The organism is Alteribacter populi (genome assembly GCF_002352765.1).
GTDB lineage: Bacteria > Bacillota > Bacilli > Bacillales > Salisediminibacteriaceae > Alteribacter > Alteribacter populi.
On the sequence record NZ_KZ293963.1, the window covers coordinates 270,368 to 731,740 of the forward strand.

A 461,373-nucleotide genomic window follows, 5' to 3' on the forward strand; every position below is an offset into this window, starting at 1 on the left:
GTTCATCCAGTAGTGGCCGGTTGCTTCAAAACCGATGAGCACATTTGATTTGTTGTGTGTCTCCATCAGTTGTCTAACAGCCTGCTCAAAATGGATGAAACCATCTTTTGACTGGTGGATGCGCCATACTTTCGTTAATTCGCGTCCGCGCAAATCGACGGCACAGGCATAGTGATTCTTTTTTGCAATATCGATTCCAATAACTAGAGTGTTTTCGTTGACTTGATTAATTCGTTCATTTCTACTACGATTCATGAAGGGTTCCTCCTTTGTGATTGCTGGTTTGTTTTTGCACCTTGCATCATATCGGAGGATCCTTTTTTTATCAATAGGGGTAAAACCTATCCGACAGGAATGCTCCTGCAGGAAAAGCAACGATGGTCTTCTTGCGACGAGGAACCGCAGGAGCAGCTGAAGAACCCGCAGGGTGGTTTCCCCGAAGGAGGCTGAAGTGTTGCCCGCGGCAAAGAAGACACCGTGAATCCGAACGAGGTGAAGGAAGAGCGGATGTCGGACTTGTGCCCTGGGGTGAAAGCGTCCGCCTGTAGCAGAATTCGAGTGAAGATCTTATCTTATTAAAAAGCAATAACCTTTTAGGAAACTGCTTTAACAAAAGACCGCTATGCGGTTTTTCTTATACTGTAAAAAAGTTATTCAATAGCCGTTTTCTTAGGAAGGTCTCTTTAAAAGATACGACTATATGCCGATATAGAAGGTGAATTGAGTAAAAGGGGAGTAGCAATATGAACATTCAAGGACAATCGGTCAGCAGTCAACAGCAGAGTGGAGGAGATCGTCCCCTCTCCTTACAGCGTGGTGAAGTTTATCAAGCAAAAGTCGTAGAAAGGACGTCAAATTCGGAAGCTGTATTGTCAATTCGTGGTCAAATAGTACACGCTTCTTTTGAAGGAAAGGTACCAAAGGAAAATCAAGCGACAGTTGAAGTAACTGGGCGTCAAGACGATCGTATTCAAGTAAAAACGGTAACAGAAAATAAGATTTCTGCCAGATCGGCCCAGGAAAGCGGGTCAGGGTCTGTTGATCGAGTACTTGGGAAATTAGGTGTTAAAGATCCTAGCAATGAACTACGTACAGCAGCACAGCGCTTTTTAGATCAAGGTGCTCCTTTGACTAGAGCGAATGTCCAGGATTTAAAACATTATATCGAGCGGGGGCCAGGTCAGCTAAATGATCGACTGGAAACCGCTAATTTTCTTGCTCAAAAACAACTCCCACCTTCTCAGCAACATCTGAATTCAGCTCATGAAGCGCTTCACAGCCGTGGACTGTATCAGCAAATTCAACAACTGGCAAATCATAGTTCAGAAATCGCCGTGTCCCGACATGCTCGCAACTTTAATGAAGTAAGTCAAGCTCTTCGTTCGGAAATTGCAGCAGGCCGTTTACAGCCGGAAACAATTCAAGCATTCAAAAGAGTTTTGCTAAATGAGTCGAATACATCCGAGCAAATGCGCGAGATCAATCGAATGTTACAAACAATTCAACAGCAAATGGGTGAGGGGCGTACGCAACAAGCCATGGAAACGTTAAGTCAATTGCTTACAAAGGTAACGCCAAAAGCTGAGCAAACGCTCATACATAATAATCCGCCTGTTTCTGTTGCCGAACAATGGCAAAACATACTTGCGAACCAACCTCATTTACCAGAAGCACTTAACCTAATTCGTGAACAGATGCTAAACGCCAGTTTGACTGAAGAGCAAAGGACAAATTTAGACATTCGCTTAACGGAGGCATCTTCAAGACAAGGAGAAGGAAGAGAGCTGAAGGCGAGACAAATCGTGGTATCTGTACTTGAAGATCTCAGTCGGCAAATGAATGTATCCAGAGAGAGTGCGCCATTAACCCAGACGGGGAATGTGGAAGTAGCCAGATATATTGATAACGAACAGTTTCAACGATTACCTGTTAGATCAAAGGATTTTCTGATGACGGCGGTGTCGGAAAAAGTCGCTAACTCAACAGCAGAATTTAACACGATGCAACGAAATGTATCCCAGCAGCTTGACCGCATTCAGCAGGTGATGCAGCATTTTCGCATGCAAGCAACAAGCCAGGCAAGGCCGATGCTCGATACGGTTATTCGCCAGCTAGATCAAGCGCTATTAAAAAACGATTGGATGCTTTTTACAGATATGAAAACAGAGCGGCGGATGCTTGAAGCGAGCAGCCAACTAGCAGAAGCAAAAAAACTGTTAGGAAATGGACAGCATCAAGAAGCGAGACAATTAGTTCGCAGCGTACAGCAAACAATAGATCAGCTTCAGTTTAAACCTTCTGAAAAAAAAATACAGCACTTTGTATCGAGGGAGGGGCAATGGCAGGAAACCCGCACGGTAAACCAGCGATTATCCCATCATCTGCAAGAGACGGCAAGAAGCTTTATACAAAACGAAGGTTCCCCACGACAGATCTTTGAGGGGGTTCGTTCAATAGGCATCACCAGGGAAGCAGACCTCGCGCAAATACTTGCCGGGAATAAAGGTAATGTAAATGAAGCAAACCAGCGAAATATGAAAGGCCTACTAATACAATTAATGAGAGGCGAAGAGGATGGCGCCCGTCAGCAACAAGCTCAGCAAGCGCTTATGAATGTGACTGGTCAGCAGCTGTTAAGTAAAAACGATCATCATCAGCCAAACCTGCAAACACTGCTTTTTCAGTTGCCAATCTTGTTAAAAGATCAAACGGTAAACTTACAAGTATTTGTAAACTCTAGAAATAAAGGAGAACAACTGGATTGGGAGAATTGCAGTTTATATTTTTTACTGGAAACAAAGAAGTTAGGAGAAGTTGGTATTGCTCTTCAAGTGACCGACCGAAATTTAACGATAACGTTAAAAAATGATAAACCAGACTTTCAAAGAAATATCGAGCCATTTGCTAAGGCGTGTATACATCGGTTAAAAGATGTTGGATACAACGTTAGAGGTCTTCATTTCAAAGCGATGAATGAAGGAAATGAAAGAGTTAATCATCGCAGAGGAGAAAAGGCTACAACTTCTACGATGACGGAGAAAGGATTTGATTTCAAAGTATGATTGTGACGAAGCATTTTAATCAAGTAAAACGAAAGCAAGTAAATGGTCCATCTGCTGCTGTCATTCAATATGATGATGTGGGGGGAGAGGCTCCAAAACTTGTCGCGCACGGAAGAGGGGAAGTTGCAAATCAGATTATCGGACTAGCCAAGGATCATGGCATTCCAATGGAAGAAGACTCTATGCTTTTGGAGAACTTACTCGATATGGATCTCGGTGATAATATCCCTCCTCAACTTTATGCTGTTATGGCCGAAATTTTACTGCTTATCGAAGAAATGGACCGAAACTAATAATGAATGGCGCGTAGTTACCGATAAGAGAAATAGAATATTTATAAATTAGTTGTCCATAGGTTCATGGAGGGTACAAATGATGATTACAAAAGAAGCTCTACATAAAAAATCACCGCAAGAAGTTACAGCACTGTTGTATGAAGCGTGTATGGACCGTCTTGAAGAAGCGAAAGCACGCATTGAAGCGAATGACCTTGTGGGGGCGAATCACCGCCTTCAAAAAAGCAGCGATATTTTCGAGCGGCTCGGGGCAGGCCTTAATTACGAAGCTGGGATTATCTCCGATCAACTAGAGGTTTTGTATATGTATATGGCAGATCTCGTTGTTCAAGCCAATTATCAAAAGAATACAGCACTCATCGACGAAGTGTTAAACCTGTTGGCAACACTATCACAAGCTTGGCATCAAGCGATGAATGAGAATCGGGATCTTCAGCCAAAAGCTGCGAAACAAAAAGTAAACGCTTATGAAAGAAGTGTCATGTACGACCACTAAGGAGGAACGAAAATTGAAAATCAATAATAATATCCAAGCGTTAAACGCCTATCGAAATTTGCACCAAAACCAAGCACAAACGTCAAAAAATTTGGAAAAGCTTTCTTCAGGATTACGTATAAACCGTGCTGCTGATGATGCAGCAGGTCTTGCTATTTCCGAAAAAATGCGTTCTCAGATCCGCGGTTTAAAACAAGCAGAGCGCAACGCTATGGACGGGATCTCACTAATGCAAACAGCAGAAGGGGCTTTAACTGAAGTTCATTCGATGCTGCAGCGTATGAGAGAACTTGCAACACAAGGTGCTAATGATACAAACACACCAGAAGACCGGGAGCAAATCCAAAAAGAAATGGATCAACTAAAAAAAGAAATTGATAGCATTTCAGAGAAAACAGAGTTTAACACCCGCCAGCTGCTGAACGGGTCTAGTGCGGTGTTGAGTAACTTTGTGGACGGCAATAATGCTGCAAATATGACAGATGTCCCTAAGGTTTTAAATGCTGATATTACAAATGGTGAATATCGTTTAGAATTGGATGGAGATCTTGAGGTACATCCAGAAATCACTCAAGAAGGAGCCAATTTGACGAAAGAAAGCATCGAATTTGCCGATGACGATGAGTTACCTCTTGGTGAATATACGATTAATGTAAGAAAAGTAACAGACGACAGTGCTGAAATTGAAGTGTTTGGCCCAGATGGTATATCTCGTGAAGTAAAAAATGTTGATGTTGATCGTGAAGCGGATGAAGAGGAGCAAGTGAATGTCGGCGGTTTAAATATCAACGTCAATGACATCCGAAATGCCGGAACCGTTAAAGTGAAGATGGAGATGACAGCTGAAGTGGCTGTCCATAAGAAAATGGAAGATGGATCGTTTGAGAGAATTACAAGTAACAAGGAAATCACTACTCAAAACGGTCGCATCCGTCATGAAGGGTTTGAATTCCACTTTAATAACGATTTTGAAGCAAGCGGAGTTGATGATGACCTTACTGAATTTGTCATTACAAATAACGCGCTCGCTTTCCAAATAGGGCCGAACACCGATCAAAATGTGATGATAGACATTCCACAAATGGACACAGTGGAGTTAGGTGTAGAGGAAATTGATGTGACAACCCAATCGGGAGCGAATCAAGCGATTTTTGATTTGGATAAGGCGATCAACTACGTTTCAGATGCCCGTTCCAAAATGGGAGCCGTTCAAAATCGCATGGAGCATACGATAAACAACTTACAAGTAACTCATGAAAATTTGACTTCCTCAGAGTCGCGGATTCGTGATGCTGATATGGCCAAGGAAATGACCGAATTCACTCGTAATAATATTTTAAATCAGTCAGCAACTGCAATGCTAGCACAAGCAAATCAACTGCCGCAGGGCGTTTTGCAACTGCTTCAATAAAAGCATCGGAAAGGGAGGTCATCTTTGGCCTTCCTTTTATATGGTTGCAAGTACGCCCCTAAAAATTTGTTATAATGAAGTCAGGAGCTACATAGAAAGCGGGGAATCGTTGTGGATGTTCAAAAGGTCGGTCGAACAGGCCTGTCAAGCAAAACGGAAATGAAAAAAAAAGGACCAGAAGCGAAAGTAACGTTTCAGGAAATGATGCAAAAAGGAAGAGACAACCAAGCTTATGAAAAGCTACATCAACTGTTATCTAAAATTGACGATCAAGGCAAAGCACTAGCTGACTCTCGGACCGTAGAGGAGCTTAGAAAGTATAAACAACTCGTAAAAGAATTTATAGACGAGGCGGTAAAATTGGGACTAAGTCTCGAAGAAAGAAAAGGCTTTAACCGTAGAGGAAGGACAAAGGTATATAAAATTGTCCGTGAAGTAGACAGCAAGCTTCTTGATTTAACAGACGCAGTAATAAAAGAGCAAAGAAGCGGGATTGATATTTTAAATAAAGTGGGAGAAATAAAAGGGTTGTTAGTGAACATTTACGCGTAAGTGTTTGGTGAGAACTTAAGGGGGAGGTGCTGCCACAGCAGCACCTCCTTAAATAACAAACATCGTTACCCGCCTGTTTCATCAAGATCGTAAGGAGTAATTTCTTTAAAAATATACGTTTTCGTAGCTTTCATCCGGGGTGAAAAATGATCAAAAGAAGCAATCGGGTCAAGTCTGTCAAAATTTAACTCATAAAAGCGTGACCGCTCAATCTGCAGACTATAAATATAGATGTCATCTGTATGGCCAGTTGAAGGGTTTAATGCTTGGTTGTACCCTGACAAAATAACATGGGTAACATTCGGAAGATGGGCAAAAATGAATGAAGCCAAATAGAGGGCGGTTCCTGAAACAATGTGTGCGTAGTGTTCCCGGCGCTCGCGCTGACTTTTTTCCTCAACTTTAATTTTTCCACTCTTTAACAGACGAGCTTTATTAAGTGGCACTTCTTCAATGTTTGGCAGATCAATGTCTGCGTAAACGGTATGTTCGTCCGGAATTGTAAAATCGACATCAGTTTCAAGAGGGAAATCAAGTTCCTCAAGAAATAATGCTAGCCATTCCTCCATTGCTTGATGCTCGCTTTCTAAGACATGCTTAACTAGCGAAGAACGTAAAGCTCTCTCTTTCTTTGACTCCGAAACAGCTTGATCATAAGTAGCCATTTCAGATTGGAATTGAGACTCGGTTTCTTCGTCTACTCGCCTTTGAAATTGTTTTCGGTAATGAGGAATCCACTTCTTGATCGTCTCAAACAAATTCATTTTATTTTTGAACTCGTTGATGACATTGTTTTTAATTTCTATTTTCTCTGGTTTAGGGTCGCTCACTTTTACTGCTTGAAGCGCGTAGAGTTCTAGTTGAGAAGCGGACATTGGTTGAAAGACCCGTAGATGAAGACCGAGTAAGCGTTCTGTTTTATCGTTTATTTCATCAGCCTTTTCTTGATAGATGGACCGGAGTGATGATTTATATGCTTTTCTTACTTGTTTTTCTTCTTCAGTGTTTAGGAAACGCCCTTCCTTCGTCCGAAATTGAAAATCGAGTTTCTTATCGCTCCATTCTACTTGAATGTTTTCATCGTTTTTTTGAGGTGAAGGAGTCTTTCGCGTCTGGTTCTTTCGTCCTTTAGAATTGAGTTTTTTCCTGTAAGAAAGACCAGTACCTGGGAGTCCTACATTCCCGTGAAGCCCCCGTTTACCTACCGTCATGGATGCACCTCTTGGGCCGACGGATGTACTAAGGCCCCGTTTACTAACATTCAGTCGAACCCCTGGTGCAACCCGTACTCGTTTTTGAAATCGAAAACTCACAATATCCCTCCGTCAATGATTCAAAATTGGTATTTGCTCTCATTCCTTTTTAAAATAAGGCTCTTTTCTAAAAGGACTGTTGCTATTTGTTTTTGAGCTTTAGGCAAGCGTTACGCTTGGCCTGTCACGCATAGCGTAACATCATTTGACTTGAAAAAACGCTCAAAAAGCAACAAAACTTTACGAAAACAGTCTAAAATAAACAAGACAAGATAGAAATGGGAGGAGGGTCGAATTAAAATGTTTAAAAGTACATTTCGGTACGAAACAACGATTGACCAACCTTTAGATGAAGTTTGGGGCTTTTTTCAATGCAATAAAAACCTTGCCAAGTTAACCGGCTTTCCAAAAGTCGATGTGTCAGGACCTCCCATCGTAAAAGAAGGTGCGGTAATCCATCTTCGTCTACATTTCAGAGTACTAGCACTTCGGTGGCGTGCGCGAATTATTCGTGTTGAAGATAAACATCTTTTTCAGGATGTTGGCGAAAAAGTGCCGTTTCCTTTCAGATTGTGGACTCATACACACCGTTTTGAAGCTGTATCAGATAAGAAAACAAAAATGATCGATGAAGTGGTGTTTAGTTCGTGGATTCCAACTCCTTTCGTCTATATTATCCTTTTCGGGATGTTCTGTGACCGCAAACGACAAATTAGAAAGCACGGCTCTCTTAAGTGAAGAAGAGTCGTGCTTTTTTATGCCTTACGTAAGTTTAATTAAGAATACCGTAGAAGTTCCTACCTACGGTCGGTTACCAGGCTCGCTTATACTGGCGAGGAGGCTCGACTTCTTCTCTTAATTCGTTAGCGGCTTCACGAGGCCAGTACGGATTACGCAAAAGGGCACGTCCGACGAAAACGAGGTCTGCTCGTTCGTTTTTCAAAATTTCTTCTGCTTGCAAGCCTGTTGTAATGAGCCCGACAGCTCCTGTAGCAACTCCAGATTCTCTTCGGATCGTTTCCGCATGACGCAACTGATATCCAGGGTAGACGTTCACAGGAGTGCGGACAATGCCGCCAGTACTACAGTCAATTAAATCGATGCCAAGCTCTTTCATCCATTGACCATAAGCGATGATATCTTGCATTTGATTACCTTCTTTGTGATATTCATCAGCAGAAATTCGAACGAAAATCGGTCCATCCCAAACTGTTTGTACCTCTTGGATAACTTCTTTTAAAAAGCGGAAACGGTTTTCTCTTGGACCACCGTAGTTATCCGTTCGTTTATTGGCGAGAGGGGAAAGAAACTGACTAATCAAGTAACCGTGTGCTCCGTGAATTTCGATAATATCAAAGCCGGCTTCTTTTGCTCGTCTCGCAGCATCTTTGAATGCTTGAATCGTATTGTTGATATCTTGTTGGTCCATCTCTTTTGGAACTTTTGCATTTTCATCAAAGCCGATCGCGGAAGGAGCAATTGTTTCACCTTCATAGACTGCTTTTCTACCTGCGTGTCCGAGCTGCATTGCTGTTTTTGCTCCGTTATTTTTAATTGAATCCGTTAATGTTTTTAATCCTGATACATGATCATCACTCCAAATTCCCAGATCTTGAGGAGAGATTTGACCTTGCTGAGTAACGGTTGTCGCCTCTGTCATGACGAGCCCAACCTGTCCGACAGCACGGCTTGTGTAATGTACAATGTGCCAATCCGTTACTTTGCCGTCTTCATTTTCACATGAATACATACACATAGGCGACATGACAATTCTATTTTTCAGTGTAACGTCTTTAATCATATAAGAAGAAAATAATTGAGAACTACTCAACAGAAAAACCTCCTGATCTTATTTCGTTTAGCTAAATACTCTTTTTTAAGATTATCATAAGCGGTTTCATTTGTCAGAAGATAAGATTATGCAGGTCAAAAAAGATAGCCGCTATCCTACTTGCGCGCTTTTTCTAAAAGAACGATCCAACAAATAAGATCCAAAAAGAAAAGTGCTGTCTCTTCTTAGCGAGCAGCACTTCCATGATTTATTTCTGGTGTTTTTTTTGTTCATGTAGATAGCCGTTTAAATAAGCGAGAAGTTTACTGCGGGTAATAATGCCTAAAAACGAACCTTGGTGGTTTTCAACACAGATAAATGGGTTATTGATTGAATAGGACAAAACTTTTTCAAAGGGTGCGTCTTCGCTGACACATTGAAATGATATGCTCATGACATCTCCGACGGAAGTTTTGTGTAATCGTTCAGGCTCCAATTTTTCAATGCCAATCATAGAATCGAGAATCTGAGCTTTGCTGATCAGTCCTCTTAGTTTAAATGATGTGTCAAGAACAGGTATAGCGGTATAACCGGATTTTACAAGGACTAACAGCGCATGTTCTAGTGAGTTGTCTGGTTGAACGTGAGCCACTTCTTCTGCCGAAATAATAAACGATTCGATCGGTTGTTGAAGAACATGACATTCTTGCAAATTTTGCATTTTGCAGCACACTTTCTGTTTTATATTTCTACCACATATGATTTACCACATTGAAGGGTGGGTGAAACACTTTTTAATTTCCCTACTCCTATGTTAGAGGGAGGACAAGAAAATGTCAATCAAAGATGAAAACGCTTACATTTTAGCTTATGATAAAACCTCGGTACTGTGCTTGTCTTGGTGTTTAACCGCTTCTAGAACGTTCCATACTAGAAGTGAGGTGAATAGAATGCATACAAAGCAAACAGTGCGATATCTGTGTCATAAATATCCATCTGGAAATTGTTACTACTTTAAAGAAGAAGTTATAACATACGATTCGTGGGATAACCTTGATTCATTAGCTTGGGGAAGAAGGCGTCCAATTACGAAACGTACTTTTGATAAACGGAAGAAAGAGGGTTACCGATCCCTAACTACCTATGTCGATAAGCCAAAGGGAGAGCTGCTTTATTTCCCGCTAACGAAACCTGAAAAAAAAGAGGAGTTGTTTTAATTAAAGACGAAGAGTTACAAGTATTGATAAGGAGAAACCGGAGGGAAGCGTCATGGGGAGATGGCGAACGAAAGAACAGCTGCGAGAATTGACAATTTCGTTATGTGAATACGCAAGCGTGACTGGCTCTCAAGAAGAGATTGGGATCATGGAGTTTGTGGATTATCAATTAAAAAGCTTGCCTTACTTCGGGAAATATAGCGACCATTTACAGACCCACTATACAAATGATGGACGGAAATATATTTCCGCTCTTGTAAAAAGTAAGCGAAAAACGAAGCGCACATTGATCATTTTAGGACATTTAGATGTTGTTGATGTTGAAGATTTTGGAGAATGGAAACATCTCGCATTTCGCCCGCGGGAACTTACGGAACAAATGCTCGAGCAAAAACACCAGCTGCCAGCAGATGTACAACATGATTTAAAAGACGGAGAGTGGCTCTTCGGCAGAGGTGTGATGGACATGAAAGCGGGAGTCGCGCTCTGTATGAGTATGATTGAACGAGCAGCTGACGGCGTGTTTGACGGGAATTTGCTTATGCTCGCCGTCCCTGATGAAGAGGCGAATTCTACAGGGATGAGAGCGGCAGCTCAAACTCTTTTAGACTTGGCGGGGGAGCATGACTTGACGTATCGTTTAGCTTGGAATACAGAGCCTGTTTTTTCAGGTTTTCCCGGAGATCAGAACTTGTATGTATACAAAGGCTCTCTTGGTAAACTTCTTCCCGGCTTTTATTGCTACGGAGAAGAAGCTCATGTAGCTGAACCGTTTTCGGGGATTAACGGGAACTTTATGACATCGTATCTTAATGATGCGATTGAACTTAATCCAGACCTTACTGAACGGACGGGAAGTCAAAAAACACCACCACCAACAAGTTTACTCCAAAAAGACTTAAAGGGAGGTTATTCAGTCCAAATTCCCCATACTGCGGTGACGTTATTTAACTTAATGACGATGAAAAAACCGATGCAGGAAGTGACAGTGCAGCTTTTTAAACTGGCGGAAAGGGCAGCCGACCGGTTAGTTAAAGCTTACGTGGAGAGGGAACGGACTTTTGCTCAAATTCATGATTACGAACCCCAAAAAAAACAAATTCGTGTACTTACTTATGAAGACCTTTGGGCTCACGCAGTCAGCCAAGTGGGAGAAGAGGAAGTAAAGCGGCATGTATCTTTTACTCAAGCAAATGAAAGCCGGCTCGATGACCGTGAAATGACGATTCAAATGGTTCATCACATTGCCACGCTTTGTAAAGACTTAGCTCCTATGATTGTCCTTTTTTATGCCCCTCCTTTTTATCCAGCCGTTGCTTCTGGACAGGATCCTCTGGTAGAGCGGGTCGCCCAAATAGTGAAACGAGAGGCGGCCAAAGTTCAGCAGGTGGATGTTCTTGATGTTCCATATTTCCCAGGGCTTTCTGATCTAAGCTACACCCAGCTTCCTGAGCGAAAAGAGTCATTACAAAGCTTAATAAAAAATATGCCACTGTGGAATATCACGTATCATTTACCTTTGGAAGCAATGGAGAAACTGGATCTCCCGGTGATAAACTTTGGTCCTTTAGGTAGGGATGCCCATAGCTGGACGGAGCGCTTACAAGTTTCGTATTCATTTGAACATTTACCAGCGGTTATGGAAAAAGGTATACACGAGGTATTTAAATGAGGGGGAAGATAGCAGAGAGAGGAGTCCTGTTTAATTAGGGTTCTCCTCTTTTAGAAAACGGCATTTCCTTATGAACGTATCGGAAAATCTACTGCTGGTTTTCTTCAATAAAATAAGCCATAAAAACTTCATCATCGTATTCACCGTCAACATACACTTGCTCTTTCTGAATGCCTTCGGTAACAAAGCCGTACTTTTCATAAAGCTGCTTTGCTACAGTGTTTTGAGAAAAGACGGTCAGGCAGATTTTATATAACCCATTATGTCTGGCCCACTCGAGTGTATACTCCATTAGTTTTTTTCCTAACCCTTTCCCTTGAGCATCATCAGTTAGCCAAGTCCGAAATAAAGCAGTGTGCCGCTTCATTTTTAAGTCGCCGCGTATTAACCGGGCAATGCCAAAAACACGACCGTCAATATCGACGACAGTATACATATTGTTTTTATCGATCATTTCTTGAATGAATGTCTGTTCTTCATCAATTGTCCGGACCCGTTCTTTTTGTATGTAACGGCCTTTTTGAATGATCTTTTCTACGTTTGTTATGATATCGAACGCATCATCCTTTTGAGCAGGGCGAAGAGTCACTTCGGTGCCGTCTTTTGCCGTGAATGTCATTTCAATTGGTTTATTTTCTACTGTCATTGTATCCCTCCTCAATTTTGCCAAAATTCTTCAGGTTCTTGCTCAATTTCTGTTGGGAGCAATTCAGATACAGGAACAATTTTTATTTGATGATCTTCCAAATAAGGAAGGGCATCAATAATCCCATTAAAAGTGTTTGTTCCTTTAATACCGACATGCCCGATCCCGATAGCCTCTCCATGGTTTTGAGCTCGGTTGCATAGCTGGACCATTTGTTTGAACACGTGCCCCCTCGATGAGTGGGTGTCATCTAAAAAGGTGTCACGGGTGCCAAAACGTAAGTTTAATTCCTCTGCGACTTCTGGAATAACCGAATCTCCGCTTGTCCCACTGTCGATAATATACAGGCCATGCTCCTTTGCGACTTCAAGAATCGCGGTGACAATTCGCTCGTTGCCGACAATGTTAGAACCCATGTGGTTATTTAACCCTTTTGCATATGGCACATCTTTAATCGCTTGTCGTACACGTTTTTTTACTTCTTCTGTGGAAAGGTCAGATGTGATTGGCAGAGGCCCCAACCAGGAAGCCTTTCCTCGTTTCGGTTCTAAAGGGAGATGGAGAATCACTTCAAATCCAAGGTCATGTGCTTTTTCTGCTTGCTCGGTAGACTCGTCTAGAAAGGGCATCACAGCTACGGTAACAGGGATGTCTGCATTTAAAAATTTGTATACACCACCCGTGTTTCCGCCAAAATCATCAATGATAATCGCAATTTTTGTATCTTCATCATTGGTATCCTTTTGATTTTCAGCGAAGGCGGTCGTACCGATTGTATATCCGTTTGTCATCAGAAAAAATGTGAGCGAAAGAATCATAACAAGAACGAGATCTATTTGTAAAGATTTTTTTCGGTGCTTTTTCATCTTTTATTCTCCTCGTTTCGGCTAGTTGTAACAGTGTCTCAGTCGTTGCTTCTCTTCATAGTATAGCCGACTTGCTTGGATATACTATGGTTTCTCATCAACAAAAAAAACGCCAAATTGGCGTTTATCTCTGGTTTGGAAAGGCTGTATTTAACTGACCGCGAAGCATTTTCTTTTTAATATCTTCTTTTGCAAGCCGTTGCTTCGCTTGTTTACGGATCTCAAAGGTTTGCATCCCATCTTCCATCTTGTTTGCAATATCGACAAGCCCCTCAACATCCAGGAAAGAGTATTTTCTCGTACCGCCTTTAGAGCGCTCAGGTTGAATAAGCTTACGTTGTTCATAATATCGGATTTGACGCTCAGAAAGACCTGTGAGTTCACTTACCACGCCGATACTAATCACTTTTTTCTCTTTATAAGACTTCATCGTATCCCTTCTCCCGAGCTAGCTTTTTTGAAGTAAGTTGTAGTTATTATATCAAGTTTACTGGAAAGTGTGCTTTATTTGTAAGGTTATCTGACATAAATTAAAAACCAGGCGAAAAGTGCCCGGTTTTTAATTAAGAGTTGTTTCAATGTCGAGCTCCAGCGACAAGCGTTACTTCTGTTACATTTGTTTATTTTTAGAACGGTCGAGGTGTTCTTTTAACAGTCCTTTTAATTCATGAACTTCTTTTCTGAGTTCCTTGACTTCTTCCTTCGTTTCATCAATCTCTTCTTCTCCGTTTTCAGCCTTTTCGACGTTGTTTACGATAACGCCTATGAAGAGGTTAAATACGACGAACGTTCCGACAAGAACAAAGGAAACAAAATAGACCCATGACCATGGCAACTGTTCAAAAATCGGCCGCATCACCTGACTGGCCCAAGACTCGAGGGTGACGACCTGGAAGAGTGTTAATAAGGATAGTTGTAAAGAACCGAAGTATTCCGGAGCTACTTCCTGGAATAACATCGTTCCCGTCACGGCAAAAATGTAAAAAATGATACTCATTAATAAAAGAATGTTTCCAAGTGCTGGTATGGTTAACAATAAGGCGTCAACGAGTCTCCTGAGGGATGGGATGACAGAAATAGCCCGGAAAACCCTTAAGACACGGAGAATACGCAGGACAGTGACAAAATGGGCACCAGCAAGTAAGTGACCACTTAAAACAATGACAAAATCAAACCAATTCCAGCTATTTTTAAAGAAACTTCCCAACGTTCGAGCTGCGAACAACCGAAAGACAATTTCTACAGTAAATATCCATAAAAGAATCCGATCAATCGCAAAAAAAGTCGACTTATACTCGGAGTACAGGTGAGGGTAAGTTTCTAAACCAACAACAACGGCGTTTATAAGAATAAGAATAATGACAGCGGTGGTGAAGTAACGATGCTCTACTAACGTATCAAGTTGCTTTTTCCACCCAGGCATTGGTGAATCTGATGATTTTGACATAGTTTTCGCTCCTCTAATCTACTAAACAATAGATAATCCTCTATCATTCTACTAAAATAATATAAAAGATGAAACCGTTGTTCTTCAGAGTGGTTATTTATTTTATACTGTGTAGGGGTGAAGAGGCTTTAGACGGCAGAGCATCAAAAAGCTATAATGTGTGGGGTAAGGTTTTTTGAGAAGTTAAGAAATAATAAAAATCTACGGGATGATGTCTAGCTCCAGGCACCATCGTCTCGTGTCAAATAACCTGTTAGATTATAAGTAAAAAGCACTTTTATCGGACAGAACATTTGCATGTCGTCGGTTACCTGGGCGCTTGCGCTTTTTTATAGAAAGTGAGGAAAAAATATGAAACCGTGGAATGAACGAGTGGTAGTCATAACCGGAGCATCTGGAGGGGTCGGGCTGGAGATGGTCAAAGAAGTGGCGAAAATGGGAGGGACTCCTGTTATGGTGGCCCGGTCTTATGGCAAGTTGCTTCGGTTGGCTTCTGAAATAAAAGAAGAATCAGGCATTGCTCCATATGTATATGAGCTAGATGTGGGTGATACAAGTGCAGTAAAACAGGTGTTTCGAAGCATTTTAGCCTCAATTGGTCACGTGGACGTGCTCATTAACAACGCGGGGTTTGGTGTGTTTGATGAGTTTGAAGAAGCCGATATGAGTGAACTTAAAGAAATGTTTGATGTAAACGTCTTTGGCTTGGTGGCTTGCACACAGGCTGTTTTACCTGCAATGCGGCGTGAGGGTGAAGGGCACATTATCCATGTAGCATCTCAAGCAGGAAAGCTGGCGACACCGAAATCAAGTGGTTATTCAGCGACAAAGCATGCTGTCCTTGCTTTTGCTAACAGCTTGCGTATGGAACTTGCTGAAACAAACATTCGTGTGAGTACAGTTAACCCGGGCCCGATTAAAACTAACTTTTTTGAGCGTGCAGATCAAACGGGAGAATATCAAAAAAACGTGAACAAGTATATGATGGATGCAAGTATCGTAGCAAGAAAAACGATCAATCTCATCGATCGGCCTAAACGAGAGCTGAATCTTCCTGGCTGGATGAACTTAGGAACGACTATATATCAACTCTTCCCTGGAATAATAGAAAAAATTGCAGGAAATCAATTTCGAAAAAAATAGTATCTAAAAGGATGGTATTGAACCCGGGAATAATTTACAGTTGAAAACAGAACGTATATTCCCCTATAATAAACATAAAATGTAACGAATGAATGTTCTTATGGGGTGTGGGAAATGAACGTAGACTATGGTTCTTATCCGAAACGGACGATTTTTTGTATTGATATGAAAAGCTTTTATGCCAGCTGTGCAGCGGTGGCTCTCGGTCTTGATCCGCTTGCGGCCCACTTGGCTGTTGTAGGAGACACAACAAGAAGTGGAAGTGTTGTATTAGCTGCTACCCCCCCTCTAAAAAGAGACTTTGGTATTAAAACGGGGAATCGTTTATTTGAAATTCCAGAAGACTCCCGGATTCGAGTCGTTAACGCGTCGATGGCTACATATTTGCATATCTCTGTTCAAGTGACCGATTTATTCCACCAATATGTTCCATTGGAGGCAATTCATACTTATAGTGTCGACGAAAGCTTTCTAGATATCGGAGGCACAAGGAAGCTGTGGGGAACGGAGTGGGAGCTGGCCGAGCGTATTCGCAATGATCTGTACTGTCGTTTTGGCTTGACGTGTGCCATTGGTATTGGAGATAACATGTTGCTTTCTAAGCTTTGTTTAGATTTGGAAGCGAAAAAAAGAGGAGTAGCGAAGTGGACATATGATGATGTAACAAAGAAGCTGTGGCCTGTTACCCCTTTGCAAAAAATGTGGGGAATCGGGGGGCAACTGGAAAAAAGACTTCATCGTATGGGGATCTTTACTATAGGACAGCTGGCCAATTATTCTCTCGATAAACTGGAGAAAACGTTCGGTGTCATGGGGAACCAGCTTTATTATCACGCAAACGGTATCGATATCTCAGAACTGGGTGCTCCGATTTTGAGCGGACAAATAAGCTATGCAAAAGGACAGGTCTTGCTTCGCGATTACAATGATCCTGTAGAAATCAAACGAGTGCTTCTGGAGATGTGTGAAGAAGTAGCGGCCAGGGCAAGACGGGAGCAGCGCGTTGGTCAGACGATTACTCTTGGCGTGGGCTATAGTAAAAATGAGGCAGGCGGAGGTTTTCACCGGCAGCTCACGGTTCCTGAGCCGACGAACATTACGATGGAAGTGTACGGGGCATGTTTGAAGCTGTTGAGTAAATTTTATGACGGTAGTACTGTTCGTAAGTTATCCGTCTCGATTTCAAACGTATACCCAGACGATTCGATTCAACTTAATTTATTTGAAAACGACCGGCCAAGAAAACGAGCTCTCGGTTACGCGATGGATGAAATTCGTCACAAGTACGGAGCTAATGCTGTTCTCCGAGCGGTTTCTTATACAGAGGGTGGGACGGCGAAACACCGGAATACCCTCGTCGGTGGTCATAAAGCATAAGTAAAATCTCTTACAATAAAGCTCAAACTGTCACGCACAGCGTGACAGGGCAAGCAGTAAAGTTTACGATAACAGCTAACAATAAGGTCCCCTACCAAAAGAAGGTAAGGAACCTTATAGATGCCTGCGGCTCTTATTCGGGTGTGAGATCGGTAATTGTGTCAAACGAAAGGTGAATTCTCTCTCCTGAATCGGTTCGAAGCGTGATTAGGTGTTCTAAAGAGTCAAAGCGAACAAAAAAACCAGTCGCCGATTGAATCACACCTTCTTCAATAAAAGATACGGATACAGGAGTTTGTTTATAAGCAGATTCTTTTAGTATCCTCCCCCATTCTTCGATCATTTGAGGATCGAACTCCGGCTTTTTCATTTTTGCATAACCTTGTTTTAGCTGCTTTAGCTCTCTTACGTGTTCTGGAAGCATCATTGATGTCCATTTTATTACACCGCGATCGCGCAACACTTCAACCCCTCCTTATTATAACAGGAACATTTGTTCTTATTATAGGCAGTTGTGGCAAAGAAAACAAGTGGTTATTTTTGGAGTGAGAAATGGTTCCGCTTACAAAGAATTTTCCTTTAAAAAAAGGGAGGTAAATCAGTTGGAAAGGTGTATAGTAGGGAATCTGTGTGGAGTTTTTCTATCCCGCCGGAACGTTAAATTGTAAGTAGAAAGAAGAGACCGTCACGATGATTGTACGTGATTTAGTAGAATCAACGGAATGGATGAAAGAGGAAACGAAAGAAGGCATCTATGTCATTTACGAACATTTGATAATAGTAAGTGCGTGGGTACAGGTTATTTCATTAAACAAAAAGAGTGTGAACCTGAAGAGCGTATTAAAATCTTATTGGAGGTAAATGGAGGATCTCTTTGTAACATTGGTACGTATGGGATTAATGATGACAATGGAGGTTATCCAACTATAGAAGCAGTGCTCAAAACGATTCGCCACAAGCACACTCACCTCCTTGAACATACAGATGTTAGCTAATTGATAGAACGAACAGTCTCCAGCTATTGATGCTGGAGACTGTTTTTAATAAAGGCTCTTTTCTAAAAGATTGTTGCTATTTGTTTTTGAGCTTTTTCAAGTCAAATGATAGTGGAGGACAAATTTATTTGTCCGTAACAAGCAACAAACTATACGAAAACAGCTTTAATAAAAGACCGTATGCGGTTTTTCTTAAGAATTAAGAAGGTATAAAAAATCTATGTTTTTGTGACTAGCTTCAGGCGCCACCAGGAGCTCAAAAGAAAAACAAACAGATATTTTAATTTTGAAGTCACCTTAGCTATAATGAAAGGAACATATAGAGAATGTTCAAAAAGTCTGGGGAAAATAGCTGTTAAATCTCTGCATAATACCCTACTTTTTGAGCATGTACTTTAAAAATAAGGGAGCGAGTACAAGTGATCAACGTTTTATTTGTTTGTCTCGGAAATATTTGCCGGTCACCGATGGCTGAAGCCATTTTTAAAGAAAAAGTGAAAGGAGCTAGTTTAGAAAATACCATTGCCGTTGATTCTGCAGGTACAGGTGATTGGCATATAGGGAATTCACCTCATGAAGGCACGTTAGCTATATTAAAAAAGCATCGAATCGATCATGAAGGAATCACCGCACGTCAAGTACAGAAGCAAGACATGGAAGAGTATCACTACATTATTGGTATGGATGCTGAAAACATAGGGAACTTGAGCCGGATGAAAGGACTAAGACCTTCAGGAGAAATTGCCAGGCTGTTAGATTTTATAGAGGATGGAAAAGAGGACGATGTTCCCGATCCATATTTTACCGGGAATTTTGATTACGTCTACGAGCTAGTAAATGAAGGATGTGAACACCTCCTCATGCACATTCGAGAAAAGGAAGGATTATAAGGGAGCTCGGTGAATGGATAGAAAGGAATAAGCTGAACATATTTCTTGGTTGCAGTTATGGTAAATATCTTAGGAAAATATGTGATGTGAACGAAGAAATAAAACTCGCGGGAGTAGAAAAGTAAGTAAGCTGCGGCGGAGGACAATCATAAATAATTTTCGTTCTCTATCTAATGTATCCTTTGCATTCTTGGCAAGGGATATTTTTATGCTTAAAGGCGCACGAGAGATTGGGCACCCTCTTTCCTTTACGTGAATACGATGTGTTAGACGACTTTAAATTTGAGAAAGAGAGGGATACAGGATGTGTGGAATTACAGGATGGGTGGATTTTAGTCGTCCACTTAATAAGGAAACAGCGACCTTAAAATCGATGGCTCGAACGCTTTCCAAACGTGGTCCAGATGCTTCTGAAGTATGGGTGGATGGGAACATGGGCTTCGGGCACACCAGACTGACTGTTGTCGATCCGGCAGGCGGTTTACAGCCGATGAGTCGAACAACAACTAGAGGAAACACCTATACCATTTGCTACAATGGAGAACTTTATAATACAGAAGACATACGTAGAGAATTACATGCACTTGGATACACATTTAAATCCTATTCTGATACAGAAGTCGTTCTTACTTCGTATATTGAGTGGGGAGCAGGGTGTGTTGAAAAATTTAACGGCATTTTTGCGTTTGCGATATGGGATGAAAAGCAAGAAAAGCTGTTTTTAGCAAGAGATCGATTAGGTGTTAAACCATTATTTTATCAAGAGCATGGAAAGGGGCTGCTGTTTGCTTCAGAACCAAAGGCGATCAACACTCACCCAGAAATTGAACCGCAACTTGATGAAGACGGCCTTCAGGAGTTGTTAGCTTTATGCCCTTCCCGTACGCCTGGGCATGGCGTATATAGCGGAATGAAAGAGCTTCGTCCCGGACATTTTTTAATTCTTACAAGCCAAGGAAGAAAGGTCGATAGGTATTGGCAAGTGAAGAGTGAACACCATAATGAAAATGCTGAGGAAACGGCTGATCACATTCGTTGGCTGTTAAAAGATACCGTTGAACGTCAGCTTGTGGCTGATGTGCCAGTTTGTACATTTTTATCTGGAGGAGTCGATTCCAGTGCCCTTACTGCTTTAGCTGCCAATTACTTTAAGGAACAGGGGCGTGGCATGTTAAATACGTATTCGATTGACTATGAAGAAAACGATAAATATTTTAAAGCGAGCAAATTCCAGCCAAATCCCGATGCACCCTGGGTTAAGAAGATGTCTGAATACGTTGGTTCCAGCCATAGGGGGTGCGTCATAGATAATCAAATGTTGTTTGACTATCTAGAAGCTGCTACGGCTGCACGGGACTTTCCTGGAATGGCCGATATCGATTCGTCACTTCTTTGGTTTAGTGAAAAGGTTAAGGAAAACGTGACCGTTGGGCTTTCTGGAGAGTGCGCCGATGAAATTTTTGGGGGATACCCGTGGTTTCATGATGAGGATGCCATTCAGGGAGATATTTTTCCGTGGATGAGAGCTGTGGATGAAAGACAATCGTTATTACGACCAGAATTGCAAAAAAAGCTCGCTCTTAAAGAGTATGTGAAAGAACGGTATCAGTCAACGGTTCAGGAAACGCCCCTTCTTGATGGCGAATCGGAACTTGAAGCTAAACGTCGGGCCCTGTTCTATGTGAATATAACATGGTTTATGACAACGCTCTTAGACAGGAAAGACCGGATGAGTATGGCTGCTAGTCTTGAAGTTCGGGTTCCCTTCGCGGATCATCGATTAGTGGAATATGTTTGGAATGTTCCTTGGGAGATGAAGATGTACGGTGGAAGAGAGAAAGGGATATTGCGTAAAGCGCTAGAAGGGATTCTCCCTCATGAAGTGTTATACCGGAAAAAAAGCCCTTATCCGAAAACTCACCACCCTGTTTACACCCAAAAAGTAATTGAGGCATTACACGAAGTCGTTCATAAAGGAGATTCTCCGCTCTTCGATTTGTTTGATCGAGTAAAAATCCGTGAGCTTGTCAATACGGAAGGGTCTTCTTTTAAAACGCCGTACTTTGGTCAATTGATGACAGGTCCTCAACTCCTCGCTCACCTTTGGCAGTTTCATATTTGGCTCACTGGATCCTCGGTAAAACTTACTTAACGCTTGCATTGTGCAGGCGTTTTTCTTTATTTATAATGGTGTTATCGAACGCTCAAAAAACATATAGCCTTTATAAAGTAAGCTCCGGTAATTAATAATCATACATTTGCTCATTCTAACTAGGAAAGCAAAAGCTGAATCTTACTTAAAAACTTATGGTAAATTAGACGCGAGATCTCTTGATGTATAGGCAGGATTTCGATACGATCAATGAGTAAGAAAACGAACATGAAGGAGAAAACAATGACGAACATTCGACTCATCGCCACAGACATGGATGGAACATTATTAAACAGTGAACGAAAAATATCAAAAGCTAATGCTGAAGCGATACGGTACGCCGAATCGAAAGGAATAACTGTAGCTGTAGCGACAGGAAGAGATTATACTGAAGCGATCGCTCCTTTGAAAGAAGCGGGTCTCAGGCTCCCACTTATTTGTGTAAATGGAGCTGAAATGCGAAGTCGCGACGGACAAATTTTATCACAAGCTCCACTAGATAAAACATTGTACAATCAAATGTCAGCTATTCTAAGAGAAGAAAATGTCTATTACGAAATGTATACAACAAAGGGTTCTTTTACTGAAAATCAGCAAAAAGGGATTGATATTGTCGTCAACATTATGATGAGTACAGGAGAGTTTGCTACATATGATGAAGTCATGAAAGTAGCTGAAGCACGTTTTAAGGAGGGCGCGGTTAGCGTAACCGACGATTATCAGTCTGTCTTAACAAACGATGTGAAGATTTATAAACTCTTGGCTTTCTCAGAAGATGATGGTAGTCGGGAACGGGCGAAACAGCGATTACTAGACCTCTCAGAAGTATCAGTTAGTGCTTCAGCATCTGAAAACCTGGAGATTACTCACCTGCAAGCAACAAAAGGGAAGGCATTAGAGAAGCTAGCGAAAGATTTGGACGTTTCCATTCGCGAAACAATGGCATTGGGTGATAATTTAAATGATGTATCGATGCTTTCCATTGCGGGGGTCAGTGTAGCGATGAAAAACGGAGAAGACGAAGTGAAAAAAATCAGTGATCGTGTAACCGCTTCGAACGTGGAAGATGGTGTCGCAAAAGCTATCTATGACTTGATTGATCAATAAAATTAAGAAAACCCAGCTGGTTCGGTTATTTAAGCTAGGTTTTCTTAAAAGTATAAGAAGACAGTTGCCTTCTCGCCGCTCGTCTCAAGGGAAAAGCTCCTTGAGACTTTAATAATACATGCGGCGGAAGCTGAAGCGTTGCCCGCGGAAAGCGGGCGCCTTGCGTTTTTGTTCTTAAGCCGCTTCTATTTTAGAGGCGGCTCTTTGTTTTTGAGACACACGAACGTCTTTTAAATAATAGACACCTATAAATGCTCCAACAAGGAAGTAACCTATAGCAAAGTCTGGAGCTTGTGCAATACCAATGGAAGGTGCGTGCATGAGCCCCAAAAAGCTAAACAAAGAAGCGACGAAGGAGAACATTGCTGCTTTTTTAAAATTATGATCAATGATAAAAACGGTTATTGCACCGAGTAGGATGCCGGTAAACATTGCCCCTTCACCTAAAGGAACAATGCCTGTAGAAAGTTCTTGTAAGACTGACCCAGCTTCATCATTGTTGAAGTTTGTCATCAAATAATTTGCAAAGTAAGGAAGCATGGCGATCGCAACAGCAGGGTAGTATTTTTGTTCATTTGAGCCAAAAGCAGAAGACACCATGGAAATACCAACAAAGACAAGGATTGGTGCTACTACAGCTATCGGAATAATTGCTGACAGTGCGGCAATTATTCCAAAAGAGGCTGCAATAAGAAAAACAGCAGCATTGAGGATGCTGTATCCACGACCGGCGCCCATCCATTTTGAACCGACAGTGGCAATGTAAACAGTGGTAGGGAACATGCCGCCAAATAAGGAGCCGAGCATCGTTCCAACGCCATCTACCGCTTGACATTCACGAACGTCATATGAATCCCCTTCAGCCGCCATCGCTTCAACGTTGTTCATCGTTTCAATCGCATTATAAATCGTAATTGGTAATAAGACCGCTAATAAGGCAATCATGCTCCCGAACAAAAATCCGAACCCTTCAAATACAGCGAGAGAAGGAAGGATCGGGTAAAAGCCCAAGTTCGCCAAACCGTCATGAACTGTTCCCCATTCAGCATAACCAAGAGTAAATGCCAAGCCTGTCCCGATGATGATTGCAAATAAAGAGGCAGGGATCTTGAAGGGAAGACTTACTTTGCCGACAATACCTAAAAGAATAACGGCTAAAACAAATAAACCAACAACAGGCATTTCTAATGTCTTAAACAACATTTCGCCGGCGATGAAGGTAAGAGCGACACCAGCTAGTGCACCGAGCATGGCAGCTCGGGGAAGGTTACGTTGAATCCATTTGCCAGTAAAGCTTGCTAAAATCTCGACCAAACCACTAATAAAACAAGCGGCCAGCGCGATTTTCCAAGCGAGCTCCGGGTCTCCTGTTAAGGTATTAGCCGGTAAAAGGACACCAAATAAGAATACAAACATTACAGGTGTACTAATCCCGTAGGAAAGGGCAGTTACATTTGTACGCTGTTCTTTTTGCGCTAGGCGATTGGCCATATATGCATAGTAGAGATTACCGAAAATGACTGCCACAGCAGCTCCGGGGATGACTTTGCCAAAAACGATACTGCTTGGAAAACCCATTCCGAGCAAGGTTACGGCAATGATGACGAAATTGGCAAGGTTATTTTGAAAAAGAGCAAAGAAAGCATCAGTATCTTCCTTCTTAAACCAAGGATAACGAACGGTCGTCTGACTCATGGTGTGCATCCCCCTTATGAATGGACTTTTAGTGGTTTTGTTTCTTCGATGAATTCAATGCCTTCTTTTTTTAAAGAAGCAATTCGAGCTAATGAGTCGACACGGTAACCCGCATCCGTTAGTAATGAACGACCAGGTTGAAACGATTTTTCAATAACGATTCCGATACCGGCTACGTGAGCACCTGCTTGTTCTACAATGGAAGCTAAGCCTAAGGCAGCTTGCCCGTTTGCTAGAAAGTCATCGATAATAAGAACCCGATCATATGGACTTAGTCGCTCTTTGGACACAGAAATCTGTTGATGTTTTTGTTTCGTAAATGAATAAATGTCAGTAGTGTAGAGCTGATCAAGCATAGTAAGTGACTTTTTTTTACGTGCGAAAACAAGTTCACAGTCTAAGGCAAGAGCGGTAGTTAATGAAGGTGCGATGCCAGAAGACTCGATTGTTAAAATTTTTGTAATACCTTCATTTTGAAAGCGGGCTTTAAAATCCTCTCCAATGGCTACCATCAATGATGGGTCAATCCCGTGATTCAGAAAAGCATCGACTTTTAGTACGCCGTCAGATAAGACAACTCCTCTTTTAGTAATCATATCTTGTAATTCTCTCATGTTGTGTTCCCTCCTGTAATGGTTACTTGCGTGACAGCTTTCAACTCAAACTTTACGGAAAGCAAACGAAAAAGCCTCGATGCGGCTGTTACTTGCTGACTGCAAGTGAAGGCGCACCGAGGCTTAAATCACCGGTTAATGAATACAAAAATTAGACACATACCCCCCGTGAAAAAAGGGTATAGTAAGGTAGTCTAATCAGTATAGAAGGCCGTCACTCGTAGTCAAACAATTTACGGTCGTTCGGTAGAAACTTGTGAGCCATATTCTCACGATTATACGAGTTATTTATTTTTTGAAAGAATGTCCTGATTATATCACAGATTTTTGAAGAAACAAACCTTTTTTCCGAACTAGACATTGAATATATGTATTATTGTTCGGGATTTAGCTCACTATTGGTGGAACGAACAAAGCAAAAAAATTTACAATGCGGGAGGATTCGGTTAAACTATATCATTGCAGTGGAGCATGTACATACAAATGCTAAAAGTAGAGAAAGGTGATTGAAAATGTTAAAGAAATTATTTGGATTAGATAAGAAGGAACAAAAGCAAGAAAAGCCAGAGGTACAAATGCCAGAAGCAGACGGGAAGGACGTATTGGTTTCACCTATTACTGGTAAAGCTGTTCCTTTGTCAGAAGTACCTGATCCGACATTTGCTGAAAAAATGATGGGGGATGGCTTAGCGATTCAACCAGATGAAGGAACGGTCGTCGCTCCTGTTCACGGTGAAGTTGTTCAATTGTTCCCTACAAAACATGCTGTTGGACTGAAAACAGTTAACGGAGTAGAAATATTAATTCATATCGGGATAGAAACGGTTAATATGCAAGGGGAAGGCTTCGAAGCGTTTGTAAAAGAAGGTGACAAAGTTGCGGCTGGAGACAAGTTGATTACTTTTGACATGGATTTAATCAATGAAAAAGCAGAAAGCACGATCACACCGGTTATTATTACAAACGGTGATGTAGTCAATGAGCTGCAAAAAGAAGAGAACAAAGATGTCACAAAAGGTGATACGACCATTATAACGATTACGACAAAGTAGCAAAAAAGCACCCTGATGCTGGGTGCTTTTTTTATTACTTGGCTCTTTGAAAACTCTGCTATTAGAAGCTAGGGTATACGTAAGGTGAATCAGGTTCCTCTACTTCTGTAAGTTCGGCATTATGTATCACAGGGAGACGCTGGCCGTTATATTTATCAGCATCAATCGTTCCGTATGCGTGAAACCAACTATCATCTTCAATTTGCGCTGCCTCATTAGAATCGATTAACGTGCCATATACGCCAGCGTCTGCTGCACAGCAAGTCATTGAAAAACGTGCAGCCACAAGCTGATGGTCATCGAAATCCGGTTCCCGGTAAGCAAATCCGATGATTTCAATTTCTTTACCAACAAATGTATCTAAATGAATATCCATAACCGTCATAATGTCGAGATAATTTTCCTCAGTAACTGTAATGACATCCTCGTGTTCTAATTTTTTCGCTAGTTCAACAAAATATTGATCAAAAGCATCTTGATCGTAAATGTCTTCAACGGTGTAATGTTCATCTACATCTTCTGGTTCACCTTTTTGCTGCCCAGAAATTTCTTTTTCTAAATTTTCCATATAACCTTCGGGGTCTTCGAGATAAGCATCAGCCAAGGATCCTTCATTTTCATTAATTTCAGCTGAATCATCAACCTCATCTGCAGTCTCAGAGTTTTCTGGAGTAGATACGGCCTGAGCCTGACCTCCGCCGTACATGATTCCCCGGTTAGCTGCCATCTCCCCGTCTAAGGCGCGATCGGGTAAAATGAAACCAAGTAAAATGGGAAGGGAAAACACGCTATAAATAGCTAGTTTTACCAATGGTGGTCCTGGTATTTTATGATCATGTCCGCAGCCACATGCTTCTCCATGTTCATGATCGTCATTTTTCGTACTTCTAAAAATTTGCACAATACCTAGAATAAAAAAAGTAGCCAGAGCAAAGTAAACAAACGGCATCATCTTTGGTGCGATGTAATAAATGATGTTCCCGCTTAATATAAGCCATAAAATGAGTAAAGCAAAACCTATTAAAATAATACTTTGTATATATGCATGAAATGATGAATCATACTGCCTCAATATGAACCCCTCCTGTTTTATATCCTAAAACCATTGATACCAATTTGGCAGTACCCATTGATTGAGTGTGACAATAGCAATAAAGACAACAATGGTGACAATAACCATAAAAGCAATGACAAACTTTGACCGGAAGTAAGCAAAAAGCATGAATGTATTTTTAAGATCCAACATAGGTCCGTAAACGAGAAAGGCAATTAATGAACCGATGGTAAAGTCCCGACCAAAGGAAGCGGCTACAAATGCATCTGCTTCAGAACATAGCGATAAAAGGTAAGCAAATCCCATCATTACGAGGGAAGAAGAATAATCATTTTGGCCGATCGTTTGGAGAACATTCCTGTCTAGAAATGTTTGGAATAACGCAGCAACGAAGGCACCGAGTATTAAATATTTCCCCATAAGAAAAAACTCATCTACAGCATGATAAATAGTTTCTTTTATTCTTCCACCAATGGTTGGTTTCCCAGAATGAACACCATGTATGTGAACGTGAGCATCCGGAGTTTTTTTCGATCGTAACTGATAGCTGTTTTTAAACATAAAGTATAATACAGCGCCTATGACGATTGAAAGGATAAAAGCAAGGGACATTCTTGATACAAGGACGGGATGTGTCCAATCAGAACCAAAGGCAAAGAATGTTGATGCAAAAACAATAGGGTTTAAAATTGGGGCAGCAACTAAAAAGACGACGCCTACATGAAGCGGCATGCCTTTTTTTACAAGTCTTGCTACGACGGGAACAATGGCACATTCACAAAGAGGAAATATCGCCCCAAGAATAGCTGCCGGAAATAAAGCTCCTAGGGCATTTTTAGGCAAGTAACGTTGAATCGTTTCTTCTGTAATATAAATCTGAATAAGAGCGGATACAAAGACCCCGAGCAGAATAAAGGGAATAGCTTCAATCACAATACTTAAAAAGATGGTATTTACATTCACCCATGCACCGGGTAAATCTTGAATGTACTGGGCGTCGCTTAGACGGTCACTAAATAAGAAGAGGAAAAGAAATAAAAATAGTAGTCCAATTCCAATTAAATCTTTTCCCCAGGATCGAACTTGTTGTGGTTTCATATAGGTGATCTCCCGTTATCTAGAGCTGACTCTAGTAATGATAGTGAAAAAAAGTTTGTTAACTGAAAATATTCTATCAAAGCTAATAAGAGAGATAAATGCGTCCTTTTGTATTTTAACAGAAATGAAATATTACTAATGATAGCTTAAGAAAAAAAGAAATGCTCTTTTATAAGAGGTTGTTACTATTTGTTTTTTGAGAGTTGATCGTGGAGGACAAAATCATTTGTCCGTAATATCATTTGAATTAAAAAAAAAGAGTCAAAAAGCAACGAACGTTACAAAACAGCAAAAAGAAAAGCCTCAATACACTCGAGGCTTTTCAAACGTTTTGTTTTTTATTATTCTAGATGCTGCTGAATAAGTAGCATACGCCTACATGGCAAGAGGATATGCTCTTGCTCATGGAAAGGATCTGCAAGGAAATAACTCTTCTTTTGCTAAAAGCCTTGCACTTGATTTTGAGAGAGCCAAGGGTGCTGCTGCAATGGCGGAGACTCCCTCAGGAAAAGCAACAATGGTCTTTTTGCGACGAGGAACCGCAGGAGCAGCAGAAGAAGCCTCCGCAGTGAGCACGCCTTTCGCGAATGAGGAGGCTGAAGCGTGCCTGCGGAAAGCGAAGCCATGGAAGCGGCACCCTTTGTATTTGAGTTCTAGAGTTATTCAGCAATCCCTATTCTAAGTCCATTACTGTTGTTGGGTCTAAGAAAGCAAATACGAGAATCGCCACAACGAAACAATAAATTGCAAAGTAAATGAGCTTACTACGTTTAATAAATTCTATAAGCCAAACGATCCCAATCCATGAGAAGAAGAACGTGACAATAAAGGAAAGAATAAGCGGGAGCGCTCCGATTTGACTTACTAAATCACCTGACAGCTCATCAAGAGCTAAAACACTAGAGCCGAGGATAACGGGTATTGCTAACAAAAAGGAATAACGGACTGCGGTATCTCGGTTAAGTCCTAATAATAGAGAGACGACAAGAGTTGAGCCCGAGCGTGAAATTCCAGGGATGACAGCTAATGTTTGCCCGAGTCCAACGACAATTGAATCTAAAAACGTCATGTCTTTTTCCGTACGATTTCCATATTTGTGAAAACGTTCAATGAAAATCAAAGCAAGACCGGTAACCGTTAATGCAGCGGCAATGAATGGGGGAGTTTTTATTGAATCGGCAATAAAGTCAGATAACAACATGCCAAGAACCCCGGTTATGACCGTGGCAACGATTAAAAAAATGCCAAAATAAAATGAAACGCGATTTTCTGATGTTCGGTTCGTAATAAAACCAAAAAAACCTTTAATGATGTGCCATAGATCTTTCCAAAAATAAAGGATGACAGCGAGAACGGATGCGATATGTAAATAAATTTCAAATGCTAGACCCGGAAACGCATACCCAAAAGCAAGTTGTGTAATGACAATATGAGCGGTACTTGATACGGGTAGAAATTCTGTAAGCCCTTGAATAATCCCGAAAACAATTGCTTCGATTATGGACATTTTCTTCTTCCTTTCAATCTCAATTTACAAATACTGTTCACTATTCTATCAAATTAAACGTTGTGAAGAAATCTTTTTCTAGGAAGGGATCAATAGTTTAAGATTTAAGATTTGTATAACAGGATCGGAAGCGCAAACCCTACCTTGTAGAGGATCACTTGAAGAGCAAGAAATAATGAATTTTTTGTGAAAGACACCGTTCAGATTTTGTTTTTCCGGAAAAATCTTTATACTAATAGTAGTAAGTAAAGGAGGATCAAAAAATGAAAGGCAAGCATCTTTCCAGTGTATTGATTTTAATTGCAGCCTTGGGTGTAGCAGTATTCGTCGTGCAAGACCATCGTTCGGATAGCTCTGCTAATGACCCTTTAGATACGTATTTAGAAAAAGAAGGTATTGAACGAGTGAATGAGGGCGAGGAACCTAACCTAGATGCCATTCATCAATATGAAGAAACGGATGAAGTAGGAGTTCGCCCTGGAACGATGCTCAAGGATCTCGTACTTCCTGTTTGGAAAGATGAAAGTGAAATGAGCATATCCGATTTCCAAGGTGACTTTCTCATTCTTAATATGTGGGCAACTTGGTGCCCGCCATGCCGAGATGAAATGCCGGACCTTGTTCAATTCCATGAAGATTATCAAGAAGAGGGAGTGCAAGTGGCAGGGATTAATATGACCACACAAGAGCGGAGTGAGGAAGAAATCGGCCGATTTATTGAGGAATTTGATATTCCATTCCCTACGATGATGGACCCTGATGGCGAAGTCGCAGTAAATTACCAAGTGATTGCGATGCCAACTACATTTATTCTCGATCCAGATGGCAGAGTTGTAGTGAGGCGGCAAGGTTACATTAATTATGAAATGCTAGAAGAATACGTGGAAGAAGCAAAAAAACGGTACGAAGAAGCCGGAGAATAGAAAGGATAGAAAGGATACAAAACCTAGCTTGGGAAAATCACCAAGCTAGGTTTTTCTTAACGATGCTTTTTATATTGGGTTGTTTTTGTGATTGTTTGCAGTTGCTCGATGTCTTCTGCTGTAAGAGGTGGTTGTAAAATTGCTTTTATGTTTTGTTCGAGTTGTTCTATGCTGCTTGCACCAGGCACAGTACAAGCAACAGCGGGTTGAGTTAAGACATACCTCAGTGCTACTTCGTTTAATGCCATTTCCTTTTCGGTTGCTACAGTGTGAATGTCCTCGATCGTTTTAGTAAGTTCTTTTTTGTTGTAATTTAAATACCCTTTTTCATTCACTTTTCGTGTATAGCCTTCTGCTAGCAAGCCTTTGGCAACAGGTCCTCTTGCAATAACGGAAATTCGGTTTCGTTCAAGAAGGGGAAGGTACTCTTCGGGACGTCTGTCTAGTAGACTGTACTGCATCATTACGCTAACAATGTTTGAGCGTTCGACATACTCTTGAATAACGTTGGGGCGAATGGATGATATCCCATAATAGCGGATGAGCCCCTCTTTAACCAGTTCTTCAAAAGCTTCAATTGTTTCATCGATCGGGTCGTCAATTGTTCCTCCGTGAAGCTGGTATAAATCGAGATAATCCGTACCAAGTCGTTGCAAACTTTTTTTGACTGCTTCTTTCATATGAGCCTTACTCGGGTTCCATTGCCAGCCGTCAATTCCTTCGCCCCATTCATTCCCGCCTTTCGATGCAATAATAACGTCTTGGCGTTTTCGTTTGAGCGCTTTTCCGACTGATACTTCGTTCATACCAAAATTATAAAGGTCGGCGGTATCGAAATAGTTGATACCCTTATCAATCGCTTCGTGCAATATGTATTCATTTTCGTCCTGACGTTCCGATAATGACATACAACCGTATCCTATTTCACTTACATATAGATCAGAAGAACCAAGCTGGTTTTTTTTCACGTATCATCACTCCTTATACTTCATCGTACAAGAAGGCTTTCCAAGATTCAAATATGTGGGTATGAAGGTCGGGCGATGAGAATAAGTTGGAAAAGAAGGAGGGATGAGAGTGATTTTACTAAAGACAGTCTGTGTGGAGGAGATCGTCGAAGAAACCGAAGATATCCAAATATTAAAAACAGATGGAACGAAGGAAGTGATTCTGTTTTTAGCCTTTTTCCCACCTGTTAAAAGAGGGGACTTGGTCAAAATTAATTGTACGGCTACTCAGCTAAAGCTAGGTACGGGAGGGTATGATTTTGTTGTGAATGTAGAATCCTCTCATCAGTCATGCTCTGGTAATAAACAGGGGCACATTATAAAAGGACGTTATTTGCCGATACAACACAGCATGCTTACAATTGAATCTCCAGAACAAAACCGAAGAGACTTCCTACAAAAGAGACTCGATTTACGAGAAAAATCCGTACTTCTTTGTGAACTCCATAGTATGCTCCCTGCCCTTTGGGAGTTGTATAAAAGCCGGCGCAGAAATGGAAAGCTAGTAGCCATTATTGATGATTCGGCGGCTTTGGCTTTACCTGTGAGTCGGCATCTTCAAAGGTTACATCAATTCGATGATTTTATCTCGATTTCAATCGGTCAAGCATTTGGCGGAAAGGTAGAAGCAATCAATCTCATCACGGCCTTGCAATATGCAAAGGAAAAATATCCAGAAGCATTATTTGTTGTTACAGTAGGTCCCGGCGTTGTTGGCTCAGGTACTCGTTACGGGTTTAGCGGAGTTAGCCAAGCCGAATGGGCTAATATTATCGGTAAGTTTAATGGTGTGCCGGTATGGGTTCCGCGCTTGTCGGGAGGGGATACACGCCAACGTCACTTCGGGTTGTCCCATCATACGAAAACAGCGCTTACCGAATTAACGTACGCATATAGTATTCTTCCTATGCCGCAAGGACCGCTGTCCGACTCTTCTATTAAAAATGTCACAGAAGACTTTTCGTGTTACGAGCACATTCATTTGACATTAGTTTCAGAGGATGAAATCCTACCTTGGCTTCAAGAAGTCTTTTCCGACAGCCCAGCAATTCGTTCAATGGGCAGAGGTTTTGATGAGGATCGATTGTTTTTTATCGGTGTGGGAACGGCACTACATTGGATGATGAACGTGATTTAGTCGGAGGCATCAATTCAGAATTATTTCCGACCCATTGCTGAACTGTTTGATTTTGTGAAGATAATCGCTTTAAATAAGCTTGCACTTGCCAAACCTTTCCTGCAACAACAAACCCGTTTTCTTTTAAATAAACATGCATGCTAGCCCTCTCCTTTTATTTTATAGGTAAGTGAAATAAACGATAGAGTCTGATATGCTTTAGATTATGAATCCCCCTTGAAAAACAGAACAGAAAAGAAGGAGTGATTTCAATGGGTTACCAGTTAGTTGAAAAAACATTATCAAAAGAAAATATTTTTAAAGGTCGAATTATCGATGTGAACCTTCATGACGTAGTATTGCCAAATGGTAAAAAAAGCAAACGGGAAGTCGTCAATCACCCAGGTGCTGTTGCTGTACTGGCAGTAACAGATGACGAGAAACTTGTGCTTGTGAAACAGTTCCGAAAGCCACTTGATAAGGTTATTGCTGAAATCCCAGCAGGAAAGCTTGAAAAAGGGGAAGAGCCAAAGGCTTGTGCACTGAGAGAATTGGAAGAAGAAACAGGTTATTGTGCGGATCATATAGAAGAGATTATGTCATTTTACACTTCACCGGGGTTTGCAGATGAAATCATTTATCTTTATTTAGCGAAAGGATTAAAAGATGGAAAGAAGCAAACGGATGAAGATGAATTCGTGGAATTAATGGAAGTTTCATTTTCTGAGGCTATGAATTTAATCAAAGCGAATATCATTCATGATGCAAAAACAATTTGTGCTATCCAGCACTGGTTATTGAACAATAAATAATCTATTTACATATATGAACAAACCAATGCCCCTCCCTAATTCTATGTTTTTGTCATAGAGCTACTCGTAGTTTCATAGAGTGAGATTAAAGAGTCTTTAAAGAAGTTTATCAACTATTTTATCTCCTGTATGAAAGACGCAATAAAAGGGCGAGACATCAATTAAAGGGGCGAACTGTGGATGAGACGAATGAGCGGCGGATTAAAAAGAATGATCGTAATGCATTTTGAAGAAAACCGATCCATCTACGTTTTTTCAATTGTGCTACTCATGATGGGGGTCATTTTCGGTGCCATCATTGTGAACAGTTTAAATATATCGCAGAAAAACGATCTCTATACGTACTTAATGCAATTTTTTGGACAGGTGGAAAAGGGAGAAGTAGCGTCTTCTACCGCCATGTTTACACAAAGCTTTGCTCATCACGGGAAGTATTTAGGTCTTATGTGGCTTTTAGGTTTGTCTATTGTCGGGCTCCCAATTATACTCATTCTTCTATTTTTAAAAGGTTTAGTAGTCGGCTTTACAGTTGGGTTTTTAGTAAGTCAAATGGGGCTGGATGGCTTCTTGCTTGCTTTTGCTGCAATCTTTCCACAAAACTTAGTTCTCGTGCCTGTCTTTATCGTTGTAGCCACCGTTTCAATTTCGTTTTCCTTAAAGATTTGTAAACAGATTGTTAGAAAGGGCTATGAACCGATTTTTCAGCATTTTACAGCCTATTCATTGTTCTTGTTATTTACAGGGGCATTTATAACCTTGGTTTCCGTTTATGAGGCCTACGCTTCTCCTATTTTATTAAGGTCACTCGTGCAATGGTTAGCATAGGTTAATTAAAATTGTTATTAAATGATAATAGATATTCTCTTGTCTTTGGAACAATTCTTATTTGACACCCTTTTTTGCCCGGGAGTATAATAGAAAAAGGAAACGGCAATTTGGAGGGGTGTTAAATATGGAGCAACGTATTGAACGAATAAAAAAACAATTGCACTCCCAAAGTTATAAATTAACACCACAACGAGAAGCGACGGTAAGAGTTCTATTAGAGCACGAAGAGGACCATTTGAGTGCTGAAGATGTCTATATGCTCGTCAAAGAAAAGTCCCCTGAAATTGGTCTTGCTACAGTTTACCGTACACTGGAGCTCCTTACTGAATTAAAAGTTGTCGACAAAATTAACTTTGGTGACGGTGTTTCCCGCTATGATCTTCGGAAAGAGGGTGCTACTCACTTTCACCATCATTTAGTCTGTATTGAATGCGGAGCTGTTGATGAAATTCAAGAGGACCTTTTAGGAGAAGTGGAAAAGATCGTGGAACGTCGTTGGAATTTTATGATTAAAGACCATCGATTAACGTTTCACGGAATATGTCACCGCTGCAATGATAAAGAAAAAAGTGAAGACTAGAAGAGGTCGAATTAATAGGACAATATTTATAATAATTAATGAGCTCGAGGGTACCTCGAAAGGTCAACAATCCGGCCTTTTGAGGTACCCTTATTAATTAGAGGACGGCTGTTTAGGGTTTTTACGGTTTTCTAGTATAAAATTAGGTTTCTCCGGCATATTCTTTAATAAGATGTTCAAAAATTCCGTGATTATTCTCCTTTTTGTACAAGCACTAATAGGATGTTTATCAATACTCCTTTTCTAGTAAATTTACAAAAAGATAATGTATTAAGGGTGTGATCCAATTGAAATATGTCCGGTCATTATGTGAGACAGTTTGTGTTTTTGTCTTATTTATGGGGTGCACGCTTCTTTTCTATTATGGTATTCTATGGGTGAGTGATGAGTACGAGCGCTATCACCGCTATGATGAACCACAGGGAAAAGCAGTCAAAGTCATTCAACCGATTCATGAGGAAAGGGCTGTTACTACAATAGTAGAGAGATTGCGGCATTTTTATTTGCATGGTGAGTAAAGAGGGGGGATTTGGGTGGACAAAGCACTAGAAGATTACCTTCATTATTTAGTTGTGGAAAAAGGGCTTTCTTCAAACACGACACAAGCCTATCGGCGAGATTTATCGCAGTATCTACACTATATGAAGCAGGTTGAACAAATTGATTCGTTAAATGATGTTCACCGCTCCAATATCGTCTCATTTTTATTTCATTTAAAAGAAAGCGACAGAGCGGCCACTACAATATCAAGAAATATCTCTTCTATTAGGTCTTTTCATCAGTTCTTGATAAGAGAAGGGCGGTCAACGCAAGATCCTAGCGTACATATCGATATACCTAAAGCGGAGAAGCGTTTACCGAAAGTGTTATCACCAGCTGAAGTGGAGGCACTGCTAGAAGCTCCGGATCGATCAAACCTGTTAGGAATTCGGAATAAGGCCATGCTTGAAATGCTCTATGCAACGGGATTGCGAGTAACCGAATTATGTACGATGAACCTTGCAGACCTTCATTTGCAAATGGGGTTTGTTAACTGTGTAGGAAAAGGTAATAAAGAACGGATTATACCTCTAGGCAGGGAAGCTACATCAGCTTTAAAAGCTTATTTGCGATATAGCAGACCACAGCTTTTAAAAAAACAGCGACATGATGTGCTCTTCGTTAATCATCATGGTAGACAAATGTCAAGACAAGGCTTTTGGAAAGTGCTCAAACAAATGACAAAAGACGCAAGGATTGAAAAGGAACTTACTCCTCATACACTCAGGCATTCATTTGCTACACATTTGTTAGAGAATGGTGCTGATTTACGAGCGGTTCAAGAGATGCTCGGTCACGCCGATATTTCTACAACACAAATTTACACTCAGGTATCAAAAACGAGACTAAAGGATGTTTACGCGAACTTCCATCCACGGGCGTAGTGTACTGTGGTATGGAAGGGACAATGGAGATGTCTGACTTCTGACGACGTAAGTTACCGCGATATATTCGTTTTTTCTAGGGTATAGTAAGTTGAGACAACATTGGACGGTACTAAGGAGGACTTTTTATGCAAGGAAAGCGCTTTAATCGTATTTTTTTAATTGTAATGGACTCAGTAGGGATTGGTGAAGCTCCTGATGCTGCTGCATTTAATGATGAAGGGGCTGATACAATAGGACACATTGCTGAAAAAATGAACGGGCTGAAAATGCCGAATATGGCGGCGTTAGGGCTAGCGAATATTCGCGAAATTGAAGGAGTTGACAAAGCAGACAAACCCTCAGCGCACTACGGAAGGATGGCTGAGGCGTCTAATGGAAAAGACACGATGACAGGTCATTGGGAGATTATGGGCTTACATATAGAACAGCCGTTTCGAACGTTTCCTGATGGGTTCCCAAACGAGCTTGTTAATGAGCTTGAGAAAAAGACAGGTCGGAAAGTTGTCGGCAATAAACCAGCATCAGGAACGGGGATTCTAGATGAACTTGGCGAACATCACGTCAATACAGGTGATTTAATTGTCTATACGTCTGCTGATTCTGTGTTGCAGATTGCAGCTCACGAAGAGGTTGTACCAGTAGAAGAGCTTTATTGGATTTGTAAAATTGCACGCGAACTAACCCTTGATGAAAAATACATGGTGGGACGCATTATTGCGCGACCATTTATCGGATCTCCAGGGCAATGGGAACGCACGTCAAATCGCCATGACTACGCATTAAAGCCTTTCGGAAGAACGGTGATGAACGAATTAAAAGATAGTGGCTATGATTCCATCGCGATTGGAAAAATCTCCGACATTTACGATGGAGAAGGGATAACAAAGAGCTTGCGAACGACTTCCAATATGGATGGGATGGATAAGCTTGTTCAGACATTAGAGAAAGAATTTACTGGAATCAGTTTTTTAAACCTAGTGGATTTTGACGCTAAATTTGGTCATAGAAGAGATCCGATTGGATATGGAAAAGCATTAGAAGAATATGATTCCCGTTTACCAGAAGTACTCAATTTGCTTAAGGGTGACGACCTTCTTATTATTACAGCCGATCATGGAAACGATCCTATTCATCATGGAACAGACCATACGCGTGAGTATGTACCTCTTATTGCTTATAACAAGAAATTTGCTAGCGGTAACCAATTAACCGAAAAATCAACCTTTGCTGATATTGGTGCCACAATTGCAGATAACTTTGGTGTAAAAATGCCTGCACATGGAAACAGCTTTTTAAGCGAACTGAAATAAAAACCTTGTAAGTGTGGCGTGTTCAATAAATAGAGTAGAGAAGGTTGAAGTGGCGCAGCTTAGAGTAAAGAGCTGATCGCTTCGGAAATAAAATACCGCAAGGTCGAAGTGTCAGGCGATAATATTTCCGGACATTTTAAAAAATCATCTAAACAACTTCTAGAAAGGATTGTTAAATACTATGTCAAACATGATTAACGAAGCTAAAACGTATATTGAATCGAAGTTATCAACTCAGCCCGCAATTGGTCTTATTTTAGGTTCTGGTCTCGGTATACTAGCCGATGAAATTGATGAAGCTACCGTCATTCCTTACGGGGAGATTCCCGGTTTCCCAACATCAACCGTCGCAGGTCACAAAGGGCAGTTAGTAATTGGGATGCTAGAGGGAAAGCAAGTCGTAGCAATGCAAGGTCGTTTTCATTTTTATGAAGGTTATGATATGGAACTCGTGACACTCCCTGTTCGTGTGATGAAAGCCATTGGAGTTCAAGAGCTTATTGTTACTAATGCTGCTGGTGGAGTAAACGATACCTTTTCAGCAGGAGACTTGATGCTCATTAAGGATCATATTAATAATTTTGGGACAAACCCGTTAATTGGTCCTAATTTAGAAGAGATGGGAACGCGGTTTCCGGATATGAGTGAAGCGTATAGCAAAAAACATCAAACCTTGGCTCAGAGCATTGCAGATAAACTCGGTATTTCATTGCAAACAGGGGTTTATGTTGGAAACACAGGACCTTCCTATGAAACCCCAGCCGAAGTTAGAATGCTTCGAATTCTCGGTGGAGATGCAGTAGGGATGTCCACAGTGCCAGAGGTGATTGTTGCCAAACATTGTGAAATGAACGTCTTAGGCCTTTCGTGTATATCAAATATGGCTGCAGGTATCTTGGATCAGCCTCTACATCATGATGAAGTCATTGAAACGACGGAAAAAGTGAAGGCTGACTTCTTGGAGCTAGTAAAAGGTATCGTCAAAGAAATGTAATATAGAGTAAAGGAGGTTGCCACGAATGAGAATGGTTGATTTGATTGAAAAAAAACGAAATGGTACAGCATTAAATAAAGAAGAAATGCGCTTTATTATCGAAGGGTATACAAATAATGAGATTCCTGATTATCAAATGAGTGCATGGGCGATGGCTGTTTACTTCCAAGGTATGAAAGATGAAGAAAGTGCGGCGCTGACGAATGCCATCGTGCATTCTGGAGAGACGATTGACCTTGCTGACATCCAAGGAACAAAGGTGGATAAACATAGTACAGGTGGAGTAGGGGACACAACAACGCTCGTTTTAGCTCCTCTCGTAGCAAGTGTTGGTGTTCCGGTTGCTAAAATGAGCGGTCGCGGGTTAGGTCATACAGGGGGAACGATCGATAAACTTGAGTCCATTCCCGGGTTTAGTGTCGAGATTACCAATGATACGTTTATCGAGCTAGTAAACCGGAATAAACTCGCGGTTATCGGACAAACGGCTAACTTAACACCTGCTGACAAAAAACTGTACTCTCTCCGTGATGTAACGGCTACGGTCAACTCTATTCCTCTTATTGCTAGCTCGATCATGAGTAAAAAACTTGCTTCTGGAGCAGACGCGATAGTTTTAGATGTGAAAACAGGATCTGGTGCATTTATGAAAGAATTATCAGAAGCAAAGCAATTGGCTGAAGTGATGGTGAAAATCGGAAATGACTTAGGGAGAAAAACTTCTGCGGTTATTTCCGATATGAGTCAGCCTTTAGGATATGCAATCGGCAATGCTTTGGAAGTAAAAGAAGCTATAGATACTTTAAAAGGAAAAGGACCAAGTGACTTAACAGAACTATGCTTGACTCTGGGCAGCCATATGGTCGTATTAGCTGGCAAAGCGAAAGATCATGATGAAGCAAAAGTGTTATTAACCCGCGCTATTGAAGATGGGAGTGCGCTTGAGAAATTAAGAGTGTTTGCAGAATCTCAAAACGGTGATGCTTCTGTCATTGAAGACCCTGACAAGCTGCCAAAAGCGGCTTACACCTATGAAGTGCAAGCTGATACCGATGGCTTTGTATCAGGTATTGTAGCGGACAAAATCGGAACGGCTGCAATGATTCTAGGAGCTGGAAGAGCGACAAAGTCCTCGGAAATTGATCTTGCAGTTGGTCTTGTCCTTCATAAAAAAATGGGTGATCGTGTTAGAAAAGGTGACACGCTAGTTACGGTTCACAGTAATCAAAAAGAAGTAGATGACTGCAAAGCAAGAATTCTCGAATCATATAAAATAGCAGAAGAGGAAGTGAGCGCCCCGCCGCTCATTTATGATGTAGTTGAAAAATAATCAGCGACCCTATTGCGCGAATAAGCGTAATAGGGTTTTTTGTGTGCGCCAGGCATATTCTCTAGGGTTCGAGTCCCGAATCGTGAAGGCAGTAGTAGCGGTTAGCTTAAGACAAGGGTGAGAGGTCGGGGGTTAGTCACCCCCTCCTACTCGATTTTATATTTGCTTAGGTTGTGGATACCTTTTTAGTAATTGGAGTAACATCTTGCTCTAGCGACAAGCATTACTTTCGTGGAAAAGCTAAGAGGTCAATTTAGCCCATCAGAAGAAGCCAGAAATCAGCTTCAATCTGCGGTCGAAAATGCTTGCATTTTCTGTATAAAACCATTTTTTGATGAAGTACAAGGTCAAGCATTCGCTCACCAACGATCAAAAACCTATTAGCAAAAACCTAATTGACCGGTGTTACTTTTTGAGTAAGAATCATAATTTTTCTGTTGTCGAAACTATCAAACGTATAAACCATTTTTACTAGGGCAGAATGGTAAAGAAAAAGACCTAGGAGGGTTCTGTGTAATGAAGTTGTTATCTCGCTTTTCAATTATTCTGATTGTTGCCGTCATGTTTAGTGGGGTTGTACCTACAAAGACGTTTGGGGAGGAAGGTGGCGTTAAACTTGCGGATGATTCTAGTTCGGCGATCTTAATCGAGAGAGATACCGGTGAAATCCTATTTGAAAAGAACAGCAATGAACAATTACCGCCAGCAAGTATGACGAAGATTATGACGATGCTATTAATAATGGAATCGCTTGAAAATGGGAAAATTTCATTGGATGAACAAGTGCGTACAAGTGAGCGTGCAGCTTCGATGGGCGGCTCACAAATTTTCCTTGAGCCTGGAGAAGAGATGAGCGTTGAGGAAATGCTCAAAGGTATTGCTATTGCCTCAGGGAACGATGCTTCTGTAGCTATGGCTGAACATTTAGCGGGGTCTGAAGAAGAGTTTGTCAATATGATGAACGATAAAGCAAAAGAGCTAGGGTTGCAAGATACAAACTTTGTAAATTCAAACGGATTACCTGCGGAGAATCATTATACAACGGCAAACGACTTAGCGATGATGTCTAAAGAGTTGTTAAAATATGAATCGATTACAGATTTTACGAGCATGTATGAAGATTATTTACGAGCGGACTCAGATAACAAATTTTGGCTGGTGAATACAAATAAGCTAGTAAAGTTTTATCCAGGTGTGGATGGGTTGAAAACAGGTTATACTCGTGAAGCAAAATATTGTTTAACGGCAACTGCAAATAAAAAAGATATGCGTGTAATCGCAGTTGTCATGGGGGCATCCACTCCGAAAGATCGAAACCGACAAATTACTGAAATGCTTGACTATGCCTACAGTCAGTATCAACTTCACAAACAACATGATCGAGGCACTGTCATCGGTCAGGTGAAAGTAAGTAAAGGAGCAAAAAATAAAGTCGATGCTGTTACAGCAGAAAATGTTTCCATGCTTACAAAAAAAGGTGAATCACTTGATGAACTGACTGAGGAAATCAACTGGAAAAAAGACATTAAAGCTCCGTTAAACCAAGGTGATGCAGTAGGGACCTTAACGGTTAAGGTGGATCAAAAGATTTTATCTGAAATTCCTTTAGTTGTTTCAGAAGATGTGGACGAAGCCTCCTTATGGCAACTATTTAAGAGAACGGCGTCCGTTCTCGTCGGAAAAGAAGCGTCATGATTCGTCGTTCGAGCAAACAATTTGGCGAAGATCCACTAGTTTTGTTTTGAAGAAGGAGATTAAACCTTTATAGGCGAAACTCCCTTTACGGAATTCCGAAAAGCGACGATTCAATCTGGATCGGATTCCATAAACCTACATGCAAGGAGTGAAGGGGATCGTGAGTTTACTAATCGACTTGGAAAAAAAGGAAAATGTATTGTGCGTTCGGTTAGAGGGTGAACTCGACCACCACACGGCGATGAAGCTTCGCGAAAGAGTCGATCAAGCGATGAAAGAGCATCATTTAACACATATGCTTTTGAATTTAGAGAATTTAACATTTATGGACAGTTCGGGCTTAGGGGTTATTTTAGGCAGGTATAAATATATCCAGACTTTAGGAGGGGAAATGGTCGTTTGTTCTATTTCTCCTCAAATTAAACGACTGTTTGACATGTCAGGGTTATTTAAAATTATTCGACTGGAAACAGATGAGGGAAGCGCATTATCGATGTTGGGGGTGGCATCATGACAAAAAATATAATGAAGTTGTCATTTACTGCAGTTAGTGACAATGAATCATTTGCCAGAGTTACCGTAGGGGCGTTTGTAGCGAAACTTGATCCAACGATGGATGAACTAACAGAGATTAAGACAGTTGTCAGCGAAGCAGTTACGAATGCAATTATTCACGGATATCCAAATGATGAAAACGGAATGGTACGTATTGAGGCGGAATTAGACGATGATACGATACGCATTATGATTCAAGACGAAGGGATAGGTATGAATAATATAGAACAGGCAAGACAACCTTTGTTTACATCGAAACCGGAACTGGAACGAAGCGGTATGGGCTTTACTATTATGGAAAATTTCATGGATGACGTAGCCATTCACTCAGAGCCAATGGTTGGGACGACGATACGTTTATCTAAGCGCCTTTCTAAACAAAAGGCCATGTGTAATTAGGGGTATGCCTATGGAAGTGAATGTAAAACAAAAGAAAGAGGTGTTTTTGAAGGACGGGGAGCTGAAGCGATTAATTGCAGAAGCGCAAGACGGGAGTCAACAAGCTAGAGATCGAATTGTCAATCATAATACCCGCCTCGTCTGGTCGGTCGTGCAGCGTTTTTTAAACCGCGGATATGAACCAGATGACTTGTTTCAAATCGGTTGTATCGGGCTGATTAAATCAGTGGATAAGTTTGATTTAAATTACGATGTGAAATTTTCTACCTATGCGGTTCCGATGATTATCGGAGAGATCCAGCGGTTTTTACGTGATGATGGAACGGTAAAGGTGAGTCGTTCCATTAAAGAAAGTGCTAACAGAATTCGTAAAATGAAAGAAGAGCTTACAAAAACATTAGGACGAGTCCCTACTGTAAACGAAATAGCCAAGAGTCTGGACATGACTCCGGAAGATGTCGTATTTGCCCAAGAAGCGAGCCGTAATCTCTCGTCGATTCATGAAACGGTATATGAAAATGATGGAGATCCTATTACTCTGCTTGATCAAATCTCTGACCAAAATGAAGGCAAATGGTTTGATAAGATTGCTCTGAAGGACGTGATTCAAAAGCTAGAGGAAAGAGAAAGATTGATTGTTTACTTGAGGTATTACAAAGATCAGACGCAGTCAGAAGTAGCAGAACGGCTCGGGATTTCACAAGTGCAAGTCTCTCGGCTAGAAAAGAAAATCTTAAAGCAATTAAAAGACCAACTGGGGGAGTAACCTCAGTTGGTTTTTTTTGGCGTTGGCTTTATCGTAACCCTTCTTATTTAGGGGGGTGCTGAATAAATCAAGAACCCAAATACAAAGGGTGCCGCTTCCATGGTTTCGCTTTCCGCAGGCAACGCTTCAGCCTCCTCATTCGCGAAAGGCATGCTCATTGCGGGGTCTTCTACTGCTCCTGCGGTTCCTCGTCGCAAGAAGACCATTGTTGCTTTTCCTGAGGGAGTCTCCGCCATTGCAGCAGCACTCCTTAGCAATTCCCATGTGTACCTCAAAATCAGGTGCAAGGTTTTTGGTAAAGGCTGTATTCGTAAAGTTTGTTGCTTTTTGATCGTTTTTTCCAAGTGTCACGCTATGCGTGACAGGGCAAGCGTGCGCTTGCCTAACGCTCAAAAATCAAATAGCAAAAAGAGAGGTATTTCCTTGCAGATTCTCTTACATGAGAAAGAGTATACTCTCTTGCCACACAAGCGTAGGTTATTTATTCAGTAGCCTCTATTTAACTTACTTACGTGCCACCCCCTCGGCTTTATCATCAATTATTCACTGAATCAGGAATGATCATTGTCTTTTCGTCTCATACTAAGGGGAGAAAAATAGGTAAGTCTTAGCAGGGAGGCGACTTTATGGAAGAACGGATGTATCTTCGATTAAAAGCACGGGTGAAAGTTCGTCATCCTCAAACGCTTGTCCTTAAAGATGTCGCACAAATTATTGCCCCGGAAGAGTGGATAAACGACCTGAACCAGCTCCCTGTTGTTGGAAAAAAGCATGCAAATAGCCCGATCGTTCTTGAAGCCATGAGTATTGTATCATTAATTGCTAAAAAGTACCCAGATGCAGATGTTCAAGTTGTGGGTCCGGTTCAGACAGTCGTATGGCATGATATCAAAAAACAACCAATGAAACCTCTTTTGTTTTCACTCGTTTGGTTTTTATTATTTATAGGATCAGCTCTGGCGATCATGAACTTCCATGAGGACGTCAGTATGCTAGGCGTTCATCAAAAACTTTACAAAGTCATTACCGGTGTGACCGTTGAACATCCACTATGGTTACAAATTCCCTATTCTTTCGGATTGGGGATGGGGATGATTCTGTTTTTTAATCATCTATTTCAAAAACGAATAAATAATGAGCCGAGCCCATTAGAAATGGAGATGTTTAATTACCAAGATAATATTGACCGGTATGTGGCGTTAAATCATCGATCAGAAAAAGGAAATGACGAGGAACATGATTGATTTTGCAATGACGGTGATGATTGGGTTCGCGGGTGGGATTGCGGTTGGAAGTGGTTTTGTTGCTTTTTTAACTGTCCTTGGGATAATTCCCCGACTTGCCCAATTAAGTAGTACCAGTCGACTAATAACAAAATATGAAAGTGCTGTCATTTTAGGTGCTCTTGCGGGTGCTTGGATGAGCTTAGGGAGTCCAATGTTTACGATTACGAAGTTGGTCGCTATCCCAGTAGGACTAGCAGCGGGCATTTTTGTTGGACTCTTGGCAGCTGCATTAACAGAAGTGCTTAATGTATTTCCGATACTCGCGAAAAGAGTTGGAGTAGATGAAAGAATCACCTGGCTCTTGTTTGCGATCGTACTAGGTAAAATAACCGGGTCGTTGTTCCACTGGTTGTATTTTTCTCCATTGAGGTGAATCAAATGAAATCCGTTGAACAAAGCAGAAAGGATCGATTTGCAGAAAGAAGCAAACAAATTGTAGCTAAACCGAAATGGATAAAAAACGCTCTCATTGCTTTCGTTACAGGGGGACTTATCGCGATCTTGGGACAACTGCTTTTTAATCGTTATATTGATTGGTTTGATCTGACTGAAAAAGAAGCGGTAAATCCTGTATTAGCTACGTTTATTTTCGTCGCTTGTTTATTAACCGGGTTAGGTGTATACGATCGTTTGTCTGAAAAAGGAGGAGCTGGACTTATTGTGCCGATTACAGGATTTGCGAACTCGGTTACAAGTAGTGCAATGGAATCTCGTGCTGAAGGGATTGTGTATGGGGTCTCAGGAAATATGTTTCGAGTAGCGGGGGCTGTTCTTATATTTGGAGTTGTTTCAGCTTATCTCGTCTCCTTCATTCGACTATTGGTAGAAACGCTCATTAATTGATGGGGGAATTATCGTGAAAAATCTTCGACAAACATGGGTCCTTAATCATCCGGTATACGTGGAAGGGACGGCCTGTGTATCAGGACCAAAAGAGAAAGAAGGACCAGTTGGCCATTACCTAGATAAATCATTTGATAACCTGTACTGCGGTGAAAGCACGTGGGAAAAAGCAGAAAGGGCACTGATGAAAGAAGCTGTTGATCTTTGTCTAAAGAAAAAAGGGTGTCCTGAAGAGGAAGTTGACTTTTTTATTGCTGGTGATCTGCTTAATCAAAATGTTACTAGTAACTACACAGCAAGAAATTACGCTTGGCCTTATCTCGGGGTATTTAGTGCATGCGCTACCTCCATGGAAGGTGTAGCACTGATCGCATTGTTTGTAAGTTTCGGGATGATAAAACGCGGACTAACTGCTGTAAGCAGTCATTACGGAGCCGTTGAAAGGCAATTCAGATTGCCGCTAGAGCATGTAAAACAAAAGCCTACGACAGCGATGAGGACAGTTACGGGAGCAGGTGCTATGCTCATTTCCACTAAAGAAAGCCCAATTTCTATACGTTCCTTAACGATTGGGAAGGTGATTGACTGGGAGATGAAAAATCCTTTGGACATGGGACAAGCGATGGCTCCAGCCGCTTTTGATACCTTTAAAAAACATTTAAAAGAAACGGGCAAAACAGAAAAAGATTATGATTTGATCATCACCGGGGACTTAAGTATGTATGGTTCTCGCCAATTTCTTGCCATGTGTGAAGAAGAAGGTCTTTTTATCACAGATAAATATTTAGATGGGGGGAATACGATTTATGGCTATCATCCATTAGGAATTGCGGGTGGAAGCGGAGCAGGCTGTAGCGCATTAGTGCTCTATGGATATGTGTTTCACAAAATGAAAAGTGAACATTGGAAAAAAGTGCTGTGTATTGCGACAGGTGCTCTGTTTAATCCTTTAACAGTGCGACAAAAAGATACTATCCCATGTATAGCTCACGCGGTGGAGTTTGAACTCGACCCGAGTGTGGAGGCGTAATAATGGAATATTTACAAGCTTTTGTGGTGGGTGGATTATTTTGTCTAATTGGTCAATTGTTTATGGATTTTGGGAAGTGGTCACCTGCTCATATAATGGGGGGATTCGTTGTAGCTGGAGCTCTGTTAGATGGGTTTCATCTTTATGATCGGTTAATTGACTTTGCAGGAATGGGTGCCCTTATTCCCATCTCTAGCTTCGGTCATTTTCTTGTTCATGGTGCTATGACAGAAGCTCATCGATATGGTTTCCTAGGGATCGGTATGGGGATATTTGAAGTAACTTCTGCCGGTGTATCTACAGCGATTCTATTTGGGTTTTTATTTGCACTCATCTTTAAGCCAAAGGGGTGAAAGCATGATTTCAAAAAAACGGGTTATATTAATTACCGATGGAGATGCTTCCGCACGGGAGGCAGTGATAACAGCCGCTCAGCAATTAGGGTGTTTTTGTATATCCAAATCAGGTGGGAACCCAAGCCCTTTAAGTGGGGAATCCCTCATCCAACTCATCTTAGAAAGCCCTTATGACCCTGTTCTTGTTCTTTTTGATGACTGTGGATATCCCGAAGAGGGTCCGGGTGAGAAGGCGTTGATGACTGTATGTAAGCATCCTGAAATAGAATTGTTAGGTGCTCTAGCTGTAGCATCGCAATCATTTTCCCATGAGTGGACAAAAGTTCATTTTTCTATTGATCGTAACGGAGAATTAACGGAGTTTGGGGTTGATAAAGACGGAATTATCGATTCGGAAGTGGGACGGATTCGAGGGGATACGGTTTATGTATTGGACCAACTCCCGATTCCAATCGTGATGGGTATAGGGGACTTAGGAAAAATGGGAGGACGTGATGAAGCGAAGAAGGGAGCGCCCATAACGACACAGGCGATCCGGATGATACTAGAAAGGAGCGGACATTATGACGGAACGGCATCACGATGAGACGAAAGAAGACCATCCATTTTCTTTTGATATAAAAGAAAATGAAAGAAGAATCAAAGAGCGTGTAGGAATTGGTGAGAGCTTTGATGTAGGTGTTCGTAAACTACATATTTTAGATAAAGAAGTACAATTTTATTTTGTGAACGGTTTATGTGACATACAATATATTATTGAATTACTAAAAGAATTAATGTTTATTGACGTGACTGAGCGAAAAAAAAGAAACGCACGAGAACAAATTGAAAATCATCTCACACACGTGCAGGTTGAATATGTCGATAATCTAGATGACGCTATTAGCGAAATGCTTTCCGGACTTATTTTTATTCTTATTGAGGGAGAAAAAGAAGCTATTGTAATAGATGTCCGGCAATATCCAGGAAGAGGACCTGAGGAACCGGACACTGAACGTGTAGTGCGGGGGAGCCGGGATGGATATACAGAGAATATTATTGAAAACACGGCGCTAACAAGACGCAGAATCCGTGATGAGCGATTGCGAAATGAGATATTGCGAGTCGGGCGTCGCTCGAAAACAGACATTAGTCTCACCTACATTGAAGGTGTAGTAGATAAGAATCTCGTCTCTGTTATTCGCAAAGAGCTCGAAAATATTGATATTGATAGTTTGACAATGGCAGATAAAGTGGTAGAAGAGTTTATCGTTAAACAAGGGAATAACCCTTTTCCTCTTGTACGATACACAGAAAGGCCTGACGTAGCTGCGACCCATATATTAGAAGGTCATGTGGCCGTTATTGTAGATGCTTCTCCGAGCGTGATGATATTTCCGACGACATTCTTTCATCATGTCCAGCACGCGGAAGAATACCGGCAAGCTCCAGCAATCGGGACGTTCTTAAGGTGGGTAAGGTTTGCGGGAATCTTATTTTCCCTGTTTATTTTACCCCTTTGGCTTCTGTTAGTTATTGAGCCTACTTTACTGCCCGAACATTTGGATTTTATCGGACCTGAAGACACTACGAATGTTCCCGTCTTCCTGCAAATCGTATTAGCAGAACTCGGGATCGAACTGCTGAGGATGGCTGCTATTCATACTCCTTCTCCATTAGCGACGGCACTTGGTTTAGTAGCCGCCTTACTTATTGGAGAAATCGCAATAGAAGTTGGATTGTTTGTTCCAGAGGTCATTCTTTACGTCGCAGTTGGTGCGATTGGCATGTTTGCGACGCCGAGCTATGAAATGAGTATAGCTCTACGAATATTGCGGCTGGCTCTGATTGTCTCAGTCGTTCTACTTAAAGTTCAAGGGTTTATGTTGGCAACAACTGTGTTTATTCTGATGTTAGCTTCGATAAAATCATTAAATGTTCCGTATCTATGGCCGTTTATCCCGTTCTATCCAAAAGCGATGTATGACGTTCTTATTCGTCAAGCTATTCCAGTTAAGCGAAGACGACCAAGCGTGGTTCATCCGCAAAATGTATTCAAACAGTCTAAGTAAACCGAGAAAAGGCTTGAAGCCTTTTCTTTTTTATGTTATATTTTTTTCTAACTGAATAGCTCTCATGAAAGTCATGAGATAGAGGAGCAAAGAGAATCAGTAGCCTGTCTGAGTGTTGGAGCACGGGGAAGCTAGGTGAAAGGTCAATTTGCCGAAGGAAGTACACTAGCTCCAAGTGGGTCTTTCTGGGGTATTGCTTAATAAGTAATACACTGTCACTACGTATGTAGTGGAGCACTATCCGATTGATGAAGGGTTGATTATAACCGTTCTAGGGTAATTGGTGCTGCTTGTATCGATTACCTTTTTTGTTTAGGCTCTTTACTATTGGGTTTTTTGATCGTTAGGCAAGCGAATGCTTGCCTTCAAAAAGTAACAAACTAAAAACGCCTTTGTTTAAATCGAAGGAGCGAAAGGCGGCGACTCCAGCGGGAAAAGCAACAATGTTCTTCTTGCGACGAGGAACCGCAGGAGCAGCTGAAGACCCCGCAGTGAGCGTGGGTTTGCGAACGAGGAGGCTGAAGCGTTGCCCGCGGAAAGCGTCCGCCTGTAGCGGATTTGAGCGATAATTTGATCAAAAAGCAACAATCTTTTAGAAAAGAGCTAAAAGTTAAAATCAACGCTTCATCTTTCGAGACCTAATGGTTGAGGAGAGAAAAATATGAATACAAAAAATCATCGGATTAATAGTGAAGGTCACCTGGAAATTGCAGGGGTGAATACGACCCTTTTAGCAGAAAAATACGGTACACCTTTGTTTGTCTATGACGTTCAAGACATTTGTGAACGAGCTAAAGCTTTTCAACAGGCCTTTGAAGAAGAACAAGTGAGATACCAGGTTGCCTACGCAAGTAAAGCTTTTAGTTGTATTGCCATTGTCCAGCTTATGGATGAACTTGGGTTAAGTTTAGATGTCGTTTCAGGCGGGGAGCTTTATACAGCTTTGCAAGCAGGTTTCCCTGTTGAACGAATTCATTTTCACGGCAATAATAAATCTCCTGACGAAATTGAAATGGCAGTAAAAGCAGGGGTTGGTTGTTTTGTCGTCGATAATTTCCACGAACTCACATGGCTTATGGCGATTACGCAAAGTCTTGAGACAAAAATGAATGTATTATTGCGGATCACACCAGGTGTAGAAGCTCATACTCATGAATACATTAGTACCGGACAGGAAGATTCCAAATTTGGATTTGACATATCAAGTGGACAGGCTGAAAAAGCAATCCAACAAGTAGTCAGTGATGAACGGTTACATCTTCTAGGCTTTCATTGTCACATCGGTTCACAAATTTTTGAAACGGACGGCTTCGTTTCTGCAGTAGATGAAATTTTTCAACATCTTGTTGAGTGGCGGGACACTACTGGATATTGCCCAGAGGTTTTAAATTTAGGTGGGGGTTTTGGGATCCGATACAGTAAAGGTGATGAACCATTGCCGTTAGGTGATTACGTCAAGGCAATGATTGAAGCTGTAAAAAATCATACCGAACGTCATAGCTTTTCAATTCCGGAGATTTGGATTGAGCCAGGGAGGGCGTTAGTCGGTGAAGCAGGAACGACCCTTTATACTGTTGGAGCAAGAAAGTCGATCCCCGGTGTCCGGGATTATGTTTCGGTTGACGGAGGGATGACTGATAATATAAGACCTGCTCTTTACCAGGCGAAGTACGAAGCTGTTGTTGCCAATAAAGGAGATGCCCCGACCACGGATACGGTGTCTATCGCTGGAAAATGTTGTGAGTCTGGGGATATGCTTATTTGGGACTTGAAGGTTCCTTTCATTGAGCAGGGGGACTTGCTCGCAGTTAAGTCAACAGGTGCTTACGGCTATTCAATGGCTAATAACTACAATCGAATACAACGTCCAGCTGTTGTCTTTCTACAAGATAATCAAGATTATTGTGTTATTGAAAGAGAAACCTATCAGCAAATGACACAATTAGACCGACCATGGAATCGAAACGGGAAAAAGACAGAGGTACTAGTGAAATCTAGCTAATTATTCTCTTTAATGAGTGGTTTTTTCTTTGGACACCATGCATCTTCGTTTTTGTTTCCAGTGTTTTTGTAGTAAACTAATAAAGTAAGCTACATATAGAGCACATATAGGTTACGCATTTTTAGAGTAGAGAGGAAGATGACAATGAAAAAAGGAACGATTGTGTTAGACAGCGGAAACAAATTAGAACTCGAATTTTATCCAGAAGCAGCACCGGGTACGGTTGAAAACTTTGAAAAGCTTGCTAACGACGGTTTCTATGACGGCCTTACATTTCACCGTGTGATTCCAGGCTTTGTAGCTCAAGGTGGTTGTCCGGTTGGAAATGGAACTGGTGGCAGTGATCAAACAATCAAGTGTGAAACAGAAGGAAACCCTCACAAACATGTACGAGGTACTCTATCTATGGCTCATGCTGGTAAAGATACAGGAAGCAGCCAATTTTTTATTGTTCATGAACCGCAGCCTCATCTAGATGGTGTCCATACCGTGTTCGGACAAGTAACAGAAGGTGTGGATGCTGTACTAAATATTAAGCAAGGCGATGTAATGCAACAAGTCCGTGTTTTTGATGAAGAATAAAGGTTATGGAGGACGATCTCTTTTTGAGGTCGTCTTTTTTCAAACGATAAGCCAAGGGAAAAAACAATTTAACTTCAAAAGTAAGTCAAATTTAGACCATATCAGAAAGTTTTGTGATATACTATACGAAACTGAACAAACACAATTTTCCTTCGGGGTAGGGTGAAATTCCCAACCGGCGGTGATGCAGCGACATATTCGCTCTAAGCCCGTGACCCGGTTCTTGAGAGTTGAGAAAGAAAATAACTCTTCGTTTCAAAAATGAAACAACGAGAAACGGTGGATTCGGTGAAAAACCGGAGCCGACAGTATAGTCTGGATGGGAGAAGGAACAGTGGCCAAAAAAACCGGCAAATGCTCAACGGGACCAGTGTGTCCATTTTTAAGGCAAAAACTGAACTTTCGGTTCGTCTTGTCTTTTTGAGCGAAAGATGCTCGGTCTATTCTCCATTGTTTTTTATCTGTAATTAAAGCCTGAAGGACCTTCCTTCAGGCTTTTTTATACGTTCAGAAAGGTTAACTTCTCTAAAGGAATAAAGTATAAGCGTAATTTTATGTTTATAAATAAGGACTATGGCTTTTTGGAGGAGAGGATGTCATGACAGATGAACAATATATGAAGCTTGCAATTGAAATGGCGAAGACAACCGAAGGACAAACATCACCAAACCCAGTCGTAGGTGCAGTTCTTGTTCATAATAATCAAGTTGTCGGTATGGGGGCTCATTTAAAAGCAGGAGAGCTCCATGCAGAACGACATGCCCTGCAAATGGCAGGAGACAAGGCAGAGGGGGCAACAATGTATGTGACGCTTGAGCCTTGTTCTCACCATGGCAGAACTCCTCCTTGTGCAGATGCTTTAATTGAAGCAAAGGTGAGTAAGGTGGTCGTGGCTACGAAAGACCCTAATCCACAAGTTGCCGGAAAAGGTATTAAAAAACTAACGAGTGCGGGGATTACGGTCGTGGAAGGGGTATTAAAACATGAAGCAGATCAATTGAATCGCACTTTCTTTCATGCTATTCAAACGAAAAAACCGTTTGTCACCTTAAAGTCAGCGACAAGTCTTGATGGAAAAATTGCTACATCAAAAGGGGAAAGTAAATGGATCACAGGAGATGAAGCGCGTGCGGACGTCCACTATCTACGTCATATTCATGATGGAATTTTAGTTGGAGTGAACACAGTTCTAAAAGATGATCCAAGTTTAACGACTCGAATGTCTGGTGGAGGGTCACATCCGGTTCGGATTGTACTCGATCATCATTTAAAAACCCCATTAAATGCAAAATTAGTAACAGATGGTATAGCGCCAACATGGATTATTGCCAGTGAAGCAAGCGATAGTAATAAACGTGACGCTCTTGAGAAATTAGGGGTCAAGGTTTTTACAGTAGGAAAAGAACATATTGAGATTATTGAGCTACTTTATTTCCTTGGCGAAAAGAAATTAAACTCCCTTCTTGTAGAAGGAGGGGGCGTGATCAATGACAGCTTTTTAAGATCGGGAGAATTTGATCAGGTTATTGTCTACCTTGCTCCAATTCTAATAGGGGGTAAAGAAGCTTACTCTTCTTTTTCAGGATTAGGCATTGAAAATTTGTCAAATGCTGTGAAGCTTCGCATTGTTGAAGTGACTCAGACCGGCTCTGATATAAAAATTACTGCGGAAAAGGAGAGTGTTTGATGTTTACGGGGATAATTGAAGAAAAAGGAACAATCCAGCAAATTCGTCAATCTGGTGAAGCGATCGTTATGAACATTCAAGCTTCTGAAATTTTATCTGATGTCAAACTTGGCGATAGTATAGCTGTTAATGGTGTTTGCTTAACGGTAACCGAATTTGACAGTAAATCGTTCTCTGTAGATTTGATGCCTGAAACAGTTCGAAATACAAGTCTTAGGATGTTAACAAAAGGTTCTGAAGTTAATTTAGAACGAGCGATGGCAGCAAATGGCCGTTTTGGAGGTCATTTTGTATCAGGACACGTTGATGGCTTAGGAAGAATTATTTCAAAAAAGAAAGACGCCAATGCTGTCTATTATGAAATTGAAGTGGACGACGTGCTCATCAAATATATGATGTTAAAAGGGTCTGTATCTGTTGATGGCACGAGCTTAACTGTTTTTGGCGTTCACGATCATAGCTTTATCATCTCAATCATTCCACATACGATCGAAGAAACAATTATCGGTCAAAGAAAGCCTGGAGATGTTGTGAATATTGAAGCGGATATGCTTGCGAAGTACATGGAACAATTTTTATTAAAAAGGTTCAGAGCTGATGAACAATCTTCTGAGAAGTTAACCGAGGCATTTTTAAAAGAACATGGATTTTAAAAGTTGAAGAAAGGTCGTGAATGTCAAATGATCCAATTCGATCCAATTGAAGAAGCGATATATGAACTAATACAAGGTAAAATGGTCATTGTCTGCGATGATGAAGACCGCGAAAATGAGGGTGACTTTGTCGCACTTGCCGATAAAACGACTCCAGAAGTCATTAATTTTATGATCACTCATGGCAGAGGACTTGTTTGTACACCAATTACCCAAAAAAGAGCAGAAGAGCTCGAGCTCATGCCGATGGTTGATCATAATACAGATCCCCACGGAACTGCTTTTACAGTTAGTGTGGACCATCAGTCTACTACCACTGGTATTTCCGCCCATGAACGCGCAAACACGGTAAGAGCGTTGATCGATCCGGAAACAAAAGGCATAGATTTTAAAAGGCCAGGACACATTTTCCCTCTTATTGCTAAAGACGGGGGCGTATTGAGAAGAGCGGGGCATACAGAAGCTGCTGTAGATTTGGCCAGACTCTGCGGGTCTGCACCTGCAGGAGTTATTTGTGAAATTATTAAAGAGGATGGAAGTATGGCGAGGGTCCCTGATCTTCGTAAAATTGCGGATGAGCATGAAATTAAAATGATTACGATTAAAGACTTGATCCAATACCGTAATCGGAAAGATCAACTTGTTAAAAAGGAAGTAGAAATCTCCCTTCCAACACAGTTTGGTGAATTTAAAGCGGTTGGTTATTCTAATGTTGTTGATGGAAAAGAACATGTCGCTTTAATTAAAGGAGAAATAACTCCTGAAAAGCCTACACTTGTACGCGTTCATTCGGAATGTTTAACTGGAGATGTGTTTGCTTCCGAACGCTGTGATTGCGGACCGCAGCTTCACGCTGCATTAGAGCAAATTGAGGAAGCGGGTGAAGGAGTCCTTCTTTATATGAGGCAAGAAGGCCGGGGTATCGGTTTATTAAACAAAATGAAAGCTTATAAACTTCAAGAAGAAGGGTTTGACACGGTAGAAGCAAATGCACAGCTTGGCTTTGCTCCTGATCTCCGTGATTATGGAATTGGTGCTCAAATATTAAGGGATATTGGCGTAAGTAAAATGAAACTTCTCACAAACAATCCGCGAAAGATTACCGGTTTAAAAGGATATGACCTTGAAGTCGTGGACCGGGTTCCTTTACAATTACCGCATACGAGAGCAAATGAACGTTATTTAAAAGTAAAGAAAGAAAAATTAGGACATATGCTGCACTTTTAGAGCTTTGTTAAGCAATTCTAAATTAATATTGATAAGATCGAGAATCCAAGGAGGAAAAAAGTTATGGGAAACGTGTATGAAGGCCAATTAGTAGGTACAGGATTAAAAATAGGGATTGTTGCAGGTCGCTTTAATGAGTTTATTACCGGTAAGCTCGTAGCTGGGGCACAAGATGCTTTAAGACGACATGGTGTTGGTGAAGAAGATGTCGATCTTGCGTGGGTGCCAGGTGCATTTGAAATTCCGCTTATTGCAAAAAAAATGGCTGACTCTAATAAATATGATGCAGTCATTACGCTAGGAACCGTCATCCGAGGATCTACACCACATTTTGACTATGTTTGTTCAGAGGCTGCAAAAGGTGTATCCAATGTTGCTTTATCCAGTGGCATTCCAGTTATCTTTGGTGTACTTACAACAGAAACAATCGAGCAAGCGATCGAACGGGCTGGAACCAAAGCTGGTAATAAAGGTTCGGAAGTGGCTGTTGGTGCCATTGAAATGGCCAACCTAACGAAAACATTAGAAGGATAAAAAGAAGGGAACCGTATGCTCATTCCTTATCAGCGAGATTATGAAAAAATTGCAATGGGGTTACTTTCCTATATGCCGAATGAAAAAAAGGTTAAGAAGCTTCAACATACCATTGCGCAATATGCGAGTGACTCAAACTGGCAGCTTTATTTATGGAAAGAAGATGCTTTTATTGGCGTCATCGGGATCGAAGAAGCGGAAGATACAACTTATTTGCAACATCTTTGTGTCAACCCATCATACCGTGATGAAGGGGTTGCCAAGCGTATGGTTCAGGCAGTAGAAAAACAAAATGGAATAATATTGTGCGCGACAAAGTCTACAGGCGATTTTCTGGAATCGTGCAACAAAGAAAGCTCTTAGTTCAAGTGATAAAAGAGCCAAACGAAAAGAAAGGAAGGCTCAATCAGCCTCCCTTTCTTTTCGTTTATTCAGCAAACTTTCTTGACGGGCAAGAACGACTTCGCTGCGGTCTCTTTTTCGGTGCTTATAAATCAAGTACTCATCTCGATTATGGGCATTTTCCATTGCACACCAAGAGAGACCTTGCTCCATACATCGTTTTTTACATTCCTCTTCAAGTGTGGCGTCTGCAAGTGGGATGTTAAATGATGTATAGGGGTGAAGATTATTGATCGCTTTTTGTCGATCGTACAATTGCTTCACAAAGGGAGCAACACGAATACCAAGTTTCTCATAACGCTTACGGTCATTTTCTACCATATCAATAACTTTTTCAAGGAGACGAGAGGCGCCTCGGAAATTTTCTTGTCTGTGATGATAAAGAGAGACAGAGAGCTGAATGAGCGCGAGCCATTGGGGATCTTTTTCCTGTTTCCAATATTCTTCCATGACTTCATGGCATTCAAAAAGGTCTCTTTCACCTTGGAAATACACTAAATATTCGAGATATGCTTTCGGGTATGAAAAAGGCATTTTTGTCCTCCTAACTTCTATGTTAAGGTTTATCGAAATAAGCTATTCATTAAAACCTACTTTAACATAAACCAAAGGAGCCATTCATTAATAATGTCTAACACTAGCCGCTCTAGTTAGTAAAGGCGGCGACTCCAGCGGGAAAAGCAACAATGGTCTTCTTGCGACGAAGAACGCAGGAGCAGCTGAAGACCATTTGAGCGAAGGTCTTAGCGTATCAAAAAGCGACAATCTTTTAGAAAAAAGCCTAAATAAAAGACCGCTCTATGCGCTTTTCATATGATATAATGCTTGAAGAATGATAGGAAATGGTGAAGAATAAATGCAGTATAATGTGAAATTGCAATCTTTTGAAGGTCCATTGGATCTTCTTTTACACTTAATTCAAAAAAATGATCTTGATTTACATGACATTCCGGTTGCTCAGATCACAGATCAGTATATGTCTTACATCCATGCGATGCAAGTGCTTCAACTAGACGTTGCAAGTGAGTACTTGGTTATGGCGGCCTCTTTATTAGAAATGAAAAGTAAACTTCTCCTTCCCGCTCAGGATGATATTATAGATGAAGAGGAATACTTCCTGGAAGAAGATGTTGAAGACCCGCGAGATGATTTAATGAAACGTCTCATTGAATACAAACGATATAAAGAAGCAGCTGGCGAATTAAAAGAAAAAGAGGTAGCTAGAAGTCAGCTTTTCTCTAAACCTATGACCGACCTAACCCCTTTATTAGAGGAAGAGCCTCAGGAAGTATCGAAAGTTGACGTCACACTTTATGATATGCTCGATGCCTTTCAAAAAATGATGAAAAGAAAAACAGAAAAAAAACCGGTGTATTCAACAGTTCATCGAGAAGAAGTTCCTATTGAGAGAAGGATGACACAAATTATTGATCGTTTAATGCAAGGAAACGGTAAAACGAGATTTTCCGAGCTGTTTGAAGAAAATTCTCGAACACAAAAAGTCGTAACCTTTTTAGCCATACTGGAGTTGATGAAATCAAACATGATTGGCTGTGAACAGGTCGGGAACTTTGATGATATTTTTGTCTTTCAACAAGAGGTGTTTGCAGGTGAGTAATAAAGAAATGAAAGCAATAATTGAAGGACTTTTGTTTGTGTCTGGTGAAGAAGGTATAGACATAGGACAGCTAATGGATGTTCTTCAAGTCGACAAGATCACAATTCAGTCCTGGATGGAAGAATTGATGGAAAGTTATCAATCTGAAGAGAGGGGTTTACAAATTGTGGAATACGGTGGAAGCTATCAGCTGACCACAAAAGCAGCGCATGCCCCATACTTTAAAAAGCTTGTTCAATCCCCAAGTACTGCAACTCTCTCTCAGGCTGCATTAGAAGCACTGGCGATTATTGCCTATAAGCAGCCGATTTCGCGAGTGGAAATTGAAGATATCAGAGGAGTAAAATCGGAAAGGCCAATTCGTACACTCCAAGGGAAATCTTTGATTAAGGAAGTAGGACGTGCAGAGGGGACAGGAAGAGCGATATTATACGGAACAACCAATGAGTTTTTAGAACAATTCGGTCTCCGCTCAACAGACGAGCTTCCACCATTACCAACGGATGTTGAAAGTGATGGTATAGAAGGAGAAGTGGATCTATTCTTTGAAAAATTCCAAGAACAACTTGATCAAAATCTTTCATCTTAAAAAGCTATGATTAGTACTATTAATCTAAGTTGCATAGTATGAAGTACCTACCAAAATTGGAGGAGAACATTATGGGAAATAATTTAGTTAAGCATCAACTTTCCTTTACGGAAGAGAGTCTTTCAAGAGCGGCAAATGAAATACGGGTTTTCTTAAACGGAGTCACACTGGACTCCCTTGCTTATGATCGTGACCAATCGTTAAACGTGGAGCATATCGAACCACTTTTAGATGAATTAAGAAGGCTATTAGTCTATTGCGATGAAGGTGGAGAATCTTGTAAAATTATTCTCTCAGGGGAAACATTCCGTAAAGCAGCTGCTGAAAAAACGTTGTATTGGATTTTTCACCAATGTATAGAGGAGTTTTTTCAGCCTCGTCTAGATGCATGGTATGAAGACAGTCGTGCCGCATATACGGGTAAAAACGCGATCAAATTTCGTAATCGTGTACCAAAAGCCATTGAGACGTTAATGGCAAATCTGGAAGGCCCAATGCAACAGATGAGAGAAGAGCTGGAATATTATGAAACAGATTATCATACAAAAGTTATTCACTCCGAACGAAAATAAATTCATCAACTAAAAAGGATGGACTCAAAAGTTAAGTTCATGACAGGCGCGCTCATTACTCGAGGATATCTCAAAAGATCGGTTACCGAATTTTTGAGATATCCTCGTTTTATATTTGAAGGGTTTTTATATAAGGGTAATGAGTGATTTGTAAATAAAGTGGCTCATCTTGCGTCCACTCAGCATATAGGATGTCTTTTATCCTTATGCCCTCTTTTGTAAATCTCTCCACTAATGCATCTTTTTTATAAGGTGTTTGCTGTACATTCTCTTCAACCCATTCTCCATCACTTATAAAAGAAATCGAAATGCTAGCTTTTTGAGGTGGAAGTTGAAAATCTTGTTTGTTGACCGTTTGGAACGGTACTTTCTTCAGTACATTCACAGTTCCATTAGCTTCCAAAATGGCGTATTCTACCTGTTTTAGTGAAAAGACATCTTTATCTCTAAGTAAATGCTGAAGCTGATCGAGATCAAGTTTGGATTTTTTTAACTGTTCCCGATCGATGATCCCATCGCGGATAACAATTGAAGGCTTCCCTTCTAATAATCCTCTGCTTTTTTTCCATTTTTGTGTAATGTATTCAATGAAATATATGAATGTTCCCCATAATCCAACAGCATATAATACATAATTTAATCCAATATCCTTGTCATAAATCGCGTTACCTACAAGCTCTCCTAAAACGAGAGCAGAGATGAAATCAAAGGGAGTAAGCTGGGTTATTTGTGTTTTCCCTAAAATTTTTGTCAAAATGAGCAAAGCGAAAAACCCGAAAAGTAACTCAATGGTTAATGAAGGGAATGTCGTATTCATCAAAAGACCTCATTTATTTACTGTTTCTTTTATATATACTACCCCAACTCCCTTTGAATTTATTTGCCTTCCGCTTTAAGTGAATACGAAAGAAATTTCCATTTATGTTTTGTGAGTTCTTGAGAACAATACTAACTGTAATTAAAGAAAACGAATCTTTGGAAAGGAAAGTGACATGATGACAGTAGTAACACAAGTAAAGCAAACGTTGGCAGGGTTAAAAAGTGCGCAAGCCAGCTTGGAAGGTTTTGCATTGCAAACTGATAACCAACAAGCAAAACAAATGTTTCAGCAGGCAGCACAAGACACACAAATGATTGTGGATAGTCTGAACCCTCGACTTCAGCAAATAGAACAAGAAGAACCGCAATATCGTCAATAACACATGACTGAGATTTCATCTATTAGTATCTACAACTGTATAACCTTTTACGAGCCTCGCTTAGCGAGGCTTTTTATTCAAGAGTTAAAAAAGCATAAAAATCCATGCTTCGATGTCTAGCTCCAAGCGCCATCGGATCGTATCAAATAACCTGGACGATTAAAAGTAAAAAGCACTTTTTATCGTCCAGAACATTTGCATGTTGTCGGGTACACGGGCGCCTTGCGCTTTTCTTAATAAAATTAGAATTTATAACAGGACAGCTACCTTCACGCCGCTCGTCTCAAGGGAAAAGCATCCTTGAGACTTTAAAACATGCGGCGGAAGCTGACGCTGTTTTTCTTATAAGGTTGGGCTAATGTTCCAATGCGGATTATTTCAAGACCAACCTTATACATATTATTTTCGTGACTTTTCATACTAAAAGTAGCGAAGGAGGTCGAGGGTTTGAAGCGAAATAAAATCGTTCTTTGTTTTCTTGTGATCATGGTTGTTTCTATGAACCTCTGGGGATGCCAAACAAATGATCAAGCAAAAGGGCAAAGGAAAGAGAATGCTGAAGTGACGTATATTCAGAAAAAGAGTGACGTTGATCAAGGAAAGGCAGATACCGCTAAACGAGAAGTGAGTAATATGAAGGAAGTAGAAAAAGTAACGGCTGCCTCGGTGGATAACGATATCTACGTCGCTTTAACAGTAGAGGGGTTTGACCGTTTTTTCCTTGAACGAATACGTAAAGATGCTCAGGACGCAATTAAGAAAAAGTATAAGCAAGATCATATTCATGTCTCGACAGATCGGAAAATTTCTTCTGAATTAGAAGCTATAGAAAAAAGGTTATTGAAAAATGGTGTTAAGAAGGAACAATTGAAAACGGAGCTAAAAAAAATTGAAGATGATATGAAAGGGTAGAAAAGAGGGACTGACGTGGGAAAAAAACAACAACGTGAAAAGCTTACACCTGAACAAAAAAAGTACCAACAAACTGCTCAGAAGCATGAAATTCAAAGGCCTGTTTTTAAAAATTGTATAAAGGCATTTTTAATTGGTGGCTTTATATGCATAATCGGACAAGCTATACAGCTCTTTTATATGTACCAGTTTGATTTCACTGAAAAAACAGCGGGAAACCCTACTGTTGCCACGTTAATATTTGTTGCTGTATTGTTAACAGGCTTTGGCGTTTATGATCGTTTTGCTCAATTTTCGGGAGCAGGAACGGCGGTTCCAGTAACAGGCTTTGCAAACAGTGTTGCATCTGCTGCAATTGAACATAGAACAGAAGGATACGTTTTAGGTGTCGGTGGGAATATGTTTAAACTTGCTGGATCAGTAATCGTTTTCGGAACGTTTGCAGCTTTTGTTATTGCTCTTATTACAACGCTTTTAAGTATGGGAGGATAAATCATGCTATCAGGCCATCGAACTTGGGTTTTTGAAAATAGGCCTGTCATCACATCAACAGGGGTTGTCGTAGGACCTTTTGAAGGGAATGGTCGGTTATCAGACGACTTTGATACGATTCATGAAGACCTTTGGTGTGGCCAGGATTCTTATGAAAAAGCCCAAAAAAAACTATTTGAAGATGCTACTCTAAAAGCTCTCGATAAAGCCGGGAAAAAACCTGATGACGTTCAGTTTGTTTTTGCGGGAGACTTATCCAACCAAATCACATCGACCTCTTTTGCTTGCAGAACATTGGCGATCCCTTATTTTGGCTTGTTCGGTGCTTGTTCGACCTCAATGGAAGGGCTGGCAATGGCTGCATTTGTCATGAATTATCAAGGGGCTGAATATATCCTGACTGGATCGGTGAGTCATAATGCTGTTGTGGAAAAGACATTTCGTTATCCAACAGAGTACGGATCGCAAAAACCGCCAACGTCCCAATGGACGGTGACAGGATCTGGTATGGCACTATTGTCGCAAGGAGGAGCAGGTCCGGTAGTGACTTCTGCTACGATCGGAAAAGTGATTGATTTAGGAATGTCCGATCCCTTTAATATGGGTGGGGCAATGGCGCCAGCAGCTGTGGATACGATTACGGCTCATTTAAAAGAACGTAACATTACAGCTGATTATTATGACCTGATTATTACAGGTGATTTGGGTAAAATTGGCAGGTCAATTGCACTTGATTTATTTAAGCAGCAAGGGACAGAAATTGATGTTGATCGCTTTCAAGATTGCGGCCTCCTAATTTACCGTGATGACCAGCCTGTTTTTGCGGGAGCGAGCGGTTCAGGCTGTTCAGCTGCAGTTACGTATGGCCATTTTTTAAATCGTATGAAGCGAGGCGAGCTTACGCGTATTCTCGTAGTCGCAACTGGAGCCTTATTATCTCCATTGACATTCCAACAGAATGAATCGATTCCTTGTATTGCACATGCAGTATCGATTGAGGCAGGAGGGAACAACAGCCAATGATGACTTTTGTCTGGGCGTTTATAGTAGGGGGATTGATTTGTGTAATCGGCCAAATAATGATGGATGTAGGTAAATTAACACCTGCTCATACAATGAGTGCGCTCGTTGTTAGTGGTGCTGTTTTAGACGGAGTCGGACTTTATGAACCGTTGATTGATTTTGCTGGAGCAGGTGCAACAGTGCCGATCACAAGTTTTGGGAACTCCCTCGTTCACGGAGCGATAGCGGAGGCAGAACAGAACGGGTTGATTGGAATTGTAACAGGGATCTTTGAGGTGACCAGTGCGGGGATATCTTCAGCGATTATTTTTGGATTCATTGCAGCTCTAATTTTCAAACCAAAAGGGTAGTAAGCATCCGCTTGCCTAACGCTCAAAAAACAAATAGCAACAATCTTTTTTAAAAGAGAAAATGTCTAATAAAGTGAAGGAGGAAGACCCATGACAGTTGCGTCACAAGTCAAACAATGTTTAGCATCCTTACAATCACTGGAAGCTGGATTTAATCAATTGCAAACAGAAACCAAGGATGAGGAAGCTCATGATGTTTTTCGAAAAGCGGCCTTAAAAATAAGAACAGTTGCACAAGACGTAGAAAAAAGAGTATATCAACTGGAAATTGAAGAACCTCAATATAAAAATTAACAGAAAGAAGGGTAAAACATGCCAGGGTGGTTAGAAGTAACGATACGTACCGTAAGTGCTCTAGTATTAATTCTTGCTTCAGCTAGACTGCTGGTTCGAAAAAACTTGCAGCACATGACTCAGACTGAATTTATCGTGATGGCATTTTTTGGAGCGATGTTAGGTATTGGCGCTGTTAATCTGGCCATTCCAATTGTCTTTCCTTTACTTGGTTTTTTTATTGCCACGCTTATCTTGTACTCCTTACAATTAGTAAAGCTAAAAAGCCGAACGGTACGCTTTTGGCTTCAAGCACAGCCTGTTCCAGTTATTAAAAACGGAAAGGTACTTGAAGAAGAATTAAAAAAACAACGCCTTTCAAGTGATGATTTGGAAACTGAATTACGTAGAAAAGGAATTTTTCAAGTTCAAGATGTAGAGTTTGCCATGCTGGAGGAGACGGGAGAGATTGATGCGCTTTTGAAAAAGGATAAGCAGCCAATCACTCCTAAAGATATGAGCATTCAAGTAGGAAACGTCAAAGAAACAGAAACCGTTATACGAGATGGAAAAATTCAAGATGAACCATTAAACCGATTAGGTTTTTCACGGCGCTGGTTAGAGGAGAAAATTACCCAAAAGGATTATACGATTGATAATGTCTTTTTAGCGCAAGTTGATAGGGATGGACAATTATATACAGATGTGTATGATGATCAGCTTAAACAATCTCCACCTACTGAAAAACAGGCACTTTATACGACGCTAAAAAAAGTACAAGCTGATATGCAATCATTTTCGTTGCAAACAGAAAATACCCAAGCGAAGCAGATGTATGCCGTGCATGCACAAGAGCTGGCAGAACTTGAACAGAATGTTAAACCGTATTTACTTGACTAATGATAAAAGAGAGGACCTTCAGCTGAATAAGATCGTTCAGAAATATAAAGCTCTTTTTTATCATTTACACTTGCGAAAAAAACATTGTTCACGTTTTGGATACCTTGCTTTTGAAGTTCACCATGTAACCATTTGAGGTCAAGCCCCAAATTGTTTAAAACTGAAGAGTAGATTGTACCTTCCAGAATCACTGGGTATGCAATACCTGGTGATTTTTTTGTTAGTTGCAAATCCTCTATTGTTACGTTTGCTTTTTCATGCTTTAGATGCAATGAGAGCGTACCGTTTCCTTCAACAATTGCTACCTCAACATCTGCTACATCAAATACATCTTTTTCTCGAAGCATTTGCAAAAGGTTGTCTACAGAATAGCGAATCTTTTTCAAATTACGAGAGAGAATTTTTCCATTATGAACAACAATCGTTGGTTCAAACGTCATGATTTTACCGATCTTCCTATTTTTGATCATGAGGTAAGCTGAACATCGTTGCAATAACGTGATCGCTAATATTGCCACTACAGTATGAATGTGATGGACTTTAGGGTCAGCAATATCGGCTCCAGTGACAGAAGCGAGTGTCATAATGATTAAAAAATCAAAAACTGGAAGATTACCTATTGCTCTTTTTCCCATAAAAAGCGTAATCGTTAACAATAAAGGTAAAATGGTACCTACCCGAAAAAGTATTATTAACAATTCCTGAGGAAGGGTCATAAAGAAAGCAGCCTCCAATACTAAATCAATACGTCTATTTTCTTCCATTTCCATGTGATTATACTTTTTATATTCTCTAAAGCATATCGTTTTTGTTTGAGCATAGACTTGTACAAATGCGCTGATAAGGGACGGGGGTACCATGAAAAAGCAAGCAGTGATTTCACTTATAATTATTTTCCTATTACTAACTTTACAAGGTGAAGGATATAGAGTTAAAGCGGTCGACTTCACACAGGGCACCTCTGCAAAAGGCGCCGTATTAATCGAGCAGGAAAGTGGTCGGGTTTTATACGAAAAGGAAGCTCATACACCGATGCGTATTGCGAGCATTACAAAAATCATGACAGCGATATTAGCAATTGAAGCGGGAAGTCTCGAAGAAAAAGTTACGGTGTCTTCACGAGCAGAGGGAACAGAGGGGTCCTCTCTTTACTTAAAGGCAGGAGAAAAGTTACCGTTAAAGGATTTAGTTTATGGTCTCATGCTCCGTTCTGGAAATGACGCAGCCGTGGCCATTGCTGAACAAGTAGGTGGAAGTTTGGAAGGGTTTATTTATTTAATGAATGAAAAAGCCCGGGAAATTGGAATGAACAATACAATTTTTAATAATCCTCATGGGTTGGATGACCACGAAGATCATTATTCCTCGGCGTATGATATGGCTTTGCTTATGCGCTATGCAATGGAAAATGAGACGTTCAGAGAAATATCCTCCACGAAAACATATCGTGCGAGCGAGAGGGAGAATGGGTACCGTGTGTTCAATAATAAGAACCGCCTTCTTACCCAGCTATATAAATATTCTACTGGTGGGAAAACCGGTTATACAAAAAGGGCAAAACGAACGCTTGTATCTACTGCTGCCAAAGATGACGTTGAATTAATTGCTGTTACGCTAAATGCGGGGAGTGATTGGCACGATCATATGAATTTATTCAACTGGGCTTTTGCCCACTTTAATAAAGTTCAACTGGTGACTGAAGGGAAAATACAAGAGGTAAATGATCCCTATTATGAAGACAAACTTTATGCATCTCATAACTTTGTGTACCCGTTAAGTGAGGAAGAAGTAGGACAAGTCGAGCAAAAACTTCTTTTATTAACTCCCCCTGGAGATGATCGATGGTTAGAAAAAGGCCACCCTGATTCTGTTGGAGCGATTCACTTACATTTAAACGATGAGAAAATCGGTGTCGTACCGTTAACCTTTGAAACAGAAGTAGAACAAAAACGTTCGTTTTTACAAAAGGTATGGGACATTTTTTTCATAATTCATGGAGTGAAAACCAGTGGTTAACCTCATTTGGGTAATATTATTTGTCATTGGAATCGCGTTCGCCGCTGTAAATGGAACGATGGAAGAAGTGAATAAAGCGATATTTGATGGAGCAAAAGAGGCTGTCACGATCTGTATTGGCTTAATCAGTGTGCTAACGTTTTGGTTAGGGTTAATGAAGGTGGCTGAAAGAGGAGGGATTTTACGTGGGCTGAGCAGGCTTATGGGTCCTTTTGTTAAACGGCTCTTTCCCGATGTGCCGAAAGATCATCCTGCTATGGGGTATATACTCTCTAATATGAGTGCTAATATGTTTGGATTAGGAAATGCAGCTACGCCAATGGGAATTAAGGCAATGGAACAGTTAAAACAACTTAACGGTGGTAAAGATGAAGCGAGTCGTTCAATGATTACACTGTTGGCAATTAATACTGCCAGCATTACGTTGATTCCGACGACTGTTATTTCTATAAGGCTGAATTACGGATCAGGTTCACCAACAGAAATTGTCGGGACAACGATCCTTGCTACAGCTTTTTCAACTACAGGAGCCATTTTGATTGACCGATTCTTTTATTATCGGCGGATGAGAAGGAAAAGGGTGTGACATCCGATGAATTGGATAACGTATTTATCTTTATGGCTGATTCCGTGTTTAATCGGCTTTATTTTAATCGTTGCTACGATAAAAAAAGTACCAACCTATGAAACGTTTGTTGATGGAGCGAAAGAAGGGGTGAACATGGCCTTTTCGATAATTCCCTATTTGGTTGGTATGCTCGTTGCCATTAGTGTATTTAGGGAGTCCGGTGCGATGGAGTTTTTTATTGACATGATGAAGCCGTTGTTACATGCTATAGGTATACCAGCTGATATTGTACCATTAGCAATGATCCGCCCTTTGTCAGGTACAGGAGCTCTGGGGATGACCTCGGACTTAATAGCAACTCATGGTCCTGATTCATTTATCGGAAGACTAGCATCGACTATGCAAGGAAGTACGGACACAACGTTTTATGTCTTGACTGTATACTTTGGGGCCGTGGGAATTCGAAAAATGGGAGATGCATTAAAAGTAGGGCTTGCTGCAGACATGATTGGAGTCATAGCATCTATTGTGATTGTCACAATGGTTTTTGGATCACTCTAATTTTTTACATTTACCAATTCGGTGATACGAGTTGGTTTTTTTACTGTTAGGAAATTATATTTTGTGTAAGGTTGTGGGTAACTATTTAAGGTTGTAGCGACATCTAGCTCCTTGCACCTTTCTTTATTTGGCTATTTTTGTGGCTTTATAATAAAAGTCCGTTAAAATAGTATTTTAACGTTGAGACATTTGATAAAAAAAGCTAAAATTAAGGTTTGAAATAGAAAGGGTTACGTCGAGACTAATAATAGAAAAGTGTGCGAAAAGTATGTTATAGAAGAGGTGGAAGTCGTGGAAAGACTACAAAAGGTAATAGCGCAGGCAGGAATTACTTCAAGAAGGAAAGCGGAAACGCTAATCGAAGAAGGTCGTGTGCGTGTTAATGGAAAAACGGTGACTGAATTAGGTACAAAAGTAGATGTACATACAGATGATGTTGAAGTGGATGGCGTCCCGATCAGCAAAGAAGAGCCTGTTTATTACCTTCTTTATAAACCACAAGGTATTATTTCAAGTGTAGAAGATCACCTTGGTCGAAAAGTAGTAACAGATTTAATTGAGACAGAGAGTCGAATTTTTCCGATCGGAAGGCTCGATTCAGATACATCCGGGTTACTTTTGCTAACAAATGATGGTGAGTTTGCTAACCTGTTAATGCACCCAAAATATCGTATTCATAAAACGTATATTGCAAAAGTTCAAGGCATACCTTCTCGTCAGAAATTGAAACAGCTTGAAAAAGGTATTCATTTAGAAGACGGAAAAACTGCACCAGCACGAACGAAATTTATTAAAGGTAATAACCAAAAAGGCACAGCGATCGTGGAATTGACGATTCACGAAGGAAAAAATCGTCAAGTACGAAGAATGCTTGAAGCAATCGGGCACCCTGTAGACAAGTTGAAGCGCGAGCAATATGGTTTTTTAACGTTAAAAGGATTAAACGCAGGCGAGTATCGGGAACTAAAGCCTCATGAAGTGAAAAAACTTCGTGAACTCGCCGTCACATAATGTTCATTCTTTTCGACGGGGATTCACTGTAAACAATCTAGTTGTAATGCTAATATGTCAGTAGGCGTTGTTTTTCCAACGACATTCTGTCTTAGCTATAATTATCCATTCGATAAATGGGGGAAAAAAATGAAGAAAAGAAGATTGCTCATACGATCGGCAATTTTAATTGTAATGACGGTAGCAATAGGGTATACGTTCATTACACATTTTTCTGAAGAAAGAGGTCTCGTAGATGCAGGGGATCATGCTCCTGACTTTGCATTAGAGGATATGAATGGAGATCTTGTGCATTTAGAAGAGCTTAAAGGACAAGGCGTTTACTTAACATTTTGGGCTACCTATTGCACGTATTGCCGGCAAAAAATGGAGTACTTAAAAGATCACTATGATGAATACAAGGATAAAGGCGTTGAAATTATTGCGGTAAACGTGGACGAGTCTTCGCTTCAAGTTGAGCGTTATATTGACCGTCATGATGTACCTTACCCGAATGTGATTGACCGAGGAATGCTTGTGAGTAATGCTTACGGGATCAGTAACTTGCCCGCTGTCCTTATAATTGATGAAAACGGTTCGGTTTTAGAAAGACAAATAGGCGGTAAAACCGAAGAACAAGTCCTCACAGCACTGGATAAACTTGTACCTGATAGTGAGTAGGGGGTCACCATGAAAAAAATCACGTGTGATTGTGGTCACTTAAACAATTATGGCACCTATTTATGCGAATCCTGCGGTAAACCGCTAAAGGATGAGGCCAAAGGGCTTGCCGATATGCGTTATGAAGGTGTAGCACGACGTTCACAAACCTATAAAAAATCAATAGTAGATAAAATTTGGAACTTTTTTTCATCTGTGAAAGTTGGCGTTTGGATTATTGTTCTGACGCTTATCGCTTCTTCTGTCGGGACCATTTTCCCTCAAGAAATGTTTATTCCGCCCGGTGAAGTAGCATCTAATTATTATTTTCAAGAATATGGCACTCTTGGCCAGCTTTATTACCAGCTAGGCTTTCATAACCTATATAGCTCCTGGTGGTACATGCTGCTAGTTGCAAGTTTAGGTGTGTCGCTTATCATTGCCAGTATTGATCGGTTTTTTCCACTTTACCGGTCTCTCAAAACCCAAAGAGTAACAAAGCATCCTGGATTTTTAAAAAAGCAGCGGTTATATAAAGCCACTGAGCAAGTTGAGAATCCAGAAGATGAAATCAAAAAAGCTTTTGAGGCCTTGAAAAAGAAAAAATATAACATTCGTGAAGAAAACGGAAATTTGTTAGCGGAAAAAGGGCGTTTTTCAAGATGGGGACCTTATGTAAATCATATTGGATTAATTATCTTCCTAATCGGCGCAATGTTACGTCTGTTTCCCGAGATGTACTTAGACGACCATATTTGGGTTCGAGAAGGTCAAGAAGTAGAAGTAAAAGGGACGAATGGCGAGTACGCACTCCGGAACGAAGGGTTTCTCGTTGAATTTTATGACGAAGAAGACGAACGCTTCCGTGAAGGATTGGAACAAACTGGTGATCCTGTTGTTAAAACGTACCAAACAACGGCGACTCTTTTGAAACAGTCATCTGAAACAATTGGTGCGGGAACTACGCGTGAAGAAGTTAAGAGCCACCAGATTCGTGTTAATGATCCGATGTCATTCGAAGGCTATTCCCTTTATCAAGTCGATTATAAGTTGGATGAACTGTCGGGATTCACTTTCGCTCTTGAGCATGATGGAGAACGTGTAGACGATATTCAATTTGAGGTCGATTTATATGATCCAGAACCTGTCTATGAATTTGAAAATGGATACAAAGTAGAAATTTATGAATATTTTCCTAACTTTATATTCAATGAGCAAGACGAACCGGCTTCTTTAAACAAAGTACCTGATAATCCACGCTTCATCTTTGAGGTATTTCCTCCTGACAGTGATGATAGTGAATTAAGCTTTGTTGGTATTCAATTAAATGAAGCGTTAGAGGAAGACAATGAATACCGTTTGCGAATGGTTGATTTTGACTCTAATCACGTCAGTGCGTTAGCTGTGCGAAGAGACCGGACGATTCCAATTTTAATAGTAGGCGGTGTGATTTTCATGATTGGTCTAATTCAAGGATCCTACTGGCACCACCGACGAATGTGGATACAACAGCGTGAGGGTGACATTTTGATAGCTGGTCATGCGAATAAAAATTGGAATGCTCTTAAAAAAGACTTCGAGTTTTTGTCGGAGCATACTAGTATTCCGGTACCAGATGATCAAACTGACCAAGATGTAGAAGGTCCAGGTAGCGATAAAGGAGTGAAAGACAATAATGGCTCAACTAAGCAGTAATTTGTTACTGATTGCGTTTTTTCTATATTTGTTATCTACGATTCTGTTCGCCGTCTCCATTACAGGGAGACGGTTTAAGGACAAAGAAGGAAATGAAAAAAACCGACTCGGTCTTTTTGGCTACACCGCAGCCGTTTTGGCTTTAGTATTAGCCATTGGTTATTTTATCACGAGGTGGATTGCTGGTGGACATGCGCCAGTTAGTAACATGTTCGAATATACGGCGTTCCTTGGTATTATGATGAGCTTAGGGTTTGTGATCATCTATCCGATTTATAGAAGTAATGTACTCGGATTATTTACGATGCCTGTCGTGATGCTCATTATTGCATACGCGTCTGTATTTCCAACAGAAATTCAACCGCTTATTCCAGCGCTTCAATCGAGCTGGCTGAAAATACATGTCATTACAACAGCCCTTGGTCAAGGAATTCTTGCCGTCAGTTTTGCGGCGGGACTCATTTACCTTGTGCGTGTGATTGACTTTACGAAAAGCTCAAAAAAAGTTAGAACTCTTGAAATCATTTTTTACGGCTTACTCTGTTTTGTCGGTCATGTAATCTTAAATATGGGCTTTGGTGTTGCTGGTTATGAAGCAGAGTTCCAATATATGAATGAAAATGAGCAGGAAGCTACGATGACTTATCAATTACCGGCACTTATTGGTCCTAATGAGGGTACGCTTCTCACTGAAGACCGATTCTCACCGCTAGTTTCTGCACCTGCAATCATTGTTGCGGATGATTTGAATGCTGTCATTTGGGCGTTTTTCGCTGGTCTTGTTCTTTATTGGCTCATTCGTCTCATCATCAGAAAGCCTATTGGCGGAGCACTGCAAAAGGTTGTAAAGGGTGTAAATCCACAGAGTGCAGATGAACTAAGCTATCGGGCAATAGCGATCGGATTCCCAGTCTTTACACTTGGCGGACTTATTTTCGCAATGATTTGGGCACAAATTGCCTGGACGCGCTTCTGGGGCTGGGACCCGAAAGAAGTGTGGGCACTAATTACCTTTTTATTCTATGCTGCCTACCTTCATCTTCGCTTGTCACGAGGCTGGCAAGGAGAAAAGAGCGCGTGGCTATGTGTTGTTGGATTTGCAATTATTATGTTCAACTTGATTTTCGTTAATCTCGTCATTGCAGGTCTTCACTCATATGCTTAAATATTAAAATGAGAACCGTCTTGCTTTTGTTGGCAGGACGGTTTTGTATTCCTTTAAGCGGACAGCTATATCCGCTTTCCTGAGAGTTAAGAAAGTATAAAAATCTACGCTTCGGTGTCTAACTCCAGGCGCCATCGGCTCGTGTCAAATAACCTGCCCGATTAAAAGTAAAAAGCACTTTTTATCGGACAGAACATTTGCATGTCGCCGATTAGCGGGCGCCTTGCGCTTTTCTTACTTAATTCACGATTTAGACACAGGTTTCTCGTGTACGATATGACGAATGGAATGTAGAAATGATACTATTAAGGAGAATATAAAAAAAGATTTTCTTGAACGATTCGTGTTTAGGGAGGTTCACAATGAATAATGAAGCAAAATTATTAGTCGTGGATGACGAGGAAAGAATACGCCGCCTTCTAAAAATGTATTTAGAGCGAGAAGGCTATCAGGTTAAAGACGCTGAAAATGGAGAAAAAGCGTTAAAGATGGGTTTGGAAGAGGACTTTGATTTAATTATTCTCGACTTAATGATGCCAGGAATTGATGGCATAGAAGTTTGTGAGGAATTACGAAAGCATAAAGCAACGCCTGTCATTATGCTCACAGCTAAAGGAGAAGAAGCGAACCGCGTGCAAGGGTTTGAGGCGGGAACAGATGATTATATCGTCAAGCCATTTAGCCCGAGAGAAGTCGTGTTAAGAGTAAAAGCGCTGTTGCGTCGGTCATCATCTACAAAGTTTTTACAAACGGAAACATCAACGAAGGATGTGCTCGTTTTTTCACATCTGACGATCGACCATGATGCTCACCGTGTTTTAGCTGACGGTGAAGAAATCAGTCTTACACCAAAAGAATACGAGCTTCTTCATTATTTAGCGCAATCTCCGGATAAAGTGTTTGCTAGAGAGGATCTGCTTAAAGATGTTTGGAATTATGAGTTTTTCGGTGATCTGCGAACTGTGGATACTCATATTAAGCGATTGAGGGAAAAGCTAACAAAAGTTTCTCCAGAAGCAGCGAATATGATTTCTACAGTCTGGGGTATTGGCTATAAGTTTGAGGCTGGGAAGTCATAATGTTTTGGAGGAGTGTCGTCGGAAAATTATGGGCGACAATCTTACTTCTCGTTAGTGTTGTACTCCTTATTCTCACTGTTCTTCTCTTGCAATACTTTGAGCACTTTCATTCAGAGCATGCAGAAGAGCAAATGATTAATCACGCTTCGTTGATTGTCGATGTGTTAGAAGATGAGGAAACAAGTGAATCAGCAATTGAAATGAGTTGGAAAATAGCTGATACTTACTCAACTAAAGCTGTTATTCTAAGCGGTGAAGAAGATTATTGGTATTCGTCCGGTAATTCAATGAAAGAACTTCCTCTAAGCGTACTTTATGAGGATCCTCAACTGTCAAGTGTTCTAAACGAAGGGCAACCGGTCGTTCAAAGAGGCGATTATGAACTGAATGGTGCAAATGAGAGTCATCAGGAGTTGCTCATTGTGGGCATCCCTTTTCAGTCGGAAAGTGAAATTGGAGCAGTATTTTTATATCAGCCACTTGAGATGGTAAATGAAGCTTCCGTTCAAACGAAGCATATTATTTTTTTAAGTGCTGGTATTGCTATCATTCTTACAACGATCTTTGCTTTCTTTTTAACGACACGGATTACAGCGCCACTAAGAAGGATGAGAACAGCTTCATTAGAATTAGCAAAGGGAAATTTCGATACAAAAATCCCCGTTCGAACTAGAGATGAGATCGGCCACCTAGGAATGGCGTTTAACCGAATGGCTCGGGCGTTGAATACGAACTTGGCTGCATTAAACCGGGAAAAAGAACAGCTGTCGCGGATTTTAAGTTCTATGGCGGATGGGGTAGTGACTCTTGATCGCCGGGGTGAGATGAGGGTAACGAATCCTCCCGCGGAAGCCTTTGTCCAAGCATGGCGCTATGAAAATGATAAAAATGAGAAAAATGGCAATCAGCTTCCTGAAGAAATTGGTTATCTTTTTAAACAAGTGGTTGCAACAGAAACTGAGCAAATTGCAGAGGTAGATGTGCAAGGCAGGAGCTGGGGGATTTTAATGACGCCTCTTTATGATAAAAATGACATTCGTGGAGCTGTTGCTGTTTTAAGAGATATGACTGATGAACGTCTTCATGATAAGCTTAGAAAAGACTTTATCGCAAATGTGTCTCATGAGCTAAGAACCCCGATATCCATGCTTCAAGGGTATAGTGAGGCGATTATTGATGACATTGCAGGCTCAGAAGAAGAAAAGAAAGAGTTAGCCCAGGTTATTTATGATGAATCTTTACGTATTGGGCGTCTTGTAAATGAGCTACTCGACCTAGCCAGAATGGAAGCGGGCCATATTCAATTGAACTTGGATAAAGTAAATATATCGGAGTTTTCTCATCGGGTGGTCCGGAAGTTTTCCGGTCTTGCTAAAGAGCATGATGTAAAACTTCAGGAAAGCATCGAACAACTGGACACCATACTAGAGATTGATCCGGATCGTATTGAGCAAGTCCTCACCAACCTGATTGATAATGCGATAAGGCATACTTCTGAAAAAGGCAGTGTAACATTAAAAGTAAATAGCGTTGAACAAGGGATTAAAATGGACGTTGAAGATACGGGAAGCGGAATCCCGGAAGAAGATTTGCCCTTTGTCTTTGAACGGTTTTATAAAGCAGACAAAGCTAGGACGAGAGGACATTCTGGAACAGGATTAGGATTATCCATAGCTAAAAATATTGTAGATGCTCATAATGGAAAAGTGTCGGTTCATAGTAAATTGAACGAAGGAACGACATTTACAGTTCTTTTACCTTATGATAAAACAAATTAGTGACGTATTGTTCCGAAAAATCTAGTTCCACACGAAACATGGACAATCACTGTATAAAAAGCTGAAGGGAAACGAACCTTCAGCTTTTTTGTACTACTATAAGAAAGGTTAACTTCTCTAAAGGGATAAAGTATAAGCACAACGAAAGCTTTCTTTATAAAGAAGACAGCTACCTTCATGCCGCTCGTGATCTATAAGTCTTTCTGTACTTCCTTGACCACATGGGTAACCTCTGGAATTATGAGTTCGTCCATAGCGAGCTTTACGGCCCCGGATGAGCCAGGTGTTGAAAAAATCGTTGTATTTCCACGTATTCCGGCAGTGGCTCGGCTTAACATAGCCGCGGGACCGATATCCTTTTCGTAGCTTAAGTATCGGAAGAGTTCACCAAATCCAGGGAGCGTTTTGTCTAACATACTTTCCACCGCTTCAAAAGTTGTGTCTCTTAATGCAATGCCTGTGCCCCCGGTTATCAATAAGACAGAAATGTCTTTGTCTTGTTCCGCTTCTCGGATTACTTGTTGAATAGTCGTAAATTCATCCTTAACGATTTGATATCGCACAACGCTGTGCCCGGCATCTGATAGTTTTTTTTTCATCAGTTTTCCACTTTTGTCTGTGTCTTCAGTTCGTGTGTCAGAGACAGTTAAAACCATACAATTTACGTACTTGGGCGATTCCTTTCGGTGTTGTTCTGTGCTCAATATTTTCTCCTCCTCTTTAATGGCTATTAATATTGTATAGGATGTCAGCCTTGAAGAACAACAATGTAGAATTTTGGTGTGACGAATCGAATCATCTTGATGTATAATGAAATTTGTAAATGCATTCTATACGTCTGCTACTTTAAGGTCGTGTTGTGTTTCAACATGTGAAAAGGGAAATCGGTGTAAATCCGACACGGTCCCGCCACTGTAAACGTATTGACTTTTTCATAGCCACTATGGGCTTGGGATGTTTTTTCACTCCACTGGTACTATTGACGGGAAGGAAGAATGGGTCAAATAACGTAAGTCAGGAGACCTGCCTTAAAGTTTTCTTACCTTCGGGCAAAAGGTGAAGCAGTGACGAGAGGTGTTCATTCTTGAATGAGCGAGGCGCTTTTATTCAAGATGAATAAAACTTTCGTTCATATGTTGTGATCACCGTCTTTGAAGGGTTGTCTTTCAAGGACGTTTTTTTGATTTTCTTTACTTTTCGATGATAGAGGCGATAGAAACAGTTTGCAAATATACATAAGGGGAGAATAAGTGATGAATAAGAGTGTGATGTTACTTATTGCATGTAGCATGATGATTATACTTGCGGCATGTTCAGATGGAAGCGAAGAGCCGGAAGCAGATGAGGCTAATGAAACTACGCAAGAAGGGAGTTTATACCCACTCACTCTTGAAGATGCGCGTGGCACAGAGTTTACACTAGAAGAGCAGCCTGAAAAAATTATTTCCTTGTTACCAAGTAATACAGAAATGATTTATAGTTTGGATGCTTGGGATCAGCTTATTGCAGTTACTGGAAATGATGATTATCCTCCAGAAGCTAATGAACTACCAACTGTTGGAGATATGACGATCGATGTTGAAGAGACGATCTCTCAAAATCCTGACGTCGTATTAGCTGGTCAGATAAATGACATGGATGCAATTGGTCAAATCGAGGAAGCTGGCATTCCAGTTGTAGTGATTGAAGATACAAACAGCTTTGAAGACCTTTACGATACGATTGAATTTGTAGGAACTGTTTTAGGGAAACAAAACGAGGCAGAAGTACTAATTAACGATATGCAAGCGCGAATTGAAAGCATCGAAGCTGTCGCTCAAAATATTCCTGATGAAGACCAATTGGATGTTTGGGTGGAAGTTGATGCTGATCCGGACCTTTTCACAACCGGTTCTGAAACGTTTGTAGATGAAATGCTGACGATGATTGGTGCTAACAATGTAGCTCATGAGGAAGTGGGTTGGGTCCAATATACAGAAGAGGATGCGATCAGTCTTAATCCGAATGTGATTATCATTACATACGGTGCTTATATAGAAAATTCTGAGGAAAACGTGCTAAATAGAGCAGCTTGGCAAAGTGTACCTGCTGTAGAGGATGAGAGAGTGTATTCATTAGACGATGCAAATACTGTATCAAGACAAGGTCCTCGGTTAATTGAAGGAGTCGAAACCCTTGCCGAACTTATTTACCCAGAATATTACTAAGGGATTGCTTACACCTAAATATTTGCTAACATTTCTTTTATTAACCACTGCTGTTTTAACAGGAGTAGGTGTAGGGAGCGTTGCGATTCCTCCTGTCGAGGTGCTTTTCATTTTACTACAGCAGTTACCTGGTGTTCCGCTAATGAGGGAAATTGATCCTACGATTGAGCATATTGTCCTTGAAATCCGCCTCCCCCGCGTCCTATTGGCTTTACTTGTTGGGGCATCATTATCTGTAGCGGGAGCAGCTTTTCAAGGGCTGTTACGAAATCCGCTAGCGGATCCTTATACACTAGGGGCATCCTCTGGTGCAGCGGTTGGAGCGGTGATGGTATTTTATTTTGGGTTTACCATTCCACTCGTAGGTACTTTTACAATACCTGTGATGGCAATAGCAGGGGGATTTGTATCCCTTTATCTTGTATTAGCACTTGCAAAGCTAGTGAGTCGGTCGATGGCTGTCGAAACGATTATACTAATCGGGATTGTGCTCAGTTCTTTTTTAGGGGCAATCATTTCTTTGATGATTGCTTTAAGTACGGATGAGTTAAGGCAAATCATTAACTGGCTTATGGGATCGGTAGGAATGAGAGGTTGGCCTTACGTATATTTGATCTTTCCCTTTTTTATAACGGGTTGGGTAATGTTGCTCGTCCATTGGCGTGAGCTGAATGCCTTTGGATTTGGAGAACAATCAGCTCATCACCTAGGAATTGATGTCCAAAAAAAGAAGCAATGGATATTGTTTGCTGCAGCGATATTAACCGGAGCAGCTGTGGCTGTATCGGGGACAATAGGTTTTGTAGGGCTGGTTATTCCTCATTTTATTCGATTATTAATCGGGCCGGATCATAAACATCTGCTATTTTTATCTGCTCTGGGTGGAGGAGCTTTTCTCATCTTTGCCGATGTTCTAGCACGAACCCTTCTAGCACCCCAAGAACTTCCGATCGGAGTCATTACAGCACTAGTAGGAGCACCTATATTCGGACTAATTCTTGTGTTGAAGTTAAAAAGTAAACTCGCTATGTAAAGAAAGGACTGTTGAACGTGATTCGAGCCTTAAACCTATCAACAGGGTACGATAAAAAAAGAATTATAAACAACCTTTCTTTTCATGTAGCAGAAGGAGAGTTGTTTGGTGTACTAGGACCTAACGGAAGCGGAAAAACGACTCTTCTTAAAGCCTTGACCCGTTCACTTGATGTGAAAGAAGGGCAAATTTACATTGCAGGAAAAGAACTAGGTCACTTTGAGGTAAAGGACCTTGCTAAGGTTGTCACTTTATTGCCTCAGCACCAGGAGCATTCTTTTTCCTTTACTGTAAAAGAAGTGGTTGCCATGGGAAGGTACCCACATAAAAAAGGGTTGTTTCATTTTTATAATGAAGAAGATGAGAGTCTTATAGATGAGATGATGACGCTGATGGACGTGAAAGGCTTTGCGAATCAATCGTTAAACACTTTGAGCGGTGGAGAACAACAGAGGGTGTTTTTAGCTCGAGCATTAGTCCAACAGCCTAAATTGTTACTTTTGGATGAACCTACAAACCACCTTGATATCTCGTATCAGATGGAATTGATGAATCGAATTAAAAACTTGTCAAAGGAAAAAGGGTTAACCGTCCTTTCAATTCTCCATGACATTAATTTAGCAAGTTTATTTTGTGATCGGGTACTGCTTCTCCATGATGGCCGTGAGGTGAAAACGGGAGCTCCAGGAGAAGTGCTGATCCCTGCTCGTTTGTCTAACGTTTACCAAACCCCTCTTATTGAAACGGCTCATCCGACGATCCCGAAACCACTGATAACCTATGAACCGATAGAGAATTCGGTGGATGAAGTCCCTTTTTTGGAATATAAAGAAACAGAAGATGCTCTATTAATTTTAAGCAAACATCCGTTACGAACACTTACTACGAGTAATAAAGAACGTCCATTTAGGTGGGTACGTGAGTTCATATTTTATAATGAAAAGCATAAAACGACAAACTCTTTTTCAACAGAGAAGCTCCGGTATCCATTTTCTTGTCCAGATGAACATCAATATGAGATTATCGATAAACAAACGGCAGGTTTTTGCGTTGTTCTTCTCGAAGAAAAATTGAAGAGACAATGCATTGCTGCTGCAATCTTCATTGATGGGCATTTATATGATGGAGAAATGCTTGATTTAATGATGAAGGTTCATACTATTTTCGAGTCAGTTTCTGTCAATTCGCAACTTCCAAGAGAGATTAGCATTTCAGTAAGAGCAAACGTTTCCGAGTGGCACGGGGATCAAGAGCTACTCGATTGGATTTTCTCAAATGAGCAGGAACGTTTGACTAGAAGTTTGGAAGGAGAGGAAAAGAGTGAAGATCTATACGAAAAAAGGCGATAAAGGTAAGACCCATTTAATTGGAAAGCGTGTAGAGAAAGATCATTTAAGAGTTGAAGCTTATGGCACAGTGGATGAATTAAATAGTTTGATTGGAAAAGCGATTGCAAGTATGCCACGTACGTCATGTGAAGATGTGATTGAGGAATTAACTGAGATTCAGCATCAGCTTTTTGACCTTGGAGCCGATTTGGCCAATGTCACTGAGAATCCGACATACAAAACAAAAGAATCCTTCACCAAAACATTAGAGACAGCGATTGATCACTATTGGGAAGAAGCGCCAGAAATTAAAACGTTCGTTCTTCCAGGGGGGAGCCAGCCTGCAGCAGATTTGCATGTCGCTCGAACTGTTGCACGAAGAAGTGAGAGAAGAATCATTTCTGTCATGCAACAAGAAGAAGTACCAGCGGCCATATTGCAATATGTGAACCGATTGTCTGATTACTTGTTTGCTGCAGCACGTGTTGTCAACTTTCGAGAAGGACAAAAAGATATTTTGTATCGAAGCAACAGTGATGTGTTTAAGTAGGTTTTTAAAAGAAAATGAATAAGAAAAACCGCATAGCGGTCTTTTATTAAAAACAGCGTTAGCTCGCATGTTTTAAAGTCTCAAGGATGCTTTCCCCTTGAGACGAGCGGCGTGAAGGTAGCTGTCGCTCTCTTTTAAGGAAACTTGGCTGGCCGCCAGCCTTAATCGAGGAAGCCCTAGTTGCAATTAAACTTTCTTGAAGTGCAAAAAAGCCTGTCCGGTGTGGACAGGCTTTCCTACATTTAAACGTGAATCTCAATTTCGCTATCTTCACGAAGCTGTTCTAAATATTTTTCTCGTTTTAATTGTTCTTCGATCTCAGGCTGCATCTCTTCGAAGTCACCAATTTCAGGGGATTGCATTTCCATTTGCTCATAGTATTGTTCCATCTCTTCTTCTGAGACCTCTACGCTGTCTTCGAGATGATCAAGTGTCATTAGCTCTTCAACAGCTAATTCTTTGCGAAGTTCCTCTTTGAGCTCATCTTCAGAAAGGTTGTTCATCTCAAGGACTTCCTCAAACTGTTCATCACTTTCGAATGACTCTTTAAACTGAGCAAGTTGCTCGTCTAACTCGTCCTCGGAAACCTCAATCTCTTGTCTGGCGGTTTCTTGAATGAGTATTTCTTGATTTACCAATTCATCAACAAGATACTGTTCCATTTGCTGAACAAACTCAGCGTTTTCTTCATCTTCTGGATCCATGCCTTGTTGAGCAAACATTTGCTCTACCATTTGATCCAGCTCTTCACGAGATATTTCTTCTCCGTTTACATTTGCGACGGCGTCACCAGCTGCTTCGGAATCTGTTTCATCTTCATCTGTTTCAACTTGCTCTTCCCCATCATCAGGCTCTCCATCTGGGGTTTCAGGTGTTTCATCTTCTCCACAAGCTGCTAACACTGAAATCGTAGTTACCGTAAGCCCGATGGCGAGCATCCTTTTTATTCGCTTCATTTTTTGCATCACCTTTCTAGTTGGAAAAAGTTTTTATCTTATCCTGTGTACTGGTACTCACTTTACCATATATAACAGACATGTTTCAATTGAGAGATTGTCAAAAACTGTGGTCAATAGTCTGGAGTATGCTAAGATTAATGAAAAAGGGGGAGTTTGGTGAGGACAGATTACCACAATCATTTAGAAAAGGGAACATTAACGATTGACTACTTACAACAATTTGTGGAAAAAGCAAAAAACGAAAATATTAGTCATTTCGGGATATCCGAGCACGCCTATCACTTTGAAGAGACGAAGGACATTTTATCGAATCCTTGGGTTAATGCTAGGCGCTGTTATCGAATGGATGACTATGTAAGGTTGTTTGAAAAAGCCGGCGAGATCGGTATGGATGTGAAAATGTCAATCGAGATGGATTACACGCCAGGTAAGCATAAAGAAATGTCCCAATTTATTAAACAATATGAATTTGATTATGTCATTGGGAGTGTGCATTGGATCGGAGATTTTGGTATTGATTTAGCAGAGTATCGAAAGGAGTGGGAAAGAAGGGATGTAAAAGAAGTCTATAAGGCATACTTCGATCAAATTGTAACTTTAGCCGAATCTAATCTTTTTGATATTGTCGGTCATTTAGATTTGGTGAAAATTTTTGGCTACGTACCTGATGATGACGCGTTTTTAGATGTAGAATATGAACGGATAACAACTGCATTAGCCCAGTCAAAAACATGTGTAGAGATTAGCACAGCTGGATTACGTAAACCCGTTGGTAAAATCTATCCGGATCCTCGATTATTAAAAAAATGTCATGACAAGAAGATTCCTATCGTTCTTTCTTCTGATGCACACGAACCGTATCAAGTCGGATATGAATTTGACCAGGCGGTGGCGTTTGCAAAAGAAATAGGTTATTCAACCGTGATGACGTTTGAGAAGGGGGAAAGAAAAGAAATACCTCTAAAGTAGGACAATATAGTTTGGAAAGAGTGAGGCATGCAATACGCATGCCTCATTTGCTTTTTTTAGAGCTCTAAAACGATAACTTGCTGAATGTCATCTACCTTCTCAAGAGTCGTAAGTGTTTGGAATTCCGCTTCTTTGTCTACCGATAAAATCATGATTGCTTCTCCGCCCTCTTGCTTTCGTCCAACTTGCATCGTTGCAATATTCACATCGTGTTCTCCAAGGATCCGGCCGACTTTACCGATGACCCCAGGCTTATCTTGATGTTTTATAAACAGTTGGTGCTCAGAGGGTTGAAAATCGATAGAGAAATCGTCAACTTTAACAAATCGTAAGCCGAAGTCTTCGTTATAAGTGCCCCAAATCGTAAACTTATCATGTTCACCTTGTATGACAGCTTTAATCAAACTTTGATAGCCTGTATCATCATCAGTTACACGTTCACTTAAGCTAACACCCCTTTGTTTAGCAATAAAAGAAGCGTTTACGTCGTTAATGTATGAGTCTACTCTGTTTTTAAAGAAGCCAGCTAATAAACTACGAGTGAACATCGTTGTTTCATTTTCAGCAATGCGTCCGGCAAAAGTGAGTTCAATATGCTTCACCGGTACAGGCATGGATGTAGATGCCATTTTACCCATTTTGTGTGTTAGTTCATAGAAGGGGTACAGCTTTTCGTAATGGTCTCTCGAAATGCGCGGGAAATTTAAGCCGTGAGCAATCGGGTGGCCAGTTGAAAAAGCTAAAACTTCTGAAGCAACCTGTTCTGCTACACTCCGTTGTGCTTCTCGAGTGGAAGCAGCTATATGAGGAGTTAAGATCACTTGATTCAAATTTCTGAAAGGGTGTTCACCAAGGGGCTCATTTTCAAATACATCTAATGCTGCACCGCGAACATGACCGGTATTTAAATAGGAAAGGAGAGCTTCTTCGTCAATAATCCCACCTCTCGCACAATTTAAGAGAAATACTCCAGGTTTTGTAAGTGCAAGCTCTTCGTGACTGATCATTCCTTTTGTGTCCTTTGTAAGAGGGGTGTGAACGGTAAGAATATCACTGGAGCCGAGAACGTCATGTAAAGTTGCAAGCTGAACACCATGTTTTTTGGCGCGAGTACTTGTTAAAAAGGGATCGAATACGAAAACGTTCATTTGAAAGGCTTTGGCACGGGAAGCAAGCTCGGATCCAATACGGCCAAACCCGATGATCCCGAGGGTTTTTCCGAATAATTCAAAGCCTTCAAAAGACTTGCGGTTCCATTCTCCCCTCTTTACAGACTGCGTAGCTTGCGGAATGTTCCGTAAAAGAGACATCATCATTGCAAAAGTGTGTTCTGAAGTTGAAATCGTATTCCCATCAGGAGCGTTAATAACAATAGTTCCGTGCTCAGTAGCCAATTCAACGTCGATATTATCGACACCGACACCTGCACGACCAATGATCTTTACATTTGGAAGTAGACGAAATGCAGAATCGTCTACGCGTGTCCCACTTCGAACGATCAACGCATCGATTGTCGAATCCGGAGAAGAAATTTGCGATAAGGGTTTTTCGATTACATGAACATGGGGAGCCTCGAGTAGTGGCGCGAGACCTTCAGGACTCACTGGGTCAGATACTAATACTGTAAATAAATCGTCTGTTCTTGAAGAAAACGTTGACAACGAAGAAACCTCCTATTAATTCAGATTGGATATCAAAAATAAGTACCTCTGTCGTGGATTAGACGGAGAGAGGAAAGTAGTAATACGTAATATCATAACATGAAGAAAGAATATTCGTAATATTGATTTATGAACAGGTGTGAGTAAATAAAAGCGAGGTGAGTTGATGTATTACCAAGTAAAACAAGGGGATACACTCCGAAGAGTAGCGGCAGAACACAATATAAGAGTAAGCGATATTCTTGAATTGAACCGGGAATTGGATGAGTATGCTTATATATATCCCGGTATGTTGTTAAATACACCTTCAGAAAAAGTAGTGGGAACAAGAGAAGCAACGATCGGGACGTGCTGTGAGGAGTTCAACAATTTTGATGTCAAAAAGTGCGTAGAAAGTTTGGGAAATATGCCGGATGTATCTACTGAAATAATCGGGTCCTCTGTGTTAGGTAAGCCTCTTTACAGCGTATCAATTGGAACGGGGAAGAAGCATCTTTTCTACTCAGGAGCCTGGCATGGGAATGAGTGGTTAACGAGCAAATTCCTTTGCGATTGGTGTGAACAATTAATGGAAACAAAAGAAAAAGGGGGCTGGCTTTTTGGTTATCCTGTTCGTGATATCCTAAAAGAAGTAACTGTCCACATCGTACCTATGGTGAATCCTGACGGTGTTGAACTTGTGCAGCAAGGCATTTACCCTAAGCACCCTCATTACAAAGAAGTGCTGGCGATAAACCGTGGAGGACTTCAGTTTGATCATTGGTCAGCGAATATCCGGGGCGTTGACCTAAACCACCAGTGGCCAGCAGGCTGGCAAAAAGAAGCCGATGAAAGCCCGCAAGAGCCGTGGCCGAGACATTATAGTGGAAGGAATCCTTTAACTGAACCTGAAGCTATTGCAATTTATGACTGGTCACTTAAACACGATTTTGAATATGTTCTTGCGTTTCATTCCCAAGGTCAAATGATCTTTTGGGGTTACAACGGATTAGAGCCCGAAATAAGTAAGGACATGGTACATCGCCTTTCCCTTAAAAGTTCTTATGTACCGATTCACACTGCTGACAGTGATGCTGGTTATAAAGACTGGTTTATTCAGAAAACGGGTCGTCCTGGTTTTACGATCGAAGTAGGAGTAGGGGTTAACCCGCTCCCGTTGCGCGCTTATTCAGAAATATGGGCAAATAATCTACTTCTCGCTTTGGAGGGATTAACGTTAACAAAATTGATGAAAAAATAAACAGTAAGCTTTTTAGTGCGTGTTCAAATGTGGGGGGGAGAAGTAGCTGAAGATATCATCCTTAATTCCGGCGCACAGGACGTAATCATTGGTTTTAGCAGATCTCGTTGTCCTCCTTTTGAATCAAAGCCTTATTTTAAAAATAATAATAAAAAAATAAAACATCCACCCTTGCCAGGTGGATGTTTTGTAATGTTATTCGTATTTTAATGCGTCACCATCAAATGATTCATCAGCAATTTTAATGGAATCAGTTGGGCAACCATCTAGGGCGTCTTCCATATCTTCGTGAAGTTCCTCAGGTACTTCAGAAGTTCCTTCATTATCATCAAGGATAACAAATGCAATCCCATCGTCATCATAATCGTAAATATCAGGTGCAGCAGCGCCACAAGCACCGCAAGCAATACATGTGTCTTTGTCTACAATTGTGAACTTTGCCATTATACATAACCTCCCATTTCATAGTAAGTATGATCCCTTTATTTCTCTATTATGTAAAAAGGGCGTTTTTAGAACTTATAACTATAAAGACTTCATCTAAACATATTGTATAGGTTATTAGAGCACTTTTCAACAGAAAATATCCTTGAAGAACTGTTCTGTAATACGCCTTCTTTCTAGCCTGTGATCCATTTTTCTCTTATAATGGTAACAGAAAAACCCTATTTATACAGGAAGGACGGCGCGTAATGTGTATCGAAAAGTGGTTAATATTAATGATGGTTGAACGGCTTCAAGGGCAACGCAGTATAAATGGCGCATTGTATCTTTTATCAGGAAAACGATCGGCACAAACGATTCAAGATGCTTCGTTGTTTAATGTTTTACCGTTAACAGCAAGCTTAAAGCATCGACCTTTTGACCAATTAGTTAAGGTTAAGAATATTCTTGAAAAGAATAACTGGATAGGAGAAGATGCCACTGGAAAAATGACTCTTACTAGCTACGGACGACAGCAGCTTTTTTCTTATCAAAGTCGTCTTTCACTTCCAGAATATTTTAACGGAGGCCGTTTTGAATGGAATGGTGAAACGGATTGGTTTTGGCAAAGACTCTCCTTATTTATACAATCTCTTTCAAATGTACTATGTGCTCAGTCTTCTTTTATCCCAGTTCAATACGATTATAATGTGCAATTTTGGGTAAAAAATCATTTTCCTCGGAACCGATCCAGACAAGCCATTTTTTCTAATGGTCTTTATAACGAATTACATACTCTTCTTGCCGAGCTGCCCAATGAAGATGCAATGCTATTTGTAAGCAGACTTTCATCATCCACGAGGATAGGGAAAACGACGAGTCAACTTACGGAAAATGGATCTGATGAATGGCATACCTTTTTACGATTTAGAAGCGTTCTTCACTATATAATAGGGAGTATTTCAAAAACAGAGCGGGTAAAAGAATTCCCCTCACTTACCCTCTTTCTTATGCAAGAAACAGAGGATGGGTTACTAACAAAATCGGCAATAAAAACCCTTGAACTACTCCGCCAAGGGTGTACAATAGATGAAATACCTACATTAAGGGGATTGAAACGAAGTACAATCGAAGATCACATCATGGAGATCACCCTCCTTGCAGCTGATTTCCCTGCTGATTATTTCTTGAGCAGGGAAAAGATTGCCCTTATTCAAAAAACAGCGAAACGGTTAAATACTAAGAGGTTAAAAGCCATTAAAACTGCATTAGGAGAAGAGGTTGATTACTTCATGATTCGACTAGCTTTAGCCGATTTAAAGGAGAGGGTGTCATGAGCGAACTTCTCGAAAGTCAACTGTGGGAATGGTATGAGTATCCTGCTTTCCGTCCCGGTCAAAAAGAAATCATTCAAGATGTGTTAAAGAGGAACGATGTATTAGCGGTTTTGCCAACAGGTACAGGAAAAACACTCTGCTATCAGTTCCCATCCCGTCTACTCCCTGGTATCACGGTAGTCGTCTCACCATTACTTTCGTTAATGGAGGATCAAGTCCATCAATTAAAAGCGTACGGGGAAAAAGGTGCTGTTGCTTTAAATAGTCATGTTCCAATAAATGACCGCAACCGAATCGTATCTACATTAACTAACCGCTCACTTCTATACGTTTCACCAGAAATGCTGCAAAATGAATGGTTACAAAGTGCACTACATATGAGAACAGTGGGGTTGTTTGTTGTTGATGAAGCCCATTGTATTTCTCAATGGGGGCATGAATTTAGAACCGATTATTTAAAATTGGCCGATGTTCGCAAAAAGCTAAACAACCCGCCTTGTCTGGCATTAACGGCTACAGCTACCAAAAATGTCCAAGATGATATTGTAAAACACCTTTGTTTGGCCAACGTAAGAAAACACTTATATTCTGTTGATCGTCCTAACATCGCTTTACATGTAAGTAAAGTAACCAGTGATTCCGAAAAAAAAGAACAATTGGTTAATGTCGTAAAGAATCTAAAAAAACCAGGTGTCATTTATACAGGCACACGGTTAGAAGCAGAAAGTGTTGCAACGCTTATTTCTCAATCTAACGTAAAAGCGGCCTTTTATCACGGGGGAATGACGAAAGAAGATCGGCTATTGGTTCAGCAGCAATTTATCCGGGACGAGCTTGACATTGTCTGTTGCACAAATGCTTTTGGAATGGGAATTAATAAGGAAAATGTTCACTTCGTCATTCATTACCATCTACCGCAATCAGTAGAGCATTATGTTCAGGAGATTGGCAGAGCAGGACGGGGAGGTGAACAAAGTCTTGCATTACTTATTTATCAAGAGGAGGACCGCTTTTTACCATTATCCTTTATCGATCGTGAAGTACCTGTAAAAGAAGAACTGGAGGGGTTTTTTTATTATTTCCAGTCGTTAAAGCAAACTGGACAAACCCAATTGCCATTTGAGGAATTTGCGATCACATTCCGTCTTGAAGAAACGCAAAAACGTCTTCTTTACTTCCACTTTGAGCGGCTAAGTATTTTAGAAGGTAATAGCATTAGTCTTCAGAGAATTGATGATTCTTGCAAAAAAGAGTTAGAAGTTCGCTTTAAACAACGGCAAAATGAAAAACGGAACCAGTTTCTTCGACTAGAAACGTTATTGAATAGTGAACGTGAGTGTTTGCGTAAAGGGGTTCTTGTTTATTTTGACGAAGAATTAGCTCCATTTTCAGGTCCATGTTGTTCGACTTGTGGAAGTAGACCGGAAGACTTTTATACTAACGTTACAAACGAAGGTGACGAAAAAAAGAGGCCTGCTTCTTGGGAAAAACTTTTAATAGAGATTTTACATCAAGGTGAGAAACAGAGGGATAAAGAATGAAATCACATAAAAAAATCATCCAAAGTTTATCCGATAAAGAATTACTATTGAACTTATACTTATCACAGTTTCTCATGGTCGCCTTGGCATTGGTAGCTTCACGACTGTTGTTTGGGTCATGGCTTTATCCTTTTACGTTGATCACCTTTTCATTCGAAGCGGTCCTTTATGGATTATTAATTGCTCTAGCTGTTGTTTTAGTTGAGTTTTTTTTTGTTTGGCTCCTGCCCGCATCATGGTTCGATGATGGTGGGGTAAATGACCGGATGTTTCGCAATCGTTCGGTGTGCCATATTCTTGTTATTTCTCTTGTTGTTGGCATTAGCGAGGAAATCTTATTTCGTGGTGTTTTACAAACATCATTTGGAATCGTATTCGCTTCTATTGTTTTTGCACTCATTCATTTTCGCTATTTACAACAGCCATTTTTGTTTTGTTTCACTGTTCTGCTCAGCTTTCTCTTGGGTGGGGTTTTTATTTGGACTGGAAATTTACTAACGGTTATAGTCGCACATTTCTTTATTGATGCCTTGCTAGGTCTTGCTATTCGGTTAGGAATTATGGATTGGCACAAAAAAAGTCCGGAATTATAAAGCAGCTCGTAAATACAGCCAAATTGCTTTTATTGCTAATACATCTCGGCTATGGAGTGCGAAAAATCACTTATAATGAGATGAAATGTTTTGTAACAGGGATAGATGATAGAATTCATCCAAATTGTTTTTTTAGGCTTTTACTCACATCTTGTTACGAAGTTTACGAAAAAAGCCTTATTTTATTTAAGAAGATATTTATTCGTTGAGGTGAAAAGTAAATGCGTACTCACCAGAATTTAGATTTAGATATTTCAGACAATGAACAGGAAACATTGGTTCACCACGGTGTCACAGAAAGTGATGATTCTCATGATGCACTGAACCTTCCACCAAGAAGTGTTATTCGAAAACAAAAAGAAGAGGAGCGTAAGAGAAGGAAGGGAAAAAGGACAGAAAAAAAGAAAAAAGTAAAAGTGGAGTTCCCGTTAGTTAGGTTGTTGCTGTTACTATTTTTCCTCCTTGTCGTTACTGTAATAACTTATCCTTTCTGGGTGGAAAGGTTATTCTCCCAGTAACATGAATGAACCGTCATCCCTCCTCATATGTTGTTAGTAGAGGACACGTACTAGTCGAAACCTATGAGGGGAGAACTGAGGATGACCATCCAATCAATTGAGTTAACAAAGTATGAACAGGATGACTTTATTGTACAAGCGCTTATTAAAGCAAAGAGCAAGGAAGAAAAGGCTGAAAAAGCGGTTATAAAAGCAGGCGTTGTACATTTGGTTATCCTATTAGTTGCAATTGTATATACGGTTGTAGCGATATTTATGCAATATCAGGCTTCATCCTTTTTTACAGCGATACTCAACGATGGCATTTTTATTGTCCTAGTATCTTTTCTAATTATAAGTTTTGTAAATGTTCGTTTTAAAAAAGAGTCACTGGATAAAGCAGAAAAAGATTATGATGAACTAAGAGAAGATGTCATCGACCGCTCACCGGAAATTTGGGAGGAGTTAGAGTTCCCGTCTTCAAGGAAAAAGCTATATGAATTTCTTTTAGAAAAACATGATATCAACTTATTTCATAAATAAAAGTAGGAGTCTCAAAAAATCAATAACTGATCTTACGAAACTCCCACGAAGCAATGAGTAAAGCTGCTGAAAAGGTAAAAGCCCGCTGTAAACTACAGCGGACGAGGGCAGCGAGCGAAGTCATTGCTTTTTTCTTGTTTACTTTTGAAAATACGCAGTCCTTCGTTTTTCAGTTACGAACTTTTGGTTTCTAAAAGAGGTGTTGAAACGAGTCCAAAGAATGCACAGCCTTCCCGGTTAAAACGTCTGCCGTGGATCATAACTCCTTTGTGGTCGACCTTTTCTATTTTTCCATAAGCTACTGTTTTACAGGTAGTCAGACAAAAAGCTTCTACAGGATAGCCTAATTTCATATTATGGGCGAACTCCGCGTCAGTTACTAACGTGTGGTTTTTCCATTTTTGTAAAGTCATCGGAATCCTCCTTCAATCAATTCAAGAAGAGTCAGAAAATTGAGAATTTAGGATATAAGTTTATTATACTTTTACTCATCATGGATTGCAAGTCGATTGAAGAAATTAGGCAAAGAACAATTGGGTTAATGGGTGAATTTGTGAGTAGCCTTACAACAAATTTGCGATTCACACATATACTGAAAAGATAAGAGAATGAGGTGATTAAGGTGGCTGACTACAGTAATGTTGGTAATGCTATTTTACTGGTAATAACAATATTTGTTTTTATCAGCTTTACGATTGGCCTTGGAAATGGAAATGAAGTTGAAGACATTTTTATATTGACTCCAGGATAAAGAAATTCAACAGTAGGTGGGTGTTGTAATTTGAGTAAAAAGGGCAGAGGTCAAAATCAGAATCAAAATCAAAAAGGGCGTTTTTCGGAAGACCTAGGCCCACTAAGTCCTCAGCAGCTTGCCGTTATTTTGGCAATGCTCACCAACGTTTTGAGGGTTAAAGCTGTACTTGTCACTGTTGACCAGCAGGTTGAAGTTGTATTACAAGGTAATTTAGCAAAGCAGAAAAAAGAAATTCAAGATATGTTAAATCAGTTAAGTGAAGATAAAGTAGAAGAATGGATGAGGATGCTGCAAAAATTCAATGAGTAAAAAAGAGAGAATCAAGCTACGTTCTCTCTTTTTATGCTTCTATTGCAGGTGTGGCTAGGATGACGGAAAATCATTGAAGAAGAAACCGTGTACTTTTCGTGAATATTCGTTACAATGTAAGGGGTTACATAAATAATATTTAACTTTTGAGGAGAATAGGAGTGTAGTCAAATGAGTCAAACTGGTAAATCAGATATTGAAATTGCCCAAGAAAGCCAAATGAAACGGATTAAGGAAATTGTAAGTGATCTTGGAATCACGGAACATGAATGGGAACCATATGGCCATTATAAGGCTAAATTGGATTTAGCGGTAATGGATCGGTTACAGGGTCAAAAAGATGGAAAAGTGATTTTAGTAACAGCGATTAACCCAACGCCAGCAGGTGAAGGGAAATCAACATGTACAGTTGGATTAGGACAAGCTTTAAATAAAATCGGAAAAAATGCGATGATTGCACTTCGCGAACCTTCTCTTGGCCCAACGATGGGGATAAAAGGTGGAGCAGCAGGAGGAGGATATTCCCAAGTTGTTCCAATGGAAGATATTAACCTTCATTTTACAGGTGATATCCATGCGATAACTACTGCTCACAATGCATTAGCAGCGATGATGGACAACCACATTCACCGTGGAAATGAGCTGGGAATTGATGTGAGACGTGTTGTCTGGAAGCGTGTTATGGATATGAATGACCGATCACTTAGAGAAGTGGTTGTAGGTTTAGGAGGACCGTTAAAAGGGGTTCCACGTCAGTCTGGATTTGATATTACAGTTGCTTCTGAAATAATGGCAATTCTTTGTCTCGCTAAGAATATGACAGACCTGAAAGAAAGGTTGGCGAAGATGGTTGTCGGCTACACGGCAGAAGATGAACCTGTTACAGCCAAAGATTTAGGCGCTGAAGGAGCTCTCACGCTATTACTAAAAGATGCGGTGAAGCCAAATCTTGTACAAACGCTTGAAAACACACCAGCACTTATTCATGGAGGTCCATTTGCGAATATTGCTCACGGATGTAACAGTGTCATTGCAACAAAAATGGCGTCTAAACTTGCGGACTTTGTTGTTACTGAAGCTGGGTTTGGTGCAGATTTAGGGGCAGAAAAATTCCTTGATATTAAAACGAGGGCCGGTGACATTGACCCAGATCTCGTTGTCATTGTTGCTACCATCCGCGCTCTGAAGATGCACGGGGGTGTTGCTAAAGACGAACTAAAAGAAGAAAATGTAGAAGCTCTAAAACATGGCCTCGAAAACCTTGAGAAGCATGTAGAAACGATCCGTGGTTTTGGGTTACCTCATGTCGTCGCAATTAATCGCTTCATCCATGACACGGATGAAGAAATTGCTATATTAAAGAGTTGGTGCGAGAGTCAGGGAATTAATGTCGAACTGGCCGATGTATGGGCTCACGGAGGAGATGGCGGGAAAGAACTAGCCGAAAAAGCAGTAGCATTAATTGAGGAAAACAAAAAGAACTTCACGTATACGTATGATGTGAACGAGTCTATAGCAGAGAAAATTTCGGCTATTGCCCAAAAAGTATACGGGGCAGACGGTGTTGACTTTAGTCAGCAAGCGAAAAAACAAATGGCTGATTACGACCGCTATGGATGGGGAGACTTGCCGGTTTGTATGGCAAAAACCCAATATTCACTTAGTGACGACCCTGGTAAATTAGGGCGCCCGGAAGGTTTTAGGATAACAGTTCGTGAATTAAAGCCATCTGTTGGGGCTGGGTTTATTGTAGCTCTTACTGGTGATGTCATGACAATGCCAGGATTACCAAAAGAGCCTGCAGCATTGAAAATGGATGTAGATGAACAAGGAAGAGCTGTCGGCTTATTTTAAATTAAGAAACTGCTTTGGAGGTTATCTTGGCCTCCAAAGCAGTTTTTTTTAATAAAAGACCGCTACGCGGTTTTTCTTAAGAGTTAAGAAATTATAAAAAAATCTACGTTTCGATGTCTAGCTCCAGGCGCCATCGGCTCGTGTCAAATAACCTGCCCGATTAAAAGTAAAAAGCACTTTTTATCGGACAGAACATTTGCATTTCGCCGATAGTCGGGGCGCCTTGCGCTTTTCTTGTATGATACTTTTTCTTCCATTTTGATCATTACCTGGGTACATGCCTTTTCTAATGATGATGATAAAGCATAATATGGTGGGAGAAACCCTACGAGTGTCAAAAAAGGCGGGGAAACGATGACAAATCGAAAACAATGGATCCTTTTGACAATCGGATTGCTCTTAGGACACCAGTCGATTCAATTTTTTTATAACCAACCGTACCGTCCCTTTCAAATATTAGTCGCTACCCTTGTGTTTTCTCCCTACTCATGGGCTACCGCTATAGTCATGTTTATCGCAGGATTTCTTTGCTTATCTAAAGTTGTTAAGGTTCATTACCCATTGCTTCATACAAAACTAAATCACCTTTTCATATCATGTATGGTGATGAGTACGGTATTCATGTATACTTACAGCTGGCTTGGGGTCGTTTTCCTTATCCTTGCCCTTATTTATGGTATAATGGATGCCGTTGATTTGGAAAAAAAACGAAAGCAGGAAATACTACGATGGTTTATTTAATGTTATTCGTGGCTTTTTTTGGAACTATCGGAATTCTAAACTACATGCACCGTTTAGCTCATAGTCATAGGTTGACAAAAGAAACATTAACACTCCCTGTGAATATTCGTGAAATAAATGTATTTTTTATCACAGACATTCATCGCCGTAAATTAAATGCTCCCTTTTTTAAGACGTTAAGAGGACAGGTAGATATGGTTTGGATTGGTGGAGACCTTCTAGAAAAAGGCGTCTCAGCAGAACAGCTCAAAGAGAACTTAACCATTTTAAACAAGATCGGGAAAATCTTTTTTGTATGGGGAAACAATGATTATGAATGGCCGCAATCAGAGCTTACTAAATTGTTTGAAGACCATGAGGTGACCGTACTAAAAAATCAATGTTATCCTTTTTCTGAATACGGTGATGTGTGGACGTTAGCAGGAGTAGATGATTTGAGCACAGGTGAACTTGACTATGAGAAAACGATTCAAGGAGCTGCAGGACCTTGTATTTTGCTTAGCCATAATCCTGATATTGTAAATGAACTACCCTCCTTTATGAATATCGTATACCTCTTGAGCGGCCACACCCATGGAGGACAAATTCGGCTTGGCCCCTTTGGTATAGCTGAAAAAGGGGGATGGAAAAGGAAAAACGATATACCTATGCTGATTAGTCATGGCTATGGCACAACAAAACTTCCATTGCGGCTTGGAACAGAAGCAGAAGCCCATTTAATTAATATACGATCAAGGAGATAAACTTGAAATTGGTGGAAGGGAATAAAACATAAAAAGCTGCTCAAGTATGCTAGTATTTAAGCCAGTAGCCTGAGAGCGGTGATATAAAGTAATTGAACCAAAAAGAAATGAGTCCGGCCATAGACTATATACAGATCAATATCTATGGCTTCTGAACAAAGTTAGTAGAGGTTTTACAATTAGGGCCAGCTGACCACAGGCTTTCAACAGGACGATTGGGAAAGGCGGATCCGAGAAATATAGATTGGGCGTAGTGTCGAACCAATTTTTCCTCCTTTACATACTGTAGTAGTAAACATTGTCACGTCGAAGTGAATTGCGGAAGATTCTTCCTGAACAATCCGATCCCTTCTTCAAGTGACAGCCTTCAAGGAGGGTCGTCCATGCGCCTCGAACGTCTGGCTTACGACAAGATTAAGATTTTTCTTACATTCGATGATTTGAAGGACCGCGGTATCTCCAAAGAAGAATTATGGATGGATGTTCCAAAAGTCCATGACTTATTTAGGGAAATGATTGTTGAAGCTAGTAAAGAATTAGGCTTTGATCCAGAGGGGCCAGTTATGGTCGAAGTATTTTCATTACCAGCACAAGGAATGGTTATTATCGTATCTAAATCTGACGAAGAGATTGATAACGATGATGAAACCTTCGATGATTCCTATATTGAGTTGCAGATCACACTGGGTGAGACTGAAGATATTGTATACGAATGCTTAGATTTTGAAGACGTAATTCAACTTTCTCAGCGACTTTTCCCCTTAGGCGTTACGGCTGGTACACTTTATTCTTTTTCAGGTCGATATTACATTCATTTTAATGAACACGAAATTCTTGGAGACCCGGAAGCGTTTATCGCAATTTTAGCTGAATACGGCCAAAGCTCCCACGTTACTATACACCGGTTACAAGAATATGGAAAAAAATTAATGGAAAGCGATGCGATTTCAATTATTAAAAAAATATTTAAGTAAAAAAGGCTCTTTTCTAAAAAGTTTGTTGCTTATAATTATTAGAGTTGAATAAACGCTTAAAAGCAACAAAAATTACAAAAACAGCCTAAAGAAAATAATGATCAGGCTCCGATTTCGGGGTTTTTTCTTTTTCTCTTTGGCTGTTATAAAGTTTGTTATTTTCTTTCTACTAAAATGATGGAGAAGAACAATGTTCTTTGCCCACATCTCATCATATAAGCCTAACAAACATTCAATAAAGCAACAAACATTATGAAAACAACCATAATAAAAAGCATTGTGAAATACTGGGGGCAAGATTAAACTAATATAGTGTTTATTCCTGATAGTCGATTATGGGTTATAGACGGTTCGAAATGAAACGAAAAGAATAAACTGAAGAAAATACATTTGGAGTGAAGGACATGAAAGTGGCAGTATTATATGGAGGAATTTCTAGAGAGCGTGATGTTTCGTTATCTACAGGAAAGGGGATGGCACAAGCCTGTAGAGAAAATGGGCATGACGTTGTGGAAATTGATTTTAGAGGAACAAGAAAGTGTTTGGAGAAAATACTTCACTTAAACGTGGACCTCGTCTTTATTGGATTACATGGACGACTTGGAGAGGACGGGCGGGTTCAGGCATTATTGGATATGCTTAACATTCCATACGTTGGGTCCGGGGTATTAGCTTCAAGTCTTGCTATGGATAAAGCTAAGGCTAAGCAATTTTTTAATCAAGCGGGCATTAGAATAGCAAGGGAAGTTTTACTATACAAAAATGAATTTGACCCTAACCATTTTAGTATGGATTTACCTTTACCTGTTGTCATCAAGCCGAATCAGGAGGGCTCTACGATCGGTCTGACAATTGCAAAAACAATGGTGGAAGTGGTGAAAGGAATAAAAGAGGCCTTTCAGTTTGATGATAAGGTATTAGTAGAAGAATTTATAGGTGGCAAAGAAGTGACTGTAGCTGTCCTTGGAAATAGGGGAAATGTTAAATCACTTCCAGTGGTAGAAATCGTACCTAAAAATGAATACTATGACTACGAATCGAAATATGCTCAGGGTGGGAGCGAACATTTTGTCCCAGCTCGAATTACAGCAGATTTAACAAGGAAGCTGCAAAAGCAGTCGGCGGAAGCTCATAATATATTAGGCTGTGATACGTATTCAAGAGTTGATTTTATTATCCCAAATGATGGCTCTGAACCAGTTATTCTAGAAGTCAATACGCTGCCAGGTATGACACCGACGAGTTTGTTTCCTGATGCAGCTAGAGAAGTAGGCTACGACTATAATCAAATGATGGAGAAGCTTGCGAACCTTTCCTTAATAAAAGGTTCGGCTAACTAAAATATTTTCTTTTTATCAGACCGTGTAATTCATGAAAACTTGGCTCTTCTAAGACCAAGTTTTCATTTGTATGAAATGTTTAAAGTAAAAAACCAGTCTTTTGTAACAGAATGAAAAGTTTTTGCTTAAAATACGAAACAACAGTGGAAAAATCTTTGTAGGTTCTTTATAGTTATAGATGTAAGGAACTTTCCATCAATTCCTTTAAAATATAATCTTTACATACAAGACATAGAGGTGAAATCCATGGAAGGAAGCGAAAAGCTTGAAAACGAAAAGACCGAAAAGGGGACAGATAAACCTGAAAGTCAAAATGTACTTACTTCTACGAGGACTGTCATTAAAACGGCTTTAGACAAGTTAGGTTACTCTCAAGAAGTGTACGATTTAATGAAAGAGCCACTCCGAATGATGACGGTTAGAATTCCAATTCGTATGGATGACGGTTCAATTAAGGTCTTCACTGGTTACCGAGCACAACATAACGATGCCGTTGGCCCAACAAAAGGCGGTGTCCGTTTCCACCCGGATGTTACAGAAACTGAAGTGAAAGCGTTATCAATTTGGATGAGTTTAAAAGCGGGAATCGTAGATTTACCGTATGGTGGCGGTAAAGGAGGAATTATTTGTGACCCTCGTGAAATGTCGTTTCCGGAATTGGAACGACTGAGTCGCGGATATGTCCGTGCCATCAGTCAGATTGTTGGACCTACCAAAGATATTCCCGCACCTGATGTGTTTACAAATTCTCAAATTATGGCGTGGATGATGGATGAATACAGTCGGATGAAAGAATTTGATTCACCTGGGTTTATTACTGGAAAGCCAATAGTATTGGGCGGATCTCATGGGAGAGAATCTGCGACCGCAAAGGGTGTTACGATCTGTATTAATGAAGCAGCCAAAAAGAAAGGGATTAATATAGAAGGTGCGAGAGTTGTTATACAAGGGTTCGGAAATGCCGGGAGCTTCCTAGCGAAGTTTATGCATGATGCAGGTGCAAAAGTTGTCGGAATTTCAGATGTTTATGGTGGTCTCCACGATCCTGATGGCCTCGATATCGACTACCTTCTTGATCGCCGTGACAGCTTTGGAACAGTATCGAAGTTATTTAAAGATACAATCGGAAATGACGAATTGTTGGAGCTAGATTGTGATATTTTAGTACCAGCTGCAATTGAAAATCAAATTACCGAGAGAAATGCTGATAAAATCAAAGCGCAAATCGTCGTCGAAGCTGCAAACGGACCAACAACGATTGAGGCAACTCGAATACTCAGTGAACGTGGAGTTCTTCTTGTTCCAGATGTTCTTGCAAGCGCTGGTGGCGTTACTGTATCCTACTTTGAGTGGGTACAAAATAACCAAGGATATTATTGGACAGAGCAAGAAGTACAGGAGCGGCTTGAAAAAGTGATGGTCAATTCTTTTGACAACGTGTACAAAGTTTCCACTGCTCGAAATGTGGACATGCGACTGGCATCTTACATGGTTGGTGTTAGGAAAATGTCCGAAGCAAGTCGTTTTAGAGGATGGATTTAATTTAGAATAAGGGTGTTTCGAAAGGTTAAAACCTTTTGAAACACCCTCTTTTTGTAAGATGATTTATACAAGGACAGCTACTTTCATGCCGCTCGGGTAAAGATTTATTCAACTAGAGGCTACTGAATAAGTAACATACGCCTACATGGCAAGAGGATATGCTCTTTCTCATGGAGAGAATCTGCAAGGAAATAACTCTTCTTTTGCTAAAAGCCTTGCACTTGATTTTGAGAGAGCCAAGGAGGCTGCTGCAATGGCGGAGACTCCCTCAGGAAAAGCAACAATGGCCTTTTTGCGACGAGGAACCGCAGGAGGAGCAGAAGACCCCGCAGTGAGCACGCCTTTCGCGAATGAAGAGGCTGAAGCGTTGCCTGCGGAAAGCGAAGCCATGAAAAGCGGCCCCCTTTGTATTTGAGTTCTAAAGTTATTCAGCAATCCCCAACTAAGAATTGATGGGTAAGCCAAGTTTTCTTAAGAGTTAAGAAATCTTTATTTGGATGGTACTTGCAGAAAATGTAGAAAGTATGTTTTAGTGATAAAAGAAGTTCAAGTGCGTGTTCAAAGAGAATGACCTCTTGGGTTTTCTTTGTGGGTACGGTTTTTTAGCAAATAGTATTGGAATAAGGTGGTTTCGGTCGTGACAAAAGAAAAAGTGATCATTATCGGTGCAGGTCCATGTGGACTATCTGCAGCGATCGCCCTTAAGGAATATGGGATAGATCCGTTAATTATAGAAAGAGGAAATGTAGTCAATGCGATTTATCATTACCCTACACATCAGCAATTTTTTAGTACTAGTGAAAAACTCGCTATTGGAAACATCCCATTTTATAGTACAGAACGTAAACCAAAACGTAACGAGGCTTTAGTTTATTACAGACAGGTTGTAAAAGAAAAACAACTTCGAATTCATGCCTATGAAGAGGTCACTTTAGTTACACGTAAAGTTGGAGGTGGGTTTACATTAGCGACACAAAAAGCAAACTATGAAGCCGACTATGTCGTTGTCGCTACAGGCTATTATGATTCACCAAATATGATGGGGATCCCAGGGGAAGAGCAGGATCACGTGCTTCATTATTTTAAAGAAGCGCATCCATTTTTTGCTCAGGACGTATGTGTAATTGGAGGAAAGAATTCTGCTGTAGATGCAGCATTAGAATTAGAAAAAGCGGGAGCTCGCGTTACTGTACTGTATCGTGGTGAAGAATACTCTAAGAGCATCAAACCATGGATTCTACCAGAGTTTGATGGCCTTGTGAGAAAAGGTACGATTAAAATGCACTTTGGGGCAGGATTAAAATCGATTACGGAAGATGAAGTAATCTTTACGATTAATGGAGCAGAAAAAAAGCAAAAAGCAGATTTTGTCTTTGCTATGACAGGGTATCATCCCGACCATTCGTTTATTTCACAAATGGGCGTTGAAATGGACCGTGAGACTGGAAGACCTGCATTCAATCCAGAAACAATGGAAACAAACAGTCGTGGAATTTATATCGCAGGCGTTATTGCTGCAGGCAATAACGCAAATGAAATCTTCATTGAAAATGGACGGGAGCACGGAGCTCTTATTGCCAAGTCTATAGCAAAAGCTCTTTAATAAAAAGATTGTTGGTAGCTGCCTTTTGAGCGTTGGCAAGCGAATGCTCAAAAAGCAATAAACGTTATTGAAAAATCGTCATAGTAACAAAGAAGCACGCCGCTAAATTGCTGGCGTGACTCTTTTGTTTAGAAAAGTGTTGCTAGAAGCTTGGTTTTCGTACAATATTGTCGGTTACAATTGTTAGTCACATACTAAGTGTGGCTAATGAGGTTACCGCTGGAAAATTTCTTGAAGACGTTCTCTATCCGATGTTTTTTCAAGTGCGACCATTAATTTTAGGCGTGCTTTTTGCCCATTCAGACCGTTCGTGAAAATCATCCCCATATTCTTCAATTCTTTTCCCCCCCCTTCATATCCGTAAGTGTCTTGTACGACCCCGTTAAAGCATCGAGAAACAAGAACGATTGGAATTCCTTTTTCTATAAACCGTTCAAAAGAAGGGATTGTAGCAGGAGGGAGGTTTCCCTGACCTAAAGCCTCGATGACAAGTCCGTCAATTGGCAGCTCACATAGTGAATCGACAACTTCTGCTTCCATGCCGGCTACCGCCTTAAGTAGAAGAACTCGTTTATATATTCCAGACACTACGAAACGCTGGTCTGTGACAGGGTGATGGTGAAAATGTACACCCCGCTTCGAGACAATTCCAATCGGACCATATTGTGGACTTTGGAACGTTGCAATATTACTCGTGTGAGTTTTTGTGACGTTTTTTGCAGTATGGATCTCATCATTTAAAACGACAAGAACTCCTTTTCCTCGAGCTTCTCCGCTGGCAGCAGTTTTAATCGCACTTAGCAGGTTGTGGGGACCATCTGATCCCAATTCGTTACTTGATCGCATTGCACCGGTAATGACGACTGGCAAATCCGTTTCGACAATTAAATCAAGCATGTATGCAGTCTCTTCAAGGGTATCTGTACCATGAGTGACGACGACCCCGTCAATTTTTTCTTCCATTACTCGTTTGTCAATACGCTTCGCTAAATGTAACATATCTTTTGGAGTCATATGGGGGGAAGGAACATTTAGGAAATCCTCTACAATGAGGTCAATATTTTCAACGGTATGAATGGTTTCGTGAAGTGGGTTGAGAGGATTTGGCTTTACAGCTCCCGTTTTAGCATCCTCGCTCATGGCAATAGTACCGCCGGTATGAATGATTAATAATCGTTTCATGTCTCACAGCTCCTTTAATGAAATGACTGGTATGAATTTTACTACGTCCATTTTCAGGGTGATAAATGTTAAAATTAAACTACCAGAAAAAATGCAATCCCCTTATTATTTTCTATATTAAAGTATCATGTTTAGACGTGAAAAAACAGAGAGGAAAACGAATGATGCTTATCATAATATCTGCAGCCCTGGCCCCATCGATCGCGTTATTATCATTTTTTTACTTAAAAGATGAATTTGAAAATGAACCATTAACGACGGTGGCCCGCTGTTTTTTGTTTGGTTGTCTATTGGTGTTTCCGGTGATGTTTGTTCAATTTGCCTTTGATGAAGAAGGCTTGTTCCAATCGGTCATTACTACAGCATTTATCCAAACGGCACTTATAGAAGAGTTTTTGAAATGGTTTTTAGTATACTTTGCGGTCTATCACCATGTGAATTTTAATGAACGGTATGATGGCATTGTTTACTCCACGGCAGTTGCACTTGGGTTTGCCACCTTGGAGAACATCTTTTATCTAGTTGCAACAGGTGTAGAACATGCCTTTATAAGAGCATTGCTCCCTGTGTCTAGTCATGCACTATTTGGTGTGGTAATGGGCTATTATTTAGGGAAAGCTAAATTTACTTCAAAGAAAAAGAATGCATTTCTCGTTTTATCATTAGTGATCCCGGTTATCTTGCACGGTAGTTACAATTTAATATTGCTCACACAAAATTACTGGACATATACAGTTATACCCTTTATGATCTTTCTTTGGGTATACGCCATGAAAAAAGTGAAGCGGGCAAACCGCATGCAAGAAAGGGAGTATACACAAAACCATGCAGGATAAACGTCTTTGGTTGAATTACGAAATCAGTTCATTGTATAGTATTAAAAAACATGAGCAGTGTATGTCCAAAAAAACAGATCCCGAATGAATAAGGAGTGAGTGTGTTGACAGAAACAAAACCTAGATTTAAAGTCACGATCCGCTGCCAGCAATGTGGCGAAAAATACATTTTAAGAGGCAGACCAAATAATGAAGGTGGGTACGACACAGGGTTTAAACGTTGTGTATGTGGCAATGATACAAAGCTTGATGTAGATGTAAGTCCCGAATAGTAAAGCTGTAGAGAAAAAGTCTTGTACAACATTGTACAAGGCTTTTTTGTCCCTTTTTCAAGAGTTAAGTATAAAAATCTACGTTTCAGTGTCAAGCTCCATGCGCTATCGGCTCATGTCAAAAATCGGCCCGATGAAAAGGAAAAGCATTTTTATCGGACAGAACATTTGAAGTCTAATTGGAGGCTGCTGAATAAGTAGCATACGCCTACATGGCAAGAGGATATGCTCTTTCTCATGGAGAGAATCTGCAAGGAAATAACTTTTCTTTTGCTAAAAGCCTTGGCTTGATTTTGAGAGAGCCAAGGGTGCTGCTGCAATGGCGGAGACTCCTGCAGGAAAAGCAACAATGGTCTTTTTGCGACGAGGAACCCCAGGAGCAGCAGAAGACCCCGCAGTGAGCACGCTTTTCGCGAATGAGGAGGCTGAAGCGTTGCCTGCGGAAAGCGAAGCCATGGAAGCGGCACCCTTTGTATTGGAGTTCTAGAGTTATTCAGCAATCCCTAATTGCAATTAAGGTTACTTCTCATTATAAAACCAATTTTGTCCTACCCAAATTTGTATAAAAAAAGCTCTTTGGATAAAACTATCCATACGCAAGGAAAGTCGTCGATGATTTCATTCTAGAGGAGGACACAACATGAAAAGTCAAGAAATCAGACGTCTCAAACGTATGCTTTTTGCCGCACTAGTTTGTATGCAATTTGTCATCATTCTTCCCTCGATGGAGGTTGATGCATTTACAGATCAAATCATACAAAAAGGTGCTACTGGAGACGATGTTGTTGAGCTTCAGTCAAGACTTCAGTACATCGGGTTTTATAATGAAACTATCGATGGAGTGTACGGTTGGGGGACCTATTGGTCAGTTAAGAAGTATCAAGAGGAATTTGGACTTGAGGTTGATGGTTTAGTAGGTACAAAAATGAAGCAAATGCTCAAGAAGTCTACAGATTTTGATAAAGAATATGTCCATAGGATGTTAGAAGAGGGACGTAAATTTACTTACTATGGAGATACTCCTAAAGACATTCAAAAAGGGCCTAAAGGAAGTAAAGATCAAAAAGCCAAACAAGAACATCCCCCTTCACCTGGTCAAGAACAAGAGCAACAAAGAGCACCAGAGGGGGAGCAGCCCGAACAACCAGCTGCTGAGGAGCCTGTACCAGAGGAAGGAGCACCAGCAGAAGAGGCGCCACCAGAGGAAGTGCCAGCTGAAGATACACCAGCAGAGGAAGCACCACAAGAGCAGGACAACGACGCTGACATTCAAAAAGCGATTAATACACCTGAAGGATTTACAGATAACGATATTCAAATTATGGCCGCAGCCGTCTACGGGGAAGCCCGCGGCGAACCATATGTCGGTCAAGTTGCGGTTGCAGCCGTCATCTTAAATCGTATAGAAAGCCCTACCTTTCCAAATACTGCATCAGGTGTGATTTACGAACCAAGAGCATTTACTGCTGTAGCAGATGGCCAAATCAATCTGGAACCAGATGAAACGGCAAGAAGAGCGGTAATGGATGCAATTAATGGTCAAGACCCTTCAGGGGGAGTTGAGTATTACTTTAATCCTGATACGGCAACATCAGATTGGATCTGGACAAGACGACAAGTCAAACGAATCGGTAAGCATGTTTTCTGTGAATAAAGGATGGAGGTGATTAAATGATTCGTTCAATTATTATCGGAGTATTAGCAGTAGCTGTGGTAGGAACGGGATATTGGGGTTATTTAGAACATCAGGAAAAAAACGCGGTTCTTATCCAAGCAGAGAATAACTATCAAAGGGCCTTTCATGAACTATCCTATAACTTGGATCATTTGCACGATGAATTGGGGTCTACTCTAGCGATGAATTCGCAAGATCGTCTATCTCCATCACTTACAGACGTCTGGAGAATAACCGCTCAGGCTCAAAATGACCTTGGACAACTTCCATTATCTTTACTTCCGTTTAGTAAAACAGAAGAGTTCCTATATAAAATTGGTGATTACTCTTACCGCAACTCCGTACGAGATTTAGATCAAGATCCGCTTACGGATGAAGAATACGAATCTCTAAAAGAGCTGTATCATCAATCAGGTGAGATTCAAAATGAAATGAGAAAAGTCCAAGGTATGGTAATTGAGGATGATTTAAAATGGATGGATGTTGAGTTGGAAATGGCTTCCAAGGATGAGCCATTAGACAATGCCATAGTCAATGGTTTTGAGGTCATTGATGAAAAAGTGGGCGGCTTTTCAGAAGTAGATTTCGGTACAGGTGCAAAAGAAATTTCTGCAGATGATGAGAAAATCGCAGAAAACTTAGATGGTGAAGAAATCGATGAACAAGAAGCTGTAAACATTGCTGGGGAATTTCTCGATCGAGAAGGGAACCTCGAAGCTGAAGTTGAAAATACTGGAGATGGCCTTGCATATGATGCCTACAGCCTCTTGATTGAGGATCCTGAAGATAACCACACCATTTACATGGATATTACCAAGAAAGGCGGGAAACCACTGTGGCTATTAGAAGATCGTCAGGTGGAGTCAGCCGAAATCAGCTTACACGAAGCTTCTGAGAAAGCTAAATCGTTTATTAATAAAAACGGTTTTGACAACATGCAGCTCGTTGACAGCAAACAGTATGATAATGTTGGTGTATTTAATTTTGCCCACCTACATGATGACATCCGTGTATACTCTGACTCTGTAGTAGTCGAAGTGGCACTAGATAATAGTGATGTTATTGGATATGAGGCTTTTGCCTACATTGCCAATCATAAAGAACGAAAACCATCAAACCAGGAATTGTCTGAAGAAGAAGCAAAAGAAAATTTAAACCCGAGCTTGGAAGTCATGGAACACCACATGGCGGTTATTGAAAATGATTTAGAAGAAGAAGTTCTATGCCATGAATTTTTCGGTGTGATTGATGATGATACGTACCGCATTTTTATAAATGCTGAGAACGGTCGAGAAGAAAAAGTAGAGAAGATGGACCGTGCAGAACCGGTATATGATTTTGACTAAGAGGGTAACCTTGAAACAGTGATGTTAAAGCAATGAGTGAAGCCGTTGTTTTCTAAACGTGCAAAGCCATTGCTTTTTCTTTTTGGCTTTTTTTCTATAGGCTCTTTTCGCATTTACTTATTTTTTTGTATGAAAAGAAGGAATAATGTCATTGGTCACGAAGGAATATAGAGTAAGTAAATTTTGAGTGGGGAAGGAATGTCATCTTTGATTAAAGTTGGGGAAATTCTTCATTTGGAACTCAATATGGAGCAAGATAATATTAGCAGATATCGTAGTAAGGTTGCGGATTTAAATAACGAATCAATATTCATTCATTTCCCTGTTGGTGTACATGATTCGAAACCGCACTTTTTCCCTGAAGAAACAAGGTTTAAAGGGTGGTTCTTAGGTAAGGATGACGCAATCTACTTATTTGAGAGCAATGTTACAGGAAAGCTAGGGGGGCAAATCCCAGTTATTGTGTTAAAGAAGCCTGAAAAAGAAAATCTCATTCGTATTCAACGAAGACAGTATGTAAGAGTAGATACTTGCCTAGATGTCGCTGTTGGCTCAGTCAATAACGATTTTTCTGCTTTTACTACTACGAGTTTGGATTTGAGTGGAGGTGGTCTTCAAATTGTATTACCTCATGACCATAGCCTTTCTGAGAATATGGAAGTGACAGCTTGGCTTCCACTATCATTTCAGTCAAACCCAGTGGAGTATGTGAAGGCGGAATCCAAAGTGATCCGTATTCGTAATAAAAACGCTTCTATAAGGGCTTCTCTTAAGTTTATAACTATGGAAGAAAATGAGCGTCAGAAGGTGATCCGCTTTTGCTATGAAAGGCAAGTTCAACATCGCAAAAAAGAAATGCAATTGAAGAAATAGTTTATCCGATATTCTCGGGTAACTTGTTTTTAAAATAGACCTGTCGTGAGGAGATATGATAATATTAACTGAAGAAATATATTATTATTGAAGTTTCATGAAAGAGGTAGAAGGATAGACATGGGAATGCAGATAAACATTGCAATTGATGGACCTGCAGGAGCAGGGAAAAGTACAGTGGCTAGAGAAGTGGCAAGGCAGCTTTCATTTGTTTATATCGACACAGGTGCTATGTACCGGGCTTTAACATACGAGGCTCTTCAGCAAAAAGTCAATGTACATAATGAACAGCAAGTTATTGAATTACTCAAGAAATTGGAAATTACGTTAGAAAATAAAGGGTCATCTAGTAGAGTTTATGTAAATAGCAAAGAGGTTACAGAAGAGATTCGTACTAATGAAGTAACGAATAACGTGTCCTACGTTGCTATGCACGAATTAGTAAGAGTAGAAATGGTAAAAAAACAACAAATCTTAGCCGAATCCGGTGCAACGGTAATGGATGGCAGAGATATTGGCACAGCTGTTTTGCCTGATGCAGCGGTGAAAGTCTTTCTTACTGCTTCTGTGGAAGAGAGAGCGAAACGGCGACATGAGGAACACCTCAAAAAAGGAATTTCTTCAGACCTTTCTAACTTGAAGGAAGAGATTGCCAAACGGGATCAAATTGATTCTGAAAGAGAGTTTGCACCGTTGAAAAAAGCAGTTGATGCCAATGAAATTGATTCAACTTCTCTTTCGATCAAGGAAGTTATTGAGGAGATTCTTGTACTTGTCAAAGAAAGGACGAGTAGCTTTGAATAAATCATTATACCGCTTTGGAAAATGGATTTCCAGGACATTTTACAGAATCTTTTTCCGTGTAAAGGTAATAGGGCGGGAACACATCCCTACTCAGGGCGGCGTTTTACTTTGCTGTAATCACATTCACTTACTTGACCCTCCATTTTTAGGGGCATTTCTAAAACGAAATACTTGTTTTATGGCAAAAGCAGAGTTATTTGACAAACCGATCCTCAAGTGGTTGTTACCTAAACTCGGTGCATTTCCTATTAGAAGAGGGGGAAGTGACCGCCAGGCATTACGGAAAGGTTTATCTTTATTACAGGATGAAGAAATGATCGGTGTTTTTCCAGAAGGGACCCGCAGTAAAACTGGTGAGCTAGGAAAAGGTTTGACAGGAGTTGGATTTTTCGCACTTCGGTCAGATGCCCAAGTCGTCCCAAGTGTTATCATTGGATCTTATAAGCCATTTTCTACTTTAACAATTGTGTATGGAGAGCCAGTTGATTTGCAAACTCTGCGTGAGAATAAAGCATCAGCTGAAGAAGCATCAGAAGCTATTATGGCTGGGATTGGGGCTTTACTCCAGAAACACCGGAATAATAAAACAGGGTAGAACTTTCACCCAGGGTGAAAGATTATGATAAAAAGTTTCAACGTTCCCGTTCTGTTCGGGGGATTAGGGAGGTATTGTCAATGGTAGAAGAAATGAACAACGAAATGGCGGACGTAAAATCATTTGCCGCCGGGGAAATCGTTACCGGTACGGTAACAAAAGTAGAGGAAAAACAAGCGTTTGTTAACGTCGGATATAAAATGGACGGCGTGGTACCGATTAGCGAACTTTCCAGTCTTCATGTTGAAAAAGTAAGCGACGTCTTAAATGAAGGCGACGAAGTGGAATTAAAGGTAACTAAAGCAACCGATGACGAACTTGTCTTATCGAAAAGAGCTGTGGCTGCAGAAAAAGCCTGGGAAGATATGGAGAACAAGCTTGCCAGCGGTGACACATTTGAAGCTGAAGTGGCAGACGTTGTCAAAGGTGGACTTGTGGTGGATGTAGGCGTTCGCGGATTCATCCCGGCTTCTCTAGTAGAACGTCACTACGTAGAAGACTTTTCTGATTACAGAGGTAAATCTCTACGACTAAAGGTTGTTGAAATGGACCGTGAAAAAAATAAGCTGATTTTATCTCAACGTGCCGTTCTCGATGCTGAAGCAAAAGATCGTAAGCGCAGTACTTTGGAGAATATCCATGAAGGCGATGTGATCGAAGGGGCGGTCCAAAGGTTAACTGATTTTGGCGCATTTGTCGATATCGGTGGCGTAGACGGTTTAGTTCATATATCACAAATGGCGCATCATCATGTAGAAACACCGTCTGAAGTCGTGAATGAAGGCGATCAAATCAAAGTTAAAGTTTTAGGTGTGGATCCTGATAATGAGCGTATTTCATTATCCATTAAAGAAACATTACCTGGTCCTTGGGAGCAAATCGGAGGAAAAGTAAAAACAGGTGATGTAGTAGAAGGGAAAGTGAAGCGCCTTGTCTCTTTCGGAGCCTTTATTGAAATTGCACCCGGCGTTGAAGGACTTGTCCATATTTCTCAAATCGCTAATCGTCATATCGGTACTCCAGGAGAAGTACTTGAAGAAAGTCAGTCGGTGAAAGCAAAAGTCTTAGATGTCAACACAGAAGACAAGCGAATTTCACTAAGTATCCGTTCTCTTCAAGAAGAGCAGGAAACTGCAACGAACCGCAAAGTAGAGAAAGAGTATCAAAAAGAAGAAGATAACTCAGGTTTTTCTTTGGGTGATGTTATCGGTGATCAACTGAAAAAATACAAATAGTAGAAGGTGGAATTGTGAGTAGAGCTAAAAGGAAGCTCGATCACCTTCGTGGTGCGTTAAATTCAGGACAGTCCAGACGTTCAGGTTTTGATGATATCTCCTTTGTTCATCAAAGTATACCTGATACAAATGTTAAGAATGTCCAACTGAATTCTACGATCGGCGAACTGAATATCAGTTCGCCGATTTTTATCAATGCCATGACTGGTGGGGGCGGACAAGCAACTGAAAAAGTAAATGCCTCTCTGGCAGAAGCTGCCTCGGTACTCGGAACTCCTATCGCGGTAGGTTCTCAAATGGCGGCGATAAATAATGAAAGTGAACGCAGCACCTATGAGGTGGTTCGAGATAAGAATCCTCAGGGAATCGTATTTGCTAATATTGGAAGTGAAGCAGAGGTCCATCAAGCTTTACGTTGTGTCGAGATGATTGATGCTGATGCTCTGCAAATTCATTTAAATGTGATTCAAGAGCTTGTAATGCCGGAAGGAGATCGTAACTTCCAAGGTGCTTTACAAAGAATTGAAGCCATTTGTGATGCTCTTGACGTTCCTGTCATAGTTAAAGAGGTTGGCTTTGGAATGAGCATGGAAACAGCGAAAAAGCTTCACAGTTCCGGGGTTTCTATTATTGACATAGGTGGTTTCGGGGGAACCAATTTCTCTAGTATTGAAAATAAGCGCCGGGAAAATGAGCTATCTTTTTTCGATGATTGGGGCATTGCTACAACAAATGCCGTAGTCGAAGCGAATGTAGCTTGCCCGAACCTTGAAGTCTTGGCAACTGGAGGGGTTCAATCTGCATTAGATATCGCCAAATCACTGGCACTAGGGGCGAGCGCGTGTGGCATGGCCGGGCAGGTTTTAAAGTGGGTTCAAACGGGCGGTCCCGAAGAAGTTGTGAAACAAATTCACCATATTCAATACGAATTGACATGGATTATGGCCGCTTTAGGGATTCATCAAACGATTCAGTTTAAAAAAGTTCCTATTATCCTAAAAGGAGATACACATCATTGGTTACAGGAACGAGGGGTTAATACCTCTTTGTTTAGTAACCGATCATTGGAAAGGTAAAAGGCACTATAATTAAAAATTGTTGCTCGAAAACCGCCTAATAAAAAGGTGCCCTCAGTATTGTTTGCTGAGGGCACCTTATTTAACGATCGATTTGCAAACTTCTTACTGCCGTTGTCGTTTTCTAGCATGATTGCCTGATTCTAATTCTGTTGAACTAGGATAGTGAAGAGATTGATTACGGTCTGATTCAACACGTTTGGACTGTTTTATTTTCTTTTCTTGTCGGTCTTTTCCCATAACAAGTTCCTCCTTTGTCGTCGTTTCGTTAGGAAAATAAAGGGTTTCTTGCGCAGTAAGGTATATTTTACCCTATATTCTGACGATTATGTAGATAAATGAAAGGAGGGGGCCGATAGGATGGGTTTCTGGTTTTTTTGGGTAATGTGGCTTTTGGTCATTTGCATTTATTTTTTTTCTGATAAAAAATCATCCGTCAGGGTCGAGTGGATTATAGTTGCCTTTGCTATTTTAATATTAGCTAATGTTACGATTCCATTTTTTGGGTTTGGAGTTAATTTAGCAATGATTGTCATTGCATGGATAGGCTATAAAACCCTCATCAAAGTTGGAGGAGCAGCACTTGCCATTGGTTTTTTCATAAGTTTGCTTCTCTCGGCCTTATTTGGCTGGCTCCAGTTTGTTTATTACTATGAACCTGTTTGGATGCTATTTACTATACAGACCTCAACTGTAGCGCTGTTTTCATTGATTTTAATATTAATAGGGAGAACAGTTGTAATCAGAATTGCAGTATTGTCAGTCAGTTTTTTTCAAGGTGAAATTGGTTTTACTTTTTTTTTAATTATGACAGGTCGGGAAGTTGAGTTAACAATTGGTTCTTTTCAATACCTAGATATGTTAGCGTTAACTTTTTTGGTTGTATTGGGATGGTCATTGATTGAATGGTTTGCCGCATGGTTAAAACAAAAGGTGTACTCATCATTTGGTGTACTACCAGCAGGTCAGCGAAAGCTCAATGCATGATCACAAGGTAAATTGGTATGAATAGGTTTGTGGAGGACAAGTTGTTTTGGTATAATAAATAGGTTAGTTTTGGCAAACCCTTTCGTATAAGGAAGGGTTTTTTTATGAAGGGCTGTTTTCGTATAGTTTGTTGCCTAAGCTCAAAAAACAAATAGCAACAATCTTTTTAAAAGAGCCTTATGAAATGAAGGAGAGAAAGTGAGGGATGTCCTATGCCTAAGCCGGTAGTTGCCATTGTGGGGCGACCGAATGTAGGAAAGTCCACAATTTTTAACCGTATTGTAGGAGAACGCATTGCTATTGTCGAAGATAAACCAGGAGTTACAAGGGATCGTATTTATGGATATGGAGAATGGTTAAATCATGAATTTCACGTTATTGATACAGGTGGTATAGAAATAAGTGACGAACCTTTACTTACCCAAATGCGATATCAAGCAGAGCTTGCTATTGAAGAAGCAGATGTCATTGTTTTTGTAGTAAATGGAAGAGAGGGTATAACTGGAGCAGATGAAGAAGTAGCTCAGCTGTTATTCCGTTCTAAAAAACCTGTTGTTCTCGGTGTGAACAAGATGGATGATCCAACACTGCATGAGAAGATGTATGAATTTTACAGTTTGGGTATTGGTGACCCAATCGCCATTTCAGGCTCGCATGGTATTGGGTTAGGCGATTTACTAGACGAAGTAGCTGCACAATTCGAAAATATTTCTGACGAAGAATACGATGAAGATACGATCCGGATAAGTTTAATCGGACGTCCGAATGTAGGGAAGAGCTCTTTAGTTAACGCGGTACTTGGAGAAGAACGTGTGATTGTTAGTGATATACCAGGCACAACCAGAGATGCTATTGATACTCCTTTTGAAAAAGACGGTCAGGAGTATGTAGTCATTGATACTGCCGGTATGCGAAAAAAAGGAAAAGTATACGAGAGTACCGAAAAGTATAGTGTCATTCGTGCTTTAAGAGCCATTGAACGGTCAGATGTGGTACTTATGGTTATTAATGGAGAAGAAGGGTTAATCGAACAGGACAAAAAAATTGCAGGCTATGCCCATGAAGAGGGACGTGCCATCATTATTGTTGTAAATAAATGGGACGTAGTAGAAAAGGATGATAGTACACTCCGTGAATTTGAACAAAAAATTCGTGACGAATTTTTGTTTATGGACTATGCACCGATTGTTTTTGTCTCAGCGAAAACAAAGCAACGTTTGCACAAAGTACTGCCGATGGTTAACGAAGTCAGTGAGTTTCATAATCAGCGTGTTCCAACAAATGTATTAAACGATTTAATTGTTGATGCAGTTACGATGAATCCAACGCCAACTGACCATGGTGGGCGTAGGTTAAAGATTAACTATGCTACACAAGTGGCAGTAGCACCACCGACATTTGTTCTCTTTGTTAATGACCCCGAGCTACTTCATTTTTCGTATCGCAGATATTTAGAAAATAAAATTCGTGATACCTTTGAATTTAAAGGAACCCCGATACGAATTCTTGCTCGTAAAAAGAACCAATAAAGAGAGTGGGGTTAGCTTGTTAAATTAACAAAGTACACTACTCAGGCTGAGAAAGTACTTTGTTATGAGTGTGGAAAAATTATACTTTATTGAAATTATACATTACTATGACGCAAAGTGGGGGTTGGGATGTTATCGATACTATATGTCGTTGCGGCATACTTGCTCGGTTCGGTTAGCTTTAGTGTGATTATTGCTAAAAAACTAAAGCAAGTAGACATTAGGCAACACGGCAGCGGGAATGCGGGGGCGACTAACACGCTTCGTGTATTAGGAATCGGTCCTGCTATTGTTGTTCTCCTATTGGATTGTCTAAAAGGGGTTGTTGCGGTTTGGGGCAGCCTCTTTTTAACCGGTGATCCACTAGTGGCTAGTGCAAGTGGATTGGCGGCGATCGTTGGACATAATTGGCCAATATATTACGGGTTTCGTGGTGGTAAAGGGGTAGCAACTACGATTGGTGTGTTAGTAAGCCTCGTTTTCTTAGCTGCGTTAGTTTCAGGAATCATTGCTATTATTTCTATTGTTATTAGTCGTTACGTTTCTCTAGGGTCTTTATTATTCATTTCCGGAACAACAATTTTAACGATTGTCTTTAGTACTTATTACGTTTATCCTACGGTCTATCTATATTTTTTAATTGTAATTACAGCTCTTTCCTTTTGGCGTCATCGAACGAATATTGCTCGATTAGTAAAAGGGACTGAGAATAAAATTGGACAAAAAGCACCTTCAAATTGAAAGGAGCCCTTACAATGGCAACAATTACAGTTCTAGGTTCTGGTAGTTGGGGAACCGCATTATCAGTCGTTCTTGCAGACAATGGCCACCACGTTAAACTATGGGGCCGTTCAGAAGAGGCAGCAGAGGAAATGAACACGCGTAAAACGAACGAAAATTACTTACCTGGAGTGACACTTCCAGAAGGCATTCAAGCCTATACAAGTATGGAAGAGGCTCTTTCAGGTTGCGAAACGATCCTTTATGTCGTTCCTACAAAAGCGATGAGAGGCGTCCTAAAGTCAGTCACTAGTATTATAAATGAACCTGTTACAATGGTTCATGCAAGTAAAGGGATTGAACCTAATACGTTAATGAGAGTGTCTGAAATTATTGAAGAGGAAGTCCCTGAATCTCTTCGAAAATCTGTCGTTGTTTTATCAGGACCATCTCATGCAGAAGAAGTGAGTCTTCGTCAGCCGACTACAGTTACGAGCTCCTCAGTTACCATTGATGCAGCTGAATATATTCAAGATCTTTTTATGAATCAACACTTCAGAGTGTATACGAACCCGGATTTAATCGGAGTTGAAATAGGAGGTTCTTTAAAAAACATCATTGCCATTGGCGCAGGAATGACGAACGGGTTAGGCTTTGGTGATAATGCTAAAGCTGCATTGATGACACGAGGTCTTGCAGAAATTGCCCGCCTGGGAATGAAGATGGGGGCAAATCCACTTACTTTTGCAGGACTTTCTGGACTCGGAGATTTAATTGTTACTTGTACGAGTGTACATAGCCGTAACTGGCGTGCTGGTAATATGATTGGGAAAGGTAAAACGATTCCCGAGGTTTTAGACGAAATGGGCATGGTTGTTGAGGGGATTCGTACAACGAAGGCCGCTTTTCAGTTAGCTGCACAGGAAAATGTAGAAATGCCAATTACAAATGGCTTATACCAGGTACTTTTCCATGAAAAAGAACCTAAAGAAGCGGTTGAAGAACTAATGGGCCGTGTAAAAAAACATGAAGTAGAAGACTTAAAACTTGGCGATTTAGATCCGTTAAATGATTTAGAGCCTTGATAACACGACTTTCACAACAAACTCTCCTCTGCATATGATATGTTGACATCATCTATGAGGAGGGTTTTCTTTTGGACGAAAAGAAAAATTCGTTTTTTGATCAGGTTGAGAAAAAAACAAATGTTAAACAACAAGATTTATTTAAATTAGCTCAAAACGCTAGCAAGACCGATTTAAAGAGTGAACAAAATGTCCGCCAGTTAATTCAGCAAGTCGCACGCGTTGCGAATGTTCCTGTTTCTAAGAAGAAGGAAGATGAATTAGTTAAGGCGATCATTTCAAATAATGTACCGATGGACTTCGGTACTCTTGCAAAAATGTTTCAGAAAAAAGGCGGTAAATAGGCTATCGTTTGCGACGAACCTTTTGTGCTGGCATATACTGAAACAGAAAAGGCGCCAAAATCGGGCTGTGATTACTGGCGGTGTTTAGTCATATTAAAGTTGAAGAAAGGAGCCCCTTTTCTTCAGCTTTTTTTTGTACTTTAAGAAATTTGACTTTTTATATGTGTATCCCAAAAAATATAGAAAAGCCGAGTAATAAAAACGTGCGAGATAAAATAACGCTGTTTATTATTAAGCTCTGTTAAAGCCCGTTGTTGGTATTGTGATTCACTTTCGGTGGACGCTTTCCGCTGGCGACGCTTCAGCCTCCTCATTCGCGAAAGGCGAAAGGCGTGCTCACTGCGGGGTCTTCAGCTGCTCCTGCGGTTCCTCGTCGCAAGAAGACCATTGTTGCTTCTCCTGATGGAGTCTCGCCATTGCAGCAACACCCTTAGCTACCCATGTGTATCTCAAAATCAAGTGCAAGGCTTTTAGCAAAAGAAGAGTTATGTCCTTGCAGATTCTTTCCATGAGAAAGAGCATATCCTTTTGCCACCCAGGCGTATGCTACTGATTCAGCAGCCTCTACATAAGCCACCCTCATGTGAGCGATTCTCTGTTCAGTTTTTGAGGATGGACTCTCTTGACTTGATTAGGGTGAAAAAACAATAGCAACAATTAAAGAATGAAACGCAACATAGAACCTGAGTGTCCGTTTTTGGGGAAGCCTGCTCTCTTACCCATGTTCATTCAGCTTTTTTTGTTTCTATGCTATAATGAGTCAGGAAATGCATGTTTGATCAGATAATGTGGAGGTTTGTTTACTATGGAAGACGGATTAACAAAAATGTGGATCAGCTTTTTTGCAATGGGGCTAATGTTTGTTTCAGTTATCGTTACGATCGTCTCAAGAGAAAAGTTAAAAGGCTGGATTCAAAAAACCTTGTTAACTTTTAGCTTTTTCTGTATGATGATTGCTGGTTTAATTATTTTTCTTGTAGTGTTTAGTGGTCCTGTACCCGAATAATGGAAGCTTACTTAAGGCAGGGGTTTGTATGAAAAAAGCAACGTTAAGCCTATCTTTTATATGCATTTTAGTTTTCTTATCAGGTTGTTTGTTCCCGGAGGAGAGCCGGACTGAAAATCAAGTTCCTTATGATGATCAGTTACAGTCTGTACAGACAGCTGTGAATCAATTTAGAGAAGACTCAGGTGTGTTACCGATAAAAACAAGAGATGAAGAAACACCGATATTCCAAAAGTATCCAGTAGAGTTCCGGTCACTTGTACCACAGTATTTACAACAAGCTCCAGGGAACTCTTTTGAAAACGGCGGTATTTTTCAATATGTGCTGACAAATGTGGAAGATGAGCCCGAGGTAAAGCTGATTGACTTGAGGTCTGCTAACGGCCTCCAGGAACTTTCGAGACGTATCAATCAATATCGTTCCCAAAATAACTTTGCTCCCGTTGGTGAATTACTAGGTAGCAATCTCCTTAAATTGGATTACGAAGCGTTAAACTTTGATGAGGAACCAACTGTAGCTAGCCCTTTTCACCCTACACATGAGCTCCCCGTGTTACTTACGACGAGTGGTGAATTAGTGGTTGATTATCGCATCGATATTCAACATTTTATTGATGAATACGGAATGGAAAATTATTCGGAAGGTGAAGACCTTCGTTGGTTATTGGTTGATCATTCACCATTTGTTCCGGTTCATTCAAAACCAATCACAGTAAAAAATGGTGAAGTGGTATTTATGAAAGAGTCATAGAATCGTTGAAAATTGAATCCGAATGTTCTATTGTGCTTCCCCTCTCAATATATTATCAAGAGAAAGGGAAGCTTTTTTAATTATGCATGTTGTAAAACTACGTCTTTAAGAGGATGTCAAAACTCGGAGTAAAATCATCGGTGTAGCGCTTGCTGTACTCGATATTCTCGGCTTATTTGGCCTCTTTTTTGAACACGCACTTTAAGCGGCTCCCTTCAAAGTCGATTTTGAATCTTTTTTCGTTAGAGTGGGTGATGCTAATGAATCATCAGTATTAAAAGGTTGTTCACAATTAATAAAAGAGGATGTTTGAAAAGACCGGGAAAAATAGCTGTCGAACTTCTGCGTCATCTTACTTTTTACTCCTCACGTATTAAAAGCATACGTTCTGGTGCTCAAAGTGGCGCTTCCTTGAACTTCTCAGCTCTTTTTGTCCTCCTTTTTGAACATACACAAAAATAATAATTAAAACTAAACAAGCAGCTTGTCATAATTAATGGACAACATCATAAGTATTATAGTGTCATCACATTGAATCGTATGCAGAAGCTGTCACATACAAAATCGATCGGGAGGGGATCGTGTGGAGAAGTACGATATTTTTCGAGATATCGCTGAACGGACCGGTGGCGATATTTACTTAGGCGTCGTAGGTTCGGTTCGAACAGGGAAGTCGACGTTTATTAAAAAATTCATGGAGCTTGCCGTCATTCCTAATATTGAAAGTGAGTCTGACAGAGCTAGAGCTCAGGATGAGCTTCCTCAAAGTGCAGCAGGAAAACAAATTATGACCACTGAACCTAAGTTTGTACCAAATCAAGCTGTTTCTATCCATGTAGATGAAGGTTTGGACGTAAATGTAAGAGTCGTGGATTGTGTAGGCTATGCAGTACCTGGTGCAAAAGGCTATGAAGATGAAAATGGACCGAGAATGATTCATACTCCGTGGTACGAAGATCCGATTCCATTTCATGAGGCAGCTGAAATAGGTACTAGAAAAGTCATTCAAGAACATTCTACACTTGGTGTCGTCATAACAACGGATGGCTCAATTGGGGAAATTGCCCGTCATGATTACGTCGAATCTGAGCAAAGAGTAATTGAAGAATTAAAAGAGGTAGGAAAGCCGTTTATAGTCATCGTAAATAGTGTCCATCCTCATCATCCAACAACAGAAGACCTACGGCAGTCAATAGAAACTGAACATGATGTTCCGGTTTTATCCATGAGTATCGAAGGGATGACTGAACAAGACATTAACTCTGTTATGCGGGAGGTACTCTTCGAATTTCCTGTTCATGAAGTCAATGTGAACTTGCCGAGTTGGGTCATGGTACTAAAAGAAGAACATTGGCTTAGGGAGAACTATGAAAGTGCTGTAAGAGATACAGTAAAAGATATTAAACGGCTGCGTGATGTCGATCGCGTTGTTGGGCATTTTACCGATTACGAATTTGTCGAAAGAGCTCAGCTTGCTGGAATAGAAATGGGGCAAGGCGTGGCTGAAATTGACTTGCACGCGCCTGACGACTTATATGATCAAATATTAAAAGAAGTAGTTGGGGTCGAGATACGTGGTAAAGACCATCTGCTTGAATTGATGCAGGACTTCTCTTATGCAAAGGCTGAATATGATCAGGTATCTGATGCGCTTAGAATGGTCAAACAAACAGGATATGGAATTGCTGCACCGTCACTTAGTGACATGAGCCTTGATGAACCAGAAATTATTCGACAAGGATCACGTTTTGGCGTTCGTTTAAAAGCCGTTGCTCCTTCCATTCACATGATAAAAGTCGATGTAGAGTCTGAGTTTGCACCGATCATTGGAACAGAAAAGCAAAGTGAAGAGCTGGTGCGCTATTTAATGCAAGACTTTGAAGAAAACCCACTCTCAATTTGGAATTCAGACATTTTTGGGCGCTCGTTAAATTCCATTGTCCGCGAAGGAATTTCAGCAAAACTTTCGCTAATGCCGGAAAATGCCCGCTACAAACTAAAAGAAACGCTTGAGCGTATTATAAACGAAGGCTCTGGTGGATTAATCGCGATTATTCTATAACTCTCCAATTTGGAGGGTTTATTTTTTTACTATTTCTTTACTTTTCGTAGAGGGTAAAATTTGACGTGAGAACCTCTCTATGATAAAAATCATTATAGACCATTGATATATCAACATTTTAATAAAATATGAAAGTTTGGAAGGAAACGGATGATTTCTTTTCCATTTTAGGTAAAAAAGTGATAAAAATGCAGGGAAATCCGCAAAAAATGTTGAATTCTTGGGTAGTTTCGGTTAATATTAGCGTTGTTATCCACTAATTGTGCGTTAACTAGTATAAAACTCTTATTTTTGTGAAAGAAAAGAAATAACAAACTCCTTGGGAGGAGGTGAATGGTATGAACAAGACTGAACTAATCAATGCAGTTGCTGAAAAAACAGACCTTTCTAAAAAGGATGCTACGAGCGCAGTAGATGCAGTATTCGATGTAATCACTGACTCTCTTCAAAAAGCAGAAAAAGTACAACTTATCGGCTTTGGTAACTTTGAAGTACGTGAACGTGCTGCTCGTAAAGGTCGTAACCCTCAAACTGGGGAAGAAATCGAAATCCCTGCAAGCAATGTACCAGCATTTAAGCCTGGTAAGGCCCTTAAAGACGCTGTTAAGTAATACATAAGGGAGCTTGCATTAGAAGAACTGCGTTTTTACGTAGTTCTTCTTTTTTCTTTAATGGTAACCGCATTTCTTGGAAGGGAAGAATTTATAAGAGGACAGCTACCTTCACGCCGCTCGTCTCAAGGGAAAAGCCCCTTGAGACTTTAAAACATGGGGCGGAAGCTTACGCTGTTTTTAATAAAAGACCGCTTTGCGGTTTTTCTTATTTAGGTCGTTAGGCAAGCATTTGCTTGCCTTATCACGCATAGCGTGATAGTAAAATCGCTCAAGAACAACAGATATTACGAAAACAGCCTTCTTGTATTAAAGGCGTTGCTGTGCTAGAATTTTATCGACTTCTACAAAGTATTGGTCATCAATGATGAGGGGGCGCTATTGTGAGTGAAGTAAACCATCAAAAAATAGAAGAAGCTGTTACGATGATTTTGGAAGCAATTGGAGAAGACCCGAACCGGGAAGGTCTTTTAGATACACCGAAGCGTGTCGCAAAAATGTATGCCGAGGTTTTTCAAGGTTTAAACCAAGACCCGAAAGAACATTTTGCAACCGTCTTTGGAGAGGACCACGAGGAACTTGTCTTAGTAAAAGATATTCCTTTTCACTCGATGTGTGAACACCATCTCGTTCCTTTTTTCGGAGTAGCACATATTGGATACATACCAAGCGGAGGGAAAGTTACTGGTTTGAGTAAACTGGCAAGAGCGGTTGATGCCGTTTGCAAAAGGCCGCAACTCCAGGAGAGAATTACTTCGACAATTGCAGAAAGCATCGTAGAAACGTTGGAACCTTTAGGAGTTATTGTAGTGGTGGAGGCAGAACATATGTGTATGACAATGCGCGGTGTGAAAAAGCCAGGATCCAAAACAATCACGTCTGCAGTCAGAGGTGTGTTTGAAGAAAACGATGCTGCTCGTTCAGAGGTCCTTTCTTTAATAAAGAGCTAAATTACGTTTAAAAGTATTCGTCCTGCACATCTTACTAGTGGAGGTGTGCATGATGAAAAATCATGATAAATCTGAATTGTTTTCTTGGTTGATTCCAACTGCAGGCATCATCATTGGAGTTTACCTAATCTATATATTTTTACTTTAGAATGTCAAAACGATGGAGGAGGAATAATCTTGGCACAATCACCCGAGTATATCGTGATTAAGGCGCGTGAAAATGGTGTTAACGTCATCGGGTTAACGAGAGGGTCGGATACAAGATTTCACCATTCCGAAAAGCTGGACAAAGATGAAGTGATGATTGCTCAATTTACTGAACATACCTCTGCTATAAAAGTAAGAGGAAAAGCTACGATTCAAACAAGTCATGGTGAAATGAATACAAACGACTAAAAGCGGGGAAGTGACCTGCTTTTCTTTTATGCTTTTGAGAAAGCTCATATCTTTACTATGAAGTAGAAGAAAGTGTACATGGGAGAACACTGTCGTCTTCCGTACTTGTATGATTCAATGACTTATCCGATGGTATGAATTGTGGTATAATACAACTATTAATTAAGAGCGGTTTTCTTCAATGTTGATATACTAATTGTTGGGGGACTTTGAATGGCGACGTCAATGGATTATCTAAATGAGGATATTAAAAAGATCAAGGCGGATTTTTATGAGGTAATTCAGCATCCTTATTTACGCCGATACTTACAGGATCCGATCATAGATCATGATCAGGTTATCCTCCTTTATTACTTGCTGCGGCGAAAAGAGTTTGACTTTTCCTACATAAAAAACAGTGTCCTCTCTACTGTCCTTGTTCAAACCGCACTCAATGTACATGAAACAGTCTCTGTAACGCCATGGCGCTCTGAAACGGTGAAGCGGCAACGGCAGTTAACTGTCCTATCAGGAGACTATTACAGCAGCCTCTATTATTACGTTTTAGCTAAGGTTGACGATGTTCCTTTTATTCGCGTACTTAGCCGATCGATTCAAGAAATCAATGAAGCAAAAATGAATGTGTATGAGGGTGGCACTGACCAGCTTCAAACGTTAAAAGATATTCGCGCGATCGAATCATTATTAATTAGAAATGTAGCGGTATTTTACCACTCCGAGCAATGGGCACAACCGCTTGAAGAGTTCTTTTATTTTAAAGTGCTTCTCAATACGAGGTATCATTGGATTGAGAGGAATCATGAGACACCGCTTACAGCCTCGCTTTTAACGAGAAAAGGTCAAAAGAGAAACGAACTTTCTTTCGCTCTTGAAAAGGAAATCGAAGCTTCGAAAGTGAAGCTCCACTCTTTTTCTTATGAGTGGATTCCAATTCGTGAATATATACTTTCAAGAGTGGATGAATTACTCACCGAACATGGTGTAGTCCAGGATTTTGTTGTAGAGGAAGGGTAAGATGGGGCAGTCAAAAGAAGAGAAAGTACATCAAGTATTCGAGTCTATTTCCGGTAATTACGACCGTATGAATGCGATTATTAGCTTTCAACGCCATTTATCATGGCGAAAAGATACAATGAAGCGCATGAATGTCAGGCCTGGTTCTGAGTCATTAGACATCTGTTGCGGAACAGCAGACTGGACGATTGCGATGGCAGATGCTATCGGGCCAACAGGGAAAGCTTATGGCCTCGATTTTAGTGAAAATATGCTCATTGAAGGAAGGAAAAAAGTAAGCGCACGTGGCCTAGATCACATCGAACTTGTCCAAGGAAATGCTATGGAACTGCCATATGAAGATAATACATTTGATTATGTTACGATTGGTTTTGGTTTGCGTAACGTTCCTGACTATAGTGTAGCATTAAAGGAAATGTATCGTGTTACCAAACCAGGAGGACTAGTGACTTGTCTTGAAACTTCTCAACCAACTCTGATAGGTTTTAAACAACTCTATTGGCTGTATTTCCGGTATATAATGCCTTTCTTCGGTAGAGTTTTGGCAAAAAGTTATGATGAGTACACGTGGCTTCAAGAATCGACACAATCGTTTCCTGATAAAGAAACGATTGCCAACATGTTTAAAAAGACTGGTTTTCAGAATGTAAGCTACAAATCTTACTCTGGAGGAGTAGCCGCAAGTCATTTTGGAAGAAAAGGTTGATAGATTAAGAAGTTCAAAAAAATGAGGGATTCATAGTCCACAGACCTATGCCGCATAGGGTGTTACGTCTATAATCAGCGCTCCAAATTTTGCTGCTCTGGATCTTGAAACTTCCAGTTTCGACCATCCTTGCTTTGATAATCCCCATTTTGGAAACCTATAATTAGATGTTTCAATCGAAAGGGTTCAGGTTTATGAGAAAATTTAAAATCATCTTAGAAATGATTAAGTTTGAACATACAGTATTTGCATTGCCTTTTGCTTTCTTAGGGGCGGTATTATCAAGTTTACTAATTTCCGGTAATTGGCCGACAGTCCACCACTGGATTTGGATTACACTCGCCATGGTCGGGGCAAGAAGTGCGGCGATGAGTTTAAATCGTGTCATTGACGCCAATATTGATAAGAAGAATCCTAGAACAGCAGCCCGCGCCATTCCTGCCGGTCTATTGTCCAGGCTCGAGACAGGACTATTTATCTTTGTTTCATTTTTATTACTATTTTTTGCGGCGTACCAATTAAATATGCTCGCTGTTTATCTATTACCAATTGCTGTATTTTTTTTAGTCATCTATTCTTATACGAAAAGATTTACATACTTATGTCATATCGTACTAGGAATCACGATTGGAATAGCCCCACTAGGAGGCTGGGTTGGAGCTACGGGAACATTAACATGGGAGGCGATGCTCCTATTTGTCGGAGTCGCTTTTTGGACTGCTGGATTCGATGTTATCTATGCGACACAAGATGCCGAATATGATCGTGACGTGGGTCTTCATTCAATTCCTAGCAGGTTTGGTATTTCTAATGCCTTATGGATAGCAAAAGTCTTTCATCTCGTTAGTTTTGTAGCGATGCTTGCATTATTTTTTGCGACACCATTGGGTTTGATTTTTCTACTAGGTGTTTTGATTGCAGGCGGGATTATGATGTACGAACATTCCCTTGTATCACCTAGTGATTTATCTAAAGTGAACGTGGCTTTTTTTACAATGAACGGGATCATTAGTATCGTCATGTTGATTTTTACGATTGGAGATTTACTTCTATGACTCAAGGAAAACGAGTTTTCACAGTTGGAATAACCGGAGCCAGCGGTGCTGTTTATGGAGTTCGTCTTGTAAACGCATTACTTAAAGCAGATCACCAGGTTCATTTAATTGTAACTGAAGCAGGGTGGCAGGTGTTTTACCATGAATTGAATGAAGACACAACTGATCGAGCTTCTTGTCTTGAACGATTGTTTTTAAATGAAAAGGATTTGCAAATTCATACTTTGCAGGATTTTTCGGCTCCGATTGCCAGTGGTTCTTATAAAAATGACGGCATGATCATTATCCCGTGTTCGATGGGAACAATGGCAAAAATCGCGCAAGGAATTTCAAGTAATTTACTAGAGCGTACAGCAGATGTCATGTTAAAGGAAAAAAGACCTCTCGTCATTGTACCACGTGAAACTCCGCTTCATTCTATTCACTTAGGAAATATGAAAATCATTGGTGACATGGGTGGATTAATTGTACCGGCAATGCCGGGGTTTTATCATCAACCGCAAACATTGGATGATGTCATTAATTTTGTTGTTGGAAAAGTTTTAGATCAATTGGATGTCAGTCATGATTTGTTTACTAGGTGGGGGGAATAGTTATGTCACTTGTGATAGGTGAAATCTCATATACAAACATTCTACCTATATTTTATTATCTAAATCGACCACACCTCCTTAAGAGGGGATGTTCTTTTGTTCCCCAAGTACCATCTGAGCTAAACCGTTCTATGAGTGAAGGTTCAGTTGATATTGGCGGAATTTCATCCTTTGCTTATGCAGAAAACCAAGAGACTTTTCAGTTATTGCCGCAATTATCGGTCTCCTCAGCTCGGAATGTGGGCTCTATCTTTTTGTTTTCGAAGGTGCCGCTTTCTCAGCTTGAAGGAAAAACGGTCGCTTTGACGTCAAGTTCAGCAACGTCTGTTCATTTATTAAAAATTATTTTAGGTAAGTTTTGCGAATTAGGTGTTGACTATGTGACGATGGAGCCGGATTTTGAACGGATGATGGAATATGACGCGTGCCTGTTGATTGGTGACGATGCGATCCAAACTTATTGGTCTAATCCTGAAGGAATCTATCGGTATGACTTAGGGGAATTATGGAACGAGAGAACGGGTTACCCGATGACTTACGCTGTAGTTGCAGCAAGAACGGGTGCGATTCAAAGACATTCATGGCTAATGAAGGACCTCTATGATGAAATGATTTCGAGTAAAAAAAGAGCGCAGAGAAATCATTTTCGTGATATGATAACCTCTATTCAGTATGAAATGGGTGGCGACCGGCATTTTTGGGAACATTATTTTGCAGGTTTAAATCATGATTTTACAGAGAAGCAACGAGAAGGCCTACTTTATTATTATCAATTGGCTTATGATATGGGGTTCATTGTACATCCTGTTCGTCAATTATCATTGTGGCAAGAAGCAGAAAATTGGCAATCTGTTTAGGATAAGGTGGAAGTTATCTTATGAAACTTATGGAAATCTATTGGTTTTTACGAAAAGATATTGCGACAATTGAGAAAGAACTAGAGCAAAACATCGGTGCTCATCATCCTGTTTTAAAAGAAGCTTCCTCCCATCTGTTAAAAGCAGGAGGAAAGCGGATTCGACCTGCTTTCGTTCTTCTTTCAGGACAGTTTGGCACCTATGACGTCAATGAAATTAAAAATGTGGCTGTTCCTTTAGAGCTTATTCATATGGCGTCTCTCGTTCATGATGATGTGATTGATGATGCTGAATTAAGGCGTGGGAAAAAGACGATTAAGGCTAAATGGGATAACCGTGTAGCAATGTATACTGGCGACTTCATGTTTGCACGCGCAGTAGAAATGGCAACATATTGTAAGCAGCAAAAAGTTCATGAAATTATTTCAAATGCTATGGTTGAAATGTGCGTCGGAGAAGTGGAACAAATTTCAGATCAGTACAATTGGAATCAGCACCTGAAAGATTACTTAAGACGGATCAAAAGAAAAACAGCACTTCTCATCGCTGTAAGTTGTCAGCTTGGCGCTGTTGCTAGCGGGACAGATTATGTTACAAGAAGGCAATTAACACTTTTCGGATATAATGTGGGCATGGCATTTCAAATTACCGATGATATTTTAGATTTTGTTGGAACGGAAAAAGAGCTAGGTAAACCTGCTGGCAGTGATTTGAAGCAAGGAAATGTAACATTACCAGCCCTTTATGCTATGGATAAAAATCCAGAATTAAAAGAAAAAATTGTCGCTTGTGTAAAAGAGGGTGACCTTGGTGAATCAGAGATAAAAAATGTCATTACTATGATCAAAGAAACAGGCGCAGTGATTTTTTCGAAACAAATCGCTGACCGGTATCTGCTTAAAGCAAAAGAGGCACTGCACCCGCTGCCGGATATACAGGCTAAAAAAGCCCTTTATGAAATTGCTGAATATATCGGAAAAAGAAAGTTTTAACGACGAAACTGTAATGGTTTCGTCGTTTTTAAGTTTGGAATATGGTTAAATAACTATATTTAGCCGTAAAATTAGAATAAAGCGGTAAAACTTTATTTATCTTTTGGAAGCGATTACAGAATTTTATTGAGATTCGTACGAAAATTTGCTATACTCAAAAAGGTTTATAATATAAATATATACATAACGGTGGAGGTATGAACATGGAACGCACTTTTTTAATGGTAAAGCCAGATGGAGTACAACGGAATTTAATCGGTGAAATTGTCTCCCGCTTTGAAAAGAAAGGATTTACTTTAGCTGGAGCAAAAATGTTAGCGATTTCAAAAAACCTAGCTGAAACTCATTATGGTGAACATAAAGAACGTCCATTTTTTGGGGAATTAGTAGACTTTATCACCTCTGGACCTGTATTCGCAATGGTCTGGGAAGGTGACAATGTGATAGATGAAGCCCGAAAAATGATGGGGAAAACAAATCCTCAGGAAGCATTACCAGGAACGCTTCGTGGTGATTATGGTGTTCAAGTATCTATGAATGTCATCCACGGGTCTGACTCTGAAGAAAGTGCGAAGCGAGAAATTGAACTGTTCTTCCAAAAGGATGAACTTGTTAGTTACGAAAAAACGATTAACAAATGGGTTTAACTAGAAGAAGGCAGAGCATTTCTCTCTAGCGAATAGAAAACTTGGCTTCGTTTAATAACGGCTGATGAACGCCATTTCGCAGACGTTTGAGCTTGTATCCATTGAAATGAAAGGCGGGGAAACCTGCCTTTTTTGTGTTTAAAAAGGATGTTCATGAAAATAACACTCTTCCTTCATAGCTACTTTCAACAGAAATGATATAGGAGGACAATTAGGTAGGTAATGTTTTATAATGAATAAAAATACTGTAGTTATTATCTATAAATAGTAGGGGAAGTGCAGCAATGAACGTAGATTATCTTGATTTCAAAAAGCAGATTAAGCAAAAAGCCGGTATTGATCTAAGTCTTTACAAAGAAGCACAGATGAAACGACGATTGACTTCATTACGGGAAAAGCGCGGATATGACACTTTTTCAGATTACGGGATGGCGATGAATAAAGAACCGGACCTATTTGAAGAGTTTTTAGATCGGATGACGATCAATGTATCGGAATTTTATAGAAATCCCGAACGGTGGAACATCTTAAAATCAAAAATTCTCCCGCGCCTCCTGACGTCTCGTCGTTCCTTGAAAATATGGAGTGCGGCTTGTTCAACAGGAGAAGAGCCATACACCTTGGCGATGTTATTAAACGAAATCAAGTCGGACGAAAGGGTTAAAATAGAAGCTACAGATTTAGATGAAACGATTTTAAAGCGTGCTAGAGCAGGGTTCTATCCTGAACGATCACTAAAAGATATGCCTCGGGAATGGAAATCCCAATACTTTAGTCGCGAAATTCTTGGCTATCGGATTGATGATACAATAAAGAGAACGGTCAGCTTTCGTAAACATGATTTACTTAATGAACCTTTCAATTCAGGATACGATTTGATTATGTGTCGTAATGTGTTAATTTATTTTACAGAAGAAGCAAAACGAAACTTGTATACTAAATTTGCTAACGCTCTTAATCCTGGAGGCGTTTTATTTGTAGGAAGTACAGAACAAATTTTTAACCCAAAAGCGCACGGCTTTGAAACGGAAGATACCTTTTTCTACCGAAAAATTAAATCGTGATATTGAACTCGCTTCCTAATAGTTAGCATGAGAGAAATCTAAAAATAGAAAACCAACTATTTTCTCACAAGAAAGTTTTTTTAATTCTTGAAATTTTGAAGTGAATCAGCCACAATGGAGTATAAGAAAAAAGCAGTTTAATACATAAAAGCATTAAAGAAAACTGAAGGAGTGACACAGTATGAGGTTTTTAACAGCAGGGGAATCTCATGGCCCCCAATTGACTGCCATTATAGAAGGCGTGCCTAGTCAACTTTCACTAACAGAGGAAGATATTAATTACCACCTTCAAAGACGTCAAAAAGGCCATGGGCGTGGACGAAGAATGCAAATTGAAAAAGACCATGTACAGATTAAAAGCGGGGTAAGACATGGGAAAACAACTGGGGCACCGATTACCCTCGTCGTTGAGAACAATGACTGGAAACATTGGAATAAAATTATGGGTGCTGAGCCGATCTCAAGTGAAGAAGAAAAAGAGATGAAGCGAACAATTTCCCGGCCTCGACCAGGACATGCAGATTTAAATGGTGCAATAAAGTATGAACACCGCGATATGAGAAATGTTTTGGAACGTTCTTCAGCAAGAGAGACAACGGTTCGTGTTGCTGTTGGTGCCGTAGCTCAAAAGCTATTAAAAGAATTTGGTATTGAAATTGCTGGTCACGTGTTAGAAATCGGTGGAATCGTAAGTGAGATAGCCCCCGAAGTGAGTAGCGTTGCTGAGATTCTTGAAAGAACAGAGGGCTCTCCAGTTCGGTGTCTTGATGAGTCGGCTGAAAAGCAAATGATGGCAGCGATTGATGATGCTAAGAATAATGGCGATTCAATCGGCGGGGTTGTTGAAGTTGTAGCGACGGGTCTTCCAGTAGGCTTAGGAAGTCATGTTCATTATGATAAAAAGCTTGATGCAAAAGTTGCACAAAGTGTAATGAGTATTAATGCTTTTAAAGGTGTTGAGTTTGGAATTGGGTTTGAAGCTGCCAGGAAACAAGGAAGCCAGGTTCATGATGAAATTCTTTACGATGAAACGAGAGGGTATTACCGGAAAACGAACCGTTTAGGTGGTTTTGAGGGAGGAATGACAACGGGGATGCCAGTTGTAGTAAAAGGCGTTATGAAACCAATTCCGACACTTTATAAGCCACTAAAGAGTGTCGATATCGAAACAAAGGAAGCCTTTGAAGCGAGTATCGAACGCTCCGATAGTTGTGCGGTTCCAGCAGCGGCGATTGTGTGTGAACATGCAGTAAGCTGGGAATTAGCAAATGGCTTTTTGGAAAAATTCGGCTCAGATTCACTGGAGGACGTAAAGCGTGCATATCATGAATATTGCGAACGAGCGAGGGCTTTTTAATGGAGAGCCCCATTTTAGTACAATCGTCCAGTCATTCGTATCCGGTTTACATTGAAGCTGGATTAAGGCACAGTTTGTATGACCTGCTATGCCGGAGGGCATCTAACCTTCATTCGCAATATTTGGTGATCACAGATGGTCGCGTCAAGGAGTATTACCTTGAAGATATTTTGGCATCCTTTCCAGAAGAATGTCCTGTTCATACGTATGCGGTTCCTTCAGGTGAATCATCAAAAAGTTTATCTCAATATGAAGACCTATTAACGTATGCTCTTGAAAAGGAGCTTGATCGCGATTCTTTGATCATTGCATTGGGTGGTGGAGTGGTCGGTGATTTAGCTGGCTTTTTGGCTGCTACATACATGCGTGGAATTGATTTTGTACAAGTGCCGACGACGCTTTTAGCTCATGACAGTAGTGTTGGTGGGAAAGTAGGGATTAACCATGCACTTGGTAAAAATATGATTGGAGCGTTCCATGCACCACGAGGAGTGTACTTTGACCCGGAAGTATTTACGACTTTACCGATCAAAGAGTGGCGGTCTGGGTTAGCTGAAGTGATCAAACATGGACTAATAAATGACTATTCTTTCTATGAATGGACGATAAACAATATCGTCCCTGAATCGATTCCTGATGTGGAAACGATCGTAACTTTGCTCAAACATTCAATTAATATAAAAAAAACAATTGTCGAGAACGATGAAAAAGAACGAGGTATACGCGCCTTTTTAAATTTTGGTCATACATTAGGTCATGCAATTGAAGCAGAAGCAGGTTATGGAAAGTGGACTCACGGAGAAGCTGTTGTGATTGGGATGGTTTTTGCATTGAAATTGAGTGAACAGCATTTTCAAACTGATCTGAAGAGTGAGGCTGTGAAAAAAAAGCTCGAAAAATTTGGGTATCAAACACATATTCCCGGAAACTTATCACTCAATTCTTTAATTAATCGAATGAAATCAGATAAAAAAGGAAAATCAGGTCAAATACGATTTGTGTTATTAACGTCATTCGGATCCCCGGCTTTAGTTTCGGTAAGTGTGGAACAGTTGTGTAAGCAGTTTGCAATGGAGGTAGATGCGGATGATTCGAGGAATTAGAGGCGCAACAACGGTGACTGAAAATGAGGGAAAAGAAATGTTGAAGGCAACAAAGGTGTTAGTAGAGACGATCGTTAAAAATAATCACGTTTCGCCTGAACAAATCAGTTACATTTGGATGACAGCAAGCCCTGACTTGGATGCGACCTTTCCAGCAGGAGCCCTTAGAATGATCGATGGATTTAATCGCGTACCGGTAATGTGCGCGCAAGAGATTCCTGTAGACGGATCTCTTAATAAATGTATTCGTGTTATGGTAATAGTGGAAACTGAGCGTTCACAAAAAGAAATAACGCACGTATATTTAAACGAAGCGAGAATACTGCGCCCTGATTTGGTTGAAGAAAGATTTTGATTGACATTAGGATCACACCCGGTTAGGATTGTGTATAAGTTAGAAGTTACAGTAGCAATCAACAGTTTAGTTTAGTTAAAAGCGTTACAGAGACGAGAGTAGTATAGTAGAGAAGAGTTGGAGCAGAGGATAGCAAGAATAGGGTAGCGTACTGTCTTATATTGACAGGTTTATTTATCATACTATTAAAACCTATGACCCTAAACACCTGCTCAAGATTTTTTGACAGGTGTTTTTTTAGTACTATCAGATCGTATTTAAAAAGTGAGATGAAAAGATCGATAGTCCAAGTTTAACCAGGGCTTAGTAGTTAGCCAGGTTTATGACAACCCACTCTATCCCCCTTTGCTTCAGTCATTTCTTCCACCAACAAAATCGAGGTGTAGACAATGATTGAAACGAGCAAATCTTCATTTTTACAGCAAGCAAACACGTATGGAACAGTTCCTATTTCCGCACGTGTAGTAGCTGACACATTAACTCCAATACAATTATTCGAAACTTTTAATGAACGAGCGGCCTTTCTGCTAGAAAGTCGTGACCCGCTATCTTTATGGTCCAAATATTCTTTTATCGGGCTTGATCCTTTCTTATATTTGGAAGAAAGTGACGGAAGCTTTTTAATAAAAAATCATGAAGGCGATACGCAACATTCCTATCAAACCTTTATTGAAGCGTGGAATACGACTCTTGCTCGGCTAAATGTGTCTCCTCATTTACCTGACATCCCGTTTCCAGGAGGAGCGGTCGGTTCATTTTCATTTGAAGCGATGTGTCTTCAGGAAGAGAAAATCCAACGGGGAGATCAGCCTGCTGCTTCGTTTGTATTTTGTCAAACGATCATGGCTTTCCACCATGAACGAGAAGAACTGCAAATCATCCACTTTAAACCGTTGAAGGAAGGCAAGACGCGTTTGCAATCGTATAAAGAAAGTATTGCTGATGTCAAATCTATGATAGGTCAACTCTCAAAAGGAGATACGCCAATCAGCAGGCGGTTGTTTAAAACTGAAAAAATAAATGAAGAACGTATATTAGGTCAGGTAAAAAGTAATGTAGCAAAAGCTGACTTTATGCGCAGTGTAGATAAGGTCAAAAATTATATAGAAGCAGGAGATGTTTTTCAAGTAGTCCTTTCACAAAGGTTCGAAATGGAAACAACAATAGAGGGATTAGAGTTATATCGAGTATTGCGTAAACTGAATCCTTCTCCGTACATGTTTTATATTCGTACGCTTCGTGAAGAGTTAGTTGGTAGTTCTCCTGAAAGACTCGTGAAAGTAGAGAAGGATAGAACGATTGATATCCATCCGATTGCAGGTACCCGCAAACGGGGGGGGAATGAGGCTGAAGACGAACACCTTGCTAAAGATTTGTTGGCGGATGAAAAAGAAAGAGCAGAACATTTTATGCTCGTCGACTTAGCGCGCAATGATCTCGGAAAGGTTTGCAAATACGGCACAGTTGACACCTTTGAAATGTTAACTGTAACAAAGTTTTCTCATGTGATGCATTTAATTTCAAAGGTAAAAGGAGAACTAAAGGAAAGTACTCACCCAATCGACGCACTACTAAGTGCGCATCCAGCAGGAACTGTATCTGGAGCCCCTAAAATTAGAGCTGCTGAGATCATTCAAGAATTAGAGGTCGACTCTCGAGGAACGTACGCAGGAACAGTTGCTTACTGCAGCTTTAATGACACGATTGATTCCTGCATTGCGATTCGTACGATTCGTCTAAAAGAAAAGAAGGCATATATTCAGGCGGGTGCTGGTGTTGTTTACGATTCTGTCCCAGAGCTGGAATGGGAAGAAACAAGAAATAAAGCACTTGCTTTAATTAATGCGGTTCATCAAGCAAAAGAAAACTTTACACGAGAGGGGATTGAATTATGAATCACTTCATCGAACGGATTTTTGAACCTGAATCATTGACAGAGGAAGAAGCGAAAAGAACAATGCACCAGATGATGAGCGGAGCAATGACAGATGAACAAGTTTCTGCCTTATTATCCGTGCTACGTTACCGTGGAGAAACGGTGGCTGAAATGACCGGATTTGCGAAAGCGATGAGGGAAAAAAGCGTTCAAATCAACCATGACAAAGAGAATCTCATTGATACGTGCGGTACAGGAGGGGATGGTACAAACACGTTTAATATTTCCACAGCTGTTGCGATCTTACTAAGCGGAAGCGGTGTACCTGTAGCTAAACACGGAAATCGAAGTGTGTCATCGAAAACGGGCAGCGCCGATGTATTAGAGGAATTAGGCATTCCTATTCAAGCGACGAAAGAAGAAGCTGAAAGGATGATTGTAAAACATAATCTCTGTTTTATGTTTGCACCGGTGTATCACTCTTCAATGAAGCATGTAGCAAAAGCTAGAAAAGGACTCGGGGTAAAAACGATTTTTAATCTCCTCGGTCCCTTAACCAATCCTGCTCGGACAAAACATCAGCTCATTGGCGTTTACGATCAAACAGTAGCTCAAAAGATGGCAGAAACAGCGAGAAACTTAGGGGTGGATCGAGCTCTTTTCGCAACAGGGTCTGATGGACTTGATGAATTGACGATTACGGGTGCAAGCTCACTAACCGAATTACAGGGAAATAAAATATCTACCTATACTATCAAACCGGAAGAAGCCGGTCTTCAAAGGGGAACGCTAACAGATATCCAAGTCAGGAATAAGGAGGAAAGTGCTAACCTTATCCATGGCACTTTAGAAGGAAAAGGGAACTTAAGTGCAAGAAATGTCATTTTATTGAACGCAGGTGCTGCTCTTTATGTGTGTGGGGCAGCTAATACAATCGAAGAAGGGGTTACCGAAGCGAGGGTGGCATTAGAGAATCGAGCTGGTTACGAACAGCTTCAACGGCTGCAGACAACAAAAGAGAGGGGAGTTCTTGTATGATTTTGGATCATATCGTCGAGCAAAAACGGAAAGAAGTGAACAGGATCGTTCCTGAAAATCCAAGGCCCAAACGAAAGCGTTCATTTTTACAAGCACTAAAAAGACCCAATCGTCAAGGAGCTGTCATTGCAGAAATAAAAAAAGCAAGCCCTTCAAAAGGGACGTTTATCGAGCATTTTGATCCAGTAGCGATTGCTAGAGCATATGAACAGGCTGGTGCTGATGCACTATCTGTTCTTACCGATCAACAATTTTTTCAAGGAGACGCTTCTTATATAAAAAAAGTGAAATCTCATGTATCATTACCTGTTTTACGGAAGGACTTTATTATTGACCAAAGTCAGATCGATGAATCAGCTAACATTGGCGCTGATGCGATTTTATTAATTGCTGCGATTCTAAGTCCGCGTAAACTAATAGAGTTTCATGATTATGCGAGGTCGTTAGGGCTGGATGTGTTAGTAGAAGTTCATAGCAAAGAAGAACTTCACCGTATTCTTCAGGAAGGAACACCTGAGTTAATAGGAGTAAACAATCGAGATCTACAGACGTTTAAAACAAACCTTAACCATACGAAAGAGGTAGCCAAGCTGATCCCTCCGCAGGCCATTGCGATAAGCGAAAGTGGGATTCACAGTTGTCACGATGTTGAGCGTGTACTTTCATACGGAGCGAAAGGGATGTTGATTGGGGAATCTCTTATGCTTGCAGCGGATAAAATAAGCAAGTTGGAGGATTTGTTTAAAGTCAGGTAGCTTCGGGAGGAGAGATTTTGTGAAACAAGTAAAACTAAAATTCTGTGGTATTACAAATGAGGAGGATTTTGAAAAAGCTTCCAAATCACGAGCTGACTATTTGGGTGTTGTGTTTGCAAAGAGTAAGCGTAAGGTCACGGCAGATCAAGTAGCGGAATGGAGAAGAAAACACCCATTGCAAAGAAGCCAAAAGCTGATTGGTGTGTTTGTTAATGCAGATGAAGAAGAGATTGCCGCCATTGTAGACCAAGTGCCATTGAACGGTGTTCAATGCCATGGAAGAGAGTCAGCGGCAATGCTATCACGATTAAGGAAGCTCACTTCAGCGTTTGTCTTAAAAACGATTCACCACGAAAAGAATGGTCCAGAACTAATGGAAGAGTACCATCCTTTAGTAGATGGTTTTGTCGTTGATACAAAGGCGGAGCACGCATGGGGGGGAACAGGTCATTCCTTTGACTGGAATGCCGTTCCTTCTTATACAACAACTGCAACTAAGTTTCAAAAAGAATGTTTGATTGCCGGCGGGATTTCACCAGATAATATAGAGGAACTTTTAACCTACAACCCTATTGGGATTGACCTATCCTCAGGTATTGAAACAAACAGAAAAAAAGATGGAAGGAAGATGGCTCAGATGCAATCACATGTCAAGGCTAAATCCAGATATACTTTTCCGGATTCCCTCGGCCGGTTTGGCGATTTTGGAGGGAAGTATGTACCAGAGACGCTAATGCACGCCCTAACAGAATTAGAAGAGGCATATAAAACGATTAAAGAAGATGACACATTTTTTTCGGAACTTCATCATGAATGGGAGACGTATACGGGCCGTCCGACACCACTTACTTTTGCAGACAACCTTACGAATAAAATCGGTGGAGCAAAAATCTATCTTAAACGAGAAGACCTGAACCATACAGGTGCCCATAAAATAAACAATGCAATTGCCCAAGCTATTCTTGCCAAAAGAATGGGGAAAACAAAAATTATTGCAGAAACTGGTGCAGGCCAACACGGTGTAGCAACGGCAACAGCTGCAGCGCGCTATGGATTATCATGTAAAGTATTTATGGGAAAAGAAGACATGAAACGGCAACAATTAAACGTATTTCGAATGGAGCTGTTAGGGGCAGAAGTTATTGAAGTGACTAGTGGGAGTCAAACATTGAAGGATGCAACGAATGAAGCGATTCGCCACTGGGTGACCCATGTAGAAGATACGTATTATTTGATCGGATCTGCTGTAGGTCCTCACCCTTATCCGATGATGGTTCGAGATTTCCAAAGTGTCATTGGTAAAGAGAGTAAGAAGCAGATGCGAGAGAAAAACGGTACTATGCCAGATGAAATTGTCGCTTGTGTAGGAGGGGGAAGTAACGCTATTGGCATGTTTCATCCCTTTATTGAAGATGAAACAACGTTAGTCGGTGTCGAAGCCGCAGGGAAAGGTACAAAAACAAGCCAGCATGCTGCTACGTTAACTAAAGGAACGAGAGGTGTTCTTCACGGATCACTTTCTTATCTTTTACAAGATGAAGGAGGGAATATTACAGAACCTTATTCGATTTCAGCTGGGCTCGATTATCCAGGAATCGGTCCTGAACACGCCCACTTACGAGATATCGGCAGAGTAATATACGAAGCGGTAACAGATGAAGAAGCGATGACTGCATTGAAGATGTTAAGTGAAACAGAAGGTATTTTACCAGCCATTGAGTCTGCTCATGCATTGGCAGCTGCACTTAACAGGGCCAAGCAATTATCTACAGATCAGAAAGTACTTATTTGTTTATCAGGACGTGGAGATAAAGATGTACACACGATTAAATCATATGAAGAAGGAGGGAATAACTAATGGGCTATCTAGTGACTGAAGACTTTAAACAAAAACAGAATCTGTTTATTCCTTATCTAATGGCAGGAGACCCGGATCCTGAGGTTACAATTCAAGCAGCACTTACTCTTCAGCAAGCAGGAGCTGATGTGATAGAGTGGGGAGTTCCTTACAGCGACCCTCTTGCCGATGGCCCTGTTATTGAAAACGCGGCTAACAGAGCGCTTGCTAAAGGGATGAATATTGAAAAGGCAATTAACCTAGCAAAAAAAGCTCGCAATAGAGGACTTACTGTTCCGTTAGTATTATTTACCTATGTAAACCCTGTAATAGCCGTTGGTGAAGAAAAACTAGTTAAAAAGTTAAAGGAAGCTGAAATTGACGGGTTACTCATTCCGGATCTTCCATTAGAAGAAAGCAGAAGTCTTCGCGAACTCACGAAAAAGGAAGAAATTGCGCTGATTTCTTTAGTAGCTCCTACATCACATAAAAGGATAAAACAAATTGCAGAACAAAGTGAAGGCTTTCTCTACCTCGTCTCATCTCTTGGGGTGACAGGAACAAGAGATTCTTTTCAGAAAGGTATTACGGACATGGTTCACGAAATAAAAAAAATTTCTCAAATCCCGGTGGCAGTCGGCTTTGGAATCTCAAAAAAAGAGCATGTGAAAAAGTTTCATCAACTAGCCGATGGTGCTGTTATAGGAAGTACAATTGTGAATTTTCTACACGAGCGCAGGGGGATGTTAACGGGAAAAGAACAAGAAAAAGCTTTAAATGAGTTAAAAGGGTTTGTAGAAGAGTTGATTTCGTAATAACATAGAGAGATAGACTATATAGGATGTTCAAAAGTACGCAATCATAGTCACGAATATCTTCATTGTACACAGGTTGTGAAGACCTTAATCTCCCTTCTTAGAGTCAATGTTTTGATCTTCTTGACTCTGATTGTCCCCTTTTGAACTTCTTATTGAGTGAATTTTTAAACAACTAATTGACGAGGGTGATTGAGAGTGAAAGTAAAAGATACTTTACAAGGATTAACACCTTACCAACCAGGAAAACCAGTTGAGGAAGTAAAAAGAGAATTAGGGTTAGAAAAAGTTGTGAAACTAGCTTCAAATGAAAACCCATATGGTTGCTCATCTAATGTGAAAGACGCCATTCAACAAGCATTTTCTGAAGTGGCTGTTTACCCCGATGGGTATGCTCAAAGACTCCGTACAAAAGTAGCCGATCATGTAGGTGTAAATGAAAAACAATTAATGTTTGGAAACGGTTCAGATGAAGTTATTCTTATGCTATGCCGTGCCGTTTTGTCCAAGGGAGATAACATTGTTACGGCTGCACCGACTTTTCCGCAATACCGCCACAATGCTGTCATTGAAGGTGCTGAAGTTAAAGAAGTACCACTAGTGAATGGGGAACATGACCTAGATGAAATGGAGAAGGCAATCGACGCGAATACAAAAATCGTTTTCGTATGTAATCCAAACAACCCAACAGGAAACTATCTAGGAAGTGAGTCGTTTTATAACTTCCTAAAACGTGTACCCAAGGATGTCATTGTCGTAAGTGATGAAGCGTACAAAGAGTATGTTATTGCAGAAGATTATCCTGATACCATTCCTTTAATTGCCGACCACCCGAACCTTATTGTGTTACGGACTTTTTCAAAAGCTTACGGCTTGGCTTCACTTCGAGTTGGTTATGGTGTCGGTGAGGAAGGGCTTATGCAATCACTAGACCCGGCGAGAGAACCGTTTAATACGTCATCTATTGGTCAGCTGGCTGCTTACAATGCTCTTGATGACCAAGACTTTATTGAAGAGTGTAAAACCAAAAACCGTAACGGTATTGAAGCATTTGAAGCTTTCTGTGAAAAACATAACCTGCACTATTATCCAAGCCAAGGAAACTTTATATTAATGGATCTTCAAATCCCAGGGTCTGAAATTTTCGATGCCCTTTTAAAGAAAGGCTATATTGTAAGAAACGGAGAAGCTCTCGGTTTCCCGACTTCTGTTCGGATAACCGTCGGATCTGAACAACAAAATAAAGAAATGATCGAGGAATTAACAACACTTATATCAAGATAGATCGGAGGGAATGACCGTATGAGGAAAGAAGTGTTTGTGGTCGGGCTTGGCTTGATCGGTGGATCCCTCGCGTTAGCACTAAGAAAAGAGCACCCTGATGCTCATCTCATTGGTTATGACATCCATGACAATGTAGTAAAAGCGGCTCGTGCTTTAGGTGTAATTAGTGAAGCAGCAGCTACCGTAAAAGAAGGGGCGGAAAAAGCCGACCTCATTATAATCGCTGCTCCCGTAAAACAAACGATCCAGCTTATCCACGAGATTGCTTCCTATTCTTTAAAAAGGGAAGCGATCATAACGGATGTTGGGAGTACGAAACAAACGGTCGTAAAAGCAGCTGAAGTGTTTACAACTCAATCTGTTCATTTTGTCGGTGGCCACCCAATGGCTGGCTCTCATAAGACGGGAGTTGAGGCTGCGAAAGCGCACTTATTTGAAAATGCATATTATATTTTAACGCCTTCTTCTCAAAGTGATCAGCGTGCTGTCATTCAATTGCAAAATTGGCTGAAAGGAACGAAGGCACAATTTGTTCACTTGTCAGCAAAAGAGCATGACTTTTTCACCGGAACGATCAGCCACTTCCCTCATATTGTCTCAGCAGGACTTGTACACCAACTGAAAAAGGAAGGAAAGAATGAACCGATTCTCAATGAGCTCGCAGCGGGCGGGTTTAGAGATATTACAAGGATCGCCTCTTCATCTCCAATTATGTGGCGAGATATTCTGCTTTCTAACCGAGAAGTATTGATCACTTTAATTGACCGTTGGGAAGAGGAAATGAAAAAAATAAAAACGTTCATTAAAGAAGAGCGTTCAGATGATATTTTTCAATTTTTTTCTGATGCTAAAGAAACGCGAGATGCTTTACCAGTCCGAAAAAAAGGAGCGATTCCTTCCTTCTACGACTTGTTTGTAGATGTACCTGATCATCCTGGAGTGATTTCAGATGTTACGGGATTATTGGCAAAGGAAAAAATTAGTATAACGAATATTCGCATTTTGGAAACGAGAGAGGACATTATGGGTGTACTTAGAGTGAGTTTTCGTTCAGAGGAGGACTTGCTCTTAGCAAAAAATCTCCTCACAAAGCATTTGTACGACGCATATGAATCACCTTAGACAGGGAGTGATCAAATGGCAAGTGAAAAAGTGAACTTAGCAAAAACCGGCTTAAAAGGAGCTGTACGAATGCCGGGTGATAAATCTATCTCTCATCGTTCTGTCCTTTTTGCAGCTATTGCAGAAGGGAATACAACGATTCAAGGCTTTTTAAAAGGGGCAGACTGTCTGAGTACCATTTCCTGCATGAGGCAGATGGGGGTTGAGATTGAAGAGAAGGATGAGGTCATCACTGTTCACGGTCGTGGACTGGATGGTCTAAAGGAACCACTAGAAGTGTTGGATGTTGGGAATTCAGGTACGACGATTCGACTTCTAAGTGGGGTTCTTTCTGGTACTTCGCTATATTCTGTTGTGACTGGTGACGAATCAATTGCTAGAAGACCGATGTCTCGTATTACATATCCATTAAAGATGATGGGGGCAGCGATTGACGGAAGAGACGATGGGAACTTGACACCACTTGCTATTCGTGGTCGTTCATTAAAAGGAATCGACTACATCTCGCCGGTTGCCAGTGCCCAAGTAAAATCTGCAATTTTATTAGCAGGTCTCAATGCGAAAGGAAAGACATCTGTAACAGAACCAGCCGTTTCACGGGATCATACTGAACGGATGCTTACTGCTTTTGGTGTTGAAGTTAACCGGGATGAGGATGGTAGAAGGGTAGAAATTTACGGTGGTGCAAAGCTGACCGGAACGGATGTGTATGTTCCGGGTGACATTTCCTCTGCAGCCTTCTTTCTGGCGGCAGCATTAATTACACCGGATAGTCACCTTACCCTAGAAAACGTCGGGATGAATCCAACTCGTACTGGCATCCTCGATGTCCTTGAACAAATGGGAGCTCATATTCAGGTAAAGCGTGAACGAATGCAAAATGGTGAACCAGTGGCTGATCTGGAAGTAACATATGGCACATTAAAGGGAATCCAGATCGGAGGAGATCTCATTCCTCGGTTAATCGATGAAATTCCAGCTATAGCAGTTCTTGCGACGCAAGCTAGTGGTACGACTGTGATCAAAAACGCTGGAGAATTGAAGGTGAAAGAAACCAATCGAATTGATACAATGGTTTCACAGCTCCAGCAGCTAGGAGCAAAGGTAAAAGCGACAAACGACGGTATGATCATTGAGGGGAAAACTGATTTAGTGGGCGGAACAGTTTCAAGCTTCGGTGACCACCGTGTAGGGATGAGTCTAGCTTTATGCGGGCTTATTGCAAAAAATCCGGTCACAATAAAAGAAGCAGAAGCTGTCGATGTATCTTTTCCTGGATTTTTCAATGTTCTTAATGGATGCAAAAATTAGTCTTTTCAATAAGTTTTGTTACTTTTGGTGACACTTTTCAAGATAAGCTGACGTAGTGGGGGTATTAACATACCTTCCACACGTCAGTTTTTCGATTCTAGGGTGTTCAAAAAGTACCGGAAAAATAGTTGGATCGTGGGTGGATGATCATTGAATAAACAACCTCCGTAACATATCTCTTTACTACTTCACATAGCTTGTCAATAAGTAGATTTTTGTGGAGGGGGTTAAGAAATGGGATATGTGATTGACGGGTTTACAAGAATGAGCCAAGAGCGATCTCTTTATATCGAAAAAGGAAAAATTCGCTACACAGGTAGTCATTTAGACCGGTTATCAAAGGTTAGATTAAACTACAGCGGCTTTACAATCGCAGAGGGGAAGGTCACGTTATGCGATTCCTCCCATTTTAAAAGTTCACAAGCGATGAGTGAAATTCAGATTAAAGAATACCTTAAAAAAGGGTGCACAACGCTCATTGTCCCTGTCCCAGTTTTCTATGAACGCCAAGTAGATGACAGACTAACCCAACAACGAAAACGATTAGCACAAACTCCACTTGACTATCTCATCGCAGTTCGAATGCCCTTAAAAAAAATTACGGAAAGATTGATCAGAAGGTTAAAAAAAGAAGGGATTACCCTCCTTTGTTTACGAGCGAAAAGTGTTCAGGAAATGCAAGAAATCCCCTGGCAGCGTATCGCTGAGGCGATGTTTCCAAAGCGGATGATGATCGTCATTGAACCAACTGTGTCCTACAATGATAAAAAAGCCCGAAAGGATATTTATCAAGCTTGGGATCACGTAGCTAAAGTATATCGCCTCAACACATTTTTTCCCTTACCGAATGTACTCTCTCCGTTACCAGGGATTTTGTTGAAGAGATTAGGACTGTATCCGCAAAAAGGAAGACTACAAATTGGGAGTGATGCGGACTACCTTATGTTTCATGATAGCGAAAAAACGAGGTTAACCCCTGACGTGATTGTATGTTCAGGTAAGATAATCAAAGCAGGGAACAAGTGGCATTTATATAGTAGGAAAGGCAAGGAGCTTTCAAATTTGATTCCTGAAAAGTTTTTGTCTATACGAGATGTGTATACTTATTCTGATTGAACTCCCGCTTGTCGTTCCTCTAAATTAAGATAATAGCTGGGAATAGATGTTTGACACCTCCTTTTCATAGGCTAAAATGGTATGATAGGATATTCAAAATTGAATACGTAATTGAAAGTGACGATTGAAAAGAGAGGGATATTATGAATGAAACCTTAGAGGAGGCAGTCCAGTTAATTGAAAAAGGACGCCATGAAGAAGGGTTAAAGCAAGTTGAAAAAGCCTATGAAAGCTCAGATGATGAGACAAAACGAACCATAGCTGAACTTTATTTTGAGTTAGGTCTCATCGACAGGGCAGTTGATATCGCTGAAGATCTTTTGTATCGTTACCCTGACCATGGAGAACTTTTCTCCTTTGCTGCAGAATGCTATATGGATATGGGGCGGGAAGACGAAGCGATGGAAATGCTTATTGAAGTCAAAGAAGATGATCCGGTATTTGTTCAGGCGCAGCTCTTACTTGCCGATTTGTACCAAAATCAAGGCCTGGATGAAGTAGCTGAACAAAAGCTTTTACAAGCTCTTGATAAAGCCAGGGACGAACCAGTTCTGCAGTACGGTCTCGGAGAATTTTATTTGAACCGCGGTGATTACAATCAAAGCATCCCTTATTATAAAAAAGCCATGCATGATGAAAAACTCCCAGACGATGAAACAGTAAACCCTTCTTTACGACTAGCAGAGGCATTTAGTGCTACAGGTCAATTTGAAGAAGCACTGGCAGCTTACGAGGCAGGCTTAGCAAAAAAAGAAGATACAAATGGCCTCTTTGGTTATGCGTACACAGCTTTACAACTTCACGATTACGAATTAGCGGTGGAACAATTCGAACGACTAAAAGAATTAGATCCATCTTATACAACGTTGTACCCTTATATGTCACAGGCGTTACGTTATTTATCACAAACAGACAAAGCTGCGGAGATAATTAATGAGGGTCTTTCTAAAGATGAGTTTAACGAAGCGCTCTATTTAGAAGCAGCGAGAATTCAATTTACTAAAGGAAATGCCAATGAAGGCCGTACTTTTTTGCAAAAAGTCATTGCGATTAACCCTTCAAATATTGAAGCTGTAAAAGATCTGTTGAATTATTATGAAGATCGTGATGATTATGACGAAATACTTGAATTGATTAGTTTTTTAGAAGACTATCAAGAGACAGATCCTTTGTATGATCGTTACAAGGCAAAAGCTCTGTATGAAAATGATGAAGTCAATGAAGCGGCAGAGGCCTATGAAAAAGCAATTCCTGCTTTTGAAAATGAGCTTTCTGTATTGGAGGAAGCTGCCTTTATTATGCTGGAAGCAGGAAGGAAAGAAAAAGCGGTCGTACTCCTCGAAAAAATAATAAAAGAACAGCCTGAACGCGAAGATCTAAAAGGAAGGCTGTTGGATTTAAATACAGGTTTATAAAGCTGTCTTGCTTATAGTCTTAACCCCTTTTTCACATACTAGCAATAAATGATGCTGTGAAAAGGGGTTTTATTATGAATGTGATGGAAGTATTACTTTCCCTACCGCAAAAAGACTTACAAAATTTATTGGAAACAATGAAAGTAGATTCGAACGTTCGTTCGAGGCAACATTGCATTGAGCTCATTATTCGTTCGCTTTCAAATCATGAAGAACGTTATAATAGGTATAGAAGGTTTTCAAAAGGGGAGCAGCAGCTCGTCACTCAAATGAGCTTCGACCTACGTGATTGTGTAAATCGATATGAGCTTCAAGGCTTTCTAACCCCCGGAGAAAGAGCCGGTTTTTCTAATACTTTAAGAGCTCTGGAGAATGGAGGATGGTTCTTTAAGATCGGGAGAGATACTTGGACGATGCCAGAGGAGTTAAAACAACGAGTCCGCAAATGGCTATTAGCCATCATTGAGGAAGAAAGGGTTATCATCCCGGGAGACCAAGATGCTTCTTTATCGATTATAGATGATTTATACACGTTTATGGATTGTGTGGAAGAAAAGGGCTTTATCTTGACCAAGCAAAAAACACTAAGAAAAAACGATCTTGCCAAACTTCAACAATCGTTTACAGTAAGAGAATCCTTACCGGAAGAGCAATGGCGTTTTGGATACGGAAGGCATTTTTATCATTACCCAAATCGCTTCTCTCTCCTTTATGACGTATGCTTTGATGAAGGCTGGATAAGGGAATCAAATTCATTGGAAGTAGATTCACCTCGCTGGATTGAAGCACAAAAGCTAAGTGTGACCTCGGTGCTGACGCGGGTTTTGCAGACGTACTTAAATCAATACCGAAGAGCGATCCCAAAGCTTCCGTTTATTTTCAAATTACTCTATCATTTACTTAAAACGAGCAATACCGCTGTCTCAGAAGAGGGAATTATAAAAACGGTATCTCCGTTTATTGAGCCGTATTATTATGATGATGTAGAAGCAATTATCCGGGAAAGAATTCTCACAATGCTAAGAGATATGCACGTTTTTCATATCGTACAAATTGGGAATGAACAATTTTATTGTTTATCTGCGCTTCAAAGGAAATCGACGCCATTTTCAATAAAAAACTTTTCTTAAATTTAAAATCTAAAAGGATTTTTTTAAAACATAAAGAATATAAACATATATAAAGGAATTGTTAATTGTTCTAAAATGTCTTGCAATGATCTCGAGGACGTATGGATTCTATTTCATGATTGAGGAGGGGTGGAAATGAATAATACTGTTCCAGTCATGGAGAAACGAGACTTTTTAAAGTGGTTTCTCGATCAATATCAGTTAAAGCGGCGTGAGTGTGCATGGTTGTTGAATTTTTTGATGAGTGATGACATTTTAATGGAACGGGTACATTTTGTTGAACAAGCCGATTATTGTCCAAAGGCACTTATGATTTCAACAAACGATGTAGATTGTGTCCCATTTGCTTTCCACAAAAATCAACATGTAACAATGGATGCAGAGAAATCATTTCACGATATTCGTTTAAATCGCAGCGAAGACATTTTTATTCAGTTGAATTTCAAAGACAAGCAAATGACCCCTCAGTATGTAGCTGTCCTAGAAGAAAATCCGTATTTGCCTGTTAATGAAGAAGAAACGAATGTACAACAACTGATGGCTGAACTGGTGCTAGAGAAGTCAATTCGTAATGAACGGATTAAGTCAATGGAACGTGAGATTGATAACGCATTGCAAAGTGGAAATGAAAATCTTTTTCACGAGCTGGCAAAAGAATATAAAGCTCTTAAAGCCCTTGATGTATAAGGGCTTTTCTTTTATGATTAATATGCTAGTTATTGAACATATAAGGGATGTTTGAAATAGCTTATGTCTATGTTAATGACCTCAATAAACTAGATAAATTTTAAACATTGACCGAATAATATGGAAAGAAAAAACAAAAGATGTGAGTATAGGAGAGGTTGCTTGTGAAATGGATCACCAATGATGTGGACATGTATTTAAAATCAAGAGAGTACGTTGATACGGCAGTAATACCCCTTATCCCGATAGATTGGGACAAAGATCCTAAAGGCGCGGTATCAAAAGGGGAATTTATCGGAATTCTAATTGAAGAAATTGAAAAGCAATTTAAAGGTCGCTTATTCCAGATTCCTCCCTTTACATATTTGATGAATCAACCGGTGGAAGAAAGAATGAAAAGAATTAAAGAATGGGATCGACATTTCTATGAAAACGGCTTCAAACATATTGTTTATTTGACATCCGATGCAGAGTGGAAGCAAGCAGAGAGTGAGTTTCCGGATCTTTTGCTTTGGATTCCCTCCCTTCCATTAGAGAATGTAGAACCTGCCTATGTAAAACAGATGATGGAACAGCAGATCAAACAAATTTTGCCGATTATATCTGATAAATGGCAGTCAGAGCCAAGGGATAGGGAGTAAATCGAACTTTGGCATAATGAGCTTTAACCATCATTCTTGATGTCATTTGAGGTGAAAAACGCTCAAAAAGCAACAAACTTTACGATGACAGTTTATTTTAATTCCGTTATGCACGTATCTAAGGCAAATAGCAACATACCTAACGCTATACAACAATGAGGGAGACTACTTTGAAATTAAATTCAAAAGTCCTTGTCTGATTCTGTTGACATTTAAAGAAATTTTAGGCTATCATGAGTATGTCTTAGTATGAAATTTGTGTGTTATTATGGCAGCTTTAGAGATCATCGAAGGAGGAGGGAAAGTTGTGAGCGAAAAAGAACACAAAGTGTCAAGGCGTCAATTTCTAACGTATACATTAACTGGTGTAGGCGGTTTCATGGCAGCAGGAATGCTCATGCCAATGGCTCGCTTTGCTCTTGATCCGGCATTACAAGCGGGGGGAGAAAGTGATTTTATCAATGTAATGCCAGTCGATGAAATAACAGAAGAACCTGTACGTAAGGACTTTCAGTTTGAGCAAGAGGATGCTTGGTATACTTCTGAGGTAACTCGAGTTGCCTGGATATACAGAGAAGGCGATGAAATTGTCGCTCTTTCGCCTGTATGCACTCACTTAGGCTGTACAGTGAACTGGGAAGGGAATGACGATTACCCTGAACAATTTTTCTGTCCATGTCACGGCGGACGTTTTGAAAAAGACGGACAGAATGTTCAAGGAACGCCACCGACGCGACCATTGGATGTTTATGAAATGGAAGTTCGGGATGGCGATCTTTATCTAGGTAGACCAGTGCAACGGTAGTAAGAAAGGGGCATAGTAAATGTTACAAAAAATATATGATTGGGTGGACGAGCGGCTCGATATCACGCCTATGTGGCGCGACATTGCCGACCATGAAGTACCTGAGCACGTGAACCCTGCCCATCATTTCTCGGCATTTGTTTATTGTTTCGGAGGCTTAACGTTCTTCGTTACGGTGATTCAAATACTTTCTGGTATGTTTTTAACGATGTATTATGTACCAGATATTATTCATGCTTATGAATCGGTCTATTATTTACAAAATGAAGTAACATTTGGTGTCATTGTCCGCGGCATGCACCACTGGGGAGCAAGTTTAGTTATCGTAATGATGTTCTTACATACGTTGCGCGTATTTTTTACCGGCTCCTATAAAAAACCGCGTGAATTAAACTGGGTTGTCGGAGTGCTAATCTTCTTCGTCATGCTTGGTCTAGGTTTTACTGGTTATTTATTACCTTGGGATATGAAAGCGTACTTTGCTACAGTGGTAGGACTTGAAATTGCCGAAGCCGTACCAGTGGTGGGTGGATTTGCCAAAGCCTTGCTCGCTGGTGGGGAAATCATTGGTGCACAGACGCTGACAAGATTCTTTGCGATTCACGTATTCTTCTTACCAGGGGCTCTTCTTGGCCTATTAGGAGCTCACTTCTACATGATTCGTAAACAAGGAATTTCCGGTCCATTGTAGGATTGGGTTTTGACGCAGAAAAGGAGGGAAATCTATGCATCGCGGGAAAGGTATGAAGTTTGTCGGAGACTCTCGTGTCCCGGCTGAAAGGATGCCGAATATTCCAAAAGACTATTCGGAATATCCGCATAAAACCGAAGCATTTTGGCCGAACTTTTTGCTTCGTGAATGGATGGTAGGTGCCGTCTTTCTAATTGGTTATCTATGTTTAACAGTTGCGCACCCATCGCCGTTAGAGCGTGTAGCAGATCCTAACGACTCAGGTTACATACCGTTACCTGACTGGTATTTCTTGTTCTTATACCAGTTATTAAAGTATGAGTATGCTGCCGGAGACTTTACGGTTATTGGAGCTGTTGTTATTCCAGGAATTGCATTTGGTGCATTGTTACTAGCACCATTTCTTGATAAAGGTGTCGAGCGCCGTCCAATACGCCGCCCTATTGCAAGTGGTCTTATGATGCTAGGGGTCATTTCTGTTATCTTCTTAACTTGGGAATCTGTTGACCAGCATGACTGGGAAGCAGCTGCACAACAAGGTGCTATTGTGGAAGATGTTGAAATTGATGAAAGTGCAGAAGGTTATGAAATATACTTGAGCCAGCAGGCATGTATTAACTGTCACGGTGATGAAGGAGAAGGTGGAGCAGCAGCACCGCCATTATTCGAAAGTGATTATTCTGAGGAAGAAATCATGGATATTATCCGAGATGGTGAAGGACAAATGCCTCCAGATCAATTCGAAGGTTCTGACGAAGAACTTGAGACATTAGCGGATTGGATCGCCAACGACGGACAAGATCCAGACGGAGAGTAATTTATTGAAAGCTGACTGAATCATTCAGTCAGCTTTTCTCATATGTGAAGGTAAGTTTGTTGTTTTTGGGTCTAAAAACAAATATGAGTATGTCATTAGCTCAGAAATCATTGATATTAGAAGCATATTATACTTCCGCTGAAGTGTCGTGGTATCTTCGGGCTTTTTTAAGTAAGGCTGTTTTCTAAAAGATATAAACTGCGACATAGAAGTAGAGTGATTTCCGCTCCGGATAGTCGCTTCCCGCGGGATCTTCAGTTGTTGCTTTTCCCGCAGGAGTCGACTGCCCTTCGCTCCAATCATCCATTATAATAATGAATGGCCATTGTTTGACTTCATCTTCAAGCAATATAAATGTGATGAATTTACAAAGCACTATACCAGCGAAGGAAATACACGTAGACTCCAGCAGGAAAGCGAAGACGTTGAGACCCCAAAGTGATCGTACTTTGCGAACGAGGAGGCTCAGCGCGAGCCCGCGGAAAGCGTAGTGTATTTCCGAAGCGGTAGGTTATGTCGCAGTTTATTTCAGCTGCGAAGATTAAAAGCACGAAAAGAGCCATAATTAAAAGTGAAATATTAAACATGGCTGATGCCTTCATAATTCTGAGCAAAGGGGATAATCATTAAAACAAATAACAACATTCTATTTTAAAAGAGCTTATTATAGCAGGAAAGAAGAGGTTACATATGATGAACAAAATCTATGACGTTCTGGGGCAAAGGTGGGCGGTTTTTTTATTGCTTGTGATCAATATTCCAGGTACAATTTATGGTTATATCTGGTACGAATCACAACTGTCAAACACGCCGCCGATATTTTATATATTTGTCCCAGATAGTCCAACGGCAAGCTTGTTTTTTGTGATCGTTCTTATAGCATTTTTATTCAGGAGAAGTATACCAATTGTAGAAGCTTTAGCATCCGTAACATTATTTAAATATGGTGTTTGGGCAGTTGTGATGATCGTTTCTGCGGGTGCGGCTGGTTCTGAAATGCGCTGGGATCACTATATGCTTATTTGTTCTCACTTGGGGATGGCAATCCAAGGGCTTTTATATGCACCTTATTATCGGATTAAACCTTGGCACCTTATTGTGGTAGCCATATGGACACTTCACAATGATGTTATTGACTATATTTACGGCATGCATCCTACGGTATCGCATCTTATTCTTCCTTACTATCAAGAAATTGCTTATTTTACCTTTTGGTTAAGTATCTCTTCCTTATTTATCGTCTATCTATTGAATAACAATCAAAAAAAGAGAAAGCTTAACTTTTAAGGTATACACATGTCCTCCTCTTCATAGGATGAAGTAGGTAAAAGAGGAGGGACAGGCATGAAAGTAAGATGGTTATTATCCTTATTGACAATAATAATATTATGTCTACTTCCACTTATGACAGCTTCAGCAGAAGGTGAGAGTGGATTAGAAGAGTCAGATGAACAGCTTTGGAGAGAATTAAACCGGACAAGCGATACGATTCTTCAATATGTTAAAGAAAAACGATATGATGAGGCGAAACAGCTGATGGATTACTTCTCCAAGCAGTTCTTAAACATCCGATCTGCTGATTATCATCTTTCAATGAATGATTTACGTGTGATCGTGTCCACATATGAAACCGCAGATGGGGCGACAACGAGTATGTCCATGAGTCACGAAGATCGTGTACGAGCTGTTTCATCTTTTCGGCTGCTAGTAGATGTGTATGATTCAAGTGAACGCTATTTATGGAAAGGGACTAAAGAGTCGGTCTCAGCACCATTGATGGAAATGGCTGAAGCATATGAAAAAAAAGACTGGGGAGCTTTCCAACGGTTGTTTAACAGCTTCCTAAAATCATATGAGGTTGTCCGCCCTGCCTGGCACGCGTCCCTTGAACCGCACCAATATCAACGTTTCGATTCTCAAGTTGTTTATATTGAACGGTACCGTCAAAACCCAGAAGCTGCTTCAAATTTAATGGAAACAATGGCGGTAATGTTAAGTGATTTAGATGCCATTTACTCAAATGACAGTGAAGATACTTCAGACCCTTCACTTATTTGGGTCATTCTCACGATTGGCGGTGCCATAGTGTTTGCCTTAACATATGCAGGGTGGAAAAAATACCGGGGACAACAAAAAGAAGGTAAAATCCGTGCAAGAAGGTGGGAGTAATAGCAGCCGATTCATGAGCCAAGCTAATATATTGACACTTACCATTCGTTTGACTAAAATTAAGATTAGGGAAAGTTCAAAAAGTGCGGAAATCCAGGCATGGACTAAAGATAGTAACAAGATCCATTTTTTGCTCTGCCTTGAACATCTCGGTTCTTTTTGTTGTACCCCTTATAAAACACGATTTATTAGAAATAAAGAGAATAGAGTAAACGGAGGGAACCATTTATGTTTGGAAGTCTAGGGGCTTTTTTACTATACTTCGCCATATTATTGATTGTTCCAATGTGGGCGCAAATGCGAGTGAAATCGGCATTTAATAAATATTCGCAAGTGCGTGCATCATCGGGTATGACAGGTGCTGAAGTTGCTAAAAAAATATTAAATGATAATGGATTGTATGATGTAAGTGTAGAGCCTGTTAAAGGGAAGCTTACTGATCACTATGATCCGCGACAAAAAGTTGTTCGTTTGTCTGAAAGTAATTACTATGGTAATTCAGTTGCGGGTGCAGCAGTCGCAGCCCACGAAGTCGGACACGCCATGCAGGATGCGGAAGATTATGCATTTTTGCGCTTTCGTCATGCATTAGTGCCTGTTGCAAACTTTGGCTCTAATACATCGATCTTTTTAATTATTGCAGGTATGCTGTTTACGATGTCTGAATTAATGCTCGTTGGAATCATCTTCATGAGTGCCGCTGTCTTATTCCAGTTAGTTACCCTTCCGGTGGAGTTTAATGCATCCAGCCGGGCGATGGATCAAGTTATTTCAGTCGGTGTCATTCGTAACGACGAAGAGAAAGAGACGAAGAGAGTGCTTAATGCTGCAGCGTTAACTTATGTCGCAGCAGCAGTAGTAGCTGTGGCCGAACTAGTCCGGTTTCTTCTTATGTATTTTGTAATGCGAGATGAGTAGTACTGAATATATAGGCTCTTCTATAAGATGTTGCTGCTATTGTTTTTTTGAGCGTAAAAATGCTTTTATAAAAATCCCTTGCCGCTAATGGCATGGGATTTTGTTGTGTTTAAAACAATGTATTTGGTTAAGGTTTGGGGTAACATTTTCAAAAAGTCATCCAGCCTCCTATTTCGTATGCCTCCAGGTCGCTGATTATATTCCAAGTGGACGTTTATTTTCATCGAGAGTGAACCCTTCACCCATTACATCCTGTACGTCTGTTAGTGTAACAAATGCGTGAGGGTCTACTTGATCAATTAACGTTTTTAAGCGAACCATTTCATTTCGACCGACTACACAATACAAAACTTCCTTTTCAACACCGGTGAAGCTCCCTTTCCCTTTTAGGAGAGTGGCCCCACGATCCATTTCGATCATAATTTGAGCGGAAATTTCCGGTGCCTTTTCAGAAACAATCATCGCAGCTTTGCCAGAATAAGCTCCTTGCTGCATAAAGTCAATCACTTTCGCTGCAATAAACACTGCCACAAGTGTATACATAGCTTCCCGGTAATTTAAATAAATAAGCGAACCAGTAATTACAGCAGCATCAAAGAGAAACATCGTTTTTCCCATGCTCCAGCCCAAGTATTTAAAACCTAAACGAGCAATAATATCAACACCACCTGTTGTACCGCCGTATCTGAAGACGATACCTAAACCGACTCCAATAAAGACTCCAGCGAACAAAGCTGCTAACGTCATATCGTCGTCTAATGGAATTGATACAAATGGATACCTTTGGAAAAACCATAAAAAAACTGACACGCCTAACGTACCGATTAGCGTATAAATAAATGCGTTCCTTCCAAGTATCTTCCAACCGATAATGAAAAGCGGAATATTTAATGCGAGGTTGGAAAATGCCGGATCAATGGATAAAATAAAATATAAGATCAACGTAATCCCTGTAAACCCGCCATCAGCAAGATTATTTTCCATGTTAAAATAAACGAGGCCAAAGCTCATAATTGCTGTTCCTAGTAATATCGCGATAATATTTTTTAGTTTAATTGCATGAATCAAACCACTCACCTCCAAAGTTGATCGACTGCTCTATTATATAAGAAGTTCAGATTCCCTTCAATCGGCTAAATTATTTGTAATAAGCCATCGTTTTAGCTACGATGGAAAAGAATGAATGAAAAGTTGAGGTGTCACCATGGACAAAACGTCTAAATCATTACAAGAAGTTCAAAAAGAGGTAGATGCATACATATCTCAGTTTAAAGAAGGCTACTTTTCACCATTAGCAATGATGGCTAGGTTAACAGAAGAGACAGGAGAACTAGCCAGAGAAATTAACCACTACTACGGTGAAAAACCAAAAAAATCTAGTGAAGATGAAAAAACAATTGAACAAGAAATTGGCGACCTGTTTTTTGTGTTGACGTGTTTGGCCAATAGTTTAAATATTGACTTAGATGAAGCGCACAATTTGGTGATGCACAAATTCAACACACGTGATAAAAACAGATGGACAAAAATTGAATCAGAGGACACCGAGGAGGATGAAAAATGACACGAATTGTAATCGCGGGTCCACGAGGGAATATGGGAAAAGAAGCGGTAACCATGGTAGAGGAAACAGCGCATTTTGAATTAGTAGCTGTGATTGATAGAAAGAATGGCGGATTTACAATGAAAGAAGTTGAAGGAATGACAAACTTAGACATTCCAGTATTTGAGGATGCCGAAGTTTGTTTTCAAGAAACGAATCCGGATGTACTTATCGATTTAACATCGCCTCAGTCCGGGAAAATACATATGAAACTTGCACTTGAACATAATGTTCGCCCAGTTATTGGTACGACCGGTTTTAGTGATGACGATGTTAGCGAGCTTGAGCGACTTGCTGAAGAGAAAGAATTAGGTGCTATTATCGCTCCAAACTTTGCAATCGGCGCGATATTAATGATGAAATTTTCGCAAATGGCTGCTAAATACATGGACGATATTGAAATTATTGAACAGCATCATGATCGTAAGCTCGATGCACCGTCCGGAACGGCAGTTAAAACTGCCCAACTTATAAGTGAAGTGCGTCAGTCGAAGAAACAAGGCCATCCGGAAGAAGAGGAAACGCTTGATGGAGCAAGAGGAGCGAGTATTGATGGGATGCACATCCACAGTGTTCGCTTACCGGGTCTTGTAGCCCACCAGGAAGTTCTCTTTGGCGGAGAAGGACAGACTCTTAAAATTCGCCATGACTCTATGAACCGCCGCTCATTCATGCCGGGGGTAAAGCTTGCATGTGAAACAGTAATGAACATAGACAGGCTCGTTTACGGGTTGGAGCACATTATAGAATAAAGCGCATTAGGGGGAGTGACTTTTGAAAATTGCACTTATTGCCCATGACCATAAAAAAAATGAAATGATTCAGTTTACAACGGCTTTCAAAAACGAATTGACTAAGCATGATCTCTTTTCAACAGGGACAACGGGGAAACGGATTATGGAGGAGACTTCGTTAAACATTCATCGGTTTCAATCAGGCCCACTAGGTGGAGACCAGCAAATAGGTGCGCTCATTGCTCAAAACGAAATGGATTTAGTGTTATTTTTTAAAGATCCTTTAACCGCTCAGCCGCACGAGCCGGACGTGACTGCTTTGATTCGTTTATGTGATGTATATAAGATTCCCCTGGCTACGAATATGGCCACAGCAGAAGTGTTGTTAAAAGGACTCAGCCGGGGGGATTTTGAGTGGCGACATCTAGTACGGGGAGAGGGGGATAAAAATGACTAACCAAATAGACCTCCTCGCTATTGGTGCTCATCCTGATGATGTGGAAATCGGGATGGGAGGAACTTTGTCCTTGTATAGGAAGAAAGGCTATCAAACAGGGATTGTTAATTTGACAAAAGCTGAACTTTCTTCAAATGGTACTGTGGAAGAGCGTCAGATAGAAGCAAAAGAGGCAAGTAACAGACTCGGAGTATCGACTCTTGTACAATTGGATTTTCCTGACCGGGGTATTCTTGCCCATCGGCAAACCTGTATCGATGCCGTTGTGGCACTGATCCGGGAAAAAAAGCCGCGTTTAGTTTTTGCGCCATATCCAGTCGACAGGCACCCCGATCACACCGAAACAGGGAACCTCATAAAAGAAGCAGTGTTTAATGCAGGTCTTTATAAATACAAACAAGAGGTAGGGCCGGCGCATAAACCGGAAGCACTTTATTATTATCAAATTAATGGGACTCAGCACCCGGATTTTATCATTGATATCAGTTCAGATATAGACGATAAACTACATGCCCTCAAGGCGTATCAAAGTCAGTTTCGTACAACAGACCAAACGGTCACAACGCCTTTAACTGAAGCGTATCTTGAACGTGTAAAAGCAAGGGAGCATCTAATAGGTCAACAAATCGGTGTCATGTACGGAGAAGGCTTTAAAACGGATAAACCTCTTGTCATGTCAAACTTGTTAGGAGAATAGCATCATGAAAAAACGTAAAATCGGGATCACTTGTTATCCTACTATTGGGGGCTCCGGGGTTGTTGCTACTGAGTTAGGGAAAAGTTTAGCAGAAAGAGGGCATGAGGTTCATTTTATTACCTCTAGTTTGCCCTTTCGTCTGGAAAGTGTGAATGCTAATATTTTTTTTCATGAAGTTGAAGTTAATCAATACTCTGTGTTTAGGTATCCGCCTTATGATCTTGCTTTGGCTAGTAAAATGGCAGAGATAGCAAAACGCGAGGAGTTGGATCTTCTTCATGTGCACTACGCAATCCCTCATGCTATTAGCGCCTACTTAGCAAAGGAAATGGTAGGAGGGCAGTTGAAAGTAGTCACAACTCTTCACGGAACTGACATCACAGTTTTAGGCTACGATCCATCCCTTACTGATATGATCCGATTTGGAATTGAAAAATCAGATACTGTCACAGCTGTGTCGAATGACCTTGTTAGACAAACGAACGAATTGCTCGGTACACAAAAGCCGATCGAAACCGTCTATAACTTTATTGATCACCAGGTGTATTACCCACATAGAGAAACAAATTTGCGGGAAGAATACGGAATTGAATCTGATGAAAAAGTAATTGTACATATTTCTAACTTTCGCAAGGTAAAACGTGTGCCAGATGTTGTTGACAGCTTTTATGAAATACAAAAACACGTGCCATCCAAGCTTTTATTGATTGGTGAAGGACCGGAACATCCTGTTGTATGTAAAAAGGTAAAAGAATTAGGTATTGAAAATCGGGTGAAGTTTCTCGGTAATCAAAAACGAGTTGCTGAACTCTTGTCTATGAGTGACTTGAAGCTATTACTTAGTGAAAAAGAAAGCTTCGGTCTTGTTTTACTTGAAGCTATGGCATGTGGCCTGCCGGTAATTGGAACTAATATTGGGGGTATTCCGGAAGTCATTCGTCATAATGAATCGGGGTTTATTTGTGAGCTGGGTGATGTCCAGGCTATTTCGAAAAAAGCTATTGAACTTTTAACCAACAAAGATCTTCATCGAGAAATGGCGAAAAATGCTAAGGTGCGCTCTGAAGAGGTATTTCATAAAGATCGTATTGTCGCTCAGTATGAAGACATTTATGAACGGACAATTATTGAAAAATGACCTACAGGAGGCGGCTCGATGCAAAAGGAGCTCTGGACTATTGCTAATAAAGTTATAGCGAGCTTAGCTGAACATGGTTTTGAAGCCTATATCGTCGGTGGAGCTGTGCGGGACTGGTTGTTAAACGATCCCATTGTTGATGTGGACATAGCAACGAATGCTTTTCCCGAAAACGTCAAGGCCATATTTTCAGGAACGATCGATGTAGGTGTGACACATGGTACCGTTATCGTACCTATCGGTGGTCAAACGGTTGAAGTAACAACCTTTAAAGGTGATGGTGGTAGGTTTGGAAAGACAATAAAAGAAGACCTCACACGAAGAGACTTTACGATGAATGCCATGGCCATTTCGAATACTGACACGTTAATCGATCCGTTTGGTGGAATACAGGATCTTGAAAACGGTATTATCCGTTCTGTTGGAATGGCAAAGGAGCGCTTTGAAGAAGATCCGATACGTATGCTTAGGGCGCTCCGGTTTGCACATACACTAGGGTTTCAACTTGATAAAAAAACGGAGGAATCTATCAGGGAACATTCTCTCCTCATTGCAAATGTGGCTGTTGAGAGAATAGCTGATGAATGGCGGAAGATGCTCGTCACACCTTTAAAAAAACATACTTTCATAAACTTGCTTGCTTCACCGTTGACTGATCATCTTACTGCTTTTCCTCAAAAGGTTAAATGTTTGCCTGTTCTTAGAGACTATCCATATGATTTTGTAATTTCGAATGAGAACGCCTTCTGGTTTCTTGCTTCCTGGAGCTCCTGTGACAGTGAAGTTAGAGCGGTTTTAAATCACTATAAGAGGAGCAACCGGCTAATTAAAGACATAATGGCTATGCGTCAGGTTGTAGAAGGGATTTTGAAGGGAGGTTGGACGTCAGAAACGCTGTATTTAGCAAGGAAAGGTGACCTTCCCTTTTGTGAACAAATACGAGCCCTATTAAAAGGGGAACAAGCCTGCAGATCAGCGGTGGTTACTATGAGGGAGACCTTGCCGATTCAGGCGAAGAGTGATCTTGCCGTTCAAGGGAAAGACTTGATAAATGAATTTAAAATTAATGAAGGAAAAAGAATCGGTACTATGTTAAATCGGATAGAGCGCGCTGTTGTAAACGGCCAGGTAACCAACGAAAAGCAGTCCATTTTTCAGTATGTAAGAGAGGAAGAACGAAGATGAAATCAATGCTCCTGCAATTGTTAAGAACTGATGAGAATGAGTTTGTATCCGGTGAAAGGTTAAGCGAAAAACTAGGGTGTTCCCGAACGGCTGTCTGGAAACACATTGATGCCTTAAGAAAAGAAGGATATGAGGTCGAAGCAGCTACGAAAAAAGGTTACAGACTTGCCGGTGAACCTGACGCTCTAACGAAACATCAATTACAATCACGGCTTCCGGAACAAACGATTGTACAAGCCATCCATCATTTCCCTTCGCTTCATTCGACTCAGGAAACGGCTCATCAACTAGCTAGTAATGGAGCAGGGGAAGGTACTCTTGTCTTGGCCGATGAACAAACAAAAGGGAAAGGGCGTTTAGGAAGAGAGTGGCATTCACCACCAAAAACAGGGATTTGGATGAGTATGATTTTACGACCTGATATTGAAGTAAAGAGAGCACCTCAACTAACCCTGCTAACAGCTATAGCTGTCGTTCGTGGGATAAAAAAGTCATTAAATCTCGACCCTGAAATAAAGTGGCCAAATGATATTTTATTTAATGGCAAGAAAGCAGCAGGTATTTTAACAGAGATGCAAGCAGAGCCCGATCACATTCATGCGATCATTGTAGGCATTGGCCTTAATGTCAACCAAGATGCCTTTCCGATGCCCCTCGATGAAATTGCGACATCTTTGAAGATTGAAAAAGGAACAATCGTAAATAGAGCAGATGTGTTAACGGCAATCATAAATGAATGGCAATGGTTATACGAATTATTTTTACAGGAAGGCTTTGCTGTCATTAAACCGCTTTGGGAAGCCCATGCGCTGACGATGGGTAAACGTATTGTTGCAAGGACACCAAAGGAAACGGTCGAAGGTATTGCAACTGGAATAGATGAAGCGGGTGTGTTGCTTTTAAGACAAGATGACGGGACGTTAAAGCAAATTTATTCTGCGGATATTGAATTATAATGTAACAATCTAGTGGCCAAACAAAAAAGCCAATGTTAAAAACCTTCACAAAAATACTGAGGTTTCTGCTATACTTTATATGTGACTTCATGGGACAGTATCGTTAATGAACTGTACCCATTTCTAATTATAAGTGTCAGTTCAAGGTCTGCCTTGATCCAAAAACGGACGGGGACAGAAGGAACGTTCATAACATTCCAAGCACATTAATTTGTGTTCGGTTTTTTCATGATGGCTACCTTCTCCCTTTGCTGAGAAGGTTTTTTGCATTTTGAACGATTCCTCACTGGTCCTTCTCAAAAGGAGGAAAATATGAAAACTACAGCGGATTTTAAACAGATGAAGCAACAAGGTGAAAAAATAGCCATGGTGACGGCTTATGATGCACCGAGCGGCAACCATGCAGAGCAGGCAGGGATTGACTTAATCTTAGTGGGAGATTCTGTGGGGATGGTTGTATTAGGCTACGACTCAACTATTCCTGTGACAATGGAAGACATGATTCTTCACACTCGAGCAGTTAAGCGGGGAGCCGGAAATACGTTTACTGTAGCTGATATGCCATTTTTAACGTATCACGCTTCTCATGAAACGGCGCTAATAAATGCTGGGCGCTTGATGCAAGAAGGTGGGGCTCAGGCTGTTAAGGTTGAAGGTGGTAAAGGTGTTATTAGCGTTATCCAAACCCTTTCACAGGCTGGAGTACCTGTTGTCGCTCACTTAGGCCTGACTCCTCAATCAGTTGGTGTAATTGGTGGCTACAAAGTACAAGGAAAAGAAATAGATCAAGCAAGAAACCTTATCGATGAAGCCAAACAAGCTGAAAGTGCTGGTGCAATCATGCTCGTTCTCGAGTGTGTCCCAGCACAAGTGGCAGAGCGCATTCAAGCGGAGCTTTCCATACCGGTGATTGGTATTGGAGCTGGTGTTCAAGTTGACGGGCAGGTTCTTGTATGGCATGACCTGTTAGGCTACACATTTGACCGTGTTCCTCGATTTGTTAAAAAATATGCAAATTTAGCTTCAAACATACAGGAAGGCTTAGCTCAGTATAAAAAAGAAGTCAAGAAGATGACTTTTCCAACAGTAGAACATTCTTTTTCCATGAACGAAGATAATGTAGGGAAGCTGTATGGATCAGAAAGAGTTCGTCATGATCGTCATTAAAACACCTAGTGAGTTTCAGAAGTGGCGAGAGAAGCAAAGCGATAAAACGATCGGATTTGTCCCAACAATGGGATATTTACATGATGGACACCTTTCGTTAATCAAACAAGCTAAAACCGACAACGACCGCGTTGTGGCAAGTATTTTTGTCAATCCCCTTCAGTTTGGGGCTGGAGAAGATTTCACAACTTATCCGAGAGATTTGCTCCGTGATCGCGAGCTTGCAAAGGAAGCTGGGGTAGATGTCCTTTTTTTGCCTGATAAAAAGGACATGTATCCATCTCCTATGGCGTCTCTTATTCGTATCACGCAAGGGATCGATACGTTATGCGGCAAAAATCGTCCAGGACACTTTGATGGAGTTGCGACGGTAGTCATGAAACTATTTCAAATTGTTCAACCAAACAGTGCTTATTTTGGTTTAAAAGATGCTCAGCAAGTAGCTGTTATTGAACGAATGGTTAAAGATTATTTTGTGCCTATAGAGATCGTTCGCGTTCCGACTGTCAGGGAAGCCGACGGATTAGCAAAAAGCTCACGAAATGTTCATTTAACGGATGCGGAAAGAAGACAGGCAAGTGCGATTTATCGTACCTTATCGGAAATAAAAGAGCACGTTATGAGCGGAAAAGAAACGATCATGAACTTGGAATTAGCAGGAAAGAAGAAAGTGGAAGAAGAAACAAAAAGCTCAGTCGATTACTTTACAATCAGGCATTTTCCATCTTTGGATCCAGTGGAGCAGATTAATGAAGCGAAAGAAAGTGAGCTTATTATCGCTTGTGCTGTAGCATTTTCAGAAGTGAGACTAATTGACAATATTATTTTTAAGCTATAAGTACGGTTCAAAAAGGACCATAAAAAGAGCTGAGTAGGTCGAGGCGGTATTTAGCAGGAGATTATATTTTCCGACAGCTATTTGAAGCGGACTTTTTGAACAACCTCTAAAAGAGAGTAGGGAATAATGATGAGACATCTAATGAGTGCAAAGCTACATCGCGCCCGTGTAACAGAGGCCAATTTAAATTATGTTGGAAGTATAACGATCGATAAAGATTTGATGGAAGCTGTAAATATTTTAGCTAATGAACGAGTGCAAGTTGTAAATAATAACAATGGTGCGCGGTTAGAAACGTATGTAATTCCTGGGAAAAGGGGAAGTGGAACGATTTGTTTAAACGGTGCAGCAGCTCGACTTGTTCAGCCAGAAGATACGGTAATCATTATCGCTTATCAGTGGATGGATGAACAAAAAGCTGTAAACCATGAACCAAAAGTTGCGATTTTAAACGAAGATAATCAAATTGTCGATCTTATCCAAACAGAACCAGCTTCTACCTGCTTGAGCTAGGTATAGAGCCCCCTTTTTTAAAGGAACACTTAAAATAAGGTTCTTTATAAAAGGGGGTTTTTAGTTTGCAACAGCACTCGGCGACCTGGGAAGAAAAATGTGCCTGGTTTACCGATCACTATCATAAACTTTCCAAAGCAGAGCAAGAAGAAATTTATTCTGAATTAGAGCGAGAGCATCTTGAACTTCTCGATATATGGAGCACTCAACATGACTTGCTTGCAACAGTTCAAGAGGCACTTTCAATTAAACAAGAAAAGTGGGTATTTTCTAATCCGACTTGTCTTACAAAGGGAATTGGCTATTTTCAGTTGGAGATGTATTCACATGCTATAGAGAACCTAGAAGCTGAACTGCCGTCTTCCGATCAAAAAGTCAGGCTTATGTTATATATAGGTTTTGCATGCCTCTACGAAGAGCAAGAGGAGCGAGCGAAAGATGCATTTTTAACTGTTTATCAACAAGGTCTTGATAAAGTGGAGAAGCATTTTGCTTTACTTGGTCTCGGCTTACTTGAAGGAAGACAAGAAAAAATGGAAGAAGCCATCGTTATTTTTGAAAAGGCGCTTACCCTTATCAATCATTCTGATGTGTTATATAATTTAGGAACCTGTTATTATGTTATAGAGAAATATGATCAGGCTTCCCAATGCTTCCTTCGTGTCGCACAAGAAGAGCCAGAGCCCGAAGTTTTCTATTGGCTGGGGAAAAGCTTGTTAAATCAGGGGAATGTCACAAAAGCGTACGAAATTTGGTATGAAACACTTGAGGCGGCTACCACAGCAGAAATCATCGTTTCCTTAGCCTATGAATTTGAAGAGCGAGGGGAGTTTGTTTGTGCCCTCCATTGTTATCAAAAGCTCTCCGCATTAGGGTTTGAGGATTGCTGGGTAATACACGGTCTTGCCTGGAACTTAGGACTATTAGATAAACGACTTGAAGCTAAAGCATTATTTGAAAGAGCATTAAAAGATCACCCCGAACAAACGAATGTATGGATTTCTTACCTATGGTTGTTAAGTAAATGGGGCTGGTCGGAGGAACAGGAAAAAGCGATTCATACATTAGGGGAGCAAAAAATCAACCACCCATTATTAGCGGAGGTTCAAAAAGTTCAAGAGGAATAGCTAGCTACCTCTTTTTTGAACACCGTTAATTGAAAGTTGCAGATCTATTGTTTTTTGAGCGTTTCTTAAGCTCAAATGATAAGTTGTTTGCAATAAATGGAGTTGAACGCTATCACTTCAGGCGTATCAAGGCAAGCAATTCACTTGCCTAACGCTCAATAAACAAAAAAGAACCTTTAGAAAACCTAATTAAATGATAAGATCGTCTTTATTGGGAAACGAGAGCTTGGAGGAACAATTATGAAACGGTTCGTAATTTTAGACGTGGAAACAACAGGTGTGTCTTATAAAAAGGGAGATCGCATCATTCAAATGGCCTTTGTTGTCATGGAAGGCAATGAAGTGAAAGATCGCTTTACGACCTATTTAAATCCTGGACAACCGATCCCATCCTTTATTAAGTCTTTAACAAAAATTAACGATCAGATGGTCGAAGAAGCACCGTTCTTCAGCGAGGTGGCTCCAACGTTACTAAGGCATCTGGACGGTGCTTTTTTTGTTGCTCATAACGTGAATTTTGACTTGAGGTTTATTAACGAAGAATTAGAAGCGGCGGGTTATGAACCTTTTGAGGGTCCCGTGCTTGATACAGTGGAGCTGGCCCGGATGGTATACCCTACTGCCGATGGTTTTCGACTTACGCAATTAAGTGAAGAATTCGATCTTGATCATACGAAGCCACACAGGGCTGATAGTGATGCTGAAGTGACAGCCAAACTACTTACTGACCTTTTCGCTGCTTTTAAACAATTACCACTTGTGACGTTACAGCAAATTAAACGTCTTGCTCATACATTATCAAGTGATTTGATGTCGTTACTCAATGAATGGATAGCTGAAAAAATCCAATACAATAATCAAGAAGATCGACAAATTGATATCTATCGGGGATTTGCGTTAAAGGCAATCCCTTCTATTCAAGAGAAGACAGTGGAAACAGAGCTCCAAGGGGATCGTTTTAATGAATTTATCGAGAATGTATTTAAGAATAAAACTGAAATGGAACGGGCGATTACCGGTTATGAAGATAGGACGGGCCAGGTGGATATGATGGAAGCTGTTTTTGAAGCCTTTAAGACTCGCCAGCATGGTTTGATTGAAGCCGGCACTGGTACTGGTAAAAGCCTTGCTTATCTTATACCGGCTGCCTTTACCGCAAACCAGTCAAAAAAGCCTGTTGTCATTAGTACATATACGATTCAATTGCAAGAACAGCTGCTTAAAAAGGATGTTCCTATCCTTCAATCTCTAATCCCTTTCTCGTGTAATGTGGCATTAATAAAAGGAAGAGAACACTATATTAGCTTGCAAAAATTTGAAGCTGTACTAGAACATGATCCATACGAAAATTATGATCGAAACTTATCTAAAGTCCAAGTTTTAGTATGGCTGACTCAAACTGAAACAGGAGATGTAGAAGAGTTGAACTTAGCTGCTGGAGCAAAGCGTTTCTGGTCTGACATTTGCGCTAACCGAGAAGATGAAGGTTCTCATACATGGTACCCGCGGTGTTTTTACCATCGGGCGAGACAACGAGCGAGGACGGCTGATTTAATAATCACTAATCACGCGCTCGTTTTATCTGACTTACATGGAGAGGGTGGACTGCTACCTAGTTACAAACGGATGGTTATTGATGAAGGCCATCATTTTGAGCGAGCCGCATCACACCAACTCGGTGAACGAATTGATTATGTCAGCTTTTCTCAGCTTTTGAACGAGGTAGGTACTGTCGATGGGAATGGGCTACTTTCAAATATTTCACGTACCGCAATGGATGACAAACAAATAACGCAACAAATTGACGACGTTGAATTAATTATAAAAAACACAAAAGCAGAAGTGAGTGAACTGTTTCTATTTTTACATCATTGGGCAAATAAGCATAAACGAAAACGTAATGAACGTGGGAAAATCAGTGTAACTTACGATCCTCGGAGTGAAGAGTGGCAGCAAGTAAAAGAAGCAGCCTCTCGTTGTGTCTTTTCATGTAATGATTCCCTGCACAATTTAATTAAACTTGCAGAAAAAATGGAGTACTATGAAAACCACCACAATATTCCGGAAAATCAAAGAAATCGTTTCAACAGTAGTTTCAGGTCGCTTACAATGATGATTGACCAACTTCATGAAGCTAAAGATACATTGAAAGACTTATTTCTGCATTGGGAAGAAAATAAGGTTTACTGGCTCGAAGCTGAATCAAGAGGGCCGAAACATATTGTCTCATTGCAAGCGCGTCCGATCGATGTTTCAGCGATTTTAGCAGATGATTTATTTACGAAAAAAGATAGTGTAATTCTCACTTCAGCGACATTAACGGTGAATCAGCGTTTTGACTATGTCATTGAAAACCTCGGACTTGAAGATTTTGCTTTGACAACATTAATGGTGAATTCGCCTTTTTCCTGGAAAGATCAAGTAAAATTGATGATTCCTAACGATATACCTTTGTTGAATAAGGTTGATGATCGAACGTACATCGAGGCGGTGGTCCTCCATTTATACCGTTTAGCTCAGGTAAGCGAGGGGCGGATGCTCGTATTGTTTACGTCTTATGATATGTTAAGGCAATGTCATGAGCTGTTAAAGGAGCTGTTAGACGAAGAATACATGTTAATTTCTCAAGGCATCCATAGTGGAAGCAGAACAAAGCTGACTAAAAGTTTTCAGCAGTTCCAAAAAGCGATTATGCTAGGTACAAGCAGTTTTTGGGAAGGCGTTGACATCCCGGGTGAAGATCTCAGCTTACTCGTCATGGCAAGGTTACCATTTACACCACCAGATGACCCGATCTATAAAGCGAAAGCTTCTCTGCTTGAAAGTGAAGGCAAGTCTTCCTTCATGGAACTTGCGATTCCTCAAGCGGTCATTCGTTTTAAACAGGGTTTCGGTCGACTCATTCGAAAAAAGTCTGACAAAGGGGCAGTTGTAATTCTTGACAGGCGGATTCATACTACGCGTTATGGTAAAATGTTTATAAAATCACTCCCTGATCTTGATATTGTGGAAGCTCCGATTGAGGGATTGGAAGCAGAACTGAAAGATTGGTTATAATGATATGTAGAATGAAAATACCTGTTTAAGGATCGATGTGAAGTGACTAGATTACTGACGAGAAAAACACTACCTTTATTAATTTTAGCCACGCTGCTGGCTTCTTTATTTTCAGTTGTTTCATATGCGGAGGAGGAAGTGGATGTTGAAATGAATTTGCACCCAAACGATCTCGCATACACGTTTTTTGATATCAATCATGGTGAATCGACTTTTATTCAAAACGGAAATGGTGAAAATACGCTTGTTGATACCGGACACCGGATAAGCAAACAGGAGTTAGCGGAGCGTCTGGAAATGTACCATGTGTCGCGAATTGATACAGTCATCATTACAAATAAACAAGCTGAATATACCGGTAATTTACTTTGGCTGCTAACTGAATATAATGTTGATAATATTTATATACCGAAACCAATGTATGAAGAGCTGCAGCCTTTACTGGCAAAAACAGAGCTTGACGTGATAGTGTATGAAACTAACGATGAGTTTACCGTGATGAAAGGACTTGAATGTGAGGTTTTATTTGTGGATACCCGGCCGGGAATCCATGAGGGAGCTTCGGTTTTAACATTTGAACATGAGGACCAAAAGCTTCTGTATATGAGCATCGCTGATGAGCAAATGGAAACGTATATTACTGATGAGCTATCAGTTGATTCTACCGTTCTTAAGGTGGCTGAATTTGCAAGCCCCAGAGGAACAAGTCAGAAATTACTTGATGAAGTAGACCCTCAAGTTGCTGTTATATTTCAAAATGGTGAGGAAACACCAAGCGCTACCGTACTTGAACGACTACAAGATACGTGGATTGAAATTTATCAGACAGCTCGCATCGGGACGGTTTCGATCAAGTGGAGTGAAAAGGATTATGAAATCTTTACGATTCGGCCACCTGAAAAGGATAACTATGAAAACATTGCGCAGCGGATCAAAACATTGTTCAGTTCAGAGGTCGATTGAAAAAATTGCATGTTGAACCTCTAAAAGGAGTTTAAATCATGGGGAAACAAATTGTATATAACGGCGTATTTGTAACATTAGAAACACAGGAAAAACCTGTTCGAGCAGGATACATGATAGTGAATGATGATAAAATTGAAGGTATATGGGAGGGAGAACCATCTGATACCCTGCTCAGTGGAGCAGAAAAAACAATCGATGCCACTGGAAAATGGGTTATGCCTGGCTTGATGAATACACACGGACATACTGGGAGTACTCTTTTGCGTGGAGCAGGTGATGACTTGCCCCTTCAAAAATGGTTAACGGACGTTATGTGGCCAATGGAAAAACAACTCACAAAAGAAATGACTCGAGCTGCAACGTCTCTTGCCATACTTGAAATGATGAAAAGCGGAACGACATCATTTTTAGATATGTACCATTTACATATGGATCAAACAGCAGAACTGGTGCTTACCTCACAAATGAATGGTGTTTTATGTCGTGGAATGATTGGGCTATGCTCTGTTGAAGAACAAAAAGATAAATTGACAGAATCATTAGCACTATATGATTCCTGGAATGGAGCAGGTGAAGGCAAATTGAAAGTGATGTTGGCACCTCATGCACCATACACTTGTCCACCCGATTTTCTAGACATGATCATTTGTGCAGCAAAAGACAAGTCTATACCTCTGCATACACACCTAGCAGAAACACGAAAAGAAGTACATGACCATGTTGAAAAATACGGAAAACGTCCAGCTGAACATTTACATGAACTTGGCTTTTTTGATGGATCATCACTTATTGCACACGGGGTCCATTTATCGGAAGATGAGCTGGATTTACTTGCAGATAAAAACGTGGCTGTTTCGCATAATCCGATGAGCAATCTTAAACTGGGTTCTGGTATCGCTGATATAAAAAGAATGCGAGCAAAAGGTATTCGTGTTGCGATTGGAACGGACTCATCAGCTAGTAATAACAACCTTGACCTATTTGAAGAATTACGCTTTGCAGCGCTCATTCACAAAGGAACCAATGAAGACCCGACAGTTACGAACGCCTTTGATATTTTAAAAATGGGTACAGAAGAGGGCGCAAAGGCATTAGGATTCACGCATAAGGGTGTACTGGCAAAAGACTATGATGCAGATTTTATCTTTATTGACCCTCAAGCTGCCCATTTTATGCCGCTGGAGCAAAACCGAGTCCTTTCTCACCTTGTGTATGCTAGTAAAGGCAGCGATGTTACCGATGTATTTATCAAGGGGAAAAGAGTCGTACAAAACCGTGTAAGTTTAACTTTAGACGAAGAAAAAATTCTCTATGAAGCAAACCATATACTTGCCCCACTTATTTAGCTGACAAAATAAAACAACCTGCACGGAGCATGTGCAGGCGTTTAGGTGCAGGCAGGTTATTGGTATTGTTTTTCACATAAATCTGGAAACTTTGTCTGTCTAAAGCTGATCGAAATTGTGTTAAAATGATGAGGTCGATATGGTGAGTTAAGCGAGAAGTAACTCTTTTCCCAATCGTACCACTCTGCTGTACTCATGACTTGTACCTCTTCATGATCTTGCTTCACGCTCATTCCCCCTTTTGATTGAGCGGTATTATTATTATCACCTTAACCAAAAAGGTTATGATAGTTAATATTTCACCAGTGAGGGAAGCGAAAACCAAAGAAGTACGAAATGTGGAAACAAAATGGTCTGTAGGAGGAGTAATATGGAAAAAAAGCATATTGAAGCGTTAACCTCTGTAAAACTTGAGAAAAGTGAAGACTTATACAAAGTCGTTGATTCGCTTAACAGAACGTTAAAAGAGCGAAATTTGATGTTTGGGTTAGCGTTAGATGAAAAAGACCAAGAGAAAATGGTTTTTACGATTTATGAAACATAAAGCAGGTGAATAAGGTTGAAGCGTTGGTTAATAAGTATCACAATTGTATTACTTCTGATAAGTACCATCATGTCTTATGCGGTTTATCACTCTGTGCAGTCGAAAAAGGATGATGGATATGAAGAAGTAAAGGCATTTGCACAAAATGAAGGGCTTGTATCTTCTGTTGATCGTGTCCATTATTATAATGGAAACAGAGCCTTTCATATTATTGAGGGAGAAACTAATGAATCTGAGCCAGTTTATGTATGGGTTGAGCAAATAGAATCAGAAGATGAAAACGATGGAGCTGAACCGGTAGTTGTGACAAGAGCACAGGAAGCAGGCATTTCTAAAAGTGAAGCTCGACAAATTGCGGAAGAGAGACTTGATATTGATGAGTTGAAACAAATCCGTCTTGGAATGATTGGGCAAACCCCAGTATTCGAAATTGTATACATTGATACAGACGAACGTTATTCATTTTATTATATCAATTTTGAAGACGGATCATACATTCGTCACTATCAATTACGGCAAAACGGATAAAACAGATATTGTAAACCGAAACAACACATAAAGGTAAATTTGAAAGGAGCTGGAAAAATGAAGTTTTCACCGCGTGTTTCATCGATTACACCATCATCAACACTAGCTATCACAGCAAAGGCTAAATCTTTAAAGGCAGAAGGGTATGACGTCATTGGGTTAGGGGCAGGGGAGCCTGATTTCAATACACCAGTACATATCATTGAAGCAGCCTACCAGTCTATGACCGCAGGACATACTAAATATACACCTGCTGGCGGGATGGAAGCATTAAAACAAGCCATTTCCAACAAATTTAAATCAGATCAAGGGTTGTCCTATGGATTAACGGAGATTGTTGTCACAAGCGGGGCAAAACATGCTCTGGCTCTTTTATTTCAAACGATATTAAACGAAGACGAGGAAGTTATTATACCATCTCCTTATTGGGTGAGTTATCCTGAGCAAGTGAAAATTGCCGGTGGTAAACCTGTCGTTGTAGAAGGTCAGGAAGAGAACAACTTTAAACTCACACCTGAACAATTGGAGGAGGCGATTACTGAAAACACAAAAGCAATGATCCTCAATTCTCCAAGTAACCCAACCGGGGTAATGTATACTAAAGATGAATTACAAGCCCTCGGCAACGTTTGTATTAGACATAACATCTTGATTGTCTCTGATGAAATTTACGAAAAGCTGATCTATGATGGAGCTAAGCATACGTCTGTTGCTGAGCTGAGTGATGAATTAAAAGAACAAACTGTCATCATTAATGGCGTTAGTAAATCCCATTCAATGACGGGATGGAGAATTGGCTATGCTGCTGGTAACGAAAACATCGTGAAAGCGATGAGTACATTGGCAAGTCATACAACGTCAAATCCAGCTGTGATGGCTCAATACGGAGCTGTCGCTGCTTATAATGACGGCCATAAATCTGTAGAGGAAATGCGTCGATCGTTTGAAGCACGACTGGATGAAGTGTATGAGAGTTTAATTAACATTCCAGGATTCAGCTGTGTTAAGCCACAGGGAGCCTTTTACTTATTTCCGAATGTAAAAGAAGCAGTAGTCGCTTCCATATATGAAACGACGGATGATTGGGTTGCAGCTTTACTGGAGAAGGAAAAAGTGGCTGTAGTGCCTGGGTCTGGATTTGGGTCACCAGATAATATTCGCTTATCTTATGCCACGAGTTTGGATCAATTCAAGGAAGCGTTAGAAAGAATCAAACGCTTTGTAAAAAACTCTACCCGTTAACCAGAGGAAATATGCTATCGAGCCGGTTTTTACCGGGCTCGAGCTGTTGCACAAACGATCACGAGAGTTGTATAATGAAAATCGTGAATCATTCCATTCAAGTAACTTATATCACATAGAAGCCAAACAAGACGTTTACATAGTTGGAGGGAACGAAGTGAAAACAACAATCTCACAAGTAGGAAAACATGTAGAAGAAACGGTTACCATTGGAGCTTGGCTAGCGAACAAACGCTCCAGTGGGAAAATTGCTTTTTTACAACTGCGTGACGGCACAGGTTTTATTCAAGGCGTCGTAGTAAAAGCTGAAGCGGGAGAAGAAGTCTTTACACAAGCGAAAGAAATGACACAAGAAAGTTCATTGTACGTAACCGGAATCGTTCGTGAAGACGACAGAGCTCCTTCCGGATACGAATTAACGGTAACGGGAGTAGAGGTAATTAATGAGGCGAAGGACTATCCCATTACACCTAAAGAACATGGAACAGAGTTTTTGATGGATCACCGTCATTTATGGTTGCGATCTAAAAGGCAGCATGCGATTATGAAAATTCGTAATGAAATTATCCGGGCCACGTATGAATTTTTTCATGAAGAAGGCTTTGTAAAAGTTGACCCACCTATTTTAACTGGAAGCTCTGCTGAAGGTACGACAAACCTTTTCCATACAAAGTATTTTGATGAAAATGCCTACTTATCACAAAGTGGTCAGCTCTATATGGAAGCTGCTGCAATGGCGCTAGGAAAAGTATTTTCTTTCGGACCTACATTCCGTGCGGAAAAGTCAAAGACTCGTCGCCACTTGATTGAATTTTGGATGATTGAACCAGAGATGGCTTTCATGGATCACGATGATAGTTTGGAAGTACAAGAAAATTATGTAACCCATGTCATTCAATCCGTCCTTAAAAACTGTAAATTAGAGTTAAAAGCGTTAGATCGGGACACAAGTAAGCTTGAAAACATTGTGGCACCATTCCCTAGAATCACGTATGATGAGGCTATTGATATGTTGAAAAAAGACGGGCATGAAATCGAATGGGGTGAAGACTTCGGCGCTCCTCATGAAACAGCCATTGCCGAAAAGTATGATAAGCCGGTTTTCATTACCCACTACCCTGCCGATATAAAAGCCTTTTATATGAAGCCTGATCCAAATAGAGAAGAAGTTGTACTTTGTGCAGACTTAATAGCACCTGAAGGCTACGGTGAAGTCATCGGTGGTAGTCAACGAATTGATGATGAAGCTTTACTTAAGGAACGCTATCAAGAACACAATTTATCGGATGAGACCTACAAATGGTATATGGACCTTCGTACTTACGGCTCAGTTCCTCACTCAGGATTCGGACTTGGTCTAGAAAGAACAGTGGCCTGGATCAGTGGAACAGAGCATGTTCGTGAAACGATCCCATTCCCGCGTTTATTGAACAGGCTCTACCCATAACGTCTCATATATACGAGTAAAAGCCCTGATTCGGGGCTTTTTTCTTTCTTAAGCGCTGTTAAGATACGTTAGTTTTGTTGCTCTATAAGCAACAAACCAATCTTTAAAAAAGTACTTTATTAATAACCAGTTCATTAGAAGTTGGATGATATAATAGGATGGAGGTGGATCAAATGAACAATGAATTATCTGTACAGTTAATAATGAATAACCCATTATCTTTACCTGCTATCCTAGTGGAGTATTATGCAAAAATTGGCATTTCCGAACAGGAGATGATGCTTTTAATTCATGTAAAACACTTTGCTCAACAAGGTGATGCCTTTCCAACACCGACAGCCATTAGTGAAAAAATGAGTATAGATGCGTCCGAAACCGCACATTTACTACGTGAACTAGTGCGAAAAGGATTACTTGGAATCGAAGAAGATCGCGATACTAACGGACGACTCGAAGAAAAATATTCGTTAGAGCCATTATATAAAAAAATTATCCGAAAAATAGAGGAAGAACAACTAATAAATAAAGAACAAACAATAAATGAAGAAGAAGGTCGAATTTTTAAACGATTTGAGGAGGAGTTTTCCCGCCCGCTTTCCCCGATGGAGATTGAAATGATTTCGATGTGGATGGATGAAGATCGTCATCCACCGATTTTAATTGAAGCAGCCTTAAGAGAATCGGTCGTATCAAGCAAGTTGAATTTTCGCTATATTGATCGAATTCTTTTTGAATGGAAGAAAAATGGTATCGAAACTGTACAGCAAGCGCGAGAATATGGAGAAAAAATCCGTCGCCACCGTCCTGCTTCAGCTTCTAAAAGCAGTGGAAATGACGGTCATAAAAGCAGTCAGCGTAGACATCCCACATTTAACTGGCTGGAAAATGATTAGTAAAGGAGGAAACAGATGCTCACAATTGGTCAAATAGAAGAAGTTTTGCAAACGATGGGGGACATGTTTCCTGATGCTGAATGTGAATTAACTCATTCTAACCCATTTGAACTAACGATCGCCGTCGTACTTTCTGCTCAAGCTACAGATGCGCTTGTTAATAAAGTAACGCCGGGTTTATTTACTAAATATAAAGAACCTGAAGATTATATTCAAGTCCCTCTTGAAGAGTTAGAGCATGACATTCGTTCTATCGGGCTCTATCGCAGTAAAGCGAAAAATATAAAAAAACTTTGCCAGTCGCTAGTAGAAAATTATAATGGGGAAATCCCTAATGAGCAAGACGAGCTTGTCAAATTAGCAGGAGTAGGCAGGAAAACGGCTAATGTTGTAGCGTCAGTAGCCTTTCATGAGCCTGCTATTGCTGTCGATACCCATGTAGAGCGAGTAAGTAAACGACTAGGAATATGCAGATGGAAAGATAGTGTTCTTGAAGTGGAAAAAACATTAATGCGGAAAGTTCCGATTGAAGAGTGGTCTGTTACCCATCACCGGATGATTTTTTTCGGGAGGTACCATTGTAAATCTCAATCCCCTCAATGCCCTGAATGTCCTTTGCTGCACTTATGCAGAGAAGGGAAAAAAAGAATGAAAAAACGCGGGATTGAGCTGTGAAAAGGCGCGAAACAGTACCGAGTGAGATGATTCGTCCACCCTTTTTTATGAAAGAAGGGGGGACAATTTCCAGTGATAACTGCATATTTCAAGAGGATATCCTATATCAAAATGGGTTTGGGACTGAAGGAGATTATCCGTGGCAAGAGCCAAGGACAGCTGTTGCTACCCTATATAAAAATTGGAAAGAAGTTGGCGAACCACAAATTACTTCATGCTTTAAAGAACGAAACCGAGAAAAAGCGAGACCTAAAATGATATGCTATTTAGCATGTTTTATTCAGGCGATGACTTGGGCGGAAGGAAGGCCAGTTTTATCATTAAAAAACATTGAAATGGATGTAGCTTCAACACCTTATGCCCCGATGAATAGTAAAGAGCGACTTTCATTTATTTTGGAAACAATAGATCATCATCAATCATTTATAGCGTTACAGCAGCTTTTTGACGAGGCAAATAAGAAATGGGCAGTGTACTTTATGAAAAGTTGACTGAGTTACTAACAGATTCTCCACTCCTCGGCTACATGTACTCTTATCAATAGAGCAAATACTGCCAATATACTATGTAAAACAAAGAAGAGCACCAAGTAAAAGGTGCTCTTCTTAATGTTTTATTTATTGTTCAGGCTCTTGCTCTGTATCATCTATTTCATCTTCATCACCAGAGTCACCATCCGTATCCTCATCATCTTCATCTTCATCGTCTCCATTGTCCTCTTCACCGTTCTCTTGTTGATCTTCTTCGTCCTCATCATCAGGTGGTCCGGCATGGTTAGGTGGATTGGCATGATCAGGAGGCCCGTTTCCTTGTCCAGGACCTTCATTACCTTCATCACCCTCATCTAACTCAGCCTCATCCTCTTCAAAAATTTCATCCGGGATGTCTTCGTCAACGAGATCATCTTCTTCAGGGACTGTAATGTCAACGGTTCCTGGGTCACTAGCTAGATCTTCATCCTGATCTGAGATAGCTGTAACACGAATCGTATACGTTTCGCCGTATTCAGGGTTGTTTAGCATGTATTCCCTGTCATTTGTAATCGTAATCGTTTCAAAATCTCCCTCTGGTCCTTGAATTTCAAGTTGGAAACTGAATTCATCAACTAAGTCGTCATCAAAGCTCCAACTTGTATAGATCGCATGTTCATCTTCATTGTATTCTGCTGTAACGTCAGGTGCAGGTAAATCATCAGCTTCGATTTCATATTCATCTGAGACGCTTGATGGTTCTGTTCCTTTTACGAAGTATTCATACGTTATTTCACTTTCAGGGGTGAAATCACTTGGTAAAAGACCTGTGCCTTTTTCAACACCAACTCTTACAACTGAATCCGGTTGTTGGAAATCAGACGTTTCCACACCTTCATGAGCGTGGCTCATCACTTCGCGGAATAAGTGTCGGGCAATAAGGTTCGATCCGTTGTCATTTCGAATGACACCATCAGAAGGGGAGTTATACCCGGCCCATACAGCCGCCGTATACTCTGTTGTGTACCCTGCAAACCAAGAGTCGCGAACTGCACCGACCCCTTCAGGTATGCTATACTCTTGCCGGTCTTCTGATGTAAAGTTTGATGAACCTGTTTTTCCGGCAACCGGTAAGCCAGATATCGCTGCTTGTTGTCCGGTTCCTTGTTGTACAACGGTTTTTAGCATGTCAGAAATCATAAAAGCAGTGTAATCTTCCATCACCTTTTCAGAATCAGGAGCTAAATTAATTGTTCTTCCGTCAGTATATTCAATGCGCTGAACGGTGTGAGGTCGGTTAAATTCGCCTCCGTTAGCAAATGCACCGTAGGCACCAGCCATTTGAAATGATGAGAGACCGTTGCTAAAACCGCCAAGTGAATAGGTTTCTCCCATTGAATCTAGTGGAAGCCCTAAGGACTCACCAAAAGCTTTTGATCTTTCTTGTCCTACTTCATGAAATGCCTTAACTGCAGGAACATTGAGTGATTGCTGAAGCGCATAACGCATCGAAACATCACCGTGATATTGTCGGTTAGCGTTACGAATCACTTGGTCTATCGTGTTGTATTTGTATTCTTCATCACGAATTTGATGGTAGGTCGACCATTTAAAATGCTCAATAGCCGGGCCATAATCCAAAATTGGTTTGATGGCCGAGCCTGGCTGACGGCGTGGCTGTGTTGCCCAGTTCCAACTGCGGACACCTTCTGCAGGCTGTCGTTTCCCTCCAATAGCGGTTACTTGCCCTGTAGACGAATCCATTAGTGTAATTCCAGCTTGGACTTGATCATCAGGGAAGTTAATGTAATTATTTGTTTGCATCACTTCTTCTACATGCTCTTGAGCATTTTGATCCAAGTTTGTATAGATTTTCATACCTGAAGTATAAATGTCGCTTGCTTCAACGCCATCAATCGATTCGACTTCAGTTAGCACACGATCAAGATAGGCTTGATAAGGGTAAGCTTCTTTATCGCTTTCCTCCAACTGATCCTCAACTGGAATATTCCGTGCTTCTTCAGCTTCCTCAGCGGTAATTTTCCCGTACTTCTCCATTTGGCTGAGAACGACATTACGTCTTTGTTCTGCCAGTTCCGGGTTATTAAATGGATTATACGCATTCGGACGCTGTGGGATCCCTGCAAGCAATGCCGCATCCGCAATCGTAAGCTCATCTAAGTCTTTATTGAAATAAAATTCAGCTCCTTCAACAATTCCATAGCGGTTTCCAGACATTAAAATGACATTTAAATACATTTCTAAGATTTGATCTTTTGTAAACTTTTGCTCTAAACGAACAGCTAAATATTGTTCCTGAATTTTTCGTGTAATCTTTTTATCAAAATCAAAGAATAGGTTCTTTACGACTTGTTGCGTGATCGTACTGGCGCCTTCAGCTCCGAACCCTCCAGTAACATTGGCGATAACTGCACCGCCGATTCGTCTTACATCAAGGCCGAAGTGATCATAAAATCGGATATCTTCAACGGCAATAATCGCGTCTTTCATAACATCGGGAACATCTTCAATATCGACAAGGCGCCGATTTTCTGACCCTGAAAGTGTCGTAACTAATTCTCCATCTATATCATAAATTTCCGGATTGTTGCTCATAATGAGTTTTTCTTCATCTAATGACGGGGCTCCGGCAATGATTGCAATGGCGGTAATCCCACCGGCAGCCATCATTACTAAGAATATGACTGTAAGGGCTGTGAGGATTTTTTTCCCTCTCGACTTTCCAGAACCTGTCCCTTTATTTTTTTTCGATTGTTTAGGTGTTTGTTGCTTTGCTTTTTTACGTTCTTGTCTTGTACGGTATTCATCTGACATAGTGCATCTTTCCTTTCATGCAACTGATGTTGCTTTCACTGTTTAAGAGTGAACACTTTCTTATAGTAGTGTTTTAAGAATAGATAAGTAATCAATTCTCGGCTGGAAACTAAGCGGGATGAGATGACCATAAGTTTCGATATCTTTTTTTCGAATGGATTTACGTTCTTGATCTCGTTCATCGTAAAAGCGGATTAAATGTTCTGCTTCTAAAAAATATACTTCATCGGTTAGTGTAAAGCGTAACAATGCAAAGGCAAAGCCTCCTTGTTCGAGAACACGTTTCATATGATCAATTTGGTGATCATGGAAGTTCTTAAATGGAAACGAGGTTTTATTTTTTGTTTCTTTCGCCTCGAAGTCAATGTATTTACCCTCATAAACACCATTGTAATCTGTAGTAGAGGGTTTTTGAAAATAAGCTTCCGTTACCACTGCAGCACTACGAGAAGGATAATGAACATTAACAATTTGAAGCGGTGTCGGTTTTTTATGAATGACCGCAATATTATGAGCGAGATAATATTCGTTTGTTGTATTAATGTCTTCTTCTAAAGTCATCCCACGATTACTGAACCGTGCATCCTTTTTGACGTCTTTTTGTTTGTTTACGTTTCGGTTTGGCGTAAATTTTTTTCCGTTTGGATAGCGGAAGGCCACATCCGTCACTCCCTTTCCATGAAGGTACGAACCATCAATATATATTACCATAATTAAAAGAAGAGACCATAGTCTTTATGACTATTTTTAGCTCATCCCAGCCATATTAAAAAGGGAGGGTGAACAGCTATGAACAAAAATGAACAGCGTATCATTGAAAAGGTGAAAGCTGAAATAGCTAAAGGTAACCTTGATAATATTTCACGTACTGTATTTTATCACCAATACAACATAAGAAACCCTGAAATAAAATGGTCCTATCTTGCTGGTTACGTGTCAAGAAATGCGGGATGGGCAATGACAGATCTATGCAGTAAACCATATCAGCAATTATTAAACGGTTCTTTACGTAAGCGATTATTTATGGCCTATGAACGAGCCAATTGGCTCATTTTTTCTGATGCTTTTCCACAATTGTTGATTTATGAACAGTCAAAACGGGATGGAGAGCCATACTTTCATTTACTTTCCCATTTTGGCGTTAGTCAATGGATTGTAAAAAAATGGTGTGAATTTTGGAGAAAAAAAAATGAAGAAAAACTGTTAGTTGCTCAAATTGTCAATGAACAGGCAATCATTCAAAAGCCGGTGATTGACCAGGCATTTTACCGGAAGTATGTGTTTAAAACGAGTGCCTTTAAATGGCAGGATCGACTGCACTTTAGTACTGTATTATTTCCTACAAAAGAAGGTCAGATTTTTGGCTGCTCAGTACATAACTTCACCCAAATTGAAAAGCGTGTCGAGCTTGGGAGAAAGTTAGCTTGGATTTTGTTTCATGCACCTGAAAGAGAAGCCTTGCGTCAGTTCCATGAATCGGTTGTTCATAGTGGCTCTCGTCATGATTATCAACAATTTTCAGCTAGAAGATACCCTAAAACACCGATTTTGCGATGGGCTTTTCCAGTGGTTCGCCACAACCGGGAGTATGATGATGATTGGGTAGATTACCTGGGATTTAACCCTAATCGCCTCGTAGTACCACTGGAACTAGTGAAGAAGTACAATTTAACAGATTGGTACGAAGGGAAGGTTAATCAGCTGCAAATGGCTGCAATAGTAGAAAGGTTTTATAATTGGGTATCAGATCGTACTTTTAATAAGAAGGAAAGTCGTCTAAGGAAAACAAAATAATAAATTGTGTTTTTTCTTGGGAAAAAGCGTTATATCTAATGCTCGAAAACAACAAAGATAACCATGCCGTGAGAGAAGACGAATTCAAAAGGTGCCGTCATTCGGCACCTTTTGATTGGAATTAAGTAGAAGGTTGGTTTGGCCCCTCTGTTTTTTTGTCACCGTAACCGGCTTTTGAATTTTGTACCTGGCGATTTTTAGCTTCTTGTTTTGCTTGTGCTGGATTTTGTGGATTACGTTTTTGTTTCATCATTTTCTCCTTTCTTATAGGGATGCTCAAAAGGTAAAAGAAGTTGTCGAATTGCTCTCCTTACTGACCGCTATTTTGAACATCTATTTTTTTACACTCTTTAGTTTGTGATTTTCCGTCGAATTCATGTGTTTTTCCTGACTAATCATCTATTGTTCACTTTCTTTGCCGAATCACTTCTAGTTTTGTCAAGGGTAGAGGAAGTTACAAATGAAAGAGAGAATGTATGTAGCAAACGAAAGCAAGGGGGAATCACGAATGGCAACAGCTTTCAAAACAAAATCGGTCGCAGAGAGACTTGGTGTTAACCCGACGACGGTTCAAAGGTGGATAAAATATTTTAAACTTGATTGTGAGATGAACGAGCTTGGTCATTACGTGTTGACAGAAGATACCGTACACACGTTGCAGGTTATTCATAAACAATTAAGTGAAGGAAAAAAACTAAAAGACGTAAAACTAGGTGGAACTAAAGAGCCAATCAGGGATAAAGAGATGGTAGCAAGTCATGTATTTAATGATCGTTTTGGGCAAATTCTCCTTCATGTAGATCAACTAGAAAAGAAGTTATCTGAAAAAGCCGATGAAGTGGTCGAGTATCAGATGCTTCAACATCGTCAGGAAATTGATGACCTTGCAGATTTATTGAAGAAAGTCGATAAACGTCTACAAAGCTTGGAACATTCTATTTCTGAAAAAGAAAATCAAGTCGTTTATTTAAATAACCATAAAAAACCTAAAGGCCCGAAGAAAAAAATGTTCTCTAATATTTTTTCTTTTATTCTAAAATAATGGTATGTTTTCCCTTTCTTATTCACTTCTGATAGGATAGAGAGGGAGGTGAAAGGATGACAACAGAGGTTCACAAACTAGAAGTATTAACTGACCGCTTACTTGTTTTAAACAATGAGGCTTTCAACCATTTTGAGAATTATGCTAAACAAAAACAAAACGCAGATTTCGCAACTTACGTAAAGCCTTTCGCTGATGATGTAAAAGAAGCTAGTGATCAATGGTTACCTTTGGCATCGGTTTTTGTTATTAAAACCAAGCCCAAATATCTTCACGATAAGCAAATTCAGACGGCACATGAAAATTTGACAATTTCTTCTGTTACTTGCTTTCAAGCAGATACAAAAAAGAAAAGGTTCGTTGAGATGAATAAGTCTGTTCGATATACATTAGAATTGCTCAAAGAGGCGATTGAGAAAAACCAATGACCGGTTTGTCATTGGTTTTTTGCTATGAAGTAATTATCTCTGTAACCTGAAGGGAAAATCCGCTATACTAACTAGGGAGACCCGAACTTATTTAGCCAGAATGTGATTCTACTCAAAGAATCAGATAAAGATAGTAAGAAGAGGAAGTGTCATTGTGAAGCTAAGTTTAATTATTCGTAGTGTATTTTTTCCGATGGTCATTCTTTTTATGATGGTAGGTTGTGATGACCAAATTGTTTGGGATCAGGCAGAAGAAGAGTCCGAAAAAAATGTAGAGGAATTTATCGTTGAATACAGAGAAGCTTGGAATGAAAGCTTATCGACTCAATCTTTTTCTATTGTAGAACCTTACCTCTATCCGAACTCACAGTATTATCATATGAAGCGCCGGACACACCAAGAATATATGTCGCAAAGAGTAGTTGAAGAGACGTTGGAGCTAAATGTGCGCTCTGTTGAGAAAAGTGAAGACGGTGAATACCGTACTGTAGTTGAAGAGAAAGTTTTAAAAAGCGGTGGAGAAGAAGGAGAAGAAACCCGTTTAAGAATGTATTATTTACTACCGTTTAAGGATCAATATCGTGTGACACAGATGGAGCGTCAGGAATTATCCTGACGCTTTAACATTTTTATGAGGTAACTGCCAACGATATTGCACTGATAACATTCTAAGGGTAACAATAGCGACGAGTAGAATAAGTAATTGCCACATTGCTTGTATTTCAGTGATTCCAATAACAAGCCCGCCAAAAATGGCCCAAAGCACGTAAATGTCGCTGCTGAATACAAGTGGTTTTCTTCCGGCAAGGACGTCACGGACGATCCCTCCTCCAGTACCTGTGAGCATTGCTGCAACAATCACTGCACTTAAAGGAAGCCCCATTCCTTGAGCAAACAGCGCCCCTTGAATAGCAAATGCCGCTAAACCAATCGCATCAAATAAAATTCCCCATTTTAACCATTTATTAATCCAAATAGGAAAAATAAAAGCCAGTGTCATGACCACAATGGCAATCGTAAACAAAGTTCCTTGTTCCCATAAAGCTGTTACAGGAAGGCCGATGAGGAGGTTGCGGATTGCTCCTCCGCCAAAAGCAGTTACCAGACCTAATATATATACACCCATGATGTCATAGTCTTCTTCCATTGCAACAATGACACCACTTAATGCAAATGCAATTGTACCAATTACGTTAAATAATTCCCAAGTCAACTTCCTCAATCCTTTCTGTCCCAAATAAAAATAACACGGTCTCGCGGTAATGCCAATCTTTTTTTCGCTTTATACAGAAGGAATAGGATAAATACATATAAATAGCACATCCTACTAATTAATAAGATGTTTGAAAAGATGGGGTGTAAAATGTGACAAACTATAATGACATGGAGCAGACAATTTCTGAAATTCGTACAGTAATGGAAGAAGCGGAAGCTCAACTTGACAATTCTAAACGGGTCCAGCCTGGAGACCCTGTTGACTTTACTGAGGCACAACGACATTTACAAGAAGTCCATTTAGAATTGGAAAAGTTAATGATTAGCGCCAATGCCGAACAAAGAGACCAATTAGTTCGAGTCGAACAGCAAATTCACCAACTGCAAAACCGAATGATCCTAGGCATTTAAACAAAACAGTGTACTTTGAAGAAGGCTGTCACGCTATGCGTGACAGAGCCTTGAAGAAAGAACTTATAGAAGTCAGTTATCGTAAACTTGTGCTTGACTAAAGCTCAAAAGCAAATATCAACATTAATTAAGAATTAAGAAATTATAAAAATCTTGGTTTCGATGTCTAGAGTATGGCGCCACCGGCTCGTGTCAAGCTAACGCTGTTTTTCTTATATGAATTTTTAAAAGAGCATTACATCACCAGAAATAAAAAAGAAAGGCTGGTTTCCGTATTAACGGAAACCAGCCTTTAATTATTTTAGTAAACGTAAGCGGACCCTACGATAACGAGTAGGATAAACAACACTACAATTAACGCAAAACCACCATAATATCCGGACATGAAACAAGACCTCCTTTGTTTCATAAGATTGTTTATTCATTTACAACATATGATAAAAGTGGAGAAGCGTATAGGCGAGTATCTTTTTGTAGTTGTAATTTTCTTAAACCGTGCTCTAATGTGTAATAATTGGTATAATAAAGAGAATTAGGACAGGGAGGTAGGCCAATGCGTGCATTTATTGTGGTTGATTATACGCATGATTTTGTAGCAGAGGACGGACGGCTCACTTGTGGAGAACGAGGTCAACAAATTGAAGATAGAATTACACAGTTAACCAACCAGTTTTTTGATTCAGATGATTTTGTTGTAATGGCAGTAGATGTCCATGATGAAAACGATCATCATCACCCAGAATCGAACCTTTTTCCTCCCCATAATATTCGCGGGACAAAAGGACGTAAGCTCTACGGAAAACTAGGAGAATTTTATGGGGAAGCAATAAAAAAGGAATACGGAAATCTACTTTGGATGGATAAAACACGCTATAGTGCTTTTGTTGGAACTGACCTAGAACTTAAATTACGCGAACGCTCAATCAATGAAATTCATCTTGCAGGGGTATGCACGGACATTTGTGTATTGCATACAGCAGTTGACGCCTTTAACAAAGGATTCAAGGTCGTCATCCACAGTGATGCTGTTCAAAGTTTTAATGAAACAGGTCACGATTGGGCTTTAACTCACTTTAAGTTAACATTAGGGGCGAAGGTAGTAGAAAAAGGAGTAGAGGTATAGCGGTACTCCTCCAATATTAGTGCGTGTTCAAAAAGGAGCATAAAAAGAGGCGAGTAGGTCGAGGTGGTTTTTAGCAGGAGATCCTATTCTCCGACAGCTATTTTTAGCGGACTTTTTGAACATCCTCTATTAAGTAAGAAAATACGACTCTCTGAATTGTGAACAAAAGAGGACACTCCATAGGGAATGTCCTCTTTTAAAAAGCTGCAGGCTATTTCGCAGATCAATTTTAACAAAAGCGATCATCACGTTTCGGGTTTTTAAGGCCGAATAATGGTCTAATGAAAAGAGCAACGTACGTACCTAACATACCAAATAACATCCAAAGCCAACCGTGTACACTAAAGGAAGCAATACCTCCAAAGTAAGCCCCGATATTACACCCGAATGCTAGACGTGCGCCATACCCCATTAACATCCCACCAAGAATGGAAGCCATGGCAATTTTAAAAGGTATCTTTTTTGTGAAGCTAAAGATTCCTCCCGCGGCAGCAGCCATAAAGGCACCAACCATGACACCAAAATTCATGACACTTGTCGAGTCTTTAAAAACGGATTCCTCTAACTGCTGCGGATTTCCATTTGCCCAGTATCCCCACTGCAGGACATCAATACCTAGAAGTTGTGCTACTTTTGAGCCCCAAAGAGCAAAAGCTCCGGTAATTCCCCAAGGCTGTCCGCGAACCATTAATGTTAGTGCGTTAAATAGCGCCAAAACAATTGCAGCTACCCAAATTGGCCATGCACCACGGATCATTCGTTTCCAGCCTTGAGTCGTGGGAAGAACTTGCATTGACGGCGGACGACGTTTTTTTCTAACATAAAGTGTGAGAATGATTACGCCTCCGAAAATGATCATTTGTAAAACCCATGCTCCAAGGTAACCGAGGCCAGTATCTTCAGCAAGCGAAATACCTGCTAAGTTTGGCATGTCTTCAGTCCAGAATTCAAAATGCCATGCTCCGAATACTGAACCAATTATAAAGCTAATAAGCACTAAAATCATCGAAGATTTTCCGCCGCCAAGAGAATACAAAGTACCTGAAGCACAACCATTCCCGAGCTGCATCCCTATTCCGAAAAGAAAGGATCCAACAATCACGCTTGTCCCTACCGGAGAAACAAACCCAGCAGGGTCGACTCCGAAGAAGCCGATGCCAAAATGTAAAATCGGTGCAAAAAGCGTAATTGCGACTGCTAGCATTAGCATATGTGCTCGCAGTGCCTGACCATTTCCTACAGCTATAAATCGTCTAAAAGCTGACGTGAAACCAAACCGGGCATGGAATAATGCATAACCGAATACTAAGCCGAAGCTGAGCAAGATTACCATCTGAACACCTGAAACCAGATAACTGACTAACGCAAGCAACAGAAAGGCGATGCTTCCTACTAAATAGTGAGTTGTCTGCATAGGAGGTAATGGTGTTGTGGTTGCTGACTCTTGTTTTGCTGCTGATTCTTTTATGTTCATATTACCACCTCTTAATTAATTCCTATATGACTTATCGGAATTGAATCTTTTACGTATAATAACCTATAATGAATTTGTTGTAAACCAAAATCTTGATGCTTCAAAAAAGGGAATAAATTTTATATAGTATTGAATCAATCTTTGCATTTTTATTAGAATAGCAAATGAAACAACAGTAAACACCTGCTTATGAGGTGGGGAGTCTTTTGTTATACTAGCAAGAAACAGGATCTTACGAGGGAGGCTAGAAATTGAAGTACATAGACCTACACAATCATAAAAAGAAAAGATGAATGTATGGCCTGGTGACACACCATTTCAAGATGAACGAACGATGGAAACGAAAATCGGTGATAGTGTGAATGTAGGAAAGCTCACAATGAGTACCCCCATGTAGATGCTCTTTGCTTTTCCTCTGCGCATTGATGGTGGAGATGGCAGTCTTGTACGTGCGACTTTAAAGAAACTAAAAATGGATAAATGATTTGGTGAGTGGAGGAGGATCGTCGGTTGATATCGTGTCATTCAGAATTAGAACTTAAGAACCTTATTAAACAAGGGAATGTTCTCGTTTATTTTTATACTCCGATGTGCGGGACTTGTGAGCTGGCGCACCAGTTTTTAACTTTGGTGGAACCATTATTTGATAATGTTACTATTTATAAATGTAACTTATCCTATTTTACAAACCTTTCGATTCGCTATGAAATACAAAGTGTACCTTGTGCAATTTTATTTCGTAATGGAACAGTTTTAAATAAAATATACGCATTTCAATCAGTGACAAATATTTATGAACAGTTACAAGTAGCATATCAAAATCAGGAGGGGTCATCATGAAAGCTCCAGAGTTTACGCTTATAAATCCAATGACAAATGAAACAGTATCGTTAACGGACTTTGATAATAAAGCAGTCTTAATAACCTTTTGGGTTTCCTGGTGTCCTGACTCTAAGCTTGATCTTCCAAACAAAGAACAGCTTTATAAAGCAATGAAAACAAATGAGTTAGACATGGTAATGGTGAACGTTGTCGGAAGAGAAGGCACGCAAGAGGCAGGCATCGATTATTACCAAGAACAAGGATTTACGTTTCCGATGTTGATTGACGAGAAAACGAAAACGTATGATGCATACCATTGTATGAGCGTGCCGACGACATTTCTCCTAAATAAACAACATGAGATTGCAGGCAGATTTAATGATAAAGCATCATTTCAGGAAATTTTAACAAGTATCGGCAAGGTATTGGAGCAGTGAGAAATTATTTCAAAGCTTGAGCAGTCCCTTCAGAGCGTGGATTGTTTGGGTGTTCGGTAAGCTTGTGTTACGATTTAATCGAGAAACACTCAGAAAGGGGTAAAAATAATGAAGATTAAAGCAATTGAGCCTACACCAAGTCCAAATACAATGAAACTTACACTTAGCGAATCATTACCTCAAGGAAAGAGTCATAATTTCACAGCAAAAAATCTCGATGATGCCCCCTCCTTTGTGAAGGATCTTTTTACTATTGAAGGGGTAAAGGGTGTTTATCATGTTGCAGACTTTATTGCTGTTGAAAGAAATGCTAAAGTCGACTGGAAAGTAATTTTGCCTAAAGTACGTCAGGTTTTTGGCGAAGACGCCGAAGAAGAGGAAGAAGAAAAGGTTGAAGTAGATGAACATTATGGGGAAGTGAATGTCGCTGTTCAATTGTTCAAAGGGATTCCGATGCAAGTAAAAGCATCAACAGGGGAAGAAGAAGTAAGAGTTGGGTTACCTGGTGCATTCCAAGAAGCGGCTATGAACGCCCAGCTCCCGGATGATAATGTCGTTCTGCAGCGGAAATGGGCTGAACAAAAACCTCGATACGGTGATTTGCAGGATGTAGCTGACGAAGTAGCTGAAGAGCTTGAGGCAGCATATACTGATGACCGTCTAAGCCGGTTAGTTAAGGAAGCTCACAATGATTCACCTGCGGAAATAGCGGGTAAAAAAGAATGGTTAAAAGTAACCCCTGAGATGCTTGACGACCCTGACTGGCGTAAAAGATTTGCCGTTTTTGAACAAATGAACCCTACATTAGATGACCTACCTGTTATTGAAAAGGCGCTACAAGATGAGAAAGCTTCAATGCGTCGATTAGCTACTGTATATTTAGGGATGATTGAAGACGAAAAGGTCCTTCCTTATTTATACGAAGCGTTAAAAGATAAATCCGTAACAGTAAGGCGAACAGCCGGTGATACGTTTTCCGACATTGGAAGTCCAAAGGCAATTCCTGCGATGATTGATGCACTTAAGGATAAAAATAAGCTTGTACGCTGGCGGGCTGCAATGTTTTTATATGAAGTCGGTGACGAGTCCGCGATCGAGGCTCTGAAAAATGCACAAGAAGACCCAGAGTTTGAAGTCAGTATGCAAGTGAAGTTAGCTCTTGCTCGAATTGAAGGTGGAGAAGAAGCTAAAGGTTCGGTTTGGAAACAGATGACAGAGACGATGCAAAAAGATCAATAACATTTAACAAGAGGGTGTTTCAAAAGGTCAAACTAAACTTTTTGAGACCCTTTTCTTGTTTTTTAGAAAGTTTTATTACTCTAAAGGAGTTGATTTGCAGTATGCAAGTGTCACATGAACGGTGTTCGTTCTCAAGGGAAAAACATTCTTGAGACTTAAAAACATGCGAGCTAACGCTGTTTTTTCTTATAAATTTGTAATAGAGGTAAAAAATCAGCTATGATAGGATAGAATTGGTAGTAGTGTTACTAAAATAGACAGAATAAAGGAGTAAAAAAATGGAGAAACAAGCTGTGATGAAAGAGTTGGAAGAAAATAATTATACTGAAGTTCTAGATCTTATTGAAGATGCTGAAAAAGGAAAGTTAGAGGAGTTGGAATTAGCTAAATCTCTCGGGCTATTACGTGATGAGCAATTAAATAAAGCTGTCATACAAATACTAAAAGACGAAGGTGTACACGTATACTTTGTAGATGAAAACACTCCATTTGATAAGGAATAGTGGTCATGGAGACGAATCATTCCATTCATAGACCACGTCCAGATCAAAAAATTTCCGACCAAGCATTAATCGTATGGCGAATTGCGGCAGTTATTGAACTTATTTTTTATCTCTTAGTACCAGTCGCTTACTGGTGGCTCTCTCGTTTTGTAGATTTCTTCCCATTTTGGTTTTTATGGATTATTATTGGTGGTTTAGTCATATATGGCTTAGTAAGTGTAGGGATATTTCCTAAGTGGCACTGGCAGCGGTGGCGGTACAGAATTTATGATAATGAAGTGGAGCTATTGTATGGTATTTTTATTATTAGGCGCGTCATTATCCCAATGATCCGTGTGCAGCACGTAGACACTGAACAAGGACCTTTATTGCGTCGCTACGGACTGGCTTCGGTAAAAGTTACTACAGCTGCTACGGTTCATGAAATTCCTGCACTCGCGGAATCAAAGGCTGATGAAGTACGGGATCATATTGCGCGGTTAGCAAGGGAAGCTGATCCAGATGAATGAATTTAAAAGGCAGCATCCAATTTCGATTTTTGTATCCTTTTTTAGTAATTTGCGTCAAATGATTATTACTCTCATTGTCTTGTTCTTCTTTGGTACATCTCAAACAGCAAACCCGTGGTTTTATGGAATCGCTTTTTCGGCTCTCCTTCTTTTCTCATTTGTGTCTGGATTTATCCACTGGCTTACGTTTCGTTATCAGTTGGATGACCAGGAATTACATATTAAACATGGGCTGATATTTCGAAAGAAGCGGTACATCCATCAAGATCGTGTACAAAGTATCGACTTAAATGCAAAGCTAATCCAACGATTATTTAATCTTGTAGAAGTGAAAATTGAAACGGCTGGAGGCGGAGAGGAACCTGAGTTTAGAATCGTTGCTTTAAATAAAGAGGAAGCCGGGCAAATCCGCTACGAACTTCTTCATCGAAAAGCGCACTTTGGAGAAAACGAGGAACAGTTGAGTCCCCCCGGAGACTCCGCTTCCTGGTCGATACAAGAAGACGAGGACAAAGTGAAAGACGAGGTAGACTATCGATGGGGTTTGTCAACAAAGCGTCTTGTTATTGCCGCCATCACTTCAAGTGGGATCGGAGTGGCTGCCACGTTTGTAGCCGCGATTTTTTCTCAAATACAACAATTTGTACCTGAAAGCTGGTATGAAACTGCAGCCGGTTTTGTGCTTCAATCTTCACTCATATTACTCATATCGTTTGTAGTACTCGTTTTGCTAATTGGATGGCTGATCCGAATCATCAGTACAATTCTTAAGTATGGACAATTTAAAATCGAGAAGACCGGCAGCGATGTGGTGATTTCTAGGGGCGTATTGGAGCAACGGCAATTGACAATTAATACACAGCGAATAACAGCTATTCGTCTCGTTCAAAATATGCTTCGTCAGCCATTTGGATATGCTTCCGTTTATGTGGAAACTGCAGGAGGCGGGACGAAGGCTGAAGACCTTTCAACTATTTTGATCCCCCTATGTAAGGAATCTGAGGTCCGTGCTCATTTACAAGAAATAGCACCAGATTTTGCTTTTGAACGACCACTTACGAGATTACCGAAAAAAAGCATGAAGAGATACATGGTCAGATTGACAGTTCCAGTTCTTCTTGCGGCAGCTGTTGCTACTTACTTTGTTGATTACGGTGCATATAGCCTTATCGTAATAGGGTTTGCTCTAGGTCTTGGGTATTGGCAATATAAAGACGCCGGAATTGGTGTGAATGATCACTTCTTATGGATGCGGACGCGGAAAGTTGTGCGAACGACCGTGATTGTACCGAGAAAACGAATTCAATCTGTGGAAATTACAAGTAATCCATTACAGCGAATGGATGAATTAACGACGATCGAGGTTTCGATTTTAACAAGCATACTAGGAAAAACATTTTCACTGAAACATCTATCTGAAAATCAAGCCATGAAGTATTTTCAATGGTACTCATATGAAAAAGAGAAGCAGATACGTTCGTAGGTGCAGATAAAAAAGCGTTGGTCAGCTATGCAAGCTGACCAACGCTTTTTTCCTTACGCATTAATCTTTTGAAAATTGAGTGGCGTAGGTTGTGATTAACCTTTCACCTGTATCTGCTGTGAACTCAAATCGATCGTAGGTAATATCGTGATCACCTTCTTGTATCTCACGCTCATAATGATGCTGGACCGAAAACTGTTGGTTATCAGTAGCGTAAGAGAGGAAGTTCACCCCATCAAATGCATACTTCTCAACCGAGCTGAGAAGCTGAATTAAAAGTGTGTTATGGCAATAAACATTATGCTCATGAAAAATACCTAATTGCTGTAAGCCTCTCTCTAGTGCTTGAAGTGCAGGCCCTTCTAGTTCATTTAATAAAATACGATATGGATCAAACTGAGATTTGTTTAATCTTAACCGGTCCCCATGCTGCAGTTCAAATTGATTTCCATCTTCAAGTTCGAACGTTGCCTCATTGACGACGTGAGCCTTTTCCCAATGATCTTTAATTTTGATTTCAAATTCAAAAGGACATCCATCAAGTGACAAAGCTTCCTGTTTTTCCTCATCGTAAACATAAAAACGGCGATTCTTTTTTACAAGTGAATAATAGACAAAAATGTCTTCGTTGAGCAGGTGTACTGCTTTACGCCGTTTTAACTCTTGTTGAATCATTGTTAACGTTGACTCTGCTTCTTCTTTTTGAGCATTAATTTCATTCCATTTGTTTTTGAGAGCGAAATCAATGGATTCTTTATAACTAAATGTGAAATCCTGATTAAATAAGTCTATTTTATTTCCGGAACAAAACACTTTTTCATTTTCAGAATAGAGGGGAGAAGATAATTGATTTGAATCAAGATCAATCTCCGGAAAACTGTATAAACCTAGGATCCGGAGCGTACCCACCCATATCTTTCGCGGTTCTGTTTGGATATCTTCCAACAGTCCGATATATTGACCATTTTTACCTTCATTTAAAATCACTTTTTTCCCTACATATGATTTTGCTAATTGCCGATCCATAGCTATCCCCACTTTGAAGAGTATATTTCCATTTCATTAGATGGAGCCTATCTTCTTCTATAGTAACAGAATATGTTATTTAAATCGATGATCGTGAATTCCTTTTATTATTACCTATGATTTAAAAAATGAGTGAACGTTTAAGTGTTACCTATGTTCGTTTTTCTTAAATATTCCAAAATCCCCATTGAACCTACGAAAAGATCCAATTCAAGAGATGTGTATGCTTCACCTTGAACATCGACACCCATTCTTTTCAATTCTAGAATTACACATTTTAACAAGTTGTCTTTTAATTGATAAACATCTTTTTCCGCTTTGATGGTTCTTCTCCCTTCCTCTAAAAAAATAGGGAGCCAATATTCCAGTTGATCATAAACGGCTTGGGTAGCTGCTGTTACTCCAAAGTGGCCAAAACAAAGGTAGTTAGGGTCTAATTCCCGTACAAGGTTCATAGATTTTAGCATCTTGTCAGGGTCAAATTGATTAGGCGATGTAGAGGGTAAAAAGAAAGAAACACCAGCTTCTTCAAAGTGAGGATATTTTACTCCTAGTGTATCGCCACAATAAAACGTATTCGTTTTATGATCAAAAATACCAATGTGGTGGTTAGCGTGACCGGGTGTATCATAAAAGGTTAATTGACAATCTTCACCAATCATTAATGATTCTTCATGCATAATTGGTTTAATCTTCGTTTGCGGGATCGGTAGTACGGGGGAAAATAACGAATCAAAACGTTCACCATAAACGGATTTTGCTCCTTCAATAAGGCGTTTGGGATTTTTAAGGTGTTTAGCTCCTTTTTCATGAACGATAAACTTTGCATTTGGACAATGCTGAAGCAAAAGTCCTGCTCCTCCTGCGTGATCAAGATGGATATGAGTAACAATTACGTATTCGACATCTTCTAGTCGTTTGCCGATTTGTGCTAACCCTTTAACAATATAAGGGATAGAGGGGCTGGGACCAGTTTCAATAAGTGTTAATGCATCTTCGTCTAGTACATATATCCCGGTCCTTTGTGCCACCCCTAAATCATAACCATCAATTAGATAACGAGCATTATTTAAGTGAAAAACGTGAGCAGTCAAGGTTCATCAACCTTTCCTAAAATTGGATTTATGTTCATTTTAATGAATCGTAATAAAACTGTAAACCTCGTATTACTGAAATGTAATTGATAGTTAGGTCGAAGGTCCACTGAATTTGTAAAAAAAAATCGTTAAGATATGAAAATACCCTAATAAATTACCTATTAGGGTCGAATACATATTAAGGATGCACAAGTGAGGTGCTACGATTGCTCAAGCGCTTAACCATTAATCAAAATAAAACTTATGATATAAATGAAACTGTAATAGAGATTCAAAAAGGAAATGATTATTTAGAAAACGAACTAATCGAACAATACATTCCTTTTATACGAAAAACAACAGCCAGGGTTTGTAAGAGATATATCAATACATCAGAAGATGATGAATATTCAATTGCTCTGATTGCATTTAACGAGGCTATTCATCAATATTCTCCTGATAAAGGCAGCTCCTTTTTGTCATTTGCAAGCTTGGTCATTCGCCGTCGTGTGATTGACTTTATCCGACAGGAACAAAGGCGAAAAATACCTTTATCCATTGATTATACAGATGATGATAATGAAAACATGGAAAACGTCGCTGAAATTCATGCTTCGTTTAACGATTATTATCAGAAATTAGAGAGTGAGTATCGTCGAGAGGAAATCTTACATTTAAAAGAAGTTTTAAAGTCTTTCAAAATCACATTGTCAGACGTTGCACAACAATGCCCAAAGCATCAGGATGCCAGAGAGAATATGGTGGGAATTGCTAAAACTGTTGTGGAACATGAACAGCTTCGTGAAAAACTAATGTCGAAAAAGAGATTACCGATTAAAGAGCTTACTAATCATATTAGAATGAGTCGTAAAACCATTGAAAGGAACCGGAAATATATTATTGCTGTTGCGGTTGTGTTAATGGAAGATTACCGGTACCTTAAGGATTACTTGAAGGAGTGGTTAGCATGAAAAAAGGGGTCGTCATGGAGAAACATAAACGATTTATGATCGTATTAACGAAAGATGGAAAATTCGTTAAAGCTAGACGGTCTGCTGAGGCTATATTGGGAGAAGAAGTTCCCTACCTTCCAAAAAAATCGTTTCAAGTTTCAATGCTTTACCAACATAAAACCATGGCGGTTCCGATCGTTGCAATTCTTTGTTTTTTTATTTTCTTTGCAGGCAACCCTTTTTTAACGGAAGATAAAGCTTATGGTGTTGTTGCCATAGACATTAATCCGAGTATAGGTCTAACGTTGGATCGTGACTATAAGGTTGTGAAAATGAATGGATACAACGAAGAAGGCAGGGAGTTAATAAACCAACTAGATAGAGACGATTACATAGGGCGTTCGTTTGATTTTGTAAGCCACAAAGTTCTTGATGAAAGTAAAAACCTTGGGTATCTTGATGAAGGTCATAGTGTATATATTTCAACTCCATCCCTGTTTCATGATGATCAGCATTGGTTAAGTGATTATGAAGGCTGGACTTCGTCTGTTCATGAAGAATATTCAATTGATATAATTTCATTGTTGATCGATGAGCTTGCAGTTAAAAAAGCGGACCAACAAGCAGTTTCACCTGGCAAAATGGCTATCTTCCAATCGGCAGAAGAACTAGGTATTGCTATAGAAGAACTAAAGGACAGGTCCATGGCTGAACTGGTTAATGACGCTGGTAATGAAGCTGATTCCCTCGTCCATTCAGCAACTTCACCTGCCAATGAAAAAAATGACTCAACAGGTGAATCAAGTAATAAGAATTATGAAGAGGACAAAGCCGAAGATACCAAACCAGCTTCATACGACTTGAATAAATATGCTGAAAAGAGCCAATTAACAGGCGCAGGTAAAGAAGATGAAAAATCTGATAAGCAAGATCATCCTGAGGAGAAAAGTAAGAATAAGTCTGAGGAAGATGAAGACACTCACCCTTCACCTACTGGAGGAAAAAAGAAAGGTCACAATAAAGGAGAAGATCATCCTTCACAAAACGGGAAAAAGAAAGGTCACAATAAAGGAGAAGATCATCCTTCACAAAACGGGAAAAAGAAGGGTCACAATAAAGGAGAGGATCACCCCGGTCAAAAAGGAAAGAAGAACGGGAATCCTAAAGGAGGAGATGGCCACCCTTCAAACAATGCCAATAATAATGGCCGCCCATAAAATCTAAAGACAGTTTAGTTTTTGGATAAGTGAAAGTCGCACCTTATTATAATTTTATAAATGCGTTTACAATGGGAATCTAAGAGTAAGCGAAGTGCGTAGGAGCATCGTCGCTCAGGACTTTGATTTACACTTCGTAGTTAGGGTCAGGCTAGCGGAAAAGAGACACATGGCTTATCAACATGAGAAATGAATGTTAGCTAAAACAAGATTCCATAACTAATTTCCCGGACTTTTTGACCATACTATATTAAAAGTTTCTTTTCTTAACAAGACAAACAATAAAGAGGGTGTCTCAAGGTTGATTTATGACCTTTGAGACACCCTCTTATTCTTTATCTTCGTACCGTAATTTGTTAACGCGTAATAAGTGATTCATTCGTTCCATTCTATTTGAGTCGAGAGAGGAGGTGATTTTTTTTAGGAATCGATCCATTTTCTCGATTGCTAAAATAATCTCATGCTCTGTTTCTTCTTTTTGCTGAGGAGGTAAGGTCTGATAGGTACCTAACAGATCCGGGATTTCTTTTACAATGATTCTTTTAACTTGATGTCTTTCCTCAATATCAAGTAAATCGAAATCTTCAATACACCTCGTTATCGATTTTTTCATCAATGTAAAAGCGGCATAAATGTTTTGGTTCATTTTTTGATAGCGTTGGTCTAATTTTTTTATTTCTGTATGCAGCTCATTTTTATCAGCTTCTTGTAAGGTGCTCACATTCATTTCATGTTCATTTGGTTCTTCATAAGATAAAGAACTCTGGGTAGGGTGTGATTGACCAGATCCAGATAATGAGCTATCAAGCATGTGAAGATGTAGAAATACTGGCCGAAATAGAGGGTGATGTTTAATGTTGCGAACCATATTGCGGCCGTCAACGTTAAAATAGATGGTAGCATCAATACATTTCCCTAATCCTTTTTCGGCTTTAATGTTTTTTCTATAAATCGTAATATAAATACGTTTCCGAATGGAAGCACTTGAACGTTTTGAATCTAGCATTTCCAAGTGTAATTTTTTGTGTTTTATTTTCACCTTTAACATAAAACCTTTAATTTTTCGTTTAAAAGTTTTATTCATTCTCGGTAGTTCAGAGAGGGAAGCAAGGTCGGATAAAAATTCTTCCGTCTCATGGACCATTAGGCTGGTAGAATCCTCTTCAATCCGTGGTTCTTGAAGAGGTTTCATATAATTTGGTAAAAATGGCTGAACCCATTCGTAGTGGATAAACTTTTCTTTAAATGACATATGTTTCACCTGCCAGATGATTTTAAATGGAGAAGAGACAGTTTATTTTAACAGTTTCTGCTCCATTTTGTTATTTAGTTCATCCATTTCAGAGATAAACTGTTTACTGGATTCTATTATACGCTCATTTGAATGTTCGGTCATTTCGATAGCAGCATACACATCTTCGTAGGCTTTCTTAAATGTTTCAATTGCGATCGCTGGTTTTTCTAACGTCTTTAAGGTTTCTTCAGTATTTGATTTTAACAGCTCTGCGTTCGAAAGGAGCATTGCCTCTGTTGATTCATTTACATTTTGTACAGCATCAATGACTTTTTTCTGGTTACTTAACGCAAGCTGTATAGAGGCAGTGACTGTAATAATGTTTTTTGTCATCGTGATCGCGTTAAAAATAGCTTCTTCTAGTTTATCGTTATTTTCGACAATGATATCAACCGATGCTAATGATTGCTGTAATACAAGTGTAGCCTGCTGCATGTTTTTCACTCTGGACAAGACTTTTTGCTGACCTTTTTGAATCGCTCCAGGATCTTCTTGCCATTCTTCATTTTGCATTTCCTTTTCAAGCATAGTATTTAGTTCTTTACCGATGGCAATTTGTTCTTCTAAGGAATGGATTCTCTCTTTGGCAACTTCCTTTAATTGCTGGAGCATGACGGTATCCTCTTGGAGCTTATCCTTTCCGTGAAGAAGTGCTTCAATGATCGTTTCGACTTCTGATTCGATCGTTTGGTATTTTTTTGCATATTTGTCAATTGGACTTTTCCGAACAATCTTGCTAAAGAAACGTTGCAATTTTCCTTGTTTAAGGTAATTTGGTTCTAAGTCTGAAACCACTTCTTTTAACTTGGTCAGTTGTTCAGGAAGTTCATGATTTGGATCGTTCATCATCTCGCTAACAGGCCTTTTTAGTGCTTCTAAAGACTCACCTGCTTTTTCCTGTTCTGTTGTTCCAATGTGACTGATCGTATCTAATATATCATGTAAGCCTTTCTCAGAACGCAGTTTTTCTACATACTCTGTCGCTTTTTCGTTTTTTGCTGGTTTATTGTGTTCTTCTGACATTAATGTTACCTCCTGATTCATGCTTCGTTTCTCTCTATGATTTACGAATAACGAGTAAAAAAGTTCCTTCTCTGTTGGCTTGATTATATAATGAAGAATTTACTCTCGGCAAGGGATAACAAATGAACACCTTATCTTTTACCAATACCACTTCTCTAAGAGAAGTATGTGTTAAGTTAAGATCATGATGTTCATTGAATTAATGATCATGAGCAATTCTGGTAAGATAATAGGAGCGTGGAGTTAATTTTCTTATTTATGTATGAAAGTAAAGGGAAGGTGCAATCATGTGTTTAATTGGAGTATCGATGAAAATGAATCAGCAGTTTCCATTTATCATAGCTGCAAATCGAGATGAGTTTTTAAACAGACCCGCTTTACCGTTGCATCAATGGAGTGGTTCGCCGTCTATTTATGGTGGACAGGATCTAAAAAAAGGTGGAATGTGGATGGGGGTAAATTCTGAGGGAAAAGTCGCAGCGATAACAAATGTGAGAGAATGGCCACCAGTAAAAAGGAAAAAGTCCCGAGGAGAACTGGTTAAGCAATTTTTGCTAAATGAAGAGTCTTCTGAGCAATACCTTGCCCACTTAAGAAAAAAAGAGAGCGAGTTTGATGGATACAACCTTTTTGTTGGTAATCCTGATCGATTAGTGTATGGTTCGAATCGCAACCAAGACCAGTTTGTTTTAAAAGAAGGAATATATGGCCTTAGTAACGCAGCTTTGGATACGAGTTGGCCAAAAGTTGAACGGATTAAACATCATCTTTCAATCCTTCATTCTTGCGAAAACCGGAATAAACTAATCGATGAATTATTCCTTGCATTATCAGACTCTGAACCTTATCCGAAAGAGCAGCTTCCAAACACGGGTGTAGGGGAGGAACTGGAAAAACTGCTTTCCCCTGTTTTTATTTCAACACCTGATTATGGAACTCGCTCATCGACGGTTATCGTTATGGATCGAAATCGACATTTATCTATTGTTGAACGACGTTATGAAGAAGGGAAGACTTTCGAAACTACATTTGAACTACAAATTCCGGGTCAAAAGTCCTGAAGATTGAACCGTAAGGATGATGTATGATATAGATACAGATCAAAGACGTTAACGAATAATAATCGATAGAAGAGCATCTTCAAATATGAAGGATAAGCATGGTCAGAGGTATTGAACATCCCCTACAAAGAGGTTGATGCATATGAAGCAGATCACAACAATAAGTGGCGTATCATTATTATGTTTAGGTGTTTGGGCGATTGTCCTTGTAGTTCTATTAGGAGACAGTGAACCTATACAAACCCATAATGCGTCGCTACGTGCAGCTAATAGTATTGAACATAGTACACTAAGTGCTGAGAATATGCGTTTTCAAACAGAAGGTGAAGGAAGTACAAGTGCGGTGAATCAAAGTGTGGGTGAAATGGAAGAACCAACTCTTAGTCCTCTGTGGGATAGCAGTGCGATTAATGTAGGAGAAGGGGTTTCGATTGAGACTTTGTTAGATCAGATTGAAGAAATTGTTGTCGATTAAGTGAATTTTTAAAGATAAATTTCTCTAGCTCTAGTAATGTAGCCAAAATCGTCTTATAATAGAGTAAGGGATCAACTTGAACATCATGAAGCAGTCTTTACAGATGCCTAAAGGAGGATTAAAGATGGGTTTTCAAAACATCGGTATTGGTGGCTTGATTTTAATCTTGGTCATCGCTCTCGTCATTTTTGGACCGAAAAAGCTACCGGAAATTGGACGGGCTATGGGACAGACATTGAAAGAATTTAAAGCTTCCGCTAAGGATCTAACAAGCGAAGATGACAATCAATCATCAAAAAAACAAAATACTAATGATTAAAAATAAACAAGAAGGTGTAGGGTGGTGATAAATCACCTTGCATCTTTTTCTTTTGACTTTTCATCTTTAAGTAGTGTTCAATGAGAGAAACGAGCGTCAGCTCCTCAAACGCAGAAGCACTTCTGAATGGGGACTGTAAGGCGTTGCGCGAGCAATTTTTCCTGATCTTTTGAACACCCTATTTATAGAACACCATCTAGAATCGTTTGCACGCCTGAGTTAAGGAGCGTTAATCATGATAGAAGAAAATATGAATATGCTCGACCACTTAAGTGAGCTTAGAAAGAGAATTATCATCGTTTTAGGTTCATTTATATTATTTTTTGTTTTGAGTTTTATTTTTGTACGAGATATTTATGAATGGTTAATTAAAGATTTAGATATGCAATTAACGGTACTTGGACCATTGGATATCATATGGATTTTCTTTAGTATTGCAGCTCTGATTGCATTTTCAATTACAATTCCAATTTTGTTGTTTCAAATTTGGCTGTTTGTTCGTCCCGCTTTAACAAGCTCAGAAAGAAAAGTAACGTTAATGTACATTCCAGCTTCTGTTATTTTATTTTTAGCTGGCTTGAGTTTCGGTTATTTTGTAGTTCTCCCGCTAGTCTTAAACTTCTTACTTGGTTTAGGAGAGGGCATGTTTCAAACCATGTTCACACCGGATCGGTATTTTGAGTTCGTCTTGCGTATGACGGTGCCTTTTAGTTTCTTGTTTGAACTTCCATTAGTGGTTATGTTTTTAACAAGTTTAGGCTTGATCACGCCATTTGGGTTAAGGAAAAACCGAAAGTACGCCTTTTTTGCGATTGTTGTCATTTCTGTGCTCATCTCGCCACCAGATTTTATTTCTGATATCTTAGTTATTATTCCACTCATCTTGTTGTACGAAATTAGTATTACGTTATCTTCACTTGTTTATCGGAAAAAGCACCGAGAGGCGAATCAACTTTCTCAGTAAGTGAGGGTATAAATTTCAAGGTCATTACCGTAAACTTTGATTTTATGAATAACCTAGGAAGAAAGGCTCTTTTGTAAAAGATTGTTGCTTTTTTGAGCGTCGCCTTAAGAAAGAGCAGATTCAAAAAAGAGCTGTCTCAATTTGAGACAGCTCTTTTTTGCATTGATAAATGATTAATTACGCCTTATTTACAGTTTCCCTAGAAAGCTTTAGGTACTGTTCGTCTTTGTTGTTAATTAATGTTTCAACACCCTCCAGGATACGATTAACTGATTGCGGATCTCTGCAATCGTACGCTTCAATATCCAAATGAAGCACTGGACAAACATTGAACTCTCGAATCCATTCCTGATATCTTTTATAAAGGTCCTCCCAGAAAGTGCGAGGGGTCTTCGTCTCCATTTCTCTGCCCCTTAGGTTAATACGCTCAAGAATTTTGTCCAGACTGCCATCGATGTAAATCAATACATCAGGCTTTGGGAAATAAGGGGACATGACCATGGCTTCAAATAAGGAATGGTAAGTATCGTAGTCACGTTTTGTCATATTACCATTATCGTGTTGCATCTTTGCAAATATCCCAACATCCTCATAAATACTTCTGTCCTGTACATAGCCGATTCCCGTTTCATGCATTTGCTTTTGCTGTTTAAATCGCTCAGCTAGAAAATAAATTTGCAAATGAAAGGACCACGTCTTAAAATCAGCGTAATAATCTTCTAAATATGGATTGCCATCAACTTTTTCGAACGAAGCTTGAAAGCCAAGCCTTTCTGAAAGGGCATTAGTTAACGTTGATTTCCCGACACCCACTGTTCCAGCTAACGTTATTAGTGCATCGTCAGGGATATTAAAAGATTCCTTTTTCATTTATGCTTTCACTCCGTTTATAGGTTTCATTTCTGTTCGGATTTGCGATTTTGATTCGTGAATTGATTGACTCACTTTTTCAACAATCTCTTGGAAATCTCGTTTTCGTTGTATAAAGTCCAGCTCATCTCCCGAAAAAGTGAGAACCGGAATATCCGGGTGCGTTTCTTTAAATGTTTGTATGAACATTTCATAGTCCTTAGATAACTGGTTAAGGTATTCTGGGTCAATTTGTTGCTCGATGGAACGCCCGCGTTTTGCAATTCGAGATAACAGTGTATCTAAACTTGCTTGCAAATAAATAATGACGTTAGGTCTAGGAAGTTCTTCTGCTAGAAGCTGGTAGATTTGATCATATTTTTGAAAATGATGGTCCTTCAATGTTTGTTTGGCAAAAATACGATTTTTAAAAATGTGATAATCGCTAACAACAGGTTGATTTTTAGTTAGTTGGTTCACTTGGATATCTTCAAGTTGCTTAAAACGATTGCAAAGGAAAAACATTTCCGTTTGAAAACTCCACTCCTCAATGTTTTCATAAAATTTCCCTAGAAATGGATTTTCTTCGACAATTTCTTTTAATAAATAATAGCTGAATTCGTCAGAGAGTTTTTCCGCCAGAGATGTTTTTCCAACCCCTATCGGGCCCTCAACAGCAATAAACGGTACATGTGACTTCATTTCTCATCCCCCTCTCTATGTATGTAAACTGGTCTGGTACCATATGTAGGAAATTAATAAAATAAAACAATGTTTATTTTAACATATTTCAACATATTTAATTTAAATTTCGATAAGGTTATTGAATGCGGTGGTTGTTTTTAACGTGACTAGTAAATAAGAGCTGGATACTAGATCATGGTTGCAAAAATAATATTTAACAACATAGGTCCCATGTAGTATGATAGAAAGAGCATTTAGCTAGTAGTAAAGGAGTGCTCACGTGAGTAAAAAAGTAAAGATCGTTACAGATTCAACACTAGATTTACCTAAAGAAGCAATCGATAAATTAGATGTTACAATTGTCCCGTTATCCGTGACGATAGATGGAAAATCTTATATTGATGGAATCGATATAACACCTGGAGAGTTTGTAAAAAAGCTCGTTACATCAGAGTCTATTCCTCAAAGTTCCCAACCTTCCGTCGGTTCATTTGTGGAAGTTTTTAATAAGCTTGGTGAAGATGGTAGTCAAGTACTTTCAATTCATATGACTGCGGGAATGAGCGGGACCTTTAACTCCGCTCAAACAGCTGCACAAATGAGTGAAAGTAATGTAACCGTCATTGATTCAGGCTTCACATCCGTTGCCTTATCTTTTCAAGTAAAAGAAGCAGCTAAAATGGCCCTCGAAGGATCGGCTCTTGCAAAAATTAAAGAACGTGTTAACACGATTAAAGAAAATACCTCACTTTACATTATGGTCGATACATTAGAGTATTTAGTCAAAGGTGGTCGCATTGGCAGAGGGAAAGCACTAGTAGGTTCCTTATTAAAAATAAAACCACTAGCCTCGCTTGCTGATGGTGTTTATACACCTGTGACGAAAGTTCGGACACATATGCAAATGCTGAACTTCTTTTCAAAAAAGTTTAAGGAAGAGACAGCGGGCAAAAAAGTGAAGGAAATCGGCATTGCTCACGTAGAAGCTTCAGCATTAGCAAATAAGCTTAAAGAATCAATCAAGCAATTAACCGATTTTGACGATATTTCAATCATTGAAACAACTCCGATTATAAGTACCCATACCGGACCCGGAGCAATCGCGCTCATGTATTACGCAGATCCCGAATAAAGTTTTTTTTCAAGCAATGATTATAGCCACTGTATCTTTAAGGCTCTTTTATAAAAGATTGTTTGAGCGTTAGGCATGCGACTATTTGCCCTGTCTCGCTATGCGTGACAGTTTTCAACTAAAATAAGTGTGGACGACAAATTCATTTGTCTGTAACACCATTGGGTTTGAAAAAGCGCTCAAAAAGCAACAATCTTTACGAAAACGGCCATCTTTAAAAAAGCCTACTCCAAGTGGGTGACAGTGAGCTTAGCCATTGCTTTTTTCGTGTGAATTGTTTGGAACCTGCGGGCTTCTATTCTCCGTAGGCATAACGATTCTAATCAGAAAGTGGTTAAACGAAGGTGAACTAAATGCCCCCCTTAATCAAGCTTCCTTCTTTTCATATTACTTAAAGTAGCGTATACTGTTTATTTAGATAGTCGAAATAAAATATGAAGAAGGTGTTAGTCATCTCTAGAGAAACTAGGAACCTGCTCATCATGTGGATTGCCAATTTTTTTGTGGCAGCCAGTGCAACGATGGTATTACCGTTTCTCTCCCTTTATATCGAAACCTTCGGCAATTATTCTGCGGATTATGTGCAACGGTGGTCTGGGTTTGTATTTGGTATTACCTTTTTAGTTGCATTTCTTGTTTCCCCATTATGGGGAAGATTTGGCGATCGTTTTGGGAGAAAGAAAATCCTCTTATTCACCGGTTATGGTATTGCCGCCTCAATTTTCTTCATGGGTTATGTAAGCTCGGTAACTGAACTCTTCTTACTAAGAATGTTTATGGGTGTCGTAACAGGTTTTATTCCTACTTCAATAGCTCTCATTTCTGCTCAAACTGATAAAAAGACAGCAGGGAAAGTATTAGGGACATTACAGACTGGAACAGTTGGTGGCGGTCTAATTGGCCCACTATTCGGTGGTGCTCTCGCTGATGGTTTTGGTTTTACATACACCTTTATCATTACTGCTGCTGTTATTACGTTAGCGACAACATTTGTTGCGATCGGAATTAAAGAAAAGAAGATTGAGCAAACATTAACACACCAACGAAAAAGTATGATTGAAGTTTTACGATATGTCTTCGGAAATCGGATGCTCCTGATGATTATGATTATTTCCTTGATTGTTCAAACAGCAAACTTTAGCATACAGCCTCAGCTGGCATTGTATGTCAGTTCGTTACTTTCAATCGAAAATGTCGCATTTCTAGCTGGTTTTGCTTTCTCGGTTACCGGTTTAGGAAACCTAATTGCGACACGTTCATGGGGAAAACTAGGTGATGAAATTGGTCATGAAAAAGTTCTCCTTATCTGCTTAGCGTTAGGTGGATTATTCTTTCTCCCTCAAGCATTTGTTACAAATATTTGGCAATTGATTATATTGCGATTTCTATTCGGGATCCAAATTGGTGGGATTATACCTTGTGTAACTGCATACATCCGAAGAACGGTCCCTTTGTCTGTTCAAGGCGAAGTTCTTGGATACAATCAAAGTTTTCGGTTTTTAGGGAATGTGACAGGACCTGTAGTAGGTGGAGTCATCGCAGGGTATTGGACGATTGCTTCTGTCTTTTACTTTTCAACCGCTCTTTTCATTATTGCTGCGCTGTGCATTTGGTGGGCGATGAAGCATGACAACGAAAAGGTAGTAAAAAACTCAGTGCACGCTTCCTAATGGTAACATTGATAACCGAAACCTAATAAAGTGCGGATACAAAATGGAGACTTTTTGAATATCTTATAAAATGATAGAATACAAGTAACTTATATGATATTGATAACTCGTTGGAAGAGGAGTGAAGTGGCACCGTGCTTCTCACTAAAAAAGAAAAGCAGTTGCTTATTCGTGTGTTACAAAAAGAAAAGAGTAGGGTATTTGGACTAAAAGAAAATAAAAGTGACGTTCAAGAATTATTAGATAAACTTGAACAAAATACGCGAAATGAGAAGATAAATAAAGTAAAACCATCGAAATTATAAAACAAGATGGTATGGTTTTTTTTAATGCCCGAGTCATCGGGTTATTTTTTTTATACCTTAAGAAAGCTTTAACTTCATAAATAACAGTATAGTCGCAACGAAATCTTCCGTCATTCAAGCCGGGTTTTCTTTACTCAACTGGGATTGAAGGCACTTTAAGGATATTCTATTGTGAATCGTGACAATATCATGTCTTTTCTTCCGCGAATCACGCTTTCATTGTATACTTTGGTTTGTGATGAAAAGAGCATAAAAAGAGAATTGAATGGAGAGATTAAAGTGAAAGCCATCTGGAATTGGATGAATACACATTACGTTAAAACTGTGATTATCGCAACCATTATCGTCAATACTTTGGTTGTATGTCTTTCTTTTTTACCAGGTTATGAGGGAGAGCTCCCGACAATTGTTAAACAGCTGCCATTATTAAATGCGATTTTAAATAGTTTTACTTTCTTATTCTTATTAAGTGCATTAATTGCCATATTAAAACGTAACATTAAAGTTCACCAGCGCTTTATTTATGCAGCTTTTTCGACAACCTTTATCTTCTTGCTATCCTATGTAACATACCATTTCCTTGCACCATCTACACCATTTGGCGGAGAAGGTTGGATCGCTGGGGTTTATTACTTCATTTTGATTACTCACATTATACTAGCAGCAATTATTGTTCCGCTTGCACTCATGAGCTTCTTCAGCGGATTTAATGATCATCGTACAAGACACCGAAAGTGGGTAAGGTGGACTATGCCACTATGGCTTTATGTAAGTCTTACTGGTGTCATTGTATATGTTTTAATATCCCCATATTATTAATAACGCTATGGACGCTCGCCGCGACAGGTGAGCGTTTTTTTGAGCGATAATTTATAAGAGTGGATAGGTGCAAAAGTTTCCTTATGTCCCCGCGGTCAAAGTTCATTCTGAATTTTGCTGTGTAGTAAGTCGCTTTTCTTTCATACATACTGGTATGAACCTCACCTTATCGTGCATGCTAATAACGTGAAAAATGACGAAACAGCTGGAGGAGACATCATGAAACGGATTATTAGACTTTCTGCTTTTTTCTCAATAGCCTTATTAGCGGTACTAGCCGTTTGGTTTTTCAGTGATCACCAACAAGAAGATATAGCAACGGATGATACAAACGGACTTCAAGCCCAAATGGATGAAATATTTGCTGATGATATTTCTTGGACCGTTCATATGTTTATGGATAAAATGGAGGACCAGCTTATCCAATGGGCAGGTGATGCTACGGAGGAAGGCGACTTGGCACAAATGGATGAAGAGATTAGAGACCACGATCACTTTCACGGTTTTGCAACCGTAAATGAAGGTGGAGAAATGTCAAAGGTCGGAGAAGTAATTGACAACCCTGTTGAAAAACTAGACCGACAAAAGAAAGAAGGAGTATGGATATCAGAACCTTATGTTGAAAAGGGAACCGAAAAGCTTTTAATGGGGACCAAAAATGAATCTACGTGGTATATAGGTGAAATGGACCTTTCGTTTGTAAGTTCGTTTGTGAAAGACCTTGCCGTGATTACTGGAGATAATGGACAGTTTTTTATGGGATCCAGCAACATGGCGGTTGATTTTGAACCGGAAGAAACGGAAATGCCTTATGCTAAAAGTGAGATTGCGGATTTGAACTGGAATGTTTATGTGCATAGTGAACCGACTGCTGAAACTGAAGTCCCATTTAAGGATGGAGAAGTGGTTGCTCGCTTAAAGGAAGGAGTCAATGCAAAAGATTGGGCTAAAGCACACGAGGTTACTTTAGTAGATGAAGAAGGGCAGGACTGTGTGTTTAGAGATACGAGTCGAACAACAGATCAACTTATCGAGGAATGGGAAGCTGACCCTGATCTCTATTTTACGGAACCTAACTATACAGTTGAAAAACAAACATCATTTCATCAAAAACGGGCAAACCCGTCATTAGAGTCTAAACCTAGCTTATTTCAGCCGCAGGCCGTGTCACCAAATGACGAGTTGTACGATCCTTATCAATGGAATTTAAGTATGATTACGGTGGAAGATGGATGGGAAGTTACAGAGGGGAATGAAGAAATTCCTATTGCAATAATTGACAGTGGTGTGGATCCGGAGCATGTAGATCTCCAAGAAAAAATCATTGGAGGCTATAACTCTTTCGAGGATAATGAACACTATTATGATGAGCACGGTCATGGAACTCATGTAGCAGGAGTGGCTGCTGCGATCACCAATAATGTGGAAGGGATTGCAGGGGTATCCTGGAATAATCCAATTCTTGCAGTGAAAGCGCTTGATGCCAATGCAGAAGGTAATTCTTTTTCCATTGCGGAAGCGGTTCGTTGGGCAACAGATAACGGAGCAAGGGTTATTAATATGAGTTTGGGTGATAATCATGATTCTGAAGTAATGAGGGATGCAATTCGTTATGCCTATGAACAGGATGTCGTTCTAATTGCTGCAAGCGGAAATGAAAATGTGGAAGAACCGATGTATCCTGCGGCATATCCAGAAGTTTTGACAGTAGCTGCTTTGGATCCTGAAGGTGGAAAGGCAGTATTTTCAAACTTTGGTGATCATGTCGATGTCTCCGCTCCAGGAGAACATATCCCTAGTACGTATATTCATAACGAATATGTTGCTATGAGTGGTACCTCAATGGCTTCTCCTCATGTAGCTGGATTGGCTGGCCTTATTCTATCGGTCTCCCCTAATTTAACGAACGAAGAGGTGTATTCGATTATTAGGGAATCTTGTGATGACATAGGTGACGAAGGAGCAGATCCATATACGGGATATGGTGTTATTAATGTCACCAAGGCAGTCAATATGGCAAATGCTGAGTAGCAACACTTAAAAAGTAAAAAACTAAGCTTATGATTTCAGCCAAATAAAAGCTGCGGCCCCAATTAGGACCCGCAGCTTATTATTTCTGGTTTGCAAACAATGGAGTAGAAAGACTATGCTGAACATTAATAATTAAGTCGTCCAATTCTTTGGAACACCTTAAAGTTTCTCTTGATTGAAAACCAAATGATTTTGCTGTGTGTAATAGTTCTTTACGCTTTTCTTCAATGTGTTGATTCAATGTCATAACTCCCACTCCATACTCCCTATGAATTATTCATTTATTATCTTACATTCTTTCTCTGATAAAAAAAACTCATTCCCTAAAGGTTGTCAAAAGTCTTTGTTAATCGACATTATCTGATTAATATTCTAAATCTTCTTCTTCTTTAGGATGATGATTTCTTTGTTCTTGGATATACACCTGATAATGTAGTCTACGCTCTTTTCTGTTCTTTTTTTGTTTACTTTGAGTTTCCTTACTCTTACTTTTTTGATTGTTCTCCAATTAAGAACACCTCCTGCAAAGATTAGCTTTTCCGATTGTTTATAAAACATGCTTAATTGTAGTTCGGAAGAGAACGTGTAACACAGACCCTGCAGGGAAGGGAACATTATTAAGCATAAATCGGTAGAACGTTTAAGTCACTAAACTCTGGCTTTTCAGCCCCTCTTTTTTCAAGCTCATGAAGTAAGCTTTTGTAGCCGGAAGGGGAAATGAATTCTGATACATAACACCATGCTAATAAGTCCATCAAATCATTTACCTGTGTAGGTGATTGATCAAAACGCACACAATAAAAGTCGATTAACGTCTTTAATGTCAAAGCAAAACCCTCCTCGATCCGTTTACGATTGTAGTGTACCATGAAAAGGAGAAATCACATTAAAAATTAAATTTTCAATCTTCAGACAAAAAATGATAGAAATTGAGGAGATTAATGATGATCTGACAAATTCTAAAATTAAGATTTTATTGTATGGAAGAATTTATAAGCCATCACCGCTAAATGCAAATTTAATCGATCGTCGGCTGACTGCATTGAGAGCCCAGTTTTCCTTTCGATTTGAGATAAACGGTATTTTAGAGTGTGGCGGTGAATGTAAAGTTTAGCTGCGGTTTGTTGAATGTGACAGTTTTGCGCAAGGTATGTTTCCAAAGTGAGAATTAAGTCTGTCCGGTGGCTTTTTCCCTGAACGAGTTCTCCTAAATATTGCTGATAGTAGTGATCTAACGATAATCCCGCTTCCTGGACGCGAATAAGTAGATGATAAAACCCTAAATCATCAAAATGGATGATATTCGTTTTCTTTAACAGTAATGATGAATATTGGACCGCATACTCAGCCTCACGCCCGCTACGTGAGAGTTTCTCAATTTCTTTATACGTTTTTCCGATTCCGATCGTGAGCTGCTCTTGGAAATGAAACTTCCAATGCTCCAGTATCCGTTCAGATGCTTCTTTAAGCTGTTGTTTAGCTACGGTTTTTGAGCTTTCTGAGACTTCGATAAGCGCCACGAGAGCATCAGTTTTAGGCAGGAGAATATACTGTCTATCCAATTTTGAAAACTGCTGTGAGGCGATATAATGAAGGTGTTGTCCCCAGTCATTTTGGTCGTTTGAATACCTGCCGGGATCTTTGACCTTAGCAAAGAGCACTGCTTGATTCTTTGATAGGTCAAACCCAAGCTTTAATCCACGTCTTAATGCCATATTCTCATCTAAATCATTTTTTTGTAAGTGTAAGATTTCTTCAACCAATTCCCCTTGTAACCTCACCTTTGTTTCCTCAATGGCATAATCTTTCATAAACTCAATACCAATCAGGGTTGCTACATGCTCTAAAATGACCTCGTCCATTTCAGAGGAATACGTCTTTTCGTTTACCATGAGTAAATATCCGTAAGTAAATTCGCCTGTTTGTACTGACGTTAAAAAACAAGGAAATTCGTCTAATTTAAACCGGTGAAGCTGGTTGGTGGATGTACCGCTATTCTCCAAATAGTGCTTTAGAATAAAAGGTTTGTCTTTAAAATATATCATGCTCTCTGTTACTTGCATTTGCTTATGGCGTTTCATGTGGGCGGACAATTGATACATATCATCAAATACAAACATACTTGAGCCTGTGAGTTCACTTAACTTACTCAATACTTGCTGTAGGCCATCATTGCGTAAAGCAAGTTTTGTCATTTCTTTATGGATCGATAAGGAGTCTTCCAATAAACGTATTTGCCGGTTGGCAATTTGTTCTAGAATCGCTTTTGTTACAGTTGAAAAATTAATGGTCTTAGGAATTTCAATTAGAGGAAGCCCGGCTTTATTTGCAGCTTCAATAAAAAAAGAGGGGATTTCAGGAATATAAAACCCAGTATATAAAGCAACACCAGCCAATTTTTTCTCATTAATCAGTTTTAAAAATCGCTTTTTGTAAGCCTCGTTTTCTATTAAGCCAAATCCGGTTGTCACTAGAAATTCTCCATTCTGAAAACGAGAAGTATCCTCGATAATTTCGACTGTAGTAACCCATTTTATTGGAAAGTCAATCCCAGAATGACCAGCTATTAATTTGGTTTCCTTCAGTGCAGGTAATTTCATTGCTTCCTTTATTGTCAACATGATGATTTTCTCTCCTTCTCTTTTCTTTTTATACATGGCGTATAAAAAAGAGGGTCAAAAATGGTGGATAACAGCCAATGGTCAGTCATGCGTTTGTTGAATAGGATAGAAGTAAGGACATTTACATGTATTTTCAGTTTAAGAATTATTTTCAGATTTTTCAATCATAAAGACACAACTATTTTTAATTGGGTCTGTTTTCGTAAAATTTGTTGTTTTTTTTCAGCGTTTTTACTTTCAAGTTATACGTGAAAGTAAAAACAAATAGCAACAATCTTTTATAAAAGAGCTTTAACCGTAAAGGAGGGAGACAGGTGGGAGAAAGTTATTTAATTAAACCTTTACTGGATGAAAAGTACCCGACAGCCACTTATGGAAAAGGGATTTATTTATACGATTCAGCTGGAAAAGAATATATCGATGGTGCTTCAGGAGCAGTAACGGCAGGAATTGGTCACGGTGTTTTAGAAATAGCTCAAGTCATGAAAGAACAGGCCGAAAAAGTATCATTTGTTTACCGCTCACAATTTACAAGTGAACCAGCTGAGAAGCTTGCGAAAAAATTAAGCGATTGGACCCCTGGTGATTTGAAATGGACTTTCTTTGTTAACAGTGGATCTGAGGCAACAGAAACCGCATTAAAAGTTGCTTTACAATATTGGCAGGAAAAAGGGAAAAGCAGTAAGACGAAAATTTTGTCCAGGTGGATGAGTTACCACGGGATTACGCTTGGTGCATTGTCAATGTCTGGACATATTGGGAGAAGGGAGCGGTTTACCCCCTTATTGGAGGGCTTTCCTACTTTGAATCCTCCATACTGTTACCGCTGTCCATTTAACAAGACTTATCCAGAATGTTCACTCCACTGTGCGAAAGAACTAGAAACGGCAATCCGACGTATTGGTTCTAATCACATTGCAGCTTTTATTGCAGAACCTATCATAGGGGCATCTGGTGCTGCAGTGGTACCGCCGGATGGTTACTATGAAACGATCCAGGAAATTTGTAAACGTCATGACATTTTGTTTATTGCAGATGAGGTAATGACAGGAATGGGGCGATGTGGAAAGAACTTTGCAATTGAACATTGGAATGTCACGCCAGATATTATGGCTTTAGGAAAAGGTCTTGGTGCAGGTTTCACGCCAATTGCAGCAACGATAATGACTGATAAAGTAATGGCGCCTATTTTCCATGGTTCAAAGCTGATTATGAGTGGGCATACTTACAGTGCCAACCCTCAATCTGCAGCAGTAGCACTTAAAGTTATAGACTATATTGAACGTCATCAACTTGTAGATCAATCAAGAACTGTAGGTGAATATTTAAAAGAACAATTAAAGTTTCTTCAAACAAAGTACCCAATGATTGGTGATGTTAGAGGGAGAGGCATGCTTGTTGGAATTGAATTTGTATCAAATATCTTTAATAAACTCCCTTTTTCTCGTGAAATTCAAGTATCCAGAACAATTATTGAACGGGCGATGGAAAAAGGCCTCATTACTTATCCGGCATCCGCTGGCGTTGATGGTTTAAATGGGGATGCGATTATTATTGCACCACCACTCATTACAAAAAAGGAAGAAGTTGATAAGATCATTCAACTTTTTGAACAAACGGTTAAAGAAATCCAGGATGAGCTGCAAGTACAAGGTTTTTTTAGCTCAGTAGGATAAGGAGGGATTGACATGAGTACCATTGATGAAAAGCGTGGGTTAGTAGACAAAACAATGGATATAAACGAGGCTTTTTCGTTTATTAACGATGGGATTACGCTTATGTTCGGTGGATTTGGAGGAGTAGGAAATCCTCCGACACTTATTGATGAAATCATCAAGAGAGGGATCAATGAATTAACACTAATTGGGAATGACGCTGGATTTCCAACAATTGGAATTGGTCGCTTAATTTCTGCTCAGCGTGTAAAGAAATTAATCGCTTCTCATATTGGCTCGAATCCTGTTGCAGGCGAGCAAATGACAAACGGTGTACTTGAGGTGGAGTTTTCTCCTCAGGGGACGTTGGCTGAGCGAATAAGGGCAGGGGGAGTCGGATTGGGTGGAGTTTTCGTCGATGTTGGGGTAGGCAACACAGAAATTGAAAAGAACAAACAGACAGTTACTATTAACGAGAAAACATTTTTAGTCGAGGAAGCCCTGTCAGCAGATGTGGCTATCGTTTTTGCAAAAAAAGCTGATAAGTATGGCAATCTGACTTTCGATACAAGTGCTAGAAATACGAATCCGCTAATTGCAATGGCTGGGAAAACAACAATTGTTGAAGCAGAACAAATTGTAGAAACGGGGGAACTCGCCCCTGAAGAAGTTGTGACACCAGGGGTGTTTGTCGATGCGATTGTGCAAAGCAAAGGGGTGAACTGGCAATGGGTATGGGAAAATCAGTAAGAGAGATGATCGCTAAACGAGCAGCAAAAGAAATTAGTGTAGGGATGGTTGTTAACCTTGGTATTGGGATACCTACATTAGTAGCCGACTACTTGCCACCTTCTCTACCTGTTATGTTTCATGCTGAAAATGGCGTTCTCGGTACCGGGGCAAAACCGAATCATGGAGAAGAAAACCCTCATTTATGTAATGCTGGAGGGTACCCGATCACAACTGTAAAAGGCGCTTCCTACTTTGACAGTGCCACTGCTTTTGCCATTATCAGACGCGGAAAATTGGATATGACGATTATGGGAGCTCTTCAAGTAAGTGAGATAGGTGATTTAGCCAATTGGATTGTACCTGGAAAACGAGTGCCAGGAATGGGTGGTGCGGTTGAACTGGCACAGAAAGCGCAACGTGTGGTCATTTTAATGAATCATACAGACAAATATGGAGAACCCAAAATTGTAAAGACATGCCGACTTCCGCTTACAGCCCCGCACTGTGTTGATTTAATCATTACCGAAATGGCAGTGATCGAAGTTACTGATAAAGGACTTGTCTTAAAGGAAATCTTTTCGCCTTATTCGTTGGAAGATGTGATTGATAATACAGAACCCGAGCTTCAAGTAAAAGGCGATGTGAAGGTTGTTTCTTAGAGTAGCCAAAGGGAGGTACTAATGGAAAATAAAAAAAATGAAGTTCAAAAATGGCTCCATAATCATAAGTTAAAAGCTGTTGAACTCCTTCAATCGTTGATTCGTGAGCCATCCACACAAATGAATGAGGCGAGGGTTCAGGAACTCGTTGCAAAAAAGTTAGCTGAACTGGGCTGTAAAATTGATGTGTGGGAACCCTCGGGTGAAATATTAACTTCGCACCAAGCCTTTATTTCTCCAAGAGATGACTTTAGAGGAAGTCCGAACGTGGTAGGGGTAAAGAAAGGAATAGGCGGTGGACGTTCCCTTGTTCTTAATGGGCACATTGATGTCGTTCCAGAAGGCGACTTAAAGGCGTGGGATGCTGATCCTTACGGTGGAGAATACCGGGATGATAAGGTTTTTGGCAGAGGAGCTACAGACATGAAAGGCGGGAATGTGGCCATGATCATGGCTATGGAAGCTCTTCAGGAATGTGACGTTTCACTGAAAGGGGATCTTATTTTTCATAGCGTTATAGAAGAAGAGAGTGGTGGAGCCGGAACGTTAGCCGCTATATTAAAAGAGTATACAGGCGATGCAGCGATTATCCCGGAGCCAACGAACATGAAAATTTTCCCTAAACAACAAGGGTCTATTTGGTTTCGCATGTATGTGAAGGGCAAATCGGCTCACGGAGGTACGCGGTATGAAGGGATAAGTGCGATTGAAAAAACTCAACTAGTTCTTGACGAGCTCAAAAAGTTGGAACAAATAAGAAACCAAAGAATTAATGATCCTCTATTTAAGGATATCCCTATCCCGATACCGATCAATGTCGGTGTAATTGAAGGGGGAGATTGGCCATCGTCGGTAGCTGACCTTGTAAAAGTCGAAGGGCGGTTTGGAGTCTCTCCAGATGAAAGCATCGAGTCTGCAAAAGCAGAGTTTCTTGATCATTTTGCATCAATATCGAAGATCGATCCCTGGTTCATAGAACACCCTGTCCAAATTGAATGGTTTGGTGCACGCTGGCTTCCAGGATCGATATCAAATGACCATCCGTTACTTACAAGTTTGCAGCGTCAATATGAATTCGTTTGCCAGAAAGAACCCGTTGTTGAAGCTTCTCCATGGGGAACAGATGGCGGCTTATTATCAGCCATTGGTAATGTCCCTTCGATTGTATTTGGACCCGGAATAACGAGTATGGCTCACTATGCCAATGAATATATTGAAATGGATAACGTGATGACGTGTGCTGAAATCCTCGCTTTGACGATGATGGATTGGTGTAACCAACCCAAACAGGAAGGAGCAATCAATTGAAGACAGCCAGAAGCATCAGGGGCAAGATAAAACCTAAAGGGAAAATTTTCATTAGAGATGTTCAAAAAGTCCGCTAAAAATAGCTGTCGTATAATATGACCTCCTGCTAAACACCGCCACGTCATGTGGCGAACGCAGGAGTCACCCCATCCTGGGAAAGCTCGTTGGCTCGCTTCTCCGGCCTCGACCTACTCGGCTCTTTTTATGCTCCTTTTATACGATAACTAGTGTCTTTAGAACTAGTTATCATACCTTGTGGTGTCTGATAAGACATGGAAGCTTTGAACACGAACTATGGGTGTTTTCGTATAAATCGTCGTTTTCTGAGTGCTTTTTTAGCTTAAATAATGAGAAGTGGCAAATAAATTTGCCCTTCTCTATCGTTTGAGTTGAATGTTCAAGTTCTCGTACAATGAGAAGGAGGTTTTGTGGCTCCAAGAATGAAATTTGTAGACGGAATGAAGGACATTTGTTAATAATATGGAATAGTGTTTATAGCAGACGAAATTTAAACGCATGGAATGTCAATTCTTTAACGAGACTTTACTAATAGTAATGAAAGGGGATTTGACAATAATGAAAAACATTTGGGAAACAGACATAAAAAATGATCGGCTTGTAGCCTATTTACCTAACCTTACATATACGGATGTTCATAAACTAAAAGAGGATATCAACCAACACCAAAGAGGGAAGTGGATTATCTATTCGATAGATGCAAAAGCTGAGGAACTCATTCAATTGGGTTTTTCATTAGAAGCCGCGACATCTGGTTTCTTTAACGGTGAAAAGGCATATATTTACACTCGATATGGTCGAGAGGACCGAAGTTGCACAAAAACGAAGGAAGGAAATGAGAAGGTTCTCCGCCTTGTAAGTAATGACAAAAAAGAAGTTAACTTGCAAAACGAATCACCTTATCCCACAGGCAAAGTAACAGAAGAAGAACTAATATCGTTAGTACAGTTATACAAATTAGTTTTTCCCCAGTATCCTACAAATATTTTTGAACCTAAAGCACTGAAAAAAGCAATGGAAAATGACTATCTTTTTGTTGTTGCCAAAGATGGGGAAGAAGTTATTGCTGCTGCGTCTGCAATGAGAACAGGATATGGCAGTGCTGAGATCACTGACTGTGCGGTGAATCCGGATTATCGGGGCAAACAGCTACTTCATTATCTAGTTGTCGCTCTTGAAAAGGAGTGTATAGCTGAGGGGATTGATCACGTTTTTTCAATTACACGGGCACGTTCAACGGGAATGAACATGACAGTAAAACGGTTAAACTATGAATATGAAGGTACATTGATCAATAATTGCATTATTACAAGTGGATTTGAGGATATGAATATTTGGAGTAAAGCATTAAAAAAATAGAACAGACATAAGAACTAATGCTCTTCTTTTATCTTTTCATTTGACACAAAAATAGAGGGTGCTTTAATAGGTTATTTTTCCTTTTAAAGCACCCTCGAAAGTTTTTATAAGCCTATAATGAAAGTTGACATACTTAGTCTAGCCATTAACTGACAATTTCAACTCTCAAAATTAAAATAGTTTTTCTTTAAGAATCGGGGTTGGTCCATTAAAGTTTTATATGAAAATTGTTGCTCAAGCTTTTTCGTATCAATGAGCATAAATTGGTCTTCAATTTCTGAAATCATGTGCTCTTCGATATACACGATGTCGCAATCGGGACATTTAATTGACGGGACTTGAGTAATTTCTACTGCTTTGGTTCCGTCAGGTAATTCCCAAAAAGCGGATTCTAACGAATGGATTGCGTTTTCCGATTCACACCATTTGCAGCTCATCCTCACACCTCCCATTATGCCTCTTCACTTTTATTTTCTTGTTCTGCGTATTTCTTTTGTTCTTTTAAATATTTTCGTTCTATCATTTGATCACGCTTTTCCCGCTGATCCTTTAGCGTTCGATGACTTGAATCCGATTGATAGTTTTTACGACGGTCAAGGCGGTTAAGTCCTTCAGGGGTGAGGGCTTCTTTATCCTCACTCAGCAATGCTGATACGCCTGTTTTAATCTCTTCTTTCTTTTCATAATGTTGATAAAAATAATCTTCCGCTGTACCAGGAGTGTAATTTTTCGGTTCAGGATAAGTGGCGATTACCCCTTCAAAATTACGAAGAACGACTTTATCATGACTTTGAGAGACCATGTAGTTCGGCTGAAGGGTGATTTTCCCTCCGCCGCCAGGTGCGTCGACGACAAAGGCAGGAACAGCATATCCAGATGTGTGGCCACGTAGCCCTTCAATAATTTCGAGACCTTTGGATACAGGTGCTCTAAAGTGACCAATCCCTTCACTTAAGTCACATTGATAAATGTAATAAGGTCTTACTCGAATTTTAACGAGATCGTGCATCAGCTTTTTCATAATCCCTACACTGTCGTTAATCCCAGTCAAAATAACAGCCTGGTTTCCTAATGGAACGCCAGCGTCAGCCAGCATATCACATGCTTTTTTTGATTCTTCTGTTATTTCAAGTGAAGTATTAAAATGGGTATTTAACCATACCGGGTGATACTTCTTAAGAATGTTACATAAATTTTCTGTAATTCGTTGTGGAAACACAACAGGAGCACGAGTGCCGATCCGGATGATTTCAACATGATCGATCGCCCGTAGGTTTTTCAATACATATTCTAAAATCTGATCGTTTATGAGTAGTCCGTCACCACCAGAAATTAATACATCACGAATTTCTGGGTTTTCGGCGATATATTGAATAGCACCGTCTAGCTGTTTCTTTGGAACGCCCATGCCAATTTGACCTGAAAAACGACGTCGCGTACAGTATCGGCAATACATCGAGCATTGGTTGGTTACGAGAAAGAGCACACGATCAGGGTAACGATGGGTTAGGCCAGGTACTGGTGAATCTTCATCTTCTGATAAGGGATCTTCTAAATCATATTTTGATTTCTCAATTTCTTTTGAGATAGGAACGGACTGCATACGAATCGGACAACGAGGATCGTCAGGATGCATTAAAGATGCATAATAAGGCGTAATGTTAAGAGGAATAGTCTTCGTTGAAATTTTTACTCCTTCCTCTTCATCTGGAGTTAGGTTAATCACTTTTTTCAAATCTTCTAGTGTGCGAATTGTATTAGTTAATTGCCAAATCCAATCGTTCCATTTTTCCTCAGGAACATCCTTCCAAAGCTCAATTTCTTTCCAATGACGCGCAGGTTTAAAAAGGTCCATTTTCATTTGAATTTCCTCCCAATTTTTTTATTCTCATAGATATTTAATGCAAGAGTTGTGCCAAATGCATCCCTGATATAAAAAAACCATTCATGGCGGAGGAGAAAAACGTTTAATCAAAAAGATTTCGAAATGTAAAATTGATGTGGTGCCGAAAATTCAGCATAGTAAGTGTTTAAAAGGTGAAAAAATGAGACGTCAAGAGCACGGCAAAGAGATAAAGTGAAGAGCGATGCATCTAAGAGAGACCCGAAGGATACATCGCGTGGCTAAGCTAGAAGAGGTTCCTGTTTTATTGCTAAGACTGGAGTTAGCAATGTAACTGTGGAGTTAAACGAGGTGACCAAACCTATAAATCGTATTTTTCAATTTTATATTGTAAAGTCTGTCTTGGAATGTTTAACAATTGAGCCGTATGCTTAACATTTCCTTTTGCCTCCAGGAGCTTTTCCTTTATTACAGCTGATTCAAATTGTTCAACGGTGTCTTTTAGAGATGGAATGATTTTTGGAATTTGCGGACTGGTGGAATCACTACTTTGTGTGAAGTGTGTCGGTAAATGCTCCTGTTTTATTTCATTCCCATTTACCATATTCATAGCTGCTTCAATCACGTGTTTTAATTCCCTGATATTTCCCGGCCATGCATAGTTTTGGAACATCATGGCTGTTCCCTTATCGACACAGGAGATTAGCTTGTTAAACCGGTAGTTATACGTCGATACAAAATGTTCCGTAAGAAGAGAAATATCCTCTTTTCTTTCTCTTAATGGAGGAAGGTGAAATGAGACAACGTTTAATCGGTAATAGAGGTCGGCACGGATTTTCTGATCAGCTAATAATTGAGTCGGATCTTCATTGGTAGCAGCAATGATTCGGACATCCGTTAAAAAACTTTTGTTTGAACCGACTCTTCTCACAATCCCATCTTCAAGAACGCGTAAAAGCTTTGCCTGTAAATCAAACGGGAGGGTGTGGATTTCATCTAAGAACAGCGTTCCACCGTGAGAAAGCTCGAATAACCCTTCTCGATCAACAGCACCAGTAAAGCTACCTCTTGTCGTTCCGAACAAAATACTTTCCAAAAGGGAAGAGGGAATCGCTGCACAGTTTTGCGTAATAAAAGGTTTTTCTCGTCGTGGTGAGGCATGGTGAATAGCTTGCACGAGAAGTTCTTTACCTGTTCCTGTTTCACCCCAGACGAAAATCGGAGAGTTAGTGGCTGCCGCCTGTTCAGCTTGTTTTTTTATTTTATTCATTTTAGGTGATGCAGACTGAATATGACTAAAATGGAACTTTACCTCGTTTAGATTTATTTCTTTCGCTTTGATTGAGCGATTATTCACTTTTGCTTGCAAGTCTAATAATTTTTGAGAAAGGTCTTTTACACGGCTGAGATCCTTCGCAATTTCAACAGCCCCAATTACATGATTCTCTACAATGATGGGAATTGTTGTATTTACTGTATCGATGAGCTTTCCTTTCAAGTTTCGATATGTTTGATGTTGGTTATAGATGGGCTGGGCTTTTTTTAAAACGGTGAACATTGTACTTGTTTCTGATGATAAGGAGGGAAAAACGTCTAAGAGCGGTTTACCAATAACATCATCCATACTTAAACCATCATGATCAGCAGCAATTTCATTATAATAGATCGTTTTTCCTTCTTTATTAATTACGTGAATTCCTTCGTCTATACTGTTTAATATTGCTTTAAGCATTTCAGTAGTATCTGCGTCTGTCACAAACATCTAAAAAAACCTCCAGCGCAAAATAGAGTGGTGTGCCGAAAATTATGTAATGTGCTGAAAATTCGGCATATTTATATCTTACTTATTATTTGACTACTTTTCAACAGGAGATTCCATTAATTTCATTCATTTCTAATGTTCTACTAGTGAAAGGGTGGTTAATCTCACGTAATATGATTATCGCTGAATGATTTAAACTATTTTCAGTGCTAAGGAGGATCATTTATGAAGAAATGGATCGCAACTGGTGCTGTAGCACTCGCAATCGTTTTACCAACGACGGATGCAAATGCTTCTACACACCATACAGTGCAAGATGGAGAAAGTTTATGGAAGATTAGTCAACAATACGGGACAACCGTTAATCAATTAATAGATGCGAATGGATTAAGCCATTCGACAATATATCCAGGACAAACGATTGTTATTCCTGGAAATCAGCACTATACTGTCCAAGATGGTGACAGCTTATGGACGATTAGCCAAGCTCATGGCATGACTGTTAATCAACTAAAAGAGCTGAACGGTATTTGGACAAATGAGATTTACCCTGGGCAAACAATTACCGTCTATGCTCAAGGAAACAGTGCACCAGCTACTACTGCTTCTCAAAACGAAGAGGAGCTTGAACTATTGTCACGCCTTGTACACTCCGAAGCAAGAGGCGAGCCGTACAAAGGAAAAGTGGCGGTAGCTGCGGTTGTGTTGAATCGAATAGAGAGTGGGGAATTCCCTAATAGTGTAGAAGGCGTTATTTATGAAACTCACGGAAACGGCAACATTTACGCTTTTGAACCCGTGCAAAATGGAGAGATCAATCGTCATGCAGATGAGGAATCAATCCGTGCTGCCCAAGAAGCGTTAAATGGGTACGACCCTTCAAATGGAGCTCTTTATTTCTTTAATCCGGAGACATCAACGTCTGATTGGATTAACCGTTTAACTGTTGACAGCCAAATTGGTAAACATGTGTTTGCCTCAAACTAATAATAAAAGCCTAGCTGGGAGATTATCCCAAGCTAGGCTTTTATTATTAGTTAAGAAAGTATAGAGCTGACAGCTACCTTCACGCCGCGTCTCAAGGGAAAAGCATCCTTGAGACTTTAAAAAATGCGGCGGAAGCTGACGCTGTTTTTTTATATTAGTCTTCCATTGTTGATAAATCACCTACAGGCTCGTTTAGCTCCCAAGCTTTTAATACACGGCGCATAATTTTACCACTGCGCGTTTTTGGAAGCTTATCTTTAAACTCAATCTCACGAGGCATGGCGTGTGCAGAGAGTTCTTTTTTGATGAACTGTTTAATTTCTTCTTCTAATACATCGTCTTGTGTAATTCCTTCTTTAAGTGAGATGAACGCCTTGATAATATGACCACGTACAGGATCAGGTTTCCCAATGACGCCTGCTTCAGCTACAGCATGGTGTTCGACAAGTTTACTTTCGATCTCAAACGGGCCTACTCGCTCACCAGCCGTGTTAATCACATCGTCGTTTCTCCCTTGGAACCAAAAGTATCCTTCTTCATCACGGTAAGCTGTATCACCAGATACGTACCATCCTTCAATTGAAAAGTACTCATTAAACTTTTCTTCATTATTCCAAACCTTTTTCATCATGGAAGGCCATCCTTTTTTAATGGCCAAATTCCCCATTTCATTTGGAGGGAGCTCCTCGCCATGGTCATTTAAAATAGCAGCTTCAACTCCAGGAATTGGTTTTCCCATTGAACCTGGTTTAATCGGTTCTGTCGGATAGTTACAAATTAACATGGCACCGGTTTCGGTCATCCACCATGTATCGTGTATACGGTGATCAAAAGCTTCAACACCCCAGCGTACAACTTCAGGGTTGAGTGGTTCACCGACACTTAAAATATGACGTAGAGAAGTGAGGTCATACATCTCCTTAATGTTTGGATCAGCAGCCATTAACATCCTAAAGGCAGTTGGAGCACTGTACCATACACTGACTTGGTATTTTTGAATGGTTTCATACCAATCTGCAGGTGAGAATCGTCCACCGCGAACCACATTTGTTGTCCCATTAAGCCATGGTCCAAAAATACCGTATGAGGTTCCGGTAACCCAACCAGGATCTGCCGTACACCAATATACGTCGTCGGCTTTTAAATCTAATACCCATTTTGCTGTCTGGTAATGTTGTAGCATTGCGTTGTGAACATGGTACACACCTTTCGGTTTACCTGTAGATCCTGACGTGTAGTGAAGGATTAAACCGTCATCCAGGTCAACCCACTGCACGACGTCCTCTTTTGAAGCTGTTTTCATTTTTTCATAATAAGATACAAAACGTTCACCGTCTGGTAGTTCGTTACCTACGATAACTACTTTTTCTAAGTGAGGTAATTCGTCCAATGGAACACGTGGGAGAAGGGCAGGCGTTGTCACTAGCACCTTCGCTTCACTGTCTTCTAATCTTGCTTTTACTGCATCTTTCATAAATGCTTCAAATAGCGGGCCGACTACAGCCCCAATTTTTATTGCCCCTAATAAAGAGACATATAATTCAGGTGAACGAGGCATGAAAATAAAGATACGATCACCCTTTTCAACACCTAAGTCCTGAAATACGTGACCCGCTTGATTTGACAAGTCTTTAAGTTGTCGGAAAGTATACGTCTCGTCTCGGTCTGCATCTGAATATAAAAGGGCAGGCTTGTTGGCTAGACCGTTATCTACGTGGCGGTCAATCGCTTCGTGAACGAGGTTGACTTTTCCTGTTTCATGCCAGGAAAATGCTTCTTTTACTTGATTCCAATCGAAATTCTTTTTTGTTGTTTCGTAATTCTCAAGTTGGTGTGATGTAGAATGTGGTTGTAATACTTTCAAATCAAGCACCTCCGTAAAGTGTTATATGTATACTCTAAAGTTTCTGAATTTTGAGTATATGTTAACGTTACAAAAAATCTCCATTGATTGTCAATAGTTTGTACATACCTGAACCGCAAACTAGTTTTTCTGAAGAAATTTTTATCGTTTTCAGACAGAAGACCCTCTTCAATCGTGTGAAGGATGAAACCCAACGAAAAGTGGGAGATGAATGTCGATAAGTGGTGTGGAGTTCAAAGGATTCATGATAAAATATTCTTTACAGTGTGAGTGTTTAAAAAGGAGCCGAGTAGCTCGACGCGGAACTTAGCAGAGGCTCCTTTAGCACGACAGCACCTTTAGTCAACTTTTTGAATAACCTCTAACGATGAAGGAGCGTATTACTATGGATTGGTTAGCCATACTCATTCTTATTGTAGCAGGAATTCTCGTGTTAAAAGTCGTAGGTAGAATTCTTAAATTTGTGATTGGAATCGGCCTATTTCTTCTCTTTTTATATATTGTCACACAATTAATAGAAGCTGCTTTTGCTTGGAATGTCCCCCTGTTTTAACCTTTGCCTGTTCAGGGTAGATTAATGGAAGCAAAACCTAACAAGGAGGCCATTTGAATATGGATTACCGTTTAGAACGTGATACATTAGGTGAAATAAAAGTCCCTTCCGATAAATGGTGGGGTGCTCAAACACAACGTAGTCTTGAAAATTTTAAAATTGGAACAGAAAAAATGCCGGTTGAGCTGGTTTTTGCATTTGCCATTTTAAAAGAAGCGTGTGCAAAAGCAAATTTAAGATTAGACAACTTGTCTCAAGAAAAAGCAGAATCGATTACTAAAATGTGTGAACAAATTCGTAAGGATAATAATGTAGAGCATTTTCCTCTTGTTGTCTGGCAAACGGGAAGTGGGACCCAGTCGAATATGAATATGAATGAAGTGGTTGCTTTCAAAGCAAATGAACAGTTGGAAGCTAATGGGGGAAAGGAACGCATCCACCCAAATGACGATGTAAACCGTTCACAAAGTTCAAATGATACCTTTCCTACCGCGATGCACATTGCAGCAGTTGTGGATGTATATGAACGTTTACTCCCAGCATTACGACATTTAAAGGATGCAATTGAAGAGAAAGTGATTGCTTTTCAAGATGTGATAAAAATTGGCAGGACGCACTTACAAGATGCAACACCACTCACATTAGGACAAGAAATGAGTGGTTGGCTCCACATGCTAAGAAAAAATGAAGAAATGATCAAAGAAAGTGCCGATCATTTAAGGGCTTTGGCTATTGGTGGAACAGCTGTAGGTACAGGGATAAATGCACATGTGAAATTTGGAGATTATGTAGCTGAGGAAATCAGCGCTATTACCGGGCACGACTTTCACTCATCTGAAAATAAATTCCATGCTTTAACGAGTCATGATGAGCTTACTTATGTTCACGGAGCGTTAAAAGCGTTGGCTGCTGATTTAATGAAAATAGCAAACGATGTACGCTGGCTAGCAAGTGGGCCGCGCTCAGGGATTGGGGAAATAACAATTCCTGCCAATGAACCGGGGAGTTCAATTATGCCCGGAAAAGTGAATCCTACACAAAGTGAAGCACTAACTATGGTTGCGTCCCAAGTTTTTGGAAATGATGCAACAATAGGATTTGCAGCGAGTCAAGGAAATTTTGAATTAAATGTTTTTAAGCCGGTCATCATCTACAACTTTCTTCAATCTGTCAGGTTATTAAGTGACTCGATGCTCACCTTTACCGATAAATGTATCGTTGGTATTGAAGCCAATGAAGAAGAGATCCAGAACCATCTTAATAACTCTCTGATGCTCGTCACAGCGTTAAACCCTCATATCGGATATGAGAAGGCTGCAAAAATCGCTAAAAAAGCATTTCAAGAAGGCTCTACGTTAAAAGAAGCGGCAGTAGCTTCAGGTTACTTAACAGAAGAGGAGTTTGAACAAGCAATAAACCCAGAAAAAATGATTGGACCGAGTGAATAGAGATGGTGTATTAAATGGGTGGATTTTACCCTTTAATACACCACCCTGTTATAATAATAAGAAAACTAATATTCATATAAAACTGGAGGGAATTCTATGACCATTTACGATTTGCATTGTGATGCTCTCCTTAAATTATGGGAAGATCGCACGCGCGGGTTTCTCGACCATCCGTCAGTTGAAGCAAACTTTCAACGCTTGCAAAAAGGGAAAGTAAAACTACAGCTTTTTGCGATTTTCGTAGAACCGGAAGTTCCAAGTGATCAGAAATTTCAAGTGGCGCTTGAACAAATTGATTTGTTTCATGAAGTTGTTCTCTCTCATCCAAAAATGAAAAAGATCACCGAGTGGAGTGATATAGAACGATTAAAATACGATGAAATAGGGGCTATGCTAACATTAGAGGGGGCAGATGCCTTTGGGAATGATTTGACTAAACTGCGGACGTTTTATCAATTAGGAGTCAAATCGATTGGCCTTACGTGGAACAATGCTAACTTATGTGCTGACGGAGTGGGTGAAAGTCGAAATGGCGGATTAACAGAGCTTGGAATTGAAGTGGTGAGACACAACAACGAGCATTTCGTTTGGACAGACGTTTCCCATTTAACCGAACCAGGATTTTGGGATGTAATGAAGCATGCTAAATATCCAATAGCTACACACTCTAATTCAAAAACGGTCTGCAATCATCGACGTAACCTTACTGATGAACAGGCACAGGCTTTATTTAGAAAGAGTGGTTTTATTGGTATGGTCTTTAACCCACCATTTTTAACTGGAGAAGAACAAGCGAAAGTCTCTGATATCATTAAGCATATTGATCATTTCTGCGCATTAGGCGGAAAAAATCATATCGGTTTTGGATCGGACTTTGATGGAATTGGTTGTTATGTTGATGATTTGGAGCATGCCGGAAAATATGATCATCTTATCAATGCATTGCTGCAACATTACAGCGAAAATGAAGTGAAGGGGTTTGCTTATCAAAATGTGTTAAAACACCTACCAAATCAGCAATGAGGTAACGAAAATACATAATGAATCGCCGCGCTTCTAGTCTTTTGAGTGGAATTTAAGCATTAGCTTGGACGGAAAGATTGAACATTGATATAATGCTAAAAAGTAAAAGAGAGGAAGAGGAATTTGCCAACAAAACAAGCAACGTTTGCAGGTGGGTGTTTTTGGTGTATGGTCTCTCCTTTTGATGAACAACCGGGAATAGATCGTGTTGTTTCCGGCTACACCGGGGGGCATAAAGTCAATCCTACTTATGAAGAAGTATGCACGAATACGACAGGACATTTAGAGGCAGTACAAATTACGTATGATCCGAATGTGTTTCCGTATGAAAAGCTCCTGAGTCTGTTTTGGTCACAAATTGATCCTACGGATCCTAGTGGACAATTTCATGATCGTGGTGAATCCTATCAGACGGCAATTTTTTATCATGATGAGGAGCAAAAACAACTGGCCGAAAAATCGAAGGAATCTTTGGAGAAGAGCGGAAAGTTTCACAATCCGATCGTCACAGAAATCCGACCGGCAGCTGAGTTTTTTGAGGCAGAAGCTTATCATCAAGACTATCACCGAAAAAACCCGCTTCATTATAAGCTTTATCATAAAGGAAGTGGGAGAGCCGACTTTATAAATAGACACTGGAGGAATGAATTTTCATGACCAAAAAGAAACAAGCGTACGACAAGTCAGAATTAAACGACATGCAATATAAAGTAACACAGGAAAATGGAACAGAACCCCCTTTTAAAAATGAATATTGGGATCACTTTGACGATGGGATTTATGTTGATATCGTTTCTGGTAAGCCGCTTTTTAACTCGAGAGACAAATATGATGCAGGATGTGGTTGGCCTAGTTTTACGAAACCAATTGATAAAACCGAAGTGAAAGAACATGCTGATTTTTCTCATGGGATGCGCAGAACAGAAGTGAGAAGTGATAAAGGAGACTCTCACCTCGGCCATGTATTTACAGATGGGCCGAAACCAGCGGGCCTTCGATATTGCATAAATTCTGCTGCCCTTAAGTTTGTTCCATATTATAAGCTTGAAAAAGAAGGTTACGGAGAATATAAAAAATTATTCGAGATTAAGTAAGAGGTAATGGCCCGGGCAATTGCCCGGATCATTTATCTTTTTCCTTTAAGAGGATGCTCAAAAAGTCCGCTAAAAATAGCTGTCGTTTAATATGACCTCCTGGGGAAGAAGCACGTTGGCGCACTTCTCTGCTCCTCACGTATTAACATCAGATGTCTCTTTCTCTTCGAAGACTTCGCCGTCTCGACCTACTCGTCTCTTTTTATGCTCCTTTTGAACACGCACTTTAATAAAGTTTTATATCACTAAAAGAAAAATGTACAAATGGAACTAAGGGTTGGCGGAAAGCTCTGTTTCAAGAAAATTTACTATCGCCGAAAGCGGTTAAAAGCTGCGGCAATTTCGTGTTTTCGAGGAAGTGCTAAATCTCCTGGATGCTGATCCTTAAACGGTGCAAGGACTTCTAACCCCTCGTTTTCCATTTTTGTTATCATCTGTTCAACGGCGTCTTTCATTGTGGCAGGGCCTTTACTATCTTTTATGATTTGTTTAATTACCAAAGCTATTGCACGCGTTTGACTTGGATCGACGAGTTGTTCGGCTTGACTTAAATCTATGCTTTGGCGATTTATTAAAATCGTATTTTTCCCTTTAACATCAAGCTTTTCTTTTCGGTCTAAAGCTTTTAAGAAAGATTTCCGGTCAATCAGACGAAGGGGAGGATCTATGAAATTTTTAAGTTCCTCGGACTCACGATGGTTTTTGTACTCTTTAGAAATTTGTTTTGCTTCTTTTGTTTTATCATAAGGCTTGTATTCATCCATCATGATCACATTGTCTGCAACATCAAAGTAATCCCCAGAACCACCAATTACCATAATCGTCGAAATTTGTTTTGAGTCAAATAATGGCCGGACTTGATCTAAAAAGGGCGTGATCGGCTCTTTAGTCTGATGGACTAGTTTTTGCATACGAGCATCACGGATCATAAAATTTGTCGCGCTAGTATCTTCATCAATTAGTAAAGCTTTTGCATCCATTTCTAGTGCTTCCATAATGTTTGTTGCTTGAGATGTACTGCCACTTGCGTCCTGTGACGAAAAAGCGTGGGTAGCTTTTTTAAATGGAAGGTTGGAAATGAAAGGTGTAATGTTCACTTTATGTACCGATCGTCCATCTTCCGAACGAATTTTCATAGCGGATTCATCCGTGATTACGAATTCTCTGCCGTCACCTTTTACATGATTGTATATGCCTCGCTCAATTGCTTGTAATAGGGTGCTTTTTCCATGATAACCACCCCCGACAATAAGGGTTACTCCTTTAGGAATCGCCATTCCCGTCACAGTTTTACCGTTTGTTAATTGAATTGTTCGTTCATAAGCTTTTGGTGAAGAAAATGGCACTACCTTGTCTTTTAGCAGTGGTTTATTACTGATCCCGCTAATTCTCGGTAAAACCGAATCATTTGCAATAAAACTGACGAGATCATTTTCTTTCAAGAAAGCCCTCATCATTTCTTGATCATCTGCTAATTCCAAATGTTTGAGTAAGTCATTCTTTGAGTATTGTTGCAAAGCATCGGTTGTAATTGAAGGAATGATTTCACCCATTAATTTGGCAGCTTCTCTTCCGGAAATCCTTCTTCCTGTTGCAGGGAGGCCGATCGAAAGACGAATATCGATTTCATTTTCACTAACGAGAACGGTCGTTCGGTCAATCACTTCCTGACCTGGCGCGTCCACAGCAATTAAACCACTTTTACCAGTACCTCCAATTCGATGCTTCTTTTTCATAATCATTCTTTGTACTTGTCTTGCAATAAAATCCTCTAATGCCACCTTTCGAACACGTGTATGAAAGTAAGAGTTCTGAAGGTGCGATTGTGATAACGGATAGACCATTCGAATTTTTGAAGGATTGGCAAAAGGGTCCCCTTGTACATAATCTATGAATAATGTGTAGCTATCACCTTTATATCGACCTTGAATCGATTTTAACGCCTTGTAGCCTTTACCATCGAGTTCTCTTAGTTTTTTTGTTAGCTGTTTCAAATTGTTCACCTCAATTACTTTAATTAAATTCTACTCGTTTGTTCTCATGGAATAATGTTATTGCAAGGGGGAGACATTAAATTTGTAAAAATATAAATAAAGGAGTAGAGAAAATGAAAAAATGGTTCCTTTTATGCTTAACATTTCTTATTAGTTTACTGGGTGTAGCAAATACTTCCACGTATGCAGAAACAGAGGGGAACGAAGCTTTCATTCGGGCCATTCATGCTTCACCTGATGCTCCCGCTGTTGACATATACATTACTAAAGACAAAGTGTTAGAGAACGTTTCTTTTAAAGATGTTAGCAATTACTTACCATTAAAAGCTGGTTCGTATAACATTCAAATTTTTCAGGAAGGTGCAAATGCGAATAACGAAAAACCAGTAATTGAAAAAAGTATAGATGTACAAGCAGGTCAAAGTTATACTCTAGCAGGCATCGGTACATTGAATCAACTTGATTTGGTTGTGACAGGGGATCAACTGCAACCTGTAGAAGAGAAAGCGAAAGTAAGAGTCGCCAATCTTTCACCCGATGCTCCAAGTGTAGATATTGTAGCCGTACCTAATACTATTTTATTCGAAAATGTTAGTTTTCCTCAAGTAAGTGACTATTTAGAAGTAGATCCAGGAGAAGCGAGTATAGAAGTGCGCCCTACAGGCCGGACAGGCTCAGTTTACAAAATACCTAACCTTGAATTGGAAGAGGGAGGGGTCTATACTGCTATTGCTGTGGGGTTAGTTGAAGGTGAATCTGCTTTGGATTTTATACTTGTGAAAGATCAGGTTCGATAAATTTCAAAGGTACTTTTTGACTTTCGATGTTTTGACTTGCAAAAGGAACTTGGATGTGAAAAAATACAGGGCGGAGCGAAATTTGTCGAATTATCGGATGGACGATGAGTATTATTTGTTCATTGGAATTTGTACAAAAACCGTTAAAAATTAAGATATTAATTTAATTTGATAAAGGTGATTGCATGAAAAATCCACTATTAACTGTTGTAGTCGTCTCTTTTGTTCTACTTTTATTCCCAGCCACTTTTCAACCTGTTCATGCAGACAAACCACCAGGTGTTCATAGTGAAGCTGTCATTGTAATGGATGCTGCTACTCATGAAGTGCTATATGAGAAAAACGCTCATCGTACAATGTATCCAGCAAGTATCACGAAAATTATCACAACGATTCTTGCACTTGAAAATGCAGATCTTGCTGAAGAGGTCGAAGTCAGCTTTGATGCTGTGAATGTAACGGGCTCTAGAGTATATTTGTTGGAAGATGAGGTTCTCCCACTTGAACAACTGCTCTTAGGAGTAATGGTAAGTTCCGGAAATGATGCCTCCATTGCTGTCGCTGAACATCTGAGTGGGTCTGTAACAGAGTTTGCTGATCAGATGAATCAGTTTGTGCGTGAAAAAGTTGGCGTTGAGAACTCTCATTTTAAGAATCCTCATGGTCTCTTTGAAGCAGGACATGTGACAACAGCGTTTGATATGGCAAAAATAAGTGCTTATGCTATGAAAAATGAACAATTTCGTGAAATTGTAGGTACACAGATGGTAGAATGGGAAGCTGAGGGATGGGAGACGACTCTTTATAATCATCATGAATTAATGAGACAAAATGAAGAGATTACGGGTGTGAAAAATGGATATGTAAGGAAATCGGGATATACACTCGTTACATCTGCTGAACAGGATGACACAGAAGTGATCGTTGTTACGCTAAATTCCAATTCCAGAAATCAAGCATTTGAGGATACATCAGAACTGTTAGACTACGGACTCGAGAACTACGAAACGCAGTGGTTAACATTTGATGATGAAGAATTATTGCTCGAGCACATCTATCCAGAAAAAATGCCTGTTACAACAAAAAAAGGTGAAGAAATCGATTATCATGTGTCAGAATATGGTGATGTAACCATTACAGGGGAAAACCAGAGGCTAGTTAAGGAAGAGACTCTTGAAGAGCGGTTCTTAACGAATCTACCTTCCTATATTATTCCCGATAATCAGGATGAAAAATTAACTAAAAGATCACATCAAACAGGGCTTTGGCGATGGTTTATTGTAAGCGGATTTAATCACTTAACCGCTACAAAACAGTAGAGTGTATTTATTATAATAATACGGGCATTGTGTAAGGCTGTTTTCGTAAAGCTTGTTGTTTATAGAAGGATAACAATCTACATTTAGGTGTATAGCTCCAGGCGCCATCGTCTTGTGTCAAATTTGCTTGCCTAACGCTCAAAATAATAGCTACAATCTTTTATAAAAGAGCTTTATGTAAAAACAAATAAAAAAAGAGGGATTTCAACAGGTCAAAAAGCTGGCCTTTTGAGATCCCTTTTTTGTGCTACAAAAAGTTTAACGGATTAAAGCATGAGGCAAAACTAAGGCTTCCACCATCGAAGTTTGTGGCAAGCAAGTCTACTTTACCTTTCGAATGGCAGCGAATCCATCAATAGCTGGAATTGTTGAGGATCTTCAAACATTGACGCATCCCAGTTTTTTGCAATCCACTGAGTGAGCTCGGACTCTGAATTAAATACCTCACCAGAAGTATCTGATTTTCTTATCGTGTAACGTCCGTTGTCAGGGTCAATGGTTACTTCACAAGGAATTGCGCCATCGTTTGCTTTAATTTGATAATCCATTTAGAGCGGGCTCCTTTTAAATTTTGGTTTAGAGGATCAACATTTCTTATTTTATCTTTTCCTTAAATTCCCGAAATACACATTCAACACGTGTGAATTTCCTGGTTTTCGGGAAATGTTATAAAAGTGGAAAGTTTTTCGTTTATTGTAAAACATAAGTAGTATTATACCTTCGTTTTAATGTCTAGAGCAGTTAACCCTTGAGGTCGTTAATTGTTCCTTTGGGTCTACAGACATTCTAAAAAAGCGTGAACGAAGCGAGAGGAGATTATTATACTGGTAGTAAGAAGACCCACATCCGACTTTGAGAGGAGGGCTGTTATAAAATGCGGTGGGCCAAGCGTATTTTTCAAAACTTAGTGCTTCTCGGCTCAGTAACCTTTGCTATAGTGTTAATTTCGATAGCAGTGGCTGTTTATTTATGGCAGTCTACAGATGCAGGACGACTTCCAGCTAAAACAGCTGTAGTATTACATGCGATCAATAATAATCTTGTATCACTGGATATTGATGTTTCTCCACCTCGAATAGTGAGTGGTGGAGGAGCAGAAAACCCTTTATTAAGAGAAGATATTTATGTACCTGTTCAAGGTGAAGTGCAAATACCAGTCCGTATGTATCGTCCACAAGGGGATGGTCCGTACCCGATCATTATGTATTATCATGGAGGTGCTTTTCTCGAAGGGTATGGAAGTATTGAGACTCACGATAATATCGTTCGCGCTATAGCAGCTCGTACACAAAGCATTGTTTTATCTGTTGGCTATCGCGTCGCGCCAGAACATATATTTCCTGCTGCTGTAGAAGATAGTTACGCCGCTTTGCAGTGGGCCGAAAGAAACGCAACAACATTTAATGGAAATCCAGAGACGATTAGTGTTGCAGGAGACAGCGCAGGAGGAAATGTTGCTACTGTAATGACGCTTATGTCACGGGATAGAGGGGGACCTGAAATAACTTCACAAGTTCTATTTTATCCATTGACAACTTTTCAAGATGTAGAAATGGCATCAAGGGACCTTTATGACAGTGGATATTATTTACTTTCAAGACAAGTCATGTACAGAGCAAGGGATCTATACGCTCCTGAAGAAATGATGTGGTCTAATCCTTATACATCTCCATTGCATGCTGAAGATTTATCTGAGTTACCACCTACCTTAATCATTACCGCTGAATTCGATCCACTTAGAGACGAAGGAGAAGCTTATGCAGAGCGTCTTGCAGAATTTGATGTACATGTCAGAGCAACCCGCTATCGAGGTGTCATGCATGGATTTGTCTCATTTTACGAAGTAATGCAAAGTGGCAGGTATGGACTCCAGGAAGCTTCAAGCTATCTAAGGCAGGCTCATCGAGGAGCCCTTCAGGAAAGTCCTTATCAACTACAGGTTCGCCAAGCACCGCAAGGTATGGACCGCGTGAGAGAGCAAGCAGAAGCTTTTGCAATCGCAGCTTATTTACTTGGGAGAGCAGGTGCTAACTTACTCGATTAGTTATTCCAATATGACCCTGCTTACCCTACCAGATAAGATAGATGGGAGAGATATTCATGAAGTCACCTCTAATTATCAAAGTGATTGCTATTCTACAAGCTGTATTTGTAGTTTGTTATTTTAGCTATATGCTCTATATTGCTGTGGCATGGGGATTTAACCCTCGTATTGTTCAATTATTAGTCACAGACAGCATTTACGTATTTTTATTAGTGAGTTCAGTCGGAATTTGGTTCTATAAGCCTTGGGGGTGGTGGGTCACCATTATTTTGTACGGAAAGCTTTTGTTAAGCAAGGTCATTGGGTCCGGTTCTGAATGGTTTCTCATTTTTACCGGTACTATTGCTGAACCATGGAGATGGGAGATGTTTGCAGCTGACTTTTTTATTGTAATCCTTTTTCTATTGCTTTTAGGCTATTTTTTTAGACGGACTGTAAGAAGCGAATTTTGTATTAAAGAGACAACTAGGAGGGTTGTTGTTATAGCATCGATGGGAGTTATACTCCTTTATGCCTTATATTTCGTTATCGCATTATGGCTGATTATTCAAATGGGATAACAGGTTATACAAGAGTCCTTTACTTAGTAAGGGCCTCTTGTTTTGTTTTGAAAGGCAATTTAAAAGTGGACGAGCTTTTATTCACCTCGCATGTTTTTATTTTAAAATTTAGGTTTGCTATAATGACCATACATCTTGTGCCGTAGCGATGAAGCTGATAGACTTTTTGAACAAAGAAAAAAAACTACACGCACACGGCATTTTTACATAATAGGTTAGAAAGGAACATATCATGGAAAATAGATTAAACTCTCGAGTAAAAGCTATCGAAATTTCGGGTATTCGTCAGTTTTTTAATCGCGTAGGTCAGTATCCGGACGCCGTTCAATTAACAATTGGACAGCCTGACTTCGCCACACCTGATCATATTAAAGAGGCTGGAAAAAGAGCAATCGAAGAAGGGTTTACAACGTATACAAAAAACCCCGGCGATGATGCTTTAGTTGAAGCCGCTGCGACTTTCATGGAAAAAAAATATGGATTGTCCTATGATCCTTTTACAGAAGTAATTACAACAGTTGGAGCCTCACAGGCCATCGACATCACGATGCGTAGTATTTTAGAAGAAGGTGATGAAGTTCTGTTGCCAGCTCCCGTTTATCCGGCCTATGAGCCAATCATTCGTCTTTGCGGTGCTATTCCTGTTTTTATAGATACACGTGAGACCGGATTTAAATTAACTGCTGAGCAAATAGAAGAAGCTATAACTCATAAAACGAAAGCAGTTATGCTTCCTTATCCGTCAAATCCGACGGGAGTCGTACTCACTTTGGAAGACATTCAACAAATTGCAGAGACATTACGAGACCGTGAGATCTTTGTTGTATCGGATGAAATCTATTCAGAGCTTCAATTTGGTCAGGAACACGTATCAATTGCTAGTATGGAAGGAATGAAAGAAAAAACGGTTGTCATAAATGGTGTTTCAAAATCTCACTCGATGACAGGGTGGAGAATTGGATTTGTTTTTGCTTCTGAAGCCATTTTGAAGCACATCCTTAAAGTTCATCAATATAATGTCAGCTGTGCGACATCTATTTCACAAAAGGCTGCCATTGAAGCTTTAACAAATGGAATCGATGATGCTGATCCGATGAAAATTGAATACGAAAAACGCCGTGACTATATGTATAACCGGCTTATAAATATGGGGATGCAAGTGGAACAGCCACAAGGAGCCTTTTACATGTTTCCATCAATAAAGGAATCGGGGTTAGCATCCTTTGATTTTGCGCTTCAATTACTTGAAGAAGCAAAACTCGCTGTCGTTCCCGGTAACGCATTTTCAGTATATGGTGAAGGATATATTAGGCTTTCCTACGCTTATAATATGGAAAACCTTCAAGTAGCACTTGATCGTCTAGAAACGTTTTGGAAAAAGTTATCTAGTACTAGCTAAACATTTTCGAATAGGGGTGGGAGGATGCCAATAAATCTATTGTTCGTATACGGTTCTCTTCGCAAAGGTGGAGAAAATGAATCATTTTTATCAAATGGCATATTGTTTAAGGAACAAGCGTGGACCGAGGGTACTCTCTACGACACCGGATGCGGATATCCTGCCCTGCACGACAATGGAGTTAACTGGGTATATGGAGAGCTTTATCAGGTAGCCCCTGGTGAGTGGGACCAACTTCACCACCTTGAAAGGTATGATGGAACAGATAATGACTTGTTTGTTCCCAAAAGGAAAAAAGTGTACACAGACAACGGAGAAACAGAAGCTATGGTTTATGTTGCAGGTTCACAGGCGTTGTTAAAAACAGAAATTATTGAAAAAGACTGGATGAGGTACTTATTTGAGAGAACGCTAGGAGACTCGTTTTACTATTTTGCTTTTGGGTCGTGCATGGATAAAGAACGGATGGCAAAAGCCAACGTTGATCATTTGTTCGAGGAAGTTGCAGGGTGTACTTTACCGGGGTATGATATCGGTTTTACAATCGCCTCTACTATAGACGGTAAAGGACGAGCAGATATGGTAGAAAGTGGCGGTGTTTGTGAAGGGTTATTGTATCGGGTGGATCGGCAAGGGCTTAATTACTTATACAAACGAGAAGGAGTTCATGTAGGCAATTATAGACCAGCTATCATCCAAGTCAAGGCACAAAATGGCGTTTTATTTACTAGCGTTTTGACCTTTTTGGTTATAAACAAACAAGCAGAAATCGCCCCTCCAGAGCATTATGCATTAGAGATTATCCGTGGTGGGACAGGGTGGCTGTCTGAAGAGTATTTAACAAGCCTCAAAAAGAAAATTAGCGAGTTACAATCAACAGAAATACAATCAACTCATATTGATAACGACGAGGTGTAGCTAATGTGCGGAAGGTATACGCTTTATGCAGATCCAGACTTCTTAGAACGTGAGTTTGAAATCGAAAATGCAACGGATGTATTTCCGATTGAACACAGATATAATATAGCCCCGAGTCAGGATGTCTTGTCGATTGTAGCAGGAAAGCATGCAAATCGCGCCGGTTTTATGAGGTGGGGGCTAATTCCCACTTGGGCAAAAGACTCTTCTATTGGTTATAAGATGATCAATGCCCGGTCGGAAACCGCTCATGAAAAGCCAAGCTTTAGGTCGTTAATTCAAAAACGACGATGTTTGATTATCGCGAGCGGGTTTTATGAATGGAGAAAAGAAGGGATAAAAAAACAGCCCTACTATATCCAACTTTCATCCAAGGAACCGTTCGTATTTGCAGGACTTTGGGACAGGTGGAAACACGACGGTGATACGATTGTTTCTTGCACGATTTTAACAACAAAAGCGAACGAAAAAATGGCAACCTTACATGACAGAATGCCAGTTATCCTTGACCGCGAAGAAAGGCAGGACTGGTTAAATGGAAATATTACCGACCCTCATTTGCTGGAGCCTTTGTATACACCATATTCTTCAGAAAAAATGTCGTATTATCCGGTAACCTCTTTTGTTAGCTCTCCAAAGAATGAAGGCCCTGCTTGTATAGAAGAGATGACATCAGTTTGATTTGTCCAGTTCCTTTAAAAGTACTGTTAAGTAATGCTGATTGTTAACTCGATCTTCTTGTTTTGTTGTTGCTATGCCATTCTTTGTTCTATCTAGAACCGATTGTATTGTAAAATGACTGGGCTTTAAAGAAGAGTTCATCTCGTTCCATTCAAGCAAAGTCGAAATAGAAGCTTGAGGAAGGGCACGTAAGGAGTACGGAGCGATGATTGTTTTTCCTTTACCGTGCTGCAAATAATCAATGTAAAGCCGGCTGCCACGCTTAGATTTTAATCTTTCCGTCGTTCGTTCGTCAGGGTTTTTCTTGATAAGCACCTCTGCCAAAAAGGATAAAAAAATCCGGCACTGTTTATAAGTGAAAGCACCTGCTGGAATTGGGAGGTAAACTTGGAGTCCTTTTCTGCCAGAAGTCTTAACTAAGCAAGTCAGTCCCCAATCATCACACAGTTCCTTTACATCAATGGCCGCTCTAACAGCCATGGGGAAGTCGTTATTCGTCGGAGGATCAAGATCCATGTACAGTTCCTGGATTTTACCGTCTACCGTCTCAGATGGGATATGAAATTCAATGGCCGCTTGGTTGCCTAACCAAAGCAACGTTTCCATTTTATTCACCACGATTGATTGATGACCCTCCCAATATTTTGTTTCTACAAAAGAAGGTGCAAAATCCGGAACGTTTTTTTGATAAAACGAAGGTTTATGAATCCCGTCAGGGTAACGTATGACCGTAATGGGTCTTTGTTTAAGCCAAGGAAGTAATAAGGGACCGATCAATTGCAAGTAGTGTAAGTAGGCCCGCTTATCAATAGAGGCTTCTGGAAAAAGGATTTTGTCTACGTTTGTTACCCCAACTCGATCAGGAATCGGATGAAGGTCGTGCGTCATCTGTTCTTTAGTATAAGTATTAGCGTCGTCATTCAGCTCAAATGAATGAAAGCGAGGTTCGCGCAGCTCTTTTCCGACCATTCCGGTACAGTTTAGAGTTATACATAAAGGATTTTCTAATTGATATCCCTTTTTGGTCTTACTGCTGTTTGCTCGGACCACCTTTTGGAGCGCCTCTCTTTCTGAAGGTTGTAATCCATGGTGGAATGAACCGACATCGATAATGTTGGCGTTATCCACTACTCCAACTGTAAAATAACCGTTATCTTTCTCCCCAGTTAAAAGCACGCGTACAGCCTTATAATGTTTGATTTTTTGCCAAGTCATTGTTCTTTGGTCGATCCATTTACTTTTAGCCTCCTTTGCTATGATCCCCTCACCGTTATATGCAGTAACCACCTCCCACACTTCGCTTGGGCTAGAATAAGCAGGTATATATTGCACTGGTTTTTCACGGAGCTGTGTAAATTCCGGTGATAAGGGCCAGGATAATTCTTTAAACAAGTGTAATAATTGGGATTTTCTATTTTTAAATGTCTCTGATTTAGTGTTTTTTCCTTTATATTTAAGTAAATCAAAGGCTAAAAAAGAGGCAGGGTGCCTGTTTTGATGAAGCGTAATGGATTGCTGACTTTTCATTCGGCCACGTTTTTGGCAAGCTTCAAAATCACCTGTATAAGCGCTTGTAAGCATCGTTAATTCTCCGTCAAATGTTAGAGGAAGATGCTCAGCCACTTTTTCGGCATTCTTTTTACAAAAGGAAACAATCTCAGGAAATCGCTCGTTTAATGAGTGTTTCCCTCGACTTAGTAGTGTAACCCCGCGTTTTGTCCACTGAAGCTGGCAACGGAAGCCGTCATATTTGACTTCATAATACCAGGAATTTTTATTTTCCGGCCATTCTTCTACTCTTGTTGGTAGCATCACCATAAATTAACAACTCCTGTTCCGACCAATTTTATCTATACATAATGTCCCTCATAAAGATCAAATTAAAAGTAATGAAATGATTTCTAGGAAGGAGGAATGCTTTCATATGCATACGATTTGGAAAGGAACAGTCAGCTTTGGATTAGTGAACATTCCTGTAAAACTGCATGCAGCCACAGAAAATAAAGATATTTCATTGCGACAGCTTCATAAAGAATGTCATACGCCAATACGGTATGACAGAACTTGTCCTAATTGTGAAAAGGAAGTTGAAAAAGAGGAAATTGTACGCGGTTTTGAATATACGAAAAATAAATTTGTTGTCATTGAAGATGAGGAATTAAAAGAAATCCAACAGGCACAAGCGGAACGATCTGTAGAAATTCTTGATTTTGTAAAATTAGAAGAGATTGATCCGATTTACTTTGACCGCAGTTATTATCTTTCTCCCAATGAAGGCGGCTCGAAAGCGTATACTTTGTTAAGGAAAGCGTTAGAAGAGTCCGGTAAAATTGGTGTAGCAAAAATTATGATTCGCGCCAAAGAGCATTTAGCTGTTTTACGTGTATATCAAAATACACTTTTGATGGAAACCATTCATTTTCCTGATGAAGTCCGGCAGGCTGATTTAGTTCCGAACATTCCAGAAGAGGAAAGTATCTCTAAAAAAGAGCTAACTACAGCAAAAATGCTTATTGACCAGCTTACAACTGAATTTGATCCAGAAAAATATAAGGACGAGTACCGTGCGGATCTCATCGACCTCATCGAAAAGAAACAATCTGGAGAAGAAGTGGTCACCGCAAAAGAACCAAAACTTGATACGTCCAATGTGACTGATTTAATGGATGCTCTTCAAGAGTCGATTGAGAAAACAAAAAAAGGAAAGAAAAAATCAACTACGAAAAAGCAGACGTCTCAGAAAAAAAAGAAAAATGCTTAAGCTCTTATGTACTAATAAAACAAACTTTCGAAAAACCAATATTTATAAAACTGCTGATTTTTCAGCAGTTTAATTTTTTTGAGACTGTAATCGAAGGAATCTTACTTTTGAGCGTAAGCAAGCGAATTCTGGTTTGTCATGACTTACTGCAAAAATAACAAGGTTTATATAAATTTACAAAAAAAGCCAAAAACAGCGCTGATACAGAAATAATGTGAGAATTCGATAAGAAAAATTCTAAAAAATCTACAATTTCTTTTGAGGATTATTTCCTATAGTGATAAAATAAACGTGTAAGCGTTTTATGATTTTTACTTGTTGGATAATCTTTCATCCTTCTAATAATTTACATAAGAAAAAGTATGAAAGTAAAACTGATTGTACAATGGAGGTACTGGATTCATGGACACAAAACATGTTCAAATGGATGAAGGGTGGTCTCAATTTCATGGACCTAACCTCGGATATTTGCTTGAAATGTATGATCTTTACGAGGAAGATCGCGGAGCAGTAGACGAGGAACTAAAGGTATTTTTTGAAACATGGGGAGCACCAAGTTCAACTACGAAGGTAGAACAGTTTAATGATGGCGCGGGTGACGTAACAGCTGCAATCCAAGCCGCAAAGTTAGCTGATGACATCAGACGTAATGGACACCTTATGGCAAAGCTCTCATCTGTAGAAGACAGAGTGACAGAAGACTTGTTTAATCTTACGAATTATCACTTAACTGAGGACGCATTAAAGTCAATCCCAGCACAATTGCTGACACCGCATGCGCCAAACTCAGTAAAGAATGGGCTGGATGCGATAGAGCATCTCAAGAAAGCATACAGTTCTGCACTGGCATTTGAATTTAACCAGGTACATGACCTTGAAGAGCGTGAATGGTTATTTAAAATGGTGGAATCCGAAGAGTATCGTCCATCATTTACAGAAGAAATGCGAAAAAATCTTTTAGATCGTCTTAACCACGTAGAAGGGTTCGAGCATTTCCTACATAAGACGTTTGTAGGTCAGAAGCGATTTTCTATTGAAGGTTTAGATTCCATGGTACCGATGCTGGACAACGCTGTCAGAGAATCAGTCCAGGACGGGGCGAACAATGTTATGATTGGCATGGCTCACCGTGGACGTCTGAATGTTTTGGCACATGTGTTAGGAAAGCCTTACGATATCATTTTTTCCGAGTTTCATGACGCACCAAACAAGGAATTGGTACCATCAGAAGGATCTGTTGGGATTAACTATGGCTGGACCGGTGATGTGAAGTACCACCTTGGTGCAGATCGCGAAATTACTGAAGATACAGCTAACGCTACGGTTACACTGGCAAATAACCCAAGTCACCTTGAATTTGTTAATCCTGTTGTTGAAGGCTTTACGAGAGCTGCACAAGACGATAGAAGGGAACCGGGATATCCTAAACAAGATAAATCAAAAGCGATGGCAATTTTAATTCACGGTGACGCAGCATTCCCGGGTCAGGGAATTGTCGCTGAAACGTTAAACTTATCTCAACTAACAGGCTACTCTACAGGCGGAACAGTTCACGTTATCGCCAACAATATGATCGGGTTTACAACATCAAGCCATGACTCCCGCTCAACAAATTATGCAAGTGATTTAGCAAAAGGATTTGAAGTTCCGGTTATTCACGTAAATGCTGACGAACCTGAAGCATGTGTTGCAGCTATGCACCTTGCTTATGAATATCGCAAACAGTTCGAAAAGGACGTCCTGATAGACATTATTGGATATCGTCGTTATGGACATAATGAAATGGACGAACCTGCGGCGACACAGCCAGATTTATACAGAAAAATCCGCAAGCATCCAACAGTTTTTAACTTATACAGTCAAAAACTAGTAGAAAAAGGTATTATTAATGAAAATGATTCAGAAAAAATGCGAAGTGAATTATTGGAAGAGCTTCAATCGAAGTTTGAGAAAATCAAGGAAAATAAGCGAGACTCCGTTGGTGAAATGAACCCTCCTGATACAGTTGTAAAAAGGTTGGATAATATTGAAACAGCGGTTGACTTGGACACGCTAAAAGCAATTAATAACGAATTATTGAACTTTCCTGAAGAATTCAATGTTTTCCCTAAACTCAAGAAGATTCTGCAACGTCGTGCAGGAGCATTTGAAGGAGAAGGATCTATTGATTGGGCTTTAGCTGAAACATTGGCATTTGCGTCGATCCTTAATGATGGAAAACCGATCCGTTTAACTGGACAAGACTCAGAGCGGGGAACGTTTTCTCAACGACACATTGTGCTCACTGACAGTGAAAACAATGAACAATATTCGCCATTACACACAATGGAACAGGCAAAAGCGACATTTGCAGTTCATAATAGCCCTCTTTCAGAAGCGGCTGTTGTAGGGTTTGAATACGGCTATACTGTGCAATCACCAGAAACGTTAACAATCTGGGAAGCACAATATGGTGACTTTTCAAATGGTGCACAAGTCATTTTTGATCAGTTCGTATCTGGTGGAAGAGCGAAGTGGGGACAAAAATCAGGATTAGTCCTTTTATTACCTCATGGTTTTGAAGGACAAGGCCCAGAGCATTCAAGCGGAAGAGTTGAAAGGTTTTTACAGCTTGCTGCTGAAAACAACTGGCATGTGACGAACGTTACAAGTGCAGCTCAATATTTCCATCTTCTACGACGTCAAGCAACGATTCTTGAAAAGGATGAGGTTCGCCCATTAGTGGTGATGACACCGAAGAGCTTGCTTCGTCATGGGAAAGTGATTTCAGCAAGTGAAGAGCTTACGAACGGAATGTTTCAACCTATCCTTGAACAACCGGGATTAGCAGAAAATCCAGAGCAAGTGAAACGATTAGTGTTTACGACAGGAAAACTGGCTATAGATTTAGCGGAAGCAACCGAGGACCTTGAAGATAAAGACACAGTCCACATTGTAAGAGTCGAAGAAATTTATCCGTTCCCTCGCCAAGCTGTTGAAGAGTTAAAAGAGAAATATCCAAATGCTAAAGAATGGGTATGGGCTCAAGAGGAGCCAAGTAACATGGGAGCTTGGCATTATGTGTTCCCACATTTGCGCAACCTTGCTGAAGATCATGCGGACGTTCTTTATATCGGCCGTCGCAGAAGATCAGCACCAGCTGAAGGAGATCCAAAAGCCCATAAACAAGACCAACAACGAATTGTAGAAGATGCATTGTCGTTAAACAGTGAAGGGAGAGAAGAGGAATGATTGAAATTAAAGTTCCAGAGCTAGCAGAGTCCGTAACAGAAGGTACAGTGGCACAGTGGTTAAAACAGCCAGGTGACCAAGTAAATAAAGGCGATGATATCGTTGAATTAGAGACAGACAAAGTTAACGTGGAAATCGCAGCAGATGAAGCTGGAACATTACAAGAAACGCTATTTGAAGAAGGAGATACTGTAAAAGTTGGGGAAGTTATTGCTAAAATTGGTGATAGCGGTTCTGGCAACAACCAAGCTACTACAGAAAAAGCAGAGGAAAAGTCATCTTCTAAAGAAGAACCACAAGAAAAGAAATCAGAAGAGGCTTCTGGTAGTGAAGAGCAAACAGAAGGTCCTGGTCGTCCAATTGCCTCACCTTCTGCAAGGAAATATGCTCGTGAAAAGGGGATTGATTTAAGCGAGATTTCTGCGCGAGATCCGTTAGGGCGCATTCGTAAAGAAGACATTATCGAGCATGAGTCCAACCGTCAGAAGAGTGAATCAAAACCTGCTGAACCAAAACAACAGGAAAAGAAACAAGATGATCCTGCCAAGCCGGTAGAACGTGTAAAAATGTCTCGTCGCCGTCAAACGATTGCGAAGCGCCTTGTTGAAGCACAGCAATCGGCTGCGATGCTAACGACGTTTAACGAAATTGACATGACCAACATCATGGAACTTCGTAAACGACGTAAAGATAAGTTTTTAGACGATAATGGTGTAAAGTTAGGCTTTATGTCGTTCTTTACAAAAGCAGTTATTGGCGCACTCAAAAAATATCCACTTCTCAATGCAGAAATTCAAGATGATGAAATTCTCATGAAGCAATTCTATGACATTGGAATGGCAGTCTCTACAGATGACGGCCTCGTCGTTCCAGTAGTAAGAGATGCAGACCGTCTTGATTTTGCAGGTATTGAAAAAGAGATTGGAAACTTGGCTAATAAAGCGAAGGATAAAAAGCTCACACTTGGAGATTTACAAGGTGGAAGCTTTACAATTACAAACGGCGGCATCTTCGGATCTCTTTGGTCTACACCAATTTTAAATACACCTCAAGTTGGTATTCTCGGTATGCATAAGATCCAAATGCGTCCAGTTGCCATCGATAACGAAAATTTTGAAAACCGTCCGATGATGTATATTGCATTGTCTTACGACCACAGAATTGTTGATGGTAAAGAAGCTGTTGGCTTCTTAGTGAAAGTAAAAGAACTTATTGAAGATCCGGAGTCTTTGTTGCTTGAAGGCTAAGTAGTAAATGAACAGTTAAAATACTTAAGCACTGCCAATAAACTATTGGCAGTGCTCTTTTTCTGAATGAGGATATTCATGTTGAGTTGATCAGTCACCTGTATTGGCTGCTGTTGTGTGATAAAATAGAATTTGTGAAGACGATTCGCTCTATTAAAGTAGATAAAATTGATTACCACAAAACATCTAACACATTTCCATCAAAGATATTTGTATCGATATTACAGGTTTCTGCATCAATCCCATATTGCCAGCCACCGATCAACGCTTCATCTGGATACTCTGGGTTATAATCAGGAGCATTTTCTTCTGTCGTAATTCCTTCGTTCGGTGCTGCAGTCCAAATATACATATTATCGAGTAAGTCGCTATTTTCTTCTGCAGCAGCTTCAAAAGCTGCATATAGTTCTTCGTTAGGGTCAAATATCCCATAAATGCCAGAACTATATTCTGAATCCATTATAGTCTCATGCCATCCTAATATGAACTCAGAGTTGATCGGATAAATAGGTTCTACATTTGCAAATAACGCAACATCTTCAGGAATAGCTAAATCTCTTGCCATTTCAATGGCGGCTTCGGCTTCGCTTTCGCCTTTGTCATAACCAGTAGCATCGGTGAAGTGATTCCAGATCACAAGAATTTCAATGTCATTGGAATGTAGTAAATCTACTTCATCCTCAGTTATGCCAAATGAAACATCTTCATTATCACCGAGATATCGTCCCCAAACATTAGGGTCACCAAAGTTCTCTCTTACACAAGCCAGCATATCTTCTGTTGTTAAACTTGCAGAGTCAACTCCCCAAACATTTTCAGTCGTATCATTATTTCCATTACTATTACCATTGCCGTTATTACTGTCACTGCCGTTAGAGTTATCTTTGCTGTTTGCTTCGATATTGTTATAAATATTATTCGTCACATTTACATCAACACTTACATTGATATCGTTTGTCACATTATTATCTATATCGTTGTTGTCTCCACTGTTGATATTATTTTCAATCGAATTATCGACATCAGCATTTTCTGCGTCAACATTATTTTCTATATTGTTATTAAGCGAATGACTACCATCAGAGTTATTATTAGAGTTCTGTATTTTAGAAGAATCAGGATCGCTCTCTGATTGAGTTTGAGTTCCGTTATCAGCATTTGCCGGCTCTGACGTAAATGGTTTCATATAAACCGAAAGTGCTAAAATAAACATTATAGAAATAGTGGCCGCTATCATTAGAGTGAGATTCATTTTAGTATTCATCATTTTTCACTCCCTTTGCCTTTTCTCTGACCATTTTATGTAGTCAGGGAGTGGCTCGTGAGGAAGTTAGGCGGTTACCGATGAGTGTCATTCAACATTTTAATAGTGTAACTACCAGTTTTGATCTGATTTTTGGCATCCGTGCTAACGTATTTGATGCTTTTTATTGTCATAAACTTGTAATGGACTCTTTTGATTTGATGTTATCTTCTTCGTATAGTAGCTGTGGAGGAGGATGCCTAGAATAAGAAATAAAATCCCTGCCGTAGCCAAACCTGTTGGTAACGGGGTAGATAGAAGGACAACCTCACCAGTAATAACAAACAACACTTGCGTGGACTGTGTAGCTTCGACAGCTGCCAATTTTCCTTGGTGGTTCCTAACTCTATCAGTAGCAATAAAAAATAACGTAGTAGCTATAACACCTGAGCAGATGGCAACAATAAACGATTGGACTAATTGGTCAGAAGATGGACCCCCTACTTTTATGAAGCCAAATAAGCTAATCAGTATCCAGATAGGTAGACTTGCTACTGTCATTCCAAGGACTCTTTGAAAGGTATCTAACCTACCTCCACAAATCTCCATCATTTTACGATTTCCCAAGGGGTAAGCGAATGCTGCTATCACCACCGGCAATACACCAAGTGTGACGTCAGTAAACGTTATTTGATTTCCATTTTGCAGTTGAATAAGAAAAACACCAAACAATATTACAAATGAGATACAAAGGGCTCCTATCGGAATAGTCTTTCTTATTTTCTTCTGACCTCCCTTTGTTTGAACTGTTTCGAAAAAGAGGGGTGCTAATAAAACTCCTGCTACAATGGTTAGTTGCCATGTCCCTGCAACTAGCCACCCGGGTCCATAAGCAGCCGCGTATGTTAAGGGGGCATAAAATAGGACAAACCCGACAAAACTCCAAAGCAGCCATTGAAATGGTTGCTTTAACATTTCATGAATCACTTGCTTTAAATTATTCCGTAGCATTACAATGAAAACTAAAAAAGGAAGCATAAAAATAAACCTTAAAGATGAACTCCAAAGCCAACTCCCTCCAGAGAGTTCCATAGAACGATTTAAAATAAATGTTACGGCAAAGAACATAGAAGCTAAAACACCAATTATGATTTCTTTCATAAGCTCACCTTTTCTTCTTTCATATAGTAAAATATACTTAATGTTTATTATATTATACTTTTATGTTTTTGTTATGACCACAAGAAAATAAAGGAGGTTTCTCTATGGATAACAAACCAAAGATCGGTGATGCTGAAAAGTTAGCTAAACAAGTTGGGATAACTGTAAGAAAAATGAGACAAGAGCGGGGAATGAATTTACAAGAATTAGCTGATTTGATCGGAGTTAGTAAGTTAACGTTAGGTAACATTGAAAGAGGGGAAGCGAACCCTTCCTTAACTGTTATTTGGAAAATTGCAAATGGCCTTTCGATTCCCATTTCATTATTGCTTAAGGAGGATCAAGGCGTAATCATTTCGCGTAAAAATAATGGTAATAGAGTGTTAAGCACCAATGAAGCTTGTATCCTTGAACCTATGTTTGATGTATCAACCTATGGCTCAAGTGAAATTCATAGAGCTTATTTACAACCAAATAGTGAATACTGTCCAGGTGCTCATCAAAGTGGTGTGATTGAGTATGTTACAGTAATGATGGGTGAGGTGAAAATAAAAGTACAAGATGACTATTATCACCTTTTTGAATATGATTCAATAAAATTTAACGGTGATAAAGAACACGCTTATATTAACCCTACAGACTCCACTACTGTGTTACACTTTGTCATGACTTACACAAATACTTAAACGATGTTTAATCACATACAAGACGCTCTGGGAAATTAGATCCAAGCGTCCTTGTCTATACCATTTACAGAAGTACGAAGACCATCAGTAGGGCTTTTCATTAAAAGTTTAAATGATTATCCCCTTTGCTCATAATTATGAAGGCATCAGCCATGTTTACTATTTCACTTTTAATTATGGCTCTTTTCGTATGTATTGTTGCTTTTAATCTTCGCAGCTGAAATAAACTGCGACATCACCTACCGCTTCGGAAATACACTACGCTTTCCGCGGAAAGCGACTGTCCGGAGCGGAAATCAATCTACTTCTATGTCGCAGTTTATATATTTTTTGTCAAGAACAACAATCTTTTAGAAAACAGCCTTAGTTATAAAGGCCCGAAGACACCACGACACTTCTGCGGAAGTATAATATGCTTCTAATATACATACTCATAAAAGTTTATATAGAGCGGACAGCCGACTTCACGCAGCGCGTCTCAAGGGAAAAGCATCTTTAAGACTTAAAAGGTGCGGAGAAGTTAACGCTGTTATTAATAAAGGCTCTTTTCTAAAAGATTGCTGCTATTTGTTTTTAGAGCGTTAGGCAAGCGCATAGCTGTCACGTATAGCGTGACAGCTATGCGTTCTTTCTCAATTAAATAAACTTTTAGGTAAAAATGCTGTAACAAGAAAATGAGGAACATCTACAATTTCTCCAATTTTTAGATCGACAGCCACACTGCATAATGCATATGCTTCTGCATCTTTTAAACCATATTCTCTTGTTAAATGCTCAATCATATAAGAAACTGCTTTTTTGCTTGCGTCCATCAGTGACTCGCCGTAACCTGTTGTTACGTGAAAACCTCTTTCATCTCCTTCACTTTTTAATGGACCTGGGATATACATTTGTGGTTCTGCTATTGTTTTATTCTTGTGTAATCGGAATTTTACTTGAATATCCATTGGCGCTTCAATTGCAGTGCCACACACCTCACCGTCTCCTTGAGCAGCATGAGTATCACCTACAGAGAAAAGCGCTCCTTCAACCCAAACTGGTAAATATAGTTTTGCACCCTTCGTTAAGTGTCGTACATCCATATTTCCGCCGTTTTTACGAGGTGGGACTACGCTGTAGGCGCCAGGCTCTGGTAAGGCTACGCCAATTGTACCTGGAAAGGGGTGAACAGGTACTTCAATGCCATGTAAAAATTCAGCATGACCATCGTTTGAAAGCTCCCATATTTTTAAAAAAGGATCATTAAATTCTTCTTGCAACAATCCGAAGCCAGGAATGATTGCGGTCCATCCCCAACTTCTTGAGCCAAAATCTTGAACCTCAACTTCTAAAGTGTCTCCGGGTTTTGCTCCTTTTATATAGACAGGCCCAGATACGGGATTAACTTTGTTAAAGTCCATGTTTTTTACATCTTGGATTGTAGAATGGGTAGAGAGTTGACCTCCAGATGAGTCAATGGTTTCAATCCAGATTGAATCTCCATTTTCTGCTTCATAAATCGGTGGAATCTTATTGTCCCAAGTGAAATGGTGGTGATGCTTATGGATGGTATGCTGGCGTGACATATGTTTTCCCCCTCTATGTTTCTAGTTGATCTGATAGTAGCTGAAAATTCAGAAATCGTCAATTAATATAGAACTTGACTCATGAAGGATGGGGGAGAGGTGGTTTGAATGTGTTGTTACAGATGAAACTCTTTACGAATCCGCAACCTAGCTTAAAGCTGAAGCCTTCAAGAGGTTGTTGAAACGATAGACCTTCCAAAAACCAACCTGTGAAAAAAGACTGGTTTTTTGAAGGTCAATGGGCACTTTCTTACCTATATTAGCGATTAGCGTTTTCTGCCATCTTCTGAAATCGTATCTCATCTTCTACTAAGCCACAACTACCACACTGGACCCGTTTATCCGGACCTTGGTATGTTATATGAAAAGGCTCCTGCTTTTCTACCTGTAAATAGGACTCTTCATCTGCATTCCATTTAACCGGAGTAACGACTTGTTCAATCACATTAAACCTTGTTTTCGCACTGCAAGAGGGGCACTTGTAGCTGTACATCCGATCATCTCCTTTTCCTATAGTATCACCAATGAGTTTGTATTTATGTAAAGCAAACTTTTCATGACAAAAATTCTCGCGATATGGTACATTAACATTTCGACAACACTAAGAAAGGATACTACCATGAGATATGACACCCACCTTGCAACTACGATAGCAGCGGGAGCTACTGTTTCATTTTTTCAGTCTGACGTCTTATTTTCCTACCTTTACGTGATTGGATTAGCTATCGGGAGTCTGCTTCCAGATATTGATGAACCCAATTCTTTTTTAGGTAGGAGAGTACGAGTCCTGTCAAAACCGATTAAACGTATTTTTGGTCACAGGGGAGTGACACACTCTGTTCTTACTTGGCTTTTGCTTGTTTATTTTTTATATCCGACAGATTCTTTATTTATCACTGGATTTTTAATAGGCTATTCCATTCATTTGCTGGGCGACTTATTTTCTAAACGAAGCATTCCATTATTTGCACCTTTCAGCCGATTTCGTTTAAAAATGCCAGTAACATATGAAATTTCAGGTATCTTTGAAAATACCCTATTATTAGCAAGTGTTATTTATACGATCATTCTTATTCAAAAAGGAAGCCTTCTTGGTTCCTTTCTTTAGAGGCTTTTCTTTAACTTTTAAGCGATTGGAAAACAGAGACAAGAATTACCTAGTCAAGAAGCTATGATATGATTTAGTGAAGATATAGCTATTAATTGCAATCTTAAAGAAAAATATAGATGTTCCTTCCTTTAGGTACCTATGCTATGATAAGGATAAGAACATATGATCGTATGCTGAGGAAAATAAAAAATGAGATACAGGGGGAGTTTACGTGTCACCTGAATTTTTGGCTTCTTTAAAACAAATAGTGAAGAAACATCCTCTTGAAGAAAAGGTTTTTGTCGTTCCTTCAAAGCGAGATGGTAGGTTGGCTTCTCAAGCATTAGCTAAATCTTCTGTTTCGGTTGTTAATGTACATAGCAAAACGATCGATGATCTTGCGAAAGACTGTACTCAGTGGCAGCTTGTAAGAGAAGGGAAAAATGAATTACCGCATGAAGCCGGAAGACAGCTAATTCATCAATTGATGAAAGACATGCAAGCAAAAAATGAATTTCTTTATTTCACGACAGTAAAATTGAATCCTGCATTGAGTGAAGCTGTTTACCGAGCGATAATTGATATAAAAATGGCAGGTGTCGATTTAGCAGAACTAAACCCAGCTCTATTTCAGAAAAAAGAAAAGGGGATAGACTTGCTGACGATCTTCAAAAGATACGAGGAAATTCGGCAAGCCAGAGGACTATTTGATCGTGCTGACCTGATTAGTATTGCAATCGATTCAGGTGAAAAAGCAAAGCGAAGTCAGGTTTTTGTACTTTTCCCGCATGATGCATATCATCCAATAATCTCAGCATTTTTATCTGAATTCACCGAATCAGCAACAGTCTACACGCCAAATTTTAGTCAAATAAAATATGTTGAGCAAAATAAGCAACTCCTAGTCAACGAGGAAATACAGGAGACAGAAACGTTAGAGAGTAAAGTAAAAAGCGAACAAAATAAAATCGATTTGAACGTCTCTTTCAGTCCCGAGGAAGAACTAAATCACGTTCTCTCCTGTTTAAAGAAACATAACATCCCGCTTGATCAGGCTGTTATACAATACCCAACGGGGAACCCATATCGAAACCTACTTTATCAATTGAGGAGCAAAGAGTCAGTTCCGATGACATTCTCTGAAGGGATACCATTGTTCTACCAACCTTCAGGAAAGGCTCTTTTAGCCTACTTGGAATGGATGAAGTCTGATTTTCATATTCAAGGACTTGAGAAGATCATTAATGAACGTTTGCTTATTGAACCAGAGGGGGTATCTGTCCCTCAAGCACTAAAAAAACTAAAGAAGCTTGGTGTTAATCAAGGGGTAACGGCGTATAAAAATGCAATTGAAGAGTTAGAGAAAAAAGGTGAAATGCCGCAATTTTCCAAATGGCTTCAGTCACTACTCGCTGTTTTACCGTTTAATTATCGCTTTGAGACTGTTTTATATTCTGAGTTCTTACAATCAATAGCATCATTTCTCCAAATATGGGTCCGTCCAACTCAATCAGAGGATGAATCTGCTAAGGCTCACGTTTTGGCGACAATTGATCAGTTAAAACCTTTTGTAGATGGAGAAATGAAAAGCATGGATGCGGTTGGAAACGCTGAGTATTGGTTTTCGCAAATGCAGGTTGTCTCATCTATGCCAAAACCCGGCCACCTTCACGTCACCCCAACGCGGACTGGGCTTTACTATGATTATAACTATGTATTTGTAGTTGGAATGAGTAATCAAAATGTCCCTGGTAGTCATAAAGAAGACCCGGTATTATTAGATGAAGAACGTGTAAACATTCACAAAGATATGATGACATCAAAGGAACACATGAAAAGAGCTTCCTGGAAAACGGCAAACTTAATTGGGACACTTCAAGGCAAACGAATTTACAGCTATCCATATATGGATATTACAAATAACCGAAAATCAGCACCCGCTTATGGGTTTATTCAGCTCTACCGTTGGACGACAGGACATTCGGATGCAACAGGGGAAGAAGTGGAAACGACCTTAGCTGCGAACCTTACTTTTATTAACAAAGATAGTCAGGCAATTAACCGGAAGTCCTGGTGGGTTCACCAGTTATGGGAAAATAAGTGCTTAGAAAAACCTTTTTATGAAAAAGAAATTTTTCAACATCTTCTGCAAGGACGTGAAGCGCGTCATGCACGCAGCGGAGATCAATTTACGAATTACGATGGTTTAATTGGGTATACTTCGGATCATTTTGATCCACGTGAAAACAGCCAGGTTGTGATGAGTGCAAGTAAATTAGAAAATTTAGCGACGTGTCCTTATCGTTATTTTCTTAAGGATGTACTTGAAATCGAGCCAGAAGAAGACGATGAAGAAGATCGTTACCGTTGGTTAGATCCAGCAACAAAAGGTACATTACTTCATGGGATTTTTGAACGTTTTTATCAGGAACTGTATGACCAGGGAAAAACGGCTGAACTTGCCGGTGGGCTTGAATGGATCACGCAAATTGCAGAGGAAGGGTTAGCGCAAACAAAAAAGCTCCTCCCTCCTCCAAATGAGGTCATTTATGAGTTGGAAAGTCAGGAAATATTAGACGCGTGCTTTATTTTCTTAAAATTAGAAGAAGAGTTTACGATTGATCGAAAACCGATTGGATTTGAATACGCATTCGGTTTTAGAGGTCAGGAAAGTATCAGCATTCCTCTTAAAGAAGGAAAGAACATGCGATTAATGGGGAAAATTGACCGCGTTGATCAACTATCGGATGGGTCATTCGGAATGGTTGATTATAAAAGTGGTAGCGATTTTGGCTATGATGAAGATACCTTTTTTAATGGAGGCCGGAAGCTTCAGCATAGTCTGTATGCATTAGCGTTTGAAATGTTAAATGAAACGGAAACGAAACGAGTATCTGAATCCCATTATCTATTTCCAACGAAAAAAGGAGAGGGTAAAAAAGTATCCCGTCCTTTTAACGAACAAAGAAAAGAGGAACTGTTGAAGGTTGTCGATCATTTATGTTCAATGATAAAAATGGGTGAATTTCCTTTCACAGATGACGAAAATGACTGTAAATTTTGTGATTTTAAAGCGGTTTGTATGAGACATGGGTATGACGAATCGCACGTTCAAACAAAAATTGCGAAAGATACCACGACTGGAACGAGGTTACTTAGGGAGGTGCGTCAGTTTGACTAAACTTATCGACCAAAGGCAGCGAGACTTAATTAATGACGACTTGCAACGAAATTTTTTAGTAGAAGCTGGTGCGGGCTCTGGAAAAACGCGTAGTCTTGTTACTAGGATGACAAATCTCATTTTGTCCGGTAGCTTCCGTATCCATCAAATTGTGGCGATTACCTTTACAAGAAAGGCAGCCGATGAATTAAAGGAGCGCTTCCAAGCCTCTCTTGAAAAGGCGGCGTCAGAGACAAGTGATCCGCTCTTATCAGAACGAGTGGAGCATGCACTTGAACAATTTGACCAATGTTTCTTAGGGACTGTCCATGCGTTTTGTTCAAAGCTTTTAAGAGAACGTCCAGTTGAGGCTGGGTTAGACTTTGATTTTACCGAATTAGATGACCAGGAAGATGAACAATTGCTAGACCAAGCTTGGGAGCGGTACTTAGTCAATTCTCGGGTGAAGGAGCCCAAAAAACTTGCGGAATTTCAAGGTCTAGGTATTGATATTACAGAGCTAAGAAGTGCAATGAAAACAGTGAAAGAATATGAAGATGTTCATTGGTTTACAAGTTCTGTAGAAAAACCTAACGTCGATCCGATTTTCAACGAGCTGTTCTCCTTTGTTGAATACGCAAAATTTTCGTTGCCAAAAGTAAAGCCGCAGAAGGGATACGACCAGTTACAAGATAAATTGATGAAAGCAATCCGTCACCTTCAATACTTTGACATGAATCAAAATAGGACAAAAATCGCGTTAATTAAACTGTTCGACAGCAAACCAAAAGTGACTCAAAATCGATGGGAATCAAAAGAGGAAGCAAAGGATGTATTAGAAAAAGCGCTTGCCTTTCATGAGAATGCAAAAGCGTTTATCCAATCCTGGCAAGAGTACTGTCACAGTAAAATTGTCCCGTTCTTACGTCCTGCACTAGCAGAGTATAAACAAATAAAAGCAGAACGGTCTCTACTAAACTTTCAAGATATGCTTTTGCTAACTGCACAACTATTACGGGAACAACCGGAAACAAGACACTATTTTCAGGAGAAGTACCGTTGTTTACTCGTGGATGAATTTCAAGATACCGATCCTGTACAAGCAGAAATGATGCTCCTGTTAACGGGAGAGCAGCTACATGAAAATGACTGGACGAAGCAAGCACCAAAACCAGGATCTCTGTTTGTAGTTGGAGATCCTAAACAATCGATTTACCGCTTTAGAAGGGCAGATATTGATATTTACCAGAAAGTCAAAAAAATCATCTCCGAAACTGGAGGAGAAACACTCGATCTTGTGATGAACTTTAGAACGACAAGCCGAATTACAGAGCGGATTAATCCTGTGTTTGAACAAGCCTTTCCTCCAGAAGAAGACACCTACCAAGCGGCTTATAGGCCACTGACCGCTCATAAGTTAGCTGAGAAGGATGAAGAGTTAAAAGGAGTTTATCAACTAACCGTACCTGATGGCAAAAAGGATGAGGTAGTTGAAACAGAAGCACATCAAATTGCATCCTATATTCGTCATTGTGTCGACGAAGGGAAAGCGAAGCCAAGTGATTTTATGATTCTCACTCGGTACAATGAAGGGGTTTCTCACTATACTAAAGTATTGCAAAACTATCACATCCCGGTAATGACGTCAGGTGAGTATACCCTTAAAGGTGAACAGTGGATGCTTAGCCTTGCACATCTTCTTATGTACATTGCTAACCCATCCAGTTCCTTTTACTTTAGTGCGGTTCTTCGCGGCCCTTTTTTCGGTGTTAGTGACGATGCCTTGTTCAGGTATAAAAACGATGGCGGAGAATTTCAAGCCTTCTCAAAAATACCTGAAACATTAAACGAAAATGACCGAAAAATGATTTTGCCTGCTTTCCAAAAAATCCGTGAATATTTGAGATGGGCGAAAGTCCTGCTTCCAAGTACAGTAATAGAATCGATTGCAGAAGACCTAGGTTTTCACGCGAGTCACGTCATGGAAGAAACTAATAGACGTGAAGCTGTACATTATTATCAAATGGTTAGTAAAATTCGCGATTTTGAAAATAAAGGATTAACGATGTTTGGCGATTGCGCGAGACATTTTTATCAATTAGTTACCGATGCATATCATGAGGAAGTTCTCCTTCCTGAGGATCATCAAGCAGTCAGGGTTATGAACGTGCATAAATCTAAAGGCTTAGAAGCTCCGATTGTCTTTTTGGCACATCCTAAAAAATGGACGGATGCAGGCAAGCACGTAGATAAACACATTCAACGCTCAGAAGAAGAATCTCTTGGATATTTTACCTTTTCCAAACCGGCCGGCCTGTTTCATAAAGAGGTTCTTGCTCAGCCGGTTGGTTGGGAAGATAAAAAAGCCGAAGAGACGACTTATTTGAAAGCCGAAGAAGACCGGTTACTTTATGTAGCGGCGACGAGAGCTGAAGAGATGTTAATTATTAGTGCTGTTGATAGTGGCAAAAATAAAACAAACCCGTGGTCACCTTTACTAGAAGGGGTTGAAAGTTTGGGTGAAGTATTCGTTCCTGAGAGTGTTCGTCAGGTGAATACACAAAGCCAAAGCTCTCCTATCTCGTTTCATGAATACGAATTATTTGAAAAGGAGCGCGATGAGTGGATCGAGTCGAGAAGTATGGAAACTTATCGTCTGATAACGCCTTCTAATAAGGAAGAAGAGACGGATGTAATCACCTTAGAAAGAGTGTCTGGGGGAGGCAAAGAGTGGGGTACATTCATCCATGTTCTTTTTGAAGAGCTTATCAAATCACCGCAAACAATTAATGAAAAAATTCCTTTTCTTATGCTTCAAAACAATATTTCTGAAGATCGACAAGAAGAGGCTCGCTTAGTACTGAACTCCTTTATCCAGACTAAAACCTATCAACGAATTGTTAATTCAGACCAGGTATTGACTGAGGTTCCATTTACATTTAAAGCAGAAAAAGGAGCGCCATTTCACCCTGGGAATTTCGAAGGTTATGTCTATGTCAATGGAATTATTGACTTAGTTTTAAAAGAAGGTGAAGAGTGGGTGATCATTGATTTTAAAACAGACCACCTAAAAAATGATGAGGAGATCCAAAAATTACGGGAATACTACGAAAAGCAACTAGATGTTTACGTGAAGTCGTGGGAATTTTTTACGGGGGGACGAGTGAAAGAAGCCACGTTACACTTCACCAATCACCCTGAGCTCTAGGATCACTTGGGGTCTTTCTAAAGAACTTGATAAGCCCGCTATGAAGTCTTATAGCGGGCACTTAAAAAGAATTTACTAAGATTACTCACAAACGCTCACGGTAAGCGCTGGGATATTTTCAGCTATTAATTAATTTTAACTTTTTTTTGAGGATCAGCTTTAAATTGTTTGAAATAAGAAACCATCGAGGGCAACGTTTCTTTAAAGCTTGGTACATGTATCCCTGTAGGTTCTAGGTCCTTTTCAGCTTGACTTGTGTCATAAATTGCATTGTACGTAAAATAAGCAAGGGATTCTTTCTCTACACCGAGCCATTGCCTCATTTTTTTATAACGAAGAAAATAGGTAGCTGACTGTAATGGAACGGTACCAATAGGTTGTTTACCTAAGTATTCTTCCATCAAAAGCCGATACACTTCTTTCATCCTTAGTGGAGAAGGATCGGTTAAATGATACGTTTTTCCTATACTTGCACTGATGTGACTTAAGTAGGTAGTTGCTTTAATTACATAATCCACTGGAACGAAATTACCATCCACATTACCAGCTCCTAAATAGGGAATAACCGGTAAAAAGCCAAGCCGATCAAAAAAATTCAGCATAAAATAGGGGCCGTCAAATTTAATTGTTTCCCCTGTGGCTGAATGTCCTCTTACGATACCTGGACGAATAATGGTAGTGGGAATCTGGCTTGTATAGCTACTTACGACCTTTTCAGCGATAAATTTTGTTTCTTCATAATGATTTTTAAAAGATTGACCTTTATCTAGTTCTTTTTCATATATCCGACCTTCTCGCTTGCCAGATACATAGGCTGTGCTAAAATAAACATATCGTTCCAAATGTGGGAGAGTTGCTGTCCATCTGCTAACATGTTTAGTACCCTTAACATTGACAGTCTCAGCTGCCGTGCGATCTACAGCTAAATCATATAAAGCTGCTAGATGATAAACATAGTTTACTTCGGTAGTTAGCTGTTTCAGTTTTTCATCTTGTAAACCTAAGGAGGGTTTTGTAATATCGCCTACTATTAAATGAAATCTTCCTTTTTGCTCGGGAAACTTTATTTCTAATTTCTCCACTTCTAACCGTGCTGTTTGTAGTTGAGGTTCAAGCACAAGGAAATACATAGAAGTAATATTCTGAATCTCCTGAACAATCTCTTTTACAAGTTCACGAGCAATGAATCCAGGAAATCCAGTGAAAAAAAATGTACTCATAGACAACCTCCTTTATATTCTAGGGTACCATATCAACCTAATCCGACAAATGCAAGAGCAACCTATCTAGTAAAATAGGATTAATTTTCTTGGTGAATAGGAGTGAATCTAAAATGATAATGAAAAAACATAGGTATTTATTACCTAATTTATTATTTTATACTAGTTGTTTGGGAATTATGTTGTATAATGTTCTTAACTATCTAAATATTCAGGTGGTAAAATGATCGGAGACAGAATAAAAGAACTCAGAATAGAAAAAGACCTTAGTGTCGAAGAATTAGCAGATGGGATACTTTCTCCAAAATACATACAAGATATTGAACATAATATCCGACACATTCCCGACGACATTCTGCCTGAACTAGCATCCAGACTCGGAACATCCGTTGATTCGTTACTAGGAATTGAAAAGGAAACAAACATAAGGAAAGCGAATGAACTGCTGGACTCAGCACTTCGTTATACCTACCGTGACTTATTAGATCTTGCTAAAGACAATATTTTACAGGCAAAAGGGTTAGAAGCAGATTTTTCAAAAGAACTGAGAGTAAAGTTATCATTAGTAGAGTGCTTAACTTTAATTAAAGAAGAAGAAATTGATGACGCTTATAATTTAATTCAATCATTAGACTCTGTTGATGTAGAAAGGTATAATGATCTTTATTTTATTTATCTTCGAATTTATGGTGTTATACATTTTTACAGAGAAGAGTTTTGGAAAGCGATTATGAGTTTCCATCAAGCGATTAACGTAAAAGTGAATTTCGAGAAACATCCTTTTGAGGTTGGGGTTTCTTACTTTAATTTAGGAATGACCTATGCTTACATTGGTAATTTAAGCTGGGGAGAACAACACCTTAAAAAAGCAGAAAGTATATTCCAAGACATCGGGGAAATCAAACAGCTAACGGATACGTACATAAATTTAGGAAATATTTATTATCGTCGTAGAGATTATGAGGATGCGCTCGATATATATAAGAAGGCCCAAAATCTCCTTATATATAACAGTGATTTAAGAACATCTTCATTTATATTTAATAATATTGGTCTAGTATATTTAGAACTTAAGAATTTTAAAAAAGCGATAGAGTATGGTACGAGATCATTATCACTTAAAAAAAAGTTAAATAGCTTTCCCACGGACATTATGAATACATTGGAAATATTAACTAAATCCCATTTGTATTCAAATGAAAAGGAAATGGCAGAATTCTATATTAAAGAGATTCAATCCTACTTACCAAAAGTAACTACATCTATGACTAAAGGCCATAGCTATGCAACTATTGCTTCTTATTACAAAACTATTGGTAATACGGCAAAATATATTGAGTTTTTAAATGGATCAATTGATACTTTTATTAATGCGGAGTTACTATATTATGCCGCAAAATATGCCTATGAATTAGGGAAAGAAACTGGTAACCAAGAATTAATTTGTAAATCAGCTAGTTTGTTCTATCAATACCACCATAAATTAGAAAACAAAGAAGGAGGAAATTAAAATGAAAAAGTTAGTTGTATTTTCTTTAGTAGCAGTAGCACTAGTAGTAGGTGGAGCTGAATTAATCCAAGTCGCAAGTGATCCTGACTGGGTAAGACCAACTTCTACTGGAAATTTAGTGTAACATTGGATAAAAAGGATGAGCTAACCGCTCATCCTTTTTAATTTCATCATTTTTTCTGATTGTCGTTGTATACTAGTTTTGAATGGTATAAATTGAGTTTTTAATATTTTAGAAGCACAGGTGAAATGACATGACGGAGTTTTTGATTGGCAGTGCTATTGCAGCGGGTGCGACAGGTGTTGGTGCTTTACCGGCTTTAATTTTTCGGAAGGGAACTCATCGATTTCGAGATGTACTGCTGGCTTTTTGTGCTGGTGTGATGATGGCTGCTTCTGCGTTTGAACTTATTCCTCAAGCATTACTTCTTTCGGATTTTATCATGGTAGCACTTGGTTTGATGGCAGGGGTTTGTACTTTAACATTGCTGGAAAGAACAATTCCTCATCATCATCTAGAACACAATTTGTATGGTATTAAAGTGGACAAGAAGGCTATGCTGATCGTTGCAGCAATTTCCTTACACAATTTGCCGGAGGGGCTTTCGGTAGGAGTAAGTTATGGAAGTGACATTGAAGGGTTAGGTCCATTGATTGCGGTGGCGATTGGCCTACAAAATATGCCGGAAGGATTTTTAGTCGCGTTATTTCTTATTCAACAACGTGTTCGGTTATGGTTCGCGTTTTCTATTGCGTTGTTAACAGGGTTGGTAGAATTTTTTGCATCAATAGTTGGATATTTTTTAACTAATCTCGTAATTGGTATCGTGCCATTCGGGCTCGCTTTTGCAGCTGGTTCAATGCTATACATCGTTTACAAAGAACTTATCCCAGAAAGTCATGGAGATGGGCACGCCTTAAGTGCAACTTATTCATTTGTATTGGGACTTATCGGGATGCTTTGTTTAACAACGTGGTTTTAAGGTTTCTTTCCCTTATGAATTTCGAGGAGTGGACAAAAGGTGAAATGGGTATAAGAATGGTATAGTAAAGTAAATAACCTAAAACAATAAAAGACAGCTACTTTCTCAAAGGGGTTTACTATGTGGAAAAAAATGTTCGTGCGAGTTCTTATATTAGGTATCGTTATCTATTTGTTATATTCGTTGAATCAAGTTTTCTTTCAAGTTGATCCTGAAAAAATAAGGGAATGGATTTTAACTTTCGGTTGGCTAGCTCCGATATTATTCATTGTTATTTTTACTCTGAGACCGCTTACACTGTTTCCGGCTTCGGTGTTGGCAGTAGCTGGAGGGCTTTCATTCGGTCCAGTTTTTGGTCCTGTTTTTACATATATAGGATCATTGTTAGGCGCAACGGTTGCTTTTTGGGTTTCTCGTAAGCTGGGGAAAAAAATTGCGAATCGTCAATGGAAGGGGAGAGCGGAGGCCCTTCAAGCTCGTGTGGAAAAACATGGTTTTTTCTATGTTATCGTCCTTAGAGTTCTCCCGATTATAAACTTTGACTTAGTTAGTTATTTATCCGGCCTATCTCGACTCAGGTTTAATACCTATATTGGGGCGACAATGATTGGGATTATCCCAGGTACGCTAGCATTCACATTTTTAGGTGCCAGCTTTGTAGAAGGGGACTGGAGAATGATTATCGTTACCATAATCACTTTTCTTTTTGCTTTTTCAATCCCAGTTTATGTTCGTGGTAAACTAAATAAAAAAGATATTGAGTTGGATCCAATAACAGAAAAATAAGCGGGATGAGAGCTGTTTTGCCTCTCATCCCGCTTATTAGTGTTGCTCGCGTAATTGATCAAGAGGAACCGTCATTTCGTCATTAGGATCCGTAGCAGGAAATATTCTTGCCGTGTTGAGCTCTTCATTTACACGTTGTATCCAAATCCTTGTACCATTAAAATAAACCAAATGTTCTTTCGCTGATTCTATAATCTCTTGCGCTCTCATAGCATCCATCTTTATACCTCCATCTGTATTTTCTTCTTTTAATATCCAGCATTTGTACTTTGTTTATACATGTGTCTATAGTCATTTAGCAGGATGGAGATATCTTTTTTGTGGTATAATGAGAACAAACGTTCCTTTTGGGTTGGGATAATAAGCCACTGAATGAACCTTCAGTGACTTCTATTTTTGATTCATGAGTTTGTAGCTGATACAGACACCAACGAGTAAGGTTGTGAAAAGTAATGAAATCCATATCCATTTCGATGGGGAGCCTGATTCAAGAATAGGAAGCAAAATGATCAGGCTTATGTTGATAACAACAAGTCGGATTAACCATTCTTTTGTAATTGAAGTTAAAAACAGAACAAAAGCAACGAGAGAGGTTGAGAATATGATAACAGTCGTTATAAAGTATGGATACGAGCCTATTCCTTCGATTGAAAACAATAACACACCCAACGCTGCTAAGAATAAACAAGAAAATACAATTCGGTCTAAGATCAATGCTACTTCCCCCTAAGAGCTGGATGAGTCGTCTGTTCCAACAGGTGTTTTTCTTTTCTGAGGCTCTAGCTTTCTTAACCAAGATGTTTTGGAGAAGGAATATATAACTAATGCGAGCCAAATCAAACTAAAAGAAATGAAGTGAATGAGGCTAAATAATTCTCCGTAAGAAAAGACGCCTAAGAATAACATAATTGTCGGAGCGATGTATTGCAAAAAACCAATCATAGAGAGCGGGATTTTTCTTGCACCAATACCAAACAAGAGTAATGGGACGGCTGTAACTGCACCAGCTCCAATTAATAATGGGAATGTGGAAAAATCACTTTCAAAATAAAAAAGCGAAGTCATATTTGAGTGAGTGATGAAAAGAAAAACGATTGCTACGGGTGTTAAAATAAATGTTTCTATCGTTAATCCCGTAAACGCTCCAATTTGAGTGAGTTTTTTAACCAGACCGTAAAAGGCAAAGCTAAATGCTAAAATAAGCCCAACTACGGGAACAGTTCCAAAGGATAAAGTTAAGGAAAGGACTCCAATAAGGGCGATAATAAAAGATACTTTTTGCCAATAACTGACTTTTTCCTTTAAAAAGAGAACACCAAGTAACACGCTCACGAGCGGATTAATGTAGTATCCCAAGCTTGCTTCAATTACACGATCATTCGTTACAGCCCAAATAAAAGAAAACCAATTGATTGAAATGAATAAACTGGCTAAAAAAAGACCTGCTAATATTTTCGGATATGTACGAATATAACGCAAGTCATCTAGTAAGCTCGTACTTTTTCGTAAACTAAACAATACGATCAACATCAATACAAGAGACCAAATGATCCGGTGGGCTAATACTTCACCTGATGGGACATGATCTAGTAGTTTCCAATACATTGGCAGGAAACCCCAAATAGTATAGGCAGCAATGCCTGAGACTATCCCTAATGATACATCTCTTTGAGAGCCACTTTCGTGGTGTGTCATATTCATTTTCCTTTCTTTCAAAACCAGGGGGAGATTAGGGTGTAGATTAAGTTTATATCGTTTGGAAGAGGTTGTAAATATCGAATACTTGATGAAAATAGCCGTCCACGTTATAGTTGATGTAGATACAACAACTTCTTATTAGGTGATATAAAAACATCAACAAATGAATGGTTGATAGAAGTATAAGTCATGGAGGTGAACAGCCGTTGATACCAGCTGTAGGGTTTGCTCTTGACGTAAAACGCTCGTCTGTAGTTGAAAAACAATTACTTACAAACACACTATTGGACTGTAAGGAAAAACTGAATGATCGTTACATGCCGTCATTGATTGTTCCATTTGATATTCGAAAAGGGGACGAGCTCATCGGAGTAATCAATCAATTCTCCGATACACGTGAGTTAATAGAATTAGTATATGAGATATTTTCGGCTGCAGAGCTACATTATTATCTAGGAATCGGAGTGGGGTTTCTTGAAAATAACGAAACGTCCATTCATACAGCTAACGGCAGTGCGGTTCTTAATGCATTGTCTGCTAGAGACGAAGAGTTAAAAAACAAAGGAGATGCCGGGAAGGTCTGGCAGAAGATTGATAATGAGGTGTTCTTTTCTTCTAAACAGATCCCTTCCTCTGCATTGAACAGTCTGTACTTGACTATTTTAGATAAAAAGTCTCAATGGACAAAGAAACAGCAAGATGTTATTTCATTTGTGGAAAGAAATCCTGACTGGACATTCGAAAAGATTGGACAAGAGTTAGGGTACAAGTCACCAAAATCGACCGTTAGTTACTTGTTAGCAAGATCTCAATACCTTAGAGTAAAAACAATGGAAAACAGTTTTGATGAACTGATGGTATTTTTTGAAACGTCATTAAAAAATGGAGGTGAATAATATTGTGGCTATGGCTATTATTTGGACATTTACTTAGTGATTTTATTTTTCAAAATCGTCGAATGATTGATTTAAAAACTAGACATTTAACAAAAGGATTACTAGCACATTGTTTTATTCACTTACTCGTATACGTAGTATTACTATCCTTTTACTGGCTGCTTTTTGGTGGTTCAATATTGATGATGTTGTTGGCTGTTGTCCTCATCACGATCACGCATTTTTTTGTTGATTATGCCAAAATTAAAAGTATTAGACGGATTCGATCAACGTTGGGACAAACGTTATTATTTGTTACCGACCAAATGATTCATATCTTTGCCATTGTAGTCGTACTTCATTTTCTCACTTTAGAGCCATTTTCAATGACGTCCATCTATAATGGTTTCGTCTCACTTATAAACGGTACAATTATTTGGAATGAGATGGAACGAGGCCTTGCACTTGGTTGTATTTTCATTCTTGTGACATTCGGCGCGGGTTACTTTTTGGGCATTTTACTAAAGGATTTTACCCCAAAAGATGATATTCAAAAGGATCATTACACAATTGCGAATGAAAAAACTGAAGTGCGAACGAGAATGCTTCCTAATGGGGAACGGGAATCTGAAATGATGACAGTAAAAACCGAACATTTATATCGAGACTCCCCGCAAAAAATAGGCAGGTATATTGGCATGCTTGAGCGTTTGATGATTGTCGTCTTACTGCTGCTACAACTTCCGCATGGACTAGCTTTTATTGCAGCCCTTAAGTCGCTTACGAGATTTAAACAATTTGATAACAAACAGTTTGCTGAATATTATTTAATTGGAACATTTTCAAGCTCATTAATTGGTCTCATTTTCGGTGTTCTTGCCTTTGCTGTTATACAATGAAACAGGATCTCTCAACAGATTGATGGTTAACCTATTGGGATACCCTCGAACTCTTAAGCTTTAAGGTTTCAAGAAGGTCTCATAATTAAGCATGACAATTGGTACCCCTGCTTGAATGCGTTTTTCCAGGTCATCGAGGAACACTGCCTGGTTTGTACTCAAGTTTTCAACATCCCATTTTTTATGAAGCACCCCAAACAATTCACAGTCGCGTAACATTAAAAAGGTAGGGATATCATATAATTGCTCTTCTGTTAATGAGGATTCAGCTAGATACCCTTTTATAAACGTCTGAAGAAAAGAGTTAGCAATTTCATTTCGGAGTTTGCTTTTCTTCACTACATCGTGTAATAACGGGCAATAGCAATATCACTAATAATATGATGATACGCAGCATCATCAAAATCAAACATATGAAGTGACTTACCATCGAAATGGAAGTTTCCTGAGTGTAGATCAGAATGAATGAGCTGGTATCGATCCCCTGTTTTCGGGAGCAGTTTCACGGTTTCTATAGTATGTGTTATTTGGTTCATGACGTTTTCATTCTTTTGATGAATGAAAGGAGCATATTGTTTTTCGAATGACTCTGTTAGATCCTCTCGAGGTGTTAGGTGCTCAGGTCGTTGGTATTGTTTCGTAAGTCTATGAAGCTGGCCAATCGCGTTGCTCCAACTGTAAAACAATGTGTGATTGTTAAGTTGTTCATTTATTTTAACCGGTTGCCCTTTTGCTTTTTCAAACATTGTAATATAAAAAGAAGACCCTTCTACTTGGATACATTCGATAAGGTTTCATGAGCGAGAAGGGTGAGCGCTGCACACATTGGCTCCTTGTATTTTTAGAAAATGAATCCAATCGAGTTCACTTTCAATCTCAGCTATACTGCGGTGATTACTGTGTGTGTAGCGTAAAATATACGGTGTATCGATTTTCACTCCTTCAAAAACATAGTTTTCAAAGCTTCCTAATCTTGTTAAGTTCGTTAGTTGAAATCTTGCGGCTCCTTCTTCCTGTACATAAGGTGAAAACAGCTTTTCTACAGCCTTTTCCATTTGCTTACCTCCTGGAATATTTTATTTTCCGATATTCAGCATTTTTTTAGCTCAACTCTTATAATCTTATTTTATAAGGCTGTTCTCGTAATGTTTGTTGCTTTATGAGCGTTTTTCATGAATTGTGGGCAAATAAATATGATTATCGATCACTTGAGTTGAAAACTGTCACACTATTTAAGTCTTTTATAATAGTTTAATTAATAATTACGGTGAAAAATAGTAAAATTTTTGCCCTCAAAAAGCAACAAAAGCAAAGAACCTCTTGTTCGTAATAATACTGCGATTGGATGATGGTATTTATTTTAAAGGAGGATGTTATGAAGCGGTTATTTTATTATAATTGGCAGCGACGACAGGAATGGTTTGACTACTGTAAAGGATTGTCATTTGAGGAGCTTCATAAGGAAAGGACAGGAGGAGTTGGCACAATTCATAAAACACTTTTTCATGTGGTCAAAGTGGAACACGATTGGGTCCTTGTTGATATACTTGGAGCAGAAGAGGTAGATATTCGTTCAGAAGATTATCCGAAGGTTGAAAGCATTGAACAGCTATCAAAAAAATGGTCTCGTAAAATTCAAGCATTTATTAATAATGGGTCCCTTGACAGAGGGTCTCTGCCAATCATGGTCGACAGCGAAAATGGACTAAAGGAAGAGTTTACGTATGGGGAAATTTTGGATCACTTAATTGCTCATGAAATCCATCATATGGGACAGATGTCGGTGTGGTTTCGTGAAATGGGTATAAAACCGCCCTCCGCAAACCTCATCCGCAGGGGATTGTCCTGTGTCTAGGTGAAATAAAACTAAATGGGCTTCCGCATACTGTTGCAGGTAGCCTGATTTAGTAGTTTCAGTTTACATAATAATGATATAGTAAATCTAAATGAGTGTAAACTAACTAGTTAGAGGCGAGTACTGCTAACAATAGTGTTTAAGAGTTGTGAAAGGTTAAAACTTGCTCATTTTCTATAGTAGTGTAAATAAAAAAGGACTGGGCTAATAGGCGTCCAGTCCTCTTTTAGGAGATAAGAATCGAGTGCGTGTTCAAAGCTTCCATGTCTTATCAGACACCACGAGGGATGATAACTAGGTTTAAAGACAATAGTTAGCGTATGGTACGACAGCTATTTTTAGTGGACTTTTTTAACAACTCTTATAGGAATTATTTAGCTGCTTTAAGCTCTACATACTCATCATAGGTAATTTCTTTGTCGAAAACACCTTCGTCCTTAATCTCAATGATGCGATTGGCAATTGACTGATTAAATTGATGGTCATGAGAAGTGAAAATCATCGATCCTTTAAAATTAATCAAGCCATTGTTTAAGGCGGTAATCGACTCTAAATCTAAGTGGTTTGTAGGTTCATCTAAAAGAAGGATGTTCGCGCCGCTCAACATCATCTTTGAAAGCATACAACGAACTTTTTCCCCTCCGGACAGTACGCTTGCTTTCTTTTTCGCTTCCTCACCCGAGAAGAGCATACGTCCTAAGAAACCTCGGATAAACGTTTCTGTTTCATCTTCCGGTGAATATTGGCGCAACCAATCAACAAGTGGAAGATCGTTGCCTTCAAAGTAAGCTGAATTATCTTTTGGGAAGTAAGATTGTGATGTTGTAATGCCCCATTTGAATGTTCCGCTGTCTGGGTCCATTTCACCCATTAAAATTTTCATTAAAGTTGTATTAGCAATTTCGTTTTCACCTACGAGTGCAATTTTATCATCTTTGTTCATAATAAAGCTGACATTATTTAATACTTTTTCTCCATCAATGGTTTTTGTTAAACCTTCCACTTGAAGAACGTCATTACCGATTTCACGCTCGGGTTTGAAGTGGACATATGGATATTTACGGGATGATGGTTTAATGTCATCGAGCTCGATTTTATCTAAAAGTTTTTTACGGGATGTCGCTTGCTTCGATTTCGATGCGTTAGCACTAAAACGGGCAATAAAAGATTGCAACTCTTTTACTTTTTCTTCTTTTTTCTTGTTTTGTTCTTGAGCCATTTTGAGTGCGAGTTGGCTGGATTCATACCAGAAATCATAGTTCCCTACATAAATCTGCAATTTACCAAAATCTAAATCAGCAATATGAGTACACACTTTATTTAAGAAGTGACGGTCGTGGGAAACGACAATGACGGTATTCTCAAAGTTAATCAAAAACTCTTCCAACCATTGAATGGCTTTGATGTCCAAGTGGTTGGTCGGCTCATCGAGTAGTAGTACATCAGGGTTACCAAATAACGCCTGAGCTAAAAGAACTTTTACTTTTTCGCCACCCGTCAGGTCAGCCATTTTTTTCTGATGAAGGTCTTCACCAATGCCAAGACCTCTTAGAAGAAGAGCTGCATCGGATTCAGCTTCCCAACCGTTTAATTCGGCGAATTCACCTTCAAGCTCAGCAGCTTTCATGCCATCCTCATCAGAGAAGTCAGCTTTCATATAGATCTCATCTTTTTCTTTCATAACTTCATATAGGCGGGTATGCCCCATTATGACAACATCGAGAACGGTGTCTTCTTCATATTCGAAGTGGTTCTGTTTAAGAACAGCCATCCGTTGGTTTGGAGGTAGCGATACATCACCAGTTTGTGCTTCAATTTCACCAGATAAAATCTTTAAAAACGTTGATTTACCGGCACCATTTGCACCAATTAATCCATAGCAATTACCGGGAGTGAATTTGATATTTACATCTTCAAAAAGCTTGCGATCACCAAATCGCAAACTTACATTATTTACATTAATCATTTATCTCATCCTTCACAATCAAAGTCTAGAAAAGTATAACATTTTCCTAGATGAAAAGCGATTCTCAAAGCAAAGTAGCTGTTTATTAAGGTGAGACAAAGGAAGAAAAATAGGAGGGATTTTTTATTATAGTACGGACAAATCATTTGTACTTCACTATCATTGAGATAAAAATCTGTCACGTCTCGCTTGCATTAAGCTCAAAAACCAACAATCTTTTAGAAAAGAGCCAAAAAATATGTTAAGATTAAAAAAGTTTACAAAGTAATAGGCTGTTATCATAAATTCTGTTGCTTATAGTGTTTTTTTACGAGATAGGAAAGTTTAGAATGACAGCTACCTTCACGCTGCTCGTCTCATGGGAAAGGCATCCAAAACATGCGGCGGAAGCTAACGCTGTTTTTAATGAAAGACCGCTATGCGGTTTTTCTTAAGAGTTAAGAAATTATAAAAAAATCTACGTTTCGATGTCTAGCTCCAGGCGCCATCGGCTCGTGTCAAATAACCTGCCCGATTAAAAGTAAAAAGCACTTTTTATCGGACAGAACATTTGCATTTCGCCGATAGTCGGGCGCCTTGCGCTTTCTTGTACTTTAAGAAAGTTTAACTTCTCTAAAGGAATAAAGTATAAGCGCAACTAAGGCTTTCGCCATTAAGGCTTGGCGGAAAGCTAAGTTTTCTTTAACAAAAGTAAAGCGCTACCATCTATATAACATTAAGGCAAGGAGTCATTCAACATGATCCAAAACCACCCTGTTCAAAAGCAATATTCACCCTATATTACGCTTAAAAAAGATGAATGGGCAACCTTAAGCCCGGGATCAGTCCAGCCACTATCTGAAGCAGAAATTGAAAAGCTACAGGGCATAAACGAAAACATATCAATGGAAGAAGTTTCGAGTGTTTATCTTCCACTATCAAGGTTGATTAACCTTTATACAACAGCTTCTCAAGACTTACATTCCGTAACGAATTTATTTTTACATAAAAAGACAAGGAAAGTCCCCTACGTTATTGGAATGGCCGGTAGTGTGGCAGTAGGTAAAAGTACAACTGCCCGTCTAATTCAGGCTCTATTAAAGAGATGGCCGAATCATCCGAAAGTTGAATTAGTAACAACAGATGGTTTTCTTTACCCAAACCGTGTTCTTGAAGAAAAAGGGATTATGAATCGTAAAGGGTTCCCAGAGAGCTATGATACATCTAAACTTATCCGCTTTTTAGCTGATTTAAAGTCAGGGGTAGAAAAAGTAACCGCGCCAGTGTATTCACACTTGGTTTACGATATTGTCGATGGTGAAGAACAAACGGTCTATCAACCAGACATTGTCATTGTTGAAGGCATTAACGTCTTACAAGTAACAAATGATGGAAGAGATATTCCGGAAGTTTTCGTATCCGACTTCTTTGATTTTTCAATTTACGTGGATGCCAAGGAAGAAGACATCTTCCATTGGTATATCGATCGATTTAAGACGCTTCGAAATACAGCCTTTAAAAACCCGGCATCATATTTTAAGCGTTATGCCGATTTAACAGATGATGAAGCAAACAAAGTAGCTACGAAGATTTGGAAAGATATTAATGAGGTTAATCTATATAACAACATTCTCCCGACAAAACACCGTGCAGATCTTATTTTACGTAAGGGGAATGATCACAGTGTCGAAAAAGTTCAATTAAGGAAAGTTTAAAAAAATATATATGATAGTTAACAAAACCTAGCAAGGGAATCTGCCCAAGCTAGGTTTTTTAATTTGAGGTTAATGAGGTTAATCGAAAGCTAAAAATTCGATTCGGTTTTCAAATGGATCAGAAACAAAGAATCGTTCTCTCCCTTTGATAGGAGGCTCTTCTTTAATCTCGACATTTTCATTCGTAAGCAAATTCTTTACTTCTTGTAAATCATGCACAATAAACCCGGGATGGGCTTTTTTTGCTGGAATAAATGCCTCTTGAACACCAATATGTAGCTCCTGGGAACCTAATTTAAACCAAACACCACCCCTTTTTCTTAGGTTTTCTGGTTTCGGTATTTCCTCTAAACCGAGAAGTCCATTATAAAAGTGTCGTGCTTCTTCTTCACAATCTTTTGGTGCGGCTAACTGGATATGATCAATTCCTGCCAATAGGTTTGCCATTCCATTTCCCCCTTTTAAAATATGAAAGTGCACCTATTCATTATATCAGAATTTTCCACAATTTTTGCAATAGGGAATCAGTTTCCTTTTGACAGTTTAAACGATCGTTTAAACTGCGAGAAATTTGTATAAAAGGGAATTAGAGTCATTAATCAAGGTGCAAAACAGACAGAGACAATGATTGTCTCTGCCTGTTTTCTTAGTGTGGGAGATATAAGAAAACAGCCCAACCATAAAGCTTCCCCGATAAAAGCAACTAACAATCCGATGCCAACTGTAATGGATATTTTAAATTATCAGGGATTAATTCTATTAACTTCTTTCTAAAATTTAATTTGTAGTAGTATAATTGTTCAGTCTAAAAAACATTGATATAACAACGTTCACGACAAAAGTTATGTTAGAAAAACATCACAAAAATCACTATAACGAACGACGTTATTTCGATATAATGACTGATTTTATATTGAAAAATTAATGAACGAATAGAATGATATGAACGCTTTAGATAAGGTTAATATTCCTAAGGAAGGACTTTGTAAGGTACCTAATAAACTCGGTGATTAGAAGGGAAATGAAAGAAATGAGGGGGAGAAAAATAAAGTGAAAGGGAATTTTGTTCCTAGTCAAAATAAAAAGAGGATGTCTTAAAAGGTTCATTTTTAACCCTTTTAAGACATCCTCAAAATAACTCATGGTGAATTCTAGTGTAGTATTTAGTTCGGTGGTTTGAGACAGTTTTATAGCTGTTGTGGATCGAAACTTTTTTCTAATTCATCGACAAGTGATCCGATGTATGCAACAGCTTCCCGAATAGGATTTGGATTCGAAAGGTCCACACCTGCATCACTAAGTAGTTCAAGTGGAGTTTTAGTTCCTCCAGCTTTTAATACGTCAATCCACCGTTCAACAGCAGGTTCACCTTCTTCTTTAATCATTTTCGCAACAGCAGTTGACGCAGTTAAGCCAGCGGAATAAGTATACGGATAGAGCCCCATATAATAATGCGGTTGTCGCATCCAAGTTAATCCTGCGCCATTATCAATGGTGACAGAATCTCCCCAAAAGCCTGTCAGCACTGAATGCTTTAATTCAGATAAGGAAGCAGCAGTTAGGGATTCGCCTTTTTCTGCGCGCTTATAAACTCTTCGTTGGAATTCCCCTTCTAATAAATGGGTTACAAAGTTATGATAATAAGTGCCTAAAAGTTGAAGGATCACCCACCGTTTCATTCTATTATCCGAAGACTGGTTGATCAAATGGTCAGCTAATAATAGCTCATTCATCGTAGATGGGGCTTCTACAAAATAGGTAGACGGTCTTGTGTTTGAAACTTCTTGATATTTATTTGCTAAATAAAAGTGACCTGCATGTCCTAATTCGTGGGCAAGAATAAACGTTCCTCTCATCATATCTGTCCACGTCATGAGGATGTATGGGTGAGCACCATAAGGGCTTGAACAGAACGCTCCTGTCATTTTTCCGTGATTTTCAGCTCGGTCTACCCACCGGTCATTGACTCCTTTTTTCATGATTTCCATATACTCCGGTCCCATCACTTCTAATGCTTCCAAGATCATTTCTGTGGCTTTTTCGTAGGATATTTCCGGATTAAATTCATGGTCTAGCGGTGCTTTGAGGTCGCAATAGTACATTTGGTCTAACCCTAGCTCTCTTTTCTTTAATTTCGCTAAACGTTGCATATGAGGTGAGAGCTCTTTATAAATAATATCAAGTTGATTATTGTACATATCCAGCGTGACATCTTGAGGCCCGAGGAGCATTTCAGTAACGGAATCGTATCCTCGTATTTTAGACATGGTAATTTGTTTCGTTACTTCAGAAGAATATGTAGCAGCATAGGTGTTTTTAAAGTTTTCTAACCCTTCAATGAAATTGCTGTATGCATTTCTACGGACAGTTGTATCGGATGATAGCTCATACCGATCTTCATATAAAGCGAAAGAAAGAGGCATACTTTCATCTTGGTCGTTTTTAAAATGAGAAAAGTGAAGATCACTCGACTTACTTTGGGAATAAATCTGGTAAGGAGAAGAGTGGACAGCATTAAGTGAGGCTAATACTTGTTCGGTTTCAGGTGTTAATGTATGGGCTTTACGTTTCACAAGGTCAAGCAAGTTTTTTTGATACGTTTGAAGCTTAGGCTCTTCAACAAAAAATTCTTCAATTTTACCTTCTGGAAAAGAAAGAATTTCAGATTCAATAAAAGATAATGCTCCATTGAATGTAGCTAGTTTATTTGATACTTTAGCGTAATTGCCTTGGTTCTCTGCATTGGATCCATCTTCAAATAATTTTAAATTAGCGTAGGTTACTACACGAATGACTCTCTCCATAAAAGCATCTTTCGTCTGCAAGCAAACAAACAGGGTTTGACCACTGTTTATTAAGTGATTTCGAAATTGCGTAACCTCTGATACATCACTATCTAATGCAGTTAATTCTGCTAACCATGCTTCATGGGAAAGAAATAAGTCTTTTAAATTCCAGGTTAAAGGTTCGGGCACTTCTTGACGTGTAGGTCGTTTTTGTTTTGTCGTTTCCATGCTAATGTCCTCCTTTATATTTAGGTACACGAATTGTTTTAATTATACACAAAATCTAGTGAAAATTGTGAAATAATTCAAAAATCACGTGGCGAAAACATCGGAATTAGGGGAAATATTAAAATGGGAGAGGGAAGAGGAGGCGCTAAAAGCTTTAAAACTGATTGACACTTCATTTAATCGTATCATATACTAATAAAGATAATTCCGAGTAAGTTTATGAGATTTAAAGTCTTTGTTTTGTTCAAAGGTATTTTATACGCTGTTTTCTTATGGGAGGGTAATGATGGAGCAAGTAAGTATAAAAAATGTTGAAAAAACATTTAGAACTAGTGATAAAGAAGCAAAAAGCTTCACAGTATTTGATGATATTAATCTTGAGGTTTCAGCCGGTGAGTTTGTCTCTTTGCTGGGGCCGTCAGGTTGTGGGAAATCAACACTTTTAAATATAGTAGCCGGTCTTGACCGAGCGACAAATGGAGAAGTTATGATTGGCGGTGAAAAGGTGACTTCTCCCGGCTCTGATCGTGGTGTAGTATTCCAAGAGGCCGCGTTGATGCCTTGGTTGAGCGTACTTGATAATGTCACATTCGCTCTTAAGAAAAAAATGAAAAAAACAGAAGCGATCGACGAGGCAAAAAAATACTTAAAACTTGTTCACTTGAGTAAATTTCAGGATTCTTACCCTCATGAATTGTCAGGTGGCATGAAACAAAGAGTGGCCATTGCAAGGGCTTTAGCAATGGATCCTAAAGTTTTATTAATGGATGAACCTTTTGGTGCATTAGACGAACAAACCCGCTCAATGCTTCATAAAGAAGTTCAATATATTTGGGAAGAAACAAAGAAAACGATCCTGTTTGTTACTCATAATATACGAGAAGCCATTCTGTTGTCTGATCGCATTGTATTAATGGGAACTCGTCCAGGGGGCATTCGGAAAGAGTTTCCGATTGACTTGCCTCGCCCAAGAACACCGTCCTCAGAGGATTTTATCAAGATTGAGCAAGATATCATGTCAATCTTAGCTGGGGAAATAGAAAAAGTGATGAGGGAGGAAATGGGTGATGACTTCAATAGTCAGAAGGCTTCTCTTCTTTACGGCTCTAATCGTAATATGGGAGACCACATTTAGAATCAACTTAAAAACAAACTTTTGGTCGACAACACTATTCCCGTCACCAATAGGGGCAGTAGAACAATTATATCGTGGATTTTTTGAGACCGGCATTTTAACCGTAGCGCTAACAGAAAGTTTACAAAGAATTTCAGCAGGCTTTGTTTTGGCTGTCTTAATTGGAGGTACGTTAGGGGTGTTACTTGCGACTTCCAAAATAGCAGATGAAACGCTCGGTTCACTTGTGATTGCCTTGCAGCCTGTACCGAGTATCGTCTGGCTTCCGATTGCATTAATGATGTTCCAAGGAGGATCTGCCGCTATTTTATTCGTCGTTGTATTAGGCGGAACGTGGGCGATGACGTTAAACACACGGATGGGTATTAAGAACGTTCAACCGATCCTTATAAGAGCTGCACGTACGATGGGTTACAGTCGGACTGAACTTGTTTGGAAAGTGATGCTTCCTGCTTCGATCCCATCGGCATTAACCGGTGCGCGGTTGGCGTGGGCATTTGGGTGGCGAGCATTAATGGCTGCAGAATTAATCGGTCGCGGTGGTCTAGGACGTACGCTTATGGATGCACGAGATTTTTACAATATGGACTTGGTTGTAGCGATAATGTTTATCATCTCTGCAATAGGATTAATTGTCGAATATTTCATCTTCAGCAAAGTAGAGAAAAAAGTATTAGCCCGATGGGGATTAGCAACAAACAGTACGTAAACTTCCAAAGGAGGAACAAAGATGAAAAAGGCATTCGGATGGTTACTTGGAGGCGTTGCTTTACTTGGGCTGGCAGCGTGTAGTACAGGTGGAGACGGTGCAGGATCAGGTGAGGAAGTGAACATTGGATATTTTCCTAACCTAGATCACGCAGCGGGGATTATTGGAAAAGAAAAAGGTTATTTCGAAGAGTCGATGACCGAGAGTGAAGTTAATTTTATCAATTTTCCCAATGGAAATGACTTTATTGACGCTTTAAGTACAGGGAACATTGATATGGGCTATGTAGGTCCGGGTCCTGCAATTAATTACTATTTGCAGGGCGGGGACGTTGTTGTTATTGGAGCCGCGGCAAATGGAGCAACACTGATCGTTTCAAGAGAAGACTCGGGTATTCATACTTTAGAAGATATGGATGGACACTCCTTCTGTACTCCTGGCAATGGTTGTACCCACAACGTACAACTCGAAATAATGCTGGAACGAATTGGATTAAAATCAAACCGCTTAGGTGGAACCGTAGAGCACCAGTCTCGTGTAGCTCCCGCTAATATGGTAGCGATGTTTGAACAAGGGGATATTGACGCTGCGGCTGCACCAGAACCGTGGGGGACGTTATTAGTTGAAGAACATAATGCAAATGTCGTTGTCGAGTGGAATGACGTATTTTTAGGTGAGGATTTAGCGAGTGTCGTTTTTGTCACAACGAGTGAATTTCTTGAAGAAAATCCAAGTCAAGTAGAACAAGCGTTGCGAGCGCACAAACAGGCTGTCGATTATACTCAAGAAGATACTGAGGATACGCTACAAACGATTAATGATTCACTCTATAACTTAACGCAAACTAGATTGCCTGAAACAGTATTGGAAAATGCTTGGGAGCGAATGGTTGTAACGACTGAAACGCATGCTGATGCATTGCAATATTGGGCTACCGCATCATATGAATTGGACTTTATTGAAGATGAACCGAATCTTGATGACTTTGTAGATACATCAATTTTGGATAAAATTATAGAAGAGGAATAGGTTGGATAGGTAAATTTTCTCAGGAGTTGTCTCATGAAAGTGAGACAGCTCCGTTGTTGTATTAACGGTACACTGGACGCTTGTACCCAATATCATGCTCAATAGTAATCTGTTGTTACTTAAAAAGTCAGTTTTTTTCTGAAATTAAACAACTGTTTAAATATAGGCTAGTAAATGGAAATGAGCAAATAAAACCAGGGGAGGTCTTTCTTATGATAAAATAGCACCCTGATAAATTGCGTAGTATTAGTTTGTGAGGAGGCTTATAAATGGAAAATAAAAAACATGAAATAGCGACATTTGCAGGTGGATGCTTTTGGTGTATGGTCAAGCCCTTTGATGAACTTCCTGGGATCGAACAAGTCGTTTCGGGTTATACAGGTGGAGATGTTGACAACCCGACCTATGAACAAGTGAAATCAGGTAAGACTGGCCATTACGAAGTCGTTCAAATCACATACGACCCAGTCTTGTTTCCTTATGAAAAATTGCTTGAACTTTATTGGCCGCAAATAGACCCAACAGATGATGGTGGACAGTTCATTGACCGAGGCAGTCAATATCGGACTGCAATCTTTTATCATAACAACGCTCAAAAAGTGCTCGCAGAAAAAACAAAAAAACAACTGAAGGAAAGCGGTAAGTTTTCTAAACCGATCGTAACCGAAATTCTTCCTGCAAAGACTTTTTATAAGGCGGAGGAAGACCATCAGAAATTTTATCAAAAAAACCCGAAACGATACGAGCGCGAACGTATTGATTCAGGAAGGGATATATTTATTGCTCAGCATTGGAATGATTAATTAATGAAGGGAGCACTTGGCTTTGTCAGGTGGTTTTAAATTCCCGTTAGAGTGGAAGGGACTATCGTTGTTATTCAAAAGAACCGGGAAATTCTCCGGCTTTTTTTAAGAGAAATTATAAAAAATCTACGTTTCGATGTCTAGCTCCAGGCGCCATCGCGATAGTCGGGCGCCTTGCGCTTTTTTTGAAAAGAATTTATAGAGCGGACAGCTACCTTCACGCCGGTCGTCTCGAGGGTAAAGCATCCTTGAGACTCTAAAAATGCGAGCTAACGCTGTTTTTCTTATACTTTATAAGCACCACTAAGGCTTGGCGGTAAGCCGAGTTTTCTTTATGATTCCAATATTTCCTTCGCCTTTTTTGCGGATTGCTTTAATGAAGATTCCATTATTTTAACAACCATTGGCGAAGCAAACTTAAACTTCTTTTTTACTGCATCAATATCTGCTTCCCCTGTACGGGTAAACAAGGTTCCGCCATCAACAGCCTCATACGTATTTGTGATCACATGATTGAAGGGTTTACTTGAGATACAAGAGGTTTTCTTATTTTCTTCATATGTAATCACTTTACCTCTAGCCGTAAATTTCCGCCCTAAAACCTGACTCTTTACTTCTATCGTTGCTCCTTCTTTTACTGTGTTGCCTTCTGTAATTTTTGCTTCAAGGACAGGTTCTTCCCACTCTGGTTTATGGGCCGGATTTTCAATATATTGAAAAACTTCATATACCGGCTTTTTAATAATAATGCTGTACTGTACTGTTTTCATTTTGATTCCTCCTCCATATCAGTTTATGAAAAATGAAAATGGAATAGAAGAACCTAAAAAAAATATATAAATTGTGAATGTTTTTCTAGGTAACAGGATTTGTTAGCTTCTAACGTGAAAGATAGATATATGTAAGGAACTAAAAGGCTCTTTTATAAAAGATTGTTGTTATTTGTTTTTTTGAAAGTTAGCACCACTTGAGTTGAAAAACACTCAAAAAACAACAAAACGATAACAGCCAATTAAAAAGAGGAGGGTTTAGCATGCGTGACTGGTTTGGTGAAATGTACAAGAAACATGAAAAACTGGGAGATTTTGAATACCTTGAAGGGAAAGGGAAGCGGTTATCGAGAGACGTACTTGAAGGAGACGTCCTTGACCGAACGATAAAAAGTGCGAATTTTGTACCTGAATGGGTGCAAAAGCGTAAAGATATCTTAGTTGAAATGAAGAATGTGATTGAATTAAGGCCCCATCTCGATGATCAGGAACTAGAGGAGAAAATTGATCAAGTTAACGCTCTCGTAAGGAAGTACAACCGAAAATGTCCACCGGTGATGCAGCGTGGGCTAGTAAGCGAAAAAAATCTAGAGGACCGTTATAAATCATGGCAATAGTGGAATAAATTTAAAAAAGCTTTGGCACTTGGAAGTTCAAAATCTTCACCCGAAATCTTCGAGGCTGCGGGAATCACATTTGACTTTTCAGAAGCAACAATTAAAGACATTGTAGCTTTTGTTGAGGAAAAATTAGCTGCCTTGAAATCTTAGAGACCGAAACCCCCATGGGAGTTTAAGAAACCTCCCATGGGGGATTTATACCTCTACAAAAGTAATTTTCGTTGTGACGAGGTCTTGAATTGAACCATCTTTGGCACTTCTTGTATAAACCCAAAGTTCACCGTTATTTGTTGTTGGATTGTGATCAAAGGAGACGCTTGCTATGAAAGGACCGAAAGCAGGGGCTGCTAGACTAGCTGTTGTAAAGCTTTCTTCTGTTACAATGTGATCGTCACCATCTTTAACTTGAAACAAGACATTTGCTTCAAATGCTCTCGCTAACCCGCTGATGACACTCCCATCAGCAAAGTCTCCTCCCGGTTTTGGCTCGAAAACTACGATGCTTTGTGAGGTTTGTTGAGGGATAATGAGCAGAGTGCCTTCATAAATTAACTCTGGCGAAATACTAGGACGATTTTGATTAGCAGCGATAATGGTTTCATAGGGGACGCCTACTTTTTCACCGATTGCAAACAATGAATCTCCTCGATCAATTTCATAAATAACGGAAGGTACGATGATTTGTTGACCAATATAAATAGTATTCGGGTTCTGTAAAGTATCATTCATTCCAACAAGTAAATCAACAAATGTATTAAATCGATTTGCTACATTTGTAAGGTTTTCGCTCTGGCGAATCACATAAAGAGTAACTGTTCGGTCCAAGTAATATTTCGGAATAACAAGTACTTGGCCTGGTAGAATCCTATATTGTTCTGTGAACGGGGGATAAAGGGCATTGGCTCTTACAATTTGATCTACAGTGCTTTGAAATCGTTCAGCTAATGAGAACAGAGTGTCTCCATTTTGAACAGTATAGATGATATGTGTTCCATTTATCAAACCGACCTTAAACACCTCCAATCCTTTCATCATAAACGGTATGTGTAATAAGTACTCATTATGTCACAAATAAAAATTCAATAATTTTAGGTTTAAAATGATCGTGAAAAGGAAACTAATACCGTGTGGACAATCACAATGAAAGGAGAGTTCGTAATATGTCAGAAGTAATGTTTACATCAAAAGCAACAGCTGAAGGCGGACGTGAAGGACATGTTAAATCAGCAAGTGGTGTTGTAGATCATAATTTAGTCATGCCAAAAGGAAACAACCCGACAACAGCAGGTACAAACCCGGAAGAACTGTTTGCTGCAGGGTATGCTGCCTGTTTTGATGGCGCTTTAAATTTAATGGCTTCAAAGGCAAGTAAGGACATAGAATCGAAAATTAAGGCTGAAGTGAGTTTGATGAAAGACCCAGCAGATGATGGGTTCATGCTTGGCGTCACACTTAATTGTGAAATTGAAGGGGTAGCAGAAGCTGAGGCAGAAGAGCTTGCACATAAAGCTCATGAGTTTTGCCCTTATTCTAAAGCGACTCGTAACAATATTGAAGTGGTCTTGAACGTAACGGCTCGGTAATGAAGTCAGGATGTATGAATAAGAACTAAAACGAAACCTCCTCCACATATGTATGTAAGGTAACTTATGTGGAAGGAGGTTTCTTATGTACCAGCATATAGTTCAACCTGGGGAGACACTTTTCTCAATTTCTGAAGATTTTCGAACCCCATATGCGGCTATTCTTCAAGCGAACGTCATTCCGAATCCAAATATGATTTATGTTGGTCAGGTGATCGTCATTCCAGGTATTCCCGATCCGAACCAAATCCCATATGCTATTACCGTTTCTATATCAGGTCGGACACTCACACTTTATGATAATGAAGGTGTGCAAAAAGTATACCCTATTGCAGTAGGGCGAATGCTTTTTGACACACCTGTTGGAGAATTTGTCATTGTTAACCGCGCACCTAACCCTGGTGGTCCTTATGGAACAATGTGGCTTTCGTTATCAAAAAAAAGCTACGGGATTCACGGTACGAACGATCCCTCGTCAATTGGAAAAGCCGTCTCCAGAGGGTGCGTACGTATGTACAATCATGATGTAGAAGAGTTGGCTGCAATTGTTCCAAACGGTACATCAGTAAGTATCCGACCTTTGTGATGTATTAGGAAACTCATCACTAACGAGATTTAGGTAGAGTTCATTGTAAGCGGCGGTCTATCTATGTGTATTTGTTTTCTTGTTGTAGAGTGATATTTTTATAAGTTCTTAGAGGATTTTTTATGCATTTAGAGAATAAAGATGGAACGGTAATGTATGTATTTTATGTATTTAACGAAGGAGAGGGTTCAATTGCAAATCAAATCACATTATTTGCAAAAGCGAGAAGTGAGAACAGTTAATGAAACAATGAGTGTGAAAGAGACGTTAGATTTCGTTCAAAAAACGGGGTTCCGTTGTGTGCCTGTTCTAACGAATAGTGGTGAATTTATTGGAAATGTTTATAAAATGCATCTATACGAATACTTGTATCGTGATGAAAAAAATCCAATGAAATCAGTAAAAGAAATAATCACAGATCAAGATAAAGTCATTGATGAAAAAGCTTCTTTCTTTAGCGTCTTTTTTACAATTCGCCAGGTTCCATACTTAGCAGTAATTGATGAAGATAAAAAATTTAAAGGTATTCTCACTCACGGCAAGATACTCGATATTTTAGAAAATGCTTGGGCTGTAGGTCATAGTAGTTATGCGATTACGTTATCAATGGAAGAGTATAAAGGCTCTTTACTTGATATTGTAACCACGCTTACAAAAGTGACAGATATTCGAAGCTTTATTACTTTAGATAGTGATCGAACTTTTATGAGAAGGTGTGTAGTAACCTTGCCTAATGAAACAACAGAACAAGATTTAACGAAGATTGTTCGCCATTTAGAAAGCCATCATTTCCGGATTATTCATATAGAGAATGAAAAAACAATGGCGAAGTAATGTTATAGTTTCATATATCGCAGGGGTCTCCAAAGGTTGGTCATTGACCTTTGGAGACTACTTCAATGTTTAAGGTTAGACAAGGTCAATGGATAGTTTGGCTAACGGACTAACGTCGGAAACAAGTGATTGAAGTGTATAAATAGAGATTGGGAACATCGGAAATCCAACGTAATATGGAGTGATGTCATAAAGCTGGAAAAAGAGGACTAATGCTTTGTCCGCAAGATAAAAGTCTTGCTCAGGCTTGATTGAGGTAAATCCATTTAAAAGAGGGAGTTCCCGATCTTTGATTTGAGCGGAAACTTGTTTAGACAAGACCTTTACATATTCTGAGTTCGGTTTGAAAAGTTGTGAAAGAGAATAAAGGTTACCTGTGTTCGTATCAAACGTTAATCCCTTGGCAAGAGTGAGTCCGTGTGCCATTGGGTAAGAGTACGTATAATTGCTCAATATAATACTAAAGTAGCCCCGCTCATTCGTTTTAATCTCAAAATTCCCTAACATCTCATCAAGTGTTCCAGTTTGAGATTGAATTTGATCGCGATAGATTTCTGTGACTGTTCGATAAATCCTATCATTTATCGTTGCCTGAACGTGCGGATCAACAAGTTTTCTAACTTGAGGATAAAATAACGTTACCTTACCCGAATGGTACACACAAGATTTCACGCCAACAGGCAATTGAAATTGAGAACTCATGTAATCCCCCCTTTTGACCAGTGTATGCAAGATAAATACCAGAAAGGGGGACTGTCCCCGCACAATTTTGTGTAAAATTGTGGGTGGGGACAGCGGGGAATTTGAGGTTATTGAGTTGGGTTCCAAATAATTTTGCCTGATTTCTGAACTGGGTGTAACGTCACTTGAAAATGATGTTTTTCATAGAAATGTACGAGACGATCGACGTGATCCCAGTCACGTTTAGCGATATCACCTACTAAATATTGAATGTTTTGTTCCTGAGCATAGTCTTTTAGGTGTCTTATACAGACAGAGCCAAATCCGCGATTTTTTTCTCCACGAATGTCATCAATATGAATGGTGTTTTGGTCGGTATATTGGGCGTGAATTGAAAACTCCCATTTCCCATGGAATGGAGTTTTACAGTCATGAAGCATGATTTTGCATGTTTCGCCGTCATCTGTGGCATAAAGGATAACCCATTGGTCTTCTTTCGTTTGGTCAATACCTAAAACATGCCATCGTTTGGCGATTTTTTTTATATTTTCTTGCATTCGAAACATTTGAAACTCAAGATCAGATTTCTCTTGAATGAGTTCGTCTTTCGTTTTATTCGTCTCATCCTGTAGAAGTAACATCCAATCCTCCTTTTACGGGACAAAATATCTATTTCAATAAATAGGTTATAAATGCTCACAATTTTGGTATTTTACTAGAAGTTTATCGCAAATGCAATCATAAAATGATGTGAGTTTGAGGGGAGTGTGTCATAAAGCATAAAGCAAGAGCGGGAGAAGTGAGGCACTCTTTACATACATAAAACGCAGAAGTAGAGAAGGATACCAATAAGCCACCCATGTCAATAGGGTGGCTTATTTTTACACAAAATTGTGCGGGGTCAGGCCCCTTCAACTACGCCGCAGGAGGCGCGGTCTCCGGAGTCGCCGGTTCTTAGTGTTTCTTCATCAGGACCTGGTGTATCTTGTTCAGTTGATTGATAGCGATCCGGAATGTTGGCAAAGTTATCTGCTTTTTCATGAATGATCACAGCTACGTTATCATCGACTAGTTGCTGGGGGGTGAAACGGTCCAGTTTAGCAACAAGAAAGGCAGTTGAATCTGATGCCACATATAATGGAGGCATGTCGCCTGTATGCTTACTATGGTCTGTACCACCGGGGTTATAGTGATCACCTGCACTCATGAAAGGACCTTCGGCAGCATCGGGTTCGCAAACTCCATTTTGATGAATGTGAAACCCGTGAAATCCTGGCTCTAAACCTTTTGCTTCAGCTTTGACGACCATTTGATCATCAAGTGCATAGAAAGAAACCTGACCAATTTTTTCGTTATTTGTGTTGATCATATTAGCATTGGACTTCAGTTCACCAAAGTTAAATCCTGAACCTGAAGATAGTGTCTCGACATAGTCTTCAGAGTGTTCACCGCTGCTTTCATCATAAATACCGTGATCTAAGACAGATTGATTGTTTATGTAACCATCGTCGCTTTGTGATGGTGAACCTTGTTCATCATCACCAGCACAACCGGTTATGATCAAGGCTAAACAAACTGCAGTTATAATCCAAAATTGGTTTTTACTACCTTTCATCTTTTAACCACCCTTTCTTACTATCTTTAGCATGATGGACGATTTATTTTTAATTTAAACTTACTCTCATAATTATCATCACTGTTTTTAACAGCCACCAATTTATAATCTTCAATTTATTTTTTTCAAAGCTCTTGAATAATTGGAGACTTCATTTTTCCTTTTACTATGCCGTATTATTTTAGTAAACTAGATTATAATAGAGGGGAGAGGGGGCATTAGGATGAAGGAGATTCCGGTTACATTAGTTAAAGCTAATCAGACAATGCTCGTCGGTTTGACCATCTTATCAATTTTACTGCAAAGTTCACTGTTACTTGGTCTAACTGTAGCTATTGTATATGGGTCATTACTTTTTGGACAAAAAGCTAATCCTGCGATGCTTTTTATTACGAAGGTTATAAAAAAAGACCTTTCTACCGATGATAAAGAAGCCGTTGTTTTACAGCGATTTAATCAAACGATTGCAGCGGTTTTATTAACAATTGGTTTCTTGTTAAGTATCATTTGGAGCCATTGGGGCGTATGGGTTCCAGTTGGTATGGTGACCATTGCAGCATCTATTGCTTTAATGGGTTTCTGTGTAGGGTGCTATATGTATTATCAATACAAAAAGATCTCTCATGAAAGAAGAAAATCCGCATAACGGTCTTTTATTAAAAATACCGGTAACTTCCGCCGCATATTTTAAAGTCTCAAGGATGCATCTCCCTTGAGACGAGCGGCGTGAAGGCAGCTGGCCATAAAGCTTGACGGCAAGCTAACTTTTATTGACAATTTCGCCTCGGGATGTTAAAATTAAAGATCTATAACTGTCGATGTATTAAGGTTTTATATTTTACACCAATAATGACTGACAGTCATTCAGAAATGGATTGTATGAGGTGCTAAGATGAGAAAAGAAAAGCATTTGTTAGCCATGTCGGTTTATGGAGCGTTAGCGTTTGCTGTTATTGCGATCGTTTGGGGTATTCTCGTCCATTCACAAATGATCTTGTTCGATGGTGTGTATTCATTAATTAGTGTTATTTTATCGCTATTTTCATTGTTATCAGCTTCGTATATTCAAAAACATGACTATAAACAATTTCCGTTTGGTAAAGAAATGCTCGAACCACTCGTGATTATTGTTAAATATTTCATTATTTTAATCCTCTGTTTGTTCGCTCTTTCCTCGGCTGTTTCTGATTTGCTATCAGGAGGAAGAGAAGTAGATCCTGGGTTTGCGCTTCTGTATGCAATTGTTGCTACAGTTGGCGGATTCATCGTTTATCGCTTTTTAAAAGCTGGACAAAAAAAAATCAAGTCTGGTTTCGTTGAGGCAGAGTCTAATCAATGGCTAATGGATACGTTGTTAAGTGCTGGAGTGATGATTGGCTTTTTCATCGCATTTCTATTAACGTTAACACCTTTTGCCCACTTAACAGCCTTTGTTGACCCACTGATGGTCATCCTTGTTTCTGGTTATTTTATTAAAGTGCCAGTGACATCCATTAAACAACAACTTAGAGAAGTGTTAGAAATGTCTCCTGGTGAAGAAATTAAATCGATTCTAGAAGAGAGTACGCAAAGAATCGAAAGAAAATACCAGTTTGATGAAACGCATTTACGTGTATCAAAGGTGGGGAGTAAGCTGTTTATTGAGGTTGATTTTGTAGTAAATGAAGTTTCTAAAGACTTGACTATCGCACAACAGGATCAGATAAGGGAAGAACTGACCTTCCACATTCAAGATTTGAACTTCACTAAATGGCTTACCGTTTCATTTACAAATGACCGTAAATGGGCTATAGAATAAAATGAAGGGCTGGACCTCCTACAAAAGAGAGGACAGCCTTTTTCATGTATAATGAAGAAAACGGCAAAAGGAGTCGTATGTTTAATGAATCCACACCCATTTAAAATTGTTTCAAAGAGCCAATCCGCTATGGATATAGATAAGCAAAATGCTCTTGATGAGATACTTCAACAAGAGCCGGTAAATGCATGTGCGGTGTTGGTTAATGGACAAATCGAATTTGAATACGCAAAAGACAAGCACCAGATTGAAAAATTACATACAGTTAACTCAATTACGAAAAGCATAATTTCTGCTTCGCTAGGACTTGCACTTCAGCACGAGTACATAACTGATTTGCAGACTCCCTTAATCGATTTTTTTCCTGATCGAGAGCTAGGTGATTCTTTTAAACAGTTAACACTAAGAGATTTATTAATGATGAATTCAGGAATAGATTGGAAAGGGAATAAACCACTTGTTCAGTCAGAAAACTGGTTTAACTATATCCTTAGTAGACCCGTGACAGAGGATATCGGACCAAAAATGACCTATGTTTGTGGAAATTCTCATTTGCTTAGTGCGGTAATTCAAAAATCCTCGGGAATAAATACAGCTGAATTTACTGACCGTTATTTGTTCCAGCCATTACATATTCGAAGCTATAAGTGGAGAGCTGACCCACAAGGGGTTTCTACAGGCGGGTTTGGTATTGAAATGACAGTATATGACTTATTGAAATTCGGTTACCTTTATTTATGTAACGGAGTGTGGGAAGGTGTCCAACTCATTGATCCAAACTGGATTAAGGAGTCGACAGTAGACCGATTACCTACAGATATGGGAAACCAGCGTTATGCTTACCACTGGTGGGTGAATCCTGAAACAAAACGCCTGTCTTCATTTTATTACGCAGCTGGCAGTGGTGGACAATATATCTTTATTGTTCCGGAAAAACAAATCGTATGTGTTTTTACTTGTGAGTATAGTCGTAAAGAAGGGGTTAAACCGTTTACCTTCTTTACACGCTATATTTTAGGAGCCTTTGATCACTAAAAACTAGCCTAAATTGGGGGGATCCTATGAAATGGTTTGAAGCGGATCCAAGTTTAACTCCTTTTACAATGTTCTCCTGGCAGCACCTATTCATGATTACGGTTTTAGCTGCGGGCATCATCGCTTTATACCTATTAAAAAATCGATTGAATAGGTATTCACTTAGGCGATTTGAAGTTACCCTGGCTATTATACTCATCTTCATTGAACTTGGCTACCATATATGGCTTGTCACGACAGGTAACTGGCGTCAAGATCACGCATTGCCTCTTGAGTTATGTAATATTAGCTTAATCCTTATTATCATTGTTCTGCTTACAAAGCACAGGGCTACGCATGAGATTGTTTTATTTATTGGGGTCGCAGGGGCACTACAGGCAATTTTTACACCTGTCCTTTCCTATGGGCTGCCCCATTTTCGGTTTATTCATTTCTTTTCTACACATATATTGATTATTTGGGTTGCTGTATATTTTACGATCATCCGTGATTACAGGCCAACATTTGCTTCTGTTTGGAAAGCGCTCCTCTTTCTTAACCTTTTGTTACCGGTTATCGTTTGGGTGAATAATCGAGTAGGAGGAAACTACTGGTTTCTAACTGAAAAACCCGGTGACGGTAGTTTATTGGATTTTTTAGGCCCTTACCCATGGTATATTTTAAGCCTAGAAGTTGTAGCTATCTTCATATTCCTTGGTCTATGGCTGGTTTTTAGGAAAAAATAATCTCGCAATTTGTCTACAAACCTCACTAAAGCTTATAAAATTCACCGAAATCAAAGGACTTCATATTTCGCTTGTCGAAAGAATAATAGCGAGAAATGTTTAAGGGAGGCAATTATATGACAACAGTAAAAAAGAGTAAGGTTGCTGAAGATTTTCATGGCACAATCGTAGAAGATCCTTATCGATGGTTAGAAGATCCTGAATCGGAGGAAACAAAAATGTGGGGAGAGCATTGGAAAAACCAGTGCGACCTTTACTTTTCAAAAAGCCAATCGCAAACACAAGATAAAGAACGGTTAACCGAGCTCTGGAATTATTCGAAATTCTTTGTACCTAAAAAAGTCAACGATCGCTTGTTTTATCAAAAAAATATTGGGCTGCAAAATCAAGCTGTATTATATATGAACAAGGACGGTCAAGAAGAAGTGATCCTTGATCCAAACTATTTAAGTGAAGATGGAACAGTAGCGATGACAAACTATTCTTTCAGTCGAAATGGTAGATACATAGCTTATTCAACTTCTGTTCACGGAAGCGACTGGCAGGAGATTCACGTCCGCGATATTGATAAAAGTACTGATTTAGCTGATGTAATTGAATGGGTGCGGTTTACCCCTTTGGCGTGGGCTCCTGACCATTCAGGTTTTTTCTATAGCCGTTTTCCAGAAACGTGTACAGTGAAAAAAGAAGACGAAGCTAATTTTAATCGTGTCTATTTTCATAAACTAGGAACGTCGCAAACAGAAGATGAACTTATTCATGAACAGCCAGAAGATAAAGAGCTTCTCTTTGCACCATCAGTAACTGAAGATGAGCAGTTTTTAATCTTACATGTTCGCTTTGGTACTGCTGCTCAAAACCGTTTCTACGTAAAACCTCTCCATTCGTCAGTACCTTTTACAAGATTACTTGATGAACAGGATGCCGAATACAATTACATCACTAACGAAGGAAATACATTTTATTTTCAAACCGACCTGGATGCACCTAAAAAACGTGTCGTTGCAATTAACTTAAACGCTCCAGAAAAAACGTCATGGAAAGAAATTATCGCTGAAACAGACGATACCATCGATGAAGTCGTGTGCGTGAACGGTAAGTTTGTTGTTGCTTATCTTAAAGATGCACATCATAAGCTTACGATTTATGATCTAAAAGGATACCGCCAAAGAGACATAGGCCTGCCGATTATCGGATCGCTCACAAATATTACCGGAGGAAAAGAAGACGAGGACATGTATTTTGGCCTCACGTCTTATTTGAATCCAACTGTCGTGTATAAGTACAATTTCAATAATGGACGTCTTGATGTCTTTGCAGGGTCTTCGTTATCTGTGGATACAAATCAATTTGTTACTGAACAGGTTTTCTACCCATCTAAAGACGGAACAAAGGTGCCGATGTTTATTACTCATCGAAAAGGGATAGAGCTAAACGGTAAAAATCGAGTAATCCTTTATGGGTACGGGGGATTTACCGTAAGCCAGACACCAGCGTTTAATCCATCAATCCTTCGCTGGTTAGAAAAAGGCGGGGTTTATGCTGTGGCAAATCTGCGTGGCGGTGCGGAGTATGGAGAAGAATGGCACAAAGCTGGCATGCTTGAGAACAAACAAAATGTATTTGATGACTTTATTGCTGCCGGTGAATGGTTAATCAAACGCGAGTACACGGAATCAAGTAAACTCTCAATCATGGGTGGTTCAAACGGAGGGCTTTTAGTGGCTGCATGTATGGTGCAACGACCTGACCTCTTCGGTGCTGTAGTATGTCGTGTTCCTGTTATCGACATGCTCAGATATCACAAATTTACAATTGGCCGTTACTGGATGCCGGAATACGGGGACCCGGAAAAAGCGGACCATTTTCCGTTTTTATATCGCTATTCCCCACTACACAATGTAAAAGAGGGGGCGACTTATCCACCTGTACTCATTGCAACAGCTGAAAGTGATGACCGGGTTGTTCCTGCTCATGCGAAAAAGTTTGCCGCAACACTAAATGAAAAAGCGAGTGCTGATTCTAAGGTTGTTTTACGATTAGAATCAAAAGCTGGTCACGGACTCGGAAAACCTACTTCAAAGCTCATTGATGAGTGGGTTGACTTCTATTCGTTTTTAGAGAGAGAATTGCATTAATCGTCTTTTCAGACTGTCTCTTTATACTGGAGGCAGTCTGTTTTTGTCTCATTATCATTGAGTATTTAAATTTCACGTACTCCAGTTTCATGGTAAAATATGAAAATAAGCCTTATTTATCGAAATTTTCAGTCTAATAGGTGGGATTAATATGTTTATCGTCAATGTTGAAGGGGCTGTTTTTCATAATGGTAAGTGGTTGATCATCAAGCGAAGTGCAAAAGAAGACCATGGTCCAGGCATGCTCTCGTTAGTTGGTGGAAAGGCAGAGAGAGAAGGAAATACTACAGATATTTTAGAAAGAACATTAAAACGTGAAATTGAAGAAGAAGTTGGTATCCGTGTAAAAGAAGGCATGCACTACGTACATAACACTTCGTTTGTTTCTGATACCGGCATACATGTTGTTGATATTGTGTTTCTTTGTGAATATGAAAGTGGAATTGCCCATCCGAAAAGCCATGAAGAAGTTGCAGGTGTATATTGGATGGCGTATGAAGAAATTTTAAATCACCGATATGTACCAATATGGCCGAAAAATAGTATACGTTATGCAGAGGCTGTTCGAAAAAAGCTAAAAGCGGAGGTTAATAAATGAATGTTCCCTTGATAGAAACTGAAAACTATCAACTAACCCAAATCAAGCGTGAAGACGCAGATGAGCTATTTTCGATAATGAGAGATAAGGAGACGATGAAATTTATCACTCCACATCCTGTGGAAACGAAAGAGCAAATGAGGGGGAAAGTAGCCCATTATCTGACTCTCCTAGAAGAGAAGAAAGAACTCCCATGGACGATTTTTGATCTAGTAAACAATTGCATGGTAGGAGTGTTTCGTTTACACAAACTTGACAACTGGCACAAAAAAGCGGAGATGAATGCTGTCATTAGAAGTGAATATCAACAGCAAGGTGTCATGACGGAGGTTTTACCTGAAATATTATCTTATGTTTTTAAAACACTTAAATTAAACCGGTTAGTTGGAGATATTTTTGCAGGAAACAAAGGATCAGAAAAGCTTTTGCTCAAATACGGCTTTCACCGTGACGGAATTTTGAGACAAACCGATTTTGATGGGGAAAAATTCCATGATACGGTTGTTTATTCGTTATTGCGTGCTGAGTATCTTACGCTTCAAAAGGAGCAGATAAGATGATGGAAGCTCCTTCAATCGGTACAAGCTCACTTATCTACAGGTGGAACGTTCATCTTTGCCACACAATTTTCTGATGCTAAAGGCTTTCTTTCTGAAGGGGAAGAAGAGATTACATACCAAAATGAAAATGGTCAACATATTTGTGTGAAAACAATAGAAAGTTATGATTCGCTCATGCAAATCCTTCATTATAAAACGACTAAATTCCATGAAAGGAAAGAAATTGCCTTTCATACGATTCGTTTAAGTTATGTTTTTCCGCAAGAATTAAAATTACTTTACTTCTTGAGAGTAATGGATTTTACGGAGGTTGGGATCAAGTGCCGCTCCATGAAAATTCCAGTGAGATGATAGTTGTATGTGAAAAAAATAGGGAGGGGAACTACTTGTTACACCATGTTGAAATTTATGTGTCAGATCTCGCTTCTTCACAACCATTTTGGGGTTGGCTTCTTGGAGAGCTTGGATATAAAAAGTACCAGGAGTGGGAAAAAGGAGTAAGTTGGAGACATCACGACTGTTACCTTGTTTTTGTCCAAGCAGAAAAGAGATTTCTAGAGATATCTTATCACCGTAGCCGAGTTGGCTTGAACCACCTTGCATTTCAAGTGGCAACGAAACATGAGGTAGATCAGCTAACAAAAAATTTAAAAGAGAGAAATGTTACGATCCTGTATAATGACCGACACCCATTTGCTGGCGGTCCTGATCACTACGCGGTTTATTTCGAAGATCCTGATCGGATAAAAGTAGAGGTGGTGGCTCAAAACTAAACTTTAGCATTATCAAAGAGACGGAGCTTTCCTTTTTCCATTGTAATATTAAGGCGATTAATATGTGGTGCAACTTCATAATCAAAGAAAAATAACAATTGATCAATCTGCGCTTTTTCGTCATTCGTATTTAACTCATCCAGAGTTAATTTAAATTTTGAAGCTCCTCAGGTGCTTTTTTCATTATAGCCAATTCGAAAACCTGGTTTTGATTGCTTGCCTTGGAGCTTTTTAAGGAACTGTAGTGCTTCAGGAGAAATTTGCATTTTTTCAACCATCCTTCCTTTAAATACGAACTCATAAACCTGATCACTAAAATCCAACGTAAAGCCTAACGATTCAGCTAGTTTTATAGATAGAATGTTGTTATTCATACAATCCCAAATTGGGAAAACATTCCGTTGCACGCATTCTTAAAGAAGGCGGATCGTAACACCTTTCCCGTACCCTTAGTTAACATTATCGCCTTATTTCCGATGTCATTTAAAACATTATTTTCCTCGTAACGATAACGCGCTGAACGGTCTTTTCCAATAGACTGTCGTCAAATAACCGTTCAATAACTGCACCTCATTGACTATGTTAACCAACTTTTATTTGAGTATCAAGAGTACTACAAATAAACTAATTCATGATTTCCTATAAAACAAAAACCATCATTAGTGCCCGGCCAAACGAGGGCGAGGGTGGGTTGATCAGCTTTATCAAGAAACAGTTCTGCTTGGGTGGGGGCCGTGCACAAAGGAATGGATGTCCACTAGTGTTTTACGGGTTAAAAACGAAATACATCGATGAAATTCTTTCGCCTTTAACTCAACCATAGATACTCCTCCTTTTAATGTGGCACCCTTATTTTACCATGAACAAAGTAGAAATGAACCTAGGTATTCGCTTTACTATGAGGAGTGGTACAATATTTCTAAAAGGTAATACAAAGGAGATTTAAATGACACAAAAAACACTGTTGCTAATCGATGGATTCAACTTATTAAGCCGAGGGTACTTCGCTACCAGTTATGGGCGTAGTGATGAACAGTTGAGAAATAGCCAAGGGGTGTATACGAATGCGCTGCGGGTATTTTTCCAAAAACTTTTCAACTTAGTTTCTCAACACAACGTTACTCATCTAGCCGTTGCTTGGGATGTGAAGCGTGATGAAACCACGCGGAGTCTGGAGCATGATTTTTACAAGTCACAGCGAAATGATTTGCCGGAGCCATTAATTGAACAATATGAGACCTTAACAAATATGCTGGATAAAATGGATATTGCTCAAATTACCGTTCCTGCTTATGAAGCCGATGACGTGATCGGGACGCTGGCAACAAAATGGTCTTCGGAAGGTGAAGGGAGCTGTCTTATTTACAGTAACGACCGTGACTTATTTCAGCTCCTTAGCCCTAGCGTTTCACAAATCATTAATCGCAGAAAAGAAGAGTTTGTTTATACACATGGTCACTTTGAAGAGGAGTTCGGAATCCAATCCAATCAGTGGGTTGATGTAAAAGCATTGTTAGGCGATCGTAGTGATAACATTCCAGGATGCCCGGGAATTGGGGAAAAGTCAGCCTTGCCTCTCATACAAGAATACGGCTCCATTGATACGGTTTATGAAAAAATTGAGGACTTAGATAAAAAATATAACCGCTACAAAAAGAAACTCATAGCTGGAAAAGAAACGACCTATATTAGTAAAGAATTGTCACAAATCATCTGTGAAATAGAGGCTTTGGAAGACTTTTTATTCGATGAGTTACAACTAAATCTATCAGAGCAGAAAATTTTAAAATCGTTAAATGATATGGAAGTACGCGTAAAGCTTTCGATTTAAAATGGGGGAGGTTAACCGTTATGAATGGAACTTTAAAAGCATTTCAACTGTGGCGGGAACGAGCGATTTTGACAATTTCAGCTACTTCAGAAGAGTTAGCAGATCATGTGCCGGATGGATTTAAAAACAATATCCGCTGGAATGCAGGACATATCCTCGCCAATTTGAACCACAAGCTTGAACCATTAAGTGACGAAAAAGAAGAATTAGATTCTGGTTTTCGTGAACTGTTCTTAAATGGGACGAGCCCTGCGGATTGGGAAGGTAGAGATGTGCCTTTACTCGAAACAATTATTTTATTACTTAAGGAACAGCAAGAGTGGGTTCTTCGAAACGAAAAGTCAATTTTAAACGCTCGTTTAACCAAGTCATTTCGCGGTATGGAAACGGGTGAGGAGCTTATTCAACTTTTAATTGGTCATGATAGTATGCACATCGGTGTGATTAATAGCATTAAATATGCTTCACGAATTGATGATGTTTGGGGAAAAACAAAGTAGGGCTGTCTTTTGGCAGTCTTTTTTCTTTGAAAGATCAGAAAGTATAGAGCGTACTGCTACCTTCGCGCTCTCGTTTTATGAGACTTTAAAACATTCGGCGGAAGCTAAGCCGTATTTAAGAAAAGAACGCTATGCGCCTTTTCTTTAAGGGGATTTTTAGCTTGACTAATTTTCTTGAATTTATGTGCAAAAAACATTTATGAACGTGATGTGTGCAATCGTACCAGGGAATGATATTCGTTCTATTGACAATATAATTTAATTGCGATATATTTTACTTACAAAAAGTAAGCTATTGAATAACGGTAGGCTAAAGTTATCCAGTATTGAGCAAATTAACTAGATCATTTGAGGAGGAGTATTATGAATATCAAAGGAATCCATCACGTATCTGCACTCACAGCGAATGCTCATGAAAATTTCCGTTTCTATACAGAAGTAATAGGCATGCGCTTAGTTAAAAAAACGGTAAATCAAGATGATACATCCGTTTACCATCTGTTTTATGGTGACGAAAAGGGGAATCCAGGGACTGAACTGACCTTTTTTGAAATACCAATGGCTGCTAAAAATCACGGAGGGGTAAGCAGCATTTCCACTATTGGACTACGTGTTGCATCCGATGAGGCATTAACTTATTGGGAAAAGCGGCTTGACGATTACGGTGTTAAACGAAGTCAAATCGTCGAACGAGCTGGGAAAAAGTATTTGGACTTTGAGGATTTTGAAGGACAACGACTCACTTTTGTTTCTGATGAAAAAAATTCAGGTGTTTCTCCAGGGAGGCCATGGAATAAAGCACCTGTGCCACAAGAAAAAGGTGCAACCGGATTAGGGCCAGTAAAATTAACGGTCCGTAAACCGGATTCTACTATTACAGTATTGACTGAAATTCTTGGTTTTCGAAAAACAGATCGCTCCTACGCATCCTCAGTAGATGATCAATCTGATATTCTCGTTTATGAAACAGGAGAAGGGGGAAACGGAGCAGAAGTTCACATTGAAGAAAGGTCAGACCTTCCTCCAGAACGAATGGGAAGAGGCGGTGTCCACCATGTTGCTTTCAGAGTGGAGAATGAAGAAGAGCTTCAACAATGGGTGCAAAAAATTCAGCAATTGCAAATCCCGAACTCTGGCTTCGTAGATAGATTTTATTTCCGGTCCCTTTACTTTAGGGAGCCAAACGGAATTTTATTTGAGTTAGCCACAGATGGACCGGGCTTTGATACTGATGAGAGCCTGGATAGCTTAGGTGAAAGCTTAGCTTTGCCACCATTTTTTGAATCAAAACGTGAAGAAATTGAAGAGAAACTTAAGCCATTGGACACGAAAAGATCATAGGATGTTAAACGCCAAAGGTCATATACCTTTGGCGTTTAATTATTTTCAAGCAGCTGATACCCTTACTTGATCGGATTTTCAACCATAAATGAGCAATGTGGAGATTCGCCTGGACATTACTATAAAAGGGGGCAGATGCGGTTGAGAGTGGTTTCTCTCGATACAGCTTTATTTAAATTATTGTTATAAAAGAAGGTTTGCCTGTCTTAACAACTGAATCGAATCATTACGAAAAGTTAGGGAATAATCATCGTGAACTGTGAATGTAACATTTAGACACCCCAATTTTGAAAATTCCTCGTTTTCATTATCATCAAATTAAACTTGCAAGCAGGGTTATCGAAACTTTTGTAGAATTACGGTTATTGTAGTTTTTTTAATTAAGCTGTTTTTGAAAATAAATAGTAACGATTTTTATAAAAAAGCCACTGATTAAGACAAAGGACTTAACTTATATTAAACTAAAATAGGGTGAAAAAAGATGAAAATCCAAGGAATTAACCACTTTTTATTTTCTGTATCTGATTTAGACAGATCAGTAGAATTTTACAAGAGAATATTTTATGCAAAATTGCTAGTTAAAGGAAGGTCAACCGCTTATTTTGATTTGAACGGGATCTGGATTGCGTTAAATGAAGAGAAAGATATTCCGAGAAGTGACATTCATAAATCCTACACCCATATTGCTTTTACCATTGACGAACAGGATATAGAGGAAATGTATGAAAAGCTTAGGTATGAGAACGTTACGATCCTTGAAGGACGAAAAAGAGATAAACGAGATAAAAAATCCATTTATTTTTTAGATCCAGATGGCCATAAGTTTGAATTTCATACAGGCACGCTCCAAGACCGTCTCGAATATTATCAAGATGAAAAGCACCATATGAAGTTCTACATATAGATTGTAAAGTTTTCACAATGTAAATCATATGTTATTCGTCATTATTAATTGGTAACAATACTTAGATTATTCATTTTAAAAAGGAGTTTGACTAATGACTAAGAAAAAAGTAGGTATTATTTTTGGGGGTAAATCAGCTGAGCATGAAGTATCCCTTCAGTCTGCAAAAAATGTGTATGATGCAATCGATAAAGACAAATACGACGTTTTATTAATCGGAATAGATAAAGAAGGAAGATGGCATTTAAACGAAAGCAGCAGCTATCTACTCAATGCAGAAAACCCTAAACTTATTGAATTAAATAAGACAAATAAAGGAGTGGCTGTCGTTCCAGGAGAAGACCAGTCGCAACTGATAAATGTAACGAACGCTTCAAGTATAGAACAGCTTGATGTTATTTTTCCCATCCTACATGGACCTTTAGGTGAAGATGGGACAATTCAAGGGATGTTTAAGCTAGCTGGCTTACCATTCGTGGGTGCTGGCGTTCTTGGATCAGCAGTTAGCATGGATAAAGATATTGCGAAACGTTTATTAAAAGACGCCGGATTATCTGTAGCAGAGTCATTAACGTTTAAAAAGTGCGATCACCATAAGATTTCATATGAAAATGTGAAAAATGAACTCGGTTTACCTCTTTTTATTAAACCAGCTAACCAGGGGTCATCAGTTGGCGTAAGCAAAGTAAGTAACGAAGAAGAATTTTTAACTGGAATTGAATCAGCCTTTCAATTTGATCATAAGATTATTGTGGAAAAAAGTGTGATTGGGCGCGAGATCGAGTGTGCCGTATTAGGGAATGATGATCCGATCGCTTCTGCTGTTGGTGAAATTTTACCTCAAGGTGACTTTTACTCTTATGAAGCAAAATACATCGATGAAAAGGGTGCTCTGTTAGACATTCCAGCAACCTTGACTGAAGTAGAGGTAGAAACAGTTAAAGAGCAAGCAATTAAAGCGTTTGAGGCTTTAAATTGTGAAGGGATGGCCAGAGTAGATTTCTTTTTACTAGAAAACGGTGAGCTTGTTATTAATGAGATCAATACAATACCTGGGTTTACTAAGATCAGTATGTATCCAAAACTGTGGGACATTAGTGGAGTAAGCTATACTGAATTAATCGATCGTTTAATTGTGTTAGCGATCGAACGACATGAAAGAGATGATAAGCTTCAGAATCGTTATTTTTAAAGTGTGAGATAGGTAGAATCATTCACTTGCCAAACGCTCCAAAAGCCAATAGTAACAATCTTTTAGGAAAGAGCCTAAATAGTAAAAGGAGAGAACCCTTCATATGAAGCACGCTCTGGTAATTGGCGGTACTGGTATGCTAAAAGAAGTTACGCGTTGGTTGGTAACTCAAGGATACTATGTCTCCGTGGTAGGAAGATCTGAAAATAAGATGGATAATTTAATTAACCATTATGAAGAAGGCGAAATGCTAAACCCAATTTTCGCTGATTATCAAAACTCTTCTTATTTCCAGAACGAGATAAAGGTTGCCATTCAGGAATACGGGGCATTTTCACTTATTGTAGCGTGGGTTCATTCACAAGGCAGTGAGAGCTTGTCTCAGCTGCTAAGAGAAGAAATGTTTACTAATGCTGATTTTTTTTCATGTACTTGGCAGCAGAAGTGATCTTACGACCGTAAAAAAACAGCTGCAATTAGAGAATCTGCAAGCGTACTTTCAGATCCAACTTGGGTTTATAAAAGGTGTAAAAGGAGATCGTTGGTTAACACATGAGGAGATCAGTAGTGGTGTAATCAATGCAATTCAAGAACGCTCTGATCCCTTTACAATCGGAGTGATGAAACGTCGTTGAAATCAGATAAGTGAGGTGAAGCATGAAGCGAATTATGGTTTTGGGTACCTCTGCAGGTGCAGGGAAATCCACGTTTGCGAAAAAGCTTGGAAAAATAACTGGCCTTGATGTTTGTCATCTTGATCGATTGTTTTGGAAACCTGGTTGGGTTAAAGCGAGCCTTGAAGAATTTACCGCTTATCAAAAAGAAGTTATGGAAAAGGAAGCTTGGATTATTGAAGGGAATTATAGCAATACATATGACATACGAGCAGAAAAAGCAGACACGATTATTTATTTAGAAGTACCGCTAACGACATGTTTGTTCAGAGTGGTAAAACGGTGGATCACAAATATCGGAAAAACCCGTGATGATATGGGGCCAGGGTGTAAAGAAAAGCTGGACTGGCCATTTATTAAGTTCATCATTACTACTTATTATCCGCGTAAACAGAAGATGAAAGAGCGAATCGACCGGTTCCAGTCAATAGGGAATCGAAAAGAAGTCTATTGGCTAAAGGGGAAAAAACAGATTAGCGAGTTTTTACAGGAAAAAACAAAAATGCAGACATCAACGTTTTAAGCAGAGTATCGGGATGGTAAAGTTAAATCATAACCCGAAACATAAGACTGTCATCGTGTATAAAAGAGGAAAGCATAAAAACGTGCTGAAGATTAATGATCAGCACGTTTTTTCGTTTCTCCCATTTCATAAACTGTATATCGTTTATCTTCTTTTTTTGCCTTTTTATGTGCGCGTTTGAGCGTGAAAATGGTAAACCAAGTGACAATAAATAATCCAATCATAGCGAAATAAGCATATGTGAAGTCTTGAGTTCCGTCTGGAAAAGTGAAAATATCCACTCTTTCACAACCTTTCTAAATTTGCTTACAATAAGCTAAAATTATTATAACAAACTAGCTATACAATTTCATTTTTTTAAGTGAACTGACGAAAATTGATCAGAGGTTTGTCCGAAATTAGGTCATGACAACTTCTTTTTCATGATACGATAATCCAATAAAAATAGAGAAATTGTCGAAAAGTGATTGAATCGGTTGCGATTCTGGTTAAAATGCATAATACTAAAATAGTAAAATAATGACGTTAGAGGGATCGAACATGACAAACAGTGAAATTTATGAGTATTTACTTTCAATTTGTTCATCGGAAAATGTTTTATGCAATGAACCGATGAAAAACCATACGTTAACGAAACTAGGTGGAAATGCTGATTTTTTTGTAACGCCTGAAACTTATGAGCAAACAAGGGACGTTTTTGCACTCACTTATGAAAAACAGATTCCTTTTATGTTATTAGGAAACGGATCGAACATGATCGTCAAAGATGGAGGAATTCGTGGGATTGTCGTTCAATTCAGTAAACTAAACGAACTATCCGTTAAAGGAAACCAGCTTATTGCACAAGGTGGGGCTAATATTAAAGATGCTTCTAAGCTGGCTTTACGTCATGATCTTACAGGGTTGGAATTTGCGTGTGGCATCCCAGGGTCGATTGGTGGGGCAATGGTGATGAATGCTGGTGCCTACGGTGGTGAAGTTAAGGACGTTATTGATCACGTAAAAGTAGTGACTAACCAAGGGGAGCAGCTTACTTTAATGAAAGATGAACTTGAACTTGACTACCGTTCAAGCATTATTGGTAAAAAGGGCTATATGGTCATGGAAGCAGTATTTAACCTTGCACCAGGAAATCACATCCAGATAAAAGAAAAGATGGAGGACCTTACATTTCAAAGAGAATCAAAACAGCCTCTTGAATACCCTTCAGCAGGTAGTGTTTTCAAGCGCCCACCAGGGTATTTCGCCGGAAAGCTTATTCAAGATAGCGGTTTGCAAGGGAAAGGCGTTGGAGGAGCGGAAGTGTCAACAAAGCATGCAGGATTTATCATTAATAAGACCAATGCTACTGCTACTGACTACATTTCCACAATACAAATGGTAAAAAACACAGTGAAGGAAACCTTTGGGGTGGATTTGGAATTGGAAGTAAAAATTGTCGGGGAAGACCCTGCAAATAAATAAAATGAGGCATAGCATGAGAGGGTGTCTTAACAAAGTGTGTAAGAAGCCCTCTTTTTTACTTTTTATGTTTTTCTATTAATTTCCTAACCTGTTCTTTAGGCTCCCAGCAGTTGAACTTATAATCCGGTTTCGTTTCATAACCAAGACGGCTACATCGATAAAGAATAGAACCTTTCTTTTTCAGTGTTTCAAAGTGTACACAAGACGCGCAAAAATGGAAATCTTTCATGATATTCATACCTTTCAAATGAAATGTGAGGTAACCTTTCATTTATTTTAAAGGTGATCGAATATTCCATCAACAAAAACATCTTAAAAGTTTTTTGAAAGTATAAGTAGACAGCTACCTTCACACCGCTCGTCTCAAGGGAAAAGCATCCTTGAGACTTTAAAACAAGCGGCGTAAGCTAACGCTGTTTTTAAACAAGGAGGAAATCATGAGATTAATATCGATCTGCCCTAGTAATACTGAATTTATTGCTTATTTAGGCCTTACTTCTCACTTGGTAGGTGTGGATGACTTTTCCGATTGGCCTGAGGAGATTCAATCTTTGCCAAGATTAGGACCCGATTTGAATATTGATATGGATAAGGTCGAAGCTTTAAAGCCTGATTTGGTACTCGCTTCTTTGTCTGTGCCGGGAATGGAACGAAATGTTGAAGAGTTAGAACGGCGAGGCATTCCTTATTACACAGTCCCAAACCCGAAAAAACTTAATGAGGTTGGAGATGTTTTACAATTAATAGGTGAGAAAACAAACACAACTGTCAGAGCCGAACAGGTGTATAAACGCTTTCAGGAAATCATGACTACATATAATGAAATCAGTGCCACGATTACTAAGCCAAAAACGATTTATTGGGAGTGGTGGCCAAAGCCTGTATTCACCCCTGGGAAGGAAAATTGGTTAACAGAAATGAGTGAATTAGCAGGCGGAAATAATGTCTTTGCAGATCAACCCGTTGCCAGCGTAAAGACTGATTGGGAAGATGTAAAAAATAGGAATCCAGATGTCATTTCCGTAGTCTGGGTAGGTGTTCAAAAAGAGAAAGTACAACCTAAGGTTATTTTAAAAAGACCAGGGTGGCAGGAAATAACGGCAATTCAAGAAGATCAGCTTTTTGTTTTAGAAGAACCCTTTTTCTGTCGTCCATCACCTAGGTTATTAATTGGACTCGCAAAAATAGCAAGCATTCTTCATCCCGATAAATATCCACAATTCGATGAACAAGACCCATTACTTATTATGGACCGACCATCCAATAACTAAGATAAAAAAAGACATTAGAAAAACCCAGCTCTAGTGTAGAACTGGGTTTGTTTCAATAATTAAGTTATTATTTAAACCCTCGACGTAATGCCGCGGTAGTAATTCTGTGTTGCATGTCTTGTAAATCTTAAATAATGAAAACCCTACCTCTTTTCCATCCTTGCGACTCCGAGGTCGCGCCAGTGTAAATAAGGATAAACAAAGTTTTCACAGATGCCAAAACTGAATTTTATATGGTTCCGTTCATGTAAAGATTCATTTGTTGCGAAGATTTGTTCATAACTTCGTGCTTTTAGCACTAAGATCAATCTTACAGCAATTATTGATGAAATGCAAATAGGTTGGAACAGCTGGGAATTTGTTTTGAAAATTGTTGAATAGGCTATATCTTTTGGACGTGGGAAATGCTACAATAAGATTATTGTTGATGTTTGGATAATACTCAAGAGGAATTAATGTAAGTGGTTTTTTCTATTTTGGCGCAAAACATAAACTGAAATAGAAAGTTTTGTTAAAGTCTCATATATTTTCTTTCTTTTTGTATAAAACCATGCTACAATGATAATAATTATTGATGTTCGGATATTATTCATGAAAAAGAACTTCTCTAAGTGATTTCATCTTGAATCAATATGAAGAGCAAAAATAGTAATACATTTGTGGGAAAAACCCACACAGGAGGCACATACCCATGGTAGAAGGTACAGTAAAATGGTTTAACGCAGAAAAAGGTTTCGGATTTATCGAAGTAGAAGGACAAGACGATGTATTCGTACACTTCTCTGCGATTCAAGGTGAAGGATTCAAATCACTAGACGAAGGTCAAACAGTTACTTTTGAAATCGAGCAAGGTCAACGTGGACCACAAGCTGCTAACGTACAAAAATAAGTAACAATCGATCCCCCTCATTATATGAGAGGGGATTTTTTTATGGTTTTTTGAAAAAGTGCTGCTTGAATCTGCTCCAAAAACCAAAAGGCAAGCCTCAATCAATGAGACTTACCTTTAGCCTGAACATATGCTTATTTTGTCGCTAATTTCTTTTTCTTTTCTTCTCGTTCACGCATGCTCTTATCGAGGATTTTTTTGCGAAGTCGAATGGACACTGGTGTGACTTCACAGTATTCATCATCATTTAAATATTCCAAAGCTTCCTCCAACGTCAACAGCTTCGGACGCTTCATCGTAACAGTGCTTTCTTTCGTGGCGGAACGGATGTTGGTTTGTTGCTTAAGTTTAGTGATATTTACCGTTAAATCATTATCACGGTTGTGCTCCCCAACAATCATTCCTTCATATATTTCCGTACCAGGCTCTAGGAAGAGAGTTCCTCGTTCTTCAACACCCAGCATTCCGTATGGAGTGGATTTACCTGTTTCCATTGATACAAGCACACCTTGACGACGTCCGCCGACTTGACCTTCAGCTACAGGGCGATAGCCATCAAAAGTATGATTTAATATTCCGTAACCCTTTGTTTGAGCCATAAACTCTGTTGTATAACCGATCAGGCCGCGAGAAGGCACGATAAAGTCCATGCGAACTTGTCCGTCACCTTTATTGACCATATCGATCATTTCACCCTTACGTTCACCTAGTGATTCCATAACAGCGCCTGTATAATCTTCAGGCACATCGACTTGCGCGCGTTCTACAGGTTCACACATAACACCGTCAACTTCTTTTATGATGACTTCAGGTTTTGAAACTTGAAGTTCATAGCCTTCACGGCGCATATTTTCAATTAAAATTGATAAGTGAAGTTCTCCTCGTCCAGATACTTTCCAAACATCAGGAGAACTAGTGTTTTCAACACGTAAACTTACGTCTGTTTCAAGCTGTGTTTTTAGTCGTTCTTCTAGCTTGCGGCTTGTGACATAATCGCCTTCGCGGCCGGCAAAGGGACTGTTATTAACTAGAAATGTCATTTGTAGAGTCGGCTCATCGATACGCACCGGCTCAAGCGGGTCTTGGTTGTCAACAGGACAAATAGTATCCCCAACCATAATGTCTTCAATACCTGCGATTGCGATCAAATCTCCTGCTTTAGCTTCTTCAATTTCAAGTCGCTTCAGCCCCATGAAACCAAAGAGCTTGCTAATACGAAATTTTTTAATAGATCCGTCTCTGGCAATTAGCGCAGCTTGGTCGCCGGATCGAATGGTTCCTCTGAACACACGACCTACCCCAATACGGCCAAGGTAGTCATTGTAATCGAGCATGGTTACTTGGAATTGATATGGCTCTCCACTGTTGTTTACAGGGGCTGGTACAGCATCGACGATTGTTTCAAACAAAACCGTCATATCATCGTCTTGCTTTTCAGGATCAGCACTAGCTGTACCTTGTATTGCAGATGCATATACGACAGGAAAGTCCAATTGCTCTTCGTCCGCACCCAATTCGATAAATAAGTCAAGAACTTCATCGACAACTTCTTCAGGACGAGCTGCATCACGATCAATTTTATTTAACACCACGACAGGTGTTAATTTTTGTTCAAGCGCTTTTTTTAATACAAAGCGAGTCTGAGGCATACAGCCTTCATAAGCATCTACAACTAAAAGGACACCATCTACCATTTTAAGGATTCGCTCTACCTCACCGCCGAAATCGGCGTGACCAGGTGTATCCATAATGTTAATGCGGGTGTCACCGTACCGTACCGCTGTATTTTTAGCTAAAATGGTGATTCCGCGCTCTCGTTCAATATCATTATTATCCATTGCACGTTCATCCACATTTTCATTTTCACGAAAAGTACCTGATTGTTTAAGAAGTTCATCAACAAGTGTTGTTTTCCCGTGGTCTACGTGGGCAATGATGGCAATATTACGTAAATCTGATCTTAAATCCATTCCTTATCACTCGCTCCTATCTTTCGGGCAAATTCTCTAACTGTCCAATTATACCACAATAATTGAGAAGCTCATACTTCTGATTATTATGACCAAATTGATAAGATACGATTTAAAAAAGCATCTGAAAATTGATCCGCATTTTTGTGGTGTTAAAACTCAATTGATAAAAAGGATTATGAGTATGTCATTAGCTCAGAAATCATTCATATTAGAAGCATATTATACTTCCGCAGAAGTGCCGTGGTGTCTTCGGGCCTTTATAAGTAAGGCTGTTTTCTAAAAGATTGTTGTTCTTGACACAAAATATATAAACTGCGACATAGAAGTAGATTGATTTCCGCTCCGGACAGTCGCTTTCCGTGGAAAGCGTAGTGTATTTCCGAAGCGGTAGGTGATGTCGCAGTTTATTTCAGCTGCGAAGATTAAAAGCAACAATGCATACGAAAAGAACCATAATTCAAAGTGAAATATTAAACATGTCTGATGCCTTCATAATTCTGAGCAAAGGGGATAATCATTAAAAGGATTATTTCAAAAGGACTATCATTTGACCTATTTGGTGATTGTGGTATGGTAGTTATTAACCATAAATAATCTGATTAATACAAAAATTAAAAAATCATTGTAAAAGGCAGTAAACGTAAACTTTATTGCAATTCACACCCTGTATGACTGAATAAGAAAAAAATAATTAGAACAGAGCCTATTTTTGGGTAAACGATATATTTCTTTATAATCTACTTGAGGAGGTGATTCAGTGGACTACGGATTAACCGGAGCTACAACATTCTGGCTCTTCGTTCCAATGGTAACTTTGATTATACTGTCTGTTATTACATTTTTTACTGAGAGGAGAGAATAATTGTTTTGAATACTGCAACGTTTATAACGTTTATCGTTTATTTAGTAGGACTGCTTGTTATTGGTCTAGTAGCCTATCGCATGACCAATAACTTATCTGATTATGTTTTAGGCGGTCGCCGCCTCGGTGGTGGAGTTGCTGCATTAAGTGCCGGTGCTTCTGACCTAAGTGGGTGGGTGCTTCTTGGTTTACCAGGTGCATTGTATGTTGGTGGAATGAGTGAAATGTGGATCGGTGTCGGTCTTGCTATTGGTGCCTACATAAATTGGCAATTTGTTGCCAAACGCCTTCGAATCTATACCGAAATTGCAGGTGACTCGATTACATTGCCCGATTACTTTGAAAATCGATTTCATGACCGTTCAAAAATACTTCGGGTTATCTCAGCCGTCTTTATTCTTTTGTTTTTTGCTTTTTACACTTCATCAGGTCTTGTTGGAGGAGCAATTTTATTTGAAAATTCGTTTGGCTTGGACTACACGACAGCGTTATGGATTGGTGCCATCGTCATTATTTCCTACACGTTCCTTGGCGGTTTCTTAGCGGTAAGCTGGACTGACTTTTTTCAGGGAATCCTTATGTTTCTAGCTGTCGTCATCGTTCCATTTGTTGCGGTAAGTGAAATGGGCGGCTGGTCGGAAACGATGGGCCATGTCGGCAACATTGATCCATCACACTTAGACGCATTTTCAGGCATGACAGCAATAGGAATTATTTCCTTATTAGCGTGGGGGCTTGGTTACTTCGGACAGCCGCACATCATCACTCGATTTATGGCTGTAAAGTCATCAAAAGAAATCCCTAAAGCCCGCTTAGTCGGGATGATCTGGCTTGTATTTGCTCTTGTTGGTGCAATGTTTGTCGGGTTAGTCGGTATTGCTTACTTTGAAAGCTTTACAAATGCACCATTAGCCGATGCGGAAACAGTATTTATTATGTTTACGCAAGTTCTCTTTAATCCAATTGTAGCAGGGTTTTTACTCGCGGCGATCTTATCAGCGATTATGAGTACAATTGATTCTCAATTGCTTGTTTCCTCAAGTGCACTTACAGAAGACTTTTACAAAGCGATATTTAGAAAACAAGCTTCTCAAAAAGAACTTGTACTAGTTGGGCGTCTAGGTGTTGTTTTGATTGCATTAATTGCAATTGTCCTTGCCTATAACCCAGACAGCACAGTACTTGAGCTAGTTGCTTATGCATGGGCTGGATTTGGTGCCGCTTTCGGTCCTGTTATTATCTTGTCGTTGTTCTGGAAGCGAATGACGAGAAACGGTGCAGCTGCAGGAATTGTCGTTGGCGGTTTGACCGTTATTTTATGGGCAAACCTCAATGCTATTGGTTTAGAGGGCGGGATTTGGAGCTTATATGAAATTGTTCCAGGTTTCGTTTTAGGTATGGTAGCCATTGTGGTGTTTAGTTTAATCGATTCACCACCATCAAAAGAAATACAAGCACAATTTGATTCTGTTAAAACTTCTGATATTTAATAACTCCACAAACATTTAGCACCTTTAGCTTTCTAAAAAACCTCACATCATATTGATGTGAGGTTTTTATAATTTCAAGGTAGGGAATGTCATTGTCAACGGTAGGTAGAGAGAGTAAAATGAAATTATCAGACGAAGCGGACTAAAGGTGGACTACGTGTGGTAAGAAAGGTACTAGCGATGAGTGCTATTATTTTAATTTTTATTGTTGCACCGATCATTATTTTAAAAAATGCTTCAGGTTCGTCGATATTCAGACCTGAAACGACATGGGAAGAACATGAAACACCTGAAGATGCAGGGTGGTCTTCACAAAAGCTGAGTGAAGCAGAAACTTATTTTAACTCGCTGAATTCAACGGCAGGAATAGCGATTTATAACGGAAAAGTTCTTTTTAGCTGGGGCGATGTTGCATCAAATACGAGCATACATTCCGTACGAAAAAGCCTTTTAAGTGGTATGTATGGACCGTTTATAGAAAATGGTACGATTGACTTAGATAAAACTTTAGAGGATTTAAGCATCGTAGATTTCCCACCCTTAACTGACGTCGAAAAACAAGCAACTGTTAATCACTTATTCACATCCCGCTCTGGCGTTTATTTACGAGCGGGTGAAGAATCCTGGAATATGCGAAGACAAAGGCCAGATCGAGGGACACACCCGGCAGGCTCGTTCTTTTATTATAACAATTGGGATTTTAACGTCTTGGGAACGATTTTTAATAACGAGACTGAAGTCGATTTATTTGAAAACTTTGAAAAGACGATGGCTAAGCCTTTGGAAATGGAGGACTTTTCTCTGGATTACACAGGATACCGTGAAGAAACGAGCCGGTCTATTCATCCATCCTACCTTTTCCGAATGTCAGCCCGTGATCTTGCGCGATTTGGGCAATTATATTTACAAGAAGGGAAGTGGGAAGGAGATCAACTGATTCCTAAAGACTGGATCAAAGAAAGTACAACGGTGAAAGCGCCTGTTTCTAGTAATCCAATTTATGATTATGGGTATATGTGGTGGGTTGCAACAGAAGGTCCACTAAGTGAACTAGGATTGTATTCTGCAGTAGGCAGGTATGGGCAATCGATTGACATTATCCCAGAAATGAACTTAGTATTTGTGCACCGTGTTGATTCCGACCGTTTGCCTTTTCGTTTTTTTCGAAGAGGCGTTTCCCAATCTAAACGGTTAACTCTTTTAGAAATGATTGTCGATGCGAAAGGGAGAGAAGCAGACGATATTCGAGATAACTTATAGAGATTGCTCTTTGTAAAAGGCCAATTACAGAAAATGAGGACACTTTCTTTTTAAGTGTCCTCATCTTTTTATATTCCAGGTTTTAATTGCTTTTCATTAGCAGGGCTAGTTTTTTCTTGAACAGGTGGTATTTGAAGAGCTTTGCCGTTTTTACCTACGCCGATTTTCCCAACAAAATACTGACCATGTTTCCATTTCATTGCGAAATGAGCCGTTCCCATAGAAAGGATGACACTTGCGGTGAATAAAATAAAAATATAGCTAATTCCAAGTTGAATACCCGTTTGTTTTATAAAATAGTCGATTGCATGAATATAAAACATATGGAGTAAATAAATCCCAAAGGAATACTGACTAACTTGGATTAAATAAGATGGAATTCGTTTCATTTGCTGGGCAATTAATAGGATGAAAAACGTAAGCGCGACAGTATGAAACAGAATGTCGATTCGTTTTGAACTGTGAACAGAGAGTAGTTCACTGTGGTAACAAAATAAAACGAGAAAGCTTGTTAGAGCAGGTGCAATGAGGATCGGCTTTTTGTTTTTATTAATCCACTCTTTGAAACTTTCGTAATAATACCCACAATAGTAACCGAGACTAAAGTAAAAGATCCACCCTAAGAAAGGCACCCAGTAAAAGCGCTCCCAAATATAAGTCCCATAAGGTATGGAGGGAGGAGCTGTAAAGTTAAAAACAGCAAGGTAGCCGATATTAATCAGTAAGGATATGCCTATTACTTTTTTAGGGTTCCATTTTGCAAGAAAGCGATGGAAGAACAAATGCAATAAATAAAATTGAAAAATGATCAATACAAAGTAGCCATGAAAATCGCCAATCACTGCATTGAGTAAAAACTTTTGACTCCAATCACTGAAAGTAGCCGTGTAGGGAAGCGAGTAGAAAAAGGCCATAAATAAAAATGGAACAAATATGAACAAAAAACGTTTAGATAAAAAGCGATTTGGTATCGGCTTATTCCTATAAGAATAAGCAATGATAAGTTCTGAAATAAATATAAAAACGGGTGTACCGAAGTAAAGGAAAACTTGGATTGAATCGAACAGCATTACCATTGAGGGGCCAATGCCATTTAGAAAAGGGGTGTGTATTGCCCTTTCAATGGAATGAAGGAGAACGATACTAAGACACGCAATACTACGCAAGAAAAATACTTCATTTATCATGTTCGGTTGTTTCATTTTTCTCTCCACCCAATCAATTCATGTAATTAAACATACGGAATGAATGTTGACCGCAATTATCGTATGTTTTCCTTTTGGAATCAATGCTTCCAAGCCATTTTAGATAATATTACAAAATTCCTCTTATTAAGAAGGGGGAAAGATTGTCACTACTTAAGAAACGTTGTAAAATTATTTAGAGATACGAAAGTATGATCTTGGTTTGGTTCTTAGCTCACCAAGGTCATTTTCATTCGAATAAACTTTCAGAAATTTACTTACAACTTTCAAATTTTTATACGAAGGAGTGTGTTAGTTATGACTTTTCCTGATCAATTTTACACGAAATTATTAAAAGAATATGATCATGATTCTCTTTCTTACGATGGTATTAATGGGAAGCGCTTAGCCAACCGATTGGCCACACTTTCAGCCATTGGACTGACCGAAGACCATGGGAGTCGGAGAATGGGGTATTCAAAGGAAGAACGTAATGCTAAAGAGTGTGTGAAAATATGGATGAAGGAAGCAGGACTAACTGTATTTGAAGACGGGGCTGGAAATGTGTTTGGACGCGTGGCTGGAAAAAGTGAGAAAAAGGGGACCATCCTTGTGGGATCTCACGTTGACAGCGTCCCGAATGGTGGACACTTCGACGGCCCTTTGGGTGTTCTTACAGCTTTGGAAGTCGTTGAAGCTTGGAATGAAGTTGGGTACAATCCAGAAAAATCATATGAAGTGGTCATCTTTTCTGATGAAGAGGGGTCACGCTTTAAATCTGGACTAACAGGAAGTACAGCCATGGTTGGCGATGCTGAGCGCGACAAGCTTGTAAATCTTCACGATGTGTTTGACGATCCTTTTTCAAGCGTGATCGAGAATGACGGATTATCCGTGGAAGGCTATTTTAGTTCGAAAAGAGATCTACGCCATGTAGAAGCCTTTTTAGAAGTTCATATCGAACAAGGAAAACGGTTGGAGAAAGAGAATCGACCTGTAGGAGTCGTTACAGGAATTGCAGGGCCTTGTTGGCAGCAAGTGACTTTTACTGGAAAAGCCGGACATGCTGGAAATACTCCGATGAATGACAGGCAGGATGCCTTGGTGGCAGCAAGTGACTTTGTGCGTCAAATTTATCCTTTACCAGCTACAGTGAACGAGACCTCTGTTGCTACTGTTGGCCAGCTCCATGTAAAACCGAATGGTATAAACGTAATACCCGGTTCCGTGACGTTAACAGTCGATATTCGGGATATTTATAAAGAAACACGTGATGAACTTGTAGAAAAGATTCATAGATTGGCAGAGGAAGTTGCTCTGTTCTACGATGTACAAGCCGAGATTGATGAAAAAACGAGAATTCCTCCGGTTCCGATTCAAGATGAAATGAAAAAAAGGATTGAAGAGGCGATTTTAACTTGCCAAATACAACCTTCTTTTCTCCCGAGCGGTGCTGGTCATGATGCAATGAATTTGGGTCGCCACATTCCTGTTGGGATGATTTTCGTTCGTAGCCTTGACGGGGTCAGTCACCATCCAACTGAATGGTCTTCACTGAACGATTGTGTGTATGCCGCTCACGTATTACGAAAGACCGTGGAATCTTTAATGAAATAATTTAAGGAAGGTGAAAGATATGACAAAGCAACCGAGTGATCAAGTCGAAAATCTTGAACCGACGACGATGTTTGAAATTACAGCAAAACTTTTTAAACATGTGAAAGCTTCTGTGAAGAGTTCGTTCTCTGACAAGGGGGATTTAGCTATAAAAGCAGGAGTTCAAGCATTGATTGAAGATCAAAAAAGTAATCTCATCACTAGAGCTATGAAAGAGAAGGGAAGTCTTCCTGAGATTCCGTCATTAACCGAGTCCACCTTGTTTAATGAGGAAACACTCGCTTCCCCGAATTCTATCGAAAGTACTTTTGAGAACTACAGGGATGTGCAAAAGCGAGCGGGTATTGAACCTTTTACTATGTACGCGATGATGGCAAAGGTATTTGCCCATGTTTCAAAGGCTGTTTCAGTTAAGTTTGGAGAAGAGGGCAAAGAAGCCGTGATGGAAGGGGTTCGTACTTTTGGAGAAGAGCGAGGTCGTGATATTAAACGAAGAGCCGCTGAAGTGGGCGAGCCGAACGGAAAAGACAACTATTTATCTAACTATGATATGGGGAGAAGTGAGTTGTTTGAATTTGAAACACACTTTCACCCAACAGAGATAGAGCAAACGTTTACGAAATGTGCCTTTGCTGACCAGTGGATGAAAGACGGCATGGAAGAACACGGGATTTTATATTGTCACATGATCGACCCTGCGGTTGCCAAAGGATTTAACCCTAATTTTGAAGTCATCCATGACCAATATGTTCTTAAAGAAGGCGTATGTCATTTCCGTTTCCAACTTAAAGAGGAAAAATAACAGTCGAATTTCTGTTTTTTGTGCTCCTTATTGAAAGAAAGTTTTGAAAAAGTGGCGTATATCATAGAAAGAAGGGATTGTTCTGTCACGAGCGTTTACGTATAGCTTGCTAGTTATCGTTATGGTAATTTGGGGTCTCAATGTAGTAGCCGTGAAATACCTGGTCGAACATTTCCCCCCTGTTGCGATGCAAGGGGGGAGGATATTCATTGCAGGAGTTGTCGCCATCACCGTTCTATATTTTCTAAAAGATTTAAGAAAGCTGGTTCCTAAAGAATGGGGGTTGATTTTGATCGCCGCGGTGTTCGGGCAATTGGGGCACCATGCTTTACTTGCAGTGGGTTTGGTTGAAACGACAGCTTCGAATGCTTCGTTAATTTTAGGTCTTATACCGATTACAACAGCGATCCTTGCTATGATTATATTTAAAGATCGCCTCACTTTTCTAAGGATCATTGGTATTTTGCTAGGATTTTCAGGTGTTGCGATCGTCGTTTTACAAAACGGGACTGGTATAGGCATCATTTCAAGAGGTGACGTATTTGTTTTTGTTTCTATGGTTTCACAGGCGATCAGCTTTATCGTAATTAAGCAGCTTACTGTGACCGTGTCATCAAAACAGCTCACAGCCGTCATGCTTTTGGTCGGATCGTTCCTACTGCTCAGTATGAGTTTCTATTTAGAACCCCAAGCCAGAACGGGATTTTCAGATGCAGCTGGGATCGTTTGGTCTGTTTTTTTCTTGTCTGCAATTTTTGCTACGGGCTTAGGTCATATTCTTTACAACAGTGCAATTCAAGAAATTGGCCCGGGTCAAACAGCCATTTTTAATAACTTAGTTCCATTTTTCGCTCTCGTTGGCTCATTTATTTTTTTAGGAGAAACGATTCTTTTCACACAAATTATTGGGTTCATTTTGATTGTAATGGGTGTTCTATTTGGAACTGGTTATGTGGAAGTTAAATGGTATGAAAAGCGGAAACGGAAAGCGTTACACAAAGAATCAGCCTAGCTAAGTAAAACCGCGTTAACTTCTGCCGCATGTTTTAATCTCAGGGGGGGGACCCTGGAGATGAGCGGTGTAGAGGTAGCTGTCGTTCTTTCGTATCTCGTAAAGAAAGCAGACATTGAAAATGAAAGAACACTTAGGTCTTCTATTTATGTTCAAATCAAAAGATGGTTACGGACAAATGTATTTGTCCGTAACATCTTTTGAGTAATTTATGCTATTAGCCCTAATGTTAACTGTTGTCTAATAATACAACACATTAACTTTATGGCAATACACACACTTTTCAACATATTCATTGCCAGTATAATGGTGGCTGCACTGCTGCTGGATGTTAAATAATTGACTTTCTAGAAATGTTAAACGAGTGTTTAATTTAGCTATTTCTTCTTCAATTTTATGAACCCTCACCTTTGACCCTCCAAAGTTTACAGATATAAGTTACTCCCAGCTTTTTGAAACTCTAATGCTTTTTCATTCATACCTTTTTCAATAGCTTCCTTTGTTTCCAAATTATTTTCCTTTGCATAATTTCGAATGTCTTGAGAGATTCTCATACTGCAAAACTTCGGTCCGCACATAGAGCAGAAGTGAGCCGTTTTCGCACCTTCAGCCGGTAATGTTTCATCATGAAACTCTGTAGCGCGATCAGGATCCAAAGATAAATTAAATTGGTCTCTCCAACGGAATTCAAAACGAGCTTTTGAAAGAGCGTCATCTCGTTTTTGAGCACCAGGATGTCCTTTTGCTAAGTCAGCGGCATGCGCAGCAATTTTGTACGTAATCACACCTTCACGAACATCATCGCGATTTGGTAATCCTAGGTGTTCTTTAGGGGTTACATAACAGAGCATTGCTGTACCATACCAACCGATCATTGCAGCCCCAATAGCAGAAGTAATATGATCATATCCTGGTGCAATATCAGTCGTAAGAGGTCCTAATGTATAAAAAGGTGCTTCATCGCAAAGTTCCAGTTGTTTATCCATATTCTCTTTAATAAGATGCATAGGGACGTGCCCAGGACCTTCGACCATTACCTGTACGTCATGTTCCCAAGCTACCTTAGTAAGCTCACCTAATGTTTCTAATTCTGCGAACTGGGCTTCATCATTTGCATCCGCAATCGACCCTGGACGCAATCCGTCTCCAAGGGAAAACGCAATATCATATGCTTTCATAATTTCACAAATGTCTTCGAAGTGAGTATATAAGAAGTTTTCCTGATGGTGATACAAACACCATTGAGCCATGATTGAACCTCCCCTGGAGACGATTCCTGTCATTCTTTTGGCGGAGAGCGGTACATATCGTAACAGAACGCCCGCGTGAATCGTAAAGTAATCGACACCTTGCTCCGCTTGCTCAATGAGTGTATCGCGATATACCTCCCAAGTAAGGTCTTCTGCGACACCATTCACTTTTTCAAGTGCTTGATAAATAGGGACGGTCCCTACGGGTACTGATGAATTTCGGATGATCCATTCACGGGTTGTATGAATGTTTTTACCCGTAGACAAATCCATGATCGTATCTGATCCCCAGCGCGTTGCCCACGTCATTTTTTCTACTTCTTCATCGATAGAAGAAGAGACAGCTGAGTTTCCAATATTTGCATTGATTTTGACATGAAAATGACGCCCAATAATCATCGGTTCAGTTTCTGGGTGGTTCACATTGTTAGGGATAATGGCTCGACCTTTTGCTAATTCATCACGTACAAATTCCGGATCCATATTTTCTCTAATCGCAATAAACTCCATTTCAGGAGTGATTATGCCTTTTTTAGCGTAATGAAGCTGTGTAACATTGGCACCGTTTTTGGCCTTAATCGGTTTTCTATTTAAGTCAGGAAACACACCCTGATTCAGGCGAGGATCATTATCATCTTTAAATCCGTTATCCTCTGCCTTGATCTGTCTTCCGGTATATTCTTCGGTATCACCGCGTTCTTCAATCCATTGTTTACGAAGAAGGGGAAGGCCTTTTTTAAAATCAACAGCATAATTAGGGTCTGTGTAAGGACCGCTCGTATCATAAACGCGAAGAGGAGGGTTATTTTCTTCTCCAAAAGAACCCGTTGTTGGTTCCAGTGCAATTTCACGCATTGGAACTTGAATATCGGGCTTGGAACCTTCTAGATAAACTTTCTTGCTACCTGAAAAATTTGACGTAATGGACATGTTTTTCTCTTGTAATGACGGATTATGCATAATTTAAATCTCTCCTTAAACAATTTTTGAAAAGGGACAGATCTAGTTGACAAGCCGTATGAAAGGATTGGACATAAAAAAGCCGGCTCCATAAAATGACGGACCCGGCCTTATATGTACATCGTTGTATGATTATCAAAGATGTTAGACTCTAACTTCCCTACGCTGGTATGAACCAGATCAGGTCCGAAGGGTCAGGAAACTTCAACGCGCTTCCTTCTCAGCCCAACTTAATTGGACACCCCTAGTTAAAACTATTAAGTTGTAATTTTAGTATAAATGGTAATCAATAAAAATCAAAGGATTATTTTGGAAACTATAGTTAATAGTTCTTTAGTTGCAGTGTTAATTAATATTACTTTTTTCAGTAAAGTACCTTTCCACTTCCTTAAACGTATCGACTGGAACAAAGGGTACATTCCTTGACCGAAGTATATCTTTCAGTCCGTCTTTTGCAAATGTGACATCTGCATAAACGGCAGGATGAGAGTCTGGCTCACTGTCCCCAATAAAATAAACTTTTTCATAGTCCTCTTGGAGTTTTTGTATGACTTTTGATTTATCAATACCATATCGTTCATGGTAGTGCCAGTTTGTTTCTTTCACCTTCATATGGACATTCTTGTCTTTGTAATATCCTTCATTGGAAAACACTGTGACATTGTCAATACCATATTTTTCAAGCGTATGTTTTATGTAATAGTCTGTGCCTGCACTTAAGATAAAAAAGTCGCCACCGTTTTCTTGTACCCATTCAATAAATGCTGGGACATAATCATCGATCGCCATATCATAAATGTCTTCAATAATTTGTTCTTCTTCTTGACCGATTGAAGTAAATATATGAGCTAAAAAATCAATATCCTTCATTTTTTCCGTTTTCCACTCATCAAAGTGCTTTCTTCCTTCTGGATAGTATTTCTCGATGATCATCCAGTAAAAGTCTTGTTTGGAAATGGTTCCGTCAAAATCAGAAACAAATGCCCACTTTTTCATTGATGTTCCTCCAAATCAGTATTTGTCGTTTATTTTAACATGAAGAAAAAGGCTCAAGATGATTTTGGTAAATTTACATCTCCATTTCTATCTTTTCCTATTGTAAACGAATTCACTTTGAATTTTAAAGGTGAACTTCTCATTTATGCGAAAATTCGTTATAGTAAAAGAGGTAAGGAAGGGGGAGGCCAATGACAACAATCGTGAAAGATCTTAACAAAGAAAATGTGGATATTCCATTAACAATAGAAGAAAAGTTTCGCTTTCAAAAGCTAACGAATAAATTTGCTTCATCAACCTTTGAGGTTGCCTTTTGTGGCCATTTTTCCGCAGGTAAATCAACGTTGCTCAACCGACTCGTTGGAGCTGAGATACTGCCAACTAGTCCAATTCCGACGAGTGCGAATATTATCGGAATTGAAAATGGTGAGCTTGGTCTTACCGTTCATGCGAAAGGTGAGGAAGATCAATTGTGGTCGGGGGAAATCCCATGGTCCAAAGTACGAGAATGGGGAATGAATGGGCATGATATTTCTGGATTAACGATTAACGCTCCTTTTCCATTTTTGGGTAACTCGAGTCGAATTTTAGATACACCGGGTGTCGACTCTACTGATGATGCCCATGAAGCAGTAACAGTTGAACAGCTTTATACAACGGATGCTATCGTTTACGTAATGGACTATAACCATGTGCAATCAGAAACGAATCTTTATTTTCTAAAACAATGTTCTCTTGAAAAAAAACCGATTTTTCTCGTGATCAACCAAATTGATAAACATAACGAAACAGAAATCCCGATTTCGTTGTTTAAAGAGTCCGTAAATGAAGTGTTAGCAAAGTGGGAAATTAACATCATCGACCTGTACTTTACAACGATGAAACAACTAGACCATCCCTTAAATGAATTTGACCGATTTGAAAAGGCAATAAAGTCACTTTTGTTTCAAGGTCACGAACTTCGAGAACTTTTTAAGGAGCGATTAGAAAACGGTTTTTATCAAGCCGTTAAAAAACGGTTAGGGGAAGAAAAATACGAAGCGATTGAAGACGTTTCTAATGAAATGAATGAACATGGATATCAGATCAGGCAACTTGAAGAAAAGCAGCATTTAGAGCAAGAGCTCATCAGGCTAGATCAAATAGAGAAAGTGTTAACCCAACAATTTAACGACCAATTTAAACGAGTGTTTAAAAACGTGACGCTGTTCCCTTATACGACTACAGAGCTAGCTAAACGTTGGATCGAGTCGATGAAGTCTGGATTCAAAGTAGGTGTACTTTTTACTAAGAAAAAGACTAAAGCAGAGCAATCAGAACGCTTAAGCCGACTAGAGCAGGAGCTCGAGGATAAAGTGAAAACATTGATCCTTTATAAAGTGAAGGCTTATTTTCAAGGGCTGGACCGGACGAAGCTGACTAATACGGAAGCCTTTGAACATGCGTTATCAGCATTGAAAACACCGCCACTACATTCATTATTAATCAACAATGTAAAGGTAAACCATACTGATCGAAACTATGTACGTACGTTCACCCAAGAAATTACGCAAATAATTGTTCGTGATATCCAGCGTCAAGCAAACGAGCTAATAGCTTTGTACGCCGAGGGAATGGCCGACGATGCACAGGAACAATCCAAAAATATTAAGGATCAACTCGAGGAACTTAAAGCGATTTCTTCTTACCAAGAACGAATCGATGAGCTTAAACGTTCGTACGATGAAAATCTTCATAAAGTCGGGAAACTGTTAGAACAATTTCCACCGGACGATCAGCACAAAAAAACGTTATTCACTATGATGAAAAAAAGCTATCCGCAGGATGAAGGTTCCGGTGTTTCAAAAATTGAACTACCAAAAGAAAGTGTCATTTCAACAGAAGAAGAGGAAATTGATAACTTTAGGAATGTTGATTTTTCAGAAGAGAATACGCTCGCCTGGTTAAGTGACGTAAAGAGTACACTTCGAATATTTGAAGGGCAAAGTGTTTTGTCAGAAGAGCGCAATCAGCTGTTGAAACGTATAGCACGCTATGAAAATCAAACGTATGTCATTTCATTATTTGGGGCGTTTAGTGCTGGCAAATCTAGCTTTGCCAATGCGCTTTTAGGAGACGATGTGCTGCCGGTTTCACCCAACCCAACTACGGCTACTGTCAATACAGTACAGAAAAGTACGTCTCATCAGCCACACGGTACGGTCGATGTGATCATTAAAAAGGCAGAGAGCTTATCAGAAGAAATCGACGCTGTAAGTAAAGAACTAAATGAAAAAGTAACGCTAGAAACCTTATCAGACTGGAAGCCAAACAAAAAAGGTTATGTAACTAGCACTCAGAAAACATATGCAGAGTACCTTCTAACATTGCGTGACAGTTTGGCTGAAACCGATTGGGAATTGGGGACATCGTTCAAGGTTACCCTCAATAATCTTCAAGATATCGTAGCCAAGGAGCAAAATTCTTGTCTCGTGGAAAAAGTTCATATTTACTATGATAGTCCAATTACGAAAAATGGCATCGTATTAGTTGATACACCTGGGGTTAATTCGATTCATGGTCGCCATACTAATGTAGCGTTTCAACAAATGCGTCAATCCGATGCGATTTTTTATTTAACGTACTATAACCACGCATTCTCAAAAGCCGATCAATATTTCTTACAGCAAATAGGGAAAGTAAATGAAAGCTTTACTCACGATAAATTATATTTTGTGATTAACGCAGCCGACCTTGCAGGAAGTGAAGGAGAGCTACATGGTGTTCGTAAGCACGTCAAAGATCAATTAGTGGTAAATGGGATTGAATCACCGCGTCTCTATCACTTATCAAGTAAAGAAGGGTTGAAAGCGAAAAAGGCAAATGTAGAGGAATCAAATTCGTTTACTAACTTTGAAGAAGCCTTTTATAGTAAAACGATACTTGAACTCAAAAAATTAAGTGCTGAAACCATTTCCTTACAACTCAGTCAGTATGCAAACAAAATCGAACATAGCCTTTCCTTTGTGAATGCAAAAGAAGATGAGCAAAAAGAGCAGCATATACGGCTCATGGAGACAGTCGAGCAACAAACGGATCGTGTAAAAAAGGCGAGCTTTGACTATGTTCAGCAAGACGTTGTTGATGAATTTGAACAGCTGACAATATATTTACGAGAGCGGATGCGCTTTGTTTTAAATGATTATTTTACGTCAGCCATTAACGTTACAGTTCTTACTGGCAACTCTAAACGACAACTTCATGAACAGTTTTCCGGAGCTGTTAAAGAGTGGATAGCGTTTGGGGAGCAATTTATGCGACAAGAAGTGGAAGCGACATTGATACGAATGGAGGAACGAATAAAGCGACGTATAAAAAATTGGCTGAAAGATGAAGAAGCGCGTATACAAAAAGAGTTACCTTACTTGTCATGCGAATGCGACATCGTACTGGGAGAGTTAAAGATCAATATTCGTGAGTATATCATTGATATCGATGCGGCCGATTACTCCGATTTTATTAAATCGAAGAAGGACTTTTTTGAAAACGGACGAGTCAAGGAAGTAAAAGATGCTCTTGTAAAAGAAGGGGCACTCAAAGCATCTGACTTACTGCAGCAAATGACGCCAGAATTTGAAACTGTGATTCAAACAACTGTTTCAAAATTAGAAGAAACCGTAAAAACACAACTTGTCAATTCGATTAAGCGGGAACTGACCCGTTTTGAAGCTTTGTTTGACCCTGTTCTAAAAAATGAAATACAAAAAGAGTACAAGCAAGTGAATAAGCATATCGATTAACTTTCAATAGGAAGTAAAAAACCGGAAAGTGGCTATTGAATTTTCTTCATTGCACTTTTGACCTCCTTATTAAACACGAACACAAGAAAATCCATCGATCCTTCCACATAGATTAGATTAAAGGAGGGGAATGAATGGAGACGTTTGGGAGAGGTTGTTTTTACCTCATCGGCGGATTTATAGGTCTTATGGTGTTATCATTTTTCACGCAAAGCCAAATTAACGTGCCCTGGATCATTGCTATTCCACTCGTTATACTAGCCTTTTGGATCGCGAGTAAAAAGACGAAAGAATAAAACGGATAATCCCCCCTCCTCACACTTGCGGGAGGGGGGATTTTTCGTCAAATCTCTGGATTATATTAAAAACGTTTCATTTTGATTTTCAATCCTTCATAACCTTAACAGAGGAGGGAACTGATGGGTAACAGAAATTCATTATTAAATATCTCTGGAAACCTTTGGTCATGGTTAAAAAACGAAGCCGAACGATTAAAATATGAGAAGCTAGTATCCGTTGACTGGAAGTCACTTAACATTAATCACGATGCTGTGAAGAAAATAGAAGCGGCGTTAGTTGAAAAGCAAACAGGCCCTTCCTTTGTTTTGTCTTCAGATCAGCAGCTTATTCAATCGATTCGTGTAAAAACAGCTTATAATAACCGAAATAATGTGACGAGAACAACAGCATATCTCAAGTTCTATTTAGCACATCCAGAAGTTCATTGGGCATTTCTAGCTCACATGGTTTCTAGAAATGGCGGTTGGAACATGACAGATTTAAAAGGGAATTTACTTGATGGGATCATGTCACCCAATGATCAGAAGGTTTATTTTTCCTTTTTAGAAAAGGCGAATGCCCTTATTTTTGCAGATTCCTATCCTCAATTACTTTTATATGAAGCAAGTAAGGAAAAAAATAAAAACTATTTTAGCTTCCTTCCAAAGTTCGGAGTGTCTAGGTTTATGAAACCTATTTGGGATTATTTCTTAAAAGACCAGCAAGTCTCACAGCTATTAACAGTTGCACTCATCATCAATGAACAACATTATATCGATAAGCGCGTGGTCCAACACCCTCATTATAAAAAAGACGTCTTTAACAGTTGGCAATACCAAGCTCAGGACCTTTTTCAGCTAACCCAAGTGGTCTTTCCATATTTTCAAAAGCCAACGAATATTCGTTTAGCCGGGAAGTGGGTAAAGGATTTTAAAAGTGTCGCTGGAAGAATCACCATTGGAAAAGAACTTTATTCCATTTTGTTTGGCATTCCGTCTATTTACGAGGGGGTTTTAAGGTTCGCGAAGGAGATACCGCATACCGGTTCCAGAGAAGATTATTGGAACCACGTATTTTCCTCGTATTCAGAGAAACTAAAGAACAACTCTTGGCATAGCTGTTCTAAAAACAACGCTCCACCTTATTTGTACAGTCCAACATTAGAAAAAGCATGGGAGGATGTGATACATAAAGCACCCGCTAACGGTGATTGGTATCAAGGCCCAGGTACTTTTCGTTTTTTTTCCTCAATTAACACACCGAAGTCGTTTGATATAACGAGTGATTATTGTCGAGATCTTCACCATATGACACTATTCAAAGAAGCATCTTTGTTCTAAGCTTTCTCTCTTAAAAGTGGCATAGTGCAACAGCGAAATGATCCACCTGACTTGATAATTTCTGAAATTTCAATTTCAATAACTTCAAAGCCTCTTTCCCGAAGTTGTCCATTGACACCTTTGTTTACAGGTAAGCTATAGACCTTTTTATTACCAATAGAAAAAACATTCGTACCTAAAGTAAACTGCTCTTCTTCAGAAACATGAATACATTCATAACGCGATGTGAGAAGCTCTTCTTCGTGCTCACCTATTACGCCAGGAAACAACAAAGCTTCAGTTGGACTTACAATATTAAAAATACAGTCAAGATGCAGGTATTTATGAGGAAAAGATATAGGTATAATTTCATATTGCGGTAGCAAGCTTTGTAGATGTTCGATCGCTTTTTTGTCTGTTCGATCGCTTACTCCAATGAAGATATTCATGCCATCAACAATGACATCACCACCTTCGATCTTGTCACCTAGTAAATTATAATAGCTCGTCTCTGTCATTTTTAACCACGTTTTTAACGATTCCTCCTCTCCTTTACGAATTTTTTGTGCCATTTCTGCTACATAAATCGTTTGACCGAGTGTAAACCCAATGTCTCTTGTAAACACTTGTTCAGGATAATTTTCAAGAGGAGGCACATGTATCACTTCAACCCCTTGGGCAAACAAACTTTCTGAAAAAAGCTGATGCTGCTTTATAGCAAGGTCAATATTGATGCCTTCTTTTTTATATTTCTTTTGTGTTTCGTTAATCACGTCACGGATTGCAATATGCCTTGGTTCACACAAAACAACCTTTTTCAATTCTCCATACTCAGTATCACAATAAGTCAGCTTACTCTGGTCCATTTCTGATGTCATTTGTAAATCCTCCTGAAAGCATGATATACGATTATTCTTAACCATTCTCAATTCCATTACACAAAGCTGTAAAAGAGGATGTTCAAAAAGTCTGGGAACCATACCTGCGTAGAGGACCTTTTTCTAAGGGATATTTGCGTCTTTCCTACAGTTAAAAAGCAGTGTAAAATCAAACTACCCAGCGAATCCGTCGAGGTAGCTCGTAGTAATTGCACGATGTGACGAAAGTCAAGATGGGAATTTTCCTGACTTTTTGCTCCTTATTATATAAGACATACCAATGGAATTTTGTTCTAAGTGGAAGCTTCATTATCATATCAATGGAGTTTGCGATATAATACAATTTGAAACTTTTATTCCAGACGGAAAGAAGGCTTAATATGACAGGATTTCAATCAGGTACGATCGAGAAATTAACCGTATCTCAAGAAGTAGCGGGTGATTACGTTTTAACCAACGGAGACGATATCATCGTTCTTCCAAAACAGGAAGTAAATTCAAGCATTGAAGTAGAAGAGGAAATTGACGTATTTATTTACCAAAATAAAAAGGATCAGCTGATCGCTACGATGACATTGCCTCGGATTACAAGAGAAAATTATGATTGGGCGGAGGTCATTGAAAAAGTAAGAGGACTTGGTGTGTTTGTTGATGTAGGGTTACGAGATGATATTTTAGTTTCCAGTGATGATTTGCCATTGATCGAAAAAGTATGGCCCAAACCTGGAGATGAACTTTTCGTCACATTGGAAACAGATAAGAAAGGCCGCATGCTAGCCAAACCAGCGACAGAAACGGTCGTTCAGGATTCATGGTCACATGCGCCAAAATCGATAAACAACCAGCTTATTGGAGGGCGCGTCTATCGTTCCACAAAAGTGGGGTCATTCATCATTACCGAAGCCGGCTACCGTGGATTTATTCACCATTTTGAACGAAAAATCGAGCCCCGTTTAGGTGAGTGGGTAGAAGGCCGCGTCATTGATGTGAAGGATGATGGGACGATTAATGTAACGCTGCGCCCACTGAAACAGGAAGGAATCGAAGTGGATGCAGAGGCAATTTATTACTATTTAGTCCGTGCTGGTGGTGAGATGAAGTTTACTGACAAGAGTGATCCTGAAGCGATTCGCGACACGTTTAAGCTGAGTAAGGCCGCATTTAAACGAGCGTTAGGAAAGCTGATGAAAGAAGGAAAAGTCGAACAAAAAGATGGTGTAACTTCTGTTAAAAAAGAAGAAGAATGAAGCGATGCTGTTATTTAAATGGGTGATCAGATGGGTGACTTGACACACTATTTTATCCTCTTCCTTATCGTAATCATTCTTTCACATTTCCCCATTATTGGACCCTACATGAAACTGTTTAACACGATGATTCATGAAAGTTTAGGTCATGCTCTGATCGCAAGAATTACGGGCGGGCGTGTTGTTTCCATCCGCTTGTTTCAAAATACGGGCGGGTTGGCAATTTTTCAACACCATTGGATTGGACAGGTATTAACCATTTTTTCAGGATATCCACTCGCTTCTCTTATGAGTGTCGTTTATATCTATGCATTGTCATTGGGATATTATTTTTATATTGGCATAGCATTATTTGTTCTCCTTTCCTATATTTTGATCTTCTGGGTTCGAAACATAGTGGGGTGGGTATGGGTGCTTTCTGTCATGGTCGGAATCGGATCTTTATATCGCTTTGCAGATCCTTATCACTTTGAACTAGCCATTACCATTATTGGCTTAGCTACCCTCATTCAAGCGTTATCTAGCTCATGGGTTGTGTTTATCCTCAGTTTAAAAGACAGTAAGAATGCAGGTGATGCCAGCCTATTAGCGAAATCAACCTTCATCCCTGCACCAGTATGGGGGATGATTTTCCTTTTACAAGCTGTTTTCTTTTTCGTTTGGGGGACATTAATATGGTTTGGTTATGATCTATCACAATTAATTTAGGATAAAAGCTCCCAATTTTTTGTGAAGATCAAATGAAGAAAAGAAACCTTTAGGCCTAGGAGTAAATTGGTGTTTTATCGAGGGGAAGGCAATCTGATTTTGGAGATAGAAAGCAAAAACGCTTCGGATTTTCTCCGAAGCGTAACACCTCTCCAATTTTTATAACACAATCATGCTTGTCCAGTTGGATTGGTTTCTACAACTGTTTTTGCAGGGGCGTTTCTCTGCGCGATTTTTCCTTTGAAGATACTTATAATCATTGAAATCATCAGTACGGAAAGGATTGAATAAAATCCACGAATAAGGCCGACAGAGAAAAGTCCTGTGAGAATTACGAGAAAGTCAAAAACAAACAAGCTTTTACCTGGATCAAATCCGAATCTCTTCTGTAAGAAAAGTGAAAGAATATTGGCACCACCTAATGAAGAACCGTTCAAAAATAACACAGATAACCCTAAGCCGACGACCAATCCACCTAAAATAGCTCCTAGCAGCGGATTCACGTCAAATGGTGGCAATAACTGTAGAACTTCAGTCATTACTGAAAGAGTTGTAACTGCAAAAATCGTGGACACAGTAAACTTCCAACCCATTTTATAGAAAGATAGAATATAAAATGGAATATTAATTAAAAAGAATGCTAGCGCAAAAGATGAATGCATTAAATAAGATAAACTTAAAGCAAGTCCTGCTGTTCCACCGGTAATAATCGTAGAGCTTTGTAGAATAAGTACTCCGAAACTTACAACCGTACAACCTAGAATCATATATAATATACGTAACATAATGAAAATAAACTCCTTTAATGTATGCTGACAGTGGATCATTTTTTACACATAAACAGCATTATAACTTTGAAATCAGAGTTTGACAAACATCCACTTAAACGCATTTCAGCTTTAAATAGATAAAGTGGTTTAATGCTTGATGAAAAATAATAAGCAGCAGGTGTCTCGATAGGTTTAATTCCGACCTGTTGGGACACCTGCTTTAAGTACTAAATGAAGCTGTTTTTCTTTGAAAATACCATTTCAAGATAGGCGGGACGAAGATAATGATCACGAGTAGTCGAACGAGCTGCAATGCACTGACAATGGCTGGGTCACCTCCGACAATCGATGCAGTAAGAACCATTTCAATTAACCCGCCTGGGGCGACACTTAGCATGGCCGTAGCTAAATTAAGACTCGTCCATTCAGCTAATACCGCCCCAAGTCCAAAGGAAGCGGCAATCAACCCTACTGCTATTGCAAAATAAACGAGACAGTATTTCCCGCCTACCTTTAAATCATTAAACGAAATACGCTTGCCTAAACCAATCCCAACGGTAACTTGAGCAGCGATAAGAAGTAGGGGTGGAAATGGCGGAAGAGCAGTACCAAATATGTTGATTAATGCCGTGATTGTTAACGGAATGATGACAATCCCAGCCGGTATGGTGTTCCTCATTAATACTCCAATGACAACTGGGAGGATATAAAGGGTAGCATTCCAACTCCACGGTACAGCAGATTCATTTAACGAGGTGGACACCTCTGCTCCGGCTTGGCCTGAAGAGAAAGAGAATACGATTACAAATGGAACAATGAACAACACAGTTAGCAATCGTATGGTTTGAAAGATAACCACAAGTGAAGTGTTTGCTTTTAGTGCCTCGCTGGCAATCGCCATTTCTGACAAGCCCCCAGGAATAGCCCCAAAAACACTAGTGACTCGGTCTACATCAATCCACTTCGTAACTACCGTTGCAAATAGAATACTTGTGGCGATAAGAGCGACAGTAGCTGAAACATAAGGCAAAAGATACGGCCCGACAGTTACAAACGTACTTTTGGTAAAATACAAACCAAAATAAATCCCTAGAGTGAGAAAGCCGGTATTTTTTACTGGTTCAGGCCAATTTGCATTACGTTTTGTGATTCCTTGCCAAACCAGAACAAAAGATAATGCGCCAAGTACCCAGGGTAAGGGGAGGTTAGCTACTGCAAATACAGCCCCCCCAATCGTACCAATAGTAAGTGTTTCTAAAAACCTCGCGATCTTGTTCGGTGTCATCTACAAGACTCCAATCTATTTAGATAATCGAATAATCAACTAACAAAATTGTACCACAACTCTGCCAATTTTCTGATCACTCTTGTGTTTTTCTAAGTTGTATAGAGGACTCTTTGTGGTTACCAACGAAGTAATCAACGACTGCTTTTAATACATAAATACAGGAGGCTCTCTAAATGGAAGTAAAACATGAACAAGTTAAGGCTGTATTTGACCAGCTTCAGAACCATAAGGAGATTAAGAAGGTGCTGTTCAGCTTTCAAGATAAAAATGAGCTAACACTTCAAGATCAAATAGATCTTACTGCCATACCGGCACCGACTTTTCATGAGGCTGAGAGGGGGGCAGAATTTGCTAACCGTTTAAGAGCACTTGGATTACATGATGTTACAACGGACGCTAATGGAAATGTCTTTGGAGTACGAAAAGGAACCAGGAAAGGACCTAATCTTGTAATCTGTGCTCACCTTGATACCGTTTTTCCTGAAGGAACGGATACAGTTGCTAAAAGGAAAGATGGCAAAGTCTATGCCCCAGGTATTGCTGATGACGGTAGAGGATTGGCTGTTGTCCTTACTTTAATAGAGTCTCTTCATCTTTCATCACTGAAAACAAAGGGAAACCTCATTTTCGGGGCAACAGTTGGAGAAGAGGGACTCGGAGATTTGTATGGGGTAAAGGGCCTTTTTGAAGAACGAAGTGACATCGATGGATTCATCTCAATTGAACCGGGATCGCCAGCACGAATTATTTACGCTGGAACAGGAAGTCTTCGTTACCGCGTTACTTTTTCCGGAACAGGTGGGCATAGCTTTGGTGATTTTGGTACCCCTAGCGCTGTACACGCTCTTGGCCGGGCCGTTCAAGAAATATCCAATTTGGAAATCCCTTATGAACCTAAAACCACGTTTAATGTTGGTGAAATATCGGGGGGTACGTCAGTCAATACAATTGCTGCTGAAGCTACGATGGTCATTGATCTTCGCTCCACAGAACCAGAGGCGTTAAAGAAGCTTGAAAGTAAAGTGTTGACGATCATTGAGCAGGCAGCTGAAAAAGAGAACGAACGTTGGGGAAAATCTGTCATCCAAGTGGAAGCAATGCTAGTCGGTAACCGGCCGGCAGGTTCACAACACACCGAGGATTCAATCGTCCAAACAGCTGTAGCTGCTACAAAGTCAATAGGGTTTGAACCACTTTTAAGTCCCCCGATCAGTACAGACTCAAACGTTCCGATTAGTTTGGGAGTTCCTGCCTTAACGCTTGGAGGAGGCGGAAGCTTTGGTGGAGCTCATACATTAAATGAGTACTTTGATCCTACTGATGCTTTTTTCGGACCTCAGCTAATTTTCTTGACGATGATGGCTCTGGCGGGTGTAGAAGGTGTTTGTGAACCAACATTACCAAAAAAAGAAGGAGGCGATCGTCTTTAAAGTACGTGTTCAACAGGAGCATAAAAGAACGAAGTAGAGAAGAAGTAAAGAAGCTTCCGAGGAGCGGGCTGACTCCTGTGTTCTCCACAGGACGTGGCGATACATACACATTTAGTACGACACATAACTTGAGCGGATTTATGAACACCCTCTGAAACTACACCTACAGTCTTAGAAAAGTTCCATTCACTCTCTCACGTATCTTTTACGCCTTTCACATACGATAAAAGTGTAAATTCTATTAGGGGTGATAAGAATGAGCGAAGAAAGAATTTATGCCGGCACAGTCACTGAATTAAGAGAAGCGAAGACGAAAGTAGTAAAAGGGGGCAATCATGGTATTGCTGTTCTTTATGATGATGGAGAGGTATACGCGGTTGACAACCGCTGTCCTCATTTAGGTTTCCCCCTTCATATGGGAAGTGTGTGTGATGGCCTCCTCACTTGTCACTGGCACCATGCCCGTTTTGATGTGAAAAGTGGAGGAACACTCGATCCATGGGCAGACGATGTACCTACGTATCCGGTGAAAATTAACGGAGAAGAAGTGTGGATTGAAGCAGAATCGAGAAATCGCAATACATTGTCAACCCTTGAAAGCCGATTAAAGGAAGGTCTGGAGCAAAACCTCAGTCTAGTGATCGCGAAAGCAGTCGTAGGGTTAGTGGAAGCACGTGTTCCACTTGCTGACATTGCAAAAATAGGTGTTGAATATGGTACGAAACATCGTTGGAATGGGTGGCGTTCGGGTCTTACTATCTTAACAGCAATGACAAGTATGCTTCCTTACTTAGACAAAAATGGGCAAATACTCGCTCTTTATCAAGGGCTAGTTCATGTTGCTCGTGAAAGTGCTGGGATGGGTACACGATTTCTGTTAGGTCCACTCCCTGTTAAAGAAAGTAATGATTGTCCTTCTATGGAGCAATTAGCAAAATGGTACCGGCATAACGTAGAAGTGCGCGATGTACAAGGGGCAGAACGGGTTCTCTTAACAGCGATCGAAACGGGAGCAACAACAAGAGAACTGGCTGATATGATGATGACTGCGATTACCGATCATTATTATATGAATGTCGGGCATACTCTTGATTTTCATAATAAAGCATTTGAAATGCTAAATAAATTAGGAGATAGTCATCGATCTTATGTTCTTACTTCTCTCTTGCCTGAATTAGCGAACGCTTCTAGAAGTGAAGAATCTCATAGCTGGCAAGCACCGATCAATTTAGTTGCTCCTTTAGAAAAAGCGTTTGATCAACTTCAGGAATTAATACAAGTGAACAATAGAGATTCTGAAAACCAAACGTTAAATGAAGAGGAATTGGTTAAACAACTCATTAGTGACGATCCCGTCAAAACAATCGAATCATTAATGCAAACGTTAAGAGAAGGGACATCGCCTGTAAAACTTGGCCAATTAGTAGCCCTTGCAGCCGCTGAAAGAGTAGCGCGTTTTCATATTCAAAATGAATTCAGAGACTGGATCACCGTTCTCCATACGTTCACTCATGCGCATGCGGTACACGAAGCTTTGAAAAGATCAGTGACACCTGAATTAGTAAGGGGTGTCTTTCACGGGGCGATGAGTATCTACTTAGACCGCTTTTTAAATACACCTTCTGCACGGCGTCCAAAAGTTGACAAAAAGGAAGAAGGAGTAGTGCCGGCAACAGATGGTCTTTTATCCTTGCTCAATCAGCAGCAGCAAACGGATGAAGCAGCTAAATGGGCTATGAATTATTTAGCGCAAGGTGGAGCGAAGAAAAATCTCTTTAATACTTTAGGGCATGCATTACTACGAGAAGATGCAGAATTTCATTCATTTCAAATGTATGAAGCAGCTGTAACTGAGCATGAAGGTTGGGCGAGTGAAAGAAGCGAATTTGCTCAATGGGCCCAAGAAACAATGATTATTGCTGCCACACGCTACCTAGCTGCCCACGCACCAACATCAAGAGAAACCCCGCACACAGCTAAAATTGCACTCAGATTATCAAAAGGAGAAAAGCTTTTTGAAGAAGAAGAGTAAGTAAGAATAACTGATAGATGATCAAAAAAGTGTTATGCTCATTGCTTAGAGGGTGTTTCAAAAGGTAAAAACGAACCTTTTGAAACACCCTCTTAACGTATATTTTTAATCATTTTTCCTACTTTTGTTCTTTTCGATTTCTTCAGAGACAACAAAGGCAAGGTCATCATTCCCGAACAAGGACAAGACACCAAGAACAGATTCATTGAGAATTTCTTCTGACTCTTCCTTTGGTACCGTCAAGTCAAGGCCCTGCTGCAATGCGGGGTTGGCAGCCTGATTAGGATAGGCTCTCACATACAATTCTACAGGATCTAGGTCGTTATTTACACACCACTGGGCAAAAACGAGAATCATCATGTTCTCATCTTTTTGGTAGTTCTTGATTATTTGTTCTTCCATCTCTTTTTGATTCATATAAATTCTCCTTCAATTATAAGTCTATCGTCATTATAACGAAACTTCTTAGCTGTTCCAATGGTGTTCTGTTTCAATGAACAGTGATATAATACGAAAGGCGTTTTACATATAAAAAAATTAAAAGTAATACAAAAAGGCCGCTAAAAGCAGGAAGTATCTCGAGGCTTTTACCTGCGTTACACGGATTTTACACTAAATAGCCCGATGTGCTTTTTATCCTTCTTTTTGAACAAGCGATTAAAATAACACTTAAATAGGTGATCATGATGGATTTTGCAATAGATTTTGCTTCATTTTTTGTTGTCCAAGTTGACGGACAAGGGGAGGAAGCAGATAAAACATACAAACATTTTCAAACATTAAATAGTGAGGAATACTTTACAAGTCCACTTAGGGAATTTCTAGACGGTGAACTTATGAAAATTTCGAAGCGAAAAGTAGAGAGGAATCCAAAGTCGGATCAAGTACCGACGAAGATTGGTCAATTTGTAGTAGAACCTGGCTATGAGCTCGATACCAATCCAAATTACAATATGTTTAACCGGATTAGAACAGCTACTTCGGCAGAAGATTTTAGAACAAACAGTGAAGATCTTGTTCGTGCTTATATGAATACAAGTGCAATTCGAGGAGGTGCCCTTCTCGTCATCAGAGCAAAGCTAACGAAGTATATGGACGACAAGTTTGTGTTTGTTTTAAAATGTGATTTTGAGCCTAAGGTTGCTTCGATTGCAGATGAACATACGCTTATTCGCCATGTAGAAATGGCCATTACTACGAAAAACATGAAGTCAATTCAGTACCCCTATATGCCGGAAGAAGGGATGACCGAGGAGCGGGAAATAAAAATTCATCAATCTTCCCATGCCCGCTATTTTGAAGACTTTTTGAAGTTTATCGAATACAGCAAGTCCATGCCTGAGATTGTAAAAACCAAAGTGATCGAGACAGCACAACAGTACATAGCTGAAACGTATGAAGCAGATAGTGAAGAGCGGATTCAAGAGGAGGAAAGTATTGAAGCGTGGGCAAATACACCAGAACGCCATCTTCAAGAAAAATGGACTGAAGACCAAGTTATTGAAGCCTCCACACCAATTCTTGAACATCAACCTGAAATTGAAATGAAACTAAAGCTCGATCACATCGACGTAAAAGGACTGCTTTCCGATTTCAGTGAAAACATCCATATTGCAAAAGTAAATGGAAAATATGTGATTCTCATTGAAGGAGAGTCGTTTTCGTTTGAAAAAGGAGCATCACCCGTTGAATTTTTACAGCCTGACTCGTTAGAGAATGTGTTGAAGCGAATTGGAAGTAAAGGAGTAACTGAATAAATAGGAATGTTTATGGAAATTATTTGGTTAGCAAGAAATAAATAATTCTGTACAGGGAGTGATTTATTCTGGTTAAAAAAAACTTAAAAAGCTGGAACTTAAAGCAATATGTTTCATTTCTTCCATTCGGAATCTTATTGATGAGTATCCTTATTTCAGGGTGTGCTCCACAGGACACTGATGAACCAGACGGGGAACATGCTGACTCAGCTGATAAGCCAACCATTACATTTGGTAAGTACCGTACCAACAGGCTTGGGTACCACTAGCAATTATTGAAAACATAGCTGAAGAGCTTGGGTACCCTACAGAAACTACTGAAGGTGATGTTGGTGTGATGTTCCTTGGGCTTTCAAGGGGGGATGTAGATATTTATCCTGATATGTGGTTACCAACGCTTCATGCTAGTTATTTAGCAGAACATGAAGATGATATTGACATCGTAGGAACAATATATGAAGAGGCGCCTGTAGGTTGGGCTGTACCTGATTATATGGACATTGATAGTACGGAAGAATTAAAAGGAAATGAAGATCTGTTTGATGGTGAACTCATTGGTATTGAGGCGGGAGCCGGTATGATGCCGACATCTGAAGAAACGTTAGAAGAGTACGACCTTGATTTAAACCTTATTTCAGGAAGTACTGAAGCAATGCTAGCAGCAATTATGAGAGCTACTGGTAATGAGGAGCCGATTGTATTTCTAGCCTGGCGTCCACACACTATGTTTCAATTATTTGACATAAAAATGTTAGAGGATCCAAAAGGTATTTGGGAATATGACAATGTCAAAACAGGTGTGAACAAAGATTTTGCGGAGAAAGCTCCAGAACTGTATTCTTTCCTCGAGCAATTTGAAATGAGTATTGATGAAGTTGAAGACTTTATGCTACGAATGGAGGATGAAGAGCTAGACGCCGTGGCAGAGGAGTGGATAGAAGAGAACCGTTCGCAAATCGATGAGTGGTTAGAAAATTAAATTATTGAAATGTGAGAACAAAGTATTTTTTCTTTTATAAACTGACGTTAAAGCTCACTTATGGGCTTTTGACGTCAGTTTTATTTTTAAAATTTAATTTAAATAGTCCCTTTTTTCAAGAATTAATTATAAACAATCTACGATCCAATGTCTAGTTCCAGTTGCCATCGTTTCGTGTCAAATATCCTGTTTGCCTCATAATCAAATAACAACATTCGTTTAGAAAAGAGCTTACTGACGATAATGCCTTTTAAAAAGGAAAATTCTCCCATGGTATTTGGTTGAATGGTACTAAATGATCCGTAAAATATTTTTAATGTTTCGGAATTTTAAATGATATACACCCAAAGAATTAAATTTAATAAGTGGGATATGCATGACCATTAATATTCGTTTTAAAACGACATAATCATTAAGCGAAATTAGTGTAATAGAACTGATTGTTTAGTGAAAAGTGCAAAAATAGACGAAAAATAGGGAAAATTCAATATAGATTGTTAATTAAAAGTTTTATACACTTTATATGTTCAAGATATCAAGGAAACAGGAGGAGGATTTATGAAAAAAAAGAAAAACTTAGTTATTAAAACAGCAGTAGCAGGTGCACTCGTTTTTACAGCATTCACACCAACTGGACTAGCCCATGATGCATTCGAGGGCAATTCCAAAGAAGGAACAGTTTTTGATCACGATGCTCTAGAAATGTTAGCCGAGCCCGATATGGAGGGTGGAAAAAACCTCGAATTTTTACACGAAGCAGCAGCTGTACAAATAAGTGAACTGGATGGCGTTCAAAATAACACTGCAGATGTTTATGCACATAAAGGCTTTGCTTATCTAGGAACACATACGGCCAACGGAGCTAATGGGGGGGTCCGTGTTTTTGATTTAAAAGATCCGTCAAACCCTGAGGAAGTATCCGTTTTTGCCAATGAAATACCGAATACGTGGCAAGAAAAAGTGATTGTAAAAAGTGTGAATACTCCAGAATTTAAAGGAGATTTAGCCGTAGTCAGTCTCCAACAAACGTCTAGAAATAACCAGAATAGACCAGACAGTGTTGGAGGCGTGCTCCTTTACGATGTATCTGACCCATATGAACCTGAACAACTGGGCTTTTACCAGCTCGACCGAACTATTACTGGAACACATGAATTGTACTTAACGACACAAGGAAACCGTGCCATCATGCTTCTCTCAAACCCTTATGCCGATTATTACACAGGTGGTGAGGAGAGAGACTTCCAAATTCTTGATGTAAGTGACCCTGCAAATCCTGAAAAGTTATGGGAGTTTGACCCTAGAGATCTTGCAGAAGTAGATGAATCATTTAATGGCTATCACTGGGATTCTCCAGATGGTCATACACGACCAGTTTTTAACCACAGCGTCATAACTGATAGTAGAGGGCATTATGCTTACGTGTCTATGTGGGACTTAGGAACTGTTATTTTTGATATTCGCAACCCTGAAAACCCTGAATATTTAGGAAGAACTGAGTTTGCTGATGACCAAAAAGGAGCGGCTCATTCTGCAGCACTTGCTAGAGGTGGTACTGTTTTGATTGAAACACGCGAAGTAGCAAACCCACACGGTGAAGGCTACGAAAGTGCATACGGCTACACTCGTATCTTTGACATTAAAGATAAAACAAATCCAGAACTACTAAGTGAATTTACAACTGACTTAACGTACGACTTTTCTCCACCAGTGAGCACATTTGCTAAAACTGTTCATGACCCTAAAGTTCACGGGAACACATTGTACTTGTCGTATTATTCGGGTGGTGTTCTTGGTGTAGATATTACCGATCCAAGTAAACCCGAAGAAATTGCTCGATACACTTCCGATCAGGCAAACGTTTGGGGCGTATTCGTAGATAGAAACTATGTTTTAGCCTCAGACATGGGACAAGGTTTGAAAGTATTACTTAAAAATAACTCGAATAATGGAAACAGTAACAATCCACTCCAATATTAAAGCAACTTTTATGTTGCATACAAAGGGTATCCTGAAAAAATTTAGGATACCCTTTTCCGTTTTACGTGGTCACTTTGATTGTTAACCTCCTTTAGATTGTACCCCCATATGTTACAAACATAATCCTCCCCTTTTTCTCATTTTCTCAATTTTTTACCACCTATAAATTTTCCTCATTTATGAAAACTAAACATGATAATTAAATGAAGAAGGAGGAAAAGTAAAATGAATAAAAAGCTTATTTTTGTATGTATTTTTAGCATTGTTACAATGATTTTCAGTGCTTGTAATGGAGGGGAGATGGACGGTGCAAGCCCGAATCGAGATGAGGGTATGAGGGGGCAGCAGCAACGCCACCAAGAATCTCAGCCATTTAACCCTTACGATGAGTTTGAGATTTCAAGTGACAGCACAGATATTTCAAGTGATGAGTTTCCTCACACGAAAGCAGTTCGAATCCAAGATGCGAAATTCGATTTTGATGTTGATCCAAATCAAATTCATCCTGAAGAAATGTATGATCAAATCAGAGATAGAGTAGACATGGATCTGCCTGATTTCGACCAATTGGTACCGCGCCAGCCTGAACAGGAGGGGCCACAACAACCAGAGCAGCCTCCAGAGCCCGAACAGGAGCAGCCTCAGCCTGAACAACCTGAACCGGAACAGCAACCTGAACCGGAACAGCCGCAAGAGCAACCTGATCAAGGACAACCTGCACCAGAGGAGCCTCAACAAGAAGAGGAGCCTCAACAGGAGACAGTGCAGCAGGAGGAATTAAAAGAGTTTGAGCGGCAAGTGATTGAGTTAACGAATGCGGAAAGAAGCAACAATGGTTTAGGTGATTTAGAAACCAACATTCCTTTATGTAATGTGGCACGCGAAAAGTCTACTGACATGCAGGAAAACAATTATTTCTCACATACAAGTCCAACATACGGTTCTCCGTTCGATATGATGCGCGACTTTGGTATTTCTTATAATTCAGCGGGAGAAAATATTGCGCAAGGGCAACAAACTCCTGAACAAGTGGTGCAAGCTTGGATGGACAGCCCAGGTCACCGTGAGAATATTTTAAACGGTACCTATACTGAAATTGGTGTAGGATATGATCAAAATGGTCATCATTGGACACAAATGTTTATCAGTCAATAAAGAAGCATCGAAAAAAAAGAAAGTTTTGAACATAAGCATGTGCAATCACAAATGCACATGTTTTTGTTATAATAACACTCCAGACACCACAGAATGAAAAATTTCATCAACTTTGATTCTTATTAAAAATGTGGGTAACTTAGAATGCGTTTTGGGTATGGTATCTTAAGAAGATCTTTATTCCGTGTAAGGAGGTTTAATTGTGGCAGAACAAGAAAAGAATGAAAGTCCGATTACTGTAAAAGTAGATGATGACGTAAAAGTCGTAAAGGGTGAATTCAAAGGTCTAGATGCAAAAGTGATAGCAGTTTACACAAACTCAATTGCTGTTGAATTGAATAAAAAGCTAGAAGATGGCAGTTACGCTAGAACGGTTTTACATCATTCAGAGTATACAGAATAAAGTTGCAAACTTATGCAGAGAAAATTAAGAAAAACAGCGTTAGCTTCCGCCGCATGTCCAAGGATGCTTTTCCCTTGAGACGAGCTGAAGGAATCTTTCAAAAAAGCCCGGGAATATCAAATATGATATCACCCGGGCTTTTCTATTCTTAAGGAGGTGGTATAAATTCGTTAAGGTTTGTCATGAAAATTCAGAAAAGTATTGGTTTTTTTAGCGGGTTCTTGTAAAATAACGATTAAAATCGTTTGGTGAATGAAACAACATTTTGAGGAGATGACCCGATGAGCTATTTAGACAAGATTCCTGAGCAATTATTTCACGCTGAAGAAACGAGACAACCGATGAATTTTATTAGCCATGTCCAAACATTTGATGAAAGTACAGCATATCATCTCCAAAACAAGTTTATTGACAAGAAATCAAAGGCAAAATCTGAACAGGTGAAGGGGTACAAAATCAGCATGACCAGTCCTGAAACCCAAGCTTTAGCTAATACTCATGAACCAGCATATGGAACCCTTTTAACTTCGAATGTATTAGAAGAACCGGTCTCACTTTCCCTAAATGAGTTGTTCGAACCGTTACTTGAACCTGAGGTGATATTCACATTGAAAGATGACCTGCCACCTCATGCGTCTTTAGATGAAATCCGTGAAAAAAGTGAGGTGAAAGCAGGGTTAGAGGTGCCAGACTCCCGATTTCATAACTGGTTTCCTAACTTTGGACTTATCGACCTCATTAGTGATAATGCATTCACTGGAAAAGTAATTACTTCTAAAGAAAAACAAGATGCAACGAGTATTTCGCAGCTTGAACAAATTCGAATGGACCTTTTTTATAATGACCGAAAGATTGCGGTAGGGCATTCATCCCAAGTGATGGGTAACCCTCTTGTATCTGTTCAATGGTTGGTTAAAAAACTGGCGATACAAGGAAAAACATTAAAAAAAGGAATGATCATTTCTTCTGGGACATTTATTTCGCCAATCCCTCTAGAGAAAGGAAATTATACGGTGTCATTTAGCGGCATTGGTTCCCTCTCTGTTACAATCACAGAGTAAATCAAGGTATGATTCCGTTTTGCGGAACGAAAGCTTAAATTCCTTGCTTTGCAAATGACATAAATGTTTGCCTCAAATCCATAATGTAGAATATTCGAGCTGTTATTTTCCCAAACTTTTTTAACATCCTCCTATCGAACATGCAGGAAGGTCACGGGTAAGCAAATGGAGAGGGGGAGTTTACTTTGCCGGGTATTCTCATAACAATCGCCTGGGTGATTGTAGGGATCCGCAGTACGATCCGCTTTGTAAAGCTAATTAATACCGGAATGAAAGATTGGCTTGAAGTACTGTTCCATTTGTCCATCATCCTTATTGCGCTCTCGTTTATATTGTAGGCACCTTAAAAGGCCGTATCTCTAACAAGATACGACCTTTTATTTTATCAATTTAATTAGTTAGCTATTCCGGTCCTAACTTTAAGTCTAACAGGTAGTCGATCAACGCTTGCTGCTCTTCCTCCGTAAAGCCCGCTTCCTCATCCACCCAATACTCATGCCCGGTTCCATCTACATGTACATCCCTTAACCGGGGATCGGATTTATTGGTTTCGATGATTTTCTCTCTTAAGTTACGGTCAACAAGCCCCTTTAAACTATTCCCAGGATCTGGTTTTATACCGGCATTCCACGTTCCTGGAATACCGATATCCTTTGACAGATCAGGTCCAACAGCAACTCCACCATCATGAAGGTAGGGAGGGGTCCATTGAAGCCCAATTAACCCTTTCACTTTATAAGCTCCATCGTTTCCATCAGCTAACGTTCGTTTAATCTCTTCTTTAGATAAATGATCGGTAGGAACCTTGAGTTTCTTCGCACTAGAAGGTATTGGTACAGGCGTATCAGGTGAATACGTCCAAGATTCGGTTCTAATCTTTTGGATATCGCGAAACGCCTTTGCTCGTGATGGCTCGGTTTTAGCCTCTTCAGCAGGAATTAGCTGATGGTTTGTATAACCGGCTCCTGCATGACAACTTGCACAATTTGCTTGATTAAAAATTTGCCTTCCTTCTTCGATAGAGGAGGAGTGATCCTTGGCTTTTGTGTTAGTAGGTGGACGTAAAATGTTTTGAAAAGCTGACATCGCATTAATTTGTTCACCAACTCTAAAACCCTCCGAGCTTACGAGTGTACCGTTAGGGGAGAAAAGAGACAATTTCGGAAAACTTGGTGGTTTGATCATTTCATTTACTCCCGGAACCTCGGGTGTATCATCTAATTTTGTGAAAAATTCAGATGGTTTCTCTCCACTCTCAGGATCGTAGCGATAGTTTTTATTTGCTGCATTTTGCAGGATCATGCCAATATACACTTCTTTGTCAATATCAAATAATTCATTGCTTTGTTCAAATTGAGCAAGCAAATCAGAATTTTGAGCATGTACATTATTATTCAAAGAGCTTAATCCCCGAAAAGGTCCAACCGATGCAAAGCCATTCCAACCATATGGGTGATCTGCGAGTGTAAAAGAATCAGGAATTTGTGTCGGGTTGCTTTCCAAATCCATCGTTGAATCAAAATTTCCAGGTGGCCAATTTGCCAATGTTTCATCTACGTGCGCTTCAACTTCTGCTGGATCAGGAAGGGAATGCTCTCCACCTTTACTTGCAGTGACTTTCCGTTTTTGATCATTAACATAAACTTCAATCCGCTCAAGGTCAGTATTGGTAAAATACGCTGTCGAGTTCGGAGCCATTGCTAACATCATTCCCGCATTAAAGTCTGCATTCGGTGCTCCTTCAACGACTTTCCCGGTGTCCCGGTCAACTGTTGCATGACAAGAAGCACAACTTGCTCCTACACGTACTTTACCCCGAGAGTATTCAATCGGCATGCCCATTGGAACGAATGCACCTTTAGGTACATCTAGGCCTGTTGAGATCTCTTCTCCTTTTTGATAGGTTCGGTCGCCGATTGTAATGTCTTTTGCCAGTTTAACTTTTAAATCATCCGTCCCTCTCCCCATGAGTTTTAACGTCGCTTTAGTAATACTCGGAATCGTAATTCCACCATCTACAATCCCTAAAATATCAGTCATGTATTCTTCGTTATTAAAGGTTTCTTTGTAAAATTGATCCCTTCCAAAATCGAGAAACTCGTCATCCACCTTAACAGCCCCATTAGAAGCAGAAAGGTCTTTTTGAGAAAATGAAGGATGACCTGCTTGTTCAAACGAAATTTGATCGCCCCATAGATCATAGCCGCGAAAATTACCATATGTATCATTTAAAATATCATTTTCATCAGGCATATAGGCATATTCGAATTCTATTGTGAATGCGAGAACAGCCCCAATCAAAATCACAACAAGAAAAGCAATCCACCAACGCTTTCTCCTCATTTTAATTTCCTCCTTTGACTTACTCTAATGTTTACTATTTGAAAAAAAAAGAATTTCATGCTTTCATAAATATGGTAATCGATTATTTTTGAATAAATAGTTGAGGGAAAAAGCAGGATAAATGCAACAAAGACTTGCTGATTATTTTTAAAAAGTATTCATGTTATTGACAAATGTCATATAAACAGGGTATGATTATCTCGAATTCGAGATTTTAATAAAAGGAATGGTCGTCATGAGTTCACGTGAAAAAAAGAGTTCAGAAGGAGATCTCTCGTTAAAGCTATTTATTGTTATGTCCCGTGCATTTCAATCAATTAAAAAACGTATTGAAGAAGATATTAACCGGTATGGCCTTAACCCAACAGAGTTTGCCGTCCTTGAATTGTTATATAGTAAAGGAGATCAACCGATACAGAAAATTGGTGATAAGGTGTTGATCGCAAGCAGCAGTATCACTTATGTAGTGGATAAACTAGAAAAGAAAAGCTTATTAATAAGAAAACCTTGTCCAAAAGATCGCCGTATTACCTATGCTACAATTACGACAGAAGGAAAAGAGAAGATGGACGAAATATTTCCTCAACATAAAGAAGTGATTGAGAAAATATTTGGCGGGCTTAATTATCATGAAAAAGAAGTCATGATTAATGAGTTAAAGAAACTAGGAATATATGCAAAAAAACAATAAATTTTTTTAATTAAATACCTCGAATTAATAATATTTGAATTCGTTGTATACTGTTTGGTAATATTTAAATTAAAGTAAAAAGGTATTCACTTTTTTAAATGGAGGAGAACTAAACAATGGTTAATAATGAAATAGGAGCATTTATTTTACGGCTTACTCTAGGTGCAATTTTTTTAGCTCATGGAGCTTCAAAATTTCAAGGTGGAATAGAAAATACAGCTGCTTGGTTTGACAGCATCGGCATACCAGGATTTATGGCTTACGTAGTTGCTTCAGTAGAAGTAGTAGGAGGTCTTGCCTTAATTATTGGGATCGGGACACGCATCGCTTCTATGATATTTGCAGTTTTAATGATTGGAGCAATCTTTACTGTACAATTGCCAAATGGATTTTTAGATGGCTATGCATTTGATCTAGCTTTACTTTCAATATCTGCCTACCTCTTATTAAATGGGAGTAAATTGTATTCTGTTGGGCACCTTATTTTTAAAAGCCAAGAAAATAATAACAATTACACTAAATTAGGTTAAATATCTCGATGCAAAGAAATATGAAATTGAAGATTATGTTATTAGGGAGGTGGTTTTACTTTAGGAATAAATAGAGCAGGTGGTGCAAGGAATGGGATTATTAAAAAATTTATTTGGAAATTCATCAAAAAAGGAGACAAAAGAAATGTCAAATATTAATTTAGCAGTTATTTACTATAGTTCTACAGGAACAAACTACAGATTAGCAAAATGGGCAGAAGAAGGCGGGAAAGCAGCTGGAGCAGAAGTTAAAGTGTTAAAAGTTCCTGAGTTAGCTCCACAAGGTGCGATCGACTCAAACCCTGCTTGGAAAGCACATATTGAAGAAACAAAGGATGTACCAGAAGTTTCATTAGATGATCTTGAGTGGGCAGATGCCATTATCTTTAGTGTTCCAACACGTTTTGGGAATGTACCTGCACAAATGAAGCAATTCCTCGACACAACAGGTGGTCTTTGGTTTAACGGCAAGCTCGCAAATAAAGCAGTGAGCGCTATGTCATCTGCAAACAACCCGCACGGCGGACAGGAAGCAACGGTTCTCTCACTCTACACTACAATGCATCATTGGGGTGCGATTATCGCTTCACCTGGTTATACAGATCCGGTACAATTCCAATCCGGCGGTAACCCATACGGCGTAAGTGTAACCGTAGATCAAGACGGTAATATGCAAGAAAATGTAGAAGAAGCTGCAAAGTACCAAGCCAAACGCACAGTACAAGTAGCAAGCTGGATAAAACAAGGGAATCAGTAATTAACGGCGATTCCTGACTCGTTACGGTAATGGGTTATATAAGAAACAGCGTTAGCTTCCGCCGCATGTTTTAAAGTCTCAAGGATGCTTTTCCCTTAAGACGAGCGGCGTGAAGGTAGCGCTCTATCCTTTCTTCCAAAAAAAGAGCTAATCTGATTAGCTCTTTTTTGTGGTGCAAGACCACGGCCGCGATGATGTGGTACTATAGTGAATTTTGACTATATTTTCAGTGGCTTGAAGTAGATTCTGATTTTGCGTTATACTTTTCAGCAAGAGGTGTCTTAATTATGAAATCAATACACTTAAATGAAATCATTGATGAATTAGAAATGCTCATGGAAGAATATAAAACATATTTTAACAAGAAAACGTATAAAATAACGTCTATTTCTACTACGCATTTAAGAAAAGCTGAAGATGTTGAAGAAGGAGAGCTTGATACTTTCCCTGATTGGATTAAACATGAATTGGTCGAGGCAATAGCTATCCTTGAAGATGAAGAAGATGGGCAGTACGTGGAACTGCCATCAAAATTTCAAGTAAATGAATATGAAATCATGAAAGAATTTAGTTTTTCACAAGACGCCCCTATTCAATCTCATTTATTGAGGACCATCGATGGGAGAGGGGCATTTAGGAGATTCAAAGATGAAATCATCAGTCTTAATATAGAACAAGAATGGTATTCCTATCGTAGACAACAATTAAGAAAAATCGCGGTAAATTGGTGTGAAAGAAATAGCATAAAGTACATGGACGATAAATAGATTTAGGAATGATAATAAATGAACCGACAACAGCTATCGAAAAAAGTCAAAAATGCAATCCATTATTATTGTCATAAGCAAGGATTCGTAAGTCCCATTAATGTTTTTACATATTTAGATAAGTTAACGAAAAAAGATTATGAGAATTGGCGGTTTAAGAAGGTTCGTTATTTGGAAAGAGTGATAAGTGGGAATTTAAATCAATTCAGCTTCATTATGAAAGAGTTTCGTTCATACTGTATAAAGCTTGAATTAAATCCTTCAATAACAATGTATAATTCCTGGGGAAAAGGAAAGAAACAACGACTTCAATTTAGTAAATCCGGTAACTCAAATGTCGAGAAACATTATGCGATACAATACATCGTTAAGAAAAATAAAAAGGAAGGATTAAACGATAATCCTCCAGTTTTCAGAGGGGGCCCCAAAAGGTTGGTTTTTGACCTTTTGGGGGCAACTACGAAGTAATGAGCGTAAATGTGTATCTTTTTAACATCTCGGTAAGCATTTATGAGTAGCGGGAGAGCAGCTTACGAAGCCATTACTAATTTAGTGAAAGCCATGGTCGTTGTTTGATACAGTATGAGGTCCTCGGTACGATCATGAATAAGTAAAGGCTCACGTTTTAAGTAGTTTTCCACTTCAAATAAAATCTATAATCTCTTTGTTTCTCCAAAATCCATAACAATGACCTCGGGATCTTTCCGTTTACTCATCAGCTTCTTTAACTCTTCATCCTGTCCAATCATGTTTTCTACCACGGGAAAATTCTCCAGTAAATTCTCCATCATATCAGGATCAGCTGCATCCTCAACTTTAGGGAACGTATGACATGGAACAACCCTTTTAACATCCAATAAGTGACTTAACGCATAGGCAGCTTCTTTGGGTCCCATTACAAATTGACCGGCACACGACAAAATGGCAATCGAAGGATGATAGATATCTTGAATAATTTTCATATCTGCCATCACATTCGTGTCCCCCGAAATGTACACCGTTTCTCCATTGGCAGGATTCAAAACATACCCACAAGGTAATCCGACAAACTGTGGCTTACCGTGAGTTTCACCAAAGGTCGAAGTGTGGACGGCATTGACCATCGTTACTTCAAAGTCTTCAGTACGATAAGTTCCACCAAAGTTTAAAGGAAATACATGGTATCCATCCCCCATTAACTTCAAAGCAAACTCATATTGAGCGACGACTAACACCTCTGGATTACGCTTTTTCAGCTCTGCTAAACCTGATGCGTGATCAAAATGTCCATGTGTTACTAAAACAACATCGATTGTCTCTAAGTAATCTTTTTTCAAAAAGTCTTTAGGACATGCAGGGTTTTGATCCAAAAATGGATCAACCATGATTCTTGTTCCCGTATTCAACTCAACAACAAAACACGAATGTCCTAACCTTGTTAGCTTCAATTTTTGGCCTCCCTTAAAGGATTATTTAAATAATGAGTTTTTAAATATCAAACGGTTATTAATGTATTGAATTATTTCTCTGAATATTACAAAATAAAAAATAACTAACTGGATTTTTTAATTAAAATCCAAAAAGGTCGGTTTTTTTAGAAAAAGAAATAATAAGTTTTTCAAAAGAGAAGGAGGGCAAAGGGAATGTTAAGTACTTTAGAACGGAAAGTTGGCACGATTTTTATACCAGTCAAAAATGTTGAAGATGCGAGAGATTGGTACTGTAACTTGTTAGGAGTAACTACTGATGGGGAAATTCAATTCGGACACATTTATGTTATACCACTTGAGAACGGAATAGACCTTGTACTTGATAGTAAAATTTTTGATAAACGTTACACAGGAACGGCACCGTTGTTTCATTTTAATACGAAAAATATTCAACAAACTTATGAGGAATTTAAGGAGAATGGAATTGAACTTATAACAGAAGTTGAACACGATCACTGGTTTAACTTTAAAGATCCGGATGAAAATGTTCTAATGGTTTGTCAGTGCTAGGCAGACTAATTACATGGTAACTTGGTTGGGATGTAGCATGACAGTCCGTGTCATAATGTTAAAAGAAAAGGAAGAAGGTTGAATATGAAAATCATCAACAAAGGCGAAATGAAATTGGTGGGGATTAGAGTAGTATGTGAAGGAAGTGACTACCAGATAGAAATTCCAAAAGCTGTTGAGCAATTAAAAAGACGGAAAGGTGAAATACCTTACCTAATTGACAGAAGCAAGCTCGTAGGCGCCTTTGTCGTTGAGGAAAATAGTAATAAGGAAGATGACGGTTACTGGGCTTGTCTCCAGGTGTCGGAATTTGATCAAGTACCAAAAGGAATGACAAGGCTCACGATACCCGCTCAAAGCTATGCTTATGCAAAACACAGTGGACCTGTGAAAGTCATATTTAACACATATGAGAAGTTACTGAGTGAAATAGAAGCGAGTGAATATACAAGACACCTGAATGCTTGGCATTTAGAAGTTTACCCCCATTGGACACTCGAAACAGGAGAAAACATGACAATTGAGTTGTACGATACGGTTAGATGAACAGTGCTTTAATACAGCTTGAACCTCGCTTGACGATGCCAGTCATGCCTACAAGATTTTTAATGATCATGAGTACGATTGTATTAAGGTTGTATTAAAACCGTAGAGAAAGGAATAAACATTTTATAAATGTAACAAGGTGAGCTCATGAGATAGCGCGCCTTGTTACAATTTAGTTGATGAATCCCCATATGTGGTCAAGGCAGCAGCTTATTTTTAATGATTATTTATTGAGAGAAACCTTTCAACCAAAAAGTGTTTTTTATTAAATTCTGTAAATTCTATTGACACGTTCTTTATTAAGAACTAAAATGGATGTAATATTAACGATGTCATTAGTTATATCTAGTACTAAAATCTCGTATTTAAACGGTCCAATCCTTTTTTTTGGTCGTGAAGTTCTTTATTAAGAACGAAACAATGACTCATTTTACTTAATAAAAACAAGAAGGTGATAGGTATGGAAACAAAAAAGAGTAAAGAAATCGAGGTTAAAAAGATTTTTGATACTCTTAAAAAGCGGTTGTGGGTCATCCTTTTAATTACATTCATATCCACAACAGCTGGCGCGATTCATTCTTATTACTTTCAGCCAACGCCTATTTACGAATCATCAGCAAGAATCATTATTCGAGAAGATTCCGGTTTTATGAACACGCTTAAAGTGTTTATAAAAGAGCCTCCAGTAATGGAAGCTGTCATTGAAGAACTTCAATTGAACCGTTCTCCAGAAGCATTAAGCACACAAATCCAAGTTCAGGACGTCGAAGGCTCCCAGATCGTAAGAATCATTGTCCATGATACAAACCCGGAAACCGCAGTACAAATCGCGAATACCACGGCAAGTATATATAAAGCAGTTGTTGCAGACACCTTGAATTTTACTGAGGTTGACTCTTTATCAGAAGCTGTTGCAAGTGATAACGAACAACCAATAAATCCTACAAGTAATCGCTCAATAAAAATCACATTCATTATGGGAATAATAGTTGGCATTGGTTATGTTTTTCTCTTGGACAGTTTAGACAACAGACTAAGGTCGCAACGTGAAATCGAAAAACTACTTCAAGTCCCGGTTTTAGGGAGTGTGTCAAAAATAAACAAAAAAACGATCGTTAAGAATAAAAATAAAAAAGAGAGTCCATCATTCAGGGGTGAAACGATTGGTTAACTTATTGAAAAGTAGAAAAGTACCTGCATTCTTTAATAATCCTAGTTCTATAATCGCCAATGAATATGAAAAAATTAGAATAAACCTAGAGTTTTCTTCTTTTGAAACGAAAAGTCGAGTATTAATTATCACCTCTCCCGGATTTGGTGAGGGGAAATCTACAACAGTAGCAAATCTAGCTGTTTCATTAGCACAGGAAGGAAAAAATGTGTTATTAATAGATACCGATGTAAAGGACCCTACGATCCATAAAATGTTTAAAATGAAAAACGCTATCGGTTTAACCAACTTTTTATCGGGGCAAAAAAAAATGGAGGAAATAGTAAATCGAACTGAAATTGCAAGACTGAAATTAATAACTAGTGGTCCAGTACCACATGATTCGGAAAAAATATTCAAGTCCAGGCTAATGGAAACCTTAATTACTGAAGGCTTAAAGCAATATGATTACGTCCTATTCGATTCTCCACCAGTGCTGGAGGGAGACGAAGCTAAAGTCGTTGCTAGTCGATGCGAAGGGGTCATTCTCGTTATTCGTAATGGTAAAACGGAAGACACATTAGCACTAGAAGCAAAAAAATCATTAGAAACATCCAATGCAAAATTGCTTGGTGTCATTTTGAATGGTAAACCCCGTGGATTCTTTAAAAAGAACAAATGAAATCAAATATAATAACGTTTTATTTTTTTAGCTAAGTTGTTCTTTATTTCGAACGAATCGAAAATCCAAATGTTTGGTGATGTCTCCTTGCCAATATCTATGGGGGCACTCGATCATGCTGTGGGTTAATAGCCTTAGATGCTCGTCATCAAAAGTGTGGTGTGAGGGTGGGTTAAATGCCCAATTTATTTAATTTTTTTAATGGTTCGGTAATGGTTACCGGCTCATTAAAAACATTAAATGTTAAGCACCTACTTTTAAAAAAGGTGAAAAGGGAGGTTCGATTATGGCTTATCAAAAGAGGCTATCTCTCCTCGTTCTCATTGATTCATTTTTTATACTAACGACGATATTGATAAGCAGCATATTATTAAAATATTCATTAATTTTCTTTGCTCCAATTCTAATTTTAACCGCAATGACATTACTGATCAGCCACCATTTCTTGTCATTATTTTATAAACTCTATAAAAAAGCATGGGAATACGCCAGTATTGGGGAATTATTGATTATTTTAAAAACCGTAACATTTTCAATTGCAATTGTCGCTTTGTTACAACAAGTCGCCTTCCAGGAAATCCATTTACGCCTTCTTACGATCATTTGGTTACTTCAGATGGGGATGATAGGAGGATCGCGATTTAGTTGGAGAGTTATTCGCGATACATACTTAATAAAGAATGAAAACAAAACCCGGACATTAATCATTGGAGCAGGTTCTGCCGGAACTATGGTAGCCAGACAACTATTAAATAATAGGGAAACAGAACTATTACCAGTAGCTTTTGTTGATGACAATGTAAATAAACATAATCTTGACGTTCTAGGCATCCCCGTCATAGGCGGAATAGATCAGCTTGAGAATACAGTACGAAATTTTAACATCGAAAATATCGTCATCGCTATTCCTTCTTTGCGAAAAAAAGAACTAAATATCATTTTCAAAGAATGCGCGAAAACAAAAGTAAAAACGAGAATATTACCTATGATTGAGGACCTAGTAACCGGGAAGATATCCGTAAATCAATTTCGCGAAGTAAAAGTTGAGGATTTATTAGGCAGAGACCCAGTGGAATTGGATACAAATGGGATAGCAAAGTATATTTCAAATCACGTAGTCTTAGTAACTGGAGCCGGTGGATCCATTGGATCAGAGATTTGCCGTCAAATTTCTAACTTTAAACCCGATAAATTGGTGCTACTAGGTCATGGAGAAAATAGCATTTATTCAATCGAGATGGAACTAAAAGTTGCATACAAAGATACAAACATAGCATTCGTCACAGAAATTGCAGATATCCAGGATTCAAAAAAAATGCTTTCGATTATGAAGAAACATCGTCCTCATGTCGTTTATCATGCGGCAGCTCATAAACATGTACCACTAATGGAGCGAAATCCGGAAGAAGCAGTAAAAAACAATATGATTGGAACGATGAATGTGGCAAAAGCTGCAAGCAAACACGAGGTAAAAACGTTTGTCATGATTTCTTCTGATAAAGCGGTGAATCCAACAAGTGTAATGGGAGCAACAAAAAGGTTAGCCGAAATGATCATTTATGACATGGATCGAAAAAGTAACACAAAGTTCATTACCGTTCGTTTCGGAAATGTCTTAGGCAGTCGCGGTAGTGTTATTCCCTTATTTAAAAAACAAATACAAAGAGGCGGTCCCGTTACAGTCACTCATCCAGAAATGGTCCGTTACTTTATGACCATCCCAGAAGCATCGAGGTTAGTTATTCAAGCCGGAAGTTTAGCTAGGGGAGGAGAAACATTTGTACTGGATATGGGAGACCCAGTAAAAATTGTTGACCTTGCCAAAAACTTAATTAAGCTCTCAGGCTACGCTGTTGAAGAAATAGGCATTGAATATTCAGGTATGAGACCAGGAGAAAAACTATTTGAAGAGTTATTAAATAAACAAGAAATTCAAGAGCCACAAATTTACCCGAAAATATATATAGGGAAATCAGCAGAAATCTTCATAGATGAGATAGAAGAAATAATGTCTACTTATACACTCTACGAACTAGAAAACTTAAGAAATCAAATTCTAAATTTAGCAAATCGTAAAATAACAAAAAAAGATCGTTTAGAAGAAAAAGTAATGGTATCACTACAAGGTTAATTACTATAAAAATGAGCTTTGTGGAGATGCTTTACGCATCGTTATTGTTTTTGTGAAATAATAGTATTTATACAATATATATCCACTCTCTAAGGTGTATCTCTTATTAGGGATTTATGAAAACTAGAGAATGCGGGAGTATTCGGAAGGAAATTAAATTTTATTGAGGGAGTGATCATATGAATGTAAGAAAAGCTATCATTCCAGCAGCAGGACTTGGAACGCGCTTTCTTCCAGCAACAAAAGCGATGCCTAAGGAAATGCTGCCAATTGTAGATAAGCCAACAATTCAATATATTGTAGAGGAAGCAGTAGAATCAGGGATAGAGGATATTATCATCGTCACAGGCAGGGGGAAAAGGGCCATTGAAGATCACTTTGATCACTCGTTTGAACTTGAACAAAATTTACTGAAGAAAGGAAAAATGGAACTATTAGACGAAGTCCAAAAATCTTCGAAACTTGTTGATATACATTACATAAGACAAAAAGAGCCAAAAGGCCTTGGTCATGCCATATGGTGTGCCCGTAAATTTATAGGTGATGAACCATTTGCCGTTTTATTAGGTGATGATATTGTTCGTGCTCAAAAACCTTGCTTGAAACAACTAATCGAACAGTATAATCACTACAGAGCATCAATCCTAGGTGTGCAAACCGTTGAGGATGATGAGGTTTCCAGATATGGGATCGTCGATGGAAAGAAAATCGGAAGTCGGTTTTATGGTGTTAATCATTTGATTGAGAAACCAAAGAAAGAAGATGCCCCATCCAACCTAGCAATTTTAGGTCGCTATATTCTTAGCCCAAAGATTTTTGACCTGTTAGGTAGCCAGGAGCCCGGGTCTGGTGGTGAAATTCAATTAACCGATGCAATTGCTCGCCTAAAACACATAGAAGCTGTTTATGCTTATAATTTTGAAGGTGTTCGCTATGATGTAGGTGAAAAAATGGGGTTTATACAAACAACCATCGAAATGGCGCTTGAGCGGGAGGATTTAAAAAATAGTTTACTAGATTACCTTTCTAGAGTAGTGGAAAAAGAATTCATTAAATAGGCTGGGGTTGATGATAGCAATGCCTAAAAAAATCTTATTTTGTGCAACAGTCGATTATCATTTTAAGGCTTTTCATTTACCCTATATGAAGTGGTTTAAAGAACAGGGGTGGGAAGTTCATGTTGCAGCTGCTGGAACGATTAATTTGCCGTTAACTGATATCAAGTTCAATCTTCCAATACACAGATCTCCTTTCAACCTGGCAAATATAAAAGCCTACAATGAACTTAAGACAATTATAGATAAAGAAAACTATACATTGATCCATTGCCATACACCTATAGGGGGAGTGCTTGCTCGATTTGCAGCAAGAAAAGCCAGAAGGTATGGAACAAAGGTCATTTATACTGCACACGGATTCCATTTTTGCAAAGGGGCACCACTAGTTAACTGGTTAGTCTATTACCCAATTGAAAAACATCTCTCTCGATTTACAGACTGTCTTATAACCATTAATACTGAAGACTACAATTTAGCACATAAACATCGGTTTAATGCGGGGAGTATTGACCATGTTCATGGTGTTGGGATAGACATAGAACGCTTTAAGCCGTTAGATGAATTATTAAAAAAAGAACGAAGAAAGCAATATGGCTATCACCGTGATGATTTATTACTCTTTTACGCTGCTGAATTCAACAAAAACAAAAACCAACAGCTACTTATAAAAGTCCTTGCTAAGATAAAAAAAGAGCTGTCACAAGCTCGTCTTATCTTAGCTGGTACGGGGGCACAAGTAGATGAGTGTAGACATATAGCGAATTCTCTTGGAGTAGAAAATGCAGTTGATTTTCTCGGCTTTCGAAAGGACATTCATCAGATGTTACCAATGTGTGATATAGCTGTCAGTTCCAGCTTTCGTGAAGGATTGCCTGTAAACATTATGGAGGCAATGGCTTGTGGGCTCCCGGTTGTGGTTAGTGATAATAGGGGGCATAAAGAACTTGTTCGAAATAATGAAAATGGATCGATAATAGATATAAAAGATATAAACGGTTTCGTAGAACAACTGACTCTACTTGGGAAAAATGAAGAATTAAGAAAAAACCTAGGCTTAAATGGAAGGCAAACGATAAAAAATCAATATTGTATTAAAAAAATATTAGAAGAAAAGGAAATCATCTATTCGAGATTCTTAAATAAGAGGGGGGATTATGAGTGGGCGGTCCAATAAGGGTTTTGCATGTCGTAGTCAATATGAATCGTGGAGGTGCCGAAACCCTTCTTATGAATTTATATCGAAATGTCGATCGCAGCAAGGTACAATTTGATTTCCTCACTTGTAAAAAAGGAGTATTCGATGATGAAATTATCCAACTTGGGGGGATCATACATCGAATTCCATATATTTCGGAATCAGGTCATTTTGGATTTAAAAAAGCGTTACAACGTTTCTTTGAATCGCATTCAGAGTATAGGATTGTTCATTCACACTTGGATAAAATGAGTGGAATTGTACTCAATACTGCTAAGGAAAGTAATATTCCAATTCGAATTGCTCACAGCCATAATACAAACAGTGAGGGAAAGACTGCGGCTAAGCTATACAAATGGTATATAGGAAACTATATCTTAAAGAGTGCCACACATTTACTTGCTTGTTCGAATGCTGCTGCAAAATGGCTTTTTAAGAATGAAATTGGTCGCGTTCAAGTTTTAAAAAATGGCATAGAGAGTGACAACTTTACTTATTCTCAAGACCAGAGAAAAAAGATTAGAGGAGAGTTGGAACTAAAGAAAGATGATTTTGTAATCGGGCATGTTGGACGTTTTAATCATCAAAAAAATCACGATTTTCTTATCGATGTTTTTGCTCAAATAAATCAGGCGATACCTCAGTCAAAACTGATATTGGTAGGTGATGGACAGTTAAGAGAAAAGATGGAAAAGAAAATTTTAAAATTAAATTTAAATAAGCAAGTGTTTGTAATTGGAGTTCGTAGTGATATTTCTCAGCTACTACAAGGTTTTGATTTATTTATGTTCCCCTCTCTTCATGAAGGATTACCAGTCACTCTAATTGAAGCCCAAGCAGCTGGGTTACCTTGTGTCGTCTCAGATGTCATTACCAAAGAAGTAGATATGGAAGTGAATTTAGTTGAATTTGTTTCTATAACTAATAAAGCACAATGGATAGATAAAGTAATAGAAATCGCTGAAGGGCCGTTAAGACGTGTAGAGGCGAAAAGTAATTTATCCAAAAAAGGCTATGATATTAAGAATACTGCAGAATGGACGCAAATGTTTTATTTATCAGTATAGAGGTGAAGAGTTTGAAAAAACTTACAGTATTTACACCGACATATAATAGAGGCTACTGTCTCCATAATTGTTATAACAGTCTTGTACAACAAACGAATAAAGACTTCGTCTGGTTGATCATCGATGATGGCTCAACTGATAATACAAAAGAATTAGTTAACGGCTGGATAGCAGAAGATAAGATTGACATTCAATACCATAGACAGAAGAACCAAGGAATGCATGGTGCTCACAACACAGCTTACAAACTTATAAATACTGAGTTAAATGTTTGTATTGATTCAGATGACATGTTAGCCGAAGGAGCTGTTGAGAAGATAGTGTCATTCTGGTCCGAACACGGATGTGATAAAGTGAGTGGCATGGTAGGTCTTGATTCGTACACCAATGGAAAGATCATTGGTTCAAAGTTTCCAGAGCACACCACAACTTCAACTCTCTTTGATTTATATAACAAATATAATGTTACAGGGGATAAAAAACTGGTTTATCGTACTGAGTTAACAAAAAAGTACCCTTATCCAGTTTTTGGTGATGAGAAATATGTCGGTTTAGCTTATAAGTATTACAAGCTTGATCAAGAATACAAATTGCTCTTAATGAATGAAACGTTATGTATTGTTGAATATTTGCCTGATGGTTCTTCCTTAAACATGCTAATGCAGTATTATAAAAACCCAAAAGGCTTTTCATTTTATCGCAAGGAGCTAATGAAACTGCCATCTGCAAATATAGCTTTTAAGTTCAGACAGGCAATACATTATGTATCAAGCAGTTTATTAGACAAAAATTACAAATTTATTAGTGAGAGCCCATGTAAATCTCTAACTTTATTTGCCATTACACCGGGCATTTTTTTATTTTTTTTAATCGTAACAAAAATTAAGATTACTTAACTACCTTTTTGAAAGGAATTAGGGTATGGCTATTCTTTGGGTCAATTTAGCGCTAGTCTTTAGTTTCTCATTTATGTCTAGATACTGTGCTACTACCGGTATAAGTACAACCGCTACCATGCCTGTATTGATAAGACCTAATAAGTATTTTGTTTTTTTTGCACTGTTAACACTAGTATTAGTATCTGGCCTCCGAAACACAATTGGAGATACTTATTATTACATCCATGCATATGAAGTGAATGATCACAGTTGGAGCAGTATTCTTGGTGAAAAAGATATCGGATTTGGTATCCTTCAAATGATCTTGAAGAGTTTTTCAAGTGACCCGCAAACCTTATTATTAGTCACTGCTTTAATTACTAACGTATTAATCGTTTTAGTGTTATACAGGTATTCTAGATTGTTTGAATTAAGCCTCTATGTGTATATCACAAGTGGCTTATTTTTAGTGTCAATGAATGGTATCAGACAGTTTTTGGCAGCAGCTATCATCTTTGCTGCTACAAAATATATTCTAGATGGAAGCTGGAAGAAATTTATTTTTGTTGTTCTAATAGCATCATCATTTCACCAAAGTGCACTTATACTGATCCCTATTTATTTTATAGTAAGAAGAAAAGCTTGGACCAAGACAACATTCGGGTTGTTATTAGCCGCTATTCTCATCGTTATCGGATACAATCAATTTTCAGAATTTCTATTCTCAGCTATTAGTGAAAGTCAATATGGACATTATCAAGGGTTTTCTGAAGGTGGAGCCAATATGTTAAGGATTCTAGTAAATGCAGCCCCATTAGCCCTTGCATACTTTGGGAGAGAGAAACTTAGAGAGTCCTTTACAAATGGAGATTACATTGTAAATCTTTGTATCTTAAATCTTGTCTTTATGGTTATTGCATCTCAAAATTGGATTTTTGCAAGGTTTACGATTTACTTCGGTTTATATCAATTAATATTGATAGCCTGGGTTGTTAAATTGTTCTGTAAAAAAGATCAAAAACTTGTGTATTACGCTATTGTCGTATGCTATTTTATCTACTTCTATTATGAGCATGTCATATCCTTAAACATTCATTACAGAAGTAACTTTTTCTAAAACTAAATTTCAAGTGATGGTGAGGTAAGTGAGCAAGATATTAAACAACATAACTCAAGAGAAATCAGGAGATTTTGTTGGAAACGTATCAAAAAGGGCAAGGAACTGAAGACATAACAGCTTCCGAACTAATAAAAGTCATTGAGGATGAGATTCTAAAATACGTAGAGATAATTGAATAGTCTCTGTTTAGATAAAGGGGGGTGAAAAAATCAAACGAACATTCGATTTAATCGTAGCGTTTATTTTATTATTTATGTTTTTTCCAGTGATTATCGTCATTGCTTTACTAATCAAAGCGAAGCTCGGTTCGCCCATTATTTTCAAACAAGAAAGACCAGGTCTATATGGAAAGCCTTTTTACCTTTATAAATTTCGAACAATGACAAGTGAGAAAAACAAAGCCGGTGTCTTACTTCCGGATCATAGGAGACTCACTTCATTTGGGCAGTTTATAAGAAAATACAGCTTGGATGAAATTCCACAACTATTAAATGTCATTCGTGGTCATATTAGTTTGGTCGGTCCGAGGCCATTATTAATGGAATATTTGCCGTTGTATACAACAGAACAATTTAAAAGACATAACGTTAGGCCTGGAATCACAGGGTGGGCACAGGTGAACGGGCGCAATGCCATTACCTGGGAAGAAAAGTTTGCATTAGATTTGTGGTACGTTACGAACCATTCTTTTTTATTAGATATAAAGGTTCTCATTCTAACAGTTTACAAAGTATTTAAATCTGAAGGTATTAACCAAGTTGGTCAGGCAACAGTAGATCGATTTAACGGACAAAATACAAAGGTAAGCGGTGGTCATGAATGAAAATCATTATTATTGGTCAAGGGGGCCACAGTAAAGTAATTAAGGATATGATTTTAGAAAAAGATGAATTTGAAATCGTCGGGTACTTAGATGATGTTTACAAAGAATTAGTTTTCAATGAAGATTTCTTTTATGGCCCTATTTCAAGTTTGCAAGAGGTTATCCTTTATTATGGTGCTGTTAAAATAGTCATTGCTATTGGAGATAATAAAGTCAGAAAGATGATAGCCGAAAGATTAGATCTTCCACTAGCTCATTACGCAACATTGATTCATAAATTAGCAGTGATAAGTCCTAGTGCGGAATTAGGATGTGGGACTGTGGTCATGTCCAATGCTGTTGTTAATGCTGATACAAAAATAGGTGATCATACAATAATAAATACTAGTGCAGTAATCGAACATGATAATTCAGTAGGTTCATTTGTCCATATATCTCCTAATGCTACCTTAACGGGGTCAGTAAAAGTGGAAGAGGGTGTGCATGTAGGAGCGGGAGCAATCATTATTCCGAATATCAAGATTGGTGCTGGCTCTATTATTGGTGCCGGAGCCACTGTTATTAAAGATGTTCCACCATGTTGTACTGCTGTTGGAGTTCCTGCAAAGTACAAAATGAGAGAAGGTGATACAATTGTTGAAAACAATATCTAAAAGTAGGATTTACCTTTCACCTCCCCATATGAGTGGAAATGAACAAAAGTACATTAAGGAAGCCTTTGATACCAATTGGATTGCTCCAGTAGGAACAAATCTTAATGCTTTTGAAAAGGAAATCGCAGATTACGTAGGAGTCAAAGAAGCTTTAGCAGTAAGTTCAGGCACTGCAGCTATACATTTGGCTCTTTCTTTGTTAGACGTAAAAACTGGAGATACCGTTTTTTGTTCCACTTTAACTTTTGTAGCTAGTGCCAACCCCATTCTTTATCAGGGGGCTGAGCCAGTTTTCATTGATTCGGATCCTGAGTCATGGAACATGTCACCTCAAGCTTTAGAAACTGCATTAAATGATGCTTTTATTAAAGGTCAGTTACCGAAAGCGGTAATTGTCGTTAATTTATACGGTCAAAGCGCTAAAATGAATGACATCGTTTCTTTATGTAAAAAGTATCGGGTTCCAATGATTGAGGATGCCGCTGAATCGCTCGGATCCACGTATTGCAGGAAAGCGAGCGGCACATTTGGTGATTTTGGTATTTATTCATTCAATGGCAATAAAATCATTACAACATCCGGCGGAGGGATGCTTGTGTCTGATGATAAGGAAGCCTTATCAAAGGCCAGATTTTTAGCCACTCAAGCAAGAGACCCGGCACCTCACTATCAACATAGTCAACTTGGATTTAACTATCGATTGAGCAATGTATTAGCTGGAATCGGCAGATCGCAATTAGCAGTATTGGAAGACAGAGTTGATGCGAAAAGAACAATCTTTGAACGGTATTTATTAGAATTAACCGATATTCCAGGCATTGAATTCATGCCTGAATTAAAGAATACACGATCCAATCGATGGCTGACGGTACTTACGATTAATGAAGAGGAAGCCGGTGTTACTACAAAAACATTACTAGACGCTTTAGGAGAAGAAAACATTGAATCAAGACCAGTTTGGAAACCTCTCCATATGCAGCCTCTTTTTAGAGGTTATTGCTATTATCCTCATAAAGATGGCGAAAGCGTTTCTGAACATTTATTTGAAAAAGGTATCTGTCTTCCATCCGGATCCAACTTGAGCGAAGAAGAACAAGGAAGAGTGATTGAGTGTATCGTTAATACAATAAAATCAAAGGTAGGAATTGATGGGAAACTACGTTGGGGGTGAAATGACCAGATGACAAAAAAGAAAATCCCCAAAATAGTTCATTACTGCTGGTTTGGGGGAAATGAAAAGCCTGATCTTATCAAAAAATGTATTGCAAGTTGGAAAAATCATTTGACCGATTATCAAATCATGGAGTGGAATGAGAAGAGTTTTGATATTGACACAAACCAATTTGTAAGAGAAGCGTATGAAGCAAAAAAGTTTGCATTTGTCAGTGATTATGTAAGAGTTCACGCACTGTATCATTTTGGTGGTATTTACTTAGATACCGATGTAGAAATATTTAGACCGTTCGATGATCTGTTACATCACGATTCTTTTTGGGGGTTTGAACAAGGAAACTATATTGCGACTAGTACGATAGGGTCTGCTAAAGAAAATCCATTGATTAAGAAATTTTTAGATTCCTATTATAATAAAGCTTTCATTAAAGAAGATGGAACATTTGATAATCTAACAAATGTAGCGATCGTAACGAAGATGCTTGAAGATTTTGGACTTAAGAAAAACGGTGAATTTCAAGTAATTGATGAAATAGGAGCTTTTTATCCTCAAGCTTATTTTTCACCGTATGACTATATTAACTGTAGAATGCTTTTTTCAGAAGCAACTTATACCGTGCACTATTTTCACAAAAGTTGGCTTCCACCAATGGAGAGATTCAAAAGTAATTTAAAAATGGCGTTATCAAAGGTAGTTGGAGGAGAAAATATCGCAAGATTTAGGAAGTTGGTTTCAAAATCATAGGAGGTAAACATGAAAAAAGTGATGATAGCTTCCTTTGACATGGAAGTAGGTGGCGTTGAAAGAAGTCTAATCAGTATGCTTGAACACTTTGATTATAAAAGAAATAATGTTGACTTAATGTTATATCGCCACCAGGGTGATTTTATGAACTTAATCCCTAAAGAAGTAAATCTATTAGATGAAATCGTTCAATATACGACATTTCGAAAATCAATTTATGAAGTTTTTAAAGACAAGAAATTCAGTATTGGACTCTCAAGACTACTTTCTAAAGTAACTGCCGATGTTTTCGGAAAAATAAAGAAAATTACGGAACCAGGTTATTATCAAATGCAACTCATGTGGAAGTATGCATTACCTTTCCTCCCTAAAATTGAACAAGAATATGACGTAGCGATTAGCTATTTATGGCCTCATTATTTTGTTGCTGAAAAAGTGAATGCGAATAAGAAAATTGCTTGGATTCATACCGACTATTCCAATGTAGAAACGGATGTAAAATCAGATTTAAAAATGTGGAACAAATTTGATCATATCATTGCCGTTTCAGAAGCATGTAAAGACTCTTTCTTAAAGAAATACAGTCTGTTAAAACACAAGGTTACCGTAATTGAAAATATTACTTCTCCTGAGTTTATAAGAAAGATGGCCGAAGAAGAGGTAGATATCCGAATTAAAGAAGATCAACGCTTTAAAATAATGACAGTTGCCAGGTTATCTCATGCCAAGGGTATTGATCATGCTGTTCGAGCATTAAAAAAATTGAAAGATAAAGGATATGGAGATATCGCATGGTATGTGGTGGGATATGGCGGTGATGAATTCAAGATTAGGCAGCTAATAAAGGAATGTGAACTAAGTGATTCTTTTATTTTACTGGGGAAAAAGACCAATCCTTATCCGTATATGAAAGCTGCTGATATTTATGTTCAACCATCGAGATATGAGGGGAAAGCAGTCACCGTTACAGAGGCAAAAATTCTTGGAAAACCAATATTAATAACGAATTACTCTACAGCGGCAAGTCAAGTAAACGATCGTTTTGATGGAGTAATATACAGTTTAGGTGAGGAAGGGATTGTAAGTGGAATAGAAGAATTATTATTAGATATAAAATTAAGAGATGCGTTATGCGAGAATTGTATGAGCTTCGATTATCGTAACAATCAGGAATTGTTAAAGTTATACCATATGATTGGTTAAATTAACATAGATTAATTTATTTCTTTTTAGTGGGTGAGAGTAGTGATTCCAAAAGTTAGTGTAATTGTACCTGCGTATAATTGCGAGTCTTACATTTCTAAATGTATGGAAAGTATACTTAATCAAACCTATCAAAACACCGAAGTGATTATTATAAATGATGGATCAACAGACAGAACCGATGAAATAATTAATATTTATAAGCAAAAAGACCAACGAGTTAAATATTTTTACCAAACGAATAGTGGCCCATCTGAAGCACGGAATAGAGGCTTGAAAGAATCTACAGGAAATTACATTGTTTTTGTAGACTCAGATGATATTGTTGATAAATATTATGTCGCAATTTTACTAAAAAAAATGTTAAGTTCATCTTCTGATATAGCCTGTTGTGGTTATAATGATGTTTCCATTTATGGAACTTCAAAAATTATTGACTTTAATTACAGCACTCCTATAACAAAACATTTGTTTATGAGAATGTGTTGCTATGGTACTGGTGGTGTATTGTGGGGGAAAATATTTAAAAGAGAAATTATTATTAAAAATAACTTAGAACTAGATAAAAATATTTTTATGTGTGAAGATTTAATTTTTGTTTTACAATATTCAGCCCATTGCAGTTCTTTTTCAGTAGTTAATGAATATTTGTATCATTATAATAGATTTAATGAAGGTAGCATTAGCTCTAATATTTCAATTAACTATATAGATAATTATGTAAAGGTATGGAGTGAACTGGAAAATATATTCGATAGCGTTAATCACGATAAGCAAAAAACGAATCAAATATTGTGTGAGAAGGTTCAAGAAATTACAATGTTTTTATTGGAGCAACAAAGTAAGGATATTAGAAATATAGGAATTAAAGCTACAATTTCTAACATAAAAAAAATATTAAATACGCCCTATGTTGAGGCTTATAGAAATTATTTTTCATCTGATAATTATTTTTATAAGCCTTATATCTATTTATTGAAGATAAACTCTACAAAGCTAATTTTTATTTATGGGGCTTATATAAATTTATTGAGGTCATCAAAAAGACGATTATTAAGAAGAGGATAGGTGAGTCTATGAAGAAAAAATTGTTATTTGTCATTGATTCACTGACAATTGGGGGAGCAGAAAAAAGTTTAGTTTCATTATTAAATTTAATCAATCATTCGAAATATGAAATTGATTTATTACTTTTTAAACGGGGAGGAGACCTGGAAAAATTAATACCTAAAAAGGTAAATGTATTACCATTACCGGAATACTTTAGTTTTTTAGCAAAAAAAAGATTTCGATTTAAAAAAAACTTATTATATAGCTCTTATAAATATAAAACTTCATTTTATTTGAGGTTACCCAATTATAAAAATTTGCACAGTGAGCAAATTGTATATGAAAATATAAAAAATATACTTAACCCCCTTCAGCAAAAATACGATGTCGCGATAGCTTATAGTCAAGGAATGCCGACTTACTTTGTAGCAAATAAAGTTAAGGCTGATAAAAAGCTTGCTTGGATAAATACAGATTATGTAAATACCCTGTATAATAAAAATCTCGATTATAAATCTTACAAATGTTTCAATAAAATCATTGCTGTTTCTAAAAATACTAAAGATTCAGTTGCACAATTAAGCTATGAGTATAGTAACAAGCTGGAAATTATATTAGATATTATTGATCCGAATTTGTTATTTAAAATGGCTGAAGAACATAAGGTGTTAGAATATGACCAGTCAGTAATTAATATATTATCAGTTGGAAGGCTGGAGACAGTAAAAGCATATGAAAAAGCTATTGAAGTAGCCAAAATATTAAAAAATAGAAATGTGAAGTTCAAATGGTTTGTTATTGGAGAAGGTTCGGAAAGAAAGAACCTTCAACAGTTAGTTGATAACCATCAGCTTAAAGATGTTTTTATTTTTCTTGGCAAGAAAATCAATCCCTATTCTTACATGAAAAAATGTGACTTATATGTGCAAACATCCTTAAAAGAAGGCTTCGGTCTTACGGTATGTGAAGCAAAAATATTAAAAAAACCCATAGTCTGTACTAATTTTCCAACAGCTAGAGAAATTATTAATCATGAAACAGATGGATTAATCGTGGACCATGATATAGAGAGCATTTACCAAGGTATAATCAAGTATTTAGAAAATAGTAGGTTTAGAGAAAGAATAATTGAAGAATTATCTTCTCAAAATACGTATAGCTCCATTAATGAAGTTGAAAAATTATATAAGCTTATATAATGTTTAAAGTGAGGAAAATTACATGAATAAAATCTTTGTTGATATTTATTTAGCCTTCAACTTAGGAGACGATTTGTTTTTAGATGTTCTTGCAAAAAAATATCCGAATTGTGAATTTACCCTTAATTATATAGGAAAGAATTATGATTCTTTTATTTCAGGGTATCGTAATCTAAAAAGAAGAAAATATACGTTATTAAATAAGGTTGGTCAGCGTCTTAAACTTTCTGATAAAATAACGAACTATCATGAAGTTGCTGAGGAGCATGATGCCTTATTATTTTTAGGAGGTTCTATTTTTAGAGAGGAGGATTATCACAACTCATTATTTAGAGACAGAATAAAAATGGTTTCTGAATTTAAAAAGAGAGATAAGAGTATATTTATTTTGGGAGCTAATTTCGGTCCATATAAAACAAAAGATTTCATCAATGATTATAGAAGGTTATTTGAGTTATGCGATGACGTTTGCTTTAGAGATAAATATTCTTATGAAATATTTAAAGGTTTAAAACAAGTAAGGTATGCGCCAGATATTGTTTTTCAAATGAATGTTGATAAATATAAGTCAATTCAAAAGAAGAACATAGTAGGTTATTCAATTATTGATGTTAATCATAAAAAGGGGTTAGCTTCGTACTCAAAAACTTACATAAATACGACTGTTAAATCAATTGAGCATTTTGTAAATAAAGGATATAAGTGTTGGCTAATGTCATTTTGTGAAAAAGAGGGGGATCAAAAGATATGTAGAATGATATATAGCCAACTTAGTAATGAAACCAAAAAGCATATAAAAATTTACGAGTATAGTGGTGATATAAAAGAAGCAATTTCATTAATAGCCTCTTTTAAACTTTTTATTGCTGCAAGATTCCATGGCGTTATTTTGTCTTTACTACTAGGTAGAACATGTTTGCCTGTTATTTATAGTGAAAAAACAAGTAATATGTTAAAGGATATTTCAATGGATGAAACGATGATGATAACTATGAAAAACCTTGCATTACAAACTGACGAAAATATTCTAAGTAAAGCTAAAGATGTTAACGCTAATATAAATAAGCTCTCTGGTTTGGCATGTAATCATTTTAAAATGCTAAATGCTTTTATTGAAGGTGGGAGGGATGCTTATGAAAAAAGAAATTATATTCATGTTAATTAATATGAATATAGGCGGAACTGAAAAAGCACTTCTCAATATGATAGCCGAGCTGCCAGAGGATCAGTTTGAAATCACGATTTTAATGCTTGAAGAAAACGGAGGTTTTTTTGACCAAATTCCTTCAAATGTGAAAGTCGACTATCTAAAGGATTACCATGATATCAAACCACTCCTTAACAATCCGCCTAAAAGCACTTTTGTACGATTATTAAAAAAAGGACGTGTAATTAAAGCTTTTCGTTTTTTTACAAGTTATTCAATCTCAAAGGGACTGAAGAACAAAAGTATATTTTTTAACTATCTATTAAGAAATCACTCAAAATTTAAAAAGGAATATGATATTGCAGTAGCTTATGCAGGTCCAATGGACTTCATAAGTTATTTTGTTTTAAACAAGATAAAATCTAAAAAGAAAGTTCAATGGATTCACTTTGATATTACTCAAGTTGGATTCGATAAACACTTTGCATCTAAAGCGTATAAAAAATTTGATAAGATATTCACTGTTTCTAAAGAAGGGTTGGATAAGTTATTACATGTTTTGCCCTCTATAAAAGAAAAGAGTGCTTATTTATATAATCTTACTTCATCGGAATACGTAATGAAGATGGCCGATTATGGTTTGGGTTTTCAAGATCACTTTAATGGGATCAGAGTCTTGACTGTGGGCAGATTAAGTAAAGAAAAAGGTCAGGATCTGGCTATTCCAGTCTTAGCAAAACTAAAATCAGAAGGATATAACCTGAAATGGTATTGTGTTGGGGAAGGAAGCGCTAGAGTTGAGTACGAAAAACTTATTGAGCAATACAAAGTGAAAAACGAGTTCATATTGCTAGGAAGTAATCCTAACCCCTATCCATTTATGAATGAGTGTGATATATACGTTCAACCTTCAAGGCATGAGGGATATTGTATCACCTTAGCAGAGGCAAGGTACTTTGAAAAGCCGATAGTATCCACGAATTTTAATAGTGTAAGAGAACATATTAAAGATGGTGAAACGGGATTAATTGTAGAAATTAATGAAGGGTGTATTTATAAGGCATTAAAGAAACTGTTAGATAACAAGGAGTTACGTGACTTATTTATTGAAAACTCTTCAAAGGAGTATTTAAATTTTTCAAACGAAAAGCAAAAAGTTATTAAAAACCTTTCCATATAGTATACTTTTGTATCCATAAGAAGGGTGAAGATTATGTCTTTTTTAAGCGTATGAATTTAAGAGTGGTGCCAACTATTAAATAAACTGTATCGTTTTAAATGTCAGTATCATCAAAGTAAGAATACAGAAAACATAACAAAAGGTGTGAAATAATTGGTGAATATTGCAAAGAAAATATTGGTACTTTTTAATAAGAAAGAAAAAAAGAAATTATCTTTACTTTTTTTCATGATGATATTAGCGGCATTATTAGAAACGATTGGGATAGGTTTAATTGTTCCTTTCGTTGGAATAATAACAAATCCAAATATTATTCAAGAACAGGCAATCTTAAGCTTATTATTTGATACCTTAAATTTTCAATCTGTTACATCATTTATAATATTTGGAGTTATCGTGATGCTGTCTGTATTTATTGTAAAAAATTTATACCTCTTGTTATTCCATTATGCTCAATTTCGTTTAATCCTTAATCAACAAGTTAAGTTATCTAGAAAATTATTTAAAGAGTATTTAACGAAACCATATACTTTTCATTTGCAGCGAAATACAGCAGACCTTTTAAGAAATGTAAATCATGAAGTATCGAAAGTATTTCAAGGTATTCTCCTATCCAGTTTCCAACTTCTTACGGAGATTTTAGTTGTTATCTGCATTTTAGTACTCTTGTTTGTTACGGCTCCTTTAGCTACTTTAACAGCTTCTGTCATTTTAGGCGGAAGTGTTTTTTTATTTTTTAAGTTTTTTCGAAAGAAAATTAGTTATTTAGGTAAAGAGCAACAAAGAGTGAGCGGTACAATGATCAAATGGGTTAACCAGGGGCTCGGAGCAAGCAAAGAAGTGAAGGTTTCAGGTAAAGAAAGTTTTTTTGTTAATGCCTACACCAAGCATAGTCAAATTAATGCAAATAATAGCCGTTATATGAAAATGCTTGAACAAGTTCCAAGGCTGTTCATTGAAACTTTATTGGTGTCATTAGTACTTCTAATGATGCTTATAATCATTTTACAAGGGAACAGCTCTACCCAAGTTGTTTCTACAATGGCCCTATTTGCTATGGCTGCATTTCGTCTTCTTCCCTCTATTACCCGCGTTGTAGCAATGGTTACGACGATCCGTTACAATTTACCAGCATTAACAGTTATATATGAAGACTTGGTCAATAATGCTTCAAACGAACAAATGAACAATAGCTCTTCTATAATTATAAAAGAAGAAAATAGAACGTTTAAACATTCAATCAACCTTAAAAATGTAAGTTTTTGTTATCCTGGTCAGAAGCAAAGGGCAATTAATGATATTTCTTTAACTATACCTATTGGTCAATCCGTAGCTTTTGTTGGCGAATCAGGATCTGGAAAAACTACACTCGTGGATATCATCCTTGGGTTATTAAGTCCTCAAGATGGTCAGCTTTTAATTGACGATAAACCTTTAATTGAACAGAAATCAAAATGGCAGAAAAAAATCGGCTATATTCCACAGACAATTTTTTTGTCTGATGAAACGATCCGAGGTAATGTTGCATTTGGATATGATAAGTCACAAATTAGTGATAAAGAAGTGTGGAGGGCTCTAGATCAAGCACAGCTAAAAGAGTTTGTAAAATCTTTGCCTGATATGTTAGATACACAGGTAGGTGAGAGAGGAGTAAGACTATCCGGAGGTCAACGTCAACGGATTGGAATTGCACGCGCATTATACCATAATCCTGAGGTTTTGTTTATGGATGAAGCGACTTCAGCACTGGATACAGAAACAGAAACAGAAATCATGAAAGCCATTGATGGATTAAAAGGCGACAAAACGTTAATTATCGTTGCTCACCGGTTAAGTACAATTGAGAATTGTAACATAGTATTTGATATTAGTGGAGGAACTCTACTGTCAACAAATATAAGATATGAAAAACAATCATCCTAATTTTCCTAACTCTAATAGGGAATAAAATATTTGGTGAAGACAAGGGGGATGAAAATGAAGAAAGAAGATATTTGTTTTATAGAAGTCGAATCATCTCTTTATGTAAACAAAGATATTAGGATAAAAAAATTATTTCCCATGTTATTAAAGTATGCCAAACCATTTACCTTATTCGAGAGAAAAACAAGGAGTAATATTGTTAACGCGCTTCCTAGGTTTATATTAAGAGTTATTAGAATTATCCAGTTTACTTTTTTGTTCTATAAACAAAGAAATAGATTAAAAAATAATAATTTAATACCTTCAATTTATAGTAGTTGTAAAGGGATATGTCTACTGAAATTACGTCAAGGAGAGTATAAGGTTTTTAATTTTAAGGAAAAAAAAGTTACAACGATCTTTCCACAAAAATTAGACTGTCAGAAAGTCAATGATAGAGTTGACAGTATATTAGAGAGTAATCTTTGCCCATTATCCCCTGAAGTATTACATTTCAGCAAGCGGAAACGCATGTTAGTCGAAGATTATGTAAATTCAGGAAGACCAGAGTTTACCAAAGGTGAGGTAACAAAATACAATTCTCTAACATTTCCTATACTAATAAGTATAATGAATTCAACACAACCGAGGGTTATTTATTTGGAGGAATATAAATCTCATATATTGCAAACCATTAAAAGTTACCTTAGTGAAAATACAAATGATAATAATCAAAAACATAATGCTTTGATTAAAAACTTTGTATTTGATACAGAAAAGAGACTACGTACTTATTCTGATAATACGCGGATTATTGAGGTGTTCTCACACGGGGATTTTTGGGAAGGCAATATACTCATTGATAAGAAGGAATTTAAGGTAATAGATTGGACAACAACGAACTTTAGGAGTTGTTTTTTTGACTTCTTCTTTTCGTTCTTTATGTTTGCTTTAACAAGTCATAATTATAGTAATCGGAATAATCAAATAATCATTTTTTTAAAAAGGAATATTGAAAATAGTTTTAAAAAGTTCAGTGAAGAATTAAGTAAAAATTCACCTTTGGAGAGTCAAAGTTTTATTGTGAGTAGCAATTTATACCGTAATCTATTTTACCTTGAGGTCCTTGCATTAAAACTAAATACAAATTTACAAGAAAAACCAATAACAGAGTGTGTATTATGGATTAAGCGATTCAAAAACTTTGAAAAACACACTTCCACAAAAGACACTACCCTAAAAAGGAGGAGTGTCTTTTCTTGAAAGATAAGAAAGAATAAGCCGGCAGCTACCTTCACGATGCTCGTTGATTTTCTATAGTAACAAAATGAGGGGGTTAATTCATGAAAATACTAGTAACTGGCGGTGCAGGCTATATCGGCACACACACATGTGTGGAATTATTGAATGCAGGGCATGAAATTGTTGTAGTTGATAACTTTTCAAATAGCAAACTTGTAGCGCTTGAGAGAGTAAGAGAGATTACCGGTAAATTATTTGAAGTCTGTGAAACAGATTTAAAAGACGGAAAAACCTTAGGAAGAGTTTTTTCTGAGAATCAGATTGATGCCGTCATTCATTTTGCTGGATTGAAAGCTGTTGGTGAATCGGTTTCCTTACCTCTGCGCTATTATCAAAACAATGTGGCTGGAACATTAACATTGTGTGAGGTAATGGATAAGTTTAACGTTCGTAATCTTGTATTCAGTTCTTCTGCTACCGTTTACGGTCAAAATAATCAGACACCCTTTCGTGAAAACCTTTCTTTAAATGGAACAAATCCTTATGGAAGGTCTAAGCTCATGATTGAGGACATCTTACAGGACCTACACTCATCTAATCCCGAATGGAGTATCGCGTTGCTTCGTTACTTTAACCCAGTTGGGGCTCATAGGAGTGGTAAAATCGGTGAAGACCCAAACGGCATTCCAAACAACCTTATGCCGTACATCAGTCAAGTGGCAGTTGGTAAATTAAATGAACTGCAAGTTTATGGGGACGATTATGAAACGAAGGATGGTACTGGGATTCGTGATTATATCCATGTGGTTGACCTTGCCGTAGGGCACTTAAAAGCGATAGAAAAAGTGATACTAGATAATGGAATAGAGGCCTATAATTTAGGGACCGGATCGGGATACAGTGTAATGGAATTGACTCAAGTATTTGAAAACGTTAGTGGCCAAAAGATTCCATACAAAGTAGTAAAAAGAAGAGCAGGTGATGTTGCTGAAAGCTATGCGGATGTATCAAAGGCAAAAAGAGAGCTAAATTGGCAGGCAAAAAAAGGGATAGTTGAAATGTGTATAGATACATGGCACTGGCAATCAAAGAACCCAAATGGATATAAATGTACAGAAGAAGCGGGGGCATTTAAAAATTAAGCTAATTAAGAATACTTAACTTTTTTTATTTTTTCCATTTGGGGTCTTACTAATTTAATTACTAAACTACATTTCCAGATGCATCTACCCAAACTGCAGAATCACCTTTGCAAGTCCAAGTTACAGAACCATCAACTGTTGTTTCGTCAAGTGTAGTACTAAAATTGGGTTTTATATTATTTGTAGTACCTGCGGTAGTACATTCGTGTATTTTCCCATTTTCTAATACTAAATACCCTAATCTATATGCTTTATTTCGAACTGAAGGTTCGTTAGTAAATAAGCTTGTGCTCCCAGTACTTTTTACAAAGATTGGCTTACCTAAAGTGGTATCAAAATAATTCATACCCTCTTTCAATTTTTTTTGAGGTCTTAATGTAGAGCTTCCCAATTCATAGGTATCACCAATAATGTAAGGAATGGAACCAATACCTTCAATTTGGTTGTTATCGTAAACTGTTGGTTCAACAGTTAGTTTCCAATCAAAACGAACAGGTCTAACATTAGTTGATGTACCTTTAAAAAGGTTATCTTTAAAAATGGTGTATGCCATGTTTAATCCACTAGAGTTAAAAAAAGCACCAGAAGTTGCAGATTCTGCATTAAAAGTACAATGAGTTATATTTACTCTCGCAGCAGCAGTAATGCTAATAAAATCGACAGAATTACTCAATACATCTATATTACAATTATTTAATTCAAGAATAGATAGAGGACTATTAAATGTAATGAATCTCGACGATACAGTAAAGTTACATTCCTTAAAAGTGAGTTTTCTTTCAGCTGCATTCACTGTAGTAAGGGCTGCAGGTGAATCAAATATACAATTTTTATAAATATTCCAAAAAGAGCCATTTAGTGTAGGGTTAATAAAAGTTGAATCCTCAATCACGCTACCATCTGTAGCAAGAATTGTATGCCCACTATTTTCTCGACCCGATATTATAACATTTTGTATTTTGGCAATGTTATTACGACTAGATAACGATCCACTTTTGTACTTGTTTATATCGTTATAAAAACTACATCCAATAATACTGATAGCGAATGGTTCACTTTGATTTAAGACAACGCTGGAATTAGTAAAAACACAACCGGTTATTAGAATATTCTTTCCTCTATTTGTATCACCAAATAAAAACCTGGAATCATGTGAATGGTTATTTATAAATATTACATCACTAGCAGTTATACTACCACCAGATTGTTTAAAGCTATTACTGTTCACAGTCCAAAACTTTCCTGAACCTCCGAAGTTTGATTCAAATGAATTATTTGAGACGGTTATATAATAGGCTCCAATTATTATTACGTCGTTTATGCCATGCCCATAACATTTATTTCCGATAATATAGAAGTTTTGATTTGTTCTATATCCATCTTCAATATCAATAGCGCCCCCCACATAACCAGTATTATGGTGGATGCTATTATTTAATATATAGAAGAATCTCGTGCCAGAGGCCGCTATCCCGACTCTTCGGTTATACATCACTTCACAATTCTCTAGATAAACAAACTCTGGTCTAGGTTCTGCCCGGACTTCAAATGCTATATTAGAGATCGTGTTTTGTTTTAAAACAAAGTGCATTGTTTCAGCATTTAAAGGTCTATCTACTTCTTGATACCAAGTTTTGTTTTCAGCAACCGAAATAAACTCATTATTATTATTATAAAAATATATATCAAACATCTCAGTATTAATACCAGGTAGGCTTCCGTAACCATTGCCAGTTAACATAAATTTGCCATCATTATTCGTCACTCTAAAATGGGCTACATTAAAAGGAGTTTTAGATCTGATCGTTGTTGTAGAATCAATTTTTAAACCATCAGCTTTACTAATTCCACCTAATTCAAAGTCACTCTCTTTTGGATATAACCAAACATCATAGTTATACTCACTAAACAGACCGTCTCCAATTGCATCTCTTATAATACAATTATTTATCTTAATAAATTTGCAGTGTCCCTTTAATGTGATACAGTGGCCCCATTCATGAGTACCTCCAGATGAAAAATCATGTTCATATCTATCACCTATAAATTCCCCATTTGTAATGGTGATATGATGTGTTTTTTTAGTAGAATCTGTGGAGCCAATTCTCATAATGGAATAACTTTCTTTATCATTAGGTTCCATATAAACTTTAGAACCATTGAAATCATAGTACGTATTACTTTGAGGTATAATACTTTGTGTATGTGATATTAAATACTCGCCTTTAGGTAAGATGACATGAGAATAGCCTGATTCATAGGCCCATATAAATGCATTATTTAGCCCATTAACAGTAGCAATTGGGTCTGTTTTGTTATTTTTAATGCCCCAACGCTCTAGCTCAACAAAATAAATTCCACTAATTGAATCACTGAGTAACCGTGGCTGCCATTTTCCATCTTCGTACTTTAGGGTATTCCCATCTACCGGTTGCTGAGTATTTGTATCTACGTCACTTAGATTATCTAAACGATTTGAACCAATGGCAGATAATGCTTTGGAAACAAACTTACCGCTTGTCTCATCGTAGGAAAATATATCATCATGATATTTTACGGTAGTGTCCAAGTCTAAAATGTCAGCTGTTGAATGATTATGGGTAATGGTTGATGCAGCTTTATGAATGCTATTTTCTTTTAGTTCATTAATGGCAGTAACTATGTTAGTTTTATCAGTAGTAGTAAGATCTGATAATTGACCAATTTCCTCTTTTTTTGAAATTTCAATATTTCCGTGATCGGAACCAATAAATAATTCACCAGTATCGGTACAAAAACAAAATTCCCCAACATCTAACGTTTTTAAATCAGCTTTTAAACTCTTTTTAATTTGTATTTTATTTACCATTTTAAAATCGACCTCCGACAGTCTTTATTTTTTATAACTCCTAATAAACAGCCAATAAAATAAAGTATATTACTTTCAAATCTGCCTACCATTTTTATAAAGAATTCATATTACTATTTATACTATTTTCAAATTATTCAAGGGATTGGACTTTTTATTAAAAATAATTCATACAACATGATAAAAATGTTTATTGAGACTAATTAAATACACCATTTTCAATTGACAATCTCCAAATAAATTGATAACATATATTTATGGTGTTCGTTATAAAGAACGGTCAATATGGAGTGTTATGTTCTTTACTAAGAACAAAAGAATAAAGTATGTGTAGGAGGAGACTATGAGCGCTATATATGGGATTTATAACGCAAACCAACAACCTGTATCGCTGGACCAAATTGATCATATATTGAGTGCTTTAAAATTTCCAACTAACGATGTACAAATATGGCATAAAGATAATACCTTTTTAGGATGTCACTCGCAGTGGATTACACCTGAGTCCATTGGTGAAAAGAATCCCTATTACGATTACGAAAGAAAGTTATCCATCACGGCAGACGCAATTATCGATAACAGGGAAGAATTATTTTGCAAATTGAACATAGACCACGAAATGCAAGCAATGTCGGATAGTCAATTAATTTTACTATCATACTCAAAGTGGGGAGAAGATTGTCCTAAACACTTAATTGGTGATTTTGCATTTATGATATCGGATGAAAAAGAACAAAAGCTATTTGGAGCTAGGGATTTTTCGGGTACTCGGACCCTTTATTTTTACCACGATCATTTCCGGACGGCTTTTAGTACAACAATAAAGCCACTCATCGCATTACCATTTATTAAGGAACAACTAAATGAATACTGGCTTGCCGAGTATCTGGCAATCTCAGGACCAGTTGACTCTGTAGATGCATCTTTAACTCCATATAAAAATATAGAACAAATACCTCCATCACATATTTTTATTGCGAATAGTAAAGGTGTGAGATTAAATAAATATATTTCATTTACACAAGAAGAGAGGTTAAACCTAAAGTCAGGCGAAGAATATGTCGAAGCATTCCAAGATGTATTTCAAAAATCGGTGAATGCACGATTAAGAACATACCGTAAAGTCGGATCTCATTTAAGTGGTGGATTAGACTCAGGAGCAGTAGCAAGTTTTGCTGCAAAAACCTTAAACACTAAAAACAAACAATTACTTACATATAGTTATATCCCACCAAAGGATTTTAAAGATTACACTTCAAAACGGTTAATTCCAGATGAAACTCCATTTATAAAATCAACCGTTCGGTATATTACTGGTATTAAAGACTCTTATTTAGATTTTGAAGGAGAAAATTCTTTTTCACAAATCGATAGTTTCATAGATATGCTTGAAATGCCTTATAAGTATTTTGAAAACTCGTTTTGGATAAAAGGTGTATTTGAAAAAGCGAGTGATAATGGAGTTGGTGTTCTGTTAGATGGCGGCAGGGGGAACTTCTCTATTTCATGGGGGCATGCCCTGGACTATTATGCTGTTTTGTTAAGGAAGCTAAAGTTTAAAAAACTTTTTCAGGAACTGGACCAATACAGCAAAAACGTAGGTGGTCCGAGATTGCGAAGGATTCCTGTTCTCATGAAAATAGCATTTCCAAGTTTAAAAAAGCTCAATTCAAACGGACCAGCTTATAGGTACCCAACGTTAATTAATTCTGCATTTGCAGAGAAAACAAAAGTGTATAAAAAAATAAGTCACTATGGGTTAGATAAAACCGGGTGGTTTACTATTAATAACCTATTCGAACAAAGGAAAAGACATTTTAACGATGTTTTTCATTGGAATTCGACCAATACCCTAACAGCAAAATTATCTTTACGCTATTCATTAGCAAAGCGTGATCCTACCAATGATTTACGGGTCATTCGCTTTTGTTTATCTGTTCCTGAAGAACAGTTTGTACAAAGAGGGGTTGACAGGGCACTTATTAGAAGATCAACAAAAAATTACCTGCCAGACAAAGTAAGGTTAAATCAAAGAACAAGAGGTGTTCAGGGAGCAGACTGGGTGCATCGAATGTCCCCATATTGGGACGCCTTTATCGAAGAAATCAAAAACTTGGTTACTGACGATCGAATTTTACAATTTATCGATGGCCAAGTACTAAAGGATGCATATTCTAAGGCTATTGAGGGAGCAAAGCCTGAGAAGGCAACAGATCCTAATTACAGGATTTTAATGCGTAGTTTAATTGTATCTCGTTTTATTAAAAGGTTTTCTTGAGAGGAGGTGAAACTATGAAAGAGTGGCAGAAACCAGTACTCGAAGAACTTAGTATTGATAAGACAATGGCAAATCCAGATAGTGGTGATTATTTAGATCAAACATACGAGGATGGGACTCACAGAGACGATTTAACTTGGAGTTAAAAATCAAGTGAAAGTGGCTGAATGTTAATCAATGATTTGTAAGTAGTTAGATCGAAGGAATCCATGGTCGGCAGCCCCTTTGTATCTATATGCAAAGGGGTTATTTTAGTATTGATTAGCTGAAATTCATGATGATTTTTATTGACATCTTTAGGTAGTAATGCTAAATTAAAGTCAATTACATTGTTCTTTATAAAGAATTTTATAGTGAAAACGACATCGGATTTTATTTTTACCTTTCTTGTTCTTTATAACGCACTTTTGTGTAAAAAATGTCTGAAGATCCAAGGGGGTCACATGGGGGCAATTACTGGTATTATTCATTTTAATAAAGAACTTATTCCTTACGATCATTCAAAAACACTAATAGAAAGCTTTAATCGATACCCGGCGGATGCTCTCCACTCTTGGCAAAAAGGACCCGTATTTATGGGATGCCTTAACCAATGGATCACACCTGAGTCAGTGGGTGAACAATTACCTTATTATGATTATGAAAGACAGTTAGTTATTGCGGCTGATGCCATTATTGACAATCGAAAAGAATTGTTTGAGAGTTTACAAGTTAACCGTAAATATAGAAAAGACATGACGGATTCTCAGTTGATCCTACTTGCTTACGAAAAGTGGGGAGAGAATGTAGCTAAACAGCTTCTAGGTGATTTTGCTTTCATGATTTGGGATGAAAAACAGCAAAAACTTTTTGGTGCAAGGGATTTCTCTGGAGCTCGTACTCTTTATTTTTTTCGTAACCATAACCGGTTTGCCTTCTCAACAACAATTGAACCATTATTTAAACTACCGTACGTAAAAAAGCAATTAAATGAAGATTGGCTCGCTCAATTTATTGCTATTCCCAGTATGGTTGAAGCAGCAGATATGGTCTCAACTGTTTATCAATCAGTTCAACAAGTACCTCCTTCTCACAGCATTACACTTATCGATGGTCGAATCACTCTCTCTAGATATTGCGCAATTGAGGTTAATAGTAAGTTAAAGCTTAAATCAAATGAAGAATATGAAGAAGCTTTTCGCGAAGTTTTTCAAAGAGCGATTACCGATAGAATTAGAACTCATGGAGAAGTGGGGTCTCATTTAAGCGGTGGATTAGATTCTGGTTCTGTTGTTAGTTTTGCTGCAAAAGAATTACAAAAAGAGAATAAACGATTACACACGTTTAGTTACATTCCAGAAGAGAGTTTTAAAGATTGGACATCATCTTATTATAATGCAAACGAAAGACCATTAATAAAAAAAACCGTCGCTCACGTTGGGAATATAAATGAGCAATATTTGAGCTTCGAGGGAAAGAATCCGCTATCTGAAGTAGATGACTTCCTCGAAATAATGGAAATGCCGTATAAATTCTTCGAGAATTCTTTTTGGCTAAAAGGGATCAATGAAGAAGCGCATCGCAAAGGCATTAAGATTCTCTTAAATGGAGCGAGAGGGAATCACTCTATTTCTTGGGGATCTTTGAAGTTAACGTACAATTACTATACTAATCTGCTAAAAAAATTTAAATGGGTTCGCTTATATCGTGAATTAGATGATTATTGTAAAAACTTTAATACAGGAAAATCAGTTGTCATTCCGTTCATTGTAAAAAGGGCTTTCCGGTCTCATTTTCGACCACAGAATAGCTCTTATCAATTTCCGATGGTTATTAATCCATCATTTGCAAGGCAGACGAATGTTTTTGAAATCCTTTACGAATATGGAGTAAAGGTAAATGAAAATTCCATAGCTAACTTATCCGATTATAGAATGAAGTATTTCAAAGATCTTTTTGCTTGGAACAAAAGTGGAGTTGTTGGAACGAAAATGTCTTTACGGTATTCAATGTGGGATCGCGATCCTACAAACGATTTAAGAGTGATACGTTTCTGTTTATCTATACCAGATGAACAATATGTCAATCAGGGTTTAGAAAGATCATTTATCAGAAGAGCTACTAAAAATGTTCTTCCTGATGAAGTAAGGTTAAATCAAAGGAGCCGAGGCATACAAGGAGCGGATGTCATACATCGAATGGCTAGTAGCTGGACTTCATTTAAAGAGGAATTAGGTCAAATGTGTTATGACCATAGGGCAGCTGAATTTCTAAACATAAAAGTCATTAAAAACGCTATTTCGAAAATGGGCCACCACCCTCGGCCTGAATTAATATTTGAAGATGAATTTAAAATTTTAACACGCAGCTTAATCGTGTTTCGGTTTCTTAAGGGTATTGGCTGAGAGGGGGTGAAAAGGTGAAAAAGACGTGGTCCAAACCTGTATTAGATATTCTAGATATTAGTATGACGATGAATGGTCCTGGAAATGCAAATGCTGATTGTTTTGATGTTGATGATGGGAAAGAGGAAACTCATGAAGGCCGATCAAACGCAAGCTGTTTAGGTAGTTAACAAGAAAAACCCTTGTACTTTCAAAAAGTATAAGGGTTAATTTACAAGAAAGGACCACATAACAGATGACAGATACTGTTAAAATAACTGTTTATAGCGCGTTCGGACTTAACGTCTCAAGTGAATATCATTTACCAGAGTTACCACAATCAAAATTAGAAAATCATCTTGCCGATATTATCATAAAACAAAGTGATCTCACTGCTATTTGGACAGAATTAGCAAAACCGAACCAGTACTTTGTTATCAAAGAAACCCTCGTCCTGTTTCAAATTCCTGAAATGGCTATTTTTTCAATTCAGAATGGTAATGAAATTTTGGTATCCCCACTACAAGAAGCCAATGAAGATCAAATTCGTCTTTATCTCCTTGGTACCTGTATGGGAGCCATTCTAATGCAAAGAAAAATCCTTCCTTTACACGGTAGCGCGATAGCGATTGGGCGTAAGGCGTATGCTATTGTGGGAGAATCCGGTGCTGGTAAGTCTACGCTTGCTTCTGCTTTTTTAAAAAAAGGATTTAGTCTTATCAGTGATGACGTCATTCCGGTGACCTTATCAAAAGATGGGCTGCCTCTTGTCACCCCGGCATATCCTCAACAGAAGCTTTGGCAGGAGAGTTTGGAGTCGTTTGGTATGGATTCCAAAGGATTTACTCCAATAGTCGACAGGGAAACTAAGTTCGCGGTGCCAATTCCTTCACAGTTCGAGATTAAAACTCTACCTTTAGCTGGTGTATTTGAACTTGTAAAAACAGAAAATCATGAAATTGAATTAACGCCTGTATACAAACTTGAACGCTTTCACACTTTGTATAGACACACTTACCGTAATTTCATAGTTTCTAAGTCGGGGTTAATGGAGTGGCATTTTAATACCTCAGTGAATATTGCGAATAAAATCGAGCTTTTTAGACTTGAGAGGCCCGTTACTCGGTTTACAGCTCACGATCTATCCTCACTAATTTTATCAACAATAACAAGGGGGAGAACTTATGACAGTGAAACAATCGATTTCTCTTAACCATTATGTGACTCAAAAACCAGGAAATATTGTAAGTGATATGGACGGAGAAAAAGTCATGCTTAGTGTTGAGAATGGAAAGTATTACAACTTGGGACTTATGGGCGGTGAAATTTGGGACTTTATGAATGAGCCTATCTTAATTGGAGAGGTCATTAACGGATTGCTTGCACAATACGATGTTGAGGATTCTGTGTGTCAAGAGCAAGTCTTATCCTTCTTAGAAATGTTACGCAAAGAAGAATTGATTGAACTGACGGAAACGCAGGCTTGACTATTTTTTAATATTCCGAATCATGTTGAAAGAGGTGTGAAATATTCGAAAGGTAAAGACTTTTATAAAATTGCCTACATCGACAAAGTTAATGCTTTTTGAAGCGTATTACTATTTAGGGTGGGCACGTGTATTAAAAAAATTACCTTTTTCAAAAGTTGCTCCTACTTTAGGTATCGAAAAAAAAGAAACACCATTAGCGTTTAATCAATCAGATAAAGAGACGGCTCATCGCGTTTCTCTAGTGATTCATATTATGAGTCGCTACACACTATGGGAGAGCCAATGTCTTGTTAAGGCTATTGCTGGCATGAAAATGCTCGAAAAGCGCAATATTGATAGCACTCTCTATTTAGGAACAGCTAAAGATGAGAGTGGTAAGTTTGTTGCTCACGCTTGGTTGCGTAGTGGACCTTATTTTATTTCTGGTTCTGAAGGCATGGAAAAATTCACGGTAGTTGCAAAATACGCCAAAAGTATGAACAGAGTAAATGTACAAGGAGAAACGTATGGCTAACAAACCTGTGCTTGATTTAAAAAATGTACCTCAAGAATTGAAGCTCATTATTGAGTTAATGAAGGAAGGGAATGAAGAGTACCTTAAAGAAAATAGTGAAGTTCTCACAAGTGGGGTCAATTGGAATCATTTTATTGACTTAGTTTTTCACCATCGCCTTCACCCACTCATGAATGCAAAATTAAAATTACTTGATAAACATAATATTCCTGCTGCCGTTTTTACGTCGATGAATGTGGCGTACAAAAAAAATACTTTTCAAATGCTTCACCTAAGTGCGGAGATGCAAAGAGTGAATCAAATCTTTGATGATAATCAAATAAGGTTATTATTTCTAAAAGGGCCAGTGCTAGCTCAAGAGCTATATGGTGACATTTCTCTGCGAACATCGAGTGATTTAGATTTTCTCGTTCCAATTGAAGATTTAGAAGCTTCTGAGGCACTTCTTTCAAAGCTTGGATATGAAAAGGATGACTACATCCAAACCGTGTTAAGTGACTGGAGATGGCGACACCATCACGTTACATATATTCATCCAGTAAAAGGAATTAAGCTTGAAATTCACTGGCGTTTACACCCAGGGCCAGGTGCAGAACAAACCTTTGATGAACTGTGGAAACGGAAAATCCAAAGTACACCTACAGCTCATCCTGTTTACTTATTAGGAAAGGAAGATTTATTTTTATTCCTAACCGCACACGGTGCTCGTCATGGCTGGTCTCGTCTTCGGTGGTTGATTGATATTCATCAGCTTGTTGTGCAAGGGCTTGAGTGGACAAAGATTCATAATTTATTAAAAAGATATCATATTGTTCAAATCGGCGGTCAAGCTATCATTTTGTCTACAGAGCTATTGAACGCACGTGTGCCAAAAGAAGTGAACAAACGATTCCGCACGGACCGTACAAAGAAGTTAGCTCAAGCCGCCATATATTATTTAGAAAGTATGATTCATTTGCACAGTGAACCGTTACCAGAAGAAGTATCAGAGTATCATAAGCGTCATTTGTTCTCTTTAATGTCTTTTAAACAAAAAGCTCTTTTTATTTTAAGTTTCATGTATCCATATCCAGAAGATGCAAAAACTCTTCCATTACCAAAATCACTACATTTTTTATACTTTCCATTACGTCCGTTTTTGTGGGCTTGGAGGAAGTTGAAGAGGACGAGAAAACATGCTTTACCCTAGGGGGGATTTAGTCATGAGTCATATCATTTACTTTTTAAAACAGATTCACTCTTATGCTGGTAAGATCCTCTACTTTAACCTGCTAGCGATGGCAGGGATTAGTTTACTTGAGGGGGTGGGAATCCTTTTATTAATTCCGATGATTAGTATGACTGGAATCGTGAATCTGGATGCAGGGGGAACACCGGTTTCTGGTTTGTTTGATTTTCTGCAAAGCATTCCTGCTTCTGTAGGATTACCCGTAATTCTAGGTATTTATGTTTTAATCGTTGTGGGTCAAAATCTTCTCCAACGGCAAATTACAATTCGTAATGCTAAGATTCAACATGGGTTCTTCCGTCACATGAGGGTCGAAACTTATGAATCGTTGCTCCATTCAGATTGGAATTTTTTCATTAAAAATAGAAAGTCTGATCTCATTAACATACTAACCTCTGAAATTGCTAAAGCAAGTGCTGGCACTCATTCCTTTCTACAATTTATCACTTCGTTAATTTTTACGATTATTCAAATAGGTCTCGCGTTTTGGCTTTCTCCAAGTATTACAGTTTTCGTTTTACTTTCAGGATTAATTCTTATCTTTTTTTCACGTAATTTCCTTAAACGGTCTCTTGCACTGGGAAACCGTAATTTCACGTTAGGGAAAACCTATCTTGCCGGTATCACAGATCAAATAAATGGGATTAAAGATATCAAAAGTAATACATTGGAAAGGTCAAGAATGGACTGGTACCGTAAAGTAACGACGAGTATAGAAAATGAGCAGGTTGAATTTACTAAATTAAAAACCATCTCACAAATGTATTATAAAATTGCTTCTGCTGTATTAATTGCGGTTTTCATATTTATTGCTGTCAACTTATTTAATGCCCAGGCAGGTCAACTCATGTTAATCATCGTAATCTTTTCAAGGCTATGGCCAAAAGTAACCGGTATACAAGGGTCTATGGAGCAAATAGCGACAACGATTCCGGCGTTTAAAGCTGTAAAGGCCCTGCAATATGAATGTGCAAATGCAAAGGAATTTGGAGGTAGTGAAGATCTTTCGAATGTAGAGCCTGTTCAGATTCATCAGGGGATTGAATGTGAGAAAGTGAGTTTTCGGTACAATAAAAATGAACCTACTTACGCTCTGAAAAATATTGATGCTTTTATCCCAACAAACCAAATGACAGCGATTGTGGGGCGTTCAGGTGCTGGAAAAAGTACGATGATTGACTTATTTATGGGATTAAATCAACCGGAAGAAGGTAGGATCCTTATCGATGGGGCTCCTCTAACAACCGAGAATTTACTCCCTTTAAGAAGAGCAATAAGTTATGTACCACAAGATCCATTTCTTTTTAACGAAACGATTAGAGAAAATATGCAATTGATTGAGCCGAATGCTACAGAGGAACAAATTTGGGATGCCTTAAAGTTTTCTTCAGCAGCAGAATTCGTAAGTAAACTTTCAGATGGGCTTGATACCCTAATTGGTGACCGGGGAATTAGACTTTCTGGAGGAGAGCGTCAACGGCTAGTTTTAGCACGAGCAATTTTAAGAAACCCTTCGATCCTTGTGTTAGATGAGGCCACGAGTGCCTTGGATTCTGAAAACGAGAAGAAAATCCAGGAAGCAATTGACCGATTAAAAGGTAGAATGACGATCATTGTGATAGCTCACCGGTTATCTACTATAAAAAATGCAGATCAGGTCATTGTACTTGATGAAGGGCAAATCATTCAAAACGGCGAATTCGGGCAACTTGCCAATGAAAAAACGAGTGTGTTTAGCAATTTGCTTAGAAATCAAATGAAAGCTACTTTATAGCACTCACTTCTTATGAGTGTTTTTAAAACAATTGGAGCGATAGGTTATGAAAATATTAGGAGGTAAGTTTTTGCTAATAATTGCTTTTTTTTTTGCTTGTTGGTCTCGTTGTCTTTACCGTCTGGGACAACAACCGGATTAAAGTAGTAGTTCAAGACATTACTTTAAATCAATTAACTGAGACCGATACGGAATTTACCATTCTCCAAATTACAGATTTGCATGAAAAAGAATTTGGACAGAATCAACAAAGATTGATCAATGAAATTAATTCAATTGAATATGATGCGATTGTTTTTACAGGAGACATGTTGGACAGTACGGGGAGTACAAACTACGCTCCTTTTTACACTCTTATTGACGGGATTGATAATAAAGAACATGCTCTATTTGTTCCAGGGAATTCGGATCCTCTGACTTATCAATTGCATTCTGATGATACATTCAGTAAAAGTGACTTTATTAATGGAATGGAAGAAAGAGGAGTTCACCTATTAGAGTCTATCTATTCTGTGAATACAGGTTCAGCAACGACTCACTTTGTTTATTTTGAGTATTCTACCTTGAATGTAAGGCAAAGTCTCAATCATATCGAAGGCAACCGGCATTCTAATCACCCGGCCTATCAGGACAACCTTAACTATCAAGAGGAGCTATTAGCTAAAATGGATGCACTTGATTCATTAGAAGATAGTGACATAATTATCGCATTAAATCATTACCCGGTAGTGGATGACCGGATCGAGAAATTAAAAGGAAATCCGAATTATAAATTTAGAGAATTCGATTTAATTCTTGCTGGACATTATCATGGTGGACAGTTTCGCATTCCCTTCCTTGGTGCTCCGTTTGTTCCTGAGCCGTATTATGAACGTTATGGTCTATTTCCACCTCAAGATAGAGTAAAGGGTTTATGGGAATACCAGGGTACTAAACAATACGTCAGCACTGGCTTAGGAAGTAGTGACGCATTGCCGTTTATGAAATTCCGCCTTTTCAATACCCCTGAAATCAATGTCCTTACAATTAAAGGAGAGAGGTAGAGTCGTTCTTTATTAGATTCTACCTTAGACTATTTCCTTTTCCCCACCTTACCCGCTATTAACGCTTCATTTCAAAATATCCTTACCTCTCCGTCATTTTTGTAACTAAATCTCCACTCAATTCACCGATTAACTACGTTATACTATAAATAACAATGTGTTTGAAATGGAGGGGTATAATGACTACGAAAAACACAATAAGTGCAGAGTGGTTACGGGATCACTTAGGTGATAATGACCTTGTTATTGCTGATTGCCGCTTCGAGCTTGGTAATCCTGATAAAGGTTTTGAAGCCTATACTAAGGAACATATAGCCGGGGCTGTTTATATGGATTTAGAGCAAGATCTTTCCGCACCAATCGCTACACACGGTGGACGCCACCCATTACCTTCTTCTGAAAGATTAATTACAGTCTTCAGTAAAGCAGGGATCGACTCATCCAAAATGCTCGTTTGCTATGATGACCAAGGAGGAGCGATGGCTTCAAGGCTGTGGTGGATGCTGAAATATGCCGGCCACGATCATGCGGTTATTTTAGAAGAAGGATTTTCTGCGTGGAAAACACGGGGTTTTCCAACGTCAAATGAAAAACCAAATCCAGAAATGGCACAATTTGTCCCTAAAATACAACCTAACATGCTCGCCACAATGGAAGAAGTAAAACAGAAAATAACCGATGACGATGTTCTTTTGATTGATTCAAGATCAGCTGAAAGATATTCTGGTGATAAAGAACCCGTTGATCCTGTTGCAGGCCATATTCCCAGAGCTGTGAATGAAGATTGGCAAAATCGCTTGGCTAATGGTGGAAAGTGGAAATCAAAACAAGATCAAGCTGAGGACCTTAATAAGTATGTTAAAGCAGATAAAGAATTAATTGTCTATTGCGGATCAGGGGTGACGGCGTGCGCAAATGTTCTTGCGTTTGATGAGGTAGGATTAAAGCCAAAGTTATATGCAGGCAGCTGGAGTGATTGGATTACCTATGAAAATAACCCAATACACACAGGGAACGGCAAAAAGGTCTGAATAAAAACTGTTTTTTAGAAGCGATCTCTTTAAAAATCAAGTTTTACCAAGTAAAATAGCAGATAGATAGAGAGCACAAAGAAATGAGGGGAACAACGTGAATTATACACCAGTGATCATTATCGGTGCGATAATCTGTGTCATAGCCTTAGTGAGCACTATCGTTATTGGGATCGATCCAACCGATCAAAATTATAAAAAATCCACGAAAAAGCGAATGGTAATTTTATCGGCGATTTACGTCGTTACTTTTGTCCCGGCACTGACTTGGACGGTAGTTTATTATTACTTTTTACGGTAGACAAATAGTTTAAACATGCACTCGATTAGGGTGCATGTTTTTTGTGTTTGGCTCTGGTAAAGGTAGTGCTGTTTTGGATACAAAAGACTGACTACACGCGAGATAGTAGTCGGTTTTAGGTTTATACACATTATTCAACTAATAGTTCCCCTTTCGCTCAGTAAAATAGGTGTGGATAGTGGGGTGCTTCACAGCTTTTTATACATACGCCTAATATCCACGTACATATAAGAATGTATCCCCCTCCTAAAATGCTAGGATGTTCAAAAATTAGAATGCAACCTCATGGATGAAAATTCAAAATTTTTAAGGCTTTCTGCATCCATGGAAAAAAGCCAAGTTTCCTATGTGTGTTGGCTCAGACGGTTCGGAATAGAGAGGAAGAACTAATTATTTAATTTTTGGAGGAATATCAACAAGTTTCTTGAATTAAATATGATATATCTTTATGAAAATCGCTCCCCGGTCAAGCTCTTTATTATAATAGCAGGAGGGATGATAGTGGCTCATTTATCCAAGGATGAGAAGGCAAAATTAAAAAAGGTGAAAAGTAAATCGAATGAAGATGTCATGTTAAAAAAACAAAACGTCGTTGGTGTTGGAATCGGTATTAAATTTCAGGGTGGAAAATCAACGAACCGGCCTGCTTTAATTACTTTTGTAACGAATAAACAGCCATTAACCGCCCTGTCCAAAGATGACGTTGTACCTGAAACCATTGACGGTGTAGAAACAGACGTCATTCAAATCGGTCTTCCTGAGATCCAGAATTATCGCGAAGAAAATGTTAAAACGAAAGAATCAGACCTCATGCGGACACTTCCTGGTAATGAACTGAACACAAAAGTTAGACCTGTGAAAGGTGGGTGGAGCATAGGCCACCCCGACATTACTGCTGGAACTGTTGGAGCGGTTGTCTTTAATAGAGGCGACTCCAACATAACAAAGTATTATATACTTTCCAATAATCACATATTAGCAAACAGCAACAGTGCGAATATTGGTGATCCAATTTTACAGCCAGGAGCAGTCGACGGAGGAAGCGCCCCTGATGATCAAGTAGCGACTCTTAGCCGTTTTGTACCTATTGACCTTACCCCTGAAATACCGTTAGAGGAGCATAATAATGTAGTAGATGCAGCGATTGCAGAAGGTTCGCTTCAAGAGCTCGATCGCGAGGTATATTGGAGCGGCTATGTTAAAGGCTGGGTTGAAAAAGACAACATTGAGGTAGGAGAAACGGTTAAGAAAACAGGAAGAACAAGTGGCTATACGACAGGGGAGATTTTATCTGTAGATGCGACGATTGATGTGAATTTCGGCGATAACCAGGTAGCACGCTTCCATGATCAAATTCTCACATCCCACATGTCAGAAGGTGGTGACAGTGGATCGTTAGTCACGGATATGGACAACCGCGCTGTAGGTCTATTATTTGCTGGAAGCCCTGAGGTGACAATTTTAAATCAAATTGAAAACGTGAGAAAGCTCTTGGAAATTGATTTTGTGTAAGTTTAATTCCCCATCAGTTTAGATGGGGAATTTTTATTTGCCTTTTTGGTTCGTTTAGTGAATGGTTAAAGTCTAAAGAGAAGACTCATCGACCCTCCTTCTGTTTGTTGTATATTAATATTGGGTACGCTTAAATTATAAATAGGTTTAAATGACCACCTTACATAATAAATGGATGAACTTTAGGGATGTTCCAAAAAGGCCTGGAAAATAGCTGTCCAGTTTTAGCAGCTACTGCTAGCACCGTCATGTCCTGCTGCGAACGCAGAAGCCACCGCTCATTTGTCCTCCTTTTTGAACACTCACTTTTAGAAAAGGAGAAATGAATATTGACACTAACCCCAGAACAGCGTATTGAACTGCATGATTTTAACAACTTAACAAAATCACTGAGCTTTAATATGTATGACATATGCTTTACAAAAACAAAAGCAGAGCGGGAAGCATATATCAATTATATTGATGAACAATACAATGCGGATCGTTTGACAAAGATCTTAACGGACGTTGCAGATATCATTGGAGCACATGTCTTAAATATTGCAAAACAAGATTACGAACCTCAAGGGGCAAGTGTGACCGTGCTGATAGCTGAAGGACCGGTTGAAGAAGCTCCGGATACTGCATTTCATGAATCCCCTGGTCCGCTTCCTGAGTCAGCTGTTTTTCATTTAGATAAAAGTCATATTACGGTTCATACGTACCCTGAATACCACCCTTATGAAGGGATCAGTACGTTTAGGTCAGACATCGATGTCTCTACATGCGGAGAAATTTCACCTCTAAAAGCGCTGAATTATATGATCCATTCCTTTGACACGGACATAATGACGATGGATTATCGTGTTCGCGGCTTCACAAGAGATGTAAATGGTCACAAACTTTTTATTGACCACAGTATAAATTCCATTCAAAATTACATTCCTGATGAAGTAAAAAGGTGTTTTGACATGATCGATGTGAACATTTATCAAGAGAACATTTTCCATACGAAGTGTAGACTTAAGGAATTTGATTTAAATAACTACCTGTTCGGATACAAAAAAGATAAATTATCAGCAGAAGAACAAAAAGAGATAACGGGAAAACTCCGGCATGAAATGGATGAAATCTATTATGGCAAAAACATCGATCAAAGCTAATTGTGTAGAAAGCCTTGGCCAAAATTATGGTTAAGGTTTTTTTTGGAGGGGAAATCCTGCAAAACCCTTTTATCATAGTACTTTAGCCGTTATTTTTTTAAAAGTTGTTACTTACGCACTATTCAAAAAGTTGTTAATTTTCTAAAAAAGAATGAATTTAATAGGTTAATGTCGTATATTATTAATGTAGAGCTATATTACTTATTTTATAGGGGAGGTAGAAAGAATTTGAATCAATTGAATCACAATCAAAGAGATTTAGGACAAAATGGTCGTGAGCAATGGGCTACAAAGATTGGGTTTATGTTAGCGGCTATGGGTTCTGCAGTGGGGTTAGGGAATATATGGCGATTCTCCTATGTTGCAGGGGAAAATGGAGGAGCAGCATTCCTGCTCATTTATATCGCTATGATCATTATGATTGGTGTTCCGATTATGATGGCGGAGTTCTCGATTGGACGTAAGGCACAAAGTGATGCAGTCGGTTCTTTCCAAAATTTATCACCAGGTAAACCATGGGTAGCAGCTGGTTTCCTCGGAGTAGCGTCAGCATTTATTATCCTATCGTTTTACGGAGTTGTTGCAGGCTGGACATTAAAATATTTCACAGGGTATTTGACTGGAACTTTATGGTCTGAGCCAAGTGGGGGATATGTAGATTACTTCGTCGGCTTTATTGGCAGTCCATTAGAACCACTCATTTGGCAATTCATCTTCATGGGAGCAACAATTGGGATTGTATTACTAGGGATTAAGAAAGGGATTGAAAAAGCGAACGTTATCTTAATGCCAACATTGGCGATTCTCTTAATTATCTTAGGTATTTACAGTTTAACACTTGGTGGAGCAAGTGAAGGGTTAGCCTTCTTATTTTCACCTGACTGGAGCATACTCAGTGAACCTAGTATTTATCTAGCTGCGTTAGGTCAAGCGTTCTTCTCTCTTAGCTTAGGGATGGGGGCATTGATCACTTATGGTAGTTACTTATCGAAAAAAGAACGATTACCAGGGGCAACAGCTGGAATTGCATCAATGGATACAATCTTTGCGATCATTGCTGGTGTTGTGATTTTCCCAGCTGTATTTGCTTTCGGTGCAGAACCAGACAGTGGAGCGGGGTTAGTATTCTTTACGCTTCCAGCTATTTTTGATGAAATGGCACTTGGTGGAATTGTCGGTTTAGCGTTCTTCTTTTTACTAGCAGCTGCTGGTTTGTCTTCTGCAATTTCCTTATTAGAGGTGGCAGTAGCGTACTTTATTAGAAAGTTCGGTTGGACGCGTAAAAAGACAGCACTCATCATTGGTGGGTTGATTTTCTTACTAGGGGTACCGTCATCACTAAGTAACGGTCCATTTTCAGAATTCATTTTATTCGACCGCGTATTTATGGATAATATGGAATTCTTATCTGACATCTTCCTACCACTTGGCGGGTTAATTATCGCTCTATTCGTAGGTTGGGGTTGGAAGAAAACAGAAGCACTCCAAGCATCCGATTTTGGCAATTCAACGATCGGAGCTGTATGGTTATTTATCTTGAAGTTCATTGCTCCGGTTGCGATCTTCCTTGTGTTCTTATTCGCACTAGGAGTATTATAAGATTAACGAATATGAAAAACCGTTGAGATATATTCTCAGCGGTTTTTTACTGTTACAGCTTGAGAAAAAAGTAATAGCTATCTTACCGTCTACGTCCTCGTGGCCAGTTTCACATGTAAGAAAAATCCAAGTTTTTCTTAGTTGCTAGAAAGTGTTTTTATCGGTATCGTTATAACGAAATAGAGTGGAAAAGGATGAACAGCGCGTGAATGATCAAACATCAATATATACCTATGCCTTCACAGAAGAAGAGCACCCGTTATGTCAAATGGAAATGAGAGCATTTTTCGGATTTGATACGAGAAACCATACAATAGAAACAGACATTCAAATCACTCCTAATCGTAGTCCGTTTATGAAGGAACGGATTGACGTCTTATTTGAAGGAAATGACTTACAGGAGATTGTTGATCAAGTCACAAGTCTGCCAGCTAGTGACACCACATTTAAAGTCGTCTCAGTGAAAAATCCAGATGCCGAAAAAATATCATTTGCCAAAGGCCGAGAAATTGAACGGGAAATTGGATTAAAGTTAAACGGAACGGCTGATTTACATGATCCTGAAAAGTTGTACGGAGTTATACATAAAGATAATCGTTGGGTTTTTGGAGACCTTTATTATCACGAGCCTATCTGGACGCGCCATCAGAAAAAGCCTTACGCTTATTCGACTGCGCTTAGTTCACGTATTGCAAGAGCGGTTGCCAATATTGCTGTTCCCAACCCCGATGGTATAAAAGCAGTTGACCCTTGTTGCGGTATTGGGACTGTTCTTTTAGAAGCATGCTCAATGGGGATTGATGTTAAAGGAAGTGATATCAACCCAAAGGTCGTATATGGATCGAGAAAAAACCTCGCCTATTTTGGTTACGAAGCAGACGTTGCACTTAAGAATATTCAAGAGGTTGAAGAAGCTTTCGATGTAGCGATCATCGATATGCCCTATAATTTGTGCTCCGTTTTGTCAGCACGAGATCAGCTAGCTATGTTAAAGAGCGCTCGCCGTTTTGCTGAGAAAGTGGTCATTGTAACGATCGAACCCATTGACGATGCCATCACAAAAGCCGGCTTATCAATTGTGGACCGTTCAGCTTTTAGAAAAAACGGTGCATTCACTCGAGAAGTACTCTTATGTGAGTAAAAGTTTTCCATTATCTTAAGATGACGATCAAAATAGAATTAGTTCACGAAAACCCTATTTTCACTTTTCCTTTGTCAGGCATTGAAAAGTAAGAGAACAGGGTTATATTACATTTAAGTAGAACTTTAGATACATCTATTTAACTATGTATTAGGTCTTTATTATTGGAACTCAATATAAAAAGTGTTACAAAATATCTATATCCATAATATTCTGATCATTTTGTTATTTTTTGTGTTAATTTAAAAGTATTCCAAAGAAAAGGAGGATTATGTCAGTTGAAGACTACATAGTGTAGACTCAGAGAAAATTAATTAAAGAATGAAGGAGGAAAAAATGAAAAAGTACTTTCTAATTTGGACACTTGTTATTGCATTAACCGTTACTAGTTTTGGAAACATTGCCATGGGCGAAGAAGAAGACAATGAATATTTGATTCTTTTTAACTCGAATAATATTAATCAGCAAACGCTAGCTGAGATTGTTGATGTTGGAGCTGAAGTTATAACGGAATCTTCGAATGTAGGGTTAGTCCAGGTAAAAGCATCTGGAGTGAACTTTAAAGATGAAGTAAAAAACATCAGAGGTGTTAGTCAAGTTGTCGAGGATGTTGAAATTCGCACGAACGAAGTAGCGATTGAACGAGATGAAGATGTTGTTCCTCAAGAGGCTGATAGTGAAGCCGATTTGTACGAAGAATTCCAATGGGACATTAAGCGTGTTACAGCTGATGGGAAGACCTGGGATATAAATAAAGGTGACCACTCAGTTGTTGTCGGGGTAATCGATACTGGAGTAGACTTTACGCACCCAGACCTCGAGGATAACCTTTTATATGGCAAAGCCTTTTTTCCCGGCGCTGCTGAAGAGGATGCTTACCGAGATGCGGGTACACATGGTACTCATGTAGCTGGAAGTATTGCTGGAAACGGTAGAATACTAGGCGTAGGACCAGAGCTTGGGCTAGCTTCTTACCGGGTTGCTAATGATCAAGGTCGTATGAATTGGGCAGGTATTCTTGATGCTATTACAACAGCTGCTGATGATGGAGTAGATGTAGCAAACCTTAGTCTTGGAACTTACAGTACGATAACGGATGAGCAGCAGCGATTACTTCACCTTTCTTCTAAAAGAGCGGTTCAACATGCTCACCGTGAAGGAATGATAATCGTTGGTGCAAACGGAAATAATGGTATGGATTTAGGAAAAGCAGTTGAAACAGAAAAGGGTGAGGGTAAGGTTTACGGCCCACTCTTTGATACGTTTACCGACATTCCTGGTGTCGTTAGTGTATCTTCATCCACAGATCGAGACACATTAGCATATTATTCAAATTACGGATCATCAAATGTTAATTTAGCTGCTCCTGGTGGAGATTATGGACCAAATTGGCCCAATCCAGATGAAGACCAATCATTATTAGAGCCTGAATCTCGCGCTTACAGTACGATACCAGTTGACCGCGGTTCGTATGGATGGGCGATGGGAACAAGCATGGCTGCTCCTAAAGTAGCTGCCGCTGCGGCTCTCGTAAAAGCTGAGAATCCAAATTTCTCTCGCCCGCGAATCATTACGCATCTGCAACAAACAGCAGAAGACCTTGGAAAAAGAGGACATGACGAGTATTTCGGTCATGGATTAGTAGACACATACAACGCTCTAAAGTAAAAATCAATTCCAAATTAATCAGGGAAAGCACTAACCGTGAGAAAGGTTAGTGCTTTTCGTTATTTAGAGAGACTCGTTTTGCATGAGCGAGTTGACGTAGGAATATGATTCATGACAGAGTAGTAGAAAATATCCTTTAATTTTAGGGAGGGAATTACGTGAAAATTGTTGTTGTATCAGATACCCATATTCCTAAAAGAGCACAACGGCTTCCTTCACGCCTATTACATGAGTTAAGATCAGCTGACCAGATTATTCATGCTGGAGATTGGCAGTCACTTGAAGTCTATGAACAACTAAAACAATACGCACCAGTTAACGGAGTGTTCGGAAACACGGACAATGAGGATATAATAAGGGTCTTTCCAGATAAAAAGATCGTGAATGTCAACGGATTTAAAATTGGTATTATTCATGGTCACGGAAAAAAAATGACGACGGTAAAGAGAGCCTTCACTGCATTCAACCAACCTATTGATTGCATCGTTTTCGGGCATTCGCATATTCCATACTTGAAATATAAAAATAAAACACTTATGTTTAATCCAGGGTCTGCCACTGACAAACGAAAAGCGCCTTTTTATTCATTTGGCATTTTAACAATGAGCGATGAGTTGCATGCACAGCATATTTTTTTTAAGAGTAAATAAAAAATGATGAATTCGCTTTTTATTCGCAGCACCCTGCTTTTTCCACAGAATATCTCTTCATCTGGCTACTATTTTGTAGTGTATTTCTATTACCATCTATCACGGGCAATCACCTAGCCTTGCACAAATCATTCGAACCCTACTGAAATTTATCCCTTTTGAACTCTCTCATTCTTTAGTCTATAAAATGAATTCTGATCGGTGAGAATCGCATTAACCAATAAATATTATCTGTTTGATAGCTTCACTTACTTAATGATCTGCACTTATATTTTCACAACGTTATTTAAAAGGGGAGTGAAAACCTCAGTTATTCGAAACTAGGGATCGGTTTTCCTAATTGTTACAATCGAGTTCCATAATTTTTTTCAGCACGAACCTTAGTAATCATGATACTATGTAACAATGCAAATGATAAACGATGAGGATTAAGAAGGTGTAGTTATGAAAAATGGACTAATTATTGGTACGTTTTACTTAGTAGGCTTAATTTTCTTAACTTTTGGTATCAGCATGATGATTCTGGCAAACCTTGGAGCAGGACCATGGGACGCTATGTATGTAGCATTATCTAACAATCTTGGTTTAACTGTCGGAAGTTGGGTTTTTATTACCGGAATTTTCCTTATCTTACTTAACGGATATTTGCTCAAAAAAATGCCCGATTTCTCAGCACTAATTACGATGTTTATCATTGGCTCATTCATGGATATTTGGCTGGAGGTTATTTTCCCGGAGTTAGCTGTGACATTGTTGTCAGTCAGAGTAGTCATGCTTGTGGGTGGCATTGTATCAATTGCCGTTGGCGTTTCCTTTTATCTTCAATCGAACTTTGCAAGAAACCCAATCGACAACCTTATGATGGCTTTCCATTACCTCACTGGAAAAAGTTTATCTTTTTCTAAAACTGCGATTGAAGTAACGGTATTAATCATTGCCTTTATCATCGGTGGGCCAATCGGAGTAGGGACCATCATTGTTGCTTTTGGCATCGGTCCGCTTATACAGGCGTTTTATAAGCCTGTCACAAAGTTTAGATCTAGTATTTTGCTAAATAAGAATTTGACTGAGAATGTCGAGTAAAAGCATGCTTAACCTTTTAAACATCTTCTATAACTATTAACGAACGACCCCACTTAATTGTTAAGCGTCTTTAGGTGAGGGTTTTTTTGACGATTTGCATATATAAACATTACCTTCACTTCTGAAGATGTTCCCCTAACTTACAACCCTTTACCTTCCCATAAAGAAAACTAGCTTTCGACTTAAAAGTACCTTTTCCGATAGATTAATAATTGATATGTTTGATAAATAACAGGATAATAGAAACTATAGGTAGGTTAAACGAACGTAGAAAAACGAAGAAGAAAATCGACATAATTACACACAGCATTAAAAGGAGGAGAGAACATTGTCATTCACATTTATTCATGCGGCAGATATACATCTTGATAGTCCTTTAAGGGGTCTTGAAAAGTACGAAGGCGCTCCCGTTGAGAGAATCCGAAATGCAACCCGTGATGCTTTTCGCAATTTGGTAGACCTGGCGATTGATAAAAAGGTATCGTTTCTGGTGATTTCCGGAGATTTATACGATGGCGATTGGAAGGATTATAATACAGGTTTATATTTTGTCAGCCAGATGAGCCGCCTGCAAAAAGAAGGAATTGACGTCTACTTAATTCGTGGCAATCATGACGCTGCTAGCTTAATTACAAGAGAATTGAAGCTTCCCTCCAATGTTGTTGAATTCTCCGTGGAACAACCTGCTACTGAAACGATCGAAGAGTTAAAGGTAGCGATCCACGGTCAAGGGTTTGAATCGAGGTCTGTGACAGAAAATCTTGTAAAAGCATATCCCAAAAGGAAAGAGGGGTACCTTAACATCGGGATGTTACACACAAGTGCCACTGGTAGAGAAGACCATGAAAATTATGCACCGTGCCAGATTAAAGATTTACAGGACAAAGAATATGACTATTGGGCACTAGGTCACATTCATTTGCGGGAGGTCTTGCAAAAAAAAGATCCTGTCATTCTCTTTCCCGGTAATATTCAAGGGAGACATGTTCGTGAATCGGGCGATAAAGGATGTACGTTGGTTCGAGTAAACAATGGCCAAATTGATTCTTATGAACACCATACACTTGATGTCTTGAGATGGGAAACATTTGAAGTGGATGTAACAGATGCTGAATCAACCGAAGAAGTTATTGAACAAACTCGAACACGTTTAGAAGACTCGTATCAAAAAAATGAAGGTAGATTTCTAGCTGTACGCATTCGAGTACAAGGTGCCACAAACATTCATCAGAAACTCATTGTTGAAAAGGACCATGTCATCAATAATTTGCGTTCCATGGCACTAGAAGTTGGCTATGGCGATGTATGGATTGAAAAAGTAAAAATTGAAACAACACGCCTGATGAACATTAATGAGCTCAAGGAACGCCATACTCCGATTGCAACGATTTTAGAGTATTTTGACACGATGGTAGAAGATGAGGATACGTTAGCATTTCTATTAAAGGAGCTAAAAGACCTTCAGAACGCGTTGCCGTTTGAAGTAAAAAGCGGAGACGAAGGATTTGATTTTACAAACACTGAGCTTATTACACAAAAGATAGACGAAGTAGAAGATTTATTACTTCATCATTTAACAAGGAAGACAGGGGTGGGATCGTCATGAGATTTGACTATTTAAATTTACGAGCATTTGGTCATTTCACAGATTATGAAGTGCTTTTTAAAGAAGACAAAAACTTTCATTTACTATATGGTCCGAATGAAGCCGGAAAAAGTACGATTCTCCGCTCCGTTGTAAACTTCTTGTACGGTTTCCCACAACAAACTGCAGATTCATTTCTCCATAGTAATCAAAAATTGCGGATTGAAGGGCAATTGAAAAAAACAAACGGTGAAACGTTACAATACATCAGACGAAAAGGCCGGAAAAATACAGTCCTAGACATTGATAACAATGCCATTAATGAAAAAGAGGTCAATTCCTTTTTAAATGGTATTTCAGAAGAACACTTCATTAATATGTTTGCCCTCGATCACATCCGATTACGAGAAGGCGGGGAAAGCTTGCTACAAAATGATGGAAATGCGGGTGAAAGCTTATTTTCTGCGGCTTCAGGAATTAGTATATTACGACACGTATTAGAAGAGTTAGATGGTAAAGCTCGCAGCCTTTATTTAAAAGGAGGTTCGCGGACAATCAATCAGGCGATTAAGCAGGAAAAAGAAAAAACAAAAGAGATTGCTACTAATCAGCTGAAAATTCAAGAATGGCAAGAGCTGGAACGGACCTATTTTGCTGGAAAAAAAGAAATTGAAACCCTATTAGCAGATATTAAACAGATAAGCAGCGAAGAACAGAAGTATCATCGATTAAAACAAACATTACCAAAAATAGCTTTACGCAAAGAATTGATAGAAAAACGTGATGCACTAGGTTTTGTTCCTAATCTTCCTGAAAATGGAGAAGAAGATCGTAAAGAATGCCAGCAACAAATTGCAGCTGCTAATAAATCGAAAGAAAAAGCTGAAATAAATCGGAAAGAGTTTGAGAACCAATTAAATAGTATTTCTATTCCGAAAGGTATCCTCAATCAGGCAGCAGAAATTGAATCGCTCTATCGAGAAATAGATAGCTACAAAAAGGATGTGAAACAACTTCCCGAATTAGAAGGGAAACGTAAACAGCTAGAAGAGAGGGTTCTTTCCACGCTAAAAGAGATTGATGCTAGTAACCAAGACGTATCGAATGTAGAGGGTTATCGGCTCTCTGTAGAAAAAAAGAAAACCATTCGTGAGCTATGTGACCAAAAACCATTATTAGACAAGGACGTAACAACGGCTACAAACGACTTTGCAGAGATCGAAACGACTATAAAGAAGCAAACGAAGGAACTAAATGAGGTTGGTGAAGTCCCTGATATTGAAGAACTTGAATACGTCATCAATATGGTTAAAAGTGAAGGGAAAATTGAAGGTAGCCTTAAAGAAAAACAAGCAGCAGTAAAGCAAATGAAAAAAGAATTGGAAGATGCCATTCACTCCCTTCCATTATGGGAAGGAACAAGCGATGAGCTGCTTCAAGTCGAAGTGCCTAATTTAACTGAAACCGTTAAAAAATATCAAAAACAACGACAGAACCATGCAATCGAACTTCAAAAAGCAAAAGAGAAGATCGATGAAGAAAACTTGTTTATTGAAGCAAATGAAAAACGGATACGTGATCTAGAATCTCTTGCTGATATACCTACAGAAGATATGTTAGCACAACTACGGAACCATCGTGATTCAGGTTGGTTGTTAATTCGCAAAAAACTTAATAATGATCCACTAGACGATTCAAAACTTGAAAAATTCACCAATGATCTTCCAGTTGATATGGTTTTTGAAAATAGTATCCGTAAAACAGACGACGTAGCCGACCGAATGCGCAGAGAAGCAGAAAAGCTCGGTGAAAAAAATAAACTCCTCTCTGATATCGAAATGAGTAAGAAAAAAATCAAGACTTTGACAGAAGACATGAATCAAATAGAGAAAAACATTAATCAGTGGGAAAATGAATGGAAGAGTCTCTGGAAACCGGCAGAAATTGAACCATTAACACCTGATGAAATGTTGGAGTGGTTGGAAAGATATGAAAACATTCTTACTCTCCATCACAACTTAGAGACCACTCTATCCCAACTAAACGAACTTGAAGAAAAGCACAATGAACTTAAACTTTCACTTGAAACAACATTAACAGCGCTAGAGCCATTAAAGAATGGATTAACACTCGAAGCATTACTAAACAAGGCTGAAAACACGAGTAAACGCTTGACAGACCAGCTTCATGAACGTAACACTCTCCTTGTAACGATTACAAGTTTACAAGAAAAGCTCGAAACAGCCCAGATAAATAAACAAAAGGCACTACGCGAAAGTGGAGAATGGGTGACTGCATGGAAAACAGTGTTAAACGAACTTCCCGTGTCAGCAGAGACGAGTTCTACTGTCGTAAAAGAGCTGCTTGATACGTATGATTCTTGTGTTTATAGTTTCGATGAATGTAAACAGGTAGAAAAAAATATCGAATCTATTCAAAGTCGGATCTATGGCTTTGAAGAAAGGGTTAAATCTCTCAAGCAAAATCTTGTAACGGATTTCATTGAAAACACCATGGATATTGCTGTAAAGGACATTTATGAGGCTCTTCAAAAAGCTGGTAAGGATCAAGGAACGATTGAAAACATCGAGCAACAAATCAAAAGGGAAGAACGTGATAAGGAAAAATCTGAAAGAGAGATTAACGAGGCGAACCTTTACCTCGAAAAGCTAATTGCCCAAGCGGAATGCACGACGTTAGAAGAGTTAGAAGAAATTGAAGTCACGTTCAAACAAAAGATGGATTACACAGGGAAAATTGAAGAACTTGAAGAACAGCTGGTTGAGCTTGGAAATGGTCAAACCCTCCATGAACTTTTTGAGGAAGCAGAGGAAGTTGAAACAGACGCTATTGAGATCGAGTTAAAAGAGTTGACCCGGAAACGGAACGACTTAGATCAAACAAGGTCGCAATTGGAACAAGCGCATGGCGTCGTAAAAAAAGAGTACAATGAAAAAATTGCAGGAGCTAATGACGCATCTGTTCAAGCAGAAGAAGAGAAGCAAAGCATTTTAGCAAAAATATCGAACGACACGGATCAGTACATTACTCACAAACTCGCATCATTATTGTTAAAGAAAGGCATCGAGTTTTATCGTGAAAAAAATCAAAGCCCCATTATTCAGCGTGCGAGTGAGATCTTTAATCGACTTACTTTGGGATCCTTTGAGGGCATCACCGTTGAGTTCGATGCTAAAGATGAACCCGTAATTATGGGTGTCCGAAATCACGATGAGAAGGTAGACATTTCAGGGATGAGTGACGGAACAACGGACCAACTCTATCTATCACTCCGGATTGCCAGTATTGAAAAGTATGTGAAAGAAAACGAGCCGATGCCCTTTATCGTCGATGATATTCTGGTCCACTTTGATGATGAGCGTTCAAAAGAAACACTAAAAGTACTGCTTGAATTATCAAAGATTACTCAAGTGATTTTCTTTACTCACCATTACCGGTTAGCAGGGCTCATGAGTGAAGTAGCATCAGATATGGCCTATCAATTAGAAAAGATTGGTGAAAATGAATTAGTAGAAGTTTATTAAATGAGACAAGTTTTCCCCTCTTTGTACGTATAGATAAAGAATAACAACAAGTACGAAGGAGGGGCATGATGAAATTTGTACTCATAAAAAAGAAGTGGATTATCTTTCCTATTCTTTGTCTCGGAATTGCTTTTGTCTGGTTTATGTTGACGCCATCCGCTATTGAGACAGGAGGTCAATTGACATCTCAAGCGGATGAGAATGAGTTCACCATAAATATGGTTACGGGTGAATTTAAATCGGAGACTGAAGATGGAGAGGAAATCGAATCATACAGGTGGGATCCAGGGACGATCGTCATTCCTAAAGGTGAGCCTGTTAAACTAAGTATTTACGGAGTTAATGGAAAAGAACATCCGTTTATTATTGAAGGAACAGATATCACAGGTACGGTTAAAAAAGGCGAAGAAACGTTATTAAATTTGCAATTTAACGAGGCAGGTATTTATCGCCTAATATGTACTACACACGAATCAATTGATAAAAACGGACCGATGATTGCTTATCTTGTGGTGGAATAGTGCGATTGCAAAAGTACCTACAGAGATTCTGTAGGTACTTTTGCATTTAGTTTAGGTATTTCGGGAAAAGTAAGAAACGTATGAATAGAAGCAGGAGGTAAAAACATATGAGTCAACAAATGGAACAGGTCTCTGAATGGCTGGAGCAACTTAAAGGACAGAGTTTACTTATTTATAAAGAGGAAATTGCCACGGGCAAACAAGAAGTTATGGACATTGATCAGGTCAGCTTTAAATTGGATTCTGTCAGCTTTAATAGGAATCGCCATGCTAATATCGATGATTATTTAGCTTTCAAGGAGATTGTCTTGTATGGTCAAGGGACAATTCAAACTGATCAAGGGGAATCAGGCTTGCCGGAAAGGGCTTATGAGATCCCATTAACCGGGGATTTCAAAACCGAAAAGAATGCCGACAACATGAGAGTCGAAACAGATCAAGCAATCTATACTATTTCCGTCCAATAATATTAGCTTGAATCAGATTACCGATGGCAAATAAAAGAAATGCTGTCGGTAAGAAAAGAAGTGTTTTGAATAACTTAACCCAAACTCTTAAACTAACTTAATAAGCTTCCCCATTAATCTTACTGCCACGGCGTGTCCTGTAAATTGATTTACGGTTCCTGTGAAATAAAGATTTTTATCAGGATAGTAAAACGCAAATGCTCCTGATTGGCCCCAATGTCCAAGTAACTCTTTATTAAATGTGGGCAGCGATAGTGGCTGTTTTGATAGGCCAATTCCGTAATAAAATAGTCCGGGGATAAATAGGAGATTCCAACGCTTCAGTTCAATGAGATCCTGTTTTGGGAATAAGCGGCCGTTGAAAAACGCTTTTAAAAACCACATCGTTTCCTTCGCTGTCGAGACGATGCCCCCTTCTGGTGTTATAGAAGACATGTAAATGGGAAGATGAAGCGGTTTTGATTTGTAATATAAAGGGATAGGACGTGAATCATTCACATCTTTGTATACATAAGTTTTTTCTAATTGAAGCTCATCAAAAATTAATTCTTTAAATATAGTTTGAATATCCTTTCCTTTAATTATTTCGATAATTTTCCCAAGCAGCTGATAGTTCGTATCGGAGTATTGTGCCTTTCTTTTTTGTCCCGGGAAAAATTTGGGCTTCTTTTGCTTTACTGCTTCCAATGTCTTCTCAAGATGCCAAGACTGATCGTTTCCACTGATTAATTCCGAAACCACATCTGACGTAAAATAATCTGGAATTCCTGATGTATTAGACATCAACTGTTTAATGGTTATATCATTCGAATAATCTACACCGTTTAAAACATGAATTTGACTGATGGTATCTGCAGAAAGGTAATCGGATATCTTATCTTCCAATTGTAATTGATTTTCGAAACGTAATTTCAGCATGACTGCAGTAATGTACAATTTGGTCACACTTGCAATAAAATAAAAGTCATCTGCTTGTATGTTTCCCGCTCCACTGATTAATGGCAGTGAATGATCCCCTTTTTCCACACATAATACAGCACCAAATATATTTTTTTTCGTTATTGCGTAAGACATCAGGTCATCAAGGCGTGATTGATTTAACGACTTTTTCATCGAAAGTTCCCCTTTACATTTATTTGACAACATAACGCAGGGGGCTCTGAAAATTTGTCAGAAGCCCGATTGCTCCCAAAGAGGCTGAAGGATATACATAGTGTTATAGCTTATGTTCAAAAACATTTAATACTACATTGATAGTTTTTATTTTCAACTTCGATGAGGTTAAATTTATAGCAGTCCACGGAAAATGTTTTTAGCATAGAAGTATGGTAAAATTTCATTTGGGATAATAGTAAGTCATAGTTTTATAGGAAGGATATCCGTACATCATTTTAGGCAAGTAGCAATCAATGATAAAGAAGCCTAATTAAGAAGATGTACAAAACAGCATAGCCGGCGCACTTCGATCTTCGCAGGCTTGTTTGACCTCCTTCGCTAACATGTAAAGTTATTATTTTTCATGGAGGGTTATGATGCCAGCAGCAAAAAAATTTTCGAATATGAGAGTCTTTAGCTTGAATTCAAATGCTTCGATAGCTAATGAAATCGTTGAGCATATGGGAATTAATATGGGGAAAAGTTCGATTAAGCGATTTAGTGATGGAGAAATACAGATGAATATTGAAGAAAGTATTAGAGGTTGTGATGTATACCTGATTCAATCAACCTCCCAGCCGGGCAACGATTATCTTATGGAACTCCTCATTATGATAGACGCCATGAAACGGGCATCTGCGAAAACCATTAATTGTGTGATTCCATATTTTGGATACTCTCGTCAAGACCGTAAAGCACGATCAAGAGAGCCAATCACAGCAAAACTGATCGCAAATTTGTTAGAAAAAGCAGGTGCCTCAAGAATCATTACGATTGACCTACACGCACCTCAAGTTCAAGGGTTTTTCAACATTCCTGTTGACCAGCTTCTTGCTTTTCCGATCTTATCAAAATACTTTAAAGAAAAAGACCTTGAGGATGTCGTCGTCGTTGCTCCAGAGAATGGTGGGGTTATTAGAGCAAGACAACTAGGAAACATACTTGATTCTCCGATTGCTTTAATTGATCGAAACCGTAATCCTCATGTTGCAAAAGGTATGGATATTATGGGTGAGATTGAAGGGAAAACAGCGATTGTTATTGACGATATGGTTGATACTGCAAGAACCGTCACTTCAGCGTCAAAAGCTCTCTTAGAAAAGGGTGCGAAAGAAGTTTATGCTTGCTGCACTCATCCAGTACTCTCAGAACCTGCCATAAGTCGAATTGAAGAATCTGATATTAAAGAATTAGTTACAACAAATTCTATATACCTACCTGAAGAGGAGAAAATTGATCGAATTACAACTTTATCCATTGCACCGATATTAGCCAATGCGATTATAAAAGTTCAAAATAATGAGTCTGTCAGTACGTTATTTGACTAAACGATTGAGCGTTAGCATACTATTTCAGTTTTTCAGCTCAATTAATAAGTTGAGGACAAATTTATTTTCCCTAAGCGTCATATGAGGAGCAACAAACATTACGAAAACACCACTGTTTGAAAAAAGGACACTAAGGCTTAACAAGGTAATTGATGACCGTAAAAAGCTGGCTACTCTGATTACAGTAGCCAGCTTTATTTTAACTTTGTTTAAAATTGTATACTCGTTGGCAGGATCTCACGTATTGCTTTACTGTGTGTTTTCCTTTCTTCTTCCGTCATCCAAAGATGTACCACACCATGATCTTGATTCGTTCTAATTAAGCGTCCGACCCCTTGTTTTAATCGAAGTAGCATGTAGGGAAGGTCCACATCTTCAACTGGGTTAGCTGCGTGATTTCTTTTAGCTTGAAAAACCGGATCGTGGGACGGGAACGGCAAAGAGGAGATCATCACTTGTGTTAGTGATTCTCCTGGAATGTCCAATCCTTCCCAAAGATGATAGGAGCAGAGAACCGTAGAGTTCCTTTGTTGAAACTGGGTTACTAATTCGCTTATTTCACGGTCACCTTCATACACGATTTCAAAATCCCACGTTTGTTCAGAAGCCCACTCCCGGAAACGGTTCATTTCTTCAACGGATGAAAAGAGAACAAGCGTTTTACCGCCATATTCGCTTAATTCTCGTCCCATCTTCAACCACTTTTCTTTCTCAGTTGTCTCAATATGACCCTTCAACTCCATTTTTTGTTCATAATCAAAAGGGGAGTCAACGGTAAACGATTTGGCATTTTCAATACCTATACTTTTAGCGATGTATGAAAAATCTCCGCTTTTAGATAACGTAGCAGATGAGAATATGAACGGGATCTTTTTAGAGAACACTTCATTTTTCAAGACATCTTCAACTAGACGCGGCATTATTACAAAGGACGTTTCCGCTTCAGTTTCCTCGAGCCAGAAGATTCCTGCATCATCTTTTAATAAAATCGAGAGCCCATAAGCGTAAAACTCCAAGTATTCCTCAATCATTTTCACGTGATATTCTTCTAATACGTATAATTCTGAATCAAACACGAGCTGGTCTAGTAAATCAGCTACTTTTTGACTCAAATTAACTGCCACATCAAGCATCTTCTTTGAACGGGAGATTTCTTTTCGATTCGATCCTTCTGACATTACTGCGCCTGCCCGCAAAATATCAAACCATTCATCATGAAGCGCTAAAATATCTTCAATTAAAAGAAGCGATTGTTCTCTCACGTCTTGATTCAGATATCCAGTCAATATTGTCGTCAAGGTTTCGGAATGAAAACGGTAGGTTAACCCTTTTTGAGCTGCAAACTCTAATAAGTGACCTTCATCAAAAACAACACAGCTTGACTCGGGAAGTAATGGAAGCTGTCCTTCACGCTTTCGCGACTCTTTTGTCCATACATCCTCCATATAGAAGTCATGCGAGCAAATAATAAGGTCGCAAGCTTCGCGGTAGTACTGGCGATGAAGGGTTTGTCCGCAACGATGAAACCATTCACAAGTGGAACATTGCTGAATCGGATCCCAAGAAATTTTTTCCCACTGTTCATTCGAAACCCAAGGATACTCTTTCCGGTCGCCGTAACGCTCAAATGCCGTCATCGAACCACTGCCCTCATGGACAAAGCTTGGAATTTGCTCATGGACACGATGGATATCCTTATCTTTTGCCCTATTTACAACCTGATCGAGTTTTTTCACACATACATACTGGTCTCGAGCTTTCGCTAATCTTACATCAACGTTCAAGCCCAATGCTTTCTCAAGCTTTTCAATATCTCCGCCAGGCTTAACGAGTTGTTCGATCAATGTTTCATCAGCACATGAAATAATGGCTGGCTTTCTCATATATCGTGCATAACAGATGGCATAAAGTAAATAAACGAGTGTTTTTCCTGTTCCAACACCCGCTTCAGCAAAAATAACATTCTTATTCTTAAACGCTTGTTCGACTTGAAACGCCATAAAGATTTGTTCATCTCGAAGCTCATAGCCATGCTCAGGTAAAATATCGTAAAACACATCCCCAACATAGTCAGCTAACTGATTGAAAAAATGTTGATTTTTTGATGTGGAGAAGGGGAGGGAGGTTGTTTTTCTCATTTTAAAATCTCCTATACTATAATAATAAACTATAATCATAGCAGATTATTGATCAAAAATGATAGATACTGTGAGCAGAAAATGGAGGAGAGCCAATTTTTTAACCCTCAAAGCAGTAGGCTATTTTCGTAAAGTTTGTTGCTTTTTGAGCGTTTTTTCAAAGCTCAAAAAACAATTAGCAACAATCGTTTAGAAAAGAGCCAAGCAGTAAACCGAAAACTTCGGAAGATAGTCTGACCCCAATCTTTACACTATATTAAGTGCAGGTAAAATAGTGTGTATTCAAAACTTCCAAACCTTAGCAGATTCCATGAGATTAGAGGGAGACACGAAAGTCCCCCATCCACTAACTAGATGTTTATACTAAAGCTACCGGGCTTACTATGCTTATTTACTAGGAATTAGTTCCCTCGATTTTCTCTTCAGCTTTCTCAACGATTTATATAGGAGTGCCTTAATATTTAAGCGGTCTTTTACTAGTTCATATTCCTGTTCAAATAGTTCAGCGTTGCATGGATACTGCTCACCATTTACCTCAGTGATGAGATAGTCACCTGGATTACCTTTCATTGTATTACCTGTTGTTTCAATTGAAATTGCTCTTGTGATTTTAACTGCATCGACCTCCACAGGCCTCCTTTTGTATCTAGGCATGTTTGTCCCTCCTTTACAGAGATATGCTTAGTATGTATTCATCCTATTCTTGATCTAGGTAAAACGTGTACTACCTGGGCGAATAATAAAATAATCACTGTTTTAAAGAGGCTCCCTTCAGCAAATGTGATATAATTATGAGATAATTCATAATATACAAAAAATAATTCCGTCATAAACTTTTGAAGGAAATCTTTCTATATAGAAGGGCTACTAATAGGGCAAAAAACGTACAAGATTCAACTCCAAACTATTTGATTTTCTTCATAACAATTCTGTACATAGCTGGGAGGAAGTGCACGCGACTAAATACATATAATCGTTTATAGAGTCATATGGCTGCAATTAGATTGAAAACATGGGGGGATTTACCGGTAAGTAAGGATATTAGTCTCGTGAATAGTAGATATAAAAAATTATTGGATGGAGGGAAATTAAGTGAAATTAGCAGAAGCCTTGATCAGAAGAGCTGATTATCAAAAACGAGCGGACCAGTTAAAACATCGGCTCGCAAATGTTGCAAAAATACAAGAAGATGAGACGCCATCTGAAAACCCAATAGAATTAGAAGAAGAGTTGATCGAAGTGTTGAAGGAGTTAAAAGGCCTGATGATTCGAATCAATCGAACGAATCATGAAACAGCTTTAAATGAGCGTTTAACTTTGGGGGCATCGCTTATTGAACGTGACATGATCGCGAAAGAACGGAAGATTTACAACGAGTTAGCTGAACAAGCGTCTTTGAAGCAGGATCGATACTCAAGGACAGAAATCAAGTATGTGACGCCATTTAATGTAAAAGATCTCCAAAAAAGAATGGATGATTTGGCAAAAAAATATAGAGAATTAGACACAAAAATTCAAGAGTTGAACTGGGGAACGGATTGGCTTGAATAGTGTCTTGAAGGTAGCGATTATAGAAAAGCGAGTGCAACCCACCAACGGGGAACGTTGGAATGTGGTAGGGGTTCCGGGGTAACTCCAGAGGTTCAAGTCCTCTCTAACGACTTAAACCCAGAACTGTCACAATAGAACATAATATTGTTTACATTTAACTACCGTGTACTGATTTCTATAATTGTGAGGGCGGGTCCGGGGAATTTTACATTTTTAAGTCTCAGGGAAGTTTTTCCTTTGAGACGAGCGTCGTGAAGTTAGCTCGTTACCACAACCTAAATATTGTGAGATTTTGCCGAAACTAAGTTCCGTCATTTGCATTATTTTAAATATGCCTCCGTCTGTAACAGGTCAACCTTTTAGAAGCATAAGGTATCGAAAGTGTTATGACAGGAGGAATACCAAATGTATGGTTCTTATTTTCCAAATCAAAATCAATACGTGTATCACAGGTCTCAGGTAAACCCTTATTTTCAGCAGCCGTACTACAATAATGTTACACATCCTTATTATATGGAACGCCAGCAACCCATCAGAGGGCAAGCTACCTGGACAGAGGGAGGAGAGGTTACCCAATGTGGCATACCTTGGTCAGAAAATCAATATATGACAGTGGCCGTTGGAGTGAATGCTCCATTTCGTTGTGGAGAAACCCTAATAATTAAAAACCTTTCCTTACCGGGGAATGAAGTTTCTGTGACGGTTGTAGATGAAGTACCAACCTATCCACCAAATAAAATTAACCTTCATCGAAATGCGTTTCAAGCATTGGGAGCAGACTTAAATGAAGGGGTCATAAATGTTGAGATTGCTCCATCACCCGAATTAGACGAAGGAGCATGGGGAAGAAACCTATTAGGTGTTACCCAATCGGCATATCCAAACTATAACGTGGTTGACTATAAATCTATAGAGAAAACAGTGCCTTCTCCTGGTCAAACAAGAGAAACGTACGATTTTATTTTACAATCACCACAGGAGCAGATTACCGTTCAAGGAAATGTTACTTATAATCCGAACACAAACAGAGTGATTAACGTTGATTTAAAGGAAGTGTGACCTAAGAAGGACAGTCCTGAGCGATGTTCTCATTAAAGGAGATCGTATATTGTATTCCGGAAAAATTTAAAATACTTTGTTCAAAAGATAGAAAAAAAACGAAGAGGCTTAAATTAAAAGCTGATAACAACAGGCGCTTCCTTAATAAGGGAGTGTCTTTTAAACGTGTTGTCTTAAAAGTAGGTGTTCAAAAAAAGCCAACGATGACATTCCTTATGGGACAAATTATTAAATAATATAAATAGAGGCTGCTGAATAAGTAGCATACGCCTACATGGCAAGGGGATATGCTCTTTCTCATGGAGAGAATCTGCAAGGAAATAACTCTTCTTTTGCTAAAAGCCTTGCACTAGATTTTGAGATACACATGTGGGAGCCAAGGGTGCTGCTGCAATGGCGGAGACTCCCTCAGGAAAAGCAACAATGGTCTTCTTACGACGAGGAACCGCAGGAGCAGCAGAAGACCCCGCAGTGAGCACGCCTTTCGCGAATGAGGAGGCTGAAGCGTTGCCTGCGGAAAGCGAAGCCATGAAAGCGGCACCCTTTGTATTTGAGTTCTAGAGTTATCCAGCAATCCCTAAATATTAAAAATAAGCCACTGACGTTCACTGGCATTTACTGACCTTCACTGAAGGAGGTGACGGCTTCTCATCAGCTCTCAGTAGGTTTGGATGATAATTAGTTTGTATGGTAGCATTTGTCCTATCAAAGTTGGTGTTAAGGGGGATAAAAGAAGGGATATGACAAATACGATAATGAATACGAAGCTAAACTTGATAGATACTGATATTCATGAACGAGTCCATTATAAAGATTTACTTCCATATTTAGACCAGCCTTATAAGCGATATATTACAGATTGCCACTGGCTACAGGAAAAGCATATGCCATATACACAACCAGCTGTTGCAGGGGTTGACCGAGCTGATGCGATTGTACCTGATGGACGGCCGGCAGGATCCGACCTTCCATTTATGCAAGAACAGTTATTAGATACCGTTGGACATGAGTTTGGAATTTTAACCGGTGCACTTGACCCTAGCCCATCATCTATGCATGGTTGGTATGAAATGGCTACAGCCCTTGCAAGTGCGTATAACGATTGGCAAATTGAACATTGGCTAGATAAAGATGAGCGGTTATATGGATCTGTCCACATTGCTGCACAAGATCCCGAAGGTGCAGTGCGCGAAATTGAAAGGGTAGGTTCTCACGAGAAGATGGTTCAGATTCTTTTACCTATTGATGATAAGTTGTGGGGTGACCCTTATTATCATCCGATATTTGAAGCGGCAGAACGATACGACTTAATGATTGGCATGCACCATAATGAACCGCCTGTGCATTACGGGAAATGGCCTCGATATTTTATTGAATGGCATACTCTTATTCCGGTATCCCATATGACAATGGTAACGAACATGGTATTTAATGGTGTATTTGAAAAGTTCCCAAAATTGAAATTAATCATGATTGAAGGTGGTTTTACTTACGTTCCCTATCTAATGCGTAAGATGGATCAACAATACAAAGACCTTCGACATGAAGTGCCATGGATTAAGCGAATGCCAAGTGAGATTATTCGTGAGCATTTGTGCTTTACAACACAGCCATTAGAAGAGATGTCAAAGAAGGAATTTTTACAAATCATTGAGCAAATGGGAACAGATGAAATCGTTTCATTTTCAACGGACTACCCACATTGGGATTATGATTCTCCTTTTGAGGCGTTACCACCGAATTTAGGGGAGGAGTTAACACGTAAACTTTTCTCAGAAAATGCACGTAACTTTTATCCTAAGCTTCCGAAAATAGGGAGGGAAAAGTAGTGGAAAAAGTTGTTTGTTATAAAGACGAACTTCAGCCTGGTGAAATGATGGAAAGTATATTTGGACGTCATTCGATCGTCGTTTGTCGCGCGAGTGATGGGCACTACTACGCGTTTACAAATCGATGTATCCATCAAGGTGCTCCGTTATCTAAAGGAAAACTATGTGGGGCACCGAAACCCACAGACGTTATTGGCGAGTATAACTTTATTAATGATGGTGACATTTTACGTTGTCCCTGGCATGGCCGTGAGTTTGATATTAAAAATAAAGGCTGTATGCTTGCCAATGAAAAGTTCAAATTAAAAAACTTTAACGTTACCTTAAGAGACGATAAAGTCGTTGTATTTAAGTAGACAAGGATTGAAGGTGAGTAGGATATGAAGAAGATGTTTATAAATGGATGTTGGGTAGAGTCTCAGTCAGGGGACACCCGAAAAATTATCAATCCTTTTAACCAGGAAGTGGTTGAGATTGTAACAGAAGGCGATGTAGAAGATGCAAAAAAAGCAATTGCGGCAGCTCGCGAGGCATTTGATCACGGTCAATGGGCTTCGATACCTGCAACGGAGCGGGGACGATTACTTTTTAATGTGGCTGAGTTAATTGAACGAGATAAAGAAGAATTAGCGAAATTAGAAACGTTAGATACAGGTAAAACGCTCACTGAAAGTGAAGCAGATATGGACGATATCGCAGGAGTCTTTCGGTATTACGCAGGACTTGCGGATAAATTCGGTGGGGAAATCATTGAGTCACCGATTCCTAATTCCACAAGTAAAGTGGTTCGAGAGCCTGTCGGTGTATGTGGTCAAATTACCCCGTGGAATTATCCATTATTACAAGCAGCATGGAAACTTGCTCCCGCACTGGCAGCTGGAAATACAATCGTGATCAAGCCAAGTGAGATCACCCCACTAACAACCATGAAAATTTTTGAGTTGATGGAGGAAGTCGGATTTCCAAACGGAGTGATAAATCTTGTTTTAGGTGCAGGTTCTACGGTAGGAAATGAATTGGCAGTAAACAATTTCGTCGACTTGATTTCTTTTACAGGTGGATTAATGACTGGAAGGAAAGTCATGCAAGCAGCAAGTAATAATATGAAAAAGATTGCGCTTGAGTTAGGTGGTAAAAACCCAAATCTTGTGTTTGCGGACTGTGACTTTGAAGCAGCTGTTGACCAGGCTCTTAATGCTATTTACTTTCATGCTGGTCAGGTATGTTCTGCTGGTGCAAGGTTGATTGTAGAAGACTCGATTCATGACCAATTTGTTGATGCTTTAGTCCAACGTGTGAAAAAAATTAAGCTTGGAAATGGAATGAATCCAGAGACACAATCCGGTCCATTGATCTCTGCTGAACACCTTGAGAAGGTTGAAAATTATGTGGAAGTTGGTAAAAGAGAAGAAGCCAATCTCCTTATCGGCGGTAACCGTCCTAATGATCCTAAGCTAAGAGAGGGGTTCTTTTACTTACCAACAATTTTCACAGAGTGTAAATCTGAAATGTCAGTGGTACAAGAAGAAGTGTTTGGTCCGGTGTTGACTGTTGAACGATTTAGAGGTGAACAAGAAGCGACAAAGCTTGCAAATGATTCCATTTACGGTTTGGCAGGTGCCGTTTGGACAACAGATGTTATTAAAGCAGATCGAGTAGCTTCACAACTTCGTATGGGTACCGTATGGATTAATGATTTCCATCCATACATCCCACAAGCGCCTTGGGGGGGCTACAAACAATCGGGGATTGGTAGAGAATTAGGGACAACAGGACTAGAAGAATATACAGAACAAAAGCATATTTATCAAAATACAGATCCTAAACCATTGAACTGGTTTTAAATTTATTGGTGTAAGCTAGACTTGAATATCAAGAAGAATTATAAAAACGCTAAGATTATTAAATCTTAGCGTTCGCTTGTGGAAGAGAAGGGTTACGATTTTTCTCCTTTACGATTGACTTCCGTTGGTACATATCCAGGGCGGGCCTTTAGCTCATACAAGTCATCAACTTCTTCCGCTAATTCCACATCTTCTTGTCTTTGGTTGCCTGCAATATCCTTTTTAGGTGTTTGAGGCAAACTCTGTTTATTTTTATCGCGTGTTTTTTGTTTTCGTGCTCGTCCCATTTGATCATCTCCTGCTGTCAGTGTGCTATTTATTCGTGTTATGCTTCTTACTTGGCAAACTATGACTATGGTGTCTCTTGCCTTGATGTTTATTGTTTCGTTCCGCTTTTTCCTTTTTGTCATTAAATTTTTCTACAAATTCATGAGTGTTATCCATATTCTTCCCCTCCTACTTGATACCGTTGGTGTTACTTTGACCATTTGAAATCGAAATCATGCACCAAATTGCTGCTGGTTTTCTTTACTAACACTCCAAATTTGTTCGGTATAGGGGTGATTTTATGAAGGGACTTCAAAGCAGGAAAAGTCTTCTGCAATAAAGCTGTTTTGGAAAATTTCTTTTGCCTCATAAAGTAATTCATCCGCCTCTTGATACCGTGTACTGATATGGGTGAGGATAAGCTGCTGAACACCTCCACGATCAGCGACTTCAGCTGCTTGTACTGTTGTGGAATGAAAGTACTCTTTGGCTAGCAATTCGTCCTTTCGAGCAAGTGTTGCTTCATGAATCAATGTATTAGCTCCTTTAGCTAACAATATTGCTTTTTCGGTATACCGTGTATCTCCTATTATCGTCACAATCTTTCCTTTTTTCGGTGTTCCGAGAAAATCACTTCCCTCGAAGGTACGACCATCGGACAATTCAACCTTAAGCCCTTTTTTAAGCTGCTGTAACATGGGTCCAATGGGTATACCTGCCTCTTTTACTTTATCTATAAGTAACGGACCCGGTAAATCTTTTTGCTGAACCCTAAATCCAAAGGAAGGGACTCCGTGAATAAGTTCGGATGTCTTTACGATAAATTGTTCATCCTCAAACACGATGCTGTCCCGATCGATTTCGTTTATTTCCAAAGGATAGGATAGATAAGTTTCACTCAAGTTCAAAGATATTTCAATATACTTCTTTAATCCTTTTGGTCCATAAATTGTAAGTGGGGTTACTGCTCCTTGAAATGAGCGGCTGGATAATAACCCTGGCAATCCATAAATATGATCGCCGTGCGTATGAGTGATAAAGATCTTTTCAATTTTTCTTAGTTTAACCGGTGTATGTAAAACTTGGTGCTGTGTGGCTTCTCCACAATCAAACAGCCAAATAGCATCTTTTTTATTCATTAAATGTAGGGCTAATGAAGAGACATTACGGTGCTTGGCAGGAACCCCCGAACCGGTGCCGAGAAATGTTATTTTCATAATGTTCCTCCGATCTGAGAGTTTTTATTTTATAATAAGCGAATCATTTCCATATTTCATTTGTTTTAAAAAAGCACACAACTTCAAAATAATATTTTCTCCCATTTTGTGATTATTACTTATTGTAAAAAAAACGCTGAGTCTCCTCAAGGAAAAGCACCATGCGGGTTTTCGGCTTTTACAAGGTGATTAACTATAAAGTGGTAACATTAGAGAAACCCTCACTAAGAAGAAGTGTTAGGGCAATTTGTGGTACTATAGTGACAAATCCATACGATTTATAAGAAAATGTAGCCAGTCAGGAGGGGGAGATTATTTCTGATTCCAAAGATTACGATCGAGAGGAACAAGAGGAAGAAAAGCTATTCTTTGACGGAGAGCGTTATTATACGAAGGAAGAATTTTTCAACCCTGATGAAGAGATAGAGACACAGTCCAATGGTAAAGGTAGAGGTTTTAAAATTGTGATTGCGTTGATTCTTACTTTTGCTCTATTAGGAAATGTTTTTGCCTTTTTACCGAGATTAGTGAATCTCCCTGCAATTGAGTTTTTATCCACTTCTCGAGAATTATCAGAAAATGAAGATGTTCAGCTTTATAAAGAATCGGTGGTAGTGGTTAGAGGCGATACTAGCAAGGGAACAGGTTTTTTAATTTCTGATAACGGATATATTATGACGAATCACCATGTGATTGACGATGAATCTTTTCTTACAGTGACGTTTGAAGAAGGGGAAAGATATCAGGCAGATGTAATTGAAAGTGACGAAGAGTTAGATATCGCGATCTTACAGATTGAGTTAGAGGAAACGGATCACCATGTACTCGAATTTGCGGACTCCTGGGAGCCAGATCTCCCTGTCTATGTGATCGGAAATCCGCTATTTTTCAACTTTATTGCAAATGAAGGCCAATTGCTCGGTATGAGAGAGGATGGTATTCTCATGCTTGATGCCCCGATTTACCGAGGAAATAGCGGAAGCCCAGTCATTAATCACGATGGGAAAGTTGTCGGGGTGGTCTATGCCACCTCCAGAGTAGACTATGAAGGGACACAGCAAAAAGTAGGGCTGATCGTCTCTGTAGAAGCCTTTAGAGACCAAATTGAACTTGTAAAGAGCCTGTCCGATACAAAAAACCGAATAAAATCCTGAAACCAACAATTTTCTTTTTCAAATGATAAGATAAACGTATCTTATATAAAGGTGAGGTGGGGGAAACATGATCAGTAAAAAGCTAATAAACGGACTAAATGATCAAATGAATTATGAATTTTATTCTGCACATGTCTATTTAGCAACAGCTGCTTATTGCTCAGCGGAAAGTCTCGATGGTTTTGCTAACTTTTTTCTAATGCAGGCGGAGGAAGAACGCTTCCATGCGATGAAAATTTATAACTTCATTAATGATTTGGGCGAACGGGCAAATGTGGACACCTTTCCAGCCCCAAACAACAAATTTTCATCAGTATTGGATACATTTGAAAAGGCTCTGATGCATGAAAAAGAGGTTACCCGACGCATTTATACTCTAGCGGATATTGCACTCGACGAACGGGAGCATGCCACGATGACGTTCTTGAACTGGTTTATCGAGGAACAGGTGGAAGAAGAAGCCTCGTTTGACTCCTTAATTCAAAAATTAAAGCGTATTGACAGTGATAGTAACGCTTTTTATATGTTAGAAAGTGAACTCGGAAAACGTACGTTTGAGGCAGGAAAATAGGATGTAAATATCACAAATGTGTTAAAAACGCGACTTTTTTATCTTTTTGTGGCCACTTAGTGTTTACTCACTAGGTGGCCTTTTTTTAAGAGTTAATTTATAAGAGGACAGCTACCTTCACGCCGCTCGTCTCAAAAGCATCCTTGAGACTTTAAAACATGTGAGCTAATTCTGCTTTTAATAAAAGACCGCTATGCGGTTTTTCTTAGAAAGGTAAGAATTTATATAATTTGTCCCTTTTTCAAGAGTTAAGTATAAAAATCTACGTTTCGGTGTCTAGCTCCAGGCACCGATTAGCGGGCGCCTTGCGCATTTCTTGTGCCATTCAAAAAAATTGCTCTTATTGTTGTTATATCTCCATTTAAGAACGGGTTAAACTCACGTCGCAGAGTAATAATAAAGGAAAGCCTATAACACTCGGTTGTAAAGGTAAAAGGTTGACTTTCTTTACCTTTTTCTTTAAAATTAGAAAATTGTAGGTGAATAATGATTAATTAGTATAGAGTAGAACTTTAACGTTTTGAAATGAGGGTTACAAATGACTAAAGAATCGATATATGGACTAACGTTTGAACAATTAACAGCTTGGTTGATGGATCGCGGACATAAGAAATTCCGTGCCTCTCAAGTGTGGGATTGGTTGTATAAAAAACGAATCACGTCTTTTTCTGACATGAAGAATGTGAATAAAGACTGCCTTGAATTATTAGAAGAAAACTTCGAGATCCAGACGTTAGAGTTGCATACAAAGCAGGAATCACAAGATGGTACGATTAAGTTTTTGTTTAAGCTAAGGGACGGAAACCTCATTGAAACTGTACTGATGCGCTTTCATTACGGGTTATCTGTTTGTGTGACAACGCAAGTCGGTTGCAACATCGGCTGCAGCTTTTGTGCTAGCGGATTATTAACGAAAAGTCGTGATTTAACGAGCGGTGAAATTGTTGAACAAATTATGAACGTTCAGCTGCATCTAGATAAAGAACAAAAAGAGGAAAGAGTAAGCCACATTGTAGTAATGGGAATTGGTGAGCCATTTGACAATTTTGATAACATGATGGACTTCTTCCGAGTGGTGAATAGTGACAAAGGGCTTGCGATTGGTGCAAGACATATAACGGTTTCTACTAGCGGTCTTGTAAAGAAAATTTATGAATTTGCCGATACAGGATTGCAAGTAAACTTAGCTGTTTCCTTGCATGCGCCAAATAACGAGCTACGAACACAGATCATGAAAATTAACCGTGCGCAGCCGATCGAAAAATTAATGGAAGCTGTGGATTATTATTTGGAAAAAACAAACCGGAGAATTACGTTTGAATATATCCTTTTAAAAGATGTTAATGACGATCAAAAAACGGCACTGGAGCTTGTAGAGCTTTTAAAAAATAAAAAGCGCCTCTCCTACGTCAATTTGATTCCATACAATCCAGTTGATGAACACAATCAATATCAACAAAGTAATAAAGAGTCCATCCTTGCGTTCTACGATACGCTGAAGAAAAACGGCATTCAGTGTGGCATTCGTCATGAACAAGGATCCGATATTGATGCTGCTTGCGGACAGTTAAGAAGTAAACAAATTAAGAAAAAAGCTAAAGCATAAATTCAAAGAGTGTATCCATTTATTGTAGAATGCTTATTACATTTTTTGACTGCTTTCAATTAAAAATCCCTTACAAAATTAGAGGAGGACTAATCAGTACGTTTTAGTCCTCCTCTAATTCATTTTTAGTGCTTTACACATGCACACCCTACAATAACTAATAAGATGAACAAAACTAAAATTACCGCAATCGTTGTGTCGTCTCTACGAGGTACGTGCGCCACTGGTGCCACACGACGAGGTTGACAAAATCCAAACATCATTTCACCCCCCCCGTATATTACATATTTGTAAGATAACTTCTTACAGTACACTTTATGTAATACTGTCTGCCAGTGGTTGGACATGTAACGAATTTGGGACATAATCATTAGTACATTTAAAGGACTATGAGTTCATGTGTATTCTCCATAATATTTTATTTACTCCAACTGTTCTATAAGAACTTTAAATTGGTCTGGTGTATCAGCATCTAGGAAGGGTTTTTCCGTATTAAATTCAACGGTGATCCCTGTAATATCATTTCTTAGGATTCGACGTGCACCTTCGTCACCGTGTAATTGAAAAAGAGCAGGGAATACAGTGGAATCAAATAAAACTGGTGGCCTTAACACTCCTTTATAACAGGAGGAAATATGACTAGGCTTTTCTGTTTTGTACAAGAAGACGATATGATTGATTATCTTTTTTGTCACAAAAGGTTGGTCAGCAAGCAAAACCATCACTGCTTTTGCTTGCATATCCTTTGCAGCTTTCAGGCCGCACTTTAATGATTCAGCCTGACCTCTCACTGATTCTTTGCAGCGTTGATGTTTCCATTTTTTTCGGTAAGGGTCCAAAAATAACTCGGAAGGTAGCCAATTAAGAGAGTCTTCTTCCCTAGTAACAACAATCGTTCTATCTAATACTGATAATATTGCTGTTTCCAAAGCGACACTTCCCAAAGGCTTGTTACCTAATGAAAGTGATAATTTATGACATCCCATCCTCTCGCTATGACCTGCTGCTAGGTAAATTCCTACAATCATGTGGAGTCCTCTCTCGATTTGTTTTAATGACCTCTGCAAGAATACTAATTGCAATTTCTTCAGGTCCGTCGGCATCAATAGGGAGTCCTACTGGAGAATGAATCTTATCAGGAATATTCTCACTTTCCAATAGTCGATATGTTCGTTTACGCGGGCCTAATACACCGAGATATTGTAGTTTGTTTTGAAGAAGAGTTTTGAGAATCTCTTGATCTTTTTGAAAGTTATGTGTCATAACTATAACGGAATCACTCGAAATAAACTGGTATTCATTTAAAAATGAACTTGGAAAGTCCAGTATTAATTCATTCGCATCCGGGAAGTGAGATTGATTACAGAATGCTGGCCGCCAATCAACAACAATGACATAAAACCCTGTTTTGGCTGCAAAACTGACAAGCGGTCTTACGTCGGGACCAGCTCCAAAAATAATGAGACGCGGCTTAGGCTCAATCGTCTGAATAAAGTATCGTTCCGACGAATCCTCTAAAACAATGGTGGTATTTTTACGCTCCAAAAACCTTCGATATAAATGATCGGGAAACTCTCCACTCCAGTTACCAAAAAATTGCTGATTTTCAGTGATGAAAATATAGTCAGTTACTGCATCAAGCTCTGATAATTTTTTAACGTGATGAATAGTAACTCCCTTGTTTAAATATTCCTGTACACGCTTTAAGTGTTTCTCAAGTTCAGTATCTATTGGCTCCAAAAGGACTGAAATTGAACCATTACAACCACTTCCTTGCCCCCAAGATAAGTCGTCCTCTACTCTCGTATCGTAAACAACGGTTCGAGAAGTTCTATCTTTTATAACTTCTTCAAATCGCTCTGCCAAGTCGCTCTCTAAACAACCACCACTTAAAAGGCCTATTTGACTACCGTCTTCTTTATGGAGCATGACCGCTCCTTCCTTACGGTAAGATGATCCTTCGACTTTAATAATCGTTGAAAGTACTTTTATATGTTTAGATTCCTGCAGTTCATTCAAAATGCGAAATAAATCTTCCATTTAATGCAAACCTCCAATTTTCATTTGCCTATTTCGACATTTTGTAGGGAGGGGTTGTACCAGAAAGATGAATAACTTTTTGATACTAGAAGGTCTCAATCAAGAAACGAGGAATATTTATTTTTTTATCACTAAGCAATCTCCACTTTTGAGTTTGAGAATATTTCCTAAAAACGCTTCTGAAATGTCATCGGCAATCTCGAGCATTTCCTCCTCATCACTTGCTATTAATGAGAGGGGAGCACCGCCTAAATACCGGCTATTATCCGTTGTAATAAAAGCTAGTATACCGTTGATCTGACCTTCCTCTTTTCCCATTAGCTTTTCCCTCCCATTTTTGGGTTTAATAATTCTGGTGATTTCTTGACCGTTTCTAATAAAGGAGTAATTAAAATGGTTTCTTTTAGCAGGTCAAAATTGTTGATGATAGGGACCATTGCAATAATGATCTTTCCATTTTCTGGGTTTTGATAGCTGTATATCTTCTTCTGTCCGAGTCTTCGTGTCGCTTCAAATAAAATAGCTTGTCGCTGGCCGTTATTTTGAAGAGGGATTAGAAAATGATCATGAATTGGATGAATAACAGCAGCAAGTCCTTCCTCTGCAAACCAATTTTTTGCTTCCTCTCTTCCGATGAGATTGGTAGTAAGCATATCATCAACATATAAGTCAGAACCCTTAATCTCAATTTTCCCTTCAGTTACATTAGCAATATCTCTGACTTTTTGTCGTGCCGTATAACGCTTTAGTAAATAAAATAAGGTAAACCCTACTATTGAACCGCATACGACTTCGATCCAAGTAGCAACATCTAAAAGCACTTCAAATAATTGAATCGTCAGTGCAGTAATAAAGGAGACGAGTAATGCGATGTAATTACGTGCTTCAAATATTTTAGAAATACCATCAATGTAAGCATCGCCTCGTTTGGTAAATTCATCACCCTCCAGGTCTAAGAGGCTGTCTCTTTCGGTTTTTCGAACTTCACGAAACTGTTGAATTGCTAAGCCAAGAAATGTAACAGCTGTAAAATCCTTTGTCATTAATGTCGGGATAATAAATGCTCCAAGTGCTGATGCAAGTGCTCCTGTTATAACATGAATTAAGTAGCCGTTCGGATAATTAGGGTATTGTCTATAGTCTAAATTTATCAACAAAATGCGTACCAATGTCCCGATAGCAGTTGCTGTAATAATAAGAACCAACATTTCGGGTGCAATTATGTCGTTGTTATTTTCCATTAAATGGACCCCTTACCTTTAAAGTCTGTGTATATAGTTTGTTAAATGAGCTTTTTTATACAGTGCTTGTCCTAATAGATTAGGGGTATATTCCGAATAGAAGCGAATGAAAAGGGAAGCGAAAAGTAATAATATATAAAGGTTTCTTGGTAATTATAAAAATTCATTCATTATTTTGTGAGGTGGCATTTATTTTATGAGCCGGAGTATTGGAAAGAGTATTTATCGTAAAGAGGCAATCGAAAAGGTCACTGGAGGAGCAAAATATACAGATGATTATAAAACCTCACAGATGTTACATGTGAAATTAGTAATAAGTTCTTATGCTCATGCAAAACTAAAATCAATTAATACGACAAATGCATGGAAAGTAACTGGCGTTCGAGCGATATTGTTAGGACAGCCATTCCCGCTTACAGGTGAAGAAATTAAAGATCGCCCTCCATTAGCTTTTGATAGAGTGCGTTATCACGGAGAACCGGTAGCTGCTGTAGTAGCGGATAGCCCAGTTCAGGCAAAAAAAGCTGCTGATCTGATAGAAGTAATTTACGAACCACTACCAGTTGTTAATTCTCCTAAAGAAGCCTTACGCCCAGGGGCAACGTTAATACATGAAAATTTAGATACTTATGAAAAGATTGAGCATGTTTTTCCAGAGTCAAATACTAACATTGCCGACCGTACGAAAATTAGGAAGGGCGATATCGAGAAAGGTTGGCTAGAAAGTGACGTGACCATTGACACTAACTTTTCCTTTTCACCTTCTGATCATATCGCTATGGAAACTAGATGTGTGACAGCCAAAATTCGACAAGACGGGTTTGTTGTGTTTTCATCTGCTACTCAGTCTCCGTTTATGATAAAAAAATTAATGAGCGACTATTTTAATCTTGAGGAAGGTAAGATCATTGTGAATACACCGTTAGTTGGTGGAGGATATGGAGGGAAAGTAGCGGTTCAACTAGAGCTCATCGCTTATATGGCATCACTAGCTGTTGGGGGTAGATCTGTCAAACTTATTAATTCACGGGAAGAGGATATGATCACATCCCCTGGACATATAGGCCTTAATGCAAATATTAAGCTTGGTGCAACGAAAGATGGAAAATTAACCGCCTCAGAAATTTTGTACATGTTTGATAGCGGGGCATATTCCGATAAAGGAGCGACAGTAAGCCGAGCTGCAGCAATTACTTGTACAGGACCTTATCATATTGAGAATTTATGGTGCGATTCACTATGTGTCTATACAAACCACCCGTATGCAACTGCATACAGAGGTTTTAGTCACTCTGAGCTTTTATTTGTTTTTGAGCGAGCAATGGATATGTTAGCTGAAAAGCTTGGAATCGATCCATTAGAGCTAAGAAAGAAAAATGCAATTTTACCCGGTCATACAACGCCGACACAAACACTTCTAAATTCAAGTACAGTAGGAAACTTACCCGAATGTATCGATCATTTGAAACGACTAATGAAATGGGGAGAAGGCTCAATCATTCAGGTGAGTAAACGTAAAGTGAGAGTAAAGGGAATTAGTTGTATTTGGAAAACATCAACGATTGATACCAAAAGTAGCTCTGGGGTCAATTTAGTTTTTAACGAGGATGGCAGTATAAATATCATTTCAGGAATTGTTGAAATCGGAACAGGTACGAAAACGATACTTGCACAGTTGCTTGCCGAAAAACTTAACATGGATATCAATAAAATTCATGTCAAGATGGAAGTCGATACTCAAACAACACCTGAGCATTGGAAAACGGTAGCGAGTAGAGGCACTTTTATGGCAGGAAGAGCGTTATTAAAAGCTGCAGATGATGTCATACAACAATTAAAGGATATCGCCTCACGCGTACTCATATGTTCACCTGATGATTTAGCGGTAGGTAACGAGATGGTGTATGTCCGTGATGAACCCGATACGTTTTTACATGTCAAAGACGTTTGTTATGGATATAAGTTTCAAAATGGGTATGGAATTGGGGGACAAATCATTGGAAGAGGTAATTATACGTTAAGGCATTTGACTCACATCGATCATGAGACCGGTGTAGGAAAACCCGGACCGGAATATACTGTAGGTGCCCAAGGTGTGGAAGTGGAGTTTGATAAGAAAGATTATTCCTACAAAGTATTGAAAGCCTATACTGTTGTCGATATCGGAAAAGTACTTAATAATAAAGCAGCTCAAAGTCAAGTAATGGGTGCAATGAGTATGGGGTTAAATTTTGGAAGTAGTGAAACGTTTGAATTTAATATGGAAGGAAAAGTAATGAATCCTAGACTTCGTACGTACACGCCGTTTCGCTATGGAGACCATCCCGAATATTTCATTCACTTTCTGGAAACGCCTCATGTTGATGGCCCGTACGGAGCACGTGGTATTGGGGAACTCGGATTAATTGGAATGCCTGCAGCATTGGCTAACTGCCTGTCAACGGCTACTGGAGTTGACCTTAATAAACTGCCACTTACCCCAGAACTAATATGGACGGAAAAGGGGGGAGGTTACAATGATCTCGTATGACTTTGAATATTACAAACCAAAATCTATTCAGGAAGCCACTCAATTGTTTCAATCATTGGATAATCAAGGAAAGAATCCGATTTATTTTTCAGGAGGAACAGAAGTGATAACACTTGGCAGGAGTAATCAAATTATTACCGAGGCTGTCATTGACCTTAAATTGATTCCTGAATGTCTTGTGTTAAAAAAGGAGGAAAATACGGTTACTTTAGGATCGGCACAATCATTAACTAAGATCCGCGAGATGAATATATTCCCTTTTTTAAATAAAACCATTGTTGAAATTGCTGACCATGTCGCTAGAAATAAAATTACGTTAGGTGGAAATATTTGTGCAAACATTATTTATAGAGAAGCTATTTTGCCACTTTTGCTAACAGAGAGTCAAGTAGTGATTGCAGGTAATACAGGCTTAAAACAACTCCCTGTAAATGAAATATTTAATCAAAACCTTCAATTAGAAAGGGGAGAGTTTCTTGTTCAAGTAATAACCGAACTTCGAGAGATTGAATGGCCTTTTATTAGTGTAAAAAAACGAAGACAATGGGATGTTGGCTATCCATTGATCACAACTGCAGCAATCAAAAAGAAAGGTCAAATCAAATTGGCGTTCAGCGGGTTATGTTCATTTCCATTTCGGAATAAACAAATGGAAGAAAGTATTAATAACCAACACTTATCTAAGGAAGCAAGAATTGATGACGCAATACAACATATCCCCGCCCCGGTTTTGGATGATGTGCACGGTTCAGCAGGATACCGAAAATTTGTATTGAAAAATACATTAGTAGATGTACTGGATGCATTGGAAGGAGAAAGAAATGTCTAAAGCTGAAATATCTTTAACGATAAATGATGAAGAACGTAGAGTGTATGTACGCTATGCGGATACATTATTACATGTTCTTCGTGAGGAGCTTGATTTAACCGGAGCGAAGCCTGGTTGTTTAAACGGCGATTGTGGAGCTTGTACCATAAACGTAGATGGAGATCCTATGAAATCCTGTTTGATGCTTGCGGTAGAGGCGTTTGATAAAAAGGTTACAACAGTTGAAGGGCTTAAAAACACACCGATTCAGACTCAGTTTATCGAGAAATTTGCTTTTCAATGTGGTTATTGTACACCTGGCTTTATTATGAACTGCCATGCATTGATTCAAAAGTACCCAAATGCAGATGATACTGTGATTAAAGATTGGTTAGAGTCGAATATTTGCCGTTGTACTGGATATCAAGAAATTGAAGAGGCAATTAAAGCTGCTTTACCAAATTATCAACAAGGTACATAAGTCAATGCCCATGACTGCATTATTTATGTTCGGAATCCACTCCTAATTGCTAATACACATATTTTTTATACAAGAGCTATTTTATATCAACTGTACATTCGTTAAAATTGTTGATTGTAATATTAGCTTTTTCATGAGATAATGATATTAACAGAATATTCTGATGTATGGAGTTGGCAGGTTTATGCGCTATTAAATAAAATCTGCATAGGGGGTGTCGTAAACATAACGGACGTCTCTTTTTTTTATGCAATAACGTACTATGAAAAATAGGCTTCTGTGATGTTCTCTCATTTGAATTATCGGAATAAAATAACAGTATAAGGAGTTGAAATATTTTAAAAAAGGGGTGACCCCGATATGCTTCCTTTTGAAATTTTGGAATATCAGGAACGGTTAAGGAAAACGAAAGAGTTGATGACGAAAAAGGGAATCGATGTTTTACTTATTACCGATCCTGCTAATATGAATTATTTGTCAGGATATGATGCCTGGTCTTTTTATGTCCATCAAATGCTGGTGGTTATGATTGATGAAGCACAACCTCTTTGGATCGGCCGTTATCTGGATGCAAAAGGGGCAGTGGTAAAGACGTGGATGTTTGATGAGAACGTTATTGCATATCCAGATTTTTATGTTCATTCAGAGGATAACCACCCTATGGACTTTATTGCAAGCGTTTTTAATCAACGGGGTCTAGGAAGTAAATCATTTGGAGTAGAAATGGATCATTACTATTTCACAGCAAAGGCTTTTGAACAATTAAGACGTAACCTTCCAAATGCAAGCTTTAAGAATGCAGACTTACTCGTTAACTCTGTTCGAATGATTAAGTCCGATCAGGAGATAGAATATATGAGGCGTGCGGCAATGATAGCGGAACAAGCGATGTATAAAGGGGTAGACAGTGTGCGTGCCGGTGGAAGAGAATGTGATACCGCTGCGATGATCTATTACCATTTGTTGACTGGTACAACCGAACATGGTGGAGATTATCCGGCAATTGTTCCGTTTTTACCAACAGGACAAAATACTTCAATACCACATTTGACATGGACTGACAAGCAATTTTCAGAAGGAGAGGCCGTCATTATCGAATTAGCAGGCTGCTATCAACGATATCATGTTCCACTGGCCAGGACCGTCTCGATAGGTAAACCTTTAGATAAATTACAAAACCTCGCCCCTATTGCAGTTGAAGGGATTAATGACGTTTTAACTGCTGTAAAACCAGGAATGACGTGTGGTGAAGTTGAGAGTGTTTGGCGAAATAGTATTAAAAAATATGGAATTGAAAAAGAGTCACGTTTGGGCTATTCAGTGGGCTTAAACTATCCGCCTGATTGGGGAGAGCATACAGCAAGTATTCGAAAAGGAGATACAACAATTCTAAAACCGAATATGACTTTTCATCTCATACCGGGGTTATGGTTTGACACTTATGGCATAGAAATAAGTGAGACTTTCCGCGTGACTGAAAAGGGGTGCGAAACGTTTACAAATTATCCTAGGGAATTACTCATCAATACACCTTTCAGATTGGATCAGCAAGGTGGGATCATAAGCTAACTATACAGGGGGAGATCAAGATGAAAGAACCAGGATTTTCTACTCGTTCTCTATGGGCTGGCGAAAAAGATGCTCTAGCTTTCGGAGCGACACAAGTTCCCGTTGTCCACAGTGTATCCTTTGGCTATGATGACATGGATGAATGGTTTGAGGTCGCGAGAGGAAAAAAAGTTGGTCACATTTACGGTCGTAATACGAACCCAACTGTTCAAGCTTTTGAAGAAAAAATCAGGATCCTGGAAAATGCAGAAGCATCGACAAGTTTTTCTACTGGGATGGCTGCCATTAGTAACACACTAGCAACCTTTCTACGTCCGGGAGATCGCGTTGTTTCTATTAAAGATACGTACGGGGGTACTAATAAAATCTTTACTGAGTTTCTACCAAAGCAGCAAATCGACGTCACTTTGTGTGAAACTGGAAATCATGAAGACATGGAAACAGAAATTGCTAAAGGCTGTAACGTTCTTTATTTAGAAACCCCAACGAATCCTACAGTAAAAATAACAGATATAGAGCGGATGGCAAAAGCCGGAAAAGAAGTTGGTGCCCTCGTTATTATTGATAATACCTTTGCAACACCAATTAACCAAAGACCTTTGGCATTAGGCGCTGATCTTGTGATTCATAGTGCAACAAAGTTTCTTGGCGGGCATGCCGATGCGTTAGGTGGTGCTGTTTGCGGTCCGGAAGATTTAGTGGAGGAAATTTATCATTACCGAGAAATCAATGGTGCGACGCTTGATCCGATGGCAGCTTATTTACTACTTCGCGGGATGAAGACACTGAAACTTAGGGTGGATAAACAAAATGAAAACGCGCTTGCTGTCGCGAAGTATTTACAAACTGTCCCTATTGTTGATGATGTCTTTTATCCAGGTCTTGAGACCCACCCTAATCATCACATTGCAAAAAATCAAATGAAAAACTACGGTGGAATGTTAAGTTTTTCAGTTAAAGGTGGAATCGAAACTGTTCGCCACTTATTACCGAAACTAACTTACGCAAATCGCGCGGCTAACCTCGGTGCTGTTGAAACCGTGGTAGGACCATCCAGAACGACAAGCCACGTCGAGTCTACACCAGAAGAGAGAGCAGCACTGGGAATTCCGGAGGGGCTCGTCCGCTATTCAGCAGGGATTGAAGATATAGAAGATCTCATTCATGACTTAGAACAGGCTTTTCAGTCACTTCCGCAAAATATTGGCTGAATTTAATACGATGAATAATTGACAGGTGCCACTGGCACCTGTCGATTTTTTTGTCATAAGTGTGTACATTCTGGTATAATATTTAAGGCTTTAGAATCCGTGTTGAAAAAAATAAGCTAGGAATATCCGGGCTCATTGATGAAGCTGACAGTAGTACTATACGAATTGACGCAGGAGCATCGTCTTGTGCAACAAAGGAAATTCTGGTGCTATTTTTTCGTACTTTTTGAGCATCCTCTTATATACAAAATATAAAAGAATTAACTTATTGGTTTTAGAAAAAGGTGGTTAATAATGTTGAAAGATAAATTATACAGAGTATTACTTTATTATAAGTATGTACCGATTGAAGATGCAGAGGAATTTGCAACGGCTCACCTCGAATTTTGTAAAGAGCTTGGGTTAAAGGGACGTATTTTAGTTGCCGATGAAGGAATGAATGGTACCTGTTCTGGAACTGTAGAGCAAACAAATAAATATATGGAAACATTGAAGCAGGATCCTCGTTTTGAAGACATGGTGTTTAAAATCGATGAAGCAGATGGACATGCTTTCAAGAAAATGCACGTTCGTTATCGCCCCGAGCTAGTAACCTTACGTCTTGAAGATGATATCGACCCACGCGAACAAACAGGTGCCTATCTCAGTCCAAAGGAATTTTATAAGCAAATGCAGTCAGACGATACAATTGTCATTGATGCCAGAAACGATTATGAGTATGATTTAGGTCATTTTAAAGGAGCGATTAAACCGGATATCCATTCGTTCCGCGAGCTTCCGGATTGGATCAAGCAAAACCGAGATAAAATCAAAGATAAAAAGATTTTAACGTATTGTACCGGCGGCGTACGATGTGAAAAATTCTCCGGCTGGTTAAAGGAAGAAGGTTTTGACGATGTCTCCCAGCTCCATGGCGGAATTGTAACGTACGGAAAAGATCCAGAAGTAAAAGGTGAGCTATGGAACGGGAAGTGCTATGTTTTTGACGAAAGGATAAGTGTACCAATTAACCAAGTAGACCATGTCGTTGTTGGTCGTGACCACTTTACCGGGGAGCCGTGCGAGCGTTATGTGAACTGCGCGAATCCAGAGTGTAATAAACAAATTTTATGTTCAGAGGAAAATGAACATTTTTATATGCGCGGATGTACTGATGAATGCCGTGTGCACCCAAGAAACCGTTATATTAAAGAACAGGATTTAACTGAGGAAGAAGTCCAAAAAAGACATGAAAAGATTGAAAGTCATCGTGTGACACATGGCTAGAAGAGTCATGTAAATAATACGAGAAATTCACTACGTTAAGGTGAAACCGGTGTTAATTACACCTAAAGCCGCATTTTCCAATGGGAAAGTGCGGCTTTTTAAAAAGAGTGGTTTATTTTTGATTTAGATGATCAATAGGGACTCCACTTTACCTGTTTAGCCACTTCGAAGCGATGATGGACCTCTGGCCAATTTACGACTTCCCACCATTGATCTATATAATCCTCTTTTTCAGTTTTATACTGCAAGTAATACGCATGCTCCCAGACGTCTAGTACGAGTAACGGAATCACATCCCATTGGCTCAAATAGTGATGGAGCTCTGCTGTTAGTATTTCCAGACGATGAGCGCGTGGAGCCCAAACGAGAATCACCCATCCAGGTGTTGGCAATTCCTCAGCTGCTGCAGTGAAATGGGAGCGAAACAATTGATAGCTGCCAAAATCACGCTCAATCATGGCTAGCAAGTCACCTTGAGGTTTACCGCCCCCATTCGGATCCATAATCGTCCAGAAAATGGTATGCAAATAGTGGCCTGCTCCGTGAAAAGCAGCCTCTCTTTCCCAATGTGTAATTAAATCATAATTGTTATCTCTGCGTGCTTCCTCCATTTTTCTTTCTGCTTCATTCAATCCCTCGACGTAATTACGATGATGAACATCGTGATGGAGTTGCATAATTTCTTCGTCTATATGCGGTTCTAATGCATTATACGAATAAGGTAGCGGAGGTAATTGATGCTCTCCAGGTCTGACTTCTCCGTTTTCTCCTCTAAATACTGCTTCTTGGAGAATAAGCTTGCATTCATGGTCCAATTCATCCACTAGTTTGAAAACAAGGGCTTGATCTGCTTTTTTAGACCCGCGCTCAACCTCTTTACGTAAAGTAGCGATTTGGTTTTCAAGAGCTGCTTCTAGTGAACGCTCGGAATGTTTAATTACCTCTTCCATTTCATCTAGCCAGTGTTTAACAGCTTTTATATATTCTTGCCACTCAGTGATGGTAACTTCACCTCCAAGATGTTTTAATGCACCCTATATATGTATGGATGCTACATTGACAATATGTCAATCTTTCAAATAAAACTTCTTCTGAACAGGCATCATTAATAATTAGTGCTAGCTTTAGTCAAATGAAAACATACAATAATGTCCGTATATTCGCTTATATTTGTCGAATTCTCGATATCTTAGCTGTTTTCGCTAATATATTTCTTATTATTGAGTGAAGTACTAAAAGAATGAAACCGTACACGATCGTTGTTAAGATATAAAAGACAAACATATTATTGATGTGGGGTGAACTGATGAATCTTGAAACTTTTTGCTTATTGGATGCAACGGATATGGCTGAACTCATAAAGAAAAAAGAAATCAAATCAAATGAACTTTTAGATCTTAGCTTTCAGCAACTGGAAAAAATGAACCCGTCTCTGAATGCGATCGTCCATACAAGATTTGAAAGAGCGTTTTCTGAAGCTCAGAATATGGAACATACTTCTACGTCTTTTATGGGAGTTCCGATGTTATTAAAAAACATTTCCCAATCAGTCAAAGGTGAGCCGATGACGGCCGGCTCAGCATTACTAAAAGAGAATGTGGCAAAATTGGATTCCCACTTTGTCGCTAAACTTCGCGAAGGTGGGTCATTATTTATCGGTCATACGAATACTCCTGAGTTTGGCTTGAAAAATATTAGTGAGCCAGCTTACTATGGACCTACGCGCAATCCCTGGAACCTAGAGTACTCATCCGGTGGTTCAAGTGGGGGCTCAGCAGCCGCAGTGGCTGCGGGAATTGTACCGGTAGCTGGAGCTAGTGATGGCGGTGGCTCTATTCGAATCCCTGCATCGTTTACGGGGCTTGTCGGGTTGAAACCGACACGGGGGCGAACGCCAGTCGGACCAGGGGTTGGCAGACAGTGGCAAGGGGCAGCCATTGATTTTGTTTTAAGCCGTTCTGTCCGGGACAGCGCTGCGATGCTCGATCTTCTTCAAGTAGTCCAACCTGAAGCAGCGTTTCAAACGCCTTTATTTCCTGGCAGCTACATAAATGAAATGAAAAAGCGTTGGAAAAAGCCGTTACGCATCGGGTTTAGCAAGAATTCACCGGTCGGTACGCCCGTTTCCGAAGAAGCGAAACTAACAGTAGAAAAAACAATGAAGTGGCTTGAAGTCCAAGGACACTTTATAGAAGAAAAGGAACCTGATGTGAATGGTGTAGAACTGATGAGAAATTATTATCTCATGAATTGTGGAGAGATGGCAGCACTCATTGAGACTTTGGAGAAATCGTTAGGAAGAATAATCACATCTGAAGATATAGAGATTGAATCATGGATGTTAAAGGAAGCGGGTCAATCAGTTACTGCTGCTGAATTTACTGCAAGTCTTGCTGCATGGGATACAGCAGCTGCACAAATGGCAGATTATCATAAAACGTATGATTTGTTTATTACTCCTACAACAGCTTATCCAGCACCAAGGATTGGTGAATTAACTCATTCTGATAAACAGCAGGACCGTTTACAACAGGAAATAAGCAGTCTAGGAAAACACGAACAGCAACAACTGATCTATGAGATGTTTTTACCAAGTTTAACCTACACCCCATTTACACAATTGGCAAACTTAACAGGACAACCAGCCATTTCCTTACCTGTTCATGTAACATCAGAAGGGCTTCCGATCGGTGTGCAAGTTATGGCTCCAAAAGGACGTGAAGATGTCTTATTAAAACTAGCTTTTCTTCTCGAACAATCAAATTTATGGGCGCAAAGAAAATGGGAATAGTAAGGGTTGAGGGGGGAGAAGAATATGATGGATGAAAAAAGACTCGAGACAGCAACTTTTGGCATGGGCTGATTCTGGGGCCCCGATGCCCGGTTCGGTCATCTACAAGGTATAAAAAGAACGCGTGTAGGTTATTCAGGAGGAACAACTGTGGACCCTACGTATCGTAACATGAGCGATCATACAGAAACAATCCAGCTCGACTACGATCCTTTAACGATTTCATATGAAGAGCTATTGGACGAGTTTTGGAGCAATCACCGCGCAGTACAGCATGGTTATGGTGGCAGACAATACATGTCGTTACTTTTATTTCATCATGAAAAGCAAAAAACAATTGCCAAGAACGTAAAAAACAACTGGGAAAAACAATTGAAGGTAAAGATTGAAACTGAAATTTCCCCGTATTCAATGTTTTTTATCGCTGAAGATTACCATCAGAAGTATTATTTAAAGCGACGACCGTCTACGGTTGAGACTTTGTCTCCACTCTTTCCAACACACGAAGCGCTCATCCATTCAACATTAGCAGCCCGATTAAATGGATTTGTTAAAGGATTTGGAACGTTATTAGCAATTAAAAAAGAGATCGAAGAAATGGAAAATTTAAGTCCTGACAAGAAAACAAAGATGATTGACGTGATGAGCGCAATAAAATGGTGAAGAAGTAACCATAATTTTTGCGCTCTTTTTTACCTTTAGTTCAATACACTTTTCTGAATTTCCCTGTGAAAAAAGTTTCTAAAGAAATAATAGCAGTTCGGAAAAATTATTCTGGCTTGCTTTTTTAGCACTAAATAAAGGGTATAATATAGCATAAAACAGGATAGGGGGAAGTAAGCAATGGAACAACTACTCAAACAATTAACGACATTGCACGGGCCTTGTGGCTATGAACAGCCTGTCAGTAAATGGGTGAGAGAAACAGTGAAACCGCTCGTTGACGAGGTCACCGTAGATGCATTAGGCAACGTTATCGCAACAAAAAAGGGAAGTAAATCAGGACCAACAATGATCATGACAGCTCATATGGATGAAGTCGGCTTTATCGTAAAAAAAATTGAATCAAGTGGACTGATCCGCTTTGAAAAATTAGGTGGTCATGATGACCGCATCCTCCTAACTCAAAAGGTGCAAATTCGTACAAAGAAAGGGCTCCTTACCGGGGTTATTGGAAGTATTTCTGCCCATTTCGCAAAATTTGATGATGCCAGTCGAGTCCGAAATCACCGCCAATTGTACATCGATGTGGGTGCCAAAAGTAAACAGGACGCCACCGAATTGGGTGTGGAACCTGGTTGTCCAATCACCTGGGCTCCTGATATGGATTACCTTGGAAATCAAACCACAGGCCGATTCGTCGGAACAGGCTTTGATGATAGGGCGGGCTGCGCTGTCTTGATCAAAACCTTACAAGAGTTAGAAAATACACCCTTTGCCGGGAAGTTGACAGCCATTTTTACTGTTCAGGAAGAGGTGGGCTTAAGAGGTGCACAAGTGGCTGCATCTCAAACACATGCTGATGTCGCCATCGCGATTGATACGACAGCTGTGAGTGATACGCCCGAGGAAACGATGGATGATACGCTTGCAATTGGAAATGGAACAGGAATTAAAGTTATTGATTTTAGCTTAATCTCACATCCAGCAGTGAAAGATCATCTCACCCAATTAGCCGATGAAAAACAGATTACATACCAGATGGAAATTTTCCCCGGGATTGGGACAGACGGAGGAGCGATGACCCTAGAGAATCACGGCATTCCAACAGGTGTACTGTCGATCCCCTCACGCTACGCCCACTCACCAGTTGAAGTCATTGATATGACCGACTTGACAGCAACAAAAAATCTACTCAAAGCTTTTATTTTATCCTTAAACGAAAAATCAGTGTTTTCATTTATTGAAGAAGAGGAATAGATTACTGCCATCCCTAAAAGGGGTGGCCTTTTTTGGTGAAATGAAAACCCTAGGGCTAGCTAGGGTTTTCATTTCACCAAAAAAATCGAGTGTAAAACCTACGCGATTTCACACTCGATCACCCTGTTTATTGAATCGTCACATTTTGCAATTGATAGAGACCATTTTCATACATATCAAACCCTTGTACATCATCGCTCACACCTGTTAAATAGGCAGGGTGGTAGAGATAAAGCATGGGTGCTTCCTCAATAAGCAATTCAGTAGCCTCCTCGTATATCGCCAACCGTTCATCCTCATCGCCTTCCATTCTCGCCTTTTCCAGGAGTTCATCTATTTCATCATTCTCAATAAATGTTCTGTTACCCGCAACTCCCACATTATCAGAATGATAGAGCATGGACATTGGGTAGTCCGCATCACCAGTTGCAGCCGAAAGACCTAGGATAAACATGTCATGTTCAGCTGTAGCGGTTCTATCCAAATATGCCCCCCACTCAAAGACCTCAATTTCAACATTGACACCAATGTCACCTAACTGAGACTGAACAACCTCAGCTATATCTTCGCGTTCACGGCTATCATTAGTCCAGATCGTTGTTTCAAAACCATCTTCATAACCTGCCTCTACTAGAAGCTCTTTTGCTTTTTCAGGATCATATTCTAACGGAGATACATTGTCACTATATCCGAACACACCTTCACTTACTGGACCGATCGCTTCAACACCGGTGCCTTCTAAAATACCGTCCATAATCCCTTGTTTGTTAACCGCCATAGTAAGCGCTTGGCGCACTTTCTTATTGTCGAATGGTTCTTTTTGTGTATTAAATCCGATATAAGAAATACTTACACTTTGGTTTTCATGGACATGAACACCAGGTGAATTTTCCACGCGATCAACGTCACTTGGTGTTACAGGGGCAATAATATGCGCAGAACCAGATTCAAGTTCACCGACACGTGTCAGGTCCTCAGGTACAACCTTAAAGGCTACTTGGTCCACTTTCGCATTTTCTCCCCAATAATTTTCAAACTGTGTTAAAACGATTTCATTACCAGAGTCCCACGATTCAAATTCAAAATAGCCTGTACCAGTTGGGTTTTGGCTAATATAATGACCCGGCTGCTCACCATCTTTCATAGCTTCATAATCAGCATCAATAGCCTCTTTACTAACCATGTTGCTTCCCATATGTGCTAAATGAGCAGGGAGGGGGGCGTATGGGTAGTCTGTTATAATTTGGACGGTATAGTTATCAACAACGTTAATTTCATCAATGACTTCAAAAAGAAACGAATTTGGAGAAGCAACTTCTTCGTCTAGGACACGATCAAGATTTGCTTTCACTACTTCTGCATTAAAGTCAGATCCGTCATGAAATGCGACACCCTCTTGAAGCTTGAATTCCCATACGTTTTCTTCAACCATGTCCCATTCTGTAGCAAGGTTTGGTTGCAGCTCCATGTTTTCATCGTGAACCAAAAGTGTTTCATAAATATTATAATGGATATTCCAAGAGGGAACGTCATTAGAATTATGAGGATCTAATGTACTAGCATCAGATAGAACACTTATTTCTAAGTTACCACCTTCTTGTCCCCGTTCTTCTTCATTCACAGCGTCACTCGTTGTTTCTCCTACTTCAGGCTCACTCGCACACCCAACAACAACTACCGACAGTGTCATCGATAAGATAACACCTTTCAACCCTTTACTCCTTAACATACAAAGACCTCCCGACTGATATATGTAATTTTCTTACTTTTACAATGAACAGTGTGTAAAAGTACGGAACCTATCATTTTATACATCACAATTTCAGATAAATCAGAATGTACAAAATGTTATATATAAAATTACTGTACTTTGTAAAAGTTGTAAAGAGTTAAAATATATTAAAATTATTTCTGATAATAATTCACAGGAAAAAGGTGCTTTAAAAGCCAGTATTATCGGGGGAGTAAAAACAAGTATTATTTTTATTTTTTTGGAAATACCATGTTTTGTGATGAAAAAAGGGCCTAAAACGAGGGGAAAAAACGTTAGAAGCTTTTAGAAAAAAGATTAATACAAAGTGCCCGCCCCGTAATCAGATAGCCATTTAACCCTTATATTGAAATAATTATGGATGTTCATAGATCTTTCTAATGAAAATACAGAAAACAACCTCTCTGAATGGAAAAATATTGAGGCTTCTTTTAAATGTGGGCGTAACCAATGATTGAGCAGTTTATTTGTGATTGAGATTTTCAAGTGGTATGATTCTTTTTATTCATTTAGTTTGGCGATTACCTTTCCAAGTAAGATATTGGTGAAAGGGGGGAACTCCTCATGAAGCTCAGCATTTTAGACCAATCACCCATATCATCAGGGAGCACGGCAAGAGAGGCGCTACTGGAATCCATGAAACTTGCACAAGCTGCTGAAAAATTAGGCTATACCCGCTACTGGGTTGCTGAACATCATGATTATTCCGGACTTGCCAGTTCAGCCCCAGAAGTACTGCTAAGCTATATTGGCGCTCATACGAATAATATTCGGATCGGGTCTGGTGCTGTGTTACTACCGCACTACAAACCCTATAAAGTAGCGGAAACATACAATATGCTTGCGACGTTATTTCCTGAGCGGATTGATTTAGGGATCGGCCGGGCACCTGGTGGATCTGCTGAAGCGACGATGGCGTTGTCTGATAACTTTTTAGAAAAAGTTCGCAATATGCCCGAATCGACGGAAGAGCTTATCCGCTTTTTAACGAATGACTTTCCATCTGGTCATATGTATGCCAAGGTTTATGCCTCTCCACTCCCACCTGCCACTCCTGAACCTTGGATTCTCGGTACGAGTGAAAAGAGTGCAATTCTTGCAGCAAAAAACGGCGCTGCTTATGCGTTCGGGCAGTTTATGAGTGAGGTAGATGGAAAAAGTATAATGAAAGCATATATTGAAAACTTCCAGCCAAGCAAGTTGTTAGCACGTCCTAAATCGATAATCGCTGTTTCTGTTATTTGTGCACAAACGACTGAATACGCAGAAGAGCTTGCGTTAAGCGTTCTCGTGTGGCACATACTATCGGCAAAAGGGGAAGCTGACCAAGGTATTCCTTCAATAAATGAAGCGATCCAATACTCCCCTACTGCAGACGAGAAAAAAGAGTTAGAAAAAAAGAAGAATAAAATGGTCATCGGCAATCCACAAGATGTAAAACAACAGCTCGTGTCGTTACAAGCCGTCTATCAAGTTGATGAAATTATGATCGTGACGAATACGCATTCTTATGAAGCAAGATTGAAATCATTTAAATTAATTGCAAATGAACTTTTATTTGAACATAGTTAAAATTTACGATATTGGAGGATTTATATAAATGTCCCAGAAGCAACTTAGTGATATAAAAATGTCTGTCTTGGATCTTGCTCCCGTATTAATTGATCGTACGCCTGCAGAGTCATTTAGAAATACACTCGACCTCGCCCAACATGTAGAGAAGTGGGGATTTCATCGTTACTGGCTCGCAGAACACCACAACATGCCGGGAATTGCCAGCTCGGCTACCTCGGTCGTTATTGGTCATGTAGCAGCTGGTACATCAACGATCCGTGTAGGTTCAGGAGGAATTATGTTACCTAATCATGCGCCTCTGATGATTGCCGAGCAGTTTGGCACGTTGGAGTCAATGCACCCAGGCCGGATTGATCTCGGTTTAGGTCGTGCCCCGGGAACAGACCACCAAACGACTCGAGCTCTGCGTAGGGATATGCGAAGTGATGGTGAAGATTTCCCGCAACAGCTTGACGAACTAAGATCGTACCTAAACCCTGCCAATACAGGTACACGGGTAAGGGCTGTTCCGGGTGAAGGATTAGACATTCCAATATGGCTATTAGGGTCCAGCGGATTCAGTGCACGACTTGCGGCTCAACTCGGACTTCCCTTTGCCTTTGCGAGTCACTTCTCACCAGCAAACACGATTCCAGCTCTGGAACTTTATCGTAACCATTTTCAACCTTCAGAAGTTCTGGATGAACCCTATGCGATGGTTGGAGCCAATGTTGTCGCAGCTGAAACAGAGGAGGAAGCGAGCTGGCTTGCCACTTCCCAACAACAGCAATTTCTAGAGTTAGTCCGAGGCCACCCTGGCCCACTTAAGCCACCTGTAGAAGATATGGACATGATTTGGAGCCCACATGAAAAAGCAGCGATTGACCAACAGCTTGGATCATCGATTACCGGAAACGCGGATACAGTAAAAGAAGAACTCCAAGCGTTTCTAGACAAAACTCAGGCAGATGAAATCATCGTTAATAGCCAGATTTATAGTCATAATGCTCGTTTAAAATCTTTTGAGATTGTAAGCAAAATTATAAAAGGATAAATCGGAATTAGAGGGTGATTTACAACCCGTTTTTAATAAAGGTTCTTTTCGCATAGATTGTTGTTTTTTATTGATAAATCGAAGGAGCGAAAGGCGGCGACTCCCTGCAGGAAAAGCAACAATGGTTTTCTTGCGACGAGGAACCGCAGGAGCAGCTGAAGACCCCGCAGGGTGAGTTTCCCGAGGAGGCTTAAGCGTTGCCCGCGGCATAGAAGAAACCGTGAATCCGAACGAAGTGAAGGAAGAACGGATGTCGCACTTGTGCCCTGGGGTGAAAGCCAAGTTTTTTTTAAATAGCTAGTGTATAGGTTCTCTTCATAAAAACCACACTAAGTTCAAAAAGGTGTGTATTTATATGAAGAGAAGATACTATGTTAATTTAAACCCAACTAGCATGGATACGATCAGTGATGTAAAAATTGATGACAGCACGCTGATTCAATACGAAATTGAAGCGACACCTGAAGAATTGGAAAACCTTCAGCACTTATTAACAGAAACACAGGCACATGATATGGAGTTACGGAATTTATTTACCTTTCGCCACTATGATGATAAGTTAGCAGACGATGATCGTAAAGAGTTCCAAAATGGTCTTACTCATACGTTTCAACGATTGTATGAACTTGGGACACCTGAAACAAAACAGCGAATTGAAGAAATTCATATGAACGAATGATTATATGAAAGAATAGGGCTGCTCTTAAATAAATGAGCAGTCTTTTTTATACCTTTGAGAATGATAATTGTAACGAAGGCCTTTTGACAAACTGACAATCGATGTCTTCTTCATAGAGGACACTTACTGATTTCTCCATTAAAATCTATAAATTACCAAAAGGCGATCAGTTAGTTATTATTATCTAAAAACATTTTTCGCAGATTTTTGTAAAAAAAATGAGGTTCAAGGGAGATAAAGTCGATTCAGAGAGAAAGTTTCAAGTCATATATCACAGTAGTTACAGCAATATTTCAATTTCTTTAAACAAGTCCTTTTCTTATTCTATTCTTTTGCTATTTATTATATCGTTATGGCAGATAGAATTTAAAGGAGGCGGACAACGTTGAGAAATTCTTTATCTTTATGTAATAGTCATTTGATAGGAATCACATTGTTTGTATTTGCAGCCTTTTTCTTCATAAACCCAGTTACAGGTGAAGCTAGTGATGAATTACAGTTAGGAGATCAACTCCTTATAGAAGGTAAGGATCATGAACATGTAACAGAATTGCAGAAACTCTTGAGTGAAAAAGGACTCTTAAGTGATGATGATGTATCAGAGGGAGAGTATGACACTGCGACCCGTGAAGCTGTTCTTGAGTTTCAGGAAGATACAGCCATTTATACTGATGGTGTTGCAGGACCACAAACCGTTGGTGCACTTAGTGTTTTAGAGATAGGTGACGAAGGGGAGACTGTTTTGACCCTTCAAGAATCATTACATAGTCTCGGATTTTATAATGGCAATTTGGATGGCATATTTGGCCCGGTTACTCGCGATGCAGTCAAAGAGTTCCAACAATCAGAAGATATTTTAGTTGATGGGTTAGCCGGACCACAAACATACGGTGCATTGCACCAGGCTGTTAAAAATTCAGCCACCACAACAACAAATCAATCATCCTCTAATAATAGTTCCAATCAAACGTCCAGAAGTTCTTCAAGTAGGACTTCAAGTGACAACTCCAACTCTTCAGATGAAACAAATCAATCTTCCAATAGTGAAGGAACCGTCATGACCGTCGAAGCGACCGCTTATACTGCATACTGCAATGGTTGCTCCGGGACCACGGCTACTGGTATAGACCTTCGAAATAACCCTGATAAAAAAGTGATAGCAGTAGATCCAAACGTCATACCTTTAGGCACAATGGTTGAAGTTGAAGGTTATGGTGTAGCAATTGCAGGGGACACAGGTGGAGCCATTAAAGGAAATAAAATTGATATTTTTATGCCAGATCGAAGTGCTGCCGTAAACTTTGGTCGAAGGACGGTCGAAATTAGGCTTTTAGAATGATAAAAAGTTGACATTAAAATCATAAATAGCTTCGGAAAAGTGAGTAAAATTCGCGATATAGAAGTGCGTAACTAATAAGGTAAAACACAAGGGTTTCAATTGAGAAGCCCTTGTGTTTTTTATGGTCAAAGCATGAAAAGCATGTAGAAGGCTAGGAACCATATTGTAAGAGCTGATATTTTGTTAAAAATGATTCTGAACTTATACTTCTTATCTTTTTGACCAATAATTTTTCCAATAAATGCAATGAAAAAGAAGTAAGTCCAGGAGACAATAATGGCAGCAATCATAAAAAACCATTTATCAATGTTAGTGTAAAGCAACGAGTTAGTACCTATGACCCCGACTGTATCAAGTAAAGCGTGAGGGTTTAATAAGGAAACGGAGAGAGCGAAAAAGACTTGTTTTTTTGCAGATGCTGGTGGCTCTTTATTTGCATCTTCGCAGGATGTGTTCCAGATAACCCATCCCATATAGCTTAAAAAGAAGAAACCACCAATGATTAAAGTTATTTTAATACTTTCAAAAAGTTCAGACATAAGACTCATCAAAAAAACTGCGACAACAATTAAGACCGTGTCACAAACAGAAGCAGTAATAATTGCAGGCAGAGCTTTGAAATAGCTTGGCTGGTTAATCCCTTGGTTAAAAATGAACAAGTTTTGTACTCCCATTGGTAATATAATACCGAACGCTAAGGCTAAACCGTGAATAAAAGCTTCCATAGGAACTCTCCTAATATAAATGATAACTTTATTTTATAGGTCATATTAATTTTGTCACCATCCAATCAGTGGCCAAGTGTACCAACCAATTTAGAGGTCGTTGATTAGATAGCTAGAGTGCTAATGGAGCTTCTGTTAACCAACAACAACAATCTTTTATAAAAGAAACGCTAAAATTCCTGTTGACATGTAACCAAAAGGTTTCGCATACTAAAACCGAAACCTTTTGGTTACATAAAATGTTTTGGAGGTAATAAAATGAGTGAAAACCAGTCAAAAACACCAGATATTCGTAAAAATATTGTATTTAGTGCAACGATCGAAAAAGTATGGAATGCAGTAGCCACTTCTGAAGGAATCGATGCATGGTTTATGCCAAATGATTTTAAACAAGAACTTGGTTTTGAATTTAAATTAGAATCGCCTTTTGGACCTTCACCTTGTAAAGTTTTAGAGCTTGAGCCACCAAATAAACTTACTTTTTCCTGGGATAAATTTGGTTGGAAAGTGTCATTTGAATTAAAAGACCTTGGAGACAAAACAGGTTTTACGCTAATTCATTCCGGTTGGGGAGTACCTGATGAAGTTGTTCCAGGGCCAGGACCTGACCAAACCCATTCAGAAATTAGAGACCGCATGAACAACGGCTGGGATTCACTTGTTTATGAGCACCTTCGTAAAGTTGTTGAGGAATAGTGTCTGCTGCACAAAGGCATGATATTTTTCAAGCGATTGCCGATCCTACCCGACGTAAAATTCTGAGGATGTTAGCGGATAAAGAACTGCCTGTTACTGTGATTAGCAACCACTTTCCGATGAGTCGTACAGCTGTATCCAAGCATTTACGAATTCTCTCGGAATCTAAGCTTGTAAGCCTGGAAAAAGTAGGAAGAGAGAAGAGGTACAAGCTGCAACCAGAGGCTTTACTTGAACTGAAGCAATGGCTTTCCTTTTACGAACAATTTTGGGATAACAAGATCACAAAACTCAAACATCTTGTTGAAGAAGATGAAAATAGTGATGGAAACCCGAGGCTATTCAATGAGGATCATGAAGTATAAGACAAGTATAGATTATTTTAATAATAGCTGAAAAACGAGCTTGGAATAAACCAGCTCGTTTTTTGTAAATTTAAGAATGTTTAACTTCTCTAAAGGAATAAAGTATAAGAGCAACTATGTTTTCAATCCATCAAGGGCTGATGGCAAGTCAAGTTTCTTAAAATGGATCAGAATTATCCACGAGAAAACAAAGCTTCCATTTTAACATTTCTTTCTTCACGTTCCTTGTCAGTAGCTAAATCATATTTTTTCAACAAATGAAACGTCTCGTTTAATGTTGCTTGAGACAGATCTTTCTCTAAAAATAGTTTCAATTGAACAAAGATGTTGCTCGGAAGAAACTCTGATTGAGATTCAAGCTTCTTTTTCACGTCTTCTAAACTATGATCTAAGTTGCATTCTGCCATATTTAAAACTCCTTTTAATTTTTTCGTCTTTACATCAGTATGAAACATTTATACAAAAAAAGAAAGTGATCAAATCACATGACTTTAATTCACTCCTGCTTTCTACTAAAATAAAGGTTGGAGGTGTATCTAATGTCTAAACCGTATTTTACACTGGAGGAAGCCAATGGGCTTTTGCCGACACTTGAAAAAGAATTAGTCGAATTGCAACAGCTTCAAAAACAATTCCAAACACAACTGATTGAGTTGAATAAAATAAAAAAGTCAAATACAAACGATATCAAGACCGATACAGAAAGTGTATTTAAGCGTGAAAGCAGACTGGAGTTTTTAGAGATGCAGGCACAACTTCATGTAAAAAACATCGAAGCAACTGGCGCACAACTAAAAGGGGTTGATTTAGGCCTGATTGATTTTCCTGCTATCATTGAAGGGGAAAAAGTACTACTTTGCTGGAAACAAGGAGAGTCAGAGATCACTCATTATCATGGTGAGCATGAAGGGTTCATCGGGAGGAAGCCTTTAGATTAGAAATAATATAAAAATGATGATCGGGGATAAAGAGTGTTAAAACGAAAACGTTTTAACACTTTTTTTATTACTAAAACGTTTTGAATTTCAAATAGCAGACCATGCTTTGTCCAAATCATGAATGAGGGAATCAGTGTACGCTAGCTCTGGCGAAATTCGAATAAGTCCAGAGTCATTTTTTTCTATGAGTATTTTAAGGTTTTCACCGTTATTTTCTTAGAGTACAAGACTTTCATTGGAGCCTAGTGATTTTGTGTACTTGTATCTTCTGATCTTCCTGGGTTCTTGTTCAAGGTGTTTCCTTTAATTTAGCCTTGCAAATAAATCCCTTAGTCACCCAAGACAGTGGATTAACCCAAAAAAACCTGCTATTGAATATATCATTTCAAAGCAGGTCTGTCATTTGTTCAATCCTCATGGTTTATCCTTTTACTGAAAATAATCCACTTCAAGAGACTTTAATTTCTCAAGGGATTTCTTTGCCCAATCACTCTGATCATTTTCAAGCTTTGACATTTCTTTATCTAACGCACCCTTTAATGATTCTTTGTAAACTGGCACAGTTTCTTCGTATTTTTTTACATAAGGCTTTGGTATGTTTGTTTTTTCACGATACCCTAATGCGCGACGTTCATGAAAAAGAGGAACATCGACTCCTTTTGGCTGATGAAGATCACCTTGTTGCGGATGCTTTAGCACAGCTAACACTTTTACGACGTAACGTTCCGGTTTTTCTTCGATAATTTCACCTATGTATTTCCCGGTTTTATAAATCCCAGTGACTGTTTCGCCTATTTTAAAAGTTTGAATTTCCATATAGAATCCCTCCATGAATTGATCATATCATGATCTTGAAGTTGCGCAAATGACTCAATTCTAAAAAATAATAAGCCTTCATTTTATTTTTAAGCTCGAAATATTATACATTTTCCTTTATGATTGGAGATAGTTAGTTTTCGTAATTTTCAGCCTGAATCAAAATAGAAAGCACACAAAATGAAATAAAAAGGAATTGGTTTCCTAGTTATTTTGGAGTTAAGAGGATTATTCTCCTTTTTTACAGATATCACAATTGGAAAAGGAGGAGTCTCACATGATTTACCCATACATTTTACTAATATTTGTCGTGATGTTTTATGCAGGTAACATTTTAGTGGGGAAGGCTATTAATGATATTCCACCGTTTACAATTACCTTTTTGCGCTTACTGATTGCATTTCTAGTTCTATTTCCCATTGGATTTCGAAGTGCATGGAAATACCGTAAGACATTTATAGAAAATAACAAGCCTTTATTCTTGCTGACATTAACTGGAATTACGTTTTTCAATACCTTCATCTACGGCGCTTTGCAGTTCACGACGTCAACGAATGTCGCTGTGCTTGAAACAATAATTCCCGTCATGACGGTATTGTTAAGTGCTTATTTACTTAAGGAAAGATTGAAAAAGATTCAATGGACTGGAATTCTATTGTCACTTATAGGTGCAGTATGGGTTGTAGTGGATGGCAGACTACTTCAGCTTGCAACCTTCGATTGGAATATTGGAGATGCTATTATGATTGGCGCGATCGTATCATGGGCTGCCTATTCAATTGCAGTCAAAAAATTCATGCCATTGTTTCCACCATATGGTGCCATTCTTATTATGACAGGGATTTCAGTCATACTTTTATTTCCAGTGGTTGTTTTGGAGTGGACTTTGATAAATGTCCCTGTTTTAGCCACCCCAAACTACATAGTTAGTTTGTTATTTTTAGGAATCTTCCCGTCTTGTATTGCCTTAATTTTTTATAATCGGGCAGTTGAATTATTAAGTGCTTCCCAAGCATCTGTGTTTTTGAATTTCCTGCCTGTCGTAACCATGATCGGTGCCTATCTATGGTTGGGGGAGACAATCACACTCGTGCAAATCATTGGAGCAGTTGTTGTGATGACTGGCGTGCTATTAACGATACAAGTAAAAGGAAAGAAACAAGAAGTATCCACAAATGTTGCATCATAACAGAGAACCAAAAGAAGGAGGACTTCTCTATAAATAAAGAAGTCCTCCAATACCAAAGGGTTACTTATTACCAACAAGCTCATGTGACAACTCTCGTTCAAGAAATCCGGCTTGTCCGATGTTGCTTTCTAAATTAACGATGTAAATCGCTTTTTTACTTTTTATCCACGACATATAAGTTGAATAAAAGGGATGGCTTTCATTAAAATAGCGGTCAAGTTCTGTTATTTCTTCACAAATGTCTTGAACCGTACCTCTTCCTACATATTCACTTCGTCCGTGTTTATTTACGAAAACGCTATCTCCTACTTGAAACAAACTCATCACCCCAGAATTAAATCTTAAAATAAACTTTTGAATGATCCTATACTAATATACCATATCTTACCCATTCTGTCGGTTTTGAATCTGATTCGGTTACGTTAGCGCCAAATTTACATTACGAAATAACACTGAAAGCTAATTATCACGGTTGTGGCGTTCTTTGTAAAAAACCAATGTTTCATAAAAGTGAAGTACTAGAAATGACTCAGGCTTAAATGTTGGTAGAATAACAAGGGTATATTAATTTTGAATGTTTTTTACCAGCACGCATGTTTGATTCTCTGATTAGGTGGATGAAAACGCTGTAAAATGATATTAGTGGTCAAATGGCAATTCAGACCTTAATCAACAAGGGAAGAATTCAGTTTGGCTAACAAATGTTTACCTTGCAAACTGACTTAAGTAGTGAAAATTTGGACGTGTGATGAGGTTATTTAAAAATGCAGATCTTGTAGCATACGGACTTCTTTGTGAATTTAATGCTGCTATTATTTCATCAGCACTCCCAATTCCGAACCCGTGACCAAAATAAAGATCTCCATTTAAAAGGATCGCGTTTAATCCATTCCATTCCGGAGTGTTCGGATGAAAATCAGGATTTTGAAAATAAACGCAATCTCCGGGCAAATAATCTGTACCTAAATGGCCTCTTAAACCAAGGTCCTGGTCGAATTCCCAAGAAAAGAGATATATTCTAGGAAACAGGTAATTAAATTGCATGGGGCCAATTTCTTCTAAGACAGCTTTGTAAAAAGTCAACACCATCGCGAGCGCACACTCAAAGGCATATAAACGACCATTATAAAAAATATCATTAATAGCTGTGTGCGGCAAGACACCAGGCCTAAGTCTAAACCCTCCCCTTCTCGTGAGAATCCAGTATCTTTCGTTACATTTGGATGTTTCAAAGGTAGCAAAGTCTGCCCCACTTTGATTTAATAAGTACGAAGCTTGGATGGTCTGCTGCCTTAGGTCCAGTTCAAATTTCAACTGAGATAGTGCATGATAGTAGTAGGTTCCGCTGTATCTCTCCATTAGTTGAAGGGTTCTTATTTGTTCTCTTGAAAGGTTAGTCCCTTCAAATTGATTCACGTCTAATACCATCTGATTAATGAGTATCATCGAACCTGGATCCTCCTTTTCATACTTCAATTCGACTCGTCACTAGATGATATGAATGATGACGGAAAACTGAACAACGAATCATGGGATTTACTAAATAAGTGAAGGGGGATCAAAAGAGTATTTATACAACATATATCTTCACACGTGCTTAATGCATCATTTACACGCTTTTTGTTTTTTCTCAGATCATTCAATATAATTGCGTGTTCAAAAAGGAGCATAAAAAGAGCCGAGTAGTTCGAGGCGGCGAAGTTTTCGAGTACCAGAGCGACGAGCAAGACATCGTAGCGATCATTTTTAGCGGACTTTTTAAACATCCTCTATAAGATAAAAGTAAGGAAAACATCACCAATTATCAGGGAGGTGGCTGTCATGTCAAATCAAAATATCAGAAAAGATATTAAACTGGTTGCACTTGATATGGATGGAACATTACTTAATAGCGACCACGAAGTTTCTGAAGCGAACAGAAAAGCAATTGAAGAAGCACAAAAAAATGGCGTACATGTCGTCTTAAGTACAGGTCGTACGCTAATGACTTGCCGTGATTATGCAAAATCATTAAAGCTCTCTTCCTATTTAGTTACAGTTAATGGAAGTGAGATTTGGCACAGTACTGGAGAATTAATTGAACGAAACCTTCTTCAAGCAGAATTGATAAAAATGATGGTCGATTTAAGGGATAAATATGACACAAAATGCTGGGCCGCTTCTGTTAATGAAGTTTGGAGAGCAGGGCTTCCTAATGACATTGAGAATTACGAATGGATGAAGTTCGGCTTTGAAATTGAAGATGATGACGTTAGAGAAACGATCATTAATATTCTTTCTGAAAATAAAAACCTGGAAATAAGTAATTCAAGTCCGACTAATCTTGAAATTAATGCAATTGGCATTAATAAGGCGAATGCTCTAAAAAAAGTTTGCGAACATGTTGACATATCAATGGATCAAGTCATTTCAATGGGGGATAGTCTAAATGATTTAGCGATGATAAAGGAAGCAGGTCTGGGCATTGCAATGGGAAATGCTCAGGATGTAGTGAAAGAAGCAGCCGATTGGGTAACGGCAACGAATAATGAAGATGGAGTTGCCAAGGCGATACACCGGTTTTTATTGTAATGCTATAATACTTAAGATTTCCATAGGGGAGACCTATAACCCTTATGGCATCTTCTTTTTATAGATTCACCTTAATTCATATGCTAAAGTGAAGTTATATTTATCTGATAATTCAAACAAAAGGGATGGTGAATCGATGTTTAGTACCTGGCAAAAACATATACATAACGAACTATCAGGGAAGCAAGCGTATCGTTATGCTGAACGGATTGCTCAGTTTCACCGTATTCAGGCGTCTACAGGTTACCGAAAAGCTGCGGAAGAAGTCGTATCTCTCTTGAAAAGAGATGATGTAGCTGCAGAGATTGTCAGTTACCCTGCACGAAACGGAGACCGATTTTTAGCGCACCGGAGCTTTCAGGAGTGGCACTGTGATCACGCAGAATTATGGATGGAAGGGGAAAATCGTAAGAGATTAGCACGTTTTGAAGAAGAGGAAATTTCTCTAGTTCAGAGAAGCGTTCCAACTCCTTCAAATGGAATTACAGCGGAGTTAGTAGTCATAGAAAACGCCGAAGAACCCGATAGTTATGAAGGTGTTGACCTTAAAGGAAAATTATTGCTTGTCCGCGGGAACCCATTTATTATCCATGATTTAGCTGTAGAAAAACACGGTGCCACAGGTCTTATATTCGATAATTTAAATGAATACCCCCCGATTCGTACACGATTAGATATGCCCGATGCTATTCAGTACACATCCTTTTGGTGGCACGGTAATGAAAAGAAGACGTTTGGTTTTGCAGTCTCACCACGGGTGGGAAACGAACTGCGTACCAGGTGTAGAAGAGAAACCGTGACATTGTCGGCTAAAGTTGAAGCACAGCTTTATGATGGTTTCTATGAAAATATTGAATTTTTCATTCCAGGTAAAAAACAAGAAGAAATTTTGCTAGTCAGTCACCTTTGTCATCCTTACCCAGGTGGACAAGACAATGCCTCCGGACCTGGAACGTTAATGGAGACGATGCGGTCTTTAAACCGGTTGATCCACAAAGGGATACTTCAGAAGCCTGACTTAGGTATTCGGTTTTTGATGATGCCTGAAATGACAGGTACATATGCTTACTTCACCCAGTACCCTGAGCGAAAAAAACGAACAGTCGCAGCCTTAAACCTTGATATGGTCGGTGCTGATCAAACTAAAAGCGGGGGACCATTATGTATAGAACCACCACCTATGGCACTCCCTACGTTTGTTGACCGGTTTGCTTATCAATTATTTGCCTCCATTACAGAAAATACTAGTAATTTAACAAACACGTTCAACTATAGTACAGTTCATTTTCTGAGAACTAGGTTTTCTGGAGGCAGCGATCATTATATTCTTTCTGACCCAACAGTGGGTATTCCTTGTCCAATGTTGATCCAGTGGCCAGACAAAAATTATCATACAACAGCAGATTCAACCGATCACTTAGACCACGAGATGATGAAGCATGTAGGAGTAACTACAGCACTCTATGCATATGGACTAGCCAACGGATCTGAAAGAGATTGGCGTATTCAAATGTATTCTGACGCGGGAACGAGGTTCTCAGATTTACAAAAGTCGGTTTCTTGGTTATTTTCTAAAGAGACATTACAAGATGAGTGGGAAGACGCGTTCTCTTTCTATTGTGATTACGAAAGAAAGGCTCTTCTGACTTATAAACATTATGCTAAAATACGAGGATTTTCTAAGTGGGAGGAATTGGTTAATGACGTATCTGAACAACTGGAGGAACAAATCACAGCTATAAAAAAATGGTCAGCGTCTCTGTCGAAGCTCAATTTGAGTAACGATCAGGAACCACTTAATAAAAAACTCCCTTCAGATTGGAAGGATCAAACGTTAAAACGAGTGTTTGAAGGACCGGTTATGCTTACGTTTGAGCTGGAGAGACTGTCATTAAATGATCGCCTTGAATGGTATGCTTACGAAAGACAAGCGAAAGTGCCTTCTGGTTATGTTATGTTTATTCAATATTGGTTAGATGGAAAAAGAACTTTAGAAGAAGTTCTTAATCTCGTCCATAAAGAAACAGGAGAGTACCACCCGCAATTTGCAGTAAAATATCTAGAACTGATGCGGCGCTTAGGAATGGTTGAATAATTTTCACTTAATACATATGAACACTATTTGTTAGGGGGGAAGTTATGAACGGTACCTTTTCTGCTATTTTGTTAGCTGCAGGAAAATCTACTCGGATGGGAAGACTAAAAGGCTTATTACCATGGATGGGGAAAACACTAATTGAATATCAGTTGGATCAGCTAACGCACTCCAAAATAGAAGACATTGTCGTAGTCCTTGGGCATCGTGCAGAACAATATAAGCCTATACTGAAACCTTATAAGGTGAAAATAATCGTAAATGAAGATTATCATGATGGAAAAAGCAGTTCTATTCGTAAGGGGATAAAAGGAACAGAACCGCATTCAAAAGGTATATTTATAGCTGCAGTGGACCAACCTGTGCCGTTTACAGTGTTCGATTCTGTCGCTCTTCACCAGGAAAAATACGATTCGATGATTACTGTTCCCTTTTATAATGGAAAACGAGGACACCCTGTATTATTTTCCAAACAATTAAAGGGAGCATTACTTAATGTTAATGAAGAAACATTTGGACTCCGTAAGGTTATGGCAGACAACAAAAATCAAGTGTCGGACGTTCATGTTCGGGAACATGCCATAACTTTAAATTTAAACACAATAGCAGCCTATGAGCAAGCATTAAAAATGCACAAAAATGATAATTAAATATTCAGAATATATTGATTTATTAATCAAATACTATATAATTCTTTATAAGGGACATGAACTCGATCATTCGGTTCAGTTTTCTGGAAATAGACTCGGTTGCTTAGCCTTTGTTAACGGAGGTTAGTGAAGCCACAGATGAGAGAAACTTCTTCATCTGTGGCTTTTTTATACTTTAAGAAAGCTTAGCTTCACTAAAGGAATAAGTATAAACGCAACTAAGGCTTCCTCCATTAAGGGTTGGCAGCAAGCCAAGTTCTCTTTAATGGAATATTTTCCTTTGCTAGAGTTCTTTGTCATGCAAATTTAACCGAAAGGAGAGGTGTAGGGAAAAAGGGGTAATGACGTATGTATCTGCATTCAAAAACAGAAAGCACATAATTTTAATAAGGAGGAAATTATGCCTGCTAAAACTGTTCACTATCCGTGGTATAAAAAAGAAGATACTGATGCGTTTTTTGCTTTATTTCAAAATAATATAGCCAACTTTGTTGTTATTTCCATTACGATGCTTGCCATGGGATTTCCGACAAGCATTGTATTCGGGCAAGTGATCCCAGGTGCTGCTGTAGCAGTACTTTTTGGTAATTTGTATTACGCTTATTCTGCTAATCGCTTAGCACAAAAAGAAGGAAGGACGGATGTTACAGCACTTTCTTACGGGATTAGTACTCCTGTTATGTTTATTTTCCTTTTTGGTGTGTTACTACCGGCAATCACGATAACAAATGATCCTCAACTGGCCTGGAAAATTGCTGTGGCAGCGTGTTTTATTAGTGGTTTAATTGAAGTGATCATTAGTTTTGCCGGTAGGTGGATACAAAACAATTTACCGCGAGCAGCGATGCTTGGTGCCCTGGCCGGGGTAGCCTTAACTTTTATTGCAGGTGAAATGCTGTTTAGTACATTCGAAATGCCTGTTGTAGGCTTAGTAGTATTAGCGATCATCCTTGTCGGGATTATTGGAAAAGTTACCATGCCTTTTAAAATTCCTGCCTCTTTATTTGCTATCGTGATCGGAACTGTTCTGGCTTATGCCCTGAGCCAAGCGGATATTAATCAAATAACTGATGGGTTATCTTATGTTGGCTTCTATCCATTTTTACCAACGATAGCAGCCTTTGAAGGTATGAGTTACCTTTTTGGCACGATGATTGCGGTTTTTGCAGTCGTTCTTCCGATTACGATATATAACGCGATTGAAACGCTGAATAACGTAGAAGCAATGGATGCTGCCGGTGACAAATACGATGTTAAAGAGTGTCAAGCGGTTGATGGTGTAGGGACAATGATCGGGGCAATGTTCGGAGGCCTGTTCCCAACCACGGTTTACATGGCTTCTGTAGGTTCAAAATGGATGAAAGCAGGCAGAGGCTACAGCATTTTGAATGCCGTTGTCTATGCACTTACAGCCATGTTTGGATTAATTGCCGCGATGTCTGCCATTATCCCGGTAGCCGTTGTCGCGCCTATTCTCGTATTTGTTGGAATATCAATGATCGCAACCTCATTTCAGGCTAACCAATCGAAATATTATCCAGCAGTTGCAGTTGCAATGCTCCCGTATTTTTCGAATTACTTAATGACAAGATTCAATAATGACGCAGGGGAGGTAGTAGCAGGAGTTTCAACGGGGATTGTGCCGTTAGGTCAAGGAGCTATGTTTACAGGGATTATATTAGGAGCGATTACCGTATTTATTATTGATGGGAACTACAAAAGAGCAGTCATTTTCTCATTAATCGGTGCTGCTTTTTCCTTTACCGGATTAATGCATGCACCTGAATTGGCATTTAATGCTGCACCGCAGTTTTCGATTGGCTATTTGATCATGGGTATGTTCTTCCTTTTTTATGCTTTTCAAAATATTAAGGTAGACCAAAACCAAGATCAAGATATTGCAAAGTAAAAGTCGTTACGAATGAGGTTTTAAGAGGAGGACAAAGTAAATTTTAACTGTTTGATTAACGGATTTCATATAATTTCGACGGCTAGGTCGAAAGTTTCTACCGGGTAACCCTGACTATGAAATCTAAGAGTACTGCACCATGACTAGTATATACATTCATAGGAGGGGGTACCTTTGACTAAAATCTTGATTAAAAATGCTGAAATTATAACCATGAATCCTCAAGACGACATCATTTACGGAGACCTATTAATTGAAAATGATCATATTGCGAAGGTGGATCAAAATATTGAGGAAAACAATATTGATAAAGTCATTGATGCTCGTAATAAGACGATCATACCAGGGTTTGTTCAAACACATATTCACTTATGTCAGTCATTGTTTCGAGGGCAAGCCGACGATTTAGAATTGATGGACTGGTTACAGAAAAAAATCTGGCCATTAGAAGCCTCCCATGATGAAGAATCCAGTTATTATTCAGCCATGCTTGGGATCGGTGAACTTATTCAAAGCGGGACAACTACCGTAATCGATATGGAAACAGTCCATCATGCTGATTTCGCTTTTCAAGCCATCGCCCAAAGTGGAATGAGAGCATTCAGTGGGAAAGTCATGATGGATAAAGGAAATGAAGTTCCTAAACGACTCCAAGAAAAAACAGAAAAGTCACTTCAACAAAGTGTCGATTTACTTGAAAAATGGAATGATTACGATAATGGCAGAATTCAATATGCTTTTTGTCCCCGGTTTGTTGTCTCCTGTACAGAAGACTTATTAACGAATGTTCGAGATCTTTCGGCTCACTATAATGTCAAAGTTCATACTCATGCTGCTGAAAATAGGGGAGAAATTGAAATTGTTGAAAAGGAACGCGGCATGAGAAATGTAGTATACCTTGATCACATTGGATTAGCGAACCCTCGATTAATATTGGCTCACTGTGTATGGCTGAATGAGGAAGAAAAAGAAATCATTAAAGGGAGAGGTGTGAAAGTCAGTCATTGTCCTGGCTCTAACCTGAAGTTAGCTTCAGGTATAGCTGAAGTACCAGATATGTTAGCAAAAGATATGATGATCAGCTTGGGGGCAGACGGAGCTGCTTGTAATAATAACTTAGATATGTTTAATGAAATGAGATTAGCCGCTCTCATCCAGAAACCACAACACGGCCCAACTGCAATGGATGCCAAGTCGATTTTTCGGATGGCGACAATAGGAGGAGCCACGGCAGTCGGCTTAGAAGATGAGATTGGCAGTCTTGAAGTGGGCAAGAAAGCAGACTTGTCCATACTGAACCTTAATGACTTTCATGTGTATCCTTCTTTTGGTGTCGACCCGATCTCGCGTATTGTTTATTCGGCGACGCGAGCAGATGTTGAGACTACGATCATTAATGGAAGGGTCGTGTTGGACAATCGAAAACTAACGACGATAGATAAAGATCTCGTCCTTTATGAATCTAATAAATCGATTCAAAGACTATTAAAACGGTTACCTAACATCCAATACAGTGAGACTGAAAAATCTAACGTAACAAAACCGAACTTTGGATGAAAGGAAGTAAGACGTTCATTGCTTAGAGGGTGCCCAAGAGGTTAAAGCAACCTATTGGTTCACCCTTTTCTTTTAATTTTTTAAATGACCACATGAAATAATAACCTCCAACTAATACTACAATTAAGAAGGAGGCATTCATGAGACTTATATATTTACCCATCATATTGCTCATTTTCTCACTCATAAATATAAACACTCCTGACATATTAACTGTAACATTTGAAGGAGAAACGATCGCAACTGTTAACAAATCGGAATATACAGACCCTTTGTTCGGTAAAACGATGGTAGATGCAGATAAGTATCGCGAACTTGTCGAATCAATTGATCAGGAAGTTGATGAAGACCCCGTCAATGCAATGATAGATGAACATGGGCGTGTAATTTCTGAACATGTTGGTTACAGGTTAGATCGCCAAGCATTCAAAGAGTCATTTTTCAATTATTTTTATAGTAATGGGAACACTGAAATAGAAGCACCTAGGTTAAAAGTCTACCCGAAAGTTGACAGTGAGTTACTTGCCCATATTCGTGTACAAGAAATCGGTCATTACATAACGTATTTTAATTCAAATAACAAGGAACGATCACATAATATCGCCCTTGCTACAGAAGCAATCAATAACCACGTTGTTTTTCCTGAAGAGACGTTTTCATTTAACGGAACGGTCGGAAAGAGAACGATTAAAAGAGGTTATTTACCCGCTCCAATAATCGTAAGAGGGGAATTAGCTGAAGGGATTGGTGGCGGAATTTGTCAAGTATCGTCAACATTGTTTAATGCCGTTGATCATGCAGGTTTGAAAATCGTTCAAAGATACGCCCACAGTAAACGCGTCCCTTATGTTCCACCTGGACGAGACGCAACCGTAAGCTGGTACGGCCCTGATTTTATATTTAAAAATAAACATAATCAGCCTGTCCTGATTCGAGCACAAATAGTTGGAGGCCAAGTCATTATCAGGATTTACTCCTCAGAAACGATTAATTACGAACCACGAAATGTTCCTGACGCTCCAAATCAGGTTCCAAAAGAAATCATCGTAGGTAAATTATTTTAAAATACTCCTCTCATAATGAAAGCTTAAATTAATTAACTGTCAATAACAAATATAACACCGTCTGAATAAATCCAGACGGTGTTATATTGCGATTTAAGTTCATGATTATGATTCGGGATTCCAGCTAAATTTTTCGGAATTTAACTTACGTTATGCATATTCTGAAACGTTAGCTAAACTTTTACACTAACCAAATGAAGTAACAAAGGAAGATAACAAAAAGTACATACATTAGAGGGTGGACATTTTTATATTCGCCCTTCACGACTTTTAAGATTGGGTAAGTGATAAACCCTAAAGCGATCCCAGTAGCAATACTATACGTTAACGGCATTGCAATGATAGTAACAAAAGCGGGAATCGCATATTCTAGTTCTTTCCACTTAATAGAACCTAATGCTGATGCCATGAGTACTCCAACTATGATGAGCGCAGGTGCTGTCACTTGACTAGTGACAACTTCCAATAATGGAGAGAAAAATAAGAATAGTAAAAACAAACCGCCCGTCACAATTGAAGCAAACCCCGTACGTGCTCCAGCAGCAACTCCGGCTGAAGATTCAATGTAAGAGTTTGTCGTTGAAGTACCAAAGATTGAACCAACCACTGTTGCAATCGCGTCAGTCCCAAGTGCAGCTTTAGCACGAGGAAGCTTATTATCTTTTATGAAACCAGCCTGTGTCGCTACAGCAATCAGTGTTCCGGCCGTATCAAAAAAGTTAACGAATAAAAAAGTAAAAATAACGGTGAGTAACTCAGGTGACAACACATCTGGTACAGACATTATCGCTACGCCAAAAGTTGGTGCTAAACTAGGAATAGCAGAAATGATTTGCGAAGGTATCGGGATTAAGCCAAAAATCATCCCGGCACCTGCTGTCAATATCATTCCATAAAAGATTGCCCCATGAAACCCACGTACCATGAAAATCGCAGTCATGACAAAACCGAATATAGCTAATACAGTCGTAGGAGCTGTAAGGTTGGCTAACGTAACCACAGTGTCTTCACTTGCAGTAACAATACCTGCATTTTGTAATCCGATAAACGCGATAAATAATCCGATCCCAGCCCCAGTTGCCATTTTCAGCTGAGCGGGTATGGCATTGATGATTTTTTCTCTAATTTCCGTAATTGATAGAATAAAGAAGATAATCCCTGAAATAAACACTCCGGCTAATGCTGTTTCCCAAGGAATTCCCATTCCAATGACAACACTATAGGCAAAAAATGCATTTAATCCCATTCCCGGAGCTAATGCAATCGGATAATTGGCCCATAAAGCCATAAGAAAACATGCAAGAGCTGCCGATAAACCAGTAGCAACAAAAACCGCCCCGCTGTCCATACCAGCATCACTTAAAATCGCCGTATTAACAAACATCACATACGACATAGCCATAAAGGTTGTTAGCCCACCGATCGATTCTCTTTTATAGCTTGTATTCGATTCACTAAAACCAAAATACCGCTCAATCCTGCTTTCCTGTTTCATCTTTGGTTCTAAACCTGGCTCCACATTTATCCCCTCCTAAATAAAAATGAAAGCCGCAGTCGAGAAGAAGTTTCTTCTCATCTGCGGCTTCTAAAAACCTCCGTTAACAGAGGTATAGCAACCCATACATCGTAAGCAAAATAAAAGCGATGTAATCGCTTTCACCTCGTTAAAGTAAATTATATTCAAAATAATCTGACAAGTCAATGGTTGGATAAATGAATGAATGCTTAAATTCCTACACTATAACACCCTTGACTTTTTGGTAAATTATAAATATTATGATAATTAATAGACTTTTTTTTGCATGGCAAGGGAGCTGTGTGAAGATCATTCATCCATGGAATTATTTATGGAAATGGCTTCACATGGCTCTTTTTATTTGGCTCCTTTCGCATAGATTGTTGTTTTAAATTGATAAATCGAAGGAGCGAAAGGCGGCGAATCCAGCAGGAAAGGCAAAAGCTGAAGACCTCGGAGTGAGATAGAGTTTGCGAACGAGAAGGCTGAAACGTTGCCCGCGGCAAAGAAGACACCGTGAATTCGTACAAAGTGAAAGAAGAACGGATGTCGCACTTGTGCCCTGGGGTGAAAGCGTCCACCTGTAGTGGATTCGAGCGCTGATCTTATCAAAAAGCAACAATCTTTTAGAAAACAGCTTTTTATTTTTACTAGGAGGTTATCATGTTGAAAACGATCACATTCAAAGTTAACGGAAGGGAAATGAAGGTAAACTGTCCTTCAAGTAAAACTTTACTTGACGTATTGCGTGATGATTTAGATTTGACCGGGAGTAAGGAGTGCTGTGGAAAGGGAGAGTGCGGAACTTGTTCAGTACTTATGAATAATGAAGCCGTTTGTTCTTGCTTAGTATTAGCGGGTCAAGTCGAAGGAGAAGAAATTCTTACAGTTGAAGGAATTGGTACTACTTCTTCAATGGATGTCTTACAGGAAGCTTTTGTTGCCGAAGGAGCTTCTCAATGTGGTTATTGTACACCAGGGTTTATTGTTGCTGCACGGGCATTTCTAAATCGAATCGAGAAAGTACCAACAATTGAAGACATTCAAGAGGAAATGGCAGGTAACTTATGTCGGTGCACCGGCTACACCAAAATAACTAAAGCCATTCAAACTGCAGCAATCCGACTTCTTTCACCTTCCACCGAAAAGCATACAATCAGTTCAGGAAGGGTGTCATCATAATGAGAATATCTGAAATTGATATGGTCTCGCCTAAGACATTAGATGATTGTTTGACTGTTTTATCTGACTCAACACAAGATGTCCGTTTACTAGCTGGAGGAACGGACGCAGTTGTTCGCTTGAAGGAGGGACACTGGAGACCAGCACTTTGGGTCAATATTAAAGGGGTAAAAGAATTACGTTATATTCGTGAAGAAGAAGATGGCATTCATATAGGTCCGCTCACTACACATACCGACATCGTTCATTCTTCTCTCTTACAAGAAAAAGCCGACGTTTTGGTTCATGCAGCAAGTGAAGTAGGTGCCACCCACATTCGCAATATGGGGACAATAGGTGGTAATTTAGGAACAGCTTCACCTGCTGGTGATACCATTCCTCCTCTCTACGTTTTAGATGCGGTAATCGAACTTTCTTCAGTAAATGGAAAAAGGAAAGTAGCTATTGAAGATTTCTTTAACGGTCCAGGAAAAACGGTTCAACAAAAAACAGAGTTGATCAGTAATATTATCATCCGGCCTCAATCTGCTAATGAGATCGGCATTTTCGAGAAACTTGGACCGCGTAAGGCGCAAGCAATTAGTATTGTCGATGTAGCAATCTCGTTGAAGATGAGCACAAATGAACGAGAATGTTTAGGAGGAAAGATCGCTTTTGGATCTGTGGCCCCGACCATTATTCGTGCACACAAATGTGAATCAATACTAAAGTTACAGGCACTGGATGATGAGGCGATTGAAAATTTAGCGACAATAGCCTGGAAGGAAGTAGCCCCCATTAGCGACCTGAGAGCAACGGCCGGCTACCGTCGAGACATGGCTAGCTCTTTGTTGGCAAGAGGGTTACATCGATTAATGATGAGGTGGGATAACAGATGACATTACCTAAAGAAAAAACAACATGGGTAGGGAGTAGGGTCCCACGTATAGATGGACCTGAGAGAGTGACCGGTGAATTAAAATATATGACTGATTATCATTATGAAAACATGGTTTGGGGCAAGGTGCTTCGGCCTCCATACCCTTATGCCAAGATTAAAAAAATGAATACAACGAAAGCTAAGAGTCTACCTGGAGTGATTGCGGTTCTGACGTACGAAGACATCCCCGGTTTTAATGGGTTTGGCATCGTCGTACCAGATCAGCCTGTTTTATGTGAAGACGTTGTACGGACTACCTCTGATGCTGTCGCGTTAGTTGCAGCAGAAACTGAAGAAATCGCTGAAGAGGCTTTAGATCTGATTGAAATCGATTATGAACCTCTCCAAGCGGTTACTGATACAGAATTTGCTCTTTCGGATGATTCTCCAAAATTACATCCAGATGGCAACATACATAGCCACGTAACAATTTCAAACGGTGATGTAGAAACAGCATTTAAGGAAGCTGATATCGTCTTCGAGAACACCTTCCACTCTCCTAGGCAAATGCATGCGTTTATCGAAACAGAAGGGGGATGGGGAATACTTGAAGCGGATGGAACATTAACGATCCGCTGTCCTGGTCAGTATGCATATCGAGACCGCTTACAAATTGCTCGTGCCTTAGCTTGGAACCCGTCCCGTATCAGGGTAGTTTCGAGTCCCGTTGGAGGTGCGTTTGGTGGAAAAGACGAAATTACCATCCAAATTTATTTAGCCTTGCTCGCTCTTCATACTAACGGGCGCCCTGTGAAAATTCACTACAGCCGTGAAGAATCCGTCATCGCTGGTATGAAAAGACATCCATTCAAAGTAGAAATGAAAACGGCTGCTAAAAAAGATGGCACATTGATAGCGAATCAAGTCAGGGCTATCGCTGATACGGGAGCCTATGCTTCTCTTGGAGGAGCGGTTATCAGCCTAGCCATTGAGCATTCGTGTGGCCCTTATAAAATTCCAAATGTTGACCTAGAAGGCTATTGCGTTTACACCAATAATGGAGTAGCAGGAGCTTTTAGAGGCTTTGGTGTAAATCAAGTATGTATGGGAATTGAGACCCATTTAGATATGATCGCAGAAGAAATTGGTATGGATCCAATAGAGATCCGAAAGAAAAATGTCTACCACCAAGGAGAGGTATCCAGCTTGGGGCATGTTGTAAAAGGAAGCGTCGGTACTTGGAAAACACTTGATGTAGCCGAAAAATGTGATTTGTGGGTGAACCGAGATAAGTATAAAGCTGAAGGGAAGGAACCTTGGAAAAAAAGAGGGGTTTCAATTGCAACTTCTTTCCATGGAGTAGGTATGGGAATTGGCTTGCCTGATTATGGATCTGCTTCAATTGAATTACTTCATGACGGTCGATTTGAAGTCAGTGTAGGCTGTGAGGAAATAGGAGGCGGTAATGGCACCGTTTATGCTCAAGTGGCAGCGGAAACGCTGAACTGTGATGTTACTTATATAGATATCGTGCAAGGAGATACTTCAAAGACGATGGATGGCGGGACAATTACCGCGTCTCGATCCACTTACACTGGAGGGAGAGCAGTTGCCACTGCAGCACCTCATATGTTGAATTTACTAACAAAAACAGCTGCCGGAATATGGGGAGTCGATGAAACAGATGTGAGTGTAGGAAAACAAAAGGTTGTACTAAAGAGCAAAGATCGTCCTAATGATTCTTTATCCTACGCACAAATTTACGACTTTTTATATGAACACCGCCTGGAAACAAGAGTTGAAGGACATTTCATCCTCCCAAAAGAAAAGAAAGCGATTAAAGGTTCAGGTGGAGCTCCTCATCATATTTACGGGTATTTAACTCATGTAGTGATGGTGGAAGTAGATACATTGACCGGTGAAACTGAAGTAATCAAAGTAGTTTCTATCCCAGATGCAGGGAGGGTCATTAATCCTCAAGGTTTGGAAGGGCAAGCTGAAGGCGGTGCCGTAATGGGAATAGGTTATGCCCTCTATGAAGATACCATTATGGAAAACGGCGTTCATAAGACCACGAACTTTTCCGACTATATTCTTCCTACCATGAAAGACTGTCCGCATATTGAAACTCTACCTGTAGAAGAGCTAGAAGCGACAGGACCTTTTGGAGCAAAGGGGATTGGGGAAGTAGTTATGATTCCTATTATTCCAGCCACGATATCTGCGATTCATGATGCTATTGGTGTAAGAATCAATCATTTACCAGCAACTCCGGAACGAGTTTATCAAGCGATAAAAGCTCTACGAGAAAAAGAATCCAAATCTAATGAAGAAAAAGTGATGTAAATGCTATCAGAAGAATTGGTACAGAAGCTTTCCAAATCGATAGAAAAAAGAATAAATGTCGCGTTAATTACGGTAACAAAGCACCCTGATATAGAAATAGTTGGGAGCCGGTCACTACTTTGGGATGACGGTACTCTGTTTCATGGTAGTCCTATATCTGTTCCGCTTTCTGAACCATTTATAAATCATGGAATACCATTAATGACAAAGAAAAAAACCAAGTCGATTCAGTTTGAATGGCAATCCAATTTTATTGAGTGTTATGTAGAAATGTATGAAGCGCCCCCTCATTTGATTATCACGGGTGCCGGTCACGTAGGTGAACCTGTTGCCAAATTAGGGAAAATGCTGAATTTCTATGTAACGGTGGTTGATGACCGCACTGAATTCGCTAATCAAAAGAAATTTCCTGATGTGGATGAAGTGGTCTGTTGTGACTCTTTTCTCTCTTATTTCAACAATGTTCCTATATCTTCACGGACATATGTATTACTTTTAACACGTGGACATCAATTTGATGTTATGAGTTTACAAGAGTTATTAAAACGAAAGGAGAGCGCGGGGTATATTGGGATGATCGGCAGCAGAAGAAGAATTGCTGGCGTCTTTGAACAACTGAGAGATGATTTTCCTGATGAAACCTTTGATAACATTTTTACACCAGTTGGAATAGACATAGGAGCACAAACTCCTGAAGAAATTTCCGTTAGTATTATGGCAGAGATACTAAAAGTAAAAAACAACACGTCAGGACAATCGTTAAGTGAGAGTATTCGTCGGTTAGCAAAGCTAGGTTTTAAATAGTACGGTTCCTGTTATAAAGGAAGGAGGAAAGAGTTATGACAGACTTGGATTTTTTTAACAAAGTAGTATGTCTTCGCAAACTAGATCAACCTGCAGCTTTAGCTACTGCAATTCGTACGAGAGGCTCGACTCCAAGAAAAACAGGAACAAAAATGCTAATTTACTTGAATGGTCAAATTGAAGGAACGATAGGGGGTGGTTGTGGAGAAGCAGAGGTCATTGAAGAGGCCTATAACGTGATACGAAAAAAACTCCCGACGCATTATACCGTCGATTTAACATCTGGTATTTTGTACGAAGATGGCGGGATATGCGGCGGCACGATGGATGTGTTTATTGAACCAATATGTAAGGAAGGGTAACGGTAACAGGGAAAGGTTCAGTAATAAATGAATAAAGCGAGTGATAATTGTGGGAGAGTTCGTAAAAGGTACGACGCCGAAGGAGCAAGCCCTTTACCAAGGGGTTAATCTCTCAGGTACAAGGAACCGCAATTTGACGCACCTCTGGAGAGAGCGAATTAGCCACCAAAGGGGAATATTCTTTACCTAATGTAAAGAATTCAAACTCTCAGGTAAAAGGACAGAGGAAAGGAGAAGTCAGCGCCTTTCCCTGTCTTTTTTGTGTCTAAAATACAAATCTTTAAGGAGGCAATACAAATGGCTTTACATGTAAACGATCCGGAATTATTTAACTCAATTACAAAGGAAGAAAAAAGGCAAAAATCAACATTGGAATTAATCGCTTCAGAAAACTTTGTGAGTGAGGATGTCATGCAAGCGATGGGTACGGTTTTGACAAATAAATATGCTGAAGGCTATCCAGGAAAACGATATTACGGCGGGTGTGAACATGTTGATGTTGTGGAAAGGCTGGCTATAAACAGGGTAAAAAACCTTTTCAATGCACAGTTTGCCAATGTCCAGCCACATTCCGGAGCTCAAGCTAATACAGCGGTGTTTTTCTCTCTTTTACAGCCTGGTGATACAATTATGGGAATGAATTTATCCCACGGCGGTCACCTTACGCACGGGAGTCCTGTCAGTATCTCCGGTAAATGGTTTAAAGTTGCATCGTATGGTGTAGACAAACAAACTGGACGTATAGATTACGACCAAGTGGAATCGATAGCATTAAAAGAGAGGCCAAAATTAATAATAGCAGGAGCGAGTGCATACACACGAACCTTGGATTTTAAAGCCTTTGCAGAAATCGCTCGTAAAACGGGGGCGACTTTCATGGTGGATATGGCCCACATAGCCGGTCTTGTAGCCACTGAGCACCACCCTTCACCTCTTCCGCATGCCGATGTTGTCACAAGTACAACTCACAAAACCCTTCGTGGGCCAAGAGGAGGGGTCATTTTAAGCAATGATGAGCTACAAATTAAGAAAATGAATAAAGCCATTTTTCCTGGCATTCAAGGTGGACCAATGATGCATATCATTTCTGCAAAAGCCGTTGCTTTTAAAGAAGCAATGCAAGATCGTTTTAATGATTATATTAATCAAGTCGTCGTAAACGCATCTACACTTGCTAAAACGTTAAAGGATGAGGGCTGCGAGCTCGTTGCAGGAGGAACGGATAATCACCTTATCCTACTGGATGTTCGCCCTTGTGGCCTAACTGGAAAAATGGCAGAAGAATACCTTGACGAATCAGGAATCACCACCAACAAAAACACGATCCCTTTTGATCCTGAAAGCCCTTTTATCACTAGCGGTATCCGTATTGGAACCTCAGCTCTTACTACAAGAGGTATGAAGGAAAAAGAAATGGAGATCATTGGACATATAATAGCAAACGTTTTAAAAAGTCAGGGTGAAACAAAAATCATAGAAGAATCAAAGGGAATAGTAAACGACTTGTGTTCAAAATTCCCGTTATTTGCATATGACCAACCAGACAGTATAAAGGTGAAAGCTTAATATTAGAACTCAGTACTTTTGATTAAGGAAGAGCTCCTCTTTTGTAAAAAGAGAGGGGCTTTTTTATATTTCAAAGTTGAACCTTTGTGTCTTTTTTATTAGAATAATTACGAATATATTAGCAATTTACTCACGATTGACTTCTTTTGACCACCTTGATTTACTTTTTTCAAAGCATTCAGACTTTCGAAACTTAGTTTTTGAAGAGTTATTCATAGAAGAAAAAGATATTTCCGTTTATTTTCACGAATAATCTGAATTATCTGTATTGACTATATTGTAAAAAAAGTATATGATGTATTTAAGTTGATAGCAATGGGGCTACAACTACTGAAATTATAAATTTAAGTTGATTACTATCATCAAATAGTTTGGCATGGCAAGGGCGCTGTGTAGAGATTAGTGTATTTATTACACTCTTTACATTGTGCCCCTTTTATTTTATTTGAAATGTGGTGAACAAATGGAGAAATGTGCGTTAATTGTGATCGATTGTATTAATGACTTTCTAGTAAATGAAGAGTGCCCTCTCTTCTGCTCTGAAGGTGAAAAGGCAGTCGGTGGCATTAAAGAAGCAATCGATCTGTTTCACAACCAAGACCAGCAAGTTATTTTTGTAAAGGATGCTCATCGAAAAAATGACGGTGACTTCATTGTCCGTCCTAACCACGGAATAAAAGGAACCTGGGGGGCAGAAGTTGTAAAGAGTCTTCAACAAAAAATGGTAAATAATGACTATATTATTGATAAACGCCGCCACAGTGCCTTTTCTTATACTGATTTAGATTTGTTTTTAAGAGAAGAAAAAATTGAACACGTCGTTCTAATCGGGGGGTGGACGAATACGGGAATTAGAAGTACAGCATCCGACGCTTTTCATCAAGCCTATAAAGTGACTGTACTCAGCAATTGTTGTTATTCACAAACTGAGGAAATGCACCAGGCAGGATTAGTGGATATTCGCCTGTTTGGTCAAGTTATGACCTTAGAAGAATTCAACGGTGTCATTTGTTAACCTGTAAAGTTGAAACATCAGAGGGTATAGTGGGGCGATGGGATGAGAGAGATATACCTTTTCATGCACGATAACAATTTGAAAAAAGAACTTGCGCAAAAGTTGCAACAATTAGGTTATCGAGTTAATTGTCCAAACGATCAGGAGTATTCCTTTAATTTGGACAGCCATTTATGTATTGCTGATTCACACTATTTAATGCATCATTCTTTACATTGTCCTTATGTGATTCTATATACTGATATAATCAATGACCAAGCCTTGGATTTAATCAAAAAACATTCGTGTACAGGGTTTATCGGACTTGATTATTGTCATATATCTCTTCAATCGGTTATTGAGGTAGCATCTTTTAAAATTAAGCAGTTAGAAAAAGTACACAAAGAAAACCGGAAATTAACGAGAAAACTACAAGATCGAAGAATAATTGAAAAAGCAAAGTATTTACTCGTAAAAAGATCTCGGATTTCAGAAGAGGAAGCTTATGAAAGAATGCGTTCTGAAGCGATGAACCAGCAAAAAACGTTACGAAGTATCGCAGATTTGATCTTAATTAACGAAGAATAACTCTGTTTCACAACACCAACCTATATGGGAGGGAAACCATGGAGGAAGCAACTATAGCAGTACCGTCGTTTAGTTCTCTCAAAAAACAGATCTCTCAACTTTATAACAAAGTTAATCAGGAGATGTATGGGATAGGGGTAAAAAAACAAAGAATAGAGATTTTCCAAAACTCGGTTATTATTTTTAGTGAACATAAACGGGTTCCCGCATTAAACGTCATAAGCAACAAGTACCCTGAATTAACCATTTCAACCGATGCGGCACTAGTAAGCGAATTTAAACAACGAATAAAAGATCAAATTGAAAATAGTTTTCAAGAAAAAGTACTTACCGTTTTAAAAGACTTTGATCCTAAAACCGAACAAGCGTTTACAGTCATCCAATTCGAAAAAGTCATTAGTCCAAACTGAGAATGATAATTTAATAGATTGATTGAAGGATAATAATTGCGAATGAATCGCTTTTGTTTTCCTTACGAAGTAATAGTCGGTCGCTTATACTCTGTTAAACGGAGAAATAAGAAACCGTAGATGTAGAAGGGATTTGAATGCCCTTTTATTATCTACGGTTTTTTATATATAAAAAGGTATTCAAAACTAACTATCTACTATGAACATAGGAAGGGGATTTGTATGGATTTAATACTTAAAAACGCTCATATTCCACAAGGAGACAGGAAGGTACTGACAAATATCCTTGTCGATCAAGGAACCATTGTTGGATTTGTAAACTCCATTGATCACCTACAAGCAGATAACGTGATTGATGTACAAGAGAAATTAGTCGTTCCAGGCTGCATTGACCCGCATACCCACTTCATGGATCCAGGCTTTACACATCGTGAAACATTCGCTACTGGCAGCATGTCTGCAGCTGCTGGGGGGTTGACTGCCCATATTGACATGCCATGTTGCAGTAAACCGTCCGTACGAGACGGAGAGAGCTTTCAAAAGAAGCTCGCACCTATTAAGGATCAAGCGTATATCGACTACTGCTTTTGGGGTGGGATGACTGGAGAAGACGTCCGAGAAGGTTGGCTCGATAACGTATGGCCACAAGTAGAAGAAGGCGTTGTTGCTTTTAAAGTTTATATGACACCTTCTGTTCCAACGTTCCCTAAAGTAACTGACGCTGAAATGCTGGAAATATTTCATAAAGTAGCGGAAACTGGCTTACCTGTTGGGGTCCATGCTGAAAACTTTGACCTTTGTGACTTCTATACGGAAAAACTGAAAAATGAAGGACGGTTAGATAGTCCGGCGTGGGCTGAAGCACGAAATTCCCTTGCTGAAAAAGTCGCAATTCAACTTATTATCAGCTTTGCAGAGGCAACAGGGGCACGTGTCCACGTTGTTCATATGAGTACAAAAGAAGGCGTTGAATTAGTTAGGGAAGCTAAAAAACGAGGTGTCCAGGTAACATCTGAAACCTGCCCACACTATTTGATGTTAAATGCTGAAGAAGCCATGACGAAATTTGGTACCTTTGCGAAAATTGCTCCTCCGCTACGCGAGAAAGAAGACAATGTCATTCACTGGGAAGCATTAGAAGATGGCACCATTGATTTTGTGGGCACAGACCATGCTCCATATGAGATTGCTACTGAGAAAAAAGCGCCAGATTCTGATGTTTGGAACAGCTTTCCTGGTATTCCTGGAGTTGAAACCATGGTTCCAATTCTCGTGAGTGAAGGGTTAAATAAAGGCAGGTTATCGTTATCTCGCTTTGTAGAAGTGACAAGCCGCAACGCAGCCATTCATTACGGCATTTATCCTAAAAAAGGAGCAATAGAAATTGGCAGTGATGCCGACTTCACGATCATAGACCTCGAGCGTGAATACAAAATTGATCAAGAAAAAACGTATTCAATGGCAAAGTACAATCCTTTACACGACCTAGAGTTAAAAGGAAAACCAGTTCAGACAATTGTACGAGGGAAGCTTGTATACGATGAGGATAACGGCGGAATAGTCGGTGATGCAGGTTATGGTGAGTACGTCAAACGTCAAAGTACACAAGAGTTAGATAGAACCTTAAAGTATTAAAAAATCTCACGCTAAGAAAATTTTCAAATATATATGAATAAACACTTTACCGGAGGGATGTAAACGTGGAATTAAAAGGGAAAAAGCACGCGATCGTTGTTATTGATATGTTGAATGACTTTATAGGACCAAAAGCAGCTCTTCGCTGTGAGAGTGGAGAAACAATAGTACCAAATATTCGGCAAGCTGTTGATTTTGCTCATGATCACAATATTCAAGTGATCTTTATTCAAGAAGCTCACCGAAAAAATGATGCTGATTTTCGAGTCAGACCTGTTCACGCAATCAAAGGAACATGGGGACACGAATTTATTCCAGAACTCACACCTGATGAAGAAGCTGGTGACTATGTTGTTCAAAAAAGACGGCACAGTGCCTTCAGCTACACGGATATGGATTTATTTCTCAGAGAAGAGCAAATCGATACTGTCGTATTAACAGGTGTATGGACGAACGTATGTGTCAGAAGTACCGCATCAGATGCACTATATCACGGCTATAACGTAATTTGTCTAACAGATGGCACAGCCTCTCAAGATGAAGACATGCATCGTTCTGGATTGAGAGATATTAATTTGTTTGGAGAGATCATGTCTACTGATGAATATATCGAAGCCGCTAAAAAAACAGCGAATCAATCTTCATTAACCTAATTGTCAAGAGGGGATTAATATGCGAATCGTTGTAGGAATCACAGGAGCAAGCGGATCTTTGTATGCTTATACATTGATCCGTGCTCTTCACCAATTAGATGTTGAAACTCACGTCGTCGCTACTGAAATGGGAGAGAAAGTGTTGCAATTTGAGTGTGGCATTAAGATGGATGAAATTAAAAAATATGCTGAGGTAGAAAGCAATAAAAACCTGTTTGCCCCTATTTCGAGTGGTTCATTTAAGACAGATGGGATGGTTATTGTTCCCTGTTCGATGAATACATTAGGGGCTATCGCAAATGGCGTAGGTGATACATTATTAAGTCGTACGTCAAGTGTCGCGTTAAAAGAAAGGCGGAAATTGATTGTTGTGCCCCGGGAAAGTCCAATAACACTCATACACATTAACAATATGAAAGCCTTAGCTGAATCAGGAGCTGAAATCATGCCAGCTTCTCCAGGATTCTATCACCGCCCGCAAGAAATCTGGGAACTGGCAAACTTTATGGTAGCAAGAATACTTGATGCGTTTGATCTCGATCATCAACTGCTTCCTCGTTGGGGGGAAAAGTTATGAGCGCAGTAACAATGAGAGATTTGCTTAAAGAATGGGAAGCAAGAGACATTTTAAAACGCATAAGAAAAGAGGTAGATCCCAAATATGAACTAGGAGCAGTCATTAATTCTTGTGAAGGAAAGCAGCCTTTTCTATTTGAGAAAATTAAAGGCTATGAATCTCAAATGGCTGCTGGCTTAGGAGGAGATCGAGAATTAATGGCAGATAGTATTGGTGTTAAGTCTCGTGATTTAGTTCCTAAAATTATTCAGTCTATTGTTGATCCTATCCCAACTACAAAAGTAGGAACAGGACCTGTTCAAGAAAATGTTGTTTTAGATCCTTTTGAACTTGACGAACTCTTTCCAATACCGGTATTTCATGGTGAAGACTCTGGAGGATATTATGTTTCTGGAATATTAGTCGTAAAGGATATCTCAGGCCGAAAACGGTACACCTCGATTCGACGAATGCAATTTTTAGAAGGAAACAAAACAAGTATTTTAATTACCTCGCCCGAATTAAACGAACAATTTGCCCATTATGAGGAACGAGGAGAGCCGATGGATATAGCCGTAATGTTTGGGGTTGTACCAGCGGTAGTCCTCAGTTCTCAAATCAGTACACATTTATACCATACTGATAAATTAGATGTAGCTGGAGCACTATTGGGAGAATCATTAGAAGTGGTCGACTGTTTGACAGTTGATCTTGAAGTTTTAGCTGAAGCAGAGATTGTATTAGAAGGTAAAATGGTTCCTAACATCCGTGAACCTGAAGGACCGTTTGGCGAACTGGCTGGTTATTACGGCGAATGTTCCCCCCAGCCGATTGTAGAGTTTTCGGCTATTACTTATAGAAATGATGCAATTTCGCAGACGATTTTCCCATCAAGTTTTGAAGAAAGATTACCCATGGGACTCGTTAGAGAATCATATATATATAGTGCGGTCCGTCAAGTCGTACCAGGTGTAAAGGCTGTTCACGTCTCAATGGGTGGAGTAGCCCGTTATCATGCCGTGATTCAAATCGAAAAAACATTAGAAGGTGATGGAAAGCAAGCTGCACTTGCAGCATTCACTGGAGATAAGGATTTAAAACATGTTGTCGTTGTCAATCATGACGTCGATATTTTTGACCCTGAAGATGTAGAATGGGCGATTGCAACAAGGGTTCAAGCTGATCAAGATGTGTTTATAGTCCCAGGAGCTAACGGCTCTCCTTTAGAAGCCTCTCATAACATGAGGGGAGTGACAGCCAAAATGGGAATTGATGCGACATACCCTCTTCATGCAGCTCATCAATTTAGACGAACATCAATTCCATTTAAAGAAATCGACCTTAAAGATTATTTATAACTGGTGTTCAATTAGATTTTTTGAACTACCGAGATAGGAGAGGTTAAAAGTGGAAGCAATCGGCATGGTTGAAACGAGAAGTTTAGTCGCTGCGCTGGAAGCTTTAGATACGATGACCAAAGCAGCGAATGTGCAGTTAGTCGATTTAAAAAAAGTAGGATCAGGTATCGTTACCGTTATTGTAACAGGTGATGTGGCTGCAGTTACATCCGCTGTAGAATCCGGAAAAACAGCTCACAATCGAACGGGTGGGGAGTTGATTTCAGCAAACGTGATCCCTCGTCCTCACACGGATTTGAGTAAGATTTTATAGTAGGAGGTCATTAACGTGTCAGAATTCATGAAGCATGTAGTAGAAGATGTTCTAAGACGCAGTACTCCTTCATCAGGTAATGTAAAGCTATCAAGCACTCAAACTAAGCGTAATACTGATGTATCTGCTAAACCTGTAAATTCAGAAAATGTAATAAATAATATACAACGCCCTAACTACCAACAGCAAAAACAAAAAGAACGTCTAAAGGTTTTAAGAAGTGAGCATCACTCATCCAAATATCAGAACAAAACAATGAATCAGCCTGTTGATCGTTCATCTAAGTATACAAAAGACTCTCTTTCTAAGCTGATTAAAGTAACTTTAAGTGAAGGAAAGAATAGTGCTGAGAACGGAAGAACGACCGTACACAGCAATACAGCGTCCCCTAAAAAAGCGGCTCAGTTCATAGGGAAATCAAAAGACGGCACTAGTGTGTGGCACTTTCCTGAAGTGCATGAGCAAATGAAAGGTATGTTTAACGGAAACGTACAAGCAAGCAATGTTGGGGTAGTTTCTTCAGAGCTATGTTCTCCTGGACAGCTGTTTATAGTAGACGAAACGTTAAAGGCATTCCCTGACATGCACTATCATTTGGAGTGGGACAAGTCGCAGAAACAGGGATTTATTCTGGAATTATACTTACAAGATGAAACCCGTATGGTTCAAGTCTTAAATAAAATTTACCAAACGATTAATCGTCACTCAATGACAAAGATTGAAAGCCATACTACACTTCACCCAAGTGCTTGGCTATTACAAAAGTTAGATTTAGACAACTCCTATAACAGGATAGCTGTGTTAGAAGGCTTACCTTATTATGATAGCTTCGGACTTATCGACCGCTACATAAGTCAAAGTCCTAAGAATACTCTAACCTATAAAATTGAAGCTTGTTACCTCGCACTTATGGGCAGTGATCAGGTTGTGTCCAATGCTATACAACAGTTAAAAAAAGAAGCAAATCGATACCTTGATGTGAGGTAAGGAGGGTAGATGATGAATACTTATGCTTTAGGACTAATCGAAACTGTTGGATATACGTCAGCCATCTCTGCTGCAGATGCTGCTCTAAAAGCCGCTGATGTAGAACTTATTGCACTAGAAAAGGTGATTGGTGCTGGAGGTGCTATAAGCGTAACCATTCACTTGAGTGGTGATGTTGCAGCAGTTTCTTCAGCTGTAGAAACAGGAGAAAAGGAGTGTAACCGCGTGGGAAAAGTAATATCCGCTCATGTCATCCCTCATTCACATCCTGAAGTGGGTGAAAAGCTGTTAAAGAATTTTAGCCTTCCAGACGTTAAAAACGAGACTCAAACATCAACAAAGAACAAAAAATTGAAAGAAAAACCGGCCGGGCGGAAAGCTACGAGCAAAAAACAGGAAGAGAAAAAGGCCACAAACAATAAGGAAAAGGATACTCCTAAAACAGATGATGATCAAGTTTAAGTAAATGAAATTGACCAAGGATTAAACACACTTGAAGGAGGATATAAAATGGGCGAAGCGTTAGGAATGGTTGAAACTAAAGGTCTTGTAGGTGCTATTGAAGCTGCAGATGCGATGGTAAAAGCTGCGAATGTTGAAGTATGCGGTTATGAAAAGATTGGTTTTGGGTTAGTGACAATTATGGTTCGTGGAGATGTTGGTGCTGTAAAAGCTGCAACAGATGCAGGAGCAAGTGCTGCAAGCAGAGTAGGCGAGCTTATTTCCGTTCATGTAATCCCAAGACCACACAGTGAAGTTGAAAGAGTATTAATGAATAATAAAGGAGAATAAAGGTGAATCAAAAAACGCAGAGTTCAGTGGTCAATCACACTCTGTTAAACCTGTATTACAAGCATCAGCATGAAGAATTGAAGCAAGGTTATCCAAGAGTTCTGGCCCTTCTTTCTTATCACATGATTGGAGTGGAAGAAGGTTTCTCAAGTTTAAGAGAATTAAACCAACAAAAGGCTAGAGTTCAGATATGGCCGGATAACCTTGCAAAAAAATATTACAGTAAAAATCAAATTTTAACTCAAACCGGGATTGATGATTGGGTGTTTTCAGACCAAGAAGTGGAATTAATAAAACATCATTATCAACACCTCTTCATTCCCGTACTACCCTTTTCCCTTTTATCTGCCATTATCAGATATGAAGATCGTCAACCTTTTGTTCGACTTATATTATGGGCTTTGTTTGCTGGTGTTAAAGTTAGTGCTTTAACACTCGGAGCAGACCCATCCCATTCTGCTTGGAAAGAAAGACAGTTGGATCAGGGGGCAATGTATTTACAGCACGATATATCCCGGCAGCTCAATCAATTACGCAATATGGGAATTCAAGGTTTAGAGTTAAAAGATGTAGGTGAATGGCTTTATAAATCTCGCACCTCAAAAAAGAAACGAGTGTTAACTGAAAAAGACATTACAGACGCTCATCTGAAAAAAGAGAGCGAATTATATATACAAAAGGGATGTATTGTTACCCCTTTAGCATTGGATGTTGCTAAACAGTATAACATTGAACTAATTTTCCCTTCTTAAGGGTTGTTTTATCAAACCAGATATGAACTCAACATAAAAATTCGCTTAAGGGAGAAGGTCCTGTATGAATATGGGAATCGTTATTGGACGAATTACCGCAACAAGAAAGGATGAAAATCTGGTCGGTTTCAAGATTTTGATCACGCAACCAATTGATGTACAGGAAAACGCTACAGGACAAGCTTTGATTACCGTTGATATGGCGGGAGCCGGTATCGGTGAA

The 461,373-nt window shown here is 39.2% G+C and carries 463 protein-coding genes, 2 pseudogenes and 7 riboswitches (1 of these 472 running past the window's edge); of the genes and pseudogenes, 362 read left to right on the top strand and 103 right to left on the bottom strand.

The features are described from left to right. Window positions 1-255 (bottom strand): IS110 family transposase (locus tag CDZ94_RS01350; RefSeq protein ID WP_157911793.1); only part of this gene is annotated, 255 nt, incomplete at its 3' end. Between the two features lie 488 nt (window positions 256-743). Here CDZ94_RS01350 and CDZ94_RS01355 point away from each other — a divergent pair. The 5 genes from CDZ94_RS01355 (at window position 744) to CDZ94_RS01375 (ending at window position 5,817) form a co-directional block, all read left to right on the top strand. Next, window positions 744-3,062 carry a hypothetical protein gene (locus tag CDZ94_RS01355; RefSeq protein ID WP_096434749.1) on the top strand — a complete coding sequence of 773 codons (2,319 nt, stop codon included), beginning with the start codon at window positions 744-746 and terminating at the stop codon, window positions 3,060-3,062. Further along, window positions 3,059-3,355, top strand: coding sequence for an EscU/YscU/HrcU family type III secretion system export apparatus switch protein (locus CDZ94_RS01360; RefSeq protein WP_096434750.1), 297 nt, complete (start codon window positions 3,059-3,061; stop codon window positions 3,353-3,355). Before CDZ94_RS01355 ends, CDZ94_RS01360 begins: the two co-directional genes overlap by 4 nt. 79 nt (window positions 3,356-3,434) lie before the next feature. Then, complete coding sequence (gene fliS / locus CDZ94_RS01365) at window positions 3,435-3,854, top strand: flagellar export chaperone FliS (RefSeq protein WP_321196089.1); 420 nt, start codon at window positions 3,435-3,437, stop codon at window positions 3,852-3,854. 13 nt (window positions 3,855-3,867) lie between these two features. After that, a complete protein-coding gene (locus tag CDZ94_RS01370) occupies window positions 3,868-5,265 on the top strand; it encodes a flagellin N-terminal helical domain-containing protein (RefSeq protein ID WP_096434751.1) in 1,398 nt (465 codons plus the stop codon). A 111-nt stretch (window positions 5,266-5,376) separates the two neighbouring features. Continuing rightward, window positions 5,377-5,817 carry a YaaR family protein gene (locus CDZ94_RS01375; protein WP_096434752.1) on the top strand — a complete coding sequence of 147 codons (441 nt, stop codon included), beginning with the start codon at window positions 5,377-5,379 and terminating at the stop codon, window positions 5,815-5,817. 65 nt (window positions 5,818-5,882) lie between these two features. Here CDZ94_RS01375 and CDZ94_RS01380 read toward each other — a convergent pair whose 3' ends face one another. Next, complete coding sequence (locus CDZ94_RS01380) at window positions 5,883-7,130, bottom strand: DUF4236 domain-containing protein (RefSeq protein ID WP_096434753.1); 1,248 nt, start codon at window positions 7,128-7,130, stop codon at window positions 5,883-5,885. Between the two features lie 240 nt (window positions 7,131-7,370). Between CDZ94_RS01380 and CDZ94_RS01385 the strand changes: the two genes are divergently transcribed. Next, window positions 7,371-7,808: an SRPBCC family protein gene (locus tag CDZ94_RS01385; RefSeq protein ID WP_096434754.1), complete on the top strand. Its 438-nt coding sequence runs from the start codon at window positions 7,371-7,373 to the stop codon at window positions 7,806-7,808. A gap of 73 nt (window positions 7,809-7,881) precedes the next feature. On the opposite strand, the gene namA is transcribed toward CDZ94_RS01385, so the two are convergent. Then, the gene (namA, locus tag CDZ94_RS01390) at window positions 7,882-8,901 is read right to left on the bottom strand and encodes an NADPH dehydrogenase NamA (protein WP_280951813.1); all 1,020 of its coding nucleotides are present in this window, start codon (window positions 8,899-8,901) and stop codon (window positions 7,882-7,884) included. A gap of 208 nt (window positions 8,902-9,109) precedes the next feature. Further along, window positions 9,110-9,562 (bottom strand): cyclic-di-AMP-binding protein CbpB, encoded by a 453-nt coding sequence (cbpB, locus tag CDZ94_RS01395; RefSeq protein WP_096434755.1) that lies wholly within the window; start codon window positions 9,560-9,562, stop codon window positions 9,110-9,112. 112 nt (window positions 9,563-9,674) lie between these two features. Here cbpB and CDZ94_RS01400 point away from each other — a divergent pair, with 112 nt between their 5' ends. Next, window positions 9,675-10,058 carry a hypothetical protein gene (locus tag CDZ94_RS01400; protein WP_232735770.1) on the top strand — a complete coding sequence of 128 codons (384 nt, stop codon included), beginning with the start codon at window positions 9,675-9,677 and terminating at the stop codon, window positions 10,056-10,058. Between the two features lie 52 nt (window positions 10,059-10,110). Continuing rightward, on the top strand, window positions 10,111-11,730 hold the full coding sequence (locus CDZ94_RS01405) for a M20/M25/M40 family metallo-hydrolase (RefSeq protein ID WP_096434756.1): 1,620 nt from the start codon (window positions 10,111-10,113) through the stop codon (window positions 11,728-11,730). Between the two features lie 88 nt (window positions 11,731-11,818). On the opposite strand, the gene CDZ94_RS01410 is transcribed toward CDZ94_RS01405, so the two are convergent. From CDZ94_RS01410 to CDZ94_RS01425, 4 genes are all read right to left on the bottom strand, one after another. After that, complete coding sequence (locus tag CDZ94_RS01410; RefSeq protein WP_096434757.1) at window positions 11,819-12,376, bottom strand: GNAT family N-acetyltransferase; 558 nt, start codon at window positions 12,374-12,376, stop codon at window positions 11,819-11,821. A gap of 11 nt (window positions 12,377-12,387) precedes the next feature. Further along, a complete protein-coding gene (locus tag CDZ94_RS01415) occupies window positions 12,388-13,242 on the bottom strand; it encodes a divergent polysaccharide deacetylase family protein (RefSeq protein WP_245415694.1) in 855 nt (284 codons plus the stop codon). A gap of 124 nt (window positions 13,243-13,366) precedes the next feature. Beyond that, the gene (locus tag CDZ94_RS01420; protein WP_096434758.1) at window positions 13,367-13,672 is read right to left on the bottom strand and encodes a MerR family DNA-binding transcriptional regulator; all 306 of its coding nucleotides are present in this window, start codon (window positions 13,670-13,672) and stop codon (window positions 13,367-13,369) included. Between the two features lie 180 nt (window positions 13,673-13,852). Next, entirely contained in the window at window positions 13,853-14,689 is an 837-nt protein-coding gene (locus tag CDZ94_RS01425; protein ID WP_232735768.1) for an ion transporter, read from the bottom strand. A 351-nt stretch (window positions 14,690-15,040) separates the two neighbouring features. Between CDZ94_RS01425 and CDZ94_RS01430 the strand changes: the two genes are divergently transcribed. Beyond that, window positions 15,041-15,832: an SDR family NAD(P)-dependent oxidoreductase gene (locus CDZ94_RS01430; protein ID WP_096434759.1), complete on the top strand. Its 792-nt coding sequence runs from the start codon at window positions 15,041-15,043 to the stop codon at window positions 15,830-15,832. A 114-nt stretch (window positions 15,833-15,946) separates the two neighbouring features. Then, window positions 15,947-17,209: a Y-family DNA polymerase gene (locus CDZ94_RS01435; protein ID WP_096434760.1), complete on the top strand. Its 1,263-nt coding sequence runs from the start codon at window positions 15,947-15,949 to the stop codon at window positions 17,207-17,209. 133 nt (window positions 17,210-17,342) lie between these two features. Here CDZ94_RS01435 and CDZ94_RS01440 read toward each other — a convergent pair whose 3' ends face one another. After that, the gene (locus CDZ94_RS01440) at window positions 17,343-17,672 is read right to left on the bottom strand and encodes a YolD-like family protein (protein ID WP_096434761.1); all 330 of its coding nucleotides are present in this window, start codon (window positions 17,670-17,672) and stop codon (window positions 17,343-17,345) included. Window positions 17,673-17,931: 259 nt separating this feature from the next. Here CDZ94_RS01440 and CDZ94_RS21110 point away from each other — a divergent pair, with 259 nt between their 5' ends. From CDZ94_RS21110 to CDZ94_RS01455, 4 genes are all read left to right on the top strand, one after another. After that, on the top strand, window positions 17,932-18,204 hold the full coding sequence (locus CDZ94_RS21110; protein WP_157812002.1) for a hypothetical protein: 273 nt from the start codon (window positions 17,932-17,934) through the stop codon (window positions 18,202-18,204). A 419-nt stretch (window positions 18,205-18,623) separates the two neighbouring features. Then, complete coding sequence (locus CDZ94_RS01445; protein ID WP_096434762.1) at window positions 18,624-19,094, top strand: low molecular weight protein-tyrosine-phosphatase; 471 nt, start codon at window positions 18,624-18,626, stop codon at window positions 19,092-19,094. Between the two features lie 304 nt (window positions 19,095-19,398). Next, the gene (gene asnB / locus CDZ94_RS01450; protein WP_096434763.1) at window positions 19,399-21,246 is read left to right on the top strand and encodes an asparagine synthase (glutamine-hydrolyzing); all 1,848 of its coding nucleotides are present in this window, start codon (window positions 19,399-19,401) and stop codon (window positions 21,244-21,246) included. A 243-nt stretch (window positions 21,247-21,489) separates the two neighbouring features. Beyond that, on the top strand, window positions 21,490-22,353 hold the full coding sequence (locus CDZ94_RS01455; RefSeq protein ID WP_232735767.1) for a Cof-type HAD-IIB family hydrolase: 864 nt from the start codon (window positions 21,490-21,492) through the stop codon (window positions 22,351-22,353). A gap of 174 nt (window positions 22,354-22,527) precedes the next feature. On the opposite strand, the gene CDZ94_RS01460 is transcribed toward CDZ94_RS01455, so the two are convergent. Both CDZ94_RS01460 and CDZ94_RS01465 read right to left on the bottom strand, forming a co-directional pair. After that, complete coding sequence (locus tag CDZ94_RS01460) at window positions 22,528-24,048, bottom strand: uracil permease (protein ID WP_096434764.1); 1,521 nt, start codon at window positions 24,046-24,048, stop codon at window positions 22,528-22,530. A gap of 14 nt (window positions 24,049-24,062) precedes the next feature. Then, on the bottom strand, window positions 24,063-24,662 hold the full coding sequence (locus CDZ94_RS01465) for a xanthine phosphoribosyltransferase (RefSeq protein ID WP_096434765.1): 600 nt from the start codon (window positions 24,660-24,662) through the stop codon (window positions 24,063-24,065). 201 nt (window positions 24,663-24,863) lie between these two features. Next, a riboswitch (purine riboswitch) is annotated at window positions 24,864-24,965 on the bottom strand. 209 nt (window positions 24,966-25,174) lie between these two features. Between CDZ94_RS01465 and CDZ94_RS01470 the strand changes: the two genes are divergently transcribed. Then, window positions 25,175-25,714 carry a PTS sugar transporter subunit IIA gene (locus CDZ94_RS01470; protein WP_096434766.1) on the top strand — a complete coding sequence of 180 codons (540 nt, stop codon included), beginning with the start codon at window positions 25,175-25,177 and terminating at the stop codon, window positions 25,712-25,714. A 61-nt stretch (window positions 25,715-25,775) separates the two neighbouring features. Here the strand turns inward: CDZ94_RS01470 and CDZ94_RS01475 are convergent, their stop codons facing one another. After that, complete coding sequence (locus tag CDZ94_RS01475) at window positions 25,776-26,786, bottom strand: TIGR03943 family putative permease subunit (protein ID WP_096434767.1); 1,011 nt, start codon at window positions 26,784-26,786, stop codon at window positions 25,776-25,778. A 24-nt stretch (window positions 26,787-26,810) separates the two neighbouring features. After that, window positions 26,811-27,866, bottom strand: a complete 1,056-nt coding sequence (locus tag CDZ94_RS01480; protein WP_096434768.1) for a permease — start codon at window positions 27,864-27,866, stop codon at window positions 26,811-26,813. Window positions 27,867-28,245: 379 nt separating this feature from the next. Here CDZ94_RS01480 and CDZ94_RS01485 point away from each other — a divergent pair, with 379 nt between their 5' ends. After that, complete coding sequence (locus CDZ94_RS01485; protein WP_096434769.1) at window positions 28,246-28,548, top strand: hypothetical protein; 303 nt, start codon at window positions 28,246-28,248, stop codon at window positions 28,546-28,548. On the opposite strand, the gene uppP is transcribed toward CDZ94_RS01485, so the two are convergent. Next, window positions 28,540-29,373 carry an undecaprenyl-diphosphatase UppP gene (gene uppP / locus CDZ94_RS01490; protein WP_096434770.1) on the bottom strand — a complete coding sequence of 278 codons (834 nt, stop codon included), beginning with the start codon at window positions 29,371-29,373 and terminating at the stop codon, window positions 28,540-28,542. The genes CDZ94_RS01485 and uppP overlap by 9 nt on opposite strands. Before the next feature lie 263 nt (window positions 29,374-29,636). Here uppP and CDZ94_RS01495 point away from each other — a divergent pair, with 263 nt between their 5' ends. Then, window positions 29,637-30,296 (top strand): TlpA disulfide reductase family protein, encoded by a 660-nt coding sequence (locus tag CDZ94_RS01495; RefSeq protein ID WP_096434771.1) that lies wholly within the window; start codon window positions 29,637-29,639, stop codon window positions 30,294-30,296. A 56-nt stretch (window positions 30,297-30,352) separates the two neighbouring features. Here CDZ94_RS01495 and CDZ94_RS01500 read toward each other — a convergent pair whose 3' ends face one another. Next, a complete protein-coding gene (locus CDZ94_RS01500; protein WP_096434772.1) occupies window positions 30,353-31,264 on the bottom strand; it encodes an aldo/keto reductase in 912 nt (303 codons plus the stop codon). 109 nt (window positions 31,265-31,373) lie between these two features. Between CDZ94_RS01500 and CDZ94_RS01505 the strand changes: the two genes are divergently transcribed. Then, window positions 31,374-32,441, top strand: coding sequence for a DUF3866 family protein (locus CDZ94_RS01505; protein ID WP_157812001.1), 1,068 nt, complete (start codon window positions 31,374-31,376; stop codon window positions 32,439-32,441). Here CDZ94_RS01505 and mciZ read toward each other — a convergent pair. Then, window positions 32,395-32,580 carry a Z-ring formation inhibitor MciZ gene (gene mciZ / locus CDZ94_RS21940; RefSeq protein WP_096434774.1) on the bottom strand — a complete coding sequence of 62 codons (186 nt, stop codon included), beginning with the start codon at window positions 32,578-32,580 and terminating at the stop codon, window positions 32,395-32,397. The genes CDZ94_RS01505 and mciZ overlap by 47 nt on opposite strands. Window positions 32,581-32,692: 112 nt before the next feature. Here mciZ and CDZ94_RS01515 point away from each other — a divergent pair, with 112 nt between their 5' ends. The 12 genes from CDZ94_RS01515 (at window position 32,693) to sigF (ending at window position 43,116) form a co-directional block, all read left to right on the top strand. Beyond that, window positions 32,693-33,232: an NUDIX hydrolase gene (locus tag CDZ94_RS01515; RefSeq protein WP_096434775.1), complete on the top strand. Its 540-nt coding sequence runs from the start codon at window positions 32,693-32,695 to the stop codon at window positions 33,230-33,232. 180 nt (window positions 33,233-33,412) lie between these two features. Further along, window positions 33,413-34,057, top strand: a complete 645-nt coding sequence (spoIIM, locus tag CDZ94_RS01520; protein ID WP_321196088.1) for a stage II sporulation protein M — start codon at window positions 33,413-33,415, stop codon at window positions 34,055-34,057. 127 nt (window positions 34,058-34,184) lie between these two features. Then, complete coding sequence (gene fur, locus CDZ94_RS01525) at window positions 34,185-34,640, top strand: ferric iron uptake transcriptional regulator (RefSeq protein WP_096434776.1); 456 nt, start codon at window positions 34,185-34,187, stop codon at window positions 34,638-34,640. Window positions 34,641-34,918: 278 nt separating this feature from the next. Further along, window positions 34,919-35,158, top strand: a complete 240-nt coding sequence (locus tag CDZ94_RS01530) for a YqzK family protein (RefSeq protein WP_342587614.1) — start codon at window positions 34,919-34,921, stop codon at window positions 35,156-35,158. A gap of 15 nt (window positions 35,159-35,173) precedes the next feature. Further along, a complete protein-coding gene (gene xerD, locus CDZ94_RS01535) occupies window positions 35,174-36,064 on the top strand; it encodes a site-specific tyrosine recombinase XerD (protein ID WP_096434777.1) in 891 nt (296 codons plus the stop codon). 128 nt (window positions 36,065-36,192) lie between these two features. Next, window positions 36,193-37,377 (top strand): phosphopentomutase, encoded by a 1,185-nt coding sequence (deoB, locus tag CDZ94_RS01540; protein WP_096434778.1) that lies wholly within the window; start codon window positions 36,193-36,195, stop codon window positions 37,375-37,377. A 181-nt stretch (window positions 37,378-37,558) separates the two neighbouring features. Further along, window positions 37,559-38,371 carry a purine-nucleoside phosphorylase gene (locus CDZ94_RS01545; protein ID WP_096434779.1) on the top strand — a complete coding sequence of 271 codons (813 nt, stop codon included), beginning with the start codon at window positions 37,559-37,561 and terminating at the stop codon, window positions 38,369-38,371. A gap of 25 nt (window positions 38,372-38,396) precedes the next feature. Then, a complete protein-coding gene (locus CDZ94_RS01550; RefSeq protein WP_096434780.1) occupies window positions 38,397-39,701 on the top strand; it encodes a pyrimidine-nucleoside phosphorylase in 1,305 nt (434 codons plus the stop codon). A gap of 516 nt (window positions 39,702-40,217) precedes the next feature. Beyond that, on the top strand, window positions 40,218-41,396 hold the full coding sequence (locus tag CDZ94_RS01555) for a D-alanyl-D-alanine carboxypeptidase family protein (RefSeq protein WP_096434781.1): 1,179 nt from the start codon (window positions 40,218-40,220) through the stop codon (window positions 41,394-41,396). A 160-nt stretch (window positions 41,397-41,556) separates the two neighbouring features. Beyond that, window positions 41,557-41,910 carry an anti-sigma F factor antagonist gene (gene spoIIAA / locus CDZ94_RS01560; protein WP_096434782.1) on the top strand — a complete coding sequence of 118 codons (354 nt, stop codon included), beginning with the start codon at window positions 41,557-41,559 and terminating at the stop codon, window positions 41,908-41,910. Then, on the top strand, window positions 41,907-42,350 hold the full coding sequence (gene spoIIAB, locus CDZ94_RS01565) for an anti-sigma F factor (RefSeq protein WP_096434783.1): 444 nt from the start codon (window positions 41,907-41,909) through the stop codon (window positions 42,348-42,350). Before spoIIAA ends, spoIIAB begins: the two co-directional genes overlap by 4 nt. A gap of 10 nt (window positions 42,351-42,360) precedes the next feature. Next, on the top strand, window positions 42,361-43,116 hold the full coding sequence (gene sigF / locus CDZ94_RS01570) for an RNA polymerase sporulation sigma factor SigF (protein ID WP_096434784.1): 756 nt from the start codon (window positions 42,361-42,363) through the stop codon (window positions 43,114-43,116). Window positions 43,117-43,163: 47 nt separating this feature from the next. Here the strand turns inward: sigF and CDZ94_RS01575 are convergent, their stop codons facing one another. Beyond that, window positions 43,164-43,352, bottom strand: coding sequence for a hypothetical protein (locus tag CDZ94_RS01575; RefSeq protein WP_096434785.1), 189 nt, complete (start codon window positions 43,350-43,352; stop codon window positions 43,164-43,166). A gap of 390 nt (window positions 43,353-43,742) precedes the next feature. On the opposite strand from CDZ94_RS01575, the gene CDZ94_RS01580 reads away from it, so the two are divergent. From CDZ94_RS01580 to CDZ94_RS01645, 14 genes are all read left to right on the top strand, one after another. Further along, entirely contained in the window at window positions 43,743-44,360 is a 618-nt protein-coding gene (locus CDZ94_RS01580) for a stage V sporulation protein AA (protein WP_096434786.1), read from the top strand. Beyond that, a complete protein-coding gene (locus tag CDZ94_RS01585) occupies window positions 44,353-44,775 on the top strand; it encodes a stage V sporulation protein AB (RefSeq protein WP_157812000.1) in 423 nt (140 codons plus the stop codon). Before CDZ94_RS01580 ends, CDZ94_RS01585 begins: the two co-directional genes overlap by 8 nt. Window positions 44,776-44,780: 5 nt before the next feature. Then, on the top strand, window positions 44,781-45,245 hold the full coding sequence (spoVAC, locus tag CDZ94_RS01590) for a stage V sporulation protein AC (RefSeq protein ID WP_096434788.1): 465 nt from the start codon (window positions 44,781-44,783) through the stop codon (window positions 45,243-45,245). Window positions 45,246-45,258: 13 nt separating this feature from the next. Next, the gene (gene spoVAD / locus CDZ94_RS01595) at window positions 45,259-46,275 is read left to right on the top strand and encodes a stage V sporulation protein AD (protein WP_096434789.1); all 1,017 of its coding nucleotides are present in this window, start codon (window positions 45,259-45,261) and stop codon (window positions 46,273-46,275) included. 2 nt (window positions 46,276-46,277) lie between these two features. Next, on the top strand, window positions 46,278-46,628 hold the full coding sequence (gene spoVAE / locus CDZ94_RS01600) for a stage V sporulation protein AE (RefSeq protein WP_096434790.1): 351 nt from the start codon (window positions 46,278-46,280) through the stop codon (window positions 46,626-46,628). 4 nt (window positions 46,629-46,632) lie between these two features. After that, a complete protein-coding gene (spoVAEA, locus tag CDZ94_RS01605; protein WP_096434791.1) occupies window positions 46,633-47,217 on the top strand; it encodes a stage V sporulation protein SpoVABEA in 585 nt (194 codons plus the stop codon). Beyond that, window positions 47,195-48,682, top strand: coding sequence for a spore germination protein (locus CDZ94_RS01610; protein ID WP_096434792.1), 1,488 nt, complete (start codon window positions 47,195-47,197; stop codon window positions 48,680-48,682). The genes spoVAEA and CDZ94_RS01610 overlap by 23 nt, the downstream gene beginning before the upstream one ends. 71 nt (window positions 48,683-48,753) lie before the next feature. Continuing rightward, a riboswitch (Lysine riboswitch) is annotated at window positions 48,754-48,930 on the top strand. Between the two features lie 413 nt (window positions 48,931-49,343). Further along, the gene (lysA, locus tag CDZ94_RS01615; protein WP_096434793.1) at window positions 49,344-50,684 is read left to right on the top strand and encodes a diaminopimelate decarboxylase; all 1,341 of its coding nucleotides are present in this window, start codon (window positions 49,344-49,346) and stop codon (window positions 50,682-50,684) included. Window positions 50,685-50,828: 144 nt separating this feature from the next. Beyond that, window positions 50,829-51,266: a peptidylprolyl isomerase gene (locus CDZ94_RS01620; RefSeq protein WP_096434794.1), complete on the top strand. Its 438-nt coding sequence runs from the start codon at window positions 50,829-50,831 to the stop codon at window positions 51,264-51,266. A 144-nt stretch (window positions 51,267-51,410) separates the two neighbouring features. Continuing rightward, window positions 51,411-51,601: riboswitch (FMN riboswitch) on the top strand. A 263-nt stretch (window positions 51,602-51,864) separates the two neighbouring features. After that, complete coding sequence (ribD, locus tag CDZ94_RS01625) at window positions 51,865-52,953, top strand: bifunctional diaminohydroxyphosphoribosylaminopyrimidine deaminase/5-amino-6-(5-phosphoribosylamino)uracil reductase RibD (RefSeq protein ID WP_096434795.1); 1,089 nt, start codon at window positions 51,865-51,867, stop codon at window positions 52,951-52,953. Next, the gene (gene ribE / locus CDZ94_RS01630) at window positions 52,953-53,606 is read left to right on the top strand and encodes a riboflavin synthase (RefSeq protein WP_096434796.1); all 654 of its coding nucleotides are present in this window, start codon (window positions 52,953-52,955) and stop codon (window positions 53,604-53,606) included. The genes ribD and ribE overlap by 1 nt, the downstream gene beginning before the upstream one ends. A gap of 27 nt (window positions 53,607-53,633) precedes the next feature. Further along, window positions 53,634-54,833 (top strand): bifunctional 3,4-dihydroxy-2-butanone-4-phosphate synthase/GTP cyclohydrolase II, encoded by a 1,200-nt coding sequence (locus CDZ94_RS01635; RefSeq protein WP_096440517.1) that lies wholly within the window; start codon window positions 53,634-53,636, stop codon window positions 54,831-54,833. A gap of 63 nt (window positions 54,834-54,896) precedes the next feature. Next, on the top strand, window positions 54,897-55,367 hold the full coding sequence (ribH, locus tag CDZ94_RS01640; RefSeq protein ID WP_096434797.1) for a 6,7-dimethyl-8-ribityllumazine synthase: 471 nt from the start codon (window positions 54,897-54,899) through the stop codon (window positions 55,365-55,367). A gap of 15 nt (window positions 55,368-55,382) precedes the next feature. Beyond that, window positions 55,383-55,730, top strand: coding sequence for a GNAT family N-acetyltransferase (locus CDZ94_RS01645; protein WP_096434798.1), 348 nt, complete (start codon window positions 55,383-55,385; stop codon window positions 55,728-55,730). 39 nt (window positions 55,731-55,769) lie between these two features. Here the strand turns inward: CDZ94_RS01645 and CDZ94_RS01650 are convergent, their stop codons facing one another. After that, a complete protein-coding gene (locus CDZ94_RS01650; protein WP_096434799.1) occupies window positions 55,770-56,303 on the bottom strand; it encodes a DUF309 domain-containing protein in 534 nt (177 codons plus the stop codon). 322 nt (window positions 56,304-56,625) lie between these two features. On the opposite strand from CDZ94_RS01650, the gene CDZ94_RS01655 reads away from it, so the two are divergent. The 3 genes from CDZ94_RS01655 (at window position 56,626) to CDZ94_RS01665 (ending at window position 58,548) form a co-directional block, all read left to right on the top strand. After that, on the top strand, window positions 56,626-57,387 hold the full coding sequence (locus tag CDZ94_RS01655; RefSeq protein ID WP_096434800.1) for a segregation/condensation protein A: 762 nt from the start codon (window positions 56,626-56,628) through the stop codon (window positions 57,385-57,387). Further along, window positions 57,380-57,976 carry an SMC-Scp complex subunit ScpB gene (gene scpB / locus CDZ94_RS01660; RefSeq protein WP_096434801.1) on the top strand — a complete coding sequence of 199 codons (597 nt, stop codon included), beginning with the start codon at window positions 57,380-57,382 and terminating at the stop codon, window positions 57,974-57,976. The genes CDZ94_RS01655 and scpB overlap by 8 nt, the downstream gene beginning before the upstream one ends. Before the next feature lie 71 nt (window positions 57,977-58,047). Further along, window positions 58,048-58,548 (top strand): DUF3907 family protein, encoded by a 501-nt coding sequence (locus tag CDZ94_RS01665; RefSeq protein ID WP_096434802.1) that lies wholly within the window; start codon window positions 58,048-58,050, stop codon window positions 58,546-58,548. A 109-nt stretch (window positions 58,549-58,657) separates the two neighbouring features. Here CDZ94_RS01665 and CDZ94_RS01670 read toward each other — a convergent pair whose 3' ends face one another. Further along, window positions 58,658-59,365: a DUF421 domain-containing protein gene (locus CDZ94_RS01670; protein ID WP_096434803.1), complete on the bottom strand. Its 708-nt coding sequence runs from the start codon at window positions 59,363-59,365 to the stop codon at window positions 58,658-58,660. 178 nt (window positions 59,366-59,543) lie between these two features. On the opposite strand from CDZ94_RS01670, the gene CDZ94_RS01675 reads away from it, so the two are divergent. From CDZ94_RS01675 to CDZ94_RS01705, 7 genes are all read left to right on the top strand, one after another. Further along, window positions 59,544-59,747: a DUF1657 domain-containing protein gene (locus CDZ94_RS01675; RefSeq protein ID WP_096434804.1), complete on the top strand. Its 204-nt coding sequence runs from the start codon at window positions 59,544-59,546 to the stop codon at window positions 59,745-59,747. A gap of 447 nt (window positions 59,748-60,194) precedes the next feature. Next, complete coding sequence (locus tag CDZ94_RS01680) at window positions 60,195-60,659, top strand: YhcN/YlaJ family sporulation lipoprotein (protein ID WP_096434805.1); 465 nt, start codon at window positions 60,195-60,197, stop codon at window positions 60,657-60,659. Window positions 60,660-60,674: 15 nt separating this feature from the next. Further along, window positions 60,675-61,151: a stage V sporulation protein AC gene (gene spoVAC, locus CDZ94_RS01685; RefSeq protein WP_096434806.1), complete on the top strand. Its 477-nt coding sequence runs from the start codon at window positions 60,675-60,677 to the stop codon at window positions 61,149-61,151. A 3-nt stretch (window positions 61,152-61,154) separates the two neighbouring features. After that, window positions 61,155-62,174: a stage V sporulation protein AD gene (spoVAD, locus tag CDZ94_RS01690; protein WP_096434807.1), complete on the top strand. Its 1,020-nt coding sequence runs from the start codon at window positions 61,155-61,157 to the stop codon at window positions 62,172-62,174. Then, window positions 62,174-62,524, top strand: coding sequence for a stage V sporulation protein AE (spoVAE, locus tag CDZ94_RS01695; RefSeq protein WP_096440519.1), 351 nt, complete (start codon window positions 62,174-62,176; stop codon window positions 62,522-62,524). The genes spoVAD (CDZ94_RS01690) and spoVAE (CDZ94_RS01695) overlap by 1 nt, the downstream gene beginning before the upstream one ends. 90 nt (window positions 62,525-62,614) lie before the next feature. After that, window positions 62,615-62,818 (top strand): DUF1657 domain-containing protein, encoded by a 204-nt coding sequence (locus CDZ94_RS01700; RefSeq protein ID WP_096434808.1) that lies wholly within the window; start codon window positions 62,615-62,617, stop codon window positions 62,816-62,818. 18 nt (window positions 62,819-62,836) lie between these two features. Next, on the top strand, window positions 62,837-63,697 hold the full coding sequence (locus tag CDZ94_RS01705; protein WP_096434809.1) for a DUF421 domain-containing protein: 861 nt from the start codon (window positions 62,837-62,839) through the stop codon (window positions 63,695-63,697). Here CDZ94_RS01705 and CDZ94_RS01710 read toward each other — a convergent pair. After that, window positions 63,694-64,413, bottom strand: coding sequence for a DUF421 domain-containing protein (locus CDZ94_RS01710; protein WP_096440521.1), 720 nt, complete (start codon window positions 64,411-64,413; stop codon window positions 63,694-63,696). The genes CDZ94_RS01705 and CDZ94_RS01710 overlap by 4 nt on opposite strands. A 142-nt stretch (window positions 64,414-64,555) precedes the next feature. On the opposite strand from CDZ94_RS01710, the gene CDZ94_RS01715 reads away from it, so the two are divergent. The 9 genes from CDZ94_RS01715 to CDZ94_RS01755 all read left to right on the top strand — a co-directional run bounded on the left by CDZ94_RS01715 (window position 64,556) and on the right by CDZ94_RS01755 (window position 74,209). Further along, the gene (locus tag CDZ94_RS01715; protein ID WP_096434810.1) at window positions 64,556-65,713 is read left to right on the top strand and encodes a D-alanyl-D-alanine carboxypeptidase family protein; all 1,158 of its coding nucleotides are present in this window, start codon (window positions 64,556-64,558) and stop codon (window positions 65,711-65,713) included. Further along, window positions 65,706-66,299 carry a nucleoside recognition domain-containing protein gene (locus CDZ94_RS01720; protein WP_096434811.1) on the top strand — a complete coding sequence of 198 codons (594 nt, stop codon included), beginning with the start codon at window positions 65,706-65,708 and terminating at the stop codon, window positions 66,297-66,299. Before CDZ94_RS01715 ends, CDZ94_RS01720 begins: the two co-directional genes overlap by 8 nt. Window positions 66,300-66,305: 6 nt before the next feature. Further along, on the top strand, window positions 66,306-66,842 hold the full coding sequence (locus tag CDZ94_RS01725) for a spore maturation protein (RefSeq protein WP_096434812.1): 537 nt from the start codon (window positions 66,306-66,308) through the stop codon (window positions 66,840-66,842). A 291-nt stretch (window positions 66,843-67,133) separates the two neighbouring features. After that, a complete protein-coding gene (locus CDZ94_RS01730; protein WP_096434813.1) occupies window positions 67,134-67,853 on the top strand; it encodes a pseudouridine synthase in 720 nt (239 codons plus the stop codon). 129 nt (window positions 67,854-67,982) lie between these two features. Continuing rightward, window positions 67,983-68,513 carry a thiol-disulfide oxidoreductase ResA gene (gene resA / locus CDZ94_RS01735; RefSeq protein ID WP_096434814.1) on the top strand — a complete coding sequence of 177 codons (531 nt, stop codon included), beginning with the start codon at window positions 67,983-67,985 and terminating at the stop codon, window positions 68,511-68,513. A gap of 9 nt (window positions 68,514-68,522) precedes the next feature. Then, on the top strand, window positions 68,523-70,187 hold the full coding sequence (gene resB / locus CDZ94_RS01740) for a cytochrome c biogenesis protein ResB (protein ID WP_096434815.1): 1,665 nt from the start codon (window positions 68,523-68,525) through the stop codon (window positions 70,185-70,187). Then, entirely contained in the window at window positions 70,168-71,352 is a 1,185-nt protein-coding gene (gene ccsB, locus CDZ94_RS01745; RefSeq protein WP_096434816.1) for a c-type cytochrome biogenesis protein CcsB, read from the top strand. The genes resB and ccsB overlap by 20 nt, the downstream gene beginning before the upstream one ends. A gap of 362 nt (window positions 71,353-71,714) precedes the next feature. Next, window positions 71,715-72,431 (top strand): response regulator transcription factor, encoded by a 717-nt coding sequence (locus CDZ94_RS01750; protein ID WP_096434817.1) that lies wholly within the window; start codon window positions 71,715-71,717, stop codon window positions 72,429-72,431. Next, window positions 72,431-74,209: an ATP-binding protein gene (locus CDZ94_RS01755; RefSeq protein ID WP_096434818.1), complete on the top strand. Its 1,779-nt coding sequence runs from the start codon at window positions 72,431-72,433 to the stop codon at window positions 74,207-74,209. The genes CDZ94_RS01750 and CDZ94_RS01755 overlap by 1 nt, the downstream gene beginning before the upstream one ends. 191 nt (window positions 74,210-74,400) lie before the next feature. Here the strand turns inward: CDZ94_RS01755 and CDZ94_RS01760 are convergent, their stop codons facing one another. Next, complete coding sequence (locus CDZ94_RS01760) at window positions 74,401-74,913, bottom strand: MogA/MoaB family molybdenum cofactor biosynthesis protein (RefSeq protein WP_096434819.1); 513 nt, start codon at window positions 74,911-74,913, stop codon at window positions 74,401-74,403. Between the two features lie 128 nt (window positions 74,914-75,041). Further along, a riboswitch (cobalamin riboswitch) is annotated at window positions 75,042-75,254 on the top strand. A gap of 208 nt (window positions 75,255-75,462) precedes the next feature. On the opposite strand from CDZ94_RS01760, the gene CDZ94_RS01765 reads away from it, so the two are divergent. From CDZ94_RS01765 to CDZ94_RS01780, 4 genes are read left to right on the top strand one after another with little or no spacing between them, the layout of a single operon-like run. Beyond that, the gene (locus tag CDZ94_RS01765; protein WP_096434820.1) at window positions 75,463-76,416 is read left to right on the top strand and encodes an ABC transporter substrate-binding protein; all 954 of its coding nucleotides are present in this window, start codon (window positions 75,463-75,465) and stop codon (window positions 76,414-76,416) included. Beyond that, entirely contained in the window at window positions 76,385-77,449 is a 1,065-nt protein-coding gene (locus CDZ94_RS01770; protein ID WP_232735766.1) for a FecCD family ABC transporter permease, read from the top strand. The genes CDZ94_RS01765 and CDZ94_RS01770 overlap by 32 nt, the downstream gene beginning before the upstream one ends. A 17-nt stretch (window positions 77,450-77,466) precedes the next feature. Continuing rightward, the gene (locus CDZ94_RS01775; protein WP_157811999.1) at window positions 77,467-78,798 is read left to right on the top strand and encodes an ABC transporter ATP-binding protein; all 1,332 of its coding nucleotides are present in this window, start codon (window positions 77,467-77,469) and stop codon (window positions 78,796-78,798) included. Beyond that, a complete protein-coding gene (locus CDZ94_RS01780; RefSeq protein WP_096434822.1) occupies window positions 78,770-79,327 on the top strand; it encodes a cob(I)yrinic acid a,c-diamide adenosyltransferase in 558 nt (185 codons plus the stop codon). The genes CDZ94_RS01775 and CDZ94_RS01780 overlap by 29 nt, the downstream gene beginning before the upstream one ends. A 242-nt stretch (window positions 79,328-79,569) precedes the next feature. Here the strand turns inward: CDZ94_RS01780 and CDZ94_RS01785 are convergent, their stop codons facing one another. Then, window positions 79,570-80,283, bottom strand: a complete 714-nt coding sequence (locus CDZ94_RS01785; protein WP_157811998.1) for a SurA N-terminal domain-containing protein — start codon at window positions 80,281-80,283, stop codon at window positions 79,570-79,572. A gap of 159 nt (window positions 80,284-80,442) precedes the next feature. Here CDZ94_RS01785 and CDZ94_RS01790 point away from each other — a divergent pair, with 159 nt between their 5' ends. Continuing rightward, window positions 80,443-81,255: a histidinol-phosphatase gene (locus CDZ94_RS01790; RefSeq protein WP_096434824.1), complete on the top strand. Its 813-nt coding sequence runs from the start codon at window positions 80,443-80,445 to the stop codon at window positions 81,253-81,255. Between the two features lie 56 nt (window positions 81,256-81,311). Here the strand turns inward: CDZ94_RS01790 and serA are convergent, their stop codons facing one another. Next, entirely contained in the window at window positions 81,312-82,916 is a 1,605-nt protein-coding gene (gene serA, locus CDZ94_RS01795) for a phosphoglycerate dehydrogenase (RefSeq protein ID WP_096434825.1), read from the bottom strand. A 166-nt stretch (window positions 82,917-83,082) separates the two neighbouring features. On the opposite strand from serA, the gene CDZ94_RS01800 reads away from it, so the two are divergent. Continuing rightward, a complete protein-coding gene (locus tag CDZ94_RS01800) occupies window positions 83,083-84,156 on the top strand; it encodes a M14 family metallopeptidase (RefSeq protein ID WP_096434826.1) in 1,074 nt (357 codons plus the stop codon). A 195-nt stretch (window positions 84,157-84,351) separates the two neighbouring features. Here the strand turns inward: CDZ94_RS01800 and CDZ94_RS01805 are convergent, their stop codons facing one another. After that, a complete protein-coding gene (locus CDZ94_RS01805) occupies window positions 84,352-84,600 on the bottom strand; it encodes a ferredoxin (RefSeq protein ID WP_096434827.1) in 249 nt (82 codons plus the stop codon). A 248-nt stretch (window positions 84,601-84,848) separates the two neighbouring features. On the opposite strand from CDZ94_RS01805, the gene CDZ94_RS01810 reads away from it, so the two are divergent. From CDZ94_RS01810 to CDZ94_RS01830, 5 genes are all read left to right on the top strand, one after another. Beyond that, on the top strand, window positions 84,849-85,916 hold the full coding sequence (locus CDZ94_RS01810) for a YpbB family protein (RefSeq protein WP_096434828.1): 1,068 nt from the start codon (window positions 84,849-84,851) through the stop codon (window positions 85,914-85,916). Then, entirely contained in the window at window positions 85,913-87,457 is a 1,545-nt protein-coding gene (locus CDZ94_RS01815) for a RecQ family ATP-dependent DNA helicase (protein ID WP_096434829.1), read from the top strand. The genes CDZ94_RS01810 and CDZ94_RS01815 overlap by 4 nt, the downstream gene beginning before the upstream one ends. Then, entirely contained in the window at window positions 87,454-88,050 is a 597-nt protein-coding gene (locus CDZ94_RS01820) for a CPBP family intramembrane glutamic endopeptidase (protein ID WP_096434830.1), read from the top strand. Before CDZ94_RS01815 ends, CDZ94_RS01820 begins: the two co-directional genes overlap by 4 nt. Window positions 88,051-88,271: 221 nt before the next feature. After that, window positions 88,272-88,568 (top strand): hypothetical protein, encoded by a 297-nt coding sequence (locus CDZ94_RS01825; protein ID WP_096434831.1) that lies wholly within the window; start codon window positions 88,272-88,274, stop codon window positions 88,566-88,568. An 81-nt stretch (window positions 88,569-88,649) separates the two neighbouring features. Next, window positions 88,650-89,090, top strand: coding sequence for a DUF2663 family protein (locus tag CDZ94_RS01830; RefSeq protein ID WP_157811997.1), 441 nt, complete (start codon window positions 88,650-88,652; stop codon window positions 89,088-89,090). A 173-nt stretch (window positions 89,091-89,263) separates the two neighbouring features. Here the strand turns inward: CDZ94_RS01830 and CDZ94_RS01835 are convergent, their stop codons facing one another. Next, the gene (locus CDZ94_RS01835) at window positions 89,264-89,503 is read right to left on the bottom strand and encodes a hypothetical protein (protein WP_096434833.1); all 240 of its coding nucleotides are present in this window, start codon (window positions 89,501-89,503) and stop codon (window positions 89,264-89,266) included. 209 nt (window positions 89,504-89,712) lie between these two features. Here CDZ94_RS01835 and CDZ94_RS21785 point away from each other — a divergent pair, with 209 nt between their 5' ends. From CDZ94_RS21785 to CDZ94_RS01885, 10 genes are all read left to right on the top strand, one after another. Continuing rightward, window positions 89,713-89,841, top strand: coding sequence for a hypothetical protein (locus CDZ94_RS21785; RefSeq protein WP_280951815.1), 129 nt, complete (start codon window positions 89,713-89,715; stop codon window positions 89,839-89,841). Window positions 89,842-89,871: 30 nt separating this feature from the next. After that, entirely contained in the window at window positions 89,872-90,153 is a 282-nt protein-coding gene (locus CDZ94_RS01840) for a hypothetical protein (RefSeq protein ID WP_096434834.1), read from the top strand. Window positions 90,154-90,324: 171 nt separating this feature from the next. Next, entirely contained in the window at window positions 90,325-92,007 is a 1,683-nt protein-coding gene (locus CDZ94_RS01845; protein WP_096434835.1) for a formate--tetrahydrofolate ligase, read from the top strand. Window positions 92,008-92,361: 354 nt separating this feature from the next. Further along, window positions 92,362-92,748 (top strand): hypothetical protein, encoded by a 387-nt coding sequence (locus CDZ94_RS01850; RefSeq protein ID WP_096434836.1) that lies wholly within the window; start codon window positions 92,362-92,364, stop codon window positions 92,746-92,748. Beyond that, window positions 92,736-93,491 (top strand): metallophosphoesterase, encoded by a 756-nt coding sequence (locus CDZ94_RS01855; RefSeq protein WP_096434837.1) that lies wholly within the window; start codon window positions 92,736-92,738, stop codon window positions 93,489-93,491. The genes CDZ94_RS01850 and CDZ94_RS01855 overlap by 13 nt, the downstream gene beginning before the upstream one ends. Window positions 93,492-93,874: 383 nt before the next feature. Further along, on the top strand, window positions 93,875-94,465 hold the full coding sequence (locus tag CDZ94_RS01865; protein ID WP_096434838.1) for a genetic competence negative regulator: 591 nt from the start codon (window positions 93,875-93,877) through the stop codon (window positions 94,463-94,465). 404 nt (window positions 94,466-94,869) lie between these two features. After that, complete coding sequence (locus CDZ94_RS01870) at window positions 94,870-95,805, top strand: D-alanine--D-alanine ligase family protein (protein ID WP_096434839.1); 936 nt, start codon at window positions 94,870-94,872, stop codon at window positions 95,803-95,805. Window positions 95,806-96,051: 246 nt separating this feature from the next. Further along, window positions 96,052-97,347 carry a Glu/Leu/Phe/Val family dehydrogenase gene (locus CDZ94_RS01875; RefSeq protein ID WP_096434840.1) on the top strand — a complete coding sequence of 432 codons (1,296 nt, stop codon included), beginning with the start codon at window positions 96,052-96,054 and terminating at the stop codon, window positions 97,345-97,347. Between the two features lie 253 nt (window positions 97,348-97,600). Continuing rightward, window positions 97,601-97,762, top strand: a complete 162-nt coding sequence (locus tag CDZ94_RS21115) for a hypothetical protein (protein ID WP_157811996.1) — start codon at window positions 97,601-97,603, stop codon at window positions 97,760-97,762. A gap of 222 nt (window positions 97,763-97,984) precedes the next feature. Further along, window positions 97,985-98,950: a YpdA family putative bacillithiol disulfide reductase gene (locus CDZ94_RS01885; RefSeq protein WP_096434842.1), complete on the top strand. Its 966-nt coding sequence runs from the start codon at window positions 97,985-97,987 to the stop codon at window positions 98,948-98,950. A gap of 213 nt (window positions 98,951-99,163) precedes the next feature. Here CDZ94_RS01885 and CDZ94_RS01890 read toward each other — a convergent pair whose 3' ends face one another. Next, entirely contained in the window at window positions 99,164-100,132 is a 969-nt protein-coding gene (locus CDZ94_RS01890) for an asparaginase (RefSeq protein ID WP_096434843.1), read from the bottom strand. Between the two features lie 164 nt (window positions 100,133-100,296). On the opposite strand from CDZ94_RS01890, the gene prsW reads away from it, so the two are divergent. The 10 genes from prsW (at window position 100,297) to fni (ending at window position 108,844) form a co-directional block, all read left to right on the top strand. Beyond that, window positions 100,297-100,968, top strand: coding sequence for a glutamic-type intramembrane protease PrsW (gene prsW, locus CDZ94_RS01895; RefSeq protein ID WP_096440525.1), 672 nt, complete (start codon window positions 100,297-100,299; stop codon window positions 100,966-100,968). 104 nt (window positions 100,969-101,072) lie between these two features. Further along, window positions 101,073-101,240, top strand: a complete 168-nt coding sequence (locus CDZ94_RS21485; protein ID WP_198520847.1) for a hypothetical protein — start codon at window positions 101,073-101,075, stop codon at window positions 101,238-101,240. Between the two features lie 319 nt (window positions 101,241-101,559). Then, on the top strand, window positions 101,560-101,727 hold the full coding sequence (locus CDZ94_RS21120) for a hypothetical protein (RefSeq protein ID WP_157911687.1): 168 nt from the start codon (window positions 101,560-101,562) through the stop codon (window positions 101,725-101,727). 153 nt (window positions 101,728-101,880) lie between these two features. Continuing rightward, window positions 101,881-102,894 carry a spore cortex-lytic enzyme gene (gene sleB, locus CDZ94_RS01900; protein ID WP_096434844.1) on the top strand — a complete coding sequence of 338 codons (1,014 nt, stop codon included), beginning with the start codon at window positions 101,881-101,883 and terminating at the stop codon, window positions 102,892-102,894. A gap of 17 nt (window positions 102,895-102,911) precedes the next feature. Then, a complete protein-coding gene (ypeB, locus tag CDZ94_RS01905; RefSeq protein WP_096434845.1) occupies window positions 102,912-104,261 on the top strand; it encodes a germination protein YpeB in 1,350 nt (449 codons plus the stop codon). A 198-nt stretch (window positions 104,262-104,459) separates the two neighbouring features. Next, the gene (locus tag CDZ94_RS01910; RefSeq protein WP_232735765.1) at window positions 104,460-105,134 is read left to right on the top strand and encodes a flagellar brake protein; all 675 of its coding nucleotides are present in this window, start codon (window positions 104,460-104,462) and stop codon (window positions 105,132-105,134) included. Window positions 105,135-105,254: 120 nt separating this feature from the next. Further along, window positions 105,255-105,938, top strand: a complete 684-nt coding sequence (gene cmk / locus CDZ94_RS01915) for a (d)CMP kinase (protein WP_096434846.1) — start codon at window positions 105,255-105,257, stop codon at window positions 105,936-105,938. Then, on the top strand, window positions 105,931-106,533 hold the full coding sequence (locus CDZ94_RS01920; RefSeq protein ID WP_245415695.1) for a lysophospholipid acyltransferase family protein: 603 nt from the start codon (window positions 105,931-105,933) through the stop codon (window positions 106,531-106,533). Before cmk ends, CDZ94_RS01920 begins: the two co-directional genes overlap by 8 nt. Window positions 106,534-106,613: 80 nt before the next feature. Then, complete coding sequence (gene rpsA, locus CDZ94_RS01925) at window positions 106,614-107,768, top strand: 30S ribosomal protein S1 (protein ID WP_096434848.1); 1,155 nt, start codon at window positions 106,614-106,616, stop codon at window positions 107,766-107,768. 14 nt (window positions 107,769-107,782) lie between these two features. Continuing rightward, a complete protein-coding gene (gene fni / locus CDZ94_RS01930) occupies window positions 107,783-108,844 on the top strand; it encodes a type 2 isopentenyl-diphosphate Delta-isomerase (protein WP_096434849.1) in 1,062 nt (353 codons plus the stop codon). Between the two features lie 105 nt (window positions 108,845-108,949). Here the strand turns inward: fni and CDZ94_RS01935 are convergent, their stop codons facing one another. Then, complete coding sequence (locus tag CDZ94_RS01935; RefSeq protein WP_096434850.1) at window positions 108,950-109,084, bottom strand: YpzI family protein; 135 nt, start codon at window positions 109,082-109,084, stop codon at window positions 108,950-108,952. A gap of 120 nt (window positions 109,085-109,204) precedes the next feature. Between CDZ94_RS01935 and CDZ94_RS01940 the strand changes: the two genes are divergently transcribed. The 41 genes from CDZ94_RS01940 to CDZ94_RS02150 all read left to right on the top strand — a co-directional run bounded on the left by CDZ94_RS01940 (window position 109,205) and on the right by CDZ94_RS02150 (window position 149,455). Next, window positions 109,205-109,831 carry a YphA family membrane protein gene (locus CDZ94_RS01940; RefSeq protein ID WP_096434851.1) on the top strand — a complete coding sequence of 209 codons (627 nt, stop codon included), beginning with the start codon at window positions 109,205-109,207 and terminating at the stop codon, window positions 109,829-109,831. A gap of 212 nt (window positions 109,832-110,043) precedes the next feature. Then, complete coding sequence (gene der / locus CDZ94_RS01945) at window positions 110,044-111,360, top strand: ribosome biogenesis GTPase Der (protein WP_096434852.1); 1,317 nt, start codon at window positions 110,044-110,046, stop codon at window positions 111,358-111,360. Window positions 111,361-111,489: 129 nt separating this feature from the next. Next, a complete protein-coding gene (gene plsY, locus CDZ94_RS01950) occupies window positions 111,490-112,101 on the top strand; it encodes a glycerol-3-phosphate 1-O-acyltransferase PlsY (protein ID WP_096434853.1) in 612 nt (203 codons plus the stop codon). 14 nt (window positions 112,102-112,115) lie between these two features. After that, a complete protein-coding gene (locus CDZ94_RS01955) occupies window positions 112,116-113,165 on the top strand; it encodes an NAD(P)H-dependent glycerol-3-phosphate dehydrogenase (protein ID WP_096434854.1) in 1,050 nt (349 codons plus the stop codon). 71 nt (window positions 113,166-113,236) lie between these two features. Then, window positions 113,237-113,509: a stage VI sporulation protein F gene (locus tag CDZ94_RS01960; RefSeq protein ID WP_096434855.1), complete on the top strand. Its 273-nt coding sequence runs from the start codon at window positions 113,237-113,239 to the stop codon at window positions 113,507-113,509. Window positions 113,510-114,314: 805 nt separating this feature from the next. Continuing rightward, on the top strand, window positions 114,315-114,515 hold the full coding sequence (locus CDZ94_RS01970; RefSeq protein WP_096434857.1) for a DUF2768 domain-containing protein: 201 nt from the start codon (window positions 114,315-114,317) through the stop codon (window positions 114,513-114,515). A gap of 28 nt (window positions 114,516-114,543) precedes the next feature. Then, a complete protein-coding gene (locus CDZ94_RS01975; RefSeq protein ID WP_096434858.1) occupies window positions 114,544-115,266 on the top strand; it encodes a hypothetical protein in 723 nt (240 codons plus the stop codon). Window positions 115,267-115,849: 583 nt separating this feature from the next. After that, window positions 115,850-117,328, top strand: coding sequence for a stage IV sporulation protein A (gene spoIVA / locus CDZ94_RS01980; RefSeq protein ID WP_096434859.1), 1,479 nt, complete (start codon window positions 115,850-115,852; stop codon window positions 117,326-117,328). Window positions 117,329-117,666: 338 nt separating this feature from the next. Continuing rightward, window positions 117,667-117,939 carry an HU family DNA-binding protein gene (locus CDZ94_RS01985; RefSeq protein ID WP_096434860.1) on the top strand — a complete coding sequence of 91 codons (273 nt, stop codon included), beginning with the start codon at window positions 117,667-117,669 and terminating at the stop codon, window positions 117,937-117,939. A 383-nt stretch (window positions 117,940-118,322) separates the two neighbouring features. Beyond that, complete coding sequence (gene folE / locus CDZ94_RS01990; protein ID WP_096434861.1) at window positions 118,323-118,889, top strand: GTP cyclohydrolase I FolE; 567 nt, start codon at window positions 118,323-118,325, stop codon at window positions 118,887-118,889. Window positions 118,890-119,066: 177 nt separating this feature from the next. Continuing rightward, the gene (gene mtrB / locus CDZ94_RS01995; protein ID WP_096434862.1) at window positions 119,067-119,285 is read left to right on the top strand and encodes a trp RNA-binding attenuation protein MtrB; all 219 of its coding nucleotides are present in this window, start codon (window positions 119,067-119,069) and stop codon (window positions 119,283-119,285) included. A gap of 213 nt (window positions 119,286-119,498) precedes the next feature. Further along, the gene (locus tag CDZ94_RS02000; protein WP_096434863.1) at window positions 119,499-120,299 is read left to right on the top strand and encodes a heptaprenyl diphosphate synthase component 1; all 801 of its coding nucleotides are present in this window, start codon (window positions 119,499-119,501) and stop codon (window positions 120,297-120,299) included. 1 nt (window position 120,300) lies between these two features. After that, window positions 120,301-121,005 carry a demethylmenaquinone methyltransferase gene (locus CDZ94_RS02005; RefSeq protein WP_096434864.1) on the top strand — a complete coding sequence of 235 codons (705 nt, stop codon included), beginning with the start codon at window positions 120,301-120,303 and terminating at the stop codon, window positions 121,003-121,005. A gap of 194 nt (window positions 121,006-121,199) precedes the next feature. After that, on the top strand, window positions 121,200-122,060 hold the full coding sequence (locus CDZ94_RS02010; RefSeq protein ID WP_096434865.1) for a UbiA-like polyprenyltransferase: 861 nt from the start codon (window positions 121,200-121,202) through the stop codon (window positions 122,058-122,060). Beyond that, on the top strand, window positions 122,057-122,653 hold the full coding sequence (locus tag CDZ94_RS02015; protein ID WP_096434866.1) for a UbiX family flavin prenyltransferase: 597 nt from the start codon (window positions 122,057-122,059) through the stop codon (window positions 122,651-122,653). The genes CDZ94_RS02010 and CDZ94_RS02015 overlap by 4 nt, the downstream gene beginning before the upstream one ends. A gap of 2 nt (window positions 122,654-122,655) precedes the next feature. Beyond that, window positions 122,656-123,510: a menaquinone biosynthesis protein gene (locus CDZ94_RS02020; RefSeq protein ID WP_096434867.1), complete on the top strand. Its 855-nt coding sequence runs from the start codon at window positions 122,656-122,658 to the stop codon at window positions 123,508-123,510. A gap of 20 nt (window positions 123,511-123,530) precedes the next feature. Continuing rightward, the gene (gene hepT, locus CDZ94_RS02025; protein ID WP_096434868.1) at window positions 123,531-124,502 is read left to right on the top strand and encodes a heptaprenyl diphosphate synthase component II; all 972 of its coding nucleotides are present in this window, start codon (window positions 123,531-123,533) and stop codon (window positions 124,500-124,502) included. 203 nt (window positions 124,503-124,705) lie between these two features. Next, on the top strand, window positions 124,706-125,149 hold the full coding sequence (gene ndk, locus CDZ94_RS02030; RefSeq protein WP_096434869.1) for a nucleoside-diphosphate kinase: 444 nt from the start codon (window positions 124,706-124,708) through the stop codon (window positions 125,147-125,149). A gap of 284 nt (window positions 125,150-125,433) precedes the next feature. Further along, the gene (locus CDZ94_RS02035) at window positions 125,434-126,213 is read left to right on the top strand and encodes a CheR family methyltransferase (protein WP_096434870.1); all 780 of its coding nucleotides are present in this window, start codon (window positions 125,434-125,436) and stop codon (window positions 126,211-126,213) included. Between the two features lie 181 nt (window positions 126,214-126,394). Next, window positions 126,395-127,570, top strand: coding sequence for a chorismate synthase (aroC, locus tag CDZ94_RS02040; RefSeq protein WP_096434871.1), 1,176 nt, complete (start codon window positions 126,395-126,397; stop codon window positions 127,568-127,570). Beyond that, window positions 127,570-128,673 (top strand): 3-dehydroquinate synthase, encoded by a 1,104-nt coding sequence (gene aroB, locus CDZ94_RS02045; protein WP_096434872.1) that lies wholly within the window; start codon window positions 127,570-127,572, stop codon window positions 128,671-128,673. The genes aroC and aroB overlap by 1 nt, the downstream gene beginning before the upstream one ends. Continuing rightward, window positions 128,657-129,028, top strand: a complete 372-nt coding sequence (aroH, locus tag CDZ94_RS02050; protein ID WP_096434873.1) for a chorismate mutase — start codon at window positions 128,657-128,659, stop codon at window positions 129,026-129,028. The genes aroB and aroH overlap by 17 nt, the downstream gene beginning before the upstream one ends. Window positions 129,029-129,417: 389 nt before the next feature. Beyond that, window positions 129,418-130,923, top strand: coding sequence for an anthranilate synthase component I family protein (locus CDZ94_RS02055; protein ID WP_096434874.1), 1,506 nt, complete (start codon window positions 129,418-129,420; stop codon window positions 130,921-130,923). Continuing rightward, window positions 130,917-131,942 (top strand): anthranilate phosphoribosyltransferase, encoded by a 1,026-nt coding sequence (gene trpD, locus CDZ94_RS02060; protein WP_425352554.1) that lies wholly within the window; start codon window positions 130,917-130,919, stop codon window positions 131,940-131,942. Before CDZ94_RS02055 ends, trpD begins: the two co-directional genes overlap by 7 nt. Beyond that, window positions 131,942-132,697 (top strand): indole-3-glycerol phosphate synthase TrpC, encoded by a 756-nt coding sequence (trpC, locus tag CDZ94_RS02065; RefSeq protein ID WP_096440529.1) that lies wholly within the window; start codon window positions 131,942-131,944, stop codon window positions 132,695-132,697. Before trpD ends, trpC begins: the two co-directional genes overlap by 1 nt. A 19-nt stretch (window positions 132,698-132,716) precedes the next feature. Then, window positions 132,717-134,555, top strand: coding sequence for a tryptophan synthase subunit beta (gene trpB, locus CDZ94_RS02070; protein ID WP_096434876.1), 1,839 nt, complete (start codon window positions 132,717-132,719; stop codon window positions 134,553-134,555). Then, on the top strand, window positions 134,555-135,349 hold the full coding sequence (gene trpA / locus CDZ94_RS02075) for a tryptophan synthase subunit alpha (protein ID WP_096434877.1): 795 nt from the start codon (window positions 134,555-134,557) through the stop codon (window positions 135,347-135,349). The genes trpB and trpA overlap by 1 nt, the downstream gene beginning before the upstream one ends. A 198-nt stretch (window positions 135,350-135,547) precedes the next feature. Further along, window positions 135,548-136,633, top strand: a complete 1,086-nt coding sequence (gene hisC, locus CDZ94_RS02080) for a histidinol-phosphate transaminase (protein ID WP_096434878.1) — start codon at window positions 135,548-135,550, stop codon at window positions 136,631-136,633. Between the two features lie 18 nt (window positions 136,634-136,651). Continuing rightward, window positions 136,652-137,755 (top strand): prephenate dehydrogenase, encoded by a 1,104-nt coding sequence (locus CDZ94_RS02085; protein WP_096434879.1) that lies wholly within the window; start codon window positions 136,652-136,654, stop codon window positions 137,753-137,755. A gap of 15 nt (window positions 137,756-137,770) precedes the next feature. Next, window positions 137,771-139,066: a 3-phosphoshikimate 1-carboxyvinyltransferase gene (aroA, locus tag CDZ94_RS02090; protein ID WP_096434880.1), complete on the top strand. Its 1,296-nt coding sequence runs from the start codon at window positions 137,771-137,773 to the stop codon at window positions 139,064-139,066. 234 nt (window positions 139,067-139,300) lie between these two features. After that, on the top strand, window positions 139,301-140,182 hold the full coding sequence (locus tag CDZ94_RS02095; protein WP_096434881.1) for a hypothetical protein: 882 nt from the start codon (window positions 139,301-139,303) through the stop codon (window positions 140,180-140,182). Between the two features lie 143 nt (window positions 140,183-140,325). After that, a complete protein-coding gene (locus CDZ94_RS02100; RefSeq protein WP_096434882.1) occupies window positions 140,326-141,597 on the top strand; it encodes a tetratricopeptide repeat protein in 1,272 nt (423 codons plus the stop codon). A gap of 74 nt (window positions 141,598-141,671) precedes the next feature. Beyond that, on the top strand, window positions 141,672-142,727 hold the full coding sequence (locus CDZ94_RS02105) for a hypothetical protein (protein WP_096434883.1): 1,056 nt from the start codon (window positions 141,672-141,674) through the stop codon (window positions 142,725-142,727). 135 nt (window positions 142,728-142,862) lie between these two features. Next, on the top strand, window positions 142,863-143,414 hold the full coding sequence (locus CDZ94_RS02110; protein WP_096434884.1) for a ReoY family proteolytic degradation factor: 552 nt from the start codon (window positions 142,863-142,865) through the stop codon (window positions 143,412-143,414). 164 nt (window positions 143,415-143,578) lie between these two features. After that, window positions 143,579-144,055 carry a YpiF family protein gene (locus CDZ94_RS02115; protein WP_096434885.1) on the top strand — a complete coding sequence of 159 codons (477 nt, stop codon included), beginning with the start codon at window positions 143,579-143,581 and terminating at the stop codon, window positions 144,053-144,055. Between the two features lie 307 nt (window positions 144,056-144,362). After that, window positions 144,363-144,860: a Rieske (2Fe-2S) protein gene (locus CDZ94_RS02120; RefSeq protein ID WP_096434886.1), complete on the top strand. Its 498-nt coding sequence runs from the start codon at window positions 144,363-144,365 to the stop codon at window positions 144,858-144,860. Between the two features lie 19 nt (window positions 144,861-144,879). Further along, window positions 144,880-145,551: a menaquinol-cytochrome c reductase cytochrome b subunit gene (gene qcrB / locus CDZ94_RS02125; RefSeq protein WP_096434887.1), complete on the top strand. Its 672-nt coding sequence runs from the start codon at window positions 144,880-144,882 to the stop codon at window positions 145,549-145,551. Window positions 145,552-145,585: 34 nt separating this feature from the next. Beyond that, window positions 145,586-146,368: a menaquinol-cytochrome c reductase cytochrome b/c subunit gene (locus tag CDZ94_RS02130; RefSeq protein ID WP_096434888.1), complete on the top strand. Its 783-nt coding sequence runs from the start codon at window positions 145,586-145,588 to the stop codon at window positions 146,366-146,368. 693 nt (window positions 146,369-147,061) lie between these two features. Continuing rightward, window positions 147,062-147,655 (top strand): lipoprotein heptaprenylglyceryl N-acetyltransferase LhaT, encoded by a 594-nt coding sequence (lhaT, locus tag CDZ94_RS02140; RefSeq protein WP_096440531.1) that lies wholly within the window; start codon window positions 147,062-147,064, stop codon window positions 147,653-147,655. 57 nt (window positions 147,656-147,712) lie between these two features. Then, complete coding sequence (locus CDZ94_RS02145; protein ID WP_096434890.1) at window positions 147,713-148,537, top strand: sporulation protein YpjB; 825 nt, start codon at window positions 147,713-147,715, stop codon at window positions 148,535-148,537. Between the two features lie 228 nt (window positions 148,538-148,765). Continuing rightward, a complete protein-coding gene (locus tag CDZ94_RS02150) occupies window positions 148,766-149,455 on the top strand; it encodes a zinc metallopeptidase (RefSeq protein ID WP_096434891.1) in 690 nt (229 codons plus the stop codon). Window positions 149,456-149,650: 195 nt separating this feature from the next. On the opposite strand, the gene CDZ94_RS02155 is transcribed toward CDZ94_RS02150, so the two are convergent. After that, on the bottom strand, window positions 149,651-150,523 hold the full coding sequence (locus CDZ94_RS02155) for a YitT family protein (protein WP_096434892.1): 873 nt from the start codon (window positions 150,521-150,523) through the stop codon (window positions 149,651-149,653). 136 nt (window positions 150,524-150,659) lie between these two features. On the opposite strand from CDZ94_RS02155, the gene CDZ94_RS02160 reads away from it, so the two are divergent. From CDZ94_RS02160 to CDZ94_RS02225, 14 genes are all read left to right on the top strand, one after another. Beyond that, window positions 150,660-151,019: a nucleotide pyrophosphohydrolase gene (locus CDZ94_RS02160; protein ID WP_096434893.1), complete on the top strand. Its 360-nt coding sequence runs from the start codon at window positions 150,660-150,662 to the stop codon at window positions 151,017-151,019. Next, entirely contained in the window at window positions 151,016-151,810 is a 795-nt protein-coding gene (gene dapB, locus CDZ94_RS02165; RefSeq protein ID WP_096434894.1) for a 4-hydroxy-tetrahydrodipicolinate reductase, read from the top strand. The genes CDZ94_RS02160 and dapB overlap by 4 nt, the downstream gene beginning before the upstream one ends. A gap of 22 nt (window positions 151,811-151,832) precedes the next feature. Beyond that, window positions 151,833-152,249, top strand: a complete 417-nt coding sequence (gene mgsA / locus CDZ94_RS02170) for a methylglyoxal synthase (protein WP_096434895.1) — start codon at window positions 151,833-151,835, stop codon at window positions 152,247-152,249. Beyond that, window positions 152,242-152,946: a bacillithiol biosynthesis deacetylase BshB1 gene (gene bshB1 / locus CDZ94_RS02175; protein WP_096434896.1), complete on the top strand. Its 705-nt coding sequence runs from the start codon at window positions 152,242-152,244 to the stop codon at window positions 152,944-152,946. The genes mgsA and bshB1 overlap by 8 nt, the downstream gene beginning before the upstream one ends. A gap of 4 nt (window positions 152,947-152,950) precedes the next feature. After that, window positions 152,951-154,084 (top strand): N-acetyl-alpha-D-glucosaminyl L-malate synthase BshA, encoded by a 1,134-nt coding sequence (gene bshA / locus CDZ94_RS02180; protein ID WP_096434897.1) that lies wholly within the window; start codon window positions 152,951-152,953, stop codon window positions 154,082-154,084. An 18-nt stretch (window positions 154,085-154,102) separates the two neighbouring features. Beyond that, window positions 154,103-155,269 (top strand): CCA tRNA nucleotidyltransferase, encoded by a 1,167-nt coding sequence (locus tag CDZ94_RS02185; protein WP_096434898.1) that lies wholly within the window; start codon window positions 154,103-154,105, stop codon window positions 155,267-155,269. Next, window positions 155,266-156,225 (top strand): biotin--[acetyl-CoA-carboxylase] ligase, encoded by a 960-nt coding sequence (locus CDZ94_RS02190; RefSeq protein ID WP_096434899.1) that lies wholly within the window; start codon window positions 155,266-155,268, stop codon window positions 156,223-156,225. The genes CDZ94_RS02185 and CDZ94_RS02190 overlap by 4 nt, the downstream gene beginning before the upstream one ends. 312 nt (window positions 156,226-156,537) lie before the next feature. After that, the gene (gene panB / locus CDZ94_RS02195) at window positions 156,538-157,392 is read left to right on the top strand and encodes a 3-methyl-2-oxobutanoate hydroxymethyltransferase (protein WP_096434900.1); all 855 of its coding nucleotides are present in this window, start codon (window positions 156,538-156,540) and stop codon (window positions 157,390-157,392) included. Further along, window positions 157,379-158,230, top strand: a complete 852-nt coding sequence (gene panC, locus CDZ94_RS02200) for a pantoate--beta-alanine ligase (RefSeq protein ID WP_096440533.1) — start codon at window positions 157,379-157,381, stop codon at window positions 158,228-158,230. Before panB ends, panC begins: the two co-directional genes overlap by 14 nt. A gap of 126 nt (window positions 158,231-158,356) precedes the next feature. After that, window positions 158,357-158,743: an aspartate 1-decarboxylase gene (panD, locus tag CDZ94_RS02205; RefSeq protein WP_096434901.1), complete on the top strand. Its 387-nt coding sequence runs from the start codon at window positions 158,357-158,359 to the stop codon at window positions 158,741-158,743. 65 nt (window positions 158,744-158,808) lie between these two features. Next, on the top strand, window positions 158,809-159,870 hold the full coding sequence (locus CDZ94_RS02210; protein WP_096434902.1) for a tetratricopeptide repeat protein: 1,062 nt from the start codon (window positions 158,809-158,811) through the stop codon (window positions 159,868-159,870). Window positions 159,871-160,110: 240 nt separating this feature from the next. Beyond that, on the top strand, window positions 160,111-162,927 hold the full coding sequence (dinG, locus tag CDZ94_RS02215) for an ATP-dependent DNA helicase DinG (RefSeq protein WP_096434903.1): 2,817 nt from the start codon (window positions 160,111-160,113) through the stop codon (window positions 162,925-162,927). A 42-nt stretch (window positions 162,928-162,969) separates the two neighbouring features. After that, on the top strand, window positions 162,970-163,890 hold the full coding sequence (locus tag CDZ94_RS02220; protein WP_096434904.1) for a ComEC/Rec2 family competence protein: 921 nt from the start codon (window positions 162,970-162,972) through the stop codon (window positions 163,888-163,890). Between the two features lie 38 nt (window positions 163,891-163,928). Further along, window positions 163,929-165,239: an amidohydrolase gene (locus CDZ94_RS02225; protein WP_096434905.1), complete on the top strand. Its 1,311-nt coding sequence runs from the start codon at window positions 163,929-163,931 to the stop codon at window positions 165,237-165,239. Window positions 165,240-165,295: 56 nt separating this feature from the next. Here the strand turns inward: CDZ94_RS02225 and CDZ94_RS21125 are convergent, their stop codons facing one another. Then, on the bottom strand, window positions 165,296-165,466 hold the full coding sequence (locus tag CDZ94_RS21125) for a hypothetical protein (protein ID WP_157811994.1): 171 nt from the start codon (window positions 165,464-165,466) through the stop codon (window positions 165,296-165,298). A gap of 143 nt (window positions 165,467-165,609) precedes the next feature. Here CDZ94_RS21125 and CDZ94_RS02230 point away from each other — a divergent pair, with 143 nt between their 5' ends. From CDZ94_RS02230 to CDZ94_RS02260, 7 genes are all read left to right on the top strand, one after another. Further along, window positions 165,610-165,783 (top strand): YpmA family protein, encoded by a 174-nt coding sequence (locus CDZ94_RS02230; RefSeq protein WP_096434906.1) that lies wholly within the window; start codon window positions 165,610-165,612, stop codon window positions 165,781-165,783. Window positions 165,784-165,798: 15 nt separating this feature from the next. Next, on the top strand, window positions 165,799-166,311 hold the full coding sequence (locus CDZ94_RS02235) for a cell wall elongation regulator TseB-like domain-containing protein (RefSeq protein ID WP_096434907.1): 513 nt from the start codon (window positions 165,799-165,801) through the stop codon (window positions 166,309-166,311). A 57-nt stretch (window positions 166,312-166,368) separates the two neighbouring features. Continuing rightward, window positions 166,369-167,553, top strand: a complete 1,185-nt coding sequence (locus CDZ94_RS02240; RefSeq protein WP_096434908.1) for a pyridoxal phosphate-dependent aminotransferase — start codon at window positions 166,369-166,371, stop codon at window positions 167,551-167,553. 157 nt (window positions 167,554-167,710) lie between these two features. After that, window positions 167,711-169,000, top strand: coding sequence for an asparagine--tRNA ligase (gene asnS, locus CDZ94_RS02245; protein WP_096434909.1), 1,290 nt, complete (start codon window positions 167,711-167,713; stop codon window positions 168,998-169,000). A gap of 173 nt (window positions 169,001-169,173) precedes the next feature. Further along, the gene (locus CDZ94_RS02250) at window positions 169,174-169,893 is read left to right on the top strand and encodes a DnaD domain-containing protein (protein WP_096434910.1); all 720 of its coding nucleotides are present in this window, start codon (window positions 169,174-169,176) and stop codon (window positions 169,891-169,893) included. A 15-nt stretch (window positions 169,894-169,908) separates the two neighbouring features. After that, window positions 169,909-170,568, top strand: a complete 660-nt coding sequence (gene nth / locus CDZ94_RS02255; protein ID WP_096434911.1) for an endonuclease III — start codon at window positions 169,909-169,911, stop codon at window positions 170,566-170,568. Further along, window positions 170,565-171,059, top strand: a complete 495-nt coding sequence (locus CDZ94_RS02260; RefSeq protein ID WP_096434912.1) for a YpoC family protein — start codon at window positions 170,565-170,567, stop codon at window positions 171,057-171,059. The genes nth and CDZ94_RS02260 overlap by 4 nt, the downstream gene beginning before the upstream one ends. Before the next feature lie 126 nt (window positions 171,060-171,185). Here the strand turns inward: CDZ94_RS02260 and CDZ94_RS02265 are convergent, their stop codons facing one another. Both CDZ94_RS02265 and recU read right to left on the bottom strand, forming a co-directional pair. Next, a complete protein-coding gene (locus CDZ94_RS02265; RefSeq protein ID WP_096434913.1) occupies window positions 171,186-173,873 on the bottom strand; it encodes a transglycosylase domain-containing protein in 2,688 nt (895 codons plus the stop codon). Window positions 173,874-173,933: 60 nt separating this feature from the next. Further along, entirely contained in the window at window positions 173,934-174,533 is a 600-nt protein-coding gene (gene recU, locus CDZ94_RS02270) for a Holliday junction resolvase RecU (RefSeq protein ID WP_096434914.1), read from the bottom strand. Between the two features lie 129 nt (window positions 174,534-174,662). Here recU and CDZ94_RS02275 point away from each other — a divergent pair, with 129 nt between their 5' ends. Continuing rightward, entirely contained in the window at window positions 174,663-175,667 is a 1,005-nt protein-coding gene (locus tag CDZ94_RS02275; protein WP_096434915.1) for a DUF2515 family protein, read from the top strand. A 121-nt stretch (window positions 175,668-175,788) separates the two neighbouring features. Here CDZ94_RS02275 and CDZ94_RS21790 read toward each other — a convergent pair whose 3' ends face one another. After that, entirely contained in the window at window positions 175,789-175,917 is a 129-nt protein-coding gene (locus CDZ94_RS21790; protein ID WP_280951816.1) for a hypothetical protein, read from the bottom strand. Window positions 175,918-176,175: 258 nt separating this feature from the next. Here CDZ94_RS21790 and racA point away from each other — a divergent pair, with 258 nt between their 5' ends. From racA to CDZ94_RS02290, 3 genes are all read left to right on the top strand, one after another. Further along, window positions 176,176-176,709 (top strand): chromosome-anchoring protein RacA, encoded by a 534-nt coding sequence (gene racA / locus CDZ94_RS02280; RefSeq protein ID WP_157811992.1) that lies wholly within the window; start codon window positions 176,176-176,178, stop codon window positions 176,707-176,709. A 56-nt stretch (window positions 176,710-176,765) separates the two neighbouring features. Further along, window positions 176,766-177,137: a YppE family protein gene (locus CDZ94_RS02285; protein WP_096434917.1), complete on the top strand. Its 372-nt coding sequence runs from the start codon at window positions 176,766-176,768 to the stop codon at window positions 177,135-177,137. A gap of 154 nt (window positions 177,138-177,291) precedes the next feature. Next, the gene (locus CDZ94_RS02290) at window positions 177,292-177,753 is read left to right on the top strand and encodes a TcaA NTF2-like domain-containing protein (protein ID WP_096434918.1); all 462 of its coding nucleotides are present in this window, start codon (window positions 177,292-177,294) and stop codon (window positions 177,751-177,753) included. Here CDZ94_RS02290 and CDZ94_RS02295 read toward each other — a convergent pair. Next, window positions 177,745-178,350, bottom strand: coding sequence for a trimeric intracellular cation channel family protein (locus CDZ94_RS02295; RefSeq protein ID WP_096434919.1), 606 nt, complete (start codon window positions 178,348-178,350; stop codon window positions 177,745-177,747). The genes CDZ94_RS02290 and CDZ94_RS02295 overlap by 9 nt on opposite strands. A gap of 152 nt (window positions 178,351-178,502) precedes the next feature. On the opposite strand from CDZ94_RS02295, the gene CDZ94_RS02300 reads away from it, so the two are divergent. Continuing rightward, window positions 178,503-178,763 (top strand): DUF2524 family protein, encoded by a 261-nt coding sequence (locus CDZ94_RS02300; protein ID WP_096434920.1) that lies wholly within the window; start codon window positions 178,503-178,505, stop codon window positions 178,761-178,763. A gap of 301 nt (window positions 178,764-179,064) precedes the next feature. On the opposite strand, the gene CDZ94_RS02305 is transcribed toward CDZ94_RS02300, so the two are convergent. Further along, window positions 179,065-179,148 carry a YjcZ family sporulation protein gene (locus CDZ94_RS02305; RefSeq protein WP_100831959.1) on the bottom strand — a complete coding sequence of 28 codons (84 nt, stop codon included), beginning with the start codon at window positions 179,146-179,148 and terminating at the stop codon, window positions 179,065-179,067. A gap of 168 nt (window positions 179,149-179,316) precedes the next feature. Here CDZ94_RS02305 and CDZ94_RS02310 point away from each other — a divergent pair, with 168 nt between their 5' ends. Further along, on the top strand, window positions 179,317-179,886 hold the full coding sequence (locus CDZ94_RS02310; protein WP_096434922.1) for a cysteine hydrolase family protein: 570 nt from the start codon (window positions 179,317-179,319) through the stop codon (window positions 179,884-179,886). A gap of 229 nt (window positions 179,887-180,115) precedes the next feature. Here the strand turns inward: CDZ94_RS02310 and CDZ94_RS02315 are convergent, their stop codons facing one another. Further along, a complete protein-coding gene (locus CDZ94_RS02315; RefSeq protein WP_096434923.1) occupies window positions 180,116-181,360 on the bottom strand; it encodes a YeeE/YedE family protein in 1,245 nt (414 codons plus the stop codon). 510 nt (window positions 181,361-181,870) lie between these two features. Between CDZ94_RS02315 and CDZ94_RS02320 the strand changes: the two genes are divergently transcribed. The 6 genes from CDZ94_RS02320 to CDZ94_RS02345 all read left to right on the top strand — a co-directional run bounded on the left by CDZ94_RS02320 (window position 181,871) and on the right by CDZ94_RS02345 (window position 186,353). After that, window positions 181,871-182,200 carry a thioredoxin family protein gene (locus CDZ94_RS02320; RefSeq protein WP_157911688.1) on the top strand — a complete coding sequence of 110 codons (330 nt, stop codon included), beginning with the start codon at window positions 181,871-181,873 and terminating at the stop codon, window positions 182,198-182,200. Beyond that, a complete protein-coding gene (locus tag CDZ94_RS02325; RefSeq protein WP_096434925.1) occupies window positions 182,197-182,619 on the top strand; it encodes a TlpA disulfide reductase family protein in 423 nt (140 codons plus the stop codon). The genes CDZ94_RS02320 and CDZ94_RS02325 overlap by 4 nt, the downstream gene beginning before the upstream one ends. 108 nt (window positions 182,620-182,727) lie before the next feature. Continuing rightward, complete coding sequence (locus CDZ94_RS02330; protein ID WP_198520846.1) at window positions 182,728-183,858, top strand: conserved virulence factor C family protein; 1,131 nt, start codon at window positions 182,728-182,730, stop codon at window positions 183,856-183,858. A 278-nt stretch (window positions 183,859-184,136) separates the two neighbouring features. Continuing rightward, window positions 184,137-184,361 carry a hypothetical protein gene (locus tag CDZ94_RS02335; RefSeq protein ID WP_096434927.1) on the top strand — a complete coding sequence of 75 codons (225 nt, stop codon included), beginning with the start codon at window positions 184,137-184,139 and terminating at the stop codon, window positions 184,359-184,361. Between the two features lie 5 nt (window positions 184,362-184,366). Then, window positions 184,367-184,870 (top strand): PH domain-containing protein, encoded by a 504-nt coding sequence (locus tag CDZ94_RS02340; RefSeq protein ID WP_096434928.1) that lies wholly within the window; start codon window positions 184,367-184,369, stop codon window positions 184,868-184,870. Then, the gene (locus CDZ94_RS02345) at window positions 184,863-186,353 is read left to right on the top strand and encodes a PH domain-containing protein (protein WP_096434929.1); all 1,491 of its coding nucleotides are present in this window, start codon (window positions 184,863-184,865) and stop codon (window positions 186,351-186,353) included. The genes CDZ94_RS02340 and CDZ94_RS02345 overlap by 8 nt, the downstream gene beginning before the upstream one ends. Window positions 186,354-186,413: 60 nt before the next feature. On the opposite strand, the gene CDZ94_RS02350 is transcribed toward CDZ94_RS02345, so the two are convergent. Both CDZ94_RS02350 and CDZ94_RS02355 read right to left on the bottom strand, forming a co-directional pair. Next, window positions 186,414-187,379: a DUF2777 family protein gene (locus tag CDZ94_RS02350; protein WP_096434930.1), complete on the bottom strand. Its 966-nt coding sequence runs from the start codon at window positions 187,377-187,379 to the stop codon at window positions 186,414-186,416. 140 nt (window positions 187,380-187,519) lie between these two features. After that, window positions 187,520-188,473 (bottom strand): MBL fold metallo-hydrolase, encoded by a 954-nt coding sequence (locus CDZ94_RS02355; protein WP_096434931.1) that lies wholly within the window; start codon window positions 188,471-188,473, stop codon window positions 187,520-187,522. Between the two features lie 200 nt (window positions 188,474-188,673). Here CDZ94_RS02355 and sigI point away from each other — a divergent pair, with 200 nt between their 5' ends. Next, entirely contained in the window at window positions 188,674-189,426 is a 753-nt protein-coding gene (gene sigI, locus CDZ94_RS02360) for an RNA polymerase sigma-I factor (protein ID WP_245415697.1), read from the top strand. Next, window positions 189,423-190,625, top strand: coding sequence for an anti-sigma-I factor RsgI family protein (locus CDZ94_RS02365; protein ID WP_096434932.1), 1,203 nt, complete (start codon window positions 189,423-189,425; stop codon window positions 190,623-190,625). The genes sigI and CDZ94_RS02365 overlap by 4 nt, the downstream gene beginning before the upstream one ends. 328 nt (window positions 190,626-190,953) lie before the next feature. Here the strand turns inward: CDZ94_RS02365 and CDZ94_RS02370 are convergent, their stop codons facing one another. Further along, entirely contained in the window at window positions 190,954-191,877 is a 924-nt protein-coding gene (locus CDZ94_RS02370) for a hypothetical protein (RefSeq protein ID WP_096434933.1), read from the bottom strand. A gap of 42 nt (window positions 191,878-191,919) precedes the next feature. Then, window positions 191,920-192,942, bottom strand: coding sequence for a toxic anion resistance protein (locus CDZ94_RS02375; protein WP_096434934.1), 1,023 nt, complete (start codon window positions 192,940-192,942; stop codon window positions 191,920-191,922). Between the two features lie 287 nt (window positions 192,943-193,229). Here CDZ94_RS02375 and CDZ94_RS02380 point away from each other — a divergent pair, with 287 nt between their 5' ends. From CDZ94_RS02380 to tatC, 4 genes are all read left to right on the top strand, one after another. Beyond that, the gene (locus tag CDZ94_RS02380; protein WP_096434935.1) at window positions 193,230-194,003 is read left to right on the top strand and encodes an NRDE family protein; all 774 of its coding nucleotides are present in this window, start codon (window positions 193,230-193,232) and stop codon (window positions 194,001-194,003) included. 142 nt (window positions 194,004-194,145) lie between these two features. Further along, window positions 194,146-194,478, top strand: coding sequence for a hypothetical protein (locus tag CDZ94_RS02385; RefSeq protein ID WP_096434936.1), 333 nt, complete (start codon window positions 194,146-194,148; stop codon window positions 194,476-194,478). Between the two features lie 124 nt (window positions 194,479-194,602). Next, window positions 194,603-194,797, top strand: a complete 195-nt coding sequence (locus CDZ94_RS02390; RefSeq protein WP_096434937.1) for a twin-arginine translocase TatA/TatE family subunit — start codon at window positions 194,603-194,605, stop codon at window positions 194,795-194,797. A gap of 235 nt (window positions 194,798-195,032) precedes the next feature. Continuing rightward, a complete protein-coding gene (tatC, locus tag CDZ94_RS02395) occupies window positions 195,033-195,761 on the top strand; it encodes a twin-arginine translocase subunit TatC (protein ID WP_096434938.1) in 729 nt (242 codons plus the stop codon). A 177-nt stretch (window positions 195,762-195,938) separates the two neighbouring features. Here the strand turns inward: tatC and CDZ94_RS02400 are convergent, their stop codons facing one another. Continuing rightward, window positions 195,939-196,631, bottom strand: a complete 693-nt coding sequence (locus CDZ94_RS02400) for a deoxynucleoside kinase (RefSeq protein ID WP_096434939.1) — start codon at window positions 196,629-196,631, stop codon at window positions 195,939-195,941. Beyond that, window positions 196,632-197,312, bottom strand: a complete 681-nt coding sequence (locus CDZ94_RS02405) for a deoxynucleoside kinase (RefSeq protein WP_096434940.1) — start codon at window positions 197,310-197,312, stop codon at window positions 196,632-196,634. A gap of 262 nt (window positions 197,313-197,574) precedes the next feature. Here CDZ94_RS02405 and CDZ94_RS02410 point away from each other — a divergent pair, with 262 nt between their 5' ends. The 5 genes from CDZ94_RS02410 (at window position 197,575) to CDZ94_RS02425 (ending at window position 203,251) form a co-directional block, all read left to right on the top strand. Next, the gene (locus CDZ94_RS02410) at window positions 197,575-198,426 is read left to right on the top strand and encodes a DegV family protein (protein ID WP_096434941.1); all 852 of its coding nucleotides are present in this window, start codon (window positions 197,575-197,577) and stop codon (window positions 198,424-198,426) included. A gap of 482 nt (window positions 198,427-198,908) precedes the next feature. After that, window positions 198,909-200,096: an MFS transporter gene (locus CDZ94_RS02415; protein ID WP_096434942.1), complete on the top strand. Its 1,188-nt coding sequence runs from the start codon at window positions 198,909-198,911 to the stop codon at window positions 200,094-200,096. Window positions 200,097-200,230: 134 nt separating this feature from the next. Then, complete coding sequence (locus CDZ94_RS21490) at window positions 200,231-200,401, top strand: hypothetical protein (protein WP_198520845.1); 171 nt, start codon at window positions 200,231-200,233, stop codon at window positions 200,399-200,401. 300 nt (window positions 200,402-200,701) lie between these two features. After that, entirely contained in the window at window positions 200,702-201,220 is a 519-nt protein-coding gene (locus CDZ94_RS02420) for a DUF420 domain-containing protein (protein ID WP_096440537.1), read from the top strand. Between the two features lie 219 nt (window positions 201,221-201,439). Then, complete coding sequence (locus tag CDZ94_RS02425) at window positions 201,440-203,251, top strand: S8 family peptidase (RefSeq protein WP_096434943.1); 1,812 nt, start codon at window positions 201,440-201,442, stop codon at window positions 203,249-203,251. Window positions 203,252-203,330: 79 nt separating this feature from the next. Here CDZ94_RS02425 and CDZ94_RS02430 read toward each other — a convergent pair whose 3' ends face one another. The 4 genes from CDZ94_RS02430 to CDZ94_RS02440 all read right to left on the bottom strand — a co-directional run bounded on the left by CDZ94_RS02430 (window position 203,331) and on the right by CDZ94_RS02440 (window position 205,872). Then, window positions 203,331-203,498 carry an aspartyl-phosphate phosphatase Spo0E family protein gene (locus CDZ94_RS02430; RefSeq protein WP_096434944.1) on the bottom strand — a complete coding sequence of 56 codons (168 nt, stop codon included), beginning with the start codon at window positions 203,496-203,498 and terminating at the stop codon, window positions 203,331-203,333. 117 nt (window positions 203,499-203,615) lie between these two features. Further along, the gene (locus tag CDZ94_RS21130; protein WP_157811990.1) at window positions 203,616-203,759 is read right to left on the bottom strand and encodes a hypothetical protein; all 144 of its coding nucleotides are present in this window, start codon (window positions 203,757-203,759) and stop codon (window positions 203,616-203,618) included. A 109-nt stretch (window positions 203,760-203,868) separates the two neighbouring features. Continuing rightward, window positions 203,869-204,078 (bottom strand): YppF family protein, encoded by a 210-nt coding sequence (yppF, locus tag CDZ94_RS02435; RefSeq protein WP_157811989.1) that lies wholly within the window; start codon window positions 204,076-204,078, stop codon window positions 203,869-203,871. Window positions 204,079-204,216: 138 nt separating this feature from the next. Further along, on the bottom strand, window positions 204,217-205,872 hold the full coding sequence (locus CDZ94_RS02440) for a PucR family transcriptional regulator (RefSeq protein ID WP_198520844.1): 1,656 nt from the start codon (window positions 205,870-205,872) through the stop codon (window positions 204,217-204,219). Between the two features lie 314 nt (window positions 205,873-206,186). Between CDZ94_RS02440 and CDZ94_RS02445 the strand changes: the two genes are divergently transcribed. From CDZ94_RS02445 to ablB, 5 genes are all read left to right on the top strand, one after another. Further along, the gene (locus tag CDZ94_RS02445) at window positions 206,187-207,548 is read left to right on the top strand and encodes an aspartate aminotransferase family protein (RefSeq protein ID WP_096434947.1); all 1,362 of its coding nucleotides are present in this window, start codon (window positions 206,187-206,189) and stop codon (window positions 207,546-207,548) included. Window positions 207,549-207,560: 12 nt separating this feature from the next. Next, window positions 207,561-208,277, top strand: a complete 717-nt coding sequence (locus CDZ94_RS02450; RefSeq protein ID WP_425352517.1) for a CoA transferase subunit A — start codon at window positions 207,561-207,563, stop codon at window positions 208,275-208,277. Next, on the top strand, window positions 208,256-208,918 hold the full coding sequence (locus tag CDZ94_RS02455; RefSeq protein ID WP_096434948.1) for a 3-oxoacid CoA-transferase subunit B: 663 nt from the start codon (window positions 208,256-208,258) through the stop codon (window positions 208,916-208,918). The genes CDZ94_RS02450 and CDZ94_RS02455 overlap by 22 nt, the downstream gene beginning before the upstream one ends. Window positions 208,919-208,939: 21 nt before the next feature. Continuing rightward, window positions 208,940-210,226, top strand: a complete 1,287-nt coding sequence (locus tag CDZ94_RS02460) for a peptidase (protein WP_096434949.1) — start codon at window positions 208,940-208,942, stop codon at window positions 210,224-210,226. A gap of 576 nt (window positions 210,227-210,802) precedes the next feature. Further along, entirely contained in the window at window positions 210,803-211,603 is an 801-nt protein-coding gene (gene ablB, locus CDZ94_RS02465) for a putative beta-lysine N-acetyltransferase (protein WP_157811988.1), read from the top strand. Between the two features lie 158 nt (window positions 211,604-211,761). Here ablB and CDZ94_RS02470 read toward each other — a convergent pair whose 3' ends face one another. From CDZ94_RS02470 to CDZ94_RS02480, 3 genes are all read right to left on the bottom strand, one after another. Next, the gene (locus CDZ94_RS02470; RefSeq protein ID WP_096434951.1) at window positions 211,762-212,040 is read right to left on the bottom strand and encodes a YokU family protein; all 279 of its coding nucleotides are present in this window, start codon (window positions 212,038-212,040) and stop codon (window positions 211,762-211,764) included. A 14-nt stretch (window positions 212,041-212,054) separates the two neighbouring features. Next, window positions 212,055-213,464, bottom strand: a complete 1,410-nt coding sequence (gene kamA, locus CDZ94_RS02475) for a lysine 2,3-aminomutase (RefSeq protein ID WP_096434952.1) — start codon at window positions 213,462-213,464, stop codon at window positions 212,055-212,057. A 343-nt stretch (window positions 213,465-213,807) separates the two neighbouring features. Further along, on the bottom strand, window positions 213,808-215,208 hold the full coding sequence (locus CDZ94_RS02480) for a sigma-54 interaction domain-containing protein (protein WP_096434953.1): 1,401 nt from the start codon (window positions 215,206-215,208) through the stop codon (window positions 213,808-213,810). Between the two features lie 225 nt (window positions 215,209-215,433). Between CDZ94_RS02480 and CDZ94_RS02485 the strand changes: the two genes are divergently transcribed. Beyond that, window positions 215,434-216,195 (top strand): LysM peptidoglycan-binding domain-containing protein, encoded by a 762-nt coding sequence (locus CDZ94_RS02485; RefSeq protein WP_096434954.1) that lies wholly within the window; start codon window positions 215,434-215,436, stop codon window positions 216,193-216,195. A gap of 154 nt (window positions 216,196-216,349) precedes the next feature. On the opposite strand, the gene acsA is transcribed toward CDZ94_RS02485, so the two are convergent. Further along, complete coding sequence (gene acsA / locus CDZ94_RS02490; RefSeq protein ID WP_096434955.1) at window positions 216,350-218,059, bottom strand: acetate--CoA ligase; 1,710 nt, start codon at window positions 218,057-218,059, stop codon at window positions 216,350-216,352. 385 nt (window positions 218,060-218,444) lie between these two features. On the opposite strand from acsA, the gene CDZ94_RS21135 reads away from it, so the two are divergent. The 5 genes from CDZ94_RS21135 to msrB all read left to right on the top strand — a co-directional run bounded on the left by CDZ94_RS21135 (window position 218,445) and on the right by msrB (window position 222,177). After that, a complete protein-coding gene (locus tag CDZ94_RS21135; protein WP_157811987.1) occupies window positions 218,445-218,612 on the top strand; it encodes a hypothetical protein in 168 nt (55 codons plus the stop codon). Between the two features lie 59 nt (window positions 218,613-218,671). After that, on the top strand, window positions 218,672-220,060 hold the full coding sequence (fumC, locus tag CDZ94_RS02495; protein WP_096434956.1) for a class II fumarate hydratase: 1,389 nt from the start codon (window positions 218,672-218,674) through the stop codon (window positions 220,058-220,060). A gap of 96 nt (window positions 220,061-220,156) precedes the next feature. Next, complete coding sequence (locus tag CDZ94_RS02500; RefSeq protein WP_096434957.1) at window positions 220,157-221,083, top strand: dipeptidase; 927 nt, start codon at window positions 220,157-220,159, stop codon at window positions 221,081-221,083. 123 nt (window positions 221,084-221,206) lie between these two features. Further along, window positions 221,207-221,740, top strand: a complete 534-nt coding sequence (gene msrA / locus CDZ94_RS02505; protein ID WP_232735762.1) for a peptide-methionine (S)-S-oxide reductase MsrA — start codon at window positions 221,207-221,209, stop codon at window positions 221,738-221,740. Then, window positions 221,737-222,177 carry a peptide-methionine (R)-S-oxide reductase MsrB gene (msrB, locus tag CDZ94_RS02510; RefSeq protein WP_096434958.1) on the top strand — a complete coding sequence of 147 codons (441 nt, stop codon included), beginning with the start codon at window positions 221,737-221,739 and terminating at the stop codon, window positions 222,175-222,177. Before msrA (CDZ94_RS02505) ends, msrB begins: the two co-directional genes overlap by 4 nt. 308 nt (window positions 222,178-222,485) lie before the next feature. Here the strand turns inward: msrB and CDZ94_RS02515 are convergent, their stop codons facing one another. After that, complete coding sequence (locus CDZ94_RS02515; RefSeq protein ID WP_342587620.1) at window positions 222,486-224,180, bottom strand: ABC-ATPase domain-containing protein; 1,695 nt, start codon at window positions 224,178-224,180, stop codon at window positions 222,486-222,488. A 104-nt stretch (window positions 224,181-224,284) separates the two neighbouring features. Between CDZ94_RS02515 and CDZ94_RS02520 the strand changes: the two genes are divergently transcribed. Together CDZ94_RS02520 and CDZ94_RS02525 are read left to right on the top strand one after the other, a co-directional pair. Continuing rightward, window positions 224,285-224,968, top strand: coding sequence for a DUF4397 domain-containing protein (locus tag CDZ94_RS02520; protein ID WP_096434960.1), 684 nt, complete (start codon window positions 224,285-224,287; stop codon window positions 224,966-224,968). A 185-nt stretch (window positions 224,969-225,153) separates the two neighbouring features. Continuing rightward, window positions 225,154-226,287, top strand: coding sequence for a D-alanyl-D-alanine carboxypeptidase family protein (locus CDZ94_RS02525; RefSeq protein ID WP_096434961.1), 1,134 nt, complete (start codon window positions 225,154-225,156; stop codon window positions 226,285-226,287). A 326-nt stretch (window positions 226,288-226,613) separates the two neighbouring features. On the opposite strand, the gene CDZ94_RS02530 is transcribed toward CDZ94_RS02525, so the two are convergent. Further along, window positions 226,614-226,835: a hypothetical protein gene (locus tag CDZ94_RS02530; protein WP_096434962.1), complete on the bottom strand. Its 222-nt coding sequence runs from the start codon at window positions 226,833-226,835 to the stop codon at window positions 226,614-226,616. A gap of 326 nt (window positions 226,836-227,161) precedes the next feature. Between CDZ94_RS02530 and CDZ94_RS02535 the strand changes: the two genes are divergently transcribed. From CDZ94_RS02535 to CDZ94_RS02555, 5 genes are all read left to right on the top strand, one after another. Next, window positions 227,162-228,331: an alpha/beta hydrolase gene (locus tag CDZ94_RS02535; RefSeq protein ID WP_096434963.1), complete on the top strand. Its 1,170-nt coding sequence runs from the start codon at window positions 227,162-227,164 to the stop codon at window positions 228,329-228,331. 56 nt (window positions 228,332-228,387) lie between these two features. Further along, window positions 228,388-228,891: a hypothetical protein gene (locus CDZ94_RS02540; RefSeq protein WP_096434964.1), complete on the top strand. Its 504-nt coding sequence runs from the start codon at window positions 228,388-228,390 to the stop codon at window positions 228,889-228,891. Between the two features lie 232 nt (window positions 228,892-229,123). Further along, window positions 229,124-230,290: an aminotransferase A gene (locus tag CDZ94_RS02545; protein WP_096434965.1), complete on the top strand. Its 1,167-nt coding sequence runs from the start codon at window positions 229,124-229,126 to the stop codon at window positions 230,288-230,290. 24 nt (window positions 230,291-230,314) lie between these two features. Next, complete coding sequence (locus CDZ94_RS02550; RefSeq protein WP_096434966.1) at window positions 230,315-231,208, top strand: gamma-glutamylcyclotransferase family protein; 894 nt, start codon at window positions 230,315-230,317, stop codon at window positions 231,206-231,208. A gap of 3 nt (window positions 231,209-231,211) precedes the next feature. After that, a complete protein-coding gene (locus tag CDZ94_RS02555) occupies window positions 231,212-231,889 on the top strand; it encodes an SOS response-associated peptidase (RefSeq protein WP_096434967.1) in 678 nt (225 codons plus the stop codon). Here CDZ94_RS02555 and ligD read toward each other — a convergent pair. Then, a complete protein-coding gene (gene ligD / locus CDZ94_RS02560; protein WP_096434968.1) occupies window positions 231,881-233,707 on the bottom strand; it encodes a DNA ligase D in 1,827 nt (608 codons plus the stop codon). The two genes, CDZ94_RS02555 and ligD, sit on opposite strands and share 9 nt — an antisense overlap. A gap of 106 nt (window positions 233,708-233,813) precedes the next feature. Here ligD and ku point away from each other — a divergent pair, with 106 nt between their 5' ends. From ku to odhB, 3 genes are all read left to right on the top strand, one after another. Then, window positions 233,814-234,650, top strand: coding sequence for a non-homologous end joining protein Ku (ku, locus tag CDZ94_RS02565; protein ID WP_096434969.1), 837 nt, complete (start codon window positions 233,814-233,816; stop codon window positions 234,648-234,650). Window positions 234,651-235,052: 402 nt separating this feature from the next. Further along, entirely contained in the window at window positions 235,053-237,881 is a 2,829-nt protein-coding gene (locus CDZ94_RS02570) for a 2-oxoglutarate dehydrogenase E1 component (RefSeq protein WP_096434970.1), read from the top strand. Further along, on the top strand, window positions 237,878-239,128 hold the full coding sequence (gene odhB, locus CDZ94_RS02575; RefSeq protein WP_096434971.1) for a 2-oxoglutarate dehydrogenase complex dihydrolipoyllysine-residue succinyltransferase: 1,251 nt from the start codon (window positions 237,878-237,880) through the stop codon (window positions 239,126-239,128). Before CDZ94_RS02570 ends, odhB begins: the two co-directional genes overlap by 4 nt. Before the next feature lie 172 nt (window positions 239,129-239,300). On the opposite strand, the gene CDZ94_RS02580 is transcribed toward odhB, so the two are convergent. Together CDZ94_RS02580 and CDZ94_RS02585 are read right to left on the bottom strand one after the other, a co-directional pair. Then, window positions 239,301-240,395, bottom strand: a complete 1,095-nt coding sequence (locus CDZ94_RS02580) for a glycoside hydrolase domain-containing protein (RefSeq protein WP_245415698.1) — start codon at window positions 240,393-240,395, stop codon at window positions 239,301-239,303. A 141-nt stretch (window positions 240,396-240,536) separates the two neighbouring features. Beyond that, on the bottom strand, window positions 240,537-241,532 hold the full coding sequence (locus CDZ94_RS02585) for a DMT family transporter (protein WP_096434973.1): 996 nt from the start codon (window positions 241,530-241,532) through the stop codon (window positions 240,537-240,539). Window positions 241,533-241,636: 104 nt separating this feature from the next. On the opposite strand from CDZ94_RS02585, the gene CDZ94_RS02590 reads away from it, so the two are divergent. Then, window positions 241,637-242,218, top strand: coding sequence for a helix-turn-helix domain-containing protein (locus CDZ94_RS02590; RefSeq protein WP_096434974.1), 582 nt, complete (start codon window positions 241,637-241,639; stop codon window positions 242,216-242,218). A gap of 632 nt (window positions 242,219-242,850) precedes the next feature. Here the strand turns inward: CDZ94_RS02590 and CDZ94_RS02595 are convergent. Together CDZ94_RS02595 and CDZ94_RS02600 are read right to left on the bottom strand one after the other, a co-directional pair. Then, on the bottom strand, window positions 242,851-243,783 hold the full coding sequence (locus tag CDZ94_RS02595; protein WP_096434975.1) for an acetamidase/formamidase family protein: 933 nt from the start codon (window positions 243,781-243,783) through the stop codon (window positions 242,851-242,853). 259 nt (window positions 243,784-244,042) lie between these two features. Then, window positions 244,043-244,276 carry a DNA alkylation repair protein gene (locus tag CDZ94_RS02600; protein WP_096434976.1) on the bottom strand — a complete coding sequence of 78 codons (234 nt, stop codon included), beginning with the start codon at window positions 244,274-244,276 and terminating at the stop codon, window positions 244,043-244,045. Between the two features lie 126 nt (window positions 244,277-244,402). Here CDZ94_RS02600 and CDZ94_RS02605 point away from each other — a divergent pair, with 126 nt between their 5' ends. The 3 genes from CDZ94_RS02605 (at window position 244,403) to CDZ94_RS02615 (ending at window position 251,241) form a co-directional block, all read left to right on the top strand. Next, entirely contained in the window at window positions 244,403-244,891 is a 489-nt protein-coding gene (locus tag CDZ94_RS02605) for a metal-dependent hydrolase (RefSeq protein ID WP_157811986.1), read from the top strand. A gap of 214 nt (window positions 244,892-245,105) precedes the next feature. Continuing rightward, window positions 245,106-248,054 carry a PD-(D/E)XK nuclease family protein gene (locus tag CDZ94_RS02610; protein WP_096434978.1) on the top strand — a complete coding sequence of 983 codons (2,949 nt, stop codon included), beginning with the start codon at window positions 245,106-245,108 and terminating at the stop codon, window positions 248,052-248,054. Further along, window positions 248,047-251,241, top strand: a complete 3,195-nt coding sequence (locus CDZ94_RS02615) for a UvrD-helicase domain-containing protein (RefSeq protein WP_198546693.1) — start codon at window positions 248,047-248,049, stop codon at window positions 251,239-251,241. The genes CDZ94_RS02610 and CDZ94_RS02615 overlap by 8 nt, the downstream gene beginning before the upstream one ends. A 125-nt stretch (window positions 251,242-251,366) precedes the next feature. Here CDZ94_RS02615 and CDZ94_RS02620 read toward each other — a convergent pair whose 3' ends face one another. After that, a complete protein-coding gene (locus CDZ94_RS02620) occupies window positions 251,367-252,461 on the bottom strand; it encodes an SDR family oxidoreductase (protein WP_096434980.1) in 1,095 nt (364 codons plus the stop codon). A gap of 223 nt (window positions 252,462-252,684) precedes the next feature. On the opposite strand from CDZ94_RS02620, the gene CDZ94_RS02625 reads away from it, so the two are divergent. From CDZ94_RS02625 to CDZ94_RS02635, 4 genes are all read left to right on the top strand, one after another. Then, the gene (locus tag CDZ94_RS02625; protein WP_096434981.1) at window positions 252,685-253,971 is read left to right on the top strand and encodes a helix-turn-helix transcriptional regulator; all 1,287 of its coding nucleotides are present in this window, start codon (window positions 252,685-252,687) and stop codon (window positions 253,969-253,971) included. Window position 253,972: 1 nt separating this feature from the next. Beyond that, window positions 253,973-254,095: a hypothetical protein gene (locus tag CDZ94_RS21795; RefSeq protein WP_280951818.1), complete on the top strand. Its 123-nt coding sequence runs from the start codon at window positions 253,973-253,975 to the stop codon at window positions 254,093-254,095. 130 nt (window positions 254,096-254,225) lie between these two features. Further along, a complete protein-coding gene (locus tag CDZ94_RS02630) occupies window positions 254,226-254,954 on the top strand; it encodes a ZIP family metal transporter (RefSeq protein ID WP_096434982.1) in 729 nt (242 codons plus the stop codon). Between the two features lie 120 nt (window positions 254,955-255,074). Continuing rightward, on the top strand, window positions 255,075-255,740 hold the full coding sequence (locus CDZ94_RS02635; protein WP_096434983.1) for a TVP38/TMEM64 family protein: 666 nt from the start codon (window positions 255,075-255,077) through the stop codon (window positions 255,738-255,740). 36 nt (window positions 255,741-255,776) lie between these two features. Here the strand turns inward: CDZ94_RS02635 and CDZ94_RS02640 are convergent, their stop codons facing one another. From CDZ94_RS02640 to rarD, 3 genes are all read right to left on the bottom strand, one after another. After that, window positions 255,777-255,959 carry an H-type small acid-soluble spore protein gene (locus tag CDZ94_RS02640; RefSeq protein ID WP_096434984.1) on the bottom strand — a complete coding sequence of 61 codons (183 nt, stop codon included), beginning with the start codon at window positions 255,957-255,959 and terminating at the stop codon, window positions 255,777-255,779. A gap of 171 nt (window positions 255,960-256,130) precedes the next feature. Continuing rightward, window positions 256,131-256,454, bottom strand: coding sequence for a hypothetical protein (locus CDZ94_RS02645; RefSeq protein ID WP_096434985.1), 324 nt, complete (start codon window positions 256,452-256,454; stop codon window positions 256,131-256,133). 12 nt (window positions 256,455-256,466) lie between these two features. Then, entirely contained in the window at window positions 256,467-257,435 is a 969-nt protein-coding gene (rarD, locus tag CDZ94_RS02650; protein ID WP_096434986.1) for an EamA family transporter RarD, read from the bottom strand. Window positions 257,436-257,644: 209 nt separating this feature from the next. On the opposite strand from rarD, the gene CDZ94_RS02655 reads away from it, so the two are divergent. Further along, complete coding sequence (locus tag CDZ94_RS02655) at window positions 257,645-258,334, top strand: SatD family protein (RefSeq protein ID WP_157911689.1); 690 nt, start codon at window positions 257,645-257,647, stop codon at window positions 258,332-258,334. A gap of 2 nt (window positions 258,335-258,336) precedes the next feature. Further along, window positions 258,337-259,212 (top strand): DUF3307 domain-containing protein, encoded by an 876-nt coding sequence (locus CDZ94_RS02660; RefSeq protein ID WP_157811984.1) that lies wholly within the window; start codon window positions 258,337-258,339, stop codon window positions 259,210-259,212. A 60-nt stretch (window positions 259,213-259,272) separates the two neighbouring features. Here CDZ94_RS02660 and CDZ94_RS02665 read toward each other — a convergent pair whose 3' ends face one another. The 3 genes from CDZ94_RS02665 to CDZ94_RS02675 are packed head-to-tail and all read right to left on the bottom strand — an operon-like array spanning window position 259,273 to window position 260,267. After that, a complete protein-coding gene (locus tag CDZ94_RS02665; RefSeq protein ID WP_096434989.1) occupies window positions 259,273-259,551 on the bottom strand; it encodes a hypothetical protein in 279 nt (92 codons plus the stop codon). After that, window positions 259,551-259,958, bottom strand: coding sequence for a phosphotransferase enzyme family protein (locus tag CDZ94_RS02670; protein ID WP_096434990.1), 408 nt, complete (start codon window positions 259,956-259,958; stop codon window positions 259,551-259,553). Before CDZ94_RS02670 ends, CDZ94_RS02665 begins: the two co-directional genes overlap by 1 nt. A 48-nt stretch (window positions 259,959-260,006) precedes the next feature. After that, window positions 260,007-260,267, bottom strand: coding sequence for an aminoglycoside phosphotransferase/kinase family protein (locus CDZ94_RS02675; RefSeq protein ID WP_096434991.1), 261 nt, complete (start codon window positions 260,265-260,267; stop codon window positions 260,007-260,009). Between the two features lie 320 nt (window positions 260,268-260,587). On the opposite strand from CDZ94_RS02675, the gene CDZ94_RS02680 reads away from it, so the two are divergent. Next, a complete protein-coding gene (locus CDZ94_RS02680; protein WP_096434992.1) occupies window positions 260,588-261,067 on the top strand; it encodes a DinB family protein in 480 nt (159 codons plus the stop codon). Window positions 261,068-261,437: 370 nt separating this feature from the next. Here CDZ94_RS02680 and CDZ94_RS02685 read toward each other — a convergent pair whose 3' ends face one another. Continuing rightward, window positions 261,438-263,033, bottom strand: a complete 1,596-nt coding sequence (locus CDZ94_RS02685; protein ID WP_096434993.1) for an ABC-F family ATP-binding cassette domain-containing protein — start codon at window positions 263,031-263,033, stop codon at window positions 261,438-261,440. A 737-nt stretch (window positions 263,034-263,770) separates the two neighbouring features. Here CDZ94_RS02685 and coaA point away from each other — a divergent pair. Beyond that, window positions 263,771-264,727, top strand: coding sequence for a type I pantothenate kinase (gene coaA / locus CDZ94_RS02690; protein ID WP_096434994.1), 957 nt, complete (start codon window positions 263,771-263,773; stop codon window positions 264,725-264,727). A 78-nt stretch (window positions 264,728-264,805) separates the two neighbouring features. On the opposite strand, the gene CDZ94_RS02695 is transcribed toward coaA, so the two are convergent. Both CDZ94_RS02695 and pepF read right to left on the bottom strand, forming a co-directional pair. After that, a complete protein-coding gene (locus CDZ94_RS02695) occupies window positions 264,806-265,174 on the bottom strand; it encodes a VOC family protein (protein ID WP_096434995.1) in 369 nt (122 codons plus the stop codon). 740 nt (window positions 265,175-265,914) lie between these two features. Continuing rightward, entirely contained in the window at window positions 265,915-267,741 is a 1,827-nt protein-coding gene (gene pepF, locus CDZ94_RS02700; protein ID WP_096434996.1) for an oligoendopeptidase F, read from the bottom strand. 286 nt (window positions 267,742-268,027) lie between these two features. Between pepF and CDZ94_RS02705 the strand changes: the two genes are divergently transcribed. The 4 genes from CDZ94_RS02705 to msrA (CDZ94_RS02720) all read left to right on the top strand — a co-directional run bounded on the left by CDZ94_RS02705 (window position 268,028) and on the right by msrA (CDZ94_RS02720) (window position 271,417). Further along, a complete protein-coding gene (locus CDZ94_RS02705) occupies window positions 268,028-268,876 on the top strand; it encodes an ABC transporter ATP-binding protein (protein ID WP_096434997.1) in 849 nt (282 codons plus the stop codon). Continuing rightward, the gene (locus CDZ94_RS02710) at window positions 268,809-269,585 is read left to right on the top strand and encodes an ABC transporter permease (protein ID WP_096434998.1); all 777 of its coding nucleotides are present in this window, start codon (window positions 268,809-268,811) and stop codon (window positions 269,583-269,585) included. The genes CDZ94_RS02705 and CDZ94_RS02710 overlap by 68 nt, the downstream gene beginning before the upstream one ends. 21 nt (window positions 269,586-269,606) lie before the next feature. Beyond that, window positions 269,607-270,614 (top strand): aliphatic sulfonate ABC transporter substrate-binding protein, encoded by a 1,008-nt coding sequence (locus CDZ94_RS02715; RefSeq protein WP_096434999.1) that lies wholly within the window; start codon window positions 269,607-269,609, stop codon window positions 270,612-270,614. Window positions 270,615-270,883: 269 nt separating this feature from the next. Further along, complete coding sequence (gene msrA / locus CDZ94_RS02720; protein WP_096435000.1) at window positions 270,884-271,417, top strand: peptide-methionine (S)-S-oxide reductase MsrA; 534 nt, start codon at window positions 270,884-270,886, stop codon at window positions 271,415-271,417. A 332-nt stretch (window positions 271,418-271,749) separates the two neighbouring features. Here the strand turns inward: msrA (CDZ94_RS02720) and CDZ94_RS02725 are convergent, their stop codons facing one another. Then, window positions 271,750-272,187: an SRPBCC family protein gene (locus tag CDZ94_RS02725; protein WP_096435001.1), complete on the bottom strand. Its 438-nt coding sequence runs from the start codon at window positions 272,185-272,187 to the stop codon at window positions 271,750-271,752. Between the two features lie 263 nt (window positions 272,188-272,450). Here CDZ94_RS02725 and CDZ94_RS02730 point away from each other — a divergent pair, with 263 nt between their 5' ends. Beyond that, window positions 272,451-272,804 carry a DnaJ family domain-containing protein gene (locus CDZ94_RS02730; protein WP_096435002.1) on the top strand — a complete coding sequence of 118 codons (354 nt, stop codon included), beginning with the start codon at window positions 272,451-272,453 and terminating at the stop codon, window positions 272,802-272,804. 198 nt (window positions 272,805-273,002) lie between these two features. Here the strand turns inward: CDZ94_RS02730 and CDZ94_RS02735 are convergent, their stop codons facing one another. Beyond that, the gene (locus tag CDZ94_RS02735) at window positions 273,003-273,809 is read right to left on the bottom strand and encodes a LysM peptidoglycan-binding domain-containing protein (RefSeq protein WP_198520842.1); all 807 of its coding nucleotides are present in this window, start codon (window positions 273,807-273,809) and stop codon (window positions 273,003-273,005) included. Window positions 273,810-273,967: 158 nt separating this feature from the next. On the opposite strand from CDZ94_RS02735, the gene CDZ94_RS02740 reads away from it, so the two are divergent. From CDZ94_RS02740 to cbpA, 3 genes are all read left to right on the top strand, one after another. Further along, window positions 273,968-274,390 carry an Ohr family peroxiredoxin gene (locus tag CDZ94_RS02740; protein ID WP_096435004.1) on the top strand — a complete coding sequence of 141 codons (423 nt, stop codon included), beginning with the start codon at window positions 273,968-273,970 and terminating at the stop codon, window positions 274,388-274,390. A gap of 85 nt (window positions 274,391-274,475) precedes the next feature. Next, window positions 274,476-274,976: a L,D-transpeptidase family protein gene (locus CDZ94_RS02745; protein WP_096435005.1), complete on the top strand. Its 501-nt coding sequence runs from the start codon at window positions 274,476-274,478 to the stop codon at window positions 274,974-274,976. 192 nt (window positions 274,977-275,168) lie between these two features. Next, complete coding sequence (gene cbpA / locus CDZ94_RS02750; protein WP_198520841.1) at window positions 275,169-275,810, top strand: cyclic di-AMP binding protein CbpA; 642 nt, start codon at window positions 275,169-275,171, stop codon at window positions 275,808-275,810. A gap of 75 nt (window positions 275,811-275,885) precedes the next feature. Here cbpA and CDZ94_RS02755 read toward each other — a convergent pair whose 3' ends face one another. The 3 genes from CDZ94_RS02755 to CDZ94_RS02765 form a co-directional block, all read right to left on the bottom strand. Next, a complete protein-coding gene (locus CDZ94_RS02755) occupies window positions 275,886-276,512 on the bottom strand; it encodes a DUF3298 and DUF4163 domain-containing protein (RefSeq protein ID WP_096435007.1) in 627 nt (208 codons plus the stop codon). Between the two features lie 107 nt (window positions 276,513-276,619). After that, entirely contained in the window at window positions 276,620-277,132 is a 513-nt protein-coding gene (locus tag CDZ94_RS02760) for a GNAT family protein (protein ID WP_096435008.1), read from the bottom strand. Window positions 277,133-277,392: 260 nt separating this feature from the next. Further along, a complete protein-coding gene (locus CDZ94_RS02765; RefSeq protein ID WP_096435009.1) occupies window positions 277,393-278,106 on the bottom strand; it encodes a superoxide dismutase family protein in 714 nt (237 codons plus the stop codon). Window positions 278,107-278,329: 223 nt separating this feature from the next. Between CDZ94_RS02765 and CDZ94_RS02770 the strand changes: the two genes are divergently transcribed. From CDZ94_RS02770 to CDZ94_RS02805, 8 genes are all read left to right on the top strand, one after another. Beyond that, window positions 278,330-278,752 (top strand): DUF4395 domain-containing protein, encoded by a 423-nt coding sequence (locus CDZ94_RS02770; protein WP_096435010.1) that lies wholly within the window; start codon window positions 278,330-278,332, stop codon window positions 278,750-278,752. 246 nt (window positions 278,753-278,998) lie between these two features. After that, the gene (locus CDZ94_RS02775; protein ID WP_096435011.1) at window positions 278,999-279,904 is read left to right on the top strand and encodes a cation diffusion facilitator family transporter; all 906 of its coding nucleotides are present in this window, start codon (window positions 278,999-279,001) and stop codon (window positions 279,902-279,904) included. An 84-nt stretch (window positions 279,905-279,988) separates the two neighbouring features. Further along, the gene (locus tag CDZ94_RS02780) at window positions 279,989-280,939 is read left to right on the top strand and encodes a serine hydrolase domain-containing protein (protein ID WP_157911690.1); all 951 of its coding nucleotides are present in this window, start codon (window positions 279,989-279,991) and stop codon (window positions 280,937-280,939) included. A gap of 26 nt (window positions 280,940-280,965) precedes the next feature. After that, on the top strand, window positions 280,966-281,664 hold the full coding sequence (locus CDZ94_RS02785; RefSeq protein ID WP_096435013.1) for a YwaF family protein: 699 nt from the start codon (window positions 280,966-280,968) through the stop codon (window positions 281,662-281,664). A 116-nt stretch (window positions 281,665-281,780) separates the two neighbouring features. After that, the gene (locus CDZ94_RS02790; protein WP_096435014.1) at window positions 281,781-283,802 is read left to right on the top strand and encodes a prolyl oligopeptidase family serine peptidase; all 2,022 of its coding nucleotides are present in this window, start codon (window positions 281,781-281,783) and stop codon (window positions 283,800-283,802) included. 151 nt (window positions 283,803-283,953) lie between these two features. After that, window positions 283,954-284,400: an NUDIX hydrolase gene (locus CDZ94_RS02795; protein ID WP_096435015.1), complete on the top strand. Its 447-nt coding sequence runs from the start codon at window positions 283,954-283,956 to the stop codon at window positions 284,398-284,400. Continuing rightward, complete coding sequence (locus CDZ94_RS02800; RefSeq protein ID WP_096435016.1) at window positions 284,397-284,960, top strand: GNAT family N-acetyltransferase; 564 nt, start codon at window positions 284,397-284,399, stop codon at window positions 284,958-284,960. Before CDZ94_RS02795 ends, CDZ94_RS02800 begins: the two co-directional genes overlap by 4 nt. Before the next feature lie 386 nt (window positions 284,961-285,346). Next, window positions 285,347-285,733 carry a VOC family protein gene (locus CDZ94_RS02805; protein WP_425352518.1) on the top strand — a complete coding sequence of 129 codons (387 nt, stop codon included), beginning with the start codon at window positions 285,347-285,349 and terminating at the stop codon, window positions 285,731-285,733. A gap of 167 nt (window positions 285,734-285,900) precedes the next feature. Here CDZ94_RS02805 and CDZ94_RS02810 read toward each other — a convergent pair whose 3' ends face one another. Next, window positions 285,901-286,140: a GNAT family N-acetyltransferase gene (locus CDZ94_RS02810; RefSeq protein WP_096435017.1), complete on the bottom strand. Its 240-nt coding sequence runs from the start codon at window positions 286,138-286,140 to the stop codon at window positions 285,901-285,903. Between the two features lie 539 nt (window positions 286,141-286,679). Here CDZ94_RS02810 and CDZ94_RS02815 point away from each other — a divergent pair. The 8 genes from CDZ94_RS02815 (at window position 286,680) to CDZ94_RS02850 (ending at window position 292,698) form a co-directional block, all read left to right on the top strand. Continuing rightward, window positions 286,680-287,564, top strand: coding sequence for a 5'-3' exonuclease (locus tag CDZ94_RS02815; RefSeq protein WP_096435018.1), 885 nt, complete (start codon window positions 286,680-286,682; stop codon window positions 287,562-287,564). 20 nt (window positions 287,565-287,584) lie between these two features. Further along, window positions 287,585-288,064, top strand: a complete 480-nt coding sequence (locus CDZ94_RS02820) for a DinB family protein (RefSeq protein WP_096435019.1) — start codon at window positions 287,585-287,587, stop codon at window positions 288,062-288,064. A gap of 363 nt (window positions 288,065-288,427) precedes the next feature. Beyond that, window positions 288,428-289,405, top strand: coding sequence for a ring-cleaving dioxygenase (locus CDZ94_RS02825; protein ID WP_096435020.1), 978 nt, complete (start codon window positions 288,428-288,430; stop codon window positions 289,403-289,405). A 481-nt stretch (window positions 289,406-289,886) separates the two neighbouring features. Next, entirely contained in the window at window positions 289,887-290,309 is a 423-nt protein-coding gene (fosB, locus tag CDZ94_RS02830) for a metallothiol transferase FosB (protein WP_096435021.1), read from the top strand. A 94-nt stretch (window positions 290,310-290,403) separates the two neighbouring features. Next, complete coding sequence (gene ddlA / locus CDZ94_RS02835; protein WP_096435022.1) at window positions 290,404-291,501, top strand: D-alanine--D-alanine ligase; 1,098 nt, start codon at window positions 290,404-290,406, stop codon at window positions 291,499-291,501. Between the two features lie 103 nt (window positions 291,502-291,604). Then, complete coding sequence (locus CDZ94_RS02840; protein ID WP_096435023.1) at window positions 291,605-291,949, top strand: SDR family NAD(P)-dependent oxidoreductase; 345 nt, start codon at window positions 291,605-291,607, stop codon at window positions 291,947-291,949. Further along, window positions 291,912-292,136 (top strand): Rossmann-fold NAD(P)-binding domain-containing protein, encoded by a 225-nt coding sequence (locus CDZ94_RS02845; RefSeq protein WP_096435024.1) that lies wholly within the window; start codon window positions 291,912-291,914, stop codon window positions 292,134-292,136. The genes CDZ94_RS02840 and CDZ94_RS02845 overlap by 38 nt, the downstream gene beginning before the upstream one ends. A gap of 22 nt (window positions 292,137-292,158) precedes the next feature. Further along, window positions 292,159-292,698 carry a P-loop NTPase family protein gene (locus CDZ94_RS02850; RefSeq protein WP_096435025.1) on the top strand — a complete coding sequence of 180 codons (540 nt, stop codon included), beginning with the start codon at window positions 292,159-292,161 and terminating at the stop codon, window positions 292,696-292,698. Window positions 292,699-292,790: 92 nt separating this feature from the next. Here the strand turns inward: CDZ94_RS02850 and CDZ94_RS02855 are convergent, their stop codons facing one another. Then, complete coding sequence (locus CDZ94_RS02855; RefSeq protein ID WP_096435026.1) at window positions 292,791-292,979, bottom strand: hypothetical protein; 189 nt, start codon at window positions 292,977-292,979, stop codon at window positions 292,791-292,793. A 259-nt stretch (window positions 292,980-293,238) separates the two neighbouring features. On the opposite strand from CDZ94_RS02855, the gene murB reads away from it, so the two are divergent. The 3 genes from murB to CDZ94_RS02875 all read left to right on the top strand — a co-directional run bounded on the left by murB (window position 293,239) and on the right by CDZ94_RS02875 (window position 296,322). Continuing rightward, window positions 293,239-294,162 carry a UDP-N-acetylmuramate dehydrogenase gene (gene murB / locus CDZ94_RS02860; protein WP_096435027.1) on the top strand — a complete coding sequence of 308 codons (924 nt, stop codon included), beginning with the start codon at window positions 293,239-293,241 and terminating at the stop codon, window positions 294,160-294,162. A 437-nt stretch (window positions 294,163-294,599) separates the two neighbouring features. Beyond that, window positions 294,600-295,433 carry a cobalamin-binding protein gene (locus CDZ94_RS02870; RefSeq protein WP_096435029.1) on the top strand — a complete coding sequence of 278 codons (834 nt, stop codon included), beginning with the start codon at window positions 294,600-294,602 and terminating at the stop codon, window positions 295,431-295,433. Window positions 295,434-296,124: 691 nt separating this feature from the next. After that, the gene (locus CDZ94_RS02875) at window positions 296,125-296,322 is read left to right on the top strand and encodes a cold-shock protein (protein ID WP_026689653.1); all 198 of its coding nucleotides are present in this window, start codon (window positions 296,125-296,127) and stop codon (window positions 296,320-296,322) included. A 134-nt stretch (window positions 296,323-296,456) separates the two neighbouring features. On the opposite strand, the gene typA is transcribed toward CDZ94_RS02875, so the two are convergent. Beyond that, window positions 296,457-298,292 carry a translational GTPase TypA gene (gene typA, locus CDZ94_RS02880; RefSeq protein WP_096435030.1) on the bottom strand — a complete coding sequence of 612 codons (1,836 nt, stop codon included), beginning with the start codon at window positions 298,290-298,292 and terminating at the stop codon, window positions 296,457-296,459. An 870-nt stretch (window positions 298,293-299,162) separates the two neighbouring features. Between typA and putP the strand changes: the two genes are divergently transcribed. After that, window positions 299,163-300,647: a sodium/proline symporter PutP gene (gene putP, locus CDZ94_RS02885; RefSeq protein ID WP_096435031.1), complete on the top strand. Its 1,485-nt coding sequence runs from the start codon at window positions 299,163-299,165 to the stop codon at window positions 300,645-300,647. 159 nt (window positions 300,648-300,806) lie between these two features. Next, complete coding sequence (locus CDZ94_RS02890; RefSeq protein ID WP_232735760.1) at window positions 300,807-301,907, top strand: serine hydrolase domain-containing protein; 1,101 nt, start codon at window positions 300,807-300,809, stop codon at window positions 301,905-301,907. Window positions 301,908-301,975: 68 nt separating this feature from the next. Here the strand turns inward: CDZ94_RS02890 and CDZ94_RS02895 are convergent, their stop codons facing one another. After that, window positions 301,976-303,109 (bottom strand): acyltransferase family protein, encoded by a 1,134-nt coding sequence (locus CDZ94_RS02895; protein ID WP_096435032.1) that lies wholly within the window; start codon window positions 303,107-303,109, stop codon window positions 301,976-301,978. Window positions 303,110-303,409: 300 nt separating this feature from the next. On the opposite strand from CDZ94_RS02895, the gene CDZ94_RS02900 reads away from it, so the two are divergent. The 4 genes from CDZ94_RS02900 to CDZ94_RS21140 all read left to right on the top strand — a co-directional run bounded on the left by CDZ94_RS02900 (window position 303,410) and on the right by CDZ94_RS21140 (window position 306,726). Continuing rightward, the gene (locus CDZ94_RS02900; RefSeq protein ID WP_096435033.1) at window positions 303,410-304,708 is read left to right on the top strand and encodes a Zn-dependent hydrolase; all 1,299 of its coding nucleotides are present in this window, start codon (window positions 303,410-303,412) and stop codon (window positions 304,706-304,708) included. Window positions 304,709-304,727: 19 nt separating this feature from the next. After that, on the top strand, window positions 304,728-305,510 hold the full coding sequence (locus tag CDZ94_RS02905) for an L-2-amino-thiazoline-4-carboxylic acid hydrolase (RefSeq protein WP_245415699.1): 783 nt from the start codon (window positions 304,728-304,730) through the stop codon (window positions 305,508-305,510). A gap of 106 nt (window positions 305,511-305,616) precedes the next feature. Then, a complete protein-coding gene (locus tag CDZ94_RS02910; protein ID WP_321196083.1) occupies window positions 305,617-306,522 on the top strand; it encodes a DMT family transporter in 906 nt (301 codons plus the stop codon). 60 nt (window positions 306,523-306,582) lie between these two features. After that, window positions 306,583-306,726 (top strand): hypothetical protein, encoded by a 144-nt coding sequence (locus CDZ94_RS21140; protein ID WP_157811981.1) that lies wholly within the window; start codon window positions 306,583-306,585, stop codon window positions 306,724-306,726. A 221-nt stretch (window positions 306,727-306,947) separates the two neighbouring features. Here CDZ94_RS21140 and thiC read toward each other — a convergent pair whose 3' ends face one another. Next, on the bottom strand, window positions 306,948-308,732 hold the full coding sequence (gene thiC / locus CDZ94_RS02920) for a phosphomethylpyrimidine synthase ThiC (protein WP_096435036.1): 1,785 nt from the start codon (window positions 308,730-308,732) through the stop codon (window positions 306,948-306,950). A gap of 140 nt (window positions 308,733-308,872) precedes the next feature. Then, a riboswitch (TPP riboswitch) is annotated at window positions 308,873-308,988 on the bottom strand. Window positions 308,989-309,077: 89 nt separating this feature from the next. Next, window positions 309,078-309,728 (bottom strand): MtnX-like HAD-IB family phosphatase, encoded by a 651-nt coding sequence (locus CDZ94_RS02925; protein WP_096435037.1) that lies wholly within the window; start codon window positions 309,726-309,728, stop codon window positions 309,078-309,080. Between the two features lie 191 nt (window positions 309,729-309,919). Here CDZ94_RS02925 and CDZ94_RS02930 point away from each other — a divergent pair, with 191 nt between their 5' ends. From CDZ94_RS02930 to CDZ94_RS02935, 3 genes are all read left to right on the top strand, one after another. Beyond that, window positions 309,920-313,507: a dynamin family protein gene (locus CDZ94_RS02930; protein ID WP_096435038.1), complete on the top strand. Its 3,588-nt coding sequence runs from the start codon at window positions 309,920-309,922 to the stop codon at window positions 313,505-313,507. Between the two features lie 134 nt (window positions 313,508-313,641). Next, a complete protein-coding gene (locus CDZ94_RS21495; protein WP_198520839.1) occupies window positions 313,642-313,803 on the top strand; it encodes a hypothetical protein in 162 nt (53 codons plus the stop codon). Between the two features lie 123 nt (window positions 313,804-313,926). Next, window positions 313,927-315,126 (top strand): DUF2515 family protein, encoded by a 1,200-nt coding sequence (locus CDZ94_RS02935; protein WP_096435039.1) that lies wholly within the window; start codon window positions 313,927-313,929, stop codon window positions 315,124-315,126. Here the strand turns inward: CDZ94_RS02935 and CDZ94_RS02940 are convergent. Next, on the bottom strand, window positions 315,123-315,983 hold the full coding sequence (locus CDZ94_RS02940) for a dimethylarginine dimethylaminohydrolase family protein (RefSeq protein WP_096435040.1): 861 nt from the start codon (window positions 315,981-315,983) through the stop codon (window positions 315,123-315,125). The two genes, CDZ94_RS02935 and CDZ94_RS02940, sit on opposite strands and share 4 nt — an antisense overlap. 380 nt (window positions 315,984-316,363) lie before the next feature. Between CDZ94_RS02940 and CDZ94_RS02945 the strand changes: the two genes are divergently transcribed. Next, window positions 316,364-317,230 (top strand): CvfB family protein, encoded by an 867-nt coding sequence (locus CDZ94_RS02945; RefSeq protein ID WP_096435041.1) that lies wholly within the window; start codon window positions 316,364-316,366, stop codon window positions 317,228-317,230. Between the two features lie 30 nt (window positions 317,231-317,260). Continuing rightward, entirely contained in the window at window positions 317,261-317,938 is a 678-nt protein-coding gene (locus CDZ94_RS02950; protein WP_157911691.1) for a M50 family metallopeptidase, read from the top strand. Between the two features lie 170 nt (window positions 317,939-318,108). On the opposite strand, the gene CDZ94_RS02955 is transcribed toward CDZ94_RS02950, so the two are convergent. Together CDZ94_RS02955 and CDZ94_RS02960 are read right to left on the bottom strand one after the other, a co-directional pair. Next, the gene (locus tag CDZ94_RS02955) at window positions 318,109-318,723 is read right to left on the bottom strand and encodes a YitT family protein (protein WP_096435043.1); all 615 of its coding nucleotides are present in this window, start codon (window positions 318,721-318,723) and stop codon (window positions 318,109-318,111) included. Window positions 318,724-318,928: 205 nt separating this feature from the next. Beyond that, entirely contained in the window at window positions 318,929-319,993 is a 1,065-nt protein-coding gene (locus CDZ94_RS02960) for an AbrB family transcriptional regulator (protein ID WP_096435044.1), read from the bottom strand. Between the two features lie 176 nt (window positions 319,994-320,169). Here CDZ94_RS02960 and CDZ94_RS02965 point away from each other — a divergent pair, with 176 nt between their 5' ends. Further along, window positions 320,170-321,426: a M20/M25/M40 family metallo-hydrolase gene (locus CDZ94_RS02965; protein WP_096435045.1), complete on the top strand. Its 1,257-nt coding sequence runs from the start codon at window positions 320,170-320,172 to the stop codon at window positions 321,424-321,426. A 256-nt stretch (window positions 321,427-321,682) separates the two neighbouring features. Further along, a complete protein-coding gene (locus CDZ94_RS02970; RefSeq protein ID WP_096435046.1) occupies window positions 321,683-323,458 on the top strand; it encodes a Rieske (2Fe-2S) protein in 1,776 nt (591 codons plus the stop codon). 105 nt (window positions 323,459-323,563) lie between these two features. Here the strand turns inward: CDZ94_RS02970 and CDZ94_RS02975 are convergent, their stop codons facing one another. Then, on the bottom strand, window positions 323,564-323,875 hold the full coding sequence (locus tag CDZ94_RS02975) for a hypothetical protein (protein ID WP_096435047.1): 312 nt from the start codon (window positions 323,873-323,875) through the stop codon (window positions 323,564-323,566). 269 nt (window positions 323,876-324,144) lie between these two features. On the opposite strand from CDZ94_RS02975, the gene CDZ94_RS02980 reads away from it, so the two are divergent. The 7 genes and pseudogenes from CDZ94_RS02980 to CDZ94_RS21145 all read left to right on the top strand — a co-directional run bounded on the left by CDZ94_RS02980 (window position 324,145) and on the right by CDZ94_RS21145 (window position 331,131). Then, the gene (locus CDZ94_RS02980; protein ID WP_096435048.1) at window positions 324,145-325,215 is read left to right on the top strand and encodes a DUF3900 domain-containing protein; all 1,071 of its coding nucleotides are present in this window, start codon (window positions 324,145-324,147) and stop codon (window positions 325,213-325,215) included. A 265-nt stretch (window positions 325,216-325,480) separates the two neighbouring features. Beyond that, window positions 325,481-326,194, top strand: a pseudogene (locus tag CDZ94_RS02985) (glycine betaine ABC transporter substrate-binding protein); the annotation flags it as partial. A gap of 558 nt (window positions 326,195-326,752) precedes the next feature. Continuing rightward, on the top strand, window positions 326,753-328,174 hold the full coding sequence (locus CDZ94_RS02990) for an LVIVD repeat-containing protein (protein ID WP_096435050.1): 1,422 nt from the start codon (window positions 326,753-326,755) through the stop codon (window positions 328,172-328,174). 225 nt (window positions 328,175-328,399) lie between these two features. Then, complete coding sequence (locus CDZ94_RS02995; RefSeq protein WP_232735757.1) at window positions 328,400-329,329, top strand: CAP domain-containing protein; 930 nt, start codon at window positions 328,400-328,402, stop codon at window positions 329,327-329,329. Window positions 329,330-329,531: 202 nt separating this feature from the next. Then, window positions 329,532-329,732: a DUF2187 domain-containing protein gene (locus CDZ94_RS03000; RefSeq protein ID WP_232735756.1), complete on the top strand. Its 201-nt coding sequence runs from the start codon at window positions 329,532-329,534 to the stop codon at window positions 329,730-329,732. 281 nt (window positions 329,733-330,013) lie between these two features. Further along, window positions 330,014-330,793, top strand: coding sequence for a 2-keto-4-pentenoate hydratase (locus tag CDZ94_RS03005; RefSeq protein ID WP_096435052.1), 780 nt, complete (start codon window positions 330,014-330,016; stop codon window positions 330,791-330,793). 185 nt (window positions 330,794-330,978) lie between these two features. Then, window positions 330,979-331,131 carry a hypothetical protein gene (locus CDZ94_RS21145; RefSeq protein ID WP_157811980.1) on the top strand — a complete coding sequence of 51 codons (153 nt, stop codon included), beginning with the start codon at window positions 330,979-330,981 and terminating at the stop codon, window positions 331,129-331,131. A 64-nt stretch (window positions 331,132-331,195) separates the two neighbouring features. Here CDZ94_RS21145 and CDZ94_RS03010 read toward each other — a convergent pair whose 3' ends face one another. After that, window positions 331,196-333,136 (bottom strand): c-type cytochrome, encoded by a 1,941-nt coding sequence (locus CDZ94_RS03010; protein ID WP_096435053.1) that lies wholly within the window; start codon window positions 333,134-333,136, stop codon window positions 331,196-331,198. A gap of 235 nt (window positions 333,137-333,371) precedes the next feature. On the opposite strand from CDZ94_RS03010, the gene CDZ94_RS03015 reads away from it, so the two are divergent. The 5 genes from CDZ94_RS03015 (at window position 333,372) to CDZ94_RS03035 (ending at window position 336,349) form a co-directional block, all read left to right on the top strand. After that, on the top strand, window positions 333,372-333,827 hold the full coding sequence (locus tag CDZ94_RS03015; protein WP_096435054.1) for a MarR family winged helix-turn-helix transcriptional regulator: 456 nt from the start codon (window positions 333,372-333,374) through the stop codon (window positions 333,825-333,827). A 116-nt stretch (window positions 333,828-333,943) separates the two neighbouring features. Then, window positions 333,944-334,357, top strand: coding sequence for a DoxX family protein (locus tag CDZ94_RS03020; RefSeq protein WP_096435055.1), 414 nt, complete (start codon window positions 333,944-333,946; stop codon window positions 334,355-334,357). A 91-nt stretch (window positions 334,358-334,448) separates the two neighbouring features. Further along, window positions 334,449-335,114, top strand: coding sequence for an NAD(P)H:quinone oxidoreductase (gene wrbA, locus CDZ94_RS03025; protein ID WP_096435056.1), 666 nt, complete (start codon window positions 334,449-334,451; stop codon window positions 335,112-335,114). A gap of 287 nt (window positions 335,115-335,401) precedes the next feature. Next, complete coding sequence (locus CDZ94_RS03030) at window positions 335,402-335,881, top strand: UPF0158 family protein (RefSeq protein ID WP_096435057.1); 480 nt, start codon at window positions 335,402-335,404, stop codon at window positions 335,879-335,881. Window positions 335,882-335,899: 18 nt separating this feature from the next. Further along, a complete protein-coding gene (locus tag CDZ94_RS03035) occupies window positions 335,900-336,349 on the top strand; it encodes a hypothetical protein (RefSeq protein WP_096435058.1) in 450 nt (149 codons plus the stop codon). Window positions 336,350-336,534: 185 nt separating this feature from the next. Here the strand turns inward: CDZ94_RS03035 and CDZ94_RS03040 are convergent, their stop codons facing one another. Further along, on the bottom strand, window positions 336,535-337,308 hold the full coding sequence (locus CDZ94_RS03040) for a metal-dependent hydrolase (RefSeq protein WP_096435059.1): 774 nt from the start codon (window positions 337,306-337,308) through the stop codon (window positions 336,535-336,537). Between the two features lie 195 nt (window positions 337,309-337,503). Between CDZ94_RS03040 and CDZ94_RS03045 the strand changes: the two genes are divergently transcribed. From CDZ94_RS03045 to galE, 23 genes are all read left to right on the top strand, one after another. Then, the gene (locus CDZ94_RS03045) at window positions 337,504-337,860 is read left to right on the top strand and encodes a VOC family protein (RefSeq protein ID WP_096435060.1); all 357 of its coding nucleotides are present in this window, start codon (window positions 337,504-337,506) and stop codon (window positions 337,858-337,860) included. 84 nt (window positions 337,861-337,944) lie between these two features. Then, window positions 337,945-338,406, top strand: coding sequence for a GyrI-like domain-containing protein (locus tag CDZ94_RS03050; protein WP_096435061.1), 462 nt, complete (start codon window positions 337,945-337,947; stop codon window positions 338,404-338,406). Between the two features lie 460 nt (window positions 338,407-338,866). Next, on the top strand, window positions 338,867-339,577 hold the full coding sequence (locus CDZ94_RS03055; protein WP_096435062.1) for a YveK family protein: 711 nt from the start codon (window positions 338,867-338,869) through the stop codon (window positions 339,575-339,577). Next, a complete protein-coding gene (locus tag CDZ94_RS03060; RefSeq protein ID WP_157811979.1) occupies window positions 339,570-340,238 on the top strand; it encodes a CpsD/CapB family tyrosine-protein kinase in 669 nt (222 codons plus the stop codon). The genes CDZ94_RS03055 and CDZ94_RS03060 overlap by 8 nt, the downstream gene beginning before the upstream one ends. 286 nt (window positions 340,239-340,524) lie before the next feature. Then, on the top strand, window positions 340,525-342,369 hold the full coding sequence (locus CDZ94_RS03065; RefSeq protein ID WP_096435064.1) for a nucleoside-diphosphate sugar epimerase/dehydratase: 1,845 nt from the start codon (window positions 340,525-340,527) through the stop codon (window positions 342,367-342,369). A gap of 179 nt (window positions 342,370-342,548) precedes the next feature. Next, a complete protein-coding gene (gene galU / locus CDZ94_RS03070) occupies window positions 342,549-343,427 on the top strand; it encodes a UTP--glucose-1-phosphate uridylyltransferase GalU (RefSeq protein ID WP_096435065.1) in 879 nt (292 codons plus the stop codon). 19 nt (window positions 343,428-343,446) lie between these two features. Beyond that, entirely contained in the window at window positions 343,447-344,601 is a 1,155-nt protein-coding gene (locus CDZ94_RS03075) for a glycosyltransferase family 4 protein (protein WP_096440551.1), read from the top strand. After that, the gene (locus CDZ94_RS03080) at window positions 344,586-345,689 is read left to right on the top strand and encodes a glycosyltransferase family 1 protein (RefSeq protein WP_096435066.1); all 1,104 of its coding nucleotides are present in this window, start codon (window positions 344,586-344,588) and stop codon (window positions 345,687-345,689) included. Before CDZ94_RS03075 ends, CDZ94_RS03080 begins: the two co-directional genes overlap by 16 nt. An 11-nt stretch (window positions 345,690-345,700) precedes the next feature. Further along, the gene (locus CDZ94_RS03085; RefSeq protein ID WP_096435067.1) at window positions 345,701-346,585 is read left to right on the top strand and encodes a glycosyltransferase family 2 protein; all 885 of its coding nucleotides are present in this window, start codon (window positions 345,701-345,703) and stop codon (window positions 346,583-346,585) included. A gap of 25 nt (window positions 346,586-346,610) precedes the next feature. Continuing rightward, on the top strand, window positions 346,611-347,684 hold the full coding sequence (locus CDZ94_RS03090) for an EpsG family protein (RefSeq protein WP_096435068.1): 1,074 nt from the start codon (window positions 346,611-346,613) through the stop codon (window positions 347,682-347,684). Window positions 347,685-347,758: 74 nt separating this feature from the next. After that, complete coding sequence (locus CDZ94_RS22030; RefSeq protein ID WP_483414905.1) at window positions 347,759-347,866, top strand: hypothetical protein; 108 nt, start codon at window positions 347,759-347,761, stop codon at window positions 347,864-347,866. A gap of 29 nt (window positions 347,867-347,895) precedes the next feature. After that, entirely contained in the window at window positions 347,896-348,510 is a 615-nt protein-coding gene (locus CDZ94_RS03095) for a sugar transferase (protein ID WP_096435069.1), read from the top strand. Then, window positions 348,507-349,163: an acetyltransferase gene (locus CDZ94_RS03100; protein WP_096435070.1), complete on the top strand. Its 657-nt coding sequence runs from the start codon at window positions 348,507-348,509 to the stop codon at window positions 349,161-349,163. The genes CDZ94_RS03095 and CDZ94_RS03100 overlap by 4 nt, the downstream gene beginning before the upstream one ends. Window positions 349,164-349,191: 28 nt before the next feature. Further along, window positions 349,192-350,334, top strand: coding sequence for an aminotransferase class I/II-fold pyridoxal phosphate-dependent enzyme (locus CDZ94_RS03105; RefSeq protein ID WP_106408553.1), 1,143 nt, complete (start codon window positions 349,192-349,194; stop codon window positions 350,332-350,334). A gap of 9 nt (window positions 350,335-350,343) precedes the next feature. After that, entirely contained in the window at window positions 350,344-351,081 is a 738-nt protein-coding gene (locus CDZ94_RS03110; protein WP_096435072.1) for a glycosyltransferase family 32 protein, read from the top strand. Between the two features lie 9 nt (window positions 351,082-351,090). Continuing rightward, entirely contained in the window at window positions 351,091-352,284 is a 1,194-nt protein-coding gene (locus CDZ94_RS03115; protein WP_096435073.1) for a glycosyltransferase, read from the top strand. Window positions 352,285-352,326: 42 nt separating this feature from the next. After that, window positions 352,327-353,352 (top strand): glycosyltransferase family 2 protein, encoded by a 1,026-nt coding sequence (locus CDZ94_RS03120; protein WP_096435074.1) that lies wholly within the window; start codon window positions 352,327-352,329, stop codon window positions 353,350-353,352. Window positions 353,353-353,360: 8 nt separating this feature from the next. Continuing rightward, on the top strand, window positions 353,361-354,533 hold the full coding sequence (locus CDZ94_RS03125) for a glycosyltransferase (protein ID WP_096435075.1): 1,173 nt from the start codon (window positions 353,361-353,363) through the stop codon (window positions 354,531-354,533). Between the two features lie 22 nt (window positions 354,534-354,555). Continuing rightward, window positions 354,556-355,698: a polysaccharide pyruvyl transferase family protein gene (locus tag CDZ94_RS03130; protein WP_096435076.1), complete on the top strand. Its 1,143-nt coding sequence runs from the start codon at window positions 354,556-354,558 to the stop codon at window positions 355,696-355,698. After that, window positions 355,667-356,860: a glycosyltransferase gene (locus tag CDZ94_RS03135; protein WP_096435077.1), complete on the top strand. Its 1,194-nt coding sequence runs from the start codon at window positions 355,667-355,669 to the stop codon at window positions 356,858-356,860. Before CDZ94_RS03130 ends, CDZ94_RS03135 begins: the two co-directional genes overlap by 32 nt. 156 nt (window positions 356,861-357,016) lie before the next feature. Beyond that, window positions 357,017-358,783, top strand: coding sequence for an ABC transporter ATP-binding protein (locus CDZ94_RS03140; protein ID WP_245415770.1), 1,767 nt, complete (start codon window positions 357,017-357,019; stop codon window positions 358,781-358,783). Between the two features lie 54 nt (window positions 358,784-358,837). Then, window positions 358,838-360,025 (top strand): protein kinase family protein, encoded by a 1,188-nt coding sequence (locus tag CDZ94_RS03145; RefSeq protein ID WP_096435079.1) that lies wholly within the window; start codon window positions 358,838-358,840, stop codon window positions 360,023-360,025. Between the two features lie 80 nt (window positions 360,026-360,105). Beyond that, window positions 360,106-361,146: a UDP-glucose 4-epimerase GalE gene (gene galE, locus CDZ94_RS03150; RefSeq protein ID WP_096435080.1), complete on the top strand. Its 1,041-nt coding sequence runs from the start codon at window positions 360,106-360,108 to the stop codon at window positions 361,144-361,146. Between the two features lie 61 nt (window positions 361,147-361,207). On the opposite strand, the gene CDZ94_RS03155 is transcribed toward galE, so the two are convergent. Further along, on the bottom strand, window positions 361,208-363,994 hold the full coding sequence (locus CDZ94_RS03155; protein ID WP_096435081.1) for a hyaluronate lyase N-terminal domain-containing protein: 2,787 nt from the start codon (window positions 363,992-363,994) through the stop codon (window positions 361,208-361,210). Between the two features lie 343 nt (window positions 363,995-364,337). Between CDZ94_RS03155 and CDZ94_RS03160 the strand changes: the two genes are divergently transcribed. The 23 genes from CDZ94_RS03160 (at window position 364,338) to ymzB (ending at window position 390,929) form a co-directional block, all read left to right on the top strand. After that, entirely contained in the window at window positions 364,338-366,272 is a 1,935-nt protein-coding gene (locus tag CDZ94_RS03160) for a lasso peptide isopeptide bond-forming cyclase (protein ID WP_096435082.1), read from the top strand. 14 nt (window positions 366,273-366,286) lie between these two features. Continuing rightward, window positions 366,287-366,418, top strand: a complete 132-nt coding sequence (locus CDZ94_RS21025; RefSeq protein ID WP_106408545.1) for a paeninodin family lasso peptide — start codon at window positions 366,287-366,289, stop codon at window positions 366,416-366,418. 297 nt (window positions 366,419-366,715) lie between these two features. After that, window positions 366,716-368,656, top strand: a complete 1,941-nt coding sequence (locus tag CDZ94_RS03165) for an asparagine synthase-related protein (RefSeq protein WP_096435083.1) — start codon at window positions 366,716-366,718, stop codon at window positions 368,654-368,656. A gap of 14 nt (window positions 368,657-368,670) precedes the next feature. Further along, on the top strand, window positions 368,671-368,826 hold the full coding sequence (locus CDZ94_RS21030) for a paeninodin family lasso peptide (protein ID WP_106408546.1): 156 nt from the start codon (window positions 368,671-368,673) through the stop codon (window positions 368,824-368,826). Between the two features lie 65 nt (window positions 368,827-368,891). Beyond that, window positions 368,892-369,848: a phosphoenolpyruvate carboxykinase (ATP) gene (locus tag CDZ94_RS03170; RefSeq protein ID WP_096435084.1), complete on the top strand. Its 957-nt coding sequence runs from the start codon at window positions 368,892-368,894 to the stop codon at window positions 369,846-369,848. After that, a complete protein-coding gene (locus CDZ94_RS03175; RefSeq protein ID WP_096435085.1) occupies window positions 369,820-370,122 on the top strand; it encodes a lasso peptide biosynthesis PqqD family chaperone in 303 nt (100 codons plus the stop codon). The genes CDZ94_RS03170 and CDZ94_RS03175 overlap by 29 nt, the downstream gene beginning before the upstream one ends. 91 nt (window positions 370,123-370,213) lie before the next feature. Next, window positions 370,214-370,639, top strand: a complete 426-nt coding sequence (locus CDZ94_RS03180) for a lasso peptide biosynthesis B2 protein (RefSeq protein ID WP_096440553.1) — start codon at window positions 370,214-370,216, stop codon at window positions 370,637-370,639. Further along, window positions 370,632-371,828 carry a nucleotidyltransferase domain-containing protein gene (locus CDZ94_RS03185; protein WP_096435086.1) on the top strand — a complete coding sequence of 399 codons (1,197 nt, stop codon included), beginning with the start codon at window positions 370,632-370,634 and terminating at the stop codon, window positions 371,826-371,828. Before CDZ94_RS03180 ends, CDZ94_RS03185 begins: the two co-directional genes overlap by 8 nt. A 13-nt stretch (window positions 371,829-371,841) precedes the next feature. Then, window positions 371,842-373,641 carry an ABC transporter ATP-binding protein gene (locus tag CDZ94_RS03190; protein ID WP_096435087.1) on the top strand — a complete coding sequence of 600 codons (1,800 nt, stop codon included), beginning with the start codon at window positions 371,842-371,844 and terminating at the stop codon, window positions 373,639-373,641. A gap of 80 nt (window positions 373,642-373,721) precedes the next feature. Then, window positions 373,722-374,684: a metallophosphoesterase gene (locus CDZ94_RS03195; protein WP_096435088.1), complete on the top strand. Its 963-nt coding sequence runs from the start codon at window positions 373,722-373,724 to the stop codon at window positions 374,682-374,684. 179 nt (window positions 374,685-374,863) lie between these two features. After that, window positions 374,864-375,715: a sulfurtransferase gene (locus CDZ94_RS03200; protein WP_096435089.1), complete on the top strand. Its 852-nt coding sequence runs from the start codon at window positions 374,864-374,866 to the stop codon at window positions 375,713-375,715. 97 nt (window positions 375,716-375,812) lie between these two features. Beyond that, window positions 375,813-376,016 (top strand): hypothetical protein, encoded by a 204-nt coding sequence (locus tag CDZ94_RS03205; RefSeq protein WP_096435090.1) that lies wholly within the window; start codon window positions 375,813-375,815, stop codon window positions 376,014-376,016. A gap of 501 nt (window positions 376,017-376,517) precedes the next feature. Continuing rightward, window positions 376,518-377,528: a chymotrypsin family serine protease gene (locus CDZ94_RS03210; RefSeq protein WP_245415700.1), complete on the top strand. Its 1,011-nt coding sequence runs from the start codon at window positions 376,518-376,520 to the stop codon at window positions 377,526-377,528. A 329-nt stretch (window positions 377,529-377,857) separates the two neighbouring features. Continuing rightward, window positions 377,858-378,670: an adenosylmethionine decarboxylase gene (gene speD / locus CDZ94_RS03215; protein WP_198546694.1), complete on the top strand. Its 813-nt coding sequence runs from the start codon at window positions 377,858-377,860 to the stop codon at window positions 378,668-378,670. Between the two features lie 228 nt (window positions 378,671-378,898). After that, complete coding sequence (locus tag CDZ94_RS03220) at window positions 378,899-380,269, top strand: sodium-dependent transporter (RefSeq protein WP_280951821.1); 1,371 nt, start codon at window positions 378,899-378,901, stop codon at window positions 380,267-380,269. A 268-nt stretch (window positions 380,270-380,537) separates the two neighbouring features. Beyond that, window positions 380,538-381,410, top strand: a complete 873-nt coding sequence (locus tag CDZ94_RS03225; RefSeq protein ID WP_096440557.1) for a TRM11 family SAM-dependent methyltransferase — start codon at window positions 380,538-380,540, stop codon at window positions 381,408-381,410. Window positions 381,411-381,746: 336 nt separating this feature from the next. After that, a complete protein-coding gene (locus CDZ94_RS03230) occupies window positions 381,747-383,078 on the top strand; it encodes a S8 family serine peptidase (RefSeq protein WP_157911692.1) in 1,332 nt (443 codons plus the stop codon). Between the two features lie 158 nt (window positions 383,079-383,236). Beyond that, the gene (locus tag CDZ94_RS03235; RefSeq protein ID WP_096435094.1) at window positions 383,237-383,728 is read left to right on the top strand and encodes a metallophosphoesterase family protein; all 492 of its coding nucleotides are present in this window, start codon (window positions 383,237-383,239) and stop codon (window positions 383,726-383,728) included. Between the two features lie 444 nt (window positions 383,729-384,172). Beyond that, on the top strand, window positions 384,173-384,811 hold the full coding sequence (locus tag CDZ94_RS03240; RefSeq protein WP_096435095.1) for a YczE/YyaS/YitT family protein: 639 nt from the start codon (window positions 384,173-384,175) through the stop codon (window positions 384,809-384,811). Window positions 384,812-385,139: 328 nt separating this feature from the next. Further along, on the top strand, window positions 385,140-386,417 hold the full coding sequence (locus CDZ94_RS03245; RefSeq protein WP_096435096.1) for a metallophosphoesterase family protein: 1,278 nt from the start codon (window positions 385,140-385,142) through the stop codon (window positions 386,415-386,417). Further along, the gene (locus CDZ94_RS03250) at window positions 386,414-389,941 is read left to right on the top strand and encodes a YhaN family protein (protein ID WP_096435097.1); all 3,528 of its coding nucleotides are present in this window, start codon (window positions 386,414-386,416) and stop codon (window positions 389,939-389,941) included. Before CDZ94_RS03245 ends, CDZ94_RS03250 begins: the two co-directional genes overlap by 4 nt. A 68-nt stretch (window positions 389,942-390,009) precedes the next feature. Continuing rightward, complete coding sequence (locus CDZ94_RS03255; protein WP_096435098.1) at window positions 390,010-390,462, top strand: cupredoxin domain-containing protein; 453 nt, start codon at window positions 390,010-390,012, stop codon at window positions 390,460-390,462. Between the two features lie 107 nt (window positions 390,463-390,569). Next, on the top strand, window positions 390,570-390,929 hold the full coding sequence (gene ymzB / locus CDZ94_RS03260; RefSeq protein ID WP_096435099.1) for a protein YmzB: 360 nt from the start codon (window positions 390,570-390,572) through the stop codon (window positions 390,927-390,929). Between the two features lie 87 nt (window positions 390,930-391,016). Here ymzB and CDZ94_RS03265 read toward each other — a convergent pair whose 3' ends face one another. Next, window positions 391,017-392,042: a serine hydrolase domain-containing protein gene (locus CDZ94_RS03265; RefSeq protein WP_096435100.1), complete on the bottom strand. Its 1,026-nt coding sequence runs from the start codon at window positions 392,040-392,042 to the stop codon at window positions 391,017-391,019. A 419-nt stretch (window positions 392,043-392,461) separates the two neighbouring features. Between CDZ94_RS03265 and CDZ94_RS03270 the strand changes: the two genes are divergently transcribed. Beyond that, window positions 392,462-393,412 (top strand): ribose-phosphate diphosphokinase, encoded by a 951-nt coding sequence (locus CDZ94_RS03270; RefSeq protein WP_096435101.1) that lies wholly within the window; start codon window positions 392,462-392,464, stop codon window positions 393,410-393,412. Window positions 393,413-393,621: 209 nt separating this feature from the next. On the opposite strand, the gene CDZ94_RS03275 is transcribed toward CDZ94_RS03270, so the two are convergent. Next, on the bottom strand, window positions 393,622-395,550 hold the full coding sequence (locus CDZ94_RS03275) for an ATP-dependent DNA helicase (protein WP_096435102.1): 1,929 nt from the start codon (window positions 395,548-395,550) through the stop codon (window positions 393,622-393,624). Between the two features lie 387 nt (window positions 395,551-395,937). After that, on the bottom strand, window positions 395,938-396,204 hold the full coding sequence (locus CDZ94_RS03280) for a hypothetical protein (RefSeq protein WP_096435103.1): 267 nt from the start codon (window positions 396,202-396,204) through the stop codon (window positions 395,938-395,940). Between the two features lie 438 nt (window positions 396,205-396,642). On the opposite strand from CDZ94_RS03280, the gene CDZ94_RS03285 reads away from it, so the two are divergent. The 6 genes from CDZ94_RS03285 (at window position 396,643) to betB (ending at window position 401,833) form a co-directional block, all read left to right on the top strand. Then, window positions 396,643-397,101, top strand: coding sequence for a DIP1984 family protein (locus CDZ94_RS03285; protein WP_096435104.1), 459 nt, complete (start codon window positions 396,643-396,645; stop codon window positions 397,099-397,101). 405 nt (window positions 397,102-397,506) lie between these two features. Continuing rightward, window positions 397,507-398,160 (top strand): DUF3889 domain-containing protein, encoded by a 654-nt coding sequence (locus CDZ94_RS03290; RefSeq protein WP_106408547.1) that lies wholly within the window; start codon window positions 397,507-397,509, stop codon window positions 398,158-398,160. Between the two features lie 393 nt (window positions 398,161-398,553). Continuing rightward, on the top strand, window positions 398,554-398,721 hold the full coding sequence (locus tag CDZ94_RS21150; RefSeq protein ID WP_157811975.1) for a hypothetical protein: 168 nt from the start codon (window positions 398,554-398,556) through the stop codon (window positions 398,719-398,721). A gap of 179 nt (window positions 398,722-398,900) precedes the next feature. Then, window positions 398,901-399,989: an amidohydrolase family protein gene (locus CDZ94_RS03300; RefSeq protein WP_096440561.1), complete on the top strand. Its 1,089-nt coding sequence runs from the start codon at window positions 398,901-398,903 to the stop codon at window positions 399,987-399,989. Continuing rightward, entirely contained in the window at window positions 399,989-400,345 is a 357-nt protein-coding gene (locus CDZ94_RS03305; RefSeq protein ID WP_232735753.1) for a Rieske (2Fe-2S) protein, read from the top strand. The genes CDZ94_RS03300 and CDZ94_RS03305 overlap by 1 nt, the downstream gene beginning before the upstream one ends. Window positions 400,346-400,369: 24 nt before the next feature. Beyond that, entirely contained in the window at window positions 400,370-401,833 is a 1,464-nt protein-coding gene (betB, locus tag CDZ94_RS03310; RefSeq protein ID WP_096435106.1) for a betaine-aldehyde dehydrogenase, read from the top strand. A 92-nt stretch (window positions 401,834-401,925) separates the two neighbouring features. Here betB and CDZ94_RS21035 read toward each other — a convergent pair whose 3' ends face one another. From CDZ94_RS21035 to rnz, 3 genes are all read right to left on the bottom strand, one after another. Next, complete coding sequence (locus CDZ94_RS21035) at window positions 401,926-402,120, bottom strand: YfhD family protein (protein WP_100831894.1); 195 nt, start codon at window positions 402,118-402,120, stop codon at window positions 401,926-401,928. 25 nt (window positions 402,121-402,145) lie between these two features. Continuing rightward, entirely contained in the window at window positions 402,146-402,277 is a 132-nt protein-coding gene (locus tag CDZ94_RS03320) for a DUF4023 family protein (protein ID WP_096435108.1), read from the bottom strand. 122 nt (window positions 402,278-402,399) lie between these two features. Beyond that, window positions 402,400-403,317, bottom strand: coding sequence for a ribonuclease Z (gene rnz / locus CDZ94_RS03325; protein WP_096435109.1), 918 nt, complete (start codon window positions 403,315-403,317; stop codon window positions 402,400-402,402). Window positions 403,318-403,781: 464 nt separating this feature from the next. On the opposite strand from rnz, the gene CDZ94_RS03330 reads away from it, so the two are divergent. From CDZ94_RS03330 to rlmN, 3 genes are all read left to right on the top strand, one after another. Further along, the gene (locus CDZ94_RS03330) at window positions 403,782-404,471 is read left to right on the top strand and encodes a S1 family peptidase (protein ID WP_096435110.1); all 690 of its coding nucleotides are present in this window, start codon (window positions 403,782-403,784) and stop codon (window positions 404,469-404,471) included. Window positions 404,472-404,538: 67 nt separating this feature from the next. Further along, on the top strand, window positions 404,539-405,042 hold the full coding sequence (locus tag CDZ94_RS03335) for a ferritin (RefSeq protein WP_096435111.1): 504 nt from the start codon (window positions 404,539-404,541) through the stop codon (window positions 405,040-405,042). Between the two features lie 538 nt (window positions 405,043-405,580). After that, window positions 405,581-406,648, top strand: a complete 1,068-nt coding sequence (gene rlmN / locus CDZ94_RS03340; RefSeq protein WP_096435112.1) for a dual-specificity RNA methyltransferase RlmN — start codon at window positions 405,581-405,583, stop codon at window positions 406,646-406,648. A gap of 125 nt (window positions 406,649-406,773) precedes the next feature. Here rlmN and CDZ94_RS21040 read toward each other — a convergent pair whose 3' ends face one another. From CDZ94_RS21040 to CDZ94_RS03365, 5 genes are all read right to left on the bottom strand, one after another. Then, on the bottom strand, window positions 406,774-406,911 hold the full coding sequence (locus CDZ94_RS21040; protein ID WP_198546695.1) for a YjcZ family sporulation protein: 138 nt from the start codon (window positions 406,909-406,911) through the stop codon (window positions 406,774-406,776). 159 nt (window positions 406,912-407,070) lie between these two features. Continuing rightward, window positions 407,071-407,676, bottom strand: a complete 606-nt coding sequence (locus tag CDZ94_RS03350; RefSeq protein WP_157811974.1) for an NTP transferase domain-containing protein — start codon at window positions 407,674-407,676, stop codon at window positions 407,071-407,073. Beyond that, complete coding sequence (locus CDZ94_RS03355) at window positions 407,642-408,688, bottom strand: XdhC family protein (protein ID WP_096435115.1); 1,047 nt, start codon at window positions 408,686-408,688, stop codon at window positions 407,642-407,644. The genes CDZ94_RS03350 and CDZ94_RS03355 overlap by 35 nt, the downstream gene beginning before the upstream one ends. Window positions 408,689-408,805: 117 nt before the next feature. After that, window positions 408,806-409,006 (bottom strand): capping complex subunit for YIEGIA, encoded by a 201-nt coding sequence (locus CDZ94_RS03360; RefSeq protein ID WP_096435116.1) that lies wholly within the window; start codon window positions 409,004-409,006, stop codon window positions 408,806-408,808. After that, window positions 409,006-409,929, bottom strand: a complete 924-nt coding sequence (locus CDZ94_RS03365; RefSeq protein ID WP_096435117.1) for a YIEGIA domain-containing protein — start codon at window positions 409,927-409,929, stop codon at window positions 409,006-409,008. The genes CDZ94_RS03360 and CDZ94_RS03365 overlap by 1 nt, the downstream gene beginning before the upstream one ends. 196 nt (window positions 409,930-410,125) lie before the next feature. Between CDZ94_RS03365 and CDZ94_RS03370 the strand changes: the two genes are divergently transcribed. The 6 genes from CDZ94_RS03370 (at window position 410,126) to trhO (ending at window position 417,794) form a co-directional block, all read left to right on the top strand. After that, window positions 410,126-412,459, top strand: a complete 2,334-nt coding sequence (locus tag CDZ94_RS03370; protein ID WP_096435118.1) for a xanthine dehydrogenase family protein molybdopterin-binding subunit — start codon at window positions 410,126-410,128, stop codon at window positions 412,457-412,459. Next, window positions 412,446-413,288, top strand: coding sequence for an FAD binding domain-containing protein (locus CDZ94_RS03375; protein WP_096435119.1), 843 nt, complete (start codon window positions 412,446-412,448; stop codon window positions 413,286-413,288). Before CDZ94_RS03370 ends, CDZ94_RS03375 begins: the two co-directional genes overlap by 14 nt. Continuing rightward, window positions 413,281-413,748 (top strand): (2Fe-2S)-binding protein, encoded by a 468-nt coding sequence (locus CDZ94_RS03380; RefSeq protein ID WP_096435120.1) that lies wholly within the window; start codon window positions 413,281-413,283, stop codon window positions 413,746-413,748. The genes CDZ94_RS03375 and CDZ94_RS03380 overlap by 8 nt, the downstream gene beginning before the upstream one ends. A 360-nt stretch (window positions 413,749-414,108) precedes the next feature. Then, window positions 414,109-415,317: a M24 family metallopeptidase gene (locus CDZ94_RS03385; RefSeq protein WP_096435121.1), complete on the top strand. Its 1,209-nt coding sequence runs from the start codon at window positions 414,109-414,111 to the stop codon at window positions 415,315-415,317. 20 nt (window positions 415,318-415,337) lie between these two features. Then, window positions 415,338-416,528, top strand: coding sequence for a cystathionine gamma-synthase family protein (locus CDZ94_RS03390; RefSeq protein WP_096435122.1), 1,191 nt, complete (start codon window positions 415,338-415,340; stop codon window positions 416,526-416,528). Between the two features lie 294 nt (window positions 416,529-416,822). Beyond that, window positions 416,823-417,794 carry an oxygen-dependent tRNA uridine(34) hydroxylase TrhO gene (gene trhO, locus CDZ94_RS03395; protein WP_096435123.1) on the top strand — a complete coding sequence of 324 codons (972 nt, stop codon included), beginning with the start codon at window positions 416,823-416,825 and terminating at the stop codon, window positions 417,792-417,794. A 131-nt stretch (window positions 417,795-417,925) separates the two neighbouring features. On the opposite strand, the gene CDZ94_RS03400 is transcribed toward trhO, so the two are convergent. Then, a complete protein-coding gene (locus tag CDZ94_RS03400; RefSeq protein ID WP_096435124.1) occupies window positions 417,926-418,744 on the bottom strand; it encodes a Fe-Mn family superoxide dismutase in 819 nt (272 codons plus the stop codon). Window positions 418,745-419,100: 356 nt separating this feature from the next. On the opposite strand from CDZ94_RS03400, the gene CDZ94_RS03405 reads away from it, so the two are divergent. The 3 genes and pseudogenes from CDZ94_RS03405 (at window position 419,101) to CDZ94_RS03415 (ending at window position 422,505) form a co-directional block, all read left to right on the top strand. Beyond that, complete coding sequence (locus CDZ94_RS03405) at window positions 419,101-420,585, top strand: amidase (RefSeq protein WP_096435125.1); 1,485 nt, start codon at window positions 419,101-419,103, stop codon at window positions 420,583-420,585. A gap of 84 nt (window positions 420,586-420,669) precedes the next feature. Beyond that, window positions 420,670-421,248: pseudogene (locus tag CDZ94_RS03410) on the top strand (peptide-methionine (S)-S-oxide reductase MsrA); the annotation flags it as partial. A 180-nt stretch (window positions 421,249-421,428) separates the two neighbouring features. Next, the gene (locus tag CDZ94_RS03415) at window positions 421,429-422,505 is read left to right on the top strand and encodes a M42 family metallopeptidase (RefSeq protein ID WP_096435127.1); all 1,077 of its coding nucleotides are present in this window, start codon (window positions 421,429-421,431) and stop codon (window positions 422,503-422,505) included. Window positions 422,506-422,632: 127 nt separating this feature from the next. Here the strand turns inward: CDZ94_RS03415 and CDZ94_RS03420 are convergent, their stop codons facing one another. Then, window positions 422,633-424,234 (bottom strand): glutathione ABC transporter substrate-binding protein, encoded by a 1,602-nt coding sequence (locus tag CDZ94_RS03420; RefSeq protein WP_096435128.1) that lies wholly within the window; start codon window positions 424,232-424,234, stop codon window positions 422,633-422,635. A gap of 606 nt (window positions 424,235-424,840) precedes the next feature. Between CDZ94_RS03420 and CDZ94_RS03425 the strand changes: the two genes are divergently transcribed. The 4 genes from CDZ94_RS03425 (at window position 424,841) to CDZ94_RS03440 (ending at window position 428,902) form a co-directional block, all read left to right on the top strand. Continuing rightward, the gene (locus tag CDZ94_RS03425; RefSeq protein ID WP_096435129.1) at window positions 424,841-425,848 is read left to right on the top strand and encodes an LLM class flavin-dependent oxidoreductase; all 1,008 of its coding nucleotides are present in this window, start codon (window positions 424,841-424,843) and stop codon (window positions 425,846-425,848) included. Between the two features lie 28 nt (window positions 425,849-425,876). After that, window positions 425,877-426,884, top strand: a complete 1,008-nt coding sequence (locus tag CDZ94_RS03430; RefSeq protein ID WP_096435130.1) for an LLM class flavin-dependent oxidoreductase — start codon at window positions 425,877-425,879, stop codon at window positions 426,882-426,884. Between the two features lie 355 nt (window positions 426,885-427,239). Further along, window positions 427,240-427,563, top strand: coding sequence for a hypothetical protein (locus CDZ94_RS03435; RefSeq protein ID WP_096435131.1), 324 nt, complete (start codon window positions 427,240-427,242; stop codon window positions 427,561-427,563). A gap of 385 nt (window positions 427,564-427,948) precedes the next feature. After that, entirely contained in the window at window positions 427,949-428,902 is a 954-nt protein-coding gene (locus tag CDZ94_RS03440; RefSeq protein ID WP_096435132.1) for a peptidoglycan-binding protein, read from the top strand. Window positions 428,903-429,027: 125 nt separating this feature from the next. Here the strand turns inward: CDZ94_RS03440 and CDZ94_RS03445 are convergent, their stop codons facing one another. Further along, entirely contained in the window at window positions 429,028-429,627 is a 600-nt protein-coding gene (locus CDZ94_RS03445; protein ID WP_096435133.1) for a LysE/ArgO family amino acid transporter, read from the bottom strand. 258 nt (window positions 429,628-429,885) lie between these two features. On the opposite strand from CDZ94_RS03445, the gene CDZ94_RS03450 reads away from it, so the two are divergent. Together CDZ94_RS03450 and CDZ94_RS03455 are read left to right on the top strand one after the other, a co-directional pair. Next, on the top strand, window positions 429,886-430,323 hold the full coding sequence (locus CDZ94_RS03450) for an SRPBCC family protein (RefSeq protein WP_096435134.1): 438 nt from the start codon (window positions 429,886-429,888) through the stop codon (window positions 430,321-430,323). Continuing rightward, window positions 430,320-430,688, top strand: a complete 369-nt coding sequence (locus CDZ94_RS03455) for an ArsR/SmtB family transcription factor (RefSeq protein ID WP_096435135.1) — start codon at window positions 430,320-430,322, stop codon at window positions 430,686-430,688. The genes CDZ94_RS03450 and CDZ94_RS03455 overlap by 4 nt, the downstream gene beginning before the upstream one ends. Before the next feature lie 173 nt (window positions 430,689-430,861). On the opposite strand, the gene CDZ94_RS03460 is transcribed toward CDZ94_RS03455, so the two are convergent. Continuing rightward, window positions 430,862-431,095: a group-specific protein gene (locus CDZ94_RS03460; RefSeq protein WP_096435136.1), complete on the bottom strand. Its 234-nt coding sequence runs from the start codon at window positions 431,093-431,095 to the stop codon at window positions 430,862-430,864. 132 nt (window positions 431,096-431,227) lie between these two features. Between CDZ94_RS03460 and CDZ94_RS03465 the strand changes: the two genes are divergently transcribed. Further along, on the top strand, window positions 431,228-431,626 hold the full coding sequence (locus CDZ94_RS03465) for a DUF2203 domain-containing protein (RefSeq protein WP_096435137.1): 399 nt from the start codon (window positions 431,228-431,230) through the stop codon (window positions 431,624-431,626). Window positions 431,627-432,055: 429 nt separating this feature from the next. Here the strand turns inward: CDZ94_RS03465 and kapB are convergent, their stop codons facing one another. Further along, complete coding sequence (kapB, locus tag CDZ94_RS03470) at window positions 432,056-432,442, bottom strand: kinase-associated lipoprotein KapB (RefSeq protein WP_096435138.1); 387 nt, start codon at window positions 432,440-432,442, stop codon at window positions 432,056-432,058. 277 nt (window positions 432,443-432,719) lie between these two features. Between kapB and CDZ94_RS03475 the strand changes: the two genes are divergently transcribed. Beyond that, window positions 432,720-433,631: a DMT family transporter gene (locus CDZ94_RS03475; RefSeq protein ID WP_096435139.1), complete on the top strand. Its 912-nt coding sequence runs from the start codon at window positions 432,720-432,722 to the stop codon at window positions 433,629-433,631. Between the two features lie 60 nt (window positions 433,632-433,691). Here the strand turns inward: CDZ94_RS03475 and CDZ94_RS03480 are convergent, their stop codons facing one another. Together CDZ94_RS03480 and CDZ94_RS03485 are read right to left on the bottom strand one after the other, a co-directional pair. Next, window positions 433,692-433,949, bottom strand: coding sequence for a hypothetical protein (locus CDZ94_RS03480; RefSeq protein ID WP_096435140.1), 258 nt, complete (start codon window positions 433,947-433,949; stop codon window positions 433,692-433,694). Between the two features lie 387 nt (window positions 433,950-434,336). Beyond that, a complete protein-coding gene (locus CDZ94_RS03485; protein WP_096435141.1) occupies window positions 434,337-435,077 on the bottom strand; it encodes a protein-glutamine gamma-glutamyltransferase in 741 nt (246 codons plus the stop codon). A 375-nt stretch (window positions 435,078-435,452) separates the two neighbouring features. Here CDZ94_RS03485 and CDZ94_RS03490 point away from each other — a divergent pair, with 375 nt between their 5' ends. The 6 genes from CDZ94_RS03490 to CDZ94_RS03515 all read left to right on the top strand — a co-directional run bounded on the left by CDZ94_RS03490 (window position 435,453) and on the right by CDZ94_RS03515 (window position 443,477). Further along, on the top strand, window positions 435,453-436,202 hold the full coding sequence (locus CDZ94_RS03490) for a Cof-type HAD-IIB family hydrolase (RefSeq protein WP_096435142.1): 750 nt from the start codon (window positions 435,453-435,455) through the stop codon (window positions 436,200-436,202). A gap of 136 nt (window positions 436,203-436,338) precedes the next feature. After that, window positions 436,339-438,297: a DUF4910 domain-containing protein gene (locus CDZ94_RS03495; protein ID WP_096435143.1), complete on the top strand. Its 1,959-nt coding sequence runs from the start codon at window positions 436,339-436,341 to the stop codon at window positions 438,295-438,297. Window positions 438,298-438,341: 44 nt separating this feature from the next. Continuing rightward, window positions 438,342-438,947, top strand: a complete 606-nt coding sequence (locus tag CDZ94_RS03500; protein ID WP_096435144.1) for a nucleotidyltransferase family protein — start codon at window positions 438,342-438,344, stop codon at window positions 438,945-438,947. 400 nt (window positions 438,948-439,347) lie between these two features. Continuing rightward, window positions 439,348-440,856, top strand: a complete 1,509-nt coding sequence (locus CDZ94_RS03505) for a SulP family inorganic anion transporter (RefSeq protein ID WP_096435145.1) — start codon at window positions 439,348-439,350, stop codon at window positions 440,854-440,856. A gap of 45 nt (window positions 440,857-440,901) precedes the next feature. After that, a riboswitch (purine riboswitch) is annotated at window positions 440,902-440,993 on the top strand. Window positions 440,994-441,030: 37 nt separating this feature from the next. After that, on the top strand, window positions 441,031-442,413 hold the full coding sequence (locus CDZ94_RS03510) for a 5'-deoxyadenosine deaminase (RefSeq protein ID WP_096435146.1): 1,383 nt from the start codon (window positions 441,031-441,033) through the stop codon (window positions 442,411-442,413). 140 nt (window positions 442,414-442,553) lie between these two features. Continuing rightward, window positions 442,554-443,477 (top strand): VanW family protein, encoded by a 924-nt coding sequence (locus CDZ94_RS03515; protein ID WP_096435147.1) that lies wholly within the window; start codon window positions 442,554-442,556, stop codon window positions 443,475-443,477. A gap of 181 nt (window positions 443,478-443,658) precedes the next feature. Here CDZ94_RS03515 and CDZ94_RS03520 read toward each other — a convergent pair whose 3' ends face one another. Then, window positions 443,659-444,954, bottom strand: a complete 1,296-nt coding sequence (locus CDZ94_RS03520) for an NCS2 family permease (protein ID WP_157812143.1) — start codon at window positions 444,952-444,954, stop codon at window positions 443,659-443,661. A 702-nt stretch (window positions 444,955-445,656) separates the two neighbouring features. Here CDZ94_RS03520 and CDZ94_RS03525 point away from each other — a divergent pair. From CDZ94_RS03525 to CDZ94_RS03615, 19 genes are all read left to right on the top strand, one after another. Further along, on the top strand, window positions 445,657-446,175 hold the full coding sequence (locus CDZ94_RS03525; RefSeq protein ID WP_096435148.1) for a (2Fe-2S)-binding protein: 519 nt from the start codon (window positions 445,657-445,659) through the stop codon (window positions 446,173-446,175). Beyond that, complete coding sequence (locus tag CDZ94_RS03530) at window positions 446,175-447,053, top strand: FAD binding domain-containing protein (protein WP_096435149.1); 879 nt, start codon at window positions 446,175-446,177, stop codon at window positions 447,051-447,053. Before CDZ94_RS03525 ends, CDZ94_RS03530 begins: the two co-directional genes overlap by 1 nt. Continuing rightward, window positions 447,050-449,380 carry a xanthine dehydrogenase family protein molybdopterin-binding subunit gene (locus tag CDZ94_RS03535; protein ID WP_096435150.1) on the top strand — a complete coding sequence of 777 codons (2,331 nt, stop codon included), beginning with the start codon at window positions 447,050-447,052 and terminating at the stop codon, window positions 449,378-449,380. Before CDZ94_RS03530 ends, CDZ94_RS03535 begins: the two co-directional genes overlap by 4 nt. Continuing rightward, window positions 449,381-450,184 (top strand): XdhC family protein, encoded by an 804-nt coding sequence (locus tag CDZ94_RS03540; protein ID WP_096435151.1) that lies wholly within the window; start codon window positions 449,381-449,383, stop codon window positions 450,182-450,184. It abuts the gene before it with no gap. A 35-nt stretch (window positions 450,185-450,219) separates the two neighbouring features. After that, window positions 450,220-450,546, top strand: coding sequence for an XdhC family protein (locus CDZ94_RS03545; RefSeq protein WP_096435152.1), 327 nt, complete (start codon window positions 450,220-450,222; stop codon window positions 450,544-450,546). A gap of 40 nt (window positions 450,547-450,586) precedes the next feature. Next, window positions 450,587-450,685, top strand: a riboswitch (glycine riboswitch). 158 nt (window positions 450,686-450,843) lie between these two features. Further along, window positions 450,844-452,112, top strand: coding sequence for a serine hydroxymethyltransferase (glyA, locus tag CDZ94_RS03550; RefSeq protein ID WP_096435153.1), 1,269 nt, complete (start codon window positions 450,844-450,846; stop codon window positions 452,110-452,112). Between the two features lie 463 nt (window positions 452,113-452,575). Next, complete coding sequence (locus CDZ94_RS03555) at window positions 452,576-453,127, top strand: cysteine hydrolase family protein (protein WP_096435154.1); 552 nt, start codon at window positions 452,576-452,578, stop codon at window positions 453,125-453,127. 42 nt (window positions 453,128-453,169) lie between these two features. Next, entirely contained in the window at window positions 453,170-453,694 is a 525-nt protein-coding gene (locus tag CDZ94_RS03560; protein WP_096435155.1) for an ANTAR domain-containing response regulator, read from the top strand. Between the two features lie 38 nt (window positions 453,695-453,732). Beyond that, window positions 453,733-454,104, top strand: coding sequence for a Na-translocating system protein MpsC family protein (locus tag CDZ94_RS03565; RefSeq protein ID WP_096435156.1), 372 nt, complete (start codon window positions 453,733-453,735; stop codon window positions 454,102-454,104). 222 nt (window positions 454,105-454,326) lie between these two features. Next, complete coding sequence (locus tag CDZ94_RS03570; protein WP_096435157.1) at window positions 454,327-455,739, top strand: dihydroorotase; 1,413 nt, start codon at window positions 454,327-454,329, stop codon at window positions 455,737-455,739. A 65-nt stretch (window positions 455,740-455,804) separates the two neighbouring features. Further along, window positions 455,805-456,392, top strand: a complete 588-nt coding sequence (locus CDZ94_RS03575) for a cysteine hydrolase family protein (RefSeq protein ID WP_096435158.1) — start codon at window positions 455,805-455,807, stop codon at window positions 456,390-456,392. A gap of 19 nt (window positions 456,393-456,411) precedes the next feature. Beyond that, complete coding sequence (locus CDZ94_RS03580; RefSeq protein ID WP_096435159.1) at window positions 456,412-456,969, top strand: UbiX family flavin prenyltransferase; 558 nt, start codon at window positions 456,412-456,414, stop codon at window positions 456,967-456,969. Beyond that, window positions 456,966-458,306 (top strand): UbiD family decarboxylase, encoded by a 1,341-nt coding sequence (locus tag CDZ94_RS03585; protein ID WP_096435160.1) that lies wholly within the window; start codon window positions 456,966-456,968, stop codon window positions 458,304-458,306. Before CDZ94_RS03580 ends, CDZ94_RS03585 begins: the two co-directional genes overlap by 4 nt. 49 nt (window positions 458,307-458,355) lie before the next feature. Continuing rightward, the gene (locus tag CDZ94_RS03590; protein WP_280951822.1) at window positions 458,356-458,619 is read left to right on the top strand and encodes a BMC domain-containing protein; all 264 of its coding nucleotides are present in this window, start codon (window positions 458,356-458,358) and stop codon (window positions 458,617-458,619) included. Between the two features lie 15 nt (window positions 458,620-458,634). Beyond that, complete coding sequence (locus CDZ94_RS03595; protein ID WP_096435161.1) at window positions 458,635-459,606, top strand: hypothetical protein; 972 nt, start codon at window positions 458,635-458,637, stop codon at window positions 459,604-459,606. Between the two features lie 12 nt (window positions 459,607-459,618). Beyond that, window positions 459,619-460,068: a BMC domain-containing protein gene (locus CDZ94_RS03600; RefSeq protein WP_096435162.1), complete on the top strand. Its 450-nt coding sequence runs from the start codon at window positions 459,619-459,621 to the stop codon at window positions 460,066-460,068. A gap of 48 nt (window positions 460,069-460,116) precedes the next feature. After that, window positions 460,117-460,398: a BMC domain-containing protein gene (locus CDZ94_RS03605; protein ID WP_096435163.1), complete on the top strand. Its 282-nt coding sequence runs from the start codon at window positions 460,117-460,119 to the stop codon at window positions 460,396-460,398. Between the two features lie 2 nt (window positions 460,399-460,400). Then, window positions 460,401-461,150, top strand: coding sequence for a hypothetical protein (locus CDZ94_RS03610; protein WP_096435164.1), 750 nt, complete (start codon window positions 460,401-460,403; stop codon window positions 461,148-461,150). A gap of 64 nt (window positions 461,151-461,214) precedes the next feature. Then, window positions 461,215-461,373 carry the 5' portion of a EutN/CcmL family microcompartment protein gene (locus tag CDZ94_RS03615; RefSeq protein ID WP_096435165.1) on the top strand. It continues 129 nt past the right edge of the window, so only the first 159 of its 288 coding nucleotides appear in the window; the start codon lies at window positions 461,215-461,217; its stop codon lies off the right edge, out of view.

What these genes read in the sequence shown, in the direction of transcription:
- CDZ94_RS03475 (WP_096435139.1), top strand. Translation starts at nt 432,720, where the DNA reads ATGATTTACCCATACATTTTACTAATATTTGTCGTGATGTTTTATGCA.
- sigF (WP_096434784.1), top strand. Translation starts at nt 42,361, where the DNA reads ATGGAAGTGAATGTAAAACAAAAGAAAGAGGTGTTTTTGAAGGACGGG.
- CDZ94_RS03445 (WP_096435133.1), bottom strand. Translation starts at nt 429,627, where the DNA reads ATGGAAGCTTTTATTCACGGTTTAGCCTTAGCGTTCGGTATTATATTA.
- CDZ94_RS01425 (WP_232735768.1), bottom strand. Translation starts at nt 14,689, where the DNA reads ATGTCAAAATCATCAGATTCACCAATGCCTGGGTGGAAAAAGCAACTT.
- CDZ94_RS02780 (WP_157911690.1), top strand. Translation starts at nt 279,989, where the DNA reads ATGAATCCACACCCATTTAAAATTGTTTCAAAGAGCCAATCCGCTATG.
- CDZ94_RS03515 (WP_096435147.1), top strand. Translation starts at nt 442,554, where the DNA reads ATGAGACTTATATATTTACCCATCATATTGCTCATTTTCTCACTCATA.
- CDZ94_RS03155 (WP_096435081.1), bottom strand. Translation starts at nt 363,994, where the DNA reads ATGGTAAATAAAATACAAATTAAAAAGAGTTTAAAAGCTGATTTAAAA.
- CDZ94_RS02130 (WP_096434888.1), top strand. Translation starts at nt 145,586, where the DNA reads ATGCATCGCGGGAAAGGTATGAAGTTTGTCGGAGACTCTCGTGTCCCG.
- tatC (WP_096434938.1), top strand. Translation starts at nt 195,033, where the DNA reads ATGATAGAAGAAAATATGAATATGCTCGACCACTTAAGTGAGCTTAGA.
- CDZ94_RS02105 (WP_096434883.1), top strand. Translation starts at nt 141,672, where the DNA reads ATGAATGTGATGGAAGTATTACTTTCCCTACCGCAAAAAGACTTACAA.
- CDZ94_RS02055 (WP_096434874.1), top strand. Translation starts at nt 129,418, where the DNA reads ATGATTGAAACGAGCAAATCTTCATTTTTACAGCAAGCAAACACGTAT.
- CDZ94_RS02620 (WP_096434980.1), bottom strand. Translation starts at nt 252,461, where the DNA reads ATGAGTACATTTTTTTTCACTGGATTTCCTGGATTCATTGCTCGTGAA.
- CDZ94_RS02350 (WP_096434930.1), bottom strand. Translation starts at nt 187,379, where the DNA reads ATGGATCGGCAATTAGCAAAATCATATGTAGGGAAAAAAGTGATTTTA.
- CDZ94_RS02960 (WP_096435044.1), bottom strand. Translation starts at nt 319,993, where the DNA reads ATGACACCGAACAAGATCGCGAGGTTTTTAGAAACACTTACTATTGGT.
- CDZ94_RS01855 (WP_096434837.1), top strand. Translation starts at nt 92,736, where the DNA reads ATGGTTTATTTAATGTTATTCGTGGCTTTTTTTGGAACTATCGGAATT.
- CDZ94_RS03145 (WP_096435079.1), top strand. Translation starts at nt 358,838, where the DNA reads ATGAAGAAAGAAGATATTTGTTTTATAGAAGTCGAATCATCTCTTTAT.
- CDZ94_RS03030 (WP_096435057.1), top strand. Translation starts at nt 335,402, where the DNA reads ATGAAATCAATACACTTAAATGAAATCATTGATGAATTAGAAATGCTC.
- CDZ94_RS02530 (WP_096434962.1), bottom strand. Translation starts at nt 226,835, where the DNA reads ATGGATTATCAAATTAAAGCAAACGATGGCGCAATTCCTTGTGAAGTA.
- fumC (WP_096434956.1), top strand. Translation starts at nt 218,672, where the DNA reads ATGGATTACCGTTTAGAACGTGATACATTAGGTGAAATAAAAGTCCCT.
- CDZ94_RS02420 (WP_096440537.1), top strand. Translation starts at nt 200,702, where the DNA reads ATGAATACACATTACGTTAAAACTGTGATTATCGCAACCATTATCGTC.
- CDZ94_RS03075 (WP_096440551.1), top strand. Translation starts at nt 343,447, where the DNA reads ATGCCTAAAAAAATCTTATTTTGTGCAACAGTCGATTATCATTTTAAG.
- CDZ94_RS01710 (WP_096440521.1), bottom strand. Translation starts at nt 64,413, where the DNA reads ATGACCCTTCCTCAGGAATTGTTAATAATACTTTTTCGGGTAGGTACC.
- CDZ94_RS02745 (WP_096435005.1), top strand. Translation starts at nt 274,476, where the DNA reads ATGTACCAGCATATAGTTCAACCTGGGGAGACACTTTTCTCAATTTCT.
- CDZ94_RS03125 (WP_096435075.1), top strand. Translation starts at nt 353,361, where the DNA reads ATGAAGAAAAAATTGTTATTTGTCATTGATTCACTGACAATTGGGGGA.
- CDZ94_RS02955 (WP_096435043.1), bottom strand. Translation starts at nt 318,723, where the DNA reads ATGTTACGTATATTATATATGATTCTAGGTTGTACGGTTGTAAGTTTC.
- odhB (WP_096434971.1), top strand. Translation starts at nt 237,878, where the DNA reads ATGATTGAAATTAAAGTTCCAGAGCTAGCAGAGTCCGTAACAGAAGGT.
- CDZ94_RS03585 (WP_096435160.1), top strand. Translation starts at nt 456,966, where the DNA reads ATGAGCGCAGTAACAATGAGAGATTTGCTTAAAGAATGGGAAGCAAGA.
- typA (WP_096435030.1), bottom strand. Translation starts at nt 298,292, where the DNA reads ATGGATTTAAGATCAGATTTACGTAATATTGCCATCATTGCCCACGTA.
- CDZ94_RS01430 (WP_096434759.1), top strand. Translation starts at nt 15,041, where the DNA reads ATGAAACCGTGGAATGAACGAGTGGTAGTCATAACCGGAGCATCTGGA.
- CDZ94_RS02585 (WP_096434973.1), bottom strand. Translation starts at nt 241,532, where the DNA reads ATGAAAGAAATCATAATTGGTGTTTTAGCTTCTATGTTCTTTGCCGTA.
- CDZ94_RS03500 (WP_096435144.1), top strand. Translation starts at nt 438,342, where the DNA reads ATGAACGGTACCTTTTCTGCTATTTTGTTAGCTGCAGGAAAATCTACT.
- CDZ94_RS03015 (WP_096435054.1), top strand. Translation starts at nt 333,372, where the DNA reads ATGAGTTCACGTGAAAAAAAGAGTTCAGAAGGAGATCTCTCGTTAAAG.
- CDZ94_RS02365 (WP_096434932.1), top strand. Translation starts at nt 189,423, where the DNA reads ATGAAAAAAGGGGTCGTCATGGAGAAACATAAACGATTTATGATCGTA.
- spoVAEA (WP_096434791.1), top strand. Translation starts at nt 46,633, where the DNA reads ATGATTTCAAAAAAACGGGTTATATTAATTACCGATGGAGATGCTTCC.
- CDZ94_RS01890 (WP_096434843.1), bottom strand. Translation starts at nt 100,132, where the DNA reads ATGAAACGATTATTAATCATTCATACCGGCGGTACTATTGCCATGAGC.
- CDZ94_RS02570 (WP_096434970.1), top strand. Translation starts at nt 235,053, where the DNA reads ATGGACACAAAACATGTTCAAATGGATGAAGGGTGGTCTCAATTTCAT.
- CDZ94_RS02380 (WP_096434935.1), top strand. Translation starts at nt 193,230, where the DNA reads ATGTGTTTAATTGGAGTATCGATGAAAATGAATCAGCAGTTTCCATTT.
- CDZ94_RS02230 (WP_096434906.1), top strand. Translation starts at nt 165,610, where the DNA reads ATGGAAAAAAAGCATATTGAAGCGTTAACCTCTGTAAAACTTGAGAAA.
- CDZ94_RS02035 (WP_096434870.1), top strand. Translation starts at nt 125,434, where the DNA reads ATGAACGTAGATTATCTTGATTTCAAAAAGCAGATTAAGCAAAAAGCC.
- CDZ94_RS02930 (WP_096435038.1), top strand. Translation starts at nt 309,920, where the DNA reads ATGACAACAATCGTGAAAGATCTTAACAAAGAAAATGTGGATATTCCA.
- pepF (WP_096434996.1), bottom strand. Translation starts at nt 267,741, where the DNA reads ATGGAAACGACAAAACAAAAACGACCTACACGTCAAGAAGTGCCCGAA.
- CDZ94_RS03350 (WP_157811974.1), bottom strand. Translation starts at nt 407,676, where the DNA reads ATGATTGTAGGAATTTACCTAGCAGCAGGTCATAGCGAGAGGATGGGA.
- CDZ94_RS01465 (WP_096434765.1), bottom strand. Translation starts at nt 24,662, where the DNA reads ATGAGAGAATTACAAGATATGATTACTAAAAGAGGAGTTGTCTTATCT.
- CDZ94_RS03100 (WP_096435070.1), top strand. Translation starts at nt 348,507, where the DNA reads ATGAAAATCATTATTATTGGTCAAGGGGGCCACAGTAAAGTAATTAAG.
- CDZ94_RS02500 (WP_096434957.1), top strand. Translation starts at nt 220,157, where the DNA reads ATGACCATTTACGATTTGCATTGTGATGCTCTCCTTAAATTATGGGAA.
- CDZ94_RS03105 (WP_106408553.1), top strand. Translation starts at nt 349,192, where the DNA reads ATGAGTGGAAATGAACAAAAGTACATTAAGGAAGCCTTTGATACCAAT.
- CDZ94_RS02850 (WP_096435025.1), top strand. Translation starts at nt 292,159, where the DNA reads ATGAAGCGAATTATGGTTTTGGGTACCTCTGCAGGTGCAGGGAAATCC.
- CDZ94_RS01575 (WP_096434785.1), bottom strand. Translation starts at nt 43,352, where the DNA reads ATGGCGGAGACTCCCTCAGGAAAAGCAACAATGGTCTTCTTGCGACGA.
- CDZ94_RS01765 (WP_096434820.1), top strand. Translation starts at nt 75,463, where the DNA reads ATGAATAAGAGTGTGATGTTACTTATTGCATGTAGCATGATGATTATA.
- CDZ94_RS03425 (WP_096435129.1), top strand. Translation starts at nt 424,841, where the DNA reads ATGAAGCTCAGCATTTTAGACCAATCACCCATATCATCAGGGAGCACG.
- CDZ94_RS02405 (WP_096434940.1), bottom strand. Translation starts at nt 197,312, where the DNA reads ATGAAGTCACATGTACCGTTTATTGCTGTTGAGGGCCCGATAGGGGTT.
- CDZ94_RS03115 (WP_096435073.1), top strand. Translation starts at nt 351,091, where the DNA reads ATGAAAAAAGTGATGATAGCTTCCTTTGACATGGAAGTAGGTGGCGTT.
- CDZ94_RS02760 (WP_096435008.1), bottom strand. Translation starts at nt 277,132, where the DNA reads ATGTTACTTCTACAGGATGAGACGAATAAAACGAAAGACGAACTCATT.
- CDZ94_RS02895 (WP_096435032.1), bottom strand. Translation starts at nt 303,109, where the DNA reads ATGAAACAACCGAACATGATAAATGAAGTATTTTTCTTGCGTAGTATT.
- CDZ94_RS02330 (WP_198520846.1), top strand. Translation starts at nt 182,728, where the DNA reads ATGAAGATTAAAGCAATTGAGCCTACACCAAGTCCAAATACAATGAAA.
- ku (WP_096434969.1), top strand. Translation starts at nt 233,814, where the DNA reads ATGCATACGATTTGGAAAGGAACAGTCAGCTTTGGATTAGTGAACATT.
- CDZ94_RS03390 (WP_096435122.1), top strand. Translation starts at nt 415,338, where the DNA reads ATGAAAGAACCAGGATTTTCTACTCGTTCTCTATGGGCTGGCGAAAAA.
- CDZ94_RS03175 (WP_096435085.1), top strand. Translation starts at nt 369,820, where the DNA reads ATGACAGTGAAACAATCGATTTCTCTTAACCATTATGTGACTCAAAAA.
- CDZ94_RS02110 (WP_096434884.1), top strand. Translation starts at nt 142,863, where the DNA reads ATGAATAATACTGTTCCAGTCATGGAGAAACGAGACTTTTTAAAGTGG.
- CDZ94_RS02460 (WP_096434949.1), top strand. Translation starts at nt 208,940, where the DNA reads ATGGAAAATAAAAAAAATGAAGTTCAAAAATGGCTCCATAATCATAAG.
- galE (WP_096435080.1), top strand. Translation starts at nt 360,106, where the DNA reads ATGAAAATACTAGTAACTGGCGGTGCAGGCTATATCGGCACACACACA.
- CDZ94_RS03130 (WP_096435076.1), top strand. Translation starts at nt 354,556, where the DNA reads ATGAATAAAATCTTTGTTGATATTTATTTAGCCTTCAACTTAGGAGAC.
- plsY (WP_096434853.1), top strand. Translation starts at nt 111,490, where the DNA reads ATGTTATCGATACTATATGTCGTTGCGGCATACTTGCTCGGTTCGGTT.
- galU (WP_096435065.1), top strand. Translation starts at nt 342,549, where the DNA reads ATGAATGTAAGAAAAGCTATCATTCCAGCAGCAGGACTTGGAACGCGC.
- CDZ94_RS01985 (WP_096434860.1), top strand. Translation starts at nt 117,667, where the DNA reads ATGAACAAGACTGAACTAATCAATGCAGTTGCTGAAAAAACAGACCTT.
- CDZ94_RS02625 (WP_096434981.1), top strand. Translation starts at nt 252,685, where the DNA reads ATGATCGGAGACAGAATAAAAGAACTCAGAATAGAAAAAGACCTTAGT.
- CDZ94_RS02675 (WP_096434991.1), bottom strand. Translation starts at nt 260,267, where the DNA reads ATGGAAAAGGCTGTAGAAAAGCTGTTTTCACCTTATGTACAGGAAGAA.
- CDZ94_RS01705 (WP_096434809.1), top strand. Translation starts at nt 62,837, where the DNA reads ATGCCAGGGTGGTTAGAAGTAACGATACGTACCGTAAGTGCTCTAGTA.
- CDZ94_RS02875 (WP_026689653.1), top strand. Translation starts at nt 296,125, where the DNA reads ATGGTAGAAGGTACAGTAAAATGGTTTAACGCAGAAAAAGGTTTCGGA.
- CDZ94_RS01400 (WP_232735770.1), top strand. Translation starts at nt 9,675, where the DNA reads ATGTCAATCAAAGATGAAAACGCTTACATTTTAGCTTATGATAAAACC.
- CDZ94_RS01875 (WP_096434840.1), top strand. Translation starts at nt 96,052, where the DNA reads ATGGAAGGAAGCGAAAAGCTTGAAAACGAAAAGACCGAAAAGGGGACA.
- ribD (WP_096434795.1), top strand. Translation starts at nt 51,865, where the DNA reads ATGACAGATGAACAATATATGAAGCTTGCAATTGAAATGGCGAAGACA.
- CDZ94_RS03530 (WP_096435149.1), top strand. Translation starts at nt 446,175, where the DNA reads ATGAGAATATCTGAAATTGATATGGTCTCGCCTAAGACATTAGATGAT.
- rlmN (WP_096435112.1), top strand. Translation starts at nt 405,581, where the DNA reads ATGACTAAAGAATCGATATATGGACTAACGTTTGAACAATTAACAGCT.
- CDZ94_RS02600 (WP_096434976.1), bottom strand. Translation starts at nt 244,276, where the DNA reads ATGTACAGCTACAAGTGCCCCTCTTGCAGTGCGAAAACAAGGTTTAAT.
- CDZ94_RS01810 (WP_096434828.1), top strand. Translation starts at nt 84,849, where the DNA reads ATGTGTATCGAAAAGTGGTTAATATTAATGATGGTTGAACGGCTTCAA.
- CDZ94_RS03240 (WP_096435095.1), top strand. Translation starts at nt 384,173, where the DNA reads ATGAAAAATGGACTAATTATTGGTACGTTTTACTTAGTAGGCTTAATT.
- CDZ94_RS01610 (WP_096434792.1), top strand. Translation starts at nt 47,195, where the DNA reads ATGACGGAACGGCATCACGATGAGACGAAAGAAGACCATCCATTTTCT.
- ligD (WP_096434968.1), bottom strand. Translation starts at nt 233,707, where the DNA reads ATGGTGATGCTACCAACAAGAGTAGAAGAATGGCCGGAAAATAAAAAT.
- CDZ94_RS02695 (WP_096434995.1), bottom strand. Translation starts at nt 265,174, where the DNA reads ATGGCAAACCTATTGGCAGGAATTGATCATATCCAGTTAGCCGCACCA.
- CDZ94_RS03545 (WP_096435152.1), top strand. Translation starts at nt 450,220, where the DNA reads ATGACAGACTTGGATTTTTTTAACAAAGTAGTATGTCTTCGCAAACTA.
- CDZ94_RS03385 (WP_096435121.1), top strand. Translation starts at nt 414,109, where the DNA reads ATGCTTCCTTTTGAAATTTTGGAATATCAGGAACGGTTAAGGAAAACG.
- CDZ94_RS01820 (WP_096434830.1), top strand. Translation starts at nt 87,454, where the DNA reads ATGAAATCACATAAAAAAATCATCCAAAGTTTATCCGATAAAGAATTA.
- CDZ94_RS01580 (WP_096434786.1), top strand. Translation starts at nt 43,743, where the DNA reads ATGGAAGAACGGATGTATCTTCGATTAAAAGCACGGGTGAAAGTTCGT.
- CDZ94_RS21120 (WP_157911687.1), top strand. Translation starts at nt 101,560, where the DNA reads ATGGCGGAGACTCCTGCAGGAAAAGCAACAATGGTCTTTTTGCGACGA.
- aroC (WP_096434871.1), top strand. Translation starts at nt 126,395, where the DNA reads ATGAGGTTTTTAACAGCAGGGGAATCTCATGGCCCCCAATTGACTGCC.
- CDZ94_RS01495 (WP_096434771.1), top strand. Translation starts at nt 29,637, where the DNA reads ATGAAAGGCAAGCATCTTTCCAGTGTATTGATTTTAATTGCAGCCTTG.
- CDZ94_RS02925 (WP_096435037.1), bottom strand. Translation starts at nt 309,728, where the DNA reads ATGAAAAAGTGGGCATTTGTTTCTGATTTTGACGGAACCATTTCCAAA.
- spoVAE (WP_096434790.1), top strand. Translation starts at nt 46,278, where the DNA reads ATGGAATATTTACAAGCTTTTGTGGTGGGTGGATTATTTTGTCTAATT.
- CDZ94_RS01815 (WP_096434829.1), top strand. Translation starts at nt 85,913, where the DNA reads ATGAGCGAACTTCTCGAAAGTCAACTGTGGGAATGGTATGAGTATCCT.
- CDZ94_RS02100 (WP_096434882.1), top strand. Translation starts at nt 140,326, where the DNA reads ATGAATGAAACCTTAGAGGAGGCAGTCCAGTTAATTGAAAAAGGACGC.
- spoIIAB (WP_096434783.1), top strand. Translation starts at nt 41,907, where the DNA reads ATGACAAAAAATATAATGAAGTTGTCATTTACTGCAGTTAGTGACAAT.
- CDZ94_RS03270 (WP_096435101.1), top strand. Translation starts at nt 392,462, where the DNA reads ATGCCAGCAGCAAAAAAATTTTCGAATATGAGAGTCTTTAGCTTGAAT.
- CDZ94_RS02995 (WP_232735757.1), top strand. Translation starts at nt 328,400, where the DNA reads ATGAATAAAAAGCTTATTTTTGTATGTATTTTTAGCATTGTTACAATG.
- ddlA (WP_096435022.1), top strand. Translation starts at nt 290,404, where the DNA reads ATGACTAAGAAAAAAGTAGGTATTATTTTTGGGGGTAAATCAGCTGAG.
- CDZ94_RS03355 (WP_096435115.1), bottom strand. Translation starts at nt 408,688, where the DNA reads ATGGAAGATTTATTTCGCATTTTGAATGAACTGCAGGAATCTAAACAT.
- rnz (WP_096435109.1), bottom strand. Translation starts at nt 403,317, where the DNA reads ATGAAAATAACATTTCTCGGCACCGGTTCGGGGGTTCCTGCCAAGCAC.
- CDZ94_RS01870 (WP_096434839.1), top strand. Translation starts at nt 94,870, where the DNA reads ATGAAAGTGGCAGTATTATATGGAGGAATTTCTAGAGAGCGTGATGTT.
- CDZ94_RS02550 (WP_096434966.1), top strand. Translation starts at nt 230,315, where the DNA reads ATGCCAATAAATCTATTGTTCGTATACGGTTCTCTTCGCAAAGGTGGA.
- CDZ94_RS02430 (WP_096434944.1), bottom strand. Translation starts at nt 203,498, where the DNA reads ATGACATTGAATCAACACATTGAAGAAAAGCGTAAAGAACTATTACAC.
- CDZ94_RS02520 (WP_096434960.1), top strand. Translation starts at nt 224,285, where the DNA reads ATGAAAAAATGGTTCCTTTTATGCTTAACATTTCTTATTAGTTTACTG.
- ribE (WP_096434796.1), top strand. Translation starts at nt 52,953, where the DNA reads ATGTTTACGGGGATAATTGAAGAAAAAGGAACAATCCAGCAAATTCGT.
- CDZ94_RS01715 (WP_096434810.1), top strand. Translation starts at nt 64,556, where the DNA reads ATGAAAAAGCAAGCAGTGATTTCACTTATAATTATTTTCCTATTACTA.
- CDZ94_RS02555 (WP_096434967.1), top strand. Translation starts at nt 231,212, where the DNA reads ATGTGCGGAAGGTATACGCTTTATGCAGATCCAGACTTCTTAGAACGT.
- aroH (WP_096434873.1), top strand. Translation starts at nt 128,657, where the DNA reads ATGATTCGAGGAATTAGAGGCGCAACAACGGTGACTGAAAATGAGGGA.
- CDZ94_RS03490 (WP_096435142.1), top strand. Translation starts at nt 435,453, where the DNA reads ATGTCAAATCAAAATATCAGAAAAGATATTAAACTGGTTGCACTTGAT.
- CDZ94_RS02730 (WP_096435002.1), top strand. Translation starts at nt 272,451, where the DNA reads ATGCGTGACTGGTTTGGTGAAATGTACAAGAAACATGAAAAACTGGGA.
- CDZ94_RS02440 (WP_198520844.1), bottom strand. Translation starts at nt 205,872, where the DNA reads ATGTTGACAATAAAGGAAGCAATGAAATTACCTGCACTGAAGGAAACC.
- CDZ94_RS03565 (WP_096435156.1), top strand. Translation starts at nt 453,733, where the DNA reads ATGGAGGAAGCAACTATAGCAGTACCGTCGTTTAGTTCTCTCAAAAAA.
- ndk (WP_096434869.1), top strand. Translation starts at nt 124,706, where the DNA reads ATGGAACGCACTTTTTTAATGGTAAAGCCAGATGGAGTACAACGGAAT.
- CDZ94_RS03580 (WP_096435159.1), top strand. Translation starts at nt 456,412, where the DNA reads ATGCGAATCGTTGTAGGAATCACAGGAGCAAGCGGATCTTTGTATGCT.
- CDZ94_RS03255 (WP_096435098.1), top strand. Translation starts at nt 390,010, where the DNA reads ATGAAATTTGTACTCATAAAAAAGAAGTGGATTATCTTTCCTATTCTT.
- lhaT (WP_096440531.1), top strand. Translation starts at nt 147,062, where the DNA reads ATGAACAAAATCTATGACGTTCTGGGGCAAAGGTGGGCGGTTTTTTTA.
- CDZ94_RS02725 (WP_096435001.1), bottom strand. Translation starts at nt 272,187, where the DNA reads ATGAAAACAGTACAGTACAGCATTATTATTAAAAAGCCGGTATATGAA.
- CDZ94_RS03365 (WP_096435117.1), bottom strand. Translation starts at nt 409,929, where the DNA reads ATGGAAAATAACAACGACATAATTGCACCCGAAATGTTGGTTCTTATT.
- CDZ94_RS01805 (WP_096434827.1), bottom strand. Translation starts at nt 84,600, where the DNA reads ATGGCAAAGTTCACAATTGTAGACAAAGACACATGTATTGCTTGCGGT.
- asnB (WP_096434763.1), top strand. Translation starts at nt 19,399, where the DNA reads ATGTGTGGAATTACAGGATGGGTGGATTTTAGTCGTCCACTTAATAAG.
- CDZ94_RS02815 (WP_096435018.1), top strand. Translation starts at nt 286,680, where the DNA reads ATGACACAAAAAACACTGTTGCTAATCGATGGATTCAACTTATTAAGC.
- CDZ94_RS02455 (WP_096434948.1), top strand. Translation starts at nt 208,256, where the DNA reads ATGGGTATGGGAAAATCAGTAAGAGAGATGATCGCTAAACGAGCAGCA.
- sleB (WP_096434844.1), top strand. Translation starts at nt 101,881, where the DNA reads ATGAAAAGTCAAGAAATCAGACGTCTCAAACGTATGCTTTTTGCCGCA.
- CDZ94_RS01650 (WP_096434799.1), bottom strand. Translation starts at nt 56,303, where the DNA reads ATGCCTTTTTCATACCCGAAAGCATATCTCGAATATTTAGTGTATTTC.
- CDZ94_RS01725 (WP_096434812.1), top strand. Translation starts at nt 66,306, where the DNA reads ATGAATTGGATAACGTATTTATCTTTATGGCTGATTCCGTGTTTAATC.
- ypeB (WP_096434845.1), top strand. Translation starts at nt 102,912, where the DNA reads ATGATTCGTTCAATTATTATCGGAGTATTAGCAGTAGCTGTGGTAGGA.
- CDZ94_RS02325 (WP_096434925.1), top strand. Translation starts at nt 182,197, where the DNA reads ATGAAAGCTCCAGAGTTTACGCTTATAAATCCAATGACAAATGAAACA.
- coaA (WP_096434994.1), top strand. Translation starts at nt 263,771, where the DNA reads ATGATCCAAAACCACCCTGTTCAAAAGCAATATTCACCCTATATTACG.
- CDZ94_RS02525 (WP_096434961.1), top strand. Translation starts at nt 225,154, where the DNA reads ATGAAAAATCCACTATTAACTGTTGTAGTCGTCTCTTTTGTTCTACTT.
- panD (WP_096434901.1), top strand. Translation starts at nt 158,357, where the DNA reads ATGATGAGACATCTAATGAGTGCAAAGCTACATCGCGCCCGTGTAACA.
- CDZ94_RS03570 (WP_096435157.1), top strand. Translation starts at nt 454,327, where the DNA reads ATGGATTTAATACTTAAAAACGCTCATATTCCACAAGGAGACAGGAAG.
- murB (WP_096435027.1), top strand. Translation starts at nt 293,239, where the DNA reads ATGACAAACAGTGAAATTTATGAGTATTTACTTTCAATTTGTTCATCG.
- CDZ94_RS02370 (WP_096434933.1), bottom strand. Translation starts at nt 191,877, where the DNA reads ATGTCATTTAAAGAAAAGTTTATCCACTACGAATGGGTTCAGCCATTT.
- CDZ94_RS02970 (WP_096435046.1), top strand. Translation starts at nt 321,683, where the DNA reads ATGAGCGAAGAAAGAATTTATGCCGGCACAGTCACTGAATTAAGAGAA.
- CDZ94_RS03435 (WP_096435131.1), top strand. Translation starts at nt 427,240, where the DNA reads ATGAAGAGAAGATACTATGTTAATTTAAACCCAACTAGCATGGATACG.
- rpsA (WP_096434848.1), top strand. Translation starts at nt 106,614, where the DNA reads ATGGTAGAAGAAATGAACAACGAAATGGCGGACGTAAAATCATTTGCC.
- CDZ94_RS21040 (WP_198546695.1), bottom strand. Translation starts at nt 406,911, where the DNA reads ATGATGTTTGGATTTTGTCAACCTCGTCGTGTGGCACCAGTGGCGCAC.
- CDZ94_RS03250 (WP_096435097.1), top strand. Translation starts at nt 386,414, where the DNA reads ATGAGATTTGACTATTTAAATTTACGAGCATTTGGTCATTTCACAGAT.
- rarD (WP_096434986.1), bottom strand. Translation starts at nt 257,435, where the DNA reads ATGACACACCACGAAAGTGGCTCTCAAAGAGATGTATCATTAGGGATA.
- spoVAD (WP_096434807.1), top strand. Translation starts at nt 61,155, where the DNA reads ATGCTATCAGGCCATCGAACTTGGGTTTTTGAAAATAGGCCTGTCATC.
- CDZ94_RS03605 (WP_096435163.1), top strand. Translation starts at nt 460,117, where the DNA reads ATGGGCGAAGCGTTAGGAATGGTTGAAACTAAAGGTCTTGTAGGTGCT.
- CDZ94_RS02685 (WP_096434993.1), bottom strand. Translation starts at nt 263,033, where the DNA reads ATGATTAATGTAAATAATGTAAGTTTGCGATTTGGTGATCGCAAGCTT.
- CDZ94_RS01670 (WP_096434803.1), bottom strand. Translation starts at nt 59,365, where the DNA reads ATGAATACGACATTCCCTTCATTAACCATTGAGTTACTTTTCGGGTTT.
- msrB (WP_096434958.1), top strand. Translation starts at nt 221,737, where the DNA reads ATGACCAAAAAGAAACAAGCGTACGACAAGTCAGAATTAAACGACATG.
- CDZ94_RS03230 (WP_157911692.1), top strand. Translation starts at nt 381,747, where the DNA reads ATGAAAAAGTACTTTCTAATTTGGACACTTGTTATTGCATTAACCGTT.
- CDZ94_RS03020 (WP_096435055.1), top strand. Translation starts at nt 333,944, where the DNA reads ATGGTTAATAATGAAATAGGAGCATTTATTTTACGGCTTACTCTAGGT.
- CDZ94_RS21115 (WP_157811996.1), top strand. Translation starts at nt 97,601, where the DNA reads ATGGCGGAGACTCCCTCAGGAAAAGCAACAATGGCCTTTTTGCGACGA.
- CDZ94_RS03375 (WP_096435119.1), top strand. Translation starts at nt 412,446, where the DNA reads ATGATCTCGTATGACTTTGAATATTACAAACCAAAATCTATTCAGGAA.
- CDZ94_RS03505 (WP_096435145.1), top strand. Translation starts at nt 439,348, where the DNA reads ATGCCTGCTAAAACTGTTCACTATCCGTGGTATAAAAAAGAAGATACT.
- CDZ94_RS02415 (WP_096434942.1), top strand. Translation starts at nt 198,909, where the DNA reads ATGTGGATTGCCAATTTTTTTGTGGCAGCCAGTGCAACGATGGTATTA.
- glyA (WP_096435153.1), top strand. Translation starts at nt 450,844, where the DNA reads ATGGCTTTACATGTAAACGATCCGGAATTATTTAACTCAATTACAAAG.
- CDZ94_RS02710 (WP_096434998.1), top strand. Translation starts at nt 268,809, where the DNA reads ATGACTTCAATAGTCAGAAGGCTTCTCTTCTTTACGGCTCTAATCGTA.
- CDZ94_RS02590 (WP_096434974.1), top strand. Translation starts at nt 241,637, where the DNA reads ATGGATAACAAACCAAAGATCGGTGATGCTGAAAAGTTAGCTAAACAA.
- CDZ94_RS03055 (WP_096435062.1), top strand. Translation starts at nt 338,867, where the DNA reads ATGGAAACAAAAAAGAGTAAAGAAATCGAGGTTAAAAAGATTTTTGAT.
- CDZ94_RS01910 (WP_232735765.1), top strand. Translation starts at nt 104,460, where the DNA reads ATGTCATCTTTGATTAAAGTTGGGGAAATTCTTCATTTGGAACTCAAT.
- CDZ94_RS02870 (WP_096435029.1), top strand. Translation starts at nt 294,600, where the DNA reads ATGAGATTAATATCGATCTGCCCTAGTAATACTGAATTTATTGCTTAT.
- CDZ94_RS02975 (WP_096435047.1), bottom strand. Translation starts at nt 323,875, where the DNA reads ATGAATCAAAAAGAGATGGAAGAACAAATAATCAAGAACTACCAAAAA.
- ccsB (WP_096434816.1), top strand. Translation starts at nt 70,168, where the DNA reads ATGGCTCAACTAAGCAGTAATTTGTTACTGATTGCGTTTTTTCTATAT.
- trhO (WP_096435123.1), top strand. Translation starts at nt 416,823, where the DNA reads ATGTTGAAAGATAAATTATACAGAGTATTACTTTATTATAAGTATGTA.
- mciZ (WP_096434774.1), bottom strand. Translation starts at nt 32,580, where the DNA reads ATGCATGTTTATTTAAAAGAAAACGGGTTTGTTGTTGCAGGAAAGGTT.
- CDZ94_RS02385 (WP_096434936.1), top strand. Translation starts at nt 194,146, where the DNA reads ATGAAGCAGATCACAACAATAAGTGGCGTATCATTATTATGTTTAGGT.
- CDZ94_RS02795 (WP_096435015.1), top strand. Translation starts at nt 283,954, where the DNA reads ATGTTTATCGTCAATGTTGAAGGGGCTGTTTTTCATAATGGTAAGTGG.
- CDZ94_RS02800 (WP_096435016.1), top strand. Translation starts at nt 284,397, where the DNA reads ATGAATGTTCCCTTGATAGAAACTGAAAACTATCAACTAACCCAAATC.
- CDZ94_RS01355 (WP_096434749.1), top strand. Translation starts at nt 744, where the DNA reads ATGAACATTCAAGGACAATCGGTCAGCAGTCAACAGCAGAGTGGAGGA.
- CDZ94_RS03160 (WP_096435082.1), top strand. Translation starts at nt 364,338, where the DNA reads ATGAGCGCTATATATGGGATTTATAACGCAAACCAACAACCTGTATCG.
- CDZ94_RS03275 (WP_096435102.1), bottom strand. Translation starts at nt 395,550, where the DNA reads ATGAGAAAAACAACCTCCCTCCCCTTCTCCACATCAAAAAATCAACAT.
- CDZ94_RS03050 (WP_096435061.1), top strand. Translation starts at nt 337,945, where the DNA reads ATGAAAATCATCAACAAAGGCGAAATGAAATTGGTGGGGATTAGAGTA.
- CDZ94_RS03185 (WP_096435086.1), top strand. Translation starts at nt 370,632, where the DNA reads ATGGCTAACAAACCTGTGCTTGATTTAAAAAATGTACCTCAAGAATTG.
- CDZ94_RS01865 (WP_096434838.1), top strand. Translation starts at nt 93,875, where the DNA reads ATGCGCCTCGAACGTCTGGCTTACGACAAGATTAAGATTTTTCTTACA.
- kamA (WP_096434952.1), bottom strand. Translation starts at nt 213,464, where the DNA reads ATGAAAATGGACCTTTTTAAACCTGCGCGTCATTGGAAAGAAATTGAG.
- aroB (WP_096434872.1), top strand. Translation starts at nt 127,570, where the DNA reads ATGGAGAGCCCCATTTTAGTACAATCGTCCAGTCATTCGTATCCGGTT.
- CDZ94_RS02375 (WP_096434934.1), bottom strand. Translation starts at nt 192,942, where the DNA reads ATGTCAGAAGAACACAATAAACCAGCAAAAAACGAAAAAGCGACAGAG.
- CDZ94_RS03525 (WP_096435148.1), top strand. Translation starts at nt 445,657, where the DNA reads ATGTTGAAAACGATCACATTCAAAGTTAACGGAAGGGAAATGAAGGTA.
- CDZ94_RS01755 (WP_096434818.1), top strand. Translation starts at nt 72,431, where the DNA reads ATGTTTTGGAGGAGTGTCGTCGGAAAATTATGGGCGACAATCTTACTT.
- CDZ94_RS02480 (WP_096434953.1), bottom strand. Translation starts at nt 215,208, where the DNA reads ATGTTTGTGACAGACGCAGATACTACTGAAATGCTTAAAGCAATATTA.
- CDZ94_RS01545 (WP_096434779.1), top strand. Translation starts at nt 37,559, where the DNA reads ATGTCAAACATGATTAACGAAGCTAAAACGTATATTGAATCGAAGTTA.
- CDZ94_RS02470 (WP_096434951.1), bottom strand. Translation starts at nt 212,040, where the DNA reads ATGAGCTGCAAATGGTGTGAATCGGAAAACGCAATCCATTCGTTAGAA.
- CDZ94_RS01550 (WP_096434780.1), top strand. Translation starts at nt 38,397, where the DNA reads ATGAGAATGGTTGATTTGATTGAAAAAAAACGAAATGGTACAGCATTA.
- CDZ94_RS02390 (WP_096434937.1), top strand. Translation starts at nt 194,603, where the DNA reads ATGGGTTTTCAAAACATCGGTATTGGTGGCTTGATTTTAATCTTGGTC.
- CDZ94_RS01460 (WP_096434764.1), bottom strand. Translation starts at nt 24,048, where the DNA reads ATGAGTCAGACGACCGTTCGTTATCCTTGGTTTAAGAAGGAAGATACT.
- CDZ94_RS03400 (WP_096435124.1), bottom strand. Translation starts at nt 418,744, where the DNA reads ATGGAAGAGGTAATTAAACATTCCGAGCGTTCACTAGAAGCAGCTCTT.
- kapB (WP_096435138.1), bottom strand. Translation starts at nt 432,442, where the DNA reads ATGGAAATTCAAACTTTTAAAATAGGCGAAACAGTCACTGGGATTTAT.
- panB (WP_096434900.1), top strand. Translation starts at nt 156,538, where the DNA reads ATGAAAACTACAGCGGATTTTAAACAGATGAAGCAACAAGGTGAAAAA.
- CDZ94_RS03370 (WP_096435118.1), top strand. Translation starts at nt 410,126, where the DNA reads ATGAGCCGGAGTATTGGAAAGAGTATTTATCGTAAAGAGGCAATCGAA.
- CDZ94_RS02000 (WP_096434863.1), top strand. Translation starts at nt 119,499, where the DNA reads ATGGCGACGTCAATGGATTATCTAAATGAGGATATTAAAAAGATCAAG.
- CDZ94_RS02755 (WP_096435007.1), bottom strand. Translation starts at nt 276,512, where the DNA reads ATGAGTTCTCAATTTCAATTGCCTGTTGGCGTGAAATCTTGTGTGTAC.
- CDZ94_RS01955 (WP_096434854.1), top strand. Translation starts at nt 112,116, where the DNA reads ATGGCAACAATTACAGTTCTAGGTTCTGGTAGTTGGGGAACCGCATTA.
- CDZ94_RS02705 (WP_096434997.1), top strand. Translation starts at nt 268,028, where the DNA reads ATGGAGCAAGTAAGTATAAAAAATGTTGAAAAAACATTTAGAACTAGT.
- CDZ94_RS02790 (WP_096435014.1), top strand. Translation starts at nt 281,781, where the DNA reads ATGACAACAGTAAAAAAGAGTAAGGTTGCTGAAGATTTTCATGGCACA.
- der (WP_096434852.1), top strand. Translation starts at nt 110,044, where the DNA reads ATGCCTAAGCCGGTAGTTGCCATTGTGGGGCGACCGAATGTAGGAAAG.
- CDZ94_RS01825 (WP_096434831.1), top strand. Translation starts at nt 88,272, where the DNA reads ATGCGTACTCACCAGAATTTAGATTTAGATATTTCAGACAATGAACAG.
- CDZ94_RS01555 (WP_096434781.1), top strand. Translation starts at nt 40,218, where the DNA reads ATGAAGTTGTTATCTCGCTTTTCAATTATTCTGATTGTTGCCGTCATG.
- CDZ94_RS02010 (WP_096434865.1), top strand. Translation starts at nt 121,200, where the DNA reads ATGAGAAAATTTAAAATCATCTTAGAAATGATTAAGTTTGAACATACA.
- CDZ94_RS01635 (WP_096440517.1), top strand. Translation starts at nt 53,634, where the DNA reads ATGATCCAATTCGATCCAATTGAAGAAGCGATATATGAACTAATACAA.
- CDZ94_RS02485 (WP_096434954.1), top strand. Translation starts at nt 215,434, where the DNA reads ATGAAGAAATGGATCGCAACTGGTGCTGTAGCACTCGCAATCGTTTTA.
- CDZ94_RS02085 (WP_096434879.1), top strand. Translation starts at nt 136,652, where the DNA reads ATGAGGAAAGAAGTGTTTGTGGTCGGGCTTGGCTTGATCGGTGGATCC.
- CDZ94_RS02635 (WP_096434983.1), top strand. Translation starts at nt 255,075, where the DNA reads ATGTGGAAAAAAATGTTCGTGCGAGTTCTTATATTAGGTATCGTTATC.
- CDZ94_RS02185 (WP_096434898.1), top strand. Translation starts at nt 154,103, where the DNA reads ATGCAAAAGGAGCTCTGGACTATTGCTAATAAAGTTATAGCGAGCTTA.
- CDZ94_RS03540 (WP_096435151.1), top strand. Translation starts at nt 449,381, where the DNA reads ATGCTATCAGAAGAATTGGTACAGAAGCTTTCCAAATCGATAGAAAAA.
- CDZ94_RS03225 (WP_096440557.1), top strand. Translation starts at nt 380,538, where the DNA reads ATGGAAATGAGAGCATTTTTCGGATTTGATACGAGAAACCATACAATA.
- CDZ94_RS02820 (WP_096435019.1), top strand. Translation starts at nt 287,585, where the DNA reads ATGAATGGAACTTTAAAAGCATTTCAACTGTGGCGGGAACGAGCGATT.
- trpA (WP_096434877.1), top strand. Translation starts at nt 134,555, where the DNA reads ATGGGCTATCTAGTGACTGAAGACTTTAAACAAAAACAGAATCTGTTT.
- CDZ94_RS02020 (WP_096434867.1), top strand. Translation starts at nt 122,656, where the DNA reads ATGTCACTTGTGATAGGTGAAATCTCATATACAAACATTCTACCTATA.
- CDZ94_RS03600 (WP_096435162.1), top strand. Translation starts at nt 459,619, where the DNA reads ATGAATACTTATGCTTTAGGACTAATCGAAACTGTTGGATATACGTCA.
- fliS (WP_321196089.1), top strand. Translation starts at nt 3,435, where the DNA reads ATGATGATTACAAAAGAAGCTCTACATAAAAAATCACCGCAAGAAGTT.
- hepT (WP_096434868.1), top strand. Translation starts at nt 123,531, where the DNA reads ATGAAACTTATGGAAATCTATTGGTTTTTACGAAAAGATATTGCGACA.
- spoVAE (WP_096440519.1), top strand. Translation starts at nt 62,174, where the DNA reads ATGACTTTTGTCTGGGCGTTTATAGTAGGGGGATTGATTTGTGTAATC.
- nth (WP_096434911.1), top strand. Translation starts at nt 169,909, where the DNA reads ATGCTCACAATTGGTCAAATAGAAGAAGTTTTGCAAACGATGGGGGAC.
- CDZ94_RS02845 (WP_096435024.1), top strand. Translation starts at nt 291,912, where the DNA reads ATGCTGATTTTTTTTCATGTACTTGGCAGCAGAAGTGATCTTACGACC.
- spoIIM (WP_321196088.1), top strand. Translation starts at nt 33,413, where the DNA reads ATGAGACGAATGAGCGGCGGATTAAAAAGAATGATCGTAATGCATTTT.
- CDZ94_RS03280 (WP_096435103.1), bottom strand. Translation starts at nt 396,204, where the DNA reads ATGCCTAGATACAAAAGGAGGCCTGTGGAGGTCGATGCAGTTAAAATC.
- CDZ94_RS01410 (WP_096434757.1), bottom strand. Translation starts at nt 12,376, where the DNA reads ATGACAGTAGAAAATAAACCAATTGAAATGACATTCACGGCAAAAGAC.
- CDZ94_RS21110 (WP_157812002.1), top strand. Translation starts at nt 17,932, where the DNA reads ATGGATGAAAGAGGAAACGAAAGAAGGCATCTATGTCATTTACGAACA.
- CDZ94_RS02535 (WP_096434963.1), top strand. Translation starts at nt 227,162, where the DNA reads ATGCGGTGGGCCAAGCGTATTTTTCAAAACTTAGTGCTTCTCGGCTCA.
- CDZ94_RS02145 (WP_096434890.1), top strand. Translation starts at nt 147,713, where the DNA reads ATGAAAGTAAGATGGTTATTATCCTTATTGACAATAATAATATTATGT.
- CDZ94_RS03360 (WP_096435116.1), bottom strand. Translation starts at nt 409,006, where the DNA reads ATGGGAAAAGAGGAAGGTCAGATCAACGGTATACTAGCTTTTATTACA.
- CDZ94_RS03010 (WP_096435053.1), bottom strand. Translation starts at nt 333,136, where the DNA reads ATGAGGAGAAAGCGTTGGTGGATTGCTTTTCTTGTTGTGATTTTGATT.
- CDZ94_RS02580 (WP_245415698.1), bottom strand. Translation starts at nt 240,395, where the DNA reads ATGATGAATACTAAAATGAATCTCACTCTAATGATAGCGGCCACTATT.
- CDZ94_RS03300 (WP_096440561.1), top strand. Translation starts at nt 398,901, where the DNA reads ATGACAAATACGATAATGAATACGAAGCTAAACTTGATAGATACTGAT.
- CDZ94_RS03415 (WP_096435127.1), top strand. Translation starts at nt 421,429, where the DNA reads ATGGAACAACTACTCAAACAATTAACGACATTGCACGGGCCTTGTGGC.
- CDZ94_RS02315 (WP_096434923.1), bottom strand. Translation starts at nt 181,360, where the DNA reads ATGAACATAAAAGAATCAGCAGCAAAACAAGAGTCAGCAACCACAACA.
- CDZ94_RS02940 (WP_096435040.1), bottom strand. Translation starts at nt 315,983, where the DNA reads ATGACATCAGAAATGGACCAGAGTAAGCTGACTTATTGTGATACTGAG.
- CDZ94_RS01935 (WP_096434850.1), bottom strand. Translation starts at nt 109,084, where the DNA reads ATGGGAAAAGACCGACAAGAAAAGAAAATAAAACAGTCCAAACGTGTT.
- lysA (WP_096434793.1), top strand. Translation starts at nt 49,344, where the DNA reads ATGAATACAAAAAATCATCGGATTAATAGTGAAGGTCACCTGGAAATT.
- CDZ94_RS01975 (WP_096434858.1), top strand. Translation starts at nt 114,544, where the DNA reads ATGAAAAAAGCAACGTTAAGCCTATCTTTTATATGCATTTTAGTTTTC.
- CDZ94_RS03090 (WP_096435068.1), top strand. Translation starts at nt 346,611, where the DNA reads ATGGCTATTCTTTGGGTCAATTTAGCGCTAGTCTTTAGTTTCTCATTT.
- CDZ94_RS02680 (WP_096434992.1), top strand. Translation starts at nt 260,588, where the DNA reads ATGAAGCGGTTATTTTATTATAATTGGCAGCGACGACAGGAATGGTTT.
- CDZ94_RS02005 (WP_096434864.1), top strand. Translation starts at nt 120,301, where the DNA reads ATGGGGCAGTCAAAAGAAGAGAAAGTACATCAAGTATTCGAGTCTATT.
- ribH (WP_096434797.1), top strand. Translation starts at nt 54,897, where the DNA reads ATGGGAAACGTGTATGAAGGCCAATTAGTAGGTACAGGATTAAAAATA.
- CDZ94_RS01360 (WP_096434750.1), top strand. Translation starts at nt 3,059, where the DNA reads ATGATTGTGACGAAGCATTTTAATCAAGTAAAACGAAAGCAAGTAAAT.
- CDZ94_RS21790 (WP_280951816.1), bottom strand. Translation starts at nt 175,917, where the DNA reads ATGAAACAAAAACGTAATCCACAAAATCCAGCACAAGCAAAACAAGAA.
- uppP (WP_096434770.1), bottom strand. Translation starts at nt 29,373, where the DNA reads ATGTCCATAATCGAAGCAATTGTTTTCGGGATTATTCAAGGGCTTACA.
- CDZ94_RS03430 (WP_096435130.1), top strand. Translation starts at nt 425,877, where the DNA reads ATGTCCCAGAAGCAACTTAGTGATATAAAAATGTCTGTCTTGGATCTT.
- CDZ94_RS02825 (WP_096435020.1), top strand. Translation starts at nt 288,428, where the DNA reads ATGAATATCAAAGGAATCCATCACGTATCTGCACTCACAGCGAATGCT.
- CDZ94_RS01585 (WP_157812000.1), top strand. Translation starts at nt 44,353, where the DNA reads ATGATTGATTTTGCAATGACGGTGATGATTGGGTTCGCGGGTGGGATT.
- CDZ94_RS03465 (WP_096435137.1), top strand. Translation starts at nt 431,228, where the DNA reads ATGTCTAAACCGTATTTTACACTGGAGGAAGCCAATGGGCTTTTGCCG.
- qcrB (WP_096434887.1), top strand. Translation starts at nt 144,880, where the DNA reads ATGTTACAAAAAATATATGATTGGGTGGACGAGCGGCTCGATATCACG.
- CDZ94_RS21150 (WP_157811975.1), top strand. Translation starts at nt 398,554, where the DNA reads ATGGCGGAGACTCCCTCAGGAAAAGCAACAATGGTCTTCTTACGACGA.
- ymzB (WP_096435099.1), top strand. Translation starts at nt 390,570, where the DNA reads ATGAGTCAACAAATGGAACAGGTCTCTGAATGGCTGGAGCAACTTAAA.
- CDZ94_RS02770 (WP_096435010.1), top strand. Translation starts at nt 278,330, where the DNA reads ATGAAGGAGATTCCGGTTACATTAGTTAAAGCTAATCAGACAATGCTC.
- fosB (WP_096435021.1), top strand. Translation starts at nt 289,887, where the DNA reads ATGAAAATCCAAGGAATTAACCACTTTTTATTTTCTGTATCTGATTTA.
- CDZ94_RS21140 (WP_157811981.1), top strand. Translation starts at nt 306,583, where the DNA reads ATGAGCGGTGTAGAGGTAGCTGTCGTTCTTTCGTATCTCGTAAAGAAA.
- CDZ94_RS01850 (WP_096434836.1), top strand. Translation starts at nt 92,362, where the DNA reads ATGACAAATCGAAAACAATGGATCCTTTTGACAATCGGATTGCTCTTA.
- CDZ94_RS03170 (WP_096435084.1), top strand. Translation starts at nt 368,892, where the DNA reads ATGACAGATACTGTTAAAATAACTGTTTATAGCGCGTTCGGACTTAAC.
- CDZ94_RS03190 (WP_096435087.1), top strand. Translation starts at nt 371,842, where the DNA reads ATGAGTCATATCATTTACTTTTTAAAACAGATTCACTCTTATGCTGGT.
- CDZ94_RS02670 (WP_096434990.1), bottom strand. Translation starts at nt 259,958, where the DNA reads ATGTTTGAAAAAGCAAAAGGGCAACCGGTTAAAATAAATGAACAACTT.
- CDZ94_RS01470 (WP_096434766.1), top strand. Translation starts at nt 25,175, where the DNA reads ATGTTAAAGAAATTATTTGGATTAGATAAGAAGGAACAAAAGCAAGAA.
- CDZ94_RS01645 (WP_096434798.1), top strand. Translation starts at nt 55,383, where the DNA reads ATGCTCATTCCTTATCAGCGAGATTATGAAAAAATTGCAATGGGGTTA.
- CDZ94_RS01405 (WP_096434756.1), top strand. Translation starts at nt 10,111, where the DNA reads ATGGGGAGATGGCGAACGAAAGAACAGCTGCGAGAATTGACAATTTCG.
- betB (WP_096435106.1), top strand. Translation starts at nt 400,370, where the DNA reads ATGAAGAAGATGTTTATAAATGGATGTTGGGTAGAGTCTCAGTCAGGG.
- spoVAC (WP_096434788.1), top strand. Translation starts at nt 44,781, where the DNA reads ATGAAATCCGTTGAACAAAGCAGAAAGGATCGATTTGCAGAAAGAAGC.
- CDZ94_RS02450 (WP_425352517.1), top strand. Translation starts at nt 207,561, where the DNA reads ATGAGTACCATTGATGAAAAGCGTGGGTTAGTAGACAAAACAATGGAT.
- CDZ94_RS01515 (WP_096434775.1), top strand. Translation starts at nt 32,693, where the DNA reads ATGGGTTACCAGTTAGTTGAAAAAACATTATCAAAAGAAAATATTTTT.
- CDZ94_RS02265 (WP_096434913.1), bottom strand. Translation starts at nt 173,873, where the DNA reads ATGTCAGATGAATACCGTACAAGACAAGAACGTAAAAAAGCAAAGCAA.
- CDZ94_RS03110 (WP_096435072.1), top strand. Translation starts at nt 350,344, where the DNA reads ATGACAAAAAAGAAAATCCCCAAAATAGTTCATTACTGCTGGTTTGGG.
- cmk (WP_096434846.1), top strand. Translation starts at nt 105,255, where the DNA reads ATGGGAATGCAGATAAACATTGCAATTGATGGACCTGCAGGAGCAGGG.
- ablB (WP_157811988.1), top strand. Translation starts at nt 210,803, where the DNA reads ATGAAAAACATTTGGGAAACAGACATAAAAAATGATCGGCTTGTAGCC.
- CDZ94_RS02345 (WP_096434929.1), top strand. Translation starts at nt 184,863, where the DNA reads ATGAATGAATTTAAAAGGCAGCATCCAATTTCGATTTTTGTATCCTTT.
- CDZ94_RS01455 (WP_232735767.1), top strand. Translation starts at nt 21,490, where the DNA reads ATGACGAACATTCGACTCATCGCCACAGACATGGATGGAACATTATTA.
- CDZ94_RS02335 (WP_096434927.1), top strand. Translation starts at nt 184,137, where the DNA reads ATGGAGAAACAAGCTGTGATGAAAGAGTTGGAAGAAAATAATTATACT.
- CDZ94_RS02285 (WP_096434917.1), top strand. Translation starts at nt 176,766, where the DNA reads ATGACAACAGAGGTTCACAAACTAGAAGTATTAACTGACCGCTTACTT.
- CDZ94_RS03485 (WP_096435141.1), bottom strand. Translation starts at nt 435,077, where the DNA reads ATGATACTCATTAATCAGATGGTATTAGACGTGAATCAATTTGAAGGG.
- CDZ94_RS02775 (WP_096435011.1), top strand. Translation starts at nt 278,999, where the DNA reads ATGAGAAAAGAAAAGCATTTGTTAGCCATGTCGGTTTATGGAGCGTTA.
- CDZ94_RS02275 (WP_096434915.1), top strand. Translation starts at nt 174,663, where the DNA reads ATGAACAAAAATGAACAGCGTATCATTGAAAAGGTGAAAGCTGAAATA.
- prsW (WP_096440525.1), top strand. Translation starts at nt 100,297, where the DNA reads ATGCTTATCATAATATCTGCAGCCCTGGCCCCATCGATCGCGTTATTA.
- CDZ94_RS02160 (WP_096434893.1), top strand. Translation starts at nt 150,660, where the DNA reads ATGGACAAAACGTCTAAATCATTACAAGAAGTTCAAAAAGAGGTAGAT.
- CDZ94_RS02740 (WP_096435004.1), top strand. Translation starts at nt 273,968, where the DNA reads ATGTCAGAAGTAATGTTTACATCAAAAGCAACAGCTGAAGGCGGACGT.
- dapB (WP_096434894.1), top strand. Translation starts at nt 151,016, where the DNA reads ATGACACGAATTGTAATCGCGGGTCCACGAGGGAATATGGGAAAAGAA.
- CDZ94_RS02240 (WP_096434908.1), top strand. Translation starts at nt 166,369, where the DNA reads ATGAAGTTTTCACCGCGTGTTTCATCGATTACACCATCATCAACACTA.
- CDZ94_RS01675 (WP_096434804.1), top strand. Translation starts at nt 59,544, where the DNA reads ATGACAGTAGTAACACAAGTAAAGCAAACGTTGGCAGGGTTAAAAAGT.
- CDZ94_RS21135 (WP_157811987.1), top strand. Translation starts at nt 218,445, where the DNA reads ATGGATTGGTTAGCCATACTCATTCTTATTGTAGCAGGAATTCTCGTG.
- bshA (WP_096434897.1), top strand. Translation starts at nt 152,951, where the DNA reads ATGAAAAAACGTAAAATCGGGATCACTTGTTATCCTACTATTGGGGGC.
- CDZ94_RS02950 (WP_157911691.1), top strand. Translation starts at nt 317,261, where the DNA reads ATGGGTGACTTGACACACTATTTTATCCTCTTCCTTATCGTAATCATT.
- CDZ94_RS02595 (WP_096434975.1), bottom strand. Translation starts at nt 243,783, where the DNA reads ATGTCACGCCAGCATACCATCCATAAGCATCACCACCATTTCACTTGG.
- fur (WP_096434776.1), top strand. Translation starts at nt 34,185, where the DNA reads ATGGAGCAACGTATTGAACGAATAAAAAAACAATTGCACTCCCAAAGT.
- CDZ94_RS01940 (WP_096434851.1), top strand. Translation starts at nt 109,205, where the DNA reads ATGGGTTTCTGGTTTTTTTGGGTAATGTGGCTTTTGGTCATTTGCATT.
- CDZ94_RS02225 (WP_096434905.1), top strand. Translation starts at nt 163,929, where the DNA reads ATGGGGAAACAAATTGTATATAACGGCGTATTTGTAACATTAGAAACA.
- CDZ94_RS03560 (WP_096435155.1), top strand. Translation starts at nt 453,170, where the DNA reads ATGAGAGAGATATACCTTTTCATGCACGATAACAATTTGAAAAAAGAA.
- CDZ94_RS02545 (WP_096434965.1), top strand. Translation starts at nt 229,124, where the DNA reads ATGGAAAATAGATTAAACTCTCGAGTAAAAGCTATCGAAATTTCGGGT.
- CDZ94_RS03320 (WP_096435108.1), bottom strand. Translation starts at nt 402,277, where the DNA reads ATGGATAACACTCATGAATTTGTAGAAAAATTTAATGACAAAAAGGAA.
- CDZ94_RS02945 (WP_096435041.1), top strand. Translation starts at nt 316,364, where the DNA reads ATGACAGGATTTCAATCAGGTACGATCGAGAAATTAACCGTATCTCAA.
- CDZ94_RS02905 (WP_245415699.1), top strand. Translation starts at nt 304,728, where the DNA reads ATGACAAAGCAACCGAGTGATCAAGTCGAAAATCTTGAACCGACGACG.
- CDZ94_RS01835 (WP_096434833.1), bottom strand. Translation starts at nt 89,503, where the DNA reads ATGACTTTACAAAAATGGAAAAACCACACGTTAGTAACTGACGCGGAG.
- wrbA (WP_096435056.1), top strand. Translation starts at nt 334,449, where the DNA reads ATGGGATTATTAAAAAATTTATTTGGAAATTCATCAAAAAAGGAGACA.
- bshB1 (WP_096434896.1), top strand. Translation starts at nt 152,242, where the DNA reads ATGACTAACCAAATAGACCTCCTCGCTATTGGTGCTCATCCTGATGAT.
- panC (WP_096440533.1), top strand. Translation starts at nt 157,379, where the DNA reads ATGATCGTCATTAAAACACCTAGTGAGTTTCAGAAGTGGCGAGAGAAG.
- CDZ94_RS01700 (WP_096434808.1), top strand. Translation starts at nt 62,615, where the DNA reads ATGACAGTTGCGTCACAAGTCAAACAATGTTTAGCATCCTTACAATCA.
- CDZ94_RS02980 (WP_096435048.1), top strand. Translation starts at nt 324,145, where the DNA reads ATGGATTTTGCAATAGATTTTGCTTCATTTTTTGTTGTCCAAGTTGAC.
- CDZ94_RS02305 (WP_100831959.1), bottom strand. Translation starts at nt 179,148, where the DNA reads ATGTCCGGATATTATGGTGGTTTTGCGTTAATTGTAGTGTTGTTTATC.
- CDZ94_RS01800 (WP_096434826.1), top strand. Translation starts at nt 83,083, where the DNA reads ATGTATTACCAAGTAAAACAAGGGGATACACTCCGAAGAGTAGCGGCA.
- CDZ94_RS01480 (WP_096434768.1), bottom strand. Translation starts at nt 27,866, where the DNA reads ATGAAACCACAACAAGTTCGATCCTGGGGAAAAGATTTAATTGGAATT.
- CDZ94_RS02640 (WP_096434984.1), bottom strand. Translation starts at nt 255,959, where the DNA reads ATGGATGCTATGAGAGCGCAAGAGATTATAGAATCAGCGAAAGAACAT.
- CDZ94_RS02190 (WP_096434899.1), top strand. Translation starts at nt 155,266, where the DNA reads ATGAAATCAATGCTCCTGCAATTGTTAAGAACTGATGAGAATGAGTTT.
- CDZ94_RS03165 (WP_096435083.1), top strand. Translation starts at nt 366,716, where the DNA reads ATGGGGGCAATTACTGGTATTATTCATTTTAATAAAGAACTTATTCCT.
- CDZ94_RS02250 (WP_096434910.1), top strand. Translation starts at nt 169,174, where the DNA reads ATGAACAATGAATTATCTGTACAGTTAATAATGAATAACCCATTATCT.
- CDZ94_RS03450 (WP_096435134.1), top strand. Translation starts at nt 429,886, where the DNA reads ATGAGTGAAAACCAGTCAAAAACACCAGATATTCGTAAAAATATTGTA.
- CDZ94_RS03035 (WP_096435058.1), top strand. Translation starts at nt 335,900, where the DNA reads ATGAACCGACAACAGCTATCGAAAAAAGTCAAAAATGCAATCCATTAT.
- CDZ94_RS02015 (WP_096434866.1), top strand. Translation starts at nt 122,057, where the DNA reads ATGACTCAAGGAAAACGAGTTTTCACAGTTGGAATAACCGGAGCCAGC.
- CDZ94_RS02340 (WP_096434928.1), top strand. Translation starts at nt 184,367, where the DNA reads ATGGAGACGAATCATTCCATTCATAGACCACGTCCAGATCAAAAAATT.
- CDZ94_RS03265 (WP_096435100.1), bottom strand. Translation starts at nt 392,042, where the DNA reads ATGAAAAAGTCGTTAAATCAATCACGCCTTGATGACCTGATGTCTTAC.
- CDZ94_RS21025 (WP_106408545.1), top strand. Translation starts at nt 366,287, where the DNA reads ATGAAAGAGTGGCAGAAACCAGTACTCGAAGAACTTAGTATTGATAAG.
- CDZ94_RS02605 (WP_157811986.1), top strand. Translation starts at nt 244,403, where the DNA reads ATGAGATATGACACCCACCTTGCAACTACGATAGCAGCGGGAGCTACT.
- CDZ94_RS03460 (WP_096435136.1), bottom strand. Translation starts at nt 431,095, where the DNA reads ATGGCAGAATGCAACTTAGATCATAGTTTAGAAGACGTGAAAAAGAAG.
- CDZ94_RS21035 (WP_100831894.1), bottom strand. Translation starts at nt 402,120, where the DNA reads ATGGGACGAGCACGAAAACAAAAAACACGCGATAAAAATAAACAGAGT.
- dinG (WP_096434903.1), top strand. Translation starts at nt 160,111, where the DNA reads ATGAAACGGTTCGTAATTTTAGACGTGGAAACAACAGGTGTGTCTTAT.
- CDZ94_RS01435 (WP_096434760.1), top strand. Translation starts at nt 15,947, where the DNA reads ATGAACGTAGACTATGGTTCTTATCCGAAACGGACGATTTTTTGTATT.
- CDZ94_RS01620 (WP_096434794.1), top strand. Translation starts at nt 50,829, where the DNA reads ATGAAAAAAGGAACGATTGTGTTAGACAGCGGAAACAAATTAGAACTC.
- msrA (WP_096435000.1), top strand. Translation starts at nt 270,884, where the DNA reads ATGGAAAATAAAAAACATGAAATAGCGACATTTGCAGGTGGATGCTTT.
- deoB (WP_096434778.1), top strand. Translation starts at nt 36,193, where the DNA reads ATGCAAGGAAAGCGCTTTAATCGTATTTTTTTAATTGTAATGGACTCA.
- CDZ94_RS03555 (WP_096435154.1), top strand. Translation starts at nt 452,576, where the DNA reads ATGGAGAAATGTGCGTTAATTGTGATCGATTGTATTAATGACTTTCTA.
- CDZ94_RS02990 (WP_096435050.1), top strand. Translation starts at nt 326,753, where the DNA reads ATGAAAAAAAAGAAAAACTTAGTTATTAAAACAGCAGTAGCAGGTGCA.
- CDZ94_RS02310 (WP_096434922.1), top strand. Translation starts at nt 179,317, where the DNA reads ATGCGTGCATTTATTGTGGTTGATTATACGCATGATTTTGTAGCAGAG.
- CDZ94_RS02785 (WP_096435013.1), top strand. Translation starts at nt 280,966, where the DNA reads ATGAAATGGTTTGAAGCGGATCCAAGTTTAACTCCTTTTACAATGTTC.
- CDZ94_RS03005 (WP_096435052.1), top strand. Translation starts at nt 330,014, where the DNA reads ATGAGCTATTTAGACAAGATTCCTGAGCAATTATTTCACGCTGAAGAA.
- cbpB (WP_096434755.1), bottom strand. Translation starts at nt 9,562, where the DNA reads ATGCAAAATTTGCAAGAATGTCATGTTCTTCAACAACCGATCGAATCG.
- CDZ94_RS02900 (WP_096435033.1), top strand. Translation starts at nt 303,410, where the DNA reads ATGACTTTTCCTGATCAATTTTACACGAAATTATTAAAAGAATATGAT.
- CDZ94_RS03420 (WP_096435128.1), bottom strand. Translation starts at nt 424,234, where the DNA reads ATGTTAAGGAGTAAAGGGTTGAAAGGTGTTATCTTATCGATGACACTG.
- CDZ94_RS03495 (WP_096435143.1), top strand. Translation starts at nt 436,339, where the DNA reads ATGTTTAGTACCTGGCAAAAACATATACATAACGAACTATCAGGGAAG.
- CDZ94_RS03535 (WP_096435150.1), top strand. Translation starts at nt 447,050, where the DNA reads ATGACATTACCTAAAGAAAAAACAACATGGGTAGGGAGTAGGGTCCCA.
- CDZ94_RS02965 (WP_096435045.1), top strand. Translation starts at nt 320,170, where the DNA reads ATGGAAGTAAAACATGAACAAGTTAAGGCTGTATTTGACCAGCTTCAG.
- CDZ94_RS01655 (WP_096434800.1), top strand. Translation starts at nt 56,626, where the DNA reads ATGCAGTATAATGTGAAATTGCAATCTTTTGAAGGTCCATTGGATCTT.
- CDZ94_RS21495 (WP_198520839.1), top strand. Translation starts at nt 313,642, where the DNA reads ATGGAGACGTTTGGGAGAGGTTGTTTTTACCTCATCGGCGGATTTATA.
- aroA (WP_096434880.1), top strand. Translation starts at nt 137,771, where the DNA reads ATGGCAAGTGAAAAAGTGAACTTAGCAAAAACCGGCTTAAAAGGAGCT.
- CDZ94_RS03200 (WP_096435089.1), top strand. Translation starts at nt 374,864, where the DNA reads ATGACTACGAAAAACACAATAAGTGCAGAGTGGTTACGGGATCACTTA.
- CDZ94_RS01830 (WP_157811997.1), top strand. Translation starts at nt 88,650, where the DNA reads ATGACCATCCAATCAATTGAGTTAACAAAGTATGAACAGGATGACTTT.
- CDZ94_RS02095 (WP_096434881.1), top strand. Translation starts at nt 139,301, where the DNA reads ATGGGATATGTGATTGACGGGTTTACAAGAATGAGCCAAGAGCGATCT.
- CDZ94_RS01420 (WP_096434758.1), bottom strand. Translation starts at nt 13,672, where the DNA reads ATGAAGTCTTATAAAGAGAAAAAAGTGATTAGTATCGGCGTGGTAAGT.
- CDZ94_RS03335 (WP_096435111.1), top strand. Translation starts at nt 404,539, where the DNA reads ATGATCAGTAAAAAGCTAATAAACGGACTAAATGATCAAATGAATTAT.
- CDZ94_RS01785 (WP_157811998.1), bottom strand. Translation starts at nt 80,283, where the DNA reads ATGAAGCGAATAAAAAGGATGCTCGCCATCGGGCTTACGGTAACTACG.
- CDZ94_RS01415 (WP_245415694.1), bottom strand. Translation starts at nt 13,242, where the DNA reads ATGAAAAAGCACCGAAAAAAATCTTTACAAATAGATCTCGTTCTTGTT.
- CDZ94_RS02400 (WP_096434939.1), bottom strand. Translation starts at nt 196,631, where the DNA reads ATGAAAAAGGAATCTTTTAATATCCCTGACGATGCACTAATAACGTTA.
- CDZ94_RS03065 (WP_096435064.1), top strand. Translation starts at nt 340,525, where the DNA reads ATGGCTTATCAAAAGAGGCTATCTCTCCTCGTTCTCATTGATTCATTT.
- CDZ94_RS02630 (WP_096434982.1), top strand. Translation starts at nt 254,226, where the DNA reads ATGACGGAGTTTTTGATTGGCAGTGCTATTGCAGCGGGTGCGACAGGT.
- CDZ94_RS03290 (WP_106408547.1), top strand. Translation starts at nt 397,507, where the DNA reads ATGTATGGTTCTTATTTTCCAAATCAAAATCAATACGTGTATCACAGG.
- CDZ94_RS01750 (WP_096434817.1), top strand. Translation starts at nt 71,715, where the DNA reads ATGAATAATGAAGCAAAATTATTAGTCGTGGATGACGAGGAAAGAATA.
- CDZ94_RS02765 (WP_096435009.1), bottom strand. Translation starts at nt 278,106, where the DNA reads ATGAAAGGTAGTAAAAACCAATTTTGGATTATAACTGCAGTTTGTTTA.
- CDZ94_RS21795 (WP_280951818.1), top strand. Translation starts at nt 253,973, where the DNA reads ATGAAAAAGTTAGTTGTATTTTCTTTAGTAGCAGTAGCACTAGTAGTA.
- CDZ94_RS02935 (WP_096435039.1), top strand. Translation starts at nt 313,927, where the DNA reads ATGGGTAACAGAAATTCATTATTAAATATCTCTGGAAACCTTTGGTCA.
- CDZ94_RS02715 (WP_096434999.1), top strand. Translation starts at nt 269,607, where the DNA reads ATGAAAAAGGCATTCGGATGGTTACTTGGAGGCGTTGCTTTACTTGGG.
- CDZ94_RS02840 (WP_096435023.1), top strand. Translation starts at nt 291,605, where the DNA reads ATGAAGCACGCTCTGGTAATTGGCGGTACTGGTATGCTAAAAGAAGTT.
- CDZ94_RS01665 (WP_096434802.1), top strand. Translation starts at nt 58,048, where the DNA reads ATGGGAAATAATTTAGTTAAGCATCAACTTTCCTTTACGGAAGAGAGT.
- CDZ94_RS03180 (WP_096440553.1), top strand. Translation starts at nt 370,214, where the DNA reads ATGCTTTTTGAAGCGTATTACTATTTAGGGTGGGCACGTGTATTAAAA.
- CDZ94_RS02540 (WP_096434964.1), top strand. Translation starts at nt 228,388, where the DNA reads ATGAAGTCACCTCTAATTATCAAAGTGATTGCTATTCTACAAGCTGTA.
- CDZ94_RS02425 (WP_096434943.1), top strand. Translation starts at nt 201,440, where the DNA reads ATGAAACGGATTATTAGACTTTCTGCTTTTTTCTCAATAGCCTTATTA.
- CDZ94_RS01385 (WP_096434754.1), top strand. Translation starts at nt 7,371, where the DNA reads ATGTTTAAAAGTACATTTCGGTACGAAACAACGATTGACCAACCTTTA.
- CDZ94_RS02150 (WP_096434891.1), top strand. Translation starts at nt 148,766, where the DNA reads ATGTTTGGAAGTCTAGGGGCTTTTTTACTATACTTCGCCATATTATTG.
- racA (WP_157811992.1), top strand. Translation starts at nt 176,176, where the DNA reads ATGGCAACAGCTTTCAAAACAAAATCGGTCGCAGAGAGACTTGGTGTT.
- CDZ94_RS01845 (WP_096434835.1), top strand. Translation starts at nt 90,325, where the DNA reads ATGAGTCAAACTGGTAAATCAGATATTGAAATTGCCCAAGAAAGCCAA.
- resA (WP_096434814.1), top strand. Translation starts at nt 67,983, where the DNA reads ATGAAGAAAAGAAGATTGCTCATACGATCGGCAATTTTAATTGTAATG.
- resB (WP_096434815.1), top strand. Translation starts at nt 68,523, where the DNA reads ATGAAAAAAATCACGTGTGATTGTGGTCACTTAAACAATTATGGCACC.
- CDZ94_RS03405 (WP_096435125.1), top strand. Translation starts at nt 419,101, where the DNA reads ATGAATCTTGAAACTTTTTGCTTATTGGATGCAACGGATATGGCTGAA.
- thiC (WP_096435036.1), bottom strand. Translation starts at nt 308,732, where the DNA reads ATGCATAATCCGTCATTACAAGAGAAAAACATGTCCATTACGTCAAAT.
- CDZ94_RS01485 (WP_096434769.1), top strand. Translation starts at nt 28,246, where the DNA reads ATGGCAAGAGGATATGCTCTTGCTCATGGAAAGGATCTGCAAGGAAAT.
- CDZ94_RS03380 (WP_096435120.1), top strand. Translation starts at nt 413,281, where the DNA reads ATGTCTAAAGCTGAAATATCTTTAACGATAAATGATGAAGAACGTAGA.
- CDZ94_RS01970 (WP_096434857.1), top strand. Translation starts at nt 114,315, where the DNA reads ATGGAAGACGGATTAACAAAAATGTGGATCAGCTTTTTTGCAATGGGG.
- CDZ94_RS03045 (WP_096435060.1), top strand. Translation starts at nt 337,504, where the DNA reads ATGTTAAGTACTTTAGAACGGAAAGTTGGCACGATTTTTATACCAGTC.
- CDZ94_RS03135 (WP_096435077.1), top strand. Translation starts at nt 355,667, where the DNA reads ATGAAAAAAGAAATTATATTCATGTTAATTAATATGAATATAGGCGGA.